Here is a 461,373-nt window from a genome sequence, read left to right as displayed (position 1 = left end):
TTACTCAGCGTGGTCAAACGCCGAAGACCGCCAGTTGCAGACGCGCCCTCATTGCAGGCAAACCGGACAAGTTTCAGCGCCTCCGCAACCGCGGCCGTGACGCTGCGCCAATTAACCACCAGGGTCGGGCACCGTCAGCTCGGCGTCGACAGGCGGCTCATGCTGCTTCTTCACTCAGAATCGGAGTGTCTCCGGGTTCAACTCAAGCTCGCGAGCTGTCTCGGAGATGGTCTTGCGGACCGGAGTGCGATCTGGACGGCTTCCTCGCGGAACTCCGGTGAGTACTTGCTCGGTGGCGCCACTTCCATTTCCTCGTTTCCTGTTCAGGGCAACCCTATTGGGTCCCTGTCCGGAAACTTCGGGGCGCCCCACAGTCAGCGGTCGGCTGTGCCCGCCGCCACGACCCACTTCATTGTCTGGCCCGTGATCGCGGCGATCATGTCGTAGTCCTGGTCGTAGTGCAGGACGGTGGCACCGTGCCGTTCGGCCGCCGCGGCGATCAGCAGGTCCGGCATGGACAGCGCGCGGTGGTTGCCCTTGGCGATGGCCTGTCGCTGAACGTCCTTGGCCCGATCCCACACCTCGTCGGGCACCGGCAGGTAGTCGAAGCCAGACAGGAACCAGTGCAGGCGCTTCGCGTCGTTGTCGTTGCGCGCGGAGTACATCACCTCCATCTCCACCGGTCCACACACGGCCAGGACGCCCTCCTCGTGGAGCGGATCGAGGACCTCCGCCACCCCTGGCTGGCGCCAGCGTTGGAGGGCGGAGTTGTCAATCAGGAAGCGCTCACTCACGCCGCGTCCCTGCTGCCAGGCTCTGCCCGACTGTCGTAGGTCAGGTCCAGGTCGCCGGACTTGATCGCGTCGATGCCCTCCTGCCGCAGGCGACGCTTGACGGCCTCCTCCATGGCCATGCGCACGGCCTTGGCCTTGGTCTTCACGCCGTACAGTCGCATGGCGTGCTCCACCATCTCATCGTCGAGGTCGATCATGGTGCGCGACATCGAGAGCTCCTCCCGCCGGGTACAGCGACACCCAAAATGATAGCATTCTAATGCGCTGGAATGGTGTCGTATTGAGGTCGATGGCAGCACGGGTGCCGATACAGCCGCGGCACGGGCAGTGAGACCACACAAGGACCGTTCCTAGTCAGTCAGTGTGCAGGAGTGAGTCGTGTACCCAATCCTGGTCAGCTGGCGCATCCCGAACGGTTTTGGATGCACTGGTCGCCCGCGTTCGCGCCGCGTCCGGCGACACGGATCGTGTCCGTGGTCCGGGGATGCGGGGGCGGGTTTCCTCACGCCCTGGGGTGCCGTGTCCGGCCTGGGCGGTCCGATGCCGCACACGATCGCTCTGGTCGTGTGGGGGCGGTGCCGTCCGTCGCCGGATGCGGTGCCCGAGGGCGCGCCTGCCGATCGCGATGCTCGCGGCATCGTGACGGGTGGTCTTGCGGTTCTTGCCGGAAAGGGGTTTTTGCCAGTGCTGGGCGCCCCACCTGCTGGTGTAGGCGGGGTCGACGGCGATGATGGTGATGCCGAGTTCGGCCGCCATGCTGACGAGCCGGGCCCGCAGCCTGGACACGGGCATGCCGGAGATCACCTGCCTGAACCGCTTCCTGAGCCCGTCCCTCTCCCGGGCTTTCTCCGCGCTGAAGTCGAGGTCTTCGATCGCAATCGACAGGCCGTGGCGTTCGGCCCAGTGCAGGAGCCGGATCAGTGCATGCCGTACCTGGGCATCACGATGGTTCGCGGTGCCGGACAGGTCGTAGAAGAACCGGCGCGGCCGGCCGCAGGGATTGCCGTGCTCGTCCAGCCGCCAGGCGGCCAGATGGTCGGCGTTCGTATCGACACCGATCAGACCGCCTGCGCGGGCCTGGGACAGGGGGACGGTCTTGACCGGCGGGATGGTCCAGGAGGCGGTGAGGTACCAGCGGGAGCGGCCCATGTCGTAGTGGATGCGGTAGGCCACGGCCCGGTTTGTGGTGATGCGGTCGGCCCATTGCTCGCGCCGGTGGTGGAAGACTACGGCTGAGGCCAGGACGTACCGGCCGTGCGGGGCGTTCGCCAGGTGGGCGAGCGGGACGGGGAGCTTGATGCTCACCGTGCCGTCCGGGGTGACGCGGATCGTCTCGTTCCCCAACCGCTTGCCCGACTCGCCGTCCGCCCGCAGGAACCAGCGCGATGCTTCCCAACGCCGCCGCCACGCGTGCTCGGTGAGCTGCGCCGCCTCGAGGTGGTGTCGGGTCTTGAGCAGGCGCTTGCCGCCCCGCACCACCCGCACCCGCCCCCTGTCGTGATCGGCCCGCTCCCGCTCCAGCCGGTCCTCCAGCAGACGCAGTCGCCGGGACTTTTGGAACCACTCCTGCCGGGTGCGGTATCCGCCCGGCGCCCGCTTCGAGCCCTTCTCACCCACCGGCAGCGACAACCGGTGGGCGATCGTCTTGATGCCGGCCTCAAGGCTGTGGATGTGCGCGAGTTGGGCACGCCGCGCAAGCGCCCACTGATCGTGGGTGGCCTTCGTGATCGAACCAGCCCACCGCGAGGACGACTCGTCGGTCAGGGCCCGCTTGCGCTGCGCCCACGTATCCGCGGAGTGCTCCAGACCCTCAGCACACCGGCGTTTGAGATCCTTCGAGGCCAGCGAGCCCAGATGCGCGCCGACCAGACGTAACACCGTGTCATCGTCCGCTGTGAGGCCCTTGATGCGGGTGCGGATCGCCACGCCGGCCGGGCCGAGGGCCACGAAGGGGGCAACGATCGTGCGCAGCGACTCACCTCGCATCGATGTGCCCCCTCCACAACGCTTGATCAGCAACAGGAAGAACGCTACCGGCCGACACTGACATTCAGTGCCCGCCAGCGTCGTGCGCGCGCTGCAACACCACGAACCAGTACACACTCACGCACACTCCTGCACATCCGAAACCGAACAGCTCCCAACCCCTGCTCGGTGATCAAGCCCGTGACCTGGATGGATGAATTATCGGCACCCGCACCGCTGACTCGTAGCGCACCGGACCTGCGAGTTGCCTACGCAGCACCGCGTTCTCGTGCCGCAGGACAAGAAGTTCGGCGTCCTTGGCCACCTGCCGGCGCAGCAGCAACACCGAGACCGACACAGCTTCCTCGTCACCCGATAGACCAGCGAGACAATCACCCGCGGCATCGTCCCAGGCGGCCCTGAGCGCCACCAGAGCCTGCAGCGACGCATTTCTGAACGGCACAGGTTCGGCACTTTGACGACCGCTCCTAACGGGGCAGCCCGGCGTCCGTGGCCCGAGATCCCACCGCCAGTCACGTCGGCAGAAGGATCTCAAGCGTCCCGCAGGTGCGTCTTCATACCGTTTCCACGCGCCCGAGGGAGATCCACATGGTGAAGGCGAACAGGAAGTCGCCGCGCTCGGCGGATTGGCGGACGGAGTCGAGGAAGGGTTCCACCAGTTCCGGCTGTACGCAGGTTCGCAGTGGTGTTTCATCGAAGAGCGGTACGACGACGGCTGCATCATCGGGCGTCGTGAACCGGAGCGTCACCGGGAGGGCGGTGGTGACCGGGAGGTCCGCCTTGACCATGCGTGCCCGGGCGGTGCGGCCGGCCGAAGGGTGCGGAAAGGGGAATCGTTCCAGGACTTCGGCCAGGTGGTCGAAGCCGTCCCCGACGGAGGATGTCCAGTCGGTGTCGATCACGCACACACGGCCGCCGGGCCGGGTGACGCGGATCATTTCCTTGATCGCGCGATCGGGATCTGGCAGGTGCTGCAGTACCCGCTCGCACCGGACTCCGTCGAAGTGGCCGTCGGGGAAGTCGAGGGCGGTGATGTCGCCGACCATGTAGGTGACTGAGCTGCCGTCGTGCCTCGACTGGGCGACGGAGATGGCCTCGGCGGAGCGGTCGACGGCAGTTACGGAGCCTGTCGTGCCTACCCGTGCAGCGAGTTGTCGGGATACTTCCCCGGCGCCGCACCCGACGTCAAGGAGCCGTTCGCCCGCTGTGGGTGCGAACAGCTCGAAGGCCGCAGACCGCATTCGCTGTATCTCGGGATGCGCGGCGACAGTGTCGAGGTAGCCGATGATGCGACGTTGCTGTTCCTGCGGCGCATCGTCCAGACGTTCAAACGGGTTGGCGGGCGTTGGAGGTGCTGTCTCGGTGGTTTGGGGTCTGCCGGTCATCGTGGTCATCGTTACTTCCGTACTTCCGTAATAGTGCAGATGTTTGCTTCAGCAATTACTTAGCGGCAGATCGAGGAGCTGGTCGAACGTGCGGCGGTGGATGTGGACGGCTTCTCCACCGCGACCAGCGGCCCGAACCCGCGGATACGCAGGCTCGCCAGTTGGATGAGCGAAGCGTAGTGAACCTGTGGCAGAGTGCTACGCGCACGCCCGGCGCCCAGGCGACGTCGGGCACTCTCCTCGGTCGGGTCGTGCGGTCCGGTCGACCAGCGTCCGCAGGGACGTGCCACGCGGGCTGGCGGCTCCTGTCGTTCAGTACCAGGGCACGAAGGCGATTGGCTCCCAAGGCTGAGCAACGCTCAGGCTCGCTAAGCCAATCAGAGACGCTCTGTTGATGGTGACCCTCGACGCGAAGGGCGTCGGGTGCAGCCTGCCCGATGCCGCACCCGCGCCGGGGCCCCGCGGGGCCCCGGTGATCAATACCCGGCATGCCGGGTGCGGGCAGGGGCGGACGTCCTCATGTCGTTCGCGCGGTGTGGAGGGGCCGCTCGGCCGAGGCCGTGGGGTCACGGGGAACCTCGCAGGAGTCAGCGGCCGGGGAGTCGCTCGGTGATCTCCTGGAGTACCCAGCCGTTGCCGTCCGGGTCGCTGAAGGTGGCGAAGGAGCCGTAGGAGGCGCGCTCGGGCCGGGGGCCGGCGAGCCGCTGCTGCTCCTGGAGTCGGTGGGTGACCTCTCCCGCCTCGTGGCCGTGGTAGAAGAAGTCGGCGTCGTGGAAGATCTCACTTACCTCGATGCCGCGATCGACGAGCTCCGTGCGTGCCTGCTCGATGTCGGAGACGACCAGGTACAGGCCCTGGGCTGAGCCAGGTGCGGCGGAGGTGACCGCCTTGCCGAAGATGATGGAGCATTCGGAGCCGGGCGGCGTGAGCTGCACGCCGCGCCAGTCCTCGTTGGCGGTCTTGTCGAGGTCCAGACGGAATCCCGCCTTCTCGTAGAAGGCCTTGGCCCGGTCGACGTCGGAGACGGGTAGCACGACGACTTCGAGTTTTAGATCCATGGGTATGTTCTCACTTTCAAAATGTAGACCGGTCGTCTAGTGAAATTGCTGCCGATCCGCCGAGCGCTGGGAGTTTTGTGACCATCCGAACAGGGCGTGGCTCCGGCGGATCGGGGGTGGTCGACAGGCGCGCCTTCGGCTCAGTGGCCGGCGATCTGGCCGCCGTCGACGTGCAGGATCTCGCCGGTGACGAACGGGGCGTTCTCGAGGTATATCGCCGCATCGACGACATCGCTCACCTCGCCCGTGCGGCCAACCGGATGCAGGCCGGCGAGCACGTCCCAGTACCCCTCGGTCATGGGGGTCTTGATGGTGCCCAGGGCGACGGCGTTGCTGCGGATGCCGCGGGTGGCGTACTCGATCGCGAGGGCCCTGGTGGCAGACTGCAAACCGCCCTTGGTCAGCGCTGCGAGTACGGAGTTCACATTGGAATTGGCCCGGTCGGCCAGGGTGCTGGTGATCTGTACGACGTGACCACCGCCCTGGGTCAGCATCTGCTGGATCGCGAGCTGGGTGATCCGGAAGAAGCCGGTCAGGTTCACGCCGAGCACGGCGTCGTACTCTTCCCTGGAGAAGTCGGTGAACGCGTTGGAGATGAAGATCCCGGCATTGTTGACCAGCGTGTCGATGCGGCCGAACCGCTCGAGACCCGCGGCGATAATGCGCTCCGCGGTGGCACGGTCGGCGATGTCGCCCTGGACGGTGAGGATCTCGGGGTCCTGCGACGCTGCAATGGACCGTGAGGTGGCGACGACGGCGTAGCCAAGCTTGCGGTAGGCGACGACCAGCCCGGCTCCGATGCCCTGCGAGGCACCAGTGATGACTGCGACCTTCTGACTTTGGGTGCTCATGATGGCCCCTTCGAAGGGTGGATATGCTCGGAAGCAAGGCTAGGCGACCGGTCGTCTATTTGCAAAGAGTCGGCAGGTGCATGCGATCGACGACACCGGTTTCCCCAAGGACGGCTACGGCCCCTGGGTGGCCCGGACGCGCTGGAGCGCACTGACGACCGTGGGTCGAGGCTGCGGAGCCAAAGGATGGCGCCGCGTGGGGCCCGGCGCCAGGTGCTGATCGTCCGCGACCACGTCCTATCCGGATGGTCGTTTTCGTTCGTCGAGGAGATGGACGCCGCCTTCGCCGCCTGGGTGCCGCAGCGCGGGTCCAGCCCGAAGCGCCGCTTGACATCCATAGGGGCATCAATGCCGTCAGCGAGGCGTTCAACAGCGTGCTCAAGGTCGAGTACGTCCACCGCCACGCCTTCACCACCCGCACCGAGGCGCGGCTGAAGACCGCCAACTGGATCACCGGCTTCTACAACACCCGTCGGCTACACAGCGTGTGCGGATACCGGAGCCCGATCGACTACGAACAACGCGGCCCACCATCGAGGTGCCGGAACGCGACTCAGTGTGCCGTTCGGCTTTCGTTTGCAGGCCGAGCTGTGGCGCTCTCACCGGGCGCAGCCTGCATGAGGCGCGGCGCAGGCTCGCTGGAGGCGGTCGTGCCCTCGGCCGGCGCCGCGGTGGATTGTGCGGTGTCGTCGTCCTTCATCGCCTTGGTCTCGCTCTTGAGGATGCGCATCGACTTGCCCAGCGCGCGGGCGGTGTCGGGTAGCTTCTTCGAGCCGAACAGCAGGATGATGATGACCGCCACGATCAGCAGGTGCCAGGGTTCCAGTCCGTTGCGGAGCATCTGGCCCACCCCATTTCTTCGTCGGACAGTGGCACGGGCCGGGGCGGCGCACCATCTGCCATCATTGCTACATTGCGCAACTGTGCAATCATAGTTCAAGAACTGCTCCGTCGCCGCGTCCTCGCTGGGTGCGGTGTATACGGGCTTGAGAGCCTTGGCGACCGGCGATGTCCTCGCTCGCGGCGGCCAGTTGCTGAGTAGGAGACCGACCGAGACCGCCGGCGCCTTCGACCGTGAACCGGCGCCCCGGGCACTGCGCGCACCAGTGCAGAAGCCGACCGAGGTCCCGGAGTTGACGACGAACCGCCGCTGACCAATCTTGTGGCCTGCTGCATCGACAGAGACTGCGGCGTGCGAGGACTTGTGGGGATCGATCCCGATGATGTTCATGGGCATCCTGGCCTGGCGGCTGACGGGCAGAAATGTGCGGTGGGCACTTTGACTTGAGGTAGCGGTCACACGCATTCATGCCTCGGTCGAGCCACACCGCGCGGGTGCCGGACGGCGGCGGCATGCTCATCATGAGCCAGCCCGCAGGGCGGCAGGACACTGAACGAGTCCGTGCCGACCGGCACCCTGGACGCTACGGCTGCAGACCGAGCGCCTGCGGTCGATTCAAGAAGTCAGAACTCCCCGGACGTGTGCGGGATGCCACGTGGTGAAGCCGCTGATTTCGCCCGCTCCGCTGTTCATTCCATCTGCATGTCGTGGATCTCGTTGATGGCCGGCGGCATGACCACGAAGGGCCGCATCATGCCTTCGTCCTCGTGGTCGAGCAGGTGGCAGTGGTACATGACCCGACCGGTCTGCTGCGCGAGCTGTCCGGCAACCGTGACGATGGTGTTCGCGTTGACGGTGATCGTGTCTTTCCAGCCGGACTCCTCGGGGGCAACCGGCACCGCATCACCGATGGTGACGGGCGTCTTGGTGCCCTCGACGTCGTAGTCCATACCGCTGCTGTCGATCGCACGCCGGTTCACCACCTGGAAGTTCATCAGGTGTATGTGTATCGGGTGGGAGATCGGCACGTTGGGCGGTGCGATGTTGATGATGTTCCACTTCTCCCAGGTGTCGGAGGCCGCGAAGAAGCTGGTGGTGTCCTCGAACACCTTGGCCACACGACGGAGCGTCTTCGTTCCGTCCGGGAAGGCGATCTGGACGATCCCCTTGCCGAGTTCGGTGTCGTTGGAGACTTCCTTCATCTCCCAGATCTGCGGCATGGTGGCTGCCTTGTCCATGGTGAGCACGACGAACCGCTCGACGGCATCCTTGGGGACGTCGGCCAGAGTGAGCTTCTGGAACTGGCCGGACAGCTGTGCCGGAAGCGTGTAGGCATCGTTTTTGTCGGCCCCGACGCGGAACTGGATGACCTCGGGGAAGGGCACTAGGAAGTCGGGCAGGGCGGCTCCGGGGGTCTGGCCCGGAATGGTGTTGACGATCTTAAGCTTTCTGCCCCGGAAGGCAGCGAAGTCGATCACGATGTCGGCGCGTTCCGCGGGGGACAGCGACAGCGCCTCGTCGATGGTCTGGGGAGCGCCGAGCAGACCCAGGTCGGTGCCGATGACCTTCATCGCGCCCCGCACCACCTTGCCGGTCCCCTCGTCCACCACGACCAGCCGGTAGCTGCGGGTCGGTGAGATGTTCAGCAGACGGAACCGGTATGCACGGGCCTTAACATCCAGATACGGCCACACCACACCGTTGACCATGGTGAACGGGCTGAGGGTCGCTACGGAGCGCGGGAGCATCCCCGGCATCGGGTCGGTGAAGGGAACTCGCTTGGCAAGGATTTGGCCGTTGAGTCGCCCCTGAGCATCGGTGTCGAAGTTGACGTCCTGGATGGCCAGCGGGATCTCGTAGCTGCCGCTCGGCAGATGGAGCTGATCCTCCTGGTCGTCGCGGACGATGTAGTGACCCATCAGTCCGGCCTGGACATTCAATGAGGTGACCGACATGGCATGGTCATGGTAGAAGAGATGTGTCGCGGCCATGTCGTTGGCGTATTCCGCTAGTTGTGCATTTCCGGGGGTCACCCCGAAGTCCGCCGCGCCGTCGTTCAGGGCGTTCTGGTGGCCGCCGTGTACATGGACCGCTGTCCAGGCAGTCAGCTTGTCGATCTCAGGGCGCGCGATCGTTCCCGAGGACCCGGGACTGTTGTAGGGCAGCAGGCCGGGCCCGGGGCCATCGGGGTGCGCCCACACGGCCTTGACGGGCATGGTGCCCTTGAGGTCGTTGGTCCACGCGATGCGCGCAGACTGCTTGCTGCGCGTCTCGATCGTTGGACCGGGGAAGTAACCCGCGTAGGTCCACAGACGGGTCGCAGGCATCTGAGAGTGCAGACGGATATCGGACTCGACCAGGTCGACCTCCGCAATGCCACCGGTCCCGGGTCGCAGCGTCGGAGGGATGCGCAGCGGGTCCTTGAACGGCGTCAGCTTGGTGAACTGCGGCGAACTCACGCCATCGAGCGTCTCATTGACGCCCGCAACCAACGTGTTGCCGTCCGTCACACTGGCTTCCGCGCTCCCGCCGGTCAGGCTGTAGACGCCCGCACCGGCCACAGCGGCACCGACAGCAGTGCCGCCGGCCATGCCGAGGAAACTCCGTCGAGAGTGCTTCATTTTGGTCTTTCCCTACCAGAAGGTGATTGTTGCACGTAGCGGATTGAACTCCGGCGCGCGGGGCTGTAGACCGACGCTCCAGACAGAGCAACGATCCGTTGTTTTCCCTGCAGGAGTCGCTCCCGCGACCTGCGGAAGCAGGTATTGATACGGGGGACAGCAAGTCAGTCGTCTTCGCCAATTGCAGCGCGACGATCCGACTCGTCAGATCTGCTGAGATAGAGACTCTGGATGGAAAACGGCGTGGCGGAGGCTATCCGAAGTTCATCGGTTTTCAGCGACGGCCACGTCGTTGTCAGACGGAAACCCACCCACGGCCGCGTCTCGCACAGGGACGCCTAGGCGCCGCCAACGATTAGGAGCATAAGCTCTGATCGTCGGGATGGCAACGATGTCCTCATGTCGAACCCGCCGGCCCCCTGTTCGCGCGACCGCGCATCGCAGTCCTCGAACAGCCGGCACCGCAAGGGAGTTGATAGATACGGCCGCACCTCGCACTCGTCCACCCTGGGCGAGCATCCGCTCCACCCAACTCCCACAAGCTCCATGGCGGGAAGCGAGCCCAGGGCGTTGCCAGTCGGCCGGCCATGCCGGGTTCCAGTGCTCATCGATCTCGCGCAGGGCGGTTTCCCACTCGGTGCCCGTCCAGGGCGCCTGGCCTGCGCACATGCGATAGCCACCGCCCAACCGGCTTGTTGAGGGCGACTGCTGAGCGCGGGCACAGAGGGTCCAGTGTTGGTCGAAGTAGGCGCGGGCGGCTTCGAGGTTCTCCTGGAAGCGTTCGTCTGTGACGGACCAGACCATGCCGAGGGCTTCCAGTCTGCGGGCGCGCTGGCCGCTCATCTGCCCGGCTGTGTAGGCGCGTCGTTGTTCTGCGACAGGGCCCGACCGCATCCGGTCGGTCGAGACCCACTGTGGTGCAGCGCCTCGTACAGCGAGCTCGGCCGCCGGAGGAACTCCGGTTCCAGCGACAGCTCGACCGGCGACTGCACCGGACCGGCGGTACACAGCATCACATCAGCGAGTTCGAACAGCGCATCGCCTCGGCGGTGCAGACAGGAGCGCACCTGACCCCGGAACGGCGCCAGTTCGCGCAGGGCATCGACACCGGGCGTGGGAGAAGGAAGAGTATTCGACGTACGTCGAACGTGTCGGCCGGTTGCGACCCCCACAGGGCTGCGGCCTCCTCCCATGACAGCGTCTCAGATTGGCTTAGCGAGCCTGAGCGTTGCTCAGTCTTGGGAGCCAATCGCCTTCGTGCCCTGGTACTGAACGACAGGAGCCGCCAGCCCGCGTGGCACGTCCCTGCGGACGCTGGTCGACCGGGCCGCAAGACCCGACCGAGGAGGGTGCCCGACGTCGCCTGGGCGCCGGGCGTGCGCATAGCACTCTGCCACAGGTTCACTACGCTTCGCTAATCCAACTGGTGAGCCTGTCGGGGAAGCTTGACCACCCTGGTGGCGGGCGCGATGGCCAGCTCGCTCGCGGAGGGCGGCTGAAGACCGGGTGAGGACCTTCAGACCTGGCGGTCGGTCATCACCGGGTAACCCCCTCGGGCGCCTTCTCGGGCTCCGGCTCGTCCGCGCTTGTTGCGGCCGCCGTGGTGGCCGTGCGGCGTCCGAGCATTCCGGACAGGGCGATGAGCACGCCGATGGCCGCGAATACGGTGACGGTGAGCAGGGCGGGGGTGAAGCCTGCGAGCAGGGCGTCGGGGCCGCTCTTGCCTTCGTTTTTGGCGGTGAGGACCGCGGTGACGACGGCGAGGCCGATCGCGCCGCCGACCTGGGTGGAGGTGTTCAGCAGGCCGCCGGCCAGGCCCTGCTCGTGGTCCGGGATTCCGGAAGTGCCCTCGATCTGGAAGGGGACGTACACCAGAGTGACGCCGATCCCGATCAGGATCATGCTGGGCAGCACACCCACGGCGTAGGAGTGGTCCCGGGCGATGGTCAGGCAGAGCGCGTAGGCGACCACATGCAGGCTCAGGCCGGCGACGATGCTGCGCGAGGTGCCGATTCGCGGGATCAAGCGCGCGATGCGCGCAGAGGCCAAGGTGACGATTCCAGCGGCGGGCAGGAAGCCGAACCCGGTCTGCAGCGCCGACCAGTGCCTCACGTGCTGGAGGTACAGCGTCACCACGAACTGGAAGCCTACGTAACCACCGAAGAACACCGACATGCCCAGGTTGGCCCGCGCGAGAGAGCTCGAGCGCAGGATGCCCAGACGGACCAGCGGCTGCGCGCCGCGGCGTTCGACCACGATGAAGGCGGCCAGCAGCGCGGCGGTGATCCCGAACTGGATCAGCGTACTCACCGCGGACCAGCCCTTCTGCGGCGCTTCGACCACGGTGTAGACGAGCAGCAGCATTCCGGCCACCAAGGTGGCCGCGCCGGGCAGATCGTAGCGGCCGACGTTGCGGGGGCCGTCCTTGGGCAGCACGCGGATGGCCGCCACGATGGCGGCCAGCGCCACGGGGACCGGCACGAGGAACGTCCAACGCCAGCCGATCTCGGTCAGTACACCGGAGAGCACCAGACCGCCCGTGAAGCCGGCGGAACCGAAGGCCGCGTAGATCGCGATCGCCTTGTTGCGGGCGGGCCCCTCGGCGAACGTGGTCGTGACGATGGACAGCGCCGCAGGGGCGGTGAACGCCGCCGACATGCCCTTCACGAGCCGGGTGACGATCAGTAGGGTCCCGTTGTCGACCAGGCCGCCGACCAGTGAGGCCAGACCGAAGACTGCGACGGCCACCAGGAGTACGCGGCGGCGTCCGAGGAGGTCGGCGGCGCGTCCGCCCAGCAGCAGAAAGCCGCCGTAGCCAAGGATGTAACCGCTGACGATCCATTGCAGCGCGCTCGTCGACAGGCCGAGGTCGGCCTGGATCGAGGGCAGAGCGACGCCGACCATGGACACGTCCAGCGAGTCGAGGAAAAGGACGATGGAGGTGGTGATCAGGATGCCCCACAGTCGTGCATCCCACTTCGGGGAGGACGTGGACACGGGTGACGGTGCGGAAGAACTCATGGCCTCACATTTGCATGCATCCGCATTGGATGCAACCACATCTAAGGCTTGGGCATAAAATGCAGGCGCATGCTCTGCTGGGCGCATGAGCGGTAGTGCCGAGCGACGACTGGTCAAGGAGTGGCGCGAGCTCCTCGCTCGGCATGCCGGCGTGCACCAGGCGCTCGAGCGTGAACTGCAGGCGCATCGGCCTTCGCTGATGCGGGGTCCCATGTCTGGGGCAGGAACAGTCGCCAGTTGACCGCCGCGCAAGCGTGGTCGGAGGCGAGGTGGAGCGAGACGCCGACCTGGCAATTGGTGACCTTGCCGGCGGTGCCGGTGTACTGACGCGACACACACGCCGAGGCGGTACCGTCCTTCAGGAACCCGGTGTCGTCGAAGACCAGGGCCTCCGGCCCGATCGCCCCTTCCATCCGCCAGGCCAGTTTCGCCCGGATGTGGGCCGGATCCCATGGGCTGGTGGTGAGGAAATGGGCCAGTGCCTGCCGCTTCCCGTCTTCAGCGAGCCGCGCGGCCGTGGGCTCGACCGACTTACGCTGTCCGTTCGGTAAGGAGCCCGCGCAGGTAGGCCTGCCCTCAACGGCGCTGGTCATTACGCGTAAACGGCTCGAACACCTCCGCCGCGAACGCCTCCAACTCGCCACGCACCACAGCAATCTCGTCCGGAGTCACACCAAGCCGGAAGAGCGCGCACCACCACAGCCGACCCGACCAAGCCCTCCCGGCACCTGGACAGCGGTCAGTCTGTCTCTCGAAGTGTTCTGGCGAGCACGGAGCGGTGTGTGGGTTGGGCCTCCAGGTGACGCTCGCGGCCCGCGTCGGTGAGGACGACGAGGATGCCGCGGCGGTCGGCCTCGCATATGGCGCGTTCGAGGAAGCCGTCGCGTTCCATTCGGGCGATCAGTCGGCTTGCGGCGCTCTGGCTCAGGTGCACGACGTCGGTGAGGTCCTGGGCGCGGCACTGGGTGTTCTCTTGGCAGGCGAGGGCTTCGAGCGCTTCGAACTCGCTGACGCCGATGCCGTGCCGTGCCTGCAGCTCACGCTCGAGGGTCTGGTGCACGACGGCATGCCGAACCAGGAGATCGCGCCACTCCTTGACGAGTTGCTGCTCGTCATCAGCATTCATGCGGCCAATGTAGCACCCATCGACATTTAATGCACAGACATCAAATGCACTTGCATTTTATATACGAGCATGTAAACCTATCGGCATGAGTCCTTCCGCGCCATCGCCCTTGTCCACGACTTCGCTCGCATGGAACGCGCGACTGTGGGGGGATACTGCTCACCGTCTCGATCGTCGGGTTCCTCGACGCGCTGGACGTGAACATGGTGGGTGTCGCACTGCCCTCGATCCAGGCCGACCTCGGCCCGTCCACCAGCGCACTGCAGTGCATCGCCAGCGGTTAGGTGGCGGCGGCGGGAAGGAAGCCGAACGCGGTCTGCAGCGCCGACCGCCGCAGCACCTGCGAACACCTCCATGCAGATCGGCGGCGCGGTCGGCCTCGCCATCGTCACTGCGGTCCTCACCGCGGGAAGCAAAGGCAAGAGCGGGCCGGACGCCCTGCTCGCCGGTTTCACCCCCGCCGTGATCACCGTCACCGTCCTCGCGGCCATCGGCCTGCTCACCGCCCTGTCCGGAACGCTGGGACGCCGCAGGGCGACTGCGCAAACAGACCAGAGCGCCGCCCAACTGGAGCCCGACGAGGTGCCCGGGATCACCAGGTGACGGCCGACCGCCGAGCCTGAACTGCCACTTCCTTCCGCAGACTTGAAAGGCAAGACCACTCACATGAGCAAGATCGTCCGATTTCACGCCACCGGCGGCCCCGAGGTCCTGACCCTGGACGACATCGAGGTCCGCGAACCCGGACAGGGCGAGATCCGCGTCCGCACCCGGGCTCTCGGGGTGAACCGAGCCGATGAGGTGTTCCGCAACGACCACCTCGTGGAGCTTCCCTCCGGTATCGGATGGGAGGCCTCCGGTGAGGTCGACGCCATCGGCCCGGACGTCGAAGGTTTCACCGTCGGCGATGCCGTCAGCATGATCCCCAGCTTCACGCCCATCGACTACCCCATCCACGGCGAGCTGGCCATCGCACCCGCCACCGCGGTGGTCAAGCACCCCGACACACTGTCCTGGGAGCAGGCCGCGGCCCTGTGGGGGCAGTACCTGACCGCCTATGGCGCCCTGATCGAGATCGCGGACCTGAAGGCCGGTGACACGGTGCTCATCCCGGCCGCCTCCAGCAGCGTCGGGCTGGCCGCGATCCAGATCGCCCGCAGCGTGGGGGCCCGGCCCGTGGCACTGACCCGCACCAGCGCCAAGCGCCGGCGGCTCCTGGACGAAGGCGCCGAGGCAGTGATCGTCACGGGCGAGGAAGACGTGGTCACCCGCGTGAACGAACTCACCGACGGCCACGGCGCCCGCGTCATCTTCGACCCCGTGGGAGGACCTGCTCTGACGGGCTTGATCGGCGCCGCCGCGCCCGGCGGGACCGTGATCATCTACGGCGCGCTGAGCAGCGAGGCCACGACAGTGCCGGTGTGGGGGTTGATCTTCAAGACCCTCACCATCCGGGGATACAAGGTCCACGAACTCACTACCGACGTCAAACGCCGCAAGGCCGCCGTCGACTGGGTCCTTGACGGCCTTGCCCGCAAGACCCTGCGACCGGTCATCGACACCGTCTTCCCGCTGGAGGACATCGTCGGGGCCCATCGTCGTCTCGAGTCCGGGTCCCAGGTCGGCAAGATCGTCGTGACCGTCCCCCGCTGACCCGACACACCTTATAGGCGCCAAGAACCGCGTCTTTGCTTACACAACGCAAGTTACTCGTCTTACTTGTTTTAGGGAGAGGTCCACCCATGCGATACACCACCTTCGGGCGCAACAACGGCCTGCGCGTGTCCGAGTACGGCCTCGGCACCGCTAATTTCGGCACCGGCTGGCGCGCCGGTGGCGGCTGGGGCCCCGGTGCCGAGCCCGTCGAGGCCCGCAAGATCTTCGACCGGTTTGCCGAAGCCGGCGGCACGCTCATCGACACCGCCGAGAGCTACCAGGCCGGCGAATCCGAGCAGCTGCTCGGCGAGTTCCTGGGCGCCGACCGGGACCACTTCGTGCTGGCGGGCAAGTTCAGCATGAACGGCGTCGGACCGCTGACCGTCTCCAACACCGGCAACAGCCGCCGGTACATGGTCCAGGCTCTCGAGGCGAGCCTGCGCCGCTTGAACACCGATCACCTGGACATGTACTGGGTGCACGCCCCTGACGGCCTGACCCCGATGGAGGAGATCCTGCGCGGCCTGGACGACCTGGTCAGCGCCGGAAAGATCCGCTATTTCGGGCTGTCGAACTTCCCGGCCTGGCGGGTGTCGCGCGCCGCCGCCATCGCCGAGTTGCGTGGCTGGTCCCCGGTCGCCGGTATCCAGGTCGAATACAGCCTGGTCGACCGCACCGCCGAGCGGGAGCTGCTGCCGATGGCGCAGGCGCTTGGCCTGGGCGCGGCGCTGTGGAGCCCGCTCGGCGGCGGTCTGCTGACCGGCAAGTACCGCCAGGGCGCCACCGGCCGGATCAGCGACCTCAAGGCCGTCGGGTTCTTTGAGGAGACCGCGCAGAAGACCGCGATCGTCGACGCCGTCCTCGACATCGCGGCCGAGCTCGGCGTGCCGGCCTCCCATGTCGCCATCGCCTGGATGCGGCAGCAGGGCGCGCGAGCGGCCACGGCGTACGTGCCGATCATCGGCCCGCGCAGCGTCGCGCAGCTCGACGACTACCTGGGCGCGCTGGACGTGACGCTGACCCCGGCGCAGTTCGCCCGGCTCGACGAGGTGAGCGCGATCAGGCTCGGCACCCCGCACGAGCTGAACGCGTGGATCGCGAGCCCCATCCGCGGCGGTGACGCAAGCGTGATCGACGAGCCCACGACCCCGGTAGCGTGATCTCAGGCGGCGGACCAGTTTCGAGGACATGGAGTGGCCCGCTCGCGCGCAGGTCAGCCTGGAGTACGTCGGCGAGTGGTGGAGCATGCTGATCATGCCTGACGCCTTCGACGGCTTCACCCGCTTCGACGAGTTCGGGCGCAGCCTTTGCATCGCCCCGAACATGCTGACCGCCGCTTGAAGTCCCTGGTGGACGCCGGCCCGCTGGAGCGCCGGCACCACCAAAACCGGCCGCCGCGCTACGAGTACGTCCTCACGATGACCGGGCGCAGCCGGCACCCGGTCCTCATGGATTGGAGGGCCCCGCACCCGCCCCGCACCCTACGCCCGCCACAGCACCCCGCTTCGCCTACAGCCGCGACCTGGTACGCGCCGTCCTCAGCCGACTCGACCCCACCCAACGCCCCACCGACTGCGCATGCTCCCGCTCGACAAACCCTGCAGAAGCGGCACGAACGTCCACCCCCGAGGCCACGCTCGCGGCGTGGTCCCGGGGGTGGACGCTCCTGGCTGCTTCCACGCCAACGACGGCATGGAACAGGGGAGCATAGGCCACGCCGCACAGCTCACACGTCAGACGGTCTGGCCACGCTGCGCCGTGGCCAGACCTGAGGGACACCGTATCGAGGGCTGATGCCAGGGGCTGAGGAAGCTGGCCTTCCCGAGACCCGGGTGGCGCTGCGCCGGCGGCCATGAATGGCGAGCCATGGTCTTCAAGCGATCCGCCGGAAGCTCGTGCGAGCGGTGCAAGCTCATCGGGGTATCGGAGTTGGAGCTGAAAGCCTTTGCCGAGCTTGCCTGAAGAAGAGCCGCACCCATCTGCCGCAACCTTGCTCTCCCCTTGTCTGTCTTCCCTGTAGGCCCCGGTTCTGGAACAACGGAGCTGGGTCCCATGGGCGAGACGGACGAGGACTGATGGGGAGGGATTGGTATGTGGCGTGTGAGCAGACGTGGCCTGTTACGGGCGCCTGTCGCGTGGGTAGGGGCACTGCTGATCGGGGTGGTGGCCGTCGGGCCGGCGCAGGCAGCGGAGCAGACGCGGCCCGGTGCAAAGTCCACCGCGACACAGCCGGCCGACACGGCTGGTCCGGCCTTTGACCAGCTTCACCTGGACTTCGATCAACCGAAATACGTCTACAACGCCGATGCGTCGGTCACCCAGCGCTACCGGCTGCACATCACCGACGCCGAGTCGGGGTTCGACCGGGGGAGGCTGGTCGCGACAGGCTCGCACGGCGGGGTGGTGAGCGCGCGCTTCGCAGTAGTGCGCAACGCGGCGGGCGAACTGTGGTGCGGGACGGACTTCGTCTTCGACACGCAGGACCTCGAATGCCCCGTCGACGTCACCATCCCAAAGGACGCGCCCGCCGGGACCTGGTCCGTCTCGCAGGTTAAACTGGCCGACGCCGCGGGCAACGTCAGCACAACGAGCGGGCTGAGTGCGGGTGCGATGCAGGTGACCCGGAACCGAGCGCTGTCGGCGGCAGACTTCGCCATCAGCCCCGAGCAGTACAACAACTGGACCGGGTTCGCGACTTTGACGGTCACAATGAGACCGCTCGGCGCCCAGAACGGGATTTCCTCCGTCACACTGCTCCTCGACAAGTGCAGCGGGTCGGTCACCGAGAACCCCACCATCGCAGCCGACGGGACGATCTCGGTGCTCGCCACCGTAGCGCCGATTGTCACCAAACAGTGCAAGGTCACCGGGATCGGCCTCACCGACGGCGCCGGCAACGCCGCCGCCTACGGCACAGCCTTCCATGGCCCGGAACTGGACCTGGTTGCCACACAGATCCCCAACACCCAGGCCCCCGTCGTCAACTCCGCATCACTTGCGGTTGTCTCTGTGCCGGCAAGCTCGCTGCCTCGCAACGACGGGCTCACCCTCGATGTGACGTCGTTCGCGGGCATCTCCGGCTTCAGTCTCACCGTGTACGACGCGGACGGCAGCTCGGTGGATGGTGCCTCCGGCGGCGTCGGCTCCGTTACCAGCGGGGAGCTCAAACTGACCGTGCCACTGCACCAGGGCCTGGCCCCGGGCACGTACACGGTCGGCTTCACGCTGACCGACGCGAGCGGCCTGTTTTCGCAGTACGGCTACCCCAACGGTGGCGGCCTCCCGGTGCCCGGCGGGCCACTGCAGATCACCGTGACCGACGAGTGACCCACCCGCACTTGTGGCTCTGCTGGAGCGCGCGAATCGGTCAGGCTGTGAGGCCCCACCCTTGCCCGACCCGCGTAGCGGCTTGCAGGCAGGCAGGCAGGCAGGCAGGCAGGCAGGCAGGCAGGCAGGCAGGCAGGCAGGCAGGCAGGCAGGCAGGCAGGCAGGCAGGCAGGCAGGCAGGCAGGCAGGCAGGCAGGCAGGCAGGCAGGCAGGCAGGCAGGCAGGCAGGCAGGCAGGCAGGCAGGCAGGCAGGCAGGCAGGCAGGCAGGCAGGCAGGCAGGCAGGCAGGCAGGCAGGCAGGCAGGCAGGCAGGCAGGCAGGCAGGCAGGCAGGCAGGCAGGCAGGCAGGCAGGCAGGCAGGCAGGCAGGCAGGCAGGCAGGCAGGCAGGCAGGCAGGCAGGCAGGCAGGCAGGCAGGCAGGCAGGCAGGCAGGCAGGCAGGCAGGCAGGCAGGCAGGCAGGCAGGCAGGCAGGCAGGCAGGCAGGCAGGCAGGCTGGCTGGCTGGCTGGCTGCCGCCGTAGCGGCAGCGTGCCGCCTGACGGTTCTTACTCGGCCTGCTCCTCGCCCAGGGCAGGTGCAGCCGTTTCCTCGCTCGCGTGGGGGGCGGTGTAGTAGACGGAGGAGCCCTGCTTGGTGCGCTGGGCCTGGTTCTTGGCGACGAGGTTCTCGAGGGTGGTGCGCACGACGGTGGTCTTGACGCCGCGCTCGGGGTGAGCCGTGTCGAGTGCGGTGGTGACTTCGGCAGCGGAGCGCGGTTCGCTCTGCTTGGTGAGATGGCTGCGGATGAGCTCGACCAGCGTGGGCCGGGCCGCCTTCGCGGCTACGGCGTTGCCCGCGGGCTTCTTGCCGGCCGCGGCCTTCTTGGCCGCGGTGCGGTCCTGTGCGCCGCCCGCCTTCTTGGTTCGCGTCCGCTTGCCGGCGCCGACCTGACCAGAGGTCTTCTTACGGGGGGCGGGCACGGTGGAGCTGTCCGGGGCGGCTGCAGGCTGCACCGGCGTGGGCGAAACGCCAAGTGCCTGCTGCACGTTGACCAGCACGGCGTGGTCGTGCTGGAGGGCGGCCAGCTGCTCCTGCAGTGCGGCGATGTCCGTGCTGATGCGTTCCTGCTCCTTGGCGTTGCGTTCGAGGTCGCTGGTCACTTGGGCGGCGTACTGCGACGTCAGCCCGGTGGTTGCCGTTGTGCTCTCCGACATGGTGTTGGCCTTTCTCAGTGTTCCTGGCTCGGTGTGCCAGATCTTTGGTGCAAGCGCAGAGCGCCACGCGTGTGGGCTCGAGCTGGTGTCTGAGGGCAGCGGCGGTCGCTGCTGCAAATAGCCCGGCATAGAGATAGTACGTATGAGTTAACCCTGTTGTGTCTCTTGAGTGATGTCTCTTGTTCGAGGTGAGCTTCAGAGGCGGCGCACACAGTTCGTGGGGGAGTTGCCATAGGACTTCGTCGGTGTCCCGGTGGTGGTGCCAGGCGGCCAGGATGCTGGTTGTCAGCCGGTCGAGCAGTTCTGCGGTCTGATGAAGGCAGTGGCCGCACAGGCGGGCGAGGACGTTCATGTCGGCGTGGTGGCTCTGGGCGGAGGTGTGCGCGGTCGGCACGAGGGCGGTCAGTCGCACCGCGGGTGGTGCGGTGTGCGGCAGGAGCAAGGGCTCCGGCCGCAGAGCCCAGTGGGCGGCGTGGCGGCGTGCACTGCGACCAGGTCCCTGGTCCAGGACTGCCGCAGGGATTCCCTGACGTCCATGAGAACTCTTGGGTCTGGGAACGGCGTTGAGAAGCCCATGCTCGCGGTGGTTGCCGTTCGTACGTCCCTCCAGCGCAGTCCGCCCGGCCCCGTTGTCCGTGCCGATGGTGTCGTACGGCTCCGTCCCGGGACGCCTTTGTTGTCAGTGCCGCCTGGCATGGTTCTGATCATGTTCGACGGACTTCATGACATCGACTGGGCCTCGATGGAGCACGCGTACGGCTCGGCTGAGGAGGTACCGGTGCTGCTGACGGCGCTGCGTTCCCCGGACGCCGAGGAACGCCACAAGGCCCTCGACCGCTTCTACGGCGCGGTCCACCACCAGGGCAGCGTGTACCCGCCCACGGCAGCCAGCCTGCCCTTTCTGTTCGAGGTGGCCGTCGACGGCGCCACGCCCGACCGGGCCACCGTCGTCGCGCTGTTGGTCAGCATCGGCCGGGAGTCCCTCGACCGGGGCTTTGAGGACGACGGCACCGAGATCGAGTACTACCCACCGATGGGCTGCGCGCAGGCCGTCGCCTTCCTGCGCGAGCGGGGTGTGGAGTTCGCCGACCTCGCCCGCGACCCTGACCCGGACGTGCGCCTGGCCGCGATCCCCGGGCTCGGACTCTTCCTCGACGACGCCGACCGGGCCGCCGCGGTGTTGCGCGAGCGGCTGGCCGCCGAGCGCGGCATCGCGGCGCGGCTGCGGATCGCGGAGGCAGCGGCCACCCTGGCACTGCGCCTGCCGGCGGCCTCGCAACAGGTGATGGACTGGCTCGCCGGGCTCGCCGCCGACCCTGCCCAGGGCCCGGCGACCCGGCTCGCGGCCCTGGTCCAGCAGGCCCGCTGCGCCCCGGATGAGATCGGCGAGGACATCGTGCCCGCCGCCGTCAGCCTGCTGCGCGAGACCGCACGCGCCATACCCGTGCGACAGATCGCACCCGTCCCGAGCCGCCCGGCGACACCCACGGAGGGAGTTGCGCCCCAGATCGTCGCCGCCTTCGAGGATCTCGACCGGCACACGCGCGTGTACGCACCGACCACGGCCCTGCTGCGTACGTTCCACGAAGCCCTGGGGACCCGGGTGCCCGAGCGCACCGCGGTGCTGGCCGAGCAGCTGAGCAGCCCCGACCCCGGCTCGCGCCTGGACGCGGTCCGTATGAGCGGGGAGCTGATGCGGGCCTGGCGCGGGGACCACACCCGGCTCCTCCTGCTGGTCACCGACCAGCTCACCACGGCCGACCAGGAGGTCGCCGCCGAGGCTGCGGCCGTCCTGGAGGCGTGCCACCCGATCGCCGCCCCGGCCCGGGAGGCACTCGCCGCGCACACTGACGCCCAACGCGCGGCGCATGGCCCGAACGTATGGGCCGCGCCGCAGGCGCTGCTGCGCAGAAGCCACCAGGAGGCCGTCCGGGCCTTGGCGCGTCTCGGCGACGCACGCGCGCTGCCGAGTCTGCTGGCCGCGCTGGACAGCGACGTCGACGCCTGGCGTGCGATCCAGGTCGCAGGGCATCTGCCACGGGCAGCGGACCAGTTGGTGTCCCGGCTCTGCGACCACTTGCGCCGGATCGACCTCTCCCAGCAGTGGACCGAGATGAGCGCCAACGCGATCCTTTCCGCCCTGGCCGCGCTGGGCGACCCGGCTGTGGTTCCTGCGGTTGTGGACACGCTCGACGCCGCGGTGCGCCATGAGCAGGACCGCGTCATGGGATCGGCCCTGAAGGCGCTGGGGGCGTTCGGCCCGGCGGCGACCGGCGCACGGGACACGATCCGGTCGCTGACCACCGCGACCGACGCGCACGTACGCCCTGCCGCCGTCGCCGCGCTGTGGGCCGTCGGCGGTGACCTGGCCGAGGTCATGCCGCTCCTGCTCGGTCTCCTCGACGACCACATCACCTTCCGGATCAGCAACGCGGCTGATCTGCTCGGTGAGATAGGCCCGCCCGCCTCCGTCGCACTGCCGCGCCTGCGGGATCTCCTGACGCACGGCTATGAATGGGTTCGGGTGCACTGCGCGGCCGCGCTCTGGGAGATCGGCGGCGAGGCCGAGGCACCGGCCGTCCTGGACGCCCTGCTGCAGGCCATGGCCCAGAACTCCGCGACGGCCAACCACGTCGTGGCCTGCCTGGACCGCATGGGCCCCTTCGCGGCACCAGCCCTGCCCCTGCTCCGCGAGCAACTGGCCCTGCCCCGGCGCGGCGGCAGGTTCGAGAGCGTCGACCACGACGAGGAACTCCAGCGGGTCGGCCGTACCCTCATCGCCCGGCTCGATCCTTCAGCGCCGGGAGCACCCGCTCCGCGAACGGCCTGAGGCTGCGCCGTCCGTCCGCCACCGGCATCCCACCCACCAGCGGATGCAGCACTAGGCTCTCCAGGGCCCGTGCCACGTTCTGCTGCGGCATGAGGACGCGGTACAGGCCCTTCGCTTCTCTCTTCCAGAGCGGCCGGAGATCAACGCCAAGCGCGTCGCCGCGGCCGTGCCGGTGATCGAGCGCATTGCCGGTGAACTACTCGACGCGATCGCAGATTGACTCCACCGGCGTGGCTTTGTAGGGGATTCACCGGCTTTCTCCGAGGATGCCCCGGCCTTCAGGCCGGGGAGGAATCGGACTCCTGCGGAGCAGGGCAGGGACAGCCGGATCGCCGTCAGGGCGATCCGGCGTCCACTCCGCACGGCCGTGATGCCGCTCACAACGGTCAAGAACTCTCAACTGTCAGTCCTCCCAGGTAGGTTCGGATGCATGACGACAGAAGCGACCACGAAGGACACCGGGCATGCCCGGTATACCTTCCGTGTACGCCTGTCGAAGACAGCCCGGCGCGCACTCGAAGCCGAGTGGGATCGCTGCCGCTGGATCTGGAACGAATGCGTGGCCAAGTCCCGGCAGGCCCACGCGCAGAGCAGAGCGGGCGGCGAGAAGTTGACGTGTGGTCCGGCGCAGCTGGACAGGATGCTGACCGACGCCCGCGGGGTGATGCCGTGGCTGGCTGAGGGCGCGAGCGTGCCGCAGCAGCAGGTGATTCGGGAGTTCGCCAGGTCGCGGGCGAAGGCGCTGAAGGACGTCAAGGACGGGCTTGCGCAGCACCGCCGGGCGGGGATGCCCCGCTTCAAGCGCAAGCGGGAGGCCAGGCCGAGCCTGAACTACACCCGGCGCGGTTTCCGCCTCAAGGAGGGCCGCCTGCACCTTGCGGGCCAGATCGTGCTGAGCGTGGTGTGGTCGCGGGCTCTTCCGGCCGACCCGTCGAGCGTGCGCGTGTACCAGGACACGCTCGGACACTGGTACGCCTCCTTCGTCGCCCCGGCCCAGGTCGAGCCGCTTGTGGAGACCGGCCACGTCCTGGGCGTGGACTGGGGTGTGAAGGAGACCGCGACCACCACGGATGACACCTACGACCTTCCGCATGCCGAACACGGCAAGCGGTCCGCTCAGCGGCTCGCGAAGTACCAGCGGATGATGGCCCGGCGCCGGCGACCGAAAGGACAGCGTGCATCCACCGGCTACCGGAAGGCGCAGGCACAGGCAGCGAAGCTGCACAGGAAGATCGCGCGGCAGCGGGAGGACACCGGCCGCAAGTGGGCCAAGTCCGTCATGCGCGATCATGACGGAGTGGCGGTGGAGGACTTTCGCCCGAAGTTCCTCGCGAAGACCACCATGGCCCGCAAGGCGGCCGACGCGGCCATCGCGGCGACGAAGCGTGCCCTGATCGAGATGGGCCGCAAGCACGCACGGGACGTCCGTCTGGTGCACCCGGCGCACACCACGATGGACTGCGCAACGTGCGGGGCGAGAACCAAGCACGCACTCCCTCTCTCGATGAGAACGTATGCCTGCACCGTGTGCGCAGCCGTGTCCCCCAGGGACAAGAACTCCGCCCGCGTGATGCTGGTCCGGGCAGGTTGGAACCCGGACGGTGTCGAGGGCGTAAGACCTCCTGGTCCGCTGGACCAAGAGGCGGCCTGAGCCGTACATCCCCGCTCAACCCTGGAGGGTGGAGAATCCCCTCCCTTCAGGGAGGGGAGCCTTCAAGAGAACGTCTGTTGCTCGGCGATGGGAACGGCTGACCCTACGGGTGAGTGATGTCGCTGAGTTTCGGAAATGCCTGCGTGCTTGCTTCAGGACCATGGTCCTGCTCTGCGCGACGAGGGGACCCGGGTGCTGCCTCCACACTCTCTGCGTCGATAGCGTAGACGGCCCGCCACACCACACCGCAGGGCCCCGGCGTTTGCCCGGCTTGTCCGATCTTGGGTCGATTGACGTCGGTGGCGGGCCCCGGACGCAGGCGAACACGGCCCCTGTAGATCATGGAGTTCTCTACGCTTCAAGATCCACGAAGGTGCCGTGTTCGTCCCACCATCATCCCCCATCCCTGCTCCTGTCTGCCCCGCACCCCGCCTGCAAGATCTGCGTGAGGGTGCCGCCCGGGATCAAGTCCGCAGCCTGGTCGCGGAGTTCGAGTCACTCACCGATCCGCGCGGAGCCAGCGGTGTGCGTTACCGGCTCTCCTCCCTGCTGGCCCTGGTGGTCTGCGCGATGACGCCTGCGGGCCACGACTCGATCACTGCGGCAGCGGAGTGGTGCCGGCGTGCGGCCCCCGAGGAACTGGCCGCCTTCGGCCTGCCCTACCACCCGCTCCTGGGCCGTTACCGGGTGCCGAGCGAGAAGACCCTGCGCAGCGTGCTGGGGCGCCTTGATCCGGCCGAGCTCAGCGCGGCCGGGTTCGCCTACCTGACGTCCCTGCTCTCCGACGAGCGCGCGCATCCCGCGCTGCTGATGCCGGACGGCGGCCCGGAACGCGAACAGCGCCGGGCCCACCAGGCTGCCGCCCAGACCGATCCGGTGCGTCAAAGGCGCCGGGCGATCGCGGTGGACGGCAAATGCCTGCGCGGTGCCAGGCGCCCTGACGGCAGCCGGGTCTTCGTGCTCTCCGCGGTCCGCCACGGCGACGGCATCACCCTGGCCTCCCGCGAGATCGGCGCGAAGACGAACGAAATCCCCGAGTTCGCACCCCTGCTCGACCAGATCGACGACGTGGAACTCGCCGGCGCGGTCATCACCGCCGATGCTCTCCACGCCCAGCACGCCCACGCCGCCTACCTGCACGAACGCGGCGCCCACTACCTCCTCACGATCAAGAACAACCAGCGCGGTCAGGCCCGCCAACTCCACCGGCTGCCCTGGAAAGAGGTCCCCGTGATCCACCGTGACGACACCCGCGGCCACGGCCGCCACGAGCAGCGCCACGTACAGGTCGTCACCGTCGACGGCCTGCTCTTCCCCAACGCCCGTCAAGTCCTGCGCATTCAGCGCAGGCGCCGCCTCTACGGAGCGAAGAAGTGGTCCAGCGAGACCGTCTACGCCATCACCGATCTGCCCGCTGAGCAGGCATCTGCCGCCGAGATCGCCGCCTGGGCTCGCGGGCACTGGACCGTGGAGAACACCGTCCACTGGGTGCGTGATGTCGTCTTCAGTGAGGACAAGTCCCAGGTCAGGACCCGCAATACGCCAGCCGTGCTCGCCGCCGTCCGCGACCTGATCCGCAGTGCACTCAAACTCGCCGGGTACGTCAACACCGCCGCCGGACGCCGAGCCCACGCCGAACGCCACCGCGTCCTCGCCCTCTACGGCATCACATGATCAACCAGACATCCGAGGCAAACGCCGGGGCCCTGCACCACACCGAGCCTGCCCGACCTCCCGCAGCTGTCCAGTAGCTCGGCCTGTCACCGGGCAACGGCAGACTACGCGCATGAGTGACAGCAACAACGCCATCCGGCACAGGCTTGGTCTGACTTGGGTGCAGTCCATGGGTGGGCCGCTGATCGTCGTTCCCGTGTCCGCGCTGCACCAGTGGGGCGGCTGCACCGAGGACAGTGTGATCGTCGGCGGCACCGACCAGCCGGACGACTACGACCGGGCCTGCACGGTCGAGGAGTACGCCGAGGTGATCAGCCTAGGCGACACCAGCACCGCGTCCGCGCTGGTGCTGGGCGACGAGCCCGCCACCACCTGCTACCTGCCCGAGCAGAGGATCTTCCTGCGGTGGCTCGCCGCCGACTCCGACACCGAGTTGCTCGCCGCCGCCGAGGCCGTCCTGAGAGACCCGGCGACGCCGTGGGAGGAGTGCGGAGTCTGGGAGACCGACGGCCCGGCGGTTCTCATGGACTCGGCTGAGGCCGGCAAGGATCTCGGCGTGCCCTACCCCGACGGCAGAGGCCAACCGGACGAAGCCCCGGTTCCCGTGCCCGCAGGACGATGGGAAGTCCGTGCGTTCCACAAGACCAGTGAGTTCCCCTGGGTTGGCGTAGTCCAGCTCCTCCCAGCCGATGCTCAGTCGGCGACTACTCCTTGAGCCGTGCTGCCGGAACACGAGCGTCGAACCTCGCGCCGCCAGCCCCGACTTGGCCGCGTGGCAACACGCACTCCATGGGGCGGTTCACAGAGCGCGTTGCCGACAAGGGTGTCAGCCGTGGTAGCAGGGCCTACTTGGCGCGCTGCGGCAGTCCCGCGAAGGGGATGTCGGTGCGGAATCCCAGTGCGCTGTTCGGCGTGACGGGTCCGCTCTTCGAGGTCGCGATCCTGCACCACACCCAGTGCGGGACCGGGTTCCTCGCCGACTCCGAGTTCCAGCGCCAGGCCGCCCAGGCGACCGGCGTCGAGGAGGCGGTGCTGAGGGCGTCCGAGGTGGCCGAGCGGGACAGGACGGTCCGGGAGGATGTCGAGCGCCTGCTCGCGTCGCCGTTGCTGTCGCCGAAGGTGAGTGTTTCTGGACATGTGTACGCCATCGAGACGGGGCGTGTGACGACCGTGCTCGAAGCTCAAGTATCCGCAGCGGGCTGACATAGCCGGCGACCGTGCGCAGTGACGTGCAGCAGCGTCATCGGCCAACTCGCCAGGCAAACGTAGAAGGCTCTTCCGCGTCCGGGCAGGTGTACCGGCAGGTACTCCTGCCGAAACCCCGCCAACTGCTTCGCCCTACCAGACGATCGCTTGGCTCGGGTGGTCGGCGCACTGGCCGGGTGAGCGGCTCGCAGCGCGGGCTGCCCTGGGATGATCTCGCCGTGGGCTGGTGTGATCACGGCTTCACGGCCGTCGTGGATAGCTCCGCTGCTGCACGGCTCGGCGTCTTCCCGCTGATGCGGGTGCTGGCCTGCTGCGTGTCCTGATGTGCCCGGCGGCCCTCCTGTTTACCGATGTCATCGCGCTCGCCGAGCGGGCGTCAGCGTCCGCGGGTGGCGCGCCGACCCGCTGGCTCCGTGCGCATTGGCCTTCGCGTTCGAGGCAGCGTCGCTCCTTCACCGCGGCCTGGCGTGGGCTGTGTTCAGGTGGGCTTTGTCGCGTGTCTTGTTGCGCATGCGGGGTCTGGAGTGCGGTGGGGAAGTATGCGCAAGCGCAATCCGACTGCGCATGTGCGCAGCTTGGCCTGCTTGCCGGTTGCGCAACCGTTTGGGAGCTGCGTATTCCGGCTGGACGGCCGCGCAACGCGGTGACCTGCTGTGGTGGGGACCGTGGTCGGGCCTGTGGTCGCCCATGGTCGGGTCGGTGGTCGGGGGACTGGGAAGCTTGCGTAAGGGCGTTGAGGTGGAGCCTGACCAGTGCGGCGTACCGGTAGTCTGAGGGCGCCGTGTGTGCCCTCCGCCCTGGGGGGTGACAGGCGGGCGGGGAGCGTGTGGTGGTCGGGCGTTGCTTGTTGGCGGTGGGGAGGAACCGGAGGGGTTGGTCGTCTCCGTCACCTGCCGGGACCCCACGCAACCATCACCGGCATGGCGGCCGGACCGGGTCCCCGTCCGGCGGCCGGTTTGAACTCAGCCGCCGCTCTTTCGGCGGAACGAGCGCCGGCCGGCAGTCGGGCCGTGCGCGCCGCGGGCCTTCGACGCATCGGTGTGCGCAGCGAGGGCCGCGGCCTTCGTCTGCATGCCGCGCTTACGCTCCAGGGCCTGGCGGAACTTGTCCTTCAGTTCATACTGGCCGTCATCGCCGGGTGCCAGGGCAGGGCTTGCGGCGTCAGTAGGCTCCGAACCTTCTTGCGATGCAGACTCTGCAGTCATGGTGACCTCCTGGGTTCGGGCAGTGGGAAGCACAGCTTGCCATGCCGGGCGTCGAGGCGCGGCCCGCGTCGTCGCTGCCGACGGCGTGTGGCGCTCACGCCTGGCCCGTCTGCCGTATTGCAGTGAGTCGACGTGCCGGCCAGGCTCGGTGCGCCGGTGTGCGGGGGCCTGCCGACGCCACGCAGCCGGACGCGTGGTGGGGCTGGGCCATCACCTTCTTTCCCGGACCTTCCCGTTCGCCAACTGGAGGCAAACGATGGGGCTTTGGGGGAGGGGTGGTTGGTCTCTTCGTGCCGGCCATCGTGTCGCGTCCGGCCCCGCCGGGAGTTCGTCGTTGCCTCCGGTCAGACGCCACGCCCATACGCTGTCCCGCTCTGGGCGAGGTCAGTGGGGTCGGGGATTGCGGTGCGGTGGGCGGCCTGGCTCACCGCGGCGTCCCCGCCAGGGTCCGTACCGCGTTTTCTCACCCGTTCCCAGCGGCCTTTCGGCACGGGCCCAGTCGGTCGGCGTCCCGTCGGTAGTGTGGTCGTATGTCCCGCAAGCGCCGCCCACGCCCGCAACGCACCGCCCCCGTCGAGCGGAATCCCGCCCTGGAAGCGGAGGGGCTTCAGGCACTGGCCCGGGAGTATCCCGAGGAACGCGAGGAAATCCTCCTCGATGCGGCCGACTGCTGGAGCGAGGCCGGCCGGCACGACCGCGCTCTCGCCCTTTACCAGCAGCTACTGGATACGGGCTGCGAAGAGCCGCACCTGATCGAGGCATATCGCATCAGCACCCTGGGGGACGCTGGACGCACCAGCGAGGCCCGCGAGGCGGCAGCCCGACTGCGGCGTCAGCACCCCACCGATGCCGGGGCCTGGAACGTCGTCGCCGAGACCTTCGAATCCGTCGGCGAATTCCAGGACGCCGCAGACTGGTTCACCGCGGGCCTCACTCATCTGCTTGGCGCAGCCACGCCCCTCACCCGCACCGGAATCGAAGGCTCTTATGACCCCAGCGGGATGGAGATGCTCGTCATCGGCCGCCACCGGGTCAGGCGCCGGTATGACCAGCCGCACGACGACCTCGACCATCTCGCCGACGAACTCCACCTGCACCGCCCGGCTTTCCTCCACGGACCCGGCACCCTGGACGACCTGCACGATCCAGACCACCTTAGGGCCGCCGAGAGCGGTGACCCAGATGTCCTGCAAGCCGAGTTCGAGAAACTCACCGCCGAGGTCGCCGCACGCCGCGCCGCCCTCTTAAAGCCCCGCATGACCTGCGCACTGTTTTGGCCCGAGCCGGAGTTCACCGAACTCCTGGCTCGGTGGCCCGTGCTGGAAGATGCTTACGGAGCCGATCACCATGATCACATCCGCCGCGTCGAGGAGATCCTGCTCCGCCTGTCCGAGGAAGGCGAACCGCATCTGGGCATCGCCCAGGGCAGCGTCAACGACTTCGAGGAATTCATCCATAACGAGGCACTCTCCCCGCAGGACGCAGGCACCCGGGCCGAATACGCCGCCGACCTCGCGGCCCGAGGCCAGGCCCACACATGGCCCCCGCCCCGCAACAGTCCCTGCTGGTGCGGCTCTGTGCGCAAGTACAAGAAATGCTGCGGCAACCCTGCCCTGACCTGACCGAAAATCATCGGCAGGCGCGCCCTGGGGCACCGCATCCGGCGACGGACGGCACCGCCTCCTGCCCACCAGAGCGATGGACAGCAGCATCGGACCGCCCAGGCCAGACACGGCACCGGAGCCCGCCCCCGCATCCCCGGACCACGGACACGATCCGTGTCGCCGGACGCGGCGCGAACGCGGGCGACCATGCATCCACAACCGTTCGGGATGCGCCAGTTGACCAGGATTGGGTACAAGACTCACTCCTGCTCACTGATCAGGAACGGTCTCATCCGTTCAGGTCACGCTGCAGCGGCGCTCAGGTCAGGTCCACTGGCCGGGAGGGCCAAGCGGGCACGATCTCGGAGTAGTCGCCGATCCGCCCAGGGAACCTTGGCGTGCGTTTCTCCAGGAAGGACGTCACCCCCTCGGTCGCGTCCGGGCTCTGTCCGAGATGGAAGATCGCCTGCGAGTCAAGGCGGTGTGCCTCCCAGGGCGTCGTTGCGCCGAGCATGGACCACAGCATCTGGCGCGCCAGTGATACCGACACGGCCGAGGTGTTCTCGGCGATCTCGGCGGCGAGGGAGTGCGCGGCCGACAGCAGCGTGTCGCCCGGCATCACCCGCGACACCAGTCTTCCGGCAAGCGCCTCCTCGGCGTCGAATACACGGCCTGTGGCCACCCACTCCATCGCCTGTGAGATCCCCACGATGCGCGGCAGGAACCAACTGGAGGCGGCCTCCGGCACCAACCCGCGGCGGGTGAAGACGAATCCGAACCGCGCGGTGTCACTGGCCAGTCGGATGTCGGCCGGCAGGGTCATGGTGGCACCGACACCGACGGCCGGCCCGTTGATCGCGACGATCACCGGCTTCCGCGACGCAGCGATGCGCAGCGACACGTAGCCGCCGGCATCGCGCAGCACCCCGTCGACCGTCCCGAAGCCCGCGCGCTCGGCCGCCCTGACCTTGTCGTTGGCATCGAACGTGGCCGATCCGCGTCGTAGGTCCGCGCCCGCGCAGAACCCGCGCCCCGCCCCGGTCAGCAACACGACACGTACGTCGTCGTCGGCGTCGGTGGCATCGAAAGCCGCGACGAGTTCCCGGGCCATCGTGGTGGTGAAAGCGTTGAGCCGGTCAGGGCGGTTGAGGGTGATGACGGCGACACCGTCACTCACGTCGAACAGTATCTCGGTGGTGTCAGCCATCGACGACCTCACTCTGCTTCCGGGCGCTGGTCTGGCGGGGCCGGCTTCCACGGCCTCGACGGTTGCTACGCGCCGTTGATGGGTGCCGGCAGTCCGGTAGTCGGCCGTCGGCAAGGATCTCGCCCATCGCTGGCAACTTTCACGAGCACCCGATCGATCCCAGTCACCCGCGGTACGGCAGGGCCTTCCGGACGCTATGGGCACCCGTGCGGGACCGTCCAACATCAACCAGCCGCGCGATTGATACCTGTTGCTGACATAGCCGCCGCGGACAGGCGGGTACGGCCCTCGGTCGAGGAGAGCGCGACGGACGTCGTGTGAACACCCCATGCGCTGGAGCGGGGCAAACCGCCGCTCCCGCCCGGGTTTGGCGCTAGCGGGCGCATTGGTCCGCTGCCCGGACGGCACCCGGCGAAATTATGCCCGGTAGGGATATCAATCACAGAGCACATTGGTTTTGGACAGCTCGCCGAGGCCGCCCTAGGGTCGTGGCACTGTGCAGGTCGCGAACGCGTCGGTGCGTCAGACGTGACAACCGCTGCAGCAGGTACCGTAGCCGGCGGGTTCTCCCCCCATGCCGCCGACGTTTTCTCTGCCTGGAAATACTTCCGGTTGTCCCATTCCGGAAATATTCATCGGCTGTTATTGACACAAGGGAGTGTTGGATGATGGCAAAGGAGTTCGACGTAGAAGTTCCCGTCCTGATTGTCGGTGGGGGTGGCGCAGGGCTGACTTCCTCGATTCTGCTGTCCCGTCTCGGTGTCGAGTCCTTGCTGGTGACCCGCTACCCGAGCACGACGCGCTTGCCGCGGGGGCACATCCTCAACCAGCGCAGCATGGAGATCTTCGCCGACATGGGCGTTGCCTCCCACATCCGGGCGCAGGGCACCACTCCGCAGAACATGAGGGGTCTTGGGTGGTACTCCGGACTCGCCGGCGGCGGCCCGCAGGACGGCCACGGACGCCGCATCGGGTTCATCGAGGCATGGGGTGGGGGCTACGTCGACCCGGACTACGTCGGCGCCAGCCCCGAGCCCGCGACGAACCTGTCCCTGCTGCGGGTCGAGCCCATCCTCAAGGAGCAGGCGGAGCAGTACCCCCAGGCGACCGTCAGCTTCCACCACGAGCTGGTGGACCTGGAACAGGACGCCGACGGGGTGACCTCCACGATCCTCAACCACGACACCGGCGAAACCTACACCGTCCGGTCCTCCTACCTTCTGGGAGCCGACGCCGGAAAGACCGTGGGGGAACTGGCCGGCATCAAGCTCAGCGGCGCGCACAAGATCCAGAAGCTGATCAACTTGTATGTTTCGATGGACCTTTCGCCGTATCTGGCGGAGGCGGACGACGCGGTCATGATGTGGGTCTTCAACCCCGAGTTCCCGCAGCATCTGGACTGGGGTGGGGTGCTGGTGCCACAGGGCCCGGAGTGGGGTCGCAACTCCCGGGGGTGGGTGCTGCACGTCTCCGGTGCAGACCTCGACGCCTCGCAGCCGGAGAAGATGCTGCAGTGGGGGCGCGAGGCGCTGGGCATCCCCGATGTCGACATCGAACTGCTCGGTGTGGGGGAGTGGTGGATGGAGAGCATCCTCGCCGACGACTTCCGCTCAGGCAGGGTGTTCATGCTCGGTGACGCCGCGCACAAGGTTTCGCCCACCGGCGGACTCGGCCTCAATGCCGCCGTCCAGGACGCCTACAACCTGTGCTGGAAGCTCGCCGCCGTTCTCGCCGGCCGCGCCGGGGGCGACCTGCTCGAGACGTACAACACTGAGCGGCGCCCGGTCAACCAGGCCAACATCGAGACCTCCACCAAGGCCGCCTACAGCCACGCCGGAATGGCCGAGGCGATGGGCGTATCGCCGGACAAGACCGTCGAGGAGAACTGGGCCGCGCTGCGCCTGTTCTGGGAGGACGGCCCCGGTGCGGCCGAGCGCCGGCATGCGCTTTCCCAGTGGCTGGGCAACCGGACACTGGAATATCACCAGCTCAACACCGACTACGGATACACCTACGACTCCGCCGCGATCGTCGGCGACGGCACCCCCGCACCGGTCCCGGTGGACGACATCCGTCTCTACCAGCCCAGCACCCGGCCCGGGCACCCCATGCCGCACGCCTGGGTGGAGCGCGCCCGCGATCGGGTGGCCCTGCGCGAACTGATCCACGGTGGGCACTTCGCCCTCATCGCCGGCGAGGACGGTCAGGACTGGGTGGAGGCCGCCACCAAGATTGCCGAGCAGCGGAAGCTCCCGCTGCGAGCGGCCAGGGTCGGCCTCGGCACGGTGGACTTCGTCGACATCCGGTTGGCGTGGCTGAAGCAGCGGGAGATCTCCGCCACGGGCGCGGTGCTGGTCCGTCCCGACGGGCATGTCGCGTTCCGCTCCATCGCATCGGTCGACGACCCGGTAGCCGTGCTCTCCGGCGCCTTCAACCAGATCCTGCACACCGCTGCCGCCGAGTGACCCTCGCCTGCTGATCGCCGAGCGGCACGGATTCCCCCGGGAATGTGTAGCCGAAAGATATCAATCACCGTCTACTTCGTATCAGCCGCTTGCTTCAAATACAGCTAAACTGCAGTGCGGTGCGACGGGGGAGGGTTCGTTTGCCCCTTCGGAAAGCACAGCCGGAGCTCGAATCAGTCACATGTCCCAAGCCCGTGACGCATGAATCTCCCTAAAACGAGGGTGCCGACCGGTGACCCTGTGAGCATTTCTTTCTCAGTTGTTTAAGGAGTCCGATATGTCCCTGCATCGTCTAACCGATATCACCATGGGTGTCCCGAACATCGCCGAGACGGTTGAGTTCTATACCCAGTTCGGCCTCCTGCCGCAGCCGTCCAACGATCCGAACGAGCACTGGTTCGGGACCGTGGATGGTGGTCCGCGGCAGCTGAAGATCGTCCACGCCCCCGTGCGGCGGCTACTCTCTTTGGGGATCGGCGCAGAGGACCCGGACGATCTCGGCCGGATCGGTGCGTCACTCCAACGTCTCGGCGTAGAGAGCCGGATCGACGGCGAGCAGCTCACCACCAACGAACCGATCACTGGTGTCAAAGTGACCGTGTCGGTCGCGCCCCAGGTACCGGCCAAGCCGGTCGCGGAGCGGCACTTGCCCAACTTCCGTGCACCGGCTCTTCTGCGCACGGACCCGGCACGTCCCCGCAAGCTCGGCCACATCATGATCGCATCGGTGGAGTCGGCAACGACCCAGAAGTTCTTCACCGAGGGCCTGGGCTTCAAGCTCAGTGACGAGATCAAGGACGCGGCCACGTTCATGCGGTGTTCCACCGACCACCACAACATCGTGGTCGGTCACGGGCCGGTGAACTACATGCACCACACGTCCTGGGAGCTCTCCGACGTCGATGAGATCGGCCGCGGGGTGAAGGCCGCCCTGGAGGGCCACCCCGAGCGGCACACGTGGGGCATGGGGCGCTTCTGGGTCGGCGCTAACTACTTCTACTACCTGCGTGATCCTGCGGGGAACATGACCGAGTACTACTCCGACATGGACGAGATCACCGATGACCAGGTCTGGAAGCCGGGGGTGTTCGAGCCGGGCAGTCTGTGGAGCCCGGCGATGCCGCCGTCGCTGATCCGGCCCGACGACCTCGCCGAGCTCATGGCCGACTCGCACTGAACCGCTCACCGAGACATAGGCACGCCTCAGCGATCCATCCATTCCGGGGCGGAAGTCCCGTACCCACCCGAAAGGAGGGAGGCCATGGGCACACGCTTCGCAGCCGACCGCCTGGCATACACCTGGTCTTACACCGGCTCCACGTTCGGTTTTACGTCTCCGAGCCGCTCCCGGCGACGACGGGCCAAAGCCCGCGAACGAGGCGCTTTTAACCTGCCGCCGCAGGACCTGAGCGCCCGAACGGCTTGGCTCTCGCCGACCGGACACCCCCCAACCTGCCAACAAACGACGGCAGTTGGCGACATTCGCTGAGAAATCAAGCAACAGCTGGCAGCCCCCGGTCGGTCGACCGTGGACGAAGACAGTCACCGCCCACCCTCACCGTGCCCTTGCCGAACTGCCGCGGACGGTGGGTCCCGCCACGCACGGCAGCGAGCGGGCTGTGCACCGCGCTGCCCGGGACAGGGCTCTGACGAAGCGGCACCACAGTGCACGGTCAGACGCAAGGTCGCCCGACCCCCACGCACCGGACTGCGGAGCCCGAAACGATGCAGACCACCACAAGGAAGGACGCGCCCATGCCAGTCACCAGTGAGGCGTACATCGTGAGCGCGGTACGTACGCCTGTCGGGACCCACAAGGGCGCGTTGACAGGTATGCACCCTGCCGATCTCGGAGCACACGTGCTGCGCGCGGTCGTCGAGCGGGCCGGTGTCGACCCGTCGGCGGTCGAAGACGTCATCATGGGGTGCGTTACCCAGCTCGGATCTCAGTTCGGCGACATCGCCCGCACCGCGTGGCTCTCGGCGGGCCTGCCGGAGAGCGTGCCCGGCGTGACCGTCGAGCGACAGTGCGGATCCTCGCAGCAGGCGCTGCATTTCGCCGCCCAGGCGGTGATCTCGGGGACCCAGGACCTCGTGATCGCCGCCGGGGTGGAGAACATGGCGATGGTGCCGATGAACGCGAACACCATCGTCCTGAGGGAACTCGGCACTCAGCGGCGCGGCGAGGGATGGGCGAGACGTTACGGCGACCAGGAGATCTCACAGTTCCGCGGGGCCGAGCTGATCGCCGAGAAGTGGGGCTTCAGCCGCGAGGACATGGAGAGGTTCGCCGTGGAAAGCCACCGGCGGGCGGTGCGGGCGATCGACGAGGGCCGCTTCGCAGGGCAGATCGCCCCCCTCGCCGGCGTCGAGACCGACGAGGGCGCGCGCCGGGACACCTCGTTGGAGGCCATGGCGAAACTGCGGACGATCCGGGAAGGCGGAGCGCTCACGGCGGCGGTGTCCAGTCAGATGTCCGTCGGTGCCGGCGCATTGCTGGTCGCGTCCGAGCAGGCCGTTCGCACGCACCACCTGACACCGCTCGCGCGCGTGCACACTCTCACCGTGGTCGGCGACGACCCCGTCTACATGCTCACCGGCCCGATCCCGGCGACCGCGGCCGCGCTGGCCCGCTCCGGCCTGAGCATCGACGACATCGATCTGTTCGAAGTCAACGAAGCCTTTGCGTCCATCCCGATGGCCTGGGCGCACGAGACTGGGGCATCGCTGGAGAAGACCAACGTCAACGGTGGTGCGATCGCGCTCGGGCACCCCCTGGGAGCCACAGGCGCGATCCTTGCCACGAAGCTCGTACATGAGTTGCATCGCACCGGTGGCCGGTACGGGCTGCAGACGATGTGTGAGGGTGGCGGACAGGCGAACGCCACCGTCTTCGAGCGTGTCTGACGCCGGATCCCGCCCCTCCCGTGTCCGCAGGCGCCGCCGGCGAGAGCGACCACGACGGTGCAGCCTCCGGCATACCGAGCAGAGGCCGGCCGCCGGAGCGGTACAGCCGCCGAATCGGTCGGACATGGTCGCAGACCAGGCCGGCGCGTAATCCCCGCTGCCATACGTGTACGGATCTTGTACGGGGCCGGACCAAGGCGGGCGTCGTAAGGCCGGGGTGCGGAGGAACTCGACTCGTCGACGACCCGGAATTCACTGAAATCGGATTGACTTAGGAGGCCACCGCCCATGGAGAAGACCCAACAGGTGATCCAGGTCCACCCGGACCTGCCGCTGAGCCTGACGAAGGCCGGTGCCGGCAAGCCCGCCCTCGTCCTGCACGCGGGTCATGGTCCCACCACTGCCGCCCCGATCGTCGAGCACTTCGCGCGTGATCACCAGGTTCTGGCACCGACCCACCCCGGCTGGGACGGGACCTCCCGGCCGGACTGGTTCTCCGGTGTCGACGACCTTGCCCTCACCTACCTGGACCTGCTGGAGGACGAGGGGCTGACCGACGTCACGGTCGTCGCCACCTCCTTCGGTGGCTGGGTCGCCTCCGAACTGGCTGTTCGCGATCGGGGCCAGCGCATAGGCCGCCTGATCCTCATCGACGCCGCCGGCTCCGCTCCCTCAAGGGTGCCCCCGCCGGGAGACCCGATGCTGCCCGATGACGACCTCCTGAAGACCATCTTCGCCTACGGCGGGCCGCTCGTGTGGGACCCGAAACTGCTCCGCCGCCTTCCGCGCGTCAAGATCCCCGTCCTGGTGCTCTGGGGCGAGGACGACGACGTGGTCACCGCCGAGGAGGGCCGGATCCACGCCGAGGCGTTCGCCAACGCTCGATTCGAGCTCATCCCCAATGTGGGCCACATGGCGGTGCGCGACAACGCGGAGGAGGTCTTCTCCCGCATCGACGCCTTCCTTGCGGAGAGCTGACGACCACGCAGGGCAGCCGGCCCCCGGCATCCTCGGCCGCCCTCCGCAGCACACCGAGCGGCCAGGCCGGGGCGCCGAACCCGAACCCATGCCAGGTCCCAAGGCCGTCCGGTGGGATGGCAGGCTCACCAGTTGGATGAGCGAGTCGTAGTGATCCTGTGGCAGAGTGTCACGGGCGCGTCGGCGGTCAGGCGACGTCGGACACCCTCCTAGGCGTGGCCTTATGGCCCTGCCGGCCAGCGTCCGGAGGGACGTGTCACGCGGGCTGGGACTGCGATCGTACGGCACCAGGGCACGAAGGCGGTTGACTCAAGGCACTGAGCATTACTCGGTTTCCCTAAGCCGGTCAGAGACGCGTCGGCTCCGCGGCCTGGCCGCCGAGCGGCAGTGGCCTCTGCCCGGCGTTTCCGACAAGGCACCTGGGCCTCTTGCGCAGACGAGCATCTCGGGATCTACTTGACCAGGCAAGTACTTCGTGGGTGTGTGCCGGCCAGGCCGGCCTGACCGTGGGCGGAGTGGTCGCCGCCCCGTCGGGTGGCCGTCAGGACGAGGGGAGCTGGTTCATGGAGCTCCGGCACATCGAAGCGTTCATCGCTGTAGCCGAGGAATTGAACTTCCGCCGGGCCGCGGAGCGGCTACACATCGCTCAGCCGCCGCTATCACAGCAGATCAAGCGACTTGAGCGCGATGTGGGTGCGACGTTGCTGTTCCGCACCACCCGGCACGTCGCCCTCACCCCTGCCGGCGAGGCGTTCTTGTACGAGGCGCGCCGTGCCGTGCATGGCGTGCACGCGGCACGGCGCGCGGCCACGGAGGTGGCTGCGGGGAGGACCGGTGTGGTCCGGCTGGGGTTCAGCGGCCCCGCGTCGTACGAGGTACTCATGCTGCTGACCAGGAAGTACCGCGAGCAGCGCCCCAACGTGCGGCTGGACGTGGTCGGCCCGGTGCACGGAAGTGACCTTTCCGACAGACTCAGCCGCGGCGAGATCGACGCCAGCCTGGTTCGGCTGCCGGTGCAGGGCTCCCGGATCGCCGTCCGGGAGATCGTCCGGCAGGACATGGCCGTGGCGTTGCCCGCCGACCACCCATTGGCGGACCGCCCGCACGTCGAGCTGCGCGACTTGCGCGACGAACTGGTTATCAACTATCTGACGGAACGCGGCGGCACAGTCCCCAACGTGGTCCAAAGCGCCTTCCTCGAGCACGGGTTCAGTCCCAACGTGATCCAGTCGGCGCCCGATGTGCACACCATCATGTCACTGGTCGGCGCTGGCGCCGGGATCGGTTTCGTCCCGCTCTCGGTGAGCCATATCAGGCTACCGGGCGTCGTCCTCGTGCCGGTCCCGGAAATCCCGCCGCTGCCGCTGGCCCTGGCCTGGAGCGAAGACGATCCCAGCCCGGCGCTGTCGGCCCTGGTCGCCCTCGTCGACGACGTGTCCGACTTGTTTCGGGCGCGGCACTAGCGTCTCTGACTGGCTTAGAGCGTGCGCGGATAGGCGGTGTTCAGGGGCGTTTCCGGGGGCGTGTGTCCCAGCGGTAGAGGGTCCACGCGCGGCGGATGAGGCGACGCAGAGTGATGATGGCGTGGGCCAACGACAGGTACGCATCGATGACTTCGGTGCGGCGTTCGGTGCAGCGAGCGATCTTGAAGAATTGATTGCCCCAGGCGTTCGTGCGCTCCACCGGCCATCGTTTGGTGTTCTGGATCGGTGCGGCCACGCCCTTGACCGCGACCTGTGCCCGCAGGCCGTACTCTGCTGCCGTTCTGGTTCCCTTGCCGGTGCCGTAGGCGGCGTCGAGGTGGACCGTGACGTTTTCCGGGAGCGGCCCGATACGTTCCAGTCTCTCCAGGGTGGGACCCAGCAGCGGGGAGTCGTGCCGGTTGCCGGGAGCGGTGACAGCGCCGAGCGGGATGCCGCCGGCGTCTGTTGCGGTGGAGCGTTTCATACCGCCCTTTCGCCGGTCCACGGGCGAAGGGCCTGCAACTTCACCACCGCAGGGGGCCTTTGAGTGACAGCCGTCGACTGGCACATCCGACAGCTGTAGGCCGATGAAACGGTCGTAGGCTTCCAGAACGAGCAGCTCCAGGCGTTCGAAGACCCCAGCTTCGATCCACTCCTGACGGCGGGTACGGATGGTCGTCGCCGAGCACGCGTTGTCGGCGACCTTGCGGTAGCCGCAGCCGAACACCAGTACCTGCACGAGCCGGTCGAAGACAGTGCGGTCACCGATGCGTCGGCGATGACAGCCCAGCGGGTGGTCGGAAGCGAACTCACCGCGCTCTGGTAGCAGTTCCCGGAACTGCTGCCAGAGCGGATCGACAAGCCATAATGGGAGCGCAGGCACGGAGCCTCCACGGTCACGGAGCGTAGGAACTCACATGATCGCGCAGGCCCGTGCCTGCACCTGCATCCAGCCCTTACACCCGCCTATCCGCGCACGCTCTTAGCCTCGATCCACCGACTTGGTTCATGGGTGATCTTCTGAGTGGTGTGTGAGCCGGATTCGGTGCGGTGGTCGTGGTTGGGCAGGCGGTAGCCGCTGGTTTGCCCAGCTTTTCCACGTTTCGGTTCCGGTCGTGCCCTGGCGGGCGGGGGTGGTCAGAGGCTGTCAAGCGGGTTCGGGCGGCGCGTGCAGGGTGTCGAACAGCTGCGTCCAGGCATGCCGCCAGGGCCAGTTGCGGGGCAGGTGCAGGGTGAGGCGCCGGGCGGAGCGGGCGATCCTGGCGGGGACGTGGACGAGGTGGGCGCGCAGGGTGGCGGTGGTGGCTTTGGCGTGGAAGGCGGAGGCCAGGGCGCCGGTGGCCCGCAGCAGGTTGTAGGCCATGGCCCACAGGGTGAGCCAGGCGGCGTTGGCGTGGAAGTGCCCGGACGGCAGGTGGGCCAGGGCGGAGTTCTTGCTGTCGGCGATGACCTGCTCGATGACGGCGTGGTGGCGGTGTTCCCGCTCGGCCTGGAGGGTGGGGGCGGGGTTGTCGGTGAAGAACGGGTGGTAGCGCCAGGCGGGGAAGAGTTCGCCCTGCTCGCCGATGGTGTTGGGTTTGGCCAGGTCGCGGACCCGGCGCACGATGAGGCGGGCGGTGACCCGGTCTGCTTTCTTCCGGCCGGCGAACGCGGTGTAGGCGGGTATCTCGGCGACTTCGGCGTCCGAGATGAGCTCGCCGGTGTCGGGGTCGGGCACGGCGGTGGGGTAGGTGATCTGCTGCCAGGCGGTGTCGTCGATGGCGGCGATGGCCCGTTTGATGGAGGGGTTCATGCCGGTGGTGAGGGAGAAGCGGGCGCCGGCCCGGCGGCAGGCGGCGATGACGCCGGCGTTGTAGAACTGCGAGTCGGCGCGCAGGATGCGCAGGCCGGTGCAGCCGGCCTCACGGGCGGTGGCCAGTGCCTCGCTGACGAGTTTCGGGGCGCCGCGGGAGTCGGCTGCCTTGCCGCGGCGCATCCGCACGGTGGCGATCACCGGTCGGGAGGTGGGGGTGCAGATGGTGGCGAGCAGGGGGTGCAGGGTGCGGATGCCCTTGAACCGGCCGTACTCGCCACCCTGCTTGGTGCGGCCGTAGACGCGTTTGTGAGTGGAGTCGACATCGATGAACGCCTTCTCGCCCGCGCCGGGCAGCAGCGGGGTGTGCGCGGCCAGCGCGGCCAGGAACTGGCGGTGCACCGCGTGCAGTTGGAGGGCATGACCGTGGGTGAACGCGCGCAGGAACGTGCCCAGCGTGGACGGGGCACGGACCTGCCGGAATACGGCCGGCATCGCTCCGTGCCGCAGGACGTCCAGGTCGTCGATGCTGTCCGCACCCGCCGCCATCCCGGCCACGATGCTTCCGACCTTGGCGTCCGCCGCGGCGCCCGCGCTGTTCTTCGCCCCGCTCAGCTTCACCTTCTGCGCCGTCAGACGGGCGAGCCCGCATCGCTCAGCCAACCGCATCACCGGGACCAGCCCGGCATGCGCGATCAGATTCGCGTCGTCGAACGCAGCGGAGACCGCCGCCGGCGTATGGGAAACTTGCATCTCGGAAGTGCCTTGCTGATTGTGCGTGCTGGAAGCCTGAAGAACTCCCATCATCGCAGGTCACAAGGCACTTCCTCGCTTTCTTGAGACTTGTCCACAGGTACTACGTCGGTGGATCAAGGCTTAGGGAAACCGAGTGATGCTCAGTGCCTTGAGTCAACCGCCTTCGTGCCCTGGTGCCGTACGATCGCAGTCCCAGCCCGCGTGACACGTCCCTCCGGACGCTGGTCGGCAGGGCCATAAGGCCACGCCGAGGAGGGTGTCCGACGTCGCCTGGCCGCGGGCGTGCCCGTGACACTCTGCCACAGGATCACTACGACTCGCTCATCCAACTGGTGAGCCTGCTGTCCTGACCTGTTCGGCTCGTACAGGTCAGGGGGGTTCAGCGTCCGTCGGTGGCGCCCGTACGCAGCGCATTCGCGCCCCGACGACCGGCACACGGGGGACAACTAAGAGATATCCCGTAATGTGGGGCGGCGCATGACTCGCCGCTGCTGGGGCTTGATTTACCTGATGTCGAGGTTCAGGTTGTGGAGCGCCGCGACGCCGGCGACGGCGTGGTTGATGGCGTCGCCGCGGCGGCGGCATTGCCGCAGGATTTGATGGTCTTTGAGGCGTGCGATGGTGTGTTCGGCTACTGCTCGCCGTTTCCGGAACCGTTTGTAGGTCCGATCTTTGACGATGCGGCCGTCTGGTCCGCGACGTGGTGTTCTGATCTGGTCGCAGCCGCGGTAGCCGCCGTCGCCGGAGATCCGCGGGTGGTCGGGAAGGCTCCGGCCGAGGGTTTCCCGGTATACGACCACATCGTTCCGATTCCCTGGCCATGCGTCGCTCACGGCGACGACGCGCCTGTCCCGTGGCCGGCAGACGGCCTGGACGTTCGCGCTGCGCCGGTAGTTCTTGCTTTTAGCTGTGCGGGACTGATCGTGGACGGGGATGAGCGTGCCGTCGACGACCCGCAACTCCCGCCGGTCAGCCGGTGGTGGTCCCAGAAGTTCCGCAAGGTGGGGTGCCAAACGGGAGAGCACGCGGTGCACGGTGGAGTCGGTCGTGCCGGACAGCGACGCGATCTGCTGCATGGTGAGGTTGGTCCGGTAGGCGAGGACGAGCAGCAGGACCCGGTCGGGGAACGGAAGCGCCCGGTTCCGGCCGTGGCCGGCGTCGAGTTTCCGCTCCCACAGCTGCTCAACGAGGGATCTCATCTGCGGCCAGGTGAGCCCGGTCCAGGCACGGAGCTCAACGTTCTTGCAGCGGACGAGACTTAGACGCATGAGTGCATCGTAAAGTCCAGGTCCGGGGCCATTGCCCGTCCGTTGTCAGTGGACGCCTGTAGCTTTGGCCTTGCTCGCCGGAGCTGCCAAGTGCCGGACAGGTCGTCGCCGTTGCCGTGGACAAAGGAGGTGGGATGCCGTGAGTGCAGAGCTGCTCGAGGCTGCACCTGCCTCTGACGCGTCTGCCCGCCGGTTCCGTGGAAAGAACAAGGGCAAGCGGTGGACGCGCGGCGACGACACCGAACTTGCGGTGATCCGGCTGCCGCTCGATGTGAGCCGGCTCGACAGCCGGCATCGGGTGGAGCGGCTGTATTGGGCGATGTGGTCGGTCAAACGTGCGCTGCAGCGTGATGCCCGGGCTGCGGTCGACGCGTACTGGGCCGGCGATGTCCGCCGCCAGGACGACGCGAAGGCCTGGCGGGTGGAGCTGGGCTTGTCCCGTGAGGGCATGGAACGTCGCGGGTACCGACACATGGAACGCTCGAGGCATCTTGGCCGGCACGTCACCAAAGCTTTGGTGATGCATCAGGCCGATGAGGTGTGGGAAGGCGTCAGCCGCCATCTGTTTCCTGATGCATCCGGACGGCGGTTCGGGCGGCCGAAGACCAGTACCTGGTGGGACTACGCCCGCATCCCGGGTCGTGCCCGCTCGCACACCACTGCGCGGAAGTGGGAAACGTTCCGCCTGCACGGCACTCTTGCCGGGCATCTGACCGCCTACCGGCACCGGGACCTCGACCCGACCATCACCACGCCGGAACGGGCAGCCGGGCTGGCGCCGCAGACGAGTGTTCTCGCACAGCCGCGACGCATGCCTGTGCCCGTGCCACCCCTGCGTGTCGAAACCGGCGACGTTACCGCGAAGGGAAAGCCGAAGACACGGGCTGCGACATGGTGGGACCACACCGGCCCGCTCGCCCTGGTGTTCACCGGCGGCGCCGACTCCCAGCGCGGCGACCTCGTCCTGCCCGTGCGGCTGCCTTCCGGTGTCGGCCGCTGGCCGCGGCTGGTGCACTTCTTGAACAATCCGACGACGTGGCACAAGGTGGACCTGGTCCGCCGCCGAGACGCCTCGTCTCCTGGTGGGTGGGCGTACGAGGCGCACCTGATGGTCCTCACCAGCGGATACGCGTCCCCAGCTACGAAGGCGCGGCGGGCTGCTGCAGCCGGCCTGGACCGGGTCGGTGGGATCGACGGCAACGTCTCCAACCTGTCCGTCGTCTCCTTCCCAGACACCTTCGACCCCGCAGACGGCGCGGTGAGCTCGACCAGGGTCGAGCTCACCGACGCCGAGAGGGCCGCACTCGAAAAGGCCCGTCGCAAGGAACGGGGCCGTGAACGTGCCCTGGACCGGTCCCGTCGTGCCACCAACACAGGCCAGTACGCGCCGTCGAAACGCCAGCAGGCCCGAGCCGCACGACGCAAGACCGCCGGACTCCTGGAACGGCACGTTCACGTTCCGGGCGGCGCGCGGGCGGCGAACAAGGCAGGAGTGCCAAAACAGGCATACCGCAGGGACACCCTCTCGGTCGGCTACCGCCTTGACCGGGCGAGGCTCGCCGAGGCCGCGGCCACCACCGCCGCGGCGAAAGACCACCGGGCACGTCGCATAGCCCAACGGATCGTTGGCGCTCATGGCGCCAACCTGACCGTCGAAGACTGCGACATCCGCACCTGGTTCCGGCTGTGGGGCAAGACTCTGCAGGCCACCACACCGGGCCGGCTCATCGCCGCGATCGGCAAAGAATGCGAGAAGGCGAACGGCCGCCTGCTGCGCGCGTCGACCTTCACCACGAAGCTGTCCCAGACCTGCCTGTGCGGCGCCGAGGTGCGCAAAAGCCTCGCCGACCGGGTGCACACCTGCACCTCCTGCGGCCTCGTCGCCGACCGCGACATGGTCTCCGCCGCCCTCGCCGCGCACGTCCGGCTCACCGATCCAGACGATCCCAGCACGGCCGGCCTGGACACCGTCCAGGCCCGCACCACACAGATCTTGTTCTCACCAGGGCTGCAAGAAGCCCTGTCGAGTCAACCGCAGCGCGGTGGCCGCCCCAGCAGGGGCCGCACCCACGCGGCAGCCCACGGTCCGGGAATCCCCGGCCGGCAGGCCTCTGCTCGACGAAACACCCCCGACCGGTACCGGCCCACCCCGAATGAGACCCGACCCGCGAACCAGCGGCACAAGGACCACGTCGGAACAGCCGCCCACACAGGAAACGCCGCGCCCAACGGCGGTATACCTACACGGGAACTGATCGGGTGGCATCCCAATACGGGATGACTCTTAGGGCTTGCGCACCGAGATCACCTGCGGGCTGGTGTACTGCAGCAGACCTTCGATCCCGTTCTCGCTGCCGATTCCGGACGCCTTGTGCCCGGCCACGGGAAAGTTCGGCAGGACGCGTTGGGCCTCGTTCACCCAGACGACCCCGGAGTCGATACGTTCGGCGATGCGGCTCGCGGCTTCCAGGTCGGCGCTCCACACCGATCCACCGAGTCCGTACTCCGAATCGTTCACCCTTGCCACGACGTCGTCGACGTCCCGGAAGCGGAGCAGCGGGACCACCGGACCGAACTGCTCCTCCGAGACGACGGCGGCGGCGTCGGGGGGGTTGTCCAGAATTGTGGGATGGATGAAGTATCCCGGCCCGTCGGGGACCTCCCCCTTGAGCAGGAAGGCCAGTCCAGAGCGTTCGCACTGCTCGATCAGCTGGACGATTCTTCGGTACTGCACCTGGTTCTGGACTGGGCCGAGTGTCACACCCTCATCCATTCCGTTGCCCACCCGGGCCTGCGCCGCGACACGCACGAGCCTCGTGGCGAACTCGTCGTAGATGTCGTCGTGGACATAGACACGTTTGGTCGCCAGGCAGACCTGGCCGCTGTTGCGGAAGCACGACTCGAAGATCGCGTCGGCGACGCTGTCGAGGTCCACGTCCGGAAGGATGACGGCGGCGTCGTTGCCGCCGAGTTCGAGAGTGACCCGGGCCAGCTGCCGCGCCGCCGCGTCCATGACTTTCTTCCCGGTCACGGTGGATCCGGTGAAAGAGAATTTCTGGATTCCCTGTTGGGACGTCAGCCTGGGGCCGAGGCTGTCTCCGCCGCTGATGACGTTGACGACTCCCGGGGGCACGATGTCCCGGACCAGTTCGGCGAAGCGCAGCATCGTCAAAGGAGTGAAGGGCGATGGCTTGACGACGACCGTGTTACCGGTGAGCAGCGCCGGCCCGATTTTCCGAAATGCTAGCGCGACCGGGAAGTTCCACGGCACGATGGCCGCGACGACTCCCAGCGGGACATTGCGTATACGGAGCCGGTGTGTGTCGTTCTCCCGGGTCTCCTCCTCCGGGAACTCGCACGTGGCGAGCCAATCGGCCCACGCCACGACGCTCTCCACCTCTTTGCGGGCGGAGGAGAGAGGTTTGCCCTGTTCGCTGGTGAGCAGGGCGGTCAGTTCGTCGAGGTTCTCCTGCACCGCCCCGCCCATGGCGCGGACGATGCGGCGCCGCTTCGCCAGGGGCACGGAGCGCCACGTGGTGAAGGCCCGGCCCGCGGCATCCGCTGCGGCCGCGAGCTGGTCGTCGGTGGCGTCCGGCACCCGCGCCACCACTTCTTCGGTCGCCGGGTTGAGGATGTCCAGGAGCGCGCCCCGTTCCTGTACCAGGCGTCCGTCGATCAACATGCCGAACTGGCGGACGTCGTGAGTCATGCCGGCCGTCTCCCTCTTCCGATTCGCTACTGGACGTCGTGCCGATCGCGCAGGATCACGCGGCGACGAAACGCTGCCTGAGCTCGCCGACGCCCTCGACCGTTGTGACGAGCTCGTCACCGGCCTTGAGATAGACGGGGGGCTTGCGGGTCGCGCCGACTCCGCCCGGGGTGCCGGTGAAGATGACGTCGCCCGGCAGAAGAGGCAGCTTCGCCGACAGTTCCGCGATCAAGGCGGGCACGGAGAACAGGAGAGCGGAAGTCGAGGCGAACTGCATCTGCGTGCCGTTGACGGTGCAGCTGATCTGGAGGTCGTCAGGATCGGCCAACTCGTCGGGGGTGACCAGCCACGGCCCCATGGGACTGAAACCTGGGAAGGACTTGCCGAGGCTCCACTGGGGCATCTGGTTCTTCATCTGCTCGGTGCGGTCACTCAGGTCCTGGCCCACCGTCAATCCTGCGACGTGCCCCCAGGCGTCCTCGGTGGCGACGTTGCGCGCCAGCCTACCGATGACCACGACGAGCTCGGCCTCCCAGTCCACTTTCGGCCCGGAGAGCACGACGTCGCCGACCGGCCCGGTGATCGACGTGGGGAATTTCGTGAACACCACCGGAAACTCGGGTGTCTCCAGACGGGCCTCGTCAGCGTGCGCACGGTAGTTCGCACCGATTCCGAACACCTGGGTGGGCCGCGGTGCGGGAGCCCCGAGGTCTTCCCTTGCGAAGGCAGATGCGTCGGCGGTGCCGATCCCCTGTCCGGCCCACTCGACAAACTCGTCCCAACGCCCGTAGACGGACTGGGGATCGGGGCCGAACCGTCCGTGACTGGCCTTCTGCACATCGACGGCTCCCGATTCGGTGAAGACAGTGAGCCTGTCCGAGAGGTTGCCGATACGCATTGTTTCTCCTCATCGATCGTGCCGTGTAGGCCGGTTGAAGGCAGCGGGACAACCGGCCAAATTGTCGTGTCGGCATTCCGCGGACGGTTTCTACGCTACTTTTCGGTGATTTCCGCGTCCAATACCGAGCCGGTCGGTGATTGATACCGTCCGCCGACATAGTCGCCCTTCTGGACATGAGTGTTGGGGCGGGCGGCGGCCTGAACGTGAGGCCGCACGGCCTGGACGAGCGGCCGTGCAGACGATTCCGGTGTACGACAGTCCCGCCCCGGGACCGACCCCGCGGGATCAGCTGCCTGAGAAGTCCGGGGCCCGCTTTTGCACGAAGGCCGCGAGGCCCTCTGCGAAGTCGGCCGTGCCCGTCAGCACGGACTGCCCGGCGGCCTCCACGGCGAATGCCCGGTCCAGCTGGGAGATCGCCGCAGCACTGAAGGCGTGCTTCGTATGTGCGAAGGCCGCAGTCGGGCCCTTCGCCAACCGGGTGGTCAGCGAGTCCACCGAGGAATCGAAGGAGTCATCCGCCACCGCCTGTGTGATCAGGCCCCATTCCATGGCAAGCGGCGCCGGAATCCGCTCGGCCAGCATCGCCATCCGGGTGGCCCGGACGCGGCCGACGGCGGCGGGAACGAGCGCGGTGGCGCCGCCGTCGGGCATCAGGCCCACGTTGGCGAAGGCGAGGAGGAAGTAGGCCGATTCCCGCGCCACGATGAAGTCGGCGGCGAGGCTGACTGAGCAACCCCCGCCGGCAGCAGGTCCGTTGACTGCGGCCACCACGGGTCTGGGTACCGTGCGCAGGGCGCGGACCAACCCGTTCACGCCCTTGATCGTGGCCGGCCCGCCCTGGTAGTCGGGGTCGGCCCGCGCGGACAGGTCGGCCCCGGAGCTGAAGGCCCGGCCCGCACCGGTGACCACGATCACGCGCACGCCCCGATCACGGCCGGCCGCCTCGATGGCCTGCGTTGCCGTGGTGAGCATCTGAGGAGTGAATGCGTTCAGGCTGTTCGGGCGGTTGAACGTCACCCGCGTCACCGGACCGCTGCGCTCAACCATCACGTCGGACTTGGCGCTCACCTCCGGCGTCCCCGGCCCGGCGCCCTGCGGCGACATCCCGCCGTACCCGTGCCCGTATGCGGGAGCGGGCGGCTCACCGGGCTCGCCATACGGGCTGCCTCTTCTCGACGAACGCGGTGGTGCCTTCGGTGAAGTCCCCACTGGTCTTGATGAGGGAGATCTCGTCGGCGTTGCGGAGCCAGGCGCCGGTTTCCGCTGGCAACGAGCCCTCGACCAGGCCCGTCGCCAACCGTTTGCCGGCCTGTACCGCCAGCGGCGCGTTGTCGCTGATCCTGTCGGCAAGCGCCAGCGCCGCGTCCAGCTCCGCGCCGTCCGGCACGACGCGGTTGACCAGCCCGAGGCTCAAGGCACGCGGGGCATCGATCGGTTCGCCGGTGGAGATCATCTCCATTGCGATCTTCGGCGGGATCTGCTGCGGTAGCCGGAACACTCCGCCGGCCGCGGCGAACAGCCCGCGGGCGACCTCCGGCAGGCCGAAGGATGCGGACTCGCCGGCCACCGCGAGATCGCTGGCCAGCACCAGCTCCAGGCCGCCAGCCAGTGCGTAGCCGTTCACGGCGGCGATGGTGGGTTTGCTGATGGGATGCCGAACGAAGCCGGCGAAGCCCCAGTCGTCATGCTCAGGAGCGGTCAGCGACTCGCCGCGGGACACCGCCTTGAGGTCCGCACCGGCGCAGAAGGCCCGGTCACCCGCGCCGGTCAGTACCACGGCCCGGATCTCGCGGTCCTCCTCGGCGCGGACCAGGGCCTGTCCGACGATTGTGCTGACCTCGGCATTGACGGCGTTCATCGCGCCGGGCCGGTTCAACGTGACCACCAGGACGTGGCCGCGCCGCACGACCAGGGCAGCGGGCTCGGTTGCGTTCATCGTGCACTCCGGGACTCGGGATGGCCGGGACGGGCCGGACGGAAGACGGGCACCGTCTCGTGTTCCGGTTCGGGGCCGGACGGCACGAACTCCACCTCGACGCGCAGGTCCGCCAGATCGGATTCGGGGTCGGTGCCGACGAGTCGGCACCACCACCACGGCCCCTCGTCCAGTTCGACGATGCCGACGACGGTGCGGTCAGGTTCGTGTCCGTCCACTCTCCTGCCGTGCACCGTGGCCCATGACACCACCCTGCCGCCGCCGCGGGCGGGCACGTGTTCCCAGTTCGTCTCGTCGCAGGGCGGGGGTACGCTCCGCGCGTCTAGGTACTCGCCGGTGCTTCGACGGTGGCGAAGCAGGAATTGGCCACCACGCGTGCCGTCGAAGAAGTCCGCTGAGGCGCTGTCCCGGCTGATCGGGCCGTTGACCATGACTGCACCTTTCTGGTCGATGAGTGTGGAACCGGTGTCAGGAGTGCGATGCGCCTCCCAGCACCAAGGTGCTGTGGAAGTCGAGATAGCCGCCGTTCCCCGAGACGAGCACCACCTCGTGGCGGCGCGCCTGGCGCTCGCCGCCCTGGCCGCGCGCCTGGACGACCGCCTCGGAAAGCGGGGTCATGCCCCACATGTAGTAGGAGGAGAGCTGGCCGCCTCCGGTGTTCAGCGGCAGTGAGCCCGTGGGTCCCAGTACCCCCGGTTCCGACACGAACGCGCCGCCCTCACCCTTGCCGCAGAACCCGTAGTCCTCCAGGGTCAGCAGCACGGTGTACGTGTAGCAGTCGTACAGTTCCAGCACATCGACGTCGTCGATGGTGACGCCGGCCATCTTCAGCGCGGCGGGACCGGACTGCGCGGCTCCGCTGACCAGTCCGAAGTCGTCGTCGCGGCGCATCCGTTTTCCGGGATGGGCCTGGGCCCAGCCCATCACCGACACCGGCGGCTGAGCCAGCGACGCGGCACGATCCGCGGTCGTCACGATCACCGCGATGCCACCGTTGGAGACCAGGCAGCAGTCGAGAAGGCGGAACGGCTCGACGACGAACCGGGACTCCTGGTGGTCGGCGAGGGTGATCGGGTCGCGCAGCTGAGCGAGCGGGTTCAGCCCGGCCCAGGCCCGCTGTGCCACGGCGATGGCGCCGAGCTGCTCACTGGTGGTGCCGAAGGTCCGCATGTGGCGCTGAGCGGCGAGCGCGTAGAACGTGTTGGGACCGGCGAACCCGCTGGCGTCGAGCAGCCCCGCCCAGCCGCGGGGCGCGGCCGGTTGCGCGTACGCCGAACCGGTGCTGCGCCCGGGCTGCAGCGGAGCGTCGGCGAAAACACACGCCACGGTGTCAGCCATGCCGGACTCCACGGCCATAGCCGCGTACTGCACCATGGCGCCCGCGGTGGAGCCGAACGACTGCATCTGGGTGAGCAGCCGCAGGTCGTGCAGGCCGAGGTCGACCTGCAGGCTGAGGTCCACCGACCGGGTTACACCTGCGGACACCAGCAGGCCGTCGATGTCGGAGAGCCTGAGACCGGCGTCGTCGGCGGCCCGCTTGACCGCTTCGGCCGCCAACTGCTGTGCGGTCGAGCCGTATACCTTGCCCATCTCGGTCAGCCCCAGGCCGACGACTGCGGCTCGGCGGCGTGCGGGCCTGTCGCCCCGTGCACTCATAAGGGACCTCACTCCGGTCTCTCGGCGGCCGCCCTCGGTGTCCGGGTACCGGACGAGGGCCGGAAATGTACGGCCGCTGCGGCCGTCGCACGCCGATCCGGGGCATGGAGAGCGCCATACGGATTGGTGGCGCGGTGCGACGGCATGGCTGGTCGTTCCTGACGGTCAATCGGGCACGAATGCGCTGGGCGTAGTTCGCCGATTTCGCGGATTGCGGTGGGCGAGCCCGGCGCATGGGCGCGGGCCAACGAGCTCGGGGAGCATTCTCACGATGAAGAGGCTGTCGCCCTGTTCGACGGAGACTGCTCTGGGCCCAAAACGCACCGTAGTCGTCGATGCATTGCGAAACAACCCTCGACCGGCATGGCAGCAGAGGCGAATTAGGTCGGCGAACCCGTGGTGCGGTCCTTTTGCGCTGGTCAGGTCCGACTAGGTCATGCAAAGGAATCAGATATATCAACTTCAGTATTAGTCGGGGACCGTCGAGTGCTTTAGCGTACGAGGCGTGCAGGGCCGCCGTATTCGGCACCCTGGCAATACATTTCCGGAGCCCCGGCCGAGAGGCCGCGCCGCTCCCCATCGACGGCAGTCGGGCGCGCGCCCGTGCGTGCACCAGCCGACCAAGGTCGTTCACGAGGAGCAGCGTGCCCCTTCACCCGCAGGCCAAGGCGCTCATCGCCCGGTTCGAAGAACAGCGCCGGGTCTCGGTGATGGATGTGCCGGTGACCGTGGCGCGTGAGGCCGCTGCAGGGTGGATCGCGCTGCAGGGCGAGCTGGACCCGGTCGCCCAGGTGACCGACACCTTCGTGGCCGGGGCGGCCGGCCGCCTCCCGACGCGGGTCTACCGACCGCACGGGGGAACGGGTACGCGACCGCTCCTCGTCTACTTCCACGGCGGGGGCTGGGTCGTGGGCGGTATCGAGGTCGTCGACCGCCCGCTGCGTAAGCTCGCCAACGCCACCGGCGCGGTCATCGCGAGCGTGGGCTACCGGCTGGCTCCGGAAACCAGGTTCCCCGGGCCCGTCGAGGACTGCTATGCCGCACTGACCGACCTGTACGCCCGCGCCGGGGAGTGGGGCGCGGCCAGCGAGTGGCTAGTGGTCGCGGGGGACAGCGCCGGCGGCAACCTCGCAGCGGCGGTCTGCCTGATGTCCCGTGACCGAGGCGGGCCCCGGATCGCCTGTCAGGTTCTGATCTATCCGGTGACCGCACCCGCCGCGGGCTCGCCTTTCGCCTCGTACGAGGAGAACGCCGAGGGCTTTCTGCTCACCCGCGACTCCATGCTCTTCTACTGGGACCACTACCTGGCCGACCCAGGGCAAGCCACCGACCCCTACGCCGCGCCGCTGCGTGCGGAAAGCGTCGCCGGACTACCCCCTGCCCTGGTGCTCACCGCCGAGTACGACCCTTTGCGCGACGAAGGCGAGGCGTACGCCCGACGGCTCCAGGAAGCGGGAGTCGAGGTGCGTGTGGTCCGCTACGACGGTTTCATCCACGGCTTCTTCTGGATGCCTGGTGTCCTCGACGCATTCCGGTACGCAGTCGACGACATCACCCGTGAACTGAGCACGCGGTTCGGGGCACATCCGCTCGGCTCCGTGGACAGCAGGCCATGACCACGGTGGTTCACAGGGCCGCCACCGAAGGGCGGACCTGCGGCGTGGCCATCGCCCCGTACGCGATGGCCGCGCCTCCCTCAACCGGCCCCAAGGAGGACCGTCAGTCATGCGAGCCGCAGTACTCCACGCGATCGGCGACACGACACTCCAGGTCCGGGACGACGTCGAGACCGTCGCCACCGGCCCGAACCAGATCAAGGTGAGAGTCCACGCCGCGAGCCTGTGCCACTCCGACCTATCCGTCATGAACGGCACCCTCATCCGTCAGGCCCCTGTCATCCTGGGGCATGAAGGGGCTGGCGAGGTCGTCGAGACAGGCGAGGACGTCACCCGGGTCAAGCCCGGCGACCGCGTCATCATCTGCTGGCGGCCACCGTGCGGCGACTGCCCCGCCTGCCGCCGCGGCCAGGGCAATCTCTGCGCCGTCGGCGCGGGCGATTTCGCGCCGACCTTCCGCATCGGCCGGCAGGAGGTCCACTCCTTCATCAACTCCGGTACGTTCGCCGAGGAGACGGTGATCAGCGAGGCCGGTGCCTTCCCCGTGCCTGACGGCATGTCGTACGAGATAGCGGCGCTGATCGGGTGCGCCGTCACCACCGGCGTCGGTGCCGCACTCAACACCGCGCGGATCGGTCCGGGTGCTTCGGTGGCAGTGATCGGCCTCGGCGGCGTCGGCATCGCGGCGGTCCAGGGCGCCCGGGTGGCCGGAGCGGCGTGTGTCATCGGTGTCGACCCAGTCGCAGAACGCCGGGACCGGGCGCGGAAGTTCGGCGCGACCGAGGCGGTCGCACCGGAGGCACTCGCCGACGCGTCGGCGCGCTGGACCGGCGGCGAGGGCTTCGACCATCTCCTTGAGGCGGTCGGCACTTCCGCCGCGGTCCGGGCCGCCTTCGACGCCGCGCGCCGCGGCGGCTCCGTCACGGTGATCGGTGTGGGTTCGGCCGAGACGCAGATTCCGGTGAGTCTCTACGAACTGCTCACCGAAAAGACGCTACAGGGCTCGTACTACGGCGGCCGAGACGTGTATCGCGTCTTCGAGCAGGTCATCGCGCTCTGGCGCGAGGGTCGCCTCAACCTCGACGAGATGATCACTCACCGGGTCGGGCTCGGGGACATCAACGAGGCTCTCGCACAGATGCGCTCCGGAGAGGCGCTGCGTACCACCATCACACTGGCCTGAAGGCCATCGGCCTGGAGGAACACCATGTCCAGTTCTCAACAGTCCCCGCCCGAGCAGGTCGACGCCGTCGTCGTAGGAGCGGGCTTCGCGGGCCTCTACCAGCTCTACCGCCTACGCGAACTCGGCCTGAGCACCCGGGTGTTCGAAACCGCCGGCAGCGTCGGCGGTACCTGGTACTGGAACCGTTACCCCGGTGCCCGCTGCGACGTGGAGTCGATGGCCTACTCGTACTCCTTCTCCGAGGAACTGGAACAGGAGTGGGAGTGGAGCGAGCGGTACGCCACCCAGCCCGAGATCCTGCGCTATGCCCGCCATGTCTCTGAGCGTTTCGACCTGCTCAAGGACATCGACTTCAACACGACTGTGACGGGTGCCGTCTACGACCACCTCGCGCACTGCTGGACCGTGACCACGGACTCCGGTGAGCGGGTCACCGCCCGATTCGTCATCATGGCGACCGGTTGTCTGTCGGCCGCGAACCTGCCGAGGATCTCCGGCATCGGCAGCTTCACCGGAGCCATCCACCACACGGCGCGCTGGCCGCACGACGGCGTGGACTTCACCGGCAAACGCGTCGCAGTGATCGGCACCGGATCCTCCGGCGTCCAGTCCATCCCGCTGATCGCCGAGCAGGCCGCCGAGCTGACCGTCTTCCAGCGCACCGCGCACTACACCCTGCCTGCCCGCAATCGACCGCTACGGGAAGGCGAGATCCGCGAGCGCAAGGCCGGCTACCGGGAGTTCCGGGAAGAACTGCGCCGTTCGCCGACCGGTATCCCGCGGGAACTTCCGGCGCGCGGCGCCTTCGAGGTGACCGCCGAGGAGCGGGAGAGCGCCTACGAGACCGCCTGGGACTCCGGTGTGCTGGGTGCGCTCAGCACAGCCTTCAAGGACCTCCTGGTCAGCCCGGCGGCCAATGAGACCGCGGCCGAGTTCGTTCGCGACAAGATCAGATCCGCGGTCGCCGACCCCGTGACCGCCGAGGCGCTCTGCCCCCGCGACTATCCCCTCGGCACCAAGCGCCCGTGCCTGGACACCGACTACTACGCGACGTACAACAAGTCGCATGTCCGCCTGGTGGATCTGCGTACCACCCCGATCGAGGAGATCACCGAGCAGGGCGTACGCACCGCCGACCGGGAGTACCAGGTCGACGCGATCGTCTTCGCGACCGGATTCGACGCCCTGACCGGCGCCTTGGCGGCGATCGACATCCGGGGCAGGCAGGGGCTGGCGCTGCGCGACAAGTGGGCTGCCGGCCCGCGCAACTACCTGGGCCTGGTCACCGCCGGCTTCCCCAACCTGTTCACCGTCACCGGTCCGCTCAGCCCTTCGGTGCTCAGCAACATGATGGTCTCAATCGAACAGCACGTGGAGTGGATCACGGACTGCATCGCGTATCTGCGCCGCAACGGCCTCACCGAGATAGACACCACGGCGGAGGTCGAGGACGCCTGGACCGAGCATGTCGCCGAGATCGCCTCGGGCACCCTCTACCCACAGGCCGCCTCCTGGTACATGGGCGCCAACGTGCCGGGCAAACCCAGGGTCTTCATGCCCTATCTCGGCGGGGTCGGCGCTTATCGGGTGAAGTGCAGCGAGGTCGCTGCCGACGGCTACACCGGCTTCACGCTCTCGTCCTGCGCGGTCGAGTGGACGGAAGGAGTCGCCCTGTGACGACCACCGCGCCGGAGCAGCATCCGCAGGGCGGCGGCGAGGCCCTTGGCAAACTGCTGTACCCGCGATCCATAGCAGTCATCGGCGCGTCGGACAACCCGGCCAAGCTGTCGGGTCGGCCGCTGGCCTACATGAAGCGGTTCGGGTTCGCCGGGCGGATCCTGCCGATCAACCCCACCCGCAGTCACGTTCAGGGCCTGCCGGCCTACCGCAGCATCGATGACGTCGAGGGCGACATCGACCTCGCCATGATCATGCTCTCCGCCGAACGGACGGCCGACGCGGTACGGCACTGCGGCCGCCGGGGAATCCCGGTCGCCATCGTGGGCGCGTCGGGCTTCGCCGAACTCGGTGCCGAGGGGGTGGCGCTCCAGCGCCGCCTCCGGACGGCAATCGAGGAGAGCGGGGTGCGCGTGCTCGGCCCGAACTGCCTCGGCATGATCGCGGTCCGGGACCGTGCGATGCCCACGTTCAGTTCTGCGCTGGACGAGGATGTCCCGCTGGCCGAGGGGCCAGTGGCGTTCCTCAGCCAGAGCGGGGCCTTCGGCGCGTTCGTGTTCAGCGAGTCGCAGAACCTGGGGATCGGGATCTCGCACTATCTCAACACCGGCAACGAAGTCGACCTGTCGGTGGCCGAACTGCTGGACGGCCTGGTGCGGACCGACCAGACGCAGGTGGTGCTGGCCTATCTGGAAGGTGTCAGCGACGGCCGCAGGTTGCTGGACGCCGCCCGGCATGCGTACGAGCAGGACAAGCCGATCATCGCAGTGAAGGTCGGGCGATCGGCAGCAGGTGCCACCGCGGCACAGTCACACACCGCTTCGCTGGCCGGCGACGACGCGGTGTTCGACGGCGTGGCCCGGCAACACGGCATCGTGCGCGTCGACGGACCAGAACAGATGCTCGACGCCGCACAGATCTTCGCCACCGGCCGGCGGCTGCGCGGACGCCGGCTGACCACACTCTCGGTCTCGGGCGGCGCAGGCGCTCTGGCGGCGGATGCCGCAGCGGCGCACGGAGTCGAGGTGCGCTCGTGGGACGAGACGTGGCAGGCGAAGATGGCCGCGGTCATCCCGGCCTACGGATCGGCGCGCAATCCCATCGATCTCACCGGCACACTGGTGGCGGAGCCGGACATCCTGCGCCGCAGCCTCCAGGTGGCCCTGCAGCATCCCGAGACGGACATGATCGCCGTCCTGCTCGGCTGTGCCGACAGCCAGTCGGCCGAACTCATCGACGCCATCGCGACTGCGAACTCCTCCACCGACCGCCCGATCGCTGTGGTGTGGACCGGCGGCAGCGGCCGGCCGCGGCAGCGGCTCCGCGAACTCGGCATCCCCTGTTACACGGATCCAGGACGGGCCGCCGCGGCCCTGGGCCGGCTTGCGGACTTCAGCCTCCGTCCTGCGCTGCCGAGGCCGCAGCGGCCGGCCGGCATCGACGCCACCGCCGCCCGGAACGTGCTGGTCCAGGCACGGGCCGCGGGCCGGGTCCAGCTCGACGAGTACCAGTCCACCCGGCTCGTTGCCGCCTACGGCGTGCCGTGTGCGGCCTCGCGTCCGGCCGCGACCGCCGACGAGGCCGTGACCGCGGCGAAAGAGCTGGGCGGTGCGGTCGCGGTCAAACTGCTCTCCGACCGGATCGGGCACAAGAGCGACATGGACGGTGTGCGACTCGGGCTCGTCGACCCCGATTCCGTCCGGGAAGCCGCGGTCGACCTGCTACGTATCGCCCGCGAGGCGCACGTGGAGGACGCCCGGCTGCTCGTCCAGTCAATGGCCGCCGCCGGTACCGAGCTCTTCGTCGGCGTCAAGCGCGACCCGGTGTTCGGGCCGGTCGTCGTGGTCGGACTCGGGGGAGTGCTGGTCGAGGCTCTGGCCGACAGCCAGGTCGCGTCGGCCCCGGTCGACGTCGACACCGCGCGACGACTGCTGCTGTCACTGCGAGGCAGTCGCTTGTTCGGGAGGCTGCGGGGCAAGCCGCCCCGCGATCTCGACGCGGCCGCGGAGGCTGTCGCACGCCTGTCCTGGCTGGCCGCCGACCTGTCCGACGACCTGGCCGAACTCGACGTGAACCCGCTGCTGCTCGGGGACCAAGCCCATGGCGTCGTAGCAGTGGACGCCCTGGCGGTGCTGTCGAGCGCAGCGGCCTGGGCCGCGACCGCCGCCGATCGGCCCTGAGCCTGCTCGGCCAGTGACCGACGAACCACCCTGCGCGTCCGGGCGGGGACGTCGAGGGCCGACGCGCAGCGACGCGCAACCGTTCCATCATCCTGTCGATTGAGGACTCTCATGCGATCGATCCCCCATACTCCGCGCTCCCCGTTGACGACAACCGTCGCCGGCCGAACCGTCGACTGGCTGTTGGAAACACGGGCGGCGACCCGCCCAAAGCACCCGTTCCTGGTCTGGGAGCCGTTCGCCGCCACCGGACGTACCTGGACCTACGCGGAGTTCGCCCGCGATGTCGCGGCGGTCGCCGAAGGGCTGCGCCGACGCGGCGTCGGCCCGGGGTCGTTCGTACTGATCCACATGGACAACTGCCCGGAATACGTTCTCACCTGGTTTGCCTGCGCCCGGATCGGCGCGGTCGCGGTCTGCACGAACACCCGGTCGTCACAGGACGAGGTGAGCTACTTCGGCAGCCACTCAGGCGCCTCGGTCGTCGTCACCCAGCCCAGTCTGGTGTCACTCGTGTCCAACGCCCTACCCGGCGCCAAGGCGGTGTTCGTCACCGACCACAACGCCGGCGACCCCGTGGCGGCCGCCGACCTCCCCAGCCGCAGCGAGCGGTTCGCGACCCTGCTGGACAACGAGCCCGGCCCGGCGCACCACAGCGGTCCCCTCGACCCGGCTCTGCTTCTCTACACTTCGGGAACCACGGGCCGACCCAAGGCGGTCGTGTGGACCCACAGCAACACCATGTGGGCGGCCAAGGTCAACGGATCGCACGTCGGTCTCGGCCCCGCCGACGTCACCCAGGTATTTCTGCCGCTGTTCCACACCAACGCCCAGTCCTACTCGATCCTGTCCACTCTGTGGGCAGGCGGGACAGCGGTCCTCCAGCCGCGCTTCTCCGTCTCACGTTTCTGGGATATCGCACACAAGCACAACTGCACGTTCGCCTCCCAGGTCAACTTTCCGCTGCGCGCCCTGGCCAACCGTGATGTGCCCCACCGGCACAGCTTCACCCGCTGGGGCACGGGCATGTCCGGCCATCCCGCGGAAAAGACCTTCAACGTCCCGATGATCGGGTGGTACGGCATGACCGAGACAGTGTCGGCCCCGATAGTCGGTGACCTGCTGGTACCGAACAGGGCCGGCACGATCGGCCGCGCGGCACCCCAGTACGAGATCGCGGTGCTCGACGCCGGCGGCGAGCCGGTCGGCGTCGGCGAGACCGGAGACCTTCGGGTGCGAGGCGTCCCGGGTGTCTCGCTCTTCGGCGGCTACCTGCATGACGAGGCCGCCACCGCAGCGGCCTTCGACGAACTCGGCTGGTTCATCACCGGCGACCGCATCACCGTGCACGAGGACGGCGCATTGAGCTATGCCGACCGTAGCAAGGACATGCTGCGGGTGGGCGGCGAGAACGTCGCGGCGTCCGAGATCGAACGAGTCATCCTGAGCGTCACCGGCGTCGCGGAGGCGGCGGTCGTCGCAGGGCCCGACCCGATGCTGGACGAGGTGCCGGTTGCCTTCGTGGTGGCCCGGCCGAATGTGGTCGGCGCGGTCCTGACGGAGGCGGTCCTGACGGCGTGCCGTCAGAATCTAGCCGACTTCAAGGTCCCGCGCGGGGTGCGGATCGTGGACGATCTGCCGCGGGCCACTCTGGGGAAGGTCGCCAAGAACGAACTGCGCATGCTGCTGCGCTCCGCGACCGAGGGGCAGCCGCCCGGGAATTGACTCGTTCCAGACCCACCGACACCGTGCCCACTCCCCGAGCAGGGCCCTACGCGCGGTCGACGACACCCGCACACGGTAGGTGTACCGGGCGTACCCGGCACCCTCACCCGACAGCGGTCCTCTCGTCACGATCCTCAATCCACCTGGGAGGTATGACAGTTGAGGGTTCATGACCGTTGTGGCCTACCCCACGACCGCACGGGGTGGACGCCTCATCGCCCCGGCGGCGATTCGGCTACCCCCGCCCTGCTCCGCAGGAATCCGATTCCTCCCCGGCCTGAGGCCGGGGCATCCTCGGAGGAATCCGGTGATCCGTCCGGAGCGACGACGGGCACTGGGACCCACTCCGGGAGCCGAGCCACGGGGGCGGGGAGCGCGCAGAGCCGCTCCCCGGCGGTGGATTTCCGGCGGCCAGGACGGCGGCCCGGCCCCCGGCCCGCTGGCGACGGGCCACATACGGAATCGGTCGGCGGACGGCGTCACGGCCCGTGCACCGCGGACCCGGGTAGCGCACCGGACCGGCCGCCATCCGTCCGGCGCCAGCACACCACCTCGTACGGTCCGACCCGCACTCCGTGGTGCCGTGTCGTCCGTTCCGTGCCGTGGCTACTGCCGTGCAGCTGTCGTTCTGCCGTCGTGCCGTTGCCGTGAAAGAGCGCACGATCGCGCCTCTTCATGGCAACGGCCAGACCGCCACGCGCGAACTCCCGCTCCCAGGCGGACCGGCAGCCGGCGCAGGGCTGGGCAACGGGTTCAGAGTCCGAGCATTTCGGCCCGGCTGGTGATGTTCTCGGCCAGGCGCAAGTGAGCGGCGTCGACGAGCATGCCGTCCAGCCCGGTGGCGCCCAGGCCGCCGGCCTCGGCCTCCCGATAGGTGGCCACCAGCCTGCGGGCGTGCGCGATCTCCTCCGGGGTGGGTGCGAACGCCTCGTTGGCCATACCCACCTGGCTGGGATGGATCGCCCACTTGCCCGCGTAGCCCATCGCGGCCGCCTGCCGTGCCGCAGTCCGGTAGGCGGCCAGATCACGGTAGTTGGGGAACGGCGCGTCGATCGCGTCGATTCCCGCCGCCCGGGCGGCGACCACGATCCGGGAGCGCGCGTAGTGCCAGATGTCGCCCGGGTAGTCCACGACCGGGTCGAAGTTGGTGTCAACCCGGGCGCCTTGAGCGGCGGAGAAGTCTCCCGCGCCGAAGATGATCGCCTCGAGCCGGTCGCTGGAGTGAGCTATCTCCGCGACGTTCTGCAGGCCCTCGGTCTCTTCGATGAGGACTTCGAGGGCGATCCGCTTGCGCAGGTTCAGCGTCTCTTCGAGCTGGGTGAGCAGGACGTCCACCCACCACACGTCCCGGGCCGTCCGGACCTTGGGGACGATGATCACGTCCAGCGCCTCGCGCGCGCCGGTGACGACCTCGATCACGTCCCCGTGCGCCCAGCGGGTGTCCACCCCGTTCATCCGGATGGCTCGGGTGGTGCGGCCCCAGTCCAGGTCGCGCAGTGCCCTGGCGGCTTTGCCCCGGGCGGCTTCCCGCTCGGCAGGTGCGCAGGCGTCCTCCAGATCTAGGAACACCAGGTCTGCGCCGGAGTTGGCGGCCTTGGCGAACATGCGGTCGTTGCTAGCCGGTGTGGCCAGCTCCGAGCGTCGGACTCTTCTTTTCATCTGACTTCCACTCAGTCGGTGTTGTTGACGGCGGTTCAGACGCGGTCCGTCCGAGCGCAGCTCGGCCGACCACCGTTCACCGAGGCCGGGCATGCCCCGGTATCCCCGTGCCTGTGCCCCCTGGTACGGCCCGGTCGACCCTGATCCCGGAGAGCGGACCTACCAGAGGGCACCTGCGCTAGCGCGCGGTGTCGGGGACGATCAGGACGAGCGTCTCGGCGATGCAGGCGGGGCGGTGAGATCCTTCGAGTTCGATGGTGGTGTGCAGCTTGGCGCGCAGGCCCGCCTCGATCTCCTGGACGGCGAGAAGCTTCGCCGCGGCGCGTACCCGTGACCCGACGGTCACCGGTGTCAGGAAGCGAACCCGGTCGAGGCCGTAGTTGAGTTTCATCCGCGCGTAGTCCAGCCGGAGAAGGCCGGACGTCAGCGGTACGACGAGGGAGAGCGTGAGGAAGCCGTGGGCGATGGTGGTCCCGAAGGGGCCGTCCTTCGCCCGCTCGGGGTCGACGTGGATCCACTGGCGGTCGCCGGTGGCTTCGCCGAACAGGTCGATCCGGTGCTGGTCGACCTCCAGCCAGTCGCTGGTGCCCAGCGTGCTGCCGACCGCCGCGTGCAGGTCCTCGGCACTGGCGAATGTCCGGGTGAAGGGTTGCCTGGCGGCGCTCACATGAACCTCCCGCCTGCCACTTCGAGCACGGCACCGGTCATGTAGCTCGACATGTCGCTCGCCAGGAAGACCACCACGTTCGCCACCTCTGCCGCAGTGCCCACGCGGTTCATCGGGATCTCGGCCATCTTCTGCTGCTTGACGTGCTCGGGCATGGTCTCGGTCATCGGTGTCGCGATGAAGCCGGGTTGGACCGCGTTCACTCGGATCCCCCTGTACGCGAGCTCTTTCGCCGCGGCCTTGGTGAGGCCGACGATGCCTGCCTTGGCGGCGGAGTAATTGGTCTGACCGATGTTCCCGACCTTGCCGGCCATTGAGGAGATGTTCACGATCGAACCGGCCTTCCGCTCACGCATCCGTGCCGCGGCGGCGCGGACGCCGTTCCAGGTGCCCTTCAGGTGCACGTCGACGACCGCGTCGAAGTCCTCCTCGGACATCTTGCGCAAAGTGGCGTCCCGGGTCAGGCCGGCGTTGTTGACGAAGATGTCCACCGGCCCGAACGCCTCCTCGGCCGTGTCGAGGAGGCGCTCGACCATTGCGCCGTCCCGGACGTCGCAGAGACTGAAACGCGCGAAGGAGTCGCCCCCGAGGTCTTCGACCGCCTGCCGGGCCACAGCCTCGTTGAGATCACCGATCACCACCCGGGCTCCCTGGGCGACCAGTGCCCTGGCGATGGCCAGGCCGATACCCTGCGCGCCGCCGGTGACGACGGCGGACCTCCCGCTCAGCATGGGTTCTTCCTTTCTTGATCATTTGGCTGTGCGGCGGTACGGCACCACGGCAGCACACGACGTCTCCGACTCCGCAGTGCACCCGCCCGACTGTCGGGCCGGCCTCACGCGACCCGTTCGAAGACAGCGGCCATGCCCTGCCCACCGCCCAGGCACATGGTTTCCAGCGCGTAGCGGCCTCCCCGTCGCTCCAGTTCACGGGTCACCGTGGTGAGGATGCGGGCACCGGTGGCGCCGACCGGATGTCCGAGGGATATCCCAGAGCCGTTGACGTTGAAACGGTCGTAATCGGCGTCGGTGAAGTTCCACTCCCGCAGACAGGCCAGCACCTGTGCGGCGAACGCCTCGTTGAGCTCGATCAGGTCCATGTCGGCCAGTCGCAGTCCGAGGCGGTCCAGTACCTTGGCCGTGGCGGGAACCGGGCCTATGCCCATGGTCCTCGGTGGGACCCCGGCCACCGACCAGGCCAGCGGGCGCACGAGGGGGCGCAGGCCCAGCTGTGCGGCCCTGGCCCAGGTGGTGACCACGCACGCGGACGCGCCGTCGTTCTCCCCGCTGGCGTTGCCGGCGGTCACGGTGGCATCCGGGTCGATGTCGCGGCGAATCGGGCGCAGCCGCTGTAGGTCCGCCGCTCTGGTGTCCGGGCGCGGGTGCTCGTCCCGGGTCACCCGCACGGCGGGGCGTTTCCCCTGCGCGGGCACCGTGACCGGCACTATCTCCTCGTCGAAGCGACCGTCACGCATTGCCTTGCCCGCAGCCTGCTGCGAGCGCAGCGCGAGCTCGTCCTGTTCTTCGCGCGAGATCCGGTACTCAGCGCGCAGGTTCTCGGCCGTCTCGAGCATTCCCCCGGGTACCGGGTAGCGATACCCGCCGGCGGTGGTCCGGCCGCGGCTGATCCTGTCGTGCAGCTCGATCGCGGCACTGCGGGTTCCGCCGCGCAGTCCCAGCGCGTAGTGCTCGGCGTTGCTCATTGATTCCACTCCGCCGGCGATGACCACGTCGCTGACTCCGGCAGCCACTTGCAGGCAGGCGTACATCACGGCCTGCAGTCCCGATCCGCAGCGCCGGTCCAGCTGCATCCCGCCCGTCTCCACACCGAGCCCGGCGTTCAGAGCCGCGACGCGCCCTATCGCCGGTGCCTCGCTGTTGGCGTAGCACTGGCCGAAGACCACATCGTCAACATCGCCTTCGCCGAGCCCGGTCCGGGCCATCAGACCTTCGAGCACGGCCGTGGCCAGATCGCTGGCGGGCAGGCCGGCGAACACGCCGTCCCGGCGGCCGACCGGTGTGCGCACCGGCTCGCAGATCACCACGTCGGCGAGGATGGCTGGGGAATGAGAGGCCGTCATCGAAATGCCCTTCGTGTCGGCGGTGCTTAGGGGTGGAGGATCCTGTCGGATCACGGTCTTGCGGTGGAACCTGAACTCGAAGGCGCCGTCCGCGCCACTCGACTCCTCATTGCCCGTCCGCGCGCAGCAGTGCCCGGCCGATGATGAGTTTCTGGATTTCGCTGGTCCCCTCGTAGATCGGTAGCACCCGCACATCGCGGGAGAGCCGCTCCACGGGCGTCGCCCGCATGTAACCCAACCCGCCATGGATCTGCACTGCGCGATCGGCTGCCCGCACGGCGGCTTCGGTGCAGAACAATTTTGCGGTGGATGGACCGATCTTGATGTCCGTGGCGGACTGGTACCGACGGGCGGCGGCGAGCACCAGTTCGCGGCCCGCGTCGAGTTCGGTCTTGGTCTCGGCGAGCATCGCCTGTACCAGTTGGAACTCTCCGATCACGTGACCGCCCTGCCTGTTGTTCTTCGCATGCGCGACGGACTCTTCGAGCAGTCGCTGTGTCATTCCGACACTCAGAGCGGCCACGTTCAGGCGGCCCATTGCGAGGCTCCGCATCGCCGTCGTGAAGCCGACCCCTTCGGCGTCCCCGACAAGCGCGCTGCGCGGAACCTTCACCTCGTCGAAGTAGACCGCGCTCGACAAGGACCCAGCCTGCCCCGTTTTCCCATCCCTCGGACCGACGGAGAGACCGGCAGTGCCCGCCTCGACGAGGAAGCAAGAGATTCCGTCTGCGGGCCTGGCACCGGTTCCCGTCCGCGCGAAGACCACGAAAACGTCGGCGACCGGAGCGTTGGTGATGAAGCGCTTGGCACCGCTGATCACGAAGCCGCCGTCATCGCTGCGCACAGCGCGGGTCTTCATGCCCGAGGGGTCCGACCCGGCCTCCGGTTCGGACAGCGCGAACGACGCGATGGCGCCCTTGGCCAACCGGGGGAGCCAGGTGCGTTTCTGGTCCTCGGTCCCAGCATTGACCAGAACCTTGCCGGCCAGACCGACGTTGGTGGCGAACATCGACCGGAACGCCATCGTGGTGTACCCGAATTCGATCGCCAAGCGCACGTCTTCGACGGTGTTCAGGCCCAGTCCACCATATTCCTCAGGAAGGGCGTAGCCGAACAGACCCATCCCGAGAGCCTTGTCGCGTATGTCGGTGGGAACTTCGTCCTTCTCCTCGATCTCGGCCTCACGCGGCACGACATCCTGCCGGATGAGGCGGCGGACGGAATCGATCAGGGTCTCGAATCTTGCGGTGTCCATGCCGTCCTCTGCGGTAGGTATCGGGCCTTGGCCAGCCCAGCGGACATCGGCGGGGGGTCGGTGGCGAGTGCCCCGCCCTTCCGGCCGCTACGACCAGATCCGAAAGCACGGTCTTGTTTATGTCGACGATGCCCCCGGGAATCGGGCATTGTGCACCTTGGCCTGCATCGATCCGAAGCAGCGGTGCCATTGTGCGGATATGGTCGTGCCTTACGAACGGGCGTAATCCCGCACGGACCTTCCTATGTCGCTGAACGACATCTGTCCCTGCGTCATGGGGGTTTCAATGGATCTCGACGGAAACATTTCCGGTGAGTACGAGAGCGAGGTGATATTTCAGAAGCTAGGGCACACGCGGCGATCCGTCCAACACCCAATTGATCCATGATTGATATCTGCTTCTGACATAATTACGGAAGACCGGTGCGAACGTACTCCGGGTCCAGGGCTTCGGTGAAGTCGGGTGGCGTCCAGTTCGTGGCGATGTGCCAGCTGGCGGAGCCCTGGGAGCGTGACAGGCACGGGCTTCTAAGATCATGGAGTTCTCGACGTCCCGTGACCTTGCCCTTGTCGAAAACCCATCCAGCTCGGTCGGAGCCGATGTGCGGGGTGTATGGGATCTCGACGGCGGTTGCTCAGAGCCGACGCCCTCGCGCGCTGTCGGCCGCCGCGGCGTGATGATCGACCGTGTTGCTGCGACTCGCCTACCTGACCGTGTCGAACGCGTTCGCCCTGCTGCGCCTGCTGCCAATGAGCGATCCAGAGAAGGATGCAGAAATCCTGGCCCTGCGTCACCAACTCACGGTGCTGGAGCGTCAACTCGGTAAGGGCAGGGTGCGGTTCACCCCAAGCGACCGGGCCCTTCTGGCAGCCCTGCTCCCCGCCTCCCGATGGACGTGTTGCGCGGGCTGCGCCTGCTGGTGCGTCCGGACACGCTGTTGCGTTGGCATCGCGACCTGATCGGGCGCCGCCACGCGGCTGTCTCCCGGCCCATGCGTCCGGGCAGATCGCGGACCGTCCACTTCGTCCGGGCCCTGGTGCTGCGCCTGGCACGGGAAAGTCCCACGTGGGGCTGCCGGAGGGTGCACGGCGAACTGCTCGTTCTGAGCGTGAAGGTCGCCGCCTGCACGGTCTGGGAAATCTTGCGGGAGGCCGGGATCGACCGGCGCCCTCAGGGCTGTCTCCGTTCCAGCCCCAAGCCCGTCACCGTGCTCGGCGCCCTCGTCGGCGTGGCGGCGCTCATGCTGATAGCCACCGCGGGTCCGGCGAGCGCCGCCAAAGCCGAGTACCAACCGTTGCCAGAAGAAGCCCACGGTGGTGCTGGTACACGGCGCGTTCGCGGACTCCTCCAGCTGGAACAGGGTGGACCTGCACCGGCGGCGTTCGGTCCTGGTGCGCATGTCGCAGGACGGGCAGCAGTTGGGCAGGATGGTCTGTTTCAACAACGATCCGGCCCGGCTGAAGAGGGAGATCGCTAAGGCGGCCCCGAGGCCAAGGTGGTCCTGGAGGCCACGCTCGGCTGGTACTGGGCCGCCGACGCGCTGGCCGAGGCAGGGGTCGAGGTCCACCTGGCGCACCCGCTGGGGGTAAAGGCGTTCACCGGGTTCCTCCGAGGATGCCCCGGCCTTCAGGCGGGGGAGGAATCGGTCTCCTGCGGAGCAGGACAGGAAATAGGGGTTTCGCCTCCAGGGCGAAGGACCGTCCACCCGCGACGAGGTGAGCGAGCCCGTGGTGATCAAGAGGTCTCAAGTGTCAGTCCTCCCGGGTAGGTTCGGATGCATGACGACAGACGCGAGCACGGAGGGGGCGGGGCATGCCCGGTACTCCTTCCGTGTGCGCCTGTCGGCTACCGCGCGGCGCGCACTTGAAGCGGAGTGGGAGCGCTGCCGGTGGCTCTGGAATGAATGCGTGGCCAAGTCCAAGCAGGTCCACCAGCGAGCCAAGGGGTCCGGCGAGAAGCTGACGTGTGGTCCGGCGCAGTTGGACAGGATGCTGACCGAGGCGCGTCGGGTGATGCCGTGGCTGGCCGAGGGTGCCTCGGTGCCGCAGCAGCAGGTGATTGGGGACTTCGCCAAGTCGCGGGCGAAGGCGTTGAAGGACGTCAAGGACGGGCTTGCGCAGCACCGCCGGGCGGGGATGCCCCGCTTCAAGCGGAAGCGGGAGGCCAGGCCGAGCCTGAACTACACGAAGCGGGGTTTCCGTCTGAAGGACGGTCGTCTGCACCTTGCGGGCCAGATCGTGCTGAGCGTGGTGTGGTCGCGGGCTCTTCCGGTCGACCCGTCGAGTGTGCGCGTGTACCAGGACACGCTCGGGCACTGGTATGTGTCCTTCGTCGCCCCCGCGCAGAGCGAACCGCTTGCCCTCACGGGGCGGGTGCTCGGGGTGGACTGGGGTGTGAAGGAGACCGCTACCGCCACGGATGGCGCCTACGATCTCCCGCATGCCGAGCACGGCAAGCGGGCCGCGCAGGGGCTCGCCCGCTACCAGCGGATGATGGCCCGGCGCCGGCGTCCGAAGGGCCGGCCCGCATCCAAGGGCTACCGGAAGGCGCAGGCACAGGCCGCGAAGCTGCACAAGAAGGTCGCGCGGCAGCGGGAGGACACCGGCCGCAAGTGGGCCAAGTCCGTGATGCGTGATCATGACGGGGTGGCGGTGGAGGACTTCCGCCCGAAGTTCCTCGCGAAAACCACGATGGCCCGCAAGGCGGCCGATGCCGCCATCGCCGCCACCAAACGCGCTCTGGTCGAGATGGGGCGCAAGCACGCACGGGACGTCCGCCTCGTGCACCCGGCGCACACCACGATGGACTGCGCGCAGTGCGGAGCGAGAACCAAGCACGCACTACCTCTCTCGATGAGAACCTATGCCTGCACCGTGTGCGGAGCCGTCTCGCCCAGGGACAAGAACTCCGCCCGCGTGATGCTGGTCCGGGCAGGTTGGAACCCGGACGGTGTCGAGGGCGTAAGACCTCCTGGTCCGCTGGACCAAGAGGCGGCCTGAGCCGTGAATCCCCGCTCAGCCCTGGAGGGTGGAGAATCCCCTCCCTTCAGGGAGGGGAGCCTTCAACTACCGACCGTGAAGAATGACGAACGGGATGCGGCCGACTTGGCCGACCTGTTGCGGCTGGGCCGGCTGTCGGAGGCATGGCTGGCCCCGCCTGAGACCCGCGGGCGCTGGCACGTTGGCTGAGCGGGTGGGATGATCTTCTGGTTGATCATGGTGGAGGGGCAACCGTGGGGACCAAGTCGCCGTCGTACAAGGGGCACCGCTACCCGGTGGAGGTCATGTCCCACTGCGTGTGGCTGTACTTCCGCTTCCCGCTCAGCTTCCGCGAGGTCGAAGAGCTCATGCTCCAGCGTCGTGGGACCGTCTCCCATGAGACCGTGCGCCGCTGGTGTACCAAGTTCGGGCAGACCTACGCACACGCGCTGCGCCGCTGCCGACCCCGGCCTGGCGACACGTGGCATCTGGACGAGGTCTTCATCAAGATCAACGGAGAGCAGAAGTACCTGTGGCGGGCCGTCGACCAGGACGGCAACGTCCTGGACATCCTCGTACATAATCGCCGGGACACGACCGCGGCCGGGCGTTTCTTGCGCATGCTGCTGAGGAAGACCCGTAGGGTGCCGCGGGTGGTCGTCACCGACAAGCTCCGCTTCTACGGCGCGGCCCACCGCGAGGTCATGCCCTCCGTCGAGCACCGCGCCCACAAGGGTTTGAACGACCGGGCGGAGAACAGCCACCAGCCCACCAGGCAGCGTGAACGTGTGATGAAGGGCTTCCGCAGCGTCGGCGCGGCCCAGCGGTTCTTGTCCGCGTTCAGCGGTATCTCACCCCACTTCCGGCCCCGCCGCCACCGGATGACCGCACACCACTACCGAGCCGAGATGACCGTCCGCTTCGAGATCTGGGAGCAGATCACCGGCATCACCGGTCTGTCCACCGCGGTCTGAGCACAGTCCTCGAACCCGGCTCCACCACACCCCGACAACACCGTCAGACACCACCACACCCAACAGCGTGACAATGCCGCTGCAGCTGCAGGCGGCCGGGGTGCAACGGGGCCTTTGGATCAGCCAGCGACGATCGCGCGCAAGAGGGGAGGCGACGCACTCGCCCCCTGTGGTCGGGATGCCGGCGCTCTTCGGGATACGCGATGTCATGAGCACCTCCGTTCGGAGTCGGCCTCCTGGCCCAGGTCGGCGAGGTGGGTGCGCACGGCGGTGAGGATGCTTTCGAGCTCTTCGAACTGGTGCTCGGTCAGCGCGTCGGCGAAGTAGTACTTGACAGCTCGCAAGTGCGGTGCCGAGGCCAGGCGAAAGGACCGCAGCCCTTCGTCGGTGATCGTGACGACCGCGCCTCGGCTGTCGGTCGGGCACTTCTCGCGGCGCACGAGTCCGCGGCGCTCCATGCGGCCAAGGTGGTGCGAGAGCCGGCTGTGCTGCCAGCCGATGGCGTCGGCGAGCTCGGACGAGCGTAAACGGTGTCCCGCAGCCTCACTGAGCGCGAGCATCACCAGATAGTCGCCCGTGGAGAGGCCGACCTGCTGGAGTTGCGCCGTCAGTCGCCGGCTCAGTTCCTCCATCGCGTCCATGAGGGAGCGCCACACCGTCAGTTGCCTTGCCGTCAGGCGTCGCGTGGCGGGCCCGACGCTCGGTGTTCTTCTGTCCATGGTCCCCATACCTACCCTCATTGCTTGACGTGTCAAGTATATTGTTTATGCTTGACACGTCAATTACTTGGAGGTGCGCTGTGGAAACGTACGAGACGCACCCGATCGTCATCGGGATCGACAGCTTCGGAGACATCACGTCGGATGACGAGGGACGTCCGCTCGACCAGCCCGAGAACACCCGCGCGCTCGTCGACGAGGGCGTCCTGGCCGAGGCCTTGGGGCTGGACTTCTTCGGGCTGGGGGAGCGCCACGTCGAAGAGATGCCGCTGTGGCTCCGGATCTGGTGCTGACCGCGGTCGCAGCCCGAACCTCACAGATCCGGCTGGGCTCGGCGGTGACGGTGCTGAGCTCAGACGACCCGGTTCGCGTGTTCCAGCGATACGCGACGCTCGATGCGCTCTCGAACGGGCGCGCGGAAGTGATCCTCGGCCGCGGGTCGAGCAAGGAATCGTTCCCGTTGCTCGGCTTCGACCTCGCCGACTACGACCGGCTGTTCGAGGAGAAGCTCGAACTGTTCGCCGCGCTGCGCTCAGAGTGGCCGGTCATCTGGTCGGGTACGACACGGGCGGCGCTGTCCGGGCTCCAGGTGTTCCCGCATACCGCCCCCGGGGCGCTGCCGACACGGATCGGTGTCGGCACCAGCCCCGAGTCGATCGTCCGGACGGCGAAGTACGGCTTCAACCTCATGCTCGCGATCATCGGCGGCAACCCGGCCCGGTTCACCCGGCATGCCGAGCTCTTCCGACAGTCCGCGGCACAGTTCGGTCACGGCGCGGGGCCGATAGGCATTCACTCGCCCGGACACGTCGCGGCGATCGACGACCAGGCGGCCCAGCAGTACTGGCCGTTCTACAAGACCTTCATGCTGCAGGCGCGTTACGAGCGTGGCTTCCCGCCCATCACCCGGCAGTTCTATGAGCACGAACTCACATACGGATCCCTCTATGTGGGCGCGCCCGAGACCGTAGCCCGCAAGATCATCAAAACCATACGCGTGCTGGGTGCAACCCGGTTGGACCTCAAGTATGGCTTGGGCCCGATGCCGCGCTCGCACCTCATGGAAAGCATCCGGCTCTTCGGCGCCGAAGTTGCCCCACGCGTCCGGGAGGCGCTCGCCTCCGGGCCTCAACAGGTTCAGGGCTCGCTCGCGGGCGTGGACTCCTGAATCACCCACTGCACCGTTCAGAAAGGCGGACCACCATGGAATTCGGGATCTTCGGAGTCGGCGATGTCACCCGCGACCCGATCACCGGCCACACTCCCAGCGAGGGGGAGCGCATCGACTCGGTCGTGCGCACCGCCAAGCGCGCGGAGGAGGTCGGTCTGGACGTCTTCGCCATCGGCGAGCATCACAACCCGCCGTTCATCCCTTCCTCACCGACCACGCTGCTGGGGCACATTGCGGCCATGACCGAGCGGATCACGCTCAGCACGTCGGTCACCCTCATCACGACCAACGACCCGGTGCGCATCGCCGAGGAGTACGCGATGCTCCAACACCTTGCCAAGGGCCGGGTCGATCTGGTGATCGGGCGCGGCAATACCGTCCCGGTCTACCCGTGGTTCGGCCAGGACATCCGCCACGGCCTGCAGTTGGCGCTGGAGAACTACAACCTGCTGCACCGGCTCTGGCGGGAGGATGTCGTCGACTGGGAAGGCAACTACCGTTCCGCGCTGCAGGGGTTCACCTCGACCCCGCGACCGCTCGACGACGTCCCGCCGTTCGTCTGGCACGGCTCGATCCGCACCCCCGAGATCGCCGAGCAGGCCGCTTACTACGGCAACGGCTTCTTCGCCAACAACATCCTCGCCCCCTACGGGCATTTCGAACGACTCGTCGACTTCTACCGGCAGCGCTACGCCCACTATGGGCACGGAACTCCGGAGCAGGCGATCGTCGGGCTGGGCGGCCAGGTTCACATCGCCAAGAAGTCGCAGGACGCGGTCAAGGCGTTCCGCCCCTACTTCACCGGCTTTCCCATGTTCAGCGGTCAGTCGCTCGAGGAGTACATGAAGTCCACCCCGCTCTCGGTCGGTAGCCCGCAGGAAGTCATCGACAAGACCATGACCTTCCGGGAGCGCTTTGGCGACTACCAGCGCCAGCTGTGGAACGTTGACGGTATGGGCCTTCCCATCGACGCCGCCCTCGAGCAGATCGAGCTCCTTGGCACCGAGGTCGTGCCCGTGCTCCGTAAGGAGATGGCCGCGCTTTGCGCGCCCGGCGTCCCTGAGGCCCCCACCCACGCGAGCCTGGTCAAGGCGAAGTACGGCGATGCGCAGCCCCGCCAGCCGCGCCCGAACCCCAACCGCGGCGACAACGTCGCCGGCACCTCGCCCTACCAGGACAGCGACCCCGCCATCACCGCCCGCATCCCGCAGGTCGGCTGAGCCATGACCGACATACACAGCACGCTCTCCCTCGTGGTCGTCAGCGCGGGGATCAGCGACCCCTCGTCGACCCGCCTGCTTGCCGACCGCATCGCGCACAAGACCGTCAACTCGCTGCAGAAACAGGGCCGGACCGTCGCGACCAACGTCATCGAACTCGGCCCGCTCGCCGTCGACATCGCGCAAGCGATCGTCTCTGGGCACCCCAGCGAGCGCCTCCAGGCGCAGATCAAGGGGCTCGCCGCCGCGGACGGCGCGATCGCCGCCACCCCGGTCTACACCGCCGGCGTGAGCGGCCTGTTCAAGTCGTTCTGCGACGTCCTCGACACCGACCTGATCCTCGCGAGACCAGTCTTGCTGGCCGCGACGGGTGGCAGCTCCCGGCACGCACTGGTCATCGAGGACCAGCTTCGCCCGACGCTGTCGTACCTGCGTGCACTCACCGTGCCCACGTCCGTCTACGCCGCGCCCGAGGACTGGAGCGCGCCGGCGCTGGGAGAGCGCATCGACCGCGCAACAACGGAGCTCGCGGCTTTGATGACCAGCGGAGTCGGCAACGCGATCGCCGACCGGGCCTGGGCCGGCTACCAGCACCGCTTCGGCGGGAACGCCACGCGCGCCGAGCAGACCGCCGCCGACATCGACTTCGACTCACCGCTCATGAGACTCGCCGCCGGCGGCGACCCGATCCGGAAGGACCACACGTCCGGCACCTGACCCCAAGAACGGCAAAACGGAGCCGGTGAACCCGACGCAACGTTGAGCTTGTCGCCGGAAGAAACGGTGCAGCGCCAGCTGCGTCGGGCTGCATCAGTATGTGCGAGTGCGTCGTCGCACGTCATCAGGGCGCAATGATGTGCTGCGCTGGCCCCAGTGTCATGGCTGGCCCGCCGTCCGATCCTTCGTGTGCGGGCTTCGGCGGTGATCGACCCCTCCCGCACCAGAACCGCTCGACCGGGCCGGCTCACCCATGGTCCCGGACCGAACGGCGAGGACCGTGACAGCCATGCCGCGGTCGGGTACGGCTACGGGCGGAGCGCGAGACGCCAGCTGAGGGATACCGCTGGCTGGCCCACGGGCACCAACCGCCACGCTCACTACAGCGACTGGCCCAGCAACAGCGACTACCGCTGGAACGGGCACCGCCAGTACGTCCACTACCGCGGCCAATGGATCGGTGTGACTTCGCTACGCAAGGTCGATGTCGGCCACTGGTACGTCGACCAACTCGCCGTGGCTCGGAGCTGACGCTGCTGCCTGGATGACGGCGCCGCTGACGCCGTGAGGTGGCCCGCTCACCTCAGTCGTATCCGGGCCGGGCGGACCGGGCAAATTCAGAAACGTTCATGCAGGAACCGCGTGTGCATTCTCCTTGGGAGTTGAAGACTTATGAAGCCGTCGAGAACCGTGACGTACGAGCTGCCGGTACGGCTCGTCGTGTCACATGACCTGTTGGTGCCCCTGCACATGGAAGTGCGGTACAAGCCCGACGATCCCTATGCCGTCAGTGCCGCCTTCTACCCCGTTGACCAAGGCAGGACAGTGGAGTGGGTCTTCAGCCGTGACATGCTGGCCCAAGCCCTGAGCAGGCACGTCGGCCAAGGCGATGTCCGGATGTGGCCAACCGGCGGCGCAGAGCGCAGAGTGCAGAGTGCTGCTGATAGCCCTGCGCCCTCCGATGGGGTCGGCCTTGCTCGAAGTCCCCGCCCACGAGGTAGAAGTCTTCCTTCGAAACGCCTACTCCGAGGTGTCGCCCGGGTCGGAGTCCAAGCAACTCGACCTGGACACCGAACTGGCGCTTGTCCTGTCGGACCGCTGAACGCCCACCGCATCGCGGCTGATAAATTACTTGCCGCGGCAACTACTGCGCGGCTGCCGTTCCTCGCTGCGTTGATCGCGGGCGGGCCGCTCGACGGCCAGCGCCTGCGGTCGACGCTCGTCACCCCCGGATTGAGCCCATGGCAAAGATCATTGTCACGTCGACCCCCTTCCACGGCCATGTCACGCCCCTGGCGGCGATCGCGGCCGACCTGACGGCACGCGGGCACGAGGTGCTCTTCTACACCGGCGCCCGGTTCGAAGAGCAGGTCCGCAGGACCGGGTCCCGCTTCGTGCCGTATCCCGACGAGGTCGACGCAGCCGACCTCGATGCTGCCTTCCCCCAGCGCGCGAAACTCGCCCCCTTCGACCGCATGGTCTTCGACATCAAGCACGTCCTCACCGACCCGGTGCCGGTGTACGACAAGCGCCTTGCGGAACTGCTCGCCGAGTTCCCCGCCACCGTGGTGATCAGCGAGCCGATGTCCTACGGCACGCTGCCACTGGCCCTGCGCGCCCCACGGGGCCAGCGCCCGCTCCTGGTGCACATCGGGATAGCCCCGCCCACCTGCGAGAGTGTGGACACCGCGCCCTTCGGCTCCGGGCTACTCCCGCCCACCACCGACGAGGAACGCGCCCGCTACGCCGAGATGCGCGCCGAGACGCGGGTGATGTTCGCCGATGCGCAGCAGTACATGGACGGTGTCTTCGCCTCCGTTGGGGTGCCCCTCCCGGACTTTCTCTTCAACGTCTTTACCACCGTCCCCGACCAGGTGCTCCAGCTGACCGTCCCGGCCTTCGAGTACCCCCGCAGCGACGCACCCGAGGGGCTCCGCTTCATCGGCCCCCTCCCAGCCGACCCTGAAGCCGATTTCGAACTCCCCGACTGGTGGGCCGACCTGTCCTCCGGGCGGCCGGTTGTGGTCGTGACCCAGGGAACGCTGGACAACGGCGACCTCTCGCAGCTCGTCGTGCCCACGCTGCGTGCCCTGGCGGACGCGGACGTCACCGTCGTCGCCGCCACCGCGCGCCCCGACGGCCCCGCCGCGGTTCGAGCGGAGCTGGACGGCGCCGTCCCCGGCAATGCCCGCCTCGCCGGATTCGTACCCTTCGAGCAGCTGCTGCCGCTTGCCGATGTTCTGGTCACTAACGCCGGCTACGGCGGCGTCCAGACCGCGCTACGCCACGGCGTCCCGCTCGTCGTCGGCGGTGAGACCGAGGACAAGCCCGAGGTCGCCGCACGCGTCGAGTGGTCCGGCACCGGCATCAACCTGCGCACCGCCCGCCCGCAGCCGGCGGCGGTCCGCGTCGCCGTCGACCAGCTGCTGAACGAACCGCGGTACCGGAAACGCACAGCGGAGATCCGGCGCCAGTTCGAGGAGTACCGCCCCTTCGACATCATCGCCGACATCGTCGAGCAGGCCCGATAGGAGACGGCTCCGCCCGTGCAGCAGCGTCTCTGATTGGCTTAGCTTGCGATTTTAGGACGTGAAGATCGTTTAGGTTTGGATTCTGCTGTTCGCCGGACATGGGAACGGCCTTCGGGTGATGTTGGGTTCTCGCCAGAGATCCAGCTGCACCAGAAGGCCGTGATGGACAGTCTGCAAGACACCCCTGCCCGCGTCGAGGCGTTGTCCGAGTTATCCAGGTTCCGTGCGGGTCTCCATGCCTGCTTCACCCGCCGCGGGGATGCCCTGTTCGAGTTGGCGGACGCGATGCTCTGCGCGCAGGGCCCGGTGCGATCACCGGTTGAGCTGTCCTTGGAGCCGGAGTTCCGCCGACGACACGGCTCTGTCTACGACGCCCTGGCCCATGGCCAGATAAGCAGTAGCCGCTTGCGGTACCTGCTGATCGGCCTGTCGGCCCCGGCCAGGGAGGGCGAGCCGCTGATGTTCGCGATCGACACCACTCCGCACGCGCGCCCCGACGCCGAGTACGCCGACGAGCGGACGATGGTGCAGGTCCGCGGCAAGGGCGGGGACCGCTGGCTGCCCGGCTGGCCCTACAGCCTGCTCGTCGGCATCCAGTGGGGGTCCTCCTCCTGGGTCGACCCCATCGAGGCACGCCGACTGCGGCCCGGCGAGGAGCACACCGACGTCACGATCGACCAGATCACCGGGCTGCTCAAAGACCTGACCGCGACCGGGAAGTGGCAGCCCGGCGACCCGCCGCCGCTGGTCCTGCTCGACGCCGGCAACTACGCCACCGACCTCACCCACGCCCTGGCCGGCCATGACGTGCAACTGCTGGTCCGGCTACGTGCCACCCGGGTCTTCTACCTCGACCCCCCGCCCCGGCGACCGGGCCAGATGGGCGCGCCGCTGCGCCACGGCGCGGAGTTCTCCTGTTCCGACCCCGCCAAACGACACGCCCCCGACTTCGAACGCACCGTGGAGTCCGAGCTGTACGGCACCGTGACCGTCCGCGCCTGGAGCGGACTGCACCAAAAACTCGGCAGCACCGGCCGCTGGGCCAACTGGCCGCGGGACAAGCAGTTGCCGATCGTGCGCGGCACGGTCCTGCAAGTGGTCGTCGACCACCTGCCCGACGGCCGCAAGCCACCCAAGGACCTGTGGCTGTGGCACGCCGGCCCCGTTCCGGCCGACCCGGACCTGCTCTGGAAGGCCTACCTGCGGCGCTTCGACCAGGAGCACTTCCACCGCTTCGCCAAGTCCTATCTCGGCCTGGCCAGCGCGCACCTGAGCTCGGCGGCAGCCACCGACCGGTGGGTGTCCCTGGCCATGGGCGCCTACGCCCAACTACGCCTCGCCCGCCACCTCGTGGACGACCTGCGCCGCCCCTGGCACCCAAGACCGGACCCGGGTAAGCCCCTCAGCCCCTACAAGGTCCGCCTCGGCTTCCGCCGACTCCGCGCACGCATCGGCACACCCGCCGACTCGCCGAAACCCACCCGCCCCGGCCCAGGCCGCCCGAAAGGCTCGAAGAACCGCCCGAAATCCAAGCGACCGCCCTACCGCAAGAGCGAACCGACCACCGGTAAACACACAGAGTGACGACAAAAGCTAAAATCGCAAGCTTAGTGGTCCGTGCCGGAAGTCCTTCGGGGGTTGACGCGGGAGCCGACGTTGTGTGTATCGCCTGGTCAGGTGCCGAGTGCGGCGAGGTGGAGGTGGCAGGCGCAGTCGAGGGCGTCTTGGGGGGTGCCGGCGAAGCCGCCGGTGGGCAGGAGGGAGTCCTCGTAGCGGTCGCTGCTGGCGTAGTAGAGGGCGAAGCCCCACCTGCTGGCGGTTCCGCCGTAGCGCAGGCGCATCAGCGTGACCCGTTCGCCGTCCGCCAGTTCCGCCTCCACGTAGGCAAAGGCTCCGCGGTGACGGACGTGCAGCCGCCTGATCTGCGGCCAGGTGGTGCGGGCATGCTCGCCAAGGCGCTGCTCGAGTGAGAGCCGGGTGGACTCCGAGGGTGTGGGCATGGCAGCCATCCTGCCCGAGGGGCCGCAGGGCGGGGCACGGCAGGATACGGGCTGTCGTGATCCACTTCTCCCGATCGGCCGTCGTTGCATGCCCGTTGCCCCGGCCCGCCCGATAACCCTGACCGCCGCCGAGCGAAAGCGGCTGAAGAAGATGGCCTACGGCCACAAGACCGAGTACCGGCTGCGGATGCGCACGCACATCGTCCTGCACGCGGCACGCGGACGCTCCAACGCGCGTATCGCCCGAGAGACGGGCCTGCACCTGGACACGGTGCGCCTCTGGCGGAGCCGGTTCGCCGAACACGGCCTGCCTGGGCTGTCCGACCGTGAACGCAGCGGCCGTCCGCCGGTGTTCACCGCGCTGCAAGTCGCCGAGGTCAAGGCCCTGGCCTGCCATCTGCCCGCCGAGACCGCCACGCCGTTATCGCGCTGGTCATGTCCGGAACTGGCCCGCGAGGTGGTCGCCCGGGCCATCGCCGGATCGGTCTCCGCCTCCACCGTGCGGCGCTGGCTCAAGGACGACGTGCTCAAGCCCTGGCAGCACAGGTCGTGGATCTTCATCCGCGACCCGGACTTCCGCACCAAGGCCAGCCGCATCATGGACCTGTACGCCCGCGCCTGGGACGGCGTTTCACTGCGCGAGGACGAGTACGTGATCTCTGCGGACGAGAAGACCTCCATCCAGGCCCGCTGCCGCTGCCACCCCACCCTGGCCCCCGGCCAGGCCCGGGCGATGCGCGTCAACCACACCTACGAACGCGGCGGCGCCTTGGCCTACCTGGCCGCCTACGACGTTCACCGGGCGAAGGTGTTCGGCCGCTGCGAACCCACCACCGGCATCAACCCGTTCATGAATCTGGTCACCCAGGTCATGAGCCAAGAGCCGTACGCCAGCGCCGAACGCGTCTTCTGGATCGTCGACAACGGCTCCTCCCACCGCGGACAGAAGGCCATCGACCGTCTGACCCGCGCCTTCCCCAACGCTGTCATGGTCCATACCCCAGTCCACGCCTCCTGGGCGAACCAGGTGGAGATCTTCTTCTCGATCGTCCAGCGCAAGGTCGTCTCGCCCAACGACTTCACGGACCTCAATCAGGTCCGGGATCGGCTCCGATCTTTCGAAGACCGCTACAACGCCACGGCACAGCCGTTCCAGTGGAAGTTCACCACCTCCGACCTGGACAATCTGCTGGCCAGACTCGACCGGCATACCGCCGATCACCAGGAAGAATCCTCCGTCGCCAAGGCAGCGTGATCAACCCCCGAAGGACTTACGAACTCGACCACTTAGCGAGCCTGAGCGTTGCTCAGCCTTGGGAGCCAATCGCCTTCGTGCCCTGGTACTGAACGACAGGAGCCGCCAGCCCGCGTGGCACGTCCCTGCGGACGCTGGTCGACCGGACCGCAAGACCCGACCGAGGAGGGTGCGGGCGTCGCCTGGGCGCCGGGCGTGCGCGTAGCACTCTGCCACAGGTTCACTACACTTCGCTCATCCAACTGGTGAGCCTGGGAGACCGCTCCGGCGCCGGGCGAGCCCTACAACTACTACCAGCTGTGGCTGGCCGCCCTGGAGGACGTGCTCGCGGACCTGTGTGCCGTGTCCGACGGAGAGGTCACCGCGTGCACCCACGCCCTGGCCCAACGTCCCCCGGGCCACGACCACGACCATCCGCACTGATCCGCAGTGTGCTTCCCGCCCTGAGGCGCCTCTACGGCCAACTGGACGGTGTTCATTTCAGGCGCTCAATTGCCGCGGTCCGCCACCGTACGGCCCGGGGCGGGGCAGCGCGGGACCCGGCGCACGGTTGGCCGATGGCATTGGCCGCCACCAACCGCGCCGGGGCCCGAGCGCCGTCGAGCTATCCGGAGACAGCAGCGGTGATGTGCTCGGCTACCTCCGAAGCCGACGGCATCGCTGCTATTTCGTCACGGAGGCGGTGTGCCGCGGTGGTGAACGCGGGCTCGGCGAGCAATCGGCCGACCGCGGCTGCGACCGACTCTGGTTCCTGCTCTCCGATCGGCAGGGTCAGTCCGGCTCCCGCGGCCTGGAGACGATTCGCCTGGCGCTGCTGCCCGGGCGTTCCCGGAACGACGACGGCGGGGACTCCGCGGGCCGCCGTGCCGAAGGTGGTGCCAGAACCGCCGTGATGCACCACGGCCGCCACGCCGTCGAGCAACTCCGCCGCGGGCAGGAAGGAGACCAGTTCGACCCGTCCCGGCTCCAGTCCGAGACCATCGATCGTGCCACCCCCCGTGGTGGCCACCAGGTCGATGTCGAGGGTGCTCAATGACCGGAGCACCCGGCCGAGCTCCGGTGATGCCCCGGGGGCGGTGCTGAAGCTGACCAGTACCCGGGGTCGGCCGGTGCCCGGGACCCGGGGCGCATGCGGCGTGCCTTCGGGACCTTGGTGGGGTTCCGGCCTTACCGCGATGCGTTCGAGGGCTGGCAGCGCACCCTCGCGCTGCAGGCTGGGCGGGCAGAGGTCCAGCAGCCAGCGGCCGGAGGGTGCGTGGGTCGGCGCCTGCAGACCGCGATCGAGATACCGGGAGTGCGCCGTCGCGGCCATGGCGTCCAGAAGTTCCGGTTCCAGCGCCGGATCGATGGCCATCACTGCGGACGGCAGCTTGAGTGCCGCGGCAACGAGCGGCCCCACGAAATCGCAGTGCTCGGATACGACCAGATCCGGTGCCCATTCGCCCGCCCCGGCAAGAGCCTCGTCCACGGAGAGGTCGACGCGCGCTCCGGCGAAGAACTCGCCGACGAGTTCTGGTGAATGACTGGTCAGGATATTGGTGCCGGTGCGTCGGGCCACCTCGGCGATGACTGTGTCCACGGTCGGCCCCGCGGGAATCAGTCCAAAGCCCTCTGGCTCGATCGAAGCAGCCATGCCGGCGGCGGTGGCGAAGGCAACGGTGTGCCCCTGTCTCCGCAACGCCCGGGCCAGCGGAAGCAATGGCAGAAAGTGCCCGGGCATTGGGTTGTTGAATATGAGGATGCGCATGTGATCGACGCTAACTGTGCTGGTGGGCGTGGTGTCGACGGGATTGACGAGATGGCATTATTGCGGCACTCGTTTATATAAGACTATTTGTACGGTGGTGAACTGACGCCTGAAAGGCAAGCGCTTCGCGAGCGGATCCGCACGGATGCGGCCAAACGGTTTCATGCTGGGGTCTCAAATGCGGAGGCCGCCAACCGTCGGTTGATCAGCTCACAGGGCGACGCTCCTCGATCAGGCCTGCGACTGCTTTTCGGCGCTGGATCCGGGCGGCTGGCAGAGGGATGACGTTCGGGGCGTGCAGTGGTGTGAGCTGATCCCGGCCTTCGTGGGGTCGGTGCCGGTTGACGTGCTGGGCGCGGCGCGCTGTCTCGGCGGGGTTGGAGACCTCTGGTACCGGTTGCATGGTTGTCTCCTCAGCAGCGGTTGACGGCTCTCGGTCGGTTGCGTACCGACGTGTCCGGTGAGGCCGGGCCTGCCGCCATGGAGACCGCCCGGGAACGGTGGTTTTGCGGCGGGGGTCTGGCCGCGGCCGGCGTTGCTCAGCCCAAGTAGAGTTCCTTGCGTGCGGCCACGAACGCCTCGATCGACTGGGCAGGGGTGCCGGTCACGCGCTCGACGCCGTCGGCTGTACGGTCGTAGCGGTTCTCCCGGTGGAGCCGCCCCATGACGGTGATGTGCCGTTCGATGTGCGGCGGCAGGCCCACCTTCGCGAGCACCTCGGCCTCCCATCGATCCCCCGGCACATCCACATAGGACACCGGTCGGCCCAGCGCGTGCGAGAACTCCTGCGCCAGCTCGTTCATGTCGACCGACCGCGGGCCGGTCAATTCGTAGACCTGCCCGATGTGCGAAGCCGGGTCCTGGAGCACCGTGGCGACCACCCGGGCGACGTCGTGCACGGCGACCGGTGAGGTGCGCCCGCTGCCGAACGGCAGGGCGATCGTGCCGTTCTCCCGGATCGTCCGCGCCGCCAGCGTGGTGAAGAGCGGATTGTCCAGGAACGACGTGGGCCGGACGTGGACCATCGGCAGGCCCGACCAGTCGAACACCTGCTCCGCCAGCCAGTGCAGCCGCTGCTGGTGCGACTCCGAGGTACTGGTGGCGGTCATCTGCGACACCGTCATCTGGGACAGGTCGACCAGGGCGTCCAGCTGCCCGTACTCTCGCGCGACGGAGGCCACCACGGTGGCCGCAAGCAGGTGGTCGGGCGACACGCGCATCGCGAAGTACATCCGCGCGACGCCCTGCAGCGCGGCCGCGACGGTCTCGGGCCGGGTCAGATCGCCGATGACGACCTCCGCGCCGAGCCTGCGCAGCTCGGCGGCTCGCTCGTCCTCGCTGCGGACCAGGAAGCGCACCGGCACGTCCTGCGCGCGCAAATGCTCGAAGGCTGTGCGACCCACGCCACTGGCGCCGGAAATGAGAACAAGATTGCCAGCAACCATCAGTTGTCTCCGTTGATGACTAATCCAATATCCGAGTTGAGGGGTGATCAGAGGGTCAGCGAAGCTGTCAGCAGGGCGTTGGCGGCAGCGACGTCACCGTTGATCCACTCTGGCTTCGGGGCCCGGCGCTTCCAGAGGGTGAGCAGCAGATCAGCGGCGGTGGCCGCCACTGTTGCCGCCGGCGGCATGGAGTCGACCGGCCGGACCTGCGGGATGTCGGCCGGCTGGATCAGCCAGCCGTGCCCGGTGTCAGTGGTGCGCAGCGCCACCGGTGCCGGGAGCAGCTTCGGCTCCCCGCGGCTCCAGACCATGGGCATGAGCGTCGCGAAGACCTCGTCCACACCGTCGGCTGCGATCAGTGGGTTGACGTGTATCTCGGCGCCGGTGGCAAGCTGGGCGTCGAGCAGGTGAACCGCCGTCTCCATGGTCAGGCGACGGAACCAGAACGCCGCAACTGCGTCCGGACGGCCGAAGGCCCAGGTCGAGGCGGCGGGGTCGGTCTCCCTCAGGGCGGCCAGCAGGGAGGCTGCGCCCTCGGCGTACCAGTCGGCGATCTGCTGCGCGTCGGCCGGAGCGAATTGCTCCCGGCACAACGCCCCGGTCCGCACCACGACCGCCGCGAAGCGGTACACCTGCCCCAGGTGGGCGCCCAGGCCGCGCAGGTTCCAATCGCCGCAGGTGGCGACTGGAGTGCCCGTGTCGGCGGTGCGCAGCAGCTGCTCGAATGCCGCCACCTCCTCGCTGAGTGCGGCCAGGAGGGTGTCGCTGGCGAGCGGCAACGGAGCAGGGGGCGGGTTCACAGGGCCTCCAGTGAAGTAAGAAGTTCGGTGAGTCGGCGGGCATTTGCCGCTGCTCCGAGAAGCAGCCCGCCGAGAAGTGGCTATCAGGCAGGGGCTCCCCGGGAGAGCGAGGGAGATGCCAACCGGCACATAAGAGCATATGCTCGTATATGCGTGATGGCAAGAGAGCTCCCCTCAAGGGTGATCTCAATCGGTTGGCCGAGGTTTCAAGCACTCAGCAGCGCTACGACGACGCGGTGCTGCTCATGGCCTGCCTCACGGTCGCGTTCAGCACGGAGCTCAGGCCCCCCACCTCGGTGGGTGACGCAGAGTTACGGGGTCTGGCATCCGTCCGGAATACGCGACACCTGACCATGGGAGCCCACCAGTCCCACGGGCCGATGGGGCCGAAGGGAGCCCCGGGGGGCAAGGCCCCGGGGCTCCCTTCGCGTCGTGAGAACGGCTGTTGTGATCAGGCGGTCTCGGTGGCTGTGGGTGCCATAGTCGGCAGTGACTGTGCGTGGGCCGTGGCCGTGTGGTGACGGCGGATGATGAGATGCGCCGTTTCCGCTGCGATGAGGCCGAGCGCGATCAGCGCGGCGCCCATGGGGCCGAGCCAGTGTGCGCCGAGCCATGCGATTCCGGCCTGCCCGACCAGCGGCGCTATGGAGACACCGACATAGAACGTCGCAGTGTTGAGGCCGGTGAGCAGGGGGGCGGCCGTCGGCATAGCACCGATCAGGCGGTGGGTCTGCGGGGTCAGGAGTCCCCACGCGCAGATTCCCCATGCGACGAGTGCCGCGATGGTGGTGGCCAAATGCGCGCTTGACCAGGGCAGCAGTGCGAAGTCGATGGCGCATACGACGATCACGGTGTTGATGATGCGTCGGGCGCCGAGCCGGTCGACCAGGGCGCCTGAGCCCAGCGTTCCGATGGTGGACGCCACGCCCCAGATGAACAGCAGGACCGCGAGGGTGGTGCCGCTGCCGCCGGTGGCACGGTCCAGACTCTCCGCGATGAAGGCGTAGACGATGTACAGGCCGGTGAAGACGAGCAGGGTGGTCAGCAGTGTCATGCCGATGCGGCGGTCGCCCAGCGGGGCGAGGCGGGCGCGCAGCGGCACCAGCGGCGGGCTGGGGATCTTTGGCAGCAGCAGGGCGATTCCCGCGGCGGCGAGCAGGCCGAGTGCGGAGACGAAGAGCATGGTGGCGCGCCAGTTGCCGGTGAGGCTGCCGATCGCGGTGCCGATGGGAGAGCCGAGCGCGGTCGCGGCGCTGAGTCCGGCCATGACGGTGGCGATGGCGCGTCCCCGGCGCTCCGGCGGTGCGAGCGCGGCGGCCGCGGCGACGGCGGTGGGGCTGACCATGGCGCCGCCGAGCCCGGCGACCGCCCGCGAGGCCAGGGCCACACCGAAGACGGGGACGAGTGCCGTCAGGAGGTTGCCCACAATGAAGATGCCGAGCCCGGTGAGGAACAGCGTGCGGCGCGGCCAGCGCGTGGTGAGTGCTGCCATGACGGGGCCGAGGACGGCGTAGGAGAAGGCGTAGGCGGTGATCAGCCATCCCGCGGTGCCGACGCCGACGCCGAGGGAGTGGGCCGCGTCCGGCAGGATGCCTGCGATGACGAAGCTGTCGGTGCCGATGGCGAACAGTGCAGCGGTCAGGACGAGGAGTGATCGATACACGTCGGAGCTTTCTCCCAACATCTAACGGAAGCTGTTACAAAAATGGTTCGGGGGAAGGCGATCCATGTGGAACGGCCTGTGAAACGACGGCCCACCAGAGGGGCCAGGGATGACGGCGGTGCCTCTGGGCACTTTCGCAACGGTGACGGTCGCCAGTTCGGCGTTGTCTACGCTTCCTGAAAACCGACCCGGCAGTCCGCGAATCTTGGCCCAAGGGAGATATCCACCGCCAGATGAGAGCATATGCTCTTATTTGTGTGATGGCAAGGCACGCGCCAAACCGCGAACACCCTCTTGAGCCCGGCTCCGCCCTGCTCAACTCCGGCTGCTGCGAGGCCAGCCCGGGTCTCGAGCGACTGGCCGACCGCATCATCACCGAAGTTTTCAAGCCCCCAGCAGCGCCGCGACGGCGCGGGGCTGCCCCCCGGCCCCTCTTGAAGGCGGAGACAGCCAGGATGCACCCCAGGCAACGCCCGAGCCGGGCTGCCGGCCGGCTTCCATGGCATGGGCAGCGACCGTCTGTCGACTCGAGCATCGGATGCCGGACGCGACTGCGGCGCCGCCCCAGCGGGGTGGCGCCACAGCAGAGCTGCTGGGGGCTGCAGGAAGGGCTTCTTACTTCGTCACACCCCAGAGCTGGCCGGCGGGCACGTGGGACGGGTTGCCCATCAGCCTGGCGACCCGGATCTGCATGGGCACCGCAGTCCGGTGACCGCCGTTCCCGTCGGCGCTGTGTGTGAAGGTCATCGCGTAGGGGTGGGCGAAGTCCGTGGTCGAGCCGCTGACCAGCGGGAAGTGTCCCTGGGGGGCGGTCGAAGGTGAATCCGCGGTGTCGATGATCCAGACGGTCCTGCCGGACTTGCCACACTTCTGCAGAGTAAGGCCCTCATTCTGGTACGCGGTGTGAGCCAGGCCCGCACACAGTCCACTGCGCTTGCCATGCGGCGCGTACTCGACCTCCACCGCAGTCAGGTTGCCGTAGTGCTTGTTCACCTCCGCGGACACGAGGCCGTCCTTGTAGAAGTCGGACACCAGGCCCTTGCGGTGGCCGACGATGTCCCCAGCCGGGTTGGACGTGCTCACGGGGTGCATCGCGGTGGGCTGGCCGACCCTCGCCACCCCCCGATACACGGTCTCGACCAGGTTGGGCTGTTCGGAGGTGCCGAACTTGGCACTGTAGATCTTGATGCAGCTGTCGCCACACTCCGGGGTGGCCGCGTTCGCGGAAAGCGTCCCCACCGTGCTGAGGCCACCAACCATGGTCACCATCGCCGCCGCAGCGAGCACCTTGTTCTTGACAGACATAGAAGTTCCTTTGCTTTGATCACAGCCGCACCCTGCGCACTGCTTCGGTGGATCATGGGCTCAGGCCGACACGCTGGCGGCCGGTCCCACCGATCGCCTGCATCGCGACGGCCACCGCAACTCCCGCTGCGCCACCCCCGTTACGGCCTTCTTGCCTCTCACTGGCGGCCGCCTGATCGGGGTGTGGCCATGGAGCATGAATCCTCTTGGGAAGTGGGAGGCCCTCCACTTAGGAGCATATGCTCATATTGGTGGAGCGGCAAGGGGAGACGGTACAGCCGAGGTCGGCGTAGCGACTTTGGTCGGGAGTTTCAATGAGTGGTGTGCATCGTGAAGTTGCTGGTCACGGGTCTGGTGTGAGCGGTCGGGAGAGCTACTCGCGCTGGTCGTCGGCCGATGTCCACGGCGTAGATCGTCCCCACCCTCCGCGCACTGGCCCAAACCGCCGCCGACCTCGGCCCCATCACACTGTGACAGCGAAAACGGCCGGCACCTGGGGCACGGTCCGTCACAGCCCGCCCGCGCGGTCGGGCGCAGTCCAGGCGGTGCAGGTGCTGCCTACCCGACCGTGGGGCTGGGCCTCGCGGGCACCGGGGTCTGCCCGTGAGTAAGGCCGTGCGGTCCTTGTGGCGTCTCCGTCGGTTGTCGAGGGTGTCCATGAGGACTACTTCGGTTCAGGGCGTCCGGCATGAGATCAAGGAGATCCTTTGACACGCGACCACTTGGCGATGGACACGTCCGCACAGCGGGAGCCGAAGGCCAAGCCGGTGTCCCGGGCGGTCGGCGCGAAGGGCTGGACGCCCGGGGGGCCGGTGGACCGGGCCGGTGTGACGGCGCTTCAGCGGGCCGTGGGCAATGCCGTGGTCGCCCGGCTGGTCGAGGAGCAGTGGCACGCTCACGGTCCCGGCTGTGGGCATACGGACGGGACCGTGCAGCGGTCGGCCGTCCATGAGGTGCTGCGCGGCGCGGGTCAGCCGATGGGCGGTGCGCTTCAGCAGGAGATGGAGTCCCGGTTCGGCGGCGCGGACTTCTCCGACGTACGTCTGCACACGGGGGCCCAGGCGCGCCGCTCGGCCGAGGAGGTCGGGGCGCGTGCCTACACGTCGGGCAGCAGCATCGTCATCGGTGACGGCGGCGCCGACAAACACACCCTCGCTCACGAACTCGGGCATGTCCTTCAGCAGCGGCAGGGGCCGGTGGGCGGTGAGGCCGACCCGCGGGGCCTGCGCATCTCCAAGCCCACCGATCCTCTGGAGGTGGCTGCCGAGCGGCAGGCCCACGAGGTGATGCGGGGACAGGTGCCGGTGCTGCGGAAGGCCGACAGCGACACGCCGGTTCCGCAGGAAGCCGCGGCCTCCTCGACCGTGCCGGCCGTCCAACGCGCCCCGCTCCATGTCACGCACGAAGGGGACGAGACCACGGGCCTGCAGGCCGTGGACTCCGACAACAAGCAGGACGTCCGCCGGTTCGTCTTCGATTCGATCCTCGATGGCAACCACGAGGCGGTCTCGCTCGTCATGAACCGTCTCAAAGCCCTCGATCCGCAGCCAACCTATCTCGCCAACCTCCGCGAGGAAGTGTCTCAGGGCCCTGCCCAGGAACGCCGCCCTCTCATCCCGCCCCTGGTCCATTTCATCTGGATCGGCGGCGGCATCAGCAAGGACGCGCTCGACAACGTCCTGGCGTGGGCGGAGAAGGCCCAGAACTCCGACTGGCGCATCAACCTCTGGACGGACAAGCGCAGTACCTGGTCGTGGGCCGACAAGCTCCGGGTAAAGGTGGCCAAGGCGATCGAGTTCAAGTACATCGAGGACGCCCTCGACGAGCGGGTTGCGGCCACGTACGAGAAGGCGACCAAGGGTCCGGCGAAGGCGTACCCCTTGGCCTCCGACATCGCCCGGTACAGCATCCTCAAGAAGCTCGGCGGCGTGTACGCCGACGTGGACCTGGGCTCCGGGACGATCGACCTCAAGCAGACCCGGCCGACGCTCCGCGAGAACGACGTCCCGGTCCTCGGGCCCCTCATCCGGGACAAGGGCAGCCTCAACGCCTCCCTCTCGGCTGCGGGGGCCCCGCCCGTCACGGGGGTCGCGACCGCGGAGCAGGTCAGGACCGCGGCACGCTACCTCCTCGGCACGGGTGGCTACGGCAACCACTTCATCGGCGCGCAGCGGAACTCCGCCGTCATGGAGAAGATGATCGACAAGATCGCCCGTTCCATCGGGGACATGGACGCCGAAGAACTCCACATGGCCGGCCCCGTGGCGACCGGGCCCTTCGCCCTCATCCAGGTGGTCGACCAGCACCTCAGCTCGGAGTTCGGCGTCCAGAGCCTCCAGGCCGGAGAGCACCAGCTGTTCCAACAGGCGGGGCAGCAGTTCCACGACCACATGCAGTGGCTGACCGCGGAGAGCGAGAACCAGAACTACTGACACTGTGACCCGCCGGACAGCCGGGCCGCGCATTCAGCGGCGCCCGGTCTCCGCGGCGAAGGCGTCGAGCAGGGCGAAGGTGCGCGCCGGTTGTTCGAGATGGGGCAGGTGGCCCGCCTCCGCCACCGCTTCGAAGCAGGCGTTTCCGACCGGTCGTCGGCCGATGTCCACGGCGTAGATCGTCTGACATGTCGTTCGTGGCCCGTCCTCGGGTTCTGCTGCGCTTGCCGCGGTACCGCTCCTACGATCCGTCACCGAGCCGGTACGCCGGGAGAGCGTGGGAGGGTATGGGGATGCGGGAGCTGGAGCGGATTACGGCTCGCCGGAGCGAACTGGACACGCTCGCTGCGGAGTTGACCAAGCAGCTGCAGGAGGTCCAGGCCGAGCGGGAGGAGCTCGTGATCGCCGAGCGGGTCCTGAACCGGCTGGCCGAGCAGGACCGGGCCGCCAAGGAGGCCACCGTGACCGTCGCCCCGACGCCCGCCTGGGTGGCAGGGCGGGCGATTCTGCTGATCCCGCACCGCGGCGAGACTCCCGACGAGTCCGCCCTGCCCAACGACTACCGCAAGATCCTCGCAATCGTGCGGGCCGCCGGGAATGCCGCCGTGGCCGAACTGGCCGAACTGGCCGAGCAGGGCCAGCACGTGCACGGCGCGGGATGCGGCCACCGGCAGTCCGTGCAGCGCTCCAGCGTCGACCAGGTCATCCGGTCGGCGGGCGTACCGCTCGCGGGGCCGGTCTGGCAGGACATGGAGGCCCGCCTCGGCGCGGACTTCGGCGACGTACGCCTGCACACCGACGCCGCCGCCCCGGCGTTCGGCCGCCGAGGTGGGCGCACAGGCCTACACCTCCGGCAACCATGTCGTCATCGGCGAGGGCGGTGACGACAGCCACACCCTGGCCCACGAGCTCACCCATGTCCTCCAGCAGCGGCGCGGCCCCGTCGCCGGCACCGACAACGGCAACGGCAACGGCAACGGTCTACGGATCAGCGACCCGCCGGACCGCTTCGAGCGCGAGGCGGAGACGAACGCCCGGCAGGTGATGTCCGGGCCGGCCCCGGCCGTGCAGCGGTCGGTCCAGGACGCCCCGGCGCAGCGGCGGCAGTCCGCTCCGGCGCCCGTGGTGCAGCGGATGCCGAGCAGTGCCACCGCCACCACACCGGAGCTGGACCTGATGAAAGGCGCGACGGTCCGCGACATGGGCGGCGGCTTCAAGAAGTACATCGTCAGCGGGTCCAATCCAGGGAACGATCCGAATCCCCTCTTCCGGGGCATGCGGGCAGACGAGTTCGCGGGCCTGCGCTCCGGAGCCCTGCCGCAGGGGGGCTCGTACCCAGGCTCACCAGTTGGATGAGCGAAGCGTAGTGAACCTGTGGCAGAGTGCGACGCGCACGCCCGGCGCCCAGGCGACGTCGGGCACCCTCCTCGGTCGGGTCTTGCGGCCCGGTCGACCAGCGTCCGGAGGGACGTGCCACGCGGGCTGGCGGCTCCTGTCGTTCAGTACCAGGGCACGAAGGCGATTGGCTCCCAAGGCTGAGCAACGCTCAGACTCGCTAAGCCAGTCAGAGACGCTTCTCACCGACGCGTGAGTACTCCGAGGGCTATATCACCAACAGCCAGAATTCCGGCACACATCTGGTGGAGTTCTACCGGCCCCGGCCGGTAGACGCGAACAACAATCCGATCCCCGACGTGGACGCCCTCCTCAAGCAGGCGGGCGCCGGTACGAAGGCCGAGAACGGGATCCTCTCCACAGCCGTCGGCATGACCGCCTCATATACACCGCAAGTGCTGAGCAACACGCGGAAGAACGAAGAGCGGGACGAGAAGCTGAGGAAGCTGAGGAAGCTGAGGCAGGAGCTGGAGCAGGCCAAAGCAGACGTCACCAACCCCGCGAAGGCCGGGTTCAAAAAGCAGGCCGCGAAACGCGCCACCGCCAGACAGGAAGAGATCAACAAACTTTCGGCGACGGGGCCGCTGTATCCCGCCATGGGCGACGCCGTGAAGGCCCTCAACGCCGCGATCGCCAGGGGCGACGTCGCATGGCGGCTGGTCACCTTCAAGACCCCCGCCTGACCGTCGCGGTCAAACCCTCACCGAGGCGGTTGCCCCTGAGGGCCACGGATGTGCCCCCGGTATGGCACCGCAGGACGTTTCGGCGGGCGCGCTGCGCGCGTGAGGGTGAGAGGCGTCCTGACTCGTACCCCGAGGAGAACCGAGCATGCCGTCCTACCTGTCGCCCGGCGTATACGTCGAGGAGGTGGCCAGCGGATCGCGCCCGATCGAGGGGGTCGGCACCTCGGTGGCGGCCTTCGTCGGGCTCGCGCCTACCGGCCCGCTGAACGAGCCGACTCTGGTGACCAACTGGACGCAGTACGTGGCGGCCTTCGGTGACTTCACCGACGGGTACTACCTCGCGCACTCCGTCTACGGCTTCTTTAACAACGGCGGCACGGCGGCGTACGTCGTCCGCGTCGGCGGCTCCCTGGCGGGTGCCTCCGGCGACGCCGCGTCCCCGGGCGCGGTGACCGGCTCGGCTGAGCCGGCCGCGCTGCCCGCCGGTGAGCCCAAACGGCTCGGCACGTTCACCGTCAGGGCCACCGCGGGGGGCCACGACGGCCCCCTGAGCGTGGAGATCGCCGACGCGGAGGGCGAGGGCCCTGCCGAGCGCTTCAAGCTGATCGTCAAGGATGGCGACAAGGCCGTCGAGACGTTCGATGTGAGCGCCAAGAAGGGCAATCGCAGCTACGTCGTCACCCAGGTCAAGGAGCGTTCCAAGCTCGTGGCCGTGGCCGAGGCCGCGCCGTCGGCGCAGCTGGCCCGCCCCGAGAATCAGACGGTGACGCTGGCCGCGCCACCCGTTGCCCCCGCCGCATCGGCCGGCGAGGACACGGCGCAGCTCGGCCCGGCGCAGTACCTCGGCGACAGCGCCGACCGCACCGGTTTCGGCGGCCTGGAGGCCATCGACGGGGTGTCCATGGTGGCCGTACCCGACTTGATGGCCGCCTACCAGCGCGGCGCGATCGACCTGGAGGCCGTCAAGGCGGTCCAGGTCGGACTGATCGCGCACTGCGAGCTGATGGGCGACCGGGTCGCGATCATCGACCCGCCACCCGGCCTGAATGCCCGTCAGGTCCGGGTCTGGCGGCAGGAGACGGCCGGCTACGACTCCAAGTACGCCGCCTTGTACTACCCGTGGATCAAGTCCTTCGACCCGGCCACCGGCCAGGCCCGTTTGGTTCCGCCGAGCGGCCACGTCGCCGGCATCTGGGCCCGCAACGACTCCGAACGCGGCGTGCACAAGGCGCCCGCCAACGAGGTGGTGCGCGGCGCGGTCGACCTGGAGATCCAGATCACCCGCGGCGAGCAGGACCTGCTCAACCCGATCGGCGTCAACTGCATCCGTGCCTTCCCGGGCCGCGGCATCCGGGTCTGGGGCGCCCGCACCTTGTCCTCCGACCCGGCCTGGCGCTACTTGAACATCCGCCGGTACTTCAACTACCTGGAGGAGTCGATCCTGATCGGCACCCAGTGGGTGGTGTTCGAACCGAACGACCACGCGCTGTGGGCCCGCATCCGGCGCAACGTGTCCGCTTTCCTGGTCAACGAGTGGCGCAGCGGCGCCCTCTTCGGTGCCCGGCCCGAGGACGCGTTCTACGTCAAGTGCGACGAGGAGACCAACCCGCAGGAGTCGGTCGACGTCGGCCGGGTCGTGTGCGAGGTCGGGATCGCCCCGGTCAAGCCGGCCGAGTTCGTGATCTTCCGGCTGGCCCAGTTCTCCAGCGGCGGCGGGGAGCTGGAGGAGTAGGCCACGGCCGGCTTCCGTAACCGCTCCCCCCCGTTAGACCTCCCAGCAGGAAAGCAAGAAGGACGGCGAACACATGAGTCTCCAGCCGGGTGATGCCCTCACCTCACACAATTTCGGCCTGCAGATCGACGGCGTGATGGTCGAGTACCTCGCCGAGGTCAGCGGCCTCAGCCTGGAACAGGACGTCATCGAGTACCAGCAGGTCTCCGCGCAGGGCAAGCCGGTCACCAAGAAGCTGCCGGGCGCGAAGAAGGCGGGCACCTGCACGGTCGTACGCGGCATGACGCAGTCCGCGGCTTTCAACCAGTGGATCAGCGAGTCGATCAACGGCGCGATGGGTACCGCCCGCAAGAACGCCACGATCATGGTGATGGACTATCAGAACAATCCGGTCAAGCGGTACAACATGCGCAACGCCTGGTGCAGCAAGATCGACACCAGCACCGTGAAGGCCGGTGAGGCGTCGGCGCTGACCGAGACCGTGACCATCACGTTCGAAGAACTGGTCATCGAGTAATGCGGCGTACGGCTGTCCAGACGGCGGGCGGGCCCGTCCCGCCGCCGTCCGTGCCGTCGGCCGGGGGGCCGGACACGTCACCGGCGCCGGGGCCCGTGCCCGGCGCCCCGGCCCCCGCGGCCTCGGCGCACCGCCTGCAGACGGAGTTCCCCTTCGAGTTGCCGCGCGGCTACGTCGACGAGTCGGGCACGGTCCACCGCGACGGCGTGATGCGGCTGGCCACGGCCCGCGACGAACTGGTCCCGCTGCGGGACATCAGGGTCCAGGAGAACCCCGCCTACCTGTCGGTGGTGCTGCTCGGTCGGGTCATTACCCGCCTCGGTACGCTGCCGCTGGTGCACGACGGGATCGTGGAGAGCATGTTCGCTTCCGACCTCGCGTTCCTCCAGGACTTCTACCGCCAGGTCAACGCCGAGGGCCACACCCGCGCCTCGGTGGAGTGTCCCCACTGCTCGGAGCTCTTCGATGTGGAACTCGGCGGGAGCCGCCTGGGGGAATCGTGACGTACGCGACCGACCGGCTGCACGAGGAGATCGCGTACGTCGCCTACCACTTCCACTGGAGCCTGGACGAGATCCTGGACCTTGAACACCACGACCGGCGCCGTTACGCGGACCACATCGCGTCCCTGGTGACGCGGGGCGGGGCGGAGGGCTGAGGCATGGGGTTCCTGGACCGTTTCCGGGACCGGCGCTCCGGCTCCGCCATGGGCGGCACGCCGACGGGCACGGACGCCGGGACACAGTCCGCCACGGACGGGAGCACGGCCGGAGGTAGCATCCCGGCCGCCGAAGAGGCGCGTTTGCTCCCGGCGGCCGCCTGGCCCGCGCTGCCGCCCATCCAGCGTGCGGTGGCCGGGGGGACGTCGGGTGTCGCCGACCCCGGGTTCGGTGGCCGACTGGCCACCTGGCAGAACCCCTCCTTCACCGGCACGCTGTCGCACGCCGTCCTGGACGGAGGCCTGGGGAGCCTGGTGGGCGACCTGCTGTCCTCGCGGTCGCACCCGGCGGCGCCTCTCCCGCAATCTTTTCCCGCCCTGCCGGTGCCCGCCCCGCCACGGCCGGCGGACCCCGCTCCGCAGCCGGCCGCTCCCGCGGCCCCGGCGCGGGGCATCCACGTGTTCGCGGCACAACAACGCGCGGCGGCGGCCCCGGGCCTGCTGACAAAGTCGGCCCCCGCCCCGGTGCAGCGGCGGACACTGCCCGCCCGGATCCCGTCCGGTGCCGCCGGATCCGCTCCGGCCCCCTCGGGCACGGCCCGTGGCACGGATGGTCACGGCGAGGGCACGGCGACCGGCAAGGAACTTACTCCGGGCCCGGACGCGGCCGGCGTCCCAACTCCCGTACCGGCGACGGAGCGGCGGCCCGGCGTCCCCGGTACGCGTCGGCTCCAGCGGGCGGTGACGCGGCAGTCCGGTATCCATGGTCCGCGCATCTCTCCGCAGACGGGCGGCGATACGGCCTCCCGCTCAGCGGCACACGCGGGTCCGGCACCGACCGCTCCCGCGTCAGGCAGCGGCACACCGACCGTGCGGAGGGCCCCGGCCCGGCCGAGTCCGCCGGCCGGGAGCGCATCGGCGCTCCTGCCCACTTCGGACGGCGCGGTGAAGTCACCCGCCGCCGCGGGCGGTTTGCCGCCCGCGAGCCCGTCCGCCGCCCCGGGCGCATCCGTGCAGCGTGCTGCGCTCGGCCCTACCCCACCGTCGCCCGCCCCCGGACGAGCGCCCGGTACCGCCGGTGCCGCCGCCGGTCCGGCAGCCGGGCCCGTCGTCATGCGGTCCACGGCCACCGGCCCCTCCGCCACCGGTTCCGTAGCCCCTGGCACGCCCCGGGCAGCGACGGATGCGCCTGCGGCCGTTCCTGCGCGCCCTGTCGCCACGCCCACGTCCTCCGCCACCGGTTCCGCACCGGGCGTCCAGCACAGCGCCTCCGGTACGACGGCTCCGCCGCGTCGCGCCGGCCTGGGCGCCCCCACCTCACGCGGAAACGCACCGGGCACGGACCGGACCGCCCGCCACCCTGGCCCGGCCGCGTCGCCCGCGGTGCCCGACACGGCCACAGCGAGCGGCGCCGAAACGCTCCCGGTCTCCGTCCAACGGGCCACGTCGACCGCTCCGCCGCCCCCGCCCGCCCCCGACGGCCCCCACGGTGCGCCCGTGGCGGGTCCGGCCCGGGCGTCGATCGCTCCGGCCGACCAGCACGCGTTCCGGGCAGCCGATCCCAACTCCGGTGAGCGGAGTTCACGGCCTGAGCCGCTGTCCGCGGTCCAGCGCACCGTCGCCCTCGGTGCCCCCCTGCCGGGCGCCGCCGCCACGCCCGCCTCGCCGTCCATGCCGACGCCCCCGCGCGCAGCGGGGACGCCCGCGCCCGCCGCCGCCCAGCGTCCGGCGGAAGCCCCTGTACCCGCGTCCGCCGACGGCTCGGCAGTCCGTGCGCGTCCCGTGCTGGGCGCCCCCCTCTCCGCCCGCCCCGCGGACACGACGCCGCTCGACGCGCCCGGACGCGTTCCCGTTGTGCAGCGCACCACCGGGTCCCGGGGCACCGCCCTCCGCCCGGCGGGTGCGCCGCTTCCCGGCGCGGTCCGGTCGTTTGTCCCCGGAGCCCCACCGGCCCCCGGTACGTCTTCGGGCCACCCCGTGCACCGCAGCGCCACCCAGCCCACTACGAGCGCCCCGCACTCCGCCCCACCGCCGTCCGCGGCCAGGCCGACCGTCGCGTCCGTACATGGTCCCGTCCCTTCCGCTTCCGGCCACATCCCGCCCACCGCGCCGAAGGCCTTCGCCCCGGCCTTCCCGGCCGCCCCTTCGCGCATGAGGAACACGCAGCCCACAGCGCCAGCCGTGCGGACGCTGCGGCCCGCTTCCGTCACCGGCCTTCCGCCGACGGCCGCCCGCGGCCTGCGCCCGTTCCCGGCCGACGTGACCGCCGTCCAGCGCCGTGCAGGCGCGGCGGCCGTACCGTCGCGCCGTACCGCGTCCGGCGCCGACACGAGGCCCGTTGTCCACCCGCGCCACGCACCCGCTGCCCCCCAGCACACGGACACCGCACCGACCGGCCCCCTGCCGACCGCACCCGCCGGCCCCGCCGTTCAACGTCGCCCCCGGCCGGCCACCGCGCCGACGGCGGCCCCCCTCGGTCCCGCCGCGCCCGTCGCCGCCCCGGCGGCATCCCCGGCCTCGGTCTCCCCCCTTCCGGTTCCGCCGTCCCCACCCGTCGCCCAGGAGTCCGTGGTCCAGCGCAGTCGGGACATCCGTACCGCCGCGGCACCTCCGCCCGGCGGTCCGCCACCTGCCCACACGCCGCCTGGGAGTCCCCCGCCGCACACCGGGGGCGCGCCCCCGCCCGCGTACGCGGAGGTTCCCCAGGGGGGATTCGACCCCCGCTCCCTGACCGACTTCCAGCTCGACGAGCTGACGCACCGGCTGACCGGCCGGATCACCCGGCTGCTGCGCACCGAGCTGCGGCTGGACCGGGAGCGGGTCGGCAGACTCCGCGACCCCCGGCGCTGACCCCGCAAGCACACCGCACCACGTAACACCCCCTCCAGAAAGGTGCCTCGATGTCCCGCGATCTCGACCCGGGCTCCACCGTCTTCTTCACCCTGACCATCGACGGCGAGAGCCTCGGTTACTTCAACGGGTGTGAGGGACTGTCGTCCACGGTGGAGATCGAGCACCGTCAGGAGGGCGGCAACAACGGCTTCGTCTGGCAGCTCCCCTCCCGTGTGACGTTCTCCACCATCCGGCTGACCCGCCCGCTCACCCCGGACACCACCAAGGTCGCCAAGTGGATCTCCTCCGTGACCACCGGAGTGACCCGGCCGACCGCCCAGATCGCGGCGCTGCGCGCGGACGGGTCGGAGGTGGCCCGGTGGGGACTGATCGACGTGCTGCCGGTCAGCTGGCAGGGGCCGTCCCTCGACCCGGCCACCCCGGGCGTCGCCACGGAGGTCCTGGAGATCACCCACCACGGGTTCACGGACTGAGGGAGAGGGAGGACTGTCATGGCCAAGGGAGGCAGCGGCGGTGCCGGCAAGAGCCTGGTCCGCGCCACGCTCGCGATCCACGAGCCGCCCGTCGGGTTCAGCACCACGCCGGGTGGCCTCATCAAGTCGTTCGGGTTCGACTTCAACCCCGCGCAGTTGTCGCTGGGGCGCCGTGCCCAGTGGAAGGTGACGCCCACGGCGGCCGTGCGGGACGGCTCGGTACCGGAGTTCATGGGACCCGAGCCGCGGCAGATGACGCTGGAGATCTTCCTGGACTCCTCCGACGAGCCCAGCAGCAACACCGTGCTGAAGAAGGTGGAGTCGCTACTGGAGTGCTGCGAGGTGACCAGCAAGTCCATCGCCGCGAAGCAGCCGTCGCCGCCCTGGGTGGTGTTCCAGTGGGGCTCGTTCTCCACGGCCCGCTTCACCGCCTACGTCAGCAGCGTCGAGGCGACCTACTCGCTGTTCGGTACCACGGGTGTGCCGATCCGCGCCACCTGCCAGGTGCGACTGCACGAGATCCCCAGCAAGACCAAGGGGCAGAACCCCACCTCGGGCGCGCTGACCGCGAAGCGCGTGCACCAGGTGGTGGCGGGCGACTCACTGCAGTCCCTGGCCTGGAGGGAGTACGGCGACGCATCCGCCTGGCGGGCGATCGCCGAGGCCAACGGCATCGACGACCCCGCCCGCCTGCCGTCCGGCATCGACCTGGTGCTGCCCGCCGCCGAGGAGGTGCGTTTCTGATGGTGCAGTCCGCCTACTCCAGCGTCATCCAGGTCATCCTCGGCGGCCGCCCGCTGCCGTCGGACTACGCTCCGCTGCTGGTGGACGGATGGGTCGACCAGGGCCTCGGGGTGCCGGCCGCGTTCCGGCTCACCTTCCGCGACCCCTACCGGCAGATTCTCGGCAAGCTGGGCGTGAAGTTCGGCGCCCCGGTGGTACTTGCCTCGGTCGCCGACGGCCAGGGTGCCTCCGACCCGCTGCTGACCGGCGAGGTGTGGGGCCTTGAGGCCGACTACGACGGCACCGGCACGTTCACCGTCATCCGCGGCTACGACCACGGTCACCGATTGATGCGCCGGCGCCGGGTGGCCGCCTACCGCAACCAGAGCGCCTCCGACATCGCCCGCAAGCTCGCCACCGAGGACGGTGTCCCGGTCGGGCGGATCGAGTCGACGAAGACGGTGTACGAGTTCATCAGCCAGGCCAACACCACCGACTGGGACTTCCTCGCCCGCCTCGCCGACGAGAACGAGATGGTGATGTCCATCGACGCCAGGGGCCGGTTCCAGTTCGTCCGCCCCGACCCGGCGTCCGGCGCACCGCCGGTCAGCACGCCCGGCGAGAAGAGCCCGTTCGTCCTGGAGGCCGGCACCGACATCCTGCGGCTGCGGGCCGCGGTCACCGCCGCCGAGCAGGTCGGCTCCGTCGAGACACGCGGCTGGGACGTCACCACGAAGAAGCAGCTCACGGCCACCGCGCCCGCCACCGCCAACCCGGGCATCAGCATCGGCACCACGCCCGGCGAGGCGGCCGGGAAGTTCAAGCCCGTCAAGCTGGTCGACGCGCAGACGCCGTACGACCGGCACTCGGAGGTGAAGTTCGCCGCCGAGGCCCTCGCCGACGACGTCACCTCCTCGTTCGCCGAGCTGGAGGTCGTCGCGCGCGGCACGCCCCGACTGCGCCCCGGCCTGCCCGTCACCCTCGCCGACGTCGGCGCCCCCTTCGAGGGCAAGTACACCGCCACGTCCGTACGACACGTCTTCGGCGACGGCAAACACTACGAGGCGTGGGTCACCGTCAGCGGACGGCAGTGGCGCTCGCTGTACGGACTGTCCTCCGGCGGCGGCACGCAGGGCGGGCTCCGGCTCCCCGGCACCGTCAACGCGCTCGTCACCGACGTCCAGGACCCGCTCAAGCAGGGACGGGTCAAGTTGCAGTTCCCGTGGCTGGACGACGCCTACATCAGCGACTGGACGCGGGTGGTCCAGTGGGGCGGCAAGGACGGCGGCTCCCTCTTTCCGCTGGACGTCGGCGACGAGGTACTGGTCGGATTCGACCGGGGTGCCCTCGACCATCCGTATGTCATCGGCGGCCTCTACAACGGCAAGGACGTACCGACCCCGGTCAAGGACGTGCCGCTGCACGACGGGGCGCGCCGGCGGGCGTCCCGGCACACGCTGTCCGACCGCGACGGCAACCGCATGGACCTGCTCAGCCAGAAGACCGGCGGTCGCAAGCAGGGCGTACGCCTGACCACCGGCGACGACCAACTGGTCATCCATCTCGACCGGACGCAGACCGAGATCACCGTCGACAGCAAGGGGACGGTCAGCATCAAGGGCAGCAGGTCGGTGTCGGTGGAGGCGGGGACGGACCTCACGCTCAGTGCGGCCCGGAAGCTGACCATCAAGAGCGGCGGGATGCTGGACATCGAGGGCCGCGGCATGGTCAACGTCAAGTCACTCACCGGCGCGGTGACCGTGGACGCGACGGGCGTGCTCAACCTCAAGGCGGTCGGCGCCGCGAACCTCAGCGCCGGCGGCAGCGTGCAGGTCAACTCCGTCGCCAACGTGGGCATCCGGGCCATCTCCGTCCCGATCATGGGCTTGACCACCATCAACGGGAAGCCGGTGCCGCTGTGACCGTCTCGAAGGGTACGCAAGGGTCGGTGGAGGTCTGATGGCCGAGCAGTTCGTCGGATCCGGGTGGGCGTTCCCGCTGCGCATCGGACCCACCGGAGGCATCGCGCTGGTCGGTGGGGAGCGCGAGATCGAGGAGGCCATCCGGCTGGTCCTGGCGACCGCGCCGGGCGAGCGCCCCATGCGCCCGGAGTTCGGCTGCGCCATCCACGACCTGGTGTTCGCCCCCGTCAACGAGGCCACCGCGGGCCGCATTCAGCACGAGGTGTACGCCAGCCTGGACCGCTGGGAGCCACGCATCGAGGTCAACGACGTGGAGGTCACCGCGGGCGCCGAGCAGGGCGTGCTGTACATCGACGTCCGCTACTCGATCCGCGGCACCAACAACCCGCGCAGTCTCGTCTTCCCCTTCTACGTCATCCCCTCCCACGAGGAGCCGGGCACGGCCGCATCCGATGGCCTCCCCGGCACTCCCCCCGAAAGCGACTCCTGATGGCCCTGCCCTCACCCAACCTCGACGACCGCCGCTTCCAGCAATTCGTCGACGACGCCAAGCGCTACATCCAGCAACGCGCACCCGAGTGGACCGACCACAACGTCTCCGACCCCGGCGTCACCCTCGTCGAGACGGTCGCCCACATGGCCGACCAGATCGTCTACCGGCTCAACCGGGTCCCGGACAAGAACCACCTGGCGTTCTTGGACCTGGTCGGCATCACCCTCTTCCCGCCCTCGGCGGCCCGTACAAACGTCACGTTCTGGCTGTCCGCGCCGCAGGAGGAAACCGTGCTGCTGCCGGTGGGCACCGAGGTGGCGACCGTGCGAACCGAGAGTGAGGAGGCCGTGGTCTTCGCCACCGAGCGTCAACTGGCCGTCGTGCCCGGCGCGTTGCGGCACCTGGTGGTGCAGCACAAGGCAGAGCCGGTCACCGACCGGACCACCGACCTCGCCGAGGGCAAGGACGTGATGTGCTTCGCGCAGGCGCCGCAGCCAGGCGACTGCATGCTGCTCGGGCTGACCGCCGCCGTACCGGACTGTGCGGTGGCGCTGGAGCTGGACAGCCGCGTGGACGGCGTCGGCGTCGACCCGCGCCAGCCGCCGCTGGTGTGGGAGGCGTGGACGGAGGACGGCTGGCAGAGCTGCGAGGTCGACCGTGACGGCACGGGCGGCCTGAACCGCCCCGGCGACGTCGTACTGCACGTACCCGGCGGTCACGTGCTGTCCCGCTCCGGCGGCCAGGAGGCGGGCTGGCTGCGCTGCCGGGTCACCGCACCCCTGCCCGGCCAGCCCTTCTACACCACATCGCCGACCGTGCGCTCCGCGGAGGCGTGCACGGTCGGCGGCACAGCCCCGGCCGTGCACGCCGAGACCGTGCACGACGAGGCCCTCGGCGAGTCCACCGGGCTGCCCGGCCAGCGGCTGCGGCTCGCGCACGCGCCCGTCGTCGGCGACGACCCGCCGCTGCTGCTGCAGACCGCCGAGCACGACGGCTGGCAGGACTGGCAGGTCGTCCCGCACTTCGCCGGCTCCGGACCGCACGACCGGCACATCACCCTGGACGCCGCGACCGGCGAGATCGCTTTCGGCCCGTCCGTGCGCGAACCCGACGGCACGCTGCGCCAGTACGGCGCCGTCGCGCCCAAGGGCGCGATCGTCCGCGCTCGCCGCTACCGCACCGGCGGGGGCCGCGCGGGCAACGTGGCCCGCGGCGCCGTCCAGGTGCTGCGCACGTCCATCCCGTACGTCTCGGAGGTCGTCAACCGCGAGGCCGCGCGCGGCGGTGTCGAGGGGGAGACGGTTCAGGAGGCGAAGACCCGGGCGCCCATCACCCTGCGTGCCCAGGAACGCGCCGTGACCCTGCGCGACTACGAGGAACTGGCCCGCCGCGCGGCTCCGGAGACCGCGCGCATCACCTGCCTGGAGGGCGACGAGGACGAACACGGGGCGTACGCGGTACGGGTGCTGGTGGTGCCGCAGGCGGTTGCGGACCCCGGTGGCCGACTGCGCTTCGAGCAACTCGTACCCGGTGACGCCCTGTTGGAGCAGATCACTCGTCACCTGGACGAACGCCGCCTGATCGGCACCCGGTTGGCGGTCGGGCCGCCGTACTACCAGGGCGTCACCGTGGTGGCCACGGTGCACGCCTTTCGCGGAGTCGACACCGACCGGGTCCGCCGCCAGGCCCATGACGCCCTCTACCGCCACCTCGACCCGCTGACCGGCGGGGCGGACGGCCGCGGCTGGCCGTTCGGCCGGCCCGTGCAATCGGGCGAGGTCTTCGCGGTGCTGCAGCGGGTGCCGGGCGTGGAGCTGGTCGACCAGGTCACCCTGCATCCCGCCGACCCCCTAACGGGCAAGCGCGGCGAGGCGACGGACCGCATCGATCTGACCGCGCCGTCTCTGGTGTTCTCCTTCGACCACCGCGTCCGGGTGATCGGGGACGGCTCTTGAAGGCTCCCCAACCGTTGAAGGCAGACGCAGGATGAGGGGTTCCATCGACGGGCTCGGCTCGTCCGCCCCGATCGGCTCCATGCTGCCCGCGGTATTCGCCGACGACGACCTCGCGCAGCGCTTCGTGGCCGGGCTCGACGAGGTGATCGCACCGATCCTGAACGTACTTGACTGTCTACCCGCCTACTTCGACCCGGCCCTGGCCCCGGTGGACTTCACCCGCTGGCTGGCCGGCTGGGTCGGCGCCGAGACCGACGGCACCGAACCGGAGCCCCGGCTGCGGGCCTCCGTCGCCGCCGCCGCGTACCTGCACCGGGTCCGGGGCACCCGGCGCGGCCTGGCCGAGGCGATACGGCTGGCGTTCGGCGTGGAGCCGGAGATCTCCGAGAGCGGCGGAGCCGCCTGGAGCGCCCGTCCGCTCGGCCCGGTCCCCGGTGACCCGCGGCCCCGCCTGCACGTCATGATCCGCCTGCCCGACCCCGGCCCCGCGGACAAGCACCGCCTGGACGCACTCGTCGCGGCCGCCCGCCCCGCCCATATGCCGTACACGGTCAAGGTGACCGCCGCCGAAAGGATCCCGAAGAAATGACCACCCAGAACTGCGGCGAGTGCGGCACCCGGGCGGAACCGGGCCAGTCGTTCTGCGACGCATGCGGTGCCGTACTGAGCTGGACGGACAGTACTCCGGCACGCGCAGTGGCCAGGTCCGGGGAGGAGCCGCGGACCTCCGGCACCACGGGCACGGAGACCACAGTGGCGGGCGCCGACGGCGCCTCTGGAGCGGCCACCGGTACGACGGGGGAGGAGGCGGCACGCACACCGGCCGCCACCGACTCCACCACACCGGACCGCACCAACCCGGACCCGGCGGCACCCACCACCGCGGACGGCCACGGCCCCGCGGCGCCCACGGCCCTCAGCGGCACGGCTGGCGACGGCACAGACGTCCCGCCCGCTGTCGAAGACACCGACGCCTCCCCGCACCGAAGTCCCGGCTCCGCCGCCGCATCCGACGACCCACGCCCCGACCTCGCACCTGACGAGACCGCGCCGACCCAGCCGATGCCCGCAGCCGCCCCCGGCGACACGATCTCCGACCGTGCCCGCTCCCTACTGGTCCCCGTTGCCGACCCGGAGGGCCGACCCGCGGCCCCGTCGATCGCCCCGGTTCTGCCGGGCCGACCGGTCGCGGAGCGGCCCCAGGTACGCGCCCCCGGGCCCCAGCAGGGCGACGAGAACGGCAGACCATGCCCCTGGTGCGCCACCCCCAACCAGCCCGACCGGCACTTCTGCTCCCGCTGCGCGATGCCCATGGCCAGGGACGACCGGTCGCCCGAGCGCCACCCGTGGTGGCGTCGCCTGCTGGACTTCCGCAACCGTGAGACCCCGTGGGCCGGCGAACGCCCCCGGCTGCGGCGCACCTTCGACCGCATCGTTACCTGGGTGGTGGCCGCGGTCGTACTCACCCTGCTGGTCACTGCCGGTGCCAACACGCCCGCGGCCGTGCAGGCCACCCGCGACCACTTCGCCAAGCGCGTCCCGGTCGCCCCGGACGAGGTCAGGGCCTCGCGCTCCTACCCGGGACACCAGCCGCGGCTCGCCTTCGACAAGGTCAACAACACCTGGTGGGGTCCTGGTGTCTCGCAGTCGGGCGAAGGCGAGTGGATCGAGGCCCGCTTCGACGAGCCGGCCCGGCTGCTGGACCTGGTCATCACACCGGGCGTTTCCACCCACGCCGACCAGCTCTCCCAGTCGGCCCTGCCGCACCGCATCGAGGCGACGATCACCACGAAGAACGGGACGACCACGACCCGGGAACTGACCCTGGACCAGGGCGCCGGCGGCCAGCGGCGCGCCTTCCGCGTCGGCGATGTCACCAAGGTCCGCTTCACCATCGAGTCGGCCTACGCCGCCTCCGCGAGCAAGCAGGTGGCCGTCGCCGAGATCGAGTTCTTCGGCCCGTCGAGCGCCAGCGCCTCCTGACGGTGCTGTCACGTTGACGGGTGCGTGGTCGTCTGGGCCCGGGGCTCGGTTGTTGGCTCAGGCCTCGGTGGGCAGGCCGATGCTGCCGGTGACATGGCCCCAGATGGTGAAGCGGACGGTCATCTCGAAGCGGTGCACGCGCTTGCGTGGGCTGCTGCCAGGTGGGCCGTCGACCAAGCCATCGCGGCCAGGGCCACGGTGATCTATGTCGAGGATCTGCGGTCGATGGAAGCCGGGGGCATGGGCCGCACCCTGAACACCCGCCTGTCCCAGCAGGCCCGCGGACAAATCGCCGACCGCATGCGGCACCTCGCCACCGAACAGGGCATCGCCGTCGTCACGGTTCCGGCCCGCAACACCTCCAAACTATGCCCGCACCGCCTGACCCCGCTGCGGCACCGCAAAGCCCCCGACCAGCCCACCATCGCGGGATGGAAATGGGCCATCTGCCCCCACCAAAACTGCCGTTGGCAGGGCGACCGCGACCACGGCGCCTGGCGACGAATCGCCACCCGCGGCCTGACCCACCAGGCCGTACCTGGCCGGCCACGGCCAGTGGGCGCTGGCCCGGCGCTGCCGGCTTGTGCACATCCAAAGCCGTCAGGCCGGTGTCCGGACGATCACGCACCGCCTGCCGCAGCCGGTGGGTTCGAAGGGCACAAAGAAGGCGCCGGACGGCTACCGGTGCCGGCAGGAAGGGCACGCCAAGGCCCGTCGCCTGCACGTGCTGTCCGATCGGCAGGCACGCGAGATCGCTGACGTCGGGACGGTCGTCGGGGGAGGAGCCGTCAACAGCGGACCGCGCGTATCAGGTTGACTCGCCCAGCGTCCCACGCGGCCGGTGGACCACGGTCTCGTGGGTGAGATGCCCCGCCGCCTGCCCGGTGACCCCCTGCTCTGCGGCCCTACGGGCAACTCGGTCGGGCGGTCATGCCTTTGACCTGCTGACAAGGCACGCGCGGAACTTGACGACGCAAGTATCCAAGCATTTACTTGCCCTCACCAAGCACTTATGCGCGAGGCGAGTGCAGGGGGCGGTTTGTCATGAAGGCGTAACACGTCCTGTTTCCCGGGACCTTTCCGAACCCGCCTCTACCCAACCGGTCGAACCCTCCTCGAACAGGCGCATCGCACGAACGGAACCTTCCGGCCGACCTGCCGGAAGCACGGCAAGGAACTGGGAAACGAACATGAGCAGTATGTCCCGCAGGCGCCTGCTGACCGCGGCCGCCTCGGTGGGCGCCCTGGGCGCTCTTTCCGCCTGCTCCACCAATGGTTGGGCCTTCGCGGGCGGCGACCGCCCCTCACGCCGCGGACACGGCACCCCGGGCACGCCAGACGTCCCCCCGGTCAAACTGATCGGTGACGGTTCCACCGCCGACACCGGCGCCCAGCCCAAGCAGCCCACCCCGGAACGGCTGAAGCCCAGTCAGCATCCCCCGCAGTTCGTCGTGTTCTCCTGGGACGGCGCCGGCGAACTCAGCAACCAGCTCTTCTCCCGCTTCCGCAAGGTCGCGGCCGACCACGGCGCGTCGATGACCTTCTTCCTCAGCGGCATCTACACCCTGCCGGAGTCCAAGAAGGACCTCTACAACCCGCCGCAGCACGCGGTCGGCGCCTCCGCGATCGGCTACCTCTCCGACCGGCACATCCACGCCACACTCCAGCAGGTACGCGCCGCCTGGCTGGAGGGACACGAGATCGGCACCCACTTCAACGGCCACTTCTGCGGCGCCGACGGAGTACGCAACTGGTCGTCCGCCGAGTGGCGGAGCGAGATCGACCAGGCCGTGCGGTTCGTCACCGAGTGGAAGACCAACACCGGCTTCACCGACCTCGACCCGCTGCCCTTCGACTACCGCAAGGAGCTGATCGGCGGGCGCACCCCCTGCCTGGAGGGCCAGGCCAATCTGCTGCCCACCGCGGCGGCGCTCGGATGGAAGTACGACGCCAGCTCGCCCGGCGGCCTGCAGATCTGGCCGGGGAAGGTGCAGGACGGCCGGATCTGGGACTTCCCCCTGCAGTCCATACCGTTCTCCGGCCACTCCTTCCAGGTCCTGTCGATGGACTACAACATGATGTTCAATCAGTCCGGCGGCAATCCCCTGGGCGACCGGTCCCAGTACGACGCGTGGCGGGTCCAGGCCCGGGACACCTATCTGGCCGGTTTCCAGCGGGCCTACGACACCAACCGCGCCCCCTTCTTCATCGGCAACCACTTCGAGCGCTGGAACGGGGGCATCTACATGGACGCCGTCGAGGAGACGATCGAGCGGATCGCGGCGTACGACGACGTGCGCATGGTGTCCTTCCGGCAACTGGTGGAGTGGCTGGAGGCGCAGGACCCCGCGGTGCTGGGTAAGCTGCGCACCCTCGGCCCCGGCCAGGCGCCACTCGGAGGCTGGGACGAGTTCCTGGGCACCGCCGCGGGCACGCCCTCGGCCACCGGGAGTGGCTGACCGGAAAGAAGCTCGTGCCCATCGTGGGCGGGTGGGCGACGTACTACCGGGGGGTGGTGTCCAGCAAGACGTTCAAGACGCTGGACAACTACGTCTGGAAGCTCACCTACAAGTGGGCCACCAGGCGCCACCCCAACAAGCCGAAGAACTGGGTCATCGCCCGGTACTACGGCACGTTCAACCAGTCGCGGGCGGACAAGTGGGTGCTCGGCGATCCGGTGACCGGTGCCTACCTCTACAAGTTCGCCTGGACCGTTCGTCAACTTGACCCGGCTCTGAAGGGCCGGGCTTGGAGGTAGTGCCCAACTGGCTGCTGGGTGGGCTCCTCCGTCCAGACACCCCTTACGGGGTGGCAGGGGCGTGTGACTTACACCCCGCAGTCCACGCGTCTTCGCCCCTGCGGGCGAGGACGCGGGAAGCGTTCCGGTCGGCGTGCGCAACGACGCCACACGACCGGCATGCGAACTTGGCTTGGGAGACGCGGTTGAGCCGGTCCACGTGTCCGCACTGCGCGCACTCCTTGGAGGAATAGGCGGGGTCCACGAACACGAGCGGGACTCCGGCCCGGCGGGCCTTGTAGACGATGAAGTCTCCGAGTTGGGCGAAGGCCCAGGAGTGGAGTGCGACCCGTTGGGGCTTGCGGAGCCGTACCCGGGTGCGGATGCCCTTGAGTTCTTCCAGGGACAGGCCGCGTCCGGTGCGTTCAGCCTCGGTCACGATCGTCTTGGCGATGATGTGGTTGGTGTTCTTCACGTGCCGCTGTTCGCGGCGGGAGCGTTCCTTGAGCCGTCGCCTGGCGGACTTGGTGCGCTTCTTTTGGAGTTTGGCCCGTAGGGCACGCTGGTGCTTGCGGTATCGGTTGAGGTGGCGGCCGGCGGCTTGGTAGCCGGTGGACGTGGTGGCGATGTTGACGATGCCCAGGTCCACGCCGGTGAACCCGCCGGGTTCATACGGGGCGGCTTCGGGAACCTCGCAGGTGGCGATCAGATAGAACACGCCGTCGCGTTCGATCAGGTCCGTTTCGCCCTTGCGGTACTGCTGGAGCGTCTTGAGCGCGCCCGCCGAGCAGGCGAACCGCACGCCCTTCAACCGGCCCTGCGTGGTCCAGATGGACACGGTGCGGGTGTCGTACTGCCAGCTCAAACAGCGGTCGTCGTAGGGCTGCGCGGCATCAGGGCGGAATGTAATCGGTTTGGACTCGGCCTTGATCCGGCGCTTGGAGCCCTTTTGGCCGAGGTTCCCGGCACGCAGGTTGGCGTGCAGCGTGGTGTACGCGTCACGCACTTTCTTGATCACATGCTGCGCCGCCTGCGCCCCCAGGCCACGGGTCTTTAGTTCGGCGTAGGTGTGCTTGCGTAACTCGTACTCACGCGGCACGTCGCCCGCGAACGCCACCTCGCAGACCCAGTTGGCCGCTTCGTTGACTGTGCGCAGGGTCGCCGACAGTGCGGATGCCTGCGCGGCGTCCGGTATCAGCTTGACCTGCGTCACGATCTTCACGGGCGTGATCGTAACATTGCTCTCTGTCACCTCGATGGGAGCCAAACTCCGATGTCCGCAGAGGCCGTAGCGTCCTCTACACGCTGCATGCGCACTTGGTCTTCATGCCGAAATACCGGCGCGGACCGTTCACCGGCGAGATCCTGACGCGCTGCGAGGAGGTCATGCGCGAGATCTGCACCGACTTCGGTGCGGAGCTGCGGGAGTTCAATGGCGAGAGCGATCACGTCCACCTGCTCGTCCACTACCCGCCGAAGGTCGCCCTCTCCCTCAGCACGCACGGATCGTGTCCGTGGTCCGGGTACGCGGGGGCGGTTTCCCTCACGCCCCCGGTCACTGGGGCGGGCCTGGGCGGTCCGATGCCCGCCGGCATCGCTCTGGTGCCGGCGGGGCGGTGCCGTCCGTCGCCTGATCCGGTGGCCGAGGGCGCGTCTGCCGATCGCCACGGCTGCCGCCTGGTGGCGGGTGGCGGGGCGTCGGGGTGTGGAGAGGGGCTGCTGCCAGTGCTGTGCGCCCCATAGGGAGGTGTAGGCGGGATCGACGGCGATCACGCCGAGTTGGGCTTCGGCGCACATCGACAGCAGGCGTGCGTGGAGTTTGCCGGTGGGGATACCGGCGATGAGCGTGCGGAACCGCTTGCGGCGGCCGTGCTTCTCCCGGGTCTTGGAGTCGGCGAAGTCGAGGTCTTCGATCGCGATGGCCTGCACGCCCGTGGCCTTGGCCCAGTGCAGGAGGCGGGTGAGGGCGTGGCGGAGTTGGGCGTCGCGGTGGGTGGCGTTGCCCGACAGGTCGTAGTCGAAGCGGCGTGGTTTGCTTATCGGGTTGCCGTACTCGTCCAGCCGCCACGCGGCCAGATGATCGGCGTTGGTGTCCACGCCCACCACGCCCTGGGCCCGCAGGGCCTCCAGCGGGGTGATCGGCAGGTTCTTCCGGGTCCAGGAGGCATCCAGGTACCAGCGGCCCAAGGTCACGTTGAGGTGGATGCGGTACGCGACGGCCCGGTTGGTTTCGATGCGGTCGCGCCATTCGTCTCCCCGGTGCGGGAAGCTGACGCGAGCGGCGAGGACGTACCGGCCATGCCGGGCGTTTTCCAGATGCGCCAGCGGCGCGGGTAGCTTGATGCTGACCTCGCCGTCGGGGGTGACGCGGATCGTCTCGTTCCCGAAGCGTTTGCCCAACTCCCCGTCAGCGGTCAGGAACCAACGCGTCGCTTCCCACTCCCGCCTCCACTGCTCCTTGGTCTTCTTGGCGGCATCCAGGTTGTGGCGCTGCTTGAGCAGCCGACGGCCACCGCGCACCACCGACACGCGGCCCGCCTCTCTCTCCGCGTTGACGCGCTCGTACTGGGCCTCAAGGATCGCCAGACGCCGCATCTTGTGGAACCACTCGTTGCGGGAGCGGTAGCCGCCAGGCTGCCCCTTGGAGCCCTTCTCCCCGATCGGCAGGGACAGGCGGTGCCGCATCATGGCGATGCCGGCCTTCTTGCCCATCAGGTCCTGCCATTGGGCGCGACGGGAAAGGCCCCACTGGTCATGCGTGTTCGAGGTGACCGAACCCGCCCACCGCGAGGACGACTTGGCAGTCAACTCCCGCTTTCGGGCGGCCCACGTGTCGGTGGAGTGCTCCAGGCCGTCCCGGCACCTGCGGGCCAGATCCCGCGAGGCCAGACACCCCATGTGCTCACCGACAGCGCGCAGTACCTTCTCGTCCTCGGGTGTCAGGCCCTTAATAGGACTTTGTTAGCTCGGAAATATTGTGTGCCGGATTTGTGTTGGTCTGTTCTGTGACGCCAGAAGAGATCAACGAACTGCGCCCCCGCCTGGAAGCCTTCATCGCCCCGATGCTGGCCGAGCTCCCCCGCGCCGACCAGCGGGAGAAGGGAGAGCTCTACGTCCGGGGCCTGATGATGGATGGGCAACGCAAGTCCATGCAGCCCATGGCCGAACGCCTGGGCGTGGACCACCAGCGCTTGCAGCAGTTCATCTCCTCCTCCACCTGGGACTACACCCGGGTCAGAGCCAACATCGCCACCTGGGCGAGCGGGGCGTTCCCCGTGCGGGCCTGGGTCGTCGACGACACCGGCTTCCTCAAGGACGCCGCCTCCGTCAGCAGTCCCGGGGTGGCCCGGCAGTACACCGGTACCGCGGGCAAGATCACCAACTGCCAGATCGGCGTCAGCGTCAACCTCATCGGCGACACCGCCTCGGCGGCGGCCAACTGGCGCCTGTTCCTGCCCGAGAGCTGGGACCCCGCCCTGATCGACGACCCCGAGCAGGCCGCCCTGGTCCGCACCCGGCGCCGACGCTGCGGCATCGGAGAGGACTTCGGCCACCGGGCCAAGTGGCACCTGGCACTGGACATGCTCGACGAGATGGCCGGGGACTGGGGCCTGCAGCCCCTACCGGTGGTCTGCGACGCCGGCTACGGCGACATCACCGCCTTCCGCCTGGCCCTGGAAGAGCGCGGCCTGGCCTACGTCGCTGCGGTCAAGGCCACCACCAGCGCCCACCCCGGGCAGGCCGTCCCGCAACAGCCCCCCTACGCCGGACGCGGCCCGCGCCCGCGCCCGCGCTACCCACAGGATCCGTCCTCCCTCAAGGAGTTGGCCATGGCTGCCGGGCGAACGGCAGGACACTATGTGACCTGGCGGCACGGCACCCGCGCCAGCAGGAGCAACCCCTCCGCCGCGATGCGCTCGCGGTTCCTGGCCCTGCGCGTGCGCCCGGCCAACCGAGACATCCCCCGTGCCGACGACGGCTGTCTGCCCGAGTGCTGGCTGCTGGCCCAATGGCCCCCGGGAGCGGCGGAGCCGACCGACTACTGGCTCTCGAACCTGCCCGCCGGCACTTTGCTGCGCGACCTGGTCCGCCTCGCCAAGATCCGTTGGCGGGTGGAACACGACTACCGGGAACTGAAGTACGGCCTCGGAGTGGACCATTTCGAAGGACGCAACTTCACCGGCTGGCACCGTCACGTGACCATGGCCGCGCTGGCCCAGGCGTTCTGCACAGAGCTGCGGCTGGACCCAAAAGTCCCTGCTCGGGCCTGACGCTGTACGCCGTCCTGAAGGCACTCCAGACCCTTCTGGCGCTGTGGACCGGGATATGCCGAGCTTGCCGCCAACCACTTCTGCGGAACCAGCAACAAGCCCGAGCTCCCACCTAACAAAGCCCTATTAAGGCGGTCGCGGATGCTGACGCCGGACGGCCCGCCTGCGACGAACGGCCGGGCGATCTGCCGCAGCGGCTTCTTGTTCGGCTCAGCCATGCGCGGCGGCCTGAAGTGCCTTGCGGGCACGGTTCTTCGCCGAGCGTCGGCCGTACAGGCGGGCGCAGAACGAGGTCGGTATCTCCACCATGTCCCGCACCAGATCGTCTTCAACCTCGCCCTCATCCAGGACGACGAGACGGCGGCCGGTGGCGGACAGAGCGGCTTCGACCAGCTCCACGTTCATGCGGCCGAGGCGGTCTTTGTGCTCGACAACGACCGTGGTCACGGCCGGGTCAGCCAACAGCCGCTTCGCCTTCGACCGGCCCCCGTTCATCCCCGAGCCGATCTCCGACTCCACCCGCACGACACGGTGACCACCCTGGGCGGCCCACTGCACCAGCCGGGCCGTCTGCCGCTCAAGATCGGATTTCTGGTCATGCGAGGACACCCGCGCATACAAGCCGACTCCCTCGGCTGGCTGCGGCGCGGCGTTCGCCTCGATGGTCACCAGGATCGTGCGCGGCCCCACCCGTTGCGCAGGGACCGGCAACGTGCCCTCACGGAACTAGCGATACGCGGTACGCGGCGCAACACCCTGCACCCTGGCCCATTCCGTCAGGTTCACCGGCTTTCTCCGAGGATGCCCCGGCCTTCAGGCCGGGGAGGAATCGGACTCCTGCGGAGCAGGGCAGGGACAGCCGGATCGCCGTCAGGGCGATCCGGCGTCCACCCCGCACGGCCGTGATGCCGCCCACAACGGTCAAGAACTCTCAACTGTCAGTCCTCCCAGGTAGGTTCGGATGCATGACGACAGAAGCGACCACGAAGGACACCGGGCATGCCCGGTACACCTTCCGTGTACGCCTGTCGAAGACAGCCCGGCGCGCACTCGAAGCCGAGTGGGAGCGCTGCCGCTGGCTCTGGAACGAATGCGTGGCCAAGTCCAAGCAGGTCCACCAGCGAGCCAAGGAGTCCGGAGAGAAGCTGACGTGTGGTCCGGCGCAGTTGGACAGGATGCTGACTGAGGCGCGTCGGGTGATGCCGTGGCTGGCCGAGGGTGCCTCGGTGCCGCAGCAGCAGGTGATTCGGGACTTCGCCAAGTCGCGGGCGAAGGCGTTGAAGGACATCAAGGACGGGCTTGCGCAGCACCGCCGGGCGGGGATGCCCCGCTTCAAGCGCAAGCGGGACAGCCGCCCGAGCCTGAACTACACGAAGCGGGGTTTCCGCCTCAAGGACGGTCGTCTGCACCTTGCGGGCCAGATCGTGCTGAGCGTGGTGTGGTCGCGGGCTCTTCCGGCCGACCCGTCGAGTGTGCGCGTGTACCAGGACACGCTCGGGCACTGGTATGTGTCCTTCGTCGCCCCCGCGCAGAGCGAACCGCTTGCCCTCACGGGGCGGGTGCTCGGGGTGGACTGGGGTGTGAAGGAGACCGCGACCACCACGGATGGCGCCTACGACCTTCCGCATGCCGAGCACGGCAAGCGGGCCGCGCAGGGGCTCGCCCGCTACCAGCGGATGATGGCCCGGTGCCGGCGTCCGAAGGGCCGGCCCGCATCCAAGGGCTACCGGAAGGTGCAGGCACAGGCCGCGAAGCTGCACAAGAAGGTCGCGCGGCAGCGGGAGGACACCGGCCGCAAGTGGGCCAAGTCCGTGATGCGTGATCATGACGGGGTGGCGGTGGAGGACTTCCGCCCGAAGTTCCTCGCGAAAACCACGATGGCCCGCACGGCGGCCGATGCCGCCATCGCCGCCACCAAACGCGCTCTGGTCGAGATGGGGCGCAAGCACGCACGGGACGTCCGTCTCGTGCACCCGGCGCACACCACGATGGACTGCGCGCAGTGCGGAGCGAGAACCAAGCACGCACTCCCTCTCTCGATGAGAACCTATGCCTGCACCGTGTGCGGAGCCGTCTCGCCCAGGGACAAGAACTCCGCCCGCGTGATGCTGGTCCGGGCAGGTTGGAACCCGGACGGTGCCGAGGGCGTAAGACCTCCTGGTCCGCTGGACCAAGAGGCGGCCTGAGCCGTGAATCCCCACGCAGCCCTGGAGGGTGGAGAATCCCCTCCCTTCAGGGAGGGGAGCCTTCAAACCGAAGACCATGCTCGAACGGCTCATCACCCCTCGGCCTCCGTTTCCAGCGCGGCTGGTAGCTCCGCCCTGCGCCGTATGCCGAGCTTGCGGTAGGTGCTGGTCAGGTGGGTCTCCACGGTGCGGCGGGCCACGTGCAGGAGGTCGGCTATCTCGGTGTTCGTGCGGCCGTCGGCGGCGAGTTCTGCGATGCGGCGCTCGCTGCCGGTGAGCGCCGCGGAGCCGGTGAGCGCGGCCGCGGAGCGGCGGGCGCCCCCCGCGCGCAGTGCCTCCTCGGCGCGGGCCCGCAGCCGTAGGGCGCCGAGCCGTTCGGCCTGCTCGGCCGCCTCCCGTAGGCATGCACGTCCCTGCGCCCGCTCCCCGGCGGCGGTCAGCTGCTGCCCCTGTGCGAGCAGCGCAGATGCCAGTTCGACATCGGCCGGTGACTCCCGCAGGACGGCCACGGCCTTTTCGGCCAGCTCCAGACCGCGCCAGCCGCCGGTCGCCCGGCCCAGGACCTGCAGGGCCCGCCCCACCGTGCGCGGGGTGTTCCACACCCGGGCCAGCCGCAGCTCCTCCTGCGCCAGCGTCAGCGCCTCCTGAAGGCTGCCCAGCGCCAGATGGCACCCCGCGGCCGCGGTCCGCCACGGCGTGACGACCGGGCTGAGCACGTCACAGGCCGACTGCCGGCGGCCGCATTCCAGGAAGTCGTGGAGAGCGCCCGTGACGTCCCCCTGGGCGGACCGCAGCAGGCCCCGCGCGTACAGGAAGCTGTTCAGCTCCCGGGAATCGGGCGCCTCCCGCAGGTCGAAGCTGTCCGCGAACCGCCCCGCCTGCTCGGTGCGGCCGGTCTCAACGAGGGCGACCAGGACGTGCGCATCCGCGTTGGATGGCCCGGTGCGATGCGCCGCGGTGGGCCGGGCCTCGTGGTCGGCGAGGAGCCGGCGGTAGTCTGCGCGGGCGGCGGCGATGTCGGCCCGGATGTCCAGCAGACCCTGTTTCATCGGGTGCAGCAGCAAGGGGTGCTGTCCGGCCAGGCCGCGTTCCACGAGCTTTTCCGCCTCGTCCAGTTCGTCGGCCCACTGGGCGACGGCGGCGGCGGTGCCCAGCAGGAAGGGCTCGGCCAGCGGGTCGGCGGGTTCCGTCAGCAGCGCCCGCAGCCGTGCCATCGCCGCCTGTGCCGAGCTGGCCCCGGCCGCAGCCGCGTACCGCACCAGCAGGGCCTGTCCGGTGGCGCCCACAAGGTCTGGGGAGCGTTCGGCGGTGTCGCTCAGCCGCCGGTACGCATCCCGGCGGACCGTCTGGTCCTGATCGGACAGCAGCACGGAGGCGGTGTGCACGGTGCGGGCCAGTTCGGGGTGCCCGATCAGTTGGCCCTCGAGCCGCCGCAGCGTCTCCACGGCCGACCGGGTCTCGCCCTGGCCGGCCAGGGCCGTGCCGAGGGCGAGGGCCGTGCGCACCCGGTCGCGGGGCTCGGTCGGCAGGCGTAGTGCCTCGGCGAGGCGCGGTATGGCCCAGGGAGCGTCGTTGCAGGTGTACGCCAAGGAGCCCAGCTCGGTCAGTAGCCGTTGCCGCAGGTCGTTCGGCAGTGGCTCGTCCAGGGCCCGGTGCAGATAGCCGACGGCGTCGTGGGGGCGGGCCTCGCACAAGGCGGCGGCCACGGCGTCCTGCAGCACGTTCAGCGCCCAGGGCAGACCGACGGCTCCACTGCCCAGCAGTTGCCCGGCCACGGCCTCGATCCCGTCGCCCCGGCGCAGCATCGCCTCCGCGGTCGCTCGGTGGACGGCCTGGCGCTCGGCGACCGGCCAGCCGGTGAGCACGGCGTCCCGCAGCAGCGGATGCGCGTAGCGGGGGTGGCCCGCGGCGTCCCGCCGCAGCAGTCCGAGCCGTATCATCGCGGTGAGCCAGCCGGGCACCCGGGCGGGGTCGGCCCCGGACGCCTCGGTGAGCAGTTGGGCGTCGACGGTGTCTTGGACGCCGGTCTCCTCCAGGGCCGCGAGCGTCCGCGCCACTGCGGCCGTTGCGGGCCCGGCGCTGTCCAGCCACCAGGAGACGGCCGCCGGGTATGCCCCCGGATACAGCGCCGCGCACGTCTGCGGCACGGCCGGGCACGGGGCGCCGCTCAGGTCGTCCAGCAGGGCGCGCAGTAGCAGCGGGCTGCCCGCGCCGGCCCGTACGCAGTCCACCGTCCACTGCGCCGAGGCCCTGGGGTGGGCGGCCCGGACCAGCTCCGCCGATGCGTCGTGGGTGAGGGGGGCGAGGGTGTGCGTGCGGGCGAGGTGCGGCGACAGCGCGTGCGTGAGACTGGTCGGCTGGAGGCCGATGTCGTACTGACTGCGCTCGGTGGCCACCAGCAGGAGCGGTGACCGGTCGACGCGGCGGGCCGCCTCGACGAGCCAGCAGCGCGAGGGGCCGTCGGCGAGGTGGACGTCGTCCACGGCCACCATCAGCGGGCTCTCGGCCGCGTACGAGCGCATCAGCCGCCACAGCCGGGCCGCGCTGGCGCGGTCGTCCCCGCGGGGTGCCAGGTCCGTGAACTGCGGTACGGGGTCGAGGAGGTGGCGGATCGTGGAGAAGGGCACGGCGGTGTCCTCAGGAGAACAGCGCACGCGCAGCACCCGCAGGCCGCGGTCGGACGCGTGCGCGGCGGCGGCCTCGAGGACGGCTGTGCGGCCGGTGCCCGTGGCCCCGCGCAGCAGGACGAGGCGACCGCTGCCGGCGCGGGCGCGTTCGACCTCGGAGGCGAGCAGTGCGTGCGCGTCGTCGCGTTCACGCAGCGGTCCGGTCATCCCTGCCTCCTATGGTCGTTGCGGCGCTTCCGGATAAAGAGAACGTGGCAGTGTCGGCTGCCGGTGGCGTGAGGCGGCGTGATGTGTCTCACGTGCGGCCCGGCGGCGCAGGGGTGTCCGGTCGCCGTCCGACGGACGTTGTGGCGAGGCTCACGGTGGGGCGCGATGGGGCCCACCGGGGCCGCCCGTCGTCCCACCATCCCTGCTGACCTGCTGTGATGCGCGCATTCGGCGCTCCTCGTGGTGGTTGCTCCGTTGGTGTCGTGGTCCGTCTCGTGGTGCTCCACGATTGCGCCTGGCACGGGGGGCACAGAAGTGTGGAGCGTGCTCACCCGTCACCGGTCGTTGCCGGGCGCGGGTTCCTGAACATGGGGGAAAAGGTTGCTCAGCTCCACCCGGACAACAGAATCCGGCGCCCTCGGCACCGGACGGCGGATACCCGTGGCGGTGGCCGCCCTGGACCCGATCTCCCGTGAGGGTGCCGTCAGCCAGTTGCGCCGGCATCCGGAGATCGAACTGCGCGAGGAGTCCGGCCCCGGCACGGTGGCGGTGCTGATCGAGGACACGCTCGACGAGGCGGCGCTCACCCGGCTGCGCCGGATGGTGCGCAGCGAGGGCGCGCGCGCCGTGCTCGTCGTGGGCACGATCCGTGAGAGCGAACTGCTGGACGTCATCGAGTGCGGGGTCGGGGCCATCATCTGGCGCCGTGAGGCCACCGCGCACCGGCTGGTGCAGGCGGTTGTCGCCGCCTCCCGCGGCGACGGCGACCTGCCCTCCGACCTGCTCGGTCGGCTTATCAGCCAGGTGGGAACACTGCACCGGGGTGCGGCAGGTCGGCCCGGCGCCTCCTCTTTGGGCTTTGCGCCCCGTGAGGTGGACGTCCTGCGGCTGGTTGCCGAGGGCCTGGACACCGCGGAGATCGCCAGCAAGCTCTCCTACTCGGAACGCACCGTCAAGAATGTGTTGCACGGACTGACTACACGTCTGCATTTGCGCAACCGGGCGCACGCCGTCGCGTATGCCCTGCGGGAAGGCTACATCTGACCAAACGGGCGATCGAAGGCGGTTGTGCGGGCAGTACGCCTGCCCGACCGCCGGCCCCGGCGCGCCTGCGGCCCGGACGGCGCACGGGGCACGATCGGTACCGGGGCGGCAGCAGGAAGCGCCGACAGTACGGCAGAGCAGGAGCGAGACAGTGATCCACGAGGTGGACGAGGTCCTCAAGGGCCTGCTCGGCGGCGGCGCGTTGGCGGGCTCCGGCATCGACGTCTCCTTCGAGGCCCCCACCCGCACCTGGGCGGCCCGGCGCAACGCCCCTGTGGTCAACGTCTACCTGTATGACATCCGCGAGGACGTGGCCCGGCGGCAGCGCGGCCACGTCGCCGTGCGCGACGACCGGGACGTGGTGGTACGCCGCCGTCAACCGCCGCGCTGGTTCCGGCTGTCGTACCTGGTGACCGCCTGGACCAAGACGCCGCAGGACGAGCACCGGCTGCTGTCGGCCGTGTTGGCGACCCTGCTGCCGCGTGAGCTGCTGCCCGCCGACGAACTTCCCGGCTCGCTGGGCGCGTTGGGGCTCGCGGTGCCGCTGACGGTGGCTGGCATCCAGACCGAGTCCCGTTCCCTGGCCGAGATCTGGTCCGCCCTGGGCGGCGAACTCAAGCCCTCTCTGGACCTGGTGGTGACCGCCCCCTTCCCGGCGTTCCCCGAGTACGAGGCCGGGCCCCCGGTCACCGAGGGCGCGGCCGTCCGCGTGCGCGGCCTGGACGGCAGCCCGCCAAAGTCCGCAGAACGCGCCCACCGGCCGCGGCAGGTGGCGGCGGCCCGCGCCGCCCGCGCGGAGGCCGCCGCACGGCGCCCGGATCCGCGATGACCACCCCGTACGCCGAGGCGCCGGCCCTTTGTGCCCCAAACGAGGACGCCGACGACCCCTCGCGCTCGCTGCTGGCCCGGCTCGCCGGACTGCGCAAGCGCATCGCCGCGCTGGTCGAGCACCGCGCCGCCGCGGACCCCACGGCCGGCGACCCGCTGCGCGGCCTGTACCTGTCACAGGAGGCCGTACGGCACGTACTGCACACCGCCCCGCTCACCCCCGCGAACGGCCGACCGGGCATCGCCGCCGACGGCACGGCCGCGGTCGGCCCCGCCGACCGGCTGGCCGAACTGGCCGCCCGGATGCACCTGAGCGAGCTGGACACCGCGATCCTGCTCATCGCCCTCGCCCCGGATCTCGACCGCGCCTTCGAGCCGCTCTACGGCTACCTCAACGACGACGTGAGCAGGCGCCGGGCCACCACGGGGCTCGCCCTCGATCTGTGCGGGATGCCCGCGCACCTGGCGGCGGCCCGCGCTCGGTTCCACTCCTCGGCACCGCTGTGCGCGCTCGGCCTGCTCGACGTCGAGGAACCCGAACGCCCCTTCCTGGGCCGATCGTTGCGCATACCCGACCGGCTGGTCGCCCATCTGATCGGCGACGACACCTCGGACGCCGCGCTCCACGGGCACCTGCACCCGATGCCGGAGCTCCTGCCCGCCGGCGACGAGGACTTCGTTCACCGGCTGGCCGCCCGGCTGCGCGGCGGTCCGCTCACCGCCTATCTGCGCGAGCACCGCGAGGGCGACGGTCAGGCCGCGGTCGCCGCCGCCCTGCACGCCGCGGGCATGGAGGCGCTGTGGTTCTCGGGGCCCGAGGAGCGCGTCCCCGACCTGTTGCGCGAGGCCCGGCTCGGCGACCGGGCCGTCGTGCTGTCGCAGCTTCCGGACCGGCCCGGCCCCTTGCTCGGGGCGTTGGCCGAGGCGATGGACGTGACCGTGCTGCTGACGGATCCGCGCCCTTACGACCCGCAGTGGTGCGCGCGCGACCCGCTGGTCCTGGAGGCACCGCGCCGGCGGGCGCAAGGAACGGCCGCCTGGACGGCGGCGCTGGGAGCGGAAGCCGCCGGATTCGACCTGGTCGCCACCGTGGCCCCTTACCGGCTCGGCGGCGACCGGGTGCTGCGGGCCGCGCGCGCCGCCCGCGGCCTCGCCGCCTTCGAGGGCGCCCCGCTCGGCGCGGCGCACGTACGGCTGGCCGCCCGGCAGCAGTCGGCGTCCGGGCTGGAGCGGCATGCCCGCCGGATCCGGCCCGCGGTCGGCTGGCCCGATCTCATCCTGCCCGACCGGCCCTTGGCCCAGCTGCGCGAACTGGCCCTTCGCGCCCGCCACCGCGACCGTGTCCTTGGTGACTGGCGGCTCAGCGCGGGCGGCGGCCGGGGCCGGGGCGTCCTTGGTCTGTTCGCCGGTGAGTCCGGTACCGGCAAGACCCTGTCCGCCGAGGTCGTCGCCGCCGAGCTCGGCCTCGACCTCTACGTCGTGCAACTGTCCTCGGTCGTCGACAAGTACATCGGCGAGACCGAGAAGAACCTGGAACGCATCTTCACCGAGGCCGACCGCACCGACGCCGTCCTGCTCTTCGACGAGGCCGACGCCGTCTTCGGCAAGCGCTCCGAGGTCAAGGACTCCCACGACCGCTACGCCAACATGGAGAGCGCCTACCTGCTGCAGCGGCTGGAGTCCTTCGACGGCATCGCGCTGCTCACCACCAACTTGCGCGCCAACATCGACGAGGCCTTCACCCGGCGCCTGGACCTGGTGATCGACTTCCCGTTCCCGGACGCCGAGCAGCGCCTGGCGCTTTGGCGGCACGGGCTGTCGCACGTCCCGTGCGCCGACGGCATCGACCCGGGGCCGCTCACACGGGAGTTCGAGCTGGCCGGCGGGTCGATCCGCAGCGCGGTGGTCACCGCCGCCTACCTCGCCGCCGGACGGGGCGAACCGGTTGGCGGTGACGACCTGCTCGAGGGGGCCCGCCGTGAGTACCGCAAGGCGGGCCGCCTGGTCCCGGGCGAGGCCGCCTGGTAGCGGCCCCGCTTGCGGGAAAGGGCCCGCCGCTTGCGGGGAAGGGCCGCCGCTACCCGACCCGCCACTTCTGGTTGGCGGTTCCCGAGCACGTCCACAGCTGGAGCTTCGTGCCGTTCCCGGTGCCGTTGTCCTTGGCGTCCACGCACTTGTTGGCCTGCGGGTTGACCAGGTCCCCTGCGGTGCTGAGGACGAACTGCTGGGCCGGATTGCCGCTGCACCGGGCCAGCTGGATGACCGAGCCGTCGTCGCGGGAGCCCCAGGCGACGTCCATGCACAGGCCGAGCGAGCGTACCGTGCCGTCGCCCCGGAAGTCCCACTTCTGGTTGGCCGAGCCCGCGCAGTCCCACAGCTGGAGGGGGGTGCCGTCCTGTCCCACGGCGTCCTGCGAGTCGGTGACGTCGATGCACCGGTTCGAACCCTGACCGATGATCAGGGAGCCGGGTGCCGGCGTCCGCGTGGACGCAGGCGTCGAGCCACTGGACTTCTTCGTGCCGCCGGATCCGGACGAACCGGATCCGGACGAACCGGAACCGCCCGTGCCCGGCTGTTGCGCCGGGGCCGAGGAGCTCCCGGACTCGGGCAGGGGGTCGGCGGAGTGGTCGGTCTTCGGCGAGGACGGCGCGGACACAACGGGGCTGGGCAGCGCGGTGCTGCCGGCCTCCGCGAGTTTCTCGGTGGCGCCACTGCCTACCTGCGGCTTGTAGGCCAGCCAGACCATCACGAACACGATCGCCAGCGCCGCCGTCACACTCAGCGCCGTCGCCAGCCACCGCGGCAGGAACCCGCGCTGCACGAACGTACCGTCCACCGGCAGCGGCGCCACACCCGACCGCTGCACCGTCAGCGAGAACAGCCGCTGTTCCTTCGACCCGAACCAGATCACCTGCCGCGGCCGCAGCGTCGTGTCCACGAACACCGCCCGCCCCGGCTCGATCTGCACGCTCCCCGGACGGAACTCGTACGACAGGTGATCGCCCGTGTCGGTTCCCGCCACCGACGCCGTCACGCGCGTGTTGCCCAGGTTGTCGACCGCCAGCCGCGGCCGGCCGCGGAACCGTCCCTTCACCGTGGGCGGCACCAGCTCGGCCCGCACCTCCGTGAACGGGGTGATCGTCAGGTTTCCCTCCGGGACGGTGACCGCCTCGGGGTGTTCGGTCGGCGTGATCCGCACCGCGTACGGATTCGGCCCCGCCACCGCATCCGGGGAGCGCGGCGGGGAGAACGTCAGCTCCACCGTGCCGGTGGTCCCCGGATACAGCCGCAGCGTCTGCGGCTCCACCGCCGTCCAGGGCGCGACGGCGCCCACGGGTTCAAAGCGGTACTCGTCGACGACGTCACCGGTATTGCGCACGCGCAGCCGCACACGCGTGCTGCCACCCGGATCCACCGTCGCGGCTGCCGGCTCCAAAGATGTCCACAGGGTCACCCGTCGACGCTAAGACCTGGGCATCACGCTGTCAGGAAGCCTCGGGGCACATCCGCTGCCCGAAGGGGTCTTCAACTGCTGGTCCTCAAAGGCGGCGGCCCCCTTTCAGCGCGTGCGGGGATGAGGGGGGTGTGGCACCGTGGACGCGGACTGGGCCCGTCACACCCCCGTGGTGACGGGCCCGGCTTCATTCAATGCGCGAGGGCGACGGTGATCGGCACGTCGGGGCACCGGCTGAGACACTCGGGGAGTGTGGCCTGCCCGATGGGATCGACAGTCAGGCTGCAGCGGGCCGAGTGCCGAGTGCCGGGCGGTGCGTGGGCCGCCCACCTGTACGGGCAGTAAGTCACACCGCAGCACCCCTGAGGCTGAAGGCTCACGAGACGACGTGGATTGCGTAGTTGGGCGGCCATACTGGTGAGGGGTAGTGACGAGGAGCTGGTCACCAGCAGCGTGTCGGGGCCGATGACGTCCTCGATGGAGCGCAGGACTGCGATTTTGAGATCCATGCGTTCGGGGACGGCTTCGACGATGATGTCGCTGCCCGCGAGATCGGAAAGGCGCGCGGCGAAGGTCAGGCGGCCGATTCGGTCATTGTTTTTCCCAGCCGTGTGTCCGCTTGAAGCGGTGACGGTTCGGTGGGCGGCTGTGATCCGGTGGATGGCCGACAAGGCGGCGTAGATGTCGGCGTCGTAGAGCACGACGTCGTTCCCGGCCGCCCAGCATGCTTCCGCGATTGCTGTGCCCGTCGTGCCGGTGCCGATAACCGCTATGAGAGTCATGGGCCTTCCTCACTGGGATCACCGTGATCACCGGGCCGGTGTCACGGCCGGGTCTTCCCGCTGTCTGGGCCGGTGCTCCAGCCAAGGCCCGCGCCGGACGGGATGGGGCGTGTGTCCGTGCTTGATCTCGCAGATTGCGGCGTCGGACGTGATGGATGCGCATCAAGGGCCTGTTACAGGGGGATGTTGCCGTGCTTCTTCGGAGGCAGGGATTCCCGCTTGGTGCGCAGCTGTCGCAGCCCGCGGACGACGTGGCGGCGGGTGTCGGACGGCGTGATCACCGCGTCGATGTAGCCGCGCTCGGCCGCGATGTACGGGTTGAGGAGGGTGTCCTCGTACTCCTGGATCAGCCGCGTGCGGGTCGTCTCCGGGTCGTCCGCCTCGCCGATCGTGCGGCGGTGCAGGATGTTGACCGCGCCCTGGGCGCCCATGACGGCGATCTGGGCGGTCGGCCAGGCCAGGTTCAGGTCCGCGCCCAGGTGCTTGGAGCCCATGACGTCGTAGGCGCCGCCGAAGGCCTTGCGGGTGATGACCGTGATCAGCGGGACGGTGGCCTCGGCGTAGGCGAAGATCAGCTTGGCGCCGCGGCGGATGATGCCGGTGTGCTCCTGGTCGACGCCGGGCAGGAAGCCGGGCACGTCGACGAAGGTGATCACGGGCACGTTGAAGGCGTCGCAGGTGCGCACGAAGCGCGCGGCCTTCTCGCTCGCGTCGATGTCGAGGCAGCCGGCGAACTGCATCGGCTGGTTGGCGACGATGCCCACCGGGTGGCCCTCGACCCGGCCGAAGCCGGTCAGGATGTTCGGCGCGAACAGCGACTGGGTCTCGAAGAACTCGGCGTCGTCGAGGATGTGCTCGATCACCGTGTGCATGTCGTAGGGCTGGTTGGCGCTGTCCGGGACGAGCACGTCCAGCTCGCGGTCCTCGTCGCTGACGGAGAGGTCCGCCTCCTCGGGGAAGACCGGGGGCTCGGACAGATTGTTGGACGGCAGGTACGACAGCAGCTGCTTGACGTACTCGATGGCGTCCTTCTCCTCGCCGGCCATGTGATGGGCCACGCCGGAGGCGGTGTTGTGGGTGCGGGCGCCGCCCAGTTCCTCGAAGCCGACGTCCTCGCCGGTGACCGTCTTGATGACGTCGGGGCCGGTGATGAACATGTGCGAGGTCTGGTCGACCATCACCGTGAAGTCGGTGATCGCCGGGGAGTACACCGCGCCGCCCGCGCACGGGCCGACGACCAGGCTGATCTGCGGGATCACACCGGAGGCGTGGGTGTTGCGGCGGAAGATCTCGCCGTAGGCGCCCAGCGAGGCCACGCCCTCCTGGATACGGGCGCCGCCGGAGTCGTTGATGCCGATGACCGGGCAGCCGGTCTTCAGCGCGAAGTCCATCACCTTGACGATCTCCTGGCCGTAGACCTCGCCGAGGGCGCCGCCGAAGACGGTGAAGTCCTGGGAGAACACGGCGACGGGCCGGCCGTCCACGGTCCCGTACCCGGTCACCACACCGTCCCCGTAGGGGCGGTTCTTCTCCAGTGCGAAGTTGGTCGAGCGGTGCCGGGCGAACTCGTCCAGCTCCACGAACGAGCCGTCGTCCAGCAGCAGCTCGATCCGCTCACGGGCCGTCAGCTTGCCCTTCGCGTGCTGCTTCTCCACGGCACGCTCCGAGCCGGCGTGCGTCGCCTCCTGGACGCGGCGCTGGAGGTCCGCGAGCTTGCCCGCGGTCGTGCGAATGTCGATGCCAGTCGGTTCTACAGGGGCGGTACTCACCGCATATTTCCCTTCTGGACGGTGTGAGCGATGACTCGGCCCGCGGTGGGCAGCGGGCCTGCGCAGGCCACAGGCGCGAGCGCTTCGAACCATCCAGCCATCAGCGTCGGTGAACGGTGCATCACGGCGGCCGACCGGTGAACTGAGGCAGTCAGTCCCGCGCCGGGGGGAACCGGGACATCGTCGCGTCGCAACATCCTGGGCAGGAACGCACCGGCCGGTAGCCGGGGCCGACGTGGCAGGTCGTAGGCAATGGCCATGGAAGGTCTCCAGAGTCGATGGGCGACAGCTCCCGGGGAGAGCGGCCGATCTCGTGGGTCAGAACGTGTCGACGGGGACGTACACACCCCACACGTCGCGCAGGGCGTGGGAAACCTCGCCGACCGTCGCGCGCAGCCGCAGGGCCTCACGCATCGCGGGCAGGACGTTGTCCGTGCCCCGGGCCGCAACACGCAAGGCATCCAGAGCCTGCTGGACCGCGTGCTGGGAGCGTTCCTTGCGCAGCGCGGCCAGACGTTCGCATTGGTCGACCTCGATCTGTGGATCCACGCGCAGCGGCTCGTAGGGCTCCTCCTCGTCGAGGACGAACCTGTTGACCCCGACCACCGTCCTGTCCTGGTGGTCGATCTCCAGCGCGATGCGGTAGGCGGAGCGTTCGATCTCGGACTTCTGAAAGCCCTGCTCGATCGCCTCTACCGCGCCACCACGGTCCTCCACGGCCTCGATCAACTGCAGCGCCGCCGCCTCAACGTCGTTCGTCATGGACTCCATGACATAGGAGCCGGCGAAGGGGTCCACGGTCGTGGTCACGTCGGTCTCGTAGGCGATGACCTGCTGGGTGCGCAAGGCGAGCCGGGCTGCCTTCTGGGTGGGCAGGGCGATGGCCTCGTCGTAGGAGTTGGTGTGCAGGGACTGGGTCCCGCCGAGGACCGCGCCCAGGCCTTGCAGGGCGACCCGGACGAGGTTGACCTCGGGCTGCTGCGCGGTCAGCTGCACGCCGGCGGTCTGGGTGTGGAAGCGCAGCATCTGCGACTTGGGGTTCTTGGCGTTGAACTCGTCGCGCATGATGCGGGCCCAGATGCGGCGGGCGGCACGGAACTTGGCGATCTCCTCCAGGAGTGTCGTCCGCGCGACGAAGAAGAAGGACAGGCGAGGTGCGAAGTCGTCGACGTCGAGGCCCGCGGCGATCGCGGTGCGCACATACTCCTTGGCGTTGGCGAGGGTGAATGCGATCTCCTGAGCGGGCGTCGCCCCGGCCTCGGCCATGTGGTAGCCGGAGATGGAGATGGTGTTCCAGCGCGGCAGTTCCTTGTGGCAGTAGGCGAAGATGTCGCTGATCAGCCGCAGGGACTGTTGGGGCGGGAAGATGTAGGTGCCGCGGGCGATGTACTCCTTGAGCACGTCGTTCTGGATCGTGCCGGTCAGCTGGTCGCCGGCGACGCCCTGCTCGGCCGCGACGAGCTGGTAGAGCAGGAGCAGCGTCGAGGCGGGAGCGTTGATCGTCATTGACGTCGACACCTTGTCCAGTGGCAGGCCCTGGAACAGGGTCCGCATGTCCTCGATCGAGTCGATCGCCACACCGACCTTGCCGACCTCGCCCCGGGCGATGGGCTCGTCGGAGTCGTAGCCCATCTGCGTAGGCAGGTCGAAGGCCACACTCAGCCCGCCCGTTCCGGCGTTGACCAGTTCGTGGTAGCGCTCGTTGGACTCCTTCGCCGTGCCGAAGCCGGCGTACTGCCGCATCGTCCAGGGCCGGCCGGTGTACATCGACGGATACACACCGCGGGTGAACGGGAACTGCCCCGGGGCGCCCAGCTCGGCGTCCGCATCGAAGCCCGTCAGCGCCCAGCCGTCGTAGACCGGCTGGATCGGCAGGCCGGACTCACTCCGTGCAACGGAACCCACGCCGCATCACCTCTTCATCGGCACTCAATCTCTCCGAGACGGTACTCAGTACCATCGAGTGGGGGCAAGTAGCGTCTGCGCAGTGAGACGGGGAAGGATGAGCGGTCATGAGCAAGCCACCTGCACGGATCCGACTCGCAGACGCCGCGTTCGCCCTCTTCGACGAGCGCGGATACGAGCAGACGACCGTCGATGACATCGCCGAGCGGGCAGGGCTCGGGCGTACGACGTTCTTCCGGCACTACCGCTCGAAGGAAGACGTCATCTTTCCCGACCACGACCGCCTGCTTGAGCTGATCAGAGACCGGCTGGCGACCTCGAGCCACAGCACCGCTCTGGTCGCCGTGTCGGACGCGGTGCGGCTGGTGCTGCTGCACTACCTCGAGGAGGGCGATCTCGCGAGGCGGCGATACGCGCTCACCAGCAAGGTGGCGGCCCTGCGGGATCGGGAGATTGCCAGTGTGGCCCGCTATCAGCGGCTGTTCCGAGAGTTCATCGCGGACTGGATGGGAGACCCCACGGAGGCGGCGTCGCTGCGGGCCGAACTCATGGCCGCAGCGGTGGTCGCCGCCCACAACCACGTGCTGCGCCGATGGCTGCGGAGCGAGTCCTCCGATCCAGTCGACGAGCTCGACGAGGCAATGCGCGAGGTGCTTGCCCTCTTTCCGACACCCGGTTCCCCGCCAAAGCCCGGCGGCGGCACCACCATCGTCGCGTTCAGGACCGGGCAGGACATCGACGCCTTGCTCCCCTCACTGCGACGCCTCGTCGAGGGTGGCACCGGGCAGTGAGAATCCGTGTCGCTTGATCGTTCACCGGGTTTCTCCGAGGATGCCCCGGCCTTCAGGCCGGGGAGGAATCGGTCTCCTGCGGAGCAGGACGGGGAATAGGGGTTTCGCCTCCAGGGCGAAGGACCGTCCACCCGCGACGAGGTGAGCGAGCCCGTGGCGATCAAGGGGTCTCAACTGTCAGTCCTCCCGGGTAGGTTCGGATGCATGACGACAGGCGCACACGGAAGGAGTACCGGGCATGCCCGGTACTCCTTCCGTGTGCGCCTGTCGGCTACCGCGCGGCGCGCACTTGAAGCGGAGTGGGAGCGCTGCCGGTGGCTCTGGAATGAATGCGTGGCCAAGTCCAAGCAGGTCCACCAGCAGAGCAAGGAGTCCGGCGAGAAGCTGACGTGTGGTCCGGCGCAGTTGGACAGGATGCTGACCGAGGCCCGCGGGTTGACGCCGTGGCTGGCCGAGGGTGCCTCGGTGCCGCAGCAGCAGGTGATTCGGGACTTCGCCAAGTCGCGGGCGAAGGCGCTGAAGGACATCAAGGACCGGCTTGCGCAGCACCGCCGGGCCGGGATGCCCCGCTTCAAGCGCAAGCGGGACAGCCGCCCGAGCCTGAACTACACCCGGCGCGGTTTCCGCCTGAAGGACGGTCGTCTGCACCTTGCGGGCCAGATCGTGCTGAGCGTGGTGTGGTCGCGGGCTCTTCCGGCCGACCCGTCGAGTGTGCGCGTGTACCAGGACACGCTCGGGCACTGGTATGTGTCCTTCGTTGCCCCCGCGCGGAGCGAACCGCTTGCTCCCAGGGGGCGGGTGCTCGGGGTGGACTGGGGTGTGAAGGAGACGGCCACCACCACGGATGACGCCTACGATCTCCCGCATGCCGAGCACGGCAAGCGGGCCGCTCAGCGGCTCGCGAAGTACCAGCGGATGATGGTCCGGCGCCGGCGTCCGAAGGGCCGGCCCGCATCCAAGGGTTACCGGAAGGCGCAGGCACAGGCCGCGAAGCTGCACAAGAAGGTCGCGCGGCAGCGGGAGGACACCGGCCGGAAGTGGGCCAAGTCCGTGATGCGTGATCATGACGGGGTGGCGGTGGAGGACTTCCGCCCGAAGTTCCTCGCGAAAACCGCGATGGCCCGCAAGGCGGCCGATGCCGCCATCGCCGCCACCAAACGCGCTCTGGTCGAGATGGGGCGCAAGCACGCGCGGGACGTCCGTCTGGTGCACCCGGCGCACACCACGATGGACTGCGCGCAGTGCGGAGCGAGAACCAAGCACGCACTACCTCTCTCGATGAGAACCTATGCCTGCACCGTGTGCGGAGCCGTCTCGCCCAGGGACAAGAACTCCGCCCGTGTGATGCTGGTCCGGGCAGGTTGGAACCCGGACGGTGCCGAGGGCGTAAGACCTCCTGGTCCGCTGGACCAAGAGGCGGCCTGAGCCGTGAATCCCCACGCAGCCCTGGAGGGTGGAGAATCCCCTCCCTTCAGGGAGGGGAGCCTTCAACTTCCACATCGAGCGCGGCCGACCGACCAGAGCGGAGGGGGCAGTTGATGCAGTGTGGCTACCACTCAGGCGAGTGATCGAGTGATGCCGCGCACACAGAGGCGGGGGCTGCGCCGTCGCGTGTCAGCGTCCGGCCGTGACCTTCCGGGCACTGGATGCCTTCGCACCCGACAGTGGAACTGCCAGGAGCCCGGCGCTCCGCCCCCTGGCACTCGGCACCCGTGATCCGCTCGGTCTGCTCGATCTGTTCGGCAACGGCTCCATCCGCGACCCACACTCCTGGCTGAACGTCCTTAGGTCCAAGGCTCACCAGTTGGATGAGCGAAGCGTAGTGAACCTGTGGCAGAGTGCTGCGCGCACGCCCGGCGCCCAGGCGACGCCCGCACCCTCCTCGGTCGGGTCTTGCGGCCCGGTCGACCAGCGTCCGGAGGGACGTGCCACGCGGGCCGGCGGCTTCTGTCGTTCAGTACCAGGGCACGAAGGCGATTGGCTCCCAAGGCTGAGCAACGCTCAGGTTTGCTAAGCCAATCAGAGACGCTTCGGTGCACCATGACGCCGCCACCGGGCTTTGGCTGGTCAGTTGTTACGGCGACGGGCGCCGGGTACTCCTCGACCCGGCCCTGTTCCATCCGGACAACGCCCTGCGCCGTCACCCCTCTGCCGGTTGCCGTGCTGCGGGTTCTCGCCCGCGCTCGCCAACAACGGCCCCCCCAGCCGCCCCGGACTGAGCCGCCTGGTGACCCGTTTCCTCAACGCCAAGTGCGTTGCCGCAGCCGTACCGACGATCCAGCGCATCGCCGAGGAGTTGCTCGACGCCAATGCTGTGTCTGCTGTCCTTCCGGGCACCCTTGCTGGTCACCGTCCTTCGGCGAGCTGGCGGCCTGCCGTGTGATCGACGGCACGACCGCATGAATGAGACTCAGTGTGCATAATGAGGTACCGAGTACCGAAGCTGCCCGTATGAGCGCTGAATCGCGTCGACGGGACCCGCATACCGAACACTGCAAAGGGGCGCGCAGTGAGTTTGAGGATCGTTGTCACTGTGAAGTACGTGCCCGACGCCACTGGCGACCGGCACTTCGCCGATGACCTGACCGTCGACCGGGACGACGTGGACGGTCTGCTCTCCGAGCTCGACGAATACGCGGTCGAGCAGGCCCTCCAGATCGCCGAGGATGCGGACGATGCCGAGGTGACCGTGCTGACGGTGGGTCCGGAGGACGCCAAGGACGCGCTGCGCAAGGCGCTGTCGATGGGTGCCGACAAGGCGATCCACGTCGAGGACGACGATCTGCACGGCACGGACATCATCGGCACCTCGCTGGTGCTGGCCAAGGCGATCGAGAAGGCCGGGTACGACCTGGTGATCTCGGGCATGGCGTCCACCGACGGCACCGCCGGTGTGGTCCCGGCGCTGCTGGCCGAGCGTCTGGGCGTGCCGCAGGTCACGCTGCTGTCCGAGGTGTCCGTGGAGGACGGCACTGTGAAGGGCCGCCGCGACGGCGACACGGCCTCCGAGCAGCTCGAGGCGCAGCTGCCGGCCGTCGTCTCGGTCACCGACCAGTCGGGTGAGGCGCGTTACCCCTCCTTCAAGGGCATCATGGCGGCCAAGAAGAAGCCGGTTCAGTCCTGGGACCTCTCGGACCTGGAGATCGAGGCCGGTCAGGTCGGTCTCGAGGGTGCCTGGACGAAGGTCGAGGCCGCGGCCGAGCGCCCGGCGCGTACCGCGGGCACCATCGTCAAGGACGAGGGCGAGGGCGGCAAGCAGCTCGCTGAGTTCCTCGCGAGCCAGAAGTTCATCTAAGGCTTCCCAGCCTGACCGCCCCTCAGACGTCGCAATCCGCTAGGAGATCCATTCCCATGGCTGAAGTTCTCGTCTACGTCGACCACGTGGACGGCGTGGTCCGCAAGCCCACCCTGGAGCTGCTCACGCTGGCCCGCCGTATCGGTGAGCCGGTCGCCGTCGCCCTGGGTGCGGGCGCGGAGAGCACCGCCGCCGCGCTCGCCGAGCACGGTGCCGCGCGGGTCCTCACGAACGACGCCCCGGAGTACGCCGACTACCTGGTCGTGCCGAAGGTGGACGCGCTGCAGGCCGCCTACGAGGCCGTCTTGCCGGCCGCGGTCCTGGTGCCGTCCTCCGCGGAGGGCAAGGAGATCGCGGCCCGTCTGGCCCTGCGTATCGGCTCGGGCATCATCACCGACGCCGTCGACCTGGAGGTCGGCGAGGAGGGTCCGGTGGCCACCCAGTCGGTGTTCGCCGCCTCCTTCACCACCACCTCCCGTGTCAGCAAGGGTGCCCCGGTCATCACCGTCAAGCCGAACTCGGCCGCGGTTCAGGCCGCTCCGGCCGCCGGTGCGGTGGAGGCGTTGACCGTGTCCTTCTCCGAGAAGGCCACCGGTACCAAGGTCACCGCCCGTACGCCGCGTGAGTCGACGGGCCGTCCGGAGCTGACCGAGGCCGCGATCGTGGTCTCCGGTGGCCGCGGTGTCAATGGCGCGGAGAATTTCGCGGTCATCGAGGCGCTCGCCGACTCCCTCGGCGCGGCCGTCGGCGCCTCGCGTGCCGCGGTGGACGCGGGTTGGTACCCGCACACCAACCAGGTGGGCCAGACCGGTAAGAGCGTGTCCCCGCAGTTGTACATCGCCTCCGGTATCTCCGGTGCGATCCAGCACCGTGCCGGTATGCAGACCTCGAAGACGATCGTCGCGATCAACAAGGACTCCGAGGCGCCGATCTTCGACCTGGTCGACTACGGCGTGGTGGGTGACCTCTTCGAGGTTGTCCCGCAGCTGACCGAGGAGATCAGGGCCCGCAAGGGCTGAGCGTGCGGCCGCCTCGGCCGGGGCTTTGGCGGCCTGGCCGGCAAGACTGGCGGGGATTGGGTCAAGTGGACAGCCGAGAGCATGCGGATGCGCACCGGTCAGGTCGCCGGCGGTGGAGTCTGCGGTCAGAGGGTCAGCGAGGGACGACGGCCTGACCGAGCTCGTCCCAGTTCGCCTTGACGGCGGAGACGACCTCGTCGCTGCTCAGCCACTGGGGACTGCGCAGAAGCTGGGTGGTCTCCCGGTATCGGACGTAGCGCTCCTGGTCTTGTGCCATGTACGCGGCGAGGCGGTCGGAGAAGTCCGATGAACTCGGGTCGACCTGGCGCGCTTCGCCGTCCACGGTGTATTCGACGCCCGGGATCCGGTGGTCGAGCGTGTTCGAGCTGTTCCAGCAGTATTTGATCAGGGTGTCGGCCTTCGCGTAGAAGCGCTCCGGCAGCCCGGTCAGGTCGCCGGCGGTCGCGCCCAGGTGGGCGTTCAACTCGTCGCGAAGGTCTCGGGCTTCGAGCGCGGCGGCGGTCATGCCCTGGCCGTAGACCGGGTTGAAGCCCATCCAGGCGTCCCCCACGGCCAGGAAGCCCTCGGGGCGGTTGGGCTGTCCGGCGAAGTCCCAAAGCCGGCTGCGGGTGTCGCGCCACATCGAGATGGGTTCGGGAAACTCCACGTCGGCCAGGGCCTTGTCGAGTTCGGGGATCCCGATCGAGGAGATGAACTCGCGGAGCGCCGCCTCCTTGCGCGGCGGGTGGTCACCGGCCGATCCCTGCACCGTGAGGATCCAGCGGCGTTCGCCCTCCACCACCCACATCGCCATCGCGCGGGAGGCCGAGGCGGCGCTCAGTGCGCCCTCCCCGAAGGGCGTGACGGCCAGGGCCTGGAAGCCGGGTGACCAGTTCTCGGGCACACGCAGGAAGGTCGACGAGTAGCCCCAGTGGGCGTTGACGATCTCCTTGGTCGGAGCCGGGTAACCCAGCTCTTCCAGCCATTGCACCGCCTGCGAGAAGCGACCACTGGCGTCGATGACCAGATCAGCGCGGATTTCACGGCCGTCCTTGGTGCGGACCCCGGTGACTCGTCCGCCCTGCGCCATCAGGCCGGTGACCTCGACGCCGGACTCGTAGCGAACTCCAGGCAGCGCGTCCGCCTTGTCCCGCAGTGCCTTTTCGATCAACGGCCGGCTGGCCATGAGGAACTCGAGGGTGGACGTGAAGCGCGGGGACCAGCCGACGCGGTCCAGCCGCATCACGTCCTTGGCGGAGTCCAGCCGGGCCGCGCCCATCGCGAAGGCGTGCTCGGAAAAGCCGGGCAGGAGTTCGTCCATCGCCTGCCGCCCGGCCGCCAGCAGGGCGTGGAAGTGGGCGCCCTGCGGTACGCCCTTGCGGAACACAGGTTCATCAGGCAGTTCGTCCCGGTCGAGAAGCAGCACCTCGGCGAAGTGTGGTGCCACCGCGGCGGCGGCCAGGGTGCCGGCGATGCTGCCGCCGATCACCAGGACGCGCAAGGGGTCCCTGGCTAGTGGTCATCGGACGCTCCCGCTATTAGATAAAGACAACATCGCGAGCATAACAAGTGAGCATTACTGGCGACAGGGCGTCAAGCGATGCTGATCCCGGCGTCCACGGTCATCGCCAGGCCGGTGACGTACCGGGACTCCTCCGAGGCGAGGAAGACCACCGCGTGCGAGATCTCCACCGGATCGACCCACGGCACGGGTAGCGCCATCCGCGACAGCGAGGCGGCGGCCAAGTCGTCACGGCCGGGGTTGTCCAGGTCGGGCCGGGCCCGCCGGTACATGAACTCGTTGTGGATCATCGGGGTGTCGACCACGGAATGCCCACACCCCGGCGCCGCTCCTTTCGGCGTCGTGCTCGTAGAAGAGGTCCCCGGCCCCGACGGGCACCGCGCCGTCACCGACCGACCCCTTGCCGTCGGGCATCCGGCGGACGTAGTCCACGAAGGACTTCTTCAGTCCCCACCGCAGGCCGTGCACAAGCCCCTGACGCTCTTCCTCGCCGGCTTCCATGGATGCTCCTCTAATCGTGTTCGGTTACCATGTTGGCACGACTACAGACGGCCCGGGAAGGCTCATTGGGATGGCGCGCGATCGTACGGCTCGAGCCCGCATCAAGCAGTACCTCGTGCAGCACGGTCCGCTCGAGGACGGGCACGGCCTGGCCACCGAGGTGCTCAAGGAAGCGGTCGGCTATGAGGGCTCCCCCGTAGCCTTCATTCAGCTCCTCGCGGCCATGGAGCGTGACGGCGAACTGGTCCGGGAGATCCGAGGCAAACGGACCTACCGTCCTGGCGCCGGCGGTGCGGGCCCTGGTGGTGCTCGCGGTCGAGTCGGTGATCCCGGAGGCCGACGAACCCCGGATAGAGGCGGCCGTGGATGCCGCGCTCGCCGACGGCGCCACCGCTGCGGAAGTCTTGTGCACCTTCGAGATCGCCTGCTCGATCGGTCTGCACACGGTCTCCGTCGGCCTTCCCGTCCTGCTGGAGGAGATGGAGCGGGCCGGGCTCGCCCTGCCCGAGGAGACCCCTCGCCACCGTGAGCTTCAGCAGCGACTGGAGACCACCGGTCCCCGGCCGCGTGCGCTCAACCCGATTTACGCCGGCATCCTGCGGATGGACCCGGGGTACTTCGAGGCCCGGGTGCGGTTCATCGACCTGCCGTGGGAGCGCGAGGACGTGCTCGACCCACAGGTGAAGCATCTGCTGTCGATCGCGATCGACGCGGTCAGCCCTCAGCACTACGTCGACGGGCTTCGCAAGCACCTTCGGGAGGCGCTGGCGATCGGCGTCACCCCGGAGGCCGTCCTCGAGGTTCTCCAGCTGGCCTCGGTGACCGGGCTGAGAACGCTCGACGTCGGACTGGAGGTACTCGCCCGGAAGTCGTGACAAGCCGTCCTCCTCTCTACGTGCTATCGTGCTGCAATCAGGCGATGTGTCACTGGAGGACGAGATGGTTCGGGACCGCACCGCACGTTTGCGTATCCGCCAGTTCCTGGCCACGTCGGGCCCTGTCGTGGACCCGTCCGGATACGCCACGGGGGTGCTGAAGGACGCCGTCGGCTATTCCGGTAGCCCGGTCGCGTTCATCCAGCTCATCGCAACGATGGACCGTGAGGGCGAGATCGCGCGGGAGATTCGCGGCAAGCGGACGTACAAGATCGAGGGGTTGGGCGTGCCGCCCACGCCCTCCGCCGGTGCGCTCGCCCCGGCGGAGCCGGCCGGCGCGACGGCCACCGTCGCTGTCCCCGGCCAGCCGCCAATCGAGATCGATTACAAGTTGCTTGCCCAGGCCCTGGTCCGCGAGCTGCTCGGGGCGACTGCGGCAGCGCGGGAGGCCCAGGTCGCCGTCTCCTCGGTGGACGAGGACCGGCTCCAGGCCGAGCGTGACGAGTACGCCCGCCGGCTGGAGCTGGCCCGCGCCCAGCTCGACGAGTTGCTGGGCCAGCCGATCACCGCCGGCCTGCGTGGCGACGACGCGGCGGCCGGGCGCACCACCGACTGACACCCGGGTCACGGTCCGCCGCCCCGGACACCGAGAGAGGCGGGGCACCGTGGACCGGACCATCCCGAGCACCCAGCAGCGCGTCACCCTGGTCGCCCGCCCGGAGGGGGCGCCACGCCTTTCCGACTTTGCGATGAGCGCCAGCCCTGTGCCCACCCCGGCCGACGGCGAGGTGCTGGTCCGGACCGTCTACTTGTCTCTGGACCCATACCTGCGGGGCCGGATGGGCTCATCGGCCACGCACTCCTCCTCGACGCCGATGGTGCCGCTGGGCGGGGTGATGGAGGGCGGGACGGTCGGCGAGGTGGTGCTCTCAGCAGCCGATGGGTTCGGCCCGGGCGACCTGGTGGCCGGGAATTCCGGCTGGCAGGAGTACGCCGTACAGCCCGCCACAGCGCTGCGCCGGCTCGACCCCGCGCAGGCCCCGGTCTCGACCGCCCTGGCATCCTGGGGATGCCCGGCCTGACAGGCTGGACCGGCCTCGTCGAGATCGGTGAACCCCAGCCGGGGGGGACCGGCGTGGTCGCTGCGGCGACCGGCGTCGTCGGGTCCCTGGTCGGGCAGATCGCGAGGCGGCGGGGCGCCCGGGCGGTCGGCATCGCGGGTGGGCCGGGGAAGGTCGCCTGGCTGCGCGACGTCGGCTTCGACGCCGCCGTCGACCATCGAGCGCCCGACTTCGCCGAGCAACTCGCCGCGGCCACCCCAGACGGCATCGACGTCTATTTCGAGAACGTCGGCGGAAAGGTCTGGGACGAGGTGTGGCCGCGGTTGAACCGCCACGCACGGGTCCCGGTCTGCGGGGTGGCGTCGACCTACAGCGCCACCGGCCGGAGTACCGGCGGCGACATGTCCGCACTCCTGTCGCACCTCGTGACGCGGAGCATCACGATCCGCGGCTTCGTCTTCCACGAGTTCGCCCACCTGCGGCCACAGTTCGAAGCCGAGGTGTCGGCCGGCCTCCGCGCCGGCGAGCTGGTGCATCACGAGGAGGTCGTGACCGGGCTGGACCGGGCCTCGGCCGCGTTTCTCGGAATGTTGGCCGGCGAGCACCTGGGCAAGCGCCTGGTGCAGGTGGGGGCGGATCCCACTCTCTGAGTACCTCAGGCGCCGGTCAGTCCAGCATCGAGTGGATCTCCCGCTCCGCCATCGTCCGGGCTTCGGTCGTGTCCAAGGCCACGCCGCCGGTCTTCAGGACGCGGCTCACGCCGCGTCGGGCGTCGTCGCGGTAACGGGCGTCGATGACGTCGAACTCCAGATTCTTGATGTAGATCCGCAGCCGGTCGCGCAGCGAGCCGTCAGTCTGCGCGGCCTCGACCACTCTGGGCAGCAGGCTGGTGGAGACCAGCAGAGCGTGCGCCACCTTGCGAGCCCGTTCGTCACGAAGACCCAGCAGCACCTCCGGCTGGGAGGAGCGGATGATGTGGTCCTTCCACCAATCGAAGTCGGGCTCGGAGTCGATCGCGCTCAACTCGATGTTCTGTTGCAGCAGGGTGCGGGTCAGCACCTCGACGGAGTACTCGACGTACCGGTGCCGGTCGCGCCCGGACAGCGAGGCGGCGTAGGCGCGCAGATCCCGCCGGGCGTCGGGGGCCGAGAAACAGTACCGGCGGATGCCGTGGATCTCCGGGTCCAGCAGGCCGTATTCGTAGTTGAGGACACGGAACGGGTTGGCGCCACTCTCCAGTTGGACCGGCCAGGCGTCGGCGCCGGACTCGGGGGTGAATGCCCACGGCTCCGGCGGGCGCGCGGCGTCGCGCATCATGTCGCGCAGGATCGGGGCGCCGTAGAAATGCTGTGGCAGCAGTGGGCCCGGTCCTCGCGAATAGGCGATGCTCACCCCGGCCGCCTGTGCTCGGCGCAGGAAGCGGTTGTTGTCGAGATAGGTCAGCGACGCCGTGAAGCGCGTCAGCGGCGACGGTCGCAGCTCCCCCACGTGGAACACCGCGTCCAGCAGCCGCTCGACCCAGTCCTCGCCCCACACCTCGCGCGCCGCGCCTCGGAGGTTGCGGCCGACGTCGCCCCGCTCGTCGGTGTAGAGCGCCCCGACGCTGGCGCTGCCGAACAGTGCCAGCAGCGCGGTGGCGGGGGAGTCGAATCCGGCGTTGCCCTGAGCTGACCGGACCAGGAGGCCGAGCGAGTCCACCAGAGCGCCGAACGGCGTGGCGGTGTCGACGGTGATCGACGGCTCCAGCTCGGACAGCAGTGTCAGCCCCTCCGGGGTGAACTCGCGCTGTTCGTCCCCGAGACCCATCGACGCCACGACGAACTCACCCAGCACGCGGATCTGCTCCGGGGTGTGGTTGTCGTAGTTGTCGTCCACGATCGCGCGGCGCACCTCTCGGGCCAGACCATTGGCGTCGCGCTCGACGAGCTCCAGGAAGTCCAGGACCTCGCGCCGGCGGCCGCTCGCGAACGGTACGTCGCGAGAGCGGCGATTGGCGGCGATCGCGATCTCGGACTGCCGGCTCCGACCAAAGCGGATGACCTGAAGTTCTGCGCGGAATCTGGAGCGGCAGCGGCGGCCTGGCGCGATGGCCTCGATGACGAGAAGACCTCGCCGGGTGTTGTATCGAGGTTGACCAAACTACGACAAAACCGGCGAGGTCAAGGCCAGTATGCGTCCGGCATCCGTGTTCGCCAACCGCCCCGGTCCGGCGTACCAGCACCTGTATCACCTGCTGCATCACCGGTGGCGAGAGGCCTCCCGCGCGGTGATCGTGCTGCTGTCCGCGGCCGGCATGACCGCAGGAGAGATCGGCGAGCTGCTCGGCTACCACCCGGCCACGGTGCGCCGCTGGATCCATCGCTACAACACCGCCGGCCTGGCGGGCCTGGCCGATCGCCCCCGCGCGGGGCGGCCCCGGCTCGGCGGGCCGAGGCTGGGCGAGCGCATCCGCCGCCTGCTGACCCGCCCCGGGCCGTGGACCATCCGCCGGATCTGGCGCCGCCTGGGCCGGCCGAAGATGAGCCTGCGCACCGTGTACCGGCACACTCGCGAACAGGCGGCCTGGCGGCGGCCCCGCCTGGTGGCCAGGGGTGACCCCGAGCGCAGGCGCACCCTCGCCGCCCTGCGCCGCCAACTCGCCGCCCTGCCCCACGGGTCGGTGGTCTGGGCCGAGGACGAGACCCACCTGCACCTACTGCCGCACGTGCGGGCGAGCTGGATCCTGCGCGGGACGCGGCAGCAGGTGGCCACCCCAGGCAAGAACCGGCAGGCCACCGTCTTCGGGGCCCTGGAAGTGGCCACCGGCGCCTGGGTCTACACCCTGGGCCGCCGCAATGCCGCCGCCTTCGTCGCCTTCCTCCAGCTACTGCTGGCCGCCTACCCCGCCGCCCCGGTCGTCGCGGTGGTCTGCGACAACGACAGCATTCATCACGCGAAGGCGGTGACCGCCTACCTGGCCGACCAGCCCCGCCTGCGCCTGCTGTTCGGCGCCCGCTACAGCCCGCACGACAACCCGGTCGAGCGCATCTGGGCCGCGCTGAAGGCCCACATTGCCAACACCGCCGTCACCTGGCCGGGCCGCCTGCGCCAGGTCCACGCCTTCTTCCGGCAGCGCTCACCCACCCAGATGCTGACCACCGCCGCACCCTGGGCCTCGCCCTGGCTGCCGAAGAGTTACGCGCAGAACTTCAGGCAAGCCGCTAAGCCGGCGTGCCTGTTCGGTTCGGAATCCGAGGCGCTGGACCGCTTCCGGTTGCTGCCTGAGCGCACCAACGCGGATGCGCAGCTCCTACGGCGACTGGCCCGGGACGGACTGCTCGAGACGCCCGATGGCTGGCGGTGGAAATTCGATCCGGCGGCCCGGCGGCGACTCACCAACGACGGGGTGCAGAGAGACCTCGGGCGAGTGGAATGCCCCGTTGCCTACATGCACGGCGCGAAGAGCGACATGGGTGGCCCTGAGTCGCGTCGCCAGCTCGAGCAATGGCTGGGGCGCCCGGTCGCGGCGACCGTCGTGCCCGAGGCCTTTCACCATGTCCCCCTCGACCAACCAGCCGCGTGTGCGATGGCGGTGAGGTCGCTCCTCAGCGAACTCGAAGGGGAGTCGGCGCCGTGATCCTGCGGAGCGTGATGAAGCGAATCGCGCATTGGTGCCGCGAGAGCGACGCACCCTACCCCGATCTCGTGGCCGGCGAGTTGTATATGGGCCACCTGGGGGGCGGCGGCGCCGAGTTCTCAGTCCTGCGGTTCCAGGAGATGGAGGAGTGGGTCGCTGCGACCTATCCGGGAGGGGCTGATCCGGTGCGGCGGTCGCGCTCTGATGCTTGACCAAAAGGGCCATTCGTGTGCGTTGCCACGCTCGCAGGCCCTCTGGCCTGAGCGCGCGCACCGGTCGATCGTGGCTGCGACGGCGAGCCCAGGGGTGACGCCGGTGCCGTCCGCTCGTCGCCCGGAACCGGCATGGTGGATCGGCTTTGAGCGACTGGATTCGAGGTCGCTGGAGGAACTGGGACGGATGCTCGTCAGTGCCGTCCGCTGACGGGGGTCTCTGAGTCGGCGACACACCCCTCTCGTGTTCAAAGTGATTTGCTTTTATGCTTAAATGAATGTGACTCAGGCCACTGGAAGCCACTACGACGTCCTGATCGTCGGCGCCGGTTCGGCAGGGCTGTATGGGCTGCACCTCCTGCGGGAGAAGGGCCTCCGGGTCCGCGTGCTCGAGCAGGGGAGCGGGGTCGGTGGGGCGTGGTACTGGAACCGCTACCCCGGCGCGAGGCTGCACTCGGAAAGCCACTCCTACCAGTTCTTCTTCGATCCAGAACTGCTGGAGGAGTGGGACTGGAGCGAGCTGTTCGCCGGACAGCCCGAACTCGAGCGCTACTTCAACCGCGTGGCCGACAAGCACGACCTGAAGAAGGACATCGACCTCGACACCCGCGTGGTCTCGATGACCTTCGATGAGGGTGACGACATCTGGACCGTGCGGACCGACCCGGAGCGCACCTACACCGCGCGTGTGGTCATCTCCGCGACCGGGCCGCTCTCGGCGCCGATCTACCCCGATGTGCCCGGCCTCGACACCTTCGTCGGTGAGTCCTTCCACACGGCCCGCTGGCCGCGGGAACCGGCTCCGCGTCGACGGCAGCGACTACGAGGTGGACTGCCTCGTCTTCGCCACCGGGTTCGAGTGGAACACGCCCTACGTGCACAAGATCGGATTCGACCCGGTGGGACGCGAGGGCGTGAGTCTCGGGGAGAAGTGGCGCAACGGCCCGAGGACGCTCCACGGTGTCATGACCAACGGGTTCCCCAACCTGTTCATCATCCCCGTACCCAACTCCCAGTCGGTGGTGACCGAGAACTTCGCCCACTCCATCCAGGAGAACGCCGGACACATCGCGCACATCATCGCCGCGACCGCGGGCCAAGGCATGGCCGCAGTCGAGGTCACTGCCGAAGCCGAGGACGAGTGGTGCCGCATCATCCTCCAGCGGCGGCGCGACGACGCGGCCTTCCTGGAGGCCTGTACTCCAGGAAGGTCCAACAGCGAGGGGCATCCCGAACTCAGGTCGCCGCTCAACTCCAACTTCGGCGGCGATGTCTTCGAGTTCTTCGGGCTCCTGGCCGACTGGCGAGATGAGGGGTCACTGCCGGGGTTGCACCTCTCGCCGCGATAGCCGACCCCGGGACGTGTCGGTCGCCGCGTGGATCCCGTCCCGAGCGCCCGTCCGGCTGACCACTCAAGTCCGGTGGGGCTCCCAGCCTGGCAGATGTGCCCTCAGTACGCGGTAGTCGGTGTGCGCGTTGTGCACGCAGATCCACGCGGAGCCCATGAAGGTGCGCACCTGGTCCGCGATCTCATCCCATCCCGGTTTGTTGGCCAAGTCGTGATTGGACAGGCCGTGTACCCGGGTCGCGAAGGGGGTGACGGGCCGGTTGGGGCGCGTCAGCCAGGCTCCCGCGGTGGTCTTGTCGGGGCGGCCGTCCCGGACGGGCAGGGCGGCCACCTCGACGAGGTCAGGTGGGTTGGTCCCGTTGCCTTCGACATCGAGGACGAGCAGTTCGGGCCAGGCGCCGAAGTTCATGGGGTGTCGTCCGTTCTCCGCCTCCCAGCCGACGAGCGTGCGGCCGTGCCGGCGATACAGGTGGGGGTGCTCGCGGGCATGGCACCGGAAGCCGAACCCGTGCTGCAGGCAGTAGCGCGGTGACTCGTCCAATCCTTCGACGACGATGGCACGGTCGTGACCTCAATGTCGCCGACCGCCCCGAGGGCGCGCGCCTCGCGGACGACGTCGTCAAGGTCCGGCTTGATCCACGCTCCCTTGCACAGGACGACTTGCTCGGGTGGGCAGATGTCGCACAGCTCCCGCACCCCGTAGTGGCCGTTGCAGTCGGCCCCCCCCGTGCGCGTAGGCCACTCCGCAACTGCTCTTGCGGAACAATGTCCCCCACGGCGGCCGACGTCGAAGGCCTCCAGGATGCACTGCTCCGCCTCCTTCAGGGGTGCTGGCCCGCCCGGCGACCGGCCGAACGCATACAGCCCAGAGCCCCTGCTGCCAGCAGCCGCCATGCAATCGCGGACCTTCGGGGGATTTTCCTGCCGTCCGCCGGCAACTGCGCCGACGCGGCGCGCATGCCTGGGGTCAGTCGCCGTCCTGGACCCGAGCAGCCCTCCTGCGCCTCGGGGCCAGCGTCTTGCGGATCTCCTCGGTAGCCGCTCGAAACGCGGGTGCGGCGTGCTCGAAGTAGTCGAAGAGCAGATCGCGCTACTCGGGGGTGTAGCCGGCCAGGACCTTGGCGATGTGACGGCGGGCGGGAGGTGCGGCGCGCATACCCGGCCCGCTCGAGACGGTCGATCAGGCGAGTGGTGGCACCGGTGGTGAGCCCGGTCCTCGTGGCGAGTTCACCGGCTTTCTCCGAGGATGCCCCGGCCTTCAGGCCGGGGAGGAATCGGACTCCTGCGGAGCAGGGCAGGGACAGCCGGATCGCCGTCAGGGCGATCCGGCGTCCACCCCGCACGGCGGTGATGCCGCCCACAACGGTCAAGAACTCTCAACTGTCAGTCCTCCCAGGTAGGTTCGGATGCATGACGACAGAAGCGACCACGAAGGACACCGGGCATGCCCGGTACACCTTCCGTGTACGCCTGTCGAAGACAGCCCGGCGCGCACTCGAAGCCGAGTGGGATCGCTGCCGCTGGATCTGGAACGAATGCGTGGCCAAGTCCCGGCAGGCCCACGCGCAGAGCAGAGCGGGCGGCGAGAAGTTGACGTGTGGTCCGGCGCAGTTGGACAGGATGCTGACCGACGCCCGCGGGGTGACAGCGTGGCTGGCTGAGGGCGCGAGCGTGCCGCAGCAGCAGGTGATCCGGGAGTTCGCCAGGTCGAGGGCGAAGGCGCTGAAGGACATCAAGGACGGGCTTGCGCAGCACCGCCGGGCCGGGATGCCCCGCTGGAAGAAGAAGCGGGAGGCCAGGCCGAGCCTGAACTACACCCGGCGCGGCTTCCGCCTGAAGGACGGTCGCCTGCACCTTGCGGGCCAGATCGTGCTGAGCGTGGTGTGGTCGCGGGCTCTTCCGGCCGACCCGTCGAGTGTGCGCGTGTACCAGGACACGCTCGGACATTGGTACGCCTCCTTCGTCGCCCCGGCCCAGGTCGAGCCGCTTGTGGAGACCGGCCACGTCCTGGGCGTGGACTGGGGTGTGAAGGAGACCGCGACCACCACGGATGACGCCTACGACCTTCCGCATGCCGAACACGGCGAGCGGTCCGCTCAGCGGCTCGCGAAGTACCAGCGGATGATGGCCCGGCGCCGGCGACCGAAAGGACAGCGTGCATCCACCGGCTACCGGAAGGCGCAGGCACAGGCAGCGAAGCTGCACAGGAAGATCGCGCGGCAGCGTGAGGACACCGGCCGCAAGTGGGCCAAGGCCGTCATGCGCGATCATGACGGAGTGGCGGTGGAGGACTTCCGCCCGAAGTTCCTCGCGAAGACCACCATGGCCCGCAAGGCGGCCGACGCGGCCATCGCGGCGACGAAGCGTGCCCTGATCGAGATGGGCCGCAAGCACGCACGGGACGTCCGTCTGGTGCACCCGGCGCACACCACGATGGACTGCGCAACGTGCGGGGCGAGAACCAAGCACGCACTCCCTCTCTCGATGAGAACGTATGCCTGCACCGTGTGCGGAGCCGTGTCCCCCAGGGACAAGAACTCCGCCCGCGTGATGCTGGTCCGGGCAGGTTGGAACCCGGACGGTGCCGAGGGCGTAAGACCACCTGAGCCGCTGGCTCCGGTGGCAGCCTGAGCCGTACATCCCCGCTCAACCCTGGAGGGTGGAGAATCCCCTCCCTTCAGGGAGGGGAGCCTTCAACTGAGGTGAGGCCGCCTTCCAGAACGATCAGGCTGAGCGCGTACCACTCCGACGTGTGCAGTCCAGCGGCTTCCGCGCTGGCCAGGCCCTGGAGACCTACCGCGTCCAGGTACGGTCCGGCCCGCGCCGCGGCACAGGGGACCGCCGTCTCGAGCCGTTCCAATCCGCTTCGGCGCAAGCGGGTCGACGCGCACTGAGCCGGCCGTCGACCGCCCTCAGTCCGGGTTGGAGCCGTTCGGCATCCCGGGCATGGTCCGGCGTGGGCGTGGCCAGGATGAGGATGATCGCCACGATGGGGAGCGGGCTGACAGCGACACCGGCCGCCAAGCCCAGCACATCACCGACAGCGTGTCCCAAAGCGACTTCCGTTGGCGGGGAATCGTGCCGAGCCGGTGTGCCCGGCTTCCGGTCTCTGTGGTCGTGCTGAGCGCGGCGCGCCATGCGCATCCCTTCCGTCCCATCGTCGGGGGCGTCGGCTCTGAAGCGCGGGGTCAGCGTGGGAACGGGTGAGGCGCTGGTACAGAGAGCGGGCGAACCGCGTTCAGCGCGCGCCTCGGCCGCGGACATGCCTACGGTGGTCGCAGGGCAAGCCGCCAGCCTCCGCGCAGCCTGCGGTGGCAGGCCCTGCCGTGCATACGGCCTTGCTGGATGGGCGTGCCTACAGGAGCAGAGACGGGCGCTAGCGCCCCATCAACCGACCATCGCACGCCCCGTGGGGAGTTGGCCGAGACGAAGAGGCGTGGAGCGTTGTCGCCGCAGTTCATCCCGTACGGCCCGGATGTGGGGATCGTCGAACCTGACTTCGATGCAAACGTACAGACCGTGATCGCGCGGCTGGAGCGGTACATCACCGATTCGGTGACGGCCGAAGGCACCGGTCAGGCGGTACGCGACGCGCACGCGAGGGGCTACGGGCTGGTCCGGGGCGAGGTGGAGATCCTCGACGGTCTGCCGGACGAGGCTGGGTGCAGCCAGGTGGCTTGCTGGTTAGCTGAGGACAGGAGTGGATCTTCGTGCGGAGTGAGGCGGGCATGACCGATATGCAGGGCGTGAACGAGCGGGTCATCGACGAGTTCCGGTGCGGGAACGGGGCAGTGGGGGGCCGCTTCGAGGGCGCGCAGCTTCTGCTCCTGCACACGGTCGGCCGCCGTACGGGCCGGGAACGGCTGAACCCCCTCATATACGCCGCCGACGGTGACGGCTATCTCGTCTGCGGCTCGGCGCGTGGCGCGCAGAACGATCCGGCGTGGGTGTCCAACGTCGCCGCCATGTCCGAGGTGACCATCGAGGTGGGGGACCGCGTCATGAAGGCGACGCCCACCGTCGTGTTGCATCCGTCGCCCGAGTGGGAGCGTCTGTACGGGATCTGGTCCGCCTACTGGACGGACAGCGCGCACTACGAGACCAAGACGTCCCGCAAGTTTCCCATCGTGAGGCTGGAGCCCGTTGCGTCGGACGGTTGAGTCATGATGAACAAGTCCATCTCCGACGGTGCCTGAACGACCGCGAGGGCAGCGCCTCGCCGGCTGACCCAGTCGCGGTGTTCGTCGATGTCGGACCAGGTGACCTGCCGCAGTCTCCTGTCGACGAGGCCGGGGAACCACCTCTTGATCAGCCCGGCCCAGTCGGCCTCGCTCATCGGCGGGCCGCCCGGGGTGATCCCGGACGCCTCCGCCGGCGCCAGGTACTTCCTGACCGTCTTGTGGTCCACCCGCAGCGACGCGGCCAGCGCGCTCTTCGAGCGGCCCGCGTACCAGTGGACGTAGATCTCGGTGATGTCGACCACGACGAACGTTCTCCTTGCCATCCGGGCGGCCCATCGGCCTGCCGAACCACGGGGCGAGGAACACGGACAGCTCCGCGACGACCAGGTCCCTCGATCCCGGACTCCGCGCTCCCCACGGAGAATAAGGAGGAACCGCCATAGAGAATCACATGACTCTCAAACTGCCCACGATGGGGAAAACCGCCATCCATGCCGGATCAGCGGGCGGGCTTCTCCCAGGTCAGCGAGTACCGGCGTAGCACATGCCGGTGGTAGCGCACACCGGGCAGCAGCCTCCGGGCGGCAGTCCGCACCTGCCCATAGCTCATCTGCGGGTCGGCCACCGGCATGCCCTGCGGGCCACGCGCGCGACGCAGCACCTTCGTGATCCGCACGATCGGGGCAGCCGCGATCAACGCCGCCCACTCCGCCACGCTCGCCTCGCGGGCCAGACCGACCACCACCAGCGTGCCGCCAGGCCGCAGCAGCTCGCGCATGCGGACGAGGGCCGCCTCGAAGTCCATGTGGTGGATCGTGGTCACCGAGCAAACGAAGTCGTACCCCGCACCGGGAAGTTCCGCGGTGACGAAGTCGCCCTCGACGAAGGTGAGTTGCGGGTTCCCGGCAGCCGACTCACGTGCGCAGGCGATCATGTCTGGCGACTTGTCGATCCCGGTGACGTGCTTCGCTCGCCCGGCAAGCTTCCGTACCAGCAGCCCGTCCCCGCAGCCAACGTCCAGAGCATCGCCGCACCCCACGGGAACAGACCGGAGGATGCCCGGGTGCCGGGCAACGTTGGTGTTCCAGTACGGCTCTGCGGCGAGCTGGCGCATCCGATCATCGTAGAGGCCGGTCATGGCCTGCCGAGTGCACACCGACGGATTCACCGTCCCCGTGGGGAACCGTGATCGCAGGGATGGGGATGCTAATTCTGCATAATGCAGAAAATAGCGCTAGAATGCAGATGTGAGTGTGTTGACCATCCGGGACGTGCCCGAAGACCAGATCCGTGTCCTCAAGACCCGTGCCGCCCAGGCCGGGAAGTCCCTCCAGGCGTACATGCAAGAACTCATCGCCACAGAGACCGCCAAGCCCACCATGAGGGAGATGGCTGCACGACTGGAGCGCGAAGCCGCCGCAGAGTACGCCACCGATGATGTATTGGCAGCGATCGACGAGGGCAGGCTGGGCCGTTGATCGTCATCGACACGTCGGCGTTGGTGGTCTTCCTGACCCATCACGGCGCCACCGGCAGCGCCATCCGCACGCGCGTGGGCGAGGCCGTCACCGTCTACGCCCCCACGCTGATCGACTACGAAGTCCAATCGGCGCTGCTCGGGATGCAGCGCGGCGGCAAGCTCACCGAAAAGCAGGTGACCAAGGCCATGACCGACTTCACGGCACTGCCTTTGGGGAAGCACGACACCCTCCCCCTGTGGGAACGAGTTCGCACTCTCCACGCCAACCTCAGCGCCTACGATGCACAGTACGTCGCGCTCGCCGAATCTCTCGGCGCCCCGCTGATCACCTGCGATGGGCGGATCAAGCGCAGCGGCGCAGCCAAGTGCGATGTCGAGGTCTTCAGCTCGGACTGACCCGAACGCCCCTGGGGGACGCCTTCCCCCTGGTGGGACGCTGCTGGGCTGTCGCAACCGTCGGCGTGGCCGCGGCGTCGGAGATCCTCCCGGCTCCGACAGGCACCATCGACCGGTGCATTTGGCCGGGTCGCTACCGGCGGCCACTACAGGCTCACCAGTTGGATGAGCGAGTCGTAGTGATCGTCTCGGTGCGGCCGGCGGTGCCGGAGTACTGGCGCTGCACGCCAGCCGAGGTGGTGCCCTTCTTGAGGAAGCCGGTGTCGTCGAGGATGAGGATCCCGTCGGGCTCACCCAGCCGTTCGGCTACGTAGTGCTGGAGGTCGTCGCGGATCTCGTCGGCGTCCCACCGGGCGCCGTTAAGGAGCCGTTGGAGGCGGTCGGGTGTGCGGTGTCCGGCGTGTTCGGCCAGCTGCCAGCCGTTCTTGCGGCCGACCGGGCCCAGCAGTCCACGGATGTAGTCACGCATCCTGCGTCGCGGCTCGACCCGCCCGAAGCGGTGGCCGGTGCGCAGGAACAGTTCCTCGAGTTCGTTGTTCCAGATTTCAACTGCACGCTCGTCGATCACGCCGGGAAGTTGCCCAGACCGCTGCCATTATCAGCGGCGGCTGCACACGATCGAGGTCGGCCCGGGAAAGAGAACGCGAGCCGCCAATCAGCCCGCTACACTCACCCAAACCGCCCCTGAAAAGGGAAAACGTCAAAGTGCTGCTGGAGTACTAAGCCGCTTCGAAACGCCACTCGACAGGGATGCCCTTGCGTCGAAATTTCTACCGGTCCGCGCGGTAAGGCACCGAGGTCTGACGCCGCCAATAGTGGGAAACCCAAAATGCGGTGCAGGCGAGGACTGGATGCAGGGAGGTGCCGGATGAAGGCGATTGTGGTGGCGGATCAGGCTGCGGGAACGAAAGACGTCGGCAGAGTCGATCTGGTGTTCGATATCTTTGGCGGCGATATCGGAAAGCGGCCGCGGGTCTGGTTCGAGCTGGAGGAATGCTGGTGGGCGTCGCCGGGCCAGCCGAGGCACGGCCGATCGACGGCCTGGCGGTCGACTTCGTTGTCGTGTCCGATCGCGCGCAGCTAGGTGAGATCGCCCGGCGGGTGCGTGACGGACGGTTGCGGACGAACATTGGCCAAGTCGCGACCCTCGACGATGCCGTCGCTGCCTTCAACCCGACCGAGCGGATCAACGGGAAGGCGATCATCCGCGTTCGTCCGTGAGGATTCGGGGGACAGCAACCGGTCCTTCCCCGTTATGTTTTCCGCGTCCTGCAAGAGGGCCGCTGGCCTCCGGGCCCGGCATGACTGTTCCCCCTTGTCGAACGGATGACAATGCCGTTTTAGGACTCAAATCAAAATGAGGTTTTGAGGCGTCGCCAGCAGATGATCGTGCAGCCGAGGGTGAGGAAGGCCTGGTGGATGTCGGCACGGACTTCCCAGCGGATGCGCAGGCGTCGGAACCAGTGCAGGAGGGCGAAGGCGGCTTCCACGACCCAGCGGGTCTTGCCCAGGCCGCTGCCGTGGTCTGTGCCGCGCCGTGCGATGACGGGACGGATGCCCGGCTCGCGGACCTGCTTGCGGTAGATGTCATGGCCGTAGCCGCGGTCGACGTAGAGCACGTCGGGACGTCGGCGCCGACGTCCCGCATGTGAAATCAACGTTGAGAGGGACTTGTGATCATGCGCGCCATGATTCTCAGCGCCTCTGTGGGTGCGTACCTGGCCAAGGTTCGATCGCGGGCACGGTTGGGCGGTCGGCGCCCCATGCGCCGGCGTGAGGAAGTGCCTCTGCGCACGCTGTCCGGTGGGGCTAACGATGCGTGCCGGCGGCGCCTGAAGCTGTTGCGCGACGCGGGCGCGCGCCTTGGCACCACGCTCGATGTGACGCAGACCGCCGAAGAGCTGGCGCAAGCCGCGGTCCCCGCCTTCGCCGACTTCGTGACCGTTGATTTGACCGAGCCCATGCCGGACGGGGAGGAGTCGTCGCCCGGGGGCGATGGGAGGGTGCGTCGGGTCGCCGTCAGCGGCATCCGGGATGACTTTCCCTTCTACCCGGCGGGTTTGCAGTTCGCCTTCCACCCGGCCACGCCGCAGGCCGCAGGCCTGGGCGGCGGACCGGCGGTGCTCGCGGCGCGGTTGGACGACGTTCCGGGATGGCGGGCGCAGGACCCGGTGCACGCCCGGCGGATCATCGGCTATGGCGTCCACTCGCTCATCACCGTCCCGTTGCGTGTACGCGGGACGGTCTTCGGCGTGGCCACCTTCTGGCGCTCGCGGCAGCCTGCCCCCTTCGAAGTGGACGACCTCTCGCTCGCGGAAGAGCTGAGCGCGCACGCGGCGGTGTGTATCGACCGCGCCCACAGCTACAGCCGCGAACACACCATGGCCATCACCTTGCAGCGCAGCCTGCTTCCCCAGGGCCTGCCGGCCCAGAACGCCCTTGAGGTCGCCTACCGCTATCTGCCCGCGCAATCGTGGGTCGGCGGCGACTGGTTCGACGTCATCCCCTTGCCAGGCGCTCGCGTTGCCCTGGTGGTGGGCGATGTCGTCGGCCACGGCCCGCGCGCTTCCGCCACGATGGGGCGGCTGCGCACCGCGGTCCACAACTTCTCCTCACTCGACCTGGCGCCCGACGAACTCCTGGGACGTCTCGACCATCTGATCGCGAGCTGCTCGGACGGGGTCGCAGCAGGGTGCGAGGGCTCCTTTACGGGTGCGACGTGCCTGTACGTGATCTACGATCCGGTCTCCCGGCATTGCGCCGTGTCCCGGGCCGGGCATCCGCCGCCCGCCGTCGTACGCCCCGACGGCCAGGTGGACTTCCCCGACGTGCCTGTCGGCCCGCCACTCGGACTGGGCAGCCTGCCCTACGAGGCCGCCGACTGGGAAATACCCGAAGCCAGCCAACTCGTGCTCTACACCGACGGACTGATCGTGCGCCGCGACCAGGACATCGACACCGGCCTCGCGAGGTTGCGCGACGCCTTGAGCCGAGCTGCCGACGGCCATATGGGGCCAGAGGGGACTTGCGCGAGCGTGCTCGATGCGATGCTTGCGGACCCTCCCAGCGACGACATCGCACTGCTGGTCGCCCGCACCCGCGTCATGCGGCCCGATCAGGTCGCCGACTGGGACATACCCTCCGACCCGGCGGCGGTGGCAGGCCTGCGCGCCGCCGTCACACGCCGGCTGTCGCGCTGGGGCCTTGATGAGATGGCCTGCACTACGGAGCTGATCCTGAGCGAGCTGGTTACCAACGCCATCCGCTACACCAACGGACCGACCCACCTGCGGCTACTTTGTGACCGCTCTCTGATCTGCGAGGTCTCCGACCGCAGCACCACCTCCCCACACCCGCGCTACGCGGCCACCACCGACGAGGGCGGACGCGGTCTGTTCCTCGTCGCCCAACTCGCCGACCGCTGGGGGACGCGACACACGAAGGCCGGCAAGGTCATATGGACCGAACAGCCACTGCCGCACGGGCCGCGAACGGGGAACGGCCGGCACCCTGTCGCTGCGCCGCGGCACCAGCCGTAAGGCGATCGGCCAGGCCGTCGCCGGTCATAGGGCGAAGGAGGGCACAGCGAAATTCCAGCCGAGTCCGCCGATACGGAGGGTTTCATGGCGGAAGCGTTGCTAGATCGTCTGCTTGGCAGTCCACGCCACGCCCAGGGGCTACGGCGAGTGTGGCAAGGAGTCGTGAACTGTTGGTTGCGCGCTCGTCCGCGTGACGAGCGAAAGCGGCGTTCCGCACTGGCGGTGCTGCCCTTTCTCGCCATTCTGGCGATCACGCTCATTTGTCCTTCGCAGTCCGAGTCTCTGTGCGACCTGCTGATCATGGTGCCGGGCATAACGGCCTGGTACTTCCGTACCCGGGTCACGGCGCTGGTCGGGATCACGGCCGCGGCCAGCATGGCGGCCCTCTGCGCGATACACCACTTGGCGCTGCCCGTACCGCAGATGACAGCCCTGATCGTGACCGCAATATGCAGTACCACCTCCGGATATGTCAGGGAGCGGCGGCAGCGAGAACTGATCCAGGTGCGAACAGTCTCCGAGGCCGCGCAACTCGCTGTGCTGCCTCCCCTGCCCCGCCACCTCGGCCCGCTACACACGGCCACGGTGTACCTGGCCGCCGAAGACGAAGCGCAGGTCGGCGGGGATCTGTACGCCGCCGTGCGCACACTCACCGGGACACGATTGATCATCGGAGACGTGCGCGGCAAGGGACTGACCGCGGTTGGCGACGCCGCCCGGCTGGTCGGTGCGTTTCGTGAGTATGCCCGTAGTCCGGATACCCTGCCAGAACTTGCGGCCGAACTGGACAGAAGTGTCCGCTACAACATGAGCGAGGCCGTCGAATCCGGGCGGGACGGGGAGTGTTTCGTCACCGCCGCAATCCTCGAAATCCCCGACGACGAGCCCGTCGTGCGAAGCGTCACCTGCGGACATCCCCCACCCCTACGCCTTCGCCCGAACGAAGTCATGGCGCTGGAGGCCAGCCAACCCGCACCCCCGCTGGGCCTAGCCGCGCTCACGAGAACCACCTACCACCTTGACACTCATGGCCTGCGTGCGGACGACACCCTCCTGCTGTACACCGACGGCGTCATCGAAGCCCGCAACACCACCGGAGCCTTCTACCCACTCACCGAACGGCTCACCACCCAAACCCACCACCATCCCGCAGAACTCCTCCAGCACATCCACGCCGATCTCCTCACCCACGTCGGCGGACCGCTCGGCGACGACGCCGCCATCATCGCAATCAAACGCCAGACCTCGAACCCACAGCAGTGACGGCCGCGGTTGACGGCACCGAGGCCGTACACAGCCGGACGCCGGTGGCCATCACGCACGGTGCTCCGGTCCGGATGTGTCATAGGAACTCACATGGTCGTGCAGGCCCGTGCCTGCACCTGCATCCAGCCCCTCACACCCGCCTATCCGCGCACGCTCTTAACTTGAAATTAAAGGTTTCCCCTCGGTTCTTTGGACCGGGGGGTGTCCCTTTTTGTGGGGGTGTTTGCCGACGGGGTGGCGGGGGCGGGGCTGCTGGTCCGGCCTCGCGGGCGGCCGGGGCCGCCGGCCAGCGGGCCGCGTCGTGTTGCCTCCTCGGGTGAGCTGTAGAACTCGAAGGCGTCTCCCAGGCCGGTGAACTCGAAGACCCTGATTATTCGGCTGGAGGTACACGTGATCCGCAGTGAGCCCCCACAGCCGCGGATGCGCTTGGTCACCGCCACGACCATGCGCAGCCCCATCGAGTCGAGGAAGGGGACGATGGACAGGTCGAGGACGAAGTGGCGGTGTCCTTCGTCGAGAAGCTTGATCATTGCTTCGCAGATCAGAGGAGCGGTGTGGGCGTCGACCTCGCCATCGACCTCGATAACGGTCCAGCCGTTGATCACGTCGTAGGTGATGGCCATGTGGTCGTTGCGGATCATGTTCGTTCTCATGACACCCCCTTAACGCTCTTGGGCGCAGGGTCCGACGTTCTCCATGGTCAGGCGTGTATATCCATAGGAGGCCTGGTTCCAATCGAAGACGTCCGTTCCTTGATCGCAAGCTGGAAGCAAGACACCAACGTCGTCGAGGATGCGGAGGCAGCGCGAGGGCTCGGGGCCGGCCTCGGCCTACCCGGCGATTGGATGGGCGGCAGAACTTCGTTCCGCAGCTCACGAGCCGATGCCTGCCAGCAGGGTGCCGTCCAGGAGCCCGAACGCCCTCGTCTTCGCGGTCCGCACAGCGTCGGCAAGGTATCGAGCCGACCACTGACTTCGCCAGCCAACGGCCCTTACACGTGTGCCCGTGCCCCATCTGTGCCCGATCAGGTGGGGGCCTCTGGGAACGTCGGCGAACGTCCGGAGGACGCACAGGCCAGCGCCTCACCAGGTCAGAACCCACTCGCATACGCGATCTTCCAAACTGGTGCTCCAGGCCCAGGCAGCGGCGCTTGACGGGGTCATTGAAACTCCCGGCACAAGCAGGCAGTGACCCTATCCGGCCAGGGATCCTGCGATCGCGCCGGTCAACGCAGAGAGGAGGGCTGCACTCAGAAACACCAAGATCGTCACCCAGCCTGGGCGTATGCGTACGCGGAGGGTCGGCGCAATGCCGATCAGCACCGCGGCGCCGCCCAGCGCAGCACCGAGCAAGGTCACGGCGAGCCAGCCAAAGAAGGCCGCGATCCCCACACTGGCGTAGGTGCCATCCGGTGCACGCTGGACCGCCAGCACTGTCCCTGGAGCCAGGGGCTCGGAGATCGCTGCATCCGGGTCCACCGTTTTGCCGTCATCGGAGCGAAAGGACCCCGCACATCGTTGATGTCGCTCTTTGGGTGGTCCCACTTCGCTGCACGAGCGAATGGACATCACCCCCGAGGTCCCGTCCCACTGCGCCGCGAGAGCCAAGTTCGGCACGCTGACCCAGAGCGTTGCAGCGGCCGCCGTGAGCAGCACGGCCACGGACACCGTCAAGGCCACTATGGCCCCACCGGGGGAGTCCCCATGCCGCCAACGCCGCCCCCGCACGGCCGCCCCTCAGTCAATGCATCAACTCTCCGAGTGCGCACAGTACGCCAGCCCCTGTATGAAAGGCACCTGCGCGCCGGGGGGAGCCGTCGGCCAGCGGTCCGGTTAGTCGGATGCCAAGGTGGGATCGAACTCATGGCACGGCGGAAATCGATGAGGCCGTTCGGAGTCGTGATGAGCAGTCCTCTGAGGGACAGAGGGCTGGCGCCCGCCCTCGGCAGCCTGACTGGTGTGGACGCGGCGCGCCTGCCTCTCAGCGGGATAGGGCTGACGCGCCGGGGTGTACGGATATTGCGGCTACAGGCTCATCAATTTCCTCAGTGATCGTATGGTGATTGTGTGGAACTTCTTCGACTGTCAAAGGCTTCCAAACGTTTGGGTGTTCATCCCGTGACGCTTCGTCTTTGGACTGACTCGGGGAAGATTCCGGTGACTTGGGTCGGGCGTGAGCGCCGGTTCTCCTCGATCGATGTGGAGGCGATGAAGGTTTTCACCGGTGGCGAGCGTGTCCGCCTGGAGGGCCTGTACGTGCGCGTGTCCGGCTCCCACGGGCAGGAATCCTCGCTTCAGGCGCAGGAGAAGGAGCTGCAGGCCACCTCCACGGGTGAGGTGGTCAAGGTTTTCCGTGACCGGGCCTCTGGGCTGCGAGAGGACCGGTCCGCTCTGAGCCGGCTCCTGCGGGCCGTCGCGGACGGTTCGGTGACCGTGGTTCGCGTGACGCATGAGGACCGGCTCGCACGGTTTGGTGTCGGCTGGCTCACACACCTGCTATCGGTGCACGGCGCAAGCCTTGAGGTAGTGCACCCGAAGACGCTCGGCGGCCGGGACGAACTCCTTGAGGACTTTGTGTCGCTGGTCACCACGTTCGCCGGCCGCCTGTACGGGATGCGGTCGGCTGAGAACCGGCGTCGCCTGCTGGCCGAGTCGGGCCAGTGCAATGCATGGCGCGCCGCGTGAGTCGAAAGCTGCCGATCGGTAAGGGCGAGACCCCCCGTACCGCGTGCGCCCGCACCCTTGTACGCACAGGCGTGGATGAGAAGACCGGCGAACGCCTGTCGCTGTCCGCTCTAAGGTTACGCGTCGGCTGGTGCGCTGACCTCGTGTCCAACCTGGCCGCCACCCTGCTGGCCGAACACTGCAATACCGGCGATGTTGAAGTGCTGGCCTCCGGCGTGGACGAGGGCGGCCGGGCACTGCCGTCGAACGCGTGGATGGCGCTGCGGCGTCTGGGCTGGAGTGCCGCCCCGCCCGAGGGCGTGAAGGTCAACGACCGGATCGTGCGCATGGCCCAGGAGCAGGCCGGGCGGGCGCTGCGCTCGGCGAAGTGGCGCGCTGACCTGACTGCCGGGGTCGTGGCGGCATGGCCCATCGATCCGGGCAAGCGCACTGCCCGCGAGTGGGACGCCGTACGTGAAGCGGTCCCTGGTGGAAAGTATCTGCCGTCCAGCATCATCAAGGCCCGCACCCGGCAGGCCGCCACATTCGCCAGGGCCAACGGCCGTCTGCCCGTGGACGTGTTCGAACTCGAAGGCACCCCGAAGGCGGCGCGCCTGCTGCTCCTCGCCGCATGCGATGGGCAGCAGGCCACGATCGAACGCTCCGAAACCGGCACCGGGCAGGCGCTGCTACGGCTTCAGCTGCCCACCCGCCCCGACCCGCAGGCATACCGGGACTGGACGTGGGTGGCCTGCCCCATCGCTTTGCCGCCGACGGTCCCGGCATCGGCGGTGCTCCACCTTCCCACCCTCCGCTGCGCGGGTGACACCGTGCGCGCTGACCTGGCCTACACCCACGCCGTCCCCAAGGCCCACCGCACCGGTCATGCGGTGGCGCTCGGCGTGGACTGGGGCCTGAACACGCTCCTCAGTGCGGGCGCCGTGCAACTGAACGGCGAGGGGCGGATCACCGCGCTCGGGGCCGGCGCCCAGTTCCGGGCCGCCGGTGTGCTCGCCAAGCAGCACCGCCTGCGCCGCCTCTCGGAGCGACTGCACACCAAGAGCAAGCACTATGAACGGCTGATCGCAGGCCACGACGACCACCAACTTGCCCCCAAGCTCGACGTGCTCCGCAGCGAGATCCAGCACGTGTCCAACCGCCGGTCGAGCCTCAACGACGCGCTCGCATGGGCTGCCGCCAGGTGGGCCGTCGACCAGGCGATTGCCGCCCGAGCCACGGTGATCTATGTCGAGGATCTGCGGTCGATGGAAGCCGGGGGCATGGGCCGCACCCTGAACACCCGCCTGTCCCAGCAGGTCCGCGGACAGATCGCCGACCGCATGCGGCACCTTGCCACCGAGCAGGGCATCGCCGTGGTGACCGTTCCTGCCCGGAACACCTCCAAACTGTGCCCGCACTGCCTGACCCCGCTGCGGCACCGCAAAGCCCCCGACCGGCCCACCCTCACGGGATGGAAATGGGCCATCTGCCCCCACCAGGACTGCCGTTGGCAGGGCGACCGCGACCACGGTGCCTGGCGACGAATCGCAGCCCGCGGCCTGGCCCACCAGGCCACGACCGTTACCGACCGCACCAGCGGCCACATGGCGATCCGGACGGTCCTCGACAACCTGGAAGCGAACTCCGTCCTCACACCGACTCCCAAGACCAGCCGGAAGGACCGGACCAAGACCGGCCCTACCCGGCCACGTTCCACACGCCCCGCGCCCAGGCGACGCAGGGCACCCTCCCCAGCACGGCTTCGCGGTCGTGTTGGCCAGCGTCCGGAGGGACACGCTCACACGGACCGGACCCGGCTGCCCCGCGCAGCCCACCGACACCAGGGCGTGAACACGACCAGCACACCCACCACCGGCCACCGGCCACAGGGGGCAGCACTCGGCGCGGGATTCCACCTCCACGCCCACGCCTCCCCACCACGGTGGGAAACGATCCCGGAAACTCAATCCAACGCAGGATCGCTTAGCTGATCAGAGACGCTGCTCGTGTCCAAATCGATCCCGAACGGAGCGGGCAGGTGCAGCCTCGTGCCGAAGGGGTGCGGTCCGTCCGCTTTCGTGTAGCCGAGGCGGCCGGGATCCGAGAACAGGGTGACGCTGCGCTCTATCCGGTCGAGCAGGAGATAGAGCGGCGCCCCGTATTCGGCGTACCGACGGCGCTTCACGACCCGGTCCGTGTCCGCGTGGGACTCCGACGTCACCTCGACCACGAGAAGCGTCTGATCGGGCAGCAAGGAGCCGCCACCCTTGGCGATGTCGAGTGGCACCACGGCGATGTCGGGCACGTACCAGTTCGCCGAACCAGGAAGGTCCAGATTTCCCGAGCCGGTGACGCAGTCCAGCTCCCGCACCCGCGGCTTGATCTGGTCGCGGATCGCCTCGGCTGCCGCCTCGTGGTCCCAGGTAGGTGAGACGGGCTCGATGGCTCCTTCGATGATCTCGACGCGGTCGCCCCCACGCATGTGCTGAACGGCGTACTTCAGGGCCCGCTCGGGGTCAACGCCCATCTCGTAGTCGGCGGCTGCACTCATGCGGCGTTCCCCTCCTCGGCGGCCTGCTTTGCCCTGTAGGCGGCGACGAGCGCGGACGCGTGCTGCGGGGTCCAGCCGAAATGCCGGGCAACGGCGGACGCCCCGCCCCGTCCCAGGCCAATAGCGACCTGCGCGGCCAAGTCGGCAAACTCCTCACGCCGGACCTCGACCCTCTTGAGGGCCTTCTCAATGGCATCTTGTGCCTGGTCGAGTCGGCGCCGCTGCACCTCGCTCAGCTCGGCGAGCGGGGCGCGTGCTCGGGGTGCGTCGGTCATGCACACAGCCTGCCGGACAGCCCGATTCATTTCAAGTCGGCACTTGTACTTGAGGGGACCAAGCGAAAGAATGATCAAGGATAAAATGGCAGGTCAGAGGATGTTTCATCATTGCCGGAGATGACCGGATGACCGCCAGTGCGCCCTCCTGTACCGGCAGCAAGCGCGACCGGAACACTCGGATCTTCGACGAATGCATGGATGCACTTGAACCCTGGAGGGCACCGGCCGCAGGCCCGCCATCGGCGCGATCTCGGCCCGCGCCGCGCCACTGCGCACCGTCGTCACAGACTCCGGCGCCGACTGCGCATCCAAGGCCGGGTCGGGCAACTCGACGTCCGGAGCCAGCGACTGCGCAAGCCGCGCTTGCGCAGTCGTCGCGTCGTCCGCACTGCTGCGCAGCCACGCGCCGACGAACACCTGCGCATAGCCGCCCGGGTCGGCAGCGGACGCGTGCGCACGGCGGTGGGCTTGGCCGCGGGGGCCGCCGCGACCGTGGTCGGGGTAGAGGCGACGGCAACGCACAGGGCGATGGGGCCAGCCACGATGACGGTCCAGACCGCCACGCGTGAGAGGCGTACGCGGCGGCGCATCGCCTCCAGTCGGGCGCCAGCCGCCATCGGAGCAGCGGCCTCACTCTGTGAGGCCTGCTTGCCGGGGGACATGGTCAAACTCCCAGATGAGAACTGATGTTGCTGACCTTGAGAAAACCCGTCGACCCCGACCCGACCACCGACCACGGTCACGATGGGGATACGAAGTCCATGGTTGGGGTCGTGGTCGGCCCAACCATGGGTTAGCCGCGCACTGGCGACAGGCCCTCGCACCCGGCGCACGATCCCCCTGAGCGGCGACCCTCGTGCGATCAGGTGTCGCTCGGCCACAGGCCCTGGACACCGATGCGCAGACGGAAGCCGACCGGGCCGCGACAGACGCCTGCGCAGTGCGCCAGACAGACCTGCGCACGACGGATCAGAAACCCGCCGACTGCGCAGCCGCCCCCGGCGCAATTCGACTGCACAGGATCTTCGACCGGTTGCGCAGCCCGGTTGCGCAACACCCGTTTGGTGCCGCGCAGTCGGCTGCGCAACGCCGGTCGATGCTGCGCAGCCGGGATGCGCAACCGCTGAGCGCCCAGGCTGAAGGTGCGTGGCTGGCCCGACCATGAGCCCGATCATGGCAGCGAGACGGCTGTATTGCCGGATCGTGACCGATGGTCGGGGTTCATGGCTGTCAGCCTGGTCGGGGTCGGCGGGTGTGCTGAAGACATGGAACACACGCACGCCCGCGTATCCAGGGCCTCCGCCGGCCGGCCCACCTCGGCGGGCTCGGTGTGCTGCCCTGGCCACCGAGCGCGGTCCGCTTCGGGGGTACGGCGGTGAGCCGCTTCGGGGCAGGCGTCCGGCGCGGCGTGATGGCGGCCGACCGGTTCACTCAGATCGCCAACAGCCTGTTCCGCGACAGCCGACTCTCCTACAAGGCGAAGAGCATCTTCGGGTACGTCAGCACGCACCGGGACGGCTGGCAGGTCACTCTCGCCCACCTCGTTGCCGTAGGGCCCGACGGACGGGAAGCGGTCCGCGCCGGCCTGAAGGAACTGGAACGGCACGGCTACCTCATCCGCGAACGCCTGCGGCGGGCGGACGGAACGCTCGGCGAGGTCGTCTACTCGATCACCGACCGCCCCGCCACCCTCGACGTCGCCCTGCTGGAAGCCGCCTAATGGGACGTGCCGGGTCGGTGAGACTCGGTGCCGTAGCCGCCAGCAGGTGAGCACTTCAACCGCCGGAAGCATCCGACTTCTGTGGTCAGACCGTGCCCCTGCTGGTCGGCCGGGAGGCCAGACCGTTGATGGGGTGGCGTGCCCGCCCCACAGGGCGTGAGCACTGGATCCATTAGGCCGCGTGCCGCGCCTTCCGCAGGCTGCAGAGGAAGCGAAGTTCCTTACCAGGAGGATGAGTTGCTGCTGATCGGCGATGACTGGGCCGAAGACCACCACGACGTCGAGGTCCAGGACGAGGCCGGCCGGAAACTGGCCGCCGCGAAGCTGCCCGAGGGCGTGGAGGGGATCGCGAAGCTGCACGAGCTCGTCGCGAAGCACGGCGGTAAGGACCTGGAGGCCGTCGAGGTCGTGGTCGGGATCGAGACCGACCGCGGTTCGTGGGTGCAGGCCCTGATCGCCTCCGGCTACCAGGTCTATGCGATCAACCCCAGGCAGGTCGCCCGGTTCAAGGAGCGGTACGCCTCCTCCGGAGCCAAGAGCGACAAGGGCGACGCGCACGCGCTCGCGGACATGGTCCGTATCGACCGGGACCAGCTACGGCCGGTGGCCGGGGACAGCGAGCAGGCGCAGGCCGTCAAGGTCGTCGCCCGTGCCCACCAGACCCTGATCTGGGAACGCACCCGCACCTTCCAGCGGCTGCGCAGCACGCTGCGCGAGTACTTCCCCGCCGCCTTGAACGCCTACGCAGACCTCACACTGACCAGCACGGACGCGCTGGAACTGCTGATCAAGGCCCCTACCCCGGCAGCCGGGGCGAAGCTGACCCGCACTCAGATCACCGCCGTGCTGGCGCGCGCCCGGCGCCATCACCGGGACGCGAAAGCAGCCACGATCCAGACCGCGCTGCGCGAGCGGCAGCTCGGCCTGCCCGAGCCGGTCACGGCCGCCTACGCGGCGACCGCCACTGCCCACGCCCGGCTGATCATCGCGCTGAACGAGCAGATAGTCGAGCTGGAGGGACGGGTGAAGGCCCATTTTCTCGCGCACCCGGACGCTGAGATCTACCTCTCGATGCCCGGCATCGCAGAGATCACCGGCGCCCGGGTGCTCGCCGAGTTCGGAGACGATCCCACCCGCTACACCAGCGCAAAGGCCCGCAAGAACTACGCCGGCACCAGCCCGATCACCCGGGCCTCTGGCAAGAGTCACACCGTCCAGGCCCGCTACGTCCGCAACAACCGGCTCGCCGACGCGCTGCAGACCCAGGCATTCTCCGCCCTGCGCGCCTCGCCCGGAGCCCGCCACTACTACGACAAGCAACGTGCCCGCGAGGCCGGTTACAACCCGGCTCTGCGGCAGGTCGGCAACCGCCTCGTCGGCATCCTCCACGGATGCCTCAAGACCCGAACCCTCTACGACGAAGCGACCGCCTGGTCGCACCACGCCCACCCCCATGCCGCTTGACACCAAACGACATGGGGTGTCTCAACCCTGGCGAACGACGACGAACGCGACGTCGACTTCGGGGCGGGGATCCGGCGCGGCGTGATGGCGGCCGACCGGTTCACTCAGATCGCTAACGGCCTGTTCCGCGACGGCCGAATCTCCTACAAGGCGAAGGGGATCTTCGGGTACGTCAGCACGCACCGGGACGGCACCATCTCGTCCAGCGCGCCGGTACGGCGGGCGTACTTCGGCAGCAACCGCGGGGTGAAGGTGCCCAGCCGGTCGCGGGGAACCTGCACCGTCACGGTGCCGACCTCCGTTATGACCTTCTTGGCCCGGTAGCCGTTGCGGCTGTTGCCACCCGAGCGGGATCTTCGCCCGTCGACCCGCCCGGCCTCCGCGGCCAGGTGCAGGTCCATCTCCGCCTCCAAAGCGGCCTGCACCAGGTGCTGGGCCAGCTCGGGCAGGATCCCGCCCTCGCCCATCAACTTGAGCCCGCCCTCGGCGGTCTTCTCGGCCGCCAGCTCCTCCAGCAGGTCGGCGGACAGGCCGTTCGCGGATACCGGCATCGACTTCACGGCGAAACCCTCGATGCCATCGCCGACCTCGGCAAGCGACACGCCCTCAGCAGTCTCGATCAGGCGATCCCTCGTCGTACTCATCAGGTGACTCCTTCGTGGAGCCCACACCTGGTTCATGACACTCCCTCAGCGGGTTCTTGCGAGTCGAAGTGGCGCGTTGCTCGCGCCGTCGTGACAGCGCGAAAATCGGTCGTGGGCGCCGCTCGAGCCGGGCAAACGCCGGGGCCCTGGGGTGTCGGTGACGTCGGTGTGGTTTGGGTCTGGTGGTCCGGGGCGGACGAGGGTCCGGCCGGGTGGCGTGTCCTGTTGCCACCCGGCCGGATACCGGTTTTGTGCGGTGTTGCACGCCGCGGTCAGCGCTAGTAGTTGTCGTTGCCGTTGTCGCTGCCGTTCCCGTCGCCCCAGTTGTCGTTGCCGTTGTGGCTGCCGTTGTGGTTGCCGGTGTTGTGGTTGCCGTTGTGGCTGCCGTTGTGGTTGCCGGTGTTGTGGTTGCCGTTGTGGCTGCCGTTCCCGTCGCCCCAGTTGTCGTTGCCGTTGTGGCTGCCGTTCCCGTCGCCCCAGTTGTCGTTGCCGTTGTGGCTGCCGTTGTGGTTGCCGGTGTTGTGGTTGCCGTTGTGGCTGCCGTTGCCGTTGCCGACGTTGCCGTTGCCGTTTCCGCTGCCGTTGCCGTCGCCGGCCACGACCATGTGCGGCACCTCGGTCGGCGTGGCGGCGAACGCGCTGGTGGACAGCGAGGCACCGCCCGCGGCCAGGAGCGCCGCGACAACGATCGCCGCAAGGCGCGTCTTCGGGGTGTGAGTCATGAGAATTATCCTCGTGTGAGAAATGGTGAAGGGTTATCGAAATAGCCCGGGCTTGTTCGCGGGTTATTCGCCGGCGGGACGCATGTCCCGCGCGTCACTCGCCTGAATTTTTTTCCGGACGGTGTGGCCGGGTCACTTTTCCTGCGTGAACCCGATGCATCCATTAACCCCCGGCCGGGCCGCCGGGTCATGTCCCTAAATGCCGTGGCCGAGAAGTCGGGACTTGACAGGAGGGGGAATGCTGCTACCTCGCCCTGGCATACCCGGGGTGCCACCGCCCGCCGGTAGTGGCCGGCCGGCAACCGGGGCCGGCCCGCGCGCAAGCCACCCGGCCCCCCGGCGCCCCCGTGAGGCGCCGTGCGCCGGCCGGCCCCGCAGGTGGCCGCACCAGACCTCCGGGAGCCGGATCGTTGAGAGGGACAACCGCCCCCGCCCGACACTGCAGCCGGCTGCCCAGGCGGGGAGCATGCCCTCGGTCTGCGGCCGGGCCCCGGGAGCCCCCTGGTCCGTGGCAGCGGCCTTGAGGGGCGTTCGCCGGGGAATGGGGGCCCCTGCCGCGGTCGGCCGAGCCGGGCACACCCCCCACGACAGCGACAGGGCTGAAGCCTCTGACCCAAGGCCACCGAAGAACATGCGCCCCTTGGAAACGGCCGCCGCTGCGCCCCGCGGTGCGGGGCTGAGGCAAGGCCTGCGCCCTTGCCGCCCACCCGGCCCCACCTGCCGCGAAGACGACGCCCACCGGCAACGGCCCGCCAAGCCGCACGCCGGTAACGGCTTTGCCTCCCTGCTTGTTTCGTCGATGGCCGGGGGAGTGCGGCAGCGCCTGGCGCAGGGCTTGCCGAGGGGCCCGTGCTCGGGGCACCTGGGCACGCCCGCCGCCGGGCGGCTCCCGCACTCCCGGCGCGCCGGGGGCTGCCGACACCTTGACCGCCGTGCGGGAGCCGCCCGCGCAGCATGTGGCCCGGCTGCACCGGCCCGGCCGCCGCATCGCTCGGCCACCGCCCGTCCGGCTTGCCGACGCGGACACCGCCCGGGCGGGCCGGAACACGATGGGAGCGGCGCGCGATGGGCGGCCGGTGGACGCTGCCGTGGAGTCACCGCCGGGGGAAGGTGGCCTGCGGTGCGGTGCACCACAGGCCGTGGCCCGAACCCGCCGGATCCTGCCCGCTCCCACCTCATCCGGCCTGATCGGTCTGGTCCGGTCTGGTCCACAACGACACCCGACGGCCCGGCCCGTGCCCCGTTCCCGGCCGGACGGGGTGTGGTGTTCCGGCTGCGGTGCGCCCCGGCCCTGGGGCGGTCGGGCCCTGGGCCTGGGGCGGTCGCTGCCGCGGCCCGGCCGCATCGAGGGCGGCGGTCGGGAAATCCCCGGCCGAAGGCCGTTGACCCCCGCTCGGGATCGGTGGGTCCGTGGCGGTGTGGGCCGGGTTTTTGTTGGGGGAGGGGAGGGGGGGTTTTAGCAGGTGGGTTGATGCGGGTCAAGCCCCGAGTTGTAGGGGCGTGACGGCGGGGTGGGGGGTGGTGCTTACTTGAGGTGTCGGTTCGACCGGAGCGGTTGCCGGGAAGGCCCGGGATTTCGGGTGATGGTTTTCCGTTTCTGGGTCGGGCGGACCGTCCGGGAAAAGTGAATGTTTTTGCTTTTCGCTCGTCGACCTTTCCCCTTTTTTGTTTCGGAGGATTATCATGGCTCGCTCGTCTCGTTCCCGTCGTTTGGTGATGCTGGCTGCCACGACCACGCTGGCTGCGGGGGGTGCGCTGGTGCCGACGGGTGCGTTCGCTGCCGAGCAGCACGCTCCGGTGGTGAAGTCGGCGGTGGTTGCCAAGGGTGGCCACGGCGGCTGGGGCGGTGGTCACGGTGACCGCAACCACGGCGGCTGGGGGCGTGGTCACGGTGACTGCAACCACGGCGGCGGCGGCCGGGGCGGGGGCCAAAACGGGGGCGGTGTGATCATCGTGATCAACAACACCAACGGGAACAACAGCGGTAACGGCAGCGCGAACGGGAATGCCAATACAGGCAACGGCAACGGCGGCGGTAACGGCAACAACACGGCTTAACCTCAATACCGGTAACTTAGGGCGTTGATGTCCGCTTGACCCGTTTGGGTTTGGCCTCGATTGTTCTGCGGCGTGACGGCCTCGCCATGGGCGGCTGTCTGCCCGTTATGTCCCGTGCCGTGTCGGGGTGGGCCGTCGCATGACGCTGCGGGGGCGTCGGGTTCCACGGACCCGAGGGTGGTGCGGGTCTTCTCCTTCCTGGTCCTCGTCGGGGTGGTGACCAGCCGTCAGGGGGCGGCCGGGAGTTCGGTGGTGCGCTGCCAGGCGGTGGCGAACGCGGCCGCCCATGGCCAGGTGCGGTCGAGGTGGAGGGTGCGTCGGCGGGCATGGGCGGTGAGGCGGGCGGGCAGGTGGTACAGCTTCATCCGGATCGTCTCCGGCTCGGCACCGGCCAGCTCCGGCTCGTCATGCAGGAGGAGGAGTCGCATCCAGGCGTCGAGGTCTGCCGCGAGGGCGGCGGCCAGGATCCAGGCGGCGTTGAGCTGCCAGGACTTCGAGGGCAGCAGGGCGAGCCCGACCCGCTTGATTGCTTTCACGCGGTCCTCCACCTCAGCGTGATCGCGATACAAGGCATCGACGAACCACATCTGCCCGGAGGCTGGCACCCCGGAAAGCCCGTGGTGGGCGGGGATGTTGGTGGCGATGATCTGGTAGCGCCAGCCGGTGCGCTTCTCGAAGGCGGTCAGCTTCTTCGCATCCCGGCGCGAGGGTTTTACCCGGCGCACGATCAGCCGCATCCCCTCGGGCCAGCCGGTCAGGTCGCGCACCCCGGTCAGCTCGGCGACCTGGTAAGACAGCCACTCGCCGTCGGGGCCCTTGATCTCGTGCACCTGGCCGTCCTGCCGCAGCGCGCAAGTCCACACCTGCTCGGGCAGCAGCGCGATCGCCCGCTCGTCCGCGGTGTTGATCGCCCAGCCGGTCACCCAGCGCACGCGGCGCCGGCTGGTGGTCAGCGCCTGCAGGTGCTCGAGGAGGGCGTGGCTGAAGGCCGCACCGTCGATCCGGATCAGCAGCTTCGACCATATGGGCAGCGGTAGCTGGCGCAGAGCTGCGGCCAGGACGCTCTTGTGGTCGGCGACGTCGTTGGCGGCGGCGTTGCCACACCGCAGTAGCATCGCCGCGCACTCGCGGGTATTGGCCACCCACGCCCCCAGCGGATGATGCCCATAGCTGCCTTTGAACGTGCCGGCCGCCCCCTCCTTTCGGCTGCTGCAGGTCACGATGGTCGCGTCGAGATCCAGGACGTACCAGCCGGCCAGCTCCCGCCCGCACACCGAGATCCAGGGAAAGCCCCCGGGGCGCAGGGCGAGCATCGTCCACACCACGCGTCGTATCGCAGCGCGGACGCGCTCAACCCGCGCCGCCACCGGGCCGTCGATCGCCTCCAGGGCGCGGCGCAGGGTGCTGTCTGAGATCGGGCGCGGGAACAATCGCCGCCAGTGGTGCTGGAGTTGTTCGGCCTCCAGGACGTTGGTGGCGCCGAGCATGATCGCGCAGGCGAGCATGACCAGGGCCTCGCCGCGGTCACGCCAGCCCGGCCCGGTTCCCTGGGGCAGGGCTCGGGCCAGGGCCGTGGTCAGTCCGGTCTTGTCAGCGATCCTGCGCAGGAGCACGACGCCGGCGTGCCCCACGAGGTTGCGGTCGTCGGCCCGCACGCCGAGCCGGTGGTCCCAGCGGGTACTCTTCACCTTCCGGGTGCCTCTTCCTCGCGACGTTCTTGATCTAGGCAATCCAGATCATCGCAGGTGAGAGGCACCCTTCTGCTGTCAGGGCGTCAGTTCCACTTCATAGCTGAATACATGAGGTTGGTGGCACCGACGATGGTGATGGCCGGGATGCGTGGGCGGTCTGCAACGCGGTGGATGACGCGTTTGAGAGGCCAGCTGGCGACTTTGCGTTTGATGACGCGGGGGCTGGCCCGGCGGCGCCGCGGTGGCAGGAGGCGTTCGAGGAGTTCAGCGCGGGCTGCTTTGACCGCGCGGGCGAGTCTGCCGGGGGAAAACGGCCCGACGACGAGGAGGTGCTGCGTCTGGTGAGCGCGCATCTTGGTTCGCTGGCCGCAAGGGACCTCAAACTCCGGTGCGCCGACGGTCTGGAGCACTCCACTCATACGTGGGCGGAGCGTAAGCGGGCCCTGACAAAGGAGTCTTCGTCGCGTTGGGCCGGGAGTATTACCAAGGCCACGCATGATCAGTGGGCGCTGTCCAGGCGTGCCCAACTCGCGCACATTCAAAGCCTTCAGGCGGGCGTGCGGGCGATCGCGCACCGCCTGTCCCTCCCGGTCGGGGAGAAGGCAAACGGGCGGGCGCCGGGCGGTTACCGCAGCGCACAAGAGTGGTTCGCCAAGTCCCGGCGCCTGCAGGTCCTTGAAGACCGGCTGGGTGCCGAGCAGGCCGATCACGCTGTTGGCCGCGTCCGGGTGGTGCGCGGCGGGAAGCGGCTCGCGCGCAACCGGCACCACCTCAAGGCCGCCCAGCTCACGCAGGCCCAGTGGCGGCAACGGTGGGAAGCATCGCGCTGGTTTCTGCAGGCGGACGGGGAATCGGGCAAGCGGTTCGGCAATGAGACGATCCGCGTCACGCCCGAGGGCGAAGTGTCACTGAAGCTGCCGGCGCCGCTTGCCCACCTGGCCAACGCCCCGCATGGCCGGTATGCGCTCACCGGCGCTGCCCTCTTCCACCATCGCGGCGAGGAGTGGGCCGACCGCATCACCACGAACCGGGCCGTGGCCTACCGCATCCACTACGACACAGGCCGCTCCCGCTGCAGTCTCACCGCCGCTTCCTCTCCGCGTTTTGGTGGCATCCCCGAGGGGGTGAAGCCGTGCCCATTCCACCGGTATTCGATCGTGACCGCGGGCAGGGAAGGACAGCACAATCCATCATTGGGCCCGTAATGGGCGTAGGTGACTCGGATGGTGCCCGGTTTTCCGGGAGTGATGGCTTGAATGGCCAGGCTTTCGCTGCCGCTGTCCCAGCCGACAAACGTCGTGCCGTGCCAGAAAAAGACCAGTTGCCCGTGCCCGTCTACGCTCGGAGAACGGGTGCCGATCACCGCGGTCAGATAACCGCCGGACCCGTCCGCTACCGTGACCGGGGCGCTGGACGGCGCGAAATGTTCCGAGGGGTCGCCTGTCTCGACGGTCGTGGTCATCACCCGCGCGATCGCGCTGGGACTGGGCACGTCGGCCCGGGAGGAGCCAGGCGGCGCCCCGATCGCCGCAACGCTCAGACCGGGCCGGGACCCTACGGAGGGGGCAAGCCCCCCGGAGGGGGGCGCGGCTAGTGCCGTTGCGGGGGTCAGGGTCAAGACGACGGCGGTGGCAGCGAGGGCGGTGTACAGGAATCGGGAACGGAGTGCCGGCCTGGGCTGTCTCGGTGGCAAGCCCTGGGCAGGTGCGGCCGCCGCGGGCACCGGGTGATGTGTGCATGGGTGAGTGCTCATGGGTTTTTTCTCTCCGGGGTGCGGGGTTTTCGGCCCGGCACACGGGTTGGTGAATTTTCGTCGTGCGCCGGGGCGGCCGCATCGCGAGGGATGAGGGAAAGCACTGCGGTGGGGTTCGTGTTCTTCGGGTTTTGCATCGAGTCGGCCCGGCCGAAAAATCGCCAGGGGAATGAGGAATCACGGCTCGACAAGTTCGGTGGTCCAGGTTGCCGGGGCTGCCCTGTCCGGTGCCGTCACTGCTGGTGCCCCGCCGGTGCCGCCAGGGCCGCCGTGGTCGTGGCCCTCCTGGTGGCGCTGCCCGTGCCGAGGTCCGTCTCCCCGCGCCGCAGCGCCAGATACCTCCGCACGCCCCTGTTGGCTTCCCGTCGTACCCCGCGCAGCACCGGGACCTGGGTGGCCCTGTGCAGCTGGTAGTGCCACGGCACCTGGGGCCCCTGCCGTACCGACATCGCGTAGGCGAAGTCCACCAGATCCTGCTCAAGGTAATGGTCGAGATGCTCGAACCAGGCCATGCTCGTGCGGGCCGCGGCCTGCACGGGATGGAGCGCGGCCCGGCGGCGCTTGTCGTAGGCCTGCAAAGCGGCAGGCAGCTCTGCCTCCGTATACAGGCTGTGCGCGAGCTCGATCGCATCCAGCAGCGCCAGCCGGGTGCCCGAGCCCAAGGTGTAGTGGGTGGTGTGGGCGGCATCCCCCAGCAGCGCCACGTTGTCGTGGCACCAGGTGGCGTTGCGTACCTCGGTGAAGTACTGCCAGCGTGCCGATTCCCCCCGGGACTGGCCAAGCAGCGCGTGGCCGTCCAGAGCGGAGGCGAAGATCTGTTCCAACAACCGCACACCGTCGGCGGTGTCGAGCGTATCGAGCCCCAGCCCCCGCCAGGTCTCTGGGGCGCACTCGACGACGCAGGTGCTGATTTCCGCGCTCGAGGGGTAGGCGTAAAACCAGATCCACCCGGCCGGGGTCGGTTCGAAGGCGAAGGTGAAGCGGGGGAACACCTTGTCGGTGCCCAGCCATATGTAGGGGTTGCGGCCGACTTCCAGGCGGGTGCCGAAGTGGTCGCCGTGCAACTGGCGCACCCGGCTGTTGGCCCCGTCGCAGGCGACGATCAGGTCGGCGTCGGCGAGCTCGGCCAGGTCGTCGACCTTGCGGCGGTGCTGGACATCCACCCCCAGCTCCGTTGCACGTCGGGTGAGGATGTCGAGCAGGGTGGCGCGGGCGATGCTGTAGCCGTACCGGCCCAGATACGCGGTCTGTTCCCCGCGGCGGACCTCCTGGTCCTGCCACAGGGCCGAGGCCGCACGCACCGCCTGGGCGCTGTCGGGGTCGTTGCGGTAGAGGTGGTCGAGCAGGTCGTCCCCATACCCCACGCCCCAGCCGTAGGTAGCCCCCGGCGGGTCGCGTTCGATGACGGTGATGTCATGGCCGGCATCGCGGCGCTTGGCCGCGATCGCGAAGTACAACGCGCCCGGTCCACCGCCGACGCACACGATCTTCATGGCGTGTGCCGTTGTGGCTGCACGGCCGGGCGGCCGCATCGCGGCTGCGGCACCCGGGTGCGCGGTCGGTGTCGGGGTGGGGCCGCCCAGCGGCGAAAGGGCGGTCCCGGCCGCCATCCCCTGCCGGTCGGGTCCTTGGAGTAGTGGTCGCATGGGTTCCTCTTTGCTGGGTTGAGTCTGCGGGTTGACTCGGTGGGTTGGGTCTTGGTGCCTGTGGGTCGGTGCACGCCCGAGGGCACAGAAGGGGCTGGGCCTGTGCCCGGCACCGGGCGCGCGGGTGCGGCGATCTCACACCTGAGGTGTGTCTGCCGCTGAGGTGTGTCTGCCGCACCCGCACCCGGGCCTTGGCGATCTGACCGACGGGCTTCTTGTGGCCGGTCAGGCGCCGCCTCGGGGTGCCGCGGGGGTCAGGGCAGCGTCGGTGCTGCCTGCCCCGGGTCGGTTACCCCCAGCCCCAGCCGCCGCCCCAGCCCCAGCCGCCGCCCCAGCCCCAGCCTCCGCCGCAGTCAGGCAGGCCTGCGTGGAGATGGCTGGCGCTTGCCACGGTGGTGTGCGCCGTGGCGGTGGTGTGCGCCGTGGCGGGTGCGGCCTGGGCGGCGGCGCCGGCGCCCAGGAGCGCCCCTGCGGCGGTTACGGCGATGGCCGCGACCTTGGTGATCTTCTTACTCGCTCGAAACACGACGTGTCCTTCCTTTCGGTGGATGAGCCTCGCTCCGGATCGGTGAGGTCGTGTTTCGAGTAAGCCCGAACGGGTCATGCGTCGTCACGCCACTGAATGCCGTGACTTGACACCCGCGAATGATCTTGATATAAGTCCGCGTCCCGCCCAGGCCAGCCCGGTGCCCAGCCCCGTGACAGCCCTGCTGGCCCTGGGACGGGCCCCTTGAGGCGCCGGCCCCGTAGACCAGCCGGACGGTCACCGCGACCCCGCCCTCCGCACCGGCCCCGGCGCTTCCGGTGGACGGCGGCCGCGTCCACTGGTGCCCGCCTCGGAACGGCCGTACATCGGCGGCTCCACGGACGGCACCGCCTGAGACCTGATCACGGGCTACAACGGCCTCGGCCGGGTCTTCGGCGGCAAGGGCAACGACGGAGGCGGCGGTGGCGGAGGCTTCTCCGGCTGCCAGCAGGGCAAGGGCAATGAAGAGCTCCAGACGTAGCCATCCGCACGAGCGTGCGAAACTGCTGCGCGGGAACCAACTCGTCAATTTGCTGGAGCATTTGACCATGTCGCCGTCGTTTGCGATCTTCCCGCTGCCGCTCATGCTGTTGGTGGGGACGCTCTGGCTCGCATGCGCTGTTCTCGGCGTGCATGGCTTGCTGCTCGGGCGGATGTCGGGCAAATGGCTACAGCGCCACGTTCGACAGCCAAGACTCTGGGGAGCGGGGGCGCTGCTTGTGGCGTGCGGTGGGTTCAAACACCCGTCGTTGGTCGTAGTCGGGATCGGCCTCATCGCCCTGGGCCATGCCGTGAAGCCAACGTCGTGATTACCCAAGGCCGAGATGTGAGGCCTTCGGCTGACGCCCCAGCGTTCCCCGTGGTTCCCCGCCCGATCTGGCACGCGACTGGCACGAGTGGCGAGCGTTCCGTCCCAGGTCAACGGGGCAACAGCTCTAAGAGCCCGTGAACAAACTGATCATTTCCGGTGCTTGGCGTCCTTCGTGCCCGCCAGGCGCCGGGACATCAGCATGATCATGGACCACTTGACCATGGCTTCATGGTGCTCGGGTAACCGTTCGTAGTCGCGTACGCAGCGGCGGCGCTGGAAGATCCACGACAGCGTGCGCTCAACCACCCACCTGCGTGGCAGTACCACGAAGCCCTTGACGTCGTCGTTGCGCTTGACGATCTCGATCGTGAGCTGGAGCTTCTTCTTGGCCCAGGTGACGAGTTTCCCGGCGTAGCCGCCGTCGGCCCAGACCAGGCTGATTGATTCGAAGAGGTCACGCAGGTGCGTCAGCGAGGGGCGGGCGCCGTCGCGGTCCTGCACGCTCGCGCTGGTGACCATGACGACGAGGAGCAAGCCGATCGTGTCCACGATCACGTGGCGCTTGCGGCCTGCCACCTTCTTGCCCGCGTCGTACCCGCGGCTGTCGGCGCCGACCGTCTCCGCAGCGCGTACCGACTGCGAGTCGATGATCGCGGCGGTCGGGTCGGTGTCCCGGCCCTCGGATCGGCGGACCTCGTCACGCAGGTCGTTGTGGATGGCGTCGACGCTTCCGTCCTGCCACCACCGGGTGAAGATGGTGTGCACCGTGCGCCAGTGCGGGAAGTCGCCTGGCAGGTTGCGCCACTTGTTGCCGTTGTCCGCGACGTAGAAGATCGCGTCCACGATCAGCCGACGGCAGTACTCCTCCGGCCGCCCGCCATTGCCGTCCAGCCATGCCGGCCACGGCAGTACCGAAGCGATGACCTGCCACTCCGCATCCGTGGTGTCTGAGGTGTAGCGGCGGGGCCGGGCCGGATGACGGCGACCGTGCCCGAACCGGCAGGCCAGGCAGGGGCAGTGACCTTGCCCGTCTGGGGTGACAGCGGTGGCGGCAGGGGCGTACAACGGCATGACAGGACCTCTTGGCGCGACTGGGCTTCGACACCGCAGTTGCTACCAAGAGGTCCTGGTCGTTCACGTCACTTCACCGATTCCCACCCGCCGACAACGATCAGTTTGTTCACGGGCTCTAAGAGTCATCCCGTATTGGGATGCCACCCGATCGGTTCCCGCGCAGGGATACCGCCGCGGGCTGCGGTGTTTCCTGCGCGGGCGGCTGTTCCGACGTGGTCCTTGTGCCGCTGATTCGCGGGTCGGGTCTCATTCGGGGTGGGCCGGTGCCGGTCGGTGGTGTTTCGTCGAGCAGAGGCCTGCCGGCCGGGGATTCCCGGACCGTGGGCTGCCGCGTGGGTGCGGCCCCTGCTGGGGCGGCCACCGCGCTGCGGTTGACTCGACAGGGCTTCTTGCAGCCCTGGTGAGAACAAGATCTGTGTGGTGCGGGCCTGGACGGTGTCCAGGCCCGCAGTGCTGGGATCGTCCGGGTTTTGAACCCGGACGTGCGCGGCGAGTGCGGCGGAGACCATGTCGCGGTCGGCGACCAGGCCGCAGGAGGTGCAGGTGTGCGCCCGGTCGGCGAGGCTTTTCCGCACCTGGTCGCCGCACAGGCAGGTCTGGGACAGCTTCGTGGTGAAGGTCGACGCGCGCAGCAGGCGGCCGCTGGTCTTCTCGCATTCTTTGCCGATCGCGGCGATGAGCCGGCCAGGTGTGGTGGCTTGCAGGGCGCGGCCCCACAGCCGGAACCAGGTGCGGATGTCGCAGTCCTCGACGGTCAGGTTGGCACCATGAGCGCCAACGATCCGCTCAGCGATTCGCCGTGCGCGGTGGTCTTTCGCTGCGGCGGTGGTGGCCGCGGCCTCGGCGAGCCTGGCCCGGTCAAGGCGGTAGCCGGCCGAGAGGGTGTCCCTGCGGTACGCCTGTTTTGGCACTCCGGCCTTGTTCGCCGCCCGCGCGCCGCCCGGAACGTGAACGTGCCGTTCCGGGAGTCCGGCGGTCTTGCGTCGTGCGGCTCGGGCCTGCCGGCGTTTCGACGGCGCGTACTGGCCTGGGTTGGTGGCGCGGCGGGACCGGTCGAGGGCACGTTTGCGGCCCCGTTCCTTGCGGCGGGCCTTTTCGAGTGCGGCCCTCTCGGCGTCGGTGAGCTCGACCCGGGTCGAGTGCACCTGTCCGTCTGCGGGGTCGAAGGTGTCTGGGAAGGAGACGACGGACAGGTTGGAGACGTTGCCGTCGATCCCACCGACCCGGTTCAGGTCGGCTGCGGCAGCCCGCCGGGCCTTCGTGGCTGGGGACGCGTATCCGCTGGTGAGGACCATCAGGTGCGCCTCGTATGCCCACCCACCAGGAGACGAGGCGTCTCGGCGGCGGACCAGGTCCACCGTGTGCCAGGTTTCTGGGTTGTTCAAGAAGTGCACCAGCCGCGGCCAGCGGCCGGCCCCGGAAGGCAGCCGCACGGGCAGGACGAGGTCGCCGCGCTGGGAGTCGGCGCCGCCGGTGAACACCAGGGCGAGCGGGCCGGTGTGGTCCCACCATGTCGCAGCCCGGGTTTTTGGTTTTCCCTTCGCGCTGACGTCGCCGGTCTCCACTCGGCGGGGCCTGGTGGGTTGGGGCATGCGCCGCGGTTGCGCGAGAACACTCGTGGTCGGCGGCAGCCCGGCTGCCTGCTCCGGGGTGGTGATGGCCTGGTCGAGGTCCCGGTGCCGGTAGGCGTCCAGATGCCCGGCAAGGGTGCCGTGCAGAGGGAACGTCTCCCACTTGCGGGCCGTGGTGTGCGAGCGGGCACGGCCGGGGATGCGGGTGTAGTCCCACCAGGTGCCGGTCCTCGGCCGCCCGAACCGGCGACCGGACTCATCGGGGAACAGGTGCCGACTGACGCCTTCCCACACCTCGTCGGCCTGATGCATCACCAGAGCTTTGGTGACGTGCCGGCCCAGATGCCGGGAGCGTTCCATGTGTCGGTACCCGCGGCGTTCCATGCCCGCACGGGACAGGCCCAGCTCGACACGCCACCCTTTCGCGTCGACATCGCGGCGCACGTCCCCGGCCCAGTACGCGTCGACCGCGGCCCGGGCATCGCGCTGCAGCGCGCGTTTGACCGACCACATCGCCCAGTACAGTTGCTCTACTCGCAACTGGCTGTCGAGTCTTCTCACCTCGAGCGGCAGCCGGATTACCGCGAGCTCGGTGCCGTCGCCACGCGTCCACCGCTTGCCTTTGTTCTTCCCACGGAACCGGCGGGCAGACACGTCAGAGGCAGATACCGGGTCGAGCAGCTCTGCACTCACGGCATCCCACCTCCTTTGTCTACGGCAACGGCGACGACCTGTCCGGAACTTGGCAGCTTCGGCAAGCAAGTCCAAAGCTACAGACGCCCACTGACAACGGCTGGGCGACGGACGTGCTTGGCGTTCTAAGGGCGCGCAGAGAATCAAGGTGTTGCTTCCGTGGATCTGGCTCGTTGATGTGATATGGCCATATCGCAGGAGACTCGTGATCAACTCTTTGTGAGATTAGCGGTGTTGGTTCCGCACCTGGACGAGCGTCAGCGCCGTCTGCTGATGGGAACCGAGGCCCGGATCCTGGGACACGGCGGGATCCGGGCGGTCGCGCAGGCGGCCGGGGTCAGCGAGACCACCGTCCGCAAGGGCGTCGACGAGCTGGAGGCGGGTGCGGAGCCTTCGGGACGGGTCCGCCGCCCCGGCGGCGGGCGTAAGAGGGCGGCCGAGGTGGACGAGGGGTTGCGTCCTGCGCTGTTGGCGCTGGTCGAGCCGGATATGCGTGGGGATCCGATGTCGCCGCTGCGCTGGACGACGAAGTCGACGCGCAAACTCGCCGGTGAACTCACTCGGCAGGGCCATCGCGTTTCGGCGGACACCGTCGGTGACCTGCTGCGCGAGGAGGGCTTCAGTCTGCAGGCCAACGCCAAGACGATCGAGGGCAGCCAGCATCCCGACCGCGACGCGCAGTTCCGCTACATCAACGAACAGGCCCGCGATCACCGAGACGCCGGGGATCCGGTGATCAGCGTGGACACGAAGAAGAAAGAGCTGGTCGGCGAGTACAAGAACGCTGGGCGTGAGTGGCAGCCTCAGGGCGAGCCGGTGCAGGTCAAGACGCACGACTTCCTCGACCGGCAGGGGCCGGGCAAGGCGATCCCCTACGGGATCTACGACATCACGGCGAACACCGGCTGGGTCAACGTCGGGTGCGACCACGACACCGCGGCCTTCGCGGTCGCTTCGATTGGCCGCTGGTGGCATGCCCGTGGCCGGCACGACTACCCGCATGCCGCACGGCTGCTGATCACCGCGGACGCCGGCGGCTCCAATGGCTACCGCACCCGCGCATGGAAGACCGAACTCGCAGCCCTCGCGGCCGAGACCGGCCTGCAGATCACGGTCTGCCACATGCCGCCCGGCACATCGAAATGGAACAGAGTGGAGCACCGGCTGTTCTCCCACATCTCCATGAACTGGCGCGGCAGACCGCTGACCAGCCACGACGTCATCGTGAATACCATCGCAGCCACCACCACCGGCACCGGGCTCCGGGTCGAGGCCGCACTCGACACCAACACCTACGACACCGGCATCAAAGTCACCGACGCCGAGATCGACGCCCTGGCGATGAGCAGGCACCGCTTCCACGGAGACTGGAACTACACGCTCCACCCCGCCGATGCCCCGCCCACTCCCGGCCCGAGGACGGATCCCGCGACCGTCGCCCGGCCGGCTGCAGCACCGGCTCGCATCGACGGCTCCATGCTCTGGGACCCTGAGCTGACCGGCATGACCTTCGTCGAACTGGACACCCTGCTCAACGATCTGATCCCTGCCCTGGCCGAACAGCGCGAGCGGCTCCGCCACGAGCGACGGGGCGGCGAACGACACCGAACACGCGGCGCAGGGGCCAAGGACAAGCTCTCCGACGCCGACCGGATCCTGGCCACCGTGCTCTACCAGCGCAAGATCGGCACCCATGACTTGCTTGCCCAGCTCTTCGGCGTCACCAGAAGCACCCTCACCCGCGCTGTCCAGGAAGTGCGACCCCTCCTGGCCGAGGCCGGCCACACGATCCCGCCGTCGACAGCCAGATTCCGCACCCCAACGGACCTGGCTACCCACCTCGACAGGTACGGCAACCAGCCACCAACGAAGATCAAACCAGCATGTTGATTCTCTGCGCGCCCTAAGGGCGCGCAGAGAATCAAGGTGTTGCTTCCGTGGATCTGGCTCGTTGATGTGATATGGCCATATCGCAGGAGACTCGTGATCAACTCTTTGTGAGATTAGCGGTGTTGGTTCCGCACCTGGACGAGCGTCAGCGCCGTCTGCTGATGGGAACCGAGGCCCGGATCCTGGGACACGGCGGGATCCGGGCGGTCGCGCAGGCGGCCGGGGTCAGCGAGACCACCGTCCGCAAGGGCGTCGACGAGCTGGAGGCGGGTGCGGAGCCTTCGGGACGGGTCCGCCGCCCCGGCGGCGGGCGTAAGAGGGCGGCCGAGGTGGACGAGGGGTTGCGTCCTGCGCTGTTGGCGCTGGTCGAGCCGGATATGCGTGGGGATCCGATGTCGCCGCTGCGCTGGACGACGAAGTCGACGCGCAAACTCGCCGGTGAACTCACTCGGCAGGGCCATCGCGTTTCGGCGGACACCGTCGGTGACCTGCTGCGCGAGGAGGGCTTCAGTCTGCAGGCCAACGCCAAGACGATCGAGGGCAGCCAGCATCCCGACCGCGACGCGCAGTTCCGCTACATCAACGAACAGGCCCGCGATCACCGAGACGCCGGGGATCCGGTGATCAGCGTGGACACGAAGAAGAAAGAGCTGGTCGGCGAGTACAAGAACGCTGGGCGTGAGTGGCAGCCTCAGGGCGAGCCGGTGCAGGTCAAGACGCACGACTTCCTCGACCGGCAGGGGCCGGGCAAGGCGATCCCCTACGGGATCTACGACATCACGGCGAACACCGGCTGGGTCAACGTCGGGTGCGACCACGACACCGCGGCCTTCGCGGTCGCTTCGATTGGCCGCTGGTGGCATGCCCGTGGCCGGCACGACTACCCGCATGCCGCACGGCTGCTGATCACCGCGGACGCCGGCGGCTCCAATGGCTACCGCACCCGCGCATGGAAGACCGAACTCGCAGCCCTCGCGGCCGAGACCGGCCTGCAGATCACGGTCTGCCACATGCCGCCCGGCACATCGAAATGGAACAGAGTGGAGCACCGGCTGTTCTCCCACATCTCCATGAACTGGCGCGGCAGACCGCTGACCAGCCACGACGTCATCGTGAATACCATCGCAGCCACCACCACCGGCACCGGGCTCCGGGTCGAGGCCGCACTCGACACCAACACCTACGACACCGGCATCAAAGTCACCGACGCCGAGATCGACGCCCTGGCGATGAGCAGGCACCGCTTCCACGGAGACTGGAACTACACGCTCCACCCCGCCGATGCCCCGCCCACTCCCGGCCCGAGGACGGATCCCGCGACCGTCGCCCGGCCGGCTGCAGCACCGGCTCGCATCGACGGCTCCATGCTCTGGGACCCTGAGCTGACCGGCATGACCTTCGTCGAACTGGACACCCTGCTCAACGATCTGATCCCTGCCCTGGCCGAACAGCGCGAGCGGCTCCGCCACGAGCGACGGGGCGGCGAACGACACCGAACACGCGGCGCAGGGGCCAAGGACAAGCTCTCCGACGCCGACCGGATCCTGGCCACCGTGCTCTACCAGCGCAAGATCGGCACCCATGACTTGCTTGCCCAGCTCTTCGGCGTCACCAGAAGCACCCTCACCCGCGCTGTCCAGGAAGTGCGACCCCTCCTGGCCGAGGCCGGCCACACGATCCCGCCGTCGACAGCCAGATTCCGCACCCCAACGGACCTGGCTACCCACCTCGACAGGTACGGCAACCAGCCACCAACGAAGATCAAACCAGCATGTTGATTCTCTGCGCGCCCTAACGGCTTGGTGCGCGATAGCTGACACCCCCTGCCTAGGTACGCGAACGGCCGTGCGGGACGATCATGATTGTGACGTCAGGATGGGCCCGCACGGCCTTGAGGCATCGTATCTGTACGGGGATCCCGCGCCGCCGCTTAAGCAAGCTGATTGTGGAGCTGGCCGACCCGTGGACGGCCCGTGAGGAGTCCCGGCTGCGCGAACGCCGAGGCCACGACCGGCAGCGCGCCGCAGGAGCCGGCCCCGACCACGAACTGGTCTTCACCGACCGGGTCATTGCCACCCTGGTCGTCCTGCGCTTCCAACTCCCGCACGCCGCCCTCGCCGTGTTCTACGGCGTGGACCGCTCCACGATCACCCGCGCCGTTCACGAGGTACGCCCCCTGCTCGCCGCCCGCGGTTTCGCTATCCCCGATGGCCCCGACCTGCGGCTTCGCTCCCTGGCTGATGTCTTCGCCTACGCCGCCTCCCACGGTGTGGAACTGCGGATCGACGGTACCGAGGTCCGTGTACGCCGCCCCCGGGCGAACAAGCCCGGCCGCCGGGCGTTCGTCTCCGGCAAGATGAAGCAGAACACCAAGAAGGCCAGCGTCATCAGCGACGAGAAGGGCCGCACCCTGTGGACCGGGGCCATCCGGCCCGGCCGTATGCACGATCAGACCGCGCTGAAGACCGAAGGCATCTCGGACCTGTTCGAGCAGTTCCCCCAGGTGAAGGCCAAGGTGGACGCCGGATACCGAGGCCTGGCCAAACAGTTTCCCAACCAGGTCGAAGCCCCGCCGCTGAAGCCGAAGAAGGATTCCCCGCCCGAAGAAGTAGCTGTCTGGGAGGCCGCTCGCAAGAAGCAGTCCTCCGAGCGGATTCCAGTCGAGCACGCCAACGCCGAGCACAAGCAGTGGCGGTCCCTCCAGCGCTGGATCGGACGCCGCGAGTACTACGACGAGACCCACCTGGCCATCGCCAGCCTGGTCTCCGACCGCACCGCCGAGCGGTGATCATCCACCAGCCAACCCGCCAGGCCAACACGACCCGACCTCAATCGCGCACCAACTCGTAAGGTGCCCTTATGCGCCTGACTCTGGCCCGCTGCACGAGCGTTGAACTCCGCGCCTGGACCGGGCTCACCGGGCCACAGATGCAGCACCTCGTCGAGCAGCTGTGGGAGCGGAGACCAGACGTCGACCACGGCCGGAACTGGGCGCTTGCGTTCCCCGACCGGGTCCTGCTGCTCGTCCTCGCCTACCGGACCAACCTCACAATGCAGCAGTTGGCGTCACTGTTCGAAACAACCGACTCCACCGTGCACCGCGTGATTTCCCCTCTCGCACCGCTCCTTGGGGAACTCCTGGGGCCGCCCCCGGGTGACCGGCGGGAGCTGTGGGTCGTCGACGGCACCCTCATCCCCGTCCACGACCACACCCACACCGCGAAAAGCAAGAACTACCGGCACAGCGTCAACGTGCAGGTCGTCTGCCGGGCCCAGGATAGACGCATCGTCGCACTCGGTGACGCATGGCCAGGGAACCGCAACGACATCGTCGTCTTCCGGGAAACTCTCGGCCGGACCCTTCCAGCTCACCCGCGGCTCGCCGGCGACGGCGGCTACCGCGGCTGCGCTCACATCAGAACACCACGTCGCGGACCAGACGGCCGCATCATCAAAGATCGGACCTACAAACGGTTCCGGAAACGGCGAGCAGTAGCCGAACACATCATCGCACGCCTCAAAGACCATCAAATCCTGCGGCAATGCCGCCGCCGCGGCGACGCCATCAACCACGCCGTCGCCGGCGTCGCGGCGCTTCACAACCTCAAGATCGACATCAGCTAACTGAAGCCCCGGAGGTGGTGAGGCACGCACCGAACCGCATTACGGGATATCTCTTAGGACCACCTAAGCTTCCCAAGCTGAGAGCGCGAGTTCGCTTCTTGTGACTCGCTTTAGCGGAATCCCCACGTCATGCACGGGGGCTCTCTGTTGTCTGAACAGGTGGGCGAGGGGGTGTGTCAATTTAACGGCTGATCTTGGTTGTTGAGCGGTCAGTTGTTGCTCGGGGTCAGGCGGCCCTCGAAGGCGATCTGGAAGGCGTTGAGTGGGGCCTTCCAGCGCATGGTCCACCGCTTGCGGCCCTTCCCGGTCGGGTCCAGGCTCATCAGCGCCATGTAGATGCACTTGAGGGCGGCGGCCTCGTTGGGGAAGTGTCCGCGGGCGCGAACGGCCTTGCGTATGCGGGCGTTGACGCTCTCGATCGCGTTCGTGCTGCAGATGACCTTGCGTATCTCGACGTCGAAGGAGAGGAAGGGCACGAACTCGGCCCAGGCGTCCGACCACAGCTTCACGATCGCTGGATACTTCTGGCCCCAGGACTCCTGGAACTCCAGGAACCGCTCCGTCGCCGCGTCCTCGCTGGGAGCGGTGTAGACGGGCTTGAGGGCCTTGGCAACCTTGTCCCAGTCCTGGCGGGCGGCGTAACGGAACGAATTCCGCAGCAGGTGAACCACACACGTTTGGACAATCGTGCGAGGCCAGACGGTCTCCACGGCCTCGGGGAGGCCCTTGAGTCCGTCGCAGACCAGCATCAGCCTCGATTGTTCTGCGGCGTGACGGCCTCGCCATGGGCGGCTGTCTGCCCGTTATGTCCCGTGCCGTGTCGGGGTGGGCCGTCGCATGACGCTGCGGGGGCGTCGGGTTCCACGGACCCGAGGGTGGTGCGGGTCTTCTCCTTCCTGGTCCTCGTCGGGGTGGTGACCAGCCGTCAGGGGGCGGCCGGGAGTTCGGTGGTGCGCTGCCAGGCGGTGGCGAACGCGGCCGCCCATGGCCAGGTGCGGTCGAGTTGGAGGGTGCGTCGGCGGGCATGGGCGGTGAGGCGGGCGGGCAGGTGGTACAGCTTCATCCGGATCGTCTCCGGCTCGGCACCGGCCAGCTCCGGCTCGTCATGCAGGAGGAGGAGTCGCATCCAGGCGTCGAGGTCTGCCGCGAGGGCGGCGGCCAGGATCCAGGCGGCGTTGAGCTGCCAGGACTTCGAGGGCAGCAGGGCGAGCCCGACCCGCTTGATTGCTTTCACGCGGTCCTCCACCTCAGCGTGATCGCGATACAAGGCATCGACGAACCACATCTGCCCGGAGGCTGGCACCCCGGAAAGCCCGTGGTGGGCGGGGATGTTGGTGGCGATGATCTGGTAGCGCCAGCCGGTGCGCTTCTCGAAGGCGGTCAGCTTCTTCGCATCCCGGCGCGAGGGTTTTACCCGGCGCACGATCAGCCGCATCCCCTCGGGCCAGCCGGTCAGGTCGCGCACCCCGGTCAGCTCGGCGACCTGGTAAGACAGCCACTCGCCGTCGGGGCCCTTGATCTCGTGCACCTGGCCGTCCTGCCGCAGCGCGCAAGTCCACACCTGCTCGGGCAGCAGCGCGATCGCCCGCTCGTCCGCGGTGTTGATCGCCCAGCCGGTCACCCAGCGCACGCGGCGCCGGCTGGTGGTCAGCGCCTGCAGGTGCTCGAGGAGGGCGTGGCTGAAGGCCGCACCGTCGATCCGGATCAGCAGCTTCGACCATATGGGCAGCGGTAGCTGGCGCAGAGCTGCGGCCAGGACGCTCTTGTGGTCGGCGACGTCGTTGGCGGCGGCGTTGCCACACCGCAGTAGCATCGCCGCGCACTCGCGGGTATTGGCCACCCACGCCCCCAGCGGATGATGCCCATAGCTGCCTTTGAACGTGCCGGCCGCCCCCTCCTTTCGGCTGCTGCAGGTCACGATGGTCGCGTCGAGATCCAGGACGTACCAGCCGGCCAGCTCCCGCCCGCACACCGAGATCCAGGGAAAGCCCCCGGGGCGCAGGGCGAGCATCGTCCACACCACGCGTCGTATCGCAGCGCGGACGCGCTCAACCCGCGCCGCCGCCGGGCCGTCGATCGCCTCCAGGGCGCGGCGCAGGGTGCTGTCTGAGATCGGGCGCGGGAACAATCGCCGCCAGTGGTGCTGGAGTTGTTCGGCCTCCAGGACGTTGGTGGCGCCGAGCATGATCGCGCAGGCGAGCATGACCAGGGCCTCGCCGCGGTCACGCCAGCCCGGCCCGGTTCCCTGGGGCAGGGCTCGGGCCAGGGCCGTGGTCAGTCCGGTCTTGTCAGCGATCCTGCGCAGGAGCACGACGCCGGCGTGCCCCACGAGGTTGCGGTCGTCGGCCCGCACGCCGAGCCGGTGGTCCCAGCGGGTACTCTTCACCTTCCGGGTGCCTCTTCCTCGCGACGTTCTTGATCTAGGCAATCCAGATCATCGCAGGTGAGAGGCACCCTTCTGCTGTCAGGGCGTCAGTTCCACTTCATAGCTGAATACATGAGGTCAGCACGTCGTCCAGGCCGCGGTTCTTCAACTCGGTGAACACGTGCAGCCAGTACTTCGCGCCCTCGCCGCCGTCACCGGCCCAGATGCCGAGGATGTCGCGGGTGCCGTCCACGGTCACGGCCATCACGACGTAGATGGGGCGGTTCGCGACCTGACCGTCGCGGATTTTGACATTGATAGCGTCCACGAACAGGACCGGATAGACGCGGTCGAGCGGCCGGTTCTGCCATTCGGCCATGCCGTCCATCACCTTGTCAGTGATGGTGGAGATGGTCTGCTTGGACACCTCGGCGCCGTACACCTCGGCGAGATGAGCCGATATCTCCCCGTGGGTGAGACCCTTCGCGGACAGGGACAGCACCATCTCGTCGACACCGGTCAGGCGGCGCTGCCGCTTCTTGACGATCTGCGGCTCGAAGCTGCCGGCGGTGTCGCGGGGCACCTTCACCTCCACCGGACCGATGTCGGTCAGTACGGTCTTCGCCCGGGTGCCGTTGCGGCTGTTGCCGTTGTTCTTCCCGGCCGGATCGTGCTTCTCGTAGCCGAGGTGATCGGTGATCTCGCCTTCCAGGGCGGACTCCAGCACCCGCTTGGTCAGCATCTGCAACAGCCCGCCCTCGCCAGTCAGTTGCAGTCCCTCACTACGTGCCCGGTCAACGAGCATCGCGACGAGCTGTTCGTCCGACGCGGCCGATGGCGTCGCATTGCCTGCCGACTCCTCCACGGACCCTTGCTCCATCGTCATCTCGCTCACGTGGCGTCTCTCCCTTGATCAGCAGATCCGCCGTTGATTAGACACTCCCGGGCGAGGCGCGCAGCACATCAGCCCCGGACTTTCGGCCGGCGACTCCTCCAGGAGTCGCATCTCCTCTCCGCAGGCAGAGTGCAAGCGCGTGACGTCGTTCAGCGTCGTACAGCTCCCAGTTGAGGGCGGTCTTTCAGCCCGGCCGGGGGCGACGTAGGTCAGAGACAACTGCAATCGTCACGTGCCGACGCTTGCCTTCCGATGCGATCTTCACGAGGGGTTGGTATGCGACGGGTGTTCTCAGTGGTCGGCGCGGTAGTTCTGACTGCTCTCGTCAGCGCGTGCTCGGGGGAGGGCTCGCAGCCGAAGGCCGAACCGGCAGTGCCAGCGGCGGAGATGAAGTCCGTGGAGAAGATTGAGGGAAACACCGACGTGCCCGCATGGGTCACGAGCCGCACGTTTCCTGGTCTGACCTACGTCAAGTACAGCAAGTACCACGACGCATCGGCCGAGGAGCTCGGCGGCGCGCTGACGGAGTTGGGTGCCGACGCCGATCCTGCGGACGCCGTCAAGTACTGGGAGGAGCACGGGATCTCCTCCGTCAAGGAAGCGGAGTTCGAGGCGCACGTTACGGAGGGGAACCTCATGGAGCTGTGCAAGTTCGCTCTCGGACGACTTCCCGAGCGAAGCGTCGTACTCATCCGTAACTTCGACTCGGACACCGAAGTCAGCGCCAACATGGACATGGGCGAAGGTGACGCCCCGGGCAGCTGCAAGAAGCCGTAAGGGCTGGGAGTAATCGCTCAAGCTCCGGGTGCTCCTCAACTCTTCAGACATTGGCCGGGCAGGTCTCGCCTCCACGCCGGTCGGGGTCCACACCCTCGCGTCGGAGCCCCGATCTTGGGTCGCTCGGCGAGCTCATCGGTTCTTAGCGCCAACAGGCTCACCAATTGGATGAGCGAAGCGTAGTGAACCTGTGGCAGAGCGCTGCGCGCACGCCCGGCGCCCAGGCGACGTCGGGCACCCTCCTCGGTCGGGTCTTGCGGCCCGGTCGACCAGCGTCCGGAGGGACGTGCCACGCGGGCTGGCGGCTCCTGTCGTTCAGTACCAGGGCACGAAGGCGATTGGCTCCCAAGGCTGAGTAACGCTCAGGCTCGCTAAGCCAATCAGAGACGCTCTACAGCAACGAAGTACAGCAACCGCAGCGACCGACCCCGTCCGATAGCGTCCCTCTGGGGCTGTAAAGCAGCCGGTACGACCGTTCGCGACCCATCCACATAGAGCTACGGATCAGAAGGTGCCGTGCCCCATCCGTGCCCGATCGCACGGGGAACCACGGGGAATCGCGGTGGCGGACGGGCGCCGCCCGGCACGATGGCCCCCGACCATCTCTCTACTGGTCAGGGGCCGTTCACCTGCGCGGTGGGTGTGGGATTTGAACCCACGGTGGCTTGCGCCACGACGGTTTTCAGGATCGTCGACAGTCAGCCCCTTACGCCCGGGCTTCGTCCCCGCCGACCTCGTCCTGCTCCAGCTCGAGCACGGCCGCACTACCCGAACGAAGATCACCAACCGTCACGAGACGTTACCGAGAAGGGTCCACCGGCGGTACATTGCATGCCGTTTCAGCAGGTCACCGGGCCCAGAGGTAGTACAACCGCAACGCTCTTGAAAACCGGCGCTGCACGAGCGGTGGAACTTTCCCTACTTCCATCAACGCCGGAACCCGCTTCGAATGCGGTCAGCTCATCGAACGCCTGCACTCTCTCACGGCATGCACAACCTCAACCGATCCACAGGAATGAAAATTTCTCGGCGATCGCGCTTTCCCGCTCCTGATCCCGACACCGCCGCGCGGAACATCCGCGGGCTACGCCCGTTCTGGGTGACTTGCCACTCTTCAGGCGATATGCGATACGTGGAGAGGGCCCCTTCAATGCTCGCCGAGGAACCCCCTGCTGGCCGTCCTGCAAGAGGAGTGCCATGACAGGAGCGCAAGAGGCCGCCGGGCGCGTGATCACCGGACGTTACCGGCTTCTGCGCCGGCTCGGTACCGGTGGCATGGGACGGGTGTGGCTGGCGTACGACCAGGACCTGGCGTGTGAGGTCGCGCTCAAGGAGATCGTCCTGCCGCCGGACGTCCCGGAACACGAGGTGGGCGCCCGGATCGCGCGGGCCCGCGGCGAAGCGCAGCACGCCGCCCGGCTGCGCAACCACCCCCATGTCGTCACCGTGTACGACATCGTGGAGGCCGACGGCCTGCCGTGGATCGTCATGGAGTTCGTCCCCGGCGCCATGGACCTGGAGGCGGTGGTGCGCGAGCAGGGGCCGCTGCCGCCCGCCGACGTCGCCCGGATCGGGCTGGCGGTCCTCGACGCCCTGCTGGAGGGCCACCGGCTCGGCATCCTGCACCGGGACGTCAAACCCGCCAACATCCTGCTGACCCAACCTGGCCCGCAGCCCTCCTGCACCACGGAGGGCGGCGGCCAAGTGCTGCTGACCGACTACGGCATCTCGCTGGAGCCGAGCTCCGGAGAAACCCGCCTGACCGCCACCCTGGAGATCCTCGGCACCCCGCGCTTCATGGCCCCCGAACGGGCCCGCAGCGCGGCACCCACCCCAGCCGCCGACCTGTTCTCACTCGGCGCCACCCTGTATTTCACGGTCGAGGGGATCGGCCCCTTCGACCGTGACAGCGCCCTCACCACGCTCAGCGCCCTGCTGTTCGAGCCGTGCACCCCGCTTCGCCGGGCCGGGGAACTGACCCCGGTCCTCCTCGGGCTGCTGGCCAAAGACCCCGAGGACAGGATGGACGGCGACGAGGCCACCCAGCAGCTCACACCCATCGCCGCCCAGCCCCACCCTCCTCCTGGGCAGCAACCAGCTCTCCCCCCGGTCATATCCCCGCCCGAGCCCCCCGCCTCGAAGCGGCCGCGCCCCCAGGAATCGGCCCCGCCGACCGAGCTCCTACCGCGGGCCAAGCCGGAGGAACCGACCGGCCCGCCCCTGGAACCGCTGCCGCGCAAAGGGGACGAGGCCCGGCCGCGGCCCCGCCCGCCGCGGCTCAGAAACCGACGGGCCAGGCTCATTGCGGGGGTGGCGCTGGCGGCGCTTGCCGCGGCGGGCGGCGGCATCTACCTGGCACAGTCCCGTTCCTCGGGTCCCACCGTTCCGTCCGTGTCCTCGATCCAGGTCGGCAACCTTCCGGGCGGGGTGGCGGTGTCGCCGAACGGGCGCCGGGCCTACGCGACCAACTACTTCGGCCCGGCTTCGGTGTCGGTGATCGACACCGCCACCAACCGCACCGTGGGCAACCCCATTCCCGTCGGCGACAAGCCGCAGGGGGTGGCGCTGTCCCCGGACGGACGCCGGGCCTACACGGTCAACTACGGCTCGGCTTCGGTATCGGTGATCAACACCGCCACCGACCGCACCGTGGGCAACCCCATCGGTGTCGGCAAGGACCCAGTCGGGGTGGCGGTGTCCCCGGACGGACGCTGGGTCTACGCGGCCAACTCCGGCTCGGATTCGGTGTCGGTGATCGACACCGCCACCAACCGCACCATGGGCAACCCCATCGGTGTCGGCAAGAAGCCGTACGGGGTGGCGGTCTCCCCGGACGGACGCCGGGCCTACGTGGCCAATGCCGGCTCGGATTCGGTGTCGGTGATCGACACCGCCACCAACCGCACCATGGGCAACCCCATCGGTGTCGGCAAGAAGCCAGTCGGGGTGGCGGTCTCTCCGGACGGACGCCGGACCTACACGGCCAACTCCGGCTCGGATTCGGTGTCGGTGATCGACACCGCCACCAACCGCACCGTGGGCAACCCCATCGGTGTCGGCAAGATGCCAGTCGGGGTGGCGGTCTCCCCGGACGGACGCCGGGCCTACGTGGCCAATGCCGGCTCGGATTCGGTGTCGGTGATCGACACCGCCACCAACCGCACCGTGGGCAACCCCATCGATGTCGACAGGTACCCGGTGTGGGTGGTGGTCTCCCCGGACGGACGCCGGGCCTACACGGCCAACTCCGGCTCGGCCTCGGTGTCGGTGATCAAGTTCTAGCGTCTCTGATTGGCTTAGCGAGCCTGAGCGTTGCTCAGCCTTGGGAGTCAATCGCCTTCGTGCCCTGGTACTGAACGACAGGAGCCGCCAGCCCGGGTGGCACGTCCCTGCGGACGCTGGTCGACCGGGCCGCAAGATCCCGACCGAGGAGGGTGCCCGACGTCGCCTGGGCGCCGAGCGTGCGCGTAGCACTCTGCCACAGGTTCACTACGCTTCGCTCATCCAACTGGTGAGCCTCCCCTTTTCGCTTGGGGCGGCGGAGTCGAGTTGGTCGCGGTGGGCCGGTGGTTTTCGGCTGTTGGTCGCCGGGGGAGGGATGGCTGCGGCCCGACGCTGGGGTCGGGTTCTCCAGGGATCCTCGGGTCGTAGGCGGGCAGGGACGAGGTGTTTCCCTTGTGGATCTTCCTCGTCTCTGTCTGTGGGACCGTCGCGTGGGAGGGGTCCAGTTGTCATCGATCACGTGGGTGGGCTGTCCGGAGTGTCGCCACTACATGCGGCAGGGGCACACGATCGCGGGACGGCCCGCAAAGACCGCCCCACTACCGCACCCGCCCCACCTCCAGGCCGTTGACAGCGGTCCGACTGCGGCACCAAGCTGTAGTACTAATCTGACAAATCAGGAGTAATCCATCACCCCAAGCCAAGGGGGATCATCATGGTGACAGGCGTCCGGAAGCGCATCCGACACCTCGTCGGTGCGTTTTGCGTTGCTGCGCTGCTCGCCGGAGCGGTGGGCGTGACGAGTGCTGAAGCAATGCCTCAGACAACGAAGGCCACGGCGGAATCGCTGAGCGCGGACTGCGCGGGCCCCCAGAACCCGCCGGGCTGTTAGAAGCCGTCGGTGGCCGGTTGTGAGCGGGTCGTGACCGACACTCCGGTCGTCGAGCATGGCAATACCGTGAAAGGAAGGGTCTGCGGCTGTTTGTCAAGCGGCTTGGGCCGTTGGAGGGTTCACCGTGAAGGTGGGTGTGCGGGACTGCGAGCCGGGGTGGGACGGGGAGCGTCTCTGATTGGCAGCGAGCCTGAGCGTTACTCAGCCTTGGGAGCCAATCGCCTTCGTGCCCTGGTACTGAACGACAGGAGCCGCCAGCCCGCGTGGCACGTCCCTCCGGACGCTGGTCGACCGGGCCGCAAGACCCGACCGAGGAGGGTGCCCGACGTCGCCTGGGCGCCGGGCTTGCGCATAGCACTCTGCCACAGGTTCACTACGGTTCGCTAATCCAACTGGTGAGCCTGTAGGTCCCTGGACCTTGACCAGCAGGTTCTTGCGGGCCCAGGTGCTCATGTGCAAGGCAAAGGTGTTCTCGGTGGCGGTCGGCAGCGCGGTCGCGATGTCGCGGGGGCGCCAGTCGCGGGCGGGGTCGGTCTGCATGATGGCGAGGACGTCCTCGCGGCGGACGGCGCGTCTGGGGGGGACTGGCGGCCCGTCGGGAAGCTTGAAGGTTCCCCGCCCGGTCTTCTGCGGTCCAGTCGCAGGAGGGCGTCAAGACGACCCTGATCGCCAGCACCGTCGAGAGCGATGAGGAGTGGGGCGTGGGTCGCCACTGGCTGCTCTCGACAGGACAGCAGGCCCCCGCGCAGATCACGTATCCCTTCCTTGTGACGAGCGCCGCCAAGGCCCTGGTCAACGGCACTTGGTACACGTACGACCTCCGACTACAGGGTCATGCACATATGGACCCGTGGGAGAGGCCAGCTGTGCGCAGGTTCGAATCCTGCCGGGGGCACCTCGAAGAAGGTGCCAAAAGACCCCGCCACCAGCGAAAACGCTGAGTGCGGGGTCTTCTTGTTTGTGCAGCCGTATGCAGCGCTGAGCGGCCCTAGGACGGGGTCTGTGGACTATTTGTGGACAGGATCTTGGAGCGTTTGCCCAGGTCAGCCCATCTAACTGACGAAGGGGGCTGCGCATGCGCATCGCCACGTCAGGCCGAGTTGCTCTCCGCGAGGAGCTGCCTTGGACGCGGTCACAGCCCGGCGTGCCAGTCCCGCTCCAGATCGCCTGTGTCGAATACGCTGCGAAGACGTCCGACCTGACGGCCTCGATAACGCGGAATGCCGCCCGGTGGCGGCTCTTCACGTAGGCCCGGACGGCGCAGCTGCCGGATGCGGAAGGGGTGTGGCATGAGTTCCCCGGGCGTGCACCTACAGGAGATCACCGACGACGACCGGGATGCCGTCCGTGCCCTCCGCGTCCGACGTAACCAGAAGCAATTCGTCGCCTCCGTGTCCCAGTCACTCAAGGAGGCGGCGAAGAAACCGGAGGCCAATCCCTGGTACCGCGCCGTGTACCGCGGCGATGAGCCAGTCGGCTTCGTGATGCTGTCGTGGAAACCGCCGGCCGGTCCTTACAAAGGGCGACACTTCCTCTGGCGCCTCCTCGTCGACAAGCGGTACCAGGGGCGAGGAATCGGCCAAGAGGCGCTCATGCAGGTCGCCACTCTGGTTCGCGCGGACGGCGCCACCGAGCTGCCGACCAGCTACGAGCCCGGCGACGGCGAACCGTGGCCCTTCTATCAGAAGTTCGGGTTCGAGCCCACCGGGGAGATCGACGACGGCGAGATCGTTCTGCGACTCACCTTCCCCGCTCGGTGAGCTGTTTTACGGAAGCGCGGACGGTTTGACCTCAGAAGCTGCGGCGACGTCCGGCGTCCGGTCCGCGGACTGCGCCAGAACCCCCACCGCCGCCGGCATGCGCGGGTCGACGGGGAGCCGGTCGCGGCCCCCTGGGTCACAGACCCAGGGCGATGGCCACGCGGGTCAGTTCGGCGGTGTTGGTGATGTTGAGCTTGGCCCGGATACGGCGCAGGTAGGCGTCCACAGTGTGGGTGGAGAGGCCCATGTGGCGGGCGGTCTGGAGGTAGGTACGGCCAGCGGCGATGTGCCGGAGCGTCTCACGCTCACGCGGAGCCAGCGCGGGGGCGGGGGCTTCGATGTGCGGAATGGCGAGGGTGGCGCTCATGGTGCTGTCCTCCGGTGAGGGATCTGACCGTTTAGGGCGATTTGCCCTTGTTTCTCCAGATTGCTCGCCGGACGTCATGGCCGTGTCCGCCGACTGTCACAGGCGCGTCACAGGGAAAGGCGGAACGGAACCCGACGCGGTAGGTGCTACTGGCAACCACAGGCCGAGGGCGTGCGGCTGGTACACGACGAAGCCCCCGGCCATACGGACCGGGGGCTAATGGCTCTGTGCCTCATCACTCGTATTCGCACAGCAGCTCTTCGATCTTGCGGTTGGCGATTTCCTGCCGCCCATCAATGCATCGGGGGCGGTGTGATCATCGTGATCAACAACACCAACGGGAACAACAGTGGTAACGGCAGCGCGAACGGGAATGCCAATACCGGCAACGGCAACGGCGGCGGTAACGGCAACAACACGGCTTGAGGCCCCCTTCGGGGGCCTGACGGAGCCGGGGAGGGTCGGTGCCGGGGCGTGCTGCGGGGCCCGTCGGGTGGCCGGATGAGGGTGTGGCCGGCCGGCGCAGTCGAGTGACCGTGCCGGCCGGCCACACCCATGTGTGCGGTTCGGTGCCCACCGTGTGGCGGGCCGGTGGTGGGGCCGCAGGGCGTGACGGGGGCTGTTTGTGGCGGCGGTGTCGGTGGTTGTGCCGCCATCCGGGGGAGCCGGGCGCATCCGGCGGCGCGCAGTGCGGAGGTCTTCTTGTGCGGGCCTTGCTTCCATGCGGTCGCTTCTGGAGGGGCCGGCTTCCCGACGCTGCGGGGAAAGCCGGCCGCGGACCACGGACACGATCCGTGCGCGCCGGACGCGGAGCGAACGCGGTGGGACCAGAACGCCCAACACTGTTCGGGGCGTTCGGCTGAGCATGAGTCCTGGCAACGGGACTCCCGCTCGGTCTCTGGGAACGGTGGTGTGGGCGGGTCATCCGTGGCGGCGCAGGTCGTGGAAGAAGTCCTCGATCACGTTGAGTTGTCCGGAGCGGGCGGTCTGGTCGTAGACGTATTTGCCGACGGCGAGGTCGAGTACGCCGAGGCCGAACGGGGAGAAGACCACGGGTCGGCCGGTGGGGGGCGTCACTCGTTTGCTCATGACGTCGGCGAGTGTGCCGTGCAGGAAGCCGCGGTTGCCGGTGAGCTGTTCGGCCAGGTGTGGGGAGGTGTCGGCGGTGAGGCAGTGTTCGACGTCGTCGACGATGTTGGTTGAGGCGAGGATGATCTCCGGGGCCAGGTCGCGCAGGGACACGTGCAGAACCAGTGGGTTGTGGTGGAACCAGGCCGGGTCGCTGACGTGTGGCTGGCGTGCGACGGTGGCGAACACGACGAGGTCGCTGGAGCGGATGAGGTCCTCGGGGCTGTGGTGTGTGGTGATCCGTGCGGCGGTGCCGGTCTGTTGGAGGTGGTCGCAGAATTCCGCTGCGCTGCGGTGGGACAGGTCGTGGGCGCCGGTCTCGTCGAAGGACCAGCCCACGGCGGTCAGGAAGGTGTGGATGTAGCGGGCGATCAGGCCCGTACCGACGAACCCGATGCGGGTGGGGCGTTGCCGGTTGCGGGTGAGGTGGTCGGCGGCCAGTGCTGCGGATGCGGCGGTTCTGGTGGCGCTGATGATGGAGCTTTCCAGGCAGGCGAAGGGGTAGCCGGTGTCGTGATCGTTGAGGATCAGGACCGCGGACGCCCTGGGGGTGCCGGCCTGGACGTTGTCGGGGAAGCTGGAGATCCATTTGAGGCCGTCCACCTGTGCCGCTCCGCCGATCGAGGCGGGCAGCGCGATGATCCGGGAGGTGGGTCGGTCGGTGAAGCGCAGGAAGGAGGAGGGGGGGTTGACCGACTGCCCTGCGGCGTGCAGCCGGTAGGTGGCCTCGATGAGGTCCACGATCTGCGCTTGCCTGTCCTGCAGGGCGTGCTGGACCTGGGCGCCGGAGATCACTGCGAACGGGGGCGCGGTGTGCGGCTGGGACATGACGGGCTCCATGGCCGTGGAAGAGAGGGTGGTCTTGGGGGGGCTCATCTCGCCGCTTTCGTGCGGGATCGGGGGTGTGCCGGGATTCGGGCTTCACGGTGAGGACGGCCGGTGTCGGGTGCGGCATGGTGCTTTTCCTTGTGGTGCGGTTCAACGGGAGGTCGCTGGTTTGGTTGCGTGGAGCTCGCGTCGGTGGTCGACCAGGGCGGCGAGGTCGGTGAGGACCGGGTGTGCGATGACGTCTTTGAGGGCCACGGCGCGGTCCAGGACCACGGCGAGTTTCACCGCCGAGAGGGAGGTGCCGCCGCGGTCGAAGAAGTGGTCGCGGCGTTTGATGTGGTCCTGTGGCACGCCAAGGACGTGCCCCCAGGCGGCCGCCAGCCGCTGCTCGGTCGGTGTGGCCGGCGCCTCGTGATCGTCCCCGCTGGTGGCGAGTTGTGTGGCGAGCGCCGTCAGTGTCTTCTTGTCGATCTTGCTGTTGGCGGTCAGCGGCAGGCTCGCGCGCCAGTGGAAGGTGGCCGGGACCATGTAGGTGGGCAACGACGCACCCAGCAGGTCGTCGAGGGTTTTGGGGTCGACGGGCCCCGCGGCGCGGTAGAAGGCGACCAGGTGCTTGCTCTGATCGGAGCGTTCGGCCACCACCACCGCGCCGTCGCGGATACCGGGCAGGCGCAGCAGCGCGTTCTCGATCTCGCCGATCTCGATCCGGAACCCGCGGATCTTGACCTGGGCGTCGCGGCGGCCGAGGAACTCCAGTCTCCCCGAAGGATGCCAGCGCCCGTAGTCGCCGCCGAGATAGAGCCGGGTGCCGGCGTGTTGCGGATCGGCCAGGTAGGCCGCTCGCGTGCGTTCGGGATCGTTGATGTATCCACGGCCGACACAGACCCCGGAGAACGCGATCACGCCCGGGGCGCCCAGGGGCACGGGTGCGAGGTGTTCGTCGACGACGTAGACGTGCACGTTGTTGACCGGGCGGCCGAGCAGGATGCGTTGCGGCGCTCGGTGCATGACGTCGTGAGTGGTGTCGTCCGAGGTCTCGGTGAGCCCGTAGGCGTTGACCAGCGCGATGTGGGGCTGGGCGGTGAACCAGCGCTCGGCGGTCTCCTTCTTCAGTGCCTCCCCGGTGACCGAGAGGTATCGCAGGTCGGGCAGCGCCCGGGGGCGCTGTTCGAGCTCGGTCAGGACGGCTTCGAGGTAGGAGGGCACGAGCTGCACGACGGTGGCCCTGTTGTCGGTGACGGTGTCGAGGAATCGGGGGATGTCGAGGATGGCGTCCTGTTCGACCAGCAGGGTTCGCCCACCGGTCAGCAGGGCGCACAGCAACTGCCACAGGGAGATGTCGAAGCACTGCGGGGCGGTCTGGACGACCACCTGCCCTTCGCCGATGTGGAGGTCGTCGATCTTGGCGTAGAGGTGGTTGAGTAGGCCGGCGTGTTCGCACATGGCGCCTTTGGGCTCACCGGTCGAGCCGGAGGTGAAGTAGATGTATGCCAGTTGGTCGGGCGTGACGTGGATGCCGAGATCGTCGTCTGCGTGGGTTTCTTCGCAGGCCGCCTCGACGAAGAGCCTCTCGACGCCGGGCCGGGACTTCAGTGCCTGGTCGAGGGTGGTGGTGCTGCCGGGTTCGGTCAGCACCAGGGTGCAGTCGGCGCGGGAGAGGACGGCAGCGATGCGTTCGGCCGGGAAGTGCGGCTCGATGGGGAGGTAGGCGCCTCCGGATTTGAAGACCGCGAGGACGGCGGCGAGCCAGTCCACGTTGCGTTCGGTCACCACCGCGACGACATCCTCGGCCGCGAGTCCGCGTCCTGCGAGGGCGCGGGCCAGCCGGTTTGCCCGGGCGTTGAGCTCCGCATAGGTCCACTGCCCATCGGCGTGCACGGCGGCGATGGCATCCGGGTGCATCCGCACCCGGTCCTCGAACAGTTCATGCACCCTCGCGTCCGGCAGCCTTCTTTTCGGTCCGGCCCCTCGGTCGAGCTGGAAGCGCAGTTCCTCATCGGACAGCAGGCTCTGGCGCGCGTGTTCTGCATCGGGGTCGGCGGTGATCAGCGCAAGTGCCCTCACGTGATAGCCGGCGATGCGGGCGGCGGCGTCGGCGTCGAGTCGGTCGGTGCGGTAGCGCAAGCGCAGCACGAGTCGGCCGTCGTGGGGCCGGACGCCCACCCGCAGCGTCGTGTCCCCGGTGAGGTCCCCGTCGATCGTGGTGGGATCGAGAACGGTCTCGAACAACGGCCCGATCAGGCCCAGTTCGCGCTTGAGGTGGTCGATGTCCGAGGCCGGAACATCCTGGTGCGTCAGCAGTTCAGCCATCGCCTGGTGGGTGGTGTGCAGCAGTTGTCTCCATGAGGCGGGTGCGGTGGTGAGCCGGCAGGGCAGCAGGTTGCCGCCGCGGGTGACGTAGCCGGTGGTGATCTGCTGCTCGGCGGACAGCGCCGCGAGCACCTTGGCGTGCGCCGCCAGCACAAGAGAGTCAAGCGGTATCGCCAGTTCGCCGGCCAGCCGGCACAGGGCGGTGGCGATGCCTTCGGGGACGTGTGTCTCGTACCGGCCCACGCCGGGCACCGGGTGGAGGGTCCAGCGTGGGACGGGGGTGAATCCGCCGGCTGCCAGTACCTCGCGCCAATACTCCAGGCCGTTTCGGGTGGGGTTCGGGTGCGTTGCCATCGGTTCGTTTCCTCTGCTTGTGGCCGGTGTCGCGGTGTCAGGTGCCATGGGCCCGGGCGGCGGCGTCGGCTTGCGGGCCCTCCTCGAGGGGGATCTCGCCGCCCGGCATGTCGTGGGCCGGGTTGCCCGCCCACTGGGCGTGCGGGGGGATTTCCTCGCCCTTCATGAGGAAGGAGTCGGGGGCAAGCACGGCGCCGTCGCCGATCGTCACGCCGTAGTGGACGAAGGCGCCGACCCCGAGGGTGCAACCGCTGCCGAGGGCGCTGCGGTCGGACTTGAAGGCGCCGTCCTCCTGTGAGTGGCACTGGATCACGGTCCCGGCGTTCAGCGTGCTGTCGTCGCCGATGGTGACGAGGGTGCGCTCCGGGAGGAAGCAGCCGTCGTCGAAGACCCGTTTGCCGATCCGGGCCCCCAAAAGCCGCCAGATGACGTTCTTGAAGGGGGTGCCGTTGAAGACCTGGATGTAGTCGACCGACGCCATCTTCCAAAAGCGTTCGTGGTGCCAGAAGCAGGGTTCATAGATCGAGCAGTACAGCGGCTGCTGCGTTTTAAAGCCGGTGGAGGCCCGTTCGATCAGCGCGAAGTGGACGACGGTGAACGTGAAGGTGAGGACGGTGGCCAGGGCGATCGCCGGTGCACCGAGCAAGGGATAGAGGCGGGCCGCGCCCATGGTGACAAGGGTGATCACGAAGAGGTGGCTCCACCTCGCCAACAGGTACAGGCCGGCGGTTGCGGCATTGTGCCTGTTCTTGGCGGCCAGGCGGCGGCGCAGCTCGTCGCCGCTCTGCAGAGGGTTGAACCTGTTGTCCCGCAGCACGGTGCGTGGTATCTCGAAGCTGGGTGAGCCCAGCAGGCCCACGCCTTCACGCACCGGACCATCGGTGGGGACCATGACTTTCGTGGCGAGCAGGCAGTTGTCGCCGGTCTTGCCCTGTGAGGGGTAGGCGACGCGGTTCCCGAGGAAGTTCCGGGGCCCGATCGACGCGCGGGACACACGGAAGGACGTGCTGGAGAAGTCGGCGTTCATGAGGGACAGACCGTCGGCGATCATGGTGCCGGTGCCGACGGAGCTCAGGTACGGGTTGTCGTGCTGTACCTCGGTGCCGAAGTTCGACCCGGTCTGCTCGATGCGGGACAGGTCGTATCCGAGGTAGCGCAGGTAGTGGACGATGCCGGAGCTGTCGCCGAAGAGCGTGGTGAAGAACTTCCTGTTGGTCATCAGCGCGATCACCCGCTGGATGCCGTAGTGGAAGCCGTACAACGGATAGAGCCTGCCGGGCTTGATGGCCCTGTTGAGGACACGCGGCACGGTGCCCAGGACCAGGAGACCGGCGAGTGTCGAGCCGCAGAGCATCGTCAAGGAGATGATCAGGGCATCGACGAAGAACGCCGGGCCGGCCACCGGCCGGGGGTCCACCAGCGGGTGAAGCAGCGGGACGCCGGCCGGCAGGGCGCTCACGCCGCCCATCGCCAGCGGCAGCCACACCACCAGCAGACCCAGCAGTTGCAGGACACCGTACGCGGCCCTCTTGCGGGTGGGGCAGTCGGCCGGGCCGACCCCCCCGTAGTCCACGTCGGTCGGCTGCGCCGGCGAGCCGTGCCAGCGTTCGCCGGCGGGCACCGCCTGCCCGCCGTGCAGGGAGGAGGCATGGCCCAGTTGGGCGCCGTCGCCCATCTTTGTTTCGATGTCGAGGACCGTGTGCTCGCCGACGAGCACCTTGCTGCCGAGCGTGACCCGGCCGGTCTGGATCAGCCCGCCGTGGGCGCGGTAGCAGGACAGCAGCACGTCCTTGCGGATGACCGTACCGTCACCGACGGTGAGCAGGTCGGCGCAGACCGGGATCGTGCGGGTAAGGATCGTGACGCCTTGGCCGATCCGCGCGCCGAGCGCCCTGAGACAGAGCACGTACAGCGGTGAACCGACGAACAGCCGCAGGGGACTTGTGCGGATCAGGGTCTTGACGACCCAGAAACGCAGATACTTCCCCCCCCACAGGGGGAACTCGCCTGCTCGCCAGCGGCCGATGAGCGTCCATTTCGCCACGACCGGGAAGGCGCACAGCCCCAGGAAACCCCCGCCGGCGCACAGAACCGACCGCAGGTAGAGGTCGAACAGACCCGAGCCCGCGCGGATCCATGCGTAGCCTGCGACCGCGGCGAAGGCGGCAAGCAGGCAATAGCCCAGGAAGAACACGGCCTGCAGCACTCCGCAGACCACGTACCGCCCTGCACCGGCCGGAGCCCTTGCACCGGCCGGTGCCCGCGCCGGTGCCGACGCCCCCACGAGCGCAGACGGGGACGGGACGGGAGCAGGCGCTGCGCCGCAGAGCGCAACGGCCAGGCTCCGGACGGTCGGGTACCGGTAGATGTCCTTCATCGACACCGCCGGCAGATCCCCCCGCTTCCTCACCCGCGCACAAAACCGCGCCATCACCAGGGAATCCGCGCCCAGGTCGTTGAAGAAGTGACTGCGGGGCGGCACCTGCTCCACACCCACGACGCCGGCCAGCACCTCAGCCAGAAGCCTCTCGGCGCCGGCCGCCGAACCGGCCGCCGCCCCATCGTCCTGGAAGGCCGAGATGTCAGCCGGATCGGCCGCAATGGCATCCGCCGTTTCGTCTAGCACGAGAACTCCTCGACGATATTTCGGTCAGAGCGCACGGATTCGTGACGCCCGCCTCTTCAGTAGGCCCGTCCGAAGAGTTCCTGTCCTGTTCCGGAATTTCGGGACTTGACATCGAAATCCGGCATTGATAACGAGCCACTTCATGCCCGCCGCACCGCGGCCCCCTGATCCCCGCGCACGCCGCGCCGCCCACGACCGCGTTGCACGGCACCCGATCAATCCGCAGGCGAAGCACCCGGCAATCGCACCGCACGCCACCGTCCCGCACGGCGCCTCACGGACGGGGACCGCGGGGCAGGACACAGGGCGCCCAACCGATGGGGACCGGGCCCGGAAAGCGGCCGTCGATCCCGGTGCCGCAACAACCGGACCCCGCCGCGCCGCATATGCGCGCACAGGGCGCGTGTCAAGCCCCGAATTTCGGTGGCATGACACAGCTGCTCCGATCCGGGCGTACTGGAGACATTCCGGCGAGCCGCCGCTCGCCGCCGAATTTCTCCCTGTACGGCACAGAGACGGATCGACCACAGGGAGCCCCCTGCAGCCGCGAGGAAACGACATGCCTGTCATATCCACCCCCCAGGCCTTCAACGAGGACGACCTCTACGTCGACCTCGAGGGAATCTTCGAGCACCCGTTGTTCCTCAAGTGCGAGGGATTCAATTTCGCCGGCTCGATCAAACTCAAAGCCGCCACCGAAATGGTCGAGACCGCCGAACGCGACGGACTGCTGACACCCGACTCGGTTCTGGTCGAGTCATCCTCGGGCAACCTGGGCGTGGCCCTGAGCGTGATCGCGGCCAACAAGGGATACCGGTTTGTGTGCGTGACCGACTCCCGCTGCAACCTGGCGACCAGGATGACGATGGAGGCCCTGGGCAGCCAGGTCCACGTCATCACCGAACCCGACCCCGTCGGCGGGCTCCTCGGCGCGCGCATCGACCACGTCCAGGCGCTGTGCGCCTTTGACGAGCGCTATGTGTGGCTCAACCAGTACGCCAACCCCGGCAACAGCACGGCCCACTACCAACGGACCGCCCCGGCCATCGCCCGGCAGTTCCCGGACCTGGACGTGCTGTTCGTCGGGGCCGGCACCACCGGGACCCTGATGGGCTGCGCGCGCTACTTCCGCACCTGGCACCGGCCGGTACGCGTCGTGGCCGTCGACACCGTCGGCTCGGTGACCTTCGGAGGCGTCCCCGGCCGCCGGATGATTCCCGGGCTGGGCACCAGCATGCGCCCCCCGCTGCTGGACGAGTCCTATGTCGATGATGTGGTGCGCGTCGAAGAGGCCGACACCATCCGGGCCTGTCACCGGCTGGCCAGGCGTGGATTCCTGTTCGGGGGTTCCACCGGGACGGTGGTCAGCGGCGCGATGGCCTGGCTGGCTCGACAGGAGGGACGGGAACTGACCGCCGCGGCCATCGCCCCGGATCTGGGTGAGCGGTATCTGGAGACCGTCTACCGGACCACCTGGGTGCAGGACGTGTGCGGCGACGACGTCTTCAGCCCGCGGTCGCTGACCACGGCACCTCAGCCGGCCTGACCTCGGCCGAGGGCGGCCGCGATCCTCCTGCTCACCGGGTTCCTCCGAGGATGCCCCGGCCTTCAGGCCGGGGAGGAATCGGACTCCTGCGGAGCAGGACAGGAAATAGGGGTTTCGCCTCCAGGGCGAAGGACCGTCCACCCGCGACGAGGTGAGCGAGCCCGTGGCGATCAAGAGGTCTCAACTGTCAGTCCTCCCATATAGGTTCGGATGCATGACGACAGACGCGACCACGGAGGGGGCCGGGCATGCCCGGTACTCCTTCCGTGTGCGCCTGTCGGCTACCGCGCGGCGCGCACTTGAAGCGGAGTGGGACCGCTGCCGGTGGCTCTGGAATGAATGCGTCGCCAAGTCCAAGCAGGTCCACCAGCGAGCCAAGGAGTCCGGCGAGAAGCTGACGTGTGGTCCGGCGCAGTTGGACAGGATGCTGACCGAGGCCCGCGGGGTGATGCCGTGGCTGGCCGAGGGTGCCTCGGTGCCGCAGCAGCAGGTGATTGGGGACTTCGCCAAGTCGCGGGCGAAGGCGTTGAAGGACGTCAAGGACGGGCTTGCGCAGCACCGCCGGGCCGGGATGCCCGGCTGGAAGAAGAAGCGGGAGGCCAGGCCGAGCCTGAACTACACCCGGCGCGGTTTCCGTCTGAAGGACGGTCGTCTGCACCTTGCGGGCCAGATCGTGCTGAGCGTGGTGTGGTCGCGGGCTCTTCCGGCCGAGCCGTCGAGTGTGCGCGTGTACCAGGACACGCTCGGGCACTGGTATGTGTCCTTCGTCGCCCCCGCGCAGAGCGAACCGCTTGCCCTCACGGGGCGGGTGCTCGGGGTGGACTGGGGTGTGAAGGAGACCGCCACCACCACGGATGACGCCTACGACCTTCCGCATGCCGAGCACGGCAAGCGGGCCGCGCAGGGGCTCGCCCGCTACCAGCGGATGATGGCCCGGTGCCGGCGTCCGAAGGGCCGGCCCGCATCCAAGGGCTACCGGAAGGTGCAGGCACAGGCCGCGAAGCTGCACAGGAAGGTCGCGCGGCAGCGGAGGACACCGGCCGCAAGTGGGCCAAGTCCGTGATGCGTGATCATGACGGGGTGGCGGTGGAGGACTTCCGCCCGAAGTTCCTCGCGAAAACCACGATGGCCCGCACGGCGGCCGATGCCGCCATCGCCGCCACCAAACGCGCTCTGGTCGAGATGGGGCGCAAGCACGCACGGGACGTCCGTCTCGTGCACCCGGCGCACACCACGATGGACTGCGCAACGTGCGGAGCGAGAACCAAGCACGCACTACCTCTCTCGATGAGAACCTATGCCTGCACCGTGTGCGGAGCCGTCTCGCCCAGGGACAAGAACTCCGCCCGCGTGATGCTGGTCCGGGCAGGTTGGAACCCGGACGGTGCCGAGGGCGTAAGACCTCCTGGTCCGCTGGACCAAGAGGCGGCCTGAGCCGTGAATCCCCACGCAGCCCTGGAGGGTGGAGAATCCCCTCCCTTCAGGGAGGGGAGCCTTCAATGATTCTCCCGGAGCCGCGCGGGTGAGTTCGGCCCCGGCGTGGCCCGGTGCGCGCCGCCGTTTTACGCGCCGGCCCAAGGGTCGGGAGTGGTGAGGGTCTGTTCGGCCCAGACGGTCTTGCCGGTGGGGGTGTGGCGGGTGCCCCAGTGGTCGGCGAGTTGGGCGACGAGGAGGAGGCCGCGTCCGCCTTCGTCGTGGCTGCGGGCGCGGCGCATGTGGGGGGTGGTGCTGCTGGTGTCGGAGACTTCGCAGATGAGGGTGGTGTTGTGGTGGATCATGCGGAGCTGGATGGGGGGTTTGCCGTAGCGGATGGCGTTGGTGACGAGTTCGCTGACGACGAGTTCGGTGATGAAGGCGGCGCGGGTCAGTCCCCACGTGGTGAGCTGGTCGGTGGCGTGTTGGCGGGCGGGGGCGACGACGGCGGGGTCGGGTGGGAGGTCCCAGGAGGCGACGCGGTCGGCGCTGAGGGCGTGGGTGCGGGCGATGAGCAGGGCGATGTCGTCGTCGGGGCGGTGGGTGAGGGTGGCGGTGAGGACGCGGTCGCAGACGGTGTCGAGGGTGTGGGCGGGGCGGACGAGGGCGGCCAGCATCTTGTCGAGGGCTTCGTCGATGTCGTGGTCTCGGGGTTCGAGGAGGCCGTCGGTGTAGAGGGCGAGCAGGCTGCCTTCGGGTAGTTCGGTCTCGGTGGCCTCGAACGGCAGGCCGCCCAGGCCGAGCGGGGGGCCGGCGGGGGTGTCGAGGAGGTGGGCGGCGGCGTCGGGAGTGACGACGGCGGGCGGGGGGTGGCCGGCCCGGGCGTGGGTGCAGCAGCGGGTGACGGGGTCGTAGACGGCGTACAGGCACGTGACGCCGATGCCGGCGGCGCCTTCGGCGGCGCCTTCGGTGGTGGCCTCGTCGGCGGAGAGGTGGATGACGAGGTCGTCGAGGTGGGTGAGCAGTTCGTCGGGCGGCAGGTCGACGTCGGCCAGGGTGCGTACCGCGGTGCGCAGCCGGCCCATGGTGGCCGAGGCGCGGATGCCGTGGCCGACGACGTCGCCGACGACGAGGGCGACGCGTGCGCCGGACAGCGGGATCACGTCGAACCAGTCGCCGCTGACGCCGGCCAGGGTGTCGGCGGGCAGGTAGCGGGAGGCGATCTCGAGGGCGGCCTGGTCGGGCAGGGCCTGCGGGAGCAGGCTGCGCTGCAGGGTCATGGTGGTGGTGTGTTCGCGGGTGTAGTGCCGGGCGTTGTGGATGCCCAGGGCGGCCCGGGCGGTGAGCTCCTCGGCCAGCTGCAGGTCCTGGCGGGTGAAGGGGGCGGGGTTGTGGTGGCGGCCGAAGAGGGCGGCGCCCAGGGTGGTGCCTCGGGTGCGCAGCGGCACCACCATGAGCGAGTGGGTGCCCCACTCGCGGATCCAGGCCGCTTCCGGGTCCTCGCCGGTCCACCGGGCAAGGGCCGGACCGGTCATCTCGTAGAGCGCCCCGCGGCCCTTTGCCAGGCACTCGGCCACCGGGGACAGCGCCGGGTAGGTGCTGGAGTTGCCGACGGCGACCGGGGACTCGGGGCCTTTTTCCAGGACCGAGCGCACGGCGGCGCGGCGCAGGGTGACCGGCCCGGCCACAGCGCCTGCGCCCGCCTCCTCGCCGCGCGCAGGGAGCAGGTCGAGGGCGGCGAAGTCCGCGAGGCGGGGGACGGCGGCGTCGGTGAGTTCCTGCGCGGTACGGGCGATGTCCGGGCTGGTGCCTGCAGCGGCGCCGGCCTCGTCCGGCAGCAGCACCCGCTGTTCCCCCTCCGGGCGCTCCTCGTGCCCCTGGTACGCGGTCAGGCACACGCCCCGCAGCCGGCCCGCCCCGTCGCGCAGCGCGGTCAGCGACACCGGCCGGCCACTTTCCGGGCCGTCCGCGCATCCGGCACGGGCGGCGGGAAGGAAGGCCTCGCTCCACCGCGGCTCGCCGTCCTGAAGCACCCGGCGCATCCGCGCCTGGATCTCCTCGCTCACCGGGTGCGGCGCGATGTCTACCATCCGCAGCCCGCGCATCTCGGCCTCGGTGAGTGACAGAGCGCGCTCCATGCCGGTGTTCGCCGCGATGAGCCGCAGATCCGTGCCGAAGACGGCCAGGATGCAGGGGGACTGGGCGAACGCCCACTCCTTCAGCTCCCTTGGCCCGGCCGGCTCCTCCTGCTGTCCCCGCTCGCCCGGTGCGCCCGGTGTGCCGGGCGGGCGGCTTTCGGGGTGCGGCGGCGGGCTGGTCACGGCGCACAGAAGGCGCCACTCGGCGGCCGCACCGCCGGTGGGGGTGCGGCGGTAGGCGAGCAGGTGCTGTTCGAGGTGGCGGCCGTCCTGGTGGCGCAGCACCACGGTGCCGTTCCACTGGTCCTTGCCGGCCGCCTGGTGCCCGGCCGCCCGGCGGGCGGCCTCGCCGGTGTCGTCGGCGAGCAGCCGGGCGGCAGGGCGGCCGATGATCTGTGAGGGCTCGTAGCCGAGCAGGCGCCGGGCGCCCTCGCTCCACCCCGTCACGATGCCGTGTTCGTCGACGGTGGCCGTGACGGTGGCGGTGCCGGGCGGCTCGGGCGGCTCATCAGGAGGAGTGGGAAGGTGCTCCATCGGCGCTCATCTCGCCTCGCTCGTTCCTCGATGTCCCCGCTGTTCTTTTTGGGGGGAACCTCCGCGGCCAGGGCTCTACCGACAAGCATGATCCTGCGGGGCAGGGAGCACCAACGCAGTGCAGGAGCGGGCCCGGTGCCGCGCGCACGGGCGTGCCGGGCGGGCGCCGGGTGAGCTGCCCGGGCCGGGTGCCGCGGGTCGCTTCGTATGCCACCGACATGGGCGGATAACAAAAATTTCAGGAAATGTGCCACGGCGTGGAACCGGGCTGGGATCTGCCCGCGTGAAATACGGCAAATGTCCATATTGGGTCGTCCGTGTACTGCTCCGAGGATGCGAGCAGGGACGACCGGACCGATGCGCCGAAGGAAGCCGCCATGAGCCTCGCATCCGCGCTGTACGCCGAAGCTCCCGCCCCCGCCTTCGCATGCGAGCCGGCCGAGCTGGCCCCGCGCGAGCGGGAGACGCTGCAACACATCGCCGCCGGGCGCACCTACGTGCAGACGGCCCGGCACATGGGACTCTCGAAACACACCGTCGATGCGTATCTGCGCCGGATCCGGGCCAAGCTCGGCATCACCAGCACCGCCGAGCTCACGCGCCTGGCCATCTCCCTGGGCCTGTGACACCGCGTGTCGGACCGGGCGGCGCAGCGCTGTGCGCCCCGCTCGGCCGGCGGATTGTGTCTGGCGGCCGGCTGCAGCGGCCGCCCACTGACATGCGGACGTCTCACGACGTGGTGGTCCACAGCGGGTAGCCGGAGCGCACCTCCACCTTCCAGCCGCGCCCGAGGGAGACGGGCGTATGGGGCTCGCCGCAGTGCCCGGTGGCCATGGCGGACAGTGCGTGGGTGTACTCGGTGTCGGTCGGCTCGGCCGCGTTCTCGACCGTCGCGCACGGCTCGTCGGCGATGATCGAGGGGCTCATGCCGGTGGGCGGGTAGGTGTACCCGAACATCTGGCCCTCGACGTTGATGGTGTGGAAGGTCCACGGGCACCGCTGCATGCGCCCTCCTCCGGGACGGGGGCGGGGGCACCCCTCACAATTTCTATAATAGTGTGTTGTATCTGAGTGTGAACCCGCCCCTGACGCGTACATAGATGCAGGTCAGGTTGGGTGTGGGTAGCACGGGGCGCGTGGAGCGCCATCTCCGCCCGATGCGGCTGATTACTCTGCTCGACCGGATCCGGCACGGCCTTGAGAGTTTCAGGGGACGACGCTTGGGTCGGTGTCATCGGTGCGCCTGCCGCTGTGGGGGTCTTTCGAGAGTGCGCCTGCTCGACCGCTTCACTCCAACGGACGCCTTCTACGCGTGGCGCGGAATCGTTGGCCCGTACGGTGGGACGGCCATCCCGCCGGACCGCTCATCGCGCTTTGTCGAGGGAGACCGCTCATGAGGATTCTTCGTAAAGCCTCCGCCGCCCTTGCCGTCACAGCAGTGCTCGCGCTGCCGGCCACATCGGCATTCGCGGATGACGGCTCCCGCACGGTGAAGGTGGAGGGGCAGTTCGTGCCGTCTTCGCCGTTCCATCCGTCGCAACCGCTGACGTACGACGCGAAGACGGTGCCCGTGGGCGCTCGCATTTCCGTCGTCGAGCAGGTGGGCGGTCCCGTCGGCGGCGCGGCCACCAGCGTTCGGCTCCAGGTGAGCGGGCTGCTCCCGAACCGCGTGTATGGAGCGCATGTGCACACCAAGCCGTGTGGCCGCACCCCGGATGCCTCCGGTCCGCACTACCAGAACGTCAAGGACCCCAACCAGCCTTCTACCGACCCTGCCTACGCGAACTCCGAGAACGAGGTGTGGCTGGACTTCAGGACCGACGCCCAGGGCCGTGCCACCGTCGAATCCCGGCATGACTGGGGCTTCCGGCCGGGCGAGGCCCGGTCCGTGATCATCCACGAGCACGGGACGGCGACGAAGCCCGGCGAGGCAGGAATGGCTGGGGCACGGCTCGCCTGTCTTACTGTGCCGTTCGCCGGCACGACCGACGAGGCAGGCACCGGCAACTAAAGCCGGCCAGCCACGGGGCGTCGGTGGCCCCATAGCTGGTGCCCGGCCGCATTGTCGTCAGTCGCCACGCTCCGCGTGGGCTCCTCATGAGCGGCCATACCGGGCGCGATCTTGCGGCTCCGTCGGGAGATAGAGCAATCAGGAGCACCTCCGGCGTGCGCCACGGCATTTACCACGCCCCGGCGCGCACCGAGCGTGCGGTGAGTCGCTGACCTGCTGTTTCAATTCCGGTCCGCCTGGGCGAAGGCGGCCAGCATGGGGATCACGGAGCTGGGGCGGCCGGTCGCCGAGTAATTGTCATTCCTGAAGGGGCGGATGTCGTCAAGAGGGCTGATGGCGCTGGCTGTTGATGGTCCCGGGCAGGAGTGAGCGGCTCGCGGCCGGTGGGCGTTGACAGCGGGCTGGCAGGATGGCATGCGGTTGTGGGTGTCGTTCATCTCCGGTTGATCGTGCGGGAGGGCAGGGCCGTTGCTCGGCTGCCGGTCATTCCTTCGCGGCGCGGGGCCGCATGGAGCTCTACGACGTGCGGCAGGCGGGGTCAATCAAATCCACGACCGCGCCATGTGGGGGTCAGACAATTGCCCGGCCTCGCGCCTGCCGCGTCCGGGCTGCTCATCCCGGCTGCTCGGCCAGGGACCGGGCCAGCGCGCGGATGTGCCCGTCACGCAGGCCGTAGTAGACGAGGGTGAGCAGTTTGCGGGCCGCGGCGATTTTCGCGATGTTCTTGCCGCGGCGGGCCTCGATCCGGTCCCGGTCTTCGGCGATCTTGGGGGTGGCCTTGCGCTGGATCGCTTCCACGGCGGCCCAGCGGACCAGTTTGCTGCCCTGCTTGGTGACATGCCCGCGCCGTACGAGGGTGTCGGACTCGTAGTGACGCGGGGTCAGCCCGGCCCAGGAGCACAGTTTCTCAGCGGCGGTAAACCGGTGGACGTCGCCGATCTCCGCAACGAACACCGCGGCCAGCACCGGGCCGATGCCGGGCAGCCACCGGATGGCCCCGCAGCCGGGGTGCCCGCGCAGCCGGTCGGCGATGCGCTGGTTGAAGACGGCCTCCTCGGCGTCGAGGATGTCAACCAGGTGCAGCAGGGACGTCACGCGCTGGGCGTAGGGGCCGGACAGGGGCGTCTGCTCCAGCCGGCTGCGGCCCTCGACGCCGAACAGGTCGGAGACGGCGATGAGGATGCCAGCCTTCGCGAGCACGGCATGGACCTGAGCCTTGAGTCCAGAGCGGAGCGCGACGAGTTTGGCGCGGTAGCGCACCAGTTCACGCAGTTCCCGCACCTCGGGCGGGGCGATCCACGACTCTGGCAGCCGCCCCATGCGCAGCAGGTCGGCCAGGTCTGAGGCATCGCGGATATCGTTCTTCACCCGTCGGTAGGCGAAGCCCTTCACGCCCAGCGGGTGGGCCATATGGACCTCCGCCCCGGCGGCCTGCAGGGCGTCGACCGCCCAGTACCAGCCGTAGGTAGCCTCCAGCACCACGTCGGGGCGGATGCCCGCCTTCTCTATCTGCAGGCCCAGCGCGACCGGGTCGTTGAGGATGCGTACCGCGCTCAGCTGCATGCCATCCGCTGTCTGCCGCACGATCACCGACCGCCTGCGATGCAGGTCGATGCCGACGTACTGGTGTCCGTCGTACTCGCTCACCAGGGGCCTCCTTCGCCGTGACGAATGTGAGCCACCTGGGACCTACCCGGGAACCCACGGGGGCGGAGGCCCCGCCCCTTCATCGCATCAAATCCTGTGGATCATTGTCTGCGCCAGCGAAGTTCGGGTGGGTGCCCCCGAGTGTCGACGAGCGCGGCTCGTTTGTGACACTCGTCCCCATGACCAGCAGCAACGCCCTTGGCTTCACCCAGATCGTTGACCCGCACGAGATCACTGACGAGCTGAAGCAGACCCTCGTGGACTGCTGGACCGAGGTGAGCAATGCGGGTGGGGCGGCCGGGTTCCCCTTTCCGCCGGTGGATGCCGCCGAGGTCACCGCTGTCCTTGACCGCATCATCGAGAAGCTTGCCCCAACGACCAGCCGCCTTCTGATCGCCCTGGCCGATGGCACCGTCGCGGGCTGGCTGAACATCCGCTGCGATCCCCACCCGCCCGTCGCGCACTGGGGCACGATTCACCACGTGCAAACCCGTCTCGGCGTCCGGGGCCAGGGGATCGGCGCGGCATTGATGAGCCGGGTCCGTGAGGTCGCCCGCGACGAGATGGGCCTGGAGCAGCTGCACCTTGCCGCCCGCGGTGGTGTCGGTCTCGAAGAGTTCTATGGCCGACTCGGCTGGAAGGAGATCGGCAGGTGGCCCGGCGCTCTGCGGCTGGCCTCCGACGACGATCGCGATGAGGTCCTCATGATGTTGTCGCCTTTGTGACACCCAGCAACCTGATCTTGGCCCAGGTAGGGCACGACGACAGGGACAGCAAGGTTGTCATGCCGAGAGGGGCTGGGTGCGCTCGATGAGCTGTCCGCGTTCGAAGCGGGCTGGCACCCTCTGCTCCTGTGGCTGCATGAGCAACTCCTCGCCCTTGACCCGGGCTATCAGGACGACCTGAAGGAGAAGTTCGGCGCCGCTCGTATCCGGATCACCGGCAGCTCGGTTCCGGCGTGCGCAGAAGCACGAGCGCATATCACCACAGCCGAAGAGCAATCCACGACTGTCTGCGTGTTCTGCGGAGCACCTGGACGCCGCAGAACACGCAGTGACGCCATCGCGGGCTGGATCAAAGCGGTATGCGACAGCTGTCACTGTGACTGGTCCGACCACACCATCGTGATCATCAATGGTTCCGTGCACAGTCGGGACACCGGACAGAGTTAGTGCTGTGACCAGGAAGGTTCACCAGGTTGACGGGTCAGTCCTTCCCGGAACTGGTTCGGTGGGAGTCCGCGTAGGGCGGGGCTCGTACGTGCTCGGCCAGGCGTTGTCGTACCCCCGGTGTAGCGTCCAGGCCGGGGTCAGGTTCATGCTCTGCGGTTGACGGAGGCACGCGGATGACGAGTACGACGGCCGAGCCCGTGGTGGTGGTGTCCCGGCGCATCGGGGCCCCGGCGGAGGACATCTTCCGGATCCTGGCCGACCCCGGACGGCATCTGGACCTCGACGGCTCGGGGATGCTGCGCGGCGGCGTCTCCAACACCGCGGTCTCGGGCGTCGGAGACGTCTTCGTGATGCGGATGCACTATGAGCGCTACGGCGACTACGAGATGAACAACCACGTCGTCGAGTACGAGCCAGACCGCCGCATCAGCTGGGAGCCGAGGCCCGGTCGCGGGCACCCAGATGCCACCGCGTCCAGGGCCGCGTGGGGCCACCGGTGGATCTTCGACCTGCTCCGGGACGGGGCCGGGGCGACGGTCGTGACCGAGATCTTCGACGGCTCGCGCATGCCGGAGGACAAACGCGCGGAAGCGGACAGCGGGCGCGCCTGGTGGCAGACGCAAATGGCGATCACCCTGGAACGCCTTGCCGAACTGTGCGCCGCCCGGTGAACGCCGAACTCGACGCCCTCAAGGGCGCCCTGGACCGCCAGCGTGAGCACGTCCTGGGGATCCTCGAAGGGCTCTCCGAGGAGGATCTGCGGCGGCCGATGCTGCCCAGCGGCTGGAGCTGCCTAGCATTGCTGCGCCACCTCACCCTGGATGTCGAAGGCTTCTGGTTCTCCGGAGTGATCGCGGGTGAGCCGGATATGACTGGACAGCTCACGGCAGGCGCGGAGGCACACTGGTACGTACCCGAGGGGATGAGCGCCGAGGAGGTCTTCGCCGACTACCGGGCGGCCATCGCGCGGGCGGATGCTGTGCTTGCCACCGCGGCGCCCGAACAGGGGCCCGCCGCCTGGCCCGTTCAGATCTGGCCGACCTGGCGGCTGCCTGACGTGCGACACATCCTGATCCACGTGCTCGCCGAAGTCGCCTGTCACAGCGGTCACTTGGATGCGGCGCGCGAACTGATCGACGGCACCACCTGGCTCGGCGGCAACCCCTACGCCGGCTAGTTCTGTGGCCGGATTGGGTTCGTCGGGTTCTTCAGGCCGCGGTGTCGAGGGGGCGTCCGCCCCAGCGGATGCCCTTTCTTCGCGCAGTTCACCGGCTTTCTCCGAGGATGCCCCGGCCTTCAGGCCGGGGAGGAATCGGACTCCTGCGGAGCAGGGCAGGGACAGCCGGATCGCCGTCAGGGCGATCCGGCGTCCACCCCGCACGGCCGTGATGCCGCCCACAACGGTCAAGAACTCTCAACTGTCAGTCCCCCCGGGTAGGTTCGGATGCATGACGACAGAAGCGACCACGAAGGACACCGGGCATGCCCGGTATACCTTCCGTGTACGCCTGTCGAAGACAGCCCGGCGCGCACTCGAAGCCGAGTGGGATCGCTGCCGGTGGCTCTGGAATGAATGCGTGGCCAAGTCCCGGCAGGCCCACGCGCAGAGCAGAGCGGGCGGCGAGAAGTTGACGTGTGGTCCGGCGCAGTTGGACAGGATGCTGACTGAGGCGCGTCGGGTGACAGCGTGGCTGGCCGAGGGTGCCTCGGTGCCGCAGCAGCAGGTGATTCGGGACTTCGCCAAGTCGAGGGCGAAGGCGTTGAAGGACATCAAGGACGGGCTTGCGCAGCACCGCCGGGCCGGGATGCCCCGCTTCAAGCGCAAGCGGGAGGCCAGGCCGAGCCTGAACTACACCCGGCGCGGCTTCCGCCTCAAGGAGGGCCGCCTGCACCTTGCGGGCCAGATCGTGCTGAGCGTGGTGTGGTCGCGGGCTCTTCCGGCCGACCCGTCGAGTGTGCGCGTGTACCAGGACACGCTCGGGCATTGGTACGCCTCCTTCGTCGCCCCGGCCCAGGTCGAGCCGCTTGTGGAGACCGGCCACGTCCTGGGCGTGGACTGGGGTGTGAAGGAGACCGCGACCACCACGGATGACGCCTACGACCTTCCGCATGCCGAACACGGCAAGCGGTCCGCTCAGCGGCTCGCGAAGTACCAGCGGATGATGGCCCGGCGCCGGCGACCGAAAGGACAGCGTGCATCCACCGGCTACCGGAAGGCGCAGGCACAGGCAGCGAAGCTGCACAGGAAGGTCGCGCGGCAGCGGGAGGACACCGGCCGCAAGTGGGCCAAGGCCGTCATGCGCGATCATGATGGAGTGGCGGTGGAGGACTTCCGCCCGAAGTTCCTCGCGAAGACCACGATGGCCCGCAAGGCGGCCGACGCGGCCATCGCGGCGACGAAGCGTGCCCTGGTCGAGATGGGCCGCAAGCACGCACGGGACGTCCGTCTGGTGCACCCGGCGCACACCACGATGGACTGCGCAACGTGCGGGGCGAGAACCAAGCACGCACTCCCTCTCTCGATGAGAACGTATGCCTGCACCGTGTGCGGAGCCGTGTCCCCCAGGGACAAGAACTCCGCCCGCGTGATGCTGGTCCGGGCAGGTTGGAACCCGGACGGTGTCGAGGGCGTAAGACCTCCTGGTCCGCTGGACCAAGAGGCGGCCTGAGCCGTGAATCCCCACGCAGCCCTGGAGGGTGGAGAATCCCCTCCCTTCAGGGAGGGGAGCCTTCAAGATGGAGTCGGTGAACGAGGCCACGATGCTCTACGCCATGGCCCTCGACATCCCCGGACCGAGGCCCGAAACACTTGGACCGTGTGACACGTCCGGCGCGGCACCCACCTACCGGAAGGTCCGCGCGGACCTGAGCGAGGTCAGCGCTGGCGGGGTGTTCCGCGTTGGGTTTCAGGGCCGTGGGTGTACGTGACACGTGCTGGCAGCACGTTGCCACTCGCGCCAGACTGCGATGGTGATGACCGCGCGGCACGCGGATTGCGCTTGAACGAGCTTTAGGGGTACGGATTCAGTGATACCGATCAGGACGCTGCTTCCGCACATCCTTGACAGCGTGCCGCAAGCCATCTGGGTGGTGGCCCCAGACGGGCGGATTCTCTACACGAATCCGGCCGCGGTTGCCGCACTGGGGTACGGCAGCGAAGCCGACCTGCTGGGGCGGCCGAGTCATGAGACTCTCCACCCCTACCGGCCAGACGGTTCGCTGTTCCCGGCCTCGGAGTGCCCCATGCTGAGTCCGGCCAGGACCGGGAAGGCGGTGCACGGGGACGACGGCTGGTTCATGCGCCGGGACGGTTCGTTCTTTCCCACGTCGTGGTGGTCAGCCCCGATCAGCCTCCCCGGCGGGGTAGGCGTGGTCTACTCGTTCTTCGACGCGACGGAGCTCCGGCGGTACCAGCGGGTGGAACGAGACCGCGTGGCAGCCGGAATACGTGCCGCAGAGTCACGTGCCGCCCAGCGGCGCATCATTGAAAGCGTTGCCGCCGTGCGCCGCCGGACATCCCGTGACCTGCACGACGGGGCGCAGCAACGGCTGGTGAGCCTGCTGATCGGGTTGCGGCTCGCTCGAGAAGTGATGACGGGAACGTCGGCTGAGGCATTGGGACTTCTCGATCAGGCCGCAGACGAGGCGCAGGCGGCAGTGGACGAACTACGGGAGCTGGCGGCCGGAATCTACCCCTCGTCGCTCACATCACGCGGCTTGTCGGTAGCGGTCTGTGACATGGCCGCGCGCTGTCCGATTCCTGTCCGGCTTACCGCGGAGTGCGAGAGGCGTCTGCCGGCGGCGCTCGAGGCCAATGCCTACTTCCTCGTAGCGGAAGCCGTTACAAATGCGGTGAAACACGCCAAGGCCTCGCGGATCGACATCTCGATCCGTCTGAACGCCGAACTGGAGCTCACAGTCGCCGACGACGGAGTCGGCGGCGTGGTCGCCGAATCCGGTTCTGGCCTGTTCGGTCTATACGACCGCGTCGCGGCCTACGACGGCTCGTTGACGATCGAATCGCCCATGGGCGTAGGCACGATTATCGTCGCGCGCCTTCCGGTGCCTCCAAGAGACTCCCGGCGTGACGACGGTGCGCCTCCGGCCGCCGCCCAAGCGACCCATCCCCAGTAAGCAAGCGTGAAACGCGCAAGATCAGCCGTAGAGAAAGTGCAGATGCATGCCCCACGCCCCTACTGACCGTGCCGATGTCCGCGACATGCTCGTGGTTCACGAAGCATTCCGACAGGCCTACCGCCGCATGCCCGGACTCGTCATGACGGTGACACCGGGCGACGTCCGGCGCGCCGGTATTGTCGCGGACCACATCCAGTTGATCGAGGAGTTCCTGCACCTCCACCACAAGGGCGAGGACGACTTGCTGTGGCCGAAACTCCTCGACCGTGCCGGAGACCGGCTGGCGTCCGCTGTTGCGCTGCTGGAAGGCCAGCACGAGGAGATCGCCTCCCTGATGACGCAAGTCTCCGCCCAGTTGGAATCATGGCGACAAGCCCCCTCGGGGGCTCGCGCAACCCAACTCGCCGACGGCCTGGCGCGACTGGGGACCCGGCTGGCTGAACATCTCGCGATCGAGGAGAGGGACGTGCTTCCTCTGGTGGCGGAATACGTGACCGCCGAGGAGTGGCACGAGCTAGGCGACCATGCGATCAACGGCCTGCCCAAGGCGAAGCTGCCGATCGTTTTCGGGATGCTCGCCTCGCTCGCTGAGCCCGAGGTGGTCACGCTCATGCTGTCGAGCGCCCCGCTGGTGCCTCGCCTGATCATGCCCCTCATCGGCCCGCGAGCCTACGCACGCCACACCCGGCGCGTCTACGAGTCAGGTGTGACAGCCGCCGCATGACGATTGCTGTCCGGCCGACAGGCAGAACAGCAGCGACTCCGGCAGCTGATCCGGCTGTCATCCGGAGCAGCTCGCGCCAGGCGAATAAGTAAGCGCCGCTGGAAAGGCGGCCGCCCAACGCCCAGTTCTGCGCCAGCCAGCGCAGAACTGGGCGCAGTATGCACAGAGGTGACCTGTGATTTCCATAGCTGAGTTTGATTACATCGTGGTGGGTGCGGGGTCGGCAGGATGCGTGATCGCAACCCGCCTGTCGCAGGACCCGGACGTACGGGTCCTGCTCGTGGAGGCGGGAAGCAGTACGCCTTTGGAGATGATGGCGATTCCGCCGGCCTGGCCACTCCTGCAGGGCACGTCCGCCGACTGGGCGGACACCACGGTCCCTCAGGCAGCGGCGGATGGGTTGGTCGTGCGCTGGCCGCGCGGCCGAGCACTAGGCGGCAGCTCGTCGATCAACGCGATGTGCTTCCTGCGTGGCCATCGCTCCAGCTACGACGCCTGGGTCGACGCTGGCGCTGTGGGCTGGTCCTATGACGATCTGCTTCCCTACTTCAAGCGCAGCGAGAACGTCACCGGCGTTGCGGATCGGGACGCGGCGATACGGGGCATGGACGGTCCCATGCGTGTCCGGCCCGCGATCGAACGCCACCCTCTTGCCAAGGCGTTTCTCACTGCCGCCGTCGAGACGGGCTACAAAGAGGCGAAGGACTTTGCAAGTGGCCTCGAGGAGGGGTTCGGCTGGAGCGATATGAGCATCGCCGACGGCAAACGACTGGACGCCGCCACGGCCTATCTGCGACCCGTACTCGATCGGCCCAACCTCGCAGTCGTGACCGATGCCCTGGTCCACAGGGTCACCATGGACGGCGATCGCTGCACAGGAGTGGAGTACAGCGTCGGCAATGACCTCGTGATCGCGCGCTCCCAGGCCGAGGTTGTACTGTGCGCCGGCGCCGTGGGATCACCCCAACTGCTCATGCTGTCCGGAATTGGCCCGCAGGAGCACCTGCGCCAGCTCGGGATCGAAACATTGGTGGACTTGCCCGGCGTGGGCGCGAACCTTCAGGACCATCCCATCTCCGGCATTGCCTACGAGGCGACGTGCCCGGTGGCATCTGGAGCAGACAATCATGGCGAAGTCCAGGGACTGATACGCAGCAACGCGCACCTCGAGGGCCCTGATGTGCAACTCTCCATCGCGGACGTGCCCTTGCACGCGGACGGCCTGCCGGGCCCCGAGATGGGCCGCGGCTACACGATCATGGTTGCTCTCATGACCCCGCACAGCCGAGGCACGATACGCCTTGCGGACCCTACGCCCGGAATTGCGCCGCTCATCGACCCTCGGTACTACGCGGACAAGCGAGACCTCGACGCGATGGTTGACGGCCTGCGCTCGGCTCGTGCGATCGGAGATGCATCCGCCCTGGCCGAGTGGCGAGGCAAGGACGTGCTGCCGGGCGTTGGCGTCGAGGATGAGGAGGCACTGCGCGCCTATCTGCGGAAGAACCTCCTGTCCTATTCCCACTACACGGGGACATGCCGGATCGGAGTTGATCAGACTGCAGTCGTCAGCCCGGACCTGCGAGTCTATGGTGTTCAAGGGCTGCGGGTGGCTGACGCCTCGGTCATGCCGTCCATCCCCTCCGCCAACACCAACGCCACCGTCTACGCGATCGCGGAACGTGCGGCAGAACTCCTGCGTGCACGGGTGACGCGAGCGCACGGTACCGCGTAGCCGCCTAGAGCTGCGATTGTCCTTAAGCCGTGGGAGTGGCTAGTGCCGGCTGGGCATCAGCCACTTCCACTGCAGGCCTACTGGTGACCAAGGTGGGCCCGGGTCGAGCAACCCGCCAGCATGGGCAGATGGCGCTCTCGTTCCGTCAAGAGACTCGCCCAGGGTGAGACCTCCGCTCACGGGCCGAAGCGTCTCTGATTGGCTTAGCGAGTCTGAGTGTTACTCAGCCTTGGGAGCCAATCGCCTTCGTGCCCTGGTACTGAACGACAGGAGCCGCCGGCCCGCGTGGCACGTCCCTGCGGACGCTGGTCGACCGGGCCGCAAGACCCGACCGAGGAGGGTGCGGGCGTCGCCTGGGCGCCGGGCGTGCGCGTAGCACTCTGCCATAGGTTCACTACGCTTCGCTCATCCAACTGGTGAGCCTGCGGCGCGAAGGTCCAAGCAGAAGAACTTCGCCATCACCGGTGAGGTGAGTGGCTGGTGCCGGATCGGCACCAGCCACATCCTGCTGTTGGGCGGGAAAGTCTGGAAAACGGCGCGCCCTCGTTTCCTCGGGCAGCCAGAGGGCGGTCAGGGGTCAGTGGCGGGGCTAACGAGGCCACCCGCGGTGCACGTGGCGGCGGCCTCACCGGCCCCGGTGCCCTGGGAGACCCTCAGGTACTTCCCAGTGTCCGCAGGCGCCCGGGTCATACAATGCGGTTCTCGGCGCTGACCATCCAGGCATGCTTCTCCAGGATTCCGATGATCACGTGAAGGAGGTCGGCAGTGGCCGGGTCTTCACGGTCCACGGTGTCGTGGAGGGCGCGTGCCGTGTGGGTCGTGGCCCTGAGGCGGCCTGTCACCAAGTCGACGACCGTGGTGGTGTCCTGTTCACCTTCCGGGAACGCCGGCAGAGTGGTGTGGGTCGCAACGGTCTCGGACCGGCCGTCGGGTACCGCGCCAACCGCACGCATGCGCTCGGCGACAGTATCGCTGGCGTCACGGGCCACATCGACGATCTGGTCCAATGCCAAGTGGAGCTCCCGAAAGTTGCTGCCGACCAGGTTCCAATGAGCCTGCTTGCTCTGCAGATGCAGCTCGATCAGGTCCACCAGGATCTGCTGCAGGGCTTCGGCCAGCGACGGGGATGCCGTGAACCCGACAGCTGCCTCTTCCTCGCTGCGCCGCACACGGGAAGCTGCGCTCGACATAGTCATGAACGATTCCTTGCTCACTCGTTTTCACATCTCAGGAATTACTTGGAAACGGAGACCCGAAAGGGGCTTCGGCAACCGCCGGACAGAGAAGGAGACCAGCGCCTCAACGAGTGCGACAGAGCCTCATCACGGGCGCTCGGGCCTTGCCGGACAGGCCAAGCCCATAGAGGCACCTTCCTCAACGCGGCCGTTCAACAGACGGGGCAGTCGTCGGGTGCTCACGGCCGGCGGAAACGGAGATGCGGCGCTTCCGGCTCTGGAGCCGGAAGCGCCGCATCTCACCTTTGTAGCCGCGGACTTGGCAGCACCACCTTACGAAGGCGGTAGGCCGAGTCAGTGCTTGTCGTGGAGCCCCGCGTAGAGGTAGGCGTTGGCCTGGCTGACCGCTGCCTTTGCGGCATTGGTCTTGCTGAGTGCGTTGAGCATGAGGAAGTCGTGGATCATGCCCTGGTAGCGCACGGACGTCACGTCGTTGCCGGCGGCCCGGAGCTTGTTCGCGTACGCCTCGCCCTCGTCGCGCAGGACGTCTGCCTCCTCCGTGATGACAAGCGCCTTGGGCAGGCCCTTGAGCTGGTTGAGGTTGGCGCGGAGGGGGGAAGCCAGGATGTTGTTGCGGTCCTTGAGGTTCGGAGCGTAGGCGTCCCAGAACCACTGCATCGCCTTGCGGGTCAGCCACGGGCCGTTGGCGAACTGGCGGTAGGACGAGTCGTTGAACCTGGCGTCCGTGACCGGGTAGAAGAGGACCTGCTCGCGCAGGGCCGGGCCGCCCCGCTGCTTGGCCATCAGCGAGACCACAGTCGCCATGTTGCCGCCCACCGAGTCGCCGGCGACGGCGAGGCGCGAGCCGTCGACATTGATCTCACTGCCGTGCTGGGCGACCCACTGGGTGGCGGCGTACGACTGCTCGATGGGGACGGGGAACTTCGCCTCGGGCGAGGGGGTGTAGTCGACGAAGATCACGGCCGCGTGCGCGCCGTTGGCCAGCTGACGTACCAGGCGGTCGTGCGTGCTCTCGTCGCCGAGCACCCAGCCGCCACCGTGGAAGTACATGATGGCGGGCAGCTTGCCGGTGGCGCCCTTGGGCCGGACGATCCGTACGGTGACCTTGCCGGTGGGACCGACCGGCAGGGTGCGGTGGGTGATGTCCGCCGGCAGCAGGCCGGTGGGGTTGGCCTGGACGGTGTCCAGGGCCTTGCGGGCGTCGGCGTAGCTGAGGGTGTAGATCGGCGGATTCTTGGCGGCGGCGTCCGCGAAGACCTGAGCGTCGTGCTCGAGCACCGGCTTGGTTGCATTGGGGGTGGTCGCGGACGTGGTGGTCGCGTTGGCTCCGGCCGTGGCCTCGAACAGGGCGCCGAAGGCAAGAGGAAGGATGGCAGCAACGGCGACGGTGCGGCCGATACGGCGGTGGGCAGACATGAGTACGTCTCCTACGCAGGATGGAGAGCGATAGCGGCAACCAGTCAGCGTGATTGGTGTAGTGCCGCTTTCCGACGGTGAGAGTCTCGCCTTCGGCGACCGGGTAAGGCTGTCGAGTGATCACCAGGATTTCGGGCTGGTTGCCCTACTGTCCGAGCTGTGGACAACCCCACAGCGAGCGATCACGTTCGCTGCCTGCGCTCACGCTGGTCCTGGGATGACGCCCCTGCTTTGAAGGCTCCCCTCCCTGAAGGGAGGGGATTCTCCACCCTCCAGGGTTGAGCGGGGATGTACGGCTCAGGCTGCCACCGGAGCCAGCGGCTCAGGTGGTCTTACGCCCTCGACACCGTCCGGGTTCCAACCTGCCCGGACCAGCATCACGCGGGCGGAGTTCTTGTCCCTGGGGGACACGGCTCCGCACACGGTGCAGGCATACGTTCTCATCGAGAGAGGGAGTGCGTGCTTGGTTCTCGCCCCGCACGTTGCGCAGTCCATCGTGGTGTGCGCCGGGTGCACCAGACGGACGTCCCGTGCGTGCTTGCGCCCCATCTCGACCAGGGCACGCTTCGTCGCCGCGATGGCCGCGTCGGCCGCCTTGCGGGCCATGGTGGTCTTCGCGAGGAACTTCGGGCGGAAGTCCTCCACCGCCACTCCGTCATGATCGCGCATGACGGCCTTGGCCCACTTGCGGCCGGTGTCCTCTCGCTGCCGCGCGATCTTCTTGTGCAGCTTCGCTGCCTGTGCCTGCGCCTTCCGGTAGCCGGTGGATGCACGCTGTCCTTTCGGTCGCCGGCGCCGGGCCATCATCCGCTGGTACTTCGCGAGCCGCTGAGCGGACCGCTTGCCGTGTTCGGCATGCGGAAGGTCGTAGGCGTCATCCGTGGTGGTCGCGGTCTCCTTCACACCCCAGTCCACGCCCAGGACGTGGCCGGTCTCCACAAGCGGCTCGACCTGGGCCGGGGCGACGAAGGAGGCGTACCAATGTCCGAGCGTGTCCTGGTACACGCGCACACTCGACGGGTCGGCCGGAAGAGCCCGCGACCACACCACGCTCAGCACGATCTGGCCCGCAAGGTGCAGGCGACCGTCCTTGAGGCGGAAGCCGCGCCGGGTGTAGTTCAGGCTCGGCCTGGCCTCCCGCTTGCGCTTGAAGCGGGGCATCCCGGCCCGGCGGTGCTGCGCAAGCCCGTCCTTGATGTCCTTCAGCGCCTTCGCCCTCGACTTGGCGAAGTCCCGGATCACCTGCTGCTGCGGCACCGAGGCACCCTCGGCCAGCCACGCTGTCACCCCGCGGGCGTCGGTCAGCATCCTGTCCAGCTGCGCCGGACCACACGTCAACTTCTCGCCGCCCGCTCTGCTCTGCGCGTGGGCCTGCCGGGACTTGGCCACGCATTCGTTCCAGATCCAGCGGCAGCGATCCCACTCGGCTTCGAGTGCGCGCCGGGCTGTCTTCGACAGGCGTACACGGAAGGTGTACCGGGCATGCCCGGTGTCCTTCGTGGTCGCTTCTGTCGTCATGCATCCGAACCTACCTGGGAGGACTGACAGTTGAGAGTTCTTGACCGTTGTGGGCGGCATCACGGCCGTGCGGGGTGGACGCCGGATCGCCCTGACGGCGATCCGGCTGTCCCTGCCCTGCTCCGCAGGAGTCCGATTCCTCCCCGGCCTGAAGGCCGGGGCATCCTCGGAGAAAGCCGGTGAACAGGTAGGACTGCAGGGCCGAACAGCTCATCGCTTGGGTTCGACTTCGGTGCCCAAGTACTATTGCGTCTCGCGACGTGGGCATGGTCGTACGCGCGTCAAATGGAATCGCCACGGTTGAGCACCGGACTATATGGCTGTCCCGGGTCATCGCGGTCGGCTCCCGGGACAGGTCACGGCGCTGAAGCTGTCCGCTTGCCCACGTATTGCAGCAGTGCGTGCACTGCGTGGCGCGGACGACCAAGCGTCCGCGCGTAGATCGCGGAACTGCAGGATCATCTGACGCAGCCGGACCGGGAGCGTGCGTGGCCGAGATCACCATCACCCCCGACCAGCAACCTCGTTAACACCTCGAGGGATGTTGCTTGGCTGCTTCCCTGGGAGTGACTAGCTGTCAGCAGCCAGGCCGGCGAGGAGTAGGCACAGCAGCGCATCCAGGTCAGCTTCCGCGCGATCACTCGCCCACTTACTGGCGTAGCCAGGATCGTGGAAGTAGGCCGTTGCTTGGAACAGGGCATGAGACAGGACCGCTGGAGGCGCGTCGCAGAATTCCCCGGCCTGTTGACCATCGGCCACAATCTGGGCCAACTGGGCCTCCAACTGCGCCCTGTAGGCCGTGATCGACTCGCTGTTCTCTCCCACCAGCGCCTGGTACGTGGCGAACAGTTCTGGGGCGTCCAGCGCTGCAGCACGCTGAGCGGCGAACAGCACCCACACCCACTCGCGCACACGCTGCATTGCAGTGCCAGGGCCCGTCATCACGCTTGACAGCGGTGCGTGCACGCGGTCCAGCAAGCGTCGAGTCACCGCATCCCACAACACCGCCTTGCTGGGGAAGTGCCGGTACACCGTCCCATGGCTGACTTTCAGCGCTCGGGCCACGTCGACTACCGTGGCCTTCGCAGGACCGAAGCGGCGGAGCACCTCCTCTGTGGCCTGAAGGATCTCTCCTCTGCTGAGGCTGCGTCCGCCGTCGTGCTGCGGGGTGGACCCTGGGCTCTGCCGCTCCGGGCCAGGTCCGTCGCGTTGCGTCATATCGGTGATCTCCGGGGCTTGGTCAGTTCCGGTCTGAAGCGGCGGTTCCCCAGCGGAGGCTCACCAGTTGGATGAGCGAAGCGTAGTGAACCTGTGGCAGAGTGCTACGCGCACGCCCGGCGCCCAGGCGACGCCCGCACCCTCCTCGGTCGGGTCTTGCGGCCCGGTCGACCAGCGTCCGCAGGGACGTGCCACGCGGGCTGGCGGCTCCTGTCGTTCAGTACCAGGGCACGAAGGCGATTGGCTCCCAAGGCTGAGCAACGCTCAGGCTCGCTAAGCCAATCAGAGACGCTGGGGAACCGCGTAGGGAGAACCCATACTCTGGGCTGGGGAGCTGGGGTGAACAGAGGCCGGCGGCGACATCGGAGCCTTCCTCGAAGCCGTCGTTGCCGGGTCGATACTGTGCGCAGTTGCTTCGGGGCAGCCGGCCGGTTGAGATCAGCGCTCGCTGTCGAGTGTGGCCATCAGCGGGGCGGCGTAGCGCTCGCCAGCCGCAGCCCCGGCAGGGATCGCTGCCTCGATCTCCGCCATGGTCTCGACGTCGAGGTAGACGTCGGCAGCACCGAGGGACTCGGCCAGGCGCTCGCGCCGGCGGGCGCCGACGAGTGGGACGATGTCGTGGCCTTGTGCGGCGACCCAGGCGATGGCCACCTGGCTGGTGGTCACGCCCAGGCGCTCGGCGACCCGGCCGAGGGCCTCGACCAGGCGCAGGTTGGCCTGGAGGTTCTCGCCCTGGAACCGGGGGCTGTGGGCGCGGAAGTCGTTGCTGGTCAGCTCCCGCGCGCCGGACCAGTGGCCGCTGAGCAGACCCCGGGACAGGACGCCGTAGGCAGTCAATCCGATTCCGAGCTCGCGCAGCGTCGGGATGATCGCCTTCTCCGGGCCGCGGGACAGCAGGGAGTACTCGATCTGTACGTCGCTGATGGGGGCGACGGCAGCGGCGCGGCGGATGGTGTCGGGGCCGACCTCCGAGAGGCCGATGTGCCGGATGTAGCCGGCCTGCTGCATTTCGGCGAGGGCGCCGACAGTCTCCTCGACCGGGATCTGCGGGTGAAGACGGGCCGGGCGGTAGATGTCGATGTAGTCGGTGCCCAGGCGGCGCAGGGAGTAGGCCAGACGGTCCTTGACGGCTTCCGGTGAGACGTCGTAAGGGACAGGCTGGAAGCCGCCGTTGGGGGTGCGGCGGGAGCCGAACTTCACGCTGAGGACGACGTTTTTGCGCGCGCGGGACCTGAGGGCGTGGGCGATGAGCATCTCGTTGGCGCCCGAGCCGTAGAAGTCGGCGGTGTCGATGAGGTTCATGCCCGCGTCGAAGGCCGCGTGCAGCGTGGCGATGCTCTCTGCCTGGTCGGCAGGGCCGTACAGGTCGGACATTCCCATGGCGCCGAGGCCTATGGCGGACACCCGGGGGCCGTAGACACCGAGGGTTCGGGTGGGGATGGTCATGGTGGCTCTCCTTCAGATGGTTGGCGGTGGCCGGTGCTCAGGCACGGTGGAGCAGGCCGGTGATGCCCATGCGGTGGGCCAGACGCAGGCGCAGTTCTTCAGCGGCGCCGTTGACGATCTCGGCGCCATAGTCCGACCCGTCCGCGACGGCGCGACGGGGCCGCTGCCCCCCGGGGAGGTCGACGATGCGGACGATCTCGTCGGCCACGATTTGCGGGTCGGCGGAGACTCCGTTCACCATCAGGCGCTCGGTGTCCTGGCCCATGGAGGCGAGGAAGGGGGCGATCTTGTCGTAGGCGGCGGTGCGCTCGGTGTCGGCCGGGAAAGCAGCGTTGGCGAAGTGCGCGGTGCCCTGGGTGAAGACTCCGGGCATCAAGATGGTGGTCTCGATCCCGTAGGGGGCCACGTCCCAGGCGGTGGATTCGGCAAAGGCATCGAAGGCGGCCTTCGCGGCCGTGTAGGGGCCAAGGAACGGGGGGATCGCCCGGGTGGTGCCCGAACCGATCCACAGCAGCAGACCGGACTCCTGTCGGCGCATCACCGGAAGGGCAGCCCGGTTCACACGCAGCGCGCCCACGGCGTTCACGTCGAAGGCCCGCAACACCTCCTCAGGACTGAATGCCTCGGTGACGCCGACGAGGAGGTGCGCTGCGTTGTGCACCACCACGTCCAGGCCATCGACTTCCTCCACGATTTCCGTGACGGCTCGCTGAGCGGACTCCTCTGACAGGACATCCAGTTCGATGACGCTCAGAGAGCCGGCCGCGGTCTTGGTGGCGTCCCGCAGGGCCTGGGCCTTGGCCGCGTTGCGGCCTTCGGAATCCCGCATCGAGGCGAAGACGGTGTGGCCGGCCTCGGCCAGGGATACGGCCGCCAGGGCCGCGATCCCGGTTCCGGCACCGGTCAGGAGGACCCGGCTGGAGTGAGTGGTCATGGTGAGTCTCCAACGAACGAGGGTATGCATCGGCGCAACAGAATCACATCAACGATCACCAGAGTGATGAATCGACGCTAACATATCACCGATCACCGTCAAGTGTTATCATCGATGCATGTCAGAGGCTAAGACGCTCCCGCAGCCGCGCGAGCGGATCCTGCAGGCAGCCACCGACCTGCTCGCCGAAGGGGGCAGGGATGCGGTGTCCACTCGCGCCGTGAGCGCCGCAGCCGGGGTGCAGGCGCAGACGATCTATCGCCACTTCGGCGACATGCAAGGACTTCTTAACGCCGTCGCCAGGCGCGGCTACGCCGACTACCTCGGGGCCAAGCGCGCCCACGTCGGTGTGGGCGACCCAGTGGAACAAGTGCTGCGGGGCTGGGATCTCCACATCGCTTTTGCCCTCGCCAGCCCGGCCGTCTACCAGCTCCTGTACGCCGACCCGAGGCCCGACGTGGAATCCCCTCTGGTCGGAGACGCGCACGCGGTACTGCTGGGACTAGTAGAAAGCGTGGCCAAGAGCGGTCGGCTGCGTACGAGCGTCGAGTTCGCGGCCGCGATGATTCACTCCTCCGGTGTCGGTGTGGCGCTCACGCTCATCGCCGCACAGGCCGCGGGACAGTTGTCCCGGTACGAGGGGCTGTCCGACAGCGTTCGCGACGCCGTCCTGGGCTCCGTCCTGGCGGAACCGCAGGACGCTCGGGATCCTGGCGACCCCACGCCCAAGGCGGCTGTCCACGCCATCGCACTCAAGGCACTGCTCGCCGACGGCGTGCAGAACCTCACTCTGGGCGAACGCACCCTGCTGGGCGAGTTGCTGGACCGGATCGCCAGCGAGGGCGCCCTGTCCGAGCCAACGGACTGAGCGCCCTCGGCCGCCAAGGCCACACCTGCCTCGGAGATGTTCGCGAAGTCATCGGCCGTCCCCAATCTGCGATCGACGCGCTACCGCGCAGATGGGGCAAGCCTGCCTTCAGGGCGTGCCACCAACAATTGAGAGCACACCAATGGTCGGCGTGGGGCTACCCCCACAGCCGGCCGGGACCAACCCGAGAAACCGCAGGCCGGCAGGGCTCACCAGCCGTGCGGATACTCCCGACCTCCGCCGTTGAGTCGATAAGCGCGGCAGTCAAATGCACCGACAGCACTGAAGCCCAGCTCAAGGCTTTCCGGAAAGGGAGAACGCTTAACGGCAGTCTTCGCTCCGATGTTCCACCCGCCAAAAAAGTCTGAGTGGACCTACAATCGCTACGGGCTGGCCCGCTCCGAAAAGAACCCGTCTGCGGTCGCCGCCGATGCGCTTTTCTTCATGTTCCAGGAAGTGCGACCCAGGCAAATCTCGCGAGAGTGACCTTAAATGCGACCCGAGTCAACCTCGACGTACCCCGGGGTCTCGTGCCAGCGGGGGTCCGGTGACAAGAGGATGCGCTGAGAGACCGCGTCGTAGGATGAGCTAAGGAGGCTCGCCGGACATGCTGCGCGGTAGGACTACTGAGTGTCGAAGGCTTGACCAGCTGCTCGCCGAGACGCGGTCGGGACGCAGCGGCACACTCGTGATCTGCGGGGAGCCGGGGATTGGCAAGTCGGCATTGCTTGACTACCTGGCCGAGCAGGCGTCGGATTGCCATGTCGTGCGTGCCTGGGGTGTCGAGTCGGAGATGGAGCTCGCGTTCGCCGGGTTGCATCAACTGCGCGCGCCGATGCTCGACAGGCTGGAGCGCTTGCCACCTCCGCAGCGAGATGCGCTGGGGGCCGCGTTCGGCTTGGACGCGGAGCACTCGCCAGACCGCTTCATGGTGGGAATGGCAGTACTGATGCTGTTTTCGGAGCTTGCGCAGGAGCAGCCGCTTGTCTGCCTGGTCGATGATGCGCAGTGGCTTGATCAGGCCAGTGTGCAGGCTTTGTCTTTTGTCGGTCGGCGCATGCTGGCCGAGCCGGTCTTGTTGGTGTTTGCGGTGCGGGAGATCGACAGACGCGAACTGGTTGGTCTGCCCGAGATGGTGGTCACGGGAATCGACGACAAGGACGCACGGCTTTTGCTGGCGTTGGCGATTCGCGGGCAGCTGGATGCCCAGGTGCGGGACCGGATTGTCGCTGAGACCCGCGGCAACCCTCTGGCACTGCTGGAGCTGCCCCGGGGCTTGACGCCGGCGCAGCTGGCTGGTGGGTTCAACCCAGGGCCCCGGCACTCGCCGGGGCCCTGCGGTCAGCTGCTACTTCCACGTCGTCAGGTCCAGACGGCCATCACTTCGGGCGAGGGCCTTCGACGATCAGCGGTGTGTTGACCAGGCCGACGACGAGGGCATTGACCCCGATGCCGTCTGGCCCGTAGTCGAGCGGTACTGGGCGTTCGGCGGCCGGTGGATCGGCTGCGGTAGTCCGGGTCGGCGGTGCCATCCGTGCGGTTGTGATCGTGGCCGAGCGGACCTCCTGGCGCCGGAGGGACTGCCTTCGAACGTGCCCGGGCTGGACCGGCTGGTGGCGGTCGCGGGCTGGACCGCCGGCCGGACGTACACGGGGGACTGGGCCGGGGCTACGACCGGTCGCCGGCCTTGTTGCCGGCGGCCATGGTCTTCGCGTCCAGGCCGCCCACCGAGTCGCCGGAGACCTCGACGTTGTGGGCGTGGGCGAGGTGGTGCAGCCCGAAGGCGGCGTCCATGCCCGCACGCAGGCCCATGAGGTCCTCGGCCTGGTTGACGGCCTTCTTCGTCAGTGTCAGCCCGAGCCGCGGCATCTTCCCGATGCGCTCGGCGATGTCGAGGGTCTGCGCGTTCAGTTCGGCCCGCGGCACGACGCGGTTGACCATGCCCAGCTCGTGTGCCCGCTGCGCGTCGACCTTTTCCCCCAGGAACAGAAACTCCTTGGCGAACCGTGGGCCCATCACGAACGGGTGGGCGAAGTACTCGACGCCGGGCACGTTCATCCGCACCACCGGGTCGGCGAAGAACGCGTCGTCGCTGGCGATGACGAGGTCGCAGACCCAGGCGAGCATGAGACCGCCGGCGATGCACGCGCCGTGCACCGACGCGATGGTCGGCTTCGGCAGCTCCCGCCACCGCCGGCACATGCCGAGGTAGACCTCCTGCTCGCGCGCGAACCGGGACTCGGCCCCGGCCTTGCCGACGTGCGACCACCACAGGCCGGCCCGCCGCTCGTACGGCACGTGATGGTCGCGACCGGGGGTACCGATGTCGTGCCCGGCCGAGAAGTGCTTGCCCGCGCCGCGCAGGACCACGACCTTCACGGCGTCGTCCTCGGCGGCGCGGTAGAACGCGTCATCGAGCGCGTAGGTCATCACCGAGTTCTGGGCGTTGCGGTACTCGGGCCGGTTCATCGTCACGATCGCTGTCGTGCCCCGTACCTCGTAGAGCACCACCGGTCCCTTGTCGGGGACGGCCGGGACCTCCGTGGGGGCCGTGCCAGTCGACGCATCAGTCGCCATGTCCTGCATCTCCTCTCGTATTCGGCGCGGTCAGCGGGTAGAGCCGCTTGATCGACTCGATGACACACAGCTCACCGGCTCGTTCGAGCTCTCGCTCGAACCTGTCCCGACGGCGACCTGGAGGCCACCGCCGGGACCGTCCGTCACCTCGTCCAGCCGTGTCCGTATCCAGACCCGGCAGCCCACGGGGAGCGAGGCTGGGAAGCGCAGCCAGTTCGCTCCGAACTTCCGCCCGTAGCCGAACCCGGCCAGCCGGTAGACCGATTGGCTCAGCCCATCGCCCACGCCCACGGTCAGCGGGCCGTGCGTGATCGTGCCGCCGAACGGGCTCTCGGCGGCACGATCACGTCGACGTTGATCCACTGGTGGTTGTTGGTCATCCGGGCGAACGTGACGGCGTCGTCCGCTGCCCGGTGTGGAACTGGTAGCCCGCCAGCGACTGTGTCGTCGGCATGAGCTCGATCTTGGTGACGTTGACGTGTGGCGGCAGTTCCGCGACCGACAGCATCGCCTCGGCGACGTCCGCGGCGTCGAGGGTCGCGTACCCGGTGGCGCCGACGATCTCGGTACTCACGCGGCCGGGCTCGACCACGGTGACCCGCACGCCCGTGCCGTGCAGGTCCGACCGCAGGCCGGTCGAGAAGCGCGAGATGAACGCCTTGCTCGCGCCGTAGACGATGCTGTCACTGTGGGGATGGTTCGTCACCGTGGAGCTGACGTTGATGATCGCGCCGTGCGGGCTATCCGTGTGGGCTGCAGCAACCGGGTGAGCCCGACGAAGGCGGTGACGTTGGTATCGACCACCGCGCGCACCTCGACGACCCGCCACCCGGCCCGCACGAACCGGACCGTGCACTCCCGCCCGATCCCGGAGGTCGCGCCGGTGATGAACGCCGTACGGGTCACCGAGTCTCCCGGATGGGCCGGGCCCACCTCTGTCCCCGGCACTAGGACTTGTCCCTCGCGACCGGGAACCCGATGCAGATCACTTCGGTGCCCGGCTCGCCGACGACGTCGTGGGCCTCTCCGAAGTCCGACCAGATCGTGGCGTGCTTGCCGCACGTGGTGCCCGCGATCGTGACCGAACCGTGCATGACGAACATCAGGGAGGTCCGGTTCGCCTCCAGGTGGTGCGCGACGTCCATGTCGTCCCAGTGCAGCATCGAGAACGTCACGTCGTTCTCGGTGAAGCGTCCCATCACCTTCGTGGAGATGCCGCCGTCGCGCACCCATGCGAAGGCCTCCGGCGACATTTTGACCGGGGCCTCGTAGCGCGGCTCGACGAAGACCTGCGGACGCCCGTAGGTCCACTCCCACACAGCCTGGGACCCGTCGATCTGCCGGGCCTCGCCGTTCTCGTCGACGAAGTGGTAACGCCCCTTGCGGAACTCGCCCTTCTGCTCCAGGGCCCGCATGGCCTTCTGGTTTTGCGCGTGGGTGACCCAGTCCGGGCCCCACTGCAGGAGCAGTTGCTCGCCGCCTTCGATGCGCTCGGGCCCGTACGGGGCGCCGGCGGGGAAATAGGCGACCTGCCCGGGATCGCACACCACTCCGGGCCCGAAGTCCATGTGGCCGGACAGCACCACTCGGATCTGCTCGAAGTTGTGCTTGTGCCGCGGCGCCGTGAACAGCTTCTCGCCCTCGTGGAACTTCGCGATCAACGCGTAGACGCCCACGCCCGGCAGGACCTCGCCCTCCCGCAGCAACTTGCGGGAGGTGAACATCCCTCGCGGGCTGACCGGGAGATCCTCGTACTCCATCGTGGCCGTGTCATTGATCAGCATGTCCAGGTCCTCCAGTCGTCGGGTGCCCGGTCAGCGGTGTTCGGCATGGTCCTCGTTCGGCGGGTCGAAATTGGCGATGTCAACGGCCGCCGAGAGCCTCCCAGCTGACATGGGTGACGGGCGGCCGTGGGACGCCGCCGGATCGACTTCCAGACTGTAGCCTTGTGGCTGCACTTCTGTCCAGGTCCTGCACGACCGGTCGAAACCGCACTTCGGGACGGAGGCGCAGGAGCACCGTCCCCTGCCGGGCCTGCCGGAACGGCGTCTCCGACTCCCCGCCCGAGTGCACGTCCGGCGTCTACGAAGTCGACCCCTGCGTCAGGGGCGAGGCGTCGTTGCCTCCGTCTGGATCCCCTCTTGTCGCACCTGACGTACGCGGCAGGGTGTTCGGAGGTTGCGAAGGCCTGTTCTGCTGAGCCCAATCGGATGCCGGACGATTGCGCGGCAGAAGCTCCGCCGGTCCTGATCAGGTCGCGGAGCGCCGTCTCATCGATGTCCATCCACGGGTCGGGCCGATGTATCTGATACAGGCCGATGCAGTCGGTGTTGAGCATCTCTGATTGGCGTAGTGGTCCTGAGTGTTGCTCAGGTGCGAGCCAATCGCCTTCGTGCCCTGGTGCTGACGGCAGGAGCCGTCAGCCCGCGTGGCAGGTGAGCCTGCCGCCGTCGGGTAGGGCGCCATGTGGCGATGTCCCGGCGGCAGGCGTCGGTTGCTGGCGGCGTAGGAAGCCGGACGGCTTGGCCGCGGACAAGTCCACGCAGCTCTCTCGACGGGATCACTGCTGTCCCGCACCAAGCTTCCAAGATGGGCGTGAACACGCGGGTGGTATGGAGAGGCTTTGGGCTGGAACTGCCATGGGGCGAGAGATCTGGGGCTCGTGAGCTTCCCGCGATTGCGCATGCCCGCGTTGTCGCGCTCCGCCGGCGGTGGGTGCGGGCCGGCCCGGCTGCCCCACTTCACCCTGGACGATCAGCTCGTGGGTGCGGCTCGACCTCAGCGATCGGCGGCGGAGAGGATTCGGCGAGCCCGTTCCAGCAGGGGCTTGTCAACCATCTCCCCGTCGACCACGGTGACGGAGTCGCCGGCGGCGACCACGGCGCGCGCCCACCGCTGTTCGCTTTCGGTGGGGGCGAGGTGGGCCGTCACCGCAGCGATCTGGGCGGGGTGGATGCACAACTTCCCGGTGAAACCCAAACGGCGGGCGTGGACGATGTCCGCGGTGAGGGCGTCCATGTCCGCCACGCTGGTGGTGACACCGTCGACAGGGGGACACAGGCCCGCGGCGGCCGAAGCCGAGACCAGCCTGGAGCGGGCGTACGCAAGTGCCGTGTGGTCGTCGTGGGCGATGCCGAGCTGCCTGGCGAGGTCGGCGTTGCCGAAAGCCACCCGGACCGCGCCGGGAGTGGCACACACCTTCATGGCCCTCTCCACGCCGGCGGCTGTCTCGACGAGCGGGACCAGCAGGCACTTGCCAGCCGTTCGGCAGGTGATGTCCGCAAGAGTGGCGGGGTCCTCGGACTTGGGCACCATGACAGGGGCGCCGTAGCGGGCCGCCACTGCGAGATCGGCGTCGCACCACGGTGTACCCGGCGGGTTGATCCTGACCATGGCGCTGTTGCCCTCCCCGAGCCATGCGGCGACGTTGTCGCGTGCCCGGTCCTTGTCTTGCGCCGCCACGGCGTCCTCGAGGTCGATGATGACCGCGCCGGCATCGGCGGAGGCGGCCTTGGCGAACCGGTCCGGACGGTGACCGGGAACGAATAGCAGGCTGCGGGCCGTTTCGATGCGGCTTCTGGACAGGTTCATGTGAAGGTCACCTCGGCTGTGGCGTGGCGCTCCTCACGATGCGTGGCGATGCGCAGGGCGGCGTTATGGTCCACCGGCGCTCCGGAAGCGAGCAGGCGCTCACCTGCGAACGCGGGGCGCCGCAGTCGGTAGGACACGGACCGCACGCGGCGGGTGGGGGCGTTGCGGCGTACCAGTTCGAGCATCGTGAGCACCAGGAGTGGGCCGTGGACGACGAGGCCGGGGTAGCCTTCCTCGCCCTGGGTGTACGGCGTGTCGTAGTGGATGCGGTGCGCGTTCGCGGTGAGGGCGCTGAAGCGGAACAGCAGCGTGGGGTCCGGCTGGAGCGGAAGCTGCCAGGCCTCGTCGGTGTGCGGTGCGGCGGAGGTGTCGAGGTCCGTCGGATGTTGTCCGGCGCTTCGCCCCGACCGGTAGACGATGTCCTGTTCCTCAACCACGCACGTCCGGCCGTGCTGAAGGTATTCGCTGCGGACGGTGACGAAGAGGAGTTCCCCGGTTGAGCCCTGTTTGATTGCCGACGCGCGCACACTGCTGACGCGCTGGGCGCGCTCACCGACGTGCAGCGGGTGGACGACCTCGCAGCGCCCTCCGGCGAACATCCGCTGCCGCTGGGGGACGGGCGGCAGGAAGTGGCCGTTCCTCGGGTGCCCGTCGTCACCCAGCTCCCGCTGAGTAGGCCACTGCAGGAAGTGCAGCCAGTGCCACAGCGGCGGTAGAGGATCGCCGGCCACCGCGACGGGTTCCGGCAAATCCAGTACGGCCGACAGCGCGGCGACCGGAGCGGGGGACAGGCCGTCGTCTTCGGAGACCGCTCCGGGGCTCCACGAATCCACGTACGGGCCAAGCCCGCTCCGGACGGTGTGCATGCTTCTCCTCGACATTTGACTGTGGACACGGGCAGCGCGTGGCCACTGGCCCGACCTGCGCACCCAGTCGGCGTACCTCGTTGAGAACGGCTCGGCCGACCGCAGGAGACACTGGGCGCATGCGTCCATTTCAGTGCCGGGCTTCCTCATGACTATGCCTTGATGGTGGCGAGCTCATCATGCGTGGTGATGGGCCCCCATGGACAATAGAAACAACTGATGGAGCCATCTCTCGGTGGCATGAGTCCCGGGACGGGACGGACAGATCTCCTCCGTGGGCGCTGCCGGGTGTCAGCAGCCGGCGACGCTTCACCTGTCTTTGGCAGCCCCTTTGTCGTACAACTGTGCCGAGGGCCAACGCCCCTGACGTACTGCCGAGTGGATCTGTCGGATCAGTTCCCTGGCTACGACCTCTACGGCGGGCGTGATCCTTCCCGCCCTCGAGGTACAGAGCACGATCGAGCGCGACACCTCGGGTGCGCACAGCGGTGCAGCGCTGAGCAGGCCGCTCGCGACGTCCTCGGCGATGCCGACACCGGGCAGGATGGTCCAGCCGTGGCCGGCCAGCACAAGCTGTTTCTGCACGTGCATGGAGTTGGTCTGCACGATCAGGTTCATATCCACGTTGGCCTGTGCGGCGGCCGCGTCGATCACCGTACGGAGCCCGTGGCCGGCCGCGGGCACCACCAGCGGATGCGACACGGCGTCCTCGAACGGGACGGGGCGCTCGGCCTGGAGTCCGGCGGACGGCGGCGCGACTGCCCACAGCCTCTCCCGTGCCAGCGGCTCGGCGTTGAGTGACGGCGTGCTGGAAAGGTTGTACAGCAGGGTCAGGTCCAGGTCACCGTCATCGAGCCACTGTTGCAGGTGGCCGGAGTACCCCGTGAGCAGGCGCAGTTCGATGCCGGGGTGGTCGCGGATGATGGTCGAGGCGAGGGCTGCGGCCAGTAGGCTGCTGGCGCTGTCGAGTAGCCCGACGGTCACGATGCCGGTGACCACCCCGGGCGTCGGCCGAATCTCCGTGCGGGCCCGCTCCAGTTCGTTCAGGGCGCGTCGCGTGCGCTCGACCATGATCGTTCCCGCTGCCGTCGGCTGCATCCCCTGCCGGGTCCGTTCGAAGAGCGCGACGCCCAGTTCGTGCTCCAGGGTGCGGATCTGCCGGGTGACGGCGGGCTGGACGAGATGCAACAGTTCTGCCGCGCGGGTGACGCTGCCCGCCTCAGCCACGGTGACGAGTGCTCTGAGCTGCTTGATGTCCATCGGTTCCTCGCTTTGGGGCCATCCATCTGCACCGGGCATAGGCCCATCAGAAATCGGTATTTCACCTTATGCGTCATGAGTGCCCATGATGGCGCTGCGTCGGAGCGAGGGAGGTTCGCGCGATGCACCGTTTCAGCGCGGTGCATCGAGCGGCTCGAGGGCGTCCGCACACGTCCTCGAAGGCGGCGGATCTCTCGTGTGACCCCTACGGGAGATCCGCCGGCCACGCCTGTCCTGAATGTTTCCGCCTGGTCCCTGGAGGTCAGAGCATGACCGCATTCCCGCTCTCCGGCGTCACCGTCGTGAGTGTCGAGCAGGCCGTGGCGGCGCCGTTCGCCACCCGTCAGCTCGCGGATCTCGGTGCCCGTGTGATCAAGGTGGAGCGGCCCGAGGGCGGCGACTTCGCCCGACGTTACGACACCACCGTGCACGGTCAGTCCAGCTATTTCGTCTGGCTCAACCGGTCCAAGGAGTCCGTGACCCTCGACCTGAAGTCCCCCTCCGGCCGGAAGCTGCTGGAGGAGCTGCTGGCCCGGGCGGACGTCTTCGTCCAGAACCTGGCCCCGGGCGCGGCGGCCCGCCTGGGACTGGACGCCGAATCCCTCGCGCAGCGGCACACGTCGCTGATCCCGTGCACCATCTCCGGGTACGGCACCACCGGCCCGTGGGCGGACCGCAAGGCCTACGACCTGCTCGTGCAGTGCCAGACAGGTCTGGTTTCGCTGACCGGCACACCGGAGGAGACCGCTCGGGTGGGCGTGTCGGTCGCCGACATCGCCGCGGGCATGTACGCCTACTCCGGCGTCTTGACGGCGCTGTACACGCGGGCGACCACCGGCGTGGCGCGGGCGGTGGAGGTTTCGCTCTTCGAGGCGCTGGCGGAGTGGATGAGCCAGCCCGCGTACTACACGCGCCACGGTGGTACCCAGCCCCCGCGGATCGGCACGCAGCACGCCACCATCGCACCGTACGGTGCCTACACGGCGGCTGACGGCAAGCAGGTGCTGTTCTCCATCCAGAACGAGCGGGAGTGGGCGGCGCTGTGCGAACGCTTTCTCGCGCGCCCGGAGTTGGTGAACGATCCGCGGTTCGCCACCGGATCCGACCGGGTCGCCCACCGAACCGAGCTCAACACGATCATCACGGAACGGTTCAGGCGTTCTGGCAGCGGTGAGGTGATGAAGTTGCTGGACGCGGCCGGGATCGCGAATGCCGGGGTCAACGACGTGCGGGAGTTCATCGAACATCCGGTACTCGCCGACCGGAACCGCTGGCAAGAAGTGGACATCCCGGGTGCCGTGGTGCCGGCTCTCCAGCCGCCGGCGGACCTGGCCGGAGTCGGGCCGCGCATGGACCCGGTACCGGCGGTAGGCGAACACACCGAGCGGGTTCTGGCCGAACTTGGACTGTCCGCAGCCTGGATCGAGCAACTGCGGGCCGACGGCGTCATCTGACAGCACGCTTGGGCAGTGAAAAGAATGAGGAGTACACCGTGAGCACCCTGGACGCCCTCTCCGACGACGAGCGGTTTGTCGTGAAGACTGTGCGCGAGTTCGTCGACAAGGAGGTGAAGCCGGTCGTTCAGGAGCTCGAGCACTCCAACACCTATCCCGAGGCCCTGATCGAGCAGATGAAGCAGCTGGGGATCTACGGGCTGGCCATCCCCGAGGAGTACGGCGGCAACGCGGTCTCCATGCCCTGCTACGTCCTGGTCACCGAGGAGCTTTCCCGCGGCTGGATGAGCCTGGCCGGTGCCATGGGCGGCCACACCGTGGTCGCGAAGCTGCTGGTGCACTTCGGTACGGAGGAACAGAAGCGCCGCTATCTGCCGAGGATGGCCACCGGCGAGATCCGGGCCACCATGGCCCTGACTGAACCCGGAGGCGGCTCCGATCTGCAGGCCATGCGCACCGTCGCCCGCAAGGACGCCGAGGTCTATGTCGTCAACGGCTCGAAGACCTGGATCACCAACTCGCGGCGCGCCAAGCTGATCGCGCTGCTGTGCAAGACCGATCCCGAGGCGAGCCCCGCGCACCAGGGCATCTCGATCCTCCTCGCCGAGCACGGGCCTGGGCTGACGGTATCCCGCGATCTGCCCAAGCTGGGCTACAAGGGCGTGGAGAGCTGCGAGCTGGCCTTCGACGACTATTGCGTGCCCGCGGACGCGGTGCTCGGCGGTGTCGAGGGGAAGGGCTTCGCCCAGATGATGAAGGGTCTGGAGACCGGACGTCTTCAGGTCGCGGCCCGCGCCCTGGGTGTCGGCCGGGCGGCGCTGGAGGACTCGCTCGCCTATGCGCAGGAGCGCGAGTCCTTCGGCAAGCCGATCTGGCAGCACCAGGCGATCGGCCACTACCTCGCCGACATGGCCACCTCGCTGGCCGCGGCCCGCCAGCTCACCCTGTACGCCGCCCGGGAGGCCGAGGCCGGTCGACGGGTGGACATGGAGGCCGGAATGGCCAAGCTCTTCGCCTCCGAGACTGGCATGCAGATCGCCCTCAGCGCCCTCCGTATCCATGGCGGTTACGGCTACTCGACCGAGTTCGACGTCGAGCGGTACTTCCGGGACGCCCCGCTGATGATCGTTGGCGAGGGCACCAACGAGATCCAGAAGAACGTGATCGCGAGCCAGCTCATCAAGCGCGGCGGGCTCGACGCGTAACGACAGGCAGCGCTGAAACGAAGGAAAACGGCCCGGACGAGGCTGTGGCTGAGAACAGGACGCCCTCATGGTGAAGATTGTTGTTTGTGTGAAGTACGTGCCCGACGCCACTGGCGACCGGCACTTCGCCGATGACCTGACCGTCGACCGGGACGATGTGGATGGTCTGCTCTGCGAGCTCGACGAGTACGCGGTGGAGCAGGCGTTGCAGATCGCGGGAGACCGCCGGGACAAGGGGGACGATGCCGAGGTGACCGTGCTGACGGTGGGTCCGGAGGATGCCAAGGACGCGCTGCGCAAGGCGCTGTCGATGGGTGCCGACAAGGCGATCCATGTCGAGGACGACGATCTGCACGGCACGGACATCATCGGCACTTCGCTGGTGCTGGCCAAGGCGATCGAGAAGGCCGGGTACGACCTGGTGATCTCGGGCATGGCGTCCACCGACGGCACGGCCGGTGTGGTCCCGGCGCTGCTGGCCGAGCGTCTGGGCGTGCCGCAGGTCACGCTGCTGTCCGAGGTGTCCGTGGAGGACGGCACTGTGAAGGGTCGCCGCGACGGCGACACGGCCTCCGAGCAGCTCGAGGCGCAGCTGCCGGCCGTCGTCTCGGTCACCGACCAGTCGGGTGAGGCGCGTTACCCCTCCTTCAAGGGCATCATGGCGGCCAAGAAGAAGCCGGTTCAGTCCTGGGACCTCTCGGACCTGGAGATCGAGGCCGGTCAGGTCGGTCTCGAGGGTGCCTGGACGAAGGTCGAGGCCGCGGCCCAGCGCCCGGCGCGTAGCGCGGGCACCATCGTCAAGGACGAGGGCGAGGGCGGCAAGCAGCTCGCTGAGTTCCTCGCGAGCCAGAAGTTCATCTAAGGCTTCCCAGCCTGACCGCCCCTCAGACGTCGCAATCCGCTAGGAGATCCATTCCCATGGCTGAAGTTCTCGTCTACGTCGACCACGTGGACGGCGTGGTCCGCAAGCCCACCCTGGAGCTGCTCACGCTGGCCCGCCGTATCGGTGAGCCGGTCGCCGTCGCCGTCGGTGCGGGCGCGGAGAGCACCGCCGCGGCGCTCGCCGAGCACGGTGCCGCGCGGGTCCTCACGAACGACGCCTCGGAGTACGCCGACTACCTGGTCGTGCCGAAGGTGGACGCGTTGCAGGCCGCCTACGAGGCCGTCTTGCCGGCCGCGGTCCTGGTGCCGTCCTCCGCGGAGGGCAAGGAGATCGCGGCCCGTCTGGCCCTGCGTATCGGCTCGGGCATCATCACCGACGCCGTCGACCTGGAGGCCGGCGAGGAGGGCCCGGTGGCCACCCAGTCGGTGTTCGCCGCCTCCTTCACCACCACCTCCCGTGTCAGCAAGGGCGCCCCGGTCATCACCGTCAAGCCGAACTCGGCCGCGGTTCAGGCCGCCCCGGCCGCCGGTGCGGTGGAGGCGCTGACCGTGTCCTTCTCCGAGAAGGCCACCGGCACCAAGGTCACCGCCCGTACGCCGCGTGAGTCGACGGGCCGTCCGGAGCTGACCGAGGCCGCGATCGTGGTCTCCGGTGGCCGCGGAGTCAATGGCGCGGAGAATTTCGCGGTCATCGAGGCGCTCGCCGACTCCCTCGGCGCGGCCGTCGGCGCCTCGCGTGCCGCGGTGGACGCGGGCTGGTACCCGCACACCAACCAGGTCGGCCAGACCGGTAAGAGCGTGTCCCCGCAGTTGTACATCGCCTCCGGTATCTCCGGTGCGATCCAGCACCGTGCCGGTATGCAGACCTCGAAGACGATCGTCGCGATCAACAAGGACTCCGAGGCGCCGATCTTCGACCTGGTCGACTACGGCGTGGTGGGTGACCTCTTCGAGGTCGTCCCGCAGCTCACCGAGGAGATCAAGACCCGCAAGGCTTGATCTCACGAGGAAATTGAAGGCTCTTACCATGCAACTCGCCGCGATCATCGTGTCGCTGGTCCTGGCCGTGGTCGGCGTGGCGTTGTTCGCCCGAGCCATCGGCCAGATCTACCGCTTCGTGCGGCTCGGACAGAACGTGCCCGCCGGCACCCGCACCAACGACCCCAAGCAGCGCACCGTCACCGTGGTCAAGGAGTTCCTCGGCCACACCCGTATGAACCGCTGGGGCATCGTCGGCGTCGCGCACTGGTTCGTGGCGGTGGGCTTCTTCACCCTGGTCCTGACCCTGGTCAACGCCTTCGGCCAGCTCTTCCAGGCCGACTGGTACATCCCCGTCATCGGCGACTGGCCGCCGTACGAGGTCTTCACCGAGCTCGTGGGCCTGCTCACCACGCTCGGCATCCTGACGCTCATCGCGATCCGCCAGCTGTCGCGCCCGGGCCGCCCGGGCCGCAAGTCCCGCTTCGCGGGCTCCAACACCGGGCAGGCGTACTTCGTCGAGGCCGTCATCCTCATCATCGGCCTGGCGATCCTCACGCTGCGCGGCCTGGAGGGTGCCCTCCACCACGTGACGGGCTACGAGGCGTCGTACCTGATCTCGTACCCACTGGTCGCGGCCTTCAAGGGCCTGAGCGTGGGCACGCTGCAGAACGTGGTCTACCTGGTCGCAATGATCAAGATCGCGACGTCCTTCATCTGGATGATCACCGTCTCGCTGAAGACGGACATGGGCGTGGCCTGGCACCGCTTCCTCGCCTTCCCCAACATCTGGTTCAAGCGGGAGAGCGACGGCGGTACGGCCCTCGGCGCCCTCCAGCCGATGACGAGCGGCGGCAAGCCGATCGACTTCACCGACCCGGGCGAGGACGACGTCTTCGGCGTCTCCCAGGTCGAGCAGTTCTCCTGGAAGGGTCTGCTGGACTTCTCCACCTGCACCGAGTGCGGCCGCTGCCAGTCGCAGTGCCCGGCCTGGAACACGGGCAAGCCGCTCTCCCCCAAGCTCCTGATCATGTCCCTGAGGGACCACGCCCACGCCAAGGCTCCGTACCTGCTGGCCGGCGGCGGCAAGACCATGGAGGGCGAGGAGAAGGCGTCCGCCGAGCAGCTCAAGGACGTTCCGGCCGCCGCCCTCGCCGAGGCCGAGCGCCCGCTGATCGGCACCGCCGAGGAGAACGGCGTCATCGACCCGGACGTGCTGTGGTCCTGCACCACCTGCGGTGCGTGCGTGGAGCAGTGCCCGGTGGACATCGAGCACGTCGACCACATCGTCGACATGCGCCGCTACCAGGTCATGATCGAGTCCTCGTTCCCGTCCGAGGCGGGCACGATGCTCAAGAACCTGGAGAAGAAGGGCAACCCCTGGGGCCTGGCCAAGAAGCAGCGCCTGGAGTGGACCAAGGAGGTCGACTTCGAGGTGCCGGTCGTGGGCCAGGACATCGAGGACCTGTCCGAGGTCGAGTACCTGTACTGGGTCGGCTGCGCGGGCGCCCTCGAGGACCGCGCCAAGAAGACCACGAAGGCGTTCGCCGAACTCCTCCACATCGCGGGCGTCAAGTTCGCGATCATGGGCGGCGACGAGAAGTGCACCGGTGACTCCGCCCGCCGCCTCGGCAACGAGCCCCTGTTCCAGGAGCTCGGCATGGAGAACGTGGCCGCGTTGAACATGGCCTTCGGTGAGGACGACGAGGACCCGGCGACGAAGAAGCCGCGGTCGGCCAAGAAGATCGTCGCGACCTGCCCCCACTGCCTCAACACGATCGGCAACGAGTACCCGCAGATCGGCGGCGACTACGAGGTCGTCCACCACACCCAGCTGCTCCAGCACCTGGTGGACGAGGGCAAGCTGATCCCGGTCACCCCGGTCGAGGGCATCATCACCTACCACGACCCGTGCTACCTGGGCCGCCACAACAAGATCTACACGCCGCCGCGCGAGATCATCGGCAAGGTCCCGGGCCTGCGCAACGAGGAGATGCACCGCCACAAGGAGCGCGGCTTCTGCTGCGGCGCCGGCGGCGCCCGGATGTGGATGGAGGAGCGCATCGGCAAGCGCATCAACAACGAGCGCGTGGACGAGGCCCTCTCCCTGAACCCGGACATCGTCTCCACAGCCTGCCCGTTCTGCCTGGTCATGCTGACCGACTCGGTCAACGGCAAGAAGAACGAGGGCAAGGCCAAGGAGTCCATCCAGGTCGTGGACGTGGCCCAGCTGCTGCTGGACTCCGTCAGGACGCCGGTCGACCCGGCGGGCGAGGCGGAGACGGAGAGCGAGCCGGAGCCGCAGCCGGTGAAGTAGCGGGCGGTCATCGAAGCGCTCGCCGACTCGCTCGGCGCGGGCTGGTACCCGCACACCAACCAGGTCGGCCAGACCGGCAAGTCCTCCAGCTGTACGTCGCCAACGGCATCTTCGGTGCCACAGCACCGGGCCAGCATGCAGACCTCGAAGACGATCGTGGCGATCAACAAGGTCGCCGAGGCGCCGATCTTCGACCTGGTCGACTACGGCGTGGGGGACCAAGGAGATCAAGACCCGCAAGGGCTGACCGCCCGCGCTCGGCTTGTCTGCCAGGCCCCAGGCCAGGCAGGGGGGCCGGGAATGAGTGGGAAGGTGTTCCACTGATGCAGCTCGCCGCGATCAACGTGTCGCTGGTTCTGATCGTGGTTGGCGTAACGCTGCTCGCACGCGTGATCGGCCGCATCGTCCAGTACGTCAAGCCGGTCCCGGCCGGTACCCGGACCGATACTGACTTCGGCGTTTTAGGGCCAGTCCAGTCTGTCGAGAGTGAGGCCCGTCGTCCCGGCGAGGAATCCGCCGAGGACGCCGTGCCGGTACTGCAACACCTTGAGCCGGCGGCGGAGCAGAGTCTCCAACTTGCTGAGGTTGCGGGCGGCCAGGTTCGCCAGGCTCCGCTTGATATGCGCCCACAGGCCCTCCACCGGGTTCAGCTCGGGCGCATCCACCGTCAGCCATTCCCGCTCGGCCACGAGCGTCTTCATCGTCTTCGAGGTGTCGGTGCTCAGCCGGTCCCACACCACCATCAGCGGGACCTTCAGCAGCTGGGGGGTGCCGTCGAGCAGGCGGATGTACTCCGTCTCGCTCAGCGAGCGGCGCTCGCCCTTGCGGCCGACGTGCTGGCGCAGCCGGTAACACAGGCGGGCGGGCAGGCCCGGCCTGAAGCACAGCAGCCCGGCCACCGAGAGGCGGCCACGGCTGCGCCCGGAAACGCGCGCCGCCAGGGTGATCCCGCGCCGGCTCTAGGTACGACCCTTGGGCGGCCGGCCGGTCACGCCCGCTTCGTCCTCGAAGCACCCGGGCGGCTGTCCACACCTGGTCGTCCGTCAAGCCGTGCGCGGCCAGCCCCTCCTCCAGCCAGACGGCGAGTTTGGCCTGCAGGTTCGGGTCGAGCCGACAGGCATAGCCCGAAGGCCTCTTGGAGCACAGCGCCTCCCGCTCGGCGGACTCCCAGGGACGGCGCCACCGGCAGACCGACTTTTCGCGTACCCGTAACTCTCGGGCAGTGCACGGGACTCTCACACCCTCCTCGAAGAGGTCAGCGGCCCGCATCCGTACCTCTTCTCGACGCTTTCGCTGCTCGGCGGTCAGCACGCCCCCCATCTGGCCACCGTATGCCTCCGGACTACCACGTCGGACTCCGTCACCAGGCCCGAGAAGCCCCAGACCGTAAGAAGCCGAATTCGGTAAACATCAGGCTTAGACCAGCGCCTTGACGTTCGGGGCGCTGGCGGCGGCCAGTTGAACGACGCGAATCGCCGCGGTAGTTCGCGTCCGGCCTCATGGGGTTGAAGAATTTCCTCGCCACGACAACGTCGTCCCTACGGCCCTTGAGCGCCTAACCGACGATCTCCTCCGACTCCCCGCCCGAGTAGATGTCCGCAGGAGCCGAGCGTCGTCGTCAGGCGTCCGGGTGGATGGCACCGTGACGCACCACCCCGACCGGGATCCGGGGGAGGCCAAGCAGCCGCAGGAAGTCCTGCCCGCGGTCGCCAATGGGTCACGGGTAGTACCGGACGATTGTCTCGGCGACGCACACAGGCTTCTCGGGAGCACCCTCACACTCGAATGTGGCGACGATGATCACCTGAATGCCGTCGTGGGTGACCTCACGGACCTCGGCCAGCCGAGCCCGAAGTCTGATCCGGCTGCCGACCGGCAGCGGGGAGGGGAAACGCACCTTGTTGACGCCGTAGTTGAGTCCGTAGCCAAAGCCTTGGACGCGATAAATGCTGGAGGCCAGCCGGGGCACCAACCCCAGGGTCAGATAGCCGTGTGCGATCGTGCCACCGAAGCGACTTCCCCTGGCACGCTCGATGTCGATGTGGATCCACTGATGGTCACCGGTGAGGTTGGCGAATGTGTTGACATCTTCCTGCTCGATGGTCGTCCACTCGCTGACCCCCAGCTCATGTCCGGTCAGTGTCCGCAACTCTTCGGTGCCGTGGATGATGAGCACGGCCCAGCTCCTTTCCGCCGGCACAGGATGACGCACCGGGTCAATTTGATATCCCCAGCGACTGACATGGCCTCGGCGATGTCGTCGGCGGTCAGCTGTACGTATTGCATCGCTTGGCAATTGAGCCCTCGATCGCGTCGAGGTCAGGCACGTCTACGGGTAATACCTCGACGACTGCACCTGGTTTCTCTCGCGGCTCGTTGGATGGTCTCCGCGGCTGCCGAGTACGCACCGGTGGTGAGTGCGAGATCGGATCCGTGTGGGCTGTTGCGACGTAACGCCTGACGAGTGTAGCCGCTTGGCCTCACCCCGTCCACGGGATATGCAGCGGGCGAGTCACCAACGTTGTTTCGCTTCGGGCGGTTGAGCCGCCCTTGTGATCGCGGTGGAGCGACGGTTGCGGTCAACGGGCCGCCGAGTGTCATGGCCGAGACCCGACGCTCGGGGCGGTGGTCCAGGGTTCCTCGGTCGCGCCGGCAGGCAAGGGCATTGCAGCCGTCCCGTGCAACCGACCACCGGCAGGTCGAGGCCCTCATCACGTCCCACGCCGAGGACGCCTCCCGGCTGCGGACCGGCAGCGCACCCCGCGCCATGGGCGCCTGGCGTAACCATGGCATCGGAGCCCTACGAGCAGCTCGAGCCGAATGCATCGCCCTGGCCTCCGCTACAACGCCCGGGGCCTTCGCCGCGCCCTCGCACTCGGGACTCGCCTGGTCACAAAACCGATGTCACTCGACTACGTCGAAGCCCTGTCCCCGGCTTCGGCCAAGGCATGGTGTTTCGCCTGAACTCCAATTCGTGACCACAGACATCTCGAAAAATCAGCCGACGGCCGTCTTACCTGCCCACAGGGACTTTTGGTCAGCGGTGTTTGCGGCAGGGATTGTGATGCCCCAGTTTGTTCGTCGAAAACGCGAATAGTGTGCTGCGCTGCCAGAGGCCTCCTTCGATGGGAGAAGGTCTCCACCGAGCGGTCCCTCACTGCTGAATGGCAGGGGAGGGCTGGCGTTCGACAAGCGATTCACACATCACCCAGCCGGCCCCCTGCAGGACACGCCAGGGCTAGCCACGCCGTCCGGGAGTCGCTACGGGCAATCCAAGTCAGTCTTTTCGCGTCGGGTCGGTGCGGGTTCCGCCAGACCACTACGGCTGCGGAACGCCCGCGCTGGAGTGCCTGTTGCACCCCGGGCTATGAAGGGCCTTCGACATCCCTCACGCCTACTGCCGTGATGCCCTGAACGGAGGGCTTGCGTCAACTGTCAGAGCTAATGATCTTTCGCATTGTCTTCTGGATGTGCGCGTCGAGGTCGGCGCGGCTCAGCCCCTCCAGATCGAGTCCGCGGAGCAGGTAAGGCTCGAAGAGCCGCCACCCGTAGAGCAAGGCGATGAGAGAGGCCACATTCAGCGCAGATTCTGGTGAGTCGCTCTGGTCGTCGGGTCGGCGCGCAATGTCCGCCACGTATTCCAGGAACTCGTCTTTCTCCGGAAGGACGTCATCAAGGACGTATTGGAGGGTGGCCCATGCGAGGAGGCGAGCATGCGCCCCAGTGCTTCGCGGCAGGATCTCGCTAACGACGCTTTCTAGATCATCGCATTCCTTGACGAAGTCGAAACTTCGGGTGACGACGCGCTCCATGGCGGCTCGGATGACGGCCTCTTTGGTGCCAAAGTGGCGATGAACAAGTCCGTAGTTCACCTCTGCTCGGGCAGCGATGCTTCGCATGGATAGCTCTGCCGGCCCTTTTGCCGACCAAAGATCCAGTGTGGCGTCGATGATGCTCTCGATGACTTCATCCCGCCCATGAGGCTTCTTCTTCGGGCGGGCGACCTCAGCAGAGTTGGCCTCGACGGTCTCGGATTTTGGTGTGCGGGCCGATTTCTGCTCTTTATGTCCCTGCTTTTGTGTGGCTTCTTGGCCCCGGACCTTCTTGCCTGTCATGGTGTGTATTGTCAGTCCTTCGAACTTCCGGCACGGCGGTGGCGTGGGTGGTAGTCGCTCCCTCCGCGGCGCTGAGGCTGGCATGTCTGCAGGTGGGACGCTGTTAACTCGTGAATCATATCCGATGACGATCGAGGGATGTCGCCAGTGTCGGACAAGTCATCGTGCGATGGTTTCATGGTTCGAGGAGCGCCGAATCCGCCGTGTCTCCCCTCGCCTGGCGGGGCTGTGCCGTGAATGGAATCGGCAGTCCTTCAGTACTTGTATCCGGCCGGTAAGTCGCATATCTCCCGACGTGGGGTTTTCGTGAACCGATTATTGCGCGTCTTTGTATGTGGATGATTGGTGCTCGAGGGCCTCGATGCAGCGTTCGAGGATGTTGGCGGCGGCAGGCCGAGGGGTCGAAGCGTGGCCGGCTGCCTCGGTGGGGCCGTCGTGGCATGGCGCTGGCCTGCGGTGATCAGAAGGGCCGGGAGCCTGCAGCCGTCGCCTCACCGGACAGGGCACGGTCCAAACCATCCAGCCGGCGATCCGTCGGTCCTGGTGTGTGGAGCAAACAGCCACATGCCGCCAGTCGACGTGGCGGCCTGGCGGCATGTCAACTCTGCAGGAACTGACGTGTCCTGCAAGACGAGCTAACTGACGTCGATGTTGTAGAGCTCCGCCGCATTGTCCTGGACGATCCGCCGCAGGACGTCGGGGCCCAGGCCGGCGAGCGCCTTGGCCGAGCGCAGGACAGCGTCGGGGTGCAGGCACGTCGGGTGCGGGAAGTCCGTCTCCCACATGACGTTGTTGATGCCGATCACGTCGAGCAGACGTTGCGGCCCGCTGTCCTCGAACCAGAACGTTGCGTAGCAGTTCTTCTGGAACATCTCGCGGGCGCTGGGGCGATCGGGCGGCGGCGCGGACGGGTAGTCCTCAAGGAACTCGTAGTCCAGCCGCTCGAACACGTAGGGGAGCCAGCCGATGCCGCTCTCTACCGACACCCACTTGACCTCGGGCCAGCGGAAGGCGAGGTCGCTGAGGACGAGGTTGGAGACGAAGCGCGAGTTCGCGAGCTCCATCTGTACCGAGTTGACGGGCTTGTGCGCTCGTGCAGGAAGCGACGTCCAGGCCGTTTTGGTCCAGTTCGCCGCGGCGCCGACGGCCGCCGACTCCACACCCGCCGCGATGTGGATGTTGATCGGCAGTCCGAGGTCGGTCAACGCCTCGTACAGCGGGTCCCAGTCAGGCTGTCCGAGGTCGGGCAGCCCGGCCTTGTGGACCTCGCCGGCCATCGCGATTGAGTGCAGCCCGAGCTCGTTCTTGGCCCGCTCCGCCTCCTTCACGCACAGGTCGATGTCCCACAGGGGCATGACGGCGACGGGGAACAGGCGCCTCTTGTCCGTGGCGGCGAACTCGGCGACGGCGTCGTTGTAGATGCGGACGCTGGCGTACGCCATGTCCTTGTCTTCCTCGGCGATGAGCCACGCCATCGAGTTGCCAAGGGTGTTCGGGTAGATGATCTGGGCGTAGATCCCCACCTCGTCCATGAACTTCACGCGAGCCTTGGGGTCGTACGACGCCTCGTGCAGCGTGCCCCAGCTCTCGTAGGTCGTGAAGTCCTTCTCGAACCACGGGATCTTCTCGCCGTCGCGGTTGACGAAGCTGGAGCCGCCCGCCGCGAACATCTCCTGGTCCCTGAGGAACCAGTGGAGCTTGCCGTCATGGCCGCGCTTGACATGCGGCACTACGTCCTTGTACTTCGCGGGAGCGCGCGAGGTCCACAGGTCGTATGGCTCCGAATAGTGCGTGTCGGAATCGATCAGTTTGAGCCCGGCAAGCGGGTTCTCGTTGGCAGTGGAGTCGGTCTCTGCGTTCGTCACATCTGTCCTTTCGTCTCGGAGCCGCGTCGACGCTGCGCAACTGAACGCATCGGCACGGCGCTAGCGGGGATTGCTTACAAGTGTAGCCGTATGGCTGCACTCTGTCCATGTGCTCTCACCAGCGCCCCCGATAGTTCGAGATGCGCAGCGTGATCGGCACGGCAATGAGGAGGAGGGCAGCGAAGACGGCGAAGGCGACGGCCTGCGCATCGGTGGGGTTGGAGCTTGCGGAGGCGACCGCGGTCACCACGGCCACCGCGAGGATTGCGCCCCCCTGACGGAACATGCCACGCAGTCCGGAGACCGATGAGACTTGGTCGGGTGCCAGATGCATGGCTGCGTTGTTCGATGCGGGGCCGGCAAGACCGACTCCAACGCCGGTGAGCACTGCTGCCGTACCGATCCAGCCCATGACATGCACGCCGGGCGGCAGGAACGTCAGCATGGCCAGCCCGAGCGAATGAATCACGAAACCCGCGATGAGCAGGGGGCGGAAGCCCAGGCGCCGGATGAGGGCGACCCCCACGGTCGACGCGCCGATCGTGCCCAGGGCACGGAGCGCGAGCAGCCCTCCCGCGACCACGGGAGCGAGGCCGAAGCGGGATTCGGCGTAGTGGGGGACGAGCGCGATCAGGCCGAAGGCGGCGGCGCCGAACACGACGTTCAATGCATTCATGGCGGCGAAGCCGCTTCCGCGCACCAGGTCGATCGGGATCAGTGGAGCGGGGTGGCGACGAGAGTGCCGCAGCAGGCGCCAGCCGGCTGCCACAGCGGCCAAGGCGGTGACCGAGACGCTCGTCGGACCGAGCCAGCCGCTGCCGGATATGCCGGAGAACGTGGCCGAGTACGTGCCGCTGAGCAGCATAGTGACCAGCAGCACGACTCCGATCCAGTCCACTCGTTGTGCCTGTCGGCGCGGTGACTTGCGGACGGTGGCGGCCACTGCGGCCAACAGGACAGCTCCGAGTGGCACGTTGACGAGGAAGATCCATCGCCATCCGGCGGCCGCCACGATCACCCCGCCGACGATGGGACCTGCGATCGCTCCGACTGGGACGATGCTGGCGAACAGGGCAACGGCTCTGTCTCGGTCGCGGGGGAAGTGGTGGGCGACGACTCCGGTTGCCGCGGGAAGGTAGGCGCCTCCTGCGAGCCCCTGGAGGAGCCGGAACACGATGAGCGTCCCGATGTTCGGCGCCAGCCCGCAGGCAAGCGACGCGAGAGTGAACAGCGCTATGGCGATGAGAAAGACCGTCTTGTGGCCGAACTGATCCGCCAGGCGGCCCGCGAGGGGGAAGGCGACGATCTGGCCGGCTGCATAGGCGGTGATTGTGCAGCTGCTCCAGGCTAACGAGGTACCCATGTCGGACTGGAGTGTGGACAATGCTGTGGCGACCGAGGTCTGGTCGACCGAGATCATCAGCAAAGTCGCGACCACCACGGCGTAGACCAGCCAGCGGCGGCGTAGCTGGGGGTTGTCTGTCAGTGGTTCAGCCGACTGCGCCGCCTGCGGCCTGGACGCCTCGTCGGATGCTTCGGATGTGGCGGACACGGTCCCGGCCTCAGGTACCGGTCGCTGTCCTGCCGGAGATCGCCGCCCCGCTTGCGAGAAGGTTCTCGATCTCCTCGGGCGTCAGGCCGATCTCCTCCAGCACGGGCACTGTGTCCTGCCCAAGGAGAGGGGCGTGCGTGCGGATGCTCGCGGGCGTGCGGCTGAACCGGGTGGGGGGAGCGATCTGCCGATAGGGACCGACGACTGGGTGTTCGTGTTCGCTGAGGACTCCCCGGTGCTGCGAGGGGTCGTTGACGATCTCGTCCATCGCCGGCACCGGGCCGGCCGGGATACCGAGTTCCTCGGCGAGCTCCAGCCATTCGGCGGTGGTGCGCTCACGCAGAATCTTGCCGAGGCTGGCGTATATGGGCCCCGGGTTCTCCAGCCGGTTCTGGAACCATGGATCGTCGAGCTCGTGGGCATGTCCGACAGCGTGGTAAAGGTCGTGCCAGTTCTTGTCGTTGTAGGGGAGCAGGGCGATGTAGCCGTCTTTGGTCTTGTGCGGCCGCCGGTATGGGGTGAGTAGGCGGACGTAGCCGGATTCTCCGCCCGGGACAGCCGCCCGGGCGAGGTGTTCGGCGAGGTTGAACGCGAGGGCCGATTCGAACATCGGGACCTCCACCCGCTGGCCTTGGGACGTGTGTGCCCGGTGGAGCAGTGCGGCAAGGACACTGTAGGTGATCGTGAGGCCCGCTACCTTGTCGGCAATGGTTGTGGGAAGGTAATTGACTGCCTCCGTGGCGGAGAGGGTCAACAACGGAAGCCCTGTTGCGGCTTGGATGATGTCGTCGTATGCAGGGCGGTCAGCCTCGCCGGACTCGAGGCTGAAACCGTGGGCCTCGCAGTAGACGAGACGGGGGCGCGATGCGCTGAGTGTTTCGTATGTCAAGCCGAGCTTGCGCAGCGCCTTGGGACGGAAGTTGGTGACGAACACGTCAGCTGTGTCGAGGAGGCGCAGAAACGCAGTCATGCCCTCAGAGCGGGCCAGGTCCAGCTGGATCGAGCGCTTGTTGCGGTGGAGGTTGAGCGCGACCCCGGAGAGCTGCGGGTGCGGTCCTCCGCCCATCACGCGACTGTGATCGCCGCTTGCGGCCTCCACCTTGATCACGTCCGCTCCGAGGTCACCCAGGATTTGGCAGGCGAGGGGAGCCATGAGGACGGTCGCGAGCTCGACAACGCGGATACCGGAGAGCGGCCCGGACGTGGCAGCCCCGCTACCGCAGCCGTGTGTACGGGAGTTGGATGAGTGGGTTTCGGTCACTGAGTCGATTCCTCACGTCGTCGGAGGCCCCCGTGCTGACCGGCGAGCGCCGTTCGCATGTTCTGGACCTGGGTGGGCTTGTTGGCCGGCGAGGGGTGATCAGTCGTCGCGACGACGCCGGGACCGCAGATCGTGACTGAGATGAAGACGGGGCCGTCGAGCCGCAGGGAGGCTTCGATTCCCTCCTCCAACTGCGCTGCGGTGCTGAATCGTTGAGCGTGCCGGTACCCGCTCGCCGATGCGATGGCGCAGAGGTCGGTCACGTGTCGCCCCGGCACACTCTGGCCGCCGGACGTCTCGTAGATCCCGTTCTCGAAGACAACGTGGTAGAGATTTCTGGGCCGTTGCTCAGAGACGGAGACAAGCGATGCCAGCTGCATCAGCAGGCTGCCGTCGCCGTCGATGACGAGCACCCGCTCCTTGGGCTGGGCCAGGGCGAGGCCGAGGGCGATGGCCGCGGCGCTGCCCATGCAGCCGGTGACGTTGAAGTTGCGGGAGTCGGCCTGTCCCAGGGCATTCCAGGGCTCGACCGCTTGCATGGTGACGATGGAGAGCATGTCCGAGCGAACGCTGGCGAGCAACTGGGCCGCCTCGGTGCGCAGCATGCCTGTCATGAGACCTCCCCCGTTCTGCCGCCAACGAGGAGAGCCACCGGTCCGTGTGCCCGGTAGGCGTGCTCGACCGCTACCGGGATGTCGGCGATATGAGCCTCGTGATCCAGTCGGTAGGTGGGGATCTCCCACAGGTCGAGCGTCGGTTCCAGCATGCGCACGAGCCTGCTGGCGTGGTCTCGCGGCGCGACATGCGGGTCGCGGAAGAACTCGCCGATCAGCATGCAGGTCGGCACCTGTCCGTCCAGCGCCAGGCCGCGCACGGTGTTCAGCGCCGCGTAGAAGCCGGAGTTCTGGATCAAGAGCATCGGCTTCTTGCCGCCCATGTACAGGCCCAGATTCACCCCCATCGCCTCGTCCTCGGTGCACACCGTGATCAGTTGCGGCCCGGTCGGCTCAGCCAACAGGCGAAGCAGTGACTGTTGGTGGGTGTCCGGGACTGTGATCACGTGCGTGATCGCAGCGTCCCGGATCGCCTTCAGGATCAGGCGCGGGTCCAGCGAATCCGCAGTCCCCGGGGAGAGTCGATCCTTGCTCCGTGTCACGTCGTGCTCTTGCCGATCCACGATGTGATCCGGAGCCTCATTACTAGGCGCCAGGTTCATGGACCTACTGTAGCCCTGTGGCTACGGTTGCGTCCAGGGATGGTGAAGGCGCCTGGACAAGGGTGCAGCCATACGGCTACGTTTACTGATCTGTAGGCCCTGGTGACGAGCAATGACGGCGTCGCGTTTGACGGGCAGCCACCGTGTGGGCCCGGACTTGTCGTTGCGGCTCAAGGCCGGTCCGTTGTCAGAGAGGACATGAAAATGACTGGTGCGCTGTCCGCTCGACTTCGAGAAGGCTCAGCGGCCTTCGGCGTGACGCTGACGATTCCCGACCCATTTGTGGCTGAGGTGTTCGCGGCGCAGTCCTTCGACTTCTTGATGATCGACACCGAGCATTCGCCGATCTCGATGTACCGCCTGCAGAACCAGCTGATTGCCCTTCGAACGGCCAGTGCTTCCGTTCTCGTTCGCGTCCCGCACAACGATCCCACGGCGATCATGCAGGTCCTTGATCTCGGTGCGAGCGGGGTCGTCGTGCCCCATGTTGAGACAGCGGAGGAATGCTCTCGCGCGGTGCGAGCGGCCTTCTATCCACCCTTGGGTGAGCGAGGCATCGGTCCACGGCGAGCGCAGCGGGTGGGCGCTCGCGGATCGTACCTGCGGACGGCGAACGACGCGACGATGGTCGTGGCGATGCTGGAATCGCGCCTGGCGGTGGAGAATGTTGACGAGATCCTTCGAGTCCAGGGCCTGGGCGGTGTCATCATCGGCTCCGCGGATCTTGCAGCTTCACTCGGACACATCGGAGACCAGGGCCAGCGCGATGTCGTCAACGCGATCGATCTGATCTTTGACCGGTGCCTTGCGGTGAACGTCCCGTTCGGGATCTACGCAGCCTCACCGGAGGAGGCGGAGAGCCTTGCGCGCAGGGGCGCAAGGCTGATCACCGTGGGCTCCGACCTGCTTTTCCTCGAGCAGCAGATGGGTCGGGTAGCGCAGCAGATGGCTTCGGTGGGCAGGCGGCGCGTATCTGCCGCGGACGATCGGTAACGGTCCCGGCGCGGGTGGCGACGAAGACGTGCAACGGCCGGATGCCTGGTCGATGACTCGAAGGACGGAAGAAGCATGACCGACTACACCCAGTTCTACATCGATGGCAAGTGGGTCGAGCCGATTGGCAAGGGCCGGCTGGATGTCATCGACGCCACGTCGGAGAGCGTGTTTGCCTCCATTCCGGAAGGGGCCCAGGAGGACATCGACCGGGCGGTCACGGCAGCGCATGCGGCCTTCCCCGCCTGGTCGCAGGAGTTGCCGCAGGCACGTGCGGCGCTGCTGCGGCGTGTGGTTGCCGGGATCGAGGCCCGTCGGGACGAACTGGCCACCGTGATTTCCCATGAAGTGGGCATGCCCCTGCGGCAGTCGGCGGCCCTGCAAGTCGACGGTGGTGGGCTTGCCGCCTTCCAGACGGCCGCACAGCTGGCGGAAAGCTTCGCTTTCGAGGAGCAGAGGGAGTGTTTGGTCGTCCGCGAGCCGGTCGGAGTCGTGGGTGCGATCACACCCTGGAACTGGCCGTTGAATCAGGTGGGGGCGAAGGTTGCGTACGCGCTCGCTGCCGGCTGCACGGTGGTGCTCAAGCCCTCGGAGGTCGCCCCGGTCAACGCATTCATCCTGACGGAGATCATCCACGAGGCAGGGTTTCCCGCAGGAGTGTTCAATCTCGTCACCGGACTGGGCCCTGTGGTGGGGGAGCGGCTGGCTGAGCATCCGGATGTGGACATGGTGTCGTTCACCGGGTCCACAGGCGCGGGGCGACGTGTCGCGGAGGTGGCGGCGGGGACGGTCAAGCGCGTCGCGCTGGAGCTGGGCGGAAAGTCGGCGAACATCCTCCTCGACGACGCCGACTTCGCCACCGCGGTGCCGGCCGGCGTCCAGTCGTGCTTCTCGAACTCGGGCCAGACCTGCAGTGCTCTGACCCGGCTGCTGGTGCCCAGGTCGCGGCTTGCGGAAGTCGAGGACCTTGCGCGCACCACGGCTGAGAAGTTCACCGTGGGTGATCCGTTCGCGGAGACGACCCGGCTGGGACCGCTCATCTCCGACGTGCAGCGCGCCAGGGTCCAGGGCTACATCAAACAGGGGATCGACGAGGGCGCCAAGCTGATCGTCGGCGGCCCGCAGTCACCGGAAGGCCTCGGCACCGGCTATTTCGTGCGCCCGACGGTCTTCTCCGACGTCACCCGGGACATGGTGATCGCTCAGGAGGAGATCTTCGGGCCGGTATTGGTGATCATGCCCTACGACAGTGAAGACGACGCCGTGGAAATCGCCAACAGCACGATGTACGGCCTGTCGGGCGGAGTCAGCGGAAGCCCGGAGCGTGCTCTGCGGGTTGCCCGCAGGATCCGCACCGGACAGGTGCGCGTCAACAACGCCCGCCCGATGCGTGGCGCTCCGTTCGGCGGCTACAAGCAGTCGGGCCTTGGCCGGGAGCACGGGACCTTCGGCCTGGAGGAGTTCCTGGAGATCAAGGCGGTCATCGCGTGACCGCCCGGCCCTCGTTCCCGCTGACAGCCGACGGTCCCGTCCTGCGCGGACCGCTGGTCTACGAGTGGGACGCACGTCTGGAAGCTGTGCCCGAGCAATCCAAGGTCGAGGGGCTGGCGCAGGCGGTCCGATCTGCCGTGCAGCCCGGGGACGCGGTCTACCTGGGTGGTTCCCTGGCGCGGCCGAACGCCGCAACCTTTGAACTGACCCGTCAGATGCACGGAACGGACCCGCGCCTGACGATCATCGCCCCGGCGATCGGTAACCAGCACGCCGTGCTCGTCGCGGCCGGGCTTGTCGCGAAGGTGATCACCTCCCTGCACGGGAACACGTTCCCCGCGCCAGGCCCCAACCCGGTCTTCACACAAGCCGACCAGACCGGAGCAGTGGCCTTCGAGGACTGGTCGATGCTCACACTGGTCCAGCGGCTCTACGCCGCCGCGACCGGCGTGCCGTTCCTGCCCACTCGATCCCTGGTCGGTACGGACCTCGGCGACCAACTGACGGAGGCGGGCCTGCTGCGCGTGGTGGACGATCCCTACGGCGGCGAGGAGACGGCGCTCGTGCCGCCGCTGCATCCGGATGTCACGTTCGTGCACGCTCTACTGGCCGATACGGCGGGGAACGCAGTCATCTGCCCTCCCTATTACGAAGATGCCTGGGCTGCCTTCGCGACACGACGCGCGGTCATCGTGACCGCGGAAAAGATCGTCTCGACGGACGTGATCCGCCGCTATGCCCAATTCGTGAAGGTTCCCGGGGCGGTCGTGACGGCGGTCTGCGAGGCGCCCTTCGGTAGCCATCCCCACCAACTGCCCGGCGAACTGGTACCTGAGACCGGCGGCTATCACGACGACTACGAGTTCCTCGACGAACTGCGCGTGGTCTGCCGTGACCCGGAAGCCCTCACCGCTTGGATCAAGCGGTGGATTCTCGACCTTCCCGATCACGACGCCTACCTTGGACAGCTCGGTCCGGACCGACTTCAGCGACTGCGGGGATCAACCGCCGCTGACAGTTGGCAGACAGAGCTGCACGGGCTTGAGGAGCGGTGGTCCGACTCTCCGACGAGCGGTGAGCTGACGGCGATCCTCGGTGGACGGTATGTTCACCGCCTCGTGACACAGGAGAACCTGCGCCTCGCTTTGGCCGGCGTCGGTGTCTCCACCCTCGCCGCGTGGTTGGCAGCCGACGCGCTGCGTGCGGAGGGAGTCGAGTTCGACCTGCTCGCCGAAGGCGGGATGTACGGCTACACACCCCTCCCGCTTGACCCCTACCTGTTCAACTACCGCAACGTGTCCACCAGCACCTCTCTGTCCAACGTGCAAACGATTCTCGGCGTGTTGGTCGGCGGGTTCAACAGCCGCGCGGTCGGGGTGCTGGGAGCCGCGCAAGTCGATCGCCACGGCTCGATCAACACGAGTCGGATCCGAGGCCGGATGCTGACCGGTTCCGGCGGCGGCAACGACATCGCCTCCAGTGCCCGTGCCGTCGTGGTCACCACCACGCACGACCGCGCCCGGCTGCCCGAGACGGTCGACTTCGTCACCAGCCCGGGCCACGGGGTCCGCGCCATTGTGACGGACCGCGCTGTCATCGAGCGGCAGGAATCCGACGGTCAGTTCGTACTGACCGGCGTACTCGACCGCGACTCACTGCCGAAGGACGACCTCGTCCGCGAGGCTGTCGACCGCTGCGGCTGGACCCTTCCCGTCGCGCGGGACGTCAGTGTGCTCGCCGCCGTCGACGGCCGAGAAGTCGCCGCAGTCAGGACGTATGACCCGGCCGGGAATTTCGTGCGTTAGCACCATCAAACAAAGGAAACCACCGATGGATCTGTCTGTCCCCCCTGAGGACGCCGCCTTCCGGGAGGAGGTTCGCAGCTGGCTGTCCGTCAACAAGCCCGCATCCATGCCTGTCCTGGACACTGCTGAGGGGTTTGCTGCGCACCGCGCCTGGGAGCAGGTGATGTTCGACGCGAAGCTCTCCGTGGTCTCGTGGCCCGAGGAATACGGAGGCCGGGGCGCCTCACTGTGGCAGTGGCTGATCTTCGAAGAGGAGTACTACCGAGCACAAGCACCCGTGCGGGTGAGCCAGAACGGCCTCTTCCTTCTGGCCCCCACACTCTTTGAGTACGGAACCCCTGACCAGCGCGAACGCTTCCTGCTCCGCATGGCCCGCGCCGACGACGTCTGGGCCCAGGTATGGTCCGAGCCCGGAGCGGGCAGCGACCTTGCCTCCCTGCGCAGCACGGCATCGCGCGTCGAGGGCGGATGGCGTCTGAACGGGCAGAAGATCTGGAGCACCCGGGCGCCGTTCGCGGACTGGTGCTTCGGTCTGTTCCGCTCAGATCCCCACGAGCAGCGCCACCGCGGCCTCACGTACTTCATGGTGCCGCTCACCGCCGACGGGGTGACCGTCCGGCCCATCTACCAGCTCGACGGTGAACCGAGCTTCGGTGAGACCTTCTTCGACGACGTCTTCGTTCCCGACTCCGACGTCCTCGGGGAAGTGGGAGCGGGATGGCGGGTCGCCATGGCGACAGCCAGTTCCGAACGAGGGCTGTCGCTGAGGAGCCCTGGGCGGTTCCTCGCCAGTGCGGACCGTCTGGTCGCGCTCGCCGCACAGCAGCGCGCGTTGGTTCCTCCGTCGCTGCTCGAAGACGTCGCTCAAGCGTGGATGGAGGCGGACGCCTACCGGCTCAACACCGCCGCGACGGTCTCGAGAATGGACGAAGGACAGACGCTCGGACCGGAGATGAGCCTGAACAAGATCTTCTGGTCCGAGATGGACGTCCGAATGCACGCCACCGCCCTGCGGCTCCTCGGCGACCGCGGGGAACTCACCGTCGCCGCGCCCGCGGCCGGCGGCACCGGGCAGTGGTCGGACGACTGGATATTCAGTCTGCCCGGAACCATCTGGGGCGGCGCGAACGAGGTTCAGCGCACCATCGTCGCCGAGCGTGTGCTCGGCCTGCCAAGGGGACGCCGATGAGACTTCTGCCGACGCAAGAGCAGCGGGCGATGGCCCAGGCCGTCCGCGACGCACTCACCAAGGAATGCACGCCGGAGGCGCTGCGGGAAAGCTGGGACGGGACACCGCAGCACAAGCTGCAGCAGACGCTCGCAGGCCTCGGCCTGTTCGGACTCACCGTGAGCGAGGAGTTCGGTGGCCTCGGTCTCGACGAGCGCGATGCCATCGGTGTGTTCGAGGAGACCGGAAGAGCCGCAGTCCCCGGCCCGATCGCCGAATCGTTCGCCGCCTGCTACGCCCTGCAGGCCGCCGGTTCCGCACTGGGGCAACAATGGCTGCCGCGGATCGCCTCGGGGGAGGCGGTGGCGTCCCTGGGACTGGGCGATGCGCCGCTGGTGGAGTCCGCGGACCGGGCCGACCTGCTCATCCTGCAGCACGGCGATGAGCTGCACGCAGTCGAGGGACGCGATGTGCAGGTCGAGCGAGAACAATCCGTCGACGGGAACCGGCGGCTGTTCACCGTCTCCTGGGAGGCCACCGCGCAGACACGGCTCGTGTCGGCGGCAGCGCGCATCCTCGGTGGAACACGGGACCGTCTGCTGCTCGCGACCTCGGCTCAGCTCCTGGGCCTGGCGAGGAAGCTGCTCGACATGGCGGTCGCCCATGTCAATATCCGTGAGCAGTTCGGTGGACCGCTGGGATCCTTCCAGGCGGTCCAGCACCGCCTGGCGGATGTGGCAGTCGGAGCGGACTTCACCGCCCCCGTCGTTGCCCGCGCGGCCTGCTCCCTGGCCGCCGATGCGCCGTCGGCAGCGCGTGACGTCGCCATGGCCAAGGTGTTTGCCTCGGAAGCGGCTGAATACGCCGCGTACTCCGCGCTCCAGCTGCACGGTGCCATCGGCTACACACGCGAGCACGATCTCCATATCTACTCGCTGCGCGCATGGACGCTGGCTCTTGCCCACGGTGATGCGCGCACCCACCGGGCACGGGTTGCGGCTGATCTCCTGAGCGATCAGATAGCCCCTCGCTACCCGTAAGACAGACCAGTTGACCGACATCCGCCCGGAGAGACCCCATGCATGATCCGACCATCGACCCTGCACGTTCGGCACTTCCAGTGATGGACTACCAGCCGGCCGTCCTAACCCCTTCCCTCATGCCGCCGAACTCCTGAAGCGGACAAAGGAGGTCATCGCCAAGGTGCACAGGCACAGCGGGCACATCGGTTACGTCCGTCTGGGGTTCGAGGATTCGGACTACGATGCGATCCCACCGACGAACTCGCGGTTTTCCGCTGTCGCGGCCGGACGGTACCTGCACGCCGCGAGCGCGGACACCGCCATCCACCCCGAAGTGGCGCCCGACCCGGCGGCATCGTCGTACGCAAGACGCAGGTCAGCGCCTTCTCCACCACCGACCTCGATACGCAGCTGCGCAGCCGCGGTGGCACCCTCATCCTCGCCGGCCTGTACGCCAGAGGGGTCACTCTCGACCGTCCGGGACGCCGCCGATCGGGACTTTCGACTGGTCGTCGTCGAAGACTGCACTGCGGACCCCGAACGTGAGGTGCACGACATGCTGATGGGAAAGATCCTCAGCCACCAGGCCACGGTGATCACCAGCGAGCGGCTCGATGACCTGTTGACAACCTGCTGAGACACAAGACTGCGGCTCCCATTGACGTCGTGCAGCCATTTGGCTACATTTCTGGGGCGGGGCGGCGCAGCGAACAAGCCGGGACAGCGTGTCGACCGAAGGCAGTGCCGGCGAGCGAAGGCCGCCACACGGACCGCCGTGCACGAGTGGGACGACTCGTCTGCATCCCGCGGCAGCTTCCCTCGAAGCGCATTCGCGCATAGGACCCCGGGAAGTTCGTATCGAATCCACGCTTTGGGTGGTGCTCATGCCAAAAATTCTCTTTCGGGCCGCAGACGGTACTGACCGAATGGTCGAGGCGTCAGTCGGACTCAGTGTCATGGAAGTCGCCATTGCCTCCGGTATCGATGAAATCCTCGGTGAATGCGGCGGCAATCTCACGTGCGCCACATGCCATGTGTACATCGAGGATCGAGACCGGCTGGGCGGGCTGCCTCCCTTCTCGGACGACGAGGACGAGATGCTCGAAGGTGTGTCGTGCGAGCGCCGGCCGTCGAGCAGACTGTCCTGCCAGATCTCGATCACCGGTGAGTCCGAGGGCCTCATCGTGCTCCTGCCCGAGAGCCAGTTCTGATGGGCGGCGCGCCTGCCGCAGTGAGCGGACCGATCGTCGTGGTGGGGACAGGGCAGGCCGGCTTCCAGGCCGCCGTGTCGCTGCGCGAGTCCGGCTTCACCGGGCCGCTCACCATCGTCGGTGACGAGCCAGGATTGCCGTACCAGCGACCGCCGCTGTCAAAGGCGTACCTCCTGGCTTCCCCAGATGACCCTGACACGGTGACGCTCCGTCCGCAGGCATTCTTCGAACGGCACACCCTGAAAGTCGTCCATGATCCAGCCGTTGCCATCGACCGGCCCCGATCGCGCGTACGCCTGCGGTCTGGACGCGCCATTCCTTACGCCCACCTGGTGCTCGCCGTCGGGGCGCGTGCCCGGAAGCTCCCTGTTCCGGGAAGCGATCTCGACAGGGTGCTGACCCTGCGTACCCGGGCCGAGGCCGACGTCCTGCGTGGTCTGCTGCGTGAGGGCATCCGAGTCGTCGTCATCGGGGGCGGATTCATCGGCATGGAAGTGGCTGCCGCCGCTCGCAAGGCGGGCGCCCACGCAATCGTCATCGAGACGCTGGACCGGGTCATGGCACGTGTCGTCTCTCCGGAGACCTCCGCACACGTCGAGGCCGTGCACGCTGACCAGGGCACAGCGATTGTCCTCGGGCGCTCGGTCACGGCGCTCCACGGCGTAGCGGGCACCGTGAGCGAGGTGGAGCTTGATGATGGCCGGCGCATCCCGGCCGACGTGGTCGTGGTCGGAATAGGCGTGGTTCCCAACATCGAGCTCGCGCAGTGTGCGGGGCTGGAGGTGGGCGACGGCATCGTCGTCGACGAGCAGCTCCTGACTGCGGATCCCCGCATCAGCGCCATCGGTGACTGCGCGTCCTACCCGAGTAAGCACGCAGGCAGCCGAGCGCGGCTCGAGTCCGTACAGAATGCGGTCGACCACGCCCACCACGTCGCGACACGCCTGACCGGCGCACCCAGCCAGGCGTATGCGCAGGTGCCGTGGTTCTGGACCCACCAGTTCGGCATGCGCATTCAGACCGCAGGCATCGGACGCGCCGATGACCTGCGAGTACTGCACGGCGACCCGACCGAGGGCAAGTTCTCCGTCTGCCGGTACCAGGGCGACCGACTCGTGGCTGTGGAGTCGGTGAATAGAACGGGCGACCACATCGGCGCGCGCAAGGTGCTGGCGGGCGCGCAGCACCCCACCCCTCACCAGGTCACCCAGCCCGGATTCACGTTCAAGGCGTTCGCAGCGCAGATGGATACCGCGGCGAGGTAGCGGACAGCCCGAGTCACGACGGTTCCCATCGGTTCGAAGGAGCATCGGGATACATCTGTCATCACCGTGGACTCAAGGAGCCCGGGCATCCGCGACAGGCATGCCGGCGAATACGCGACATGAGCAGGCTGCTTCAGGACCTCGCGCAGATCGAGGACCCGGCGTACTTCTATGAGCCGTGGAGGAGCGGGCGGAGATCCGCCGGTTGCACCGGGCCGAGCAGATGCCGATCAAGTCGATCGCACGGAGTTGGGGATCTCTCGGACCACGGTGCGGCGGGCGGTGGCCGGCGATCGGCCGCTGAAGTACGAGCGGGTGCCGAAGGGGTCGGTCGTGGACGCGGTCGAGGTGTGGCCGGACATGGCGGCGACCGTGGTGGCCGAGCGGATCGGCTGCTCGTAAAGCTGGCCATGTTCTTTGCCTGTTTTCCCTGCCTGATCCTCTTCGAGCGGCATGGCTCTTCTGTGGGGCTGGGGCTGGAGAGCGCGCCGACCAGGGTCGTCCCGGCGACCTCGATCGCGTCGCGGGAGACTGCCGACGGGCATCTCCAGGCACTGACAGCGGTTGTCTCGGTTCCGAAAGAGGGTGAGGAACCGGGCATGCATGACGCCCACCGACGGATGGCCGAAGTACGGCCGCTCACGGAGAGGCCGGAAGCCGCGGTAGCCTCGTATCCGGAGCTGGTTCCGCCTGAAACCACAAGCGGAACCCGTTCTGGATGCAATGGAAGGAAGTCGGGATTGACCGACAGCGACGAGGACAGCACAACGCGGCAGCACAGGCCGCTGCGGGCCGACGCACAACGCAACGAGGACCGGCTGCTCAGGGCGGCGGCAGCTGCCTTCGCCCAGGAGGGGGCCAACGCCTCGGTCAAGGACATCGCCCGCGAGGCCGGCGTCGGTGTCGGCACGCTGTATCGCCGGTTCCCGTCCAAGGAGCTGCTGGTCGAGGCAACGTACCGGCACGAGCTACAGCTCCTGTGCGAGGCGGCGCCCGAACTCGCCGCCTCCCTGACCCCGCCGGATGCGCTGCGGACATGGATGGAACGCTTCATCGACTTCATGGCCACCAAGCACGGCATGGCCAACGCGCTCCGGGTGGTGCTGACCGACGAGGGCGAGCGGCTGCAGACCCGCGCCCACCTCGCCGAGGCAGTGGGCCACCTTCTCGCTGCCGGAATGAGCCAAGGAGTGACGCGGACAGACGTAAGGGCTCAGGACGTCCTGATGGCGCTCGGCGGATTCAGCCTCGTCGCCGACACCGAGCACCAGCCCGACCTCGCCATGAAGCTCATCGACCTGCTCCTCCACGGCATTCTGACGAACTGAACGATCACCCGGCCCCGCCACCCGATCAACCCGGGACTGCTGATCAGGCCGGCGAACCGCACCGCCCTCCTCGGCGGGCCTCTCGACCACATCGCCCATAGCCCAAGGCCGTGGCCAGGGCCTGTAACGAACGGTGTAACCAGGGCGGTTGAGGTTACTGACGTGCTGCCGAGAGACGGCCCTCGAAGGTGATGTCGAAGGCGTTCAACGCGGTCTTCCAGCGGCTGGTCCAGCGAGCCTGGCCTTTGCCGGTGGGATCGAGAGACATGATCGCCGTATAGACGCATGTCAACGCGGCCTGCTTGTCGGGAGTAGCCGCGGGTCTTGACCGCCCGGCGGATGCGCGCGTTGACCGACTCGATACTGTCCCCGTCCCGGTTGAGCGCGAGTCAGCAGCTCGCATGGGCAGACCATGCAGCAGCCGAGCGAGGCGACCGGGCGGCTGCGGACGAGCCCGTGAAGGGGGTGGCGCCTCGGCCTACGGGGCCGCTGCCTCGGCCCGGGCGAGCCGTGATCGCTGTCGGTCCTTGGGCGCCGGACGCAGCCATTGTCCGGGTCGGGTAACCTCGCCTGAAGCTGCGGAAGGGGTCGAGGTGGGGTCGCGTCCGAAGGTGCGATGGCGGTGCCTCTGGTGAGGAGGTCGGGTCGTCCGCCTGCCACGTCGCGGGCGGCTTTGGAGCGACTGGGCTTCGAGTTGTTCGCGCGGCAGGGGTTCGACCGGACGACGGTCGATGACATCGCCGCTGCTGCAGGTATCGGCCGTCGGACGTTTTTCCGCTACTTCGCCTCAAAGAACGATCTGGTGTGGGGGGACTTCGAGCAGCATCTGGCCAAGCTGCACCATCTCCTGGAGGAAGCCGAGCCAACGGTGCCGATGACGGACGCGCTGCGCCGCGCCATTGTCGAGTTCAACCGTTTCGATCCCGCCGATGTTCCGTGGCATCGGCAGCGGATGGAGCTGATCTTGACGGTGCCCACGCTCCAGGCGGATGCGACTTTGCGGTATGCGGCCTGGCGGAGGGTCGTCGCAGAGTTCGCGGCGGGACGCATGGGTCTGTCGCCATCCGACTTGATGCCTCGGCTGATCGGCCACGCCGCCCTCGCCGCGGCCCTCGCCGCATATGAGATTTGGCTGTCGGATGCCGAGGCCGACCTGGCTCAACTGCTGGATGAGGTCGTTCGGCAGCTCAGCACCGGTCTCGGTGCGCTGGGCAAGGGCGGCGTCAGTACCGGATGAGTCGCGTCTGACACACCGCGACGATCGCGTTCAGGGCAGCCCCAGGCGCATCGCATGGGCGATGACTTCGCCGACCAGGACGGCCGTTGCCGCCGGCCCGCGCAGGGGAGCCGTGGGAAGGATCGAGGTGTCCGCGACACGGAGCCCCGAAATCCCATGGACCCTGCCGTACTGGTCGACCGCCGCATCCCGGTCGTCCGGTCCCATCGGGACGGTGCCGCAGGCGTGGTGGGAAGTCCCGATGTGGTGGCTGATCCACTCGTCAAGGTCCCGGTCGTGGCCGAGGACGTCGGGGCCGGGCTGGAGCAGCCCCTGAGAAACGTCATCGAAGGCGCGGGTGGTGACCAGCTCCGCAGTGGCGCGAACGGCTTCGCGTAGGCGCCGGCGGTCGTCGGGGGTGGCGAGGTATCCGTAGTCGAGGTGTGGGGGCGTCGTCGGATCCGTGGACTGGATGAGCAGCCGGCCGGTCGGGCGGGGGGCCTGGACGGAGACGAGGAAGGCCAGGGGCGCGCCCGGGGCAGTTGCGGTCCCGCCCACCAGTGCAGCCATGGGGAGGAGGGATTGCAGGATCTCGATGTCGCCGAGATGGGCCAGGCCCGAGGAGGACAGGTGAAGGCAGCCACCAAGCCAGGAATCGGCGGTTTCGCTCCATTTCTTGCGCGGAGTCCATTCGAGGACGAGTTGCGGGTGATCGCTGAAGCGGGTGCCGACTGCGGGAACGTCCTTGACGACGGCGATGCCATGGTGTGCGAGATCGGATCGCGGACCGATGCCGGACAGTTGGAGCAGGTACGGAGTGGCGGCGGAACCTGCGCTGAGTACGACCTCTCCGGCGTGGACGACGCAGTCTTCTCCACCTCGTTCGGCGACGACCCCCGTGGCGCGGCCATTGCGGATGACCACTTTGCGGACTGTGCAGGTGCCGACGACGGTGAGGTTGCGCCGGTCCAGGGCGGTCCGTAGGTAGCTGATGCCGGTGTTGAGCCGCAGGCCCCCGATGGTATTCGACGGTACGGGACCGAAGCCGGGCGGGGCTTGGGCATTCTTGTCGAGCTCCAGTGGGTGGTCGAGTTCCTTGGCTGCCGCGCGGAACGCCGCCACGGCGGGGTGCGCGAGTGACCCTCGCCGTACCGCTACGGGTCCGTGGCCTCCGTGCAGGTCGTTCGCACCGTAGTCGAGGTCGGTCTCCATCGCCCGTAGGAATGGCAGGACCCTCTCGTAAGCCCATGCGGGGTTGCCCGCGGCCGCCCATCGGTCGAAGTCCTCGCTCCGGGCCCGGATGAAATAGCCGCCATTGACCGTGGTCGAACCGCCGAGGTACCGGCCTCGCACCACCGTGTAGGGCCGCTGGGGGGTGAGATGCGCGGGGTATTGCTGGACGGCCGGGTGGCCGGGCTGGGCCCCTGGAATCAGCCGCGCGTCGAGCAACTCAGCAGGAAACCCTGAAATGTGACGAGGTACCTTGCCGGCCTCCAGAAGCAGCACCGTGCGGTCGGGGTCTTCGCTCAGGCGCGCTGCCAGCGCGGCGCCTGCGGCTCCCGCCCCGACGACGATCACATCAAAGGAGCGGCCGGCGATCTCGGTCATGCACGCATCTTCCGGTTGGTCACAGGTGTGCGGGGTGGCCTGGGGGGTGTGATTCCGTCTGGGGAGAACCACCACAGCTTTGGGCGTAGGGGGGCTGTGGTGCGCTGATTCAGGCAGCTTTTCCAGACGCCGATGCTGTAGGCGATGTCGTCGGCGAGGCGGATGGCCGTCCAGGGGAGGAGACGCGTGTGGGGGCGGGTGCGCCGGTGTTCCAGGATCGGGGGCAGGAGGGCGGCGGCGGCGAGCGGCGGGCGCAGTCGCGGTATTGCTGCCGCCAACGGGAGGGCGAGCGGCCACCAGGTCCGGGTCAGCGTGCGGCCGATCTGCTCGCCGGCGAGGAGAGTGCCGCCTGCGCTCAGTCGCGCGGCCATGGTCCAGGGCTGGTCGCACCATGGCGAGAGCTTGCGGGCCAGCAGCGCTGTGGTTGCCGCGGTGAGTGCGGCTCCCGCGAAGGGCTTTCGCGCCATGGCCAGGCCCCATGCCGCGGCGCTCCATCCGGCCATCGAGGCTGCTGGCAGGGTGTCCGGATGCCTGTTGGCCAACGGGGCTGCTGAGGTGCCGTACTGGATGCGTTGGGCGAACCACTGGCGGGGTTGGGTGCGATGGTGATGGGCCACCGTACTGCGGGGGTCGTAGCGGATGTGGTGACCGTCGGCGGCCAGGCGCCACACAAGGTCTACGTCTTCCCCGACGCGCATCGACTCGTCAAAGCCGCGGCCCACCGCAGCCCGCCGTACCAGCAACGCGGCACTGGGCACGTAAGGTACGGCCGCGCCCGGACGCACGATCGACTCCCTGGGTCCCATGTCAAGGGCTGATCGCTCGGCCTCATAGCCCGCGAGCGCGCCGCGCTTTGAGCCGTCCGCGGTGATCCGCGGCGCTACCGCGGCCACCGCGGGGTCGGCGAAGTGCGGCAGCAACGCCTCGATCCAACCCGGACGCGGTACACAATCGGAATCCACAAAGGCGACCACCTCGGTGACTGTGTGAGCCAGTCCCGTGTTCCGTGCCGCTGCCGGCCCGCCGTTGACGGCTCGCCGCACCAGCCGGGCTCCGGCGGCCCGTACTACCTCTTCGACGGCTTCGGGGTTGAGCGATCCATCGTCCACCACGATCACCCCGTGCCCCCCGCCGAGGCCGGCCAGGCATCGGGCGAGCTGCTCAGCCCGGTCCCTGACAGGCACCACGACCGTCACCGAGGGGCGCGGCCCATCATCGGGCGGCAGAGGGTGCATCATCCCTGCTTGTACCAGTCGGCGGGCCAGCAGCCCGAAGGATCGCCGTTCGCCGATGGGCTTCCCCTTGAGCCAGCCGTCGACTACCGGCACAGCCCGTTCGTTCAACCGCATCAGCCGATAGGGAGCGCCCCCAAGGAGGACCTTTCCATCGTGATGGAAGCTCAGGCTCGCGTCCGGGCGGAGCCGGAAGGCGGCGGGCAACGGCGGATCTTCAGTCAACACCAGGCATCCTCAAACATCGCGGGGAACCGGCCAGCTGGCCGGCGGAAGTAGGCGGAGGGAAGGCCCTCAGCGTGGACCGCTGGGTTCCCCACTGACAACCCTGCGGGCGCATCAGGCACATCGAGTAGGGCCGAGCCTTTTCGACGCACCCTCTTCCTTTCGGCACCCGGTGTCAATAATCTCTTCACCGGACGCGATGAGGTCGCGTCCGGACGTTGAGGAGAGCTTCCCGATGATCAATGAGCCGCAGACCTCCACTCTGACCTCCACCCCGAACCTTCCTCCCGTCGAGGACGATGAGCAGATGCTCGAACAGGACCTGCTCGTCGAGGAAGTGTCAATCGACGGCATGTGCGGCGTGTACTGAACATGCCTGCGATGCCTGCCAAAAGCTCTGTGGATACCGATAGAAGCGCTGTCAACCGGCACTTCGACATGGACGCGGCCTGGACCGTGCACCCCCAGGTCGCGGTGCGCCCGGAATCGTTCGGGGCGCTGCTCTACCACTTCGGAACCCGACGGCTGTCGTTCCTCAAGGACCGCAGGCTGGTAGCCGTGCTCCGTGAACTGGCCGAACAACCGAGCGCCGCAGCCGCCTGCAGCGCCGTCGGCATCGAGCCCGCGGAGCTGAAGCCCTACCAGGAGGCGCTGACGGTGTTGTCCATGTCCCACATGATTGCCGAACGAGCGGCGCCGGTCGGCGCTCGTGACGGCTGTACCACGAACGGGCGGGGGCGCCATGCATCCGACTGACGCCGCATCGGAGCGGCCCGGCACGTCCCGCCGCTTGGTGGATCTCTTTCAGTACGGCCTGGACGCACCGATCTGCCTGACATGGGAACTCACCTACGCCTGCAATCTGGCATGTGTGCACTGCCTATCCAGCTCGGGCAGACGCGACCCGCGAGAGCTGACGACCGCGGAATGCAAGGCAGTCATCGACGAGCTGGAGCGCATGCAGGTCTTTTACGTGAACATCGGGGGCGGTGAGCCGACCGTCCGCTCGGACTTCTGGGAACTCGTCGACTACGCCACCGCACATCGCGTGGGCGTGAAGTTCTCCACCAACGGCGTCAGGATCACACCCGAGGTGGCACGCAGGCTGGCCGACAGCGACTACGTGGACGTGCAGCTCTCCTTGGACGGGGCCACCGCCGAGGTGAACGACGCAGTGCGCGGTAAGGGCTCGTACGAGACGGTATTGCGCGCCATGGAAAACCTCCGATCAGCCGGCTTCCGCGGCTTCAAGATCTCTGTGGTAGCCACGCGCCACAACATCGAGCAGCTCGACGCGTTCAAGACGCTCGCAGACCGGTACCATGCGCAACTGCGGTTGACCCGGCTGCGGCCTTCCGGACGCGCCGCCGATGTATGGAACGACCTCCATCCCACCGCCGCGCAGCAACGGCAGCTGTACGAATGGCTCGTCCACCATGGTGAACAGGTGCTCACCGGCGACTCCTTCTTCCACCTGTCGGCCTACGGCGAGCCACTACCCGGATTGAACCTGTGCGGTGCCGGGCGCGTGGTGTGCCTGATCGACCCGATCGGCGACGTGTACGCCTGCCCGTTTGCGATACACGACGCCTTCAAAGCCGGGAACATCCGTGACGAGGGCGGCTTCACCCGCGTGTGGCAGGACTCGTCCCTGTTCCAGGAGCTACGGCAACCGCAGACGGGCGGCGCCTGCACCAAGTGCTCGGCGTTCGACGCATGCCGAGGCGGATGCATGGCGGCCAAATTCTTCACCGGTCTGCCCATGGACGGGCCGGACCCGGAGTGCGTGCAGGGGCACGCCGAGACAGCGCTGGCCACCACTGACCGCAGCGCCATACCCAAGCCCAGCCAGGACCACTCCCATGGCGGGCCCGTGCGTCAGCAGCCCCTGCTCCTCGGCATGCCCGCCCGGCGGGGTAGCCGCCCCGACCGCATCTGCGACCAGAGCCCCCTGGCCGGCCTCGACCTCACCTGAACCGACAACCCGACCACCTGCCGGCAACGGGAGGACCAAAGAGAGGGGCATCATGGCCAACACATGGTTCGAGACGGTCACTGAAGCGCAGCGGCGCGCCAAGCGACGGCTGCCCGCATCCGTCTACGGCGCACTTTTGGCCGGATCCGAGCGAGGCACGACCTATCAGGACAACATGGCCGCCTTCGCCGAAGTGGGCTTCGCGCCCCACGTTGCGGATCTGCCCGCGAAGCGCGACCAGTCCACAACCGTCATGGGGCAGTCGATCTCGCTCCCCTTGATCATCTCCCCGACCGGTGTGCAGGCCGTGCATCCCGATGGCGAGGTGGCGGTGGCACGCGCTGCCGCAGCCCGAGGTACGGCAATGGGGCTCAGCTCCTTCGCCAGCAAGCCCATCGAGGAGGTGGTCGCGGCCAACCCCCAGACGTTCTTCCAGATGTACTGGATGGGAACCAAGGACTCCATGCTGACGCAGATGGAGCGGGCCCGCACGGCTGGGGTGAAAGGCCTGATCGTGACCCTGGACTGGTCGTTCTCCCACGGCCGGGACTGGGGCAGCCCGTGGATCCCGGAGCGACTCGACCTCAAGGCAATGGCGCGCTTCGCACCCGAGGCCCTCACACACCCGCGCTGGCTGCTCGCCTTCGCCAAGAGCCGGCGCCTACCCGATCTCACGACGCCGAACATCACCACCCGCGGCGAGCAGGCACCGACGTTTTTCGGCGCCTACAGTAACTGGATGCAGACCCCTCCACCCACCTGGGAGGACGTGCGGTGGATGCGGGAGCAGTGGGGAGAACCTTTCCTTCTGAAGGGGGTCATCCGCCTCGACGATGCCAAGCGTGCGGTGGACGCGGGCGTGACCGCGATCTCGGTCTCCAACCACGGTGGCAACAACCTGGACGGCACACCGGCCACCATCCGCGCCCTGCCCGCCATCGCTGACGCTGTGGGACATCAGGTCGAGGTGCTCCTCGACGGCGGAGTCCGGCGAGGCAGCGATGTAGTCAAGGCCCTTGCACTCGGCGCCCGAGCCGTGATGATCGGCCGCGCCTACCTGTGGGGCCTGGCCGCCAACGGACAGGCCGGCGTCGAAAACGTCCTAGACATCGTGCGTGGCGGCATCGATTCAGCGCTCCTGGGACTCGGACGTACCTCCGTGCACGACCTCACCCCGGAAGACGTCCTTCTGCCGCCGGGCTTCTGCCGCAGGCTCGGAGAGGCCTCCGCGGAGATACGGGCCTGACCGACCGATGACTGATTTGGCATCACTTACCTGGACCGAGACGGCGGACCACGCACGCAGCGCACCAACTCTCGCCGTGCCGGTCGGAGCCACCGAGCAACACGGACCTCACCTGCCCATGTCCACCGACACCGACATCGCAGTGGCCCTGGCAGAGAAGCTGGCCACGAAAATGCGCGACGTCGTAGTGGCACCGGCAGTGGCCTACGGATCCAGCGGCGAGCACCAAGGATTCCCCGGAACGCTGTCCATCGGGCAAGAGGCCGTCGAACTGCTCCTCATGGAACTAGTGCGCTCCGCCTGTCTGACGTTCTCCTACGTCGTCCTGATAACAACGCACGGCGGAAACGCCCAGCCCGTCGTCCGGGTCGTACGCCGCCTCCGCGACGAGGGTCGGAAGGTGCTTGCATGGTCACCCAACTGGGCTGGCGACGCCCACGCCGGCCGTACCGAGACCTCACTGATGCTGGCGCTCGCACCGCACCAAGTACGCCTGCACGCCGCGCAGGCAGGCAACACCACACCAATCAATGACCTCCTTCCGCGGCTGCGTCATGAAGGGCTGGCTTCGGTCACCGCCAACGGAGTGCTCGGCGATCCCACTGGCGCCACCGCCGAGGAGGGCGCCTTGTTGTTGGAGTGCGCAACAGCCGAACTCACCAAACGGGTGGCAGAGCACCGACGACGGGTCTGTGCCGTGCCGGGGGACAGGTAAGGGAAGCGGCGGTTGGTGCGCTGCGGATCCCCCTCGCCGGCGAACATCCGCGCGGGTCCTGGGAAAACCTCGGCGGTGAACGGGAAGTACCGGGCCGGTTCTTCGAGCGCAGGAGCAACATCGCCGCCGGCCTCCGGGAGATGTCCTACCAGTCCTTCACCCGGCCACTCGACCTCCTCGGTGTGACCCCCTGACCAGTAACTACGCCAAGATCAAATGACTTTGAAAGAACCCTGATCAGCTCACGCATCGCGGCGTCGACACGGTGGGTGTAGTTGTCCCACACCAGCACGACGGGCCCGCCAGGCTGCGTTCGATGACCCATCTGTGGCGGCCCAGTCGTTCGCTGGACTCGACGCGTTTGCGCGCGATGCGCACGCCGGTGCTCGCTTGCCAAACATCAAGCTGAGACTGCGGGGCGCATCCGAATCCACTCCCCTGGACAGCAGTGCAGCCCAGCGGCTACGGTAGCTTCGCCTTGCTTCACCAAGCGCGATCATGGTGAGAGGCGGATCCCTGTGTGGCATCTCGTAGGAAGTCGCAGGCGGCGGTCAGCTACAGGCAAGCCGAAGAGTTGAGCGTGTCCTGCCGGAATTGAGCGAACTGGTCGGAACACCTGTCCGGGGACAGGAGAAGTGACGGGGCGGCAGCCGCTGATCGGAAGCAAGTCTTCCAGGCCTGGTAGTCATCTCGGACTCTACTAATGCAGCGTCGTGTCTTTCTGTGTCTGATTTGATTGGCGCTCGAGTCCAGAAGTGTGCGGTGGCCCCGACTTTCGAGCACAAGTCGAGTAATCCGAGGAGATCAATTGTGATATCAGCAAGGATTCGCACGGTTCGATTCTGCTTGGTGACGGCCTCCGCGCTCGCCCTGACTGCGACAGCAGCCTGCTCAAGCGGTACAAGCGGTAACGCTGCCTCGTCAGCCGGGTTGACTGGCCAGCCGATTATCATCGGCGGATCCGGCCCGGACACCGGGCAGGTGTTCAATGCTCCGGAACAGCGTGAAGGCCTTCAGGCAGCTGTCGACTCCATCAATTCCGCCGGCGGCATCAACGGGAGGCCGCTGCAACTGGAATACTGCGATGGAAAGTTTGACCCTAACGCCGAGATAAGCTGCGCCCGCAAGCTGGCGGCCAAGAAGATCGTCGTTGCGATCGACCCCTTCTTTGCGGCGGACGCGTCTGACACTGCCTATAAGATCCTCGACGACGCTGGGATTCCCCAGATCACTCGCGGGACCCCAGTCGGGCGATTGACCTCCACCAAGAGCTACTTGCTTTCCAGCGGAGCACCGGGCTGGTTCTACGGGGAGGTGGCGTCCCTGGTCAACGATGGGGCCAGGAAGATCGCGATCCTGATAAGCCCGAGCCCGAGTGCGCAGTTCGCCAGCCAGGTCATGGCTCGTGCACTCGACAGCATCGGGGTCAGGCACACAACTGTCGTGTTCGATCCGAAGACCGACCCGACGGGCGCAACTGCTGCTGCCAAGGCCACTGCTGACGGCGTCCAGGGTGTGACTCTGTCCCTTACCAACGCGGCGATTCCCGTCGTGGTCTCGGCAATGCGCCACGGTGGCTACACGGGTGAAATTGCATCGTGCAGTTGTAGCTTCACGCCGGAAACCATCCAGGCGCTCGGCGCCAATGCCGAGGGTATCAAGGTTGTCTCCCAGATTGCGTTCAGTACCGATACCAAGAACCCGGGAGTCAGCCAGTATCTGTCGGACCTCAAGAAATTCGGAGCAGGTGCCCCTCCCAAGGAGACCGGACTGTTCGCCTGGTCCGGGGTGAAGCTGTTCGCTGCCGTTGTCAAGCCGCTCGATAAAATCGACGCCGCCTCGGTCACGAAGGCGCTCAACACCATGACGGCCCCTGTGGACATTGGCACGGTGGCCCCGTGGCAGATTGCCGGCAAGAAGCCTCCGGTGCCGGAATGGCCGCGTGTGGTGAACACAAGCGTCCAGATCGGCGTTGTTCGTAACGGTGCAATCCAGCCGAGCGATGAAGGATTCATTAATCCCTTTGCTGAGTTGAGGAAGGTTGCGGTGACCAAGGCAGGTGGATGAGTGACGCCGGTATCCAGAACGCGACCGCGATGTACCAGTCCTGAACAGCAGTTTCGGCAACTGGCTCGGAAATTTAAAGGAGGATGATGTCATGGCTGAGGACCAGCGGGCGGTGCCGACTGTGGACTTCGATCACCGTGACGAGCAGTCGCACGTGAATCCGTGGTCTCGGTGGAAGCAGATGCGCGCCGAGTGCCCGGTCCACTACGCCGATGTCTACGGTGGGTTCTATGTGGTTCCTCGGTATCGCGACGTTGTGGAAGCGGCCCGGAATCCGGTCGTCTTCTCCAGTGCGGACAAGACGACTATCCCGCCCATGGACACGCCGAGGCTCCGTCCGATTCACACGGATCCGCCCGAGTCTCGGCAGTGGCGCGAGATCATCAATCCACACTTCTCGCCGGCCAGGGTGGCCGAGTACGAGCCGTGGATCGCGGAACTGGTCGCCGAGATCGTGGATCCGCTCCTGGCCGCCGGCCGCTTCGACGTCCCCCGTGACATCGGCATCCCCCTGACCCGTACGGTCATCCTTCGGATCATGGGTATCACTGATGGCCCGCCGGAGTTGAACGAGTGGACCGATGACGCGGTCTTCGGCGTGGGTGAGCGCGCGCAGCATGGTGCTGCCATGATCATCGGCTTCCTGACCGAGCAGATCGCCCGTCATCGCAAGTCCCCGGACAGCGGGCTCATCAGCCTCCTGCTCACCCAGGAGCTCGAGTCCGAGGGGGGGCGCCTCCTCGAGGACGACGAGATTCTCAAGCTCCTGCTGCTGGTGCTGATGGCAGGGCTGGAGACAACGAGTGCCGCCATCAGCGCGACCGTCTCTCACCTGGTCGAGAATCCCGACGATGTAGCCAGGCTGATGGCCGAGCCGAAGATCTGGCGCCTGGCCATGGACGAGTTCATCCGCTGGGCCTCACCCGCGGTTGGCCTGGCCCGGACTGCCCGGTCGGATTCTGAGGTCGGAGGCTGCCCTGTCCCCGCCGGATCCAGGGTGATGCTGCTCTACGGCTCGGCGAACCGTGACCAGAACGAGTTCCCCGATCCCAACAAGGTCGTGCTCGACCGCCACCCCAACCGCCACGTCGGGTTCGGCATGGGGCCGCATCGGTGCCTCGGCTCGCACTTGGCCAAGACTCAGATGAGGCTCACGCTTGAGCGCCTGCTGCCGACGCTGGGGGAGTACAGGATCGAGGACAAGTCCAAGCTCGTGTGGAAGGCAGCTGTCACCCGCGGTTTCCAGAGCTTGCCACTGACACGTCTGTGACCGCAGCGCGACGTCCGGCCCCACAGCCACAGTGCGGCCCGGACCACTGCGCGACTGTAAGACTGCCGGGATATGCGGCAGGTGAGTATTCACGGAAAGTAGGGAGATCCCACATGGGTAAGTTGGATGGAAAGGTAGCTTTCATCACGGGAGCGGCTCGAGGGCAGGGACGCTCTCACGCACTCACTCTGGGCCGCGAAGGCGCCGCCATCGTCATGGTGGACAACCTGCTGGTGGATACTCCCTACCAGCGTTATCCGGGAGGGTCGCCGGAGGAGTACGCGGAGACCCAGGACCTGCTCAAGCAGGCGGGTGTTCGTTTCCTGGCCCTGACTGCCGACGTCCGCAACCAAGGGGAGCTTCAGGCCGCGGTTGCCCAGGGAACTGCCGAGTTCGGCCCCATTGACATCACCGTGGCCAACGCAGGCTCGACCATGGGTCTGAAGCCGATGGGTGAGATCGAGCCGGAGGAGTGGGCGCGGATCATCGACACGAATCTCACCGGTGTCTACAACACGATCCGGGCCACCCTGCCGGACATGGTCGCCCGCCGCAGCGGGCGGATCATCGCGACCGCATCGATGGCAGGCCGGTCGGGCTATGCGAACGGTTCGGCATACGGCGCGTCGAAGTGGGGCGTGATCGGCCTCATCAAGTGTGTGGCCAATGAGTACGGCAAGTACGGGATCACCGCCAACGCAGTGTGTCCGACCAACGTCAACTCGAAGATGATCCACAACCAGGGTACGTATGACGTCTTCGTCCCGGACGTCGAGAATCCGACCCGCGCGCAGGCCGAGGAGCGGATGAAGGTGATGCACCCGCTCGGCGTTCCGTATGTGGAGCCCGAGGACATCTCTCAGGCCGTCCTCTTCCTGGCGTCCGACGCGGCCCGCTACGTCAGTGGTGAGGCGTTGACCGTCAGCGCCGGCCTGATTGCGATGAACGCAGCATGAGTTCAGCCAGCGTCACAGCCGGGCTGCCCGTGCGGCATCCCGGAAAGTTCTACATCGGCGGCGAGTGGGTGAGTCCCTCGACCGAGTCGGTGATCGACGTGGTCAATCCGGCCTCGGAGGAAGTCTTCCTCCAGGTGGCTGCTGCCGAGGCCGCGGACATGGACCGAGCCGTCACCGCGGCCAGGGACGCCTTTGACACAGGCCCGTGGCCCCGCATGACACATGCCGAGCGCGCAGGCTACCTGCGTGCCATCGCCGCAGAGATCCGCGAGCGCTCGGCTGAGTTCGCTCGGTTGTGGACCAGTGAGATGGGTGTTGTCCACGCGGCCGCACTCCGCGGAACTCCGCGCTTCGCAGCGGTCTACGAGTATTACGCGGACTTCGCCGACCACTACGACTTCATCGAGCGTCATGAGCCGACTGGCGGTGAAGCGGTCGGCCTGCTCGTCCGCGAGCCCGTGGGCGTGGTCGGCGCCATCGTGCCCTGGAACGCGCCGTTGGCGCTGATTGCGTACAAGACCGCTCCGGCGCTGATCGCCGGGTGCACCTTGGTGCTCAAGGCATCTCCGGAGGCGCCCGGAGAGGCGTATCTCATGGCGGAGATCGCCGAGAAGATCGGTCTGCCGCCCGGGGTGTTCAACGCCGTGACCGCAGATCGCGAAGTGTCGGAACAGCTGGTACAGGACAGCCGCGTGGACAAGATCACGTTCACCGGCTCGACGGCGGTAGGGCGGCAGATCGCCACCGTCATGGGCAACCGCATCGGTCGCTACACCCTTGAACTGGGGGGGAAGTCGGCCGCCGTGGTACTCGACGACTATGACGTCAGCACGGTTGCTGAATCCATTGCAAGGACTGCACCCATGTCGACGGGACAGGTGTGCGCGTCGTTGACCCGCATTGTCGTCAATCGCCGCCGCCATGACGAGTTGGCTGAAGTCCTTGCGGCATCCCTGTCGGCGATCAAGGTGGGTGACCCGTTCGACCCGGCGAGCGGGATGGGGCCGCTGGCGATGCGACGTCAACTGGAGTGCGTCGAAGGCTACATCACTCAGGGAAAGGCCCAAGGTGCCACGTTGGTGACCGGCGGTCGTCGGCCCACCGGCCTCGACCGGGGCTACTACATCGAACCGACCGTCTTCGCCAACGTCGACAACTCATCGACCATCGCTCAGGAGGAGATCTTCGGACCGGTCCTGAGTGTCATTGCCGCCGACGACGAGGAACAGGCCATCGACATCGCCAACGATACGATCTACGGCCTGAACGCTTCGGTTTTCACAAATGACCCGGATCGGGCACTTGCTGTTGCCCGTAGGCTGAGAGCCGGGACAGTGGGTCACAATGCAAAGCGCACCGACTTCGGAATTGCCTTCGGCGGTTTCAAGCAATCCGGAATCGGGCGTGAAGGCGGGAAGGAAGGAATCAGCGCTTTCCTTGAGACGAAGACAATTATTCTGGAAGCCGAGCCGTCATCGCCTCTCCTGCCGGCAGCGAACGCTGGAAGTCACCGGGACGCCGGGGGCACGCTGAGCGGTTGATCGGATTTTCGTTGCTGTATTTGGCAGCGTCCGCCTCGTTGTGATGTCACGCGCCGCCCGGGTAATCGCTCGGGCGGCCGTGGGCCGCCACTGCGGGTGTCACGTCTTCCATGCTCGGACGTCGTGCCACGAGGCGGGTACGGGGCCGACACGGCGACCAACTCACCGGCCAGGGTGGCGGTGACCTGCGGATCGAACCCGGTGTCGCGGCGCTTGCCCTCCACAGCGACATGCCATAGCTGGCCATCCCAGGTGGCCAGTATGCCGTGGGTACCGCCTGGCTGCTGCTGGTCGCGGGGCATGAGACCACGGTCAATCTGATCTCCAACGGCGTACTGGCCCTACTGATGCGATGAAGGAGCGGGGCCTCCCGCTCCGGCCGGGTGCGGACGATGCTCGGTCCAGGAGAAGAATCAACCGTCCACAGGCAGGAGGCCCCCGATGGACCGTAAGCAAGCCTACGGCGGACCCCAGGTCGTGGGTATGGACCTGCATGCCCGTCGCTCGGTGCTGCTGCGCATGACCCCGGAGGGGCAGCGGCTGGGCCGGGTACGGATCGACAACAGTCCCGCCGCGCTGAAGGCAGAGATGGCCAAGGCAGGCCCGCACCCGAAAGTGGTGCTGGAGGCCACCTACGGCTGGTACTGGGCCGCCGACGCCCTGGCGGAGGCCGGGGCCGAGGTCCATCTCGCGCATCCGCTCGGAGTCAAGATGTTCACCTACCGGCGGGTCAAGACCGATGACAAGGACGCGGCCGACCTGGCCGACCTGCTGCGCATGGGGCGCCTGCCCGAGGCATGGATCGCCCCGCCCCGCGTCCGCGAGATACGGGAGCTGGTGCGCTACCGCCAGAAGCTGGTCAACGCGCGCACCTCGGCGAAGACGCAGGTCCACGCGGTCCTCGCCAAGGTCTGCCTGCACGTGCCGGTGACCGATCTGTTCGGCCGGGCCGGCGGCGACTGGCTGGCAGGGCTCTCGCTGCACGGCCCCTACCGGGCGCGGGTCGCTTCGCTGATGAGGCTGATTACCTTCCTCAACGGAGAGATCAGCGACATCGAGAAGCTCACCGCGCAGTCACTCGCCGGTGATCCCGGCTACCGCGCGGTGCAGACGATTCCCGGGGTCGGCCCGATCTTCGCCGCCGTGATGGTCGCCGAGATCGGCGACGTCACCCGCTTCGCCAGTCCCGGACAGCTGTGTTCCTGGGCCGGGTTGACCCCGCGTCACCGCGCCTCGGACACCAAGATCCACCGAGGACCGATCACCAAACAGGGCTCGCCGCTGCTGCGCTGGGCCTGTGTGGAAGCGGTCCAGCGATGCTCCGCCGACACTCCGATGAGGCGGCTGAAGGACCGCATCACCCAACGCCGCGGCTCCGGCGCCCGCAACACCGCCAAGACCGCCGCGGCCCGCAAGCTGCTCACCCTGGTCTTCTACGCCCTGCGCGACGGCGAAGTCCGCTGCCTGGCCAAGACTGCCACGGCGTGAGCAGGCCGGAACACGGCCGGTGTGCGATCGTTCTCTGTCTGGCTCCCGCCGCGGCGGCGTGGCCGTTAGTCTGATCAGATCCCGTTGGCCGTCGCGAAACGCCCCATGCAGAGGCCCGTCCAGCCCACCGACTGGACGCGTGCCCGCGAAGGGATGACCGGCAGCCGAGCCTGCCCACCACGTGACCACACCGTTGGGGCGAGACACACAACTTCACACCCCTGCTCCTGGCACGGACGACCCTGGCGTCGTGCGGCGCTTCACGCTGGCCTCAACCGGTCGAAGACCGACAGAAAGACGGACAAGACAGCCACTTGACCGACCCCGCTCCTTCAGGGATGACAGTGAGGATATGACTGGTGGTTCTGCTGGTGGGCCTGACTCGCCTACTGACTGACGTCATCGACTGTCCTGTTTGGGATTTGTCGGCTCATCGGCGGGGCCGCCATGCACGCGGCCGGACGGGCGTTTGTGACCTTATAGGAGCTTGGTCCAGAAGCCCCGTCACTGTCTTGTCCACCCGCCCGACCGGCGCGTGCCGCCCTCGGAACGGACACGCCACAAGGACGGACATGACCAGCATGACGCACGACGGCCCGCAGATCACCGGCGGTGTCGACACACACGGCCTAACCCATCATGCGGCCGTGATCGACACGGTGGGCCGGCACCTGGCCGACCGGGAGTTCCCCGCCACCATCCGGGGTTACCGGGACCTGCTGGACTGGATGCGCTCGCATGGCGAGCTCGTCGCGGCCGGGGTGGAGGGAACCGGTGCCTACGGCGCCGAGCTCGCCCGGGTGCTGACCGCCGCCGGCGTCACGGTCATCGATGTCGACCGCCCGGACCGCAAGACGCGGCGGATGAAGGGCAAGTCCGACCCGATCGACGCCTACGCCGCCGCGACGGCCGTGCTGTCCGGACGCGCCACGGGCATCCCCAAGAGCCGGGACGGCGTGGTCGAGGCGGTGCGGGTGCTGCGGATCGCCCGCCGCAGCGCCATCAAGGCCCGCACGCAGGCCATGAACCAGATCCGGGGCCTGCTGGTCTCGGCTCCGGCGATGCTGCGTGAGCAGCTCGCGGGTCTGGACCGGGCCGCGCTGATACGCACGCTCGCCCGGTTGCGGCCCGGCGACGACCTGTCCCACCCGCTGGCGGCGACCCGGGCGTCGCTGCGGCGGCTCGCCCGCCGTCACCAGGCGCTGGACGAGGAGATCACCGAACTGGACTGCGAGATCGGGCCGCTGGTGAAGCAAGCCGCCCCCGCCCTGCTGGAACTGTTCGGGGTCGGCCCCGAGACCGCCGGACAGCTGCTGGCCTCGGCCGGCGACAACCCTGAACGCATGTGCTCCGAGGCGGCGTTCGCGCACCTGGCCGGGGTCGCGCCGATCCCGGCCTCGTCCGGCCGCACCCACCGCCACCGGCTCAATCGCGGCGGCGACCGGCCGCGAACAACGCCCTGCACACCATCGTGCTCACCCGCATGCGCTTCGACGAACGCACCCGCACCTACGTCGAACGCCGCACCAAGGAAGGGCTGAACAAGAAAGACATCATGCGCTGCCTCAAGCGATTCGTCGCCCGCGAGGTCTACCGCGCACTGACCAGCACACCGACCAGGCAAATCAATCAAACCGACCTGGCTCCAGCGGCTTGACAGCCATAGGAGCATCCCATCCCGACCAAGTCGCCGCACTGCGCGAGGACATGACGCTCATGGACAATGCGGTGGAGGAGATGCCGCGGTACGACGGGCCGGTTGAGACGCCGACGTTCAGGTTCACCACCGGCCCGGTCGAGATCGGCAGTACAGTCATCCCCGGCGGTGGTGAGCTGGTCCTCGTGGCCCTGGCGGACGCAAACCACGACCCGGCACGCTTCCCCGACCCTGGCCGCTTCGACATCCAGCGGCCCGCCAACGGTCATGTCGCCTTCGGCCACGGCATCCACTATTGCCTCGGCGCGCCGCTCGCCCGCACGGAGGCATGGATCGCGATCCGTGCCCCGCTGGAGCGCTGCCCCGACCTCGCCCTCGACGCCCACCCGGCCGCCCTGACCTGGCGCCACGGCATGCTCATCCGTGGCCCGCGTCAACTGCCGGTCCGGTGGAAGTCATAACCTTCCCGGTCGCCCCCGCAGATAACACGATTCCGGGCCTGAACCGCGAGTTCCCCAACCAGAGCGCCGTCATTGCCCCAGGTCGCCGGTCGTTCTGGCACGACAGTGGCACGCGAAGCATCCCGACCGCTGTGGTTAGGCCGGCCAACGGTCAGCGCTCGTGCCTGGCGGCTTCATCGGGATTGATGTGTGCGTCGTTCGCGGTCCAGTTGGCGAGTATGCGCAGGGCATTTTCGGACGGTGATCCGGGTTCGACGGTGTACAGGCCGAGCGTCTGTTCGGGGTCGCCCGTCGGAGTGAAGGCTTCGTAGCCCAGGGTGATGTCCCCGACCAGTGGGTGGTGGTAGCGCTTGGAGCCGTACTTGGGCTGGAACACGTCGTGGTCCCCCCACCATCGGCGGAAGTCCTGGTCGCTGACGGACAGATCGCCGACCAGCTGGGCCAGCTCGGGGTCATGGGGATGGTGGCTGGCATGCAGGCGCAGCATACCGACGATCGTGCGGGCGGTCTGGGGCCATTCGACGTAGAGATCGCGGGCCGCGTCGTTGAGGAACATGTAGCGAGCCATGTTCCGCTCGCCGGCCGGCAGGGCGTCGAAATCGGGATAGAGGGCGCGGGCCAGGTGATTGGCGGCCAGAACGTCCAGACGGTGTCCCAGAATCAGGGCCGGGATGTCGGCGATGTTCTCCAGGGCTCGCAACAACCCGGGGCGGACATACTGCGCAGCGGCCGCGCGCGGCCGCTGCCGCGCGGGCTTGGCCAGGGCGAACAAATGGTTACGCTCGGTGTCATTGAGCTGCAGTGCGCGAGCGACGGCCTCCAGGACGGAAATGGAGGCACTCGTACTGCGTCCGCGTTCCAGCCGCACATAGTAGTCAACGCTCACTCCGGCGAGCTGGGCGACTTCCTCACGCCTGAGCCCGGGAACCCGGCGCACGCCAGGATGCGGGGGAAGACCTGCTTGCTCCGGGGTAATGCGGGCTCGGCGGGTCCGCAGGAACTCCCGAAGATCAGTCTCGGGCACGTGCTCGCTCACGTTTCTCAGGCTAGCTCCGCGAGCAGAGCACGTCTTCAGCCATGGGGGTTCCGCCGTACCCCCCGATCGCCGCACCCCGGGTCAAACAGTGCTCTTCCTGGCTATTCGCGTCAGTGGTGCTCTGGATGCGTCACTCACCCCGGCCACCAGGGTCGGTCTGCGGGAGGGCACTCCAGCCGTCCCCGAGCCCATGAATGGGAACTAACGCATGTCTTTGAATTCCTACGTCACTCTCGGCCGCTCCGGGCTGCGGGTCAGCCCGTACACCCTGGGCACCATGACCTTCGGAGAGGACCAGGGCTGGGGCGCCAGCACGGAGGTGTCGAACGACATCCTCACGTCCTACCTGGAGCGCGGCGGCAACTCGATCGACACGGCCAACATCTACACCAACGGGCACGCCGAGAAGATCGTCGGTGACTACTTCGCGGCCCGTCCCGGCCTGCGTGACCGCGTGGTGATCGGCACCAAGTTCTTCCACAACCTCTTCGAGAACGACCCCAACGGCGGCGGCCCCAGCCGCAAGGCGATCATCCAGCAGCTGGAGAACTCGCTGCGCCGCCTGCAGACCGACTACGTCGACATCTACTGGCTGCACAACTACGACCCGGCCACCCCCGCCGAGGAGACCCTGCGGACCCTGGACGACCTGGTCAGCGCCGGCAAGATCCGCTACATCGGCTTCTCCGACGTACCGGCCTGGGCCACCGCCGAGGCGGCCACCATCGCCCGCTTCCGCGGCTGGGCCCCGCTCACCGCGCTGCAGCTGGAGCACTCCCTGCTCGAGCGGACCCCCGAGGGCGAGCTGCTCCCCATGGCCGAGGCGATGGGCATGGGCGTGTTCGTCTGGGGCCCGCTGAAGAACGGGTTCCTGTCCGGCAAGTACTCCAGCGCCACGACCGGCCCCGTCGACACCACTCGTGCGCACCTGGTCGGCCAGCCCAGACAGAGCGACTACGTCGTCATCGACGCGCTCAACGATGTCGCCCGCGAGATCGGCGCGACGTCCGCCGCGACCGCGCTTGCCTGGGTGCAGAGCCGGTCCGCGGTCACCTCCACCCTCCTCGGCGCCCGCCGCCTCGACCAGTTCGAGGCCAACCTCGCCGCCCTCGACGTCACCTTCACCGAAGCCCAGCTCGCCGCGCTGGAAGAGGTGTCCGCGCCCACCCTCAACTTCCCCGCGGAGAACAACCGGACGCTGGCCCGGATGAGCCAGTTCGCCGGTGCCACCGTCGACGGGATCCCGTCGATCGTCTCCCCGCTGCTGAAGGTCAGCGACGTCCGCTACTGACACGGCCGCTGCCGGACCCGACGCGGCAGCCCACCCCGGAGAAATGCGGCCCACGGAACCGCCGGCATGTCTGGACAAGCGCCTGCGCCGCCGGTGCCCTCCCTGGTCCCCATCGCACGTGGCCGCGGCAAGCGGGATGCCCGAAACGGCGCGCACGCACACGGCCAGGCACCCGGTGAACCTCATCGCGTGGGACGCAGAAGGACGAACGATGGAAACTCTCGCAAAGACATCACTCACCACAGCTCGGACGCTCTTTCGGCCTGCCGACGCGGCGATAGCCCTGCTCGACGCGGAGGGGACTGTGGTCGGGTGGACACAGGCCGCGCAGCGGCTTGTCGGCTACACGGCCGCGGAAGTGGTGGGCTGCTCCGCTGCCGTCCTGCTGGCGGGCGCCGACGACCGGGCGACGGTATCGGCGTTCTCGAAGCGGTGCAGTGCCCGGGGTGGCTGGTCCGGCTTCACCGAGGTCCGTCATCGCGACGGCCGCAGGATCGGCGTGCGCGTGTACGTGCAGTCGCTGTCCGGACAGGACGGCCGGGCCCGGCGGGTCGTGTCGGCGACCGACAAGATCATGCCTCCCTCGTGGGCAGCGGACGGATCGATGGGGGACTCGCTCCAGACCGCGCTGCACCTCCCGAGCCCCCTGCCGATCAGTTTCGCGATCCGCGACACCCAACTGCGCTGCACCTGGGTGAACGACACCATGGGCCTCAAGGACGGCATCCCCCTACGGCAGCGGCTGGAGCGCACGCTGACGGAGGCGACGCCCGGCACGGAGACCGAAACGCTCGAGGCGCTGATGCACCAGGCGCTGGAGAGCGGCGCCCCGACGATCAACGTGGAATACCGGGCCCTCCTGCCGACCCCGGTGCGCGGGGAACGTACGTTGGCTGCCGCCTTCTCCCGCATCGACGACGCAGAAGGCCGTGCGCTGGGCGTGTGCGCCGTGATCGTGGATGTCACCGACAGCCGGCGGGCGAGCGAGCGGCTGGCGATCCTGGGCGGGGCCAGTAAGCGGATCGGCACCACCCTGGATGTCATGCGGACCGGACAGGAACTGGCCGACCTTGCGGTGCCGCTCCTTGCGGACTACGCCACCGTCGATCTGGCGGAGTCCGTCCCGCTCGGTACCGAGCCCCTGGCCCGCCTCGGCCTGCAGGGCGGACGCATCCCAGCCTTCCGTCGCGCCGGCCTTGCCTCGGTCCGCCCGGGGGCCCCAGAGTCCCTGTTCGCGCGGGGAGAGCCGGTCTTCGTCGCGCCGACGTCGCCCTTCATCAGCGTCCTGCGCTCCGGAAAGTCCCACTTCGAGCCGGTGCTGGCCACCTCATCCCACACGTGGATGGACGCTGCGCGAGCGGAGAAGATCCGCGAGCACGGGATGCACTCCTTGATGGTCGTCCCGATCCACGCCCGGGGCGCCGTACTGGGCGTGGCGGTGTTCGTGCGGATGGCGGGATCCCTGCCCTTCGAAGAGGAGGACCTGCTGCTGGCCGAGGAACTCGTCAGCTGGGCCGCGCTGGCTGTGGACAACGCCCGCCAGTATGCCCGCGAACGCTCCGCGGCCCTCTCGCTGCAGCGCCATCTGCTCCCCCACCGGGCAACGGGCGGCTCCGCCGCCGACGTGGCCTGGCGTTACCTGCCCGCTGACAGCCACCACGGTGTCGGGGGCGACTGGTTCGATGTGATCGAGCTGTCCGGAGCCCGCATCGCGCTGGTCGTCGGCGACGTGGTCGGGCACGGCATCAACGCGGCGGCCACCATGGGCCAGCTGCGCACCGCGGTGCGCACTCTGGCCGGCATGGATCTGCCCCCCGACCAGCTGCTGGCCCACCTCGACGAGCAGGTCCTCCGCCTCACCGAGGAAGACGCCGACCCACACGACCCGGCACCCGCGGTCATGGGGGCCACCTGCCTGTATACCGTCTACGACCCGGTCACCCGGCGTTGCACGATGGCACGGGCCGGCCACCCCCCGCCCGCGATCATCGACCCTCACGGCCACGTCACCTTCCCCGATCTCCCTATCGGAGCCCCGCTCGGCCTGGGAGAGGTGGGGGTTCCCTTCGAGTCCGTGACTCTGGAACTGCCCGAGGGAAGCCTGCTCGCCCTGTACTCCGACGGCCTGATCGAGGACCGCGACCACGACATCGACGTCGGCATGGACCGTCTGGGCACCGGCTTGGCACAACCAGGCCTCCCCCTGGAAGATCTCTGCTCGACCGTGGTGGACGCGCTGCCGGCCAAGGCACCTAGCGACGATGTCACCCTGCTCATGGCACGGACCCGTGCACTCGGCCCGAGCCAGGTCGCCTCATGGCAGCTTCCGGCCGACCCGACAGTCGTCAGCCGCGCCCGGGCCCTGGCCACCCGCCAACTGACCCAGTGGGGACTTGAGCACCTGGTCGAGTCGACGGAACTGATCGTCAGCGAACTCGTCACCAACGCCATCCTCCACGGCAACAGCAACAGCAACAGCAACAGCAACAGCACGATCGGTCTGCGCCTTATCCGGCACGAGGTGCTCACCTGCGAGGTCTCCGACGCCAGCAGCAACTACCCGCACCTGCGCCACCCCTGCACGACCGACGAGCACGGCCGCGGCATGTTGCTCGTCACGCAGCTGTCCCGCAGATGGGGAACCCGCTCCACACCGGACGGGAAACTCATCTGGACGGAACAGCAACTGGCCCCCAGCCGATGACGCAAGGCCTTGCCCAGTCGACATCCCCGCGCGGGGGGGGGAGAGAGCACCGGACTCCGCGATCGCGGCTGGCCGGTGTACATGACGAAAACCAACCCGCCGGCCACCCGCCTGGATCGTCGTCCGCCCCGCATCCCAGGGCTGACGTCATGCCGGGTGTTTCGCCCGCTCGCAGTCCCGGCCGCCCCGAGACCTCCTGCGGCCACCGCTGACTGCGCCCAGCGGCTCAAGGTTCCCCGGCAGTGGCCAACGGGGGGACCCCGCTCCCCACCAACGCGAGGTACCGCCGTATCCCCGTCAGCCGCCGGTCCTCACCGACACGCACCCGCGTCGCCGGTGACCTTCCCGGTCAGCAGCGTACGTGATGGACAAGCACCGTGCTGTTCGATCACACCGCTTCGGACCCCCAACCCACACAGGCACACAGAGAGAGAACACAGAGAAATGACCCAGCAGTTCGCAGGCAAATCAGCGCTCGTCACCGGGGGCGGCAGCGGCATCGGGCGGGCGTCCGCCCTGGCCCTGGCGGCCGAAGGGGCGTTGGTGACCGTCGTCGGCCGCACTGCGGAGACCCTGAAGGAGACCGTGCGCCTCATCGAGGCCGCCGGCGGCTCGGCCCGTCATGTGGTGGCCGACATGACCGACGAGGCCCAGATCGAACATGCCGTCCAGGCCGCGACCGCGGACATCGGCCGCCTGGACACCGCTCTGAACAACGCGGGCTACGACGGCGAGTACCAGCTCACCCAGGACTACTCGACCGAGATGCTCGACCACATGATCGCCCTCAATGTGCGCGGTGTGTTTCTGTCGATGAAGTACGAGCTCCGGCACATGGTGGCGCAGGGCTCCGGCGCGATCGTGAACATGTCCTCCGGCGCGGGACTGATCGGTGTTCCCGGATTCTCCGGCTACACGGCCACCAAGGCCGCTGAGATCGCCATGACCAAGAGCTCGTCGCTCGAGGCCGCACCCCACGGCATCCGCATCAACGCCGTGTGCCCCGGCCTGGTGGACACCCCGATGATCGCGACCCTGGACGAGGACTATCGAAAGTCGCTCAGCGCCGCCCACCCCCTGGGACGGATCGCCCGCCCCGACGAGATCGCCGACGCCGTGGTCTTCCTCGCCTCCGACAAGGCTAGCTTCGTCACCGGCATCGCCCTGCCCGTCGACGGCGGCAACACCGTGGGCTGACACGGCAACCGTGTGTGCGAGCGGCACGCACTGGCACCAGGAACGCAATTCGGCTGAGAGTCCGAGCACGGATGGCACCCTGGCCGGCAGGCCAGGGTGTCTCAGCGTTTTGCAGACGGCCACCACTGTGCAAGTCGCCCTGGGCGTCGCTGCCACCTGCCATGCTGGAGCTCCCCTCGGGCGCGGGGTCGATCCCGGTCTCCTTCAGGATCTCCCCTATCGTGGAAGCCGCCACCTTGATCCCGAGCACAAGCAGTGCACCGTGCACCCTCCTGTAGCCCCACGGGATTCTCCCGAGCCAGGCGCAGCACCAGGACGCGAATGGAGTGCACGTTGCGTTGCCGGGCCGGCCCGACGGCTTCGGTCAAGAACGGGCCGCGTGGTGACGCGCGACCGGGTCGCGGTGCCATCGCAGCACCGCGTCCGGACGTACCAGCAACCGCAGTCGACGCGGTGCAGCGCAGGCGCCGACCTGCACCGCTCAGCTTCGAAGCCCCACCTTGCCGCCGGCTGAGTGCTGCACTACCGCGGCGATGACGCTCACGGAAGCTCATCCATCACCGAGAGATGGCGCTGTTATTGGGCGGCTGGAGAGCTATTTCGGCCCAAATGGTCTTTCCGATGGGCCGTTGCCTTGTGCCCCAGCACTCGGCGAGTTGGGCCACGATGAACAGTCCACGCCCACCTTCGTCGAAGCTGCGGGCCCGGCGCAGATGGGGCGCGGTGTTGCTGCCGTCAGACACTTCGCAGATGAGGGCGTCCTGCCGGATCAGGCGTAGCTGAATGGGGTCTTCGCCGTAGCGCATGGCATTGGTCACCAGCTCGCTGACGACAAGTTCGGCGACGAACGCCGATTCCTGAAGGCCCCAATCTCCCAGCTGGCGCGCTGCGAGGTCGCGGGCGCGAGCGACCTCGGTGAGATCCCCGGACAGGTCCCACGTGGCAACATGCCTGTCGTCGAGTTGTTGAGTGCGGGCGATAACGAGGGCGATATCGTCTCTGGGGCGATCATTCACCAGCGCGTTCAGGACGTGATCGCACATGTCCTCCAGGGAGGATATCGGCGCGGACAGCGCCTTGCGTAGAGATTCGAGCCCTTCGTCCAAGTCGTGTTGGGCGGATTCGATCAGGCCGTTGGTGTACAGGGCGAGCAGGCTGCCCTCGGGCAGTTGTAGTTCGACTGTCTCGAAGGGGAGTCCGCCCACGCCCAGCGGAGGACCGGCGGGAATGTCGACGTACTCGACGTCTGATCCTGGACGCACGACAGCGGGCGGTGGATGACCGGCACACGCGGCTGTGCAGCGACGTGAGACCGGATCGTAGATCGTGTAGAGGCAGGTCGCACCGACCTGACCGGCGTCAACTGCTGCACTGTTGCCACTGTCCTCCTCCGCGTGGTCTCCCTCTGTTCGAAGTCGAATGACAACGTCATCAAGGTGGGTGAGCAGTTCGTCGGGCGGCAGGTCAATATCGGCCAAAGTTCGCACCGCTGCACGCAGGCGCCCCATTGTGGCCGTGGCATGAAGGCCGTGTCCGACCACATCTCCGACTACGAGGGCGACTCGTGCCCCGGCGAGTGGGATCACGTCGTACCAGTCGCCCCCAACCCCGGCCCAGGCGTCCGCAGGCATGTAACGGGTGGCTGTCTCCAGGGCCGACTGCGTTGGGGTTCCCCGGGGCAGGAGGCTTCGCTGGAGCACCAGGGAGGTGTTGCGTTCGCGGGTGTAACGGCGGGCATTGTCGATGTACACCGCGGCCCGCGAGCTCATCTCCTCGGCGAGCAGCAGGTCGTCCTTGCCGAAGGGCTCGGGCCGCTGGTGGCGGGCGAAGAAGGCGACTCCGAGCGTGCCGCCCCGCGCGCGCAGTGGCACGCCGATCACAGAATGAATGCCGAACGCACGGACCGCCGCGAGCCAGCGCTCGTCCCCCAGAAACAAGCCGGCGGTCTGCGGGTCCTGCTCGACACGCAGCACTCCCCGGCCGCCGGTCAGGCATTCGGCCCGCAGACCCATGATGGGACTGTCCACGCCTCCGAGCGGGACAACCGCCTCCGGGATTCCCGGGAACACCGACTGGTGGGCGGCCCGGCGCAGCCGGAGCGGGCCTGCTGCGGATGCTTCTGGTAGGTGCGATGGTGCCGTCCCCAGGTCAGAGTCGCGGTCGCAGAGCAGGTCGACGGCGGCGAAGTCGGCGAACGCCGGGACGGCCACGTCCGCGAGTTCCTGGGCCGTGCGCGTCACATCCAGGGTGCTGCCGATGCGAGCGCTGGCGTCGTTCAGCAACTGCAGTCGCTTACGGGCCCAGTACTGTTCGGTCATGTCCTGCCCCGACATACACACACCGCGTACGGCACCGTCCCTGTTCCGCAGCGGGTACAGGAAAGCCGACCAGGCGCGTTCGCGGCTCTCGCCGGGAGCCCGCACGTAGGTCTCCACGTGCCTCGGCTCCCCGGTCTCCAGCACCCGGACCATGTTCCACTCGAGCTCGTGCATTACTGGGTCGGCAATGAACTCCGAGAATCGCAAGCCGCGCATGTCGGTCTCACTCAAGGCCGCGGTGCGTTGCGCGTCGTCGTTGGCCCGGCGCAGCCGCAGACGCGTGTCGTACAGCGTGATCCCACAGTTGGTCGCCTGCTCGAAGCTCCACGCCAGCAGCAGTTCGTCCTCTGGGACAGCGGCCGTGCCGGTCAAAGCGGAGACCAGGAACCAGTCGGCGCCACCACCCCCCTCCAGCCGGTGATGAGCGAGCACACCGGCCTCCACCTGATGTCCGTCCCGGTGCCGCAGCCGCAGCCTGCCATTCCACGTCGGCAAGGTGCGGATCCCGCCCAGCGTCTCGGCGTTGACCGTCTCGACGAGCAGGCTTGCTGCGGGCTCACCGATGATCTCGGCGGGGGGATAGCCCAGCAGCAGACGAGCGCCCTCGCTCCACCCCGTCACGATGCCGTGCTCGTCGACGACCGCCCTCGCCGTCCGTGCCTCGTCGAACACGTCGTCGGGCCGGCCCGGCGGTTCGACACCGGGGGTGCGACGCTCTTCCATCGTCGTCTCGCTTTCGCCGGGTCCCTGGGGTCTTCGCCCACCTGCCTCGCCAAGGGACGGGCCACGCCGGATCTGGTGTCTCCATGCTGCTACGCCGCAGGCACAATCTCACCCCCGGGTCATACTGGGGGCGGGGACCGCGTGCGCAGGGACACAACCGAGCCTTTCGAGCAGTTGGCAACTGTGAGTCATCACGTGATCGCGACGTGTCTGTTTTGACCCTCCCCGCATAGCGTCGCGCTCGCGGTCGCACTCGGCGGGGACTGCCTGGGTCGATGCCCGCGACGTCTCTGGCCTCCTTGACCTCGACCGGTCCGACATCGGTGAGCACGGATTTGCTCCGGGTGCCGTTGCGGTTGTTGCCGCTGTTCTTCCCGGCCGGGTCGTGTTTGTCATAGCCGAGGTGGTCGGTGATCTCGCTCTCGAGGGCGGACTCCAGTACCCGCTTGGTCAGCTGCTGCTGCAGCCCGCCCTGGCCGGTCAGCTGCAGCCCCTCCGGCCGTGCTCGGTCCACCAGCATCGCGATCAGCTGGTCATCCGCCCCCCCTCGGTCTGCCGCCCAGCCGCCGCCTCGTCTTGCCTCAACTCGACGTCTTGCTCGGACACTTGACGTATCTCCCTTGATCGGCAGATCCGCGGTTGGTTTTACAGGTGGGCGGGATCGCTGCGCTGATCACCTCGGATACGGGAAAATGGGGCTGGGCGTCCCGGTCAGCCGATGGGCCTGCGATGCGAGCGAGCTCGTTTTACAGGATGGCGATGGGGGCCGACCAGGGGACCACGGACTGTTGCCAGGGCATCGGGCATCCGCTGCCGGGAGCACGCGTGTCAGACTCCGCCTTCTCCCTGGGCCCCTCCGGGGTGTCCGCCGAGCATGGACGCATCGGGAGGGAGCCGAGGATGCCCCGGCACCAGGACGTGAAGGACGACATCATCCATCTGCGCTCTGCAGGAGTGGACTTGGGCAAGCGGTTCCTGCTCGCCTGCGTACGCACGCCGTCTGCGAAGCGGGCCGGCAGCTGGTTGCTGGAGACCGAGCGGTTCGGCACCACCACCGCCGAGATACGGCGCCTGCTGGCCTGGCTGGTGGACTGGCAGGTCGAGGTAGTGGTGATGGAGGCGACCTCGGACTACTGGCGCGGCGTCTACTACCGGCTGCAACCGCACCTGAACCTGATGCTGGTCAACCCCGCCCACCTGAAAGGCATCCGGGGCCGTAAGACCGATCCCAACGATGCGGCCTTCCTCGCTCGGGCGGGGGCCTCGGGCATGGTGATGGCTTCCTTCGTGCCGCGGCGGGACATCCGCGAATTACGTGATCTGACCCGACGCCGCACCGAACTGGTCCGGGCGGCCGGCTGGGAGGCACAGCGGCTGGAGAAGGAGCTGGAGGACACCGGGATGAAGCTCTCGGCGGTGCTCAGCGACGTCGCCGGCACCAGCGGCCGGGCCATCTTGGAGGCACTCATCGCCGGCGAGCGTGATCCCAGTCGCTTGGCCGACCTTGCGGTCGGCCGGGCCCGCAACAAGATTCCCGCTCTCGTCGAGGCGCTGGACGGCGACTTCACCGAGCACCACGCGTTCATGGTCCGGCACTACCTGGACGAGATCGACCGTTGGAAGAACGTCATCACCGGCTTCGATGCCCGCATCGCCCGGCTGCTGGCCGACCGCCAGCAAGACCTGGGCAACCTCGCCACCATCCCCGGGATCGGCCGCCTGGGAGCTGAGATCAGCGTCGCCGAGACCGGTGGGGACATGGCCCAGTTCGCCTCCGCCCACCACCTGGCCTCCTGGATCGGGGTCTGCCCGGGCCAGAACGAGTCGGCCGGGGTGAGCCGGTCCGGCCGCACCCGCCCCGGCAACAGCAACCTCAAACGGCTGCTCGGAATCGCCGCCATGGTCGGGATCAGGGACAAGGACTCCTACCTCGGTGTCTTCTTCCGACGCCTGGCCGCAAGACGTGGCGGCAAACGGGCCCTCGTCGCAGTGATGCACAAACTCGCCATCGCTATATGGCACGTCCTGCACGACAAGACCCACTACCGGGAACTTGGCGCCGACCACTTCACACGACGAGATCCCGAACGCGCCATGCGACGCATGCTCAGGGAAGCCAACAGCCTCGGCCTGACCATCCGCTTCGAACCCATCACGGCCTGACCGACTGCCACACCCACAAGTCATTTTCGTGTCAGTCCCGGTCGGCGGCGATCTGCTTGATCGTCGCGTCGGGCCGCGACTCGTACAGCGCGACCGCGACCGCCTTGAACTCCGGCGGGTAGTGCTTCATGACCACGGCATGTCCGTTCTCAGATCCTCAAGATCCAGTATCTCGAGTGTCCAAGATCAGGGGTGAGGGCCCCGATTGGCTCTGCCTCTTCATCGGTGCAGCGCTGTGTGGTGCTCGCTGGAGGAGGAAGCGCTGGCGGAGCAAGAGGACCCGGCTCGACCGTGCATCTGCCTCAGACCCTCTTGGCCCGTGTGTTGACGCCCTCGGTACCGGCCGTTGTGGAGGGGGCGGGTGCGGCCGACGTTGACCGCGGCGCGGTCGACTTCGAGGCGGTTCACGAAGGCGTGCTGGTGGGGCAGGCTGGAGGCGCGGATGGCTATGGTCCACTCTGTAGGCCTGCTGGCATTGTCGGCGGCTGGGGTGGGGAGTTCGGTGAACTCCAAGTGAGGCTGGCAAGTTCGGCCATCCGAGGGCAAGCAGCTCTGAGTTCCCGCAGGAGCGGCGTTAGAGCATGCCGACGTCGGCCTCGCGGGCGCTGTCCTTGACAGGGGCGTTGGATTCGTCGCGGGCGAAGGCGGCTGCCGCGATTTGCGGCCTGTGCTGCCGCGCTGCGCTGCCCCTGTCGTCGTAGGTCAATCCTCGCTCCTTTGCCCTGGGTGCCTTGCAACCGGAACCAGTTCCGCCTATGGTGCAACCGGAACCGATTCCGGATAGAGGAGTACGGCCGCCTGGCGGTACTTCGCGAGTGACCGCCCTCTCACCGTCTGTCGGCGACGTCATACACGACCGACCCTCCCCTCCTTCGGAGCCGAGGCCACCGACGCCGGGCCTGTCGAAGACGGCATCGGCTATTTGCCTGCGAGTGCACTTCGAGTGGCACTCAGCGCGAATTCCCCCACCCGATAACAGGGAGATCTTGAAGATGAACAAACAGCACCAACATGTATCCGTTCTGCCAACGCGGCTGATCATCGGAGACGAGCGTGTCGAGAAGTCGAGCGGCGGCGTCTTCGAGCACGTGAATCCCACCACCGGCAAGGTCCAACGGTCGCTGTCGATGGCCGGGCCGCAGGAGATCGATCGCGCGGTTGAGGTCGCGCGTACGGCACTTGTGGAGTGGCGTCGCTGGACGCCTGCCGCCCGGCGCGAGGTTCTGGTCAAGCTGGCCAACCTGATGCGCGAGCACGAGGACGAGCTGCGCACCATCATGACGCTCGAATCGGGCAACACCTCCACGATGACGCCCTGGCTGGTCGACTTCTCGGTCAACGTCACCGAAGATGCGGCGGGCTGGGCCGAGCGAATTTACGGCGACACGCTCCCGTTCAGCTCCAACAACCACTTCAAGTACACGTCGCCGGAGCCGGTGGGTGTCGTTGGTGTGATCACCACGTGGAACGGATCCGTTCCCTCGCTGGCGACCGTTGTTGCCCATGCGCTGGCCGCCGGCTGCACAATCGTTGCTAAGCCCTCGGAACTGGGAGCCTTTGGCCCTCTTCGGTTTGCCGAACTGTGTCTCGAGGCGGGCATCCCGGCGGGCGTTATGAACGTCGTTCCTGGCTCGAACGATGCGGGTGAGGCGCTGGTGTCCCATCCGGGAATCGACAAGATCGCTTTTGTCGGTAGCGCCCCGACAGCACGCAGGATATCTGCCTCGGCAGCCCCCCGGCTGACCCCGTGCCTGTTCGAACTCGGTGGCAAGTCGGCACGGCTTATCTTCGATGACGCCGACATCGACCGCGTAGTGGAAGCCTCGATGTCAGTCACCATGATCGCTGGCCAGGCCTGCACGATGGGCTCTCGATTCGTTGTCCACTCCAGTGTGTACGACGAGGTGGCCGAGCGCCTGTCGAAGCGACTGCAGGCGGTGAAGGTCGGCGACCCGTTCGAGCCCGACACCGACATGGGTCCCGTCGTCAACGGCCTTGCGTGTGAGCGGATCCTCGGTCTCGTTGACCGGGCCCGGGCCTCCGCGAACGTGCTGACCGGAGGTGCCCGGCTGGATGGCGACTTGAGCGAGGGATTCTTTATCGGCCCCACACTCGTCGAAGGCGTGGACAACACGTCGGAAATTGCGCAGACCGAAGCGTTCGGCCCGGTTCTGTCCATGACCCGCATCGAAGACGAAGATGAGGCGATCGCCATAGCCAACGACTCGGAGTATGGACTGGCGGGCTACGTCTTCACGCAGGACTTGTCGCGCGCGCACCGAGTCGCGTCGCAGGTCGACGCCGGTGTGATCGGCGTCAACGGTGCTTTCGCGCCGGCGGGCGACGGTATGCCCTTCGGTGGCCGCAAGTCGAGTGGCTACGGCAAGGTGGAGGGTCGCGCTGGAGTCATGGAGTTCATCAACATGAAGACAGTCTCGATTCGCCTGTGATCAGCGGTCGGCACCGTAACCTCTGGGGTGAACTGCGCAGGTGGCCCTTCGGTTCGGTCGAGTGACGGATGTCGGAGGTGGGCCTTGATTGTGCGGTTGCCTGGCAAAGCCAGTCGTTCAACCAAGGCCTTCAGGCGCTGTGGACCCACGTCAGGTCCGATGGCACATACGCAGAAGTAGGGTTCCGCAGCCGGGCGTACAGCGCGTCTGCCCACGCAACGACCCTCACCCGTCGGGTGGCCGACGGTGCAGGCACGACCCACTGAAGCGCTGAACCGCACAGACATCCATAGCCGTACGCGTCGGCTTTATAGAGGTGAATCCCATGCACCTCGACATGTACGGCTAGGAGGTACCAGCAATGGCCGATTGGGGGAACGTGAAGAAGAGCGTACGAGATAGAATCGTCGCGTCCGATCCAGGACTGTCTCGCCTGCAGACGGCCCTGTCCGTGGCGATGGCGCTTTTCGGGGCCATGTGTATTGCATACGGGCTCGTAAGGATCTCGGGGAAAGCTGGCCCGGACAAGATCCCGATCATGCTGATCGGAACATTTGTTGGCATGATGGCCACGCAGGCTTTGACGGCAACTGCGGTGCGCACCAAGATGATCACGGCACTATTCATTCCTGTCTCGACAGGAATCGGCATGGTCCTCGGAAGCAGCGCCGTACACAATACGCCGCTGATGCTGACCGGTTTCGTATTGATGATGTGGGCCGCGATCTATGTGCGCCGCTTCGGTGGCAGCTTTTTCCATTACGGTGCTCTGGGCTGGCTCGGCTACTTCTTCGCCATGCTTTTGCGCCTTGAGTTCAGTGCACTGCCCCTTGTGCTGCTTGCATGTGTGCTGTCCACCGTCTGGGTGTTGCTGTTCTCCGTCACCCTGCTGCGTCGTACTCCCCGCTGGGGCTTGAGCGGGGCGCGGAACGCATTCGCTGCCCGGTCCCGTGTTGTGGCAAGAATGTGTGTCGATCTGCTCGCGGCCGGGACCTCGCAGCAGCGCGCCTCCATCAGGCGCCGGCTGCATGCCCAGCAGCTTCGCCTCGCCGAGACCGCCTTGCTGACAGAAGCGTGGTCTGCGGAGCCTGGCGCACTACCGCGAAGAAGGTCGGCAACTGCGCTGCGCCGGTGGTTGCTTGGTCTGCAGGCGTCGGTGGAAGCGATGGTTGAGGCAGTCGATGTGCTTGCCGTCACCGGGACCGACAAGGTCAAGCAGACCGCCTCGGCAATTGCCGAGGTGCTGAGCAATCAGGATCACCCGGCCGCGATCGAAAGGGCGGACGACCTCCTCCGCTCCTGGGCAGCGGATGATCCCGCAGCAGGCAGCTCGGATGACAGCGCGGCGTTCGAGGCAGCGCGTCGGCTGGCCGACGCGGTGAAGAACTACAGCTCACTGGTCGATCGAGGCCCCCTCGAGACGTCGCGCGACGACCGCTCCGGGTCCTTCCGCCCTGCAGTCCCCATCGCCGCGGGGAACCTTCCGGGATCTCTTGCTGCGGCTCACTCCGTGACGGCGCTGGGCCGAAAGTGGACCCCCTTGAGGAAGGCGCAGGTCAGCACACGCCAAGCAGTACAGGTCGGGGTGGCCGGAGCCCTGGCCGTGTTGGTGGGGCGTGCAATATCGGAGGAGCGTTACTACTGGGCGGCCATTGCCGTATTCGTCGCCTTCACTGGAACTGCTACCCGTTCCGAATCAGTCGTTAAGGCCACCCACCGTGTGGTCGGAACTCTCACCGGCATGGTCGTCGGTCTCGGCCTGGGCCACCTCACCGAGGGCCACATCACTACCGAACTCGTGGTGGCTGTCCTCTGCATGACCTGTGGTTTTTACTTGGCGCCCCTTAGCCATACCTACCTGATCTTCTTCGTTACGGCGATGATCGTCCAGGTTTTCAGCGCACTGAACCAGTTCACGCCCGGGCTCCTGGTCGTCCGGTTGGAAGAGACCGTAGTGGGGTCGGTGATTGCCGCGCTGGTCGCTCTCATTGTGCTCCCGACAAGTACGCGGGATGCCAGCCGGCAGTCGCGCACACACTTCCTGTCCTCCATCGGCCGACAGCTCGATGCAGTCGCCGGACACCTGGACGGTAGTGCGACTGACAGTGAACTCGATGCGCACTCCCGCGCGCTGGACCGCGGATTGCGTAATCTCGTCCTGGTTTCAGCTCCTCTGACCAGCAAACTGGTCCCGGGTCGTGATGCCGTCCTTGTGCGGCTGGAGCAATACGCGCTGGCGGGCCGCATGAGCCGAGCACTGGGAAATGGGAAAGCTTCGGTGCCGGAGACCGGAGCGGCTGTGGCGCTGGCCACGGTGGCGAGTTCGCTGGCAGACGCGGCTCACAGCCTTGCCCAACGCCGAGCAAAGCACACCATTCCCGATACACGACGCCACCTGGCTGAGGCCGCAACGGCACTGGCCGCGGCCCCAGCAGACAGTTCTGAGGCACTGCTGCTGGCACGTCTGCACAGAATGTTGGACGGCCTCTGCGCTGTTCCTGCTGCGTCGGCCGGGCGTTTTAGCCGGCGGCGGCTCTGGAGGGGGTGAGACAAGTGCGCGGTCGCGGACGGGCAGAGGAACGGGGGATACCTCGGCGCCCTGGTCTCAACCCAGGCTACGCGTCGTACGGCTTTGACCTCGAACACACCTTCCGCATGATCAAGCAGACCTTGCACCGGCTTCGCCACCCGTCTCCATGCGCCGATCGGATTTCGCCTCACATCCAAACGGGCCGCAAGGCACCCCTGGGCGAAACACAACCCGGTGAACCGTCCCGATTACAGCACTGGACAGGGCGCAGCCAAACGGCTACAGTGCCGCATGTTGCGATTCGATGATTCCGGCCTCGACTGCCGAGCCTGGGTCCCGGCCAGCTATCGCGGTATCTGCCGCCCACGGCATGTGAACGAGCACTGGACTCGCAGCTGCGCCCTCGGCGTTCAAGTCGGGGGCGACAGAATGCAGGGGAGATCAGATGGATCTGGAGCTGAGCGGAAAACGCGCGATAGTGACGGGCGGGGGTTCTGGCATAGGCTTCGCCATCGCCTCCGAATTGTCACGGGAAGGTGTAAAGGTCGCAATCGTCGGACGCCGTGAGGATGTTTTGGCGCCTGCCGCAAAGAGGATAAACGCCGAGACGGGCAACGTCGTCCTTCCCGTCGTGGCCGATACCGGCGTCGACAGTACTGTCCGGAACATGGTCGACGTCGTGGTGGCCGAGTTCGGCGGCGTCGACATCCTTGTCAATGTCGCCTCGGAGAACCCTGCTCAACCGGGCGGATTGACCTACGAACACGCCACGGACGAGGCCTTCACACGGCAACTCAATGTGAAGGTCATCGGCTACCTCAGGACAGCTCGGGCCGTAGCCCCCTACTTTATCAACCAGGGCTGGGGGCGGATCATCAACATCTCGGGCGTCGGAGCCCGCAAAACCTATTCCGTCATCAACTCGGTCCGTAACAGCGGTGTCACCGCCCTGACCAAGAACCTGGCAGACGAACTCGGCCCGCACGGTGTGAATGCCAATGTGCTTTACCCGGGTCACACGATGAGTGAACAGTTCCAGGAGCGTCTCGAGCGAGAGGCAGCGGACGCCGGCGTCAGCTTCGATGACTATATCGCCTCCATCGACACCCAGAACGCGATCGGCCGCTTCGTCAAGCCGGAGGAGGTCGGCTGGGTCGCGGCCTTCTTGGCCTCTCCCAAGAGTGTCACCATCAGCGGCGAATCCATTACGGTCGGCGGCGGCCTCCTTGGAACCATCTCTTACTGACTCCCAGTGACTTCGCTTTCGTCACTGAACCGTCATTTCCCCAGCGGCCTGTTCTGTCCCGCACCAATCGGAAAGGAAACTGATTATGACCACCGCGTCAACGACGGCAGCCGGAACGAAAGACTGGACTGTCGCCGGCACCTACGACACCATCCAGGTGACTCCCGTTACGCCCACCATCGGCGCGGAGGTCACTGGTGTCTCCCTGGCAAATGTGGATGACCAGGTCTTCGAGGAGATCCACGACGCGTTCCTGCGGCACAAGGTCCTCTTCTTCCGGGATCAGGCGGACTTCACCGCGGTACACCTTGAGCAGCTGGCCGGCCGCTTCGGAGAGGTGGACGTCCCCCCGAAGGCTCTGCCTCTGTCCGAGACGCCGGGCGTTGCCGTGATCGAAACGAACAGCTCCAAGCGGCCGTATGTCGACTACTGGCACACGGACCTCGCCTACAAGCGCCGCCCCGCGCTGGTCTCGATTCTCTGCGGACGTGTTATCCCGCCGGTCGGAGGGGACACACTGTGGGTGGACATGGAGGCCGCCTACGAGGACCTGTCCGACGAGGTGAAGGAACGGCTGAACGGCCTGCGCACCTACAACTCGTACGAGAAGAGCCTGCGAGGGTACAACGAGTACGCCGCCCGTGACGGCCGTGAGCTGCTCTCGGAGGAAGTGATCGCGCAGCGTCTGGTGGAGCACCCGCCCGTCGAGCACCCCCTCGTACGGACCCACCCGGTCACCGGCCGCAAGTCGATCTACATGAGCATCAACGCCACGACGCACCTCGTTGGTCTCGACCCCGCGGAGAGCGACGAACTGCTGGACTTCCTCTACAGGCTGTCCGACAAGCCCGAGCACCAGGTTCGCCTCCGTTGGGCCGCCAATACCGTCGCCATGTGGGACAACCGGTCCACTCGGCACTACGCGACGGCCGACTACTTCCCCCAGCGGCGCGTCATGGAACGCGCGATCGTCATCGGCGAAGAGCCAGCGTAGGCAACATACCGAGTGGCCGCATGACAGGCCGAACCGTGCACGGTGCTGTGGAATCTAAGAGTCATCCCGTATTGGGATGCCACCCGATCAGTTCCCGTGTAGGTATACCGCCGTTGGGCGCGGCGTTTCCTGCGCGGGCGGCTGTTCCGACGTGGTCCTTGTGCCGCTGATTCGCGGGTCGGGTCTCATTCGGGGTAGGCCGGTAATGTTCGGGGGTTGTTCGTCGAGCAGAGGCCTGCTGGCCGGGGGCACCCGGACCGTGGGCTGCCGCGTGGGTGGGGCCCCTGCTGGGGCGGGCACCTCGCTGCGGTTGACTCGATAGGGCTTCTTGCAGCCCTGGTGAGAACAAGATCTGTGTGGCGCGGGCCTGGACGGTGTCCAGGCCCGCCGTGCTGGGATCGTCCGGGTTTTGAACCCGGACGTGCGCGGCGAGTGCGGCGGAGACCATGTCGCGGTCGGCGATCAGGCCGCAGGAGGTGCATCGGTGGACACGGTCGGCGAGGGTTTTCCGGACTTCTGCGCCGCACAGGCAGGTCTGCGACAGCTTCGTGTTGAAGGTCGAGGCCCGCAGTAGGTGGCCGCCGGTCTTCTCGCACTCCTTGCCGATCGCGGCGATGAGCCGACCAGGGGTGGTGGCCTGCAGGGCCTTACCCCACAGCCGGTACCAGGTGCGGATGTCGCAGTCCTCGACGACCAGGTTGGCGCCATGATCGGCAACGATCCGCTCAGCGATTCGCCGTGCGCGGTGGTCTTTCGCGGCGGCCGCAGTGGCCGCGGCCTCGGCGGGGTGTGTCCAGCCAGTGGTGTAACTCGGTTGTCGGGTTCTAGCGGCGGGCGGCCGAGAGTCGTCCGTCGAAGGTGATGTCGAATGCTTGCAGTGCGGGCTTCCAGCGGATCGCCCAGCGCCGCCGTCCTGTCCCGGTCGGGTCCAGGCTCATCACCGCCAGATACACGCACTTCAGCGCGGCCTGCTCCGTCGGAAAGTGCCCACGGGCGCGCACAGCCTTGCGGATGCGGGCGTTGATCGACTCGATGGCATTGGTGGTGCATACGATCCGGCGGATCTCCACGTCGAACCGCAGGAACGGCACGAACTCCGACCAGGACGACTCCCACAACCGCACGATCGCCGGGTATTTCTTCCCCCACGCCTCGGCGAACTCCATGAACCGCTCCAGCGCGGCCTCTTCGGTCGGCGCGGTGTAGACCGGCTTCAGTCCACGCGCGATCTTCTCCCAGTCCTGCCGCCCGCAGTACTTGAACGAGTTGCGCAACAGGTGAACGACGCACGTTTGCACGATCGTCGCAGGCCAGACCGTATTGACTGCGTCCGGCAACCCCGTCAACCCGTCGCAGACCAGCATCAGCACGTCCGCGGCGCCGCGGTTCTTGATCTCGGTCAGCACCTGGAGCCAATATTTCGCGCCCTCGCCCCCGTCGCCGACCCACAGGCCGAGGATGTCGCGGTGGCCCTCGGCGGTGACCGCCACGGCCATGTAGACGGGCCGGTTGGCGACCTGCCCCTCCCTGATCTTCACGTTCACACAGTCGATGAAGACGACCGGGTAAACCGGGCCCGCATCGAGTGGCCGGTTCTGCCATTCCGTCATCCCCGCGACCACGCTGTCGGTGATGGTGGAGATGGTCTGCTTGGAGACGTTCGCCCCGTAGACCTCGGCCAGGTGGGCGGAGATCTCGCCGTGGGTCAGGCCCTTGGCGGACAGGGACAGCACCATCTCATCGACACCTGCAAGGCGCTTCTGGCGCTTCTTGACCATCATCGGCTCGAAGGTGCCGGTCCGGTCTCGGGGCACCTCGATCTCGACGGTGCCGATGTCGGTGGTCACGGTCTTGGCTCGGTGGCCGTTGCGGTAGTTCTCCCTCCGCCCGTCCTCGGCCCGCTCGCCGTTCTCGTGGCCCAGGTGGTCGGTGATCTCGCCTTCCAAGGCGGACTCCAGCAGCTTCTTGGTCAGCTGCTGCAGCAGACCGCCCTCGCCAGCCAGCTTCATCCCGCCGTCCTTTGCACGGGCCATCAGCTGCTGGATCAGGGCGTCGTCCACGACCTCGTCCACGGTCACCTCCTGGGCCTTGGTGTCACTCACCACGTCAGTCATCAACTGTCGCTTTCAGCCCGGGAGTTACACCAGTGACCGTACAGTCCCGGACGTGGGCAGGGGGTATTTGCTGGTCTGCCCGGCGTTTCCACGGTTCTGCTCCGGTCGGGCCCCTGGCGGGGCGGGATGGTCAGTGACGTCGGGCCGCCTCGGGTGGCGCGTGGACGGTGTCGAACAGTCGTGTCCAGAGCCTCACTCACTCCCCAGCCATGAACCCGGCGCCCCCCCGACGTGACAGCTGGCTCCACTCCTGCCCATCACCCACCGACCAAGCCGAAACGGCCCGCCAGCCGAACTGACGAGCCGTCACGAAATGCGAGGCTGATCGTCATTCCCGAACGACAGACAATCAGCCGAGCGGTTCAGGACCTCCCTCGATCGACGGCCTGCTTCCGGGCTGGACATTCCCGATCCGGTTGTTGGGGCCGGCCTGTACCGGCTGGGGGATTTCATCCTGAGAAGAGCCGAGGTAGGCATCGACGACTGCCGGATCGGAGCTCACGTCAGCCGGCGCCCCTGAGGTCAGCACGGCTCCCGATTGCAGCACAGTGACCCGGTCACAGATGGACATGACCATCTCGATCTTGTGCTCGACAAGAAGCACGGCGATGTTCCACGTACTGGCAAGCGTCCTGATCAAGGCGGCGAGTTCATCCGCCTCATGCTCGTCGAGGCCGGCTGCGGGTTCGTCCAGGAGCAGCACCGCAGGGGCCGCAGCGACCGCTCTGGCGATGGCAACGGCCTTGCGCTGCCCCAGCGACAGTGTTTCGGGGGACTCGTCAAGCACCTGGGCGAGCTCGAACTGCGTAACAGCCTCTCGCGACGCCGCGTTCAACCGTACTTGCCCCGGGGCAACCAGATCCGCAAGCGCCCGCCCGGGGCGGGGCGGGTCGGCTGCGACGGCGAGGTTCTCGCGCACGGTCAGCCCGTCGAACAGCTCGAGCGACTGGAATGACCGAGAGACGCCTGCTCGAGCCCGCTGCCAGGCATGCCATTGACTCACGTCGATCTCACCGAGCAGGATTCGACCCTCATCTGCGCGCACGAAGCCGGTAATGGCATCAATGATCGTTGTCTTGCCCGACCCGTTCGGACCGATCAAGCCGTGTATCTCGCCCGGGTGGATCTTGAGGCTCACGTCCTGGACCGCCTTGACGCCGCCGAAGGAAACACACAGGTTCTCCACTGTCAGTGTTGCGCTTGCGATGGTCACGGCTTCGCGATTCTCGGTCTCGGCTGTCTGCTTGGATGGTGGCGATAGCCGTGGCGTCAGCCTCACGAGTGTCTGGCGGGTGGCCTCGAACAACCCGTCCGGTGAGAGCATCAGATTGAGCACGAGAACGATGCCGCCGACCAGTGGAAGGTAATCGGCGATGCCTGTGACGCCCTCGAGGGCGTGGCTGATCACCCCACCGTGGATCATCAACGCGCCCAACAGTGCGCCGGCGACATTGCTGACGCCGCCGGTGACGACGACCGCGACGATGACGATGCAGGCCAGGACGTCGAACTGACCGGTTTCCCCGATCGCAACGGACACGTTCATGAACGTCAGCAGCACTCCACCGACGGCTGCTATGGCAGCGCCGAGCATGAACGCGTACAGCTTCATTGCTGAGCTGTTGACTCCCACGGCGGCGGCGGCACGCTCGTTCGATCGGACGGCGAGCAGTCCCCGTCCGGTCGAGCCGCGGCGCAGGTTCGCGACGGCGAGGCACAGGAGTCCGAGTACCGCGAGCACGAAGAGTGCATAGCGTTCGGGGTGGCTGAACGAATTGAGATCGATCCCGAACAGGCTGGGGGACGGGATCACAATGCCGGCCAGTCCGCCGGTGAATCCGGGGTTGCGCAGCAGCAGATCGGCCAGTGCACCGCCCAGGCCGAGGGTGACCACCGTCAGGGTGACACCGCGGGTGCGAACAGCCGGGATACCGACCATCCCGCCCACGATGGCCACCGCCAGCGCCGCCGCCACCAACGCGATCGGGAAAGGCAGCACTTGGACCAGCCGTGCGGCGGCAATCGCGCCCAGTCCTGCGAGTATCGCCTGCGCCACCGACAACTGCCCGGCGTAGCCGGTGATGACGACTACGGACAGACAGATGATCGCGTATGCCATGGTGACGGTTATGGCCGCTACCCAGCCGTCGTCGAGCAGGAGTATCAACGTGGCTGCCGAAGCGAGCGCGGTGGCAACCGGTATGGGCCGCACCCGGCCGGATCCCACGCGAGGGAGCTGGTCGGTCACGAAATTGCGCAGTGGGATCGTCCTGCCACGGATCACCAAGAGGACGATCACCGCAATGAACGGAACAGCAGTTGCGACGCCCTCGACAGGGACGAAGCGCTGAGTCTCCGACTGGGCGATCCCGAGCATCAGCGCCACTCCGAGCGTGAGCGGGAACGACATGAATTGACCGACCAGCGCCGCAGCCATGGCAGGTATCACCAGGAGCGTGAGGCCCACGGGTTCCAGGAAGGTGATCGGGGCGATCAGCACCCCAGCCAGCCCACCGAGCGCGGACCCGACGGCCCAGTTGATCGAAGCGATGCGGTTGGGCGAGTGGCCGAGCGTGGCGGTCGCGAGTTGGTTCTCCGCCACGGCCGTGGTAACTCTGCCGAATGACGTCAGCCGGTAGACGACGCTCAGCACAAGCGTCAGAGCAAGTCCGATGCCGGTGATCCACAGTGTGTCCTCACCGATCGCCAAACGTGGACTGCCCAGCGTCAGCGATCGGTTCGGTAGTAGGGACGGCACTGGAAGGGCGTTGTGTCCGTAGCGCAAGAACGCCAACGACTGCAGGATCAGCAGAATGCCTAGCGTCGCGATCACCCGCGTTAGAGGCGATGAGTGGCGCATAGGCCTGAGCACGCTGAAGTGGATCGTCCAGCCGATTACCGAGCACCCGACAAGGGCTCCCAGCAGGCCCACAGGTCTGGGCATGCCCTGGCCCACCACAAGCTCGTAGTAGATGTAGGCGCCGGACATCGCGAGAGCGCCCTGGGCGAAATTCAGCAGCCCGGACCCGCGGTACACCAGCACCAAGCCCTGGGCCAGAACCGCGTAGACCGCGCCGGCGCCCAGGCCCAGAATCGCGAAGCGGAGTATGTCCATCATGCTTGGGCTCTCCCTATGCCAGTCTGAAACGCCGTGCGCAGTTGTTCGCCTGAATTGCGGTCACCTTCGGCAGTGATTCGTCCGTTGGCCAGCAAGTACCACCTGTCGGCAACGGACAGTGCTCGCTTTGCCTGCTGCTCGACCAGTAGGACACCGATCCCCTGGCTGTCGGCAGCCAGCCTGAGGACCTCGAGTAGCCGCTCGACGACGAGCGGGGCCAGCCCTAGGGAGAGTTCGTCGATGACAAGTGCAACCGGCTCCGCCGCCAGTGCCCGAGCGAGGGCCAGCATCTGCTGCTGCCCCCCCGAGAGCAGGCCAGCATTACGCTCAAGATGAGGTTCGAGCTCGGGGAAGAATTCCAACGCCTTCTTGACAGTGCCGCGACCGATGCGGAGGTTGTCCCGAACCGACAGGCCCGAGATGATCGATTGTTCCTCGGGAACGAAGCTCAGCCCTCGACGTGCCAACTTGTACAAAGGTTCACTCGTCCCGGCGTCGCGCCACCGCACCTCGCCACCCATACGTGCCAGTGCGCCCACCATCGCCATGAGGGTCGTCGTCTTACCTGCCCCATTTGCTCCGAACAGGGCAACGATCTCGCCGCGTCGCACCGTCAGTGACACGTCCCGGATCGCGGCGAGGTCGCCGTACCCCGCGGTCAGTTCAACGGCCTCCAGAACACAGGGCGTTTCGCTGCTTGCGAGGTCATCGTGTTGTCCGCGGGACCCGAGAAGGACAGCGGTCGACGTACCGTCCGGAGTTGCAGAGACTGACCTCCTCTTATTCACCGGCCACCGTCCTGGCCTGTTGGTCGAACTGCTCCCCACCATGGTCTCCCCGGGTTGTGCGGCTCATGCGTGGCAGCCGCAACGGACGAATACGGGTCGTCGGCCCTGAGGCCGAAGGACACCGCGATGTGGGTCGCGGCTGATGTGCGGTAGGCCGCTGATCGCACGAGACCGCCTTGTGGGCGACCCGAGCGTCGCGAGTGATGGAGGCGGAACGCCGGCAACGGCCTGCCGGTCTTCACGGTGTTCACGCCTCATGGATGAAGACGTGAGCTGGATGGCCGTCTCCGGTAGGTGAGCGGCTTTCACGGGGTCCCAGCCGTTGCCTGAGTAGCGCACGGCCAATGCACCAGGCAAGAGGCCTTGAGCGCGGAACTCCACCTCCTCGACCGGCAGCGCAGAAACCGATGTCCTGCCAGACGCACGTCCTCTGCGCCGCGGCGTCCTCGGGATCGTAGCCGTATGGCTGCATGCCGTCCAGAGAGCTCACAGGCATCTGGGCGGGCGCCGCCCCCTCGTCAGGCCTGCACGATCCGCCACAGGATCCGCCACAGGGCGCCCGCCCACGCGGAAGAGGCGAGGGAGAGTGCGACGGAGGCGCAGGCGAAGATGAGGAAGCCGAGGTCGTAGATCCGTACCCGGCCAGACATGTCGCCGAGCCAACCCAGGACGACGAGCACGGCCGAGAGCAGCAGGTAGCCGAGGATCATCCACGGCAGGTAGCCGATGTTGCCCGGCGTGAGCGGTCCAGCCCGATGCCGCGGGAAATCACCGACAGTGAGATGATCATGATGGAGGCGGGCATCGTCGCTATGAGCACGCCAATTGTGGTGTGGGACAGGGCGACCCACTTGTAGCCCGGGCCCGCGGGGGCCTCCTTCCGGCGCGCAGATCGCAGGGCGCTCAACGCGGACCGGTTGCCGCCTCCCGGATGGTCCCCGTGCGCGTCGCCGGTAGGCGCGCGCTGCGCGCGGTCACAGCCGCTCCGCCAGTCGGTCCAGGAGCGGCAGGGCAGATGCGAGCATGGCGCGCTCCTCAGGGGCGAACTGGTCGAGGGCGGCCCAGAGGCGGTGGACGGACTTGGAGCGTCGCTCCGCGAGCATGGCTCGTCCTTCCTCGGTGATCGCCACGATGCTCCGTCGCCCGTCCGCGGCATCGGGGGTACGGCGAATGAGCTCACGCAGCTCCAGTATGGCGAGCGTGCTTGTCATCGCCTGCGAACGTACACGCTCCATATCGGCGAGGGAGGTTGGGGAGCCGGGACCTTCGGCGGCGAGTCGTGCGAGCACTGACAGGCCGGAGAGCGAGACGTCCCCCGCGGCGTGAGCCTGTCGCAGTCGCCGCGTCACGCGGCTCACGGCGACCCGAAGGTCGGACGCGAGTCGGGCGGTGCCGCTCGTGCCGTGGCCGGGAGCCCGACCTCCTTGTGTGGCCACTTGCATAGGCCCGTCCCCAAGTTCGATACAACAACAGTTACTAAACGACCAGCTGAAGCAGAGTTCAGGCGGAGTCGGAACCAGTCGGACGATAGGCGACCGCAAGCAACAGAGCCGCGCCGGCCACCCCTGCACCGGCAGCAATGACACCACCCGGCACACCGCGGACGGTTGTGCCCAGTGCGTGGTCGAAAGAGATCCGCCCTGGACCGATGAGTGCCAGCGCAACAGCGACGACAGCAATCATCAGGACGTACTCGTACCCTTCGCGGAACACGAAGAATCCATTCCTTCGATGGGTCGTCAGGCCGGCTACGGCCATTGTCCCCGTCGCGGCCGCGGCTGAGACCGGAGTGAGGACCCCAAGCAGCAGGCCGGTCCCGGCTGCACATTCAGTGACAACACTCGCCCAGGCCTGGGCCTTGCCGTGGCGCAGTCCGATACTTTCGAACCAGCGTGCTGTTCCTTCGATCCTCCCGCCACCCCGCCAGTGGTTCCAGCCATGAATGATCAGCGTGAGGCCGAGCGACAGGCGGACGAGGAGCAAACCGAAGTCGGACGCGTTCACTGATGCCTCCAGGGCGCTGAAGCGGCGCAAGAGTACGGCTGTGTGTCAAACATCCCGAGCGGTGACGCATGAGCAGGGTCACACCGCACGGGGGCTGAGGCTGATCGCCCGTGGTTCGCCAGTCATGGGCTGCCTGCACGACGTCGTCGTACTTGGCCAGAAACCAGAGCCCGCGGCGAGCGTGACGGGAATCACCTGGTCGGCACGTCAGGGATCACCGTAGCCTTTTGGCTGCGAGTGTGTCCAGGGGCATATCAGTGTCTGAACGGCCGCGTTGCCGCGGGCGGGAGGCCTTCTTCTTCCGGCGCACCCATCTGCTCGGGAATACCGTGAGGGGACTATCCATGATCGACCCGGTGACCGTCGAGGGTTCGAGCGGAATCGCCCGCGAGTTCGACCAGAAGCGTCTGGAGGACGCGGTGCGCGATCTGCTGTCGGCGCTGGGGGAGGACCCCGACCGCGAGGGCTTGCGCGACACGCCGGCCCGCGTGGCCCGGGCCTGTCGGGAGATGTTCGCCGGCTTGCTCCAAGAGCCGGGGGACGTGCTCACCACGACTTTCGACTTGGGACACGACGAGATGATCCTCGTTAAGGACATCGAACTGGTCTCCTGCTGCGAGCATCACCTTTTGCCGTTCCAGGGTGTGGCCCACGTCGGATACGTGCCTTCCCAAAGCGGGAAGGTCACCGGCCTGAGCAAGCTGGCCCGGCTTGTGGATGTCTTTGCGCGGCGCCCACAGGTGCAGGAGCGCCTGACGACGCAGATCGCCGACGCGCTGACGGAGTTCCTCGACGCGCGGGGTGTGATCGTGGTCGTGGATGCGGAGCACATGTGCATGAGCGCGCGCGGCATCCGCAAACCGGGCGCCAGGACGGTGACTTCGGCTGTCCGAGGCCTGCTGAAGGATGCGACGACCCGTCGGGAGGCCCTTGGCCTGATCATGGATGGCGTCGGCGGGACGGTGCGGGGATAGCGCAGACAACAGAGGGGGTGCCTCGCCGCCGCTTGCGGCGAGGCACCCCCTCTGTCTCACATGGGAATGCCGGACGGCTCCTCCTCGAGGACGGTCGGCCTGTTCTGCGCAGCCGCAGGTCGGGCTGGCCGGGGACAGCGAAACCCCGGGCGGGCACGCAGGGGCTCCGTATCTCGTGGACGGCGCGGGTGATGGCGGAGTGGTCAACGCCGTAGAACAGGGCCAGGCGGCGTGCGGGAGCTGGAAGCGCAAGATGCCAAGGTGGCGATCACGCGGTCGGTGAACACCAGCTGGCGGTCTGGGCCGGCACCAGCGGCCCACAGGCGGTCGTGGCCCCGCCTGGCGTGCAGTCGACCTTTCCCGGAGGCCATCCACACCTTTGCCAACTCGCCGATGAGCGCGCCAAGCCGGCGGCGTGAGCCCGTGAAGATACGATGAGGCAAGGCTGTGCGGGCCAGGTATTGTGTCACAACAACACCAGCCCACACGGCCTCTTCACGTCACGACGAGACAGCAGCGGCTTTCGTGCACCACGTCGTTACTTTTACAGTGCTGCGAGGTCCGGGCCGGCTCACTCGCTAAGGAGGATGGCGAGTTCGGGGCAACCCTCAGCCGCCTGCTTGATAGCGCTGCGGTGCGCGTCCACGTCGGCGTCAGGCAGAACGTAGGCACGGTTGGTCACATCGTCATAGCCGAAGACCTCGGGGACCCACTCGATGCACCGGCCATGGCCTTCACAGCGTGGTTGGTTGATCTCAATGTGCATCTTCAGCGCTCCTTTGTCGCGACCGATTACTGGTTTCTGTTGGTTCATGTGCGGACCAGCGGCACGCTGGTCATTCCCCTGGTGACTGCTGCAGCCCAGGTGCTCTTCGATGGGTCTTCGACACGCCAGTCGCCCAGTACCGGGAGCAGTCGCTCGAGAGCGAGGGCCAGCTGCGCCGCCTTGGCGAGGTGCGATCCGAGGCAGAGATGTGGGACCGATGCCGAATGTTATGTGTCGGTTGGGGAGTGGTCGTGTACCACGCTATCCGGTCGGGGAACTCGCGTTCATCGTGGTTGCCGGATGCGCACCTCGACGAGCTCCCGCAGCCGGTCCAGCTTGGTCCGTTCGCGCACGTAGTGGCGCACCCGCAGGGGGTGGTAGGTCACGCCGTTCACCGGCTCGCCTTCGTAGACGGCACGGTCGCCATCCGCCCGCCTGGGCGGATCGCGCCGACCACCTTCTCGTTCAGCACGGCCCCGTCGGCCAGGCCGTCCACTCCTCCGGACACCGCCTCGAGGAAGCAGTCGGCGACGTCGTCGCCGGGTGGCACCACTGTGTCCGCACCGAGTTCCTTGACCAGCGCCCGGTCCTTCTCCGCGGCGTCGGCAACCACCCACAGCCCCTCCGCCTTCGCCAGCTGGACGACGTATCCACCGTAGGTGCCGGCCGCTCCGGTGACACCGATCGTCTGCCCCGGTTTCAGCTCCAGCTTGTCCAGGGCCATGCGCGCGGTCAGGCCGTTCATCGGCAGGGTCGACGCGGCGATGCCGTCGACCCCGGAGGGCACCCGGGCCACCGATTCGGCGGGCAGCACGATCTGCTCGGAGTAGGCGCCGAGTGAGCCCCGCGGTAACAGGATCCCCATGACGTGGTCACCCACCGACAGGTCGGTGTCGGTATCCGGACCGATCTCCTCCAGCACGCCGGCCAGCTTCATGCCGGGGACGCAGGGTTTGTCCTGCCCGTGCGCCTCCTTGGCGAGTATGCCGGCACGCCGCACCGTGTCAGTGGGGCTGATGGCGGCGGCATGCATGCGGATCCGCACCTCGCCCGGGCCGGCCACCGGGTCGGGCAGCTCGACCTCGTGCAGTACCTCCGGGCCGCCGAACTCAGTGTGGCCGATCGCCTTCATGCTCTCTTCTCCTCCAGCGGACGCGTCCGTCAGCAGCTCCCCGGCAGCCTGAGGCTGCGAAGAACGTGACCGTGTTCCTACATCTGCCGTGTGTGCGGCCCTACAGGCGTTCGAAGATGGCGGCGTTGGCCTGGCCGCCGCCTTCGCACATGGACTGCAGGCCGTAGCGGCCACCAGTCCGCCTGAGTTCGTGGATCAGTTTCGTTGTCAGGACTGCTCCGGTGGCCCCGAGGGGATGGCCGAGGGCAATTGCGCCGCCGTTGACGTTGGTGCGCTCCAGCGGCGCGCCGGTTTCCTTGGCCCAGGCCAGCACGACCGATGCGAACGCCTCGTTGATTTCGAAGGCGTCGATATCGTCGATCGTGAGGCCGGACCGGGCCAGCACAGCCCGCGTGGCCGGGATGGGACCAGTGAGCATGTACACCGGGTCGTCACCGACGACGGTGAGGGCATGCACTCGGGCAAGGGGCGTCAAGCCGTGTGTGCGCAGTGCTTGCTCGGAAGCGATCAGCACAGCGGCAGCACCGACAGAGATCTGACTGGCCCCTGCTGCTGTGATGACCCAGTCGTCGCGGAGCGGTGTGAGGGCTGCGATCTTCCCGAGTGAGGTGTCGGGACGGGCACCCTCGTCATTGACGACGCCGTTCACCGGAGTGATCTGCTCAGTGAACCGACCCTCGTCGATGGCGCGGACGGCGCGCTGATGGCTCTGCAATGAGAAGCGGTCGAGGTCCTCCCTGGAAAGCGCCCACTTTTCCGCGATCAACTGTGCACCCCGGAACTGCGTGATCTCTTGGTCGCCGTAGCGCTCGTGCCAGCCGGTGCCGTACTTCCCGACACCAAGATGTCCGATCATGGCTCCGTTCGCGTCGATCGGCACCATGCCCATGTTCTCGACACCCGCAGCGACAACCAGGTCCTGAGTGCCGGACATTACGGCCTGTGCGGCGAAGTGCAGCGCTTGCTGCGACGAGCCGCACTGCCGGTCGATGGTCACCCCAGGCACGCTCTCGGGAAGGCCGGCGGACAGCCACGCGGTGCGCGCGATGCACCCTGCCTGCGGGCCCAGTGCGTTGACGCACCCCATCAGCACATCGTCGACGGCGATCGGGTCAATGCCGGTCCGCTCCACGAGATCGCGCAGCACATGGGCGGCGAGATCCGCGGGGTGCACTGCGGCCAGAGCACCCTTGCGAGTGCCCACCGGAGTCCTGACTGCACCGACGATATATGCCTCAGTCACCGAATTTCTCTCCTTGTCCGATCGTCGTCCCGCTCCTGGTGTCGGTTGCACATCGGTTCCGTGGGCGCACCCGACTGCATTTCCGTGAACTCTCCAATCGGCCTCGGCGTGGACGCCGGCTGCGGTTGACGTCGTGCGCCATGCCCGGGCCGCCTGGGGTGCCAACGAGTCGCGGCGGGAGTCGCCCGGCGTGCCCGCTGGGTCGGCAGGTCTGGCCACTCTGGCGCCCCGGCGCTTGAGTGTAGCCTCATGGCTGCATGCTGGTCTATTGTCGGTCGGAAGGCGACGGAGCACAGGAGGCTTGGGTGGCTGCGCAGGGCAGAGTGGCGATTGTGACCGGTGCGGCGCGAGGCATCGGCGCCGCGACCGCAGAGCGGTTGGCCAAGGATGGCAATGCGGTTGCGGTGCTCGACCTGGACAAGGAGGCGTGCGAGGAAACGGTCGCAAGGATCGTAGAAGCGGGTGGCAGGGCGCTGGCGGTCGCCGCGGACGTGAGCGATGCCGAGTCTGTCGAGCAGGCGGTCGCGCAGGTGGCCGAGGTCCTCGGACCGCCCGTCATCCTGGTCAACAACGCTGGTGTGACTAGGGACAACCTCCTGTTCAAGATGAGCAACGAGGACTGGGACCTGGTCATGAACGTGCACTTGCGCGGAACCTTCCTCATGAGCCGGGCCGTGCAGGCTCATATGACGAAGGCTCAATGGGGGCGCGTGGTCAATCTGTCGAGTGTGTCAGCCCTTGGTCTGCGTGGGCAGGCCAACTACTCCACGGCCAAGGCCGGACTGCAGGGCTTCACCAAGACGCTGGCGATAGAGCTGGGCAAGTTCAATGTCACAGTCAATGCGATTGCGCCCGGCTTCATCGCGACGGAGATGACCCGCCGAACCGCTGAACGTTTGGGAGTCCCGTGGGAGGAGTTCGTGGCCAACAGCGCCCGGGCGATCCCGGTGGGCCGGGTCGGCGAGCCCGAGGACATTGCCAATGTGGTGTCGTTCCTTGCGGGGAAGGAGTCCGGATTCGTGTCCGGACAGGTGATCTACGTGGCGGGTGGTCCGCGGGCCTAACTGCCGGCTCGGTGCCCATCGGCGTCCCCGTGGCCGATGGGCACCGGGCGGTCGGTGGGCGGCGGGCGCGCATGAGGTATTCGAGTCGGGAGGTTCTCCAATGGGTCCCAATGCCACGGTGGAGGGCATAGTCGTCCAAGCGGCCGGCGCGGTGAGCGAGGGCGTACGGGAGTACGCGGCCCAGCAGATGGCGAATTGTCTGAGCTTGTTGCGGGATCGGCCTGAGCCCGCGGTGGTACGGCTGACGTGGCTCGGCGCGTCAGATGTCGCCCGGCCTGCGGTGGCGCAGGCCAATGTCGTCAGAGACGGTCGGATCGTTCGCGCGCAACTGGCCGCTCCCTCCCTCGCGGAGGCCAGCGAGCGCCTCGGTCAGCGCCTGATCGAGCAGCTTGGCCGGTCAACCCTGACGCCGCTGCCGCGGCGATGGCCCGATGAGCGGCCGCGGCCCGAGTCCACCGTGGTCGCTGGGCGTGAGGCGACGGTTGTCCGCCGCAAGTCGTACCAGCTCGAGCGATGCACCCCGCAGGATGCCGCCCTGACGATGGACCGGTGTGACTACGACTTCCATCTGTTCGTCGATGCCGCCACTGGTGAAGACAGTGTGATCTCGCGGGTCGGGCCGACCGGATACCGGCTCACTCGACTTGCCGGGCCGCGTCCAGCCACCGTGGCTGGGACGCTCCCCGTCATTCGCCTGACAGTTGACGCACACCCCGTACCGTCCGGAACCACCTCGCAGATCGCTGAACGTGTAGACCTTGCTCAACTCGGACACCGATTCTTTCGTGATGCGGATACCGGGCGGGGGGCAGTGCTGTACCGACGGTACGACGGTAACTACGGGCTCCTGCGGGGATTTTCGTGATTCCTGTCGGTGGCTTTCCGCGATTCCCGTGACTGACGCTCATGGCGACGGCCGGACTGCCGGTGAATTTCGTCGCCTTTGCTGCTACTTGCATGCCTTGGGATCAGTTGCGGAAGTTGGGAGCAGCAGGTGCCTGCGCGCGACCGTCGGCATGCTGGGGCGTCATTCGGACGCAAAGTTCGCAGGTCGTCAGATCGATTGCCATGAGCGTAGCCAATTGGCTACAATCTCGTCACAGCGTGCCGCAGTCGGCACCAATCCTGCTCGGCTGGCTCAACGGGAGGAATGGCCATGAATGGCGCCCGCGCGCTCATTCGAACCCTGGTGGATTCCGGCGTGGACGTCTGCTTCGCCAACCCCGGGACTTCGGAGATGCACTTCATCGCCGCCGTCGATGACATCCCCGAGATGCGCATGGTCCTCGGGCTGTTCGAGGGCGTGGTCACCGGCGCCGCCGACGGTTTCGCCCGGATGACCGACCGGCCAGCGGCCACCCTGCTGCATCTCGGCCCCGGAATGGCGAACGGCATGGCCAATTTGCACAATGCGCGCAAGGCCGGATCGCCGATGGTGAACATCGTCGGCGACCACGCCACGTACCACAAAAAGTACGACTCTCCCTTGAACTCGGACATCGAGTCGGTGGCCCGGACGTTCTCCGGATGGCTGGACTGCCCGGCCCGCCCGGAGGATCTCGGCCCGGCTGCCGCCGAGGCGGTCGCTGCGGCGATGGGGCCGGCTCCCGCGATCTCGACACTGATCTTGCCTGCTGACGTGTCGTGGGGCGACGGAGCGAGCCCGGCAGCGCCGCTGCCACGACGGGCGCGGAACGTTGTGGACTCGGACACGATCGAGGCCATCGCGAAGCTCCTGCACTCAGGAGAGCGCTGTCTGCTGCTCATGGGCGGCGCGGCAACCCGTGCCGATGCCCTGCGCAGCGCCAGCCGAGTCTCCGCCGCAACCGGTGCCGCGCTGCTCACGGAGACGTCGCTGGCGCGACTGGAGCGAGGTGGTGGATTGCCAGCGGTCGAACGGCTGAAGTATCGCGCAGGCAGTGCGATCAAGCAGTTGGCAGGGATTCGCCACCTGATCCTGGTCGACGCCAAGCCGCCGGTCTCCTTCTTCGCCTACCCCGGCAAGAAGAGCGACCTGGTTCCGGAAGGCTGTGAGGTGCATGTCCTCACCTCCGCTAGCGATGACTCGGCCCTGGCGCTGGCTGAACTTGCAGATCTGGTGGGGCCGGGGGTCGAACCCGTTTCCTCGCCTGTGCAGTCGTCGAGGCGGTCGCAGCTTCCGTCCGGCGCGCTCACGCCGGCTTCGCTCGCGGCGACCGTGGCAGCCCTGCTCCCTGAGGGCGCTGTGGTCATCGACGAAGGAGTGACGGCCGGTGGATACGTCCTGGGCGCGACGGAAAGCGGGCCGCGACACGACTGGCTGAACGTGGTCGGCGGGGCGATCGGAATCGGCCTGCCCCTCGCGGTCGGTTGCGGCGTCGCCGTTCCGGATCGGAAGGTCGTCGGGCTTCAGGCGGACGGCAGCACCATGTACACGATCCAGGGGCTGTGGACGATAGCCCGGGAGAACCTCGACGTCACCACGATCATCCTCAACAACCGCCAGTACGGCATTCTCAGGGGGGAACTGGCGCGAGTTGGGGCCAACGAGGGACCGAAGGCATTCGACATGCTGGACCTGAGCAGGCCCGACCTGGACTTCGTCTCCCTGGCTCACGGCATGGGCGTGGAGGCTGAACGTGCCACCACCGCTGAGGAGTTCACAGCGGCGTTGGAACGGGCGCTGACCACCAAGGGACCGCGGCTCGTAGAGGTGATCCTGTGAGCCCGGCGACTGGTGGTGGGGCCAGCGAGGACATCCAGTACACGGTCGCCGATGGGATCGGTACGATCACGCTGAACCGGCCAAAGCGCAAGAATGCCTTTACGCTGGACATGGTCGCCCGGTGGGCGGAGATCCTCCGCGCGGCACGCACCGATCCGGATGTGCAGGTTGTCGTGCTCACCGGTGCCGGCGACGCCTTCTGTTCAGGCGTCGACCTGGACCGGAGGTACGACACCGGCCGTCCCACCCCACTCCAGCGCAGCCAGTACCTCACCGAGCACGTCCATCGCATCCCGCTCGCGCTCGAGGACCTCGACAAGCCCGTGATCGCTGCCATCAACGGAGTCGCAGTCGGTGCAGGCATGGACATGGCACTGATGTGCGACATGCGTATCATGGCGCGCTCCGCCCGCCTGTCCGAGGGCTACATCAAGGCCGGCACAGTCCCGGGGGACGGCGGCTGTTACTACCTCCCACGACTCGTCGGCACCGCGAAGGCTTTGGAACTGCTGCTCACAGGCGAGTTCATCGACGCGGAGGAGGCAGGCAGACTCGGCATCGTCAACCACGTCGTCGATGACACGGAACTGCCCGCCGCCGTCAGCACATTGGCCCGCAAGATTGCTGATGGGCCGCCACTCGCCGTGCGTACGATCAAGCGTGCCGTATATCAGTCCATGCGGCTGGATCTGCGCGCATCCCTTGACCTCATCGCGGCGCACTCCGGCGTGATCGGGTCGACCCGGGACTCCGCCGAGGCACTCGCGGCGCTCACAGAGAAGCGCAAGCCCGACTTCGTCGGCTCCTGACCACCAAGCAGCAGCATTCAGCTCCGGCAAGCGCCGGGAAGGGCGAACGCATGTCATTTCAAGGATTTGATCTCCCGGACGAGCTGAAAATGCTGGCCGACACGGTTGCTGAGTTCGTCCGCGAGGAGATACTGCCCGTCGAAGCGAAGGTGCCGGGCCAAGAACGTTCCCTGCCCGCAGAGGAAGTGACGAGGCTGCAGAAGAAGGCACGGGATGCGGGCTTCTGGTGCCTGGAGGCACCTGAGCGGTTCGGCGGCGGCGGCCTTGGTGTCTTCGAGGGCGTGGTGCTGACCGAGCAGATGGCCAAGCACCGCTACAGCATGCCTCGACCGGGAGCCGGCATCTTCGGAATCGAGCCGCCCGTGGTGCTCTACCGAGGCACGGACGAGCAGATCGATCGCTACGTCCTACCCACCATCGAGCACGCGTGGCCATCGTTTACCGCGATCAGTGAACCGACGGGTGGATCGGATCCCGCACGGGCCATTCGGACCACAGCAGACCGCGACGGCGACACATACCGGATCAACGGGCACAAGATGTGGGCCAGCGGAGCGGAGAAGGCTCGCTACGGCATCGTCTACGCACGCACCGACCGTGGAGCCGGCCGCGGTGGGATCAGCGCGATCGTCGTGGACGCAAACACCCCGGGCATGACCGTGGAGCCGGTGCCGGTGATCCGGGACCACTGGACCACTGAACTGACCCTCCAGGATTGCGTCGTGTCGGTGGCCAACCGGGTGGGGGAAGAGGGCGAAGGTTTCGCTCTGGCCCAGGAGTGGATGGTGCGGGGGAGGCTGCGCTATGCCGCGCAGGCCATAGGTGTGGCTGAGGAAGCGATGCGCATTGCCACCGAATGGGCATGCACGCGGGAAACCTTCGGCGCACTGCTGGCCACTCGGCAGGCCATCCAGTTCGCGCTGGCCGACGCGCGGGTGCGCATCGATGCGGCGCGGCACTTGACCTGGGAAGCGGCCTGGGCTGCCGATCGCGGATCGGACGCACGGACCAAGGCTTCAGCGGCCAAGCTGTACGCCACCGAGACCGGCTTCGCCGTGGTGGATGCAATGATGCAGATTCTGGGTGGTATGGGCATGACAATGGACCTGCCGTTGGAGCACTGGTTTCGCGGGCTGCGCGTGTCACGTGTCGTCGAAGGCCCGAGCGAGATACACCGCTACTTGATTGCCCGGGAGATTCTCGGCAAAGCGGCGACAGGGAAGCAGTAGGCCATGGCGCCAACAACGCCGGGCTTGAGCCGCGGCCGCACGACCGGCGTGCACACCCCCTGTGGGGCTGCCCTGCCTCGCCGCGGACCAGGCCCGGGGGCGTGGTGGCGGGACCGCTCCCTGGCCGTTTCCCACGCCTCCTTGGCGAAACCCTCGGGTCCGCGCTCGGTGGGCTGGCTGGGGTGCTGATCGCCCCGATCACCTTCCTGGAACCCGTGGGCCTCACGCTCCTGGTGATACCTGCCATGGCTGCGGCGCTGGTCGGTCAATTCATGTCGTTCCCGCTCACGCTCGGAGTGGCGCTGATGCTCGGGATCGCCCAGTCGGAGACTCAGCGCTTCGTCCCTGTCGAGGGCGTCGCAACTGCTGTTCCGTTCATTGCGGTGATCGTCCTCTTGGTGATCCGTGGCAGGACGATCCCACTGCGCAATTTCGTGACCGACCAGCTCCCTCGCGTGGGATCCGGCTCGATTACCGGCTTCGTGCGCGCCGATGCGATCGCCTCACTTGATGTGGGCCTGTCTGATGACGAGGTGGCACGATTCGAGGCCCCCTACGCGCCATAGCCCGTCGCCGGGTTCTAATCCCTCGTATCAGCAGGGAGAGACATGACACGAGACCGCATCACAGGTTCGTTCAACGCAACCTCGACCGCAGCCGAGGTCGTCGACGGGGTCGACCTGCACGGCAAGCAGATGATCGTCACCGGGGGATCCTCCGGCATCGGGATCGAGACCGCACGCGCACTGGCCACGGCCGGTGCCGACGTCGTGATCGCCGTCCGTAACCTGGACGCCGGCCGCAGCGTGGCCGACGACATCAACGCCGGCCTGGACTCCCCGCGGGTCACGGTCGCGCAACTCGACCTCGCAGACCTTTCCTCGGTGCGACGGTTGGCAACCGAGTGGGGCAATGCGCCCGTGCATGCCCTGATCGGCAACGCCGGCATCGCGGCGACCGCGCTGACGCGCACTGCATCCGGCTGGGAGTCGCAGTTTGCCACCAACCACCTCGGCCATTTCGCCCTTGTCAATGCCCTCCACGACGCCCTGGCGGCCGCGAACGGTGCCCGGATCGTCTCGGTCAGCTCGCGCGGCCACCTGCGCTCGCCCGTCGTGTTCGACGACATAAACTTCACCGAGCGCGCATACGACCCGTGGCTTGCCTACGGACAGTCCAAGACCGCCAATGTGCTCTTCGCCGTCGATGCGACCCGGCGCTGGGCCGACGACGGGATCACCGCGAACGCGCTGCACCCTGGCCGTATCTGGACCAATCTGGCCCGTTACCTGCCCGAGGATCTGCGCGAGAGTTTGCACACGGACCCGACGGCTGAATACAAGACCCCGGAGCAAGGAGCCGCAACATCCGTGTTCGTGGCCACATCGCCCCTGCTCCACGGTATGGGTGGGCGTTATTTCGAGGACTGCAACCAGGCCCTGCCCTACGACGGCGGCCCGGAGCGTGTCGGCGTCGCCGACTACGCCCTTGACCCCGAGGCGGCACAACGCCTCTGGGATGTCTCGGCGTACGCCATCAGCTGGGCCCACGCTTGAAGGGGGAGTGTCTAATCAACGGCGGATCTGACGATCATGGAAGCGATATGAGATGACCGAATCCGCCGTTGAGCCCGAGGACCGCGACCAGCTCGCCGAAAAGGCCGTGTCGAGCGCGGTGAGTGACGAGCAGTTGATCGCGATGCTGGTCGACCGTGCCCGCAATGACGGGCTGCAGCTGACCAAACGGGTGCTGGAGTCTGCTCTGGAGGGCGAGATCACCGATTACGTCGGTTACGAGAAGCCCGACGCGACGGGCAGGAACAGCGGCAACAGCCGTAACGGCACCCGTTCGAAGACCGACCGACGTCGGCCCGGTGGAGGTGAAGGTGCCCCGCGATACCGCCGGCACCTTTGAGCCGCAGATCGTCAAGAAGCGGCAGCGCCGCCTGACCGGTGTCGATGAGATGGTGCTCTCGCTGTCCGCGAAGGGGCTCACCCACGGGGAGATATCCGCGCACCTGGCCGAGGTGTACGGGGCGAAAGTCTCCAAGCAGACCATCACCACGATCACGGACAGCGATAGTGGTATCCGGGTTCCCGGTGGTCGTGGCTCGATCACTGACTGACGTCCTGCTGGGCTGTCTTCGCCTTGGTCTGTCCGGCTGCCGGGGCCCGTTCCCGAGGCCCCGGCCGGGTGGATCACGACCTCATAGCGCCTCTGTGTGTCAAGCGGCCTGTGCGAGGTGGTTCCGTTGATCTCGTTTCATGATCCGGTAGACCACGTTGGAAAGCCGTCGTTTCAGGGCCCGGCGGGCCTCCGCTGGTGTCTTTCCTTCCGCGATCTTGCGCAGGTAGTACTCCTGCCCGCGCCCGCCGTCGCGGATCTGACATACGGCGACGATGTGCAAGACCGAGTTGAGCGCACGGTTGCCGCCGGTGTTGAGCCGATGGCGGACGTTGTTGCCGCTGGAGGCGTCCAGGGGTGCGCTGCCGGTGTAGCTGGCGAAGTGGTGCTCGGTCGGGAAGCGGCTGACGTCTCCGACATGGCCGATGACCTTGGCGGCCAGCACGGTGCCCAGGCCTGGCAAGGTCGTCAGCGTGGTGCGGGTCGCGGCGAGTGCGTCCCGCATCTCAGCCTCGTTGTCCTTGACCTGCCGGTCCAGGCGCCGCACGTCGGCCAACAGATCGCGGGCTATGTCGCGGCGGCAGGCGTCGGTGGCCGTCACGGGCCGGATGGCCTTCACGGGCCGGATGGCCTTCACGGCGACAGTGGCTTTGTCGGCGGACAGTCCGGTGGGTGCACCTCCGGGCAAGAGATCACGCAGGACGGCATGGAGCCGGTTCAGGACGCGGGTGCGTTCGTGGACCAGGTCGTCGTGCCGTTCGGTCAGCAGCCGCAGAATCGTGGTCTGGTCCTCGGCAACGACGATCCGCAGGTCGTGGCGGAACAGGGCGACTTGGGCGACGTGGAGAGCGTCTTTCGCATCGGTCTTGCGGTCGCCGCCGGTGGCCAGGAGTCGGGCTCGGGCCGACAGAGTGGAGGGCACGTCCACCACATTCTCGCCGGCGGCGGCCAACTGCTGGGCGAGGGTTCGGCCCAGGCCGCGGGCCCCTTCGACGGCGAAGCGGCGCTCGGGCCATTGCTCGCACCAGCGCATCAGATGGCGGAAGGTACCGGCGTTGACGACGAACCGGCGCTGGGCCACCTGGTGGCCTGCCGCGTCGACGGCGACGGCGGTGTGGGAGGACTTGTGGGGATCGATGCCGATCAGGATCACGGGCAGCCGGCCTTGCACTCGATGCGACAGGGAAGGAAGTGCGGTGGGCATCCTGACTTGAAGTCACAGTGTCACTTCATGCCTCTGTCGAGCCACACCGCGCGGGTGCCGGCCGGCGGCGGCACGCTATGAGTGAGCCAGCCCCAGCGGAGCGGCAAGGAGCACTGCGGGCCCGTGCCGACCGGCACCCTTGACGCTACGGCTGCAGACCGTGCATCTGGGCTCGATTGAACAAGTCAGGAGCCTGGCCAGAGGCCCCGTCACTGTCCTGTCTGCCCCACCCGGCTGGAGCCACCTCCGGTCAGGAAGGCATTTCCAGCATGGCAGGAACGGACACTGCAGCGGCCATCGAACACGTAGTGATCGGCGGTGTGGACTCTCATGCCGACACTATCCACGTCGCCGTGGTGACAGACGGCGGTGGGCAGGTCGCTGATGCCGAGTTCCCCACAACGGGCGCCGGATACTCGGCTGCTCTGGCCTTCCTTGCTGCTCACGGCACCGTTGCCGCCGTCGGCGTGGAGGGTACGTCCTCCTACGGGTCGGGGTTCACGCACGCGGCCCGCGAGGCCGGCCTCACCGTGGTCGAAGTCAACCGGCCGGACAAGGCCGAGCGCCGCAGGATCGGGAAATCCGATCCGATCGATGCCTACGCCGCGGCTCGTGCGGTCGTGTCCGGCCGGGCCAGCAGTGCTCCCAAAGGCGACGCCGTCGCCGGGATCCGGGTGCGAGTGCCGAAAACCCCATCCATGGCCTGTGACGTGCAGGTTCTCACGAACGGTCGTTGGCTTCTGGACAAGCGTGTCAAGCTGATCGATCGTGCTGCTGCGACTGCCCTACCTCGCCGTGTCGAGCGTGTTCGCCTTCATTCGGCTGCTGCCGATGAGCGATGTTGACAAGGACATCGAGATACTCACGCTGCAGCATCAACTGGCCGTCCTGCAGCGGCAGATCGACAGGCCGCGCATCATGCCGGCGGACCGCGCCTTCCTGGCGGCTCTCCTCCACCGGCTCCCGAGGCCCAAGCTGCGGCAGCTTCACCTGATTGTCTCCCCGGACACGATCCTGCGGTGGCACCGAGACCTGATGCGCCGTTGCCACGCCGTCGCCTCCCGTCGCAAGCGGTCCGGCAGACCGCCGACCCAGCGCAACATCCAGGCTCTCGTCCCGCGCTTGGCCCGCGAGAACAGCTCCGGGGGGATCGGCGCATCCACGGCGAACTCGCCGCCCTCGGCGTCAAGGTCGCACCCTCCACGGTGTGGGAGATCCTGAAGCGACACGGGATCGAGCCGGTGCCCGAACGCGACCGTCAGACCTGGGCCGCGTTCCTGCGCGGCCAGACCCACGTGATCCTGGCCGGTGACTTCTTCACCGCCACCACGCTGAACGGCGCGAGCTTGTACGTCTTCGCGGTCATCGAGCACGTCAACCGCCGCATCCGCGTCCTCGGCGCGACCGCCCATCCCACCGCGGACTGGGTGACCCAGGCTGCGAGAACGTGGTCATGGACCTCCAGGACGCCGGCGCCACCGTCACGCACCTCATCAGGGACCGCGACAGCAAGTACAGCCGTGCGTTCGACGTCGTCTTCGAGGCCGAGGGCATCGAGATCGTCACCACCGGCATCCGCGTTCCCCGCATGAACTCAATCATGGAACGCTGGGTGCAGACCTGCAGACATGAACTCCTCGACCGCATCCTGATCTGGAACCTGCCGCACCTGCTCCACGCGCTCACCGAGTTCGAGTCGTTCTACAACCAGCATCGGCCGCACCGCAGCCTGCACAGCGCGGCACCCCTGCGGCCAGTTCCCGAACCGATCACCGAACCCGGCCGACTCCACCGGCTGGACATCCATCGACGTGCTCGCCTCGGCGGTCTCCTCCACGAGTACGCACATGCCGCCTGAACAGCGCGGACGTAATAATCGGCACCCGCAGGCTTTGGGTGTAGCTGCGTTCCACTGCCTGTTGGAAGCGGTGGAAGTCGCCGTTGCCCACCCTGCCGGCGCCCTGGGGGCCATGCAGGTGGGCGAGGCGCAGGACGAGGGTGGCGAGCAGGTGCCGGAGTACCTCGATGTGCACTTCCAGGGGCAGGCCGCCGAGTTCGCGGTATTCGCTCTCCAAAAGCTCCAGGACATTGCGCAGGAAGTCACCTGCGGCGCCGTCGGGAACCAGCAGGGCCTGCGGGGGGTGCTGGTCGGCGCCGGCGGTTTTGGCGGTGGCGGCGTGGAGGAAGCCGGGCTGGAAGAGAATGACGGCACCCTTGGCAGCAGTGAGGTCGGATCGGTACTGGTGGATCTGTCCGGGGCGTGCTCACCGGGTTCCTCCGAGGATGCCCCGGCCTTCAGGCCGGGGAGGAATCGGACTCCTGCGGAGCAGGACAGGAAATAGGGGTTTCGCCTCCAGGGCGAAAGACCGTCCACCCGCGACGAGGTGAGCGAGCCCGTGGCGATCAAGAGGCCTCAACTGTCAGTCCTCCCATATAGGTTCGGATGCATGACGACAGACGCGACCACGGAGGGGGCCGGGCATGCCCGGTACTCCTTCCGTGTGCGCCTGTCTGCTACCGCGCGGCGCGCACTTGAAGCGGAATGGGACCGCTGCCGGTGGCTCTGGAACGAGTGCGTGGCCAAGTCGAAGCAGGTCCACCAGCAGAGCAAGGAGTCCGGTGAGAAGCTGACGTGTGGTCCGGCGCAGTTGGACAAGACGCTGACCGAGGCCCGCGGGGTGACGCCGTGGCTGGCCGAGGGTGCCTCGGTGCCGCAGCAGCAGGTGATTCGGGACTTCGCCAAGTCGCGGGCGAAGGCGCTGAAGGACATCAAGGACCGGCTTCCGGTGCACCGCCGGGCCGGGATGCCCCGCTTCAAGCGCAAGCGGGACAGCCGCCCGAGCCTGAACTACACCCGGCGGGGTTTCCGTCTGAAGGAGGGTCGTCTGCACCTTGCGGGCCAGATCGTGCTGAGCGTGGTGTGGTCGCGGGCTCTTCCGGCTGACCCGTCGAGTGTGCGCGTGTACCAGGACACGCTCGGGCACTGGTATGTGTCCTTCGTCGCCCCCGCGCAGAGCGAACCGCTCGCTCCCACGGGGCGGGTGCTCGGGGTGGACTGGGGTGTGAAGGAGACCGCTACCACCACGGATGGCGCCTACGATCTCCCGCATGCCGAGCACGGCAAGCGGGCCGCGCAGGGGCTCGCCCGCTACCAGCGGATGATGGCCCGGCGCCGGCGTCCGAAGGGCCGGCCCGCATCCAAGGGCTACCGGAAGGCGCAGGTACAGGCGGCGAAGCTGCACAAGAAGATCGCGGGGCAGCGGGAGGACACCGGCCGCAAGTGGGCCAAGTCCGTGATGCGTGATCATGACGGGGTGGCGGTGGAGGACTTCCGCCCGAAGTTCCTCGCGAAAACCACGATGGCCCGCAAGGCGGCCGATGCCGCCATCGCCGCCACCAAACGCGCTCTGGTCGAGATGGGGCGCAAGCACGCACGGGACGTCCGTCTCGTGCACCCGGCGCACACCACGATGGACTGCGCGCAGTGCGGAGCGAGAACCAAGCACGCACTCCCTCTCTCGATGAGAACCTATGCCTGCACCGTGTGCGGAGCCGTCTCGCCCAGGGACAAGAACTCCGCCCGCGTGATGCTGGTCCGGGCAGGTTGGAACCCGGACGGTGCCGAGGGCGTAAGACCTCCTGGTCCGCTGGACCAAGAGGCGGCCTGAGCCGTGAATCCCCACGCAGCCCTGGAGGGTGGAGAATCCCCTCCCTTCAGGGAGGGGAGCCTTCAAAGCCAGGCGCCCTCGTGCAGCTCGTGCTCGGTGAAGTCCGGCGAGTAGCGCAGTGAACCAGTTCGTACGGTGATCAATTCGTGGAAGGCCGCCCGGACCGGGGAGTACGGGTCGACGCCGTGACTCGCGGCGCGTGCGAGCAACCCCTGAAAGTCGAGCACCTCGACCCCTGGTGGAGCTCCCGCGGAAGACCAGATTCTGCCGAGTCCGTCGGGTCGTTCTCGCGCATCGAAGAACTCGCCAAGGAGCCAGGGAATAGTGGTCCGGGCCGTGCCCAGCAACGTCGTAAGTCGAGAGGTCCGGGACCGAGAGACAGGAGGAGTCAGGACCGGCCGAGAGTCGTCCCTGCGGACTTCAGCGTCTCGCACGCCTCCACGACCCGCTGGGCCATCGCTGCCTCGGCCGGCTTGCCGTAGGCGCGGGGGTCGTACGCCTTCTTGCTGCCGACCTCGCTGTCGACCTTGAGCACGCTGTCGTAGCTGCTGAGCACGTGGTGGGCAACGGCCCGGGTGAAGGCGTACTGCGTGTCGGTGTCGATGTTCATCTTCACGACCCCGTGCCGCACCGCCTCGTGGATCTCCGCGGGCAGCGACCCGGAGCCTCCGTGGAAGACGAGGTCGAACGGCTTGTCCTTGCCGACCTTGCAGCCGACCTGGTCCTGGATGTCCGCGAGAACGGCAGGCCGCAGCTTGACGTTGCCCGGCTTGTAGACGCCGTGGACGTTGCCGAAGGTGAGTGCGGTGAGGTAGCGGCCATGTTCTCCGACGCCGAGCGTTTCCACGGTGGCCAGCGCATCCTCCACGGTGGAGTACAGCTTGTCGTTGATCTCGTTGACGATCCCGTCCTCTTCGCCGCCGACCACGCCGACCTCGATTTCAAGGATGACCTTGGCGGCGGCGGCGATCTCGAGCAGCTCACGGGCAATGCGGAGGTTCTGCTCGAGTGGGATCGCCGATCCGTCCCACATCTGGGACTGGAACAGCGGCGCCTCGCCCCGGGCGACTCGCTCGGTGGCCAGGGCGAGCAGCGGGCGTACCCAGGTGTCGAGCGACCCCTGGGGGCAGTGGTCGGTGTGCAGCGCTACCTGCACGTCGTAGTGCTTGGCGACCTCATGTGCATAGAGGGCGAGCGCGACCGAGCCGGTGACCTTGTTGTTGATGCCCGCACCGGACAAGTAGTCACCCGCACCGAGCGACACCTGGATGATGCCGTCGCTCTGGGCGTCGGCAAATCCGCGCAGCGCCGCGTTCAGGGTCTGCGACGAGGTGACGTTGATCGCCGGGTAGGCGAAGGCTCCCGCCTTCGCACGGTCGAGCATCTTCGCGTAGACCTCGGGGGTGGCAATGGGCATCGAATTCTCCCCAGTATTCGTGATGGCACAGTGCGGTGCCCGGTCTCAGCGTGGGCAGCCGCAGGACTGGCGGTGCTTCATCTGCGGCTGGATCCGGATCCGGCGAGCTGGAAGGTCCGGTTGGCGCAGGCGGCTCAGCAGCAGCGCGAGGCTCTCTCGACCGATCTCAGCGACTTGCTGGGCCATGGTGGTCAAGCGGGGTTCGAACAGGTCCGCCCACTGGAAGTCGTCGAAGCAGACCAGGGCCACGTCCTCGGGAACCCGCATGCCGAGTTCACGGATGGCACGCATCGCCCCGATGGTCATCGCGTTATTGCCGACGAACAGCCCGGTCGGCGGTGACGGCCTGGTCAGAAGTTCGAGGACCCGGTCGTGGGCCTGTTCAGGGTTGGATCCGCCCTCGACGACGAGCGCGGGGTCGACGCTAAGCCCGTGTGCGACGAGTCCCTCCCGGTACCCCGCGAGGCGTTCGGTGGTGGTGCTCAGGCCGGCCCGGCCGCTGACCATGCCGATGCGTCGGTGTCCGAGCTCTGCGAGGTGCCCGACGAGTTCGGCGGCCGCCGCGGTGTTCTCCGTCGCCACTTGGTCGACCTCGACCGGAGCAGCACGGTCGATGAGCACGACGGGGAACCCGCGCTCCATGAGCTGGGGCAGCGTCGTGTGCGCAGCCTCGGCCGAGGGCGCGATGATCAGACCGTCGATCTGACGGGCTTGCAGCTCACGCACGATGTGCTGCTCGATGTCGCCATCGTCGTGGGTGTCGCCAAGGACCAGGGTGTAGCCCGCAGCGCGGGCGTCCGCCTCGATCGCGTGCACCAGATCGCCGAAGTAGGGGTTGGACAGCAGCGAGATCGCCAAGCCGATCGTGTTGGTGCTCGAGGTGACCAGGGCGCGGGCCACGGCGTTCGGCCGGTAACCCGTGCGCGCGATGGCGGCGAGTACCTGTTCGCGGGTCTCGGGGCGGACCGCCCGAGTCTCGTTGAGCACGTGGGACACCGTGGAGGTCGACACCCCCGCTGCCCGCGCAACATCGGCCATCGTCACCATGGTTGTTGCCCCCCGTCTCCTGTGAAGGGCCCTATACAAGCGCTTGCGCGCAAACCTGTCAACGACGCGAAAACGCTTGCGCAAACGCTTGTCTGACGCGGGACCAGGCGTTACGGTCCCCACCGTTGATCGCTCCTCACGCAGCTGGCCAAAGGAGGCCCACGCATGTCGTACAGAGGTCCACACCGTTCGCCCCACTTCCGTAAGCACGCTGCCCGGGTGACGGCGCTGACCGCCTGCGGCATCCTCACCATGTCGCTGGCCGCGTGCGGCAGTTCCTCGAGCTCCGCATCGAACGGCTCCGGGAGCGCGGTCAAGATCGGGCTGATCACGAAGACCGACAGCAATCCCTATTTCGTCAAACTCCGTGAGTCCGCGCAGGCGGAAGCCGGCAAGCAGGGTGCACAACTGATCGCCCTGGCAGGCAAGTTCGACGGGGACAACGAGGGCCAGGTCTCGGCGATCGAGAACCTCGTCAGCCGCGGTGTCAAGGGCATCTTGATCACACCGAACAGCTCCTCGGGCATCCTCTCGGCGATCAAGCAGGCCCGTGACGCCGGTGTGGTCGTCATAGCCCTGGACACGGCGACCGATCCCGCGAGCGCAGTTGACGCCACTTTTGCCACGGACAACACCGCCGCCGGCAAGCAGCAGGGCCAGTGGGTGAAGGCCAAGCTCGGCGGTCAGGCACCGCACCTCGCCATGCTCGACGGCACCCCCGGCGGAACCGTGGACACCTTCCGCCACGACGGTTTCCTCGCGGGGTTCGGCATCTCGGACAACGACGCCGCGATCGTCGGCAAGGAGAACACCAACGGCGACCAGAACAAGGCCCAGGCGGCGATGGAGAACCTTCTCCAACGCAATGCGACCATCAATGCGCTGTACACGATCAACGAGCCCGCGGCCCGCGGCGCCTACCAGGCCATCTCGGCCAAGGGCCTGGCCTCCAAGGTGGTCGTCGGCTCGATCGACGGGAGCTGCCAGGGCGTTGCCGACGTCAAGGCCGGCAAGGTCGGGGCCACCGTCATGCAGTTCCCGAAGAAGATGGCCGAGGGCGGCATCGACGCAGTGGTGAAGTACGCCAAGGACGGCACGAAGCCCTCCGGGTTCCAGGACACCGGTTCCCAGCTCATCACGGACCAGCCAATGCCCGGCCTGCCCTCCCAGGACAGCACGTGGGGCGCGGCGAACTGCTGGGGCTAATCCACTGACCACAGGCTGGGAGGCGCCGCCGGATTGCGCCTCCCAGCCGTCCTCACCACCTGGAGTCCCCCATGGCCTCGGCCGCCACCGCTCCGCGCACGGACCGCGCGGGCACCTTGGACACGATCATCCGCCGCCCCATCGTCGGGCCACTGGCCGCACTGCTCATCGCCTGTGCGGTTTTCACCCTCATCACGGACAACTTCCTGGCCATAGGCAACCTGTCCCTGATCCTGCAGCAGTGCATCGTGGTCGGGATGCTGGCCGTCGGCCAGACGCTGGTCGTCCTCACGGCCGGCATCGACCTGTCGGTCGGCGCCATCGCGGTGCTCGGCACGATCGTCCTCGCGAAGCTCGCCGGCCACGGCGCCCCGCTTGCTCTGCTGCTCACCCTCGTTCTCTGCGCCGCGCTCGGCGGCCTCAACGGCACCCTCGTCACCGTGCTGCGGCTGCCACCCTTCATCGTCACGCTCGGTTCGTTCACCGTGCTGGCGGCCGTGACCCAGCTGTACGCCGGCTCCAGCACCTACCCGGTCCAGTCGCAGTTGCTCACCGCGACGGGCACGAGCGTGCACCTCGGCGGCGTCTCGTTGACCTACGGCGTACTTCTGATGCTGGCCCTGTACGCCACCGCCTGGTACGCGCTGACGCAGACGGCGTGGGGCAAGCACGTCTATGCCGTCGGCGACAACGTGGAGGCGGCACGCCTGACAGGGATCAAGGTCAGCCGCAATCTGCTCAGCGTCTACATCGCGACGGGTATCGTCTGCGGGCTCGCTGCCTGGGCGGCCCTGGGCCGCATTCCAAACGCCGACCCGAACGCCTACCAGAACGCCAACCTGGAGAGCATCACCGCGGTCGTCATCGGGGGCACCAGCCTGTTCGGCGGCCGCGGAGGAGTCGGTGGGACCCTGCTCGGCACCCTCATCGTCGGAGTCCTGCGCAACGGGCTGACCCTGGCCGGCATCGACAACCTCTACCAGAACGTAGCCACCGGCATCCTCGTCATCCTCGCGGTGGCCGTCGACCAGTTCGCCCGTAGGAGGAACAAGTGAACCCGGCACCCCGCGACCAGGCCGACGCCGGGCAACCCGTGCTCGAGGCTCGCAACATCGTCAAGCGCTACGGGCATGTCACCGCGATCGACGGGGCCGACTTCGACCTGCGCGCCGGCGAAGTGCTGGCGGTCGTCGGGGACAACGGAGCCGGCAAGTCCAGCCTGATCAAAGCGCTTTCCGGTGCGATCGTCCCCGACTCGGGCCAGCTGCTGATGGAGGGCGTCCCAGTGCACTTCCGCAGCCCGCTGGACGCCCGCCGCAACGGGATCGAACCGGTCTACCAAGATCTCGCCGTCGCTCCCGCCCTCGATATCGCCAGCAACCTCTACCTCGGCCGGGAGATCCGGAGGGCCTCCCTCTGGGGCCGGCTGTTCCGACGGCTGGACCAACCCCGCATGCGCGCCCAGTCCGCCCAGCACATGAGCGACCTCAAGATCGGGATCCGGTCGATGACCCAGCCGGTCGAGACCCTCTCGGGGGGGCAGCGCCAGGCCGTCGCGGTCGCGCGAGCCGCCGCGTTCGGAACCCGCGTCGTCATCCTCGACGAGCCCACGGCGGCGCTTGGGGTGCGCGAGTCCGGCATGGTCCTGGACATGATCCGCGAAATCCGCGACCGCGGCATCCCGGTGGTACTCATCAGCCACAACATGCCGCACGTGTTCGAGATCGCCGACCGCATCCACATCCACCGCCTGGGCAGGCGCCTCACCGTGGTCCGGCCGCAGGACCGGGCGATGTCCGAGGTGGTCGCCCTCATGACCGGCGCCATCTCCCCCGAGCAGACGGCCGAGCACACCGGTGCCGAGTAAGACGGTGCGCGGACTCTTCGTCGGCCTGGCGACCCTGGACACGATCTACCGCGTTGCGTCGCCGCCCGGCCCGAATCAGAAGACGACCGCGCACAGTCAGGAACTCGCCGCCGGAGGCCCTGCCGCCAACGCCGCTTTGACGTTCGCGGCGCTGGGCGGACAGGCGACACTGGTGACAAGCCTCGGTAGCCACGTTCTCGCCGGTTTCGCCGCCGCAGAGCTGCAAGAGCGGCAGGTGGCGGTCCGTGACGCCGCCCGGGACTACACGGGCACCCCCACCGTCTCCAGCATCTACGTCAGCGACGGCTCCGGGGAGCGCTCAGTCGTCTCGGTGAACGCCGCGCACCAGGACATACCGGTACCGGACTGGCTACCCGAGACCCTCGACGGCGCCGACGTCGTACTGCTCGACGGCCATCATCCCCGGCTCGCCGTGGCCGCGGCCCGGCTGGCGCATGAGGCGCGGGTCCCGGTGGTCCTCGACGCCGGAAGCTGGAAACCCGTGTACGAGGAGCTGATCCCCTGTACGAGTTTCGCGGTGTGCTCCGCGGACCTACGGGTGCCCGCCAGCGACGACGCAGCCACAGCGCTGCTCCGCCGAGGGGTGCCCATGGTCGCCGTGACCCACGGCCCAGACCCCGTGCACTGGTCGTCTCGCAACGCCCGGGGCACCGTCGAGGTGCCCGACGTGGAGGCGCGCGACACGCTTGGCGCCGGCGACGTGTTTCACGGGGCCTTCGCCTACGCGCTGGCACGCACACCGTCCGCTCCGCCCGGGCCGCTGCTGCGGTTCGCCGCGCATGTCGCGGCACTTCGGTGCACGGTACCCGGTCCACGCAGCTGGCTGGACACGCCGGAGTTCACGGAGCTCACGGTGCTCGCGAACCGCTTGGGCGACCACTGACCCCCTCGACGCACGTCTTCCTCAACATGCCGCCGCGCGCGGCAGCCGCACAGAACCGCACGACCGAAGGACCAGGCATGCCGCAGCTGACCGAACACTCCCTCGACCAGCTCGTCAATCGAGCCCGTTCCCTGGTGGTATCGGGACAACGACGCATACTCGGCATCACCGGGGCCCCGGGCGCGGGAAAGTCCACCCTTGCCCACGCGCTGGTGCGGGAGCTGGCCCCGCATGCGGTGCTGGTCTCAATGGACGGCTACCACCTCGCCAACGCGGTGCTCGAGCAACTCGGCCGCCGACCCCGCAAGGGGGCCGAAGACACCTTCGACGCTGCCGGCTACGTCTCGTTGCTGCGCAGGCTGCACCGCCAGCAGGAGACTGTGGTCTACGCACCCGAGTTCCGCCGGGAGATCGAAGAACCCATCGCAGGAGCCATCCCCGTTGCACGAGAGGTACCGCTGGTCGTGACGGAAGGAAACTACCTCCTTGTGGACCGCGGGGCATGGGCACCGGTCCGTCACCTGCTCGACGAGACATGGTTCCTCGCCCCCGAGGACGATCTCAGGCTGCTCCGGCTGGCCCGCCGCCACGAGGCGTTCGGAAAGAACCCAGTCGAGGCGGAGCGCTGGGCCCGGGGCAGCGATCAGCGCAACGCCGACTTGATCGACACCACCCGCGATCGGGCCGACCTCCTCGTGCGCTTGACCGACCAGGTGGCTGCCGCGACGACGGGAGACACACAGCGGCTGATCTAGAAATCGTCCGGCGTTTTGAGAAGGCAGTTCGTAAGGTGATGTCCGTTTCCAGGTGATGCTTGGGGCAGGAGTGCTGGCCGCGGTGCCGGCTACTGCTTTTTCGCGAAGTTGCCGGTGTCGGCTTCGGTGAGGATGCCAAGTTTGACCAGGCGCTTCAGCTTGGCCCGGGTGCCTTCGACGTTCTTCGGCAGCACTTCGTGACCGAGGGCCTGGCAGACGTCCTTGGCCCGCAAGGGGCCGGTCGCCTCGTTGAAGACAGCGAGGATGCGCGGGTAGTCCGGGTGCTCGGGCAGCTCCGGCAGGGATGCGGGGAGCCGGTCGGCGAGGCCGGTGACCGTCTTTCGGGTGATCGCGAGGTGCTCGAGGTGTGTCTCGGCCTCCCGCAGCCGGGTCCGCAGGGCGTCGATCTGTGCGCGAAGGTCGTCGGCCAGCGCCCGGGCCGCGTCCTCCTGGATGTCCAGTGCCTCCAGGAGGGGGCGAATGTTCATGCGCTCACCGCCTCTTCGCGCCAGGTGGAGGTGTTCGCGCCGGTGTCAATCCCCTCGAACTGTGGAGGCCTGCTAAGCGGCCAGCTCCAGGACGGAGTTAGCCCGGTGGTCGTGTTCGTAGTCGATCGGACTGCGGTAGCCGCACACGCTGTGTAGCCGATGGGTGTTGTAGAACCCGGTGATCCACGTGGCGATCTTCAGTCGGGCCTCGGTGCGGGTGGCGAAGGTGTGCCGGTGAACGTACTCGACCTTGAGCACGCTGTTGAACGCCTCGCTGACGGCATTGTCGAAACACGAGCCGACCCGGCCCATGGACTGGGTCACGCCCAGGCGGCGGCAGGTCCGCTTGAACCGGCGAGAGACGTATTCCGAACCCCTGTCGCTGTGGAAGATCACGCCCTTGACGTCGCCGCCTCGGGTGGCGGCGGCCATGTGCAGGGAGGCCACGACGAGTTCGGCATCATGGTGGGCGCTCATCGCGTAGCCGAGCAGGCGGCGCGAGAACAGATCGATCACGGTGGCCAGGTGGAGCTTCCCCTCGCTCGTGACGATCTCCGTCATGTCGCCCGCCCAGACCTGATCGGGTGCGTCGGCGGTGAAGTCACGGCGCACGAAGTCCGGGGCCGCGGCCCGCCTGCCGGGGCGAGTGAGCCCACGCCTGCGGCGTATCTTGCGTCCGGCCAGGCCGAGTTCGGCCATGAGCTTGGCGACGGTGTTCACCGATACCCGCCATCCCTCCCGTATGAGCGTGATCCAGATCTTCGGGGAGCCGTAGGTGCCGCCCGAGGTGTCGAAGATGTGCTTGATCGCGTCGGCCAGTTCCTCACGCCGCACCTCGCGCGCGGTGACGGGTCGATCCCGCCACTTGTAGAACCACGACTCCGACACGCCCAGCACACGGCACGCGAGGTTGTGCGGAATGTTCTGCCCGGCCTTGCAGTCGCTGATCATCCTGGCCACCTGGGCCGGGTCCGCAGCAGCTACTTCACCCACAAGGCCATGCAGCGTTTGAAGACATCACGCTCCATCTCCAGCTCGCGGATGCGCTTGTTCTTCTCGCCCATCTCCCGCCGCAACCGTTCCAGCTCGGCGCGTTCGGCCTCCCGCAGCCGACCACTCGCCTCGGCAGGCGCGGGCCGGTCGGAGGAAGCCGAGCCGTTGCGGCGCCACCGCGAGACCCAGCTGTGCAGCGTGCCGGGATGGACCCCGAGTTCCTCGGCGACCTTAGGGATCGGCTTCCCCGTCTCGATCACGATGCGTACAGCGCCCTCACGGAACTCAGCGTCGTACTTCTGTTGCTTGGACCCCATGAACCTCAACTTCCCCTGGTATCACGGACTCCACGCTACGAGGGGACCCTCAGACCTGAACAGACACGTCAACGATCAAGACTTACAGCTGCCGTGACTAACCGAGCGACGTTGGACCCACGGGCACTCTGCGTCCCGGCAAGAGCCACCAGGTCCCATACGCACTGTGACGGTGCCTCAGCCCGCTTGGCGACCCGCACCGCTCAAGCTCGAAGACCCGAAATACTCTCACCCGCCCATTAGTTGAATTTACATCACTTATTGCACGTCGGGCGTGGACACCCATGTTTCTCCCCGCCTTTAAGTGTATCCGACGCAGTCGCCGCGCATGTGCGGTCCCATGCGTCATTGCGAGATGCCGTGCGAGATGAATCCCGGGCGTGAAGGGCGCGAGGTTGGCCCGTTCGAGTGGGTTTTTGTTGTGGATTGCCTGTGTCGAAATTCCGGCCGTACGCGTCCCATCTGCAACTTCGTCGATCGCGTCGCTCTGCAGGCCGTGACTGGCGTGGTTGAGTCGCCTTGCGGGCGATTGATGACACACCCTACCGTCCAATCCCGTCGGACGAATCGTCCAATTTCATTGGACAATGTCCGGGTTTCCATCAGTGTTCGAGTCTTCGCGGTGCCCTGGGGTCGGCCGAGGTCCTTGGGTCGAGGAGAAGCGAACCGATGACAGCCATGCCATGAGCCCCCACGCCCTCGAGCCACGAGGCGAGGACGGGCTGTGCGGACTCCGACCCACCATGACCGTGCGGCGGCATATCAGCCTACCCGCCCGGACCCAGGGCCTGGGAATGCCAGTCACTCCCTCACTCCCCAAGACGGATCTCCGGGCCCGAGACCACGAACTGACCTTCCGGAAGGATGACGTGCCCCCACCGTATCCGTCCGAGCTGCACCGCAAGGTCCTCGATATGCGGGCAGCCGGCGAGAACGTGAAGACGGTTGCCGTCGACCTGACGCCCAGCGATCAGAAGATCCATCAACGACGGCGCACGCGCCCGCCACGCCTTGGGAGGCGCGGGCACGTCCGGCACTCGGCCAAAGCCGACGGAACGAATCCGTCCTTCCGTTCCGGTACCGGGGCGAGGACTACATCGTCGGCGCGCTCTTCACCCAGACCGGTGTATGACGTTGAGCGCGACCGTACTGGACCACGTCCATCGACAGCCCGGCACCGGCGGCCTGACGGTCCTGCACCTGACTCAGCTGGCCGACGGCGGGGTCGGCCGGGTCGTCGAGCAGTTGGTGCGCGCCCAGGTTCTGGCCAGCCTGCGGGTCGCGGTGGCCTGCCCGCCCGACGGGCCACTCGCTCCGGCGGCAGCCCGGCACGGGGCCCGCGTTCACCCCTGGCATGCGGTACGAGCCCCCGGGCCGCTGCTGGTCAGGGAGACCGCCCAGGTCCGCGAAGTGGTTCGGCGCGTCCGGCCCGACCTCGTGCACGCCCACAGCGCCAAGGCGGGTCCAAGGCTTCGGAGCCGGCTGGCGCGCCGGGCTTGACGAGCAGCGCTTCCAGGAGGTGGCGGACTTCAGATGCTCAATAACCGATCCCGAACGTACCGGGCCGCAATCGAAGGGGTGAAAAATGGTGTCGCTTTTGATGCCGCACTCGCGAAGACTTGATTCCCGACTGGACGAGGGAGTCCTGCGGTGTTTCAGGCGCCCACAGGTGGACCTGGAAGTGGTCATTCCCGCACGCAACGAGGAGCGGCGCCTCCCCGCGACCATTTCGGCCACCATCGATCACCTCGCGAGCCGGGGCTGGTCGTCGGCGATCGTCGTGGTGGACAACGGCAGCGTCGACCACACCGCAGAGATCATCGAGCAGTTCCAAAATCCTGCTGTCAAGATCTACGTGATTGGTTGTAGTGAACGCGGCAAGGGTGCGGCGGTGCGCCGTGGCATCCTCACCTCCTCGGCGCGTTTCATCGGTTTCATCGACGCGGACAACGCGACACCCATCGCGACCCTGGACGACGCGATGGCGTTGCTGGGTGAGGGGTACGACGCCGTCATCGCGTCCAGGCGCGCTCCCGGTGCGCGATACGAGGTCGAGCAGTCGGTGGCGCGACGAGGAGGGGGGTGGGTGTTTCGCAGGCTCGCCCATTTAACCTTGCCAGACATTTCGGACACCCAGTGCGGCTTCAAGTTCTTCAACGGGCCGCTGGTGCGCGAGATCGCCGAGAACTGCCGCATCAACGGGTTCGCGTTCGACGTGGAGATGCTCGCTCGCATCGTGCGCACCGGGCACACCTGCGTTGAGGTGCCGATTGCCTGGTCGGACGTCCCGGGATCGACGTTCTCAGCCCGACGCGACGGTTTCCGTGCCATGGCCGACCTGCTCCGTATCGCCATCTCTCGGGGAACAGGATGACCGCATTGGATCAGCTCGCCGGCATGCATGTGTTGTTCCTGAACTGGCGCGACCCCTCCCATCCACAGGCCGGCGGGGCGGAAACCTACTGCTTCGAGATCGCGCGACGGTGGGCCGAAGTCGGCGTGCAAGTGACCCTCTTCACCTCCCGATACCCGGGGGCTGCGTCGCACGACTCCTGGGAAGGGGTGTCGATCCGGCGGAACGGCGGTACCTTCGGCGTCTATTCCGCGGCCGCACGCCACCTGCGCGGAAGCCGCCGTGAGTACGACGCCGTGGTCGACTTCCAAAACGGCATCCCGTTCTTCTCGCCGCTCTTCGCCCCCCGGTGGACGGCGAGAGTCTGCGTCATCCACCACGTTCACCAGGACCAGTTCGATCTCCGTTTCGACTGGCCTTTGAACATGGTGGGCCGGGTCCTGGAGAAGCAAGCCAGCCGACTGGTGTACCGGGGGTGTCCCATCGTCGCGGTCTCCCCCTCGACGCGCGAGGAAGTGCGTCGTCGCCTCGGCTTCAACAATCCGATCTACCTGGTGCCGAACGGCGCTCCCCCCCCGCCCGAGGTCCGGCTGCCGCGCAGTGCGACGCCCACCATCGCGGTCGTGAACCGGCTCGTGCCCCACAAGCGAATCGACTTGTTGCTCCAGGCCGTCCCCGCCCTGCTGCGTCGCTGGCCGGACCTTCACATCGACATCGCCGGCGACGGAAGCGAGCTTGAGGGGTTGCAGAAACTGGCTGCCAAGCTCGGCCTCGGTCTCGTCGTCGACTTCCACGGGCACGTGGACGAGGACCGGAAACGCGAGCTGCTCACAAGGGCATGGCTCACGGTCGTGCCCTCCCGCGCCGAAGGCTGGGGCCTCGCCGTGATCGAGGCCAACAGCATGGGAACTCCCGCGCTCGCCTTCGAGGTGCCCGGCCTGCGGGACGCCATCCAGGATGGCCGCAACGGCTGGTTACTGCCGCCCAGCACGGATCTCGCCGAGGGCATCCACCATGCACTCGATGAACTCAGTGTCGCGGGGGTGCCAGAACGGATGGCCCATCAATGCCTCGCTTGGGCCGCTGGCTTCTCCTGGGACGACAGCGCCGTGCGACTCGCCGAGGTGGTTCTGGCCGAGTCGCGGCGCGTGCAGCAGCACCGCAAGCCACGCCGCAAGATCAGTGACCTTTCGGTCGTGGCGCAGTTCGAGGCGGAAGACGGCGATGCCCTGGAGCGCGTCATGAAGGCCTCGCTGCAGCCGACCGATGCGTGGATCAGGCGGGAGAACGCGTTCCGGCTCCTCCTGCATGGGTGTGACGAGGTCCTCGCACTGAAGAAGCTGCGGCGCCTTGGCGTGGAAGTAGAAGAGGCATCCGTCACGCTGGCGAAAAGCCGGGACCTCCTCCACGGGATCGAGAAAAATCTTACATGGCCACCTCCCACGCAGCCGGTCTGAAGGCATCGGCGCAGCCAGACCAGATCGCGGCGGTTCGCGGCGCCCGGTGGTACACGGTGGCCTTCCTGGCCGTCGGGATCTTCAACTACGGGTACGCGCTGCTGCTCACCCGGTCGCTGGATGCCGCTGCCTACTCGCGTTTCAGCGCCGGCCAAGGGCTCATTCTCTGCGCGTCCACCGTGGCGACCGTGGCGGTCCCCTGGGTACTGGCCCAAAGCCTGGCGCGCGCGCGTTCGAGCTCCGAACGAGACGACGCGATCCGGTTCGCCATCGTCATAAGCATCGGCGGCGGGATCCTCGCCGGCACCGCCGTGGCCGCCGTGGCCAGCCAGTTCGCTGGCCCCGCGACGATGTTAGCCCTGGCCGTCAGCACGCTGCTCATTTTCCTGAGCACCGTCACCACCGGATGGCTGCAAGGATCCGAGCGGATCCGGACCCTGTCGACTCTTACCTCGAGCGAGGCCGGGTTGAAGAGCGCGGTCGGGCTGCTGCTGGTGGCCACCGCCGGGTTGGGCGACACCGGTGCACTGGCGGCCTTCGGCCTCGCGGTGTTGCCCTCCCTGTTCTGGTGGCCGTCCCCGTCGTTTTGGTGGCCGTCCCCGTCGCGCGGCAGTGGCCGGTTACGGCACAGCGTGACGACCAATCGCGACCTATGGCGGCGGGCAGTGGGCATCGCCGGCGTGCAAGGGCTCGTGGCGGTGATGGGCGCGATCGACCTCGTGCTGGTCACGGTACTGCCAGGTGACCGATCGGCCGCCGCGAGCTACCAGGCCAGCGTGGTGCTGGCCCGGGTCCCCACGTTTATGGCGTCTGCGATCTCGGCGGCGTTCCTCCCGTCGCTGTCGAGGCGCCGCGCAGGGGAATCGCTCGCCGCCAGAGCCCTGAGCATGTACGTCATCGTTGCGTTGCCCCTCACCACGGTGTTCGTGACCGCACCCAGGGCGGTGCTGTCGGCCCTATTCCCGGCTCAGTACGGCATGATGGCCACGCTGCTGGAATTCACGGCGATCACGGGCTTCGCGGTCGGCGGACTCAACCTGGTGACGACGTTCTTCCAGGCGGTGGACGACTACACCTGCTTGTGGTGGCAAGCCGCCGGACTGCTCGGCTATGTCGCCGCGCTGCTCGTCGGCTGGTCGGCCGCGGGGGTGCGCGGTCTTGCGGTCGGCGCCGCCTGTGGGGCCGTGGGCGCGCTGGTCCTACTCGCCTGCCGCCTCGTGCGCCGCCAGGGAACCGGCGTCCTCCGTCGAGTGCCACTGCTGGAGCCCCTCGTGCTGGCCGGGTTGCTGACGCTATTGCGCCCCTATCTGGTGCTGTGGCTGATCGTCGCCACCGCCACAGGACTGCGCGCGGCCCAGCGCTTCCTACACCGGTCCGAAGCGCTCGACGCCTCGCCCCCCGTCCATCACGGCAAGGCGACGTCGCAGCCGGCAACGTGGCAGACAGCCGAGGCCTACGGACTGACCTCGTCGGCCCCGGCGGCCGACGGAGCCGACCACGTTCGCGAAGAGGTTCATGAAGGGACACACATGAATCGAGCACAAGGCCGCCGGGCGACCGAAACGGACATGCCGAAGGAGCCCACCCGGCTGCTCGTCGACGCCGTCTGGCGGGGCGACGTGCGCCCAGCCAGCGATGCCGAGTTGCAGCGCGTGCTGGCGCTGGCCCGGCGCAACCAGGTGGAGGGCCGGCTCGCGCGCGCGTATCCCCAACAACTAGCAAGCACTGTGGCCGAGGTGCACGATGCGAACGAGTTGTTCCGGCACAACCTGTGCCAGGTGACCGACCTCTTGCGGGCGGCGGGGATCCCCACCGTCCTCATCAAGGCGGACCTGATGGGCGACTACGTCTACAGCAATTTTGATCTCGTGGTGCGCGACTGGCAGTGGAAGGCGGCATGTGCCACCTTGGCGGACTGGTACGTGCACGAGTCGAAGTACTGGCTCGAGCGCTCGACAAAGGTCCTGCTCGAACCCCCGCTCGGGCCCGCGGCGCACCTGCACACGGCCGTGTCGTGGTTCGGCGTCCCGGTGATCCCCACCGGCCGGCTGTTCGACCGAGCCGTAGCACACAGCGCGCACGCCTGGCTGCTCCCCGATCCGGTCGAACAGCTGCGGATTTGGCTAGCGCATGGGCTGTTCCAGAACCTGGCACTGGACCTGTCGGAACTGCTCGCAGTGCGGGATCTGCTTCGCCCGGACGTAGTGGCCGAAGCGCGGCGGGAGGCGGCTCGTGAAGGCTGGGCAGCCGGGTTCGGTGGCGCGCTCGCAACGGCGACCGACGCCATCGGCCGGCTCGACCGCGGTCTTCCCATCAGGCTGCCGGTGCCACTTCCCGTCACGGTCTCCCTGAAGGTGGGGGCAGAGCACACGCTTCACCTACTGCACCGAGGACGAGCGCGCACAGCGGCCCGGGAGGCCGCCCTCCGGCTGCCGCTCGTCGTCGCCAAGAAACGAAGGATGCTCGTCCGATGAGCCCAACAAGACGCCCCATCCTCGTCGCGGTGTCCGGCCCCGACGGGGCCGGAAAGTCGTCATTGGTCGACCGGATGACGCCAGTGCTTCGCGATCTCGGTCTCCACCCCGTCACCGCGTACTGTTACGGCTGCGTCCTCTGCCGTCGCTTCCCGGCTTTCCAGCAGACGCGGCAGCCGGCGTCCGGACGGGGCGGATGGCGAAGGTTCAGCCGAGTCAGGTCGTCGGTCGATCGCGCCCACTCCCTGGTGGATGCCGCCGAACTCGCCGTACGGCTCACCGAGGCCGGGCTCCGAGCGCGGATCCGCGGGCGAGGGCGGCCAACCGTGGTCGTGACCGACCGCGGTCCGCTCGACGCCCTGGTGAAGTTCGACCCCGCGCCCGCCTCACCCGTGGCGACGCTGTTCACCCGCCTGGCCGATAGGTACGACGCCGCGCTACTGCTCGACGTCGCTCCGGAAGTGCTGGCGGCGCGTGACCGCGAGCACACGGTCGACCAGCTGGCCGACTACCGGCACCGCTACCGACGCTGGGGCCAGCGTCTTCCCTCGGTGGTGCGGCTTGACGCCGGCTTACGGCCATCGGCGGTGGTGCGCGAGGCGGTCGGAGCGGTCCTCGGCGACCGACCCGGAGCAGCCGCGGCCCTGGGTTGCCCTGACGCCACATCCGCGCGCAAGCACGTGGTGATCTCGAGCTTCGATGACACCGGCAACCCGCACTACCACGGCGGTGGGGCGATCGTCGTGGAGAAGGTGGCCCGCCGTCTGTCCGAGGACTTCCGGGTGACGGTGGTCACCGCGGCACGACGCGGCGACACACGCACGCGCGACGGGGTGTCCTACCGCTATCTGCCGGTTGGCTGGGCGGGACCACGGGCCGGGCAACTGCTCTTCCACGCGTTGCTGCCGCTCGTGGCGCGACGGCTGCCTCACGACCTGTGGATGGAAAGCTTCACGCCGCCGTTCTCGACCAGTTTCCTCCCCCTCTTCTCGCCGGCTCGGGTCCTCGGGATCGGCCAGATGCTCAGCGGCAAGACCATGTGGCACAAGTACCACCTTCCGTTCTTCATCGTGGAGCGCTTCGGTCTGCGGTTCTACCGGGACGTCGTCACCATGAACGATGTCGACCGTGAGGTGGTGCGCCGTCACAGCCCCGCCGCCGTGCACGTGATCCCGAACGGCGTCGACCGGCGTCACATCGACGAGGCCCGGCTCGGGCAAGGCGAGCACATCTTGTTCCTGGGCCGCATCGACGTGCATACCAAAGGCGTGGACCTGCTGTTGGCCGCGTACGCGAAGGCCTCGCCGTCGATGCCGCTGGTCCTCGCCGGTTCCGGGACTCCGGCCCAGGAAAAGAGGCTGGCAGCGCTGCTGGCCAAGACCGGTCGCAATGTCCGCTGGCTTGGCCAGGTCGGTGGTGCGCGCAAGCAGGAGCTGCTGGAGCGCAGCGCCTTCCTGGTGATGCCGTCGCGGTCCGAGTCGTTCGGCATCGCGGCGCTGGAGGCCATGGCCTACGGCAAGCCCGTCCTGCACTTCGATCTGCCCGCCCTGCGGTGGATGCGCGGCGGGGATGTGGGTGTCCCGCCTTTCGATGTGGACGAACTGGCCGCCGAGATGCAGCGGCTGGCGGCGGACGAGCAACTGCGGCGGCGACTGGGCCAACAGGCTCACCTAGCGGCCCAGCGCCATACCTGGGAGGAGACGACCGACCGCTACCTGTCCCTCGTACGTCACCTGTTCGGTTTGCCCGTGCCCGACGCGGAAGGGGCCGCGACATGCGAGCCGATCCACTGACCACCGCGATCGACGACGGCGTCCCGCTCGTCGTGCTGTCGCCTCACCTGGACGACGCCGTCCTGTCGTGCGGCGCGCTGATGCTGCACGCGATCACGCGGGTGCCCGTGACGGTCGCGACGTTCTTCACCGAGGCAAGCCCCCGGCCGTACACATTCTCGGCGCGCCGCTACCTCCGGCAGGTCCGGGCGTCCGACGCGGAGGCGCTGTACCGGGCCCGGCGCGCCGAGGACCAGGCGGTGCTCGAACGGATGGGCGTCGAGTGGCTCCACCTAGGGCTGACCGAGGGCCTGTTCCGCCGCAGGAACGGGCGCTCGTCCGGCGGAGCCCGGCTGGCGCTGCCCGAGCTGGACCACGTTTACCCGACGTACCGCCTGCATCTGTCCACCGGCCGGATCTCGGCGCACGACGCCGGCACGCTGCGCCGGGTGCGGGAGATCGTCGAGTCACTGGCCGCGCCGCAGCCGAGGCTGCTGCTCGCGCCGACGGCGGTCGGCGGACACGCCGACCATCTGCTGGTCCGGACGGCCGCCGAGGCGAGTCGGAAGCCGGTGGTCTACTACAGCGACTTCCCGTACAACCAGCGGCATTCTGTGGACATCGTCTTCGCCCGGCGCAACGCGCTGGTCGAGACGGTTTGGCAGCGGGGGCTCCCCGCCAAGGCAGAGCTTGTCAGCGCCTACCGGACGCAGTCCGACGCGCTCTTCCCCGGGGGAGCCGTCCCGCTCGTCCCGGAGATCTACCTGAAGGCCCATGTGCCGGCGGCCCGAGAGGCGGAAGTCTCGTGATGTCCGTCATCCACATGAGATGCAGGCGGGCCGCAGTCTGGTGCCGCAGGCACCAGACCGCGGCCGTCGCCATCGTCGCCGGCACGGCGTTCCTCGTCACCATGCTGGTGCGGCTGGTCGGCATGAACGAGTCCCTGGACGTCAACGACGACGAGGCCTATTACCGGGACATCGGCGTCAGCGTCGGCTCCGGCGGGTTCCCGCGCTACCAGGGCAGCCTGTTCCTGCTGCACCCGCCCGGCTTCTTCTACCTGGAGGCCGGCTGGCAGAGGCTGTTCGGATTCCGCCCCGACCTGGTCGCCGGGATCTACGAGATGCGCGCCCTGAACGTGCTGCTCGCCGGCGGTACCGCCGCGGTACTGGTGCTGCTGGTCTCGCGAGTCCGCTCGCTGCCCGCCGGGGCGGCGGCAGGTGTCCTGTTCGCCGTCGAGCCCTTCATCGTCCGGGTGAACAGCCACCTGCTTCTAGAGACCGCGACGCTGTTCTGGGCCATGACCGGGTGCCTGCTGCTGATCCCCCTGACCAGACGTCGGCGCCGACCGCCCTGGCCGTACGCCCGAGCGGTCGGCGCCGGTCTGCTGCTGGGGCTGGCCATCCTGACCAAGGACGAGGCGGCGCTCATCACGGTGCTGCCCCTGCTGCTGGCCGCGGTGCTGGGCTGGGGAGCGCGCCGCCCGCTGCTGGTGGCAGCCGGAGCCAGCCTGCTGCCCTACTCCGCCTACGTCGTCGTCCTGGCCGCCAACCACCATTTCCACGAGTACCTCGACGTCAAGACGGGCGGTCTGAGGCGGTTCGTCGGCGTCCAGCAGGAGACCGGCTTCAACGCGCCCGGTGCGCCGTCCCTGGTCAACCGCCTGCTGATGGAGTCGCCCACCTACTGCGTCACCTACGGGCTGGTACTCCTCGGCTTGGTGGCGCTGGTGAAGCTGCTTCGCCGTGGCAGCCCGGCACAGCGCCTGATCGCGCTCTTCCAGGCGTCGGCGCTCGTCACCATCGGCTACACCTTCGCGTTCGGGACGCTGGAGGAGCAGATCCTGTACCTGCTTCTCGTGCCCACCGTGGCCTCGGTGACGCTGGCTGCTTCACCGCTCGCCCTGCGCACGGGTCAGCCGCGAGCACTCCGACAGGCCAGCAGTGCCACAGTCGCACTCCTCACGCTCGCACTGGTGCTCTCCAGCACCACGTACACGATGGCCCGGACGAAGACCGACGACGGCTACGCGCGGCTGCGCGCCTACATGGCCGAGCGCGTGCCCGCCGGCAGCCGAATCACCGTGGTCGGCGGCCCTGGTGTCGTCCTCTCGGACAAGTACAAGGTCGGCGCATGGCTGGATCCGGCGGACCGGACGGCGAACCGGGTGCGCTATGCGGTCGTCGTCCACCAACTGGTCAACCAGGGCTACAGCAACGTCACGCCCGCCCAGGCACAGGCCCTCGCTGCCCAGGGCACACTGCTGTTCTCCTTCGACGGACCGACCTTCGGTCCGATCGAGCTCTACCGGTTGCCGCTGCTCCAGGCGCTGCCGACGTCCCAGGCAGCACCGATCCATGACCGTTGAGGACGGCCGACTCCGGGTGTCGCTGCAGGATCGGGCCCGCGAGAACGTCCGGTACCTGGTCGTCCCGTGGAAAGAGGTCGACCAGGGCTATTCGTACCTTCCTTTCGGCGAGCGCGGTGCGGGCCCTGACCGAGCACGCCGATCCACTGTTCTCCTTCCGGGAGCGTACCTATGACAAGCTCGCCCTCCACCGACTCCCTCCTCCGCCGCACCAGGCCACTCCGGCCCCCCAAGCTGGAGGGCCCCGTGAGCACTGGGCCGGACCGGTCCCGTGTCCTGCTGCTCACGAGCAGTCCGCTCGAAGGCGGCGAGGGGGCCGACAAGCAGTTGGCCGCGGCCGTCGCCGACGGCGTGCCGGGAATGGAGTTCACCTGGTTCACCCGCTGGCCCGCCCGCGGTCGGCCGAGGCTGGCGCATGGCCGGCGGATCCCCGTCCTGTCCAGGGACGGTGTCCCGCACGTCTCGGAGCGGCTCCAGATCGCCGTCGCCAGCAGCGCGCTGTCGCGCAGGACCGACCTAATCCACGCCGTGCTGACCATCGGGAGCGCTTTCCCGCGCTTCTCCCGGTTGCGGCGACACCTGTTCGGCGACCGGCCGGTCATCCATACCGTCCCCGGCGTGATGGATCCGCGCTTTCTCGAGCGTGCGCGCCCTCTGGGCGTGACCATCGCGCTCTCGGAGGCGACGGCACAGACGCTGCGAGCCGCAGGCTTCGGCGACGTACGGGTCATCCCACCCGCAGTTCCGCTGGACAGATGGCCACAACGGCCACGCCGGACCGGGACTCCGACCGTGCTGTTCGCCGGACACTACGACCCCGGCGGTGGCGCCTCGGAGGCCATTATGAGCGCGGCGGTGGCCGCCCGTGCCGGTGCCCGCTTCCGTCTCGCGCTGGCCATGCGGCTGCGGCCGGGGCAGGACGAACGGTCCCGCGCGGCCGGGCTGAGAGCGTTGGCTCGGCGGGAGGGGCTGAGTGATGTGGACGTCTACGGGCATGTCGACGACATGCCCGGGCTGCTCGACTCCTCCGACGTGCTGTTGTTCCCACCACGCGCCCTGGGCGGGAAGGCCGACGTTCCGCTGACCGTCCTGGAGGCACTCGCCACCGGCCGCCCCGTGATCCTGAGCGACCTGCCGCAGTTCGCCGCGCTCAGTGACGCGATCCTCCGCGCCCCGGTGGGGGACTGCGAGCGTGCCGGCCTCCTGCTCGCAGAACTTCTCGACCAGCCCCTGCGCTGGGAAGCGCTCGCCGCGCGGGGACGGGCCGTGGTGGAGGAGCGGTTTGGAGCCGGTCGCTTCGCAAAGCAGTACGAGCAGGTGTACCGAGAAACCATCGGCCTGCATTCCACAACCGGGGTACCCGAAGGAGGCAGCACGTGAATTTTCGCAGAAGGCGCCACCGGAAATCTCTATACTTTGTCTCCCTGACCGTTGCCGTCCTTCTCGCAGCCGGGATATTGATAGCGAAATCAGTCTGGTACGGCCAGGGGGGCAGGTATTATTTCGGCACTCTGGCAACCGACCCCTCGAAAGCACGCCTGGAGCACAACAGCGGAATTTACGTGGCACATCTTAATCTGCGCTGGGATCAGTACGAGCCGGCCGACGGCTTCTACGACCGCCATTATATCGACAGCGCCATAAATGCGCTGCGGACATTTCGAAATGCGGGGTCCCTGGTCGAAGTCGGCCTCGGCCTGAACCACCCGCCTTCCTGGATCTTCCAGGAGCACCCGGATGCCGCCTATGTCAATCAGTATGGCGCCAGGTACACCGCGACCGCTAACATTGTATTCAGTGAGGCCGCTCGACGGGAAGCGCAGGCGTACATATTGCGGGTGCATCGGGACATCGGCCTCGAAAAATTCTGGGCCATCCGAGTCGGAGTCGACCAAAGCGGCGAGTTCATCTACCCCCCGGCGAATGCAGACGGCGTCCACATGAACAGTTACTGGGCGTTCGACGTAAACGCCCAGGGATCGGCATCCAACCCCGGGAGGCCGGCAACGGTCCCGGCTAATCCTTTTCCCGGATGGCGGCCCGGCCAACGAGAATACCAGGGGATGGCCTTCACCGTCAGCCAGGTGAGTCGATGGTACGACTGGTATCTCGCGGCACTGTCCGACGCAGTCGACTGGCAAATCAAGTACTACAGGTCACTCGGCTACAAAGGTTACTTGAAGGTGCTTATCCCGGGTGCCGGCTACTACCCGAGCACCTACGCCAGTGCGATCGACAGCCACCTCGACGGAACCGTTTCACCAAACCTGCTGGGCGCCGGAGCAGGATTCTTCAAAACGATACCTCTCCTTAAGGAGCACACGAACGTAGAAATCGTATCAACAGCGCTTGTCGACGGCTCGGGAAATCCTCGGAACAACGGCTGCGCACCAACCGACAGCAAGGTCGACATCCTGGCCGCGTCGAACAAAGAAATTTACAACTGGTCCTCCGTGCGCTGGATCGCAAACATCTCCACACGTAATGGATTCACTCTGCTCAACGGAGAGAGCGCCGGCCCCCACGTGGCTCCTTACTATCGGGGAGCCATGAACGACGCGGCCAACCAGATGGTGACATGCGGCCTGCGGGGGCTCATGTGGGCTTTCGACGGAAATCTATATGATGAGACACCCGGTTCATCACTCCACGACTACGCGGCGGTGATCGATCGGTACAATCACTGAGCCTTTTCAGGACGGCCACCGATCGGGAGACGGTCGAGCGACCGGCGGGCAGTGCAGAACACACAAAGCTTCTGGGCGGTTGAGCGAGATGTCTCACGTCTCAACGGCGTTGTCGGGTCTTCGAATTTAGCCTCGGCATTTCGTGACGGCTCGTCAGATCAACTGGCGGGCCGTTTCGGCTTTTCGGACACGGCAGCTGTAAGTTTTGATCTTGGCCGTCGGGTCACGTAGTCGCCTCCGCGGTGACGTTGTTCCAGTGCGGTGGCGGGAGTGTCTAATCAACGGCGGATCTGCTGATCAAGGGAGAGACGCCACGTGAGCGAGATGACGATGGAGCAAGGGTCCGTGGAGGAGTCGGCAGGCAATGCGACGCCATCGGCCGCGTCGGACGAACAGCTCGTCGCGATGCTCGTTGACCGGGCACGTAGTGAGGGACTGCAACTGACTGGCGAGGGCGGGCTGTTGCAGATGCTGACCAAGCGGGTGCTGGAGTCCGCCCTGGAAGGCGAGATCACCGATCACCTCGGCTACGAGAAGCACGATCCGGCCGGGAAGAACAACGGCAACAGCCGCAACGGCACCCGGGCGAAGACCGTGCTGACCGACATCGGTCCGGTGGAGGTGAAGGTGCCCCGCGACACCGCCGGCAGCTTCGAGCCGCAGATCGTCAAGAAGCGGCAGCGCCGCCTGACCGGTGTCGACGAGATGGTGCTGTCCCTGTCCGCGAAGGGTCTCACCCACGGGGAGATATCGGCTCATCTCGCCGAGGTGTACGGCGCCGAGGTGTCCAAGCAGACCATCTCCACCATCACTGACAAGGTGATGGACGGCATGGCCGAATGGCAGAACCGGCCGCTCGACCGCGTCTATCCGGTCCTGTTCGTGGACGCTATCAATGTCAAAATCCGCGACGGTCAGGTCGCGAACCGCCCCATCTACGTCGTGATGGCCGTGACCGTGGACGGCACCCGCGACATCCTCGGCATCTGGGCCGGTGACGGCGGCGAGGGCGCGAAGTACTGGCTGCACGTGTTCACCGAGTTGAAGAACCGCGGCCTGGACGACGTGCTGATGCTGGTCTGCGACGGACTCAAGGGCCTCCCCGAGGCCGTGGAGACCGTCTGGCCTCGCACGATTGTCCAAACGTGTGTGGTTCACCTGCTGCGGAATTCGTTCCGTTACGCCGCCCGCCAGGACTGGGACAAGGTTGCCAAGGCCCTCAAGCCCGTCTACACCGCTCCCAGCGAGGACGCGGCGACGGAGCGGTTCCTGGAGTTCCAGGAGTCCTGGGGCCAGAAGTATCCAGCGATCGTGAAGCTGTGGTCGGACGCCTGGGCCGAGTTCGTGCCCTTCCTCTCCTTCGACGTCGAGATACGCAAGGTCATCTGCAGCACGAACGCGATCGAGAGCGTCAACGCCCGCATACGCAAGGCCGTTCGCGCCCGCGGACACTTCCCCAACGAGGCCGCCGCCCTCAAGTGCATCTACATGGCGCTGATGAGCCTGGACCCGACCGGGAAGGGCCGCAAGCGGTGGACCATGCGCTGGAAGGCCCCACTCAACGCCTTCCAGATCGCCTTCGAGGGCCGCCTGACCCCGAGCAACAACTGACCGCTCAACAACCAAGATCAGCCGTTAAATTGACACACCTCCTCGACACCTCCCACCAGGCCAAGGCCCAACAGGGCTTCGCGGCACACGACTTCGCCATCGACTGGGATCGCAAGCGAGCCGTCTGTCCGGCCGGAAAGATCAGCGCCACCTGGAACGACGTCATCCAGGAGGGCGTGGCGAAGACCGTTGTCGCCTTCGCCGCCCTGGACTGCATCCCCTGCCCGGCCAAGGAGCAGTGCACCAGCTCACGAAAGGGCCGCCGGCTCAGCCTCTACCCCCGTGAGCTCACCGAGGCCATCCGCACCGCCCGCGCCCAGCAACAGGACGGAACCTGGCAACGCGACTATGCGCTCCGCGCCGGTATCGAGGGCACCATCCGCCAGGCCACCCACACCACCGGCTTGCGCCGAACCCGCTACCGCGGCCTCGCCAAGACCCACCTCGACCACACCACCAGCGCCGTCGCCCTCAACCTAATGGGGCTCAGCGGGTCGTAGGTGAGACTACGGTCCGTAGCCGTCAGCCGGTGAGCACTACCTCAACCCGAGCCACTGTGAGTTCTGGGATGAGACCGTGCCCCTGCTGGTCGGCCGGGAGGCCAGACTGCTAATGGGATGGCGTGCCCACCGGGCAGTTGGGTGTGAGCACTGGATCCATTAGGGCGCGAGCCGTGCCTTCCGCAGGCTGCGCAAGGATCCTACGAGAGCGAAGGGTTGGGGTGCTGGTGCTGTTCATCGGCGACGACTGGGCCGAAGACCACCACGATGTCGAGCTGCAGGACGGGACGGGCCGCAAGCTGGCCACCACGCAGCTGCTGGAGGGTGTGGAGGGCATCGCGAAGCTGCACGCCCTCATCGCCCGGTACGGCGGCGAGGAACTGGAGCCCGAGCGGGTGGCGGTGGGGATCGAGACCGACCGCGGGCCGTGGGTGCAGGCGCTGATCGCCGCCGGCTACCGGGTCTACGCGATCAACCCACGCCAGGCAGCCCGGTTCAAGGAGCGCTACGGCACTTCCGGAGCCAAGAGCGACAAGGGCGACGCGCATGCGCTGGCGGACATGGTCCGTATCGACCGCGATCAGCTGCGACCGGTGGCCGGGGACAGCGACCAGGCCCAGGCCGTCCGCGTGGTCGCCCGGGCCCATCAGACGCTGATCTGGGAGCGCACCCGCACCTTCCAGCGGCTGCGCAGCACGCTGCGTGAGTACTTCCCCGGCGCGCTGACCGCCTACGCCGCCCTGGAGCTGACCAGCACCGACGCCCTGGAGCTGCTGATCAAGGCACCCACACCCGAGACGGCGGCGAAGCTGACGAAGCAGCAGATCACTGCGGTCCTGGCCCGGCACCGCCGCCGCAACCGGGAGCAGAAGGCCGCCGCGATCCAGGCCGCGCTGCGCGAGCCCCAGCTCGGCATCGCCGCCCCGGTGGCCGCCGCCTACGCTGCGGCGGCGGTCGCGCACGCCAAACTGCTGATCGCCCTGAACGAGCAGATAGACGCCCTGGAAGAGCAGGTGAGCGCGCATTTTCGCGCGCACCCGGACGCTGAGATCTACCTCTCCCTGCCCGGGATGGGTGTGATCACCGGCGCCCGGGTGCTCGCCGAGTTCGGAGACGACCCCACCCGCTACACCTCCGCCAAGGCCCGCAAGAACTACGCCGGCACCAGCCCCATCACCCGCGCCTCCGGCAAGAGCCACACCGTCCAGGCCCGCTACGTCCGCAACGACCGCCTCTCCGACGCCCTCCACAAGCAGGCCTTCTCCGCCCTGAACACCTCGCCGGGCGCCCGCCGCTACTACGACAAGCAGCGGGCCCGCGACATCGGCTACAACCCCGCCCTGCGCCAGCTCGGCAACCGCCTCGTCGGCATCCTCCACGGATGCCTCAAGACCCGCACCCACTACGACGAGGCCACCGCCTGGTCACATCACGCAACCCTCGCCACCGCCGCTTGACACCGCTACGGCATGGGATGTCTCATCCGACTCAACGCCTGGTGGAACGGCCACCCCCTCGACCGCACCAACCACAGCCACCTCGCCCGACTCCAACTACGGCTTGCCGCATGACTATTGGGGTTAACCACCAAGATCGGGCAGCGTCAGCACCGCGCGCGGCAGGCCGAGTTCGGCGATCAGCGCCGAGGCGTCGGCGTACTTCCCGGCACGCAGGGTCTTGGCGAGCAGCAGAGCGCGTTCCCGGAGATCGGCTGGCCGCGCGTCAGATCAGAGCGAAAGAACAGTCCCACGCGGGAACCCTATCGCTGCCCGGCACGCCCGAGCGCCTCCCGTCACCGGCGCACGGATGCCCATCGTCGGAGCTGGGAAACCGGGACGCTGATGGTGGGCGCCGCGGGTGGTCCGCCGGACTCCTGCTGTCAGCGCGAGGCATCGGAGGCATTTGAGGCAGAGCCCCGAGCGTAGGTCATCTGGGTCTTTGCGGCCTCCACGGCCGAGTCTATGACCTGGCCGTAGTTGCCGGTTTCGGTGAGACCCAGTGGGTGCGGTAGGCGCGCTCGATGTTAGCGTCGCCCGAGGCGCTGAAGCGTAGGGGTCGCCGGTCGCGGGTCAGCGTGATGTAGACGGTTTCGCGTGGAGTGAGGCCGTGGTGTTCGGCCCAGCGGCGTAGGAGCCGCAGTGCGGTGCCGAGCTTGTGGAGGTTGGCGGTCGCGACGCGTTCGAGGTAGGCGACGCGTCCGTGGCGCCAGCGTTCGACGTGTGCCGGCTCGAGCCAGCCGACGCCGATCAGGACGTCGATCGGGGTGACGAAGCCGTGCTCGGCCAGCGCGGTCGCAGCGGCCGAGGCGATGCGGCGTTCGAGTTTACCGGTGTTGTCGGGGCTCATTGGCGGCGTTCCATGTCTTGAGTATCTGGTCGATGTCGGGCCGTACCCGCTGGCGGGCCTCGGTTCGGGGGACGCCGGACATGAGCAGTTCGTCGTAGCGGGTGTCGTCGTGTCGTACCGAGGCGACGACCGCATTGGTGACTGCCTCGAGGCCGAGGGCCCGTCCGGCTGCGGTGCGCCCGACTCGACCGCTGCTGCGGGTGGCGGCGTGGTGGGCGATCGCGGTGGCACGGTCGGCCGGGCAGCCGGGGAACAGCCGGCGGATCTCCGCGGCCAGCCGGGCCTGCAGCTGCTGGTCTTCGTCGGCTCGGCGTTCGCGGTCTCGTTCGCGGTGCCGCGCACGTGCGTCTTCGTCGGACAGGCACTGCCGCTCGGCCTGCTCGAGCGCGGCCTCCTCGACCAGGATGCCCTGCCGCTCGTAGCGTTTGCGGGTCCGGCTGAAGCGTACGACCACCGCCGACAGGGCGCTGGCTTGCTTTGCGCGGCGGGTGAGCGCGGCGTCGCCCGCGGGCAGGAAGACGAGGTGGTTGAGGTCGACGCAGGTCAGGCAGAGTGGTCCGGCGTCATCCATGACGAGCAATTCCCGGTCGGTAGCGGCGCAGCCGGCGCAGGTGAAGTCTTTCAGCGGCCAGATGACGATCAGGTCGGGTGGGCGGCTCTGCCGTGCGATGAGGCGCTCTCGCTGGGGCTTGGACAGCTCCGAGGCGGTCCAGTGGGTGCGGTAGGCGCGTTCGGTGGCCGGGTCGCCGCTGACGGTGAAGCGCAGGGACCGGTGGTCGCGGGAGGCGGCCAGGTAGTCCGCCTCGCCCGGTTGCAGGCCCGCCGACTCGGCCCAGCGGTGGAAGATCTCCAGCGCGGCGGCCAGTCGTTGCGGGGATACTGCCGCCACGGCCTCCAGGTGATCTATGCGCCCATGCCGCCAGTCGTTGACCCGTCCGGCTGGCAGCCAGCCGATGTCCGTCAGCACGTCGAGCGGGGCGACGAACTTCTGTCGGGCCAGCGCCGCCTGGGCGGCGGTCATGACCCGGCGTTCAAGTCGCGACGAGGCGTCCCGGCTTCCGGCAGCCGTGCCCGTACCGTGGCGGGTGTTGGTCGACGGCATTCGCGTTGCCTCCCGCGCGCCGGTTGTCTTCTCCTGGCACCGTATCGGGCGGGCCAGCTCTGCGGTAGCCGTCTGGCCGCCGATCGAGCCGGAGGAGCCCGGTCATGAAACGCAGCGCAACGGAACGCCCGACCCTCACGGTGTTGGACTGGCTCGGCGCCGCTGAGCAGGCGGCGCTGTTGGAGGAGTTGCTGGCCACCCACCTCGACCTTGCCGCCGAGGCGAACGGCGGGCGGCCTCCATGGTCGTGGATGCGTTGCGGGCGCTGGAGATGGCCGCTCGCGCCGGTGACCAGCTGGGCCGTGTGGGGTGGTCACTTCCCGGGATCGTTGGTGTCACGTAGTTCGCGCATGGCGTCGGCGAGTTGGGCGACCCCGTCGCGTCCGAGGGGGGTGAGGAGGCGGGCGCGCAGGATCTGTGTCAGCGCCCGGGAGATGGCCTGGGCGGTGTCCGCGCCGTGTCCGGTCAGTTCGAGGTAGGTGACGCGCCGGTCGGCCTCGCAGGCCACGCGCCGGGCCAGATGGGCGGCGTCGAGCCGGTCGGCGAGTTTGGTGAATCCGCCGCTGGACATGCCTGTCTCTTGCGCCAGGCGTGACATCGGCATGCGGTGCTGGGAGGCAGCGAGCAGGCGCACCAGTACGTCGGCGAGGCCTCGGCCGAGGTGGAAGCGCTCGGCGACCTCGCTCACGAGAGCTTCCTGGGTGGCGTGGAAGCCCTGCATCACCAGCATCCACCAGTCGAGCAGTTCGCGATCAATGCTCTGGCCGGCGTCTGGGCTGTCGTCGCCGTCGGTCGGCGACGGTGGTTCCGCGCTGTGCCGGCCCCTCGTGTCGGTCTCCATGGCAGTCTCAACGTCCTCGCGGCGCGGATGTTCCTTCATCGCTCAATGATGAAGGCCTGGGCCGGTGGAGGAGGGCGCGGGTCATCAGCCCGCTCAAGACGCCGAGGCCGGTGGCCGCGGCGGTCCACCAGGGGTGCCAGGGGGTCAGTCCGAGTGCGTGGTCGAGGGACCAGCGGCCTGGTCCGGTGAGCGAGAGCGCAGCGGGGGTGATCACCAGGATGAGGGGGTATTCGTATCCGTCGTTTTGGACCCACAGTCCGTTGTGCTGCTTGACGGTGATGGCGACGGTCATGACGCCGATGGCGGTGGTGGCTGCGAGGGGGGTGAGTGCTCCGGCGATGAAGAGCAGGCCGGATGCGATCTGTCCGAGCCCCGCGGCGGCCGCGGTGAGGCGGTCGCCGCGGAAGCCGTCCGCGCGGAATTCTGCTGCTCCGCCGTCGATGCCGTGGCCTCCGAGGCGGTGGCTGACCTTCTGGATGCCGTGGCCCGCGATGAGCAGGCCGATGGCCAGTCGAAGGATGAGCAGTCCGGCATCCATCGCGCGGCTCCTGACTTTCTGATTGATTGATCGGGGATGGTTCGGGTCGTTACAGCACGAAGCAGGTGTCGAAGACCTCGGGGGCGGTTTCGGGGGCGAACCCGCGGGCGGCGCGCCACTGGCGGTGTTGTTCGGACTCGGCGACGGCCTGGCCGAGGAGTTCGGCCTGGCGTGCGCCGGTGATGCTGGGTTTGACGGTGGCCTGGTAGCCGCCGAAGTGCGCCACCGGGCTCCACAGCGGGCTGATGGGTGGGAGCTGCTCGTCCAGGCCCTCGTACTCGGCGGTGGCGTAGACGATGCGGCCGCCGACGACGGTGAGCAGCGCCTCGATGTGCGGGATGTCGGGTTCGGGGATGGTGAGGAAGTCGTCGGAGAGGATGGCCAGGTCGCCGTAGTAGCCGGGGGCGAGGATGCCCTTGACGTCCTGCTCTCCGGTGAGCTCGGCGCCGGCCTGGGTGTACATCTGAAGGGCCTTCTCGCGGGAGACGCGGTTCTCCGGCGGGTAGATCGCCAGGTCGCCGACGGTGCGGCCGGCCACCAGCCAGTGCAGGGCGACCCAGGGGTTGTAAGAGGACACGCGGGTGGCGTCGGTGCCGGCGCCGACGGTCAGGCCGTGCTCCAGCATGGCGCGGATCGGGGGTGCCTCGGCGGCGGCGCCGGCGCCGTAGCGGCGCACGAACGCCTCGCCCTGGAAGGACATGCGGTTCTGCACGGAGACGGCGCCGCCGAGGGCGGCGATGCGGTCCAGGCTGTCGTTCGAGACGGTTTCGGCGTGGTCGAACAGCCAGCGGTTGCCGGCGGGGAAGAGGCCGTCGGCGGCGAGTTTCTCGAACACGGCGAGGTCGCGGCGGATCGTCTCGTCGTAGGTGGCGTGCAGGCGAAAACCCCAGCCGTTCTCCATCAGCAGGCGCACGGCCTGCTCGAATTCGGCTTCGTAGGGGCCCAGTTCGGGCCTCGGCTGGGTGAAGTTCTCGAAGTCGGCTGCGGCCCAGGTCAGGTTCTCGCCCGCGCCGTTCAGGCGCAGCCATTCGTCGCCGTCGCCGGGGCGGACCATGCCGATCCAGCGCTTAAGGTCGTCGATCTCCTGTCCGCCGGTCTGGGGGAAGAGGTGGTAGGCGATGCGCAAGGACAGCTGCCCGTCCTGGGCGAGGTCGATGACGGTGCCGTAGTTATCGGGGAAGTTCTGGAAGCCGCCGGCCGCGTCGATGGCGGAGGTCAGACCGAAGCGGTTGAGCTCGCGCAGGTAGTGACGGGTGGAGGTCTTAAGGTCCTCGCCCTGCAGGGTGGGAGCCTTGGCCAGCGTCGAGTACAGGATCAGGGCGCCGGGGGCGGCCAGCAGCATGCCGGTGGGCTCGCCGTCGCGGCCGCGGACGATCTGTCCGCCGCGGGGGTCGGGGGTGTCCTTGGTGAAGCCGGCCGCCTTCACCGCGGCCCGGTTCATGATGGCCGACTGGTAGAGGTTCAGCACGAACACGGGAGTGTCGGGGGCTGCGGCGTTGAGTTCGGAGATGGTCGGCAGGCGCTTCTCGGCGAACTGGTCGGCGGAGAAGCCGCCCACCACGCGGACCCACTGGCCCTTGGGGGTACGGGCCGCCTGCTCGCGCAGCATGGCCAGGCCTTGGCGCAGGGTGGGGACGCCGTCCCAGCGCAGTTCCAGGACGTAGTTCAACCCGCCGCGGATCACGTGCAGGTGGGAGTCGTTCAGGCCGGGGATGACCCGGCGGCCCAGCCCGTCGACCACCCGGGTCTTCGTGCCGATCATGTGCAGGATGTCGGCGTCGTCGCCGACCACCAGGACCTTGCCGTCCTTGATCGCGACCGCGCTCGCCTGCGGACGACGCGGGTCACCGGTGTAGATCTTGGCGTTGCGCACCACCACGTCCGCGATGTGGGCCGCGGGGTACTCGATACCGAGGTGCACATTGCGCACCATGGCCTCGGGGTCGTCCTCGGGAGTGACGGGGAGGCCAGCCACAGGCATAGTGGCCATGGAAATCATCTCCAGTAAGTGGGGGGGGGTCTCACACGCTGCGTGAGGGGTGAAGCGGCTGCCGCGGTGCCGCGGTGCGGGGGTGGGGGGCTAGAGGGGAGGGGCAGTGGCCGGCGGGCTGCGTCAGCTGGAGGATGAGCTGCCGGGCACGGCGAGGGCGGCGCTGGCGGTACCGAGCGTGCCGACCAGCAGGGGCCAGCCGAGCCCCGTGTGCTGGACGAGCAAGGCTCCCCCGAGTGCGCCTGCCAGCATCGCCAGCACGGAGAGGAGCCGGCGGCCGGCACGCGGATTGGTTCCGCCTGCCCAGGTGGAGTCGGATGCCAGTCCGGTCAGTGTGAGGGTGAGCACCGTCGTGGTCACGTCCGGCACGGCGAGTTTGCGGACCGTCCCGTTGCGCAGGCCCATGGCCAGTGCGATCAGGGCGATGAGCGCATAGACCGCGTGGCTCGCGGCGAAGGCGACGCCGGTCGCCGTGGCCAGCAGCACCGTTTCGAGAATCAGGGTCATGCGCAGCCGGTGCGGCGACGTGCGGTGGCGCATCACGGTGTCCAGACGGCCGGCGATTCCTGCTCCGAGCAGGAAGGCGGTCAGCGACACCAGCGAGCCGAGCACCGAGAAGCCGGGTACGCCGGCGGCGGCGAAACCGATGATGACCACGTTGCCGGTCATGTTCGCGGTGAAGACATGGCCCAGGCCCAGGTAGCTGATCGCGTCGATGAGACCGCTGACGGCCGTCGCGGTCGCGAGGGCCGGCAGCAGCGGCTCCCGGCCGCCCGGGGTGGGCGCAGGGTTGATGGTCACTGTCGTTTCCTTGGGGCCGCAGCCCGTGTTCGCTCCGGGCTGTTCGTGGGGGAGACCTCGTCCGCCGTGCCCGGTCCCGCGCGCGGCAGCGCCTTTAGGGGCGGCCGGGCGGGGCGTGAGGCGCGTGGAGTTCGGCGCCGGCCGGGGCGCGGGGTGGCCGGGTGCCGTCCCAGCCCCCGGCCACCCCGCGCCCCGGCCGGCGTGGCCGGGGCGCCGTCCCAGCCCCCGGCCGCCCTGCGCATCGCGCTCCGGGCCGGCGGGCCGGCGCCGGCCCGGGGCGGGGCGCCCTCGGGCCGGCGGGCCGCGGTCAGCCCGCGGCGTGGGCGCCGATGACGGACTGGGCGTAGACGACGCCGAGGCCGTAGGCGCCGCCGTGCTCCTTGACGATGTCCATGACGGGGAGGTAGGTCTCGGCGCGGGCCCAGTCGCGCTGCAGCTCGAGCAGGACCTGGATCCAGGTCACCGGCACGGCACCGGCGTTGATCATTCGCTGGAGGGCGTGCTCGTGGGCCTGCGGGGTGACGCCGCCGGAGGCGTCGGCCACCACGTAGACCTCGTAGCCCTGGCCGAGCGCGGAGAGTACGGGGAGGACGAGGCACACCTCGGTCCACAGCCCCGAGATGATGATCTTCCTGCGGCCGGTGGCCCTGATCGCCTCGACGACCGCGCTGTCCTCCCAGGCGTTCATCGTGGTGCGGTCGATGATCTCCTGGCCCGGGAAGACCTCGGCCAGCTGCGGCAGGAGCGGGCCGGAGAACGACTCGGCGGCAACGGTGGTCAGCACCACCGGGACGCTGAAGGCCTTGGCGGCCTTCGCCAGGCCCACGGTGGCGTTGACGATCGCGGTGCGGTCGCCGCTGCCGGTCCCGAAGAACATCTGCGGCTGGTGGTCGACGAAGAGCATCACCGCGTTGTCGGGGGTCAGTAGGTCCGGGCTGGGAGCGGCCTTGACATTGGATGCGCTGAACATGATGGGTTCCTTTTCTTCTGGTCTAGACAGGGACACACGCCTGGCGTGCCTGGCGGCGGACCGGCCGAAGAGGCGGCCGACCCGTGCCAGCAGTCCCTGCGATCGGTTCGTGGATGCCGGCATTGCGGCTCCTTCGGGTGTCACGCCGGGGCTGTGGTCCGTCCCCCGAGGGGGGCGCTCACGGGGAGGAATCTTCCAGAGAAGTCGTTTCCATGCAAGAGGTTGAACGATGAACTACATGGGTGGCGTGCGTCACTCCACTCGTGCGGGCCGACCAGCCCACGGCGATGCGATGCACGTGCCCCTGGTGGGCTCAAGCGGTCCGCCGGGGCCGCCCCGCCCGCACTGCCCTGACCGGACGGTCGGCCCTCTGGGTGTCACCGAATGTCGTCGATCCGGACCGGGTCGAGGCGGGTGGGCCTGCCCTGCAGCCCGACAGCCGGGAGCCCGAGGACGGCGTCCGCGCCGCCCTCGGCATGGCCGGCGTGGGCGGTGCCCCGCGAAGGCCGTCGCCGAACGAGACGGGAGGGGCCGCCCACACCCTGCAGGACGCGGCGCGCGGCGTCCTGGGCGCCCCGTCCTGCTTTGCCGAAAGCCGTTCCAGCACGGCACGGACCGCCGGATGGGCGACCACGCGGAACCTGAGCGCCATCTCACCCTCCGCCTGCGCTGGTTGGGAAACCCGGATGCGCGCGAAGCGCGCCCCTATGAGGAATCCCGCCCACCGACTACACCTACGACCCAGCCGACCGGCTGAAGCAGGCGGTGAAGACGGGCAACGGCGCGGACACGGAGACGTACGCTCACGACGACAACGCCAACGTCATCAGCCAGACGGTCAACAACACCACAACCGACTACACCTACGACCGGAACCGCCTGCTGAGCGCCACCGCCGGTGGTGCCACCGCCAAGTACAACTACGACCCGTTCGGACGCCAGGAGTCTGTGACGTCAGCGTCGGACGGGAAGATCATCTCGCGGAGCGTGTACGACGTGCGGGTGCCGAAAACCTCATCCATGGCCTGTGAGCTGCAGGTTCTCGCGAACGGCCGTCGATCAGCGGGCAGGCGTGTCAGGCTGATCGACCGTACTGCTGCGACTGCCCTGCTGTGTCGAGCGTGTTCTCCCTCATTCGGTTGCTGCCGATGAGGGACGTCGACAAGGACATCGAGATATTGACGTTGCGGCACCAGCTGGCCGTCCTGCAGCGGCAGATCGACAGGCCCCCGTCTCCTCGGCGGATCGCGCTTTCCTGGCCGCGCTGCTCCACCGACTCCCGAGGCCCAAGCTGCGGCAGCTGCACCTGATCGTCTCCCCGGACACGGTCCTGAGGTGGCACCGGGACCTCATGCGCCGCCGCCACGCCGATGCCTCCCGTGGCAAGCGGCCCGGCCGCCCACCGACCCTCCCCAGCCTTCGGCCGGGAGGTGCCCCCAGCAGCATCCGGGCTCTCATCCTGCGACTGGCCCGCGAAAACACTGGGTGGGGCTACAGAAGGATCCATGGCGAACTCGCGGTCCTCGGTATCAAGGTCGCACCCTCCAGGATTAGCCACCAAGATCCCACAGCCCTGGACCGAGCCGGGGCACCTGCATCGCCTTCAGGACCGGCTCGACTTGTTATTGCTGGGCGTTGGCGTGGTGCTGGGTGAGGGACTGCCAGCGTCGTTCGAAGTCGTCGGCGTGCTCGCTGATGTCGTGGGTGGTGAGGGGTTTGTTGTACTGGGCGGTGATCCCGCGGGTTGCGCAGTCGTGCACGATGGCCTCCCATGCCGGTGTAGTGCCGCGTACCCGGTGCTCGGCCCAGATCGTGTAGAGCCGGAAGGGCAGAAAGTATCGGCGCAGGGTGGAAGGACTGACGGGCTTTCCACTCCGGCTGTGCATGCCTCTGTCGGCGAGATAGGCGGACAGCTTCTGACCGGTGGGTTCGTCGCCGTGCTGCGTTTGGTACTCCCTCCACGCGAGGTAGTAGCGGTCGACGAGAGTGAGGTGCCCCCCTTCAGCCGACGTGTGCGGTGAGAGCCCGTCGATCGTGGCATTCACGTACGGAGGACGCTTTTCTTTGGTGGCGTGTGCGCCGGTAGCGGCGGGTATCGGGCGGGGGTCTTCCTCGGCGGCGCCAGACTCCTGTGGTGCCTGCACCGCAGGGCTGGCGGTGGCCTTCGCAGCTGGTGAGGCGGTGCCGGTGTTCGTCACGTGGTCCTGGGAATCCGCGACGAGCGTCTCGTGGTCCTTGTGCATCGCAGATGGTGCGCTGACTGCCATGGTGCCGCCTTGTCCGTACACGGAGCCGTTCAAAGCGGTGTCGCCCTGAGTGGAGTGCCTGCGAGCGCGGACGAGGTAGGCCTCGGCGAACTCCTCGGCGCCTTCTTCGCCCGTTCGCCGCGGGCTCGACAGGTGATCAGGCGCTGAAACTAGGACGGGCGTTGCCTGCGGGTTGTCGCCACGCGGTTGTGCCGCTGCTTGCGGGGAGTCGGTGCCAGTCGCCCCACATCCGCCGGGACGTTGCCTTGGCCTGTGCGCGCGGACCGGTGAGGCAGTGTCCGGCGCTGGCACGGACTTGATACCTGCTGCCGCGAGCCCTGCCGGGGCGGTGTCCATCAGCGGGATGCCGTAGCGGGCGAGCCTGAGGGGCATGAGTGACTCCACCGGCGCCTTGCGGCGCCAGGCGCGGCCGAAGCGGGAGCGCAGGCGGGCCTGGTAGACGAGACGTTCCTGCTCAAGCTTGATGACATGGTCGTAGGAGCGCAGCTCCCACAGCTTCATCCGGCGCCAGAGCAGGAAGGTGGGTATGGGGGCCAGCAGCCAGCGGGTCATGCGGACGCCCTCCATGTGCTTGTCCGCAGTGATGTCCGCGATCCGGCCGATGGCGTGGCGGGCCGCCTCCACGGCGACCACGAACAGCACCGGGATGACCGCGTGCATGCCCACACCCAGCGGGTTGGGCCAGGACGCCGCGCCGTTGAACGCGATCGTCGCCGCCGTCAGCAGCCACGCCGTCTGGCGCAGGAGCGGGAAGGGGATACGGCTCCAGGTCAGCAGCAGATCCAGCGCCAGCAGGACGCAGATACCCGCGTCGATACCGATCGGGAAGACGTAGGCGAAGTTCCCGAACCCCTTCTTGATGGCCAGCTCGCGGACCGCCTGGTAGGAACCCGCGAAGCCGATGGCGGCGATGATGACGGCCCCGGACACGACCACACCGATCAGCAGGCGCTGGACGCGGGTGAACCCAGGGGGCGCCGGCGGTGGGGCCGATGACGTCGTGCTCCCTCCGTGATGGGACGCACTGCCCTGCGCCGCACTCCCGGCATCTGGCCCGTTGCGCCGCGGCAGCGTGGAGCGTGCCGGCTCGATGGGGGTCATAGCGCCTCAACCTGCGGCGTGTGCGGGTGTTTGCCGAGGAGGTCGTTGATGAGTTGCTCGGTTTCGATCTCGAGCGAGATGTCCAGTATCCGGTTGACCTGTTGGATGCGGGTGATGGCGGTGTGGAGTCCGGACCGGTTGTGGGCTGTGTGCTCGATACGCATCCAGTCCCGGTACAGCAGTTCGGCGCTGTCGTCGACGTCGAGGCCGGTGGCGATGGCGTGGCGGGCTTTGCTGAGGTCGTGGTGGGGGCCGTCGGCCGTGCGGTAGGTGGCCACGGTGTGGGCGACGTCGATGATGCGGGTGGTCATCTCTTGCTGGTGGGGTTCGGCCCACGGCAGGGGCCGGGCGCCGAAGGGCCGTCCGCGTACCAGGCCGAGTGCCTGCTCCAGGTCGGGCAGGCCGGTGGGGCCGTGGGGCAGGGCGTGTTCGACGAGGTGGAGGAAATCACTCCAGTCGCAGCGGACGGCGGGGGAGAGGCGGTAGGGGTCCTCGCCCAAGCGGCGCCGCGGCACATAGGGGGTGCCGGTCGGGTCGTTGCCCAGCGCGCGGCGCAAGCCTTGCAGGCGGGCGTTGAGGGTGGCGGGTGTCCAGGGGTGGAGTGGGTCCATGTCGGCGCACAGCACGTCGGCGGTGCGACCGGGACGGAAATACAGCAGCGCCGCCAGGTGCGCGATGCGCGGTCCGTGACCGGTGAAGGCCACCCCGTCCACCTCGATGGCCCCCAGGACCCGGATCTGCGGCGCCTGCAGCTCCTTCCCGTTGTCCTTTGCATCGACGCGGGGCGCGACGCCCTGAGCCACCTGTGCGGCACGTGCCGGGTCGGCCGGCCCGGCCCCTGCACGGTCCTTCTCGGGTTCGGGGGCGGGGTGTTGGAAGACGGGCAGGCCTGGTGCGGCGGGGTCGGTGGAGGCGGCCGGCAGGGCCGGGAACACCGCCATCTCGCCCATGTCCCCTGCGGGGGCCGGCACGCCGGTCGTGCGGGCCGGCGTGCTGTCGTCGCCGGGTTTGGCTGGGTCTTTCGGCTGGCCGGGTGCGGTCGGTGTGCGGGCGACGGGCTCGTGGGGCACGTGCTCCCAGGGGCCTTGGGCGGGTTCGGCGGGCTGTCCCGAGACGGCAAGCGCGGTGGTGACCTGCTGGTAGGCCGCGTGGTCCAGGCGCTGCACCGTGAGGGCGGTATCAACCAACTCCAGTGGCTGCGGCTCATCGAGTGAGGCGTTGAGGACGTCGGCGTGGGGGAAGTGCGCCGCGGCGGAGCTTGCGGGGGCCACGAGCGTGACCGGCACGGTGTCGGCTTTGTCGATGAGGTCGGCGAACTGCCAGGCGGTGTCCGCGTCGAGGGCGTCCGCGCACAGCAGCAGGTAGGGCGGATGGGGCTGCTGGGGCGGGGTGGGTGTCTGGTGGGCCTCGAGGAGCCGCTCGGTGAGATCGCGTAGTGCGTGGGCGGCCTGGCGCATGTGGGCGATGCGGGAGGTGGGCAGCAGGTGTGGCAGGTCCTCACCGAAGCCGACGGTGATGATCTCCACCTCGTCGGCCCACGGGCTCATTGCGTACTCCAGTGCCAGCGCGGTGCACACCTCGGTGATGTGGAGCGGGCTGCCCTCCAGCAGCAGGGCGGGCATCTGGGCCAGGTTCAGCAGCACCAGGTCACCGGCCGCGGCGGTTCCTACCGTGACCAGGCCCGGATACGGCGCCGGCACGCCGCGGGCGGTCTCGTCGTCCAGGAGGGAAGCGTCGTCGGGAAGCGTCCACCACCCGGACCGCCCCGCCACGAATGGCGTCAGGGGCTGGCTGGCGGGGTCTTCCGGGAGGAGGTCCAGGGTGCGGGCCCCGATGCGTGCCGCCCGCACCGACGCCAGCCGCCCCTCGCCCTCGCCGTTGTGTGCGGCCTGGTGTGCCAGGGTGCGCAGCGCCAGGTCCAGGCGGGCTGCGCTCTGCGGCTCGGCGGCAGCTGCCAGTTGAGTCTCCGCCGGCGAGGTCTCGGGTATGAGGGCGATCTGTTCACCCGGCTTTCGGCGGCGGCGCTGCAGCAGCCGACGCAGGGCGAGCGCACCGGTGATGGCCGCTGCCAGGACAGCACCCGCGCCGAGCACGGTCCGGGGTGGCGCCACGGGGCGTGCCGAGGGGGACGCGGGCGCCGGTGGAGCTGCTGCGGTGGTCGGTGGGGCAGCAGTCGAGGCGGAGGGTGTGCGGGCCGGGGGAGAGGAGCGTGCGGTGGGATGTGGCGTTGCGGCGTCGGTCGCCTGCCCCGAGCCGGACGGCCGGGATGGGTGGTTGCCTGGCGCGCGGGACGTGGGGGCATCCGGCGCGGGCGCGGCAGACGGGGGCGGGGGAGCCTGCGCGTGTCCCGGATGGCGGCTGGGCTGATGCCCGCCGTCACGAGGATGGGCCGATGGGCTCTTGGCGGGCGGCCGGTTGCTCGGCTGGTTGCCATGTCGGTCGCCGGAGTCCGGGTCGTGGTGTGTCGGTGGGGCGTGGGGCACGATCACCTGCTGGCCCGCGTAGATCACATCCGGGTCGGTGATGTCCGGCAGGCCCTGCGGCTGCGGCGCGCCTTTGCTGGCCTTGAACAGCACCGGCCACCGGGCAGCGTCCCCGAGCTCGTCCTGGGCGATCTTCGACAGGGAGTCGCCGGGCTCCACCGTGACCACACGCGAGCTGCCGCCACTGGTGGGCAAGTTGTCGACCGGCTGCGGGTGCGTGCTGTGCGCTGCTCCCGCAGGAGCGGGTAGTCGAAGCTGCCAGCCGGGCTGCAGGAAGCCGTTGGCGCGGAAGACCTGCCCGTCGGCCATGGTGCGGCCCTCGTTCAGTGCGGCGATCTGCCGCCACCGCTCCCCATCACCCAGCTCTTTTTCGGCGATGCTCCACAGGCTTTCCGCTGGCCGCACCTCGCGCACCGTATAGGTGCGGGTGTCGCCCGCCGAGGTGGCGCTCTGTTCGGCCTCGGCCGCTCGTTGCGCCGTCTGTCCCTGCTGGGGCAGGTGGACGGCGGTGGCCGGTTGCGCGGCCTGGGCGGGGGAGGCCAGAGCGGAGCTTGTGGGCAGCAGCACCAGGATGCTGCCGATCAGGACCGCCGCGGCCCGCTGCGAGGCGCCAAGACCGCGTGGGGCGTGCCAGGTCACACCGCGCAGCTGCGCGATCAGCTCCCGCACCGTGCAGAAGGCGAACTGTGCCCAACCGGCCCATCCGAGGGCGAGGAGGAGCAGCAGGAAGACCGCCCCGGTGTCGGGCCGGGTCAGCAGGTGCGTGAGGTCGTCGTGGCCGGCGGCCCACACGAGGGGGGTGGCCCAGGCCAGCAGCAGCGGCAGCCCGGCGAGCGCGCCGGTCAGGGTGAGCAGACTGGCTGCGGCGGTGAGGAGGCGGGCCACCGTCGGACCGGTTGCGGGGGAGTGCGGGGTGCGCATCAGTGTCCTACTTCTTCTGGTGCGGTGACGCCGTGCAGGAGGGTGGCGGTGGCGTGGCCGGTCACGGGCATGGAGCCGATTCCGACGGCCGGGAGGAAGGTTGTGGTGTACGAGCCGGTCACGGTGACGGTGAGCCTCGTGCCGTCGCGTGAGACGGTGACGGTGCCGGTGGCGCCCGCAGAGTGCAGGTAGGCCTGGGCGGCTGCTTGCGCGTCCTGGGGGTTGACGACGATCGCCGTGCCGGTGATGGCCTGGGCGGGATCGATGGCCTCTCCGCCGGCGCGGGCTGCCTCACCGGCGATGAAGTCGGCGCGCTCCGTGGCGCGCAGTGTGCCGCCCCCGTCAACGGCCACCCCGATGATGCCGATCAGGGCGAGGGTGCACACGGCGACGAAGACGGTGACGCCGCCGCGATCGCCCCACCGCGCGCGCCGGCACCACCACCGGGGGCGCCTGGCGCACGGGCCTGCCGGGGGGAGGGTCATTGTGGTCCTCCTCGCTGCCGGTACTGGTCGACGACGGAGGTCGCCCTCGAGGTGAGGGTGCGGGTGCCGGGCACGCCGGGCAGCAGCAGATCCGACAGATTCACCGTGCAGTTCACGGTGACCGTGACGGTGCCGACCTGCCCGACGGGCGCATCAAGGCCGCCGGTGTCCACGGTGACGCTGGTGGCCGCGCAGGCGATGCCCTGGTCGTCCAGGGACTCGGTGGCCGCCTCATGGGCCGCTTGCTGAGCGGAGGCCGCGGTGCGCTGCAGGGTAGCTTCCCGGGCCGCGTCCTCGGCGGCCGCGTCGATCTTCGCGCCGGAGGTGACGAGGCGTCCGCCCGCGATCGCCAGACACACGAACATGATCAGCGACGGCAGGATGATGGCGGCCTCGAGCGCGACGCTGCCCTCATCCCCTCGCGCCCGCATCCAGTAGCGCCTCGTGCTGCGCATCAGCCTCACCCTCCCGTTGACGTCCAGCGTTCGACGGCGCCGGAGGCCGACTGGCGGATGCGCAGGCCCGCGAGGCCCGGGATCATCGACTGCGCCTGCCCGGTCACCTGGATCCGCACCCGCTGCGTGCTGCTGCCCGCGGTGGAGACGGCGGGCGAGCGCAGACTGTCCCCGGCGGTGCGCCCCAGCACCTCACGCGCCCGCGCCGCACCCTCGGCGGGGGTGGCCTGGTAGGCGCGGGCGGCGAAGACGCCTTCCCGGGCAGCGGTCAGCGCGATCTGCCGGGCGTAGTACCACATGGAGGCCTGGACGACGGCGATCGTGGCGAGCAGCACGAACGGGTAGACGATCGCCATCTGGAGGGAAGCGTCCCCGCGGTCATCGCGCCACCGCCGCCCCTGCCACCAGGCCTGACGCTGTACCGAAGCGGTCATCGGGTTAGATCCCGGCGAGGTTGCCGTTGTACTTGGCGACCACGGCGGCGATGGTCCCGGCGATCACCAGGGCACCGGTGACGGCGGCGACCCAGATGATGACCGTGGTGATGCTGATGTCGCCGCGGTCCGGCCGGCGCGCCATGTCCGCCAGGCCTTCTTCGAGCCGTGTGGCAAGCCGGCGCCAAACACGGTGGGAACGGGCTGCGGTGCGCTTCAAGGTGGCCTCCTCCAAAGAGAATCCGAAAGGGTGGGTGGGGTCGGTCGGGGTGTCAGACGGTGAGCATGCGGATCACCGCGGGGAACGCCATCAGCAACATCACCAGCACGGCCAGGAGGGCACCGGGGGCGGTCATCTTCTCGCTGGCGGCGTTCGCCTCGGCGGCCTGATCGGCCAGCAACTCGGCGTTCAACGCGGCAGTACGCGCCTTGAGGGCCTTATAGACCGCGGCGCCGTCGGTGGCCGAACCGCGCATGATGTCGGCGACGTCATCCAGGACCGGCAGGTCGTACTCGCTGGCGAGGTCGGCGAGCGCCTGATAGGGTGGGATCTTCTCCAACCGGGCCCGGCGCAGGGCGCCTTGCACCAGCAGAAAGGGCCAGCCGCGGCCCACCTGGGCCGCTTTCTCCAGCGCCTCGGTCGGGCCGGCGTCCGCGGCCCGCTTCAACGCCACCAGGTCGAGGTAGGCCGACAGGGCGTGCGCGAACTCCTTGCGCGCCCGCCGGGCCGCATCGCGCACCGCCAGATCCGGGGTGAGGAACAGCAGCCCCGCAACCACGAGGCCTACGGCGGCGGGCACATACAGGGGCAGCGAGAGGCCGGCGATGATCCACGGGATGGTCACCAGCACAGGGCACAGCAGGCCGAGCGCGGCCAGCGCTACCTTTTTCAGCATGAACTGGCCCGGGCCCTGCCCGAGCAGGGCGAGGTTCGTGACCGGGATGGTGACGCCGGGCAGCCGCTGCAGGCGGGCCAGCAGCCACCGCCCCCATACCTCCTCACGGCCCAGTACCGGCTCGGGCATGCTCAAGCCGCCGGGGGCATGACGTGCAAGAGCGGGCGCCAAGGCGGGCTGCGCACCCAGCAGTACTTCCCGCACCAGCAGCGCGGTGCCCGCACCGACGGTGCCACCGGCGAGCACCATGGGCCACAGATTCACCAGCGTCCTCCGTCCGGCCGGCGGTCCCAGCCGGACCGAGTGGTTGCGGCCTGCCCGCCTGCGGTAGCGGGCGTGCGGACGGTGCTGCGCGCATCGGCGATCAGGAAGCGCGGGATACGGTGGAAGACGCCCAGTTGCCGCATCATCGCCAGCACACCCACGAAGCCGGCCGCAAGGAAACCGAGGACCAGCTGGCCCAGCAGGCTGGAGTAGGGCCGGGTGTAGGAGGGGATGAAGAACCCGGCACTGATCACACCGAGGGTGATGAGGGTCATCCACCGCACCGTGGTGCGCGGCTTGGCCCTATCCGCCTCAATCGAGCGTTTCTTGGCGACCTCCTCGCGCACCGTCTGGGCCAGGTCCTCCAACGCCTGCGCCAGACCCGGGCCGCGATCGCCCGCGGACAGGATCAGCGCCGCGCACACCTTGTCGGCGGTGACATCGTCCAGTTCGTCGGCGAACACGCGCAGCGCCTGCTCCGGCCGCCAGCCCAGCCGCAGCCGGTCGGACAGGCCCCCGACCTGGACGGCGAGCTCGTCCGGTGGCCCCTTCCGGCTGGTGATCATCGCCTGTTCCAGGCCCATGCCCAACCTGAGCAGCCCGGCCAGGCGCTGCGTCCACTCACTCAAGCCCTCCAGCCGGCCGATACGCTCCTGCGCACGGTGGGCCGGGCTGATCAGCCAGGGCACCCCGACCACGGCCGTGCCAAGCAGCACCGCCCCTACGAAGTTCCCCGACACCAGCCACACCGCGCCGAACACCACGACCGCCGAAAGGGCGAGCATCCGCCGCCGCAGCCGGACATCGCCCGCCTGCTCCTGCTCCTGCCCCGCCCAGGCCCTCCACCGCTGCCATCGCGCAGCCCGCCGCGGTGCGGTGGTCCCCACGACCCCCACGACGACGCCGAGCACACCGCCGACCACCGCCATGCCGCCCAACAACGCCACCAGCACCGTCATGTGCTTACCCCCACCTTGAGCGCCAGCGGTTTGGGCCAGGCCCCGTACGGCTGTTGCAGCAGATGGGAGTCGAACCCGACCCGGCGCAGGTCATCGACACACGCCGGGTCCATCCGCGGCACCGCACGCAACTCGCCGAACTCCCGGCCCGGGCAGAAGACTTCGTTCGTGGCGGGCCGACCGCTCTCTCCGATCCCGGTCACCTCCAGGACGTGGGAGACGTAACGGTGGCGGCGGCCACCGATCTGCGTCTCGTCGGTCATGTCGACGTAGACGATGAAGTCCAGACCGTTGGCGCTCTGCCGGTAGGCGAGCTGCTCGGACAGATTCCCCTGGGCGAGCGCATACAGCTCGGCGATCCGGTCGAAGACGGTGTCGGGCCGGCGGGCGTGGATGGTGCACAGGTTGCCGCCCGCCCCGTTCGTCAACGCCTGCATCATGGCCACCACTTCCGGCCCGCGGACCTCGCCGACCACGATCCGCTCCAGCGACATCCGCAAAGCGGGATGCATCAGATCCAGCAGCGTGACCTCACCGGCGCCGCGCCCGGTGGCGTCCTTCTCCCCGTTGGACTCCCGCGCGATCAGGGAGACCACCTGACGGTGGTAGCCGTCCGCGTGGGCGAACAACTCGTCCTCACTCTGCACGGTGGCGAACCGGCACTGCGGGTCGAACTCCTTGAGCATCGCCCGCAGCAGCGTGGTCTTGCCCGCCTTCTGCTTCCCGGCGATCATGATGTTCTTCTCCGCGCGCACGCACGCGCCGAGAAACTCCCTCAGGACCGCATCGATCATTCCCAGCCGCACCAGATCGTCCAGGTCGGCGTCTGCGACGCGGTGGCGGCGAATGACCGCATACGTCATCGGCCCCAGACCCGTTATGGCCTGCAGACGCGAGCCGTCCTTCAGCGACAGCGCCAGGGTCGGGTTCGCGGTGGAGATGGTGCGCTCGCTGTGACCGGAATCCCTCACCAACTCCCGTAACATCTCCAGCAGTTCCTGCTCGGAGTCCGCCACGGGTCCGACCCTTTGGCGCATCCTGTCGCCGTAGTCGAGCCACACCTCATCCGGGCCGTGGATGAGGATGTCCTCCACTCGCTCATCGTCCAGATACGGCTGCAACCGGCCCGCCCGATACAGCAGGTCGTAGACGGCACGCCGCAAAGCGTCGTCCTCCTGCGGGGTGGGGCTCAGCCCGCGCTCGACGCCCTGAGCGTCCGACCACAACGCGACCGCCTCGTTGATCCAGTTCAGGCAGTGCTGCTCTTCGGTGGCGCGGTCCACCCCCGCAGCGGTCTTGAGGAGTTCCTCGCGCTGCCGGGCGACCTGGGTGGCGATGTGCCGGGCGACCTTGTAGTCGACCACGGCCCGCACCGTGTCCGCCGCGGCAGGCTGCCCGCCGGCTGGGGACCCGACCGGCATCCCGCTGGCTTGCCGCGGGCGGCCCGGCGGGGGAGCCACGGTGGGATCGCCGTGCAGCGGCCTACCGCGCATGAGCCACCTCCCCGCCGGTTACGTCGCGCGGTGCGAGGCGGGCCCTGCGCACCGCAGCCCGCTGCGCAAGCAAAGTGCTGCCGGTACGGGCCGCCTTCATCAACGCACTCCTGGTGAAATGGCGCGGCTGCTCGGCACCATCGGACAGCACCCTGGCGTCCTTCGGCGCATACGGCAGCGTCGCCACCACCGGCACCTGCAGCACCCGCTGCACCTCACCCGCCGGATAAGGGCCCTCATCGATCACGAGCAGGCCGACATCGCCCACCCGCTCCTCCAACGCACCCACCCGCGCCTGGGCCGCCTGCAGGCAGCGCAACGTGTTGCGCACCACCACAACCACCGTGTCGGCCTGCTCGACCAGCACAGCGGACGGCCCGAACGCCCCACCGCGCCCCACATCGACCAGCACGTCGTGGCCGTGGTCGGCATCGATACCGCGGAACGCCACCGCCAGCGCCTTCCACACCGGGCCCAGGCTCGCCGCCTGAGCCGGATCGGTGATACCCGGCAGCAGCAGCCGATCCCGCGGGGACTCGTCCCGGCCGTCCTCACCGCTCAAATCGATCAGCTGCCGCCAGAACGCCTCGCCGAACTCACCCTTGCGCGCGGCAACCGACAGATTCCGCAGCCCGTACCGGTCACCGAGCTGGCCCAGCAACAGCCCGTGCGACACCGCGCCGCCGTCCGGATCGCACTCGGCCAAAATCATCTTCCGGCCCGGCTCAAGCGGCCACGCCAGCAGCAGCGCGAGAGCGCTCGTGGTCACCCCCGGCGCACCGCTGCACCCGGCCAGCGCGATCACGCCCATCAGGAGCTGTCCGCAGCGGTAAGGACCAGGCGGAGCGTGCCGGCCGACACCCAGGCGGCCACCGTCGGGCCGTCGTCGGCGGAGGTGGCGACATCGACGACCACAACCCCCGTACCCGGAGCGGCCTGGGAGGCCTTCACCACCCGACCCGCCAACGTCTGCGGTATGACGGCGGACGTTCGTCCCGTGTCCGTCTCGTCCTGGGCAGGCACGTGCACCAGTCGCACCTTCTGCCCCGGCACCAGCGAACTGGCTGGCACCTCCTCCGGCTTCAACCCGATCGGCACCACCTGCTCGCCCGGCCGGACCAGGGAATCCTTCGTCACCTGCGACGGGGCCAACAGCGAACCGGGCGTCAGCTCCACAGCAGCCCGCTTGCCCATTACCGAGTCGAGGTCCTCGGCACGCACGGCCTTCACCGCCGGATCCAAAGCGACCGACGCCCTGCCCAGATCCCGCTCGGTCAGCACCTGGCCGACCTGCACGTCACGGACCACTGTCACCACCTGGGTTCGGTGGCCGACCTGCAGCACAAGGACCGCAACACCCGCGCCCCCGGCGGCGATCAACGCCAGCGACAGAGCGATCACCCCGGGCCGACGCCGGCGGGCCGACACGCGAGGAGGCGGCACCGGGCCGGCCACCTGCCCCTGCGCGGGGATGCCGTGCGTGCTGGCTGTGCTGACGCGTTCTTTCGTCTTGCTCACCGTTGGTTCCTTCCGGCACCTGTTACCGGACGACCTGCAGTTCGCCGATCGCCACCTGCATCTGGGACTGCCGAGATTCGAGAAGCCGGCCGGTTTCTCCACCGCCGCCGGCGACCTGCCAGTCGACCGTCCACGTCGATGTCGCGGTCACGGTGTACGCGCCTGACGGCTGGGAGGCCGACGAGGCCGTATAGGTGTGACCGCACGCCGGCGACTCCTGCCTCCCATACACCGCCGAGTACGGATTGCCAGGTCCATGACAGGTCACAATCGAGCCGTCGCCCATCTTCCAGACGATCTTCGACACCTTCGCCGTCGCGGTAACCGTCACACCGCCCGCCGTAGCAGTCGCCGAGTTCGGACCGTACGTCGTCGGACTCTGGTCCACCAACATCCACATCGGCACACCCACGATGTACTGGCCGGCCGCACGTGGGCTGGCGATGTCCGGACCCGCGAGTTTCATCTCGTCGACGGCTTGTTGGGCGAGTTGCGCGGGGTCGACGGCGGCCGCGGTCGGCGGCTGGGCCATCCACACGTCGCCTTCGGCCAGGACCCCGTTGCCGGGGACGCCGAAGGGACAGCTGCGCTGATAGATCGCCCCGTCGCCTGGTTGGTGTCCCTGCCAGGCGGGGTCGCCGACCGCAGGCTGGGGGTCGGCCTTCTTGTAGTAGCAGCTCCCGGAGAACGAGCCCAGCTCGGCATCCTCGCAGGGTACGTCGTATTCGCTGGCGCCCTTTTCGTCGGGTCCGCCGGCCTTGCTGCCGGCGAAGTAGGCGCTGCAGGTGCGCTTCTTGCCACTGGAGATCCTCGCGGTGCGCTTGCCGCTGCTTGCGCCGGACAGCTTGGCATTGGACCCGCTGGTCCCAACACCGATGCAGACCCTCATGTCGCCGCAGTCGGTGGGCGGGGCGACGGTGGGGTCGCCTCCTGCATGAGCGAGACCAGCTGGGCCCAATGAGAGCGCTAACGCGAGGGCAGGGGTCGCTAATCGGGGACGGGTCAGCATGTGCTCTCCTTGTCCACGTCGTAGTCGACCACCCTCCACTGCCTGCCGATCGTGCGGACGGAACCGGTCACGGTGTAACGCTGGACCTGGTTGGCACTGGTGACGTTCTTCCTGCCCTGCACCGCCTTCCAGCCGCTGGTGTCCAGGCACTCGGTGACGGTGGCTTTATGCGGGGTGGACTCAACGTCGACAGCGGTGACCTTCGCTGTCGACTTCGGCTCTCCTTCGAAGTGGACGCCAGCCTGGCGGTACTGGAACAGCTCGCTCTCGATCTTCGCCAGGGCCTTGTCTGCGGCGTACATCGAGAGCTTGGTGCCGGAAGACCGGTTCTGGTGGTACGCCTTGACCATCTCGGCGTCCATCCCGTGCCAGGCGGCCAGTGCGGCGTTCCGGGCGGCCTGTTTCCTCGCGTCCTGGGTGGCGGACGGCATGACGGCAGCGGATGACGGGGGCTCAGAGTGCTTGTTCGGGGTGCTGCTGCACGCGGACAAAGCCAGCGCGGCGCACAGTCCCGCGGCCGCTGTAGCGGGCGCGTGCCTTCGGATGCGAGTGCGAGTGAACCTTGCTGGGCGGCCTGGCGTTGGTGTCAACTTGTCTCCCCGTGACGATCCCGTGCAATGCGGCCGCTGGCTTGGGCTGCGCAGGTGCGTCGCAGTCCGTTCGCGGCTGGTGGAGCTATAGTTCCGTGTTTGCGATAGTAGAAGGTTACGCATATGCCCGATCGAATTTGACCGAACTTCGCGGTAGCGCTGGTAACTTGGCTCGAATTCAGCCATGGAACCCCTTTGCTTAGGTAAACTTTCAACTTGCTTACAGGGCGTGCCGGGGGTACTGGTCTTCGCCCCCAGCGAGCGGCGTGGGTCTGGAAGGATGGGGGCTATGGCGCGAGAGATGGCTACGTATGACGAGCGGCTGCGGGATCTGAAGGCGGAGGCGTTCCGCACCGGTCGCACCCTGGCGGAGCACGGTGAGCAGCTCCAGCGAATCGGTGAGCAGCAGGCCACGGCATTCGGGAACATCGATTCCCTCGCTGCCGCGATCGGTACTGCAGGGGATCGTACGATCACGCAGCGTCTCGACACTACTGAGCGTGTCTTGTTCGCCCTGGCGCGGGCCCAGGGGATCAACCCCGACGACCTGGACTGACTTCCTCGTCTGCCGTGGCATGGCCGCGTGGTCGAACGGTGTCGTCGCATCATGCCCGGTGCTGTTCTGGATCGACTTCCAGCCCGCAACCGTAGTGTGCCGGGTGACGACGTCGTGATGTGCAGGTTCCACGAATGCTCCGGAAGGGATCTGTGGCCGAGCTGCACCGGCGCCGGGACAACTGTGGTGGTGAGCGCCTCGCGCTCGGAGCCTGATCGACCTCGCCGAGAGACGCGGACGCCAAAGGACGACTCGCACCGTCACAGCCGGGTCCAGGGACACGACTCTCCTCCAGTCAGTGGCGTCCATACGTCTGCGGTGGGTGCATGTGCTTCGAGGTCTTCGAGGATTGCGGCGCCGAGGGGCACGTCGCGGGCGAGGGCGGCGACGAGCGGGTGCTGGGCGTCCATGGCTTGTAGATCACGGATCCGGTGGCGCAGGACGTGTCGGGAGGCGCCCGTCAGCACGAACAGGACCCGGGGGAAGAGGGGATACCAGCGTAGTAGCCAGGCGGCGCCGGATGGCTGGCGGGCGCGCTGGCGGCCGACGGGCTAGGAAGGCCTGGCGTCGACCTGCGTCACGAGGAGCAGGAGGGGTGCCGTCTCCTGGCGGTCCGGTCGGTGGACGTGGAGGGCGAGGAGACAGTCCGTCTGCATTCGGGGGCAATTACCCTAGACTTTGGGTCATGATGGAGGGGGCCAACCTTGCTGTTGCCGTCGTCGGTGTGGTCGCCGCCGTGGCGTCGGCGTACTTCGCCTATGTGCCCGTACGGGACATGGTTCGGCGGCGGCAGGTGCGGGCGCCGCGGCGGCGGCCCCCGGAAGGGCAGCCGCAGAGGCCGTACGACGTCTTCGTGTCGTACGCCGATGCCGAAGCCGGTGCCGCCGAATCGCTGGCCGGCCGGTTGCGGGACGCAGGGTTGTCCGCGTTCCTGGTGAGGTGGGTCGAGCCGGGGCTCATCCCGCTCCTGGAGGCCGAACGGGCGCTCGCCGACGCGACCTTGGGTGTACTGCTGTTCGGCGTGGGCAGCATGGCCGACGCCAGAATCCGGGACGAGTACGCGGCACTGCTCCAGCGCACGTACGACGGCGGTCTGCGTTTCGTGCCCGCGCGTGTCGGTGGCGCCGGTCTCCCTCCGTTCGCCGCCATCCGGCAGCCGGTGGACCTCGGTGGCGGGCCGGGCAGCGAGGGCTACGAGGGTGAAGTCGACCGGCTGGCGCGGATCGCCCTGCGGGAGCGGCGCGAGGCGGGTGCCTGACCTGGTGGTGACCGGGCCGTGGCAGCTGCCGCGCGGTACCGAGGTGCGCGTGCTACGGCGGGGGCGCCGTGGTCGTACCGTGCTGGCCCGCAGCGAGGGCGACAACGGCGGCCTCGTCGCCGTGCGCTACATACCCGCCGCCCTGCTGATCCACCGGCCCCGCGCAGCCGCCTTTCGCGTGGACGCTGCACGGCTGACCGGGTGTCGAGCTGCCTGGGGCGGTACCGCTGCGCCAGTACGTCGAGGCGTCCCGGCTCACGGCGGCGTACGCCAGGTCGGCCGGGGCGGTCGGGGGCGCGCTCGTGGGCGATGCCGTCAATGGGGTGAGCCTGGCGCGGGTGCTGGAGCGGCGCCGTGCGCTGTCCGTGCCGGGCGCGCTCGTCGTCTTCCGGTAGACGCTGCCAGCCTTGGCCGCCGTGTACCGGCGCGGACTCGTCCACGGTGATGTGCGGCCGGCAAGGTGCTTGTCGGCGTCGATGGACGTCCGTTGCTGACCGGGTTGGGACGCGCCGCGCTTACAGCCGGGGCAGCCGAGCTGCGTGCGCCTGGGCTGTGACGCGGCGGCGGGGGTGCGGTGAGCGCAGGCGACGTGTATGCGGCCGCGTGCCTGTTCCAGCTGTGCCTGACCGGGCGACTTCCGTTTCCCGTGCGCGAGTTGTTGAGCCTGATGGCCCGGCACGTCACCGCTGCGGTGCCGCCCCGAGCCGTTGCCCGACCGCTGCGCGCCCCGCTGTGCGTCGGGCTGGCGAAGGGTCCGGTGACGCGTCCGGGCGCCGATGACTTGGCGGCCGAAGTTGAGTGGGCGGCGCGTGCCGAGTGCGGCCCGGACTGGGAGCGGCTCGGGCGGGAGGACTTGCGGGTGCTCGCAGACGATCTCCCCGGACGTTTCTTCGGACATGATCCCGGTCGCCTTCGCAGACATGCCCCCGAATGCCTCCCCGAACCGCTGCCTGCACACTTCCTCTGACCTCAAGCGATCCTCCTTCTTCTCACCGTGCGGTGCCGATTGCGCGAGAGCGGGGCGGAGGCGGGCGTTCCTCCCTTAGCCTGGTCCTCCTCCGAGAGGGTTCCGCCGTTGAACGACGTGTTCGTCTCCTGCGCTACGGAGGACGCCGCTTGGGCCGGACAGCTGGCCCCACAACTCGTCGAGCACGGTCTGTCGCCATGCTCGGCCGAGTGGAGTATCGAGCCCGGTGATGTGGTCAACCTCCGGCCGCAGGAGGCGCTGCGGTCGTCCGCCGACGGAATCGCCACGAGTAGGGGTGGGTGTGATGGCTGCTCGTCGTCCGTGTCCGCCAGCTCCGGGCCCGCTGGAACCGTACGCTGCCCGCTTCGGTGGTCTGTTCGACTCCCTGGCTCGGTGTCGGGGTTTTCTTCAGTATCTGACCGGGTTGCTGGCGCCGCGGGAGCGGAACGAGACCCTGTCGTGTCTGGCTGGGGCTGAACCGGTGATGGGAGCCCGGCATCCCGCGGTGCAGCGGCTGCAGTTCTTCCGCTCCGAATCCCTCTGGGAGCACGTGCGGATCAATGCCCGGCGTCTGCAACGGTTGCTGGGCAATCCGCGCACGGCTGCGCATCCGGGTGGGGTGCTGGGCATCGACGATTCCGGCGATCGCAAGGACGGTCGGGCGACTGCGAACGTGGGCCGTCAGTGGGTGGGCCGGTACGGCAAGACCGACAGTGCCGTGGTCACGGTGACCACGTTGTGGGCGGACGAGAACCTGTACTACCCCTTGGATGCGGTGCGCTGCACACCTGCCCACCACAGCGGATGGCGATGGTGACACGGCCGTGGCGGGTGCCGGGGAGCACCGAAGTGCGGGAACTGCACGACGGGCGGTGCGGGCGGACGGCGCTGGCGCGGGTCCACGGGGAGAGCGGCGGACTTGTGGTCGTGCGGTACGTGCCCGCGGGGCTGCTGATCCATCGACGGCGCGCCGAGGCCTTCCAGACGGACCTCGAGCGGCTGGCCGGGATCGATGTGCCCGAGGTGGTTCGGCTGCGCCGGTACGTCAAGGCGAAGGGGTTCGCTGCCGCGTACAGCCGTTCCGCCTCGGCGGTAGGCGGCGCGCTCGTGAGCGACGCGGTCGAAGGCGTCGCCCTGTCGCGGGTGCTGGAGGTGCATGGGAGGCTGCGCGCTTCGGCGGCGCTGGTGGTGTTCCATCGCATTTTGCGGGCGCTGGCCGCCGCGAGTGACCGCGAGTTGGTCCATGGAGATCTACGACCGGCCAAAGTGCTGATCGACGGTGCCGGAGCGGTGACGGTGTCCGGGTTCGGACTCGCCGCGCTGACCGCAGGGGCGCCCGAAGTGCGTGCGCCGGAGCTGTGGCGCGGAGACGGTGCTGCCACGCCCGCGGCCGACGTGTACGCGGCGGCCTGTGTGTTCCACATGTGCCTGACGGGTGACCTTCCCTTTCCCGTGGTGCAGTTGTTCAGTCTGATGGCACGGCACACCACGGCGCCGGTACCGATGACGGCGGTCCCCGGGCCCCTGCGCCCCCTGCTCGCTGACGGGCTGACGAAGAATCCCGCGCTGCGCCCCGGTGCCAGGACGCTGGCGAGCGCGGTGGAGCGCGTGGCGGTGACGGAGCTCGGACCCCACTGGAAAACGCGCGGCACGGCAGCGCTGAGGAACCTTGCCGCGCCCTTGCTGGAGGAACTGCCCCCGCCTGTGTCGACTCCTCTGGCCGACGCGGAACGCGCAACCCCTTCCCCTACCCGTTCCACTCCTCCGCCCCGGCCCCAGCGCTGGCCTCGCTACCAACCCCAGTCGCGGCCCCAGCGTGGGTCCCAACCCCAGGACCAGCCCCGGCCTCTGTTCCGGCCCCAGTCCGAGCCTCTGTTCCGGCCTCAGCCTCAGCCCCGACCCCAGTACCAACCCCCATCCCAGGCGCGGTCTCAGCTTCCACCCCGGTCCCGGGCGCGGTCTCAGCTTCCACCCCGGTCCCGACCGCCCGCGACCCCGTTCGTCGGGCGGCGCCGAGTGCTGGGGCGGGCGAAGCGCGTCCGTGGACTGGTCGTGGCAGGTGTGGGGGCGGCAGCGATCCTTTACGGAGTTTCGCAGCTGTTCGGCGGCGACGGCGGGCGCTGCGGGATCATGCCGCAGGGCCGCGCTTCGTCCATGGCCTCGGATCCGCCATCGACGGCGCAGGGAGGTGTCTGTCCGGCCGCAGGCGGGCTGTCGCTCTCTCCGTCGAGCGGTGACATCCATACCAGGATCACCGTGAGCGGATCCGGTGTGGTGGCCAACGGGAAGGTCGAAGTGACCTTTTACCTCGATTCGATGGGGTCCGTTCCGACCGACAGCCGCGGTTGCTTCCGGGCGACGTTCGCCATCCCCGACCAGGAGTTCTACGGCTCCTTCCCGGGCAGCCGGTTTGACGTGCGCGTGGCCGAATACAGTTCCGGAGGGGATTACCACGAGCTGTCCAGCAGTTTTCTCATCACTTGCTGATCGCACGGTCGGGTTGATTGTGTGACAACGGGGTGGAATGGCGCATTCCGACCTTACCGTGGTCTCGCTGGAACTGACGGCCCGTGCCACCGCTCACCCTGGAGGTCCGGCAGGTTGAACGATGTGTTCCTCTCCTATGCCGCTGAGGATGCCGCCTGGGCCAGGATGCTGGCCGCACACCTGGCCGGACACGGGGTGTCGCTGTTCTTCGACCAGTGGAGCATCGAACCGGGCGACGTAGTGGTCCACAAGGTGGACGCTGCTCTCCTTACCGCCGCGCACGGCATCGCTGTGATCAGCCCGGCATCGGCACGCTCCCCCGAGCCATGGAGGAGTACGCGGCGTTGGCCACCGCCTCTGCCGGACGTGGACTGAGATTCATACCGGTTCTGCTCGAGCGGGCGCAGCCGCCTGCGTTCGCCGCCAACCGGGTGTGGCGCGACTTCAGCGGGGCGACCGGCCAGGCGTTCCGTGAGAAGGTCGCCGAACTCGCGGCCGTTGTCGCGGGCCGCCCCATCCCCGCGGGCAGTTCGCGGCCCGACGACAATCTCGCGAGCGCCCAACCCGCTGCGCCCAGGCCGGTCACTGCGCCGGAACAGCCCGCCTTCGTGGTGTGTTACGCGCCCGCCGATGCTGCGTACGGCCGGCTGTTGGCCGGACAACTGAGAGCGGAGGGGTTGCGGGTTTGGTCGGTCGGCGACCTGCGCCCGGGGGACGCTCACTTCTGGACGATCCGGCAGCAGCTCCGGTATGCCGTGGCGGTGGTCGTCGTGATGACCCCCGAGTCCCAGGACTCCGACGACATCACCCGCATGATCCTCGAAGGCCAGGTGCATGGCCGCCCGTTCGTCCCCGTCCTGCTGCATGGTGAGGTCAACTACCATCTCGCCGCCACCTGGCACGTGGACGCCCGCGACGGCGGGCTGCTCGATGAGGCGGAACTCGAGCTGTTGCGCAGAATTCACAAGGACGTGGCCGAGGGCCGCCCGGTCCAGCTGCCCGACGCCCGCCCGACGGGTGTCGGCATCCCGGCGCCCCCGGTAGTGCGTGTGTCGGCTTCGGCCGCGCTCGAGCAGCTACGCGCCCATCTCGCCGAGGACGAGTACGAGCACGCCGACCTGCTGACCACGCGGCTGGTCATGGAGGAGGCGGGCCGGCTCACCCAGGGCTGGCTGAGTGAACGCCACGCCACCGCTGTGCCGTTGGAGCTGCTGGCCGGCATCGACGCGGTGCGGGCCGGCCACAGCCACGGGCGGCAGGGATTCCGACGGCAACTGGCACTGGCACCCGCCCCCGGGCGGCGCGGTCCGCGCTTCCCCGACCTAAGTGCCGCGCTGGGCTGGCGTGCCTCGCCGGACGACCCGGTGCCCAGACTGTACAGCGACTTCGTGCGACAAGCCGGGCCAGGCAGGCGGTCCGGCTTCTTCCCGACATTGCGGGACCCGCATCAGCAGAACCATCCCGACTGGTATGACCGTTGGAGCGCGACCGTGCTGGCTGTCCACGCGCGGCTGCGAGAGTGGAAGGCCGCCTCATGGACGTTGTGATACCCCTTGTGGTGCTGGTCGGAGTTGCTGCCTGGGTGGGCTGGGCCGGGCGTGTCGTGGTGCCCTCCGGCCACGTCGGCATCATCACCCGACGATTCGGCCCGACGCACCCGGACCCTGCGTTCAAGCAGATCAACCCGACCGGCGCACGAGGTGTGCTCGCACGCACCCTGCTCCCCAGCGGGTTCCATTGGCTGACCCCGTTCATCCACTCGGTTGAATACGTGCCCCGAGTGCACGTTCCGGTGGGCATGATCGGCCTGGTCTCGGCCACCGAAGGCCGTACCCGGACGGACGGACGCGCGCTCGGCCGTCATGTGGAATGCCGCAGCTTCCAGGACGGCCAGGCGTTCCTCCTCGGCGGCGGCGAGCAGGGCGTCCAGCTGGCCACCCTTGCCGGCGGCCAGTCGTACTACATCAACACCCGGCTGTTCACCGTCCGGATGATGCCGCGTACTTATGTGCCCGCGGGCACGGTCGGCCTGGTCCAGGCGAAAGACGGCACGGTCAGGCAAGCGGACCAGAGATTCGGACGCCATGTGGAGTGCGACAACTTTCAGGACGGCCAGGCGTTCCTGCTCGGCGGTGGTCAGCAGGGAAGACAACTCGCCGTCCTCGGCGGCGGGGCGTACTACGACATCAATCCGGAGCTGTTCGAGGTCGTCACCGTCGACAACGTCGCAGCCTCCCGGGACGGGCTGACCGAGGCCCACCTGAAGGAGGTCTCGATCGAAGAGGGCTATACGGGTGTGGTGGTCACGCTGGACGGGGCCGAGCCCGGACGGGACGCGACTACCACGGTCGCCCCCTGGGTGAACGGGCACCGCAGCTTCCGCCTGCCATGGGTGTTCCTGGCCAACGGAGGCTGCAGAGGTGTGCAGGAGGAGACGCTCGGCGAGGGCACCAGCTACGCGCTCAACCCCTGGTTCGCGCGTGTGATGCTGATCCCGACCCGCGTGCTGATCCTGAAGTGGCACAAGAAGCACACCGATGAGGCCACCAACTACGATGCAGACCTCGGGCAGATCACCGTCAACGTGCAGGGCTACCGCTTGCACGTGGAGATTTCCCAGAACCTGCGGATCCCGCGGAGCATCGCGCCAAGGCTCGTCAGCCAGTTCGGCGGCGTCCGCACACAGGGACTGGGCGGCCTGGTGGACGACCCCGCCCCGATGCAGCGGTTCGTGCGAGACGTCCTTGGCGTCACCGTGGCCGCGTATTTCAGCGAGATCGCCACGACGAGCTCGGTACGCGAGTTCCTCAATCGCTACCACGACACCCGCAAGGACCTCACGGACAAGGTCAAGCACGCTCTGGAAAGGTGGGGCATCGAGGTGCTGGACACCAGGCTGGGCAACTTCATGCCCGACGACCCCTCGTTGCATGCGGCGTTCAAGGAGCAGTTCGCCGCGGAGATGCAGGGCGACAGGCTGGAGGTGGAAGTCGAGAACGCTAAGCTCAAAGACAGGATCGACGAATACGAGGCGCAGAAGGAGTTCCGGCGTGTCGCCCTCGACCTGAAGGCTGAGGTGGCGCTGCTGGGGCCGGAGAACGCCGCGATGATCCGTATCGTCCGCGAGTTCGCGAAGTTTGACGTTCCGGACTACATCGGCGGGGGTGACATCTCTGCATATGTCCAGGCGCTGCCGATGTCCGCCATGCAGGATCTGCTCTCGCGGCTACGGGAGCTGCGCAGCGACCAGCAGATCGGCCCGGGCGCGTCGCGGCCTAAGCTGACCAAGGACACGGACAGTGCCTTTAACGGTGACTCCATGGCGCCCTGAGCCGGACGGCCTCGATCCCGCGGAACGCCACCGCCAGCGCCTTCCACACCGGGCCCAGGCTCGCCGCCTGAGCCGGATCGGTGATATCCGGCAGCAGAAGCCGATCCCGCGGGGACTCGTCCCGGCCGTCCTCACCGCTCAGATCGATCAGCTGCCGCCAGAACGCCTCGCCGAACTCACCCTTGCGCGCGGCAACCGACAGATTCCGCAGCCCGTATCGGTCACCGAGCTGGCCCAGCAACAGTCCGTGCGACACCGCGCCGCCGTCCGGGTCGCACTCGGCAAGGATCATCCGACCCGGCTCAAGCGGCCACGCCAGCAGCAGTGCCAGAGCGCTCGTGGTCACCCCCGGCGCACCGCTGCACCCGGCCAGCGCGATCACAGCCATCAGGACCCGTCCGCAGCGGTAAGGACCAGGCGGAGCGTGCCGGCCGACACCCAGGCGGCCACCGTCGGGCCGTCTTCGGCGGAGGTGGCGACATCGACGACTACAACCCCCGTCTCGGGCAGCTGCGGCGTGGACTCGGGAGGTTCCGAATTCGCTGTTGTGCTGTCGGCATTGTCAATCGCGCTGTGCCGCCGCCCTCAGCCGAGCGGGACGGCCAGCCGCCAGCCCTCTTCAAGCAGCCGGGCGACTGCCTCCAGGGCGAGTCGCAGCCGGGTCGAGCGATCGCCGCGCACCTCCTGCCAGGGCACGCCGCGACCGGACAGCACCTTGCGGAACCGCTCGGTCATCCAGGGCCGCAACTCCTCGCCGTCGCGCAGGCCGTCCTCGTGGAACGGCACATCCTCATGGCCGGTGAGCAGATACAGCGCCCTGGGCGGCATAGCGTTGGCGAGGATGTGCACCGCCTCGGTGGTCCGGCCGACGTACCGCTCCTGCCAGACGGTGGTGGCCAGCGCGTCGGTGTCGCACACCAGCACAGGCCCGCCCGTTCGGGCCGCGCGTTCCTCCTCCGCCGATTGGCGGGCGGCGACGGCCTCGAAGTCGGCGTCGCTCCACTCCAGGTCGAAAACAGTGGGCTCCGGAAAGCCACGGCGAGCGGCCAGCGCACGGGCCACCGCGAGCTTGGCGACGGTCAATTCGCGCCCGTACTCGGGAACCCACCGGGTGAGCGAATGCGGACCGCCACGGATACGCAGTGCCTCCGCCAGGTCGCGGGAGAGCGTGGTGGTGCCGGTGGACTCGGCGCCGAGCACCACCACCCGCCGGGCGAACCAGGCCCGCACCGGCGGCTCCAGTGCGTCCCAGCGGCCCACCGGGTCGCTGCGGACCGCGGTACCGGAGACCGCGAAAGTCTCTCGTGCAGCGTCCAGGCGGACGTCCGCCGCGCTGAACCGGCGCGCCAGTTCAGCGCCGTACGGCTCTGACGTGAACACCGCGTCCACCGGGACGGCCGCATGCGCTCCGGCGGCCACCGCCTCACGCATCAGGGCGACGTGCCCTGCCCAGACGCTGTCGCTGCTGTAGTCCACCGGGAGGTTGTCGACGACGCCGGCGATGGCTACCTGGAGTCGGTCCGCGTACGCCTCGCGCAGCCAGCCGACCCGGTTGGCCAGCGGTATCGACTCCACGTCGGCTGCCATCACCACGACCGTGACGCGACGGCAGCTGTCCGCAGCAGTGCGCACCAGGAAGTGGTGACCTGCGTGAGGGGGGTAAAACTTGCCGATGACCAGTCCGTGGTCGAAGGGGGCCGTCATGCGCGCACCAGCTCCGCTGCAGCGGTCGACCGGCCGGCGGCCAGCTCCCGGTGCCAGCTGCGCAGTCCGAGCAGGCACATCGTCAGGAAGAGCACGTAGACGATGCCAGTCAGGTAAAGCACCTTGGCGAAGTACAGCGGGATGTAGACCACGTCCGCGGCGATCCAGAAGTACCAGTTCTCGTAGGACTTGGTGTTCAGCAGCCACTGGGCGGCCAGCGACAGTGCGGTGGTGAGGGCGTCCCAGAACGGTGCGATGTCCTGGGCGCGGGTCAACACTACGGTCAGTCCCCAGGTCGCGGGTACGGCGAGCAGCAGCAAGACGACGACGGAGCGCGCGGAGGCGTGGCCCATCAGGCGGGCGGAGCGACGCTCGCCGCCGCGCAGCCAGGTCCACCAGCCGACGGCGGCCAGCATCAGGTACACGACCTGCAGCATGGCGTCGGCGTACAGCTGGACGCTCCAGAACAGAACCAGGAAGAACAGGTTATTGGCGATGCCGACGGGAAAGTTGGCGATCCTCGCCCTGACGGTCAGCCAGACGCAGGCCGCGCCCGTGGCGAAGCCGAGCAGCTCCGCCCAGGTCACCGCATCGCGGCCGAAGTCGAACAGCACGGTGTTCAGGGGCGCGACGATATCGCCCAGGACGTCGCTGACAGCCATACAGAGCTCCTTGCCCAATAAATGTCTGCATGACGATAAATGGTGGGGCCGTCGCGTGCCAAGACCCCTCCGACGGGTCCACTCACCACCTGGAAGCCTGATGCTGAAGCCGCCGCGTCAGTGGTCGAGACCGTTCCTAAGGACTGAGCATGGGTTGCACAGGCTCAGTCGGACGCTCCGAACGGTGTTGGGCGTCCTGGTCTCCCGCGTTCGCGCCGCGTCTGGTCCCAGTGGATCGTGTCCGTGGTCCGGGGATGCGGGGGCGGGTTCCCTCACGCCCTGGGGTGCCGTGTCCGGCCTGGGCGGTCCGATGCTGCTGTCCATCGCTCTGGTGGGCAGGAGGCGGTGCCGTCCGTCGCCGGATGCGGTGCCCGAGGGCGCGCCTGCCGATCGCGATGCTTGCGGCATCGTGACGGCTGGTTTTCCTGGTCGCGTGGGTGAGGGGTTTTTGCCAGTGCTGGGCGCCCCACCTGCTGGTGTAGGCGGGGTCCACGGCGACAATCGTGATGCCGAGTTCGGCCGCCATGTTGACGAGCCGGGCCCGCAGCTTGGATACGGGCATGCCGGAGATCACCTGCCTGAACCGCTTCTGGCGGCCGTGTTTCTCCCGGGTCGTCTCCGCGCTGAAGTCGAGGTCTTCGACCGCGATCGACAGGCCGTGGCGTTGGGCCCAGTGCAGGAGCCGGATCAGTGCATGCCGTACCTGGGCGTCACGATGGTTTGCGGTGCCGGACAGGTCGTAGAAGAACCGGCGCGGCTTGCCGCATGGGTTGCCGTGCTCGTCCAGCCGCCAGGCGGCGAGATGGTCGGCGTTCGTGTCCACGCCGATCAAGCCGCCCTTGCGGGCGTGGGACAGCGGGGTGGTCTTGACTGGTGGGATGGTCCAGGAGGCGGTGAGGTACCAGCGGGCGCGGTCTGTGTCGTAGTGGATGCGGTAGGCCACGGCCCGGTTCGTGGTGATGCGGTCGGCCCACTCGTCGCTGCGGTGGTGGAAGACCACAGCGCCGGTGAACACATACCGGCCATGCGGGGCGTTGGCCAGGTGGGCGAGCGGAGCAGGCAACTTGAGGGACACTTCGCCCTCGGGCGTGACGCGGATCGTCTCATTGCCGAACCGCTTGCCCGATTCCCCGTCCGCTTGCAGAAACCAGCGCGATGCTTCCCAGCGTTGCCGCCACTGGGCCTGCGTGAGCTGGGCGGCCTTGAGGTGGTGCCGGTTGCGTGCGAGCCGCTTCCCGCCGCGCACCACCCGGACCCGGCCCACAGCGCGGTCGGCCTGCTCGGCACGCAGCCGGTCTTCAAGGACCCGCAGGCGCCGGGACTTGACGAACCACTCTCGTGCGCTGCGGTAGCCGCCCGGCGCCCGCCTGCTTCCCTTCTCGCCGATCGGCAGGGACAGGCGGTTCGCGACCGTCCGCACGCCCGCCTCAAGACTTTGAATGTGCGCGAGTTGGGCACGCCGCGCAAGCGCCCACTGATCGTGCGTGGCCTTGGTGATGCTCCCGGCCCAACGCGACGAAGACTCCCCCGTCAGGGCCCGCTTGCGCTCCGCCCACGTATGAGTGGAGTGCTCCAGACCGTCGGCGCACCGGCGTTTGAGGTCCCTTGCGGCCAGCGAGCCAAGGTGCGCGCCCACCAGGCGCAACACCTCCTCGTCCTCGGCGCTCAGGTGCTTTACTGATTTCGGCGTTTTGAGGTCAGGCTGGGGCTGGTCCTGTTGGCGTCCTCCGGATGCGGCGGTAGACCGGGAGGTATGAGGTACGCAGACGGTGGCGGGATGAACGCCAAAGAGCGTGCACGGCGTGAGGCAGTACGCCTGCGGGCGTCCGAGCTGTTCGCGGCCGGGGCCGGCGTCCCGGAGGTGGCCCGGCAGCTGCGGGTGTCGCCGAAGTCGGTCTACCAGTGGCGGCGGAACTGGGCCGCCAGCGGCCCGGCGGCCCTGGCCTCCACCGGGCCGGGCGGGCAGCGGTGCAAACTCGGCCCGGCCCTGCGCGGGAAGCTGGCCGCCATGCTGGAGCAGGGCCCGGCCGCGCACGGCTGGGATGAGGACCAGGTGTGGACCGGTGCCCGGGTGGCGACCCTGATCGGCCGGAAGTTCCACGTCTCTTACAGCGTCTCGGGGGCGACCCGGCTGATGCGCCGACTCGGCTTCACCCCGCAGAAGCCCGCCCGGCGGGCTGCCGAGCGCGACGAGGCAGCGGTGACCGCCTGGAAGGAAGGCGCCTGGCCGGAGGTAAAAGGACACAGGCGGCCACCGGCGGCTGGATCTGCTTCGAGGACGAGGCCGGTCAGCGTCAGCGGCCGCCCACCGGGCGCACCTGGGGCCGGCGGGGCCGCACCCCGGTGGTGACGGTGTCCGGCCGCCGGTCGGGCCGCATCTCCATCGCGGGCCTGATCGCACTGCGGCCCGGTTCCCGGACCCGACTGTGCTACCGGATCCGCGTCCATCACGGCCGCAGGGGCGAGCGGCGCAGCCTGTCGGAGACCGACTACATGCGGCTGGTCGATGGCGCCCACCAACTGCTGCGGGCGCCGATCGTGCTGGTCTGGGACCGGCTCAGCACCCATGTCTCGAAGGCGATGCAGCAACTGGTGGCCGCCCGCCCGTGGCTGACCGTCTTCTTCCTGCCCACGTACGCACCGGAGTTGAACCCGGTAGAGGGTGTGTGGTCGCAGTGCAAGCGCAGTCTGGCCAACCTCGCCGCCGGTACGGTCGACCGGCTGGAATCCCTGGTCCGCAATCGGCTCAAGAGCCTGCAGTACCGCCCCGCAACACTCAACGGCTTCATGACCGAGACCGGACTCCAACTCGACTCACCACCGCCCTGACCTCAAAACGCCGAAGTCAGTAGACGGGTCCGGATCGCCACGCCAGACGGGCCGAAGGCCACGAAGGGAGCAGCGATCGTGCGCAGCGACTCATCACGCATCGATGTACCCCCTCCCCAACGCTTGATCAGCAATAGGTAGAACGGTACGGGCCGGCACTGACAGTGCCCGCCACGCGACGTGCGCGCGCCGCAACACCACGAACCAGTACATGCTCGTGCACACCCACACACGCTCCTGCACATCCGAAAATGAACAGCTCCCAACCCTCACCTCCTGCGAACCGCTCCAGCAGGTCCACTGCTGCAGGCCAGTCCGCACCCGGTGCAGGATCCCGTTGCCTCTCGTCTTTGGAGGAGACACACGCGGTAGCGCCGGGCAGACCGATTTCGGCGAGCCAGGCGAGCATCTGGCGGCCAGGGCGAGGGCGGCGCCGAGCGTGAGACGGGTCTTGCCGGTCCCGGGCGGGCCGTGCAGGATCACCTGACCCTTGCAGGCCAGCGCGTCCAGGACGGTATGCACGTCCTCGGGGAGCACGACCGGCGCGCCGTCGTGCGCCTGGCGTGCACTGGGGGCGGAGTCGCCGTCGTGCGTGGTGAACTTGGCGAACAGGGCCGGGTCGACTTTGGCGAAGGTGGACCGCCAGCCGTGCTGGGGACTCGCCAGCTTCTGTGCGTGCGAGACGTCCCAGGTCACCGGGACGACGTGCTGGAACTCCGGGCGCTCCGGGTCGAAGCGGTAGCTCCCGTCGACCGTGCCGGTGGCCTGGCCAGGACCTCGTCGACCCCGCGGTTCGCCACGAGCCGGTCGCCCGCCTCCAGGTCACGGAAGGCCGGCAGTCGACGGGCGAGGGTCAGACTTCCCCCCCACTGCTCCGGGGCCGGTGCGCGTCCAGGGCCTGCTTCAGTTCGGTGTCGTTCTGGTACTGGCCGAGGTCACCCGGCTCGTCCCACCCGATGCAGATGAACCCGCCGTCCCGGCACTCCTCCCGCATCCGGTCGCGTTCACCGGGGGCGATCTTCCAGATCGTGCGCTGTCGGGAACGCGGATCGAAGTGCGCGTACAGGAAGTGCATCACCTCCTGTTCCGTCCCGTTCCGGAACTCCTCGTGGGACCGCACGAGTTCCAGGAGTCGGCGGTTGTTGCGCCAAGCGGGTGCGTCGGTCTCTGCCTCTCCGCCCAGCAGGGTGACGAACCTGCGTAGATGCTCCGCGGCGTAGATGGGTAGGAAGTGCTCGGGGAAGTAGGTCGCGAGGGACTTCGTCACCAACGTCGGCCCAAATCACAGTGGTTCGAGATCGTCCACGGCGTCGAAGTAGCCTGCCGCCACGGAGTCGAATGCCTGCACGAACTGTCCGCGCAGTTCGGTCCAGGCGTCCCGGGGATCCATACCGCGTAGGGGAGCGGGTCAGCCGCCACTCGCCGGAGACGTGGTGGTACATGATGTGCTTGGCGGCACTGCCGCCCTTGATACTGCCCAGGCGTGGTGTGCCGAACTCCATGAGCCGGCAGTACGTCGGCCCCGCCCCGGGGGGCGCGGCCTGCCCGAGGGCGTAGCGTTCCAGCAGCAGCGTCCCCCAGTCCTCCGGGGGAAACAGGGACAGCACTTGCTTGCGCTCGTCCTCCGTCACGGAGCCCCGGTCGAACTCGCCCGCCGCCGCCCGCACATCCACCCCACCCGTCATACGACCATGATGTCCGAGGTCGTTAGTGTTGCCCCATGAGCGCATTGGGTACGGCTGAGCTCGAGGCTATGATCGAAGAGGCGACTGTCGACGCCTACAACGAGGACGAGCAGCTGACCGGTCTGTTCACGATGCTTGAGGAGCATCTCGACCTGCCCTTCACCACTGTGGTTCTTGGCGTCGAGGTGACCGTGGGCGGCATTGACCTCACGCCGGACGGAAGGATCGTCGCCCTGTGTTCTCGCGGCCGCATGCGTCAGTCGATCGGTATCCTGGATCTGCCGTTGCCCAGCCCGGCGCCCGAGGGTGCGCAGTGGATCGAGGCGTACCGTCACTGGGCCGGTTGAGGCCGGGCACCGCGCACCCATGCGGAACCGGCTTGTGTGGAAGGGCTGGACATGGCTGACGCCGAACAGGGCACGCACAGGGAAGTCGGCGAACGGTCGCTGACCGACCTCATCGAGCGCAGCGCCGAGTTGAAAGGGCAGCTGGTCGCCTTCGGACAGAGCGCCCGCTTCGACCGGTGGTTGACGCCCCTCCTGCTTCAGGCCGCAGGGCCTGAGCGGCAGCTGGACGAGGGCGAGGCGATCCGGATCATCGACCACTTCCTCCTGCGCTACCGCCTGCCGGACGGTTCGACCGTGGTGGACCGGTTCGTCGCCGGGCGTAAGGACTTGACCGCCCTCGACCGGGAGATGCTGCTCGGCTGGCGCGACCCGGTCGAGGGCATCTTCGAGATCCAGCGCAAGGAAAAGGATGCCGTCGTTCTGCTGAACCTGGTCGACGACCTGGAGTACCGCACGTACTCGAATGTCGGGCGGGCGGCGTTTGGAGGAGTGTCCAAGGGGGGCTTCCTTCACACCTGCCTGGTACCGATTCACTCGGCCGGCGGGGCGTGGCTGGTGTCCGGGGCGATGTCGAGCTACCCCAAGTCCAGCGCGACCGAGATCGCCCAGGCCGCTCTCCAACTGGCCACCAGCCGACCCGAACTGGTCTTCCGCAACCCCCAGAAGGTCGAGCAGGGGTGGCAGGCGATGCGGGAGGACCGGACCGCGTTCGTCGAGTTCTGCGGCGGCGACGAACTGACCCTGCCGCCTGCCGAAGCCGAGGATCTCCTCAACGCCTACTACCGCCACCGCCAAGAGGCCGCCGTCGCCAAACAGCCCGACCGCGCCCGAGGCAGGCGGTTGCCCGGCCTGGACCTGCCCCTCTTCGAGTTGCCGCCGGAACTGGCGGGCTCGGACACCATCGGTGTCATCTACGACCAAGTCGACGGGCTCAACTTCTACGCGGACTACGGAATGCTCCAAGACCTCTTCGCGGACCCGGCCCTCGGGGGCCGCAGGCAGTACCAGGACCTGCTGCGCACGTACCTGCGCGAGGAGTCGATCGGACCGCTGCCGATCCGCCGCCTGGCTGCCGCACACCCGGAGACAGTCGACACGGTGTTCCGAAAGCTGCTGCGCAAGCCCGGATTCACCTGGAGCGAGCACGGCGAGGCGCTGCTGCGCCGACGCAAGCCCTCGTATTACGCGAACGAGTCCCGCCCGGGGGTTTCCGTCATCGGCGACCGCCTCAGTGCGCTTGCCGCCGGCCGTCGACAGTCACCGTTCACGCGGCCGTGACTGCGGCGCAACACCGATCGGTGCAGAGGGCGAGGCCGAAGCGGTACCGCTTCGAGTGGGCGGGCCCAGGTTGCCCGCCCGCAGGTTGGTCTTGAGCGTGGCGTAGGCGTCGACGACCTTCATCACGGCCCGCACCACCGGCTGCGCGGACAGCGCGAACGTCGCCTTCAGATCCGCATACATTGCTTTCTGCAGGCCATTGCGGTCCTTCAATTCCTTGGCGAAGGCAACCTGCGAGGCATGGGTGGCGGCCCGGTTGCAGGGTCGCCGCGAGCGCCGAGGCCTGTTCCGGCGTCGGCAGTGATGCGGCAGGCAGCCGGGCTGTCTGCCGCGACAGCCCGCCGCCTGGCGGTTCTTACTCGGCTTGCTTGGACTGCGTCTGCTCCGGGTCGAGGGTGGCCGTCTGCTCGGCTGCGTTGGCGGCCGTGTAGTAGACGGAGGCGCCCTGCTTGGCGCGGCGGGCCTGGTTCTTGGCGACGAGGCCCTCGAGGGTGGTGCGCACGACGGTGGCCTTGATGCCACGCTCGGGGTGGGCCGTGGCCAGTGCCGTGGTCACGTCTGCCGCGGAGCGCGGTTCGCTGTGTCCGGTGAGGTGGCGACGGACGAGTTCGACCAGCGTGAGCTGGGCCGTCTTCACGGCAGCGGCCTTGCCCGCGGGCTTCTTGGCCGTGGTGCGGCTGGGCGCGGCGGTGTCCGCCTTCTTGGCTCGCGTCCGCTTGCCCGCACCGGTGTCAGCAGCGGCCTTTGTGCGAGGAGCAGGCACCGTGGTGCTGTCCGGGGTGGCCGCAGGCGGAATGGGGGCCGATGAAATACCCAGCGCCTGCTGCACATTGACCAGCACCAAATGGTCGGACTGCAGAGCAGCCAACTGCTCCTGCAATCCCGCAATCTCCGCGCTGAGGCGGTCCTGCTCCTTGACGTTGTGTTCCAGGTCGCCGGTCACCTGGGCGGCGTACTGCGACGTCAGCCCCGTAACAGCGCTCGTGCTCTCCGACATGGTGGTGAACCTTTCCTTTGGTGCCTGGCCGGTTGTGCCAGGTTGGTGAGCGCAGACGTACGGAGCCAAGCGCTCTGTGTTCTCGGGCCGGCTATGGGGCAGCGACATTAACTGCTGCACGTAGCCCGGCATAGAGATAGTAAAGCGTGTGGAGTCTGTTGTTTCTCTCGAATGATGTCTTTTGCTCGAGCTGAGATTCACAGCCGGGCGGTGTGAAGCACTCAACCGGCGGCTGGAGTGGCGAACCGCCCTTGTGACACCAGGCGTGTGCGCACGTCCTGTTGCGTGCACACAGCCCGCGGCGAGCGCGACCTTGAGGACATGGCAGGGTGGCCGTCGTGATGACGCGGGACGAATTGTTGAGCACCCTTGCGGGGCTGCGGCAGGCGCGGATCGGAGCGGTCCGCGCGCCGCACAAGCCGTTGCTGGTGCTGTGGCTGCTGGCCCGGTTCGTCACCTCAGGGAGTACCGCGGTCACGTATGACGAAGCCGAGGACCCGGTCAGCCGTTTGATCAACGACTTCGGTCCGGCGATGACCAACCCGTCACAGGCCAAGCAGCGGGCCGCGATGCCCTTCGTGCACCTGGAACGCACCCTGTGGGACCTGCGTGACAGCGCCGGCCGACCGATACCTCCGACCGATCCGGATCGGCGAGGGTGGCTGCGCGCCCAAGGCGCCCATGGCCGTATGCGCCCCGAAGTGGAGAGGCTGCTAGCCGACCCGGGCACCGTGGCGGCGGCTGCCGGGCTCCTGCTTCAGCAGCACTTCACCCCGGCTTTGGAAGCACCCATCTGTGACGCTGTCGGCCTCGAGCTGACCAGCTGGGCTGCGCATGCGATCTCCGTCCCGGGGCAGAGAGTGCAGCGGGCACGGCGGCCGGGTTTCGTCGAGGACGTCCTGCACGCCTACGCCTACGCGTGCGCCTTTTGCGGGTTCGACGGCGCCATCGGCCGCAATCCGGTGGGCTTGGAGGCCGCCCACGTGCGCTGGCACAGCCAAGACGGCCCGGACGAGGTCAACAACGGGCTGGCGTTGTGCTCCCTGCACCACACTCTTCGACCTCGGTGTGCTGGGCCTCCTCCCGGATCTGCGGATCCAGGTCTCCCGCTGGTACGTCGCCCGCAGCACGGCCGGGCAGTCCATCGACGCCCTGCACGGCAGCCGTGTTGCGACGCCTCGGCCCGGCCACTCGGCCATCGATGCGCAGTACGTCGACTGGCACCAGCGACAGGTCTTCAAGCGCCCCGCAGCGCACGCTGCATGACCTGCACCCAGCACGCTCGAGCACTCCCAGAGGGCCGCACCGATGCGGTGACGAGGCACCCATCACCGCCAGCCGATCAGGCGGAGGCTTCCTCGCCGTCCACGAGTTGCTGGATCGCGGCCAGGATGCCCTCTACGGCAGCGGGCTGGTCAGCGAGGGCGCTCAGCGGGACCGAAGGCCAGCCTCTGTAGCCCTTCTGCCGTTGCACCTCCAGCTTCTTCTCCAACTCAGGAACAGCCGGCAGCGACTGCGCGAACGCGGCCGCCCGCTCAAGGCCGAGGTGATGGGTGACCGATCCGAAGCTGAAAGCGAGTTCTTCCTTGGGAGGGTGGCGAACTGGTCGTTTTCGGATGTACAGGAGCGTGTGTGAGTGTGCAGGAGCATGTACTGGCTGGTGGTGTTGCAGCGCGCACACGTCATATGGCGGGCACTGATGTCAGTGCCCGCCCGTACCGTTCTTCCTGTTGCCGATCAAGCGTGATGGAGGGGAGTACATCGATGCGTGGTGAGTCGTTGCGCACGATCGCTGCTCCCTTCGTGGCCGTTGGCCCGTCGGGCGTGGCGATCCGGACCCGTCTGGGCCACTTGAGCGCCGCCGACGAGGAGGTGTTGCGCCTGGTGGGCGCCCATCTTGGCTCGCTGGCCTCGAAGGACCTCAAACGCCGGTGCGCCGACGGCCTGGAGCACTCCGCGGAGAGGTGGGCGGAGCGCAAGCGAGCCCTGACGGAGGAGTCTTCGTCGCGTTGGGCCGGGAGTATCACCAAGGCCACGCATGATCAGTGGGCGCTGTCCAGGCGTGCCCAACTCGCGCACATTCAAAGCCTTCAGGTGGGCGTGCGGACGATCGCGCACCGCCTGTCCCTGCCGATCGGCGAGAAGGGAAGCAGGCGGGCGCCGGGCGGCTACCGCAGCGCCACGGAGTGGTTCGCCAAGTCCCGGCGCCTGCAGGTCCTTCAAGACCGGCTGCGTGCCGAGCAGGCCGACCGCGCCGTTGGCCGCGTCCGCATCGTGCGCGGCGGGAAGCGGCTCGCACGCCACCGGCACAACCTCAAGGCCGCCCAGCTCACGCAGGCCCAGTGGCGGCAACGCTGGGAAGCATCGCGCTGGTTTGTGCAGGCGGACGGGGAATCGGGCAAGCGGTTCGGCAACGAGACCATCCGCGTCACCCCGGACGGCGAGATCTCCCTCAAGCTCCCTGCTCCGCTCGCCCACCTCGCCAACGCCCCGCATGGCCGGTATACGCTCACCGGCGCTGCCCTCTTCCACCACCGCAGCGACGAGTGGGCCGACCGCATCACCACGAACCGGGCCGTGGCCTACCGCATCCACTACGACACAGACCGCGCCCGCTGGTACCTCACCGCCTCCTGGACCATCCCACCCATCAAGACCGTCCCCCTGTCCCACGCCCGCGCAGGCGGCCTGATCGGCGTCGATACCAACGCCGACCACCTCGCCGCCTGGCGCCTCGATCAGCACGGCAACCCATGCGGCCAACCCCGCCGGTTCTTCTACGACCTGTCCGGCACCGCGATGCATCGTGACGCCCAGGTACGGCATGCACTGATCCGGCTCCTGCACTGGGCAAAACGCCACGGGGTGTCGATCGCGATCGAAGACCTCGACTTCAGCGCGGAGAAAACCCGGGAGAAGCACGGGCGCCGGAAGCGGTTCAGGCAGGTGATCTCCGGCATGCCGGTATCCAAGCTGCGGGCCCGGCTCGTCAGCATGGCGGCCGAACTCGGCATCCCCATCATCGCCGTCGACCCCGCCTACACCAGCAGGTGGGGCGCCCAACACTGGCAGAAACCCCTCACCCACACGACCAGGAAAACCACCCGTCACGATGCCGCGAGCATCGCGATCGGCAGGCGCGCCCTGGGGCACCGCATCCGGCGACGGACGGCACCGCCCCCACACGACCAGAGCGATCGTGTGGGGCATCGGACCGCCCAGGCCGCAAGCGGCACCCCAGGGCGTGAGGAAACCCGCCCCCGCATCCCCGGACCACGGACACGATCCACTGGGACCAGACGCGGCGCGAACGCGGGAGACCAGGACGCCCAACACCGTTCGGAGCGTCCGACTGAGCCCATACAACCCATGCTCAGTCCTTAGGAACGGTTGTCATACAGGGACAGCGTCCAGATCGGCACCTGCCGCCCGGCGACGGGGTAGTAGACGGACATGCTCGGGTAGGTGGCGTATCCGCCCTCCAACCGTCCCCTGGCTGCCGCGTGATCGAGCAGTGCCGTCGCGATCTGCCTCAGCTGCGGGGCGAGACGCGTGCGGAGCGCCGCGTCCATGTCGGCACGCTTGGTCCTCTGCGTGGTACGGCGGCTGGAAGGGGACTTCGCTGCCGTGGCGACCTCCCCGTGGATGCGCGGCACCAGGACGCGGAGGTCTCCGTTGCCTCGGTACTGGGTCAGTTCGATGGCGTACACGTCGGTCTGCCGCATCTGCCGATTCAGGAACTCGACGATCGCCCTCAGCTCCAGCGGGATCCGGTCCGCGACGAACAGCAGCCGCATCTGACCGGCGGCCAGCCGTTCCTCGACCGTTGCCCAGAACTCTTCCGGGGAGCGCTCGCCGAGGAGCTCCCCGTACGCCTCTTCCAACGCCCGGCCGTCCGCGGCGCAGGTCTCCTCGAAAGAGCGCTGAAGCAGGGCTCCAGGCCAGTAGCGCGCCCCGTTCGCCGCGTAGTCCAGCATCTGCCCACCACATCGCGCCGGATACGCGTATCGCTTGCCCGCTTCACCTCCACCAGCGTTGGCACCCCGTCGGAGTCGACGAAGAGGTAGTCCAGCCAGTACGCCGGCGCACCATCTGCGCTCGTTGCGACACCCATCTCCCATGCCACCAGCATGAGTCTGAGCGGCTGGCCATCAGCGAGCGAGCCGAAGTCCAGCATCCTGGGATGGCGCGCGAGAAGTTCTTGGAACTCCGCCTCGGTTTCGAATGCGGCCGGCTCCAGGGCCTGCAGATCCGAGCCCAGAACAAACACTGGCTGATCTGTCACGTGCTGCCACCCCTGTGATCTCGCGATCGTGGTCAATGATCGTTTGCCCGTGGCCGCCCCCTGTGAGGAAGGCGGCAAGAGTCTGATCGTAGAGTCGGCCTCCGCTGCAGACAGAGGCATCCGAAAAGTGGCTCGTCGCGGCCATCGCCGTCGTCGTCGTACAGCACCGTGCGGCAGGCCCGGGCCGCAGGCGGCGGGCGGCCTGCTCGCCCACGACTGGCTGGTCTTCCGTTGATGTGGAGGCCACGGGAGGGAAGAACGCCTACGGGGTGCAGGTCGCCGTCGTACGCCGTGACGGGTGGTCAGCACTAGCCTCCGCCGAGGTGGGAGAACGCCTTCCAGGCGGCCCTGGTCTTGGTTCCGGCGACGCCGTCGACGCCGCCGGTGTCGTAGCCGATGTCGATGAGGAAGCGCTGCAGGGCGCGGATGGTGTTGGGGCCGACGACGCCGTCGACGGTTCCGGCGTTGTATCCGAGGATGCATCAGGTAACCGCAGCCGTGCGACGTGCCCTCGAGGGGTGAATGCCGTGGGTCGTCTGTTCGGGTCGCTCAAGGCTGGGCGTGACTGGTTTGGTGGTCAGGCTGGGGTGGGGATCCAGGCGCCTCGGCCGTCGAAGAGTCGGGTGATGGTGTCGAGCAGGTTGCGGCCCTGCTTGGCGGCGGTAGATAGGTAGCCGCGCACGGCGAAGAAGCGCTCGGCTCCGGGTGCCGTGCGCCAGCCGCCGGAGATCTTCTGCTGGATCTTGGCCATCCGGATGGCCTGCTCGCTGGTGTTGTTGTCGAAGGGCACCCGCCAGTCGAAGGCGAACCGGAGCACCTGGTGGCTTTCGGTGTCGAGGCGGTCGAGCAGGTTCGCGGCCTTGTCCCGTTTGCGGCGTGGTTCGCCGGGGGCGCGGGGCGGGTGCAGGGTCCGTCCGGCGGCGATGATCTCCTCGTAGCGGGCGGTGAGGCGTTCGAGGGCGTCGACGGTGAAGCCGGTGGCGTGAGGGTGCGCGGTCTGGATGTTCTTGATCTCGTCCCAGGTGTCCACCAGCAGCGCGGCCAGCTCTTCGGCCCAGTCCTCGGGGTGGCCGGCAGGCGCGTTGTCCACGACGGAGGCCAGTTCGCGCAGGTGGTGGGCATTGCATAGGGCGTGGACCGCGTCGGTGTACGTCTTGTAGGGCTTCCAGCCGTCGTGGACCGCGATGCCGGTGAAGTGCGGTAGGACGCCCATGGCTTCGAACGCCTTCACGCCGCGCTTCGTGTGGACCTGGTAGAGCGTCAGCGAGCGGGTGCAGGCGGTGTGTACCCAGCAGGTGCGCCCCGCGATCCGGGTGCCGGTCTCGTCGAAGCCGACCACCTCGCACTCGATGAGTTGCTGCCGCACGGCCTCGGTGTGCGGGGCGACTGCCTCGGCGGCCTGCCCGGCCCACCCGAGCAGAGTCGCGGTGGCCACATCCGCGTCCAGGCAGTCGGCCAGCAGTTCGGCGCACCGCTCATAGGGCAGGTGCTGGCGAGTGAGCAGGTAGACCGCCAGGCTCTTCAGCCGCGGCCCGTACTGGGCCGGGGCGGCGGGGGCGTCGGAAGGGGTGGCGGCAGCGTTGACCTGCCCGCAGGCGCAGCGGCGGTGTTCGATGCGGTGCTCGGTCACCCGCAGGCGGATCTCGGGCAGGTCGAAGACCTGCCGCCGCTCGATGGAGACTACCTCGGCCCCGGTCAGGTCACCCGCGCAGCCCAGGCAGGCGGTCGGGGAATGGACCTCGATCGCGTCGGGCTCGTCGACCTGCATCAGCGCGCCCCCGGCGCCGCCGCGGGGCTTGCCCGGGCCTCGGCCCGAGGGCTTACGCAGCGACGTCGGCCTCGCCAGCCCGTCGCTGGACGGCGGCTTGGAGGAGTTCTTCGAGTTCATCCCCAGACGCCGCTTCAGCTCAGCGTTCTCCGCGCGCAGCTCAGCGATCTCGGCCCGGGCGGCCGTCAGCTCGGCCCTCAACTCGCCAACGAGTGCAATCAGTTCCGCGTAGCTCGGCAGCGGCGGGGTGTCGGACACGAGATCCAATGATCAACGAGTTGGACGCCAAGATCAACTCAGTGCGCCAGGACCACCAAACCAGTTACGGCTGGGCAAGCGGGTGCGGCACCCTCGGGCGGCCTGCACTGTTTCGACTGGCATTCCTTCTGCGTCCACGACGGCTCCGACCTGGGAGGCAGCGCGGCGTGACCCGGTTGGTGTCGGGGTCGCGTATTTGTTGAGGGCTTGCGCAACCTGGACCTGGCGGCGCTGTTCGCGTGGATCGGGTGGGCGGACAATGTCTGGGTGGAGGCGTTGGAGACGACGGCACAGGTCCGGGCGCGGATGAGCCGGCAAAAGAGCCGGGACACCCAGGTGGAGCTGGCCTTGCGTCGTGCGTTGCATGCGGCGGGACTGCGGTTTCGGGTGCATCGGCGGCCGGTGAAGGGGGTGCGTCGGGAGGCGGACATCGTGTTCGGGCCGGCGCGGGTGGCGGTGTTCGTGGATGGCTGTTTCTGGCATGGGTGTCCGGAGCATGCCACCTGGCCGCGGCGGAATGCGGATTTTTGGCGGGGCAAGATCGAGGGGAATCGGGTACGGGACGCGGACACCGATGTGCGGCTCGCGCAGGCCGGATGGCTGGCGGTGCGGGTGTGGGAGCACGAGTCACCGTTGGAGGCGGCGGAGCGAGTGCGTGCGGTGGTGGAAGAGCGGCGCCGACGACGCTGAGAGCGGGCCCGGGGTGGGGTCGCGGCGGGTTTGCCTCGCCCCCACCCCCGGCGGGGCCTTACATGAGGTCGTGGAAGTATCCGGGCACGGTGCCGGTCGGTGTGCCGATGAGCATGGCCCGGTCGAGGAAGCTGTTGTTGGTTTCGCAGCTGGTCTCGGGCAGCAGGACGCAGGCGTGGCAGGCGGCGAGGTTGACGTTGTCGATGCCGGTGGCCTCGGACTCCATGCACAGCGGGTCGTTGGAGCACCAGGCGGTGCGGGCGAGGGCGGCTTGGAGGGTGTGGGCCAGGCGGTCGGGTTCGCCTTGGGCGACGATGCCGCCGAGGCTGCCGGCCGAGTCGCTGGTGGCGGTGTAGAGCAGCAGGCCTGCCATGTCGTCGTCGCAGTACAGGCGCTCGCGCAGGGCGGAGGTCGGGTAGCCGCCGTCCAGGCTCCACTCGTTGATCAGGATGTGTGCGAGGGTGTGGAGCAGGAGGTAGCGGGGAGTGACCGGTGAGTCGATCTCTTCCTTGTCCTGCTGTTTGTGTCCCGGGGGCTTGGAGGCGGTGGCGCGACGCTGGAGCAGCGTCAGGTGATTGTCGCGGATGCGTCGGGCGCGGGCGATCACCGTCGGATCGCTCTCCCAGGAACGCAGCCTGTCTTCGTCCAGGCGCAGGAACACGCCTTCGCCGATCACCTCCACGGCCGGGAGCCAGTCGATGTCGTCGGACAGGGTCAGCGGCGCCGTGCGGTGGGCGGGATCCGCGTCGGAGGGCAGGTCGCCGCGCATGAACGACGCCAGGGCTCGCACCTCGCGCAGCCGCTTGACCAGCATGGTGTCGCGCAGCCCCAGTGGTTTGAGCACGGACGGGGAGCCCAGCGGCTTTTCGCACACGAAGGGCTGCCACTCGGCGGTGTACCGCTCGGGGTTGCCGCGGACCAGCCGGATGTACTCCTCCTGCCTAAGCGCGCTGCGGGCCTTGGGGGTGGGAGTGTCGTCCTGGTCGGCCGTTGCGTCGTCGTCCTCGATGGCCTGGACGAGATGGATGATGTCCTCTGCCGTGGCGTCGACGCTCTTGAGCAGGGCGGCGTGGTTTTTGGCGAACCAGCGGATGGTGTCCTCGGAGGCGCCGAGCAGTTTGTGCTTTTCCACCAGCTTGTGCAGGCCCTCGCCCCACGGGGGGATGGACAGGGCGCTGGCGACCTGGGGATGCCACACGGCCGAGGAGCCTCGCTGCATGGCCCGTGGTGCCTGGTCGCACCCCTCGGGGGGTGCGTCCTTCAACCACGGGCGGCCGCCCTCGCAGCGGATGCCGAGATCCTTCAGGACGCGGCTGCGGAAGGCGCCCTCCATCGACACGTCCGGCACGCCGCAGCTGCAGGAGACGACGATCGACCGCAGGGATGCCGTGCTGCCGTTGGTGCCCAGGGAGAGGGTGCCGCCGCACAGGCCGCCGGTGTGGCCGCTGCCGCGGTGGGCCCACCGCCAGTAGGGAAAGTCCGAGATGTGGCCGTTGTTGCAGGCCAGGACGAAGCGGGAGGGCACGAGGTCCTCCTCGCACGTCCCGCAACGGGCCGTACGGGGCGGGGAGTTGAACTTGTAGAACGGCTGAAGCGTGGCGCACTTGGGGCAGGAGTACATGTTCGGGAATCGGCGGACGTGCACCCCGTCCGTTGCCCGGTCCGGGTCCGGGGCGGGCGGCTGTCGAAAGGAGCGCACCTTGAGCAGGCGGGCCAGACGACGCTCCAGGACCTCGGGGGCCTGGGAGATGTCCCAGGAGTCGAGACCGGCGACGATGAACGACTCGTTGTCCACGGCGATCATCGCGCCGACGCCGTAGGTCGTCACCATCTGGGACCGTCGTATGCCGCCGAGCTTGCGGGGACGGACGACGGCGGCGCCGGTGCCGCGTCGGCGGCGCGGGGGAGGGGGCGGGGTCATGGTGGTCAGTGCTCCAGGAAGAGGGTGGATTCGGCATCGACGTCGCGCAGGCTCCACAGGGTGGACCAGCCGGCCGTCTCGGGGTCCTCGTCGTCGAAGCCGGCGAGCAGGGCGGATTGGTGCGAGCCGCGCTTGGCTTCGTAGACCAGCTCGGGGTGGTCGGCTGCCTCGTCGAGCCACCACTGCACGAACTGGTCGAAGCTTTGGGCCGTCGCCTTGCGCTCGAGATCGTTGACCGCGTCGACGCGGGCGAGGATGCACGGGCGGACGAGGGCGTTGAGATCGTCGACGAACCCCGTGATGTGGGCGGCGGCCTCGTTGGGACGGGCGGCGGGCAGCATCAGCCGGGCCAGGGCGACGACGACGGCGTGCAGTCCTCGGTCGCGGGCGCGTGAGGAGAAGGGGGTGACGCTGGTCGACTCCACCTCCCGGTACAGGGCCGAGTGGAAGGCGGGGAAGCCCTCGTAGTGCGAACGGTCCCGGGAGCGGGCCGAGTTGTACATGACGGCGACCAGGCCGGGGTGGCGGCGGCCGACGCGGCTGGTGGCCTGGATGTATTCGGCGGTGGTCTGTGGCTGGCCCATGACTGCCATCAGGCCGAGCCGGTCGATGTCGACTCCGACGGAGATCATGTTCGTGGCGAGCAGTACGTCCAGGGTGTCGGGGTCGGGCAACTGTCGTTCGAGTTGGCGTAGATGACGGGGGATGGCGCTGGAGTCGGCTCGGCTGCTGAGCTCGATCAGTTGGGCCGCGGTGCGGGGTGTGGCCAGGGCGCGCGTGCCGAGCAGTTCCAGGCGGTCTTGGACGTCGTCGAGGACCTGCAGTTCGGCGGCCGACAGCAGACGAAGGCTGTTGAAGTAGCCCACCAGGGTCCAGTACGCGTCCTTGACCTTCGGATCGGCCTCGGCGCGGGCGGCGGCGTCCAGCAGGGCGGCGTAGGTGCGCACCAGGAGGGTCGCCTGGCTGGTGCTCGGGGTGAGCAGCCCGATGTAGCGGCGGGATGCCTTGTCCTTGCGTGGCGTCTCGACGGCGAACCAGGAGTCGCGTGCGTCCAGGCCGGCGGGCGGGAACTGGGCCGTGCGACGGTCGAACAGGGCCCCGACCTGTTCGGTGGCCCGGCGGATGGTCGCCGTCGACGCCACCACCTTGGGGCGGTCCGCCAGTACGTCCACGGCCGTCTCGTACAAGCCGGTCAACGTCCCCAGCGGTCCGGAGATCAGGTGCAGTTCGTCCTGGACGATCAGCTCCGGCGGGCGCGGGCCGCCCGGCTCGTCCCGGTTGAACAGCGCGGCCGTGGCCGGGCGCCACGGCATCGAGGCGAACTTGTCGACGGTCGCGATGACGAGGGTGGGATGTGCGTCGTAGACCGCCTCGTCGACCAGGTGGACGGGCAGTCCCTGCCCGGTGTGGAAGGCGCAGCTCGTGCTCGGGCATCGCACGATCATGCGGTGGGTGCTTTCGCGGACCTCGTAGTCGAAGGCGGTCAGCGGCTGGCCACACCACGGGCAGGCTTGCAGCTGGACCGGGTTCTCCTTTTGCAGGGACTTGCCCGGCTCGCGGCGCAACTTGTCCAGGCGGTCCTGGGCACGCTCGAGATCGTTGGGGGTGGCCGACTTGCCCACCCACATGCCCAGCGAGATGGGCTCGGTGCCCAACTGCGCCTCGTGCTCGGCGCGCACCTGCTCCATCGCGCAGATCAGTGCCGCGGCCCGCTCGAACTGCTGGAGCGTGAGCAGACGCAGGGTGTAGCGCATCACCACGGTCACTCCACCACCGCGCGCCCCGTCGCGCAGTCGGCGCCAGAACGTGGTGAACGCGATCAGCCCGAGGTAGGCCTCGGTCTTGCCGCCGCCGGTGGGAAACCACAGCAGGTCCGCGACCTCGCGGTCCTGGTGGTTGGGATCGACGATGCCCTCGAGGCACAGCAGCATGAACGCGATCTGGAAGGGCCGCCACCTGCCGTCCTCGACCTGCGGTTGGCCGCTTCTGCCCTGCTTGATCCAGGCAGTGCGCGCCCGCTGCTGTGCCATCGCCTGGTTCGCCCACCGGAAGGCGGCAAAGACGTGCGGCTTGCGGTCGTCGCCCAGCAAGGCCACGCCGCGCCGCATCCGCCCCAATGCCAGGCGGCACAGCTCCAGCTGCCGCCGCGCAGCCGCCTCGTGGGGCGTGCCGGCCAGGGCGCGGGCTTCTTCTTCACGCGCCTCGATCCACTCCTGATAACCCTGCAGCAGGCGGGTGAGGGCGGCCACCACGTCCTGCTGTGTGCCGTGGCCCAGGCTGTGCATGGTCAGCGCCCGGTCGTCGATGTGCGGGTTGGAGTCGGTCAGCAGCACGTCGTGCGTGGGCACGAACTCGGTGCGCACCGAGGCGACCGCGGCTCGCTCGGGCATGGGGGTGCGCAGCGGCGGCGCCTGCCAGTCCCAGGCGACCGATGTGCCGTGGCCGGTGGCGAACACGGGGGCGTGGCGGTGCAGAAGCCGGCTCAGGGCCTGCTCGTCGTCGACCGGGCCGAGGCGGGCGGGGCGCTCCACGAAGGGACGGGTGCCCTGTGCGCCGTGGACGCTCACCTCCGGCTGGAAGAAGCAGTAGGCGTCCTGCAGGTCGAATTCGCCGGCCGTCAGCGTGTTCACCACCGTCACCGTGACCGTGACCGTGCCCTGGATGGCCGGGCGCACCAGGGCCCGCCATTCCAGGCCGTCGCACAGCACGCCCTTGACGGAACCCGGCCATCGCACGTCGAACTCGCCCGGCTCGCACACCAGCACCTCGCGACGCCAGCGCTCCTTTTGCCGCTCGGTGCTGCGGGCCTCGCTGCGGCGCGGCTCGATCCGGTTGCCCGCCTCGTCCTCGGGAACGTAGCGGGCCGCCGTGACCGTGACCGTCACCTGCGGGGACACCGTCGCATCGACGGCGAAGGTCAAGCCCATGGAGGAGGGCTTGCGCAGATTGGCCAGCGCGATGCCCAGGTCGGTGGCGCCCTGCTCCACGTCGTCGCCGGCAACGACGTCGGGCGGGGTGCCCACGCCGTCCTCCGCGTCGAGCGTCAATGTCTGCTGCGGGGCCATGTCGTCGGCGGAGGGCTGGGGGAAGAGGACGCCGATCGGGTAGGCGGTGATCGGCGCGTCGTCGGTGAGGACCTCCTGCTCGCCCCCGTGCGGGCCGAGCAGGTCCTTGCGCAGCGCGGCGCGCAGGTCAAAACGCAGCTGGTAGTGCGCCGTGTGCGGCGACGGTGCGGTCACGGGTGGTGGTGTCCTTCCGGGACGGATTCGGCGTGGGTCCAATCGAAGCGGCCCAGGCCGCACAGGCGCGGGGCGAGCCAGACGCCCCTGTCGCCCAGGCCCAGGCGCTCGGTGAGAGCGGGGAAACCGGCGACACTCTCCACGGTGTCGATGCGCAGCCCGGTGACGCGGCACGGCCACCGCTCGACCTTCCACCCCGCATTGATCTTCAAAAGGCGCCACAAGTCGTGGCGGAAACGCTCGGAGACGGATCCGATCGGCCGGCCGTCGTGGAAGATCCCATACGGCGGGGTCTCGACGGCCGAGGCGGGCAGGTCGTGCAGCCGGCGCAGTTCCACCGCGTCGCCGCCGTGCACTCGCTCGCGCAGGTACTGCTGGAGGGCCAAGGGGTCGCCGATCGGATCGTCAGCGCCCGCGGGCGCCTCGTGGCACACATCCAGGTCGCCCGCCTCGATTCCGTTACGCGCGTACGGCTCTCGGCCGCCGACGTACCACCGATCGGTGGGCTTGTGCTTGCGCATCATCCAGGTGTTCGGGCGGGCGAGCCGGTAGACGTCGTCGTGCGGCCGGGTCATCGCCACGTACAGCAGACGCGCCTCGGCCGGCGGGTCCGCGTGCTCGCCGCGCCATTCGGACGGCGCGGGCGGCTCGACGATCAGGACACGGTCGAACTCCAGGCCCTTGGCCCGGTGCACGGTGGAAATGACGAGTGGGTGGGAAGGGGGCGCGGTCAGTTCGTCGGGCAGCCGGCCCTCGGCAACGGCTCGGCGCAGCGCCTCGAGGTCGAAGGTGCCGCGGGCACCGGCGGCGCAGCGCCGCAGCGCATGCCACGTGCGTGCGGAGTCCCAGGCGGGCGCAAGCACAGCCAGGTCGCGGAAACGGTCCTCGGTCAGCTGGGCGGCGCTGGTCGCCAGCAGCAGCTGGGTCACCCACGCCGGTGTGGGACGCGAGCGGGGCGAGCGCTGGATACGGTGATCCACCCCCAGCGTGTGCAACCGTTCCGACAGGTGCAGGACCTGGCCGTTGTCGCGGCACAGGATCGCGGTGGTGCCCTGGAATTGCCGCAACGAGGCCAGGGTGAACGCATCATCGAGGGTGCCGAAGTCGGGGGCGAGGGCGAGGTCGGAGCGCAGCTGCGCATACACCGCCTCGGCTTCCTTGGCCGCCTCGCCCCGGTCGGCCGGCAGGGTCTGCAGCCTGGGCCCGTACGGCAACGCGATACGGGCCTCTTGGGTGCGGGCGCGGAAGTTGTCGGCGAGGGTCACTTCGACCAGGTCGTCGCCGAACGAAACGCGCACCCAGCGAAAGAAGAGATTCGTCTCGTTGGCGCGCTCGTCGGGGTCGGCGACCTGGAAGCCGTAGATCGCCTGCGCGGCGTCGCCGACCACGGTGAAGCCGCAATTGTCCGCGTAGCGGTCCAGGAGCGCCTCGACCATGTCGCGGCGCACGCCCACCAGGTCCTGCACCTCGTCGATGACGACGTGCGCGGGCACACCCTGCTCCGAGGCATCCAGCACGCCCCGTTCGATTGCCTCGGTCGCCATCGCGATGCGTTGGTCGAAGCCGGTGCCGCCCAGGTCGTCGCGTTGGGGGTTTTCCAGCAGCAGCACCGACAGCGCCCAGCCGTCGAAGGTCTGGGCCCGCACCCGGCGGGCGGTGGTGGCGAGCTTGTCGACACGCTCGCGCAGCTCGCGCACGGCGGCGCGGGAGAAACTCAACACGAGAATCTCACCCGCCAACAGCTCCTCGGTGCCGGTCAGGTGCTCCAGCCGGTAGGTGAGGGTGGTTGTCTTGCCCGCGCCCGCGCCCGCCGTGACCAGCGTCCTGGCATCCCAGGGCTTGGTCACGACGGACAGCTGGGCGGGGGTGAGCGAGAGGCCCACCCCGTCCGAGACGGTCACTGCTGTCCCTTCTTCCACAGGTACTCGAACTCGGTGAAGGCAAGGCCCGCGTCGTAGTTCACGATGTTGTCGCGCACGTCGAGGATCAGGCAGGTGCCCTTGCCGCCGTTGCGGGGACCGCGCAGACCACGGCCGATCATCTGCTGGTAGCTGTTGGCGCTGTAGACGGGACGGGCGATGACCACGGCCCGCGTCGCCGGCGCGTCGAATCCCTGCGTGAGCACGCCGTAGTTGGTGATGACCCGGATCCGGCCCTTGCGGAAGGCCTCCACGCGCTTGCGTCGCTCGGCGGTCGGAGTCGCCGAGTCGATCGCCGCCGCCCGGATGCCGCGGTCGCCGAGCTTGGCGGCCAGGAACTTGGCGTGCGAGACGGACGTGGCGAACACCAGCACCGGCCAGTCCTCGGGCATCGTCGCGATCTCGTCCAGGAGCATCTGGTTGCGGGTCTCGTCCTCGGCCAGACGCTGCTCGGCGCCCTTGGGCAAAAAGCCGTTGAACTGCTCGACGCTGCGCAGCTCGTCGGGGCTGAGCTGCATCCGCGCGCCGTCCAGCTCGCGGTGCTCGACCTGCGACAACACGCCCAGCTGCTGCAGGCTCGGAATGGGCTCGCCGAGGAAGACTCCTTCGTCCAGGCGGCGGTTGCCGAACCGCTGAGCGAGCTGCCGGGTGCGTTCGGCGTCGTTGCGGAACGGGGTGGCGGTCAGACCGACCAGGTGACGGGAGGTCTCCCAACGGGTCAGGCCGAGCTGCTCGAAAATCTTGGTGTACTCGGGCGACGTCGCCACATGCGCCTCGTCGACCAGCGCCAGGGACGCCCGGCGCAGCCACGCGTACTCGTCCGTGTGCAGGCAGACCCGCAACTTCGCATCGGTCGCCACGACCAGATGCGGGCGGCCGGTGACCGGGGTGGCGGAGTTGCTGCTCCACAGCCGGTCGACGACCAGCGGCTGGTCCGCACCGACCTTTTCCCACACGAACTTCCAGGACTGCACGGCCTGTTCGCACAGTTCCTCGGTCTGAGCGATCCACAGGACCGGCCCCTGCGGGGTGCCCGCCTCACGGATCCAGCGGATGACGCCCTCGGCCGTGACACGGGTCTTGCCCGCTCCGGTCGGCAGGCTGAGCATGGCCCGCTGCGGCGTGGGCAGCGTCAACAGCTCGGTCAGCTTCGACGCCAGACGCTCCTGGTAGGCGTGGAGAGCGGGGAACTCCGTGGGCCCCTGGGCCTCCTCCCTGGCCGGCGGGGAGGGCACCCGGGCGCCGGCGAAGGAGTCGGGAAAGCCCAGATCGGTCACGAACCGCAGCGCCGAGGCGCTGCCGTCGAAGTAGCGCGGCGCGTTGGTGTACTGGGTGGCGATGTCCTTGGCATGCACCCGCAGCACCGACTCGTCGTGCGCGTTGTAGGCCATCTCGGCCAGCCTGCGGGCATCGGGCTCACGGCCGGTCTCGGAGATCTCACTGGCCAGCAGACCGGTGGGCAACTCCCTCTTGATGTCCTCCTCGTCGATCATCATGGCGATCTTGTCGATGACGCTGTCGCTGCGGCGGATGGCGGCCAGGCGGGCCTGAAAGGCACGGTCGGCCTTGTCCGCCTCGTACTTCTGGATCAGGGCCCGGCACCCGGCGACCCCCATGTGCCAGCCGAACTCGCGGTCGGCGATGACGAGTGCCTCCTCGAGTGACAAACGGTCGGGCACCAGCACCGTGTGCTCCTGCCGGGTCCCGTCCAGCGGCTTGGTCCGGCTGCCGTTGGGGGTGCGGACGACTTCTTCCAGCTCCGAACAGCGCTGCAACATCAGACCGTTGGCGCGGCTGCCCAGGCGCTGACGCAGCGGCGGGTACTCGTCGACCAGCGGCACCGGCGGGCCGACCGGCACGGCGCGCACCCGCTTTTCGAGGACGTCCGAAACCCGCCGCATCCCCCACTCGGTGATCATGTATTCGGCCTGCTCGCGGTCGCCTTCGGCGTCGACCAGCAGCGCGGGGTGCTTCTCCCGGATCAGCTCCTCGTACTCGGCGCGCGTCAGGGCCACGGCGATCTCGTTGTCCGGGCGCATCTGCCACTCCTCGCCTACCCGGCAGCGCACCGTCTCCTCGACCACCACCAGTTCCAGGGCGACGCGGATCAACGTGGCGTACGTGCGGCCGACCAGCGCGTCGTCCTCACTGCTCTTGGCCAACTCCAGAAGGTGGGACCAGCGACCCGGCGCGACCTCCTCCACCGAGCTGGGCAGTCCCAGACGGCGCGCCTTGTCCTGCTCGAGCTTGGTTGCCACAGGCAGGACGTGCGCGTAGGCGGCAAGCTGCGGGCCGACGGCTTCACGCACCGACACCAGTCCCTTGGAGGTGTGCACCGTCCCGCTCCGGCGCAGCAGCCACAGGACGGGGGAGAGGACCCGGGTGCGGGTGCTCACATTGCGGCCGATCTGCCGCGTCCAGGACTCCACCAGCCCCTCGGTTGGCATGGCGTCGAGGAACGCGGCCCGGCCCTCGGGCGAAAGACGCTCGAAGAGGTGGAGCGGACCGGCCGTCGGCGAGCCCTCCAGGAGCACGGTGTGCATCTGGACACGGCTGGCCTTCTTGTCGAGGCTCTCCAGGTACTCGTCGTGCAGCGCGTGGTGGTATGCCTCGAACCAGGGGTCCTGCTCGGGGTGGTGGCCCCGCGTGGGGCGGTCCTTCATGCCCAGTTCCCGCAGGACGGAGGCGTCGTGGAAGGACAGATCGACGGCGATCTCGGCATCCCGCGAACCGTCCTGCGGGACGGCCTTGCCGGGCAACAGGCAGTCCTTCATGGGATGGAAGGCGCCGGCGACCGTCTTGACGTGCAGCGTCTGATCGAGGTCCGGCACCTTCGCGCGGACGGTCAGCACCTGCGCGGTGCCGCCGGCGCTGCGCAGCAACTCCCAAAAACGGGCCCACGAGTGGTCGGTGTAGCCGGCGAAGCCCTGGTCGAGCACGCTCTCGAACCGGCCGCGGCTGTCCGCGTCGCGGATCCCCAGACGGTCCAGGTGCAGGAGCAGGGACGGGTCGGAGGCGATCCGCTCGTCGACGTACACCAGGTCGTCGGGCAGGCCGTCGATGCCGGAGTTGCGAAAGACGCTGCCCGCAACGGGCGCGACGAAACCGTGACCGGCGGTCAGGACGATCCGCGCACGGCGGGCGTCCCGCGCCTGGTCGGACGGCAGCTTGTCGAGGAGCTGGGACAGCAGACGGATCGCGGCGGCCGAGGCCTCGGCGGTGCCGTCCTCGACCAGCGCCTGAAGCCAGTCGCGCACCGACTCCACCGGCTTGTCCGCGGCGGTCAGGAAGTGGGTCAGCTTGCCGCGGCGCCCACCGGCCTCCACGGAGTGGTGCACCCAGTTGCGGGGACGACCGGGATACGCGCGCCACCCCTCCAACGCCTCCTTCGGCAGCCCCTCCGGGTGGATGCGCAGCTCGGCCGGGACGCGCAACGTGCCGTCCTGGTCGGGCAGCGACGGGTTCTGGGCCGTCAACCTCCACACCAGTTCGGTCAGTCGGGCACACGCCCAGTTCGGCGACTCCTTGGTACGGCCGGGCAGCAGCGGGAGGTAGGCCGCCGGGTCCTCGGGCTCGGCCAGCTCCGGCAGGGAACCGACCACCAGGTTGGCCGCGATTCGCAGCAGCTCCTCGTTGAGCGCGCTGCCGGTGAGCAGGTTCTGCCGGTCCTCGTTGGTCTTCCAGGCCGCGTTGAGCGCACCGCTGAGCGTGGTGGCGTACTTGGTCGGGAAGAACGACCAAAACCATCCACGTTCGTTGGGGACCTGCCGGATGCCCTGGTCGTTGACCCTGTACTCGGGTACCGCCCAGGAGATGTCGATGGTGACGCGGGCGTGCAGCTCACCGGCGGCGTTACGGGACTCGTCCGTCACCTGGTGCGGCACCGTGAAGACACGGAACCTCTCCATCTGGGCGGGGGAGCCGCCGCGCGCCTCACGGACGGTGTGCAAGACGCCGTCGTGCTCCACGGTGATCTCGCGGCGCACCTTCGGCATCACGCGGACGTCCTCCAGCACCACCGTGCCCACATGGTGGGAGAAGAGCTGGAACAGGCGCGGGAACTCCTCGCGGGCGCCGTCGATGCGTGCCCGGCCCCCCTGATGGATGTCCAGGCCCAAACGCTCCGCCGCGCCCGGCAGCAGGGGCAGCCGCACGACGGTCGTGGCCCAGGACAGCAGTGCGCGCAGGCGCTCGTCGCGGGCGCACTCCCATTCCACGTCCAGGGGCCGGGCCAGCCGCAGCACCGGCGTCTCGCCGACCGTGTCCACCGACGCGAGTCCCCGCTCGGCGCGTCCCTTGTTGACGGCGGCGAGGATCTCGGCCGCCGACCAGTCCGCGTCGAATCCGAACGACCCGGAGGTGCTGAAGAACTGCGGGGTGCGCGTCACCGACAGGACGGACTTCACGCCCACCCCGAAGCGGCCGATCTGCCCGCCGCGCTTGCGGGAGACGCCCATGCGCAAGATGGTGTCCGCGCCGTCCGGCGTGATCGCGGTGCCCTCGTTCGCGCAGTACAGGTAATCCTCGGCGAGGATCACGTGGATCTTGCCGCCCTGCTGCTCGCGCAGTTCGTCGGCGGCGTTCTGCACCAGCTCGAAGAGCTGCCGGTCCCCGTATCCGCCCTGGTGGATACGGCGCTCGCCGTTGGCGTCCTCCTCGACACGGTCGGGATTGAAGCCGTAGGTGCCCCGGGCGAGCTCGGTAAGCTCGGCGATCTTCGTCAGGACGGCTCTGTCCGCATGACTGTTCACGAAGGTGTGTACTCCTCGAAGACGGGTGGCGACACCGGCACGGGCCATAGGCCACGAAGCGGACCTTGGGCCAGGTGCCGGGAAGATGTGCGAGACGAGCGGCTCGAGCCCCTGTGAGCGGGGGAGCGCACGGCTCAGGCGCACTGCGGTGCGCATGTGGTTGCGTGAAGCGTCGGGCCTGCGGTAGTTACGCGAGCGCGAGGCGGCCCGACGGTCGCCGAAGTGGTCGTGCGAGGAATCCATGGTCGTGCACGAGTAAGGCCCCCCTTAGCCGTGTGCTGGCATTCCGACGGGAGCGGTGCACCACCAGGGCTTCCCCAAGCCCGAACGGGGTGCTCTCCTCGTCGTCGGCGGGACGTTATACCCCTGTGGCCTGCGATGTCCAGCCGCTTTGACAACTTCTGATGTCCCGTCAACTCGCAGTGGCGTTGTCAGTGGCGCCTGCTATAAGCGCCACCGGCAGGACCGTCGTCTATTGATTTTTGACACGCGAGTGGATGTCAAAGATGCCTGCTAGCATCGCCGGCATGCCCGCATCGGGACGAACCGACACGACCGACGGAGGTCGACCCACCGCCATGACAGGGCCACAGGCAGAAGCGTTCGGGCCGTGGCTCGGACGGCAACTGCGGCGCGCGGGCATGTCGCAGGCCCAGCTCGCCATCGAGCTGGGCAAGACACGCGCCGCGGTCTCCGCGTGGATCACCGGACGCGCCGAGCCACGCGAGGACGTCAAGGCACACATCGCGCAGATCCTCGGCACCGATCTGGCCTCCCTGGTGACCAGGACGGCCGACGTCCCCCTCGACCTGCCCCTGGTGTGGCAGCACAGGCCGGCCCACGCCGACGGCGGCCGCGAATACGGCAACGTCGCCGCCTTCGCCTTCGACGCCGACCTGTCCGTCCTCGCGCGCGAGGCCACGCAGAACTCCCTCGACGAGCGCTTCGAGGCGCACCAGCCGGTGCGCGTGCACTACATGCTCCACGAACTCAGCGGCGACCACCTGGACGCCTTCCTCAAGGCCGTGCACTGGGACGAGCTGAGCGCGCACTACGAGCACGCCGCCGCCGGCGGACAGAAAGTCTCCCGCGGCCTGCGCGCCGCGCTCGACGAACTGGCGGACAGCCGCTCCCTTTTGCTGTTGCGCATCGACGACTACAACGCCTTCGGCCTGACCGGCCCCGAATACGGCGACGGCCGCTACGCCGCGGTCGTACGCCGCACCCTCGACTCGCACAAGAGTGCCGGAGGTCGCGCCGGCGGCTCCTACGGACTGGGCAAAGCCACGCTCTGGGCCACCAGCCGCTTCGGCCTCGTCCTGGTCAACTCCACCCTCGGTGAGGCACACGAGGGCCGCACCCACCGCCGCGTCGTGGGACGCCTGGACCTGCCCTGGCACACCCTCGACGGCGAGGCCTACGCGGGACCCGCATGGTTCGGCGAACCCGACACCGATCCCGAACGCAAAGACGTCGCCCGATCCTGGTGGGCCGACGAAACCACCGTGCGCGACCTGCACATGGAGCGCACGAGCGACGAGCCCGGCACGTCCTTCCTCGTCGTGGGCGCCCACGACGCCTCCGGGGATGCCGAGACGCTGCAGGAGATGCACGACAAGTGCGTACGCTCCCTCGCCGACGGCTTCTGGGCCGCGATGATCGGCGGCCGCGACGCCGGCCCCCTGCTGGAGGCCCGCGTCACCACCCTGCGCAACGGACAGGTGGTCATACCCGAAGAACGCGTCGACCCCCACGCCCACCACCCGGCCCTCGCCCGCGCCCTGCAGGCCTACCTCGACGGTGAGACCATTCCCGAACTCACCGCCGGCGACCACGTCGCCCACGCCGAGGTACCCCTCCTGGTCACCCCCCTCAAAGGCACCGGCCGCGCCCGCGACAAAGGCCGCGAACACCCGGCCGTCCTGCTGCTCACCCCGGCCGACGACACCGACGAGCGCTTCAACCGCATCGTGTGCATGCGCGGCAACCGCATGACGATCACCGAACAGCGGCCCCGCGACCTACCTCTGGGCACCATGCCGTTCCAGGCCGTCCTGTTGGCCGGCTACGCGACCGGCCGCACCGGCGAGGACGTCGACCTGGCGGAGGCGTTCCTGCGGGCCTCCGAACCGCCCGAGCACGACCGCTGGGACCGCACCGAGGAACTCACCACCAGCTACGAGCGCGGCGCGCTCAGCCGCATCAAGGAATTCCGCCACGGCATCGACAAGGCGGCACGCTCCCTCGCCGTCCGCCGCGAGGCCACCCGCACCGGCGGACCGAGCGTCCTGCGTGAACTGCTCACCCTCGAGACCGACACCCCTCAGGGCGCCGGCCCACGCCGCACGCAGTCCTTCCCCACGGTGCGCACCCTCAGCGCCCACCTGGAAGACACCGGGGCCTGGAACGTCACGGTCACCCTCAAACTCCCCGACGCCGACGACCCCTGGCTGCTCACCCCCGTCGCCAAATTCGACGTACGCTCCGGCGGCAGGCCGACCATCGACTGGTCGCTGCTGGTCGGCTCGGAAAGCTGCCGCGCCGAAGGCGATCACCTCATCATCGAACCCGGCGTGCGCACCGCCGTCTTCACCGGCGTGACCGACCCCGCCACCCACCCCGTCAAGGGCGCCTTCGCACGCCTGGCCGTCGACATCCTCGAGCCCCGCAAAGGCGCCGCGTGAAATCCGTCTTCCCCTACCCGACCCTGTTCGGCGACATCGCCTTCGACATCACTGCCGTCACCGTGGACGGCACCCCGCTCCCGTACGCGCAGGTGTCGACGACCGAACGCACCGTCGCCCTGCACCGATCAGGCCGCGAACACTGGACGCGGGCCACGCTTCACCTCAAGGCCCACCTCCCCGAACCCGAGCTCGCCCAAGGCCCCTTCACAAACGTCACCTGCCTGGCCGTCCTCACCGAAAAGGCCACCAACACGCGCACCACCTCCCACCTGACACGCACGACCGGCGGCGACTGGCACGGCACCATCGACCTCGGCAAGGACCACCACCTGCGCCGCGCCACACTCACCATGCACGCCATCGCCACCGTCGAGGGCATAGCCGGCCGACTGGTCGGCTCCGCCGAACAGGACTGGTACGTGGACCTGCGCGAGTCCACCCCCATCCGACGCCGCGAGATCGACATCGTCGAGGTCGACTTCCGCGACGGCCCGCACGAGTGGCTGCGCCCCTTCCACGAGGCACCCTGGATCGTCGAGACCAGCGCCGACACCCCCACCGTCTACCTCAACACCACCGCCGTCGAAGGCCTGATGGAGGTCCTCACCGCCAAGGGCGGCACCTCGGCCGAACGCGTGCTGCGCGACATGACCGCCAGCCACATCGCCCAGGACGCCTGGACGGCCATGTTCCACACCGCCATCAGCGACCTCGACGTCGACGAGGACGGCACCCCCGTCCTGCCCACCGGCTGGCGTGAGGCCGTCGTCCGCACGATGCTCCCCGACGTCCTGCCCGGCCGCCAACCCACCGACGCCCTCTACGACATCAACGAGCGCCGCACCCAGGGATTCGGCTGGTCCCAACTGCAGAGCGCGATTCAGTACGCGGCCGGAAAACGCAGCCGCGTCACCAAGAAACTGACCAACGCGGTGCGCACCGTCGACCGCACGGACAAGGGCGTGAACTGATGCCCCCGGCCACCCCCCACGACATCCCCCCGGTGCTCGGCCTGCTCCCCGACACGATCGTGGCCAAATACCTCAGCCACGCCATTCAATCCGGGCAGGAGACACCGCCTCAAGTCGCCCTGCGCAAGGCCGCCACCCTGCTGTCTGCCACCGAGGCACGCCGGCACACCGCCCCCCTCCGGCAACTGTTGGAGGAGGCGATGCGACGCTTCGACGACCAGCGCACCGCCGCCGACGCCTGGCTCGCCCCCCGCCTGCACGCCACCCTCCGCCTGACCCGGGCCGAGGCCGCCGACGGCCGGCTGTGGAACTACCTCGCCCTGCTCGTCGCACCGGACTACGTCCTGTGGCGCCACCGGGGCACCGAAACCACCGCCACCTCCCGCTTCAGCGGCGCGCACTACACCCAGGCCTTCTCCCGCCTGTGGTGGGCGGCGGAACTCTTCCGCGACGGCGCCGACTACCGCCCGGTGGAAACCGCCTGCCGCGTGCAGGACGTCCTGAACACCACCCTGCGGCTGGACGTCATCGACCACCGCCCCACCGCACTGGCGATCGTGCGGATCCTCGACCGCCTGATCGCCGGCCACACCCCACACCTGGGCGATCACGTCAACGCGCTGTCCTCCGCCGTCAACACCGCGGGCAGCACCCTCGTCTACGACGTCCTGGCACCCGACGGCGGTGGAGAGGGGGAAGCCGTCCTGGACTGGATCGACCAGGCCCAGGACGCCCCGGCCGTGCCCTTCGAGCGGCTGCCGGACGGGCCCGACGACGGACGCGTGAGCGCACAGTCCGTGGACACCCTCGTCGCCCTGTTCGACAAACTCCTGGCCGAGGCGCCCAGGCGGCAGCGGCCCAGCCCCCGTCGGACAGCCCCCGACCTCAGCGCGCCGTAGCCGGCCGCAGCCCAACGGCGCTGATGATCAACCCGCGTCTTCCGGCGCCTGCTCGGCGCCGGAAGGGGTGGGAGGAGTCCACTGCTCCAAGCGCTTCCACACCTCCTGGCCGGGCGGCTCGAGCCCGAGAGCGGCGCTGAGGATGTGCACGCCCAGCCGCGGCGGGATGGCGTTCCCGATCTGCTGGGCGATGGCACCACCGCGCCACGGGTACGCCCGTGGAAACGACTGGAGTTGGCCCGCCTCCGCATGGGTGAAGCGGCCGATGTCCCTGCCGTCCGACGTCTGCAATCGGTTTCGGGAGATCTTCCCCGTCACCGTCGCCGACGGCATCGTCGCATCACGCCGGCCACGCGCCTTGGGATCCCCGCCGGTCCCGTAGTTCGACACGACCACGAAGTGGTCCTTGCGCTCCAGCGCCGTCCTCATCGACACCCACGGCTCACGCTGCGGGGTACCCACGGAGGCCGCAACGCCCTTGCGGTAGGGGCGGTGGGTGGGCTCGGGAAAACGTGGACGCTCACCCAGACGCGCCAGCAGCACGGCACGGCGGCGGGTCTGCGGCACCCCGTACTCCTCGGTGTGGAGCACGAAGGCGCGCGGAGACGGCTTGGCCGGTCGGCGCGCACCGGTGACCTCGCCCAAAAGCAGCTGGCCATCCTCCTCCGGCGCCGCCGGCTCGACCAGGGGGAACTGGTAGCCGATCCGTTCGAGAACTTCGCCCATCGCCTCCCAGACCGGAAGCACGGCGGGCACCTGCTCCAAGACGATGGCCTCGTAGGGCCGCTCCCGGAAATGGGCCTCCAGCGCCCACTTCAGCGGCTGCAGAACCAGCGCGGTCCGCTCGTCGTCGAAGCCCTCGGCCTTCTTCATGACGAGGTCGAGGCCGTCGACGTCCTCTGCCGTGCCCAGGTCGTCCACCAGCGACAACACCCGCTCGAGTGCTCGGCGCCCGGCGCCAGAGCCGGCCACGGTGAACGTCTGGCACGGTGGCCCGCCCGCCAGCACGGTCGCCTGGCGCACCTTCGCGCTGTTCGGACCGTAGTCACGGACATCGCCATGCACGGTAAGCAGCTGGGCGGCCTTCCGCGTCTCGTAGGCGTCGTCGTCCCACTCGATGCCGATGGTTTTCTGATCGAGGATCTCGGCGGCGATGTCCAGACCTCCGGGGCCCGCGAACAAGTCCACGATACGCAAAGGTGCAGATGAGGACTGGTGAGGCTGTGCGGCGGTCATGATCTGGGAGTCTATAGCGACCCGGCCGGCAGCGGGGCCGCACCTGCTCATCGAGCCAGGAGCGCAGCCCGGATCGACAGCCCCAAGGCCTCGGCGAGCGGAGGCGGGGTCGCGTTGCCCACCTGCCGGTAGCGGGCGGTCTTGCGCCCCATGATCTTCCAGTCGTCGGGAAAGCCCTGCAGCAGGGCGACCTGCTCGACGGTGAGCGCCATCATGCCCTCGCGCCCCAATGCGGGATCCCAGTGGAAGTCCGGCCCCGGCACGGCATCCGCGATCGTGCCGCCGTCCACGCCCATGCGCGCCCACGCCCGCTTGGAACCCGTCATGCCGAGATCGGGGCCACCGCGCTCCCACGACCCCCCGACAATGGTCGGGGCCAGACGGTCGGCCTGCGCGGCCCACGCGGCCGCGCCGTCCCACCCACCGGCGGCCATCGACTCACCCAACACCATTCCCACCGTGAGCGGCGGGTCCAGCAGGCGCTCGGGGGCGCGAAAGCGGCCCAGACCCTCGCCCTTGAAGGCGACGAGCACCCCCTCCTCCCGGTCCTGCGGGACACCGTAGTCGGCCGCGTTCAGGACGAACCACGCGTGCTCGTAGCCGAGATGACCCAGCTCCGCCGCCACGAACTCACGCAACGGCGCATACGCGTCCTTGGTCACCACATCCGGCACGTTCTCCAACAACAGGGCTCGCGGCTGCACCCCGTACACCAACTCGATCGCGGCCTTGAACAGGCCCAGTTCGATGGCGCTACCGCGGGTGCGGTTGACCGCCGCGGTTCCCTTGACACGGGGAAGACCGCCGGCGAGGAGGTCGACGTCGTACACCTGCTGCTCTTCCGCGGGGTCGAAGGCCATCAGGTCGACGACCCGTACATCCCATTCGGGGTGATTTGTGCGGAGTGTTTCGCAGGCCACCGGTCGTTCGTCCAAGAGCAGCACCGGGTCGAAACCCGCACGTTCCAGGCCGAGCGCGAGGCCTCCCGCGCCGGCGCAGATCTCCAACGAGCGCAGCCGCGGGACGAGGCGGTCGGCATGCTGTGGCGGTGCCGGCTTCTCGACGTCGTCGAACCCTGCCATCGTCATGCCGTGCGCACCTCTCCAGACCAACATAGGGATCTTGGCGGACGGTGCCGAGACTAGCCCGACATCCGTCGGCGGGTGGCGCGGCCGTGGGACAGGTCTGACGCACCCATGCAAGCCCCGCTCCTGGCCGCCCGGCAGTCGAACAGGACACAGCCCTGGTGGAAGACTGGCTCCATGCTGCGCGAACCTTCCGAAGTGGAGATCGACGACAACGGTCGAGCCGAGATCCCCATGGGCATCCTGGTCGAGGCCGGCCTGGCCCCCGGCACCCGAGTCCTTGCCTACAGTGCCGGTGACGGCCGCATCGTGCTGCGCCGCGCCGAGGACGCGCTGGCGGAGTTGGCCGAAACCGGGAACCTGAGCTGAGCCACGACCTTCTTCGTCATCGAGAAGGTCGTGCTCGCCGACCACGATCCGGCTGCGGCGGTCACCGTTGTGCTCCCATCCCGTCGTCGGTAACGGGAGCGAGGAACGGGCTCGGGGTTCCGTGGCAGGAGACGAGCAGGTCCTCTCGAGCGCGGGTGCAGGCCACGAACAGCAGGCTCAGTTCAGTGGCGATGTCCTCCTGGTGTTGTTGCGGGTCGACGTCGGTGGGGGTGATGGCGGCACGCATCGGCACGATGCCCTCGCAGACGCCCAGCACGGCGACGCAGCGGAACTCCAGCCCCTTCATCCGGTGCATCGTCGCGATGCGCACACCTGCTCCGGGTGCCGAGCTGCCCAGGACATGCGTGGGCAGGCCGGCCCGCTCCAACGCGGTCGCCACGTCCCGGCCCAGCTGGATGAAGCGCACGGCCACGGCGATGTCTTCGGGGGCCACCCCCGAAGCCGTCCACTCGGCGATCTGGGCGACGGCCGCGGCGATCTCCTCGGCCTTGGACGCATAACGCGCGAGCGTGGGGCGGCGACCGTGCAGAGTGGATCGGTAGCCGGCCAGCGAGGCGTCCTCGTCGGCCGAGTCGACGGGAATACCGGTGAGCAGGGACGAGGCCCACTCCAGGATCTCGTGCGTCGTTCGGTAGTTGATCCGCAACCGGTGGGAACGCCCGGTGATCGAGATGCCCAGGGACCGCAGCGACACCTTGTTGCCGTAGATGCGCTGATGGGCATCACCCGCGATGAACAGGTCATCGCGCCCCTCCGGGACGAGCGCACGCACAAAGCGCCACTGGGCCGGGTGGAGGTCCTGTGCCTCGTCCACGATCACGTGACGGAACGGCGGCTCGGCCTGCTCGGCCAAGCGGCTCGTGGCCTGCGCGCAGATCTGCAGGAAGGTCCGCTCGCCCAACTGGTGCAGCTGCTGTTCGAACGCCTCGATGGCGCGCCACGCCTGCAGCCGTTGGATGGGCGGCAGGGCCGTGCCGCGTCCGTGGCGGGGGGCCTTGAGGTAGGCCTCGGGGCTGCGCAGGTCCTGGGCCAGGACGACATGGCGCCACTCCTGGTCCAAGAACACGTCGGCGAAGTCGAGGTTCAGCTGCCGGATGATGCGTGCCCAGCGGGCCGTGATCTCCTTTTGATCGGTGACCAGCTTGACGGGGCTGCCGCCGTGCGTGCCGCGCACGATGTCGTAGGCCAGCGCGTCCACGTTGATCACGGTGATCTTCGCCCGCAGCCGGTCGTCGGAAATCAACAGGCCCAGGCAACGCTCCAGTTCCGTCGCGAGCGCCCGGGTGTAGGTGGTGAGCAGGATGCGGCTGTCCGGCGCGTCGGCCGGCAGCCGCCGGGCCAGGTGCAAGGCGCGGTGCAGGGCGACCACCGTCTTCCCGGTGCCCGGGCCCCCGAGCACCTGGGCTGGGCCGCGGTAGGACTCCTGGTAGGCGATCCGGTACTGGCTGGGGTGCAGGAACACGCGCCAGGCATCGAAGGGCCTTTCCAAGATCTCGCGCAGCTCCTCCGTGCCCGACACCAGGGCGATGCGGCCGCGCGCGTGGGTCATGGCCGCATCCAGGGGATCGGCCGCCTGGTTAGTCGCGTCCCGAGCCGCCGCCGCATACACCTGCACCACCTCGCGGTCCACGGCCTCGGGGGACATGCCGCTGGCCAGCCCGAGCAGGACGTCGTACTGCTGCTCGGGAAGAACCCGGTGCAGGGCCTCCAGGTGGGCCTCGTCGGGGATGAGCCGGACAATGGGGATGATCTCGGCGTCGATGCCGAGGCTGCGCAGCACCTTGTCCGGGTACGTCGATTCCGCGAACAGTCGCGTGCCGTCCTGTCGTGTTGCTGCCCACAGTTGGGTGGTCGCCCGCTCCAGGGCCACGTCGTCACGGATCTCGATGCCCTGACTGGCGGCGTTCACCGAGGCGCGATGGTTTGCCGCCCAATGGTTGGCCTTGTCGTGCGGCAACACCTTCAGCAGCAGGTAGCCATCCCCCTGATCGGACTTGAGGACGACACCGCGCCAAAAGTCGGTGATCCGGATGGTACGCAGGCGCGGATCGCGCTGGTGCGTCAGTTTCTCCAGGTGGAGCCCGGCGTGCGTGGTGGCGGCGAACTTCTCAAACACCTCGAAGACGCGTTTTTGCACGTGCTTTTCGAGTCCCGCGAATTCCATCAGGAAGTCGCGGTGTATGCCGAGCCGCGCCATGACGCCCCCCGTACCCCCACCGTCGATAGTGGCGATCACTGTACTGACCATCCGGGTGGCCAGGGGAGGAGGGCCCCGGCTCGGGCAGGGGCGAAGCCCCGGCCCAGCCTCGAACTGGGCATCGACGTCGGCGACTTGGACCGCGTCATCCAGATCGACGCCCCGGCAAGCGTCGCCTCCTTCCTCCAGCGCATCGGACGTACCGGACGACGCCCCGGCTCCACCCGCAACTGTCTCTTCCTGGCCGTCGACGAAAGCGGTCTGCTCGGCGCCGCCGCCCTGCTGCTGCTGTGGTCCAGGGGCTGGGTCGAACCCGTCGTGCCCCCGCCCGAGCCCCGGCACATCGTCGCCCAGCAGATCCTCGCCCTGTGCCTGCAAGAACACCGCATCGGCGACAAACTCTGGCAGGAGTGGTGGGACGGCCTCGCCCCCTTCGGCCCGGGCGCCGAGCCCATCCTGCGGCACCTGGTCAGCGAGGGTTACCTCGACCAGGACGGCGGCATGCTGTTCATCGGCCCCGAGGCCGAACGCCGCTTCGGCCACCGCCACTTCATGAACCTCACCGCCGTCTTCACCGCCGCCCCCGAATTCACCGTCCTCAACGGTCGCACCGAAATCGGCAAGACCGACCCGACCCTGCTCACCGAGGAATGCGCCGGACCGCGACGCCTGCTGCTTGCCGGACGCAGCTGGCAGGTCACCTACATCGACTTCAACCGCAAACGCTGCTTCGTCGAACCCGTCGACGGCGGCGGCAAGGCCAAATGGAACGGCGGCGGCCTGCCCATGTCCTCCTACGACCTCACCCGCGCCGCCCGCGAAGTCCTTCTCGGCGAGGACCCGCTGGTCACGCTCACCAAACGCGCGCAAGGTGCCCTGGCACAACTGCGGGAGCAGGGCACGGAGACCGTCCACCCCGGCGGTAACGTGATCATCCGCGACGGGGCGGGCAAGGACCTGCGGTGGTGGACGTGGGCCGGCCACCGCGCCAACATCACCCTGGCCGCCACCCTCGCCGGCATCGCCGACCCCCTCCAACGAGGCGACGACCTGTACGTACGGCTGCGCTCCGACCTCACCCCACAAATGTGGAAGCAAGCCACCGCGGGCGCCGCCGACCGGCTCTGCCTCCCCGAGGTCGACCCCCGCGCCCTCAACGGCCTCAAATTCAACGCCGCCCTACCGCAACGCCTCGCCGAGGCCACCCTCGCGGCACGCCTTGCCGACCTCGCCCACGCTGCCCGGACGCTCACGGAGCCAGTGCGCTTCGTCGCCTTTTAAAATTGAAAGCCCATGGAGATTCGAAGCGGTGCCGGATCAGCCCGGCGCACGGTCGTCGCGTGGAGGAGCCGGTGGTCGCCGAGATGGTTGCCGCGCCCGAGTAGACCACAGAGAGAGCGGTCTCAACGGGTGGCCCAACGTTCGCCTTTGGGTTATGTCGTGCGCGCGTCGTGCCTACGTGGGTTTCGCACCCTGGCCAGCAGCGAGCGGGGCTTGAGCCCCTTCTCAACTCGGAGCAAATACGACTCGGGTGAGGCGCCGAGCTGGGCCTGCTGACCTTGCCTCCACGAGCGGCCGAGTCCCACCAGCGCGAAGGCCAGGCCGCCGGCTGCGGCGGCCGCTGGCTGCCCCGCCAACCAGCTGCCGCCCAATGCCGTGATGGCCGCTGGTAGTTCGAACTTCATGGCAGCTGCGCTCAGTGCAGTTTCCACGTTGAGCCCGCGCATCGCTGAGTGCAGATTGGCCAGCGGCTGCTTGAAGCGCCGTGCTACGACCTGGTCCAGGTATGCGGCGACGATGGCCGGATCAGCTGATTCCCGAGGCAGTCCGGCAAGTTCGTCGGCCGCGGCGCTCACGGCGTCGCGGAAGGCGTCGAACTCCGGCCCGCACTGCTTCCGGACTGCGACGATCTGCTCGGCCGGTACCGCCCGCAGGTTCTCTGGCACGACCAGTTGCATGGCGAGCATCGCGACCTGCGCGGCCGTACCTTCCACGCTTGCGAAGTCCTCAAGGTGTCCTGTGTTCCTCGGGCTGTCCGGTGCACTGGCCGGTTCGTTCAGCAACTCCAGCACACGGTCGGCGGTCCATGGCTCGGTCAGCGCGTAGCTGGCGATCCCGTCGGTGAGCGGTTCGAGTTCGTTGGCGCGTGCGAGATGCGCGGTGACGGCGCATTTGTAGGCCCAGGCGAGGCGTGGGTCCATGGCCAGCCATTGGCCTGATTCGCGGGCAGCCGTGCCGACATGGATCTCGCGGGTGGTCTCCAGGGCGAGACCGGCTCCGGTCAGCGCCTCCCGGAGCGGGGGTGCGACCTCATCGCGGTACACCCCAGCGAGCCGTCTCAGGGGCCGGGGTGGCGACCCGTACACCGCGGCGTGCGCGTTCGGCAGCCACGAGTTGGCCGCACCGTCGGTGACGTGCACATTGTTCGGACGGACAGCGAGGTCTGCAGCGAATACCCCGAACTCCCTGACTAGCTGGAATGTGTCGCGTTCGATGGCCTCGATGAAGATCCCTGCCACAGCGGTGGCCGAATGGTCCGGCGGCACACTGACCACGAATTCGAGCTCGTCCGCCAGCACCGCAGCTGTGCGGCTATCTCGAACTGCATAGCCGCGTGGCACCACCCGTGCGATCCGTGGCCAGTACAGTGCCGCCAGCTTCAGCCACTGCTCATTCCGGAAGTGGATGTACGGGTAGTACAAGCCCATCCGTTGCATTGATCCCCCCTCTTAGGACTTCCGCCGAGCCTAGGGCAACGGCATCAGCCTGCGTGAGAGTCGGGCGACCTCGCGAACCGCGGGTCACGTACCCATGCCGTTGGCGGTGGCGGTGGCTTCTCTGACGTGGGACCAACCCACCCGACTGCTCTCGGATCAGACCCCCGCGAGTGCGCACCGTGGCGCGGCGGGCCAGTTCGGTGGCTCGGGGCTCTTTGCGCCGCTGGTAGACGGAGAGGGCTGATCGCAGTGATGTGATCGTGATTGGTTCGGCGGCCGACTTCCGGCGCGTTTGCTGACGGGGCGTGCCCCGACGGGGTTCACATCGTCCGCGGGTGGGACGGCAGGACCTGCGTCCTGTGAGGAACCGGGGGTGGAGGTGCGGCTGCTGCCGCCGGAGGGTCCCGCCCGGGGTGGCCGTCGGTGAGGTGTCGGCGCCGTGCGTACGGAAGTGGTGCAGGTCCGGGTTCAGTCGCAAGGAAGTGATGTGGGTCACTTGTTATGCACGTTCGGCTGCATAGCAGATTTGCGCAAATCATGGCAGATGGCCGGGCGGGTTCGAGGCGTGCAGGTGGCCGGGGTGGCGTATGGGGTGGCGCGCGGCGGCGGAGGAGGGTGCGTACGGGCGTGCGAGGTTTGCTGTAACCGGAAAGCTACTCTCCGTTAAAAAGTGCTGGTGAGGACGCTGCACGAACCAGCCCAGGCTCGGTGTTTCCTGGCGTCCAGGAGCAACCAGGCTCCAGGCACCGACAGTTGAGCGCGCGGGAAGGCCGGGTCGGTGCCGCGCGAGATGCAAAAGGAAACACCGTGACACTGGACGACGCTGCCAGCCTCCTGCTGGCCTCGGCCGCCGCGGCGCGGGCGTTCGCGCCCGACGTCCGCAGCGGAGTGCGGCGCATGCTGGGCGCCGGGGTCCGCCTCGGTGCGGAAAGCCTCATCGCACAGCAGAGGCCTCCCGCCCGCCCCGAGACCTCCCGTTTGGACGAAGCCGGAGGCAGCCGGTGACCGGTCAACCCCCCGACGAGCACGGCGAGCGCGCCCTGCGCGAGCCCAGCGACGTCATGCCGCCGGCCTTCTGGGCCTTCCACGACCTGTACCACCAGGCCTACTTCGAATACGCCTACGTGCAGTTAGGCCACCAGGTCACCGCAGACAAACTGGTCGACCAGACCTTCGTATTCCTGGCCGTGATCTGGCAGCAGGTCACCGCACGAGACAACCCCGAGGCCTTCGCCTGGAGGCTCTTGAAAGAACGGGTGGCCAGCGAGCTGGAAGCCCAGGGCCGCGACGCGGCCGCTTTGGAGACACTGGCGTTCGAACGCGCCATACGGGCGGCCTGCAACCCGATCCTGGACGGCTTCCGCGACGAGTTCCGCGCGCAGGTTACCGAACTCGAAGACGGCCTGGGCCTATATGCGGCAATGGCCCGCCTGCCGGAGCGCCAGTTTGATGTCATGGTGCTGCAGTTCGCCCTGGGATTCACAACCAAGCGGACCGCCCTGGTCATGGGCGTGTGCGAGGCAACGGTCCGCTCCACCCGACGCGCCGCCAAACGCCGCCTGGCCGCAGACCTCGGGCTTCAGGCTGGCGAGGACACCCACGATGAGGAGTGACACCCCCATGCGCCCCCACCAGCCGCGCACCATAGACGACTCCCTCGCCCGCGCCCGCATCAACGGCGACTACACCCCCGCCCACCGCACAGCCTCCCGCCGCCGCATCACCGACCAGCTCCTCGAACTGCGCTGGATCAACACCCTCACCGAACCCGTCGGCACACCACCAGGCTCGGCACAGGGCATGCTGCTGCACGAGCAGGCCGGGGACGAGCTCCGGGCCGTCTGCCAAGGCGTCATCCACCAAGACGACGCCGCCCGCCGCATCGCCCGCTTCGACACGGCCCGCGACCCCGGCGGCGCCCTCGCCTTCGCATGCCTGCTCATGCTGGCCGACCGCGAGGAAGGCGCCCAGTTCTGGCTCCAGTACGCCGCCGGCAGCGGCCAGGCCACCGGTGCCATCTGCCTCTACCTCATGCACTTACGCCGCGGCGAATGGCGCGACGCCCGCTACTGGGCCAAACAGGTCGAAGCCCTCGAGGACGAACCCTGCCAGTACGCCCCGGTGCCCCATGAGGTCGTCAACGCCGCACCCCGGCCCGGCGGAGTGGAAGTCCGCCTCGCCCTGCCAGATGCCGCTGTGGCCGTGTCGGAGGACGCCGTCAGGGACGCAGTCGAGGACCTGGCCGTCGACCAGGTCGACGGCCTGGGCACCATCCCGCAGCCCAGCGCGGCACTCGCCCGCCAGCTCGAAGACCTCGTCACCGCCGACCACTGAAGGCACCCCTGCAGCCCCAGCGTCAGATGGGAGAGTCCCCGGTGCCGGGCCGGGTGGGGGAGGGCGAGTGGCCCGGCACCGGGGCGGGGGCCCGCCCCCCTGCGTCCGGCCGGGGGCTGCCAGGGCAAAGGGGCGGGGGCTTGAGGAAGCTGCGGGGTCACGGGTCGGGGAGGTCGCCCAGGCTGATGATGGTGTAGGCGCGTAGCTGTCGCACCATCTGTGAGGCGAGGAACCAGCCGAGGCTGGGATGCCCGTAGGGCAGTGCCTCGTCGGTGGTGGGCAGCGCTTGGAGACCGCCGTGGCCGTACTGGTAGGGGGTGCCGATCACCCCGTACAGCGGGGCGCTGTGCACGAGAAAGACGGTTGGCCGCCCGGCGAGGTGAGGACACTGCTCCGCGGCCAGGCGGGCGTGCTCGAGGCAGACCGGTGGCTGCGCGGTGCGTACCACTGCATCCTCGGACCGCACCTCACCCGGCCCGGTGAGGAAGATGATGCCGTGGCGGGTGCGGGCGCTTTGGGTGCACACCTGGCAGCGCAACTGCTGCATGGTCTCGCGTTGCCTCGAAGGGTGGACCATCCGCCAGCGTGGCCGGCCGGTGGGCAGGCCGCCGGCGCCGATGGTTTGGGAGCAGCGGCCCCACAGCACGCCGCGCAGGTCTCGGTCCTCACGGAGCTCGTCCCAGTAGCCGAGCTGAAGGCGCCCGTCGGGGCCGCGCATGCCGCGCAGCGATAGCAGCAGGTCGGGGCGCTCGCCCTCGCGGCTGGTGATATAGGGCACGAGCCGGCTCGCGGCCGGGTCTGCTGCGCTGGCTGTGCTGGCGGTCATCGGATGGTTCCCATTCGAGGTGAGGGTTGAAGGGTGTGGTGAGGCGCCCGCCCCAGGCTCGACCTGTTCAGGGGCGGCAGCCTGGCGGGCGTGCGTGGGCGCGCCCCGCTGCGACCCTGGCGAGACACTCTCGGCGGGATGGCCGACGTGGCTGTGCTCCAGCCTTCGGTGAGGCGGGTGCTGGTGCGGCCCTGACCCGAAGCGGCCACCATGGGCCCCGGCCCGTATTCACCGGGCGCGGTGGGTTTTCATCACCGGCGGCGCACGGTATGGGCGCACCGCGTGTGGATGCGGCCTGCGCAGGCGGCTCCGCCGGAGGGACTGACATGCCCGTACGAAACCGAGTCCTCGCGATCTCTGATCGGCCTGTCGCAGGCCAGACACATCTCCACGCCGGTCAGCGCCTCGTAGTGGTCGCACAAGGCCGTAAGGGAGCGCGCCAGCCTCCGGGCGTACGCCACGGCCCGGTCCGGCCCGTCACCAACCGTGGCCCGCAGCTTGACGCGGGCCTCGCCGATGCAGGCGAGTGCGCAGTACCGGGGCACGTCATCCTCCGGCAGCCTCACGGCCGCCTGCTCAACTTCGGCGATGATCAACTGCATGTGGCCGCGCAGCAGACCGGTCAGCCAGGCCAGCTCCTCGCCCTCCGGTGACTCGGCGCCCGGCCCGATCAGGCGGCTGATGCTCTGCCGCATGGTGTCGATATCGACGGGCTGCGTGAGGGCTGCTGCGGTCACTGGGACTGCTCCGATCCGCAGGGCGGCTCGACCATCTGGTGGACGGCCTGCACCAACGCGGCCGCTGGCATCAGCCTTGTGTTCCGGCGCGGGTCAAGGCTGCGGTGCAGGTTCGCTGTCTCTCCGGCTGCTCGGCACGGGATATGTGCTGCAAAGGGGCGAGTGCCGTCGATTTTCCGGGCGTTGACGGCTGAGTCCGACGCGGATAAGAGCGCGGCTCTGGTGGTGTCCTGCGCCGGTGAGCCAGAGCGTGCACCACGGGGTGTCGTCGAGGCCGGGCCCAGCTTGTGCCCACCACGCGTTGGCCCGCGCTGATGCCGGCTGGGCGTCACGGTGCGCGGGGTTACGGTCGGGAAGCGGGTGGTCGGCATCGTGCGGCTCCTCGGCGCTTACGGTGATCAGGGTGTGTATCACCATGGCCCTCAACAGAGGCTGATCCGAGGACTTCAAGAGGTCTTTTGTGTCGCAGAACCGGACTTTATGTAGCTTCTCAAGGTGATGGCTGGTCAAATAGAGGGCTTTAGGTGAGACTTGCGTCAGTGCTCAAGACGGAGGTGAGGCAGTGGCGCGCCCCGCAGGTAACACCAGGCTCAAGTTCGCCCGCATGGCGGCCGGTTACCACTCGCAGCAGGCCCTCGCGGACGCACTTAAGGTGGGGGTCCGGCAGGTCCGCAGGTGGGAATCCGACACCCCGCCGCGGCCGCAGCCAGACGTTGCCCAGGCTCTCACCCGGTTGCTGGGTCAAGACCTTGAGTCCCTGGGGTTCGCCGCATCGAACGGGCCGGGGTCCGACCGCGCGCGCCGTGCTGTCCTCGCCGATACGGCGGTCGGCGTGAGTCTGCCCGCCGTCCCCACGCAGGCTGTGCCCGTGCAACCCGCCTCGGTCGCACAGGACTTCATGGCCGTCACCCGTTCCCACCGCCGTCTGTACTGGTCCGTCGCCCCGGCTACGCTCCATCCCGCCGCCTTGTCACACGCTGCCTTGGGGTGCGCCCTGCTCCTGGAGACGGCAGGCCAGACCCGGGAGCGCATCGCGGCCGCCCTCGGCGAAACATGGCTGCTGGCCGCGCGCATCGAGTTCTTCGACCTCCGCAATGCCGACCGTGCGCAGCAGACCCTCGTCCGTGCCCTCCAGGCAGCCGGCGAAGCCAACGCACCGCTCCTTGGTGCCGCAATCCTCGCTCATTCCGCGTTCATCCCGGCGTGGGCGGGCGAGCGCGATGCGGCTCTCGAGCGGATGACCGCTGCCCGCACCTACGCCCGCCGCGGCCTGGCCTGCGCGCACCTGCTGGCATGGTTGGACGCCGTCGAAGCCGAGTGCGAGACACGCTGCGGCAGCACCCGCAAAGCACTCCAGCTGATTCAGCACGCGGAGGACGTCCTCGCCGCCGGCAGTGACCACCCCAGTCCCGAATGGCTGGACTGGTTCAACCCCGTCCGGCTCGCCGCCTTCAAAGGCAACACCCAGTTGAAGGCAGGACACCTGCCCCAGGCCCGCGAGACCCTGCAGAACGTCCTCGACGCCCTCAACCCCAGCGACGACAAACAACGCACCGTCGTCCTCGGCGACCTGGCCGCAGTTGAGGCCGCAGCCGGCAACCCCGACGAAGCCTGCCGACACGCCCTGCGCGCGCTGGACGACCTGGAACGCACTTGGTACGCGATGGGCATGGACCGGGTGCGAGAAGTCCGCCGCGCATTGGTCCCGCACCAGCACGAGCAGTGCGTACGCGAGCTGGACGACCGGCTGTACGGTTGGTCGACCGCGATCAGCGCGCTGAGCCGTTGAACTGGGAGATCAGCCCCGACAACTCCAGGAGGCTCTCGACCCGGAAGGTCGGGAGCTTCTCCGCTTCCTCGGTGCCCCACTGGATCGTCGCCCACGGCCCGCGCCGCACCAGCGCCGTGTGCAGTCCCGCCTGATGAGCCGGACGGATGTCATTGTCCACCCGGTCCCCGACATACAGCATCTCCTCGACGTCCACCGGCACCGCCTCGGCGACACGATCAAAGAACTCAGGCGCCGGCTTCGCGGCCCCCCAGTCGTCAGAGGTACCGATCAAGTCCACATCCTGGCTGAACAGCTCCCGCAAGATGCGGCCAGCCCGCACGGTCTGATTCCCGGCGATCCCCAGCCACAGGCCATCGGCACGCAGGGCAGCGAGAGCATCGCGGACGTCGAGATACACATCAGCCTCGCCGAAGGCCTCCGGCTGCCCTGCCTGCGCACGCCGCTCACGCTCCGCGGAAAGCTCAAAACCGGGCCGGAACTCCTGGAACGTCTCGCGGTAATCGCGGCCCTGAGCAATGACAGCGCCGAACATCGCATGGAAGGTGTGGCGTGGTACGCCGAGCCAGTCGGCCCACGTGCCGTACTCCGTGGTCTCGTCCACGAGGCACTCGCCCACATCAAAGATCACAGCGCGAATCATGCTGGCAGCCTAACGATGCCACTCTCTCATCGGGCAACGAGTGCGGGTCTCGCAGTAGCCGGCAGAACTTGTCCCGCTCGGAAATACGATTCCGGATCTGGCCTGCAGCTTCTCCGCGCGGGCGACGGCCTCCACGGCTCTTGGGATGATCCTTCGATGCCGCTGTCCATCGTCACCGCGCTGGTCCTGAAAAGCCAGTCATCGACGGCTTGTCCTCGCGTGCGTTGTCCGAGATCTTCCGTTTCGAGCGCACCCGCAATTATCTGCAGGCAGGAGACGTCAGCGTAGCCGTGCGCTTGTGGAAGGACTACGTCCACCGCCCCGAGTGCCAGCTGTGGCACGACTGCGAGTGGGGCAACGTGCACTGGTACTGCTGCGGCAATCCTCTCGAAGCCCGCGCGCTCCTCGACATCGTGATGCAGGCCATGTCACCTCGAAGTGCCCGCGGACTCCGCCGGATCATCAGCCGGTTCGACGCCGTCTGGAACCAACCATCACCGTCATACGACGCAGGCGGAGAGTAAGGAACAAGCTCAGATCGATGTGAAGCGGCTACGTATCGATCCCCTGGCGGCCGACACTGCCGCCGGGAGGTGCAGCGCCGTCGTCCGGGTCCGTCGTGTGCCGCTTGGACAGCCGTTCGATGTCGTGGGCGGTGATGATTCCGCGGAGTCGGCCGCCGTCCATGACCAGGATGGGCAGTCCGCGCCCGGAGCCGAGGCGCTCCAGGATGGAAGTCAGCAGCTCGTCCGGTTCGGCGAGTGTGCATTGCGACAGTGGGGTTGCCACGTGCCGTACACGCAGCGACTGCCGCTGCCCGGACGGCACGGCGGCCAGTCGGTTAAGCCGTACGACACCGCTGGGCCGGCCCTCGAAGTCCAGCAACGGCAGCACCGCATGCCCTGCCTGGGCGGCCACCTCGGACAGGAAGCGGTCCACGGTCAGCCAGTCGGGGCCGGCGATCACCGGACTGGTCATCGCCTCCGTCACCCGTACGCCGCGCAAGGCCGTGAACAGTTGGGCCCACCGTCGTTCGGCCGCGGCGGTGCTCGTCACGAACAGGCCGATGACCACCAGCCACAATCCGCCCGACACACCCCTGAAGAAGGCCACCCACCCCACGAGGGCCAGCATGATGCCGACGACCTGTCCGCTGCGTGCGGCCGCCCGTTGGGCCCGTTCGCGGTCCCGCGTACGCCACCACACCACGGCCTGCAGCACCCGGCCCCCGTCCAGTGGCGCGGCGGGCAGCAGGTTGAAGACGCCCAGCAGCACGTTTGTGCCGCCCAGCCAGCCCAGTACGGCAACCGGTACCCGCCAGCCGAGTGTCGCGTCCACCGCGGCCGAGCCTCCTATCGCAGCCCCGCCGAGCAGAAGGCTGGCGAGTGGCCCGCTGACGGCGACTGCGAACGCTGCCCGCGCCGTCGTCGGCCGGTCCATCCGGGTCAGTCCGCCCAGCGCCCACAGCGTCATGTCCCGCACGGCTATCCCGGCCCTGCGGGCCGTCAGCGCGTGCGCCGCCTCGTGCACCACCAAGCTCACCAGCAACAGCAGAGCGCCGGCCACTGCGGCGACCGCGTACGCGGCCGGCGCCAGGCCCGGTGTGTACCGGGGCAGTGTCCGGCTGGCCAGACCGTATGCGAAGAACAGCATGATCAACGGCACACTCCAGTGCGCCCTCACCGTCACCCCGCGCACACTCCCGATCCGGATCGAACCCTTCATCGCTCTCACCACCGACTGATACACGGGGCGCAGCCGCGAACGCGCTCCGGGCCCCCTTCCATGGTCCGTCCGGGGCCTCACGAGCGAAAGCAGCCCTTACGGCACCAGGCGGGCGCGGTTTGCAACCGCGCCCGGATCCCCCCGCAGCGCCGCGATCGCCGCCGAGGCAGAAGCAGTGCTGTGGACCTGCGGTGGTCTGACAGGGGCCGACAAGCTGAACCGGCGTTGCGTAGGAGGCTGCGATGGAGGAGCACTTCGTCTGGGTGGCGACGCGTCGGCTTCAGCCGGGCACGTTGGGGGAGTTGGAGAGGGCATGGCGTCCCGACCCCTACCCGCAGGGTCTGCGCCGCGCCTTTGCGTACTGGTCCCAGGACGGACAGGAGATCACCGGGGTGTTGTTTTGGGACTCCCAGGAGGTATGCGGCTCCTGGCGGGCCTCTGAGCCGGAGGCCCGCCGGCGTACGGCCATGGCCCCGTGCGTCGTCGAGGAGCGGGAAGGTTTCTACCGCGGCCGTGAACTGGCCATCCCCCAAAAGTAGCCGTCCGCGAGCGGGTGCCACAGTACGCCGCGGCGGTCCCCTCCGGCGGCGCATCGACGGCGGGGCAGTGGGTCACGACCGTCAGGTCGTCATCACGGCATCGCAGTCGGGGCAGACCACGGACGCGCACTGTGCGGGGTACCAAGGCGCCCCGGAGTGCTCGGATGGCTTCGGGCAGGCCGTCTCCATAGCGAAGGTGTCCTTGCCGCACAGAGTCCGCGGTCCCGTCGCGGTGGGCGTCCCCGGGGCGGTGGGCGCCGCATGCACCCGGCGGACGGTCCGTGCCCCACCAGGCGCCCCGCCCGGACAGGTGCGCGTGCCCACCGGCTTGTCGAGCTCGTACACGACGACGATCGCGTCCATGCCTCTACGGTAGACGGCCCCACGGCGATCCGCGGTAGGCCATCGTGCTCAGTCTGGGGCTGAGAGTGGGGGTAACGGCGCTGCAGGTGGTCTTCCCTCAGGAGACCGAGCACCGGCTCGGCTGGTGGAAGAACCGGTGGGCCTACCGCTACCGCCGGCGCCGGGAAGAAGACCCCCATCACCAGTCCCGGGCAGGCGGTGCTGGGCCGCCGTAGCGGCGCGGTGCGGGCCGGCTGTGACTGGTCTACGAGGACATCGCCGAAGGACGCATCCGTCTGCCGTACGAGCAACGCGATGCGATGTGTCCAAAAAGAGCGGGAGCAGGCGGCCGGGCACCTGGACGCATCCGATGCCGGGGCTGCCGTGTGCTCGGTCCAGGTGGCGGTGAGGAACGCCAGGTCCCCTCGTGTGGGTCAGGCGTGGTCGACGAGCTCTGCCCTGCCCTGCTGGCGGGCGCAGTTCGCGCAGCAGAAGAACTGGCCGTCGGCCTGGAGGCCGTGGCCGAGGATGCGGCATTGGCAGTTGGCGCAGGTCGGCGCCATCTTCTGGGCGGCGCACTCGAGGCTGTCGAAGGTGTGGACCGCTCCCTTGGTGTGCACATCGAATGACATCTCGTAGTCGTTGCCGCAGACCTCACACACGGCCATGGACGCTCAACTCCTCAACGCTTCTCGGACAGGACCGCTACCGGTACCAGCAACTGCCGGCGTTCCTCGACGGTAGTGAAGAGACACCACCGTCCTTGGGCGGCACGTTGGTCTGCGGCCCGAGCGGCATACAGGAATCACTCGGTCGGGCGCGACGGTACGCGGCAGCCGCACCTGTCCTGCCGGCCTCGTGGTGTCGAGCGCCTCGTGGAGTGACGGGAAGCCGATACCGCGCTTGCGGAGACCGGAGACGATGGAGATCAGGTCTTGGATCAAGCGCCCGAGGCGGTCGAGGGAGGGCACCAGGGCTGCGTCCTTGCGGGACGTGGTTGCCGTGGTTGGCCGCCCGGGCTCGGCCCGCGGCGCAGGGCCTCAACGTCTACGTCCAGCCGTCCAGCGATACCTGGGGTCCGTTGGTGAGGTAGCGGTGGAGGGCGCTGGCAGTGGTGTCGACGAAGTTTGCGGGGATGGCATCGATGTCGACCCAGCGGACCTGGGCGTGCTTGCGTGGTTCGCGGTTTTCGGGTTCGCCGGTCCATTCGTGGGCGGTGAAGACGACGGTGAGGAAGCCGTTTGGGGCTTCGACGCCCCAGGCGCCGTGGATGATGTGGGCGACCTTCAAAGACTCCGGTTTCACGGTCAGGCCGGTCTCCTCATGCAGCTCGCGCACCGCGGTTTCGGTGATGGGTTCGCCGGGTTCGCTCTTGCCGACGGGCAGGTCCCACATGCCTTGGGCGAATTTGGCGTTGTGGCTGCGTTGGAGGAGGACGACGCGACCTGTGGCCTGGTCGTGGACGATGACGGCGGCGACCAGCAGGGTCATGGATTCGAGGGCGGGTTTGAGGGCTTTGGGCTGGTCGTCGGTGGTCGGCTGAGCCACGGTTGGTGTCCCTTCGTCGGCCGGTTGGTAGGCAGCTTAGGCCAGTGCTTCGCGTGCGCGGCGGGCGAGTTCGGTGGCTCCGGGTACTTTGCGGCGCTGGTAGACGGAGAGGGCGGAGCGGAGCGAGGTGATGGCCTTGCGGGTGCGGTCGGAGGTCATGCCGTCCATGAGGGTGAGGGCCTGGGACCAGGCGGCGACGGCTTCGTCGGCGCGGGCTTGGGCGGCGAGGCTGTCGCCGAGGTCGGCGTAGGTGAGGGCGTGGACGCGCCTGTACTTCTCGGGGTCCCAGCGGACGAGGGCGTCGCGGTGCTGTTGCTCGGTGCCGATGTGGTCGGCGAGGTCGGTGAGGGTGCGGGCGGTGTGGCTGGCCACGGTGCCGACGGCGGGGCCGCTGACGCGGGAGTAGCGGGTCGGGGGTGAGTGGCACCTCGCGCAAGGGTGCTGTGGGTGTGCCGCGCAGGATGAACTCGGCGCGCACGGTGTGCTTTCGCGGCTCGTCGACGATCGGCCGGGCCCGGGTGACGGTGACATCGGGCCCGAACGGGGTGATGGACAGCAGCCGCTGTCCGCCCGCTGGACCCTCGATGCGGTAGCGCAGCGGCGCACTGCCGTCCGCGCGCAGTCGGATCTGCACGGCCTTCGCCCGGCGGGGTGCCCACCACGGCATGGCCGTGGACGCGCGGGCGAGCTGGACACCGCGCCGGAAGATCTCCTCCAGACTCGGGTCGAAGTGTCGGGTGGGGACGAGTTCCAAGGCCATCCGCTGGGCCGAAGCCTTGGCCGCGAGTAGGCGTACCACCATCTCGAAGGCGCTCCAGCACGCGGCGATGGCCGGCGCGAGCAGATACCAGTGGCCATGCAGCCATTGGGCGGCGTCGATGAGGCCGGTGACCAGTGCGAGTACCTGACCGGCAGGCGTGTCACCGGCCAGGTCCGTCACTAAGCGGCGAGGCGAAGCGCGGCGTGGTTCGAACTCTGGTGGCTGGGGGAGTGTGTGGCTGGCGGGGTGTGCCCGGGCCGTGGCTGGGGGGAGCTGGCGTCGGCGGTGTGGGTACCGATCCAGTAGCCGACCAGCAGGCCGATCACGACCAGGACCTTGTGCCGGTTCGCTTTCCACCAGGTGGGCTGGGGCGGTTCGGTCAGTACGCCTATGACGGCGGGAGCCTTTGCCACGACGACTTCTCCTTCTGCTCGGGTGAGGTGGTGCCGGCGGCCGGGTGGCCTGCGCCACAGCCGGGAGCTGGGCAGGCCGGTGGGGCTTGGGCTGCGGAGCAGGAAGCCCGGAGACGGGAGGGGTCTGTTGCTTGGTGTCGGTGTGCGTCACGCTGGGAGCGACCGACGGCTGTTGGGGGAGTAGTGGGCTGGTTTCGCAGTGATCCGCCGGTGGTGGATTTCGGGCTCTTCTGTCGCTTTCGCTTCCGTGAGTGCCTGACCTGGCCTGCCAGCGGCTGCGGCCCTCAGCGCGCCGCGAAGATCACGCATGTGTCGGCGGACGGCGCCGAGTGGATCGATGCCGTCGTTGCGCCCGCTGCCCGGACGTGGTGCGCTGCATGGACCCGTTCCACGTCGTGAAGTGGGCTACCGACGCCCTCGACGTCGTCCGCCGATCGGTCCGGCCAGGGCCTTGACCTGCTGGTTGATGCAGATGCTGCGGCGCTGGCGGGTCTGGGGCCGGGGTGCGTGTGCGAGTGGTGAGCGCTGTCCCATGGCGCTCCTCCTGTTCTGGTGGGTGGGTGGGTGGGTGGGTGGCGGCGCGGGGCGGTCCGCCACCGGGCGGGTGTATTGCGGCGTGGGGTCGGTGCTTGGCGCGGGTTCAGGTGGTGTGGGCGGCGGTGGCGCGGACTTGCGCGTAGACGGTGAGGAAGAGCTCGAGGTCGGCGGTCTCGTTTGGGGCGGTGCGGCCGGAGGCGAGCCTGGTGTGGGTGTCGCGGTGGGCCTGGCGCAGGTACCCGTTGCGGTCCAGGTGGTGCCACAGGAGCCGGAAGGCCTGCTGGTGGTCGTACAGGCCGGTCTCGTACTCGCCCCGTGAGACGCGGCGCGCCTGTTCCAGCAGGGCGCGGAAGTTGTCGTCGTCGCTGCGCTTGAGCAGTGCGGCCAGGTGCCGGTAGTAGACGGTGAGCTCGGGCTCGCCGGACTCGGTCAAGCTGTGCTTCTCCCTGTCGCTGGGTGATGGTCGCGGGTTTTCGCGTCGGGGTGCTGTGCGGTCAGCCGGCCTTGGCCCCCTTCTGGCAGCCGGTGGTCTTGAAGACCTCGTGGCGGGCGGCGCGGGTCGGGCGCCGGTCGGGGACGGGCGCCGGGGTAGGCCTGGGCGTAGGGGCTGGGGGGCGGCTGCGCGTTGGGGTGTGGCCGATCAGGGCGCGGGGTCGGTCTTGGCGGTGTCGTTGACGTTGTCGAGGCATGCCTTCATGAAGGCGTCGCGGTGGATGGTGCCGCCGTTGGGCTGCTGCGAGATCGTGGCGTACTGCTGGGAGCAGGTGGCCTCGCTGGCGGTGTAGGTCAGGTTGCCGTCGTCCGTGTAGACGCCGCCGGAGATGGTGCCGGCCGCGTAGGCGCCCAGGAGGGTGGAGCGGCCGAAGACGGGCTTGTCCACCGTCTTGGTGACCGTGTGGGTGACGATTTTGGGCGGGCGGGATGCGGCCTGCTGGGCGCGGTGGTCGGCTGCGGCCGCCTGGCGGCGGGCGGCTGCGAGCGCGGTGTGGGAGCTGACGTGGTCCACCGTGGCGGCGGTGATGGACAGGGCGGTCAACCCGCAGGCGGTGATGGCGATGACCTTGGGCCGGTTCACTGGTGTCCTTCGTGTAGGGGTCGGGCGGGGTGAAGGCCGCGCAGGCGGTGGTGGCCGGGTCGCGGCGCGGCGGTGGTCGGCGGGGGACCGGAGTCTCTCGCCGCGCTCGGAGGCCGGCTGAGGGGTTGGGGGTGGTTCGTCAGCCGGCGTTGGTGTCGGTCCACTTGCCGCTGAAGGGGTCCTTGCTGATCTCGCAGGAGGCGAGGTTGTAGCCGCCCGACGCGGTGGACTGCGAGATGACCTTGCCGTTGACCTTCAGCTGGCAGGTGACGTGGCCGGCGCCCTGAAGCTGAGCGGTGATCGAGTAGTACTGCGGGTTCCCCAGCGGCTTGGTCGCGTTCATCGGCACCTTGCCCTGGGCGGAGGACCCGGCCGGGCCGTACTGGACGTCGGCGCCGCTGGTGCCGGTGACGACGTAGGTGACGGTCTGCGGCGTCTGCTTCTTGGCCGCAGCGTGCGGGGCGGCGGTCTTGGCGCCGTTGCCCGTGTGGGAGGGCGCGGGGGCCGGCTTGTCGGCGCTGTCGCCGGACTTGTCGCCGGCAGCGGAGATGACGCCGCCGAGGACCAGGACGCCGACGACACCGAGGCAGCCGGCCCCGGCATAGGTCTTGGTCTTGCTCTTCTTCGGCGGCACCGGCTGAGCCGGGAAAGGAGGCTGCTGACCGGGCTGATGCGGCTGTTGGGCCCAGGGAGGCGTGGACATGCGTGGGTTCCCCCGTTTGCGTAAGAAAGCATCGGAATGCGGTCGGAACGCCGGCATGGCAGCTCTCGAGCTGCGCTGCCAAGCGGAAGCATCAGAAGATAAGCATGACGATGAAAGCACTGTCAATCGCGATACACGGCGAGGTCGATGCTGTAGAGTGTGGACGGTCCCCGTACCTCGAGGTCTGGAGTGCCATGCCGAAGCCCTCCGCGCAGGTGACCGCAGCCGAGATCTCGCGGCTCGCCGGAGTCACGCGTGCCACGGTCAGCAACTGGCGCCGCCGACACGCCGACTTCCCGGCCCCGGCCGGCGGCACCGACACCAGCCCGCTGTACGACCTCGAAGCCGTCCGGGCCTGGCTCGACTCACGCGGCCACGGCACCGCCGCCTCGCCCGCCGAGGAACTGCGCGCCGCACTGCGCCTGCACAGCGGCGGTGGCAGCGCCCCCGCCCGGCTGCTGCCCCTCGTCCTCGCCGGCGCCCAACGCGACCGGGAAGCACTGACCGCCCTGGGCGAACTCCCCGACGGCGAACTGGCCGCCCGCTGCCACGACGCGGTGGCCGAACTGGCCGACACCGTCCCGGGCGCGGAAACGGTCGCCTATACCCCGGCCGACGCCCCCGTGCTCCGCGCACTGCTGCACTGCGTGCGGGACGAAAGCGGACAGGCGGCGCTCGACGTGCTGGCCGAGCGCGAACTGGAGGACAGCGCCGCCAGCGGTGCCTACCAGACCCCCGAGCAACTGGCCGATCTGATGGCCCGCTTGCTCACTCCACGCCCCGACGGCCCCTACCCCGCCCGGGTGTTGGATCCCGCGTGCGGCAGCGGCACCCTGCTCGCCGCAGCCGCCCAACACGGCGCCCGTGGCCTGTTTGCCCAGGACGTGCTGCCGGTCCAGGCCCAACGCACCGCCGTACGACTGCGCCTTGCCCAACCCGAAGCGGACGTCACGGTACGAGCCGGCGACACCCTGCGCGCGGACGCCTTCCCGGACCTGACCGCGGACGCGGTGCTGTGCAACCCGCCCTACGCGGACCGCGATTGGGGCCACGACGAGCTCGCCTACGACGCGCGCTGGGCCTACGGTGTGCCGCCGCGTGCGGAGTCCGAACTCGCCTGGGTCCAGCATGCGTTGGCCCATCTGACCCCGGGGGCATTCGCGGTGATGCTGCTGCCGCCCGCCGCCGCCTCCCGCGCCTCCGGCCGCCGAGTCCGCGCCGAGCTGCTGCGCAGTGGCGCCCTGCGCGCCGTGGTCTCCTTGCCGCCGGGAGCGGCGACACCGCTGCACATCGGACTGCACCTGTGGATCCTGCAGCGGCCTCAGCCGGGCGGCAGTGACCTGCACAGGGTTGTCTTCATCGACGCCATCGGCGAGCAGCGCCCGCACAACCCACAGGGCCAGCACGGCTCCGCCTCCTCCATCACCCGGTCACGGGGTGGAAGGGCTTCGCTCGACTGGGCCGCACTGAACACGGCCGTGCTGGATCACTGGCAGACGTTCGCCGCGGACCCGGCGCACTTCACCGACCACCCTGGCACGGCATGCGCCGTCCCCGTCATTGAGCTCCTCGACGACCTCGTCGACATCACCCCGACACGCCACGTCCGGGTCACTGCGCGCAGTGCCGACCCTCTGGCGGTGGCCAAGAACGCGCGTGATCTCGAGGAGCGTCTGAAGGAGAGCGCCCTCGCCCTGGCCGCATCGTGCGCTGGTACCGCCTGGGTGGCGGCCGAGGAGGACGCCCGGTCGTGGCGCACGGCGACGGTCTCCGACCTTGCCCGTGGCGGTGCACTGACCGTGCACCGCGGCGTGCCGGCAGGACGCGGCTCCCAGGACACGCCACTGCCGCGTAGGCACACGGGCCTGAGTACCCTCACCGGGCGCGATCTGGCGACCGGCAGCCGCGCTTCCGGAGACGTGGACGAGCAGCAGCTGGCCGACTCCACGATCATCGAGGCGGGTGACGTGCTGATTCCGGGCATCCGGGCCGCCCAAGGCGGCGGCGCCCGCGTCGCGGACGACGAGGACGCCGGATGCCTCCTAGGACTGCACGTTCACCTGGTTCGGCCTGACCCCGACCGTCTGGATCCCTGGTTCCTCGCGGGCTTCCTGTCGGCCGAGGACAACGTCAACAGTGCTTCCACCGGTTCCACGTCGCTGCACATCGATCCGCGGCGACTGCGCGTACCCCTGCTGCCGCTTGACGAGCAACGCCGCTACGGCCTGGCATTCCGTCAGCTGCACAGGCTACGGGGCCTGGCGCGCGAAGTTGCGGAGCGGACCGAGGAAACCACCGGCTTGCTCACCCAGTCCCTCACCAGCGGCGTCCTTCTACCCCCCGAGGCCGCTTTGGGCTGACAACGACAGGGGGGTTGGCGGCGATTTTTTGGCTCTCCTGCCGTATCTCGTCTTTCGCAGTTCAGGCGGCAGCGGAGGCCCATGCCCGCTGGACTTCCAGGATTTCGGCGGCTGTTGGGGGTTGGGCCTGCAGGGGGTTAAATCGGGCGGCGATGACGGTGCGTCGCAGTGCGAGGGCCATGTCCTCGAAGGAGGGTTCCCGCTTGGTGGTGTACCAGGGTGCGGTGCTGCGGTAGACGGCCACGTCCGCGGCCGGGTCGCCGAACTGGCTGTACCACAACGGGATCAGGCTGGTGCAAATCATGGCGAATGGCACGGTGCGTTCGACCGCGGCCCGGGTGCGGTTGCGGGCCTGCCCGGCGCCGACGACCTGCTTGGCGTCAAAGACGGCGACCTCGATGGACCAGCGCCTGGCGTAGCGGGAGACCAGGGCCGCAACTGATGAGGCCAGGTCGGTGGTGACCACGGTCAGCTCCTTGCCCCGCACGGCAGGGTTACGCACGGTCAGCACCCGCACGGGGCGGGGCCCGAAGACGCCGTACCACAGGCAGACGGTCTCGGCCACCCGCACTGTGACGGCGTGCCCGTAGCAGGTGGTGCGGCAGGGGCGGAAGCGGGTGCGGGCGGCGAGGTCGGCGCTGGTGCCCAGCCGGTCGCCCTTGAGCCGGGGGCGTCCGCGTCTGCCGGTCGGCGCGGGCGGCAGACCGTAGAAGACCGACCGGTGGGCGGCCCGGGTGGTGAAGGTGATCCGGTCGGGCAGTCCGCGCAGCACGTGCGTGGCGTAGGCGCCGTCGGCGACGACGTGCAGGGTGCGGTCGGGGAAGGCGCGGGCGAGCAGTTCCACCAAGGTGCGGGCGAGCTGGACCCGGGTGACGGTGCCCTTGCCGGCCCACAGGCGCAAGAGCACCGGCAGGCACACCGGGCGCGGGCAGCCGGGCAGGTGCACCACCAGGCCGGCGATCACCCAGCAGTGGCCCCAGCCGACCTGAAGGGGCTTGGGGGCGTTGACCGAGCCGTCGTATCCCCACAGCACGCCGAAGACCTTCTTGCCGCGGCGTCGGAAGAAGGTCTCGTCCACCGCCACCTCCAGTGCCGCATCCGGCGGCAGGAGCAGGTCGGCGATCAGGTGGGCCAGGGCCAGGCCGACCCGGTCGGCCGACCAGCGGGCGGTGGAGAAGAAGCGGTGGGCGCGGGCGTGGTGCCACACCCCGCCCAGACCGGCGCCCAGCAGCATGCCGCACACTGTGTGGCGGCCGGTCTGCGCGATCATCCCCACGACCAGTGCGGTGAACACTCGGTAAGTCGGCGCCCGGAAACAGGGCCGCAAGACGCCCAGCAGCCAGTCCAGGGACGGCGGTACAGTCGGAAACGGAAGCATCGACGGGTCACTCCTCTCCGGGAGCGGAACTTCTTCTACCGCCGATGCTTCCTCGCGTCCCGGCCGACGGCGACACCCGCCGCAAGAGAACCGATCGCCGCCCCAGTCGTCACTACCGACCAAGCAAACTGCGAAGGGTGCGGATCCTTCTGAGGGAAGGTTGTTGATCAAGTGCTGGGTTGGTTGTGGTGCTGGTCGGGGTAGGTGCGCTGATGCTCGCGGGTGTGGTGGTAGGCGAGGTAGGTGTCGAGGTCGCCGTTGGCGTGGACAGCGCGGAGTTTGAGGACGGCTTCGGCGCTGGCGAGGCCCCAGCGGGCTCCGGTGATGTCGAGGCGGTCGCCCACGAGGTGCCGGCACGCGCCTTCGACCGATCCGGTTGCGATGGGCCAGCCCTTGTCCAGTGCGGTGTCGTAGCGGAGCTGGTCGAGGTGGCCGGACAGGTAGCGCACGCAGGTGTCGACGCTGTCCCGTTTCGCCCCGGTGAGCTGTTCCTTCTCGGCGCGGGCGGTCATCTCGTCGGCGACGCGGGCGGCGTGTCCGTGCAGGATCGCGGTGAGTGTCTCGGCGGCGAAAGTCTCGGCCTCCAGGCTGCCGACAGGATGGAAGGCGTGCGCGGCCGTCCACGCGTACTCGGCGACATGGACGAAGTCGATCAAGATGTGGATCTTGGCGTTGCGGCGCTGTGCTTCGGCTTCGACGAGGTCGAGTTGGTGGCGGGCGCCGTCGACGAGGACGAGCCAGGGCCGGTGATGGCCCGGGTCACGGTCGGTGGCCTGGGTGAATGCCTCGGCGATCACGTCGTCGGGGTCGTGGATCAGGGAGGCGGTGCACCACCGGTTGACCGCTTTCGGGCCGGGCCGCACCGTCCGCAGGCGGGTACGGCCGCCGGGTGGGTGGACGATGTCGTGCGGACGGCGCTGGGCGGGGTGGGTGTCGTGGACGCAGGCGATGGTCGCCATGCGTTTCCGGTTCGGTTTCTCGCCCGGTGCGAGCCGCGCCTGCCTGCCCTGCCGCTTCTTTGCCTCGGCCGCGCGGCGGGTGGCCTCGCGTAACGCTTCGGGCCGCATCACCACCCCTTCTGGTCGACCTGGATGACCAGCGGCATGTCGGCCGTGCACGGGGAGGCGATCTTGTGGTGGTAGAAGGCGTCGATGTCGGCGGCGGCCTCGACGGTCAGGCTCTCGGCCCGGCGTTTGCCCAGTACCGGCCCGCACCGGTCGGTGATCGCCGCGACGGCCTGCGCGTAGGAACCACGGACCGCCTCGCGCACGGCGAGGCGTTTGACGCCGTGGCTGTGCCGGCCGCGTGGCAGCGACAACTGGGCGTCGGCCGGGTGCACGTTCGACAGGCCCCGGCTCCGCCAGGCGCACCGCGTCACACTCACCGTGCCGAACAAGCAGGTCAGCTGCCGGGCATGCCCCCTCTCGCGGTACGGCCGCACCTCGCGGTCCGGACCGAAGACCGCCCGAGGCGGCGGCGCCTGCTCTTCACGGGCCGCCCGCAGGTCGAGGTGGTCCTGGAAGAACCGGCGCAGGATCTCCCGGCCATCGGTCTCGATCAGCTGTTCCACCGCGGCATGGTCCAACTCGGCGGTCTCGGGTGCCGACAGCCGTGCTGCCAGCGACTCCACCGCTTCCATCGAGCAGGCAAACGGGTCAGGGACATCGTGGGTGTCGTAGCGTTCCATCCGGGCTCTTCTTCCGGCCGTTGTTCCTGGTTGGCACCTACGACGGTAGGAAGAAGAGCCCCTTGACTACCGGGAGTTGGCTCACCGCACCGAACCGGTCGCCGTCCTTCCGGCCGACGCGGTGAACAGTCCGGGTGTCTGTTCGTCCAGCCAGCCCCGCTCGACCAGCCGCTTCAGTTTCGACCGCGTCCCCTCGATCTTCGACGTCTGCGCGGGCAGGCCGATCCTCGGCACGACCTGCTTCGCCTGCACCGGCTCGGGCCCGTCGTCGATCACGCCCACGATGTCGCGGTAGACCGCAGGGAGATCCGCGCTGCTCATCCCCTCCCACCACACGGTCACCGTCTGCGCTCCCACCACCCGGCCCCCGCCCACCGGCTCGACCGCGTCCACGGCCACTCCCTCAGCCGCGAGTTCCTCCAGCGTCTCCCGCGTCACGGTCAACCGTTCCAGCCGGTCCCGCTCAGCCTCCAACCGCACGGTCAACACGGCGATCTCCCGCTCGAGTTCCTCCACCCGGGACCGCACCGCCGCCTGCCGAGCCTCCAGTTCCCCGATCAACGAGCCCATCCGGCACCGCCTCCTCTACCCGCACGGTAGAGACGACAACACCCCACCCACACCCAGATCAGCAAAACCCCAGTTCAACCGTCCCCCGAGAGGATCCGCACCCAACTGCGAAAGACGAGCCGTATGCGTGGGTCATTCTGTGGTGGGTTGGCGGCCGGGGAGGGTGGGGCGGTCGCCGGCGAGGGTGAGCATGACGAGGGCGATGATGGCGTCGGCGGTGTGGAAGCCGAAGCCGCGTCGGATGATCAGGCGGGTCTTGGTGTTCGTGCTCTCGATCAGTCCGTTGCTCATGCCGGTGGTCAAGGCGGCGCGGATCGCCTGATGGTGGCGGCGGATGCGGCGCTGGAGGTCGATGAAGCTGTCGATGCGGCAGCGGCGGGCCCAGCCGATCCAGCGGTCCAGAGCGGACAGGGCGGCGGTAGGCCGGGTCTTGGCCAGGGTGAATACCGCGCGGAGGGCTTCCTTCAGGCGCCAGGCGCGGTGCAGGCGGGGATCGGTGGCGGCGATCCAGGTGAGCTTGGCGGCCTGCCGATCGGTGAGGTCTGCCTCGTTCTTCCACAGCGCGAAGCGGGAGTCTTTCAGCGCCCGGGCGGTGTCCGGGTCGGTGGCCTGGTGGCGGGCGCGGTTCCACGAGGCACGGCGTTCGACATCCAGGGCGTCGGTGGCCCACGCGATCACGTGAAAGGGATCCATCACGCGCACCGCCGAGGCGGCCCGGTCGGCCAGGACCTGGGCGATCCAGGCGGCGCCGTCGGCGCTGATGTGCGTGAGTTTGGCGGTGCGCTGCTTGCCGAGGGCGTCGAAGAAGCGGTCGAGGACGTCCTTGCCGTGTCCGTCGGCCATCCACACCACCTTCGCGGTCTCGTGGTCCACCACGACGGTCATGTACTTCTGCCCCTTGCGGTGGCTGATCTCGTCGATGCCGATCCGGGTCAGCCCCGCCAGCCGGTCGACGGCCCGGTCACGGTCGGCGACCACCCGCTCCACGATCGACCCGACCGTGCGCCAGGAAGTCCGCATCAACTGTGCGGTCGCGCTCTTGGAGCACTCCGAGGCCATCCAGGCGGCCTGCTGATCGAAGGCGTAGGTGTGTCTGGCACCGTGACGGGCCCAGGGCACCGCCGTCACCGTCACCCCGTGTCGGCGGCAGTCCACCCGCGGCGCGTCGGCCTCCAGGAAGACCCGCATCACGCCGTGGTCGAGGTCTCGCCACCGACGCCGGCCCCGCCCCGCGTCGAACCAGGGCGCCGGCCGTCCGCACCGGCCGCACCGCTGCCGACGGCGGGCATCGGGCCGTACCGACACGACCACACATTGTTCGTTCTCATCGATCCGGACGCCCTCGACCACGGTGTTTTCCGCCGTCAGGGTCCGCTTCCATATGCTGAAGACAGACACGCCGTTTCTCTGCTTGATCAAACTTGAGCCTAGACACCTCAAGGATCACAGGAAGCGGCGTGTTTCACGTATCAGCCCAGGCCACAGCACCCACGCATACGGCAGGAGAGCCGATTTTTTCTTACCTCACGAGGCTGAGCGTCGGCCGTAGCTCCTCGATGGCCGCCCCGACTTCAACGCCCTGCGCTTCCGCCACCACGCACTGGCCACCAGCCCCCACACCGGCCATGGGCCGGACTCGCTCTTCTGACCGCACAAGGGGTGGGGAACTGGTCGTTTTCGGATGTGCAGGAGCGTGCGTGGGTGTGCAGGAGCATGTACTGGCTGGTGGTGTTGCAGTGCGCACACGTCATATGGCGGGCACTGATGTCAGTGCCCGCCCGTACCGTTCTTCCTGTTGCCGATCAAGCGTGATGGAGGGAGTACATCGATGCGTGGTGAGTCGTTGCGCACGATCGCTGCTCCCTTCGTGGCCGTTGGCCCGTCGGGCGTGGCGATCCGGACCCGTCTGGGCCACTTGAGCGCCGCCGACGAGGAGGTGTTGCGCCTGGTGGGCGCGCATCTTGGCTCGCTGGCCGCAAGGGATCTCAAACGCCGGTGCGCTGATGGCCTGGAGCACTCCGCGGAGAGGTGGGCGGAGCGTAAGCGGGCCCTGACGGAGGAGTCTTCGTCGCGTTGGGCCGGGAGTATCACCAAGGCCACCCACGATCAGTGGGCGCTTGCGCGGCGTGCCCAACTCGCGCATATCCAAAGCCTTGAGGCGGGCGTGCGGACGATCGCGCACCGCCTGTCCCTCCCGATCGGGGAGAAGGGAAGCAGGCGGGGGTCGGGCGGCTACCGCAGCGCACGAGAGTGGTTCGCTAAGACCCGGCGCCTGCAGGTCCTTGAAGACCGGCTCAGTGCCCAGCAGGCCGACCGCGCCGTGGGCCGCGTCCGCATCGTGCGCGGCGGGAAGCGGCTCGCGCGCAACCGGCACCACCTGCACGCCGCCCAGCTCACGCAGGCCCAGTGGCGGCAACGGTGGGAGGCATCGCGCTGGTTTGTGCAGGCGGACGGGGAATCGGGCAAGCGGTTCGGGAATGAGACGATCCGCGTCACGCCTGAGGGCGAAGTGTCACTGAAACTGCCGGCTCCGCTTGCCCACCTGGCCAACGCCCCGCATGGCCGGTATGTGTTCACCGGAGCTGCCCTCTTCCACCACCGCAGCGACGAGTGGGCCGACCGCATCACCACGAACCGGTCCGTGGCCTACCGCATCCACTACGACACAGACCGCGCCCGCTGGTACCTCACCGCCTCCTGGACGATCCCGCCGGTCAAGACCGTTCCCCTGTCCCACGCCCGCACAGGCGGTCTGATCGGTGTCGATACGAACGCTGACCATCTGGCTGCGTGGCGGCTCGATGCCCACGGCAACCCCTGCGGCCAACCCCGCCGCTTCTTCTACGACCTGTCCGGCACCGCGAACCACCGTGATGCCCAGGTACGGCATGCACTGATCCGGCTCCTGCACTGGGCCAAACGCCACGGCCTGTCGATCGCGATCGAAGACCTCGACTTCAGCGCGGACACGACCCGGGAGAAACACGGGCGCCAGAAGCGGTTCAGGCAGGTGATCTCCGGCATGCCCGTGTCCAAGCTGCGGGCCCGGCTCGTCAGCATGGCGGCCGAACTCGGCATCCCCATCATCGCCGTCGACCCGGCCTACACCAGCAGGTGGGGCGCCCAGCACTGGCAGAAACCCCTCACCCACACGACCAGGAAAACCACCCGCCACGATGCCGCAAGCATCGCGATCGGCAGGCGCGCCCTCGGGCACCGCATCCGGCGACGGACGGCACCGCCCCCACACGACCAGAGCGATCGTGTGGGGCATCGGACCGCCCAGGCCGGACACGGCACCCCAGGGCGTGAGGAAACCCGCCCCCGCATTCCCGGACCACGGACACGATCCGTGTCGCCGGACACGGCGCGAACGCGGGAGACCAGTGCATCCACCACCGTTCGGGATGCGCCAGTTGACCAGGATTGGGTACAAGACTCACTCCTGCTCACTGATTAAGAACGGTAAAGCAGCGCATCGATGGCGGGCCCGCGCTATAGGGCTTTTGGGCCTGTCAGCGTCCGCTCACCGTCAACGGCGGCGGGGTGCGGCCTGCCGTCCGTGGCCATGTGCGGGGTGTGCCGTTCGCCGCGGCGCTTCATCGAGAGGCCTGTTGGCGTCAGCTGTACACGGGCTTCTATAAGCCTTCTTGTTTACCTTGTCAACTGATTTTTGATTGAGGGGCATCTAAAATCCGTGTACGGTGGCCCACATGACGGACAGTGCCGCCCCACCAGCCGGTTCCATGGTCACCGGCGCCGAGATCGCCCGTCTCGCAGGCGTCACCCGGGCGGCCGTCTCCAACTGGCGTCGGCGCTACGACGACTTCCCTGCTCCGACCTCTGGCGGTGTCAACAGCCCGCTCTTCGACCTGGCAGAGGTGCAGGCCTGGCTGGGCAAGCAGCGCAAGGCGCAGGACGTCTCGGAAGAGGTGCAGCTATGGCAGGCGCTGCGAGCAGCATACGGTGACGAAATGATCGGCGCACTCGCCGATGCCGCACAGTTCCTTACCGACCCCGAGGCAAAGGCCCCGCCCGCGCTGCCGGCGGACTCCGTTCGACTGCTGCGCGCCTTGGCCGAGAACAGTTCGCCGGGGGAGGTGGTGAGTGCGCTGGCCGAGCGTTTCACCGACTCCGTACGCAGGGCTGGATCGGATCAGGTGACCTCACCACGAATCGTCCGCGCCGTACGGCACTTCGCCGGTGAGGTGGCGATGGATGCGACGCTCTTCGATCCGGCCTGTGGTATCGGGACCCTGCTGCTGGCCGTCGGCCCCGAGCAGGGGCCGAAACGGTGCGGCCAGGAGTCCGACACCCACAGTGCCCGGTTCGCGCAGCTACGGACCGGTCTCATCGGACGCACCGGCGTCGACATCGTTACAGGGGACTCCCTGCGCGAGGACCGCTGGACGGGCCTGAAGGCAGACCTCGTCGTGTGCGACCCGCCTGTCGGCGATGCCGACTGGGGGCGTGAGGAGTTGCTCCTCGACCCCCGTTGGGAACTCGGCACCCCCTCGCGCGCCGAGGGTGAACTCGCCTGGCTGCAGCACGCCTACGCACACACCGCACCCGGCGGCCGCGTCCTCATGGTCATGCCCGCCTCGGTCGCCTACCGCAAGGCTGGCCGCCGTATCCGCGCCGAGCTCGTCCGCCGCGGCATCCTCACCCAGGTCACAGCCCTGCCGGCGGGTGTTGCGGCCTCGCACGCCCTCCCCGTTCACCTCTGGCACCTGCGCCGTCCCGAGTCCCTCGGTGACGCCGCCACTCATGTGTGCATGGTCGACCTGGCCGCGAGCGATCCGGACGGCTTGCTGGACCCACGGCCTGACCAAGTGGCGGACGTCTCTTTGATCGAGCTTCTCGACGACCTCGTGGACCTCACGCCGGGCCGCCGCGTCGAGGAGTCCCACCGCGACTACGTGGCCGAATACCGCTCCTTGCGGCGGGAGCTGGCTGAACAGCTCCGGCTGTTGGACGAGTTGCTCCCGACGCTGGTTGCGGGCGAGCAACCGAGCGCCCTGGACGGTTCCTCTGCCAGCGTCACCGACCTCGCGCGCGCCGGACTCATCGAGTACGGCGCGCGCGAGCCGGTCTCGGTCAGCGACCAGCTCGACACCGACTTCCTTCACGGCTTCCTGCGCAGCGCGGCCAACACCCGCCGCTCCACGAGCGCCAGCGGTACCTTCCGCCTCGACGGCAAGGGGGCCCGTATCCCGCAGATGGACATCGCCGAGCAGCGCCGCTACGGGGCCGCTTTCCGTGCTCTGAAGGAGTTCGAGGAGCGGGCGACAAGAGTGGCCGAGCTGAGCCGCGAGGCCGCCACGCTGGCCCTGGACGGATTGGGCAACGGCGCACTCGCTCCTGCTGACTGACGATACGTCGTGGTGCGAGGCGCTCTACTTGGACTGCGGGACGAACGGACTGGCTGTTCCGCTCCACGACACTGCCAGCGCTTCCCGCGCCCGCGTGCAGGCCACGAACAACAGGCACCGCTCACGCAGCAGGTCGGAGTCATGCTGCAGTGCGTCCACCGATGCCGGCGTCACTTCACGCGCGAACGGCACCGCACCTTCCGTCGCCCCCAGGACCGCTACGCAGCGGAACTCGAGCCCCTTCATCGCGTGCATGGTGGCGAGCCGGACCCCGTCCACGGTCGGCCCTGGATTGTCCCTGACCCGCACGACCGGCACCTTGGCGGCGGTCAATTTGTCGTAGACCTTGTCGAGCAGCACGTTGAAGCGGGCGCACACCCCGATCTCGGACGGACCGATGCCCTGAGCGATCCAGCCCTCCACCCGCTCGACGAGCGCCGCCACCTCCGCCTGCTCCGAGCCGTACCCCTTTGGGAGCGGCCTGCGGCCGTGCAGCAGCGAGCGGTAGCCGGTCAGGCTATCGCTGCCCTCGCCTCCCAGGTCATCGATGGTCACCGGGCTGAGGATGCCCGTGGACCAGGCGAGGATCTCCTCCGTACTGCGGTAGTTGATGCGCAGGCGGTGAGTGCGCCCGGCCACCGATATCCCCAGCGACCTGAGGGAAACCTTCGCGTCGTAGATGCGCTGATGCGGGTCGCCCGTGATGAACAGATCGTCGCTGCCGGGCGCCACCGCGCCCCGCAGGACACGCCACTGGGCGGGGTGAAGGTCCTGCGCCTCGTCGACCACCAGGTGGTCGTGCGTCGGGGTGGAGGAGGCCAGCAGGTCGGCCGCTCGGGCGCACAGCTTGAGGTGGGTGGTGGACCTCTGGTCGCGCAGCATCTGCTCGAACAGCTCAACGGCGGGCCACAGTTGTTCACGTCGCGCCGGCGACAGCGAACTGCCGCGACCGCGCCGCACGGCGACCCGGTAGTCGTCCAGAGTTTTCAGGTCCTGGGCGAGGACCACGTGCCGGTATTCCTGCGCCAGGAACTGTTCCGTCCACGGCAGCCCGAGTTTCTTGATGACCCGCTGCCACAGTTGCCGTTCGTCCCGGTCCCCGATCGGCAAGGGGGCCTTGCCCTCCAGGCGCGTCACGACGCCATGTGCGTAGGCGTTGACCGTGGTGACGTCCACCCGGTCGAGGAGGGCCTGGTCGCCGTCCAGCAGCAGGGACAGGTTCTCGCGCAGCGAGGCGGCCAGGGCATTGGTGAACGTGGTGAGCAGGACACGAGTGTCCGCAGAGCGCATCAGCAGGTGCTTGACCCGATGCAGGGCCACGACCGTCTTGCCGGTACCGGGGCCTCCCGTGACCTGGACCGGTCCGCCGTACGACACCCGGTAGGCGACCCGGCGCTGCGAGGGATGCAGGAATACCCGCCAGGCCGCGAACGGCTTCTCCAGGATGTCTGCGAGCTCGTCCGGGCCCGTGACCAGGGTGATGCGGCTGGTGGTGTTGGCGATGGCGGCGGCGAGACTCTCGTCCGGGTCGGGACCTGCGGCGACGGGCCGCCGCACGGCGACCACGTCCTGGTACACATCCTCCGGCTCAAACCCTTCAGCGAGGTACTGCAGCACCTCGAACTGGTCCTCGGGCAGCAGCGTGCCGAACGCCTCCAGCTGCGCCTTGTCGATGACGGTGCGCACCGCCCGCAGCACCTGGTTGTCGATGCCGAGCTCACGCAGCACAGTGTCCGAGTACGTCGCGAACAGCAGTGAATCCGCCGCGGCCGCCGCCTTCTCCAGCCGCGGGGTCAGCTGCTCGATCGCCACCACGTTGCGTACTTCAAGAGCGCGCGTCGCGGAGTTCGTCGTGTACAGCCGCTTGGCTGCCCAGGAGTACGCGTCGTCGTGCGGGACGACGTTGACGAGCAGGAACACATCGCTACCGTCGTCCGGGGCGAGGACCACGCCTCGCCAGAAGTCGTTGATGCGTATGGTCCGCATGCGCGCATCGCGGGCATTCTCGACGGACTCCAGGTGCAGCCCCTTGTCCGCATGCAGCTCCGGCACGGTGAGTTGCTGAAACTTCTGCATCGCCTTGCGCACGCCGGCCTTGACGGGCCGCTCCAGGACGTCATAGCTCTCCCAGAAACTGTTGGCCAACGCGAGCTGCGGCACGACGTGCACTCCCCACCCCAAACGGACATTGCGCAGGTGATCATACGCATGGGATGGCCGCAGGGAACCGCCGCGTTAGGGGCCCGTCATCCGCCGGGCGACCTGCGCGATCTCGGCGAGGAGACCCGCCGGATCCTGGTCCAGGTCGAGCGCGTGCTGATGGATGACAATGCCCGCGTGGCGCACCCGGTGCGCCGCGTGCGAGGCGTTGCCCTTGGCGTATACAAGGTGCCCCTCAACAAGGGCGAGGGCGGTGCAGTACGCCAGCATCTGGTACAGGTCGGCGTCCGGAAAGCCGCCCCACTTCTCCGCCTTGTACTTGGCGTCCGCCACCGCGCACGGGGTCCCGTCCGGCCCGTACAGCACGAGGTCCGGCTTCATCCGGATCGAGGCGGCGTCGTCGAGGTGGTGCGGGTCCTGGAGCCGGGCAGTGTGCCCGGAGTCGCGCACAGCCTCACGCAGAGCGATCGTCACGAAGTCCTCGAACAGCTTGTTCATGTCGAACAGGAACCCGTCGATGCGCAGGCCGCCGGGCGCATGCTCGGTCGAGGTGCCGTCGAGGACGGCCCGCGCCAGGTGCAGGGCGTGGTGGTAGCGGGCATTGAGACGGGTGGGCTGCCAGTCGGGCATCGTCTGCCCCCGGACGATCGCCGTCACATCGGCGAGCCGGGAGCGCTGGTGCAGCAGCCGACGGCGGACATCGCGCGGTACACCGGGCAGACGCAACAGGCGCTCGACGGCCGTGCGCAGGATACGGTTCTCCGCGATGTCGGTGGTGAACTCGTCGTACGCCACCTCCACCGGCAGCGTCGCACCGAACCGCCGCCGTATCTGCTCGGCCTCCCGGATCCGACCACGCACGACGAGAGCGGCCTCCTCCGTCGCCCGGTACCCCTGCAACAGGCCTTGCCGCAGAGCCCGATCCACCTGCCGCTCCACGGCGTGCGCGAGTGCGGGCAGCAGACCCTGGTGCTCGGCCACCTCGACGTCCCCGTCCCGCCATGCGCCTTGGGGGTCGAGGCTGTAACCGAGCAGGAAGAAGAGGCGGGCGATGGGCACCTTGGGCCTGACGCGCACGGTGAACGGCTCCCCACCGCCCGGCACCGCGACGGCCACCGCGCCGACCTTGCTGCCGGCGCGCAACGACCAGCGGCCCGGCGTGTAGGGATCGGGTGCCGCATCCACGATGTCCCCGGCGGCGAGGGCCCGGCCGATGCCGTCCGGCAGGGCGAAACTGACCGCAGGCGCGTGCTCGATCAGCTCGACGGACGACGCCGGCCCTTCGGCTTCGACGCCGGCCCTCACGCCAGGGACTCCCGCAGCGCGGCCAGCCCGTACCGCTTCTCGATGTCCACACCTTCCCCGTAGTGATGCTCCTCCAGCAGCGGCAGGATCTTCGTCCGCCAGGTCCGTTCCAGGCCACCCTCCCGATAGACCCCCTTCTTCATCAGGTACGACGGCCCTATGCGGAAGTCCGGATCGTCGATACGGGAGTTGAGCGCATGGAGCAGATCCGCGGGCTCGGTGTCCTTGCCCTCCCTCACCAGCCAGCGGCGCAGCAACCCGCTCGTCGGCTCCGTGCGGGGCGAGAGCTCGACGAACGCGAAGCGACGGCGCATGGCCGCGTCCACGAGCGCGATGGACCGGTCGGCGGTGTTCATGGTGCCGATCACGAACAGGTTCGGCGGCAGCGCGAAGTCGTCACCGGAGTAGGTGAGCCGCACCGACTTGTTGCGGTACTCCAGCAGGAAGTACAGCTCGCCGAAGACCTTCGCCAGGTTGGCGCGGTTGATCTCGTCGATGATCAGGAAGTGGGGGATGTGCCGATTGCCCTCGCGGGAGGCGAGGTCGGCGAGTTCACGCAGCGGACCGGCGGTGAGCCGGAAGGCGACCTCACGGGTCTCCGGGGCCTCTTGCGGCCGGAAGCCCTCAAAGAAGTCCTCGTACGCGTACGAGGGATGGAACTGCACGAGCTTGACCTGCTCCGGGCCCCCACCCAGGAACTCCGCGAGCTTCAGCGCGAGGTATGTCTTTCCGGTGCCGGGCGGCCCGTACAGCACCAGCTGCCGCTCGTCCCACAGCAGATCTCGAACCTCGCGCAGCCATTCCACGTCGTGTACGAGGAGTTCGGTGGCCAGCTCGTCCGTCGGCTCGGGCAGTTCGAGCTCGCGGCGGGCGGTGAGAGCGGCGATCTCGATGCTCGGATCGCGTTCTATGGCCTCGGCTTCCTCGGCTAGCTCCTGATCGCTCAGGCCCAGCCCCTCGATGAGGGCTTGGATGGACGACAGGTCGACGACGTCATGTTGGATCGACAGCCTCTGCTGCAGTTCCTCGGGCAGTTCGTCGTACGGATGGCCATCGGGTTGCCACTCCACGGGACGGCGCAGATTGCACCGCCGGTCCTCGGACTCCGTCTGCTCCGCCTCACCGGTGATCTCGCCGACGTACAGCCGGCCACCGGAGATGGCGCAGACCGTGTCGCCGGGCTTCATGCGCGACAGGAATGCGTAGAACTCCTCTACCAGTTGCTGCTTCTGGCTGTAGGTGGCCGTGGACTCGTAGTCCTCCTGGACCAATGCGCGCAGCTGGTCCTTGCTGATGCCCTTCTCGACACCCTGCCGCAGCCGCGACGCGGCAAGGGTGACCCGCCCCTCGGGCAGCCACAGGCGCTGGACGAGGTCCAGCCCGCTGACGTTCGAACCACGTACCAGCCACGGGCGGTTCGGGCCGGGCCAAGTCCCCGGCATGAAGTCGGCGAGGGGCCGGCCGTCCTGGGCCTTCCAGTCGAACCAGCCGTTCGGGTTGCGGCCCGTCAGCACCGCCGCCGCTCTCGACGGGGAACCGAAGGTGATCGCTTCCGTCGTCTCCAGCCAACCCGGCCACTTCTCGGACGGCCCGATCCGCCCCTGCTGAATCAGCTCCTCGCGCTGCCGATGGGCGGCCGCCGCGCGGGTGGCGAACGATGGCACGACGTCAGGCCGCACGGGCTGGCTGGCGTCTACGACGAAACTGCGGCTGCCGTTGTCGCCCCGTTCAGTCGTAGTGCGCCCGTGAGCGACCGGCCCACCGTTCGGCAGCTGCAGACGGAACTCCGGGTAATCGTCGGTCATCGCACTCCCCAACCCAGCCGGACTAACCGGCGTGCACCTCAAGTGGCAACAGCACTAGGCGACTCCGGGCTACCGTACACGAGTCGGCGCCACCTAGTTTCGCATTTTCCGTTGACGCTGTTAACAGGCAATTCTAGGCTCTTGTGTGAGCGTAGTCGGATGCGCAAGCCCCAAGAGTGTGTGTCGTAGCAGACCTGTTCGGCCAGGGGAAAGGTTGTGGGTGCACGGAAGCGCGCCAGGGGTGCACGCAGGCGGTGGACCGGAGACGTCCGCGAGTGGGGCGGACGGACGGTCGCGGAGTCGGGGGCGGGCATAGCCTGCATGGGCATTGCGGGCGGGTCGGGGGCGATCCGCACGGGGTGGAGGTGTCATGGGTGGGATCCAGGCGTATCGGCAGTCGTTACGAAGCCCCCGTGAGCCGAGGGCTGAGAACCAGACCGATTCACCGGACCAGAGTGGCGTGGTCGGGGATCCGTACGGCGACCATGCGCTTCTGACTCCCGCCATGGCCGGTTTCGACGCCGTACCGCCCGTCGAACAGCAACGGCTTCTGCGCTACCTGGAGGCGGTCGTCGCGGTCCGAAGGGCACCGGTACACGTCGCTGTCGCCTTCAACGCCTTGTACTTCGGCTACGACCTCGGTGGTGAGGGGTACGGACGAAGCCCCCTGCGAGTGGACGACTTTCCCGTCGTCACCCTCGGCGAACGCGTGCAGGCTCTCCCGGTCGGTGCGATGGTGCGCATCGCCACGGGTTCGGACCCCCTCTATGCCGAGATCGTCTACAAGGAGGGCGCGCACCGCGGAATCGGAACTCTCGGTGATGTGCCGGCCTGGGTGTCCGGGGCTCCGGCGGGCGCCGAGGGCCCCGGACAGCTCGGCCAGGAGTCCTCCCCGGTGCGACGCGAACTCCTGGTGCCGGATCCGCACGCCTTCGGACCGGGCCTGAGCCTCACGCCGGCGCAGCACCACCGGTTGCGTGCCCACCAGCGCTGGATCAGCGAGGACGGACATGTCGTCATCGACGCGTGCTACCCGACCCGGGAGGCAGCCCGGCGCGACGACCTGGCTGCATACACGGATTACCTGCTGACCACCGCTCGCGACCAGCTTCTCAGTCCTTACGTCCCTGTGTGCCTCGCCGACCTCGTGGGTGGAGCACACGACGAGGCACTTCGCACCGGCCTACTCGGGCTCCTCGGCACGGTTCGGCACGTTCTCGCCTCGAGTGAACGGCTGCGCATGTGGGGCTTGTACGCCATGACCCGGGACGTGCTGGCATCCGCATGGCGCGACACCGGCCCACTCGGCGGTGACGATCTGAGAACGCTTGCGGCCGCGGTGGAGCGCGCGGCCGTCCCATCGCCGCGCCGCCGCTACGGAGTGACCGCTCCAGTGACGGTCTACACCGCCGTCGGACCTCGTTTGCGTGCACTCCCGGGGGCCAGGGAGCGGCTCAAGGGCGTGGAGTACGCGGCGGCGGTGTGTCGCGCCAACGTGGCGCTGGCCGACGTGGTCCAGCGGGACAGCGAGCAGGGCCTGTTCGACAACGGCAGCAGGGTCGCGCTGGACGACGCTTTTGAGGGAGGAGGCGTCTGGCGGTCCCACTACCCAGGCGACGTGGACGAGCCGGGCTACCCTCTGATGCCGGCCGGACGGGGGTGGGCGTCCACGACCGCACCGGCATCCTCTCCGGAGCCGGAACCGGCGGCGGAGTCGGAGCAGCATTATGAGCCTGTCGACTTGCCGCTTCCGGACGACGCCACCCTCGGACCGAGCGAACTGTTGAGGATCGGGGGCGATGAGGTCGTCTGGCGGCTCCCCCTGCGTCTGGCTCATCTCATCGACGGCTGCCTGCCCTTGCACCCGCTCGTCGTCGAAGAATTGCGGCAGACGTGCGGACGTCGACCAGCGCTACGCCTGGAACTTGTCCACTCTGGTGGCACGTTGAGCGATGACGAAGCCCTGCAGAACGTCGCCGCGGAACTTGGCGACGGCGTTGGCCGCCTGACGGGAATCGCCTGGCCCCTCGACTTCTTCCCCGGCCTGCAGCTCAGGCTCCGCTGGTGCAGGGGCGGCCGGGTGATCTGGATCTCCACGACGCCGCTCGGCCACCTGGTCAGGGTCGGTGACCGCACGACCGGCCACTGCTACGACCCGCTCGTCCTCACCCGCGAGGACGTTCCCGGCAGCGATCGCAGCGGTGACTCCGCGGCCGGTCTCTCGCCCCGGCAACTGGTGCTGCGTGTGGTGCGCCGCTGCGGGCTGCTCACGTCGGACGGACACGCTCTGCTCGACCGCGCAGGCCTGCCCGTCGCCGTCTATGGCCGTCGGCCGCCCCGGGCGCAGGTCACCGCGCTGGAATCGGCCGTGGAAGAACTCCTCGCCGAGGGAGCTCTCACATCGGCCGTCGGCAGCCGCGACCCTGACGGCCAACCGCAATTCCCGGCCCGCCCGGGGGAGCGGCAGATACCGCTCATCGGTTACCGGCCCACACGGGTACGCGTCGTACGGCCGTGGGGGGCAACGGAACCGGCATCCGAGCCGGTGCGGCTGCAGTACGTCCCCGGTCATCTGCGCCGACTGTGTCCCGGGTGCTCGCCTAGCGAAGAGCAGCGGGCCGCTTTCCGGGAGCACTGCCGCAGGCTCGGCAAGGCGGACGGCTGGGAACTGCCGGACGGCTACACCTTCGTCACCGCGCACACACGCGGTCGCTGACACACCCACTCATCCCTCCTGAGTCAACGCTGTGCTGCGCCGGGCATGTGCCGACGTCCGGCGAACCAACCAACCACAGAACGGAGCGCGTACGTATGCAGGACCGCTACCGCGTTGTCGCGGGGCCGCCGATGTCCCCGCCCGACGTCTCAGTCGAGGGCCTGGAGGCTCTGGCCGCGGCACTCAACGCCCTGGGGCAGCCGGCGACGACCGCCCTGGACCAGCTGACGCCCGGCATGGTCGAGCTAGCGTTCAACTCCCTGCCTGCCCAGGACCGTCAGCGCCTCCTCGGCCGTCTGGGCATCCGTATGGCAGCCCCGCGACGGGCGGGGAACGCGTTGTGCCGGGACATCCTCGGCAGGTTGAGGCGCGAGGCACGACAGCACGCGTGCACCTGCGGTGTCATGCAGCTCACCCAAACAGTGATGGGTGACGTCGGTTCCGCCGCCCTCGCGGAGCGCGGTACCGTTCCCGACCCCGTTTGGAGGTGGGGCAGGGCACTGGCCCGAACTGCAGTCTTCGCCTGGTGCCAGGCGTCGGTCGCCGACGCGTACGTCCTCGCCTGGGCGGCGGATCAAGACTGGTTGGGAGCAGTGACCGAGTTGGGGCTGGAGGAGCAGCGGCTCGACGTCGTCCGCGCTGCCGCACGTTCGGTTGTCGAGGCGCATCCTGGCTTCACGCCCGACGACGCCGAGCGGCAGGAGCATAGGGACGTGCCGGCCCACGACACCCAGGCACCGACACCCGTTCCGGACGTGGCCGACCAGCACAGGGCCGGAGATGGGGACCTCAGTGAGTTGGAGGGGGCTTGCCGGAGGCTGACGGTCGCTGTCGCGGAGGCCGAGCGGGTTGCCCAGCGGATGGCTGCGACGATCGAGGACGGACGCCCGCCCGCCGAGGAGGACCTGGACGCCCTGGCCGGACTCCGGGACGTTTTCAAGGGCGTTCGGGCTGTGTTCACGGCCGCAGGTGTGGAACCCGTGCCCCTTCGCCTGCAGGACATGGTGACGGCTGCCGAGTCGCACAGGGCGGCATGCGATCGTGACCGGGCCGAGCGGGAGGCGGTGCGGGACCTACTGGCCATCGGATGCGCTGCGGATAGCCCTGCGTTCTCCGCCGCCGAGGCCGTACGCGCATGCGCCCGGCGCCTCCTCGACACCTCCGTCTGGGGAGAAGCTGAGCAGCACGAGAGCGCCGCACTCGCCGCGCTCGCCCGAATCGTCCGGCTAGGGCGGCAGACCGACGCCGCGGCGGAGATCCTGGCACTGCAGGAGCAGGTGGTACGCGTGCTGCCCACATGCGCTACGGCCGCGGTAATGGCACACGAACTGACGCTGCCGGAGCGCTCCGAGGCAGAGGGCGACACCGCGCCCACCACGTCCGTCGGGGCGGAAGTGGACCGGCCCCTGCCCGTTGCGGCGAGCGTGCCTGATGTGTCGGGCGGCAACGCTCGGGAGGCCTCCGCTTCCAGTTCTCCGACCAATGCCATCAATGGCGCTGACGTTGCGGGCGTAGACGACAACCCGACGGACGGCGTGTACCCGGCAGCGGCCTGTGGCGACGAGGATGCGGACGAGTCACGCAGGCCCTCCGAGCAGTCCACCCAGGACCCCGAGCGCCGGTCCGGTGGGGAGCTGGCCCCCACGCTCCAGGAGGAACCCCCTGCGGTGTCTGACGTGACGGCCGTCGTTCCGGTGCCCGGGCCCGCTGCCGAGGGCGACGAATCCGGTTCGGCGGACCAGCGTGCCGAGCACCGGCACACGCTGTCCGCCGCGATCGCCGTTGACATGCCGCCGACGAGCGGTGCGGTCACGGACGAGGACGCAGCGACGGAGGAGCGGGCGCTGGCACGTCTGGTCGCCGAGCGGCGCTTCGGACTCGCCCATCACGTGGCCCGGGCCGCAGGCCGACCAGAACCGCATGTGACGGCGCTCCGGTTGGCCGGCGTCGCAGCGCTGCTCACGTCGAGCACCAGCCACTGCGCGAGGCTGGCCGCGGACTTGCTCAACCAGCAGGCCAACTTCACCGGCCGCGACTTCGAAAACCTCGAACTCGTCCTGTTGCCTGCTTTGTTGCGCACCGCCCTTGTGACCGGCGATTATGTGGCCGGTGCGCAGGTCAAGGCCATGGTGTCCCGGCTCCCCGGCGCTCTGGGGGAGGTGGCGACCGCCGTTGCGGATCGCGCGCTCAGCGGTTCTTTGATGACCGCTTCCCCACTCGTCGTCATCGCCGACGTGTCTGAGAACGAAGCCAGGCTGCGCGAACTGCGCGAACAGAGTGCGGCTCTCACCGCGACCCAGCGGCTCCGGTTCGCCCGGGCGACGGAAATCGCAAAACGGTGGCTGGTTCCCGACGGGCTGCTCGGCTCGATGCTCCAGGTCGTGATCAAGGATGATCGTGACGCGCTACCGGCCGCGCGGGACAAGGCGGAGCGCCTATCGAAGGTGTCCGAGGTCAACGGCGAGATCGACCGGATGGACCGCAAGTACCGTTCCTCCAGTGGCAAACCGCTGCAGGGAGCCGGGCGGCATGACCTGATTCATGTCATCGAGCGGGCTGTGGCCCTGGCCAAGGAGTGGTGCCTGACGGTCGACCGGGCCCGCGGGACCGAACGGTCCGACACCGACCGCGCCACCAAGGAGATCTCATCCCTGCGCCAGTCGGTGCTGGGCCGGCGCGAAGCTGCCATGGCCGAGCTCAGGCAGATGGCCAAACGGCCGGGCACCATCGCCGCCGCGGCCGCATGGGCGGCGCGTAGTTCCATGGAGGAACTCTTCGGCCTGCTGTCCGGCGCCGCTTTGACGACGCAGCCGGGCAATGGAGCCGACCCGGAGCTCGTCCTGAGCGCGGAGCTGCTCAAGGTCTGCGACACGCTCGATGAGCAGCCGGCGCTCGACCTGCTCCTGACGGCGGTTGATCGTAGCTGGGAAGAGGCTCTTCGGGAGCGGCTCGACCGCGGCGCTTTCACGGCGGCCCGCACCATTGTGGACTTGGCCGAGCAAGGGGTACTGCCGGGGCTGGACGGTGCCGTCTTCGGCGTCCAGACGCGTGCGGAGATCGAGGAGCGGGAGACCACGGGGCGTGCGGATCTCGCCGCGCAACACGCGGAACTCGTGGCGGAACTCCATCGGGCGCAGGCCGACGGCGCGGTGACGGATGACCAGGATCTAAGGCTGCAAGAGCTGCTCGCGGACGCACGTGCCCGCCTGGACGACCCCGACCAGCACGGCCTGAGCGGCGTGCGCCGGGCGCTAGAAGCGGTGCGGGCCGACCTACCCGCCTACCGCCAGGAGGCAACCGACCGCATCCGGGCCCGGCTCGACGCCCTGGACCTCGCGGAGGAGGAACGGGCACAGGTACTCCGGCACTTGGACACCGGTGGGCTGGCGACCGCGGCGGACCTCGTCTACTTCCTGGAGATCGGTGAACCAGTACCGGAGATCGAGGCGGGCGAATCCCACCTGACGGAGTTCTTCCCCGTCGTGCCCGAGGGACTATCCAATGGAGTCGACCAGGAACTCGTCGACTTGGTCCGCTCGGGCGGAAAGCACGCGACCGTCGGCGTCCTCGACTACGGGAGCCTCTCCAGCGATGAGGCGGCACTGGCGGCGGACGCCCTGAACGATTGGCGGGAGCTGGGTGCCACGGAGCAGAAGGATCGCCGGAACATCCCTCGAGCCAAGCCGCTCCCGGCTCTGAAGCTGCTGGGCTACGACGCCAAGACCGTCCGGTGGCTGGACGAGCTGTCGCAGCAGCGCCGTGAGTACCGCTTCTTCGAAGCCACAGGTGTGCAGGTCAATGGGCGGGCTAAGGTTCCCGCTTTCGGCTCTCAGATCAAGGAGCAGGGCGGAAGCCTCCGCGGGTTGATGGTCTGGGGACGTCCGCCCGCCAAGATGATCACGAGTCTCGCTGAACGGGATCTCAGCGGAACCAGTCTCCTGGTCTTTTACTTCGGCACCCTGGGGTCGGCGGCCCGCGCCGAACTCGCGGCAGGTGCGGACCGTCTGCAGTCGATGCTGGTCGTCGACGACGCGGCCCTGGCCTACCTCGCGGCCCGCGGCAACCGGCAGGTCAGTACGGCCACGCAGACCCTGCTCCCGTTTTCCGGAGTCAATCCGTACATCAGGGAGAAGCGCGGTCGGATCGGGAGGGAGATGTTCTACGGGCGGGATGCCGAACGCCAGAGCATCCTCGACCCGCGCGGCACACAGGTCATCTTCGGCGGACGCGGTCTGGGCAAGTCGGCGCTGCTCAGCGACGCCGGGGAACGTTTCATGGACCAACGTCCCGGGTTCCACCAGTCTGTGTACATCAACCTGGACCAGGAGAACATCGGCAAGGGAAGCTCCCTCGGACCGGAGGCCCTGTGGAGTGTGCTGGACCGGGAACTGACCAGTTCTCAGGTCCTGGGTCGACCGCAGGGCCGCAAGTCGCCGAGGAAGGATCGCTCCGAGCGGGTGCGTGAGGGCATCCGAGCCTGGCTCGACGGCGACTCCCGACGCCGCCTGCTGATTCTGCTCGACGAGTGCGACCAGTTCTTCGAGGCGGACGCCCCGCGGTTCGACCAGACCAAGAAGCTGAAGGGACTCGGGTCCGACACTAAGGACCGGGCCAAGGTCGTTTTCGCCGGTCTGCACTCCGTGCAGCGCTTCTCGAAGCTTGCGAGCAACGGGCCGTTCGGCCATCTCGCGCAGACACCCAAGGTGATCGGCCCACTGGCTCCGCAGTTCGCCGCCGATCTCCTGGTGGAGCCGATGCGGGCGCTGGGCTTCGAGTTCGAGGACGTGGACCTGGTGAACCGCGTCCTGGGTTATTGCTCGTACCAGCCGTTCCTGCTCCAGATGTTCGGCCACCGGCTGGTCGAGGTGATGCACCGCAAGCGCGTGCGGCGCGGAGTCGGCGGCCCTCCCTACACCGTGACGGTGGCCGAGATCGAGACCGTCGAGTCGGACGCTGCCCTCAGGGCGGGCATCTCGGCGGCCTTCAAGGACACTTTGAGCCTCGACCATCGTTATGACGTGATCGCCAACGTCCTTGCGTACCACGCGAGGCATCGTGGTCTGGAAGTACGGTTGAGCGACGCCGAGCTGCGCGAGGAATGCGAGACCTGGTGGCGCGTGGGCTTCGTGGGGCTCGACACCGAAGGGTTTCGTGCCTATCTCTCCGAGATGGTGGGCCTCGGGATTCTGGCACCCAACCACGACGGCCAGGGCTGGCATCTGCGCGGGCCGAACGCGCTGCGCATGATCGGCACGTCCCACGAGGTCGAGGCCCGGCTGCTGAGGGCCGAGCGTGACTGCAAACTGGAGGAGAGTATCGTGCTGGAAGGGCGGCCCGAGTTGCCTGACGGGCGACCTGCCCCGCTCACGATCACCCAGCTCGACGATCTCCTCGGTGAGCGCACCAACCAGACGAGGATCGTCCTCGGCACACCGGCCACCGGAGTCACGGACGTGGGCGACACCCTGCGAACGGTCACCGGACGTATCGCCGACTGGACCCTGCCGCCCATCGGCAAGCCCAGCGCCTTCAAGCAGGAGCTCACGGGCGGACATCCCCGTGAACGGCGAGTGATCATCAGCGACTTCGCCCGCTACCCGGTGAAGCCGGAGACATGCCGTGAGGCTGTCACTCTGGCCGACACCCTCCTGCCCAGCACTCCGGGGGTCACTCGCGCGGTGGTCCTGGTGACCGACACCCGCCAACTGGACTTGTGGCGCGCTCTCCTCATGGGCGAGGAGCAGGTCTTCGCGGCTCCTGTGGTGCTGCGCCGCCACGACCAGCGCAGCCTGCGCAACTGGGCGCAGCAGCGCGAGGCGTTCAACACCGAGGAGCGTCTGGAGCGGCTCCACGCACTGACCGGCGGGTGGCCCTGGCTGGTTGACCGGGCGCACCGGCTCCACGGCGAACTCGGCGATCCCGACGAGGTCCTCAGGCGCCTTGCCGGCATGCTCACTGACCGGTCGACGATCCGTGCCTTCGTGGAGGCGACGGGCGTGTACGCACATCCGGCACTCGCGGCGGGCTACCAGGCCGTCGCCGGTGAGTTCCAGAGCGGACTCGCCGACGCGGACGAGATCGTGACCGCGATCGCCTACCAGGCCGCAGACGAGGAGGCGGGCCGCTGGGTCTTCGCCTGCCTCGACGCACTGCAGGTGTTCGACCGGCAGGACGGGCGGCTGCGTCTGGAGCCGTTGCTTCGGGAGTGCGTTGCCTCTGCTGTATGACGCTGTGGGCTGTCCGGCCAGTGACGACCCCTCCGTGTCCGCCGTTCCCGGTTCCTGGGTACGGCGGACACGCGCTCCGTTACCGAGTGGTACACGCATCCGCGTGAGTCCAACCGGCCGCGCGTAGGAGTGCCGGGCCGCCCGGTGTCACCCCGAGGGTCGTTAGTGTTGCCCTATGAGCGCATTGGGTACGGCTGAGCTCGAGTCCATGATCGACGAGGCGGCTGTCGACGCCTACAACGAGGACGAGCAGCTGACCGGTCTGTTCACCATGCTTGAGGAGCATCTCGACCTGCCCTTCACCACGGTGGCTTTCGGCGTCGAGGTGACCGTGGGCGGCATTGACCTCACGCCGGACGGAAGGATCGTCGCCCTGTGCTCTCGCGGCCGCATGCGGCAGTTGATCGGTATCCTGGAGCTGCCGTTGCCCAGCCCGGCGCCCGAGGGTGCGCAGTGGATCGAGGCGTACCGTTACTGGGCCGGTTGAGTCCGGGCACTTCGCACCCATGCGGAACCGGCTTGTGTGGAAGGGCTGGACATGGCTGACGCCGAACAGGGCACGCACAGGGAAGTCGGCGAACGGTCGCTGACCGACCTCATCGAGCGCAGTGCCGAGTTGAAAGGGCAGCTGGTCGCCTTCGGGCAGAGTGCCCGCTTCGACCGGTGGTTGACGGCCCTCCTGCTTCAGGCCGCAGGGCCTGAGCGGCAGCTGGACGAGGGCGAGGCGATCCGGATCGTCGACCACTTCCTCCTGCGCTACCGCCTGCCGGACGGTTCGACCGTGGTGGACCGGTTCGTCGCCGGGCGGAAGGACTTGACCGCCCTCGACCGGGAGATGCTGCTCGGCTGGCGCGACCCGGTCGAGGGCATCTTCGAGATCCAGCGCAAGGAAAAGGATGCCGTCGTTCTGCTGAACCTGGTCGACGACCTGGAGTACCGCACGTACTCGAATGTCGGGCGGGCGGCGTTTGGAGGAGTGTCCAAGGGGGGCTTCCTTCACACCTGCCTGGTACCGGTTCACTCGGCCGGCGGGGCGTGGCTGGTGTCCGGGGCGATGTCGAGCTACCCCAAGTCCAGCGCGACCGAGATCGCCCAGGCCGCTCTCCAACTGGCCACCAGCCGACCCGAACTGGTCTTCCGCAACCCCCAGAAGGTCGATCAGGGGTGGCAGGCGATGCGGGAGGACCGGACCGCGTTCGTCGAGTTCTGCGGCGGCGACGAACTGGCCCTTCCGCCTGCCGAAGCCGAGGATCTCCTCAACGCCTACTACCGCCACCGCCAAGAGGCCGCCGTCGCCAAACAGCCCGACCGCGCCCGAGGCAGGCGGTTGCCCGGCCTGGACCTGCCCTTCTTCGAGTTGCCGCCGGAACTGGCGGGCTCGGACACCATCGGTGTCATCTACGACCAAGTCGACGGGCTCAACTTCTACGCGGACTACGGAATGCTCCAAGACCTCTTCGCGGACCCGGCCCTCGGGGGCCGCAGACAGTACCAGGACCTGCTGCGCACGTACCTGCGCGAGGAGTCGATCGGGCCGCTGCCGATCCGCCGGCTGGCTGCCGCTCACCCCGAGACAGTCGACACGGTGTTCCGAAAGCTGCTGCGCAAGCCCGGATTCACCTGGAGCGAGCACGGCGAGGCGCTGCTGCACCGACGCAAGCCCTGGTATTACGCGAACGAGCCCCGCCCTGGTGTTTCCGTCATCGGCGACCGCCTCAGTGCGCTTGCCGCCGGTCGTCGACGGTCACCGTTCACGCGGCCGTGACTGCGGCGCAACACCGGTCGGTGCAGAGGGTGAGGCCGAAGGCGCTGCCGGTCTTCCGGGGGCGGGCCGGTCCGTGAGACGGCTGCCGGTGCGGGGCTCCCGAGCCGGCCCGGGGCCCCGGCTGTGGTTCGCGTCACCAGGTGATCGCGCGCGATACGGAAGTGGAGCCGCAGGCGCGCCGGGCGGCCCCACCCCAGCTATCGTGATCGGCATGCCGTCCACGCACCTGCTGATCATCGGAGACCGTGCCGCCCTGAGCTGGGTGGTGACCGAGCAGCGGATGGCGTTCCCGGCAGGGCGGGCCAAGGCGGCTCGTGCGCTGGAACAGGGCGACGAGATCTTCCTGTACACCACCCGGGGCTGCTTCCGGAACCCGACGCGTGACCTCGGGCGCGTCGTCGGCCGCGCCACGTTCGCCAGTTCCGTGCGGGTGCTGGAGGAGCCGGTCATCTTCGGGGAGCGTTCCTTCACGGAGGGTTGCCGCCTGGAGGTGTCCGGCCTGGCACGGCTCCGTGAGGGACTGGTCCTGCGCGACCTTGTCCCGCGGCTGTCGGTCTTCCCCGATCCGGCGACGTGGAGCGTACGCATGAGGCGGGCGTCGCTGACGTTGCCGCCAGGCGACGCCGACCTGGTGCGTACGGAACTGGAGCCGCTGTTGCTCCCCTACGAGCAGGCAGTCGAGGCGTACCGCTGGGAGTCGGTGCCGACCTGAACCGGTACGGAGCGTAAGCCGTGTGCCCGGACGCGGCGGTGGAGGGATCAGCGGCAGGCGATCGGCCTCGGCCGACCTCGTCCTCGCTGCCTGGCCTTACCGGTAGTCGTCGGGGTGGGACTGCATCCAGGTGTTGACCTTGTCGCGGGTGCCCAGCAGGAGTTTCTGGTGCCGTTTGAGGTTCGGGAAGGAGAAGTCGCCTCTGAGGGTGTCCTGCATCGTGCGGATCCAGGCGAGGGGTCCGGCGAAGTGGCCGCTTCCCTTCGGGCTGGCTTTCATCGAGTTGTACAGGTCGTCGAGGTTGGTCAGCACCCGGGTGAGGAAGTACTCGCAGTTGCCCGGCGTCGTGCAGCCGTCGTTGTACGTGGCCTGGAGTACGGCGAAGGCGTCCCGGACCTGCGGCATCGCGGCTCCCGGCGCGGCCTCCGCGGTGGGGTAGTCCGCCGTCCCGGAAGGGCTCGTCGTCGACGAGCCGGAACTCGCCGGGTCGCTGCTCACAGAGGAGGACGGCGCGGTCGGGGACGAGCCACCACCGGAGGCCGCCGCCGTAGTGCTGTCGTGTCCGGACGAGCACGCCGCCAGCAGGACCGCCGTCAGCAGTATTGGCGCTGCGCGACGCGCGGCTGTGGCTGAGTACACGAGTGTCCCCCCGTTGATCGACTTCCAATGATCACTTGCCTAACAGCCCGGGCAGGGACTGTCCACCCGTTTGCCAGATCAACCGAGCCGGTGTCGATGTGAGATCCGCCGCCTGGCCGGAGTGCCTCTTCGGCCAGGCTCGGGTCATGCCCGCTGCCTGAGGCTCCGCAAGCCAGTTAGAGGGGTACATGCGCGCCCTCTGCGACAACGACATCCCACCCCTGTCGGATGAGGTTTTGGAGGCCACCGTTCAGGCGCGATTGGAGCGGCAGCGTCTACTGCGAGAGCGCCCTAACACCACCTATGACTTCATTGTCGAGGAGTCGGTGTTCGTGTGTCGTCTCGGAGGCTTGGACGTGACTCGCGAAATGATCGAGCACGTGCTTGAGGCTGTTGCGCCGAGGAACGTGACGCTTCAGATCATGCCTGCGGACGCCGAGCACCACGCCTGTATGGCTGGACCCATCCAACTGCTGGAAAGACCGGACGGGAGTTGGCGTGGCTACTCCGAAGGTCAAGAGAACGGCCGCCTGATCGCTGACTCGAAGCAGGTCAGTCGGCTGCACATGCGCTATGCGAGACTGCGCTCGCAGGCTCTCTCTCCCCGAAAGACTCCGTGGGCCTGCTGGAGCGGATGCGAGGAGCGCTATGAGCACGTCCGAACTCGACTGGTTCAAGTCCAGTTACAGCAGCGCACAGGGGGACAGCTGCGTTGAGCTCGCCGTCACGGAGCAGGCCATCCACGTCCGGGACTCCAAGGACCTGAACCGTCCCCACTTCACCGTGGACCGTGAGCAGTGGACACGCCCCGTGGGGTACGTCGTCGGTGGGTGAGCACTGCCGCCGGCCGCCTCACGGTCGGCGGTCGGCGGTCGGCGTGGGCACGATGTGTCATTTCTCGTGCGGGCGTAGCTTGATCTCCGCGAGAGGGTAGGGACTCGGAGGGGTCAGGGCCCGAGACGGCTTCGGCAACTGCGCCGGTACGACTCGGTGACAGGGGGCGACACACGCGCGTGGAGTGAACACCCATACGCCCCGCGAGTACGTGGCCCCGAGCACCCTTGCTTTGTCCCGCAGCCAGGGGTACCTGCTTTGCAATTCGACGTAGTTGTCATTGGTGACGATCGTGGCGCCGGTGTCGTCCGCGACGGCTGTCACGAGGGCGTCGCCCTTGCCCTCGGTTCCGGCCGGAGGCTGGATGAGGTCTCCCTTGCTGAGTGCTGCTGCCACTGCAGCGCGTTCGTCCTCCGCGACCTTGTGCCGGAAGGTGGCGTCGACGACCACGTGGAGCACGGCGTCGGGATACCGCGACGCCAGGGCGTCACGAGCAGACAGCAGCTGGGCGAAGGATGGCCGGTCCTCGCTGCCGTACACGTCGGGCTGCCGAGGGGACCTCCCAATCCATGCCAGGTTGGATCCGTCGACGACCAGTACCTGTGGCGTGGAAGCGGTGGTACGAGCGCCTGCGCTGGACGGAGGCGCTGGTTTGGCCGTCGTGAACACCGGACGCCTCGTCGTGGCGTCGGCGCTCTGCCCGGGCCATGTCGTGCCGGTGTTCCCCGTGAGCAAATCCTCAAGCTCCTTGAGCACTTCGGGTGTCGGGCCACCGGAGCTGAAGCTCTTGATCTCCTCGTTCAGCACCTCATCGCCAGTACGTTCCAGAGTGGCCTTGACGTGCAGAAGGCCGTTGGTGTCGTACGTGTACTCCAGCAGGAAGCGAGAGTCCTCGCGGGCACGGGGCTCCGGGTAGGTGAGCCGGAGTTCCGTCAACTGCACGTTGTCCGGGTGGTCCAGGGGCCGGGTCGGGTCACCTTCCCAGATCTCCACGGGGAGGCTGCGCGCATTGTCGCGGCGTGGGGTGTAGCTCTTGCGCTCCTTCCACGGCAGGGGTGAGTTGCGCGGAATGATCTGGCTGAACCTCTTGTGTCCGGCGTCGTCCATGACGACGGTGCCCAGGGCGTGACTCGTCGCCACCTGGATGACGCCGTCCTCCTCACCCGACAACACGGCCGCCGCGATGGACGCGCCGCGGGCGACCGCCGTCATGGGGTCGCACAGATCCACACCGACGGGCTGCTGCTGCATGACCTCGGCGACCGCCGCCCTGACACTCGGGATCTGGCTGGTGCCTCCGATCATCAGAACCGCGTCCACGTCCAGGGGCGCCATGTGCAGGTCGGTGAGGCACTGCTGGACTGGTGCGAGCGCGCGGTCCACCAGATCGGTGATGGCGTCCTCCAGCTCCTCCTGCCAGATCTCGACGGCGACGCCGTCCGGCGTCATGACGGTGACGGACTCCTGCGAGGACAGAAGAATCTTGCTGCGTTCCACGTCCAGCCCGAACTGCCGCTGCTGCGCCGGAGTCCACGCCGCTCGGGCGGGTGCCCGTTCGAGGACGAGCTCGCGCAGGCGGCGGTCGATCTCCAGACCGCCTAGCTCGGTCACGCCCCGCGATGCTCGTTCCTCGAAGAACCCGTCCTGGTAGTCGAGCACGGTGACGTCGATCGTGCCACCGCCCCAGTCGAAGACCAGGATGGTGAAGTCCTCCTGCAGGTCGTGCACATAGGAGATCGCGGCCGCCGTCGGTTCGTTGAGCAGCGCCTGGACCTCGATACCTGCGAACTGCGCGGCGGCTCGCGTGCGGTAACGCGCGGCCCCGGTGGCGTTGGCGGGCACGGTGATCACGGCCCGATCGATGGCGGTGAGGTTGTGCTCCGCGCCTTTCCGCATGGCCCGGAACACGCCGGCGGCCACCGTGGTGGCCGCGAACCTGCGACCGTGGATCTTGACGTACTCGTCGCTCTTGAGGAGCCGCTTGCACGCCTCCGCCGCCTCTTCCGAGCGCAGTTTGGCCTCCCAGCCAAACAGCGCCCCGCGACGCAGGGAACTCATGCCCACGACCGACGGGAAGAGATACTCGAAGCCGGGACGACGCCAGTCGGCGTCGATGTGGTGGGCGTCCAGCAGGAGTACATCGGCTTCGCCGCCGAGCCACTGGGCCACCACGGAGTTGGTGGTGCCGAAATCGATGCCGGTGGCGGTCACATGTCCTCCCCGACGGTTGTTTCTTCCTCGCCGGCCGGCCGGCCCGCGCCGTCGGACGCGGGAAGGCGGCGCAGCTGTCCGGAAAGGATCAGCTTGCCGGTGGCCTGGTCCACGTAGGCCGGACGCAGCACCTCGAAGGCCTCACCGTCGCCCTCCACCACGACGAAGTGCTCGGGCTCGTCGTCGGGAGAGTCGACGCAGCGCACGCCCTGGTCCAGCAGGGCTGTGCGGATGCCCTTGCGCAGTGTCTTCGCGCTCTGGTGCGGCATGCTCGCGAGCAGATCCATCTCGACCATCCTGGCCACGTACTCCTCCCGAGCGCGAAACGCTTCCAGAACGGCCTGGCGCAGGGCGCCGGTCACAGCGGCCTGCGCCGGTCGCCCGTCCTCCGGAAGCGCGCCACCAGTTCGCGCGCCCGCTCGGTGAAGCGGGTGAGCAACATGTGCGGGCTGAGCAGCTCTTCCGGCCGGTAGGTGAGGGGGGTGGCATCGGAGGTCTCGGCCGCCGCCCGGTCGCTTCTCCCGGCGACGTTTGAGACCGTTGTTTCCTTTGGCAGTAGAGCGGATGGGCGCTGCTGTCGTCTTCCGGCGGCTCCGGGGCAGCTTTGTCACCGTGTGTGCATCCTGTCATTGCGGTCGGGGCGTCTGGGTGCGTTGAGCAGGTGGGGAAGCAGATCCGCCACCGCTCGTTGCCGCACGAGCGTCAGGTTTTCGGGGGAGTGAGGGACGGTTCGCCGTTTCAGCGGGGCCAGGGGCGGGACCAGCGTGACCGGCACCTCGTCGGGAAGCTCGAACAGGCCCTGGTCCAGCGGCAGCACGAAGAAGCCAGACCAGTTCTCGTCGCGCTCCGCGTCCCTGATCCTCTTCATCGCACTGTTGAGCCGCGCGCTCATGTCCACGTCGTGTGCATGCTCCCGGCGGAGATCTCGGTACCGCGCCTCCCAGCTCGGTGAGCCGTGCGGCAGCCCGAGTTCGAGATACGGGTTGGACGCCGGAGGCCGGTCGTTGCGGGGAATAGCCCGGCGCTGCCGGACCAGGCGGAGGTTGGCCTCGGCCAGCTCATGGGCGTTGCGGATGTCTTCCAGCACGATGGCGGCGGCGTCCAGTTCCTCCTGAAGCAGCAACGTATAGGCACGAAAATTCAGTGCCTCGGCCTTGTAGGCAGGGTCAGCCGCCTCGAACGAGACCAGCTTCTCTATTTGGGACGACGCACGCGCGAGATCGTTGCGACAGATCAGGTCATAGGCCTGGCGCAGAGCCATGAGCGCGTGCAGC

General features: G+C 68.4%; 367 protein-coding genes and 43 pseudogenes (1 of these 410 only partly in view). 217 read left to right on the top strand and 193 right to left on the bottom strand.

Going from position 1 to position 461,373, the window contains the following annotated elements:
• Positions 1–374: 374 nt before the first annotated feature.
• From ACQEXA_RS61815 to ACQEXA_RS61790, 6 genes are all read right to left on the bottom strand, one after another.
• Positions 375–794, bottom strand: a complete 420-nt coding sequence (locus ACQEXA_RS61815; RefSeq protein WP_432942191.1) for a PIN domain nuclease — start codon at positions 792–794, stop codon at positions 375–377.
• Positions 791–1,003, bottom strand: a complete 213-nt coding sequence (locus tag ACQEXA_RS61810) for a type II toxin-antitoxin system VapB family antitoxin (protein WP_359412113.1) — start codon at positions 1,001–1,003, stop codon at positions 791–793. Before ACQEXA_RS61810 ends, ACQEXA_RS61815 begins: the two co-directional genes overlap by 4 nt.
• A gap of 145 nt (positions 1,004–1,148) precedes the next feature.
• The gene (locus ACQEXA_RS61805) at positions 1,149–2,780 is read right to left on the bottom strand and encodes an IS200/IS605 family accessory protein TnpB-related protein (protein WP_433135399.1); all 1,632 of its coding nucleotides are present in this window, start codon (positions 2,778–2,780) and stop codon (positions 1,149–1,151) included.
• A 554-nt stretch (positions 2,781–3,334) separates the two neighbouring features.
• Positions 3,335–4,165 (bottom strand): methyltransferase domain-containing protein, encoded by an 831-nt coding sequence (locus ACQEXA_RS61800; RefSeq protein WP_433135397.1) that lies wholly within the window; start codon positions 4,163–4,165, stop codon positions 3,335–3,337.
• A 587-nt stretch (positions 4,166–4,752) separates the two neighbouring features.
• Positions 4,753–5,223 carry a VOC family protein gene (locus tag ACQEXA_RS61795; protein WP_433135394.1) on the bottom strand — a complete coding sequence of 157 codons (471 nt, stop codon included), beginning with the start codon at positions 5,221–5,223 and terminating at the stop codon, positions 4,753–4,755.
• A 140-nt stretch (positions 5,224–5,363) separates the two neighbouring features.
• Positions 5,364–6,074, bottom strand: a complete 711-nt coding sequence (locus ACQEXA_RS61790) for an SDR family NAD(P)-dependent oxidoreductase (RefSeq protein ID WP_432942178.1) — start codon at positions 6,072–6,074, stop codon at positions 5,364–5,366.
• A gap of 245 nt (positions 6,075–6,319) precedes the next feature.
• On the opposite strand from ACQEXA_RS61790, the pseudogene ACQEXA_RS61785 reads away from it, so the two are divergent.
• A pseudogene (locus ACQEXA_RS61785) lies at positions 6,320–6,583 on the top strand (integrase core domain-containing protein); the annotation flags it as partial.
• A gap of 44 nt (positions 6,584–6,627) precedes the next feature.
• Here the strand turns inward: ACQEXA_RS61785 and tatA are convergent.
• The 5 genes and pseudogenes from tatA to ACQEXA_RS61760 form a co-directional block, all read right to left on the bottom strand.
• Positions 6,628–6,915, bottom strand: a complete 288-nt coding sequence (gene tatA / locus ACQEXA_RS61780; RefSeq protein ID WP_432942436.1) for a Sec-independent protein translocase subunit TatA — start codon at positions 6,913–6,915, stop codon at positions 6,628–6,630.
• Between the two features lie 689 nt (positions 6,916–7,604).
• A complete protein-coding gene (locus tag ACQEXA_RS61775; protein ID WP_433135392.1) occupies positions 7,605–9,536 on the bottom strand; it encodes a multicopper oxidase family protein in 1,932 nt (643 codons plus the stop codon).
• 1,536 nt (positions 9,537–11,072) lie between these two features.
• Positions 11,073–12,557, bottom strand: coding sequence for an MFS transporter (locus tag ACQEXA_RS61770; RefSeq protein WP_432942172.1), 1,485 nt, complete (start codon positions 12,555–12,557; stop codon positions 11,073–11,075).
• 158 nt (positions 12,558–12,715) lie between these two features.
• Positions 12,716–13,229, bottom strand: a pseudogene (locus ACQEXA_RS61765) (IS701 family transposase); the annotation flags it as partial.
• Between the two features lie 67 nt (positions 13,230–13,296).
• Positions 13,297–13,683: a MarR family winged helix-turn-helix transcriptional regulator gene (locus ACQEXA_RS61760; RefSeq protein ID WP_432942170.1), complete on the bottom strand. Its 387-nt coding sequence runs from the start codon at positions 13,681–13,683 to the stop codon at positions 13,297–13,299.
• A gap of 354 nt (positions 13,684–14,037) precedes the next feature.
• Between ACQEXA_RS61760 and ACQEXA_RS61755 the strand changes: the two genes are divergently transcribed.
• From ACQEXA_RS61755 to ACQEXA_RS61725, 7 genes are all read left to right on the top strand, one after another.
• Positions 14,038–14,286, top strand: a complete 249-nt coding sequence (locus ACQEXA_RS61755; protein ID WP_432942168.1) for a hypothetical protein — start codon at positions 14,038–14,040, stop codon at positions 14,284–14,286.
• A 63-nt stretch (positions 14,287–14,349) separates the two neighbouring features.
• Positions 14,350–15,336: a zinc-dependent alcohol dehydrogenase family protein gene (locus ACQEXA_RS61750; RefSeq protein ID WP_433135390.1), complete on the top strand. Its 987-nt coding sequence runs from the start codon at positions 14,350–14,352 to the stop codon at positions 15,334–15,336.
• Between the two features lie 89 nt (positions 15,337–15,425).
• Positions 15,426–16,499, top strand: coding sequence for an aldo/keto reductase (locus tag ACQEXA_RS61745; protein WP_433135388.1), 1,074 nt, complete (start codon positions 15,426–15,428; stop codon positions 16,497–16,499).
• Between the two features lie 28 nt (positions 16,500–16,527).
• On the top strand, positions 16,528–16,680 hold the full coding sequence (locus tag ACQEXA_RS61740) for a winged helix-turn-helix transcriptional regulator (protein ID WP_432942162.1): 153 nt from the start codon (positions 16,528–16,530) through the stop codon (positions 16,678–16,680).
• 8 nt (positions 16,681–16,688) lie between these two features.
• On the top strand, positions 16,689–17,111 hold the full coding sequence (locus tag ACQEXA_RS61735) for a hypothetical protein (RefSeq protein WP_432942434.1): 423 nt from the start codon (positions 16,689–16,691) through the stop codon (positions 17,109–17,111).
• A 31-nt stretch (positions 17,112–17,142) separates the two neighbouring features.
• Positions 17,143–17,301: a zinc-ribbon domain-containing protein gene (locus ACQEXA_RS61730; protein ID WP_432942432.1), complete on the top strand. Its 159-nt coding sequence runs from the start codon at positions 17,143–17,145 to the stop codon at positions 17,299–17,301.
• A gap of 138 nt (positions 17,302–17,439) precedes the next feature.
• On the top strand, positions 17,440–18,666 hold the full coding sequence (locus tag ACQEXA_RS61725) for a hypothetical protein (RefSeq protein WP_433135385.1): 1,227 nt from the start codon (positions 17,440–17,442) through the stop codon (positions 18,664–18,666).
• Between the two features lie 545 nt (positions 18,667–19,211).
• Here the strand turns inward: ACQEXA_RS61725 and ACQEXA_RS61720 are convergent.
• The gene (locus ACQEXA_RS61720) at positions 19,212–19,859 is read right to left on the bottom strand and encodes a hypothetical protein (protein WP_432942158.1); all 648 of its coding nucleotides are present in this window, start codon (positions 19,857–19,859) and stop codon (positions 19,212–19,214) included.
• 706 nt (positions 19,860–20,565) lie between these two features.
• Between ACQEXA_RS61720 and ACQEXA_RS61715 the strand changes: the two genes are divergently transcribed.
• The 6 genes from ACQEXA_RS61715 (at position 20,566) to ACQEXA_RS61690 (ending at position 27,543) form a co-directional block, all read left to right on the top strand.
• Positions 20,566–22,689: a HEAT repeat domain-containing protein gene (locus tag ACQEXA_RS61715; protein ID WP_432942156.1), complete on the top strand. Its 2,124-nt coding sequence runs from the start codon at positions 20,566–20,568 to the stop codon at positions 22,687–22,689.
• A 430-nt stretch (positions 22,690–23,119) separates the two neighbouring features.
• Positions 23,120–24,340, top strand: coding sequence for an RNA-guided endonuclease InsQ/TnpB family protein (locus ACQEXA_RS61710; protein WP_433135383.1), 1,221 nt, complete (start codon positions 23,120–23,122; stop codon positions 24,338–24,340).
• Between the two features lie 378 nt (positions 24,341–24,718).
• Complete coding sequence (locus ACQEXA_RS61705; RefSeq protein ID WP_433135381.1) at positions 24,719–26,014, top strand: ISAs1 family transposase; 1,296 nt, start codon at positions 24,719–24,721, stop codon at positions 26,012–26,014.
• A gap of 112 nt (positions 26,015–26,126) precedes the next feature.
• Positions 26,127–26,729 (top strand): Imm21 family immunity protein, encoded by a 603-nt coding sequence (locus ACQEXA_RS61700; protein WP_433135379.1) that lies wholly within the window; start codon positions 26,127–26,129, stop codon positions 26,727–26,729.
• A 170-nt stretch (positions 26,730–26,899) separates the two neighbouring features.
• A complete protein-coding gene (locus ACQEXA_RS61695; protein WP_433135377.1) occupies positions 26,900–27,217 on the top strand; it encodes a hypothetical protein in 318 nt (105 codons plus the stop codon).
• 179 nt (positions 27,218–27,396) lie between these two features.
• Positions 27,397–27,543, top strand: coding sequence for a hypothetical protein (locus tag ACQEXA_RS61690; RefSeq protein WP_433135374.1), 147 nt, complete (start codon positions 27,397–27,399; stop codon positions 27,541–27,543).
• 639 nt (positions 27,544–28,182) lie between these two features.
• Here the strand turns inward: ACQEXA_RS61690 and ACQEXA_RS61685 are convergent.
• Positions 28,183–28,425 carry a DUF5302 domain-containing protein gene (locus ACQEXA_RS61685; protein WP_433135371.1) on the bottom strand — a complete coding sequence of 81 codons (243 nt, stop codon included), beginning with the start codon at positions 28,423–28,425 and terminating at the stop codon, positions 28,183–28,185.
• Positions 28,426–28,955: 530 nt separating this feature from the next.
• Here ACQEXA_RS61685 and ACQEXA_RS61680 point away from each other — a divergent pair.
• On the top strand, positions 28,956–30,047 hold the full coding sequence (locus tag ACQEXA_RS61680) for an SEC-C domain-containing protein (RefSeq protein ID WP_433135369.1): 1,092 nt from the start codon (positions 28,956–28,958) through the stop codon (positions 30,045–30,047).
• 9 nt (positions 30,048–30,056) lie between these two features.
• Positions 30,057–30,307, top strand: a pseudogene (locus ACQEXA_RS61675) (IS200/IS605 family accessory protein TnpB-related protein); the annotation flags it as partial.
• 41 nt (positions 30,308–30,348) lie between these two features.
• Here ACQEXA_RS61675 and ACQEXA_RS61670 read toward each other — a convergent pair.
• A complete protein-coding gene (locus ACQEXA_RS61670; RefSeq protein ID WP_433135367.1) occupies positions 30,349–31,236 on the bottom strand; it encodes an enoyl-CoA hydratase-related protein in 888 nt (295 codons plus the stop codon).
• A gap of 665 nt (positions 31,237–31,901) precedes the next feature.
• Between ACQEXA_RS61670 and ACQEXA_RS61665 the strand changes: the two genes are divergently transcribed.
• The 5 genes from ACQEXA_RS61665 to ACQEXA_RS61645 all read left to right on the top strand — a co-directional run bounded on the left by ACQEXA_RS61665 (position 31,902) and on the right by ACQEXA_RS61645 (position 39,049).
• Positions 31,902–33,701, top strand: coding sequence for an FAD-dependent monooxygenase (locus ACQEXA_RS61665; RefSeq protein WP_433135366.1), 1,800 nt, complete (start codon positions 31,902–31,904; stop codon positions 33,699–33,701).
• A gap of 277 nt (positions 33,702–33,978) precedes the next feature.
• A complete protein-coding gene (locus ACQEXA_RS61660) occupies positions 33,979–34,878 on the top strand; it encodes a VOC family protein (RefSeq protein WP_433135365.1) in 900 nt (299 codons plus the stop codon).
• A 578-nt stretch (positions 34,879–35,456) separates the two neighbouring features.
• Positions 35,457–36,608, top strand: a complete 1,152-nt coding sequence (locus ACQEXA_RS61655) for an acetyl-CoA C-acetyltransferase (RefSeq protein ID WP_433135364.1) — start codon at positions 35,457–35,459, stop codon at positions 36,606–36,608.
• 288 nt (positions 36,609–36,896) lie between these two features.
• A complete protein-coding gene (locus tag ACQEXA_RS61650; protein ID WP_433135363.1) occupies positions 36,897–37,586 on the top strand; it encodes an alpha/beta fold hydrolase in 690 nt (229 codons plus the stop codon).
• Between the two features lie 563 nt (positions 37,587–38,149).
• Entirely contained in the window at positions 38,150–39,049 is a 900-nt protein-coding gene (locus ACQEXA_RS61645; protein WP_433135362.1) for a LysR substrate-binding domain-containing protein, read from the top strand.
• Positions 39,050–39,089: 40 nt separating this feature from the next.
• Here ACQEXA_RS61645 and ACQEXA_RS61640 read toward each other — a convergent pair whose 3' ends face one another.
• The 3 genes from ACQEXA_RS61640 to ACQEXA_RS61630 form a co-directional block, all read right to left on the bottom strand.
• Positions 39,090–39,932: an IS5 family transposase gene (locus ACQEXA_RS61640; protein WP_432920252.1), complete on the bottom strand. Its 843-nt coding sequence runs from the start codon at positions 39,930–39,932 to the stop codon at positions 39,090–39,092.
• A gap of 264 nt (positions 39,933–40,196) precedes the next feature.
• A complete protein-coding gene (locus tag ACQEXA_RS61635; protein ID WP_433135361.1) occupies positions 40,197–41,594 on the bottom strand; it encodes an IS1380 family transposase in 1,398 nt (465 codons plus the stop codon).
• Between the two features lie 506 nt (positions 41,595–42,100).
• Positions 42,101–42,865 (bottom strand): transposase, encoded by a 765-nt coding sequence (locus ACQEXA_RS61630; RefSeq protein WP_433135360.1) that lies wholly within the window; start codon positions 42,863–42,865, stop codon positions 42,101–42,103.
• A 139-nt stretch (positions 42,866–43,004) separates the two neighbouring features.
• Here ACQEXA_RS61630 and ACQEXA_RS61625 point away from each other — a divergent pair, with 139 nt between their 5' ends.
• Entirely contained in the window at positions 43,005–45,146 is a 2,142-nt protein-coding gene (locus tag ACQEXA_RS61625; RefSeq protein WP_433135359.1) for a zinc ribbon domain-containing protein, read from the top strand.
• A gap of 3 nt (positions 45,147–45,149) precedes the next feature.
• Here ACQEXA_RS61625 and ACQEXA_RS61620 read toward each other — a convergent pair whose 3' ends face one another.
• The 6 genes from ACQEXA_RS61620 to ACQEXA_RS61595 form a co-directional block, all read right to left on the bottom strand.
• Entirely contained in the window at positions 45,150–46,574 is a 1,425-nt protein-coding gene (locus ACQEXA_RS61620; protein WP_433135358.1) for an aldehyde dehydrogenase family protein, read from the bottom strand.
• Positions 46,575–46,629: 55 nt separating this feature from the next.
• A complete protein-coding gene (locus ACQEXA_RS61615) occupies positions 46,630–47,472 on the bottom strand; it encodes a fumarylacetoacetate hydrolase family protein (RefSeq protein ID WP_433135356.1) in 843 nt (280 codons plus the stop codon).
• A gap of 288 nt (positions 47,473–47,760) precedes the next feature.
• A complete protein-coding gene (locus ACQEXA_RS61610; RefSeq protein ID WP_433135355.1) occupies positions 47,761–48,543 on the bottom strand; it encodes an enoyl-CoA hydratase-related protein in 783 nt (260 codons plus the stop codon).
• A gap of 73 nt (positions 48,544–48,616) precedes the next feature.
• Positions 48,617–49,411, bottom strand: coding sequence for an enoyl-CoA hydratase-related protein (locus tag ACQEXA_RS61605; RefSeq protein ID WP_433135354.1), 795 nt, complete (start codon positions 49,409–49,411; stop codon positions 48,617–48,619).
• On the bottom strand, positions 49,408–49,842 hold the full coding sequence (locus ACQEXA_RS61600) for a Zn-ribbon domain-containing OB-fold protein (protein ID WP_433135353.1): 435 nt from the start codon (positions 49,840–49,842) through the stop codon (positions 49,408–49,410). The genes ACQEXA_RS61605 and ACQEXA_RS61600 overlap by 4 nt, the downstream gene beginning before the upstream one ends.
• 37 nt (positions 49,843–49,879) lie before the next feature.
• Complete coding sequence (locus tag ACQEXA_RS61595) at positions 49,880–51,067, bottom strand: thiolase family protein (RefSeq protein WP_433135351.1); 1,188 nt, start codon at positions 51,065–51,067, stop codon at positions 49,880–49,882.
• A 644-nt stretch (positions 51,068–51,711) separates the two neighbouring features.
• Here ACQEXA_RS61595 and ACQEXA_RS61590 point away from each other — a divergent pair.
• From ACQEXA_RS61590 to ACQEXA_RS61570, 5 genes are all read left to right on the top strand, one after another.
• Entirely contained in the window at positions 51,712–52,683 is a 972-nt protein-coding gene (locus tag ACQEXA_RS61590; RefSeq protein WP_433135350.1) for an alpha/beta hydrolase, read from the top strand.
• A gap of 109 nt (positions 52,684–52,792) precedes the next feature.
• On the top strand, positions 52,793–53,866 hold the full coding sequence (locus ACQEXA_RS61585) for an alcohol dehydrogenase catalytic domain-containing protein (protein WP_433135349.1): 1,074 nt from the start codon (positions 52,793–52,795) through the stop codon (positions 53,864–53,866).
• A gap of 24 nt (positions 53,867–53,890) precedes the next feature.
• Positions 53,891–55,543, top strand: coding sequence for a flavin-containing monooxygenase (locus ACQEXA_RS61580; RefSeq protein ID WP_433135348.1), 1,653 nt, complete (start codon positions 53,891–53,893; stop codon positions 55,541–55,543).
• Complete coding sequence (locus ACQEXA_RS61575) at positions 55,540–57,723, top strand: acetate--CoA ligase family protein (protein WP_433135346.1); 2,184 nt, start codon at positions 55,540–55,542, stop codon at positions 57,721–57,723. Before ACQEXA_RS61580 ends, ACQEXA_RS61575 begins: the two co-directional genes overlap by 4 nt.
• A 144-nt stretch (positions 57,724–57,867) precedes the next feature.
• Entirely contained in the window at positions 57,868–59,448 is a 1,581-nt protein-coding gene (locus ACQEXA_RS61570; RefSeq protein ID WP_433135345.1) for an AMP-binding protein, read from the top strand.
• A gap of 753 nt (positions 59,449–60,201) precedes the next feature.
• Here ACQEXA_RS61570 and ACQEXA_RS61565 read toward each other — a convergent pair.
• The 5 genes from ACQEXA_RS61565 to ACQEXA_RS61545 form a co-directional block, all read right to left on the bottom strand.
• On the bottom strand, positions 60,202–61,107 hold the full coding sequence (locus ACQEXA_RS61565; protein WP_433135343.1) for an HpcH/HpaI aldolase/citrate lyase family protein: 906 nt from the start codon (positions 61,105–61,107) through the stop codon (positions 60,202–60,204).
• A 178-nt stretch (positions 61,108–61,285) separates the two neighbouring features.
• A complete protein-coding gene (locus ACQEXA_RS61560) occupies positions 61,286–61,774 on the bottom strand; it encodes a MaoC family dehydratase (RefSeq protein ID WP_433135342.1) in 489 nt (162 codons plus the stop codon).
• The gene (fabG, locus tag ACQEXA_RS61555; RefSeq protein ID WP_433135341.1) at positions 61,771–62,505 is read right to left on the bottom strand and encodes a 3-oxoacyl-ACP reductase FabG; all 735 of its coding nucleotides are present in this window, start codon (positions 62,503–62,505) and stop codon (positions 61,771–61,773) included. The genes ACQEXA_RS61560 and fabG (ACQEXA_RS61555) overlap by 4 nt, the downstream gene beginning before the upstream one ends.
• A gap of 104 nt (positions 62,506–62,609) precedes the next feature.
• Positions 62,610–63,854: an acetyl-CoA C-acetyltransferase gene (locus ACQEXA_RS61550; protein WP_433135340.1), complete on the bottom strand. Its 1,245-nt coding sequence runs from the start codon at positions 63,852–63,854 to the stop codon at positions 62,610–62,612.
• Between the two features lie 106 nt (positions 63,855–63,960).
• Positions 63,961–65,109, bottom strand: coding sequence for an acyl-CoA dehydrogenase family protein (locus ACQEXA_RS61545; protein WP_433135339.1), 1,149 nt, complete (start codon positions 65,107–65,109; stop codon positions 63,961–63,963).
• Between the two features lie 890 nt (positions 65,110–65,999).
• On the opposite strand from ACQEXA_RS61545, the gene ACQEXA_RS61540 reads away from it, so the two are divergent.
• The 3 genes from ACQEXA_RS61540 (at position 66,000) to ACQEXA_RS61530 (ending at position 69,062) form a co-directional block, all read left to right on the top strand.
• Positions 66,000–66,587 (top strand): hypothetical protein, encoded by a 588-nt coding sequence (locus ACQEXA_RS61540; protein WP_433135338.1) that lies wholly within the window; start codon positions 66,000–66,002, stop codon positions 66,585–66,587.
• A gap of 301 nt (positions 66,588–66,888) precedes the next feature.
• Positions 66,889–68,109 carry an RNA-guided endonuclease InsQ/TnpB family protein gene (locus ACQEXA_RS61535; RefSeq protein ID WP_433135336.1) on the top strand — a complete coding sequence of 407 codons (1,221 nt, stop codon included), beginning with the start codon at positions 66,889–66,891 and terminating at the stop codon, positions 68,107–68,109.
• A 284-nt stretch (positions 68,110–68,393) separates the two neighbouring features.
• Positions 68,394–69,062: an IS6 family transposase gene (locus tag ACQEXA_RS61530; RefSeq protein ID WP_433135540.1), complete on the top strand. Its 669-nt coding sequence runs from the start codon at positions 68,394–68,396 to the stop codon at positions 69,060–69,062.
• Between the two features lie 206 nt (positions 69,063–69,268).
• Here ACQEXA_RS61530 and ACQEXA_RS61525 read toward each other — a convergent pair whose 3' ends face one another.
• Positions 69,269–69,781 carry a MarR family winged helix-turn-helix transcriptional regulator gene (locus ACQEXA_RS61525; protein WP_433135335.1) on the bottom strand — a complete coding sequence of 171 codons (513 nt, stop codon included), beginning with the start codon at positions 69,779–69,781 and terminating at the stop codon, positions 69,269–69,271.
• Positions 69,782–69,861: 80 nt separating this feature from the next.
• Here ACQEXA_RS61525 and ACQEXA_RS61520 point away from each other — a divergent pair, with 80 nt between their 5' ends.
• The 9 genes and pseudogenes from ACQEXA_RS61520 (at position 69,862) to ACQEXA_RS61480 (ending at position 77,004) form a co-directional block, all read left to right on the top strand.
• The gene (locus ACQEXA_RS61520; RefSeq protein ID WP_433135334.1) at positions 69,862–70,074 is read left to right on the top strand and encodes a hypothetical protein; all 213 of its coding nucleotides are present in this window, start codon (positions 69,862–69,864) and stop codon (positions 70,072–70,074) included.
• The gene (locus ACQEXA_RS61515) at positions 70,068–70,949 is read left to right on the top strand and encodes an LLM class flavin-dependent oxidoreductase (RefSeq protein WP_433135333.1); all 882 of its coding nucleotides are present in this window, start codon (positions 70,068–70,070) and stop codon (positions 70,947–70,949) included. Before ACQEXA_RS61520 ends, ACQEXA_RS61515 begins: the two co-directional genes overlap by 7 nt.
• Before the next feature lie 35 nt (positions 70,950–70,984).
• Positions 70,985–72,172: a CE1758 family FMN-dependent luciferase-like monooxygenase gene (locus ACQEXA_RS61510; protein WP_432942142.1), complete on the top strand. Its 1,188-nt coding sequence runs from the start codon at positions 70,985–70,987 to the stop codon at positions 72,170–72,172.
• Between the two features lie 3 nt (positions 72,173–72,175).
• Complete coding sequence (locus ACQEXA_RS61505; RefSeq protein ID WP_432942139.1) at positions 72,176–72,889, top strand: CE1759 family FMN reductase; 714 nt, start codon at positions 72,176–72,178, stop codon at positions 72,887–72,889.
• Positions 72,890–73,078: 189 nt separating this feature from the next.
• The gene (locus ACQEXA_RS61500; protein ID WP_432942136.1) at positions 73,079–73,420 is read left to right on the top strand and encodes a hypothetical protein; all 342 of its coding nucleotides are present in this window, start codon (positions 73,079–73,081) and stop codon (positions 73,418–73,420) included.
• A 141-nt stretch (positions 73,421–73,561) separates the two neighbouring features.
• Positions 73,562–73,819 (top strand): annotated as a pseudogene (locus tag ACQEXA_RS61495) (SsgA family sporulation/cell division regulator); the annotation flags it as partial.
• Positions 73,779–73,991 (top strand): SsgA family sporulation/cell division regulator, encoded by a 213-nt coding sequence (locus ACQEXA_RS61490; protein ID WP_433135332.1) that lies wholly within the window; start codon positions 73,779–73,781, stop codon positions 73,989–73,991. The pseudogene ACQEXA_RS61495 and the gene ACQEXA_RS61490, both read left to right, overlap by 41 nt.
• 139 nt (positions 73,992–74,130) lie before the next feature.
• Entirely contained in the window at positions 74,131–75,420 is a 1,290-nt protein-coding gene (locus ACQEXA_RS61485) for a glycosyltransferase (RefSeq protein ID WP_432942130.1), read from the top strand.
• Positions 75,421–75,582: 162 nt separating this feature from the next.
• Positions 75,583–77,004 (top strand): transposase, encoded by a 1,422-nt coding sequence (locus ACQEXA_RS61480; protein WP_433135331.1) that lies wholly within the window; start codon positions 75,583–75,585, stop codon positions 77,002–77,004.
• 89 nt (positions 77,005–77,093) lie between these two features.
• On the opposite strand, the gene ACQEXA_RS61475 is transcribed toward ACQEXA_RS61480, so the two are convergent.
• A complete protein-coding gene (locus tag ACQEXA_RS61475) occupies positions 77,094–77,420 on the bottom strand; it encodes a PH domain-containing protein (protein ID WP_432920489.1) in 327 nt (108 codons plus the stop codon).
• Between the two features lie 88 nt (positions 77,421–77,508).
• Between ACQEXA_RS61475 and ACQEXA_RS61470 the strand changes: the two genes are divergently transcribed.
• Entirely contained in the window at positions 77,509–78,675 is a 1,167-nt protein-coding gene (locus ACQEXA_RS61470) for an IS630 family transposase (protein ID WP_433135330.1), read from the top strand.
• A gap of 604 nt (positions 78,676–79,279) precedes the next feature.
• On the opposite strand, the gene ACQEXA_RS61465 is transcribed toward ACQEXA_RS61470, so the two are convergent.
• From ACQEXA_RS61465 to ACQEXA_RS61440, 6 genes are all read right to left on the bottom strand, one after another.
• Positions 79,280–80,422 (bottom strand): glycosyltransferase, encoded by a 1,143-nt coding sequence (locus ACQEXA_RS61465; protein ID WP_433135329.1) that lies wholly within the window; start codon positions 80,420–80,422, stop codon positions 79,280–79,282.
• A gap of 205 nt (positions 80,423–80,627) precedes the next feature.
• On the bottom strand, positions 80,628–80,825 hold the full coding sequence (locus tag ACQEXA_RS61460; protein ID WP_433135328.1) for a hypothetical protein: 198 nt from the start codon (positions 80,823–80,825) through the stop codon (positions 80,628–80,630).
• Positions 80,826–80,961: 136 nt separating this feature from the next.
• Positions 80,962–81,867 carry an NmrA family NAD(P)-binding protein gene (locus tag ACQEXA_RS61455; RefSeq protein ID WP_432942121.1) on the bottom strand — a complete coding sequence of 302 codons (906 nt, stop codon included), beginning with the start codon at positions 81,865–81,867 and terminating at the stop codon, positions 80,962–80,964.
• Between the two features lie 47 nt (positions 81,868–81,914).
• The gene (locus tag ACQEXA_RS61450) at positions 81,915–82,667 is read right to left on the bottom strand and encodes a maleylpyruvate isomerase family mycothiol-dependent enzyme (protein WP_432942118.1); all 753 of its coding nucleotides are present in this window, start codon (positions 82,665–82,667) and stop codon (positions 81,915–81,917) included.
• A 451-nt stretch (positions 82,668–83,118) separates the two neighbouring features.
• Positions 83,119–84,330 carry an MFS transporter gene (locus ACQEXA_RS61445; protein ID WP_433135327.1) on the bottom strand — a complete coding sequence of 404 codons (1,212 nt, stop codon included), beginning with the start codon at positions 84,328–84,330 and terminating at the stop codon, positions 83,119–83,121.
• A gap of 615 nt (positions 84,331–84,945) precedes the next feature.
• Entirely contained in the window at positions 84,946–85,635 is a 690-nt protein-coding gene (locus tag ACQEXA_RS61440; protein ID WP_433135325.1) for a hypothetical protein, read from the bottom strand.
• Between the two features lie 707 nt (positions 85,636–86,342).
• Between ACQEXA_RS61440 and ACQEXA_RS61435 the strand changes: the two genes are divergently transcribed.
• Positions 86,343–88,067, top strand: a complete 1,725-nt coding sequence (locus ACQEXA_RS61435; protein ID WP_433135324.1) for an eCIS core domain-containing protein — start codon at positions 86,343–86,345, stop codon at positions 88,065–88,067.
• A gap of 33 nt (positions 88,068–88,100) precedes the next feature.
• Here the strand turns inward: ACQEXA_RS61435 and ACQEXA_RS61430 are convergent, their stop codons facing one another.
• On the bottom strand, positions 88,101–88,238 hold the full coding sequence (locus ACQEXA_RS61430) for a hypothetical protein (RefSeq protein WP_432942106.1): 138 nt from the start codon (positions 88,236–88,238) through the stop codon (positions 88,101–88,103).
• A gap of 122 nt (positions 88,239–88,360) precedes the next feature.
• Here ACQEXA_RS61430 and ACQEXA_RS61425 point away from each other — a divergent pair, with 122 nt between their 5' ends.
• The 15 genes from ACQEXA_RS61425 to ACQEXA_RS61355 all read left to right on the top strand — a co-directional run bounded on the left by ACQEXA_RS61425 (position 88,361) and on the right by ACQEXA_RS61355 (position 103,454).
• Positions 88,361–88,951: an eCIS core domain-containing protein gene (locus ACQEXA_RS61425; RefSeq protein ID WP_433135323.1), complete on the top strand. Its 591-nt coding sequence runs from the start codon at positions 88,361–88,363 to the stop codon at positions 88,949–88,951.
• Entirely contained in the window at positions 88,896–89,423 is a 528-nt protein-coding gene (locus ACQEXA_RS61420; protein ID WP_433135322.1) for an eCIS core domain-containing protein, read from the top strand. The genes ACQEXA_RS61425 and ACQEXA_RS61420 overlap by 56 nt, the downstream gene beginning before the upstream one ends.
• Before the next feature lie 284 nt (positions 89,424–89,707).
• A complete protein-coding gene (locus tag ACQEXA_RS61415) occupies positions 89,708–90,145 on the top strand; it encodes a hypothetical protein (RefSeq protein WP_433135320.1) in 438 nt (145 codons plus the stop codon).
• Positions 90,146–90,290: 145 nt separating this feature from the next.
• On the top strand, positions 90,291–91,877 hold the full coding sequence (locus ACQEXA_RS61410) for a phage tail sheath subtilisin-like domain-containing protein (protein ID WP_432942094.1): 1,587 nt from the start codon (positions 90,291–90,293) through the stop codon (positions 91,875–91,877).
• A 73-nt stretch (positions 91,878–91,950) separates the two neighbouring features.
• The gene (locus ACQEXA_RS61405; protein ID WP_432942091.1) at positions 91,951–92,394 is read left to right on the top strand and encodes a phage tail protein; all 444 of its coding nucleotides are present in this window, start codon (positions 91,951–91,953) and stop codon (positions 92,392–92,394) included.
• Positions 92,394–92,897: a hypothetical protein gene (locus tag ACQEXA_RS61400; protein WP_433135318.1), complete on the top strand. Its 504-nt coding sequence runs from the start codon at positions 92,394–92,396 to the stop codon at positions 92,895–92,897. The genes ACQEXA_RS61405 and ACQEXA_RS61400 overlap by 1 nt, the downstream gene beginning before the upstream one ends.
• Complete coding sequence (locus tag ACQEXA_RS61395; protein ID WP_432942085.1) at positions 92,894–93,052, top strand: DUF6760 family protein; 159 nt, start codon at positions 92,894–92,896, stop codon at positions 93,050–93,052. Before ACQEXA_RS61400 ends, ACQEXA_RS61395 begins: the two co-directional genes overlap by 4 nt.
• Positions 93,053–93,055: 3 nt before the next feature.
• On the top strand, positions 93,056–95,902 hold the full coding sequence (locus ACQEXA_RS61390; RefSeq protein WP_433135317.1) for a hypothetical protein: 2,847 nt from the start codon (positions 93,056–93,058) through the stop codon (positions 95,900–95,902).
• A gap of 50 nt (positions 95,903–95,952) precedes the next feature.
• Positions 95,953–96,378, top strand: coding sequence for a phage tail protein (locus ACQEXA_RS61385; protein ID WP_432942079.1), 426 nt, complete (start codon positions 95,953–95,955; stop codon positions 96,376–96,378).
• An 18-nt stretch (positions 96,379–96,396) separates the two neighbouring features.
• The gene (locus tag ACQEXA_RS61380) at positions 96,397–97,122 is read left to right on the top strand and encodes a peptidase M23 (RefSeq protein ID WP_432942077.1); all 726 of its coding nucleotides are present in this window, start codon (positions 96,397–96,399) and stop codon (positions 97,120–97,122) included.
• Positions 97,122–99,023, top strand: coding sequence for a VgrG-related protein (locus ACQEXA_RS61375; protein WP_433135315.1), 1,902 nt, complete (start codon positions 97,122–97,124; stop codon positions 99,021–99,023). The genes ACQEXA_RS61380 and ACQEXA_RS61375 overlap by 1 nt, the downstream gene beginning before the upstream one ends.
• A 37-nt stretch (positions 99,024–99,060) precedes the next feature.
• Complete coding sequence (locus tag ACQEXA_RS61370) at positions 99,061–99,513, top strand: GPW/gp25 family protein (RefSeq protein ID WP_432942071.1); 453 nt, start codon at positions 99,061–99,063, stop codon at positions 99,511–99,513.
• A complete protein-coding gene (locus ACQEXA_RS61365; protein WP_433135314.1) occupies positions 99,513–101,471 on the top strand; it encodes a putative baseplate assembly protein in 1,959 nt (652 codons plus the stop codon). Before ACQEXA_RS61370 ends, ACQEXA_RS61365 begins: the two co-directional genes overlap by 1 nt.
• 31 nt (positions 101,472–101,502) lie before the next feature.
• Entirely contained in the window at positions 101,503–102,060 is a 558-nt protein-coding gene (locus ACQEXA_RS61360; RefSeq protein WP_432942065.1) for a phage tail protein, read from the top strand.
• A complete protein-coding gene (locus ACQEXA_RS61355; protein ID WP_433135312.1) occupies positions 102,057–103,454 on the top strand; it encodes an NADase-type glycan-binding domain-containing protein in 1,398 nt (465 codons plus the stop codon). The genes ACQEXA_RS61360 and ACQEXA_RS61355 overlap by 4 nt, the downstream gene beginning before the upstream one ends.
• Before the next feature lie 57 nt (positions 103,455–103,511).
• On the opposite strand, the gene ACQEXA_RS61350 is transcribed toward ACQEXA_RS61355, so the two are convergent.
• On the bottom strand, positions 103,512–103,763 hold the full coding sequence (locus tag ACQEXA_RS61350) for a hypothetical protein (RefSeq protein WP_432942455.1): 252 nt from the start codon (positions 103,761–103,763) through the stop codon (positions 103,512–103,514).
• Here ACQEXA_RS61350 and ACQEXA_RS61345 point away from each other — a divergent pair.
• The 3 genes from ACQEXA_RS61345 to ACQEXA_RS61335 all read left to right on the top strand — a co-directional run bounded on the left by ACQEXA_RS61345 (position 103,680) and on the right by ACQEXA_RS61335 (position 106,212).
• Entirely contained in the window at positions 103,680–104,213 is a 534-nt protein-coding gene (locus ACQEXA_RS61345; RefSeq protein ID WP_432942428.1) for a zinc ribbon domain-containing protein, read from the top strand. The two genes, ACQEXA_RS61350 and ACQEXA_RS61345, sit on opposite strands and share 84 nt — an antisense overlap.
• Positions 104,214–104,644: 431 nt before the next feature.
• Entirely contained in the window at positions 104,645–105,913 is a 1,269-nt protein-coding gene (locus tag ACQEXA_RS61340) for a hypothetical protein (RefSeq protein ID WP_432942058.1), read from the top strand.
• Between the two features lie 14 nt (positions 105,914–105,927).
• Entirely contained in the window at positions 105,928–106,212 is a 285-nt protein-coding gene (locus ACQEXA_RS61335; RefSeq protein WP_432942055.1) for a group II intron maturase-specific domain-containing protein, read from the top strand.
• A gap of 43 nt (positions 106,213–106,255) precedes the next feature.
• On the opposite strand, the gene ACQEXA_RS61330 is transcribed toward ACQEXA_RS61335, so the two are convergent.
• Positions 106,256–107,413: an RNA-guided endonuclease InsQ/TnpB family protein gene (locus ACQEXA_RS61330; protein WP_433135311.1), complete on the bottom strand. Its 1,158-nt coding sequence runs from the start codon at positions 107,411–107,413 to the stop codon at positions 106,256–106,258.
• A 23-nt stretch (positions 107,414–107,436) separates the two neighbouring features.
• Here ACQEXA_RS61330 and tnpA point away from each other — a divergent pair.
• Positions 107,437–107,682: pseudogene (gene tnpA, locus ACQEXA_RS61325) on the top strand (IS200/IS605 family transposase); the annotation flags it as partial.
• Here the strand turns inward: tnpA and ACQEXA_RS61320 are convergent.
• Positions 107,677–109,143: pseudogene (locus ACQEXA_RS61320) on the bottom strand (IS200/IS605 family accessory protein TnpB-related protein); the annotation flags it as partial. The pseudogenes tnpA and ACQEXA_RS61320 overlap by 6 nt on opposite strands.
• A gap of 53 nt (positions 109,144–109,196) precedes the next feature.
• On the opposite strand from ACQEXA_RS61320, the gene ACQEXA_RS61315 reads away from it, so the two are divergent.
• Entirely contained in the window at positions 109,197–110,462 is a 1,266-nt protein-coding gene (locus tag ACQEXA_RS61315) for an IS701 family transposase (RefSeq protein ID WP_433135310.1), read from the top strand.
• Positions 110,463–110,672: 210 nt separating this feature from the next.
• Here ACQEXA_RS61315 and ACQEXA_RS61310 read toward each other — a convergent pair.
• Positions 110,673–111,248, bottom strand: a pseudogene (locus ACQEXA_RS61310) (IS607 family transposase).
• A 179-nt stretch (positions 111,249–111,427) separates the two neighbouring features.
• On the opposite strand from ACQEXA_RS61310, the gene ACQEXA_RS61305 reads away from it, so the two are divergent.
• Positions 111,428–112,648 (top strand): RNA-guided endonuclease InsQ/TnpB family protein, encoded by a 1,221-nt coding sequence (locus ACQEXA_RS61305; RefSeq protein WP_433135309.1) that lies wholly within the window; start codon positions 111,428–111,430, stop codon positions 112,646–112,648.
• Positions 112,649–112,740: 92 nt separating this feature from the next.
• Here the strand turns inward: ACQEXA_RS61305 and ACQEXA_RS61300 are convergent, their stop codons facing one another.
• On the bottom strand, positions 112,741–115,482 hold the full coding sequence (locus tag ACQEXA_RS61300; RefSeq protein ID WP_433135308.1) for an AAA family ATPase: 2,742 nt from the start codon (positions 115,480–115,482) through the stop codon (positions 112,741–112,743).
• A gap of 381 nt (positions 115,483–115,863) precedes the next feature.
• Between ACQEXA_RS61300 and ACQEXA_RS61295 the strand changes: the two genes are divergently transcribed.
• The 3 genes from ACQEXA_RS61295 to ACQEXA_RS61285 all read left to right on the top strand — a co-directional run bounded on the left by ACQEXA_RS61295 (position 115,864) and on the right by ACQEXA_RS61285 (position 119,382).
• Positions 115,864–116,526: a response regulator transcription factor gene (locus ACQEXA_RS61295; protein WP_432942043.1), complete on the top strand. Its 663-nt coding sequence runs from the start codon at positions 115,864–115,866 to the stop codon at positions 116,524–116,526.
• Between the two features lie 151 nt (positions 116,527–116,677).
• Complete coding sequence (locus tag ACQEXA_RS61290) at positions 116,678–117,355, top strand: DUF4255 domain-containing protein (RefSeq protein WP_432942040.1); 678 nt, start codon at positions 116,678–116,680, stop codon at positions 117,353–117,355.
• Positions 117,352–119,382 carry an ATP-binding protein gene (locus ACQEXA_RS61285; RefSeq protein ID WP_433135307.1) on the top strand — a complete coding sequence of 677 codons (2,031 nt, stop codon included), beginning with the start codon at positions 117,352–117,354 and terminating at the stop codon, positions 119,380–119,382. The genes ACQEXA_RS61290 and ACQEXA_RS61285 overlap by 4 nt, the downstream gene beginning before the upstream one ends.
• Before the next feature lie 49 nt (positions 119,383–119,431).
• On the opposite strand, the gene ACQEXA_RS61280 is transcribed toward ACQEXA_RS61285, so the two are convergent.
• The 4 genes from ACQEXA_RS61280 to ACQEXA_RS61265 form a co-directional block, all read right to left on the bottom strand.
• Positions 119,432–120,808: a ricin-type beta-trefoil lectin domain protein gene (locus ACQEXA_RS61280; RefSeq protein ID WP_432942034.1), complete on the bottom strand. Its 1,377-nt coding sequence runs from the start codon at positions 120,806–120,808 to the stop codon at positions 119,432–119,434.
• 191 nt (positions 120,809–120,999) lie between these two features.
• Positions 121,000–121,590, bottom strand: coding sequence for a 3-hydroxyacyl-CoA dehydrogenase NAD-binding domain-containing protein (locus ACQEXA_RS61275; protein ID WP_432942031.1), 591 nt, complete (start codon positions 121,588–121,590; stop codon positions 121,000–121,002).
• A gap of 173 nt (positions 121,591–121,763) precedes the next feature.
• Entirely contained in the window at positions 121,764–123,359 is a 1,596-nt protein-coding gene (locus tag ACQEXA_RS61270; protein ID WP_433135305.1) for an acyl-CoA carboxylase subunit beta, read from the bottom strand.
• Positions 123,360–123,677: 318 nt separating this feature from the next.
• On the bottom strand, positions 123,678–125,264 hold the full coding sequence (locus ACQEXA_RS61265) for an acyl-CoA mutase large subunit family protein (RefSeq protein WP_432942026.1): 1,587 nt from the start codon (positions 125,262–125,264) through the stop codon (positions 123,678–123,680).
• A gap of 107 nt (positions 125,265–125,371) precedes the next feature.
• Here ACQEXA_RS61265 and ACQEXA_RS61260 point away from each other — a divergent pair, with 107 nt between their 5' ends.
• The 4 genes from ACQEXA_RS61260 (at position 125,372) to ACQEXA_RS61245 (ending at position 130,369) form a co-directional block, all read left to right on the top strand.
• Positions 125,372–126,055, top strand: a complete 684-nt coding sequence (locus ACQEXA_RS61260; RefSeq protein WP_433135304.1) for a TetR/AcrR family transcriptional regulator — start codon at positions 125,372–125,374, stop codon at positions 126,053–126,055.
• A 204-nt stretch (positions 126,056–126,259) separates the two neighbouring features.
• On the top strand, positions 126,260–127,480 hold the full coding sequence (locus ACQEXA_RS61255) for an RNA-guided endonuclease InsQ/TnpB family protein (protein ID WP_433135302.1): 1,221 nt from the start codon (positions 126,260–126,262) through the stop codon (positions 127,478–127,480).
• Positions 127,481–128,564: 1,084 nt separating this feature from the next.
• The gene (locus ACQEXA_RS61250; RefSeq protein ID WP_433135300.1) at positions 128,565–129,350 is read left to right on the top strand and encodes an electron transfer flavoprotein subunit beta/FixA family protein; all 786 of its coding nucleotides are present in this window, start codon (positions 128,565–128,567) and stop codon (positions 129,348–129,350) included.
• 56 nt (positions 129,351–129,406) lie between these two features.
• Complete coding sequence (locus tag ACQEXA_RS61245) at positions 129,407–130,369, top strand: electron transfer flavoprotein subunit alpha/FixB family protein (protein WP_433135299.1); 963 nt, start codon at positions 129,407–129,409, stop codon at positions 130,367–130,369.
• A gap of 133 nt (positions 130,370–130,502) precedes the next feature.
• Here the strand turns inward: ACQEXA_RS61245 and ACQEXA_RS61240 are convergent, their stop codons facing one another.
• Positions 130,503–131,870 (bottom strand): FAD-dependent oxidoreductase, encoded by a 1,368-nt coding sequence (locus ACQEXA_RS61240; RefSeq protein ID WP_433135298.1) that lies wholly within the window; start codon positions 131,868–131,870, stop codon positions 130,503–130,505.
• 92 nt (positions 131,871–131,962) lie between these two features.
• Complete coding sequence (locus ACQEXA_RS61235) at positions 131,963–132,196, bottom strand: SDR family oxidoreductase (RefSeq protein WP_433135297.1); 234 nt, start codon at positions 132,194–132,196, stop codon at positions 131,963–131,965.
• Between the two features lie 486 nt (positions 132,197–132,682).
• On the opposite strand from ACQEXA_RS61235, the gene ACQEXA_RS61230 reads away from it, so the two are divergent.
• The 4 genes from ACQEXA_RS61230 to ACQEXA_RS61215 all read left to right on the top strand — a co-directional run bounded on the left by ACQEXA_RS61230 (position 132,683) and on the right by ACQEXA_RS61215 (position 134,978).
• Positions 132,683–133,267, top strand: coding sequence for a carboxymuconolactone decarboxylase family protein (locus ACQEXA_RS61230; RefSeq protein ID WP_433135296.1), 585 nt, complete (start codon positions 132,683–132,685; stop codon positions 133,265–133,267).
• A 64-nt stretch (positions 133,268–133,331) separates the two neighbouring features.
• Positions 133,332–133,883: a hypothetical protein gene (locus tag ACQEXA_RS61225; RefSeq protein ID WP_433135295.1), complete on the top strand. Its 552-nt coding sequence runs from the start codon at positions 133,332–133,334 to the stop codon at positions 133,881–133,883.
• Between the two features lie 49 nt (positions 133,884–133,932).
• Positions 133,933–134,349, top strand: coding sequence for a hypothetical protein (locus ACQEXA_RS61220; protein ID WP_433135294.1), 417 nt, complete (start codon positions 133,933–133,935; stop codon positions 134,347–134,349).
• Positions 134,337–134,978, top strand: coding sequence for a zinc-binding dehydrogenase (locus tag ACQEXA_RS61215; protein WP_433135293.1), 642 nt, complete (start codon positions 134,337–134,339; stop codon positions 134,976–134,978). Before ACQEXA_RS61220 ends, ACQEXA_RS61215 begins: the two co-directional genes overlap by 13 nt.
• Positions 134,979–134,994: 16 nt before the next feature.
• Here ACQEXA_RS61215 and ACQEXA_RS61210 read toward each other — a convergent pair whose 3' ends face one another.
• Complete coding sequence (locus ACQEXA_RS61210) at positions 134,995–136,203, bottom strand: hypothetical protein (protein WP_433135292.1); 1,209 nt, start codon at positions 136,201–136,203, stop codon at positions 134,995–134,997.
• Between the two features lie 295 nt (positions 136,204–136,498).
• On the opposite strand from ACQEXA_RS61210, the pseudogene ACQEXA_RS61205 reads away from it, so the two are divergent.
• From ACQEXA_RS61205 to ACQEXA_RS61195, 3 genes and pseudogenes are all read left to right on the top strand, one after another.
• Positions 136,499–137,530 (top strand): annotated as a pseudogene (locus tag ACQEXA_RS61205) (IS630 family transposase); the annotation flags it as partial.
• 900 nt (positions 137,531–138,430) lie between these two features.
• Positions 138,431–138,901: pseudogene (locus tag ACQEXA_RS61200) on the top strand (flavin-containing monooxygenase); the annotation flags it as partial.
• Positions 138,902–138,917: 16 nt separating this feature from the next.
• The gene (locus ACQEXA_RS61195) at positions 138,918–139,505 is read left to right on the top strand and encodes a hypothetical protein (protein ID WP_433135552.1); all 588 of its coding nucleotides are present in this window, start codon (positions 138,918–138,920) and stop codon (positions 139,503–139,505) included.
• A gap of 63 nt (positions 139,506–139,568) precedes the next feature.
• Here ACQEXA_RS61195 and ACQEXA_RS61190 read toward each other — a convergent pair whose 3' ends face one another.
• Positions 139,569–140,045 (bottom strand): 3'-5' exonuclease, encoded by a 477-nt coding sequence (locus tag ACQEXA_RS61190; protein ID WP_433135291.1) that lies wholly within the window; start codon positions 140,043–140,045, stop codon positions 139,569–139,571.
• Between the two features lie 280 nt (positions 140,046–140,325).
• A complete protein-coding gene (locus ACQEXA_RS61185; protein ID WP_433135538.1) occupies positions 140,326–140,847 on the bottom strand; it encodes a MarR family transcriptional regulator in 522 nt (173 codons plus the stop codon).
• A gap of 67 nt (positions 140,848–140,914) precedes the next feature.
• Here ACQEXA_RS61185 and ACQEXA_RS61180 point away from each other — a divergent pair, with 67 nt between their 5' ends.
• The 3 genes from ACQEXA_RS61180 (at position 140,915) to ACQEXA_RS61170 (ending at position 143,664) form a co-directional block, all read left to right on the top strand.
• Entirely contained in the window at positions 140,915–142,135 is a 1,221-nt protein-coding gene (locus tag ACQEXA_RS61180; RefSeq protein WP_433135290.1) for an RNA-guided endonuclease InsQ/TnpB family protein, read from the top strand.
• A gap of 813 nt (positions 142,136–142,948) precedes the next feature.
• On the top strand, positions 142,949–143,236 hold the full coding sequence (locus ACQEXA_RS61175; RefSeq protein ID WP_433135289.1) for a hypothetical protein: 288 nt from the start codon (positions 142,949–142,951) through the stop codon (positions 143,234–143,236).
• A complete protein-coding gene (locus ACQEXA_RS61170; protein WP_433135287.1) occupies positions 143,233–143,664 on the top strand; it encodes a nitroreductase/quinone reductase family protein in 432 nt (143 codons plus the stop codon). The genes ACQEXA_RS61175 and ACQEXA_RS61170 overlap by 4 nt, the downstream gene beginning before the upstream one ends.
• On the opposite strand, the gene ACQEXA_RS61165 is transcribed toward ACQEXA_RS61170, so the two are convergent.
• The gene (locus ACQEXA_RS61165) at positions 143,598–143,987 is read right to left on the bottom strand and encodes a hypothetical protein (RefSeq protein WP_433135285.1); all 390 of its coding nucleotides are present in this window, start codon (positions 143,985–143,987) and stop codon (positions 143,598–143,600) included. The genes ACQEXA_RS61170 and ACQEXA_RS61165 overlap by 67 nt on opposite strands.
• Positions 143,988–144,184: 197 nt before the next feature.
• Positions 144,185–144,799 (bottom strand): class I SAM-dependent methyltransferase, encoded by a 615-nt coding sequence (locus tag ACQEXA_RS61160; protein ID WP_432941703.1) that lies wholly within the window; start codon positions 144,797–144,799, stop codon positions 144,185–144,187.
• 133 nt (positions 144,800–144,932) lie between these two features.
• On the opposite strand from ACQEXA_RS61160, the gene ACQEXA_RS61155 reads away from it, so the two are divergent.
• Entirely contained in the window at positions 144,933–145,163 is a 231-nt protein-coding gene (locus ACQEXA_RS61155) for a FitA-like ribbon-helix-helix domain-containing protein (protein WP_359409899.1), read from the top strand.
• Positions 145,160–145,561 carry a type II toxin-antitoxin system VapC family toxin gene (locus ACQEXA_RS61150; RefSeq protein WP_432941700.1) on the top strand — a complete coding sequence of 134 codons (402 nt, stop codon included), beginning with the start codon at positions 145,160–145,162 and terminating at the stop codon, positions 145,559–145,561. Before ACQEXA_RS61155 ends, ACQEXA_RS61150 begins: the two co-directional genes overlap by 4 nt.
• Positions 145,562–145,748: 187 nt before the next feature.
• On the opposite strand, the pseudogene ACQEXA_RS61145 reads toward ACQEXA_RS61150, so the two are convergent.
• A pseudogene (locus tag ACQEXA_RS61145) lies at positions 145,749–146,126 on the bottom strand (IS701 family transposase); the annotation flags it as partial.
• A 434-nt stretch (positions 146,127–146,560) separates the two neighbouring features.
• Between ACQEXA_RS61145 and ACQEXA_RS61140 the strand changes: the two are divergent.
• Positions 146,561–146,782, top strand: a complete 222-nt coding sequence (locus tag ACQEXA_RS61140) for a hypothetical protein (protein ID WP_433135283.1) — start codon at positions 146,561–146,563, stop codon at positions 146,780–146,782.
• Between the two features lie 131 nt (positions 146,783–146,913).
• Here ACQEXA_RS61140 and ACQEXA_RS61135 read toward each other — a convergent pair whose 3' ends face one another.
• On the bottom strand, positions 146,914–147,378 hold the full coding sequence (locus tag ACQEXA_RS61135; RefSeq protein ID WP_433135536.1) for a transposase: 465 nt from the start codon (positions 147,376–147,378) through the stop codon (positions 146,914–146,916).
• On the opposite strand from ACQEXA_RS61135, the pseudogene ACQEXA_RS61130 reads away from it, so the two are divergent.
• Together ACQEXA_RS61130 and ACQEXA_RS61125 are read left to right on the top strand one after the other, a co-directional pair.
• Positions 147,334–149,100, top strand: a pseudogene (locus ACQEXA_RS61130) (ATP-binding SpoIIE family protein phosphatase); the annotation flags it as partial. The gene ACQEXA_RS61135 and the pseudogene ACQEXA_RS61130 sit on opposite strands and share 45 nt — an antisense overlap.
• 84 nt (positions 149,101–149,184) lie before the next feature.
• The gene (locus ACQEXA_RS61125; protein WP_432941694.1) at positions 149,185–150,363 is read left to right on the top strand and encodes a PP2C family protein-serine/threonine phosphatase; all 1,179 of its coding nucleotides are present in this window, start codon (positions 149,185–149,187) and stop codon (positions 150,361–150,363) included.
• 170 nt (positions 150,364–150,533) lie between these two features.
• Here the strand turns inward: ACQEXA_RS61125 and ACQEXA_RS61120 are convergent, their stop codons facing one another.
• Both ACQEXA_RS61120 and ACQEXA_RS61115 read right to left on the bottom strand, forming a co-directional pair.
• The gene (locus tag ACQEXA_RS61120) at positions 150,534–151,019 is read right to left on the bottom strand and encodes an STAS domain-containing protein (RefSeq protein ID WP_432941692.1); all 486 of its coding nucleotides are present in this window, start codon (positions 151,017–151,019) and stop codon (positions 150,534–150,536) included.
• 540 nt (positions 151,020–151,559) lie between these two features.
• On the bottom strand, positions 151,560–152,027 hold the full coding sequence (locus ACQEXA_RS61115) for a hypothetical protein (protein WP_432941690.1): 468 nt from the start codon (positions 152,025–152,027) through the stop codon (positions 151,560–151,562).
• Between the two features lie 405 nt (positions 152,028–152,432).
• On the opposite strand from ACQEXA_RS61115, the gene ACQEXA_RS61110 reads away from it, so the two are divergent.
• Both ACQEXA_RS61110 and ACQEXA_RS61105 read left to right on the top strand, forming a co-directional pair.
• The gene (locus ACQEXA_RS61110) at positions 152,433–153,050 is read left to right on the top strand and encodes an IS607 family transposase (RefSeq protein WP_432941688.1); all 618 of its coding nucleotides are present in this window, start codon (positions 152,433–152,435) and stop codon (positions 153,048–153,050) included.
• Positions 153,051–153,121: 71 nt separating this feature from the next.
• Complete coding sequence (locus tag ACQEXA_RS61105; RefSeq protein ID WP_433135282.1) at positions 153,122–155,020, top strand: zinc ribbon domain-containing protein; 1,899 nt, start codon at positions 153,122–153,124, stop codon at positions 155,018–155,020.
• Here the strand turns inward: ACQEXA_RS61105 and ACQEXA_RS61100 are convergent.
• The 3 genes and pseudogenes from ACQEXA_RS61100 to ACQEXA_RS61090 form a co-directional block, all read right to left on the bottom strand.
• Positions 154,993–155,580: a Uma2 family endonuclease gene (locus tag ACQEXA_RS61100; protein ID WP_432941683.1), complete on the bottom strand. Its 588-nt coding sequence runs from the start codon at positions 155,578–155,580 to the stop codon at positions 154,993–154,995. The genes ACQEXA_RS61105 and ACQEXA_RS61100 overlap by 28 nt on opposite strands.
• Entirely contained in the window at positions 155,577–155,855 is a 279-nt protein-coding gene (locus ACQEXA_RS61095; protein ID WP_432941681.1) for a hypothetical protein, read from the bottom strand. The genes ACQEXA_RS61100 and ACQEXA_RS61095 overlap by 4 nt, the downstream gene beginning before the upstream one ends.
• A 252-nt stretch (positions 155,856–156,107) precedes the next feature.
• A pseudogene (locus ACQEXA_RS61090) lies at positions 156,108–156,520 on the bottom strand (conjugal transfer protein); the annotation flags it as partial.
• A 713-nt stretch (positions 156,521–157,233) separates the two neighbouring features.
• On the opposite strand from ACQEXA_RS61090, the gene ACQEXA_RS61085 reads away from it, so the two are divergent.
• Both ACQEXA_RS61085 and ACQEXA_RS61080 read left to right on the top strand, forming a co-directional pair.
• Positions 157,234–157,578 carry a hypothetical protein gene (locus ACQEXA_RS61085; protein WP_433135281.1) on the top strand — a complete coding sequence of 115 codons (345 nt, stop codon included), beginning with the start codon at positions 157,234–157,236 and terminating at the stop codon, positions 157,576–157,578.
• A 237-nt stretch (positions 157,579–157,815) separates the two neighbouring features.
• Positions 157,816–159,042 (top strand): IS110 family transposase, encoded by a 1,227-nt coding sequence (locus ACQEXA_RS61080; RefSeq protein WP_433129981.1) that lies wholly within the window; start codon positions 157,816–157,818, stop codon positions 159,040–159,042.
• Positions 159,043–159,227: 185 nt separating this feature from the next.
• Here the strand turns inward: ACQEXA_RS61080 and ACQEXA_RS61075 are convergent.
• Together ACQEXA_RS61075 and ACQEXA_RS61070 are read right to left on the bottom strand one after the other, a co-directional pair.
• Positions 159,228–159,593 (bottom strand): annotated as a pseudogene (locus ACQEXA_RS61075) (transposase); the annotation flags it as partial.
• Between the two features lie 371 nt (positions 159,594–159,964).
• The gene (locus tag ACQEXA_RS61070) at positions 159,965–160,408 is read right to left on the bottom strand and encodes a hypothetical protein (protein WP_432941678.1); all 444 of its coding nucleotides are present in this window, start codon (positions 160,406–160,408) and stop codon (positions 159,965–159,967) included.
• Between the two features lie 1,683 nt (positions 160,409–162,091).
• Here ACQEXA_RS61070 and ACQEXA_RS61065 point away from each other — a divergent pair.
• Positions 162,092–162,466 carry a hypothetical protein gene (locus ACQEXA_RS61065; protein ID WP_433135279.1) on the top strand — a complete coding sequence of 125 codons (375 nt, stop codon included), beginning with the start codon at positions 162,092–162,094 and terminating at the stop codon, positions 162,464–162,466.
• A 227-nt stretch (positions 162,467–162,693) separates the two neighbouring features.
• Here the strand turns inward: ACQEXA_RS61065 and ACQEXA_RS61060 are convergent, their stop codons facing one another.
• Complete coding sequence (locus ACQEXA_RS61060) at positions 162,694–164,154, bottom strand: IS1380 family transposase (protein WP_432926072.1); 1,461 nt, start codon at positions 164,152–164,154, stop codon at positions 162,694–162,696.
• Between the two features lie 86 nt (positions 164,155–164,240).
• Positions 164,241–164,510, bottom strand: coding sequence for a hypothetical protein (locus tag ACQEXA_RS61055; RefSeq protein WP_433135550.1), 270 nt, complete (start codon positions 164,508–164,510; stop codon positions 164,241–164,243).
• Between ACQEXA_RS61055 and ACQEXA_RS61050 the strand changes: the two are divergent.
• A pseudogene (locus tag ACQEXA_RS61050) lies at positions 164,463–165,248 on the top strand (IS200/IS605 family accessory protein TnpB-related protein); the annotation flags it as partial. The gene ACQEXA_RS61055 and the pseudogene ACQEXA_RS61050 overlap by 48 nt on opposite strands.
• Here ACQEXA_RS61050 and ACQEXA_RS61045 read toward each other — a convergent pair.
• The 3 genes from ACQEXA_RS61045 to ACQEXA_RS61035 form a co-directional block, all read right to left on the bottom strand.
• On the bottom strand, positions 165,209–165,619 hold the full coding sequence (locus tag ACQEXA_RS61045) for an LppP/LprE family lipoprotein (RefSeq protein ID WP_432941673.1): 411 nt from the start codon (positions 165,617–165,619) through the stop codon (positions 165,209–165,211). The pseudogene ACQEXA_RS61050 and the gene ACQEXA_RS61045 sit on opposite strands and share 40 nt — an antisense overlap.
• Before the next feature lie 524 nt (positions 165,620–166,143).
• Positions 166,144–167,556: an FAD-dependent monooxygenase gene (locus ACQEXA_RS61040; RefSeq protein ID WP_433135278.1), complete on the bottom strand. Its 1,413-nt coding sequence runs from the start codon at positions 167,554–167,556 to the stop codon at positions 166,144–166,146.
• A 289-nt stretch (positions 167,557–167,845) separates the two neighbouring features.
• Entirely contained in the window at positions 167,846–168,082 is a 237-nt protein-coding gene (locus ACQEXA_RS61035) for a hypothetical protein (RefSeq protein WP_433135276.1), read from the bottom strand.
• 461 nt (positions 168,083–168,543) lie between these two features.
• Between ACQEXA_RS61035 and ACQEXA_RS61030 the strand changes: the two genes are divergently transcribed.
• Positions 168,544–168,891: a hypothetical protein gene (locus tag ACQEXA_RS61030; RefSeq protein WP_432941666.1), complete on the top strand. Its 348-nt coding sequence runs from the start codon at positions 168,544–168,546 to the stop codon at positions 168,889–168,891.
• A gap of 149 nt (positions 168,892–169,040) precedes the next feature.
• Here ACQEXA_RS61030 and ACQEXA_RS61025 read toward each other — a convergent pair whose 3' ends face one another.
• On the bottom strand, positions 169,041–169,964 hold the full coding sequence (locus ACQEXA_RS61025) for an IS5 family transposase (RefSeq protein WP_432929601.1): 924 nt from the start codon (positions 169,962–169,964) through the stop codon (positions 169,041–169,043).
• A 125-nt stretch (positions 169,965–170,089) separates the two neighbouring features.
• The gene (locus tag ACQEXA_RS61020; RefSeq protein ID WP_433135275.1) at positions 170,090–172,231 is read right to left on the bottom strand and encodes a transposase; all 2,142 of its coding nucleotides are present in this window, start codon (positions 172,229–172,231) and stop codon (positions 170,090–170,092) included.
• Positions 172,232–172,414: 183 nt separating this feature from the next.
• Here ACQEXA_RS61020 and ACQEXA_RS61015 point away from each other — a divergent pair, with 183 nt between their 5' ends.
• The 4 genes from ACQEXA_RS61015 (at position 172,415) to ACQEXA_RS61000 (ending at position 177,745) form a co-directional block, all read left to right on the top strand.
• Positions 172,415–174,121, top strand: coding sequence for an ISAzo13 family transposase (locus ACQEXA_RS61015; protein ID WP_433128026.1), 1,707 nt, complete (start codon positions 172,415–172,417; stop codon positions 174,119–174,121).
• Between the two features lie 71 nt (positions 174,122–174,192).
• Positions 174,193–175,899 carry an ISAzo13 family transposase gene (locus tag ACQEXA_RS61010; protein ID WP_433128026.1) on the top strand — a complete coding sequence of 569 codons (1,707 nt, stop codon included), beginning with the start codon at positions 174,193–174,195 and terminating at the stop codon, positions 175,897–175,899.
• 80 nt (positions 175,900–175,979) lie between these two features.
• Positions 175,980–176,909 carry a transposase family protein gene (locus ACQEXA_RS61005; RefSeq protein ID WP_432922089.1) on the top strand — a complete coding sequence of 310 codons (930 nt, stop codon included), beginning with the start codon at positions 175,980–175,982 and terminating at the stop codon, positions 176,907–176,909.
• A gap of 71 nt (positions 176,910–176,980) precedes the next feature.
• Complete coding sequence (locus ACQEXA_RS61000; RefSeq protein WP_433135274.1) at positions 176,981–177,745, top strand: transposase; 765 nt, start codon at positions 176,981–176,983, stop codon at positions 177,743–177,745.
• 209 nt (positions 177,746–177,954) lie between these two features.
• Here ACQEXA_RS61000 and ACQEXA_RS60995 read toward each other — a convergent pair.
• From ACQEXA_RS60995 to ACQEXA_RS60985, 3 genes and pseudogenes are all read right to left on the bottom strand, one after another.
• Positions 177,955–178,491, bottom strand: a pseudogene (locus ACQEXA_RS60995) (IS256 family transposase); the annotation flags it as partial.
• Between the two features lie 179 nt (positions 178,492–178,670).
• Positions 178,671–180,131 carry an IS1380 family transposase gene (locus ACQEXA_RS60990; RefSeq protein ID WP_433135273.1) on the bottom strand — a complete coding sequence of 487 codons (1,461 nt, stop codon included), beginning with the start codon at positions 180,129–180,131 and terminating at the stop codon, positions 178,671–178,673.
• A gap of 124 nt (positions 180,132–180,255) precedes the next feature.
• Positions 180,256–180,915, bottom strand: a pseudogene (locus ACQEXA_RS60985) (IS256 family transposase); the annotation flags it as partial.
• A gap of 486 nt (positions 180,916–181,401) precedes the next feature.
• On the opposite strand from ACQEXA_RS60985, the gene ACQEXA_RS60980 reads away from it, so the two are divergent.
• The 3 genes from ACQEXA_RS60980 to ACQEXA_RS60970 all read left to right on the top strand — a co-directional run bounded on the left by ACQEXA_RS60980 (position 181,402) and on the right by ACQEXA_RS60970 (position 187,656).
• Positions 181,402–181,782, top strand: a complete 381-nt coding sequence (locus tag ACQEXA_RS60980) for a hypothetical protein (RefSeq protein ID WP_433135272.1) — start codon at positions 181,402–181,404, stop codon at positions 181,780–181,782.
• 1,197 nt (positions 181,783–182,979) lie between these two features.
• Complete coding sequence (locus ACQEXA_RS60975) at positions 182,980–185,064, top strand: serine/threonine-protein kinase (protein WP_432941652.1); 2,085 nt, start codon at positions 182,980–182,982, stop codon at positions 185,062–185,064.
• Positions 185,065–187,185: 2,121 nt separating this feature from the next.
• Positions 187,186–187,656 (top strand): GNAT family N-acetyltransferase, encoded by a 471-nt coding sequence (locus ACQEXA_RS60970; RefSeq protein WP_433135271.1) that lies wholly within the window; start codon positions 187,186–187,188, stop codon positions 187,654–187,656.
• Between the two features lie 136 nt (positions 187,657–187,792).
• On the opposite strand, the gene ACQEXA_RS60965 is transcribed toward ACQEXA_RS60970, so the two are convergent.
• The 4 genes from ACQEXA_RS60965 to ACQEXA_RS60950 all read right to left on the bottom strand — a co-directional run bounded on the left by ACQEXA_RS60965 (position 187,793) and on the right by ACQEXA_RS60950 (position 195,269).
• Positions 187,793–188,023 (bottom strand): response regulator transcription factor, encoded by a 231-nt coding sequence (locus tag ACQEXA_RS60965; RefSeq protein WP_141365842.1) that lies wholly within the window; start codon positions 188,021–188,023, stop codon positions 187,793–187,795.
• A 921-nt stretch (positions 188,024–188,944) separates the two neighbouring features.
• On the bottom strand, positions 188,945–189,979 hold the full coding sequence (gene sbnB / locus ACQEXA_RS60960; protein WP_433135270.1) for a 2,3-diaminopropionate biosynthesis protein SbnB: 1,035 nt from the start codon (positions 189,977–189,979) through the stop codon (positions 188,945–188,947).
• Between the two features lie 150 nt (positions 189,980–190,129).
• Positions 190,130–192,643, bottom strand: coding sequence for a non-ribosomal peptide synthetase (locus tag ACQEXA_RS60955; RefSeq protein WP_433135269.1), 2,514 nt, complete (start codon positions 192,641–192,643; stop codon positions 190,130–190,132).
• A 37-nt stretch (positions 192,644–192,680) separates the two neighbouring features.
• Positions 192,681–195,269, bottom strand: coding sequence for a Pls/PosA family non-ribosomal peptide synthetase (locus ACQEXA_RS60950; protein WP_433135268.1), 2,589 nt, complete (start codon positions 195,267–195,269; stop codon positions 192,681–192,683).
• Positions 195,270–195,828: 559 nt separating this feature from the next.
• Between ACQEXA_RS60950 and sbnA the strand changes: the two genes are divergently transcribed.
• Positions 195,829–196,815 carry a 2,3-diaminopropionate biosynthesis protein SbnA gene (gene sbnA / locus ACQEXA_RS60945; RefSeq protein ID WP_359408948.1) on the top strand — a complete coding sequence of 329 codons (987 nt, stop codon included), beginning with the start codon at positions 195,829–195,831 and terminating at the stop codon, positions 196,813–196,815.
• A 214-nt stretch (positions 196,816–197,029) separates the two neighbouring features.
• Positions 197,030–198,249, top strand: a pseudogene (locus ACQEXA_RS60940) (RNA-guided endonuclease InsQ/TnpB family protein).
• A gap of 128 nt (positions 198,250–198,377) precedes the next feature.
• Here the strand turns inward: ACQEXA_RS60940 and ACQEXA_RS60935 are convergent.
• A complete protein-coding gene (locus ACQEXA_RS60935) occupies positions 198,378–200,900 on the bottom strand; it encodes a SpoIIE family protein phosphatase (RefSeq protein WP_433135267.1) in 2,523 nt (840 codons plus the stop codon).
• Positions 200,901–201,277: 377 nt separating this feature from the next.
• On the opposite strand from ACQEXA_RS60935, the gene ACQEXA_RS60930 reads away from it, so the two are divergent.
• Entirely contained in the window at positions 201,278–201,526 is a 249-nt protein-coding gene (locus ACQEXA_RS60930; protein ID WP_433135266.1) for a response regulator transcription factor, read from the top strand.
• Between the two features lie 103 nt (positions 201,527–201,629).
• On the opposite strand, the gene ACQEXA_RS60925 is transcribed toward ACQEXA_RS60930, so the two are convergent.
• Positions 201,630–201,905: a hypothetical protein gene (locus tag ACQEXA_RS60925; protein WP_432941628.1), complete on the bottom strand. Its 276-nt coding sequence runs from the start codon at positions 201,903–201,905 to the stop codon at positions 201,630–201,632.
• A 388-nt stretch (positions 201,906–202,293) separates the two neighbouring features.
• Between ACQEXA_RS60925 and ACQEXA_RS60920 the strand changes: the two genes are divergently transcribed.
• Entirely contained in the window at positions 202,294–202,911 is a 618-nt protein-coding gene (locus ACQEXA_RS60920; protein WP_432940775.1) for a superoxide dismutase family protein, read from the top strand.
• Positions 202,912–203,523: 612 nt separating this feature from the next.
• On the opposite strand, the gene ACQEXA_RS60915 is transcribed toward ACQEXA_RS60920, so the two are convergent.
• Positions 203,524–204,558, bottom strand: a complete 1,035-nt coding sequence (locus tag ACQEXA_RS60915; protein ID WP_433135264.1) for an IS110 family transposase — start codon at positions 204,556–204,558, stop codon at positions 203,524–203,526.
• Positions 204,559–204,737: 179 nt separating this feature from the next.
• Here ACQEXA_RS60915 and ACQEXA_RS60910 point away from each other — a divergent pair, with 179 nt between their 5' ends.
• The 7 genes from ACQEXA_RS60910 to ACQEXA_RS60880 all read left to right on the top strand — a co-directional run bounded on the left by ACQEXA_RS60910 (position 204,738) and on the right by ACQEXA_RS60880 (position 212,326).
• On the top strand, positions 204,738–205,283 hold the full coding sequence (locus tag ACQEXA_RS60910; protein WP_358548338.1) for a GNAT family N-acetyltransferase: 546 nt from the start codon (positions 204,738–204,740) through the stop codon (positions 205,281–205,283).
• A 620-nt stretch (positions 205,284–205,903) separates the two neighbouring features.
• Complete coding sequence (locus ACQEXA_RS60905) at positions 205,904–206,401, top strand: hypothetical protein (protein ID WP_433135262.1); 498 nt, start codon at positions 205,904–205,906, stop codon at positions 206,399–206,401.
• Positions 206,398–206,907 carry a DinB family protein gene (locus tag ACQEXA_RS60900; protein ID WP_359410612.1) on the top strand — a complete coding sequence of 170 codons (510 nt, stop codon included), beginning with the start codon at positions 206,398–206,400 and terminating at the stop codon, positions 206,905–206,907. Before ACQEXA_RS60905 ends, ACQEXA_RS60900 begins: the two co-directional genes overlap by 4 nt.
• 271 nt (positions 206,908–207,178) lie before the next feature.
• On the top strand, positions 207,179–208,399 hold the full coding sequence (locus ACQEXA_RS60895) for an RNA-guided endonuclease InsQ/TnpB family protein (RefSeq protein WP_433135259.1): 1,221 nt from the start codon (positions 207,179–207,181) through the stop codon (positions 208,397–208,399).
• Between the two features lie 358 nt (positions 208,400–208,757).
• Positions 208,758–209,864, top strand: a complete 1,107-nt coding sequence (locus ACQEXA_RS60890; RefSeq protein ID WP_433135258.1) for a PAS domain-containing sensor histidine kinase — start codon at positions 208,758–208,760, stop codon at positions 209,862–209,864.
• Between the two features lie 46 nt (positions 209,865–209,910).
• Positions 209,911–210,591 (top strand): hemerythrin domain-containing protein, encoded by a 681-nt coding sequence (locus tag ACQEXA_RS60885; RefSeq protein WP_433135256.1) that lies wholly within the window; start codon positions 209,911–209,913, stop codon positions 210,589–210,591.
• A 178-nt stretch (positions 210,592–210,769) separates the two neighbouring features.
• The gene (locus tag ACQEXA_RS60880; protein ID WP_433135534.1) at positions 210,770–212,326 is read left to right on the top strand and encodes a GMC family oxidoreductase; all 1,557 of its coding nucleotides are present in this window, start codon (positions 210,770–210,772) and stop codon (positions 212,324–212,326) included.
• A gap of 686 nt (positions 212,327–213,012) precedes the next feature.
• Here ACQEXA_RS60880 and ACQEXA_RS60875 read toward each other — a convergent pair.
• From ACQEXA_RS60875 to ACQEXA_RS60850, 6 genes are all read right to left on the bottom strand, one after another.
• Positions 213,013–213,540, bottom strand: a complete 528-nt coding sequence (locus ACQEXA_RS60875; protein ID WP_433135254.1) for a Dps family protein — start codon at positions 213,538–213,540, stop codon at positions 213,013–213,015.
• 315 nt (positions 213,541–213,855) lie between these two features.
• Entirely contained in the window at positions 213,856–214,938 is a 1,083-nt protein-coding gene (locus ACQEXA_RS60870) for an alpha/beta hydrolase (RefSeq protein ID WP_433135253.1), read from the bottom strand.
• A gap of 297 nt (positions 214,939–215,235) precedes the next feature.
• The gene (locus ACQEXA_RS60865) at positions 215,236–216,456 is read right to left on the bottom strand and encodes an RNA-guided endonuclease InsQ/TnpB family protein (RefSeq protein WP_433135252.1); all 1,221 of its coding nucleotides are present in this window, start codon (positions 216,454–216,456) and stop codon (positions 215,236–215,238) included.
• 570 nt (positions 216,457–217,026) lie between these two features.
• Positions 217,027–217,674, bottom strand: a complete 648-nt coding sequence (locus tag ACQEXA_RS60860) for a TetR family transcriptional regulator (RefSeq protein ID WP_433135251.1) — start codon at positions 217,672–217,674, stop codon at positions 217,027–217,029.
• A 438-nt stretch (positions 217,675–218,112) separates the two neighbouring features.
• Positions 218,113–219,120 carry an aldo/keto reductase gene (locus ACQEXA_RS60855; RefSeq protein WP_359410727.1) on the bottom strand — a complete coding sequence of 336 codons (1,008 nt, stop codon included), beginning with the start codon at positions 219,118–219,120 and terminating at the stop codon, positions 218,113–218,115.
• Positions 219,121–219,157: 37 nt separating this feature from the next.
• The gene (locus tag ACQEXA_RS60850) at positions 219,158–220,054 is read right to left on the bottom strand and encodes an SDR family NAD(P)-dependent oxidoreductase (RefSeq protein ID WP_433135250.1); all 897 of its coding nucleotides are present in this window, start codon (positions 220,052–220,054) and stop codon (positions 219,158–219,160) included.
• 118 nt (positions 220,055–220,172) lie between these two features.
• Here ACQEXA_RS60850 and ACQEXA_RS60845 point away from each other — a divergent pair, with 118 nt between their 5' ends.
• Together ACQEXA_RS60845 and ACQEXA_RS60840 are read left to right on the top strand one after the other, a co-directional pair.
• Positions 220,173–220,922 (top strand): TetR/AcrR family transcriptional regulator, encoded by a 750-nt coding sequence (locus ACQEXA_RS60845; RefSeq protein ID WP_433135249.1) that lies wholly within the window; start codon positions 220,173–220,175, stop codon positions 220,920–220,922.
• Between the two features lie 607 nt (positions 220,923–221,529).
• A complete protein-coding gene (locus ACQEXA_RS60840; RefSeq protein ID WP_433135248.1) occupies positions 221,530–222,342 on the top strand; it encodes an AAA family ATPase in 813 nt (270 codons plus the stop codon).
• A gap of 248 nt (positions 222,343–222,590) precedes the next feature.
• Here the strand turns inward: ACQEXA_RS60840 and ACQEXA_RS60835 are convergent, their stop codons facing one another.
• From ACQEXA_RS60835 to ACQEXA_RS60800, 8 genes are all read right to left on the bottom strand, one after another.
• Positions 222,591–223,499: an enoyl-CoA hydratase gene (locus ACQEXA_RS60835; RefSeq protein ID WP_433135247.1), complete on the bottom strand. Its 909-nt coding sequence runs from the start codon at positions 223,497–223,499 to the stop codon at positions 222,591–222,593.
• A 376-nt stretch (positions 223,500–223,875) separates the two neighbouring features.
• Entirely contained in the window at positions 223,876–224,205 is a 330-nt protein-coding gene (locus tag ACQEXA_RS60830; RefSeq protein ID WP_433135246.1) for an SDR family NAD(P)-dependent oxidoreductase, read from the bottom strand.
• The gene (locus tag ACQEXA_RS60825) at positions 224,202–224,405 is read right to left on the bottom strand and encodes a hypothetical protein (RefSeq protein WP_432941557.1); all 204 of its coding nucleotides are present in this window, start codon (positions 224,403–224,405) and stop codon (positions 224,202–224,204) included. Before ACQEXA_RS60825 ends, ACQEXA_RS60830 begins: the two co-directional genes overlap by 4 nt.
• 41 nt (positions 224,406–224,446) lie before the next feature.
• Complete coding sequence (locus ACQEXA_RS60820) at positions 224,447–225,283, bottom strand: hypothetical protein (RefSeq protein WP_432941555.1); 837 nt, start codon at positions 225,281–225,283, stop codon at positions 224,447–224,449.
• Positions 225,277–225,837: an aldo/keto reductase gene (locus ACQEXA_RS60815; RefSeq protein WP_433135245.1), complete on the bottom strand. Its 561-nt coding sequence runs from the start codon at positions 225,835–225,837 to the stop codon at positions 225,277–225,279. The genes ACQEXA_RS60820 and ACQEXA_RS60815 overlap by 7 nt, the downstream gene beginning before the upstream one ends.
• 440 nt (positions 225,838–226,277) lie before the next feature.
• Positions 226,278–227,090: an HpcH/HpaI aldolase/citrate lyase family protein gene (locus ACQEXA_RS60810; protein WP_433135244.1), complete on the bottom strand. Its 813-nt coding sequence runs from the start codon at positions 227,088–227,090 to the stop codon at positions 226,278–226,280.
• Entirely contained in the window at positions 227,087–227,956 is an 870-nt protein-coding gene (locus ACQEXA_RS60805; protein ID WP_432941547.1) for an FAS1-like dehydratase domain-containing protein, read from the bottom strand. The genes ACQEXA_RS60810 and ACQEXA_RS60805 overlap by 4 nt, the downstream gene beginning before the upstream one ends.
• Positions 227,957–228,265: 309 nt before the next feature.
• Positions 228,266–229,216 carry a LysR family transcriptional regulator gene (locus tag ACQEXA_RS60800; protein WP_432941545.1) on the bottom strand — a complete coding sequence of 317 codons (951 nt, stop codon included), beginning with the start codon at positions 229,214–229,216 and terminating at the stop codon, positions 228,266–228,268.
• A 269-nt stretch (positions 229,217–229,485) separates the two neighbouring features.
• Here ACQEXA_RS60800 and ACQEXA_RS60795 point away from each other — a divergent pair, with 269 nt between their 5' ends.
• The 6 genes and pseudogenes from ACQEXA_RS60795 to ACQEXA_RS60770 form a co-directional block, all read left to right on the top strand.
• Positions 229,486–230,670, top strand: a complete 1,185-nt coding sequence (locus tag ACQEXA_RS60795) for a CaiB/BaiF CoA transferase family protein (RefSeq protein ID WP_433135243.1) — start codon at positions 229,486–229,488, stop codon at positions 230,668–230,670.
• Positions 230,671–230,708: 38 nt separating this feature from the next.
• Complete coding sequence (locus ACQEXA_RS60790; RefSeq protein ID WP_432941541.1) at positions 230,709–231,875, top strand: acyl-CoA dehydrogenase family protein; 1,167 nt, start codon at positions 230,709–230,711, stop codon at positions 231,873–231,875.
• Positions 231,876–231,942: 67 nt separating this feature from the next.
• The gene (locus tag ACQEXA_RS60785; protein ID WP_433135242.1) at positions 231,943–232,737 is read left to right on the top strand and encodes an electron transfer flavoprotein subunit beta/FixA family protein; all 795 of its coding nucleotides are present in this window, start codon (positions 231,943–231,945) and stop codon (positions 232,735–232,737) included.
• Between the two features lie 56 nt (positions 232,738–232,793).
• Entirely contained in the window at positions 232,794–233,756 is a 963-nt protein-coding gene (locus tag ACQEXA_RS60780; protein ID WP_433135241.1) for an electron transfer flavoprotein subunit alpha/FixB family protein, read from the top strand.
• 28 nt (positions 233,757–233,784) lie between these two features.
• On the top strand, positions 233,785–236,052 hold the full coding sequence (locus ACQEXA_RS60775; protein ID WP_432930495.1) for a (Fe-S)-binding protein: 2,268 nt from the start codon (positions 233,785–233,787) through the stop codon (positions 236,050–236,052).
• A gap of 3 nt (positions 236,053–236,055) precedes the next feature.
• Positions 236,056–236,299 (top strand): annotated as a pseudogene (locus tag ACQEXA_RS60770) (FAD-binding protein); the annotation flags it as partial.
• 214 nt (positions 236,300–236,513) lie between these two features.
• On the opposite strand, the pseudogene ACQEXA_RS60765 reads toward ACQEXA_RS60770, so the two are convergent.
• The 9 genes and pseudogenes from ACQEXA_RS60765 to ACQEXA_RS60725 form a co-directional block, all read right to left on the bottom strand.
• A pseudogene (locus ACQEXA_RS60765) lies at positions 236,514–237,385 on the bottom strand (transposase).
• Positions 237,386–237,514: 129 nt separating this feature from the next.
• Positions 237,515–237,652, bottom strand: a pseudogene (locus ACQEXA_RS60760) (aldo/keto reductase); the annotation flags it as partial.
• Positions 237,653–237,769: 117 nt separating this feature from the next.
• Entirely contained in the window at positions 237,770–238,228 is a 459-nt protein-coding gene (locus ACQEXA_RS60755; RefSeq protein WP_432941529.1) for a MaoC family dehydratase, read from the bottom strand.
• A 1,252-nt stretch (positions 238,229–239,480) separates the two neighbouring features.
• Positions 239,481–240,167 (bottom strand): TetR/AcrR family transcriptional regulator, encoded by a 687-nt coding sequence (locus ACQEXA_RS60750; RefSeq protein ID WP_432941527.1) that lies wholly within the window; start codon positions 240,165–240,167, stop codon positions 239,481–239,483.
• Between the two features lie 635 nt (positions 240,168–240,802).
• Positions 240,803–242,032, bottom strand: coding sequence for an amidohydrolase family protein (locus tag ACQEXA_RS60745; RefSeq protein WP_432941524.1), 1,230 nt, complete (start codon positions 242,030–242,032; stop codon positions 240,803–240,805).
• A 115-nt stretch (positions 242,033–242,147) separates the two neighbouring features.
• Entirely contained in the window at positions 242,148–243,584 is a 1,437-nt protein-coding gene (locus ACQEXA_RS60740; protein WP_432941521.1) for an MFS transporter, read from the bottom strand.
• A 10-nt stretch (positions 243,585–243,594) separates the two neighbouring features.
• Positions 243,595–244,845, bottom strand: a complete 1,251-nt coding sequence (locus ACQEXA_RS60735; RefSeq protein ID WP_432941519.1) for a CaiB/BaiF CoA transferase family protein — start codon at positions 244,843–244,845, stop codon at positions 243,595–243,597.
• Positions 244,842–245,450, bottom strand: coding sequence for a thiamine pyrophosphate-dependent enzyme (locus ACQEXA_RS60730; protein WP_432941518.1), 609 nt, complete (start codon positions 245,448–245,450; stop codon positions 244,842–244,844). Before ACQEXA_RS60730 ends, ACQEXA_RS60735 begins: the two co-directional genes overlap by 4 nt.
• A gap of 5 nt (positions 245,451–245,455) precedes the next feature.
• A complete protein-coding gene (locus ACQEXA_RS60725; protein ID WP_433135240.1) occupies positions 245,456–246,061 on the bottom strand; it encodes a thiamine pyrophosphate-binding protein in 606 nt (201 codons plus the stop codon).
• Positions 246,062–246,265: 204 nt separating this feature from the next.
• Between ACQEXA_RS60725 and ACQEXA_RS60720 the strand changes: the two genes are divergently transcribed.
• From ACQEXA_RS60720 to ACQEXA_RS60675, 10 genes and pseudogenes are all read left to right on the top strand, one after another.
• Complete coding sequence (locus ACQEXA_RS60720; RefSeq protein ID WP_432941513.1) at positions 246,266–247,054, top strand: HpcH/HpaI aldolase family protein; 789 nt, start codon at positions 246,266–246,268, stop codon at positions 247,052–247,054.
• A 75-nt stretch (positions 247,055–247,129) separates the two neighbouring features.
• The gene (locus ACQEXA_RS60715) at positions 247,130–248,545 is read left to right on the top strand and encodes an aldehyde dehydrogenase family protein (RefSeq protein WP_432941511.1); all 1,416 of its coding nucleotides are present in this window, start codon (positions 247,130–247,132) and stop codon (positions 248,543–248,545) included.
• Entirely contained in the window at positions 248,542–250,350 is a 1,809-nt protein-coding gene (locus ACQEXA_RS60710) for a CoA-transferase (protein WP_433135239.1), read from the top strand. The genes ACQEXA_RS60715 and ACQEXA_RS60710 overlap by 4 nt, the downstream gene beginning before the upstream one ends.
• Before the next feature lie 25 nt (positions 250,351–250,375).
• Positions 250,376–251,539, top strand: coding sequence for an acyl-CoA dehydrogenase family protein (locus ACQEXA_RS60705; protein WP_433135238.1), 1,164 nt, complete (start codon positions 250,376–250,378; stop codon positions 251,537–251,539).
• Positions 251,536–252,558 (top strand): acyl-CoA dehydrogenase family protein, encoded by a 1,023-nt coding sequence (locus tag ACQEXA_RS60700; RefSeq protein ID WP_433135236.1) that lies wholly within the window; start codon positions 251,536–251,538, stop codon positions 252,556–252,558. The genes ACQEXA_RS60705 and ACQEXA_RS60700 overlap by 4 nt, the downstream gene beginning before the upstream one ends.
• 163 nt (positions 252,559–252,721) lie before the next feature.
• Entirely contained in the window at positions 252,722–253,177 is a 456-nt protein-coding gene (locus ACQEXA_RS60695) for an isochorismatase family protein (protein ID WP_433135235.1), read from the top strand.
• Positions 253,178–253,424: 247 nt separating this feature from the next.
• Positions 253,425–253,751, top strand: coding sequence for a 2Fe-2S iron-sulfur cluster-binding protein (locus ACQEXA_RS60690; RefSeq protein ID WP_433135234.1), 327 nt, complete (start codon positions 253,425–253,427; stop codon positions 253,749–253,751).
• Between the two features lie 20 nt (positions 253,752–253,771).
• The gene (locus ACQEXA_RS60685; protein WP_433135233.1) at positions 253,772–255,016 is read left to right on the top strand and encodes an NAD(P)/FAD-dependent oxidoreductase; all 1,245 of its coding nucleotides are present in this window, start codon (positions 253,772–253,774) and stop codon (positions 255,014–255,016) included.
• A 223-nt stretch (positions 255,017–255,239) separates the two neighbouring features.
• Positions 255,240–255,409: pseudogene (locus tag ACQEXA_RS60680) on the top strand (IS21 family transposase); the annotation flags it as partial.
• Positions 255,410–255,756: 347 nt separating this feature from the next.
• Complete coding sequence (locus ACQEXA_RS60675) at positions 255,757–256,344, top strand: TetR/AcrR family transcriptional regulator (protein WP_432941492.1); 588 nt, start codon at positions 255,757–255,759, stop codon at positions 256,342–256,344.
• A 154-nt stretch (positions 256,345–256,498) separates the two neighbouring features.
• On the opposite strand, the pseudogene ACQEXA_RS60670 reads toward ACQEXA_RS60675, so the two are convergent.
• Positions 256,499–256,712 (bottom strand): annotated as a pseudogene (locus ACQEXA_RS60670) (transposase); the annotation flags it as partial.
• 248 nt (positions 256,713–256,960) lie between these two features.
• Here ACQEXA_RS60670 and mftR point away from each other — a divergent pair.
• A complete protein-coding gene (mftR, locus tag ACQEXA_RS60665; protein WP_432941490.1) occupies positions 256,961–257,581 on the top strand; it encodes a mycofactocin system transcriptional regulator in 621 nt (206 codons plus the stop codon).
• A gap of 30 nt (positions 257,582–257,611) precedes the next feature.
• Here mftR and mftG read toward each other — a convergent pair whose 3' ends face one another.
• Positions 257,612–259,168 carry a mycofactocin dehydrogenase MftG gene (gene mftG, locus ACQEXA_RS60660; protein WP_433135232.1) on the bottom strand — a complete coding sequence of 519 codons (1,557 nt, stop codon included), beginning with the start codon at positions 259,166–259,168 and terminating at the stop codon, positions 257,612–257,614.
• The gene (mftF, locus tag ACQEXA_RS60655; RefSeq protein ID WP_433135231.1) at positions 259,165–260,628 is read right to left on the bottom strand and encodes a mycofactocin biosynthesis glycosyltransferase MftF; all 1,464 of its coding nucleotides are present in this window, start codon (positions 260,626–260,628) and stop codon (positions 259,165–259,167) included. The genes mftG and mftF overlap by 4 nt, the downstream gene beginning before the upstream one ends.
• Before the next feature lie 232 nt (positions 260,629–260,860).
• Between mftF and mftA the strand changes: the two genes are divergently transcribed.
• The 12 genes and pseudogenes from mftA to ACQEXA_RS60595 all read left to right on the top strand — a co-directional run.
• On the top strand, positions 260,861–260,995 hold the full coding sequence (gene mftA / locus ACQEXA_RS60650; protein ID WP_433135229.1) for a mycofactocin precursor MftA: 135 nt from the start codon (positions 260,861–260,863) through the stop codon (positions 260,993–260,995).
• Between the two features lie 29 nt (positions 260,996–261,024).
• The gene (gene mftB / locus ACQEXA_RS60645) at positions 261,025–261,381 is read left to right on the top strand and encodes a mycofactocin biosynthesis chaperone MftB (RefSeq protein WP_433135227.1); all 357 of its coding nucleotides are present in this window, start codon (positions 261,025–261,027) and stop codon (positions 261,379–261,381) included.
• Positions 261,368–262,600 carry a mycofactocin radical SAM maturase gene (gene mftC / locus ACQEXA_RS60640; protein ID WP_433135226.1) on the top strand — a complete coding sequence of 411 codons (1,233 nt, stop codon included), beginning with the start codon at positions 261,368–261,370 and terminating at the stop codon, positions 262,598–262,600. Before mftB ends, mftC begins: the two co-directional genes overlap by 14 nt.
• 52 nt (positions 262,601–262,652) lie before the next feature.
• The gene (gene mftD / locus ACQEXA_RS60635; protein WP_433135225.1) at positions 262,653–263,846 is read left to right on the top strand and encodes a pre-mycofactocin synthase MftD; all 1,194 of its coding nucleotides are present in this window, start codon (positions 262,653–262,655) and stop codon (positions 263,844–263,846) included.
• 7 nt (positions 263,847–263,853) lie between these two features.
• Entirely contained in the window at positions 263,854–264,561 is a 708-nt protein-coding gene (gene mftE, locus ACQEXA_RS60630) for a mycofactocin biosynthesis peptidyl-dipeptidase MftE (RefSeq protein ID WP_432941470.1), read from the top strand.
• Positions 264,562–265,410: 849 nt separating this feature from the next.
• The gene (locus ACQEXA_RS60625; protein ID WP_433135224.1) at positions 265,411–266,628 is read left to right on the top strand and encodes an ABC transporter substrate-binding protein; all 1,218 of its coding nucleotides are present in this window, start codon (positions 265,411–265,413) and stop codon (positions 266,626–266,628) included.
• 91 nt (positions 266,629–266,719) lie between these two features.
• Positions 266,720–267,898 (top strand): cytochrome P450, encoded by a 1,179-nt coding sequence (locus tag ACQEXA_RS60620; protein WP_433135222.1) that lies wholly within the window; start codon positions 266,720–266,722, stop codon positions 267,896–267,898.
• 113 nt (positions 267,899–268,011) lie between these two features.
• On the top strand, positions 268,012–268,854 hold the full coding sequence (locus ACQEXA_RS60615) for a mycofactocin-coupled SDR family oxidoreductase (protein WP_433135221.1): 843 nt from the start codon (positions 268,012–268,014) through the stop codon (positions 268,852–268,854).
• On the top strand, positions 268,851–270,395 hold the full coding sequence (locus tag ACQEXA_RS60610) for an aldehyde dehydrogenase (protein ID WP_433135220.1): 1,545 nt from the start codon (positions 268,851–268,853) through the stop codon (positions 270,393–270,395). The genes ACQEXA_RS60615 and ACQEXA_RS60610 overlap by 4 nt, the downstream gene beginning before the upstream one ends.
• Positions 270,396–270,836: 441 nt before the next feature.
• Positions 270,837–271,883 (top strand): IS110 family transposase, encoded by a 1,047-nt coding sequence (locus ACQEXA_RS60605; RefSeq protein WP_432924671.1) that lies wholly within the window; start codon positions 270,837–270,839, stop codon positions 271,881–271,883.
• Positions 271,884–272,464: 581 nt separating this feature from the next.
• A pseudogene (locus ACQEXA_RS60600) lies at positions 272,465–273,540 on the top strand (IS110 family transposase).
• Between the two features lie 14 nt (positions 273,541–273,554).
• Positions 273,555–274,001 (top strand): annotated as a pseudogene (locus tag ACQEXA_RS60595) (cytochrome P450); the annotation flags it as partial.
• A gap of 151 nt (positions 274,002–274,152) precedes the next feature.
• On the opposite strand, the gene ACQEXA_RS60590 reads toward ACQEXA_RS60595, so the two are convergent.
• Positions 274,153–275,037: a helix-turn-helix transcriptional regulator gene (locus ACQEXA_RS60590; RefSeq protein WP_433135219.1), complete on the bottom strand. Its 885-nt coding sequence runs from the start codon at positions 275,035–275,037 to the stop codon at positions 274,153–274,155.
• 208 nt (positions 275,038–275,245) lie between these two features.
• On the opposite strand from ACQEXA_RS60590, the gene ACQEXA_RS60585 reads away from it, so the two are divergent.
• From ACQEXA_RS60585 to ACQEXA_RS60575, 3 genes are all read left to right on the top strand, one after another.
• The gene (locus ACQEXA_RS60585) at positions 275,246–276,328 is read left to right on the top strand and encodes an aldo/keto reductase (protein WP_432941450.1); all 1,083 of its coding nucleotides are present in this window, start codon (positions 275,246–275,248) and stop codon (positions 276,326–276,328) included.
• Between the two features lie 211 nt (positions 276,329–276,539).
• Positions 276,540–279,032, top strand: a complete 2,493-nt coding sequence (locus tag ACQEXA_RS60580; RefSeq protein ID WP_432941447.1) for a SpoIIE family protein phosphatase — start codon at positions 276,540–276,542, stop codon at positions 279,030–279,032.
• 444 nt (positions 279,033–279,476) lie between these two features.
• The gene (locus ACQEXA_RS60575; RefSeq protein ID WP_432941445.1) at positions 279,477–280,229 is read left to right on the top strand and encodes an SDR family NAD(P)-dependent oxidoreductase; all 753 of its coding nucleotides are present in this window, start codon (positions 279,477–279,479) and stop codon (positions 280,227–280,229) included.
• Between the two features lie 557 nt (positions 280,230–280,786).
• Here the strand turns inward: ACQEXA_RS60575 and ACQEXA_RS60570 are convergent.
• Together ACQEXA_RS60570 and ACQEXA_RS60565 are read right to left on the bottom strand one after the other, a co-directional pair.
• Positions 280,787–283,270, bottom strand: a complete 2,484-nt coding sequence (locus ACQEXA_RS60570) for a SpoIIE family protein phosphatase (protein WP_433135218.1) — start codon at positions 283,268–283,270, stop codon at positions 280,787–280,789.
• Between the two features lie 223 nt (positions 283,271–283,493).
• A pseudogene (locus ACQEXA_RS60565) lies at positions 283,494–283,790 on the bottom strand (transposase); the annotation flags it as partial.
• 380 nt (positions 283,791–284,170) lie between these two features.
• Between ACQEXA_RS60565 and ACQEXA_RS60560 the strand changes: the two are divergent.
• Positions 284,171–285,433: an IS110 family transposase gene (locus tag ACQEXA_RS60560; RefSeq protein ID WP_432941440.1), complete on the top strand. Its 1,263-nt coding sequence runs from the start codon at positions 284,171–284,173 to the stop codon at positions 285,431–285,433.
• A gap of 574 nt (positions 285,434–286,007) precedes the next feature.
• Here ACQEXA_RS60560 and ACQEXA_RS60555 read toward each other — a convergent pair.
• Complete coding sequence (locus ACQEXA_RS60555) at positions 286,008–286,139, bottom strand: hypothetical protein (RefSeq protein ID WP_432941438.1); 132 nt, start codon at positions 286,137–286,139, stop codon at positions 286,008–286,010.
• A 286-nt stretch (positions 286,140–286,425) separates the two neighbouring features.
• On the opposite strand from ACQEXA_RS60555, the gene ACQEXA_RS60550 reads away from it, so the two are divergent.
• The 4 genes from ACQEXA_RS60550 (at position 286,426) to ACQEXA_RS60535 (ending at position 292,653) form a co-directional block, all read left to right on the top strand.
• A complete protein-coding gene (locus ACQEXA_RS60550) occupies positions 286,426–287,883 on the top strand; it encodes an aldehyde dehydrogenase family protein (RefSeq protein ID WP_433135217.1) in 1,458 nt (485 codons plus the stop codon).
• A gap of 538 nt (positions 287,884–288,421) precedes the next feature.
• Positions 288,422–290,431, top strand: a complete 2,010-nt coding sequence (locus tag ACQEXA_RS60545; protein WP_432941433.1) for an FUSC family protein — start codon at positions 288,422–288,424, stop codon at positions 290,429–290,431.
• Positions 290,432–290,858: 427 nt separating this feature from the next.
• Positions 290,859–291,659, top strand: a complete 801-nt coding sequence (locus ACQEXA_RS60540; protein WP_433135216.1) for an SDR family oxidoreductase — start codon at positions 290,859–290,861, stop codon at positions 291,657–291,659.
• Positions 291,660–291,744: 85 nt separating this feature from the next.
• Positions 291,745–292,653 carry a TauD/TfdA dioxygenase family protein gene (locus tag ACQEXA_RS60535; protein WP_432941428.1) on the top strand — a complete coding sequence of 303 codons (909 nt, stop codon included), beginning with the start codon at positions 291,745–291,747 and terminating at the stop codon, positions 292,651–292,653.
• 61 nt (positions 292,654–292,714) lie between these two features.
• Here the strand turns inward: ACQEXA_RS60535 and ACQEXA_RS60530 are convergent, their stop codons facing one another.
• From ACQEXA_RS60530 to ACQEXA_RS60500, 7 genes and pseudogenes are all read right to left on the bottom strand, one after another.
• Complete coding sequence (locus ACQEXA_RS60530) at positions 292,715–293,269, bottom strand: zinc ribbon domain-containing protein (protein WP_433135531.1); 555 nt, start codon at positions 293,267–293,269, stop codon at positions 292,715–292,717.
• Positions 293,270–293,477: 208 nt separating this feature from the next.
• The gene (locus ACQEXA_RS60525; RefSeq protein ID WP_433135215.1) at positions 293,478–294,767 is read right to left on the bottom strand and encodes an IS256 family transposase; all 1,290 of its coding nucleotides are present in this window, start codon (positions 294,765–294,767) and stop codon (positions 293,478–293,480) included.
• 349 nt (positions 294,768–295,116) lie between these two features.
• The gene (locus tag ACQEXA_RS60520) at positions 295,117–297,885 is read right to left on the bottom strand and encodes an ABC transporter permease subunit (RefSeq protein ID WP_432941422.1); all 2,769 of its coding nucleotides are present in this window, start codon (positions 297,883–297,885) and stop codon (positions 295,117–295,119) included.
• Complete coding sequence (locus ACQEXA_RS60515; RefSeq protein WP_432941420.1) at positions 297,882–298,673, bottom strand: ABC transporter ATP-binding protein; 792 nt, start codon at positions 298,671–298,673, stop codon at positions 297,882–297,884. Before ACQEXA_RS60515 ends, ACQEXA_RS60520 begins: the two co-directional genes overlap by 4 nt.
• Positions 298,674–299,194: 521 nt before the next feature.
• Positions 299,195–299,580 (bottom strand): annotated as a pseudogene (locus tag ACQEXA_RS60510) (MFS transporter); the annotation flags it as partial.
• A 67-nt stretch (positions 299,581–299,647) separates the two neighbouring features.
• The gene (locus tag ACQEXA_RS60505; protein WP_432941417.1) at positions 299,648–300,115 is read right to left on the bottom strand and encodes a MarR family winged helix-turn-helix transcriptional regulator; all 468 of its coding nucleotides are present in this window, start codon (positions 300,113–300,115) and stop codon (positions 299,648–299,650) included.
• A 58-nt stretch (positions 300,116–300,173) separates the two neighbouring features.
• Positions 300,174–300,677 carry a DoxX family protein gene (locus ACQEXA_RS60500; protein ID WP_432941414.1) on the bottom strand — a complete coding sequence of 168 codons (504 nt, stop codon included), beginning with the start codon at positions 300,675–300,677 and terminating at the stop codon, positions 300,174–300,176.
• A 344-nt stretch (positions 300,678–301,021) separates the two neighbouring features.
• Between ACQEXA_RS60500 and folE the strand changes: the two genes are divergently transcribed.
• Entirely contained in the window at positions 301,022–301,651 is a 630-nt protein-coding gene (folE, locus tag ACQEXA_RS60495) for a GTP cyclohydrolase I FolE (protein WP_432941412.1), read from the top strand.
• Positions 301,652–302,222: 571 nt separating this feature from the next.
• Here the strand turns inward: folE and ACQEXA_RS60490 are convergent.
• From ACQEXA_RS60490 to ACQEXA_RS60480, 3 genes are all read right to left on the bottom strand, one after another.
• Positions 302,223–302,417, bottom strand: a complete 195-nt coding sequence (locus tag ACQEXA_RS60490; protein ID WP_432941409.1) for a ferredoxin — start codon at positions 302,415–302,417, stop codon at positions 302,223–302,225.
• Positions 302,418–302,808: 391 nt separating this feature from the next.
• Positions 302,809–303,549, bottom strand: coding sequence for an NADP-dependent oxidoreductase (locus ACQEXA_RS60485; protein WP_432941407.1), 741 nt, complete (start codon positions 303,547–303,549; stop codon positions 302,809–302,811).
• Between the two features lie 100 nt (positions 303,550–303,649).
• Entirely contained in the window at positions 303,650–304,792 is a 1,143-nt protein-coding gene (locus ACQEXA_RS60480; protein WP_432942408.1) for an acetyl-CoA C-acetyltransferase, read from the bottom strand.
• Between the two features lie 305 nt (positions 304,793–305,097).
• On the opposite strand from ACQEXA_RS60480, the gene fabG (ACQEXA_RS60475) reads away from it, so the two are divergent.
• The 8 genes and pseudogenes from fabG (ACQEXA_RS60475) to ACQEXA_RS60440 form a co-directional block, all read left to right on the top strand.
• Positions 305,098–305,856, top strand: a complete 759-nt coding sequence (gene fabG, locus ACQEXA_RS60475) for a 3-oxoacyl-ACP reductase FabG (RefSeq protein WP_432941404.1) — start codon at positions 305,098–305,100, stop codon at positions 305,854–305,856.
• A 100-nt stretch (positions 305,857–305,956) separates the two neighbouring features.
• Positions 305,957–306,721 carry a sigma 54 modulation/S30EA ribosomal C-terminal domain-containing protein gene (locus ACQEXA_RS60470; protein WP_432941401.1) on the top strand — a complete coding sequence of 255 codons (765 nt, stop codon included), beginning with the start codon at positions 305,957–305,959 and terminating at the stop codon, positions 306,719–306,721.
• Positions 306,722–307,012: 291 nt separating this feature from the next.
• On the top strand, positions 307,013–308,560 hold the full coding sequence (locus tag ACQEXA_RS60465) for an acetolactate synthase large subunit (RefSeq protein ID WP_432941399.1): 1,548 nt from the start codon (positions 307,013–307,015) through the stop codon (positions 308,558–308,560).
• Positions 308,557–309,369: an enoyl-CoA hydratase/isomerase family protein gene (locus tag ACQEXA_RS60460; protein WP_432941396.1), complete on the top strand. Its 813-nt coding sequence runs from the start codon at positions 308,557–308,559 to the stop codon at positions 309,367–309,369. The genes ACQEXA_RS60465 and ACQEXA_RS60460 overlap by 4 nt, the downstream gene beginning before the upstream one ends.
• Positions 309,370–309,419: 50 nt before the next feature.
• Positions 309,420–310,598, top strand: a complete 1,179-nt coding sequence (locus ACQEXA_RS60455; protein ID WP_432941394.1) for an acyl-CoA dehydrogenase family protein — start codon at positions 309,420–309,422, stop codon at positions 310,596–310,598.
• Between the two features lie 182 nt (positions 310,599–310,780).
• A complete protein-coding gene (locus tag ACQEXA_RS60450; protein ID WP_433135213.1) occupies positions 310,781–311,164 on the top strand; it encodes a hypothetical protein in 384 nt (127 codons plus the stop codon).
• A 42-nt stretch (positions 311,165–311,206) separates the two neighbouring features.
• On the top strand, positions 311,207–312,154 hold the full coding sequence (locus ACQEXA_RS60445) for an SDR family NAD(P)-dependent oxidoreductase (RefSeq protein ID WP_433135211.1): 948 nt from the start codon (positions 311,207–311,209) through the stop codon (positions 312,152–312,154).
• 142 nt (positions 312,155–312,296) lie between these two features.
• Positions 312,297–312,672: pseudogene (locus ACQEXA_RS60440) on the top strand (transposase); the annotation flags it as partial.
• Between the two features lie 150 nt (positions 312,673–312,822).
• Here the strand turns inward: ACQEXA_RS60440 and ACQEXA_RS60435 are convergent.
• Positions 312,823–313,875, bottom strand: a complete 1,053-nt coding sequence (locus tag ACQEXA_RS60435; protein WP_432941387.1) for an IS110 family transposase — start codon at positions 313,873–313,875, stop codon at positions 312,823–312,825.
• A gap of 320 nt (positions 313,876–314,195) precedes the next feature.
• Between ACQEXA_RS60435 and ACQEXA_RS60430 the strand changes: the two genes are divergently transcribed.
• The 4 genes and pseudogenes from ACQEXA_RS60430 to ACQEXA_RS60415 all read left to right on the top strand — a co-directional run bounded on the left by ACQEXA_RS60430 (position 314,196) and on the right by ACQEXA_RS60415 (position 317,594).
• A complete protein-coding gene (locus tag ACQEXA_RS60430; RefSeq protein WP_432941385.1) occupies positions 314,196–314,771 on the top strand; it encodes an IS110 family transposase in 576 nt (191 codons plus the stop codon).
• Positions 314,695–315,784, top strand: a pseudogene (locus ACQEXA_RS60425) (integrase core domain-containing protein). The gene ACQEXA_RS60430 and the pseudogene ACQEXA_RS60425 overlap by 77 nt, the downstream one beginning before the upstream one ends.
• Positions 315,774–316,268: a hypothetical protein gene (locus ACQEXA_RS60420; RefSeq protein ID WP_432941383.1), complete on the top strand. Its 495-nt coding sequence runs from the start codon at positions 315,774–315,776 to the stop codon at positions 316,266–316,268. The pseudogene ACQEXA_RS60425 and the gene ACQEXA_RS60420 overlap by 11 nt, the downstream one beginning before the upstream one ends.
• Before the next feature lie 105 nt (positions 316,269–316,373).
• Positions 316,374–317,594 carry an RNA-guided endonuclease InsQ/TnpB family protein gene (locus ACQEXA_RS60415; protein ID WP_433135209.1) on the top strand — a complete coding sequence of 407 codons (1,221 nt, stop codon included), beginning with the start codon at positions 316,374–316,376 and terminating at the stop codon, positions 317,592–317,594.
• Between the two features lie 62 nt (positions 317,595–317,656).
• Here the strand turns inward: ACQEXA_RS60415 and ACQEXA_RS60410 are convergent, their stop codons facing one another.
• The 3 genes from ACQEXA_RS60410 to ACQEXA_RS60400 form a co-directional block, all read right to left on the bottom strand.
• Positions 317,657–317,821 carry a hypothetical protein gene (locus tag ACQEXA_RS60410; protein ID WP_432941378.1) on the bottom strand — a complete coding sequence of 55 codons (165 nt, stop codon included), beginning with the start codon at positions 317,819–317,821 and terminating at the stop codon, positions 317,657–317,659.
• Positions 317,822–317,982: 161 nt separating this feature from the next.
• A complete protein-coding gene (fbaA, locus tag ACQEXA_RS60405) occupies positions 317,983–319,011 on the bottom strand; it encodes a class II fructose-bisphosphate aldolase (RefSeq protein ID WP_432941375.1) in 1,029 nt (342 codons plus the stop codon).
• 45 nt (positions 319,012–319,056) lie between these two features.
• Positions 319,057–320,049: a LacI family DNA-binding transcriptional regulator gene (locus ACQEXA_RS60400; RefSeq protein WP_432941373.1), complete on the bottom strand. Its 993-nt coding sequence runs from the start codon at positions 320,047–320,049 to the stop codon at positions 319,057–319,059.
• 174 nt (positions 320,050–320,223) lie between these two features.
• Between ACQEXA_RS60400 and ACQEXA_RS60395 the strand changes: the two genes are divergently transcribed.
• The 5 genes from ACQEXA_RS60395 (at position 320,224) to ACQEXA_RS60375 (ending at position 324,790) form a co-directional block, all read left to right on the top strand.
• Positions 320,224–321,264 (top strand): substrate-binding domain-containing protein, encoded by a 1,041-nt coding sequence (locus ACQEXA_RS60395; protein ID WP_432941370.1) that lies wholly within the window; start codon positions 320,224–320,226, stop codon positions 321,262–321,264.
• 71 nt (positions 321,265–321,335) lie between these two features.
• Positions 321,336–322,319: an ABC transporter permease gene (locus tag ACQEXA_RS60390; RefSeq protein ID WP_432941367.1), complete on the top strand. Its 984-nt coding sequence runs from the start codon at positions 321,336–321,338 to the stop codon at positions 322,317–322,319.
• Positions 322,316–323,131, top strand: a complete 816-nt coding sequence (locus ACQEXA_RS60385) for an ATP-binding cassette domain-containing protein (protein WP_432941365.1) — start codon at positions 322,316–322,318, stop codon at positions 323,129–323,131. Before ACQEXA_RS60390 ends, ACQEXA_RS60385 begins: the two co-directional genes overlap by 4 nt.
• The gene (locus ACQEXA_RS60380; RefSeq protein ID WP_433135208.1) at positions 323,121–324,035 is read left to right on the top strand and encodes a PfkB family carbohydrate kinase; all 915 of its coding nucleotides are present in this window, start codon (positions 323,121–323,123) and stop codon (positions 324,033–324,035) included. Before ACQEXA_RS60385 ends, ACQEXA_RS60380 begins: the two co-directional genes overlap by 11 nt.
• A 77-nt stretch (positions 324,036–324,112) precedes the next feature.
• A complete protein-coding gene (locus tag ACQEXA_RS60375; protein WP_361828810.1) occupies positions 324,113–324,790 on the top strand; it encodes a nucleoside/nucleotide kinase family protein in 678 nt (225 codons plus the stop codon).
• 89 nt (positions 324,791–324,879) lie between these two features.
• Here ACQEXA_RS60375 and ACQEXA_RS60370 read toward each other — a convergent pair whose 3' ends face one another.
• The 3 genes from ACQEXA_RS60370 to ACQEXA_RS60360 all read right to left on the bottom strand — a co-directional run bounded on the left by ACQEXA_RS60370 (position 324,880) and on the right by ACQEXA_RS60360 (position 326,588).
• Positions 324,880–325,278 (bottom strand): hypothetical protein, encoded by a 399-nt coding sequence (locus tag ACQEXA_RS60370; protein ID WP_433135207.1) that lies wholly within the window; start codon positions 325,276–325,278, stop codon positions 324,880–324,882.
• Positions 325,279–325,350: 72 nt separating this feature from the next.
• Entirely contained in the window at positions 325,351–326,229 is an 879-nt protein-coding gene (locus ACQEXA_RS60365; RefSeq protein WP_433135206.1) for an IS3 family transposase, read from the bottom strand.
• A gap of 29 nt (positions 326,230–326,258) precedes the next feature.
• Complete coding sequence (locus ACQEXA_RS60360; protein ID WP_432929780.1) at positions 326,259–326,588, bottom strand: transposase; 330 nt, start codon at positions 326,586–326,588, stop codon at positions 326,259–326,261.
• A 1,128-nt stretch (positions 326,589–327,716) separates the two neighbouring features.
• On the opposite strand from ACQEXA_RS60360, the gene ACQEXA_RS60355 reads away from it, so the two are divergent.
• The 12 genes from ACQEXA_RS60355 to ACQEXA_RS60300 all read left to right on the top strand — a co-directional run bounded on the left by ACQEXA_RS60355 (position 327,717) and on the right by ACQEXA_RS60300 (position 343,267).
• Positions 327,717–328,088 (top strand): glycosyltransferase, encoded by a 372-nt coding sequence (locus tag ACQEXA_RS60355; RefSeq protein ID WP_432941355.1) that lies wholly within the window; start codon positions 327,717–327,719, stop codon positions 328,086–328,088.
• 169 nt (positions 328,089–328,257) lie between these two features.
• Positions 328,258–328,962, top strand: a complete 705-nt coding sequence (locus tag ACQEXA_RS60350) for a dolichyl-phosphate beta-glucosyltransferase (RefSeq protein ID WP_432941352.1) — start codon at positions 328,258–328,260, stop codon at positions 328,960–328,962.
• Between the two features lie 5 nt (positions 328,963–328,967).
• On the top strand, positions 328,968–330,398 hold the full coding sequence (locus ACQEXA_RS60345) for a glycosyltransferase family 4 protein (RefSeq protein ID WP_433135205.1): 1,431 nt from the start codon (positions 328,968–328,970) through the stop codon (positions 330,396–330,398).
• Complete coding sequence (locus ACQEXA_RS60340; RefSeq protein WP_432941348.1) at positions 330,371–332,872, top strand: lipopolysaccharide biosynthesis protein; 2,502 nt, start codon at positions 330,371–330,373, stop codon at positions 332,870–332,872. The genes ACQEXA_RS60345 and ACQEXA_RS60340 overlap by 28 nt, the downstream gene beginning before the upstream one ends.
• A complete protein-coding gene (locus ACQEXA_RS60335; RefSeq protein WP_433135203.1) occupies positions 332,869–334,665 on the top strand; it encodes a glycosyltransferase in 1,797 nt (598 codons plus the stop codon). The genes ACQEXA_RS60340 and ACQEXA_RS60335 overlap by 4 nt, the downstream gene beginning before the upstream one ends.
• Positions 334,647–335,453: a PIG-L deacetylase family protein gene (locus tag ACQEXA_RS60330; RefSeq protein ID WP_432941343.1), complete on the top strand. Its 807-nt coding sequence runs from the start codon at positions 334,647–334,649 to the stop codon at positions 335,451–335,453. Before ACQEXA_RS60335 ends, ACQEXA_RS60330 begins: the two co-directional genes overlap by 19 nt.
• Positions 335,454–335,467: 14 nt before the next feature.
• Positions 335,468–337,012 carry an ArnT family glycosyltransferase gene (locus ACQEXA_RS60325; protein WP_432941340.1) on the top strand — a complete coding sequence of 515 codons (1,545 nt, stop codon included), beginning with the start codon at positions 335,468–335,470 and terminating at the stop codon, positions 337,010–337,012.
• A gap of 246 nt (positions 337,013–337,258) precedes the next feature.
• Positions 337,259–338,392, top strand: coding sequence for a glycosyltransferase family 4 protein (locus tag ACQEXA_RS60320; RefSeq protein WP_433135202.1), 1,134 nt, complete (start codon positions 337,259–337,261; stop codon positions 338,390–338,392).
• A complete protein-coding gene (locus ACQEXA_RS60315) occupies positions 338,389–339,699 on the top strand; it encodes a beta-galactosidase (RefSeq protein ID WP_433135201.1) in 1,311 nt (436 codons plus the stop codon). Before ACQEXA_RS60320 ends, ACQEXA_RS60315 begins: the two co-directional genes overlap by 4 nt.
• A gap of 330 nt (positions 339,700–340,029) precedes the next feature.
• Positions 340,030–341,310: an IS256 family transposase gene (locus tag ACQEXA_RS60310; RefSeq protein WP_432938879.1), complete on the top strand. Its 1,281-nt coding sequence runs from the start codon at positions 340,030–340,032 to the stop codon at positions 341,308–341,310.
• A gap of 29 nt (positions 341,311–341,339) precedes the next feature.
• A complete protein-coding gene (locus ACQEXA_RS60305; RefSeq protein WP_433135200.1) occupies positions 341,340–341,810 on the top strand; it encodes a transposase in 471 nt (156 codons plus the stop codon).
• A 227-nt stretch (positions 341,811–342,037) separates the two neighbouring features.
• Complete coding sequence (locus ACQEXA_RS60300) at positions 342,038–343,267, top strand: IS110 family transposase (protein WP_432942438.1); 1,230 nt, start codon at positions 342,038–342,040, stop codon at positions 343,265–343,267.
• 502 nt (positions 343,268–343,769) lie between these two features.
• Here ACQEXA_RS60300 and ACQEXA_RS60295 read toward each other — a convergent pair.
• The 7 genes from ACQEXA_RS60295 to ACQEXA_RS60265 all read right to left on the bottom strand — a co-directional run bounded on the left by ACQEXA_RS60295 (position 343,770) and on the right by ACQEXA_RS60265 (position 350,398).
• Entirely contained in the window at positions 343,770–344,156 is a 387-nt protein-coding gene (locus ACQEXA_RS60295) for a hypothetical protein (protein WP_432941331.1), read from the bottom strand.
• On the bottom strand, positions 344,134–345,258 hold the full coding sequence (locus ACQEXA_RS60290) for a DUF2293 domain-containing protein (protein WP_432941329.1): 1,125 nt from the start codon (positions 345,256–345,258) through the stop codon (positions 344,134–344,136). Before ACQEXA_RS60290 ends, ACQEXA_RS60295 begins: the two co-directional genes overlap by 23 nt.
• A 313-nt stretch (positions 345,259–345,571) precedes the next feature.
• Positions 345,572–346,138, bottom strand: coding sequence for a MarR family winged helix-turn-helix transcriptional regulator (locus ACQEXA_RS60285; RefSeq protein WP_432941327.1), 567 nt, complete (start codon positions 346,136–346,138; stop codon positions 345,572–345,574).
• Positions 346,107–346,637: a DoxX family protein gene (locus ACQEXA_RS60280; protein ID WP_433135199.1), complete on the bottom strand. Its 531-nt coding sequence runs from the start codon at positions 346,635–346,637 to the stop codon at positions 346,107–346,109. The genes ACQEXA_RS60285 and ACQEXA_RS60280 overlap by 32 nt, the downstream gene beginning before the upstream one ends.
• 49 nt (positions 346,638–346,686) lie before the next feature.
• The gene (locus tag ACQEXA_RS60275; protein WP_433135198.1) at positions 346,687–348,627 is read right to left on the bottom strand and encodes an amidohydrolase; all 1,941 of its coding nucleotides are present in this window, start codon (positions 348,625–348,627) and stop codon (positions 346,687–346,689) included.
• A 123-nt stretch (positions 348,628–348,750) separates the two neighbouring features.
• A complete protein-coding gene (locus ACQEXA_RS60270; protein ID WP_432941319.1) occupies positions 348,751–349,428 on the bottom strand; it encodes a YoaK family protein in 678 nt (225 codons plus the stop codon).
• A 307-nt stretch (positions 349,429–349,735) separates the two neighbouring features.
• Complete coding sequence (locus ACQEXA_RS60265) at positions 349,736–350,398, bottom strand: hydrolase (RefSeq protein WP_432941316.1); 663 nt, start codon at positions 350,396–350,398, stop codon at positions 349,736–349,738.
• Between the two features lie 723 nt (positions 350,399–351,121).
• Between ACQEXA_RS60265 and ACQEXA_RS60260 the strand changes: the two are divergent.
• Together ACQEXA_RS60260 and ACQEXA_RS60255 are read left to right on the top strand one after the other, a co-directional pair.
• Positions 351,122–351,394, top strand: a pseudogene (locus ACQEXA_RS60260) (hypothetical protein); the annotation flags it as partial.
• Positions 351,395–351,546: 152 nt separating this feature from the next.
• A pseudogene (locus tag ACQEXA_RS60255) lies at positions 351,547–351,950 on the top strand (integrase); the annotation flags it as partial.
• Positions 351,951–352,020: 70 nt separating this feature from the next.
• Here ACQEXA_RS60255 and ACQEXA_RS60250 read toward each other — a convergent pair.
• From ACQEXA_RS60250 to ACQEXA_RS60190, 13 genes are all read right to left on the bottom strand, one after another.
• On the bottom strand, positions 352,021–353,601 hold the full coding sequence (locus ACQEXA_RS60250) for a DUF2637 domain-containing protein (protein ID WP_432941314.1): 1,581 nt from the start codon (positions 353,599–353,601) through the stop codon (positions 352,021–352,023).
• A gap of 161 nt (positions 353,602–353,762) precedes the next feature.
• On the bottom strand, positions 353,763–357,170 hold the full coding sequence (locus ACQEXA_RS60245; protein ID WP_433135197.1) for a LysM peptidoglycan-binding domain-containing protein: 3,408 nt from the start codon (positions 357,168–357,170) through the stop codon (positions 353,763–353,765).
• Positions 357,170–357,655 (bottom strand): TadE/TadG family type IV pilus assembly protein, encoded by a 486-nt coding sequence (locus ACQEXA_RS60240; RefSeq protein ID WP_433135196.1) that lies wholly within the window; start codon positions 357,653–357,655, stop codon positions 357,170–357,172. The genes ACQEXA_RS60245 and ACQEXA_RS60240 overlap by 1 nt, the downstream gene beginning before the upstream one ends.
• Positions 357,652–358,110 (bottom strand): TadE/TadG family type IV pilus assembly protein, encoded by a 459-nt coding sequence (locus ACQEXA_RS60235; protein WP_433135195.1) that lies wholly within the window; start codon positions 358,108–358,110, stop codon positions 357,652–357,654. The genes ACQEXA_RS60240 and ACQEXA_RS60235 overlap by 4 nt, the downstream gene beginning before the upstream one ends.
• Before the next feature lie 5 nt (positions 358,111–358,115).
• Entirely contained in the window at positions 358,116–358,544 is a 429-nt protein-coding gene (locus ACQEXA_RS60230) for a TadE/TadG family type IV pilus assembly protein (protein ID WP_433135194.1), read from the bottom strand.
• 4 nt (positions 358,545–358,548) lie between these two features.
• On the bottom strand, positions 358,549–358,764 hold the full coding sequence (locus ACQEXA_RS60225) for a hypothetical protein (RefSeq protein WP_433135193.1): 216 nt from the start codon (positions 358,762–358,764) through the stop codon (positions 358,549–358,551).
• A 52-nt stretch (positions 358,765–358,816) separates the two neighbouring features.
• Positions 358,817–359,704, bottom strand: coding sequence for a type II secretion system F family protein (locus tag ACQEXA_RS60220; protein ID WP_433135192.1), 888 nt, complete (start codon positions 359,702–359,704; stop codon positions 358,817–358,819).
• The gene (locus tag ACQEXA_RS60215; protein ID WP_433135191.1) at positions 359,701–360,663 is read right to left on the bottom strand and encodes a type II secretion system F family protein; all 963 of its coding nucleotides are present in this window, start codon (positions 360,661–360,663) and stop codon (positions 359,701–359,703) included. Before ACQEXA_RS60215 ends, ACQEXA_RS60220 begins: the two co-directional genes overlap by 4 nt.
• Positions 360,660–362,084: a CpaF family protein gene (locus tag ACQEXA_RS60210; RefSeq protein WP_433135529.1), complete on the bottom strand. Its 1,425-nt coding sequence runs from the start codon at positions 362,082–362,084 to the stop codon at positions 360,660–360,662. The genes ACQEXA_RS60215 and ACQEXA_RS60210 overlap by 4 nt, the downstream gene beginning before the upstream one ends.
• Positions 362,085–362,145: 61 nt before the next feature.
• A complete protein-coding gene (locus tag ACQEXA_RS60205; RefSeq protein WP_433135190.1) occupies positions 362,146–362,967 on the bottom strand; it encodes a hypothetical protein in 822 nt (273 codons plus the stop codon).
• Entirely contained in the window at positions 362,967–363,674 is a 708-nt protein-coding gene (locus tag ACQEXA_RS60200) for an SAF domain-containing protein (protein WP_433135189.1), read from the bottom strand. Before ACQEXA_RS60200 ends, ACQEXA_RS60205 begins: the two co-directional genes overlap by 1 nt.
• 22 nt (positions 363,675–363,696) lie before the next feature.
• Positions 363,697–364,563 carry an ATP/GTP-binding protein gene (locus tag ACQEXA_RS60195; protein ID WP_433135187.1) on the bottom strand — a complete coding sequence of 289 codons (867 nt, stop codon included), beginning with the start codon at positions 364,561–364,563 and terminating at the stop codon, positions 363,697–363,699.
• A 113-nt stretch (positions 364,564–364,676) separates the two neighbouring features.
• Complete coding sequence (locus ACQEXA_RS60190) at positions 364,677–365,114, bottom strand: hypothetical protein (protein WP_433135186.1); 438 nt, start codon at positions 365,112–365,114, stop codon at positions 364,677–364,679.
• A gap of 460 nt (positions 365,115–365,574) precedes the next feature.
• Between ACQEXA_RS60190 and ACQEXA_RS60185 the strand changes: the two genes are divergently transcribed.
• Positions 365,575–365,829 carry a hypothetical protein gene (locus ACQEXA_RS60185; protein ID WP_433135185.1) on the top strand — a complete coding sequence of 85 codons (255 nt, stop codon included), beginning with the start codon at positions 365,575–365,577 and terminating at the stop codon, positions 365,827–365,829.
• Between the two features lie 260 nt (positions 365,830–366,089).
• On the opposite strand, the pseudogene ACQEXA_RS60180 reads toward ACQEXA_RS60185, so the two are convergent.
• Positions 366,090–366,380: pseudogene (locus ACQEXA_RS60180) on the bottom strand (replication-relaxation family protein); the annotation flags it as partial.
• A gap of 134 nt (positions 366,381–366,514) precedes the next feature.
• Here ACQEXA_RS60180 and ACQEXA_RS60175 point away from each other — a divergent pair.
• Entirely contained in the window at positions 366,515–367,087 is a 573-nt protein-coding gene (locus ACQEXA_RS60175) for a toll/interleukin-1 receptor domain-containing protein (RefSeq protein WP_432921594.1), read from the top strand.
• A 52-nt stretch (positions 367,088–367,139) separates the two neighbouring features.
• Here ACQEXA_RS60175 and ACQEXA_RS60170 read toward each other — a convergent pair whose 3' ends face one another.
• The gene (locus ACQEXA_RS60170) at positions 367,140–367,985 is read right to left on the bottom strand and encodes a hypothetical protein (protein WP_433135184.1); all 846 of its coding nucleotides are present in this window, start codon (positions 367,983–367,985) and stop codon (positions 367,140–367,142) included.
• Between the two features lie 96 nt (positions 367,986–368,081).
• Here ACQEXA_RS60170 and ACQEXA_RS60165 point away from each other — a divergent pair.
• The 6 genes and pseudogenes from ACQEXA_RS60165 to ACQEXA_RS60140 all read left to right on the top strand — a co-directional run.
• A pseudogene (locus ACQEXA_RS60165) lies at positions 368,082–368,315 on the top strand (toll/interleukin-1 receptor domain-containing protein); the annotation flags it as partial.
• A gap of 43 nt (positions 368,316–368,358) precedes the next feature.
• Positions 368,359–368,986, top strand: a pseudogene (locus ACQEXA_RS60160) (transposase); the annotation flags it as partial.
• Entirely contained in the window at positions 368,868–370,541 is a 1,674-nt protein-coding gene (locus ACQEXA_RS60155; RefSeq protein ID WP_433135183.1) for a serine/threonine protein kinase, read from the top strand. The pseudogene ACQEXA_RS60160 and the gene ACQEXA_RS60155, both read left to right, overlap by 119 nt.
• 123 nt (positions 370,542–370,664) lie before the next feature.
• Positions 370,665–370,916 carry a toll/interleukin-1 receptor domain-containing protein gene (locus ACQEXA_RS60150; protein ID WP_433135526.1) on the top strand — a complete coding sequence of 84 codons (252 nt, stop codon included), beginning with the start codon at positions 370,665–370,667 and terminating at the stop codon, positions 370,914–370,916.
• The gene (locus ACQEXA_RS60145; protein WP_433135524.1) at positions 370,886–372,088 is read left to right on the top strand and encodes a TIR domain-containing protein; all 1,203 of its coding nucleotides are present in this window, start codon (positions 370,886–370,888) and stop codon (positions 372,086–372,088) included. Before ACQEXA_RS60150 ends, ACQEXA_RS60145 begins: the two co-directional genes overlap by 31 nt.
• Positions 372,076–373,872: an SPFH domain-containing protein gene (locus ACQEXA_RS60140; RefSeq protein ID WP_433135182.1), complete on the top strand. Its 1,797-nt coding sequence runs from the start codon at positions 372,076–372,078 to the stop codon at positions 373,870–373,872. The genes ACQEXA_RS60145 and ACQEXA_RS60140 overlap by 13 nt, the downstream gene beginning before the upstream one ends.
• Positions 373,873–373,879: 7 nt before the next feature.
• On the opposite strand, the pseudogene ACQEXA_RS60135 reads toward ACQEXA_RS60140, so the two are convergent.
• The 4 genes and pseudogenes from ACQEXA_RS60135 to ACQEXA_RS60120 form a co-directional block, all read right to left on the bottom strand.
• Positions 373,880–374,260: pseudogene (locus tag ACQEXA_RS60135) on the bottom strand (hypothetical protein); the annotation flags it as partial.
• Between the two features lie 197 nt (positions 374,261–374,457).
• Positions 374,458–375,576 (bottom strand): AAA family ATPase, encoded by a 1,119-nt coding sequence (locus tag ACQEXA_RS60130; protein ID WP_433135181.1) that lies wholly within the window; start codon positions 375,574–375,576, stop codon positions 374,458–374,460.
• The gene (pnuC, locus tag ACQEXA_RS60125) at positions 375,573–376,238 is read right to left on the bottom strand and encodes a nicotinamide riboside transporter PnuC (RefSeq protein ID WP_433135180.1); all 666 of its coding nucleotides are present in this window, start codon (positions 376,236–376,238) and stop codon (positions 375,573–375,575) included. The genes ACQEXA_RS60130 and pnuC overlap by 4 nt, the downstream gene beginning before the upstream one ends.
• 136 nt (positions 376,239–376,374) lie before the next feature.
• Positions 376,375–377,916, bottom strand: a pseudogene (locus tag ACQEXA_RS60120) (IS200/IS605 family accessory protein TnpB-related protein); the annotation flags it as partial.
• A 75-nt stretch (positions 377,917–377,991) separates the two neighbouring features.
• Between ACQEXA_RS60120 and ACQEXA_RS60115 the strand changes: the two are divergent.
• Together ACQEXA_RS60115 and ACQEXA_RS60110 are read left to right on the top strand one after the other, a co-directional pair.
• A pseudogene (locus tag ACQEXA_RS60115) lies at positions 377,992–378,396 on the top strand (helix-turn-helix domain-containing protein); the annotation flags it as partial.
• Positions 378,294–379,067: an IS630 family transposase gene (locus ACQEXA_RS60110; protein ID WP_432921848.1), complete on the top strand. Its 774-nt coding sequence runs from the start codon at positions 378,294–378,296 to the stop codon at positions 379,065–379,067. The pseudogene ACQEXA_RS60115 and the gene ACQEXA_RS60110, both read left to right, overlap by 103 nt.
• Before the next feature lie 93 nt (positions 379,068–379,160).
• Here the strand turns inward: ACQEXA_RS60110 and ACQEXA_RS60105 are convergent, their stop codons facing one another.
• Positions 379,161–379,763: a hypothetical protein gene (locus ACQEXA_RS60105; RefSeq protein WP_433135179.1), complete on the bottom strand. Its 603-nt coding sequence runs from the start codon at positions 379,761–379,763 to the stop codon at positions 379,161–379,163.
• Positions 379,764–379,920: 157 nt separating this feature from the next.
• Positions 379,921–380,334, bottom strand: a complete 414-nt coding sequence (locus tag ACQEXA_RS60100) for a hypothetical protein (protein ID WP_433135178.1) — start codon at positions 380,332–380,334, stop codon at positions 379,921–379,923.
• 453 nt (positions 380,335–380,787) lie between these two features.
• Here ACQEXA_RS60100 and ACQEXA_RS60095 point away from each other — a divergent pair, with 453 nt between their 5' ends.
• The gene (locus ACQEXA_RS60095) at positions 380,788–381,099 is read left to right on the top strand and encodes a calcium-binding protein (RefSeq protein ID WP_433135177.1); all 312 of its coding nucleotides are present in this window, start codon (positions 380,788–380,790) and stop codon (positions 381,097–381,099) included.
• A 51-nt stretch (positions 381,100–381,150) separates the two neighbouring features.
• Entirely contained in the window at positions 381,151–382,377 is a 1,227-nt protein-coding gene (locus tag ACQEXA_RS60090) for a hypothetical protein (protein ID WP_433135176.1), read from the top strand.
• Here ACQEXA_RS60090 and ACQEXA_RS60085 read toward each other — a convergent pair.
• Positions 382,357–382,590: a hypothetical protein gene (locus ACQEXA_RS60085; protein WP_433135174.1), complete on the bottom strand. Its 234-nt coding sequence runs from the start codon at positions 382,588–382,590 to the stop codon at positions 382,357–382,359. The genes ACQEXA_RS60090 and ACQEXA_RS60085 overlap by 21 nt on opposite strands.
• Before the next feature lie 142 nt (positions 382,591–382,732).
• Positions 382,733–383,374, bottom strand: a complete 642-nt coding sequence (locus ACQEXA_RS60080) for a hypothetical protein (RefSeq protein WP_433135173.1) — start codon at positions 383,372–383,374, stop codon at positions 382,733–382,735.
• A gap of 341 nt (positions 383,375–383,715) precedes the next feature.
• Here ACQEXA_RS60080 and ACQEXA_RS60075 point away from each other — a divergent pair.
• Positions 383,716–384,640 (top strand): annotated as a pseudogene (locus tag ACQEXA_RS60075) (phosphorothioated DNA-binding restriction endonuclease).
• A 76-nt stretch (positions 384,641–384,716) separates the two neighbouring features.
• Here the strand turns inward: ACQEXA_RS60075 and ACQEXA_RS60070 are convergent.
• Positions 384,717–384,848 carry a hypothetical protein gene (locus tag ACQEXA_RS60070; RefSeq protein ID WP_433135172.1) on the bottom strand — a complete coding sequence of 44 codons (132 nt, stop codon included), beginning with the start codon at positions 384,846–384,848 and terminating at the stop codon, positions 384,717–384,719.
• A gap of 290 nt (positions 384,849–385,138) precedes the next feature.
• On the opposite strand from ACQEXA_RS60070, the gene ACQEXA_RS60065 reads away from it, so the two are divergent.
• A complete protein-coding gene (locus tag ACQEXA_RS60065; protein WP_433135171.1) occupies positions 385,139–386,758 on the top strand; it encodes an IS200/IS605 family accessory protein TnpB-related protein in 1,620 nt (539 codons plus the stop codon).
• Here the strand turns inward: ACQEXA_RS60065 and ACQEXA_RS60060 are convergent.
• From ACQEXA_RS60060 to tnpC, 3 genes are all read right to left on the bottom strand, one after another.
• Positions 386,755–387,351, bottom strand: coding sequence for a hypothetical protein (locus ACQEXA_RS60060; protein ID WP_433135170.1), 597 nt, complete (start codon positions 387,349–387,351; stop codon positions 386,755–386,757). The genes ACQEXA_RS60065 and ACQEXA_RS60060 overlap by 4 nt on opposite strands.
• Before the next feature lie 616 nt (positions 387,352–387,967).
• The gene (locus ACQEXA_RS60055; RefSeq protein WP_433135522.1) at positions 387,968–388,078 is read right to left on the bottom strand and encodes a peptidoglycan-binding domain-containing protein; all 111 of its coding nucleotides are present in this window, start codon (positions 388,076–388,078) and stop codon (positions 387,968–387,970) included.
• Between the two features lie 158 nt (positions 388,079–388,236).
• The gene (tnpC, locus tag ACQEXA_RS60050; protein WP_433135169.1) at positions 388,237–389,685 is read right to left on the bottom strand and encodes an IS66 family transposase; all 1,449 of its coding nucleotides are present in this window, start codon (positions 389,683–389,685) and stop codon (positions 388,237–388,239) included.
• A gap of 207 nt (positions 389,686–389,892) precedes the next feature.
• Here tnpC and ACQEXA_RS60045 point away from each other — a divergent pair, with 207 nt between their 5' ends.
• Positions 389,893–390,375 carry a very short patch repair endonuclease gene (locus ACQEXA_RS60045; RefSeq protein ID WP_433135168.1) on the top strand — a complete coding sequence of 161 codons (483 nt, stop codon included), beginning with the start codon at positions 389,893–389,895 and terminating at the stop codon, positions 390,373–390,375.
• A gap of 58 nt (positions 390,376–390,433) precedes the next feature.
• On the opposite strand, the gene drmB is transcribed toward ACQEXA_RS60045, so the two are convergent.
• From drmB to ACQEXA_RS60025, 4 genes are read right to left on the bottom strand one after another with little or no spacing between them, the layout of a single operon-like run.
• Entirely contained in the window at positions 390,434–392,296 is a 1,863-nt protein-coding gene (gene drmB / locus ACQEXA_RS60040) for a DrmB family protein (protein ID WP_433135167.1), read from the bottom strand.
• A 5-nt stretch (positions 392,297–392,301) separates the two neighbouring features.
• Complete coding sequence (locus tag ACQEXA_RS60035) at positions 392,302–395,535, bottom strand: helicase-related protein (RefSeq protein ID WP_433135166.1); 3,234 nt, start codon at positions 395,533–395,535, stop codon at positions 392,302–392,304.
• Entirely contained in the window at positions 395,532–397,436 is a 1,905-nt protein-coding gene (locus tag ACQEXA_RS60030) for a UvrD-helicase domain-containing protein (RefSeq protein WP_433135165.1), read from the bottom strand. The genes ACQEXA_RS60035 and ACQEXA_RS60030 overlap by 4 nt, the downstream gene beginning before the upstream one ends.
• The gene (locus ACQEXA_RS60025; RefSeq protein ID WP_433135164.1) at positions 397,433–402,205 is read right to left on the bottom strand and encodes a DEAD/DEAH box helicase; all 4,773 of its coding nucleotides are present in this window, start codon (positions 402,203–402,205) and stop codon (positions 397,433–397,435) included. The genes ACQEXA_RS60030 and ACQEXA_RS60025 overlap by 4 nt, the downstream gene beginning before the upstream one ends.
• 578 nt (positions 402,206–402,783) lie before the next feature.
• Between ACQEXA_RS60025 and ACQEXA_RS60020 the strand changes: the two genes are divergently transcribed.
• The 3 genes from ACQEXA_RS60020 to ACQEXA_RS60010 are packed head-to-tail and all read left to right on the top strand — an operon-like array spanning position 402,784 to position 406,762.
• Positions 402,784–404,889, top strand: coding sequence for a helix-turn-helix domain-containing protein (locus ACQEXA_RS60020; RefSeq protein WP_433135162.1), 2,106 nt, complete (start codon positions 402,784–402,786; stop codon positions 404,887–404,889).
• Positions 404,886–405,863, top strand: a complete 978-nt coding sequence (locus ACQEXA_RS60015; RefSeq protein WP_433135161.1) for a hypothetical protein — start codon at positions 404,886–404,888, stop codon at positions 405,861–405,863. The genes ACQEXA_RS60020 and ACQEXA_RS60015 overlap by 4 nt, the downstream gene beginning before the upstream one ends.
• On the top strand, positions 405,863–406,762 hold the full coding sequence (locus ACQEXA_RS60010; RefSeq protein WP_433135160.1) for a DUF6339 family protein: 900 nt from the start codon (positions 405,863–405,865) through the stop codon (positions 406,760–406,762). Before ACQEXA_RS60015 ends, ACQEXA_RS60010 begins: the two co-directional genes overlap by 1 nt.
• 27 nt (positions 406,763–406,789) lie before the next feature.
• Here the strand turns inward: ACQEXA_RS60010 and ACQEXA_RS60005 are convergent, their stop codons facing one another.
• Positions 406,790–407,950, bottom strand: a complete 1,161-nt coding sequence (locus ACQEXA_RS60005) for a DNA cytosine methyltransferase (protein ID WP_433135159.1) — start codon at positions 407,948–407,950, stop codon at positions 406,790–406,792.
• A gap of 95 nt (positions 407,951–408,045) precedes the next feature.
• Complete coding sequence (locus tag ACQEXA_RS60000; RefSeq protein ID WP_433135157.1) at positions 408,046–409,086, bottom strand: DNA cytosine methyltransferase; 1,041 nt, start codon at positions 409,084–409,086, stop codon at positions 408,046–408,048.
• A 108-nt stretch (positions 409,087–409,194) separates the two neighbouring features.
• Here ACQEXA_RS60000 and ACQEXA_RS59995 point away from each other — a divergent pair, with 108 nt between their 5' ends.
• A complete protein-coding gene (locus ACQEXA_RS59995; RefSeq protein WP_433135155.1) occupies positions 409,195–409,452 on the top strand; it encodes a hypothetical protein in 258 nt (85 codons plus the stop codon).
• Between the two features lie 61 nt (positions 409,453–409,513).
• Here the strand turns inward: ACQEXA_RS59995 and ACQEXA_RS59990 are convergent, their stop codons facing one another.
• Positions 409,514–411,670 (bottom strand): UvrD-helicase domain-containing protein, encoded by a 2,157-nt coding sequence (locus ACQEXA_RS59990; protein ID WP_433135154.1) that lies wholly within the window; start codon positions 411,668–411,670, stop codon positions 409,514–409,516.
• Positions 411,671–411,775: 105 nt separating this feature from the next.
• Here ACQEXA_RS59990 and ACQEXA_RS59985 point away from each other — a divergent pair.
• Positions 411,776–412,951: pseudogene (locus tag ACQEXA_RS59985) on the top strand (helicase-related protein); the annotation flags it as partial.
• Between the two features lie 152 nt (positions 412,952–413,103).
• Here ACQEXA_RS59985 and ACQEXA_RS59980 read toward each other — a convergent pair.
• Positions 413,104–414,294, bottom strand: coding sequence for a DUF6236 family protein (locus ACQEXA_RS59980; RefSeq protein WP_433135153.1), 1,191 nt, complete (start codon positions 414,292–414,294; stop codon positions 413,104–413,106).
• 900 nt (positions 414,295–415,194) lie between these two features.
• Between ACQEXA_RS59980 and ACQEXA_RS59975 the strand changes: the two genes are divergently transcribed.
• The 3 genes from ACQEXA_RS59975 to ACQEXA_RS59965 are packed head-to-tail and all read left to right on the top strand — an operon-like array spanning position 415,195 to position 416,721.
• Positions 415,195–415,392, top strand: coding sequence for a hypothetical protein (locus tag ACQEXA_RS59975; protein ID WP_433135152.1), 198 nt, complete (start codon positions 415,195–415,197; stop codon positions 415,390–415,392).
• A complete protein-coding gene (locus ACQEXA_RS59970; RefSeq protein WP_433135151.1) occupies positions 415,389–416,000 on the top strand; it encodes an RNA polymerase sigma factor in 612 nt (203 codons plus the stop codon). The genes ACQEXA_RS59975 and ACQEXA_RS59970 overlap by 4 nt, the downstream gene beginning before the upstream one ends.
• On the top strand, positions 415,990–416,721 hold the full coding sequence (locus tag ACQEXA_RS59965) for a hypothetical protein (protein ID WP_433135150.1): 732 nt from the start codon (positions 415,990–415,992) through the stop codon (positions 416,719–416,721). Before ACQEXA_RS59970 ends, ACQEXA_RS59965 begins: the two co-directional genes overlap by 11 nt.
• A 157-nt stretch (positions 416,722–416,878) precedes the next feature.
• On the opposite strand, the gene ACQEXA_RS59960 is transcribed toward ACQEXA_RS59965, so the two are convergent.
• Together ACQEXA_RS59960 and ACQEXA_RS59955 are read right to left on the bottom strand one after the other, a co-directional pair.
• The gene (locus ACQEXA_RS59960; protein ID WP_433135149.1) at positions 416,879–417,547 is read right to left on the bottom strand and encodes a hypothetical protein; all 669 of its coding nucleotides are present in this window, start codon (positions 417,545–417,547) and stop codon (positions 416,879–416,881) included.
• A gap of 251 nt (positions 417,548–417,798) precedes the next feature.
• Positions 417,799–418,284, bottom strand: coding sequence for a DUF6415 family natural product biosynthesis protein (locus ACQEXA_RS59955; RefSeq protein ID WP_433135148.1), 486 nt, complete (start codon positions 418,282–418,284; stop codon positions 417,799–417,801).
• Positions 418,285–418,846: 562 nt separating this feature from the next.
• Between ACQEXA_RS59955 and ACQEXA_RS59950 the strand changes: the two genes are divergently transcribed.
• Entirely contained in the window at positions 418,847–420,073 is a 1,227-nt protein-coding gene (locus ACQEXA_RS59950; protein ID WP_433135147.1) for a helix-turn-helix domain-containing protein, read from the top strand.
• Here ACQEXA_RS59950 and ACQEXA_RS59945 read toward each other — a convergent pair.
• A complete protein-coding gene (locus tag ACQEXA_RS59945; RefSeq protein ID WP_433135146.1) occupies positions 420,054–420,716 on the bottom strand; it encodes an HAD family hydrolase in 663 nt (220 codons plus the stop codon). The two genes, ACQEXA_RS59950 and ACQEXA_RS59945, sit on opposite strands and share 20 nt — an antisense overlap.
• A 224-nt stretch (positions 420,717–420,940) precedes the next feature.
• Between ACQEXA_RS59945 and ACQEXA_RS59940 the strand changes: the two genes are divergently transcribed.
• Positions 420,941–421,240: a hypothetical protein gene (locus ACQEXA_RS59940; RefSeq protein ID WP_433135145.1), complete on the top strand. Its 300-nt coding sequence runs from the start codon at positions 420,941–420,943 to the stop codon at positions 421,238–421,240.
• Between the two features lie 28 nt (positions 421,241–421,268).
• On the opposite strand, the gene ACQEXA_RS59935 is transcribed toward ACQEXA_RS59940, so the two are convergent.
• Entirely contained in the window at positions 421,269–422,441 is a 1,173-nt protein-coding gene (locus ACQEXA_RS59935) for a site-2 protease family protein (protein WP_433135144.1), read from the bottom strand.
• A 242-nt stretch (positions 422,442–422,683) separates the two neighbouring features.
• Here ACQEXA_RS59935 and ACQEXA_RS59930 point away from each other — a divergent pair, with 242 nt between their 5' ends.
• Positions 422,684–422,980 carry a hypothetical protein gene (locus tag ACQEXA_RS59930; RefSeq protein WP_433135143.1) on the top strand — a complete coding sequence of 99 codons (297 nt, stop codon included), beginning with the start codon at positions 422,684–422,686 and terminating at the stop codon, positions 422,978–422,980.
• Between the two features lie 81 nt (positions 422,981–423,061).
• On the opposite strand, the gene ACQEXA_RS59925 is transcribed toward ACQEXA_RS59930, so the two are convergent.
• The 7 genes and pseudogenes from ACQEXA_RS59925 to ACQEXA_RS59895 form a co-directional block, all read right to left on the bottom strand.
• The gene (locus ACQEXA_RS59925; protein WP_433135141.1) at positions 423,062–423,343 is read right to left on the bottom strand and encodes a hypothetical protein; all 282 of its coding nucleotides are present in this window, start codon (positions 423,341–423,343) and stop codon (positions 423,062–423,064) included.
• A 413-nt stretch (positions 423,344–423,756) separates the two neighbouring features.
• Positions 423,757–423,990 (bottom strand): hypothetical protein, encoded by a 234-nt coding sequence (locus ACQEXA_RS59920; RefSeq protein WP_433135140.1) that lies wholly within the window; start codon positions 423,988–423,990, stop codon positions 423,757–423,759.
• 6 nt (positions 423,991–423,996) lie between these two features.
• A pseudogene (locus ACQEXA_RS59915) lies at positions 423,997–424,299 on the bottom strand (recombinase family protein); the annotation flags it as partial.
• Positions 424,300–424,369: 70 nt separating this feature from the next.
• Positions 424,370–424,870 (bottom strand): NUDIX domain-containing protein, encoded by a 501-nt coding sequence (locus ACQEXA_RS59910; RefSeq protein ID WP_433135139.1) that lies wholly within the window; start codon positions 424,868–424,870, stop codon positions 424,370–424,372.
• A 36-nt stretch (positions 424,871–424,906) separates the two neighbouring features.
• A pseudogene (locus tag ACQEXA_RS59905) lies at positions 424,907–425,281 on the bottom strand (tetratricopeptide repeat protein); the annotation flags it as partial.
• A pseudogene (locus ACQEXA_RS59900) lies at positions 425,268–425,672 on the bottom strand (ATP/GTP-binding protein); the annotation flags it as partial. The pseudogenes ACQEXA_RS59905 and ACQEXA_RS59900, both read right to left, overlap by 14 nt.
• A 137-nt stretch (positions 425,673–425,809) precedes the next feature.
• The gene (locus ACQEXA_RS59895) at positions 425,810–426,043 is read right to left on the bottom strand and encodes a hypothetical protein (protein WP_359396838.1); all 234 of its coding nucleotides are present in this window, start codon (positions 426,041–426,043) and stop codon (positions 425,810–425,812) included.
• Positions 426,044–426,322: 279 nt separating this feature from the next.
• Here ACQEXA_RS59895 and ACQEXA_RS59890 point away from each other — a divergent pair.
• Positions 426,323–426,477, top strand: a pseudogene (locus tag ACQEXA_RS59890) (transposase); the annotation flags it as partial.
• Positions 426,478–426,683: 206 nt separating this feature from the next.
• Here the strand turns inward: ACQEXA_RS59890 and ACQEXA_RS59885 are convergent.
• The 3 genes from ACQEXA_RS59885 to ACQEXA_RS59875 all read right to left on the bottom strand — a co-directional run bounded on the left by ACQEXA_RS59885 (position 426,684) and on the right by ACQEXA_RS59875 (position 428,358).
• Positions 426,684–427,013, bottom strand: coding sequence for a hypothetical protein (locus tag ACQEXA_RS59885; RefSeq protein WP_433135138.1), 330 nt, complete (start codon positions 427,011–427,013; stop codon positions 426,684–426,686).
• Between the two features lie 207 nt (positions 427,014–427,220).
• The gene (locus ACQEXA_RS59880; protein WP_433135137.1) at positions 427,221–427,655 is read right to left on the bottom strand and encodes a hypothetical protein; all 435 of its coding nucleotides are present in this window, start codon (positions 427,653–427,655) and stop codon (positions 427,221–427,223) included.
• A 139-nt stretch (positions 427,656–427,794) separates the two neighbouring features.
• Complete coding sequence (locus tag ACQEXA_RS59875; protein ID WP_433135136.1) at positions 427,795–428,358, bottom strand: hypothetical protein; 564 nt, start codon at positions 428,356–428,358, stop codon at positions 427,795–427,797.
• A 194-nt stretch (positions 428,359–428,552) separates the two neighbouring features.
• Here ACQEXA_RS59875 and ACQEXA_RS59870 point away from each other — a divergent pair, with 194 nt between their 5' ends.
• Positions 428,553–430,718, top strand: a complete 2,166-nt coding sequence (locus ACQEXA_RS59870) for an N-6 DNA methylase (protein WP_433135135.1) — start codon at positions 428,553–428,555, stop codon at positions 430,716–430,718.
• 61 nt (positions 430,719–430,779) lie between these two features.
• Here the strand turns inward: ACQEXA_RS59870 and ACQEXA_RS59865 are convergent, their stop codons facing one another.
• From ACQEXA_RS59865 to ACQEXA_RS59850, 4 genes and pseudogenes are all read right to left on the bottom strand, one after another.
• Complete coding sequence (locus ACQEXA_RS59865) at positions 430,780–432,096, bottom strand: IS701 family transposase (RefSeq protein ID WP_433135133.1); 1,317 nt, start codon at positions 432,094–432,096, stop codon at positions 430,780–430,782.
• A gap of 167 nt (positions 432,097–432,263) precedes the next feature.
• Positions 432,264–433,783 (bottom strand): annotated as a pseudogene (locus ACQEXA_RS59860) (ISKra4 family transposase).
• Positions 433,784–433,864: 81 nt separating this feature from the next.
• Positions 433,865–434,353 (bottom strand): hypothetical protein, encoded by a 489-nt coding sequence (locus tag ACQEXA_RS59855; RefSeq protein WP_433135131.1) that lies wholly within the window; start codon positions 434,351–434,353, stop codon positions 433,865–433,867.
• Positions 434,354–434,485: 132 nt separating this feature from the next.
• Positions 434,486–435,751, bottom strand: a complete 1,266-nt coding sequence (locus ACQEXA_RS59850) for an ISL3 family transposase (protein WP_433135129.1) — start codon at positions 435,749–435,751, stop codon at positions 434,486–434,488.
• A gap of 430 nt (positions 435,752–436,181) precedes the next feature.
• On the opposite strand from ACQEXA_RS59850, the gene ACQEXA_RS59845 reads away from it, so the two are divergent.
• Positions 436,182–437,813 carry an IS200/IS605 family accessory protein TnpB-related protein gene (locus ACQEXA_RS59845; protein ID WP_433135128.1) on the top strand — a complete coding sequence of 544 codons (1,632 nt, stop codon included), beginning with the start codon at positions 436,182–436,184 and terminating at the stop codon, positions 437,811–437,813.
• 253 nt (positions 437,814–438,066) lie between these two features.
• Entirely contained in the window at positions 438,067–439,725 is a 1,659-nt protein-coding gene (locus tag ACQEXA_RS59840) for an N-6 DNA methylase (protein ID WP_433135126.1), read from the top strand.
• Between the two features lie 24 nt (positions 439,726–439,749).
• On the opposite strand, the gene ACQEXA_RS59835 is transcribed toward ACQEXA_RS59840, so the two are convergent.
• The 3 genes from ACQEXA_RS59835 to ACQEXA_RS59825 form a co-directional block, all read right to left on the bottom strand.
• Positions 439,750–441,885 carry a UvrD-helicase domain-containing protein gene (locus ACQEXA_RS59835; RefSeq protein ID WP_433135125.1) on the bottom strand — a complete coding sequence of 712 codons (2,136 nt, stop codon included), beginning with the start codon at positions 441,883–441,885 and terminating at the stop codon, positions 439,750–439,752.
• A 75-nt stretch (positions 441,886–441,960) separates the two neighbouring features.
• Complete coding sequence (locus ACQEXA_RS59830) at positions 441,961–443,190, bottom strand: McrC family protein (protein WP_433135124.1); 1,230 nt, start codon at positions 443,188–443,190, stop codon at positions 441,961–441,963.
• Positions 443,187–444,995 (bottom strand): DUF4357 domain-containing protein, encoded by a 1,809-nt coding sequence (locus tag ACQEXA_RS59825; RefSeq protein ID WP_433135123.1) that lies wholly within the window; start codon positions 444,993–444,995, stop codon positions 443,187–443,189. Before ACQEXA_RS59825 ends, ACQEXA_RS59830 begins: the two co-directional genes overlap by 4 nt.
• A 505-nt stretch (positions 444,996–445,500) precedes the next feature.
• Between ACQEXA_RS59825 and ACQEXA_RS59820 the strand changes: the two genes are divergently transcribed.
• The 5 genes from ACQEXA_RS59820 (at position 445,501) to ACQEXA_RS59800 (ending at position 456,415) form a co-directional block, all read left to right on the top strand.
• Positions 445,501–447,711 carry a hypothetical protein gene (locus ACQEXA_RS59820; RefSeq protein WP_433135122.1) on the top strand — a complete coding sequence of 737 codons (2,211 nt, stop codon included), beginning with the start codon at positions 445,501–445,503 and terminating at the stop codon, positions 447,709–447,711.
• Between the two features lie 95 nt (positions 447,712–447,806).
• On the top strand, positions 447,807–453,938 hold the full coding sequence (locus ACQEXA_RS59815; RefSeq protein ID WP_433135121.1) for a hypothetical protein: 6,132 nt from the start codon (positions 447,807–447,809) through the stop codon (positions 453,936–453,938).
• A 175-nt stretch (positions 453,939–454,113) separates the two neighbouring features.
• The gene (locus tag ACQEXA_RS59810; RefSeq protein WP_433135120.1) at positions 454,114–454,425 is read left to right on the top strand and encodes a calcium-binding protein; all 312 of its coding nucleotides are present in this window, start codon (positions 454,114–454,116) and stop codon (positions 454,423–454,425) included.
• A gap of 51 nt (positions 454,426–454,476) precedes the next feature.
• Positions 454,477–455,703: a hypothetical protein gene (locus ACQEXA_RS59805; protein WP_433135118.1), complete on the top strand. Its 1,227-nt coding sequence runs from the start codon at positions 454,477–454,479 to the stop codon at positions 455,701–455,703.
• Between the two features lie 211 nt (positions 455,704–455,914).
• Positions 455,915–456,415 (top strand): hypothetical protein, encoded by a 501-nt coding sequence (locus tag ACQEXA_RS59800; protein WP_433135117.1) that lies wholly within the window; start codon positions 455,915–455,917, stop codon positions 456,413–456,415.
• A 96-nt stretch (positions 456,416–456,511) separates the two neighbouring features.
• On the opposite strand, the gene ACQEXA_RS59795 is transcribed toward ACQEXA_RS59800, so the two are convergent.
• Positions 456,512–456,913 (bottom strand): hypothetical protein, encoded by a 402-nt coding sequence (locus ACQEXA_RS59795; protein ID WP_433135115.1) that lies wholly within the window; start codon positions 456,911–456,913, stop codon positions 456,512–456,514.
• Between the two features lie 329 nt (positions 456,914–457,242).
• Here ACQEXA_RS59795 and ACQEXA_RS59790 point away from each other — a divergent pair, with 329 nt between their 5' ends.
• Positions 457,243–457,770, top strand: coding sequence for a DUF5753 domain-containing protein (locus ACQEXA_RS59790; protein ID WP_433135113.1), 528 nt, complete (start codon positions 457,243–457,245; stop codon positions 457,768–457,770).
• Entirely contained in the window at positions 457,703–457,888 is a 186-nt protein-coding gene (locus ACQEXA_RS59785) for a DUF397 domain-containing protein (RefSeq protein ID WP_433135112.1), read from the top strand. The genes ACQEXA_RS59790 and ACQEXA_RS59785 overlap by 68 nt, the downstream gene beginning before the upstream one ends.
• A 57-nt stretch (positions 457,889–457,945) precedes the next feature.
• On the opposite strand, the gene ACQEXA_RS59780 is transcribed toward ACQEXA_RS59785, so the two are convergent.
• From ACQEXA_RS59780 to ACQEXA_RS59770, 3 genes are all read right to left on the bottom strand, one after another.
• Positions 457,946–460,099 carry an Hsp70 family protein gene (locus ACQEXA_RS59780; protein WP_433135111.1) on the bottom strand — a complete coding sequence of 718 codons (2,154 nt, stop codon included), beginning with the start codon at positions 460,097–460,099 and terminating at the stop codon, positions 457,946–457,948.
• A complete protein-coding gene (locus ACQEXA_RS59775; protein WP_433135110.1) occupies positions 460,096–460,395 on the bottom strand; it encodes a hypothetical protein in 300 nt (99 codons plus the stop codon). The genes ACQEXA_RS59780 and ACQEXA_RS59775 overlap by 4 nt, the downstream gene beginning before the upstream one ends.
• A 311-nt stretch (positions 460,396–460,706) precedes the next feature.
• Positions 460,707–461,373 carry the 3' portion of a hypothetical protein gene (locus ACQEXA_RS59770; RefSeq protein WP_433135109.1) on the bottom strand. Its footprint extends 524 nt past the window's final position, so the window shows 667 of its 1,191 coding nt (coding positions 525–1,191); its start codon lies beyond the right edge, outside the window; it ends in the stop codon at positions 460,707–460,709.

The organism is Streptomyces sp. CA-106110, from assembly GCF_050936285.1.
Lineage (GTDB): Bacteria > Actinomycetota > Actinomycetes > Streptomycetales > Streptomycetaceae > Streptomyces.
Note: the sequence above shows the minus strand (reverse complement) of the source record. Positions and strands in the feature narration are given on the sequence as shown.

Bases quoted from the DNA above. Each gene is read 5' to 3' on its own strand.
- ACQEXA_RS61810 (WP_359412113.1), bottom strand. From the start codon at position 1,003: ATGTCGCGCACCATGATCGACCTCGACGATGAGATGGTGGAGCACGCC.
- ACQEXA_RS61805 (WP_433135399.1), bottom strand. From the start codon at position 2,780: ATGCGAGGTGAGTCGCTGCGCACGATCGTTGCCCCCTTCGTGGCCCTC.
- ACQEXA_RS61800 (WP_433135397.1), bottom strand. From the start codon at position 4,165: ATGACCGGCAGACCCCAAACCACCGAGACAGCACCTCCAACGCCCGCC.
- ACQEXA_RS61795 (WP_433135394.1), bottom strand. From the start codon at position 5,223: ATGGATCTAAAACTCGAAGTCGTCGTGCTACCCGTCTCCGACGTCGAC.
- ACQEXA_RS61790 (WP_432942178.1), bottom strand. From the start codon at position 6,074: ATGAGCACCCAAAGTCAGAAGGTCGCAGTCATCACTGGTGCCTCGCAG.
- tatA (WP_432942436.1), bottom strand. From the start codon at position 6,915: ATGCTCCGCAACGGACTGGAACCCTGGCACCTGCTGATCGTGGCGGTC.
- ACQEXA_RS61775 (WP_433135392.1), bottom strand. From the start codon at position 9,536: ATGAAGCACTCTCGACGGAGTTTCCTCGGCATGGCCGGCGGCACTGCT.
- ACQEXA_RS61770 (WP_432942172.1), bottom strand. From the start codon at position 12,557: ATGAGTTCTTCCGCACCGTCACCCGTGTCCACGTCCTCCCCGAAGTGG.
- ACQEXA_RS61760 (WP_432942170.1), bottom strand. From the start codon at position 13,683: ATGAATGCTGATGACGAGCAGCAACTCGTCAAGGAGTGGCGCGATCTC.
- ACQEXA_RS61755 (WP_432942168.1), top strand. From the start codon at position 14,038: ATGCAGATCGGCGGCGCGGTCGGCCTCGCCATCGTCACTGCGGTCCTC.
- ACQEXA_RS61750 (WP_433135390.1), top strand. From the start codon at position 14,350: ATGAGCAAGATCGTCCGATTTCACGCCACCGGCGGCCCCGAGGTCCTG.
- ACQEXA_RS61745 (WP_433135388.1), top strand. From the start codon at position 15,426: ATGCGATACACCACCTTCGGGCGCAACAACGGCCTGCGCGTGTCCGAG.
- ACQEXA_RS61740 (WP_432942162.1), top strand. From the start codon at position 16,528: ATGGAGTGGCCCGCTCGCGCGCAGGTCAGCCTGGAGTACGTCGGCGAG.
- ACQEXA_RS61720 (WP_432942158.1), bottom strand. From the start codon at position 19,859: ATGTCGGAGAGCACAACGGCAACCACCGGGCTGACGTCGCAGTACGCC.
- ACQEXA_RS61715 (WP_432942156.1), top strand. From the start codon at position 20,566: ATGTTCGACGGACTTCATGACATCGACTGGGCCTCGATGGAGCACGCG.
- ACQEXA_RS61710 (WP_433135383.1), top strand. From the start codon at position 23,120: ATGACGACAGAAGCGACCACGAAGGACACCGGGCATGCCCGGTATACC.
- ACQEXA_RS61700 (WP_433135379.1), top strand. From the start codon at position 26,127: ATGAGTGACAGCAACAACGCCATCCGGCACAGGCTTGGTCTGACTTGG.
- ACQEXA_RS61685 (WP_433135371.1), bottom strand. From the start codon at position 28,425: ATGACTGCAGAGTCTGCATCGCAAGAAGGTTCGGAGCCTACTGACGCC.
- ACQEXA_RS61680 (WP_433135369.1), top strand. From the start codon at position 28,956: ATGTCCCGCAAGCGCCGCCCACGCCCGCAACGCACCGCCCCCGTCGAG.
- ACQEXA_RS61670 (WP_433135367.1), bottom strand. From the start codon at position 31,236: ATGGCTGACACCACCGAGATACTGTTCGACGTGAGTGACGGTGTCGCC.
- ACQEXA_RS61665 (WP_433135366.1), top strand. From the start codon at position 31,902: ATGATGGCAAAGGAGTTCGACGTAGAAGTTCCCGTCCTGATTGTCGGT.
- ACQEXA_RS61660 (WP_433135365.1), top strand. From the start codon at position 33,979: ATGTCCCTGCATCGTCTAACCGATATCACCATGGGTGTCCCGAACATC.
- ACQEXA_RS61655 (WP_433135364.1), top strand. From the start codon at position 35,457: ATGCCAGTCACCAGTGAGGCGTACATCGTGAGCGCGGTACGTACGCCT.
- ACQEXA_RS61650 (WP_433135363.1), top strand. From the start codon at position 36,897: ATGGAGAAGACCCAACAGGTGATCCAGGTCCACCCGGACCTGCCGCTG.
- ACQEXA_RS61645 (WP_433135362.1), top strand. From the start codon at position 38,150: ATGGAGCTCCGGCACATCGAAGCGTTCATCGCTGTAGCCGAGGAATTG.
- ACQEXA_RS61635 (WP_433135361.1), bottom strand. From the start codon at position 41,594: ATGCAAGTTTCCCATACGCCGGCGGCGGTCTCCGCTGCGTTCGACGAC.
- ACQEXA_RS61630 (WP_433135360.1), bottom strand. From the start codon at position 42,865: ATGCGTCTAAGTCTCGTCCGCTGCAAGAACGTTGAGCTCCGTGCCTGG.
- ACQEXA_RS61620 (WP_433135358.1), bottom strand. From the start codon at position 46,574: ATGACTCACGACGTCCGCCAGTTCGGCATGTTGATCGACGGACGCCTG.
- ACQEXA_RS61615 (WP_433135356.1), bottom strand. From the start codon at position 47,472: ATGCGTATCGGCAACCTCTCGGACAGGCTCACTGTCTTCACCGAATCG.
- ACQEXA_RS61605 (WP_433135354.1), bottom strand. From the start codon at position 49,411: ATGAACGCAACCGAGCCCGCTGCCCTGGTCGTGCGGCGCGGCCACGTC.
- ACQEXA_RS61600 (WP_433135353.1), bottom strand. From the start codon at position 49,842: ATGGTCAACGGCCCGATCAGCCGGGACAGCGCCTCAGCGGACTTCTTC.
- ACQEXA_RS61595 (WP_433135351.1), bottom strand. From the start codon at position 51,067: ATGAGTGCACGGGGCGACAGGCCCGCACGCCGCCGAGCCGCAGTCGTC.
- ACQEXA_RS61585 (WP_433135349.1), top strand. From the start codon at position 52,793: ATGCGAGCCGCAGTACTCCACGCGATCGGCGACACGACACTCCAGGTC.
- ACQEXA_RS61580 (WP_433135348.1), top strand. From the start codon at position 53,891: ATGTCCAGTTCTCAACAGTCCCCGCCCGAGCAGGTCGACGCCGTCGTC.
- ACQEXA_RS61565 (WP_433135343.1), bottom strand. From the start codon at position 61,107: ATGAAAAGAAGAGTCCGACGCTCGGAGCTGGCCACACCGGCTAGCAAC.
- fabG (WP_433135341.1), bottom strand. From the start codon at position 62,505: ATGCTGAGCGGGAGGTCCGCCGTCGTCACCGGCGGCGCGCAGGGTATC.
- ACQEXA_RS61550 (WP_433135340.1), bottom strand. From the start codon at position 63,854: ATGACGGCCTCTCATTCCCCAGCCATCCTCGCCGACGTGGTGATCTGC.
- ACQEXA_RS61545 (WP_433135339.1), bottom strand. From the start codon at position 65,109: ATGGACACCGCAAGATTCGAGACCCTGATCGATTCCGTCCGCCGCCTC.
- ACQEXA_RS61540 (WP_433135338.1), top strand. From the start codon at position 66,000: ATGGACGTGTTGCGCGGGCTGCGCCTGCTGGTGCGTCCGGACACGCTG.
- ACQEXA_RS61535 (WP_433135336.1), top strand. From the start codon at position 66,889: ATGACGACAGACGCGAGCACGGAGGGGGCGGGGCATGCCCGGTACTCC.
- ACQEXA_RS61530 (WP_433135540.1), top strand. From the start codon at position 68,394: ATGTCCCACTGCGTGTGGCTGTACTTCCGCTTCCCGCTCAGCTTCCGC.
- ACQEXA_RS61525 (WP_433135335.1), bottom strand. From the start codon at position 69,781: ATGGACAGAAGAACACCGAGCGTCGGGCCCGCCACGCGACGCCTGACG.
- ACQEXA_RS61510 (WP_432942142.1), top strand. From the start codon at position 70,985: ATGGAATTCGGGATCTTCGGAGTCGGCGATGTCACCCGCGACCCGATC.
- ACQEXA_RS61505 (WP_432942139.1), top strand. From the start codon at position 72,176: ATGACCGACATACACAGCACGCTCTCCCTCGTGGTCGTCAGCGCGGGG.
- ACQEXA_RS61490 (WP_433135332.1), top strand. From the start codon at position 73,779: ATGTCCGGATGTGGCCAACCGGCGGCGCAGAGCGCAGAGTGCAGAGTG.
- ACQEXA_RS61485 (WP_432942130.1), top strand. From the start codon at position 74,131: ATGGCAAAGATCATTGTCACGTCGACCCCCTTCCACGGCCATGTCACG.
- ACQEXA_RS61480 (WP_433135331.1), top strand. From the start codon at position 75,583: ATGGACAGTCTGCAAGACACCCCTGCCCGCGTCGAGGCGTTGTCCGAG.
- ACQEXA_RS61475 (WP_432920489.1), bottom strand. From the start codon at position 77,420: ATGCCCACACCCTCGGAGTCCACCCGGCTCTCACTCGAGCAGCGCCTT.
- ACQEXA_RS61470 (WP_433135330.1), top strand. From the start codon at position 77,509: ATGCCCGTTGCCCCGGCCCGCCCGATAACCCTGACCGCCGCCGAGCGA.
- ACQEXA_RS61465 (WP_433135329.1), bottom strand. From the start codon at position 80,422: ATGCGCATCCTCATATTCAACAACCCAATGCCCGGGCACTTTCTGCCA.
- ACQEXA_RS61460 (WP_433135328.1), bottom strand. From the start codon at position 80,825: ATGCAACCGGTACCAGAGGTCTCCAACCCCGCCGAGACAGCGCGCCGC.
- ACQEXA_RS61455 (WP_432942121.1), bottom strand. From the start codon at position 81,867: ATGGTTGCTGGCAATCTTGTTCTCATTTCCGGCGCCAGTGGCGTGGGT.
- ACQEXA_RS61440 (WP_433135325.1), bottom strand. From the start codon at position 85,635: ATGTCTGTCAAGAACAAGGTGCTCGCTGCGGCGGCGATGGTGACCATG.
- ACQEXA_RS61425 (WP_433135323.1), top strand. From the start codon at position 88,361: ATGCGGGAGCTGGAGCGGATTACGGCTCGCCGGAGCGAACTGGACACG.
- ACQEXA_RS61410 (WP_432942094.1), top strand. From the start codon at position 90,291: ATGCCGTCCTACCTGTCGCCCGGCGTATACGTCGAGGAGGTGGCCAGC.
- ACQEXA_RS61405 (WP_432942091.1), top strand. From the start codon at position 91,951: ATGAGTCTCCAGCCGGGTGATGCCCTCACCTCACACAATTTCGGCCTG.
- ACQEXA_RS61400 (WP_433135318.1), top strand. From the start codon at position 92,394: ATGCGGCGTACGGCTGTCCAGACGGCGGGCGGGCCCGTCCCGCCGCCG.
- ACQEXA_RS61390 (WP_433135317.1), top strand. From the start codon at position 93,056: ATGGGGTTCCTGGACCGTTTCCGGGACCGGCGCTCCGGCTCCGCCATG.
- ACQEXA_RS61385 (WP_432942079.1), top strand. From the start codon at position 95,953: ATGTCCCGCGATCTCGACCCGGGCTCCACCGTCTTCTTCACCCTGACC.
- ACQEXA_RS61380 (WP_432942077.1), top strand. From the start codon at position 96,397: ATGGCCAAGGGAGGCAGCGGCGGTGCCGGCAAGAGCCTGGTCCGCGCC.
- ACQEXA_RS61375 (WP_433135315.1), top strand. From the start codon at position 97,122: ATGGTGCAGTCCGCCTACTCCAGCGTCATCCAGGTCATCCTCGGCGGC.
- ACQEXA_RS61370 (WP_432942071.1), top strand. From the start codon at position 99,061: ATGGCCGAGCAGTTCGTCGGATCCGGGTGGGCGTTCCCGCTGCGCATC.
- ACQEXA_RS61365 (WP_433135314.1), top strand. From the start codon at position 99,513: ATGGCCCTGCCCTCACCCAACCTCGACGACCGCCGCTTCCAGCAATTC.
- ACQEXA_RS61360 (WP_432942065.1), top strand. From the start codon at position 101,503: ATGAGGGGTTCCATCGACGGGCTCGGCTCGTCCGCCCCGATCGGCTCC.
- ACQEXA_RS61355 (WP_433135312.1), top strand. From the start codon at position 102,057: ATGACCACCCAGAACTGCGGCGAGTGCGGCACCCGGGCGGAACCGGGC.
- ACQEXA_RS61345 (WP_432942428.1), top strand. From the start codon at position 103,680: ATGGAAGCCGGGGGCATGGGCCGCACCCTGAACACCCGCCTGTCCCAG.
- ACQEXA_RS61340 (WP_432942058.1), top strand. From the start codon at position 104,645: ATGAGCAGTATGTCCCGCAGGCGCCTGCTGACCGCGGCCGCCTCGGTG.
- ACQEXA_RS61305 (WP_433135309.1), top strand. From the start codon at position 111,428: ATGACGACAGAAGCGACCACGAAGGACACCGGGCATGCCCGGTACACC.
- ACQEXA_RS61300 (WP_433135308.1), bottom strand. From the start codon at position 115,482: ATGACCGGACCGCTGCGTGAACGCGACGACGCGCACGCACTGCTCGCC.
- ACQEXA_RS61285 (WP_433135307.1), top strand. From the start codon at position 117,352: ATGACCACCCCGTACGCCGAGGCGCCGGCCCTTTGTGCCCCAAACGAG.
- ACQEXA_RS61275 (WP_432942031.1), bottom strand. From the start codon at position 121,590: ATGACTCTCATAGCGGTTATCGGCACCGGCACGACGGGCACAGCAATC.
- ACQEXA_RS61260 (WP_433135304.1), top strand. From the start codon at position 125,372: ATGAGCAAGCCACCTGCACGGATCCGACTCGCAGACGCCGCGTTCGCC.
- ACQEXA_RS61255 (WP_433135302.1), top strand. From the start codon at position 126,260: ATGACGACAGGCGCACACGGAAGGAGTACCGGGCATGCCCGGTACTCC.
- ACQEXA_RS61245 (WP_433135299.1), top strand. From the start codon at position 129,407: ATGGCTGAAGTTCTCGTCTACGTCGACCACGTGGACGGCGTGGTCCGC.
- ACQEXA_RS61225 (WP_433135295.1), top strand. From the start codon at position 133,332: ATGGTTCGGGACCGCACCGCACGTTTGCGTATCCGCCAGTTCCTGGCC.
- ACQEXA_RS61215 (WP_433135293.1), top strand. From the start codon at position 134,337: ATGCCCGGCCTGACAGGCTGGACCGGCCTCGTCGAGATCGGTGAACCC.
- ACQEXA_RS61180 (WP_433135290.1), top strand. From the start codon at position 140,915: ATGACGACAGAAGCGACCACGAAGGACACCGGGCATGCCCGGTACACC.
- ACQEXA_RS61170 (WP_433135287.1), top strand. From the start codon at position 143,233: ATGACCGATATGCAGGGCGTGAACGAGCGGGTCATCGACGAGTTCCGG.
- ACQEXA_RS61160 (WP_432941703.1), bottom strand. From the start codon at position 144,799: ATGCGCCAGCTCGCCGCAGAGCCGTACTGGAACACCAACGTTGCCCGG.
- ACQEXA_RS61125 (WP_432941694.1), top strand. From the start codon at position 149,185: ATGGCGGAAGCGTTGCTAGATCGTCTGCTTGGCAGTCCACGCCACGCC.
- ACQEXA_RS61120 (WP_432941692.1), bottom strand. From the start codon at position 151,019: ATGAGAACGAACATGATCCGCAACGACCACATGGCCATCACCTACGAC.
- ACQEXA_RS61100 (WP_432941683.1), bottom strand. From the start codon at position 155,580: ATGAGTGCAGCCGCCGACTACGAGATGGGCGTTGACCCCGAGCGGGCC.
- ACQEXA_RS61095 (WP_432941681.1), bottom strand. From the start codon at position 155,855: ATGACCGACGCACCCCGAGCACGCGCCCCGCTCGCCGAGCTGAGCGAG.
- ACQEXA_RS61070 (WP_432941678.1), bottom strand. From the start codon at position 160,408: ATGACTCACACCCCGAAGACGCGCCTTGCGGCGATCGTTGTCGCGGCG.
- ACQEXA_RS61065 (WP_433135279.1), top strand. From the start codon at position 162,092: ATGGCTCGCTCGTCTCGTTCCCGTCGTTTGGTGATGCTGGCTGCCACG.
- ACQEXA_RS61055 (WP_433135550.1), bottom strand. From the start codon at position 164,510: ATGCGCGCTCACCAGACGCAGCACCTCCTCGTCGTCGGGCCGTTTTCC.
- ACQEXA_RS61045 (WP_432941673.1), bottom strand. From the start codon at position 165,619: ATGACCACGACCGTCGAGACAGGCGACCCCTCGGAACATTTCGCGCCG.
- ACQEXA_RS61040 (WP_433135278.1), bottom strand. From the start codon at position 167,556: ATGCGACCACTACTCCAAGGACCCGACCGGCAGGGGATGGCGGCCGGG.
- ACQEXA_RS61030 (WP_432941666.1), top strand. From the start codon at position 168,544: ATGAAGAGCTCCAGACGTAGCCATCCGCACGAGCGTGCGAAACTGCTG.
- ACQEXA_RS61025 (WP_432929601.1), bottom strand. From the start codon at position 169,964: ATGCCGTTGTACGCCCCTGCCGCCACCGCTGTCACCCCAGACGGGCAA.
- ACQEXA_RS61015 (WP_433128026.1), top strand. From the start codon at position 172,415: ATGGCCATATCGCAGGAGACTCGTGATCAACTCTTTGTGAGATTAGCG.
- ACQEXA_RS61010 (WP_433128026.1), top strand. From the start codon at position 174,193: ATGGCCATATCGCAGGAGACTCGTGATCAACTCTTTGTGAGATTAGCG.
- ACQEXA_RS61005 (WP_432922089.1), top strand. From the start codon at position 175,980: ATGATTGTGACGTCAGGATGGGCCCGCACGGCCTTGAGGCATCGTATC.
- ACQEXA_RS61000 (WP_433135274.1), top strand. From the start codon at position 176,981: ATGCGCCTGACTCTGGCCCGCTGCACGAGCGTTGAACTCCGCGCCTGG.
- ACQEXA_RS60975 (WP_432941652.1), top strand. From the start codon at position 182,980: ATGACAGGAGCGCAAGAGGCCGCCGGGCGCGTGATCACCGGACGTTAC.
- ACQEXA_RS60970 (WP_433135271.1), top strand. From the start codon at position 187,186: ATGAGTTCCCCGGGCGTGCACCTACAGGAGATCACCGACGACGACCGG.
- ACQEXA_RS60965 (WP_141365842.1), bottom strand. From the start codon at position 188,023: ATGAGCGCCACCCTCGCCATTCCGCACATCGAAGCCCCCGCCCCCGCG.
- sbnB (WP_433135270.1), bottom strand. From the start codon at position 189,979: ATGTCCCAGCCGCACACCGCGCCCCCGTTCGCAGTGATCTCCGGCGCC.
- ACQEXA_RS60955 (WP_433135269.1), bottom strand. From the start codon at position 192,643: ATGGCAACGCACCCGAACCCCACCCGAAACGGCCTGGAGTATTGGCGC.
- sbnA (WP_359408948.1), top strand. From the start codon at position 195,829: ATGCCTGTCATATCCACCCCCCAGGCCTTCAACGAGGACGACCTCTAC.
- ACQEXA_RS60935 (WP_433135267.1), bottom strand. From the start codon at position 200,900: ATGGAGCACCTTCCCACTCCTCCTGATGAGCCGCCCGAGCCGCCCGGC.
- ACQEXA_RS60930 (WP_433135266.1), top strand. From the start codon at position 201,278: ATGAGCCTCGCATCCGCGCTGTACGCCGAAGCTCCCGCCCCCGCCTTC.
- ACQEXA_RS60925 (WP_432941628.1), bottom strand. From the start codon at position 201,905: ATGCAGCGGTGCCCGTGGACCTTCCACACCATCAACGTCGAGGGCCAG.
- ACQEXA_RS60920 (WP_432940775.1), top strand. From the start codon at position 202,294: ATGAGGATTCTTCGTAAAGCCTCCGCCGCCCTTGCCGTCACAGCAGTG.
- ACQEXA_RS60910 (WP_358548338.1), top strand. From the start codon at position 204,738: ATGACCAGCAGCAACGCCCTTGGCTTCACCCAGATCGTTGACCCGCAC.
- ACQEXA_RS60905 (WP_433135262.1), top strand. From the start codon at position 205,904: ATGACGAGTACGACGGCCGAGCCCGTGGTGGTGGTGTCCCGGCGCATC.
- ACQEXA_RS60895 (WP_433135259.1), top strand. From the start codon at position 207,179: ATGACGACAGAAGCGACCACGAAGGACACCGGGCATGCCCGGTATACC.
- ACQEXA_RS60885 (WP_433135256.1), top strand. From the start codon at position 209,911: ATGCCCCACGCCCCTACTGACCGTGCCGATGTCCGCGACATGCTCGTG.
- ACQEXA_RS60870 (WP_433135253.1), bottom strand. From the start codon at position 214,938: ATGTCTGCCCACCGCCGTATCGGCCGCACCGTCGCCGTTGCTGCCATC.
- ACQEXA_RS60865 (WP_433135252.1), bottom strand. From the start codon at position 216,456: ATGACGACAGAAGCGACCACGAAGGACACCGGGCATGCCCGGTACACC.
- ACQEXA_RS60860 (WP_433135251.1), bottom strand. From the start codon at position 217,674: ATGACGCAACGCGACGGACCTGGCCCGGAGCGGCAGAGCCCAGGGTCC.
- ACQEXA_RS60855 (WP_359410727.1), bottom strand. From the start codon at position 219,120: ATGACCATCCCCACCCGAACCCTCGGTGTCTACGGCCCCCGGGTGTCC.
- ACQEXA_RS60850 (WP_433135250.1), bottom strand. From the start codon at position 220,054: ATGACCACTCACTCCAGCCGGGTCCTCCTGACCGGTGCCGGAACCGGG.
- ACQEXA_RS60845 (WP_433135249.1), top strand. From the start codon at position 220,173: ATGTCAGAGGCTAAGACGCTCCCGCAGCCGCGCGAGCGGATCCTGCAG.
- ACQEXA_RS60840 (WP_433135248.1), top strand. From the start codon at position 221,530: ATGCTGCGCGGTAGGACTACTGAGTGTCGAAGGCTTGACCAGCTGCTC.
- ACQEXA_RS60835 (WP_433135247.1), bottom strand. From the start codon at position 223,499: ATGGCGACTGATGCGTCGACTGGCACGGCCCCCACGGAGGTCCCGGCC.
- ACQEXA_RS60820 (WP_432941555.1), bottom strand. From the start codon at position 225,283: ATGCTGATCAATGACACGGCCACGATGGAGTACGAGGATCTCCCGGTC.
- ACQEXA_RS60815 (WP_433135245.1), bottom strand. From the start codon at position 225,837: ATGCTCAACACCGACTGCATCGGCCTGTATCAGATACATCGGCCCGAC.
- ACQEXA_RS60810 (WP_433135244.1), bottom strand. From the start codon at position 227,090: ATGAACCTGTCCAGAAGCCGCATCGAAACGGCCCGCAGCCTGCTATTC.
- ACQEXA_RS60805 (WP_432941547.1), bottom strand. From the start codon at position 227,956: ATGCACACCGTCCGGAGCGGGCTTGGCCCGTACGTGGATTCGTGGAGC.
- ACQEXA_RS60800 (WP_432941545.1), bottom strand. From the start codon at position 229,216: ATGGACATCAAGCAGCTCAGAGCACTCGTCACCGTGGCTGAGGCGGGC.
- ACQEXA_RS60795 (WP_433135243.1), top strand. From the start codon at position 229,486: ATGACCGCATTCCCGCTCTCCGGCGTCACCGTCGTGAGTGTCGAGCAG.
- ACQEXA_RS60785 (WP_433135242.1), top strand. From the start codon at position 231,943: ATGGTGAAGATTGTTGTTTGTGTGAAGTACGTGCCCGACGCCACTGGC.
- ACQEXA_RS60780 (WP_433135241.1), top strand. From the start codon at position 232,794: ATGGCTGAAGTTCTCGTCTACGTCGACCACGTGGACGGCGTGGTCCGC.
- ACQEXA_RS60775 (WP_432930495.1), top strand. From the start codon at position 233,785: ATGCAACTCGCCGCGATCATCGTGTCGCTGGTCCTGGCCGTGGTCGGC.
- ACQEXA_RS60750 (WP_432941527.1), bottom strand. From the start codon at position 240,167: ATGACAGGCAAGAAGGTCCGGGGCCAAGAAGCCACACAAAAGCAGGGA.
- ACQEXA_RS60730 (WP_432941518.1), bottom strand. From the start codon at position 245,450: ATGCTGCGCACCGAGGCGGCCCAGTTGCTCGCCAGCGTTCGCTCGGAC.
- ACQEXA_RS60725 (WP_433135240.1), bottom strand. From the start codon at position 246,061: ATGAACCTGGCGCCTAGTAATGAGGCTCCGGATCACATCGTGGATCGG.
- ACQEXA_RS60720 (WP_432941513.1), top strand. From the start codon at position 246,266: ATGACTGGTGCGCTGTCCGCTCGACTTCGAGAAGGCTCAGCGGCCTTC.
- ACQEXA_RS60715 (WP_432941511.1), top strand. From the start codon at position 247,130: ATGACCGACTACACCCAGTTCTACATCGATGGCAAGTGGGTCGAGCCG.
- ACQEXA_RS60705 (WP_433135238.1), top strand. From the start codon at position 250,376: ATGGATCTGTCTGTCCCCCCTGAGGACGCCGCCTTCCGGGAGGAGGTT.
- ACQEXA_RS60700 (WP_433135236.1), top strand. From the start codon at position 251,536: ATGAGACTTCTGCCGACGCAAGAGCAGCGGGCGATGGCCCAGGCCGTC.
- ACQEXA_RS60690 (WP_433135234.1), top strand. From the start codon at position 253,425: ATGCCAAAAATTCTCTTTCGGGCCGCAGACGGTACTGACCGAATGGTC.
- mftR (WP_432941490.1), top strand. From the start codon at position 256,961: ATGGCGGTGCCTCTGGTGAGGAGGTCGGGTCGTCCGCCTGCCACGTCG.
- mftG (WP_433135232.1), bottom strand. From the start codon at position 259,168: ATGACCGAGATCGCCGGCCGCTCCTTTGATGTGATCGTCGTCGGGGCG.
- mftA (WP_433135229.1), top strand. From the start codon at position 260,861: ATGATCAATGAGCCGCAGACCTCCACTCTGACCTCCACCCCGAACCTT.
- mftC (WP_433135226.1), top strand. From the start codon at position 261,368: ATGCATCCGACTGACGCCGCATCGGAGCGGCCCGGCACGTCCCGCCGC.
- mftD (WP_433135225.1), top strand. From the start codon at position 262,653: ATGGCCAACACATGGTTCGAGACGGTCACTGAAGCGCAGCGGCGCGCC.
- mftE (WP_432941470.1), top strand. From the start codon at position 263,854: ATGACTGATTTGGCATCACTTACCTGGACCGAGACGGCGGACCACGCA.
- ACQEXA_RS60620 (WP_433135222.1), top strand. From the start codon at position 266,720: ATGGCTGAGGACCAGCGGGCGGTGCCGACTGTGGACTTCGATCACCGT.
- ACQEXA_RS60615 (WP_433135221.1), top strand. From the start codon at position 268,012: ATGGGTAAGTTGGATGGAAAGGTAGCTTTCATCACGGGAGCGGCTCGA.
- ACQEXA_RS60610 (WP_433135220.1), top strand. From the start codon at position 268,851: ATGAGTTCAGCCAGCGTCACAGCCGGGCTGCCCGTGCGGCATCCCGGA.
- ACQEXA_RS60605 (WP_432924671.1), top strand. From the start codon at position 270,837: ATGGACCGTAAGCAAGCCTACGGCGGACCCCAGGTCGTGGGTATGGAC.
- ACQEXA_RS60585 (WP_432941450.1), top strand. From the start codon at position 275,246: ATGTCTTTGAATTCCTACGTCACTCTCGGCCGCTCCGGGCTGCGGGTC.
- ACQEXA_RS60580 (WP_432941447.1), top strand. From the start codon at position 276,540: ATGGAAACTCTCGCAAAGACATCACTCACCACAGCTCGGACGCTCTTT.
- ACQEXA_RS60575 (WP_432941445.1), top strand. From the start codon at position 279,477: ATGACCCAGCAGTTCGCAGGCAAATCAGCGCTCGTCACCGGGGGCGGC.
- ACQEXA_RS60570 (WP_433135218.1), bottom strand. From the start codon at position 283,270: ATGGAAGAGCGTCGCACCCCCGGTGTCGAACCGCCGGGCCGGCCCGAC.
- ACQEXA_RS60560 (WP_432941440.1), top strand. From the start codon at position 284,171: ATGCCCCGGCACCAGGACGTGAAGGACGACATCATCCATCTGCGCTCT.
- ACQEXA_RS60550 (WP_433135217.1), top strand. From the start codon at position 286,426: ATGAACAAACAGCACCAACATGTATCCGTTCTGCCAACGCGGCTGATC.
- ACQEXA_RS60545 (WP_432941433.1), top strand. From the start codon at position 288,422: ATGCTGATCGGAACATTTGTTGGCATGATGGCCACGCAGGCTTTGACG.
- ACQEXA_RS60540 (WP_433135216.1), top strand. From the start codon at position 290,859: ATGGATCTGGAGCTGAGCGGAAAACGCGCGATAGTGACGGGCGGGGGT.
- ACQEXA_RS60535 (WP_432941428.1), top strand. From the start codon at position 291,745: ATGACCACCGCGTCAACGACGGCAGCCGGAACGAAAGACTGGACTGTC.
- ACQEXA_RS60525 (WP_433135215.1), bottom strand. From the start codon at position 294,767: ATGACTGACGTGGTGAGTGACACCAAGGCCCAGGAGGTGACCGTGGAC.
- ACQEXA_RS60520 (WP_432941422.1), bottom strand. From the start codon at position 297,885: ATGATGGACATACTCCGCTTCGCGATTCTGGGCCTGGGCGCCGGCGCG.
- ACQEXA_RS60505 (WP_432941417.1), bottom strand. From the start codon at position 300,115: ATGCAAGTGGCCACACAAGGAGGTCGGGCTCCCGGCCACGGCACGAGC.
- folE (WP_432941412.1), top strand. From the start codon at position 301,022: ATGATCGACCCGGTGACCGTCGAGGGTTCGAGCGGAATCGCCCGCGAG.
- ACQEXA_RS60490 (WP_432941409.1), bottom strand. From the start codon at position 302,417: ATGCACATTGAGATCAACCAACCACGCTGTGAAGGCCATGGCCGGTGC.
- ACQEXA_RS60485 (WP_432941407.1), bottom strand. From the start codon at position 303,549: ATGAAGGCGATCGGCCACACTGAGTTCGGCGGCCCGGAGGTACTGCAC.
- ACQEXA_RS60470 (WP_432941401.1), top strand. From the start codon at position 305,957: ATGGGTCCCAATGCCACGGTGGAGGGCATAGTCGTCCAAGCGGCCGGC.
- ACQEXA_RS60465 (WP_432941399.1), top strand. From the start codon at position 307,013: ATGAATGGCGCCCGCGCGCTCATTCGAACCCTGGTGGATTCCGGCGTG.
- ACQEXA_RS60455 (WP_432941394.1), top strand. From the start codon at position 309,420: ATGTCATTTCAAGGATTTGATCTCCCGGACGAGCTGAAAATGCTGGCC.
- ACQEXA_RS60445 (WP_433135211.1), top strand. From the start codon at position 311,207: ATGACACGAGACCGCATCACAGGTTCGTTCAACGCAACCTCGACCGCA.
- ACQEXA_RS60430 (WP_432941385.1), top strand. From the start codon at position 314,196: ATGGCAGGAACGGACACTGCAGCGGCCATCGAACACGTAGTGATCGGC.
- ACQEXA_RS60420 (WP_432941383.1), top strand. From the start codon at position 315,774: ATGCCGCCTGAACAGCGCGGACGTAATAATCGGCACCCGCAGGCTTTG.
- ACQEXA_RS60415 (WP_433135209.1), top strand. From the start codon at position 316,374: ATGACGACAGACGCGACCACGGAGGGGGCCGGGCATGCCCGGTACTCC.
- fbaA (WP_432941375.1), bottom strand. From the start codon at position 319,011: ATGCCCATTGCCACCCCCGAGGTCTACGCGAAGATGCTCGACCGTGCG.
- ACQEXA_RS60400 (WP_432941373.1), bottom strand. From the start codon at position 320,049: ATGGCCGATGTTGCGCGGGCAGCGGGGGTGTCGACCTCCACGGTGTCC.
- ACQEXA_RS60395 (WP_432941370.1), top strand. From the start codon at position 320,224: ATGTCGTACAGAGGTCCACACCGTTCGCCCCACTTCCGTAAGCACGCT.
- ACQEXA_RS60390 (WP_432941367.1), top strand. From the start codon at position 321,336: ATGGCCTCGGCCGCCACCGCTCCGCGCACGGACCGCGCGGGCACCTTG.
- ACQEXA_RS60375 (WP_361828810.1), top strand. From the start codon at position 324,113: ATGCCGCAGCTGACCGAACACTCCCTCGACCAGCTCGTCAATCGAGCC.
- ACQEXA_RS60370 (WP_433135207.1), bottom strand. From the start codon at position 325,278: ATGAACATTCGCCCCCTCCTGGAGGCACTGGACATCCAGGAGGACGCG.
- ACQEXA_RS60365 (WP_433135206.1), bottom strand. From the start codon at position 326,229: ATGATCAGCGACTGCAAGGCCGGGCAGAACATTCCGCACAACCTCGCG.
- ACQEXA_RS60360 (WP_432929780.1), bottom strand. From the start codon at position 326,588: ATGGGGTCCAAGCAACAGAAGTACGACGCTGAGTTCCGTGAGGGCGCT.
- ACQEXA_RS60355 (WP_432941355.1), top strand. From the start codon at position 327,717: ATGACGTTGAGCGCGACCGTACTGGACCACGTCCATCGACAGCCCGGC.
- ACQEXA_RS60340 (WP_432941348.1), top strand. From the start codon at position 330,371: ATGGCCACCTCCCACGCAGCCGGTCTGAAGGCATCGGCGCAGCCAGAC.
- ACQEXA_RS60335 (WP_433135203.1), top strand. From the start codon at position 332,869: ATGAGCCCAACAAGACGCCCCATCCTCGTCGCGGTGTCCGGCCCCGAC.
- ACQEXA_RS60330 (WP_432941343.1), top strand. From the start codon at position 334,647: ATGCGAGCCGATCCACTGACCACCGCGATCGACGACGGCGTCCCGCTC.
- ACQEXA_RS60325 (WP_432941340.1), top strand. From the start codon at position 335,468: ATGAGATGCAGGCGGGCCGCAGTCTGGTGCCGCAGGCACCAGACCGCG.
- ACQEXA_RS60310 (WP_432938879.1), top strand. From the start codon at position 340,030: ATGGAGCAAGGGTCCGTGGAGGAGTCGGCAGGCAATGCGACGCCATCG.
- ACQEXA_RS60295 (WP_432941331.1), bottom strand. From the start codon at position 344,156: ATGAGCCCCGACAACACCGGTAAACTCGAACGCCGCATCGCCTCGGCC.
- ACQEXA_RS60290 (WP_432941329.1), bottom strand. From the start codon at position 345,258: ATGCCGTCGACCAACACCCGCCACGGTACGGGCACGGCTGCCGGAAGC.
- ACQEXA_RS60285 (WP_432941327.1), bottom strand. From the start codon at position 346,138: ATGAAGGAACATCCGCGCCGCGAGGACGTTGAGACTGCCATGGAGACC.
- ACQEXA_RS60280 (WP_433135199.1), bottom strand. From the start codon at position 346,637: ATGGATGCCGGACTGCTCATCCTTCGACTGGCCATCGGCCTGCTCATC.
- ACQEXA_RS60275 (WP_433135198.1), bottom strand. From the start codon at position 348,627: ATGGCCACTATGCCTGTGGCTGGCCTCCCCGTCACTCCCGAGGACGAC.
- ACQEXA_RS60265 (WP_432941316.1), bottom strand. From the start codon at position 350,398: ATGTTCAGCGCATCCAATGTCAAGGCCGCTCCCAGCCCGGACCTACTG.
- ACQEXA_RS60245 (WP_433135197.1), bottom strand. From the start codon at position 357,170: ATGCGCACCCCGCACTCCCCCGCAACCGGTCCGACGGTGGCCCGCCTC.
- ACQEXA_RS60240 (WP_433135196.1), bottom strand. From the start codon at position 357,655: ATGACCCTCCCCCCGGCAGGCCCGTGCGCCAGGCGCCCCCGGTGGTGG.
- ACQEXA_RS60235 (WP_433135195.1), bottom strand. From the start codon at position 358,110: ATGCGCAGCACGAGGCGCTACTGGATGCGGGCGCGAGGGGATGAGGGC.
- ACQEXA_RS60230 (WP_433135194.1), bottom strand. From the start codon at position 358,544: ATGACCGCTTCGGTACAGCGTCAGGCCTGGTGGCAGGGGCGGCGGTGG.
- ACQEXA_RS60215 (WP_433135191.1), bottom strand. From the start codon at position 360,663: ATGACGGTGCTGGTGGCGTTGTTGGGCGGCATGGCGGTGGTCGGCGGT.
- ACQEXA_RS60210 (WP_433135529.1), bottom strand. From the start codon at position 362,084: ATGCCGGTCGGGTCCCCAGCCGGCGGGCAGCCTGCCGCGGCGGACACG.
- ACQEXA_RS60205 (WP_433135190.1), bottom strand. From the start codon at position 362,967: ATGGGCGTGATCGCGCTGGCCGGGTGCAGCGGTGCGCCGGGGGTGACC.
- ACQEXA_RS60195 (WP_433135187.1), bottom strand. From the start codon at position 364,563: ATGAGGGTCTGCATCGGTGTTGGGACCAGCGGGTCCAATGCCAAGCTG.
- ACQEXA_RS60190 (WP_433135186.1), bottom strand. From the start codon at position 365,114: ATGCCGTCCGCCACCCAGGACGCGAGGAAACAGGCCGCCCGGAACGCC.
- ACQEXA_RS60185 (WP_433135185.1), top strand. From the start codon at position 365,575: ATGGCTACGTATGACGAGCGGCTGCGGGATCTGAAGGCGGAGGCGTTC.
- ACQEXA_RS60175 (WP_432921594.1), top strand. From the start codon at position 366,515: ATGATGGAGGGGGCCAACCTTGCTGTTGCCGTCGTCGGTGTGGTCGCC.
- ACQEXA_RS60170 (WP_433135184.1), bottom strand. From the start codon at position 367,985: ATGTCCGAAGAAACGTCCGGGGAGATCGTCTGCGAGCACCCGCAAGTC.
- ACQEXA_RS60140 (WP_433135182.1), top strand. From the start codon at position 372,076: ATGGACGTTGTGATACCCCTTGTGGTGCTGGTCGGAGTTGCTGCCTGG.
- ACQEXA_RS60130 (WP_433135181.1), bottom strand. From the start codon at position 375,576: ATGACGGCCCCCTTCGACCACGGACTGGTCATCGGCAAGTTTTACCCC.
- pnuC (WP_433135180.1), bottom strand. From the start codon at position 376,238: ATGGCTGTCAGCGACGTCCTGGGCGATATCGTCGCGCCCCTGAACACC.
- ACQEXA_RS60095 (WP_433135177.1), top strand. From the start codon at position 380,788: ATGAGCGCATTGGGTACGGCTGAGCTCGAGGCTATGATCGAAGAGGCG.
- ACQEXA_RS60090 (WP_433135176.1), top strand. From the start codon at position 381,151: ATGGCTGACGCCGAACAGGGCACGCACAGGGAAGTCGGCGAACGGTCG.
- ACQEXA_RS60080 (WP_433135173.1), bottom strand. From the start codon at position 383,374: ATGTCGGAGAGCACGAGCGCTGTTACGGGGCTGACGTCGCAGTACGCC.
- ACQEXA_RS60065 (WP_433135171.1), top strand. From the start codon at position 385,139: ATGCGTGGTGAGTCGTTGCGCACGATCGCTGCTCCCTTCGTGGCCGTT.
- ACQEXA_RS60060 (WP_433135170.1), bottom strand. From the start codon at position 387,351: ATGCTGGACTACGCGGCGAACGGGGCGCGCTACTGGCCTGGAGCCCTG.
- drmB (WP_433135167.1), bottom strand. From the start codon at position 392,296: ATGACCCCGCCCCCTCCCCCGCGCCGCCGACGCGGCACCGGCGCCGCC.
- ACQEXA_RS60020 (WP_433135162.1), top strand. From the start codon at position 402,784: ATGACAGGGCCACAGGCAGAAGCGTTCGGGCCGTGGCTCGGACGGCAA.
- ACQEXA_RS60010 (WP_433135160.1), top strand. From the start codon at position 405,863: ATGCCCCCGGCCACCCCCCACGACATCCCCCCGGTGCTCGGCCTGCTC.
- ACQEXA_RS60000 (WP_433135157.1), bottom strand. From the start codon at position 409,086: ATGACGATGGCAGGGTTCGACGACGTCGAGAAGCCGGCACCGCCACAG.
- ACQEXA_RS59995 (WP_433135155.1), top strand. From the start codon at position 409,195: ATGCAAGCCCCGCTCCTGGCCGCCCGGCAGTCGAACAGGACACAGCCC.
- ACQEXA_RS59990 (WP_433135154.1), bottom strand. From the start codon at position 411,670: ATGGCGCGGCTCGGCATACACCGCGACTTCCTGATGGAATTCGCGGGA.
- ACQEXA_RS59965 (WP_433135150.1), top strand. From the start codon at position 415,990: ATGAGGAGTGACACCCCCATGCGCCCCCACCAGCCGCGCACCATAGAC.
- ACQEXA_RS59960 (WP_433135149.1), bottom strand. From the start codon at position 417,547: ATGACCGCCAGCACAGCCAGCGCAGCAGACCCGGCCGCGAGCCGGCTC.
- ACQEXA_RS59945 (WP_433135146.1), bottom strand. From the start codon at position 420,716: ATGATTCGCGCTGTGATCTTTGATGTGGGCGAGTGCCTCGTGGACGAG.
- ACQEXA_RS59935 (WP_433135144.1), bottom strand. From the start codon at position 422,441: ATGAAGGGTTCGATCCGGATCGGGAGTGTGCGCGGGGTGACGGTGAGG.
- ACQEXA_RS59930 (WP_433135143.1), top strand. From the start codon at position 422,684: ATGGAGGAGCACTTCGTCTGGGTGGCGACGCGTCGGCTTCAGCCGGGC.
- ACQEXA_RS59925 (WP_433135141.1), bottom strand. From the start codon at position 423,343: ATGGACGCGATCGTCGTCGTGTACGAGCTCGACAAGCCGGTGGGCACG.
- ACQEXA_RS59920 (WP_433135140.1), bottom strand. From the start codon at position 423,990: ATGGCCGTGTGTGAGGTCTGCGGCAACGACTACGAGATGTCATTCGAT.
- ACQEXA_RS59875 (WP_433135136.1), bottom strand. From the start codon at position 428,358: ATGTCCACGCCTCCCTGGGCCCAACAGCCGCATCAGCCCGGTCAGCAG.
- ACQEXA_RS59870 (WP_433135135.1), top strand. From the start codon at position 428,553: ATGCCGAAGCCCTCCGCGCAGGTGACCGCAGCCGAGATCTCGCGGCTC.
- ACQEXA_RS59865 (WP_433135133.1), bottom strand. From the start codon at position 432,096: ATGCTTCCGTTTCCGACTGTACCGCCGTCCCTGGACTGGCTGCTGGGC.
- ACQEXA_RS59855 (WP_433135131.1), bottom strand. From the start codon at position 434,353: ATGGGCTCGTTGATCGGGGAACTGGAGGCTCGGCAGGCGGCGGTGCGG.
- ACQEXA_RS59845 (WP_433135128.1), top strand. From the start codon at position 436,182: ATGCGTGGTGAGTCGTTGCGCACGATCGCTGCTCCCTTCGTGGCCGTT.
- ACQEXA_RS59840 (WP_433135126.1), top strand. From the start codon at position 438,067: ATGACGGACAGTGCCGCCCCACCAGCCGGTTCCATGGTCACCGGCGCC.
- ACQEXA_RS59825 (WP_433135123.1), bottom strand. From the start codon at position 444,995: ATGACCGACGATTACCCGGAGTTCCGTCTGCAGCTGCCGAACGGTGGG.
- ACQEXA_RS59820 (WP_433135122.1), top strand. From the start codon at position 445,501: ATGGCCGGTTTCGACGCCGTACCGCCCGTCGAACAGCAACGGCTTCTG.
- ACQEXA_RS59815 (WP_433135121.1), top strand. From the start codon at position 447,807: ATGCAGGACCGCTACCGCGTTGTCGCGGGGCCGCCGATGTCCCCGCCC.
- ACQEXA_RS59810 (WP_433135120.1), top strand. From the start codon at position 454,114: ATGAGCGCATTGGGTACGGCTGAGCTCGAGTCCATGATCGACGAGGCG.
- ACQEXA_RS59805 (WP_433135118.1), top strand. From the start codon at position 454,477: ATGGCTGACGCCGAACAGGGCACGCACAGGGAAGTCGGCGAACGGTCG.
- ACQEXA_RS59800 (WP_433135117.1), top strand. From the start codon at position 455,915: ATGCCGTCCACGCACCTGCTGATCATCGGAGACCGTGCCGCCCTGAGC.
- ACQEXA_RS59790 (WP_433135113.1), top strand. From the start codon at position 457,243: ATGCGCGCCCTCTGCGACAACGACATCCCACCCCTGTCGGATGAGGTT.
- ACQEXA_RS59785 (WP_433135112.1), top strand. From the start codon at position 457,703: ATGAGCACGTCCGAACTCGACTGGTTCAAGTCCAGTTACAGCAGCGCA.
- ACQEXA_RS59775 (WP_433135110.1), bottom strand. From the start codon at position 460,395: ATGGTCGAGATGGATCTGCTCGCGAGCATGCCGCACCAGAGCGCGAAG.